The sequence below is a fragment of the Micromonospora sp. WMMD1102 genome, assembly GCF_029626265.1.
Taxonomy (GTDB): Bacteria; Actinomycetota; Actinomycetes; order Mycobacteriales; family Micromonosporaceae; genus Plantactinospora.
In genome coordinates this window covers 7042759-7497856 of sequence record NZ_JARUBN010000001.1, presented here as the reverse complement: position 1 = coordinate 7497856, position 455098 = coordinate 7042759, and the positions used below count along the sequence as shown (strand labels likewise).

The 455098-nt window shown below is 72.1% G+C and carries 404 protein-coding genes, 4 tRNA genes, 19 pseudogenes and 1 riboswitch (1 of these 428 cut by a window edge); of the genes and pseudogenes, 212 read left to right on the top strand and 215 right to left on the bottom strand.

Annotated elements, in window-relative coordinates; genetic code table 11:
- Positions 1–203: 203 nt before the first annotated feature.
- Positions 204–749, bottom strand: coding sequence for a DoxX family membrane protein (locus O7626_RS34055; protein ID WP_278065091.1), 546 nt, complete (start codon positions 747–749; stop codon positions 204–206).
- Positions 750–832: 83 nt separating this feature from the next.
- Between O7626_RS34055 and O7626_RS34050 the strand changes: the two genes are divergently transcribed.
- Positions 833–1372, top strand: a complete 540-nt coding sequence (locus O7626_RS34050) for an N-acetyltransferase (RefSeq protein ID WP_278065090.1) — start codon at positions 833–835, stop codon at positions 1370–1372.
- A gap of 88 nt (positions 1373–1460) precedes the next feature.
- Here O7626_RS34050 and O7626_RS34045 read toward each other — a convergent pair whose 3' ends face one another.
- The gene (locus tag O7626_RS34045; protein WP_278065089.1) at positions 1461–2768 is read right to left on the bottom strand and encodes an ATP-binding protein; all 1308 of its coding nucleotides are present in this window, start codon (positions 2766–2768) and stop codon (positions 1461–1463) included.
- Positions 2769–2958: 190 nt separating this feature from the next.
- Complete coding sequence (locus tag O7626_RS34040) at positions 2959–3690, bottom strand: hypothetical protein (protein ID WP_278065088.1); 732 nt, start codon at positions 3688–3690, stop codon at positions 2959–2961.
- An 83-nt stretch (positions 3691–3773) separates the two neighbouring features.
- On the opposite strand from O7626_RS34040, the gene O7626_RS34035 reads away from it, so the two are divergent.
- Positions 3774–4424, top strand: a complete 651-nt coding sequence (locus tag O7626_RS34035) for a prepilin peptidase (RefSeq protein ID WP_278065087.1) — start codon at positions 3774–3776, stop codon at positions 4422–4424.
- Positions 4425–4430: 6 nt separating this feature from the next.
- On the opposite strand, the gene O7626_RS34030 is transcribed toward O7626_RS34035, so the two are convergent.
- The 6 genes from O7626_RS34030 to O7626_RS34005 form a co-directional block, all read right to left on the bottom strand.
- Complete coding sequence (locus tag O7626_RS34030) at positions 4431–7715, bottom strand: UvrD-helicase domain-containing protein (protein WP_278065086.1); 3285 nt, start codon at positions 7713–7715, stop codon at positions 4431–4433.
- 193 nt (positions 7716–7908) lie between these two features.
- The gene (locus O7626_RS34025; protein WP_278065085.1) at positions 7909–9261 is read right to left on the bottom strand and encodes a metallophosphoesterase; all 1353 of its coding nucleotides are present in this window, start codon (positions 9259–9261) and stop codon (positions 7909–7911) included.
- Between the two features lie 7 nt (positions 9262–9268).
- Complete coding sequence (locus O7626_RS34020) at positions 9269–9526, bottom strand: MoaD/ThiS family protein (protein ID WP_278065084.1); 258 nt, start codon at positions 9524–9526, stop codon at positions 9269–9271.
- Between the two features lie 2 nt (positions 9527–9528).
- Positions 9529–10551, bottom strand: a complete 1023-nt coding sequence (gene moaA, locus O7626_RS34015; protein ID WP_278065083.1) for a GTP 3',8-cyclase MoaA — start codon at positions 10549–10551, stop codon at positions 9529–9531.
- Positions 10552–10568: 17 nt separating this feature from the next.
- Positions 10569–11459 (bottom strand): fructosamine kinase family protein, encoded by an 891-nt coding sequence (locus O7626_RS34010; RefSeq protein ID WP_278065082.1) that lies wholly within the window; start codon positions 11457–11459, stop codon positions 10569–10571.
- Positions 11460–11489: 30 nt separating this feature from the next.
- Entirely contained in the window at positions 11490–11888 is a 399-nt protein-coding gene (locus O7626_RS34005; protein WP_278065081.1) for a multicopper oxidase domain-containing protein, read from the bottom strand.
- 189 nt (positions 11889–12077) lie between these two features.
- Between O7626_RS34005 and O7626_RS34000 the strand changes: the two are divergent.
- Positions 12078–12425, top strand: a pseudogene (locus tag O7626_RS34000) (response regulator transcription factor); the annotation flags it as partial.
- A gap of 117 nt (positions 12426–12542) precedes the next feature.
- On the opposite strand, the gene O7626_RS33995 reads toward O7626_RS34000, so the two are convergent.
- Positions 12543–14357 carry an Hsp70 family protein gene (locus O7626_RS33995; protein ID WP_278065080.1) on the bottom strand — a complete coding sequence of 605 codons (1815 nt, stop codon included), beginning with the start codon at positions 14355–14357 and terminating at the stop codon, positions 12543–12545.
- 113 nt (positions 14358–14470) lie between these two features.
- Here O7626_RS33995 and O7626_RS33990 point away from each other — a divergent pair, with 113 nt between their 5' ends.
- Positions 14471–14719 carry a hypothetical protein gene (locus O7626_RS33990; protein WP_278065079.1) on the top strand — a complete coding sequence of 83 codons (249 nt, stop codon included), beginning with the start codon at positions 14471–14473 and terminating at the stop codon, positions 14717–14719.
- The gene (locus O7626_RS33985; protein WP_278065078.1) at positions 14716–15030 is read left to right on the top strand and encodes a type II toxin-antitoxin system PemK/MazF family toxin; all 315 of its coding nucleotides are present in this window, start codon (positions 14716–14718) and stop codon (positions 15028–15030) included. The genes O7626_RS33990 and O7626_RS33985 overlap by 4 nt, the downstream gene beginning before the upstream one ends.
- 43 nt (positions 15031–15073) lie before the next feature.
- On the opposite strand, the gene O7626_RS33980 is transcribed toward O7626_RS33985, so the two are convergent.
- From O7626_RS33980 to O7626_RS33965, 4 genes are all read right to left on the bottom strand, one after another.
- A complete protein-coding gene (locus O7626_RS33980; RefSeq protein ID WP_278065077.1) occupies positions 15074–15763 on the bottom strand; it encodes a hypothetical protein in 690 nt (229 codons plus the stop codon).
- Between the two features lie 117 nt (positions 15764–15880).
- Positions 15881–16861, bottom strand: a complete 981-nt coding sequence (locus O7626_RS33975; RefSeq protein WP_278065076.1) for an alpha/beta hydrolase family protein — start codon at positions 16859–16861, stop codon at positions 15881–15883.
- Positions 16862–16999: 138 nt separating this feature from the next.
- Positions 17000–17191, bottom strand: coding sequence for a DUF397 domain-containing protein (locus O7626_RS33970; RefSeq protein WP_278065075.1), 192 nt, complete (start codon positions 17189–17191; stop codon positions 17000–17002).
- Positions 17182–17961, bottom strand: coding sequence for a helix-turn-helix transcriptional regulator (locus tag O7626_RS33965; RefSeq protein ID WP_278065074.1), 780 nt, complete (start codon positions 17959–17961; stop codon positions 17182–17184). Before O7626_RS33965 ends, O7626_RS33970 begins: the two co-directional genes overlap by 10 nt.
- Positions 17962–18387: 426 nt before the next feature.
- On the opposite strand from O7626_RS33965, the gene O7626_RS33960 reads away from it, so the two are divergent.
- A complete protein-coding gene (locus tag O7626_RS33960; protein ID WP_278065073.1) occupies positions 18388–18705 on the top strand; it encodes a hypothetical protein in 318 nt (105 codons plus the stop codon).
- 71 nt (positions 18706–18776) lie between these two features.
- Positions 18777–19811, top strand: a complete 1035-nt coding sequence (locus O7626_RS33955; protein WP_278065072.1) for a DUF4192 domain-containing protein — start codon at positions 18777–18779, stop codon at positions 19809–19811.
- A gap of 89 nt (positions 19812–19900) precedes the next feature.
- Here O7626_RS33955 and O7626_RS33950 read toward each other — a convergent pair whose 3' ends face one another.
- Positions 19901–20377 (bottom strand): nuclear transport factor 2 family protein, encoded by a 477-nt coding sequence (locus O7626_RS33950; RefSeq protein WP_278065071.1) that lies wholly within the window; start codon positions 20375–20377, stop codon positions 19901–19903.
- A 223-nt stretch (positions 20378–20600) separates the two neighbouring features.
- Positions 20601–21458, bottom strand: coding sequence for a formate dehydrogenase accessory sulfurtransferase FdhD (gene fdhD, locus O7626_RS33945; protein ID WP_278065070.1), 858 nt, complete (start codon positions 21456–21458; stop codon positions 20601–20603).
- 60 nt (positions 21459–21518) lie between these two features.
- Here fdhD and O7626_RS33940 point away from each other — a divergent pair, with 60 nt between their 5' ends.
- The gene (locus tag O7626_RS33940) at positions 21519–22148 is read left to right on the top strand and encodes an NTP transferase domain-containing protein (RefSeq protein WP_278065069.1); all 630 of its coding nucleotides are present in this window, start codon (positions 21519–21521) and stop codon (positions 22146–22148) included.
- Complete coding sequence (locus O7626_RS33935) at positions 22145–22396, top strand: DUF6457 domain-containing protein (protein WP_278065068.1); 252 nt, start codon at positions 22145–22147, stop codon at positions 22394–22396. Before O7626_RS33940 ends, O7626_RS33935 begins: the two co-directional genes overlap by 4 nt.
- On the opposite strand, the gene O7626_RS33930 is transcribed toward O7626_RS33935, so the two are convergent.
- Positions 22393–23013 (bottom strand): PadR family transcriptional regulator, encoded by a 621-nt coding sequence (locus O7626_RS33930; protein ID WP_278065067.1) that lies wholly within the window; start codon positions 23011–23013, stop codon positions 22393–22395. The genes O7626_RS33935 and O7626_RS33930 overlap by 4 nt on opposite strands.
- A gap of 82 nt (positions 23014–23095) precedes the next feature.
- Here O7626_RS33930 and O7626_RS33925 point away from each other — a divergent pair, with 82 nt between their 5' ends.
- Positions 23096–23983 (top strand): PHB depolymerase family esterase, encoded by an 888-nt coding sequence (locus O7626_RS33925; RefSeq protein WP_278065066.1) that lies wholly within the window; start codon positions 23096–23098, stop codon positions 23981–23983.
- Positions 23984–24183: 200 nt separating this feature from the next.
- The gene (locus O7626_RS33920) at positions 24184–25308 is read left to right on the top strand and encodes a hypothetical protein (protein WP_278065065.1); all 1125 of its coding nucleotides are present in this window, start codon (positions 24184–24186) and stop codon (positions 25306–25308) included.
- Between the two features lie 103 nt (positions 25309–25411).
- On the opposite strand, the gene O7626_RS33915 is transcribed toward O7626_RS33920, so the two are convergent.
- Positions 25412–27439, bottom strand: a complete 2028-nt coding sequence (locus O7626_RS33915; protein ID WP_278065064.1) for a beta-propeller domain-containing protein — start codon at positions 27437–27439, stop codon at positions 25412–25414.
- Positions 27440–27532: 93 nt separating this feature from the next.
- Positions 27533–27991 carry an Lrp/AsnC family transcriptional regulator gene (locus tag O7626_RS33910; protein WP_278066442.1) on the bottom strand — a complete coding sequence of 153 codons (459 nt, stop codon included), beginning with the start codon at positions 27989–27991 and terminating at the stop codon, positions 27533–27535.
- Positions 27992–28058: 67 nt separating this feature from the next.
- Between O7626_RS33910 and ddaH the strand changes: the two genes are divergently transcribed.
- Positions 28059–28883: a dimethylargininase gene (gene ddaH, locus O7626_RS33905; RefSeq protein WP_278065063.1), complete on the top strand. Its 825-nt coding sequence runs from the start codon at positions 28059–28061 to the stop codon at positions 28881–28883.
- Between the two features lie 44 nt (positions 28884–28927).
- Here ddaH and O7626_RS33900 read toward each other — a convergent pair whose 3' ends face one another.
- Positions 28928–30130 (bottom strand): ABC transporter substrate-binding protein, encoded by a 1203-nt coding sequence (locus tag O7626_RS33900; protein ID WP_278065062.1) that lies wholly within the window; start codon positions 30128–30130, stop codon positions 28928–28930.
- A 46-nt stretch (positions 30131–30176) separates the two neighbouring features.
- Positions 30177–31100, bottom strand: coding sequence for an alpha/beta hydrolase (locus O7626_RS33895; protein WP_278065061.1), 924 nt, complete (start codon positions 31098–31100; stop codon positions 30177–30179).
- 164 nt (positions 31101–31264) lie between these two features.
- On the opposite strand from O7626_RS33895, the gene O7626_RS33890 reads away from it, so the two are divergent.
- Complete coding sequence (locus O7626_RS33890; RefSeq protein WP_278065060.1) at positions 31265–31879, top strand: bacterial proteasome activator family protein; 615 nt, start codon at positions 31265–31267, stop codon at positions 31877–31879.
- A 78-nt stretch (positions 31880–31957) separates the two neighbouring features.
- On the opposite strand, the gene O7626_RS33885 is transcribed toward O7626_RS33890, so the two are convergent.
- The 4 genes from O7626_RS33885 to O7626_RS33870 all read right to left on the bottom strand — a co-directional run bounded on the left by O7626_RS33885 (position 31958) and on the right by O7626_RS33870 (position 35892).
- On the bottom strand, positions 31958–32779 hold the full coding sequence (locus O7626_RS33885; RefSeq protein ID WP_278065059.1) for an HAD family hydrolase: 822 nt from the start codon (positions 32777–32779) through the stop codon (positions 31958–31960).
- Entirely contained in the window at positions 32779–33600 is an 822-nt protein-coding gene (locus O7626_RS33880; RefSeq protein WP_278065058.1) for a Cof-type HAD-IIB family hydrolase, read from the bottom strand. Before O7626_RS33880 ends, O7626_RS33885 begins: the two co-directional genes overlap by 1 nt.
- A 175-nt stretch (positions 33601–33775) precedes the next feature.
- A complete protein-coding gene (serS, locus tag O7626_RS33875) occupies positions 33776–35032 on the bottom strand; it encodes a serine--tRNA ligase (protein WP_278065057.1) in 1257 nt (418 codons plus the stop codon).
- 95 nt (positions 35033–35127) lie between these two features.
- Positions 35128–35892, bottom strand: a complete 765-nt coding sequence (locus O7626_RS33870; RefSeq protein ID WP_278065056.1) for a hypothetical protein — start codon at positions 35890–35892, stop codon at positions 35128–35130.
- Positions 35893–36014: 122 nt separating this feature from the next.
- Here O7626_RS33870 and O7626_RS33865 point away from each other — a divergent pair, with 122 nt between their 5' ends.
- From O7626_RS33865 to O7626_RS33855, 3 genes are all read left to right on the top strand, one after another.
- Positions 36015–36446 (top strand): OsmC family protein, encoded by a 432-nt coding sequence (locus O7626_RS33865; protein ID WP_203859424.1) that lies wholly within the window; start codon positions 36015–36017, stop codon positions 36444–36446.
- Between the two features lie 85 nt (positions 36447–36531).
- Positions 36532–36873 (top strand): metallopeptidase family protein, encoded by a 342-nt coding sequence (locus O7626_RS33860; RefSeq protein ID WP_278066441.1) that lies wholly within the window; start codon positions 36532–36534, stop codon positions 36871–36873.
- 80 nt (positions 36874–36953) lie between these two features.
- Complete coding sequence (locus O7626_RS33855; RefSeq protein ID WP_278065055.1) at positions 36954–37685, top strand: AIM24 family protein; 732 nt, start codon at positions 36954–36956, stop codon at positions 37683–37685.
- A 100-nt stretch (positions 37686–37785) separates the two neighbouring features.
- On the opposite strand, the gene O7626_RS33850 is transcribed toward O7626_RS33855, so the two are convergent.
- The 6 genes from O7626_RS33850 to O7626_RS33825 all read right to left on the bottom strand — a co-directional run bounded on the left by O7626_RS33850 (position 37786) and on the right by O7626_RS33825 (position 43456).
- Positions 37786–39177, bottom strand: a complete 1392-nt coding sequence (locus O7626_RS33850; RefSeq protein ID WP_278065054.1) for a carbohydrate-binding domain-containing protein — start codon at positions 39175–39177, stop codon at positions 37786–37788.
- Between the two features lie 230 nt (positions 39178–39407).
- Positions 39408–40364 (bottom strand): prephenate dehydratase, encoded by a 957-nt coding sequence (gene pheA, locus O7626_RS33845; protein WP_278065053.1) that lies wholly within the window; start codon positions 40362–40364, stop codon positions 39408–39410.
- 9 nt (positions 40365–40373) lie between these two features.
- Positions 40374–41018, bottom strand: coding sequence for a hypothetical protein (locus O7626_RS33840; RefSeq protein WP_278065052.1), 645 nt, complete (start codon positions 41016–41018; stop codon positions 40374–40376).
- A gap of 320 nt (positions 41019–41338) precedes the next feature.
- Positions 41339–41728: an ACT domain-containing protein gene (locus O7626_RS33835; protein ID WP_278065051.1), complete on the bottom strand. Its 390-nt coding sequence runs from the start codon at positions 41726–41728 to the stop codon at positions 41339–41341.
- Between the two features lie 279 nt (positions 41729–42007).
- A complete protein-coding gene (locus O7626_RS33830) occupies positions 42008–42562 on the bottom strand; it encodes a PAS domain-containing protein (protein ID WP_278065050.1) in 555 nt (184 codons plus the stop codon).
- A gap of 156 nt (positions 42563–42718) precedes the next feature.
- Positions 42719–43456 carry a hypothetical protein gene (locus O7626_RS33825; protein WP_278065049.1) on the bottom strand — a complete coding sequence of 246 codons (738 nt, stop codon included), beginning with the start codon at positions 43454–43456 and terminating at the stop codon, positions 42719–42721.
- Between the two features lie 164 nt (positions 43457–43620).
- On the opposite strand from O7626_RS33825, the gene O7626_RS33820 reads away from it, so the two are divergent.
- From O7626_RS33820 to O7626_RS33810, 3 genes are all read left to right on the top strand, one after another.
- Positions 43621–44913, top strand: coding sequence for an arginine deiminase (locus O7626_RS33820; protein WP_278065048.1), 1293 nt, complete (start codon positions 43621–43623; stop codon positions 44911–44913).
- Between the two features lie 908 nt (positions 44914–45821).
- The gene (locus O7626_RS33815) at positions 45822–46448 is read left to right on the top strand and encodes a DUF5753 domain-containing protein (protein ID WP_278065047.1); all 627 of its coding nucleotides are present in this window, start codon (positions 45822–45824) and stop codon (positions 46446–46448) included.
- The gene (locus tag O7626_RS33810; RefSeq protein WP_278065046.1) at positions 46441–46650 is read left to right on the top strand and encodes a DUF397 domain-containing protein; all 210 of its coding nucleotides are present in this window, start codon (positions 46441–46443) and stop codon (positions 46648–46650) included. The genes O7626_RS33815 and O7626_RS33810 overlap by 8 nt, the downstream gene beginning before the upstream one ends.
- Positions 46651–46825: 175 nt before the next feature.
- Here the strand turns inward: O7626_RS33810 and O7626_RS33805 are convergent, their stop codons facing one another.
- The gene (locus O7626_RS33805) at positions 46826–47293 is read right to left on the bottom strand and encodes a MarR family transcriptional regulator (RefSeq protein ID WP_278065045.1); all 468 of its coding nucleotides are present in this window, start codon (positions 47291–47293) and stop codon (positions 46826–46828) included.
- Positions 47294–47452: 159 nt separating this feature from the next.
- On the opposite strand from O7626_RS33805, the gene O7626_RS33800 reads away from it, so the two are divergent.
- Positions 47453–48100, top strand: a complete 648-nt coding sequence (locus tag O7626_RS33800) for a class I SAM-dependent methyltransferase (RefSeq protein WP_278065044.1) — start codon at positions 47453–47455, stop codon at positions 48098–48100.
- Between the two features lie 16 nt (positions 48101–48116).
- Here O7626_RS33800 and O7626_RS33795 read toward each other — a convergent pair whose 3' ends face one another.
- From O7626_RS33795 to O7626_RS33710, 18 genes are all read right to left on the bottom strand, one after another.
- Entirely contained in the window at positions 48117–48857 is a 741-nt protein-coding gene (locus O7626_RS33795; RefSeq protein WP_278065043.1) for a Clp protease N-terminal domain-containing protein, read from the bottom strand.
- Positions 48857–49072 (bottom strand): helix-turn-helix domain-containing protein, encoded by a 216-nt coding sequence (locus O7626_RS33790; protein ID WP_278065042.1) that lies wholly within the window; start codon positions 49070–49072, stop codon positions 48857–48859. The genes O7626_RS33795 and O7626_RS33790 overlap by 1 nt, the downstream gene beginning before the upstream one ends.
- Before the next feature lie 213 nt (positions 49073–49285).
- Positions 49286–50185, bottom strand: a complete 900-nt coding sequence (locus O7626_RS33785) for a DUF5926 family protein (protein WP_278066440.1) — start codon at positions 50183–50185, stop codon at positions 49286–49288.
- Positions 50186–50335: 150 nt separating this feature from the next.
- The gene (locus tag O7626_RS33780) at positions 50336–50800 is read right to left on the bottom strand and encodes an ATP-binding protein (RefSeq protein WP_278065041.1); all 465 of its coding nucleotides are present in this window, start codon (positions 50798–50800) and stop codon (positions 50336–50338) included.
- 85 nt (positions 50801–50885) lie between these two features.
- A complete protein-coding gene (locus O7626_RS33775) occupies positions 50886–52346 on the bottom strand; it encodes a PAS domain-containing sensor histidine kinase (RefSeq protein ID WP_278065040.1) in 1461 nt (486 codons plus the stop codon).
- A 94-nt stretch (positions 52347–52440) separates the two neighbouring features.
- Positions 52441–52776, bottom strand: coding sequence for a rhodanese-like domain-containing protein (locus tag O7626_RS33770; protein WP_278065039.1), 336 nt, complete (start codon positions 52774–52776; stop codon positions 52441–52443).
- Positions 52777–52877: 101 nt separating this feature from the next.
- Positions 52878–53789 (bottom strand): LCP family protein, encoded by a 912-nt coding sequence (locus O7626_RS33765; protein ID WP_278066439.1) that lies wholly within the window; start codon positions 53787–53789, stop codon positions 52878–52880.
- A 312-nt stretch (positions 53790–54101) separates the two neighbouring features.
- A complete protein-coding gene (locus tag O7626_RS33760; protein WP_278065038.1) occupies positions 54102–55364 on the bottom strand; it encodes an LCP family protein in 1263 nt (420 codons plus the stop codon).
- A gap of 122 nt (positions 55365–55486) precedes the next feature.
- The gene (locus tag O7626_RS33755; RefSeq protein WP_278065037.1) at positions 55487–56734 is read right to left on the bottom strand and encodes an LCP family protein; all 1248 of its coding nucleotides are present in this window, start codon (positions 56732–56734) and stop codon (positions 55487–55489) included.
- A 76-nt stretch (positions 56735–56810) separates the two neighbouring features.
- Complete coding sequence (locus O7626_RS33750; protein WP_278065036.1) at positions 56811–57791, bottom strand: GDP-mannose 4,6-dehydratase; 981 nt, start codon at positions 57789–57791, stop codon at positions 56811–56813.
- 175 nt (positions 57792–57966) lie between these two features.
- Entirely contained in the window at positions 57967–59661 is a 1695-nt protein-coding gene (locus tag O7626_RS33745) for a cation acetate symporter (protein WP_278065035.1), read from the bottom strand.
- The gene (locus O7626_RS33740; protein ID WP_278065034.1) at positions 59658–60026 is read right to left on the bottom strand and encodes a DUF485 domain-containing protein; all 369 of its coding nucleotides are present in this window, start codon (positions 60024–60026) and stop codon (positions 59658–59660) included. The genes O7626_RS33745 and O7626_RS33740 overlap by 4 nt, the downstream gene beginning before the upstream one ends.
- A gap of 277 nt (positions 60027–60303) precedes the next feature.
- Positions 60304–60876, bottom strand: coding sequence for a flavin reductase family protein (locus O7626_RS33735; RefSeq protein WP_278065033.1), 573 nt, complete (start codon positions 60874–60876; stop codon positions 60304–60306).
- A gap of 142 nt (positions 60877–61018) precedes the next feature.
- Positions 61019–62662, bottom strand: a complete 1644-nt coding sequence (locus O7626_RS33730) for a cation acetate symporter (protein WP_278065032.1) — start codon at positions 62660–62662, stop codon at positions 61019–61021.
- Between the two features lies 1 nt (position 62663).
- Positions 62664–63071, bottom strand: coding sequence for a hypothetical protein (locus O7626_RS33725; RefSeq protein WP_278066438.1), 408 nt, complete (start codon positions 63069–63071; stop codon positions 62664–62666).
- 60 nt (positions 63072–63131) lie between these two features.
- A complete protein-coding gene (locus O7626_RS33720; protein WP_278065031.1) occupies positions 63132–64247 on the bottom strand; it encodes a HAMP domain-containing sensor histidine kinase in 1116 nt (371 codons plus the stop codon).
- Positions 64244–64930, bottom strand: a complete 687-nt coding sequence (locus O7626_RS33715) for a response regulator transcription factor (protein ID WP_278065030.1) — start codon at positions 64928–64930, stop codon at positions 64244–64246. Before O7626_RS33715 ends, O7626_RS33720 begins: the two co-directional genes overlap by 4 nt.
- Positions 64931–65060: 130 nt before the next feature.
- Positions 65061–65612 (bottom strand): phosphoribosyltransferase family protein, encoded by a 552-nt coding sequence (locus O7626_RS33710; protein WP_278065029.1) that lies wholly within the window; start codon positions 65610–65612, stop codon positions 65061–65063.
- A gap of 209 nt (positions 65613–65821) precedes the next feature.
- On the opposite strand from O7626_RS33710, the gene O7626_RS33705 reads away from it, so the two are divergent.
- The 4 genes from O7626_RS33705 to O7626_RS33690 all read left to right on the top strand — a co-directional run bounded on the left by O7626_RS33705 (position 65822) and on the right by O7626_RS33690 (position 70287).
- Positions 65822–66454, top strand: coding sequence for a septal ring lytic transglycosylase RlpA family protein (locus O7626_RS33705; protein WP_278065028.1), 633 nt, complete (start codon positions 65822–65824; stop codon positions 66452–66454).
- A gap of 210 nt (positions 66455–66664) precedes the next feature.
- A complete protein-coding gene (locus O7626_RS33700; RefSeq protein ID WP_278065027.1) occupies positions 66665–67792 on the top strand; it encodes a PP2C family protein-serine/threonine phosphatase in 1128 nt (375 codons plus the stop codon).
- Between the two features lie 175 nt (positions 67793–67967).
- Entirely contained in the window at positions 67968–69872 is a 1905-nt protein-coding gene (locus tag O7626_RS33695) for an acyl-CoA dehydrogenase (protein WP_278065026.1), read from the top strand.
- Positions 69873–70017: 145 nt separating this feature from the next.
- A complete protein-coding gene (locus O7626_RS33690; RefSeq protein WP_203859392.1) occupies positions 70018–70287 on the top strand; it encodes a DUF6458 family protein in 270 nt (89 codons plus the stop codon).
- Positions 70288–70964: 677 nt separating this feature from the next.
- Here O7626_RS33690 and O7626_RS33685 read toward each other — a convergent pair.
- Positions 70965–71210, bottom strand: a pseudogene (locus tag O7626_RS33685) (histidine phosphatase family protein); the annotation flags it as partial.
- Between the two features lie 199 nt (positions 71211–71409).
- On the opposite strand from O7626_RS33685, the gene O7626_RS33680 reads away from it, so the two are divergent.
- Entirely contained in the window at positions 71410–71676 is a 267-nt protein-coding gene (locus O7626_RS33680; RefSeq protein WP_278065025.1) for a DUF6458 family protein, read from the top strand.
- A 156-nt stretch (positions 71677–71832) separates the two neighbouring features.
- Here the strand turns inward: O7626_RS33680 and O7626_RS33675 are convergent, their stop codons facing one another.
- The 7 genes from O7626_RS33675 to pdhA form a co-directional block, all read right to left on the bottom strand.
- The gene (locus O7626_RS33675; RefSeq protein ID WP_278065024.1) at positions 71833–72510 is read right to left on the bottom strand and encodes a hemolysin III family protein; all 678 of its coding nucleotides are present in this window, start codon (positions 72508–72510) and stop codon (positions 71833–71835) included.
- Between the two features lie 100 nt (positions 72511–72610).
- On the bottom strand, positions 72611–74449 hold the full coding sequence (locus O7626_RS33670) for an NHL domain-containing thioredoxin family protein (RefSeq protein WP_278065023.1): 1839 nt from the start codon (positions 74447–74449) through the stop codon (positions 72611–72613).
- A gap of 194 nt (positions 74450–74643) precedes the next feature.
- The gene (locus O7626_RS33665; protein WP_278065022.1) at positions 74644–77772 is read right to left on the bottom strand and encodes a hypothetical protein; all 3129 of its coding nucleotides are present in this window, start codon (positions 77770–77772) and stop codon (positions 74644–74646) included.
- 359 nt (positions 77773–78131) lie between these two features.
- Positions 78132–78263 carry a hypothetical protein gene (locus O7626_RS33660; protein WP_278066536.1) on the bottom strand — a complete coding sequence of 44 codons (132 nt, stop codon included), beginning with the start codon at positions 78261–78263 and terminating at the stop codon, positions 78132–78134.
- A 240-nt stretch (positions 78264–78503) separates the two neighbouring features.
- Entirely contained in the window at positions 78504–79979 is a 1476-nt protein-coding gene (locus tag O7626_RS33655; RefSeq protein WP_278065021.1) for a dihydrolipoamide acetyltransferase family protein, read from the bottom strand.
- A 5-nt stretch (positions 79980–79984) separates the two neighbouring features.
- Entirely contained in the window at positions 79985–80974 is a 990-nt protein-coding gene (locus tag O7626_RS33650; RefSeq protein WP_278065020.1) for an alpha-ketoacid dehydrogenase subunit beta, read from the bottom strand.
- Complete coding sequence (pdhA, locus tag O7626_RS33645) at positions 80974–82158, bottom strand: pyruvate dehydrogenase (acetyl-transferring) E1 component subunit alpha (protein WP_278065019.1); 1185 nt, start codon at positions 82156–82158, stop codon at positions 80974–80976. The genes O7626_RS33650 and pdhA overlap by 1 nt, the downstream gene beginning before the upstream one ends.
- A gap of 486 nt (positions 82159–82644) precedes the next feature.
- Here pdhA and O7626_RS33640 point away from each other — a divergent pair, with 486 nt between their 5' ends.
- Complete coding sequence (locus O7626_RS33640) at positions 82645–83511, top strand: hypothetical protein (RefSeq protein WP_278065018.1); 867 nt, start codon at positions 82645–82647, stop codon at positions 83509–83511.
- Between the two features lie 67 nt (positions 83512–83578).
- Here O7626_RS33640 and O7626_RS33635 read toward each other — a convergent pair whose 3' ends face one another.
- Positions 83579–84274, bottom strand: coding sequence for an NUDIX hydrolase (locus O7626_RS33635; RefSeq protein ID WP_278065017.1), 696 nt, complete (start codon positions 84272–84274; stop codon positions 83579–83581).
- A 424-nt stretch (positions 84275–84698) separates the two neighbouring features.
- On the opposite strand from O7626_RS33635, the gene O7626_RS33630 reads away from it, so the two are divergent.
- Positions 84699–86240, top strand: coding sequence for a M28 family metallopeptidase (locus O7626_RS33630; RefSeq protein ID WP_278065016.1), 1542 nt, complete (start codon positions 84699–84701; stop codon positions 86238–86240).
- A gap of 154 nt (positions 86241–86394) precedes the next feature.
- Complete coding sequence (locus O7626_RS33625) at positions 86395–87009, top strand: Uma2 family endonuclease (RefSeq protein WP_278065015.1); 615 nt, start codon at positions 86395–86397, stop codon at positions 87007–87009.
- A gap of 164 nt (positions 87010–87173) precedes the next feature.
- Here the strand turns inward: O7626_RS33625 and O7626_RS33620 are convergent, their stop codons facing one another.
- From O7626_RS33620 to O7626_RS33605, 4 genes are read right to left on the bottom strand one after another with little or no spacing between them, the layout of a single operon-like run.
- Entirely contained in the window at positions 87174–88403 is a 1230-nt protein-coding gene (locus O7626_RS33620; protein WP_278065014.1) for a hypothetical protein, read from the bottom strand.
- Between the two features lie 9 nt (positions 88404–88412).
- Entirely contained in the window at positions 88413–88892 is a 480-nt protein-coding gene (locus tag O7626_RS33615; protein WP_278065013.1) for a hypothetical protein, read from the bottom strand.
- A complete protein-coding gene (locus tag O7626_RS33610; protein WP_278065012.1) occupies positions 88889–90616 on the bottom strand; it encodes a GTPase in 1728 nt (575 codons plus the stop codon). The genes O7626_RS33615 and O7626_RS33610 overlap by 4 nt, the downstream gene beginning before the upstream one ends.
- A complete protein-coding gene (locus O7626_RS33605) occupies positions 90613–92310 on the bottom strand; it encodes an ABC transporter (RefSeq protein ID WP_278066437.1) in 1698 nt (565 codons plus the stop codon). The genes O7626_RS33610 and O7626_RS33605 overlap by 4 nt, the downstream gene beginning before the upstream one ends.
- A gap of 585 nt (positions 92311–92895) precedes the next feature.
- On the opposite strand from O7626_RS33605, the gene dnaK reads away from it, so the two are divergent.
- The 7 genes from dnaK to O7626_RS33570 all read left to right on the top strand — a co-directional run bounded on the left by dnaK (position 92896) and on the right by O7626_RS33570 (position 100520).
- Positions 92896–94782 carry a molecular chaperone DnaK gene (gene dnaK / locus O7626_RS33600; protein WP_278065011.1) on the top strand — a complete coding sequence of 629 codons (1887 nt, stop codon included), beginning with the start codon at positions 92896–92898 and terminating at the stop codon, positions 94780–94782.
- Positions 94783–94842: 60 nt separating this feature from the next.
- Positions 94843–95811, top strand: coding sequence for a nucleotide exchange factor GrpE (grpE, locus tag O7626_RS33595; protein ID WP_278065010.1), 969 nt, complete (start codon positions 94843–94845; stop codon positions 95809–95811).
- A gap of 140 nt (positions 95812–95951) precedes the next feature.
- On the top strand, positions 95952–97148 hold the full coding sequence (gene dnaJ, locus O7626_RS33590) for a molecular chaperone DnaJ (RefSeq protein WP_278065009.1): 1197 nt from the start codon (positions 95952–95954) through the stop codon (positions 97146–97148).
- An 84-nt stretch (positions 97149–97232) separates the two neighbouring features.
- Positions 97233–97625, top strand: a complete 393-nt coding sequence (locus O7626_RS33585) for a helix-turn-helix transcriptional regulator (protein WP_278066436.1) — start codon at positions 97233–97235, stop codon at positions 97623–97625.
- Between the two features lie 547 nt (positions 97626–98172).
- Positions 98173–98790 carry a DUF4360 domain-containing protein gene (locus O7626_RS33580; protein WP_278065008.1) on the top strand — a complete coding sequence of 206 codons (618 nt, stop codon included), beginning with the start codon at positions 98173–98175 and terminating at the stop codon, positions 98788–98790.
- Between the two features lie 254 nt (positions 98791–99044).
- Entirely contained in the window at positions 99045–99692 is a 648-nt protein-coding gene (locus tag O7626_RS33575; protein WP_278065007.1) for a DUF4360 domain-containing protein, read from the top strand.
- A 189-nt stretch (positions 99693–99881) separates the two neighbouring features.
- Positions 99882–100520, top strand: coding sequence for a DUF4360 domain-containing protein (locus O7626_RS33570; RefSeq protein WP_278065006.1), 639 nt, complete (start codon positions 99882–99884; stop codon positions 100518–100520).
- A gap of 389 nt (positions 100521–100909) precedes the next feature.
- Here the strand turns inward: O7626_RS33570 and O7626_RS33565 are convergent, their stop codons facing one another.
- The 3 genes from O7626_RS33565 to O7626_RS33555 all read right to left on the bottom strand — a co-directional run bounded on the left by O7626_RS33565 (position 100910) and on the right by O7626_RS33555 (position 103248).
- Complete coding sequence (locus O7626_RS33565) at positions 100910–101341, bottom strand: hypothetical protein (protein WP_278065005.1); 432 nt, start codon at positions 101339–101341, stop codon at positions 100910–100912.
- 198 nt (positions 101342–101539) lie between these two features.
- Positions 101540–102742 (bottom strand): cation:proton antiporter, encoded by a 1203-nt coding sequence (locus O7626_RS33560; RefSeq protein ID WP_278065004.1) that lies wholly within the window; start codon positions 102740–102742, stop codon positions 101540–101542.
- A 5-nt stretch (positions 102743–102747) separates the two neighbouring features.
- Entirely contained in the window at positions 102748–103248 is a 501-nt protein-coding gene (locus O7626_RS33555) for a cation:proton antiporter regulatory subunit (protein WP_278065003.1), read from the bottom strand.
- Positions 103249–103504: 256 nt separating this feature from the next.
- On the opposite strand from O7626_RS33555, the gene clpB reads away from it, so the two are divergent.
- The 7 genes from clpB to O7626_RS33520 all read left to right on the top strand — a co-directional run bounded on the left by clpB (position 103505) and on the right by O7626_RS33520 (position 110747).
- Positions 103505–106096, top strand: a complete 2592-nt coding sequence (gene clpB, locus O7626_RS33550; RefSeq protein WP_278065002.1) for an ATP-dependent chaperone ClpB — start codon at positions 103505–103507, stop codon at positions 106094–106096.
- 70 nt (positions 106097–106166) lie between these two features.
- Positions 106167–106544: a hypothetical protein gene (locus O7626_RS33545; protein ID WP_278065001.1), complete on the top strand. Its 378-nt coding sequence runs from the start codon at positions 106167–106169 to the stop codon at positions 106542–106544.
- 216 nt (positions 106545–106760) lie between these two features.
- Positions 106761–107516 carry a hypothetical protein gene (locus O7626_RS33540; RefSeq protein ID WP_278065000.1) on the top strand — a complete coding sequence of 252 codons (756 nt, stop codon included), beginning with the start codon at positions 106761–106763 and terminating at the stop codon, positions 107514–107516.
- Between the two features lie 365 nt (positions 107517–107881).
- Positions 107882–108658 carry an SDR family NAD(P)-dependent oxidoreductase gene (locus O7626_RS33535; protein WP_278066435.1) on the top strand — a complete coding sequence of 259 codons (777 nt, stop codon included), beginning with the start codon at positions 107882–107884 and terminating at the stop codon, positions 108656–108658.
- Positions 108659–108841: 183 nt separating this feature from the next.
- Positions 108842–109381 carry an orotate phosphoribosyltransferase gene (gene pyrE, locus O7626_RS33530; RefSeq protein ID WP_278064999.1) on the top strand — a complete coding sequence of 180 codons (540 nt, stop codon included), beginning with the start codon at positions 108842–108844 and terminating at the stop codon, positions 109379–109381.
- Positions 109382–109438: 57 nt separating this feature from the next.
- Complete coding sequence (locus O7626_RS33525; RefSeq protein ID WP_007073957.1) at positions 109439–109816, top strand: metalloregulator ArsR/SmtB family transcription factor; 378 nt, start codon at positions 109439–109441, stop codon at positions 109814–109816.
- 94 nt (positions 109817–109910) lie between these two features.
- On the top strand, positions 109911–110747 hold the full coding sequence (locus tag O7626_RS33520; RefSeq protein WP_278064998.1) for a class II aldolase/adducin family protein: 837 nt from the start codon (positions 109911–109913) through the stop codon (positions 110745–110747).
- A gap of 59 nt (positions 110748–110806) precedes the next feature.
- On the opposite strand, the gene O7626_RS33515 is transcribed toward O7626_RS33520, so the two are convergent.
- The 3 genes and pseudogenes from O7626_RS33515 to O7626_RS33505 form a co-directional block, all read right to left on the bottom strand.
- Positions 110807–111517, bottom strand: a complete 711-nt coding sequence (locus O7626_RS33515; RefSeq protein ID WP_278064997.1) for a VTT domain-containing protein — start codon at positions 111515–111517, stop codon at positions 110807–110809.
- A 342-nt stretch (positions 111518–111859) separates the two neighbouring features.
- A pseudogene (locus O7626_RS33510) lies at positions 111860–114477 on the bottom strand (polynucleotide kinase-phosphatase).
- Entirely contained in the window at positions 114474–116051 is a 1578-nt protein-coding gene (locus tag O7626_RS33505; protein WP_278064996.1) for a 3' terminal RNA ribose 2'-O-methyltransferase Hen1, read from the bottom strand. The pseudogene O7626_RS33510 and the gene O7626_RS33505 overlap by 4 nt, the downstream one beginning before the upstream one ends.
- Positions 116052–116189: 138 nt before the next feature.
- Between O7626_RS33505 and O7626_RS33500 the strand changes: the two genes are divergently transcribed.
- The 3 genes from O7626_RS33500 to O7626_RS33490 all read left to right on the top strand — a co-directional run bounded on the left by O7626_RS33500 (position 116190) and on the right by O7626_RS33490 (position 119542).
- Entirely contained in the window at positions 116190–116672 is a 483-nt protein-coding gene (locus tag O7626_RS33500) for a SigE family RNA polymerase sigma factor (RefSeq protein WP_278066434.1), read from the top strand.
- Positions 116673–117764 (top strand): LCP family protein, encoded by a 1092-nt coding sequence (locus tag O7626_RS33495; protein WP_278064995.1) that lies wholly within the window; start codon positions 116673–116675, stop codon positions 117762–117764. It begins immediately after the preceding gene.
- A 200-nt stretch (positions 117765–117964) separates the two neighbouring features.
- Positions 117965–119542, top strand: coding sequence for a glycosyltransferase family 4 protein (locus O7626_RS33490; protein WP_278066433.1), 1578 nt, complete (start codon positions 117965–117967; stop codon positions 119540–119542).
- On the opposite strand, the gene O7626_RS33485 is transcribed toward O7626_RS33490, so the two are convergent.
- Entirely contained in the window at positions 119533–119748 is a 216-nt protein-coding gene (locus O7626_RS33485; RefSeq protein ID WP_278064994.1) for a hypothetical protein, read from the bottom strand. The two genes, O7626_RS33490 and O7626_RS33485, sit on opposite strands and share 10 nt — an antisense overlap.
- A gap of 137 nt (positions 119749–119885) precedes the next feature.
- Here O7626_RS33485 and O7626_RS33480 point away from each other — a divergent pair, with 137 nt between their 5' ends.
- Complete coding sequence (locus O7626_RS33480) at positions 119886–120266, top strand: phage holin family protein (protein ID WP_278064993.1); 381 nt, start codon at positions 119886–119888, stop codon at positions 120264–120266.
- Positions 120267–120491: 225 nt separating this feature from the next.
- On the top strand, positions 120492–121520 hold the full coding sequence (fbaA, locus tag O7626_RS33475; protein WP_278064992.1) for a class II fructose-bisphosphate aldolase: 1029 nt from the start codon (positions 120492–120494) through the stop codon (positions 121518–121520).
- 130 nt (positions 121521–121650) lie between these two features.
- Here fbaA and O7626_RS33470 read toward each other — a convergent pair whose 3' ends face one another.
- Positions 121651–123000, bottom strand: coding sequence for a hypothetical protein (locus tag O7626_RS33470; protein WP_278064991.1), 1350 nt, complete (start codon positions 122998–123000; stop codon positions 121651–121653).
- Positions 123001–123291: 291 nt separating this feature from the next.
- Here O7626_RS33470 and O7626_RS33465 point away from each other — a divergent pair, with 291 nt between their 5' ends.
- Complete coding sequence (locus O7626_RS33465; RefSeq protein WP_278064990.1) at positions 123292–123720, top strand: DUF3151 domain-containing protein; 429 nt, start codon at positions 123292–123294, stop codon at positions 123718–123720.
- A 111-nt stretch (positions 123721–123831) separates the two neighbouring features.
- Here O7626_RS33465 and O7626_RS33460 read toward each other — a convergent pair whose 3' ends face one another.
- Complete coding sequence (locus tag O7626_RS33460; protein WP_278064989.1) at positions 123832–125658, bottom strand: chromosome partitioning protein; 1827 nt, start codon at positions 125656–125658, stop codon at positions 123832–123834.
- Between the two features lie 73 nt (positions 125659–125731).
- On the opposite strand from O7626_RS33460, the gene O7626_RS33455 reads away from it, so the two are divergent.
- Positions 125732–126598 (top strand): hypothetical protein, encoded by an 867-nt coding sequence (locus O7626_RS33455; protein WP_278064988.1) that lies wholly within the window; start codon positions 125732–125734, stop codon positions 126596–126598.
- A gap of 342 nt (positions 126599–126940) precedes the next feature.
- Here O7626_RS33455 and O7626_RS33450 read toward each other — a convergent pair whose 3' ends face one another.
- Complete coding sequence (locus tag O7626_RS33450; RefSeq protein WP_278064987.1) at positions 126941–127936, bottom strand: hypothetical protein; 996 nt, start codon at positions 127934–127936, stop codon at positions 126941–126943.
- A gap of 127 nt (positions 127937–128063) precedes the next feature.
- Here O7626_RS33450 and O7626_RS33445 point away from each other — a divergent pair, with 127 nt between their 5' ends.
- The 4 genes from O7626_RS33445 to O7626_RS33430 all read left to right on the top strand — a co-directional run bounded on the left by O7626_RS33445 (position 128064) and on the right by O7626_RS33430 (position 132634).
- Entirely contained in the window at positions 128064–129359 is a 1296-nt protein-coding gene (locus tag O7626_RS33445; RefSeq protein WP_278064986.1) for an adenylosuccinate synthase, read from the top strand.
- 75 nt (positions 129360–129434) lie between these two features.
- Positions 129435–130724 (top strand): phosphoribosylamine--glycine ligase, encoded by a 1290-nt coding sequence (gene purD / locus O7626_RS33440; protein WP_278064985.1) that lies wholly within the window; start codon positions 129435–129437, stop codon positions 130722–130724.
- Positions 130725–130845: 121 nt separating this feature from the next.
- The gene (locus O7626_RS33435; RefSeq protein ID WP_278064984.1) at positions 130846–131481 is read left to right on the top strand and encodes a hypothetical protein; all 636 of its coding nucleotides are present in this window, start codon (positions 130846–130848) and stop codon (positions 131479–131481) included.
- 268 nt (positions 131482–131749) lie between these two features.
- Positions 131750–132634, top strand: coding sequence for an endonuclease/exonuclease/phosphatase family protein (locus tag O7626_RS33430; protein WP_278066432.1), 885 nt, complete (start codon positions 131750–131752; stop codon positions 132632–132634).
- A 62-nt stretch (positions 132635–132696) separates the two neighbouring features.
- Here O7626_RS33430 and O7626_RS33425 read toward each other — a convergent pair whose 3' ends face one another.
- From O7626_RS33425 to O7626_RS33415, 3 genes are all read right to left on the bottom strand, one after another.
- Positions 132697–134286 carry an AMP-binding protein gene (locus tag O7626_RS33425; protein ID WP_278064983.1) on the bottom strand — a complete coding sequence of 530 codons (1590 nt, stop codon included), beginning with the start codon at positions 134284–134286 and terminating at the stop codon, positions 132697–132699.
- A gap of 46 nt (positions 134287–134332) precedes the next feature.
- Positions 134333–135547 carry an acyl-CoA dehydrogenase family protein gene (locus tag O7626_RS33420; protein ID WP_278064982.1) on the bottom strand — a complete coding sequence of 405 codons (1215 nt, stop codon included), beginning with the start codon at positions 135545–135547 and terminating at the stop codon, positions 134333–134335.
- Between the two features lie 86 nt (positions 135548–135633).
- The gene (locus tag O7626_RS33415; RefSeq protein WP_278064981.1) at positions 135634–136086 is read right to left on the bottom strand and encodes an SCP2 sterol-binding domain-containing protein; all 453 of its coding nucleotides are present in this window, start codon (positions 136084–136086) and stop codon (positions 135634–135636) included.
- A 96-nt stretch (positions 136087–136182) separates the two neighbouring features.
- Here O7626_RS33415 and O7626_RS33410 point away from each other — a divergent pair, with 96 nt between their 5' ends.
- From O7626_RS33410 to O7626_RS33395, 4 genes are all read left to right on the top strand, one after another.
- Entirely contained in the window at positions 136183–136830 is a 648-nt protein-coding gene (locus O7626_RS33410) for a TetR/AcrR family transcriptional regulator (RefSeq protein WP_278064980.1), read from the top strand.
- Between the two features lie 172 nt (positions 136831–137002).
- Positions 137003–137386 carry a winged helix-turn-helix domain-containing protein gene (locus O7626_RS33405; protein WP_278064979.1) on the top strand — a complete coding sequence of 128 codons (384 nt, stop codon included), beginning with the start codon at positions 137003–137005 and terminating at the stop codon, positions 137384–137386.
- Positions 137383–137706 carry a hypothetical protein gene (locus O7626_RS33400; protein ID WP_278064978.1) on the top strand — a complete coding sequence of 108 codons (324 nt, stop codon included), beginning with the start codon at positions 137383–137385 and terminating at the stop codon, positions 137704–137706. The genes O7626_RS33405 and O7626_RS33400 overlap by 4 nt, the downstream gene beginning before the upstream one ends.
- A gap of 66 nt (positions 137707–137772) precedes the next feature.
- A complete protein-coding gene (locus tag O7626_RS33395) occupies positions 137773–139488 on the top strand; it encodes a serine hydrolase domain-containing protein (protein WP_278064977.1) in 1716 nt (571 codons plus the stop codon).
- A gap of 102 nt (positions 139489–139590) precedes the next feature.
- On the opposite strand, the gene O7626_RS33390 is transcribed toward O7626_RS33395, so the two are convergent.
- The 3 genes from O7626_RS33390 to O7626_RS33380 form a co-directional block, all read right to left on the bottom strand.
- On the bottom strand, positions 139591–140568 hold the full coding sequence (locus O7626_RS33390; protein ID WP_278064976.1) for a pectate lyase: 978 nt from the start codon (positions 140566–140568) through the stop codon (positions 139591–139593).
- Between the two features lie 228 nt (positions 140569–140796).
- Entirely contained in the window at positions 140797–141720 is a 924-nt protein-coding gene (locus O7626_RS33385; RefSeq protein ID WP_278064975.1) for a MaoC/PaaZ C-terminal domain-containing protein, read from the bottom strand.
- Complete coding sequence (locus O7626_RS33380; RefSeq protein WP_278064974.1) at positions 141720–143048, bottom strand: 3-oxoacyl-ACP reductase; 1329 nt, start codon at positions 143046–143048, stop codon at positions 141720–141722. Before O7626_RS33380 ends, O7626_RS33385 begins: the two co-directional genes overlap by 1 nt.
- A gap of 57 nt (positions 143049–143105) precedes the next feature.
- Between O7626_RS33380 and O7626_RS33375 the strand changes: the two genes are divergently transcribed.
- Positions 143106–144404, top strand: a complete 1299-nt coding sequence (locus tag O7626_RS33375; RefSeq protein WP_278064973.1) for an acetyl-CoA C-acetyltransferase — start codon at positions 143106–143108, stop codon at positions 144402–144404.
- Between the two features lie 383 nt (positions 144405–144787).
- Here O7626_RS33375 and O7626_RS33370 read toward each other — a convergent pair whose 3' ends face one another.
- Positions 144788–145120 carry a hypothetical protein gene (locus tag O7626_RS33370; RefSeq protein ID WP_278064972.1) on the bottom strand — a complete coding sequence of 111 codons (333 nt, stop codon included), beginning with the start codon at positions 145118–145120 and terminating at the stop codon, positions 144788–144790.
- Between the two features lie 285 nt (positions 145121–145405).
- Between O7626_RS33370 and O7626_RS33365 the strand changes: the two genes are divergently transcribed.
- Both O7626_RS33365 and O7626_RS33360 read left to right on the top strand, forming a co-directional pair.
- Positions 145406–146263 carry a helix-turn-helix transcriptional regulator gene (locus tag O7626_RS33365; protein ID WP_278064971.1) on the top strand — a complete coding sequence of 286 codons (858 nt, stop codon included), beginning with the start codon at positions 145406–145408 and terminating at the stop codon, positions 146261–146263.
- A gap of 15 nt (positions 146264–146278) precedes the next feature.
- The gene (locus O7626_RS33360) at positions 146279–146482 is read left to right on the top strand and encodes a DUF397 domain-containing protein (protein WP_278064970.1); all 204 of its coding nucleotides are present in this window, start codon (positions 146279–146281) and stop codon (positions 146480–146482) included.
- Between the two features lie 52 nt (positions 146483–146534).
- Here O7626_RS33360 and O7626_RS33355 read toward each other — a convergent pair whose 3' ends face one another.
- Entirely contained in the window at positions 146535–147470 is a 936-nt protein-coding gene (locus tag O7626_RS33355; RefSeq protein ID WP_278064969.1) for a hypothetical protein, read from the bottom strand.
- A gap of 529 nt (positions 147471–147999) precedes the next feature.
- Here O7626_RS33355 and O7626_RS33350 point away from each other — a divergent pair.
- Together O7626_RS33350 and O7626_RS33340 are read left to right on the top strand one after the other, a co-directional pair.
- On the top strand, positions 148000–148533 hold the full coding sequence (locus tag O7626_RS33350) for a UTRA domain-containing protein (RefSeq protein WP_278064968.1): 534 nt from the start codon (positions 148000–148002) through the stop codon (positions 148531–148533).
- A 14-nt stretch (positions 148534–148547) separates the two neighbouring features.
- Positions 148548–149073: pseudogene (locus O7626_RS33340) on the top strand (UTRA domain-containing protein).
- A 76-nt stretch (positions 149074–149149) separates the two neighbouring features.
- Here O7626_RS33340 and O7626_RS33335 read toward each other — a convergent pair.
- Together O7626_RS33335 and O7626_RS33330 are read right to left on the bottom strand one after the other, a co-directional pair.
- Positions 149150–149566 carry a hypothetical protein gene (locus O7626_RS33335; protein ID WP_278064966.1) on the bottom strand — a complete coding sequence of 139 codons (417 nt, stop codon included), beginning with the start codon at positions 149564–149566 and terminating at the stop codon, positions 149150–149152.
- Complete coding sequence (locus O7626_RS33330; protein WP_278064965.1) at positions 149563–150303, bottom strand: DUF433 domain-containing protein; 741 nt, start codon at positions 150301–150303, stop codon at positions 149563–149565. Before O7626_RS33330 ends, O7626_RS33335 begins: the two co-directional genes overlap by 4 nt.
- 180 nt (positions 150304–150483) lie before the next feature.
- Between O7626_RS33330 and O7626_RS33325 the strand changes: the two genes are divergently transcribed.
- From O7626_RS33325 to O7626_RS33310, 4 genes are all read left to right on the top strand, one after another.
- Positions 150484–150810 (top strand): hypothetical protein, encoded by a 327-nt coding sequence (locus O7626_RS33325; RefSeq protein ID WP_278064964.1) that lies wholly within the window; start codon positions 150484–150486, stop codon positions 150808–150810.
- Positions 150811–150916: 106 nt separating this feature from the next.
- On the top strand, positions 150917–151528 hold the full coding sequence (locus O7626_RS33320; RefSeq protein ID WP_278064963.1) for a helix-turn-helix domain-containing protein: 612 nt from the start codon (positions 150917–150919) through the stop codon (positions 151526–151528).
- Positions 151529–151531: 3 nt separating this feature from the next.
- Positions 151532–152950: an MFS transporter gene (locus O7626_RS33315; RefSeq protein ID WP_278064962.1), complete on the top strand. Its 1419-nt coding sequence runs from the start codon at positions 151532–151534 to the stop codon at positions 152948–152950.
- Positions 152951–153045: 95 nt separating this feature from the next.
- Positions 153046–153513, top strand: coding sequence for a DUF488 domain-containing protein (locus O7626_RS33310; RefSeq protein ID WP_278064961.1), 468 nt, complete (start codon positions 153046–153048; stop codon positions 153511–153513).
- Here O7626_RS33310 and O7626_RS33305 read toward each other — a convergent pair.
- The gene (locus O7626_RS33305; protein ID WP_278064960.1) at positions 153476–153931 is read right to left on the bottom strand and encodes a hypothetical protein; all 456 of its coding nucleotides are present in this window, start codon (positions 153929–153931) and stop codon (positions 153476–153478) included. The two genes, O7626_RS33310 and O7626_RS33305, sit on opposite strands and share 38 nt — an antisense overlap.
- Before the next feature lie 393 nt (positions 153932–154324).
- Positions 154325–154756 (bottom strand): 50S ribosomal protein L11, encoded by a 432-nt coding sequence (locus O7626_RS33300; RefSeq protein WP_278064959.1) that lies wholly within the window; start codon positions 154754–154756, stop codon positions 154325–154327.
- A 156-nt stretch (positions 154757–154912) separates the two neighbouring features.
- Between O7626_RS33300 and purB the strand changes: the two genes are divergently transcribed.
- On the top strand, positions 154913–156337 hold the full coding sequence (gene purB, locus O7626_RS33295) for an adenylosuccinate lyase (RefSeq protein WP_278064958.1): 1425 nt from the start codon (positions 154913–154915) through the stop codon (positions 156335–156337).
- Between the two features lie 52 nt (positions 156338–156389).
- Entirely contained in the window at positions 156390–156926 is a 537-nt protein-coding gene (locus O7626_RS33290) for a hypothetical protein (protein ID WP_278064957.1), read from the top strand.
- A 7-nt stretch (positions 156927–156933) separates the two neighbouring features.
- Here the strand turns inward: O7626_RS33290 and O7626_RS33285 are convergent, their stop codons facing one another.
- The gene (locus tag O7626_RS33285; RefSeq protein ID WP_278064956.1) at positions 156934–157392 is read right to left on the bottom strand and encodes a YbjQ family protein; all 459 of its coding nucleotides are present in this window, start codon (positions 157390–157392) and stop codon (positions 156934–156936) included.
- Positions 157393–157610: 218 nt separating this feature from the next.
- The gene (locus tag O7626_RS33280; protein ID WP_278064955.1) at positions 157611–158291 is read right to left on the bottom strand and encodes a DUF1986 domain-containing protein; all 681 of its coding nucleotides are present in this window, start codon (positions 158289–158291) and stop codon (positions 157611–157613) included.
- A 367-nt stretch (positions 158292–158658) separates the two neighbouring features.
- Between O7626_RS33280 and purS the strand changes: the two genes are divergently transcribed.
- From purS to O7626_RS33260, 4 genes and pseudogenes are all read left to right on the top strand, one after another.
- Positions 158659–158922 (top strand): phosphoribosylformylglycinamidine synthase subunit PurS, encoded by a 264-nt coding sequence (gene purS, locus O7626_RS33275; protein WP_278064954.1) that lies wholly within the window; start codon positions 158659–158661, stop codon positions 158920–158922.
- The gene (gene purQ / locus O7626_RS33270; protein ID WP_278064953.1) at positions 158919–159602 is read left to right on the top strand and encodes a phosphoribosylformylglycinamidine synthase subunit PurQ; all 684 of its coding nucleotides are present in this window, start codon (positions 158919–158921) and stop codon (positions 159600–159602) included. The genes purS and purQ overlap by 4 nt, the downstream gene beginning before the upstream one ends.
- A 113-nt stretch (positions 159603–159715) precedes the next feature.
- A pseudogene (gene purL / locus O7626_RS33265) lies at positions 159716–162115 on the top strand (phosphoribosylformylglycinamidine synthase subunit PurL); the annotation flags it as partial.
- A gap of 647 nt (positions 162116–162762) precedes the next feature.
- Complete coding sequence (locus O7626_RS33260; RefSeq protein WP_278064952.1) at positions 162763–163548, top strand: 2-phosphosulfolactate phosphatase; 786 nt, start codon at positions 162763–162765, stop codon at positions 163546–163548.
- Positions 163549–163691: 143 nt separating this feature from the next.
- On the opposite strand, the gene O7626_RS33255 is transcribed toward O7626_RS33260, so the two are convergent.
- Positions 163692–165530 (bottom strand): carboxypeptidase-like regulatory domain-containing protein, encoded by a 1839-nt coding sequence (locus O7626_RS33255; RefSeq protein ID WP_278064951.1) that lies wholly within the window; start codon positions 165528–165530, stop codon positions 163692–163694.
- A 264-nt stretch (positions 165531–165794) separates the two neighbouring features.
- Here O7626_RS33255 and O7626_RS33250 point away from each other — a divergent pair, with 264 nt between their 5' ends.
- The 5 genes from O7626_RS33250 (at position 165795) to amcA (ending at position 170701) form a co-directional block, all read left to right on the top strand.
- Entirely contained in the window at positions 165795–166148 is a 354-nt protein-coding gene (locus tag O7626_RS33250) for a sterol carrier family protein (RefSeq protein ID WP_278064950.1), read from the top strand.
- A gap of 151 nt (positions 166149–166299) precedes the next feature.
- Positions 166300–167868 carry an amidophosphoribosyltransferase gene (gene purF / locus O7626_RS33245; protein WP_278066430.1) on the top strand — a complete coding sequence of 523 codons (1569 nt, stop codon included), beginning with the start codon at positions 166300–166302 and terminating at the stop codon, positions 167866–167868.
- Between the two features lie 144 nt (positions 167869–168012).
- On the top strand, positions 168013–169158 hold the full coding sequence (purM, locus tag O7626_RS33240) for a phosphoribosylformylglycinamidine cyclo-ligase (protein ID WP_278064949.1): 1146 nt from the start codon (positions 168013–168015) through the stop codon (positions 169156–169158).
- Positions 169159–169389: 231 nt separating this feature from the next.
- On the top strand, positions 169390–170493 hold the full coding sequence (gene amcB / locus O7626_RS33235; RefSeq protein ID WP_347404823.1) for a cyclophane-forming radical SAM peptide maturase AmcB: 1104 nt from the start codon (positions 169390–169392) through the stop codon (positions 170491–170493).
- Positions 170462–170701, top strand: a complete 240-nt coding sequence (gene amcA, locus O7626_RS33230; protein WP_278064947.1) for a multiple cyclophane-containing RiPP AmcA — start codon at positions 170462–170464, stop codon at positions 170699–170701. Before amcB ends, amcA begins: the two co-directional genes overlap by 32 nt.
- Positions 170702–170989: 288 nt before the next feature.
- Here the strand turns inward: amcA and O7626_RS33225 are convergent, their stop codons facing one another.
- Both O7626_RS33225 and O7626_RS33220 read right to left on the bottom strand, forming a co-directional pair.
- Positions 170990–171205 (bottom strand): DUF3073 domain-containing protein, encoded by a 216-nt coding sequence (locus O7626_RS33225; protein ID WP_278064946.1) that lies wholly within the window; start codon positions 171203–171205, stop codon positions 170990–170992.
- Between the two features lie 342 nt (positions 171206–171547).
- Positions 171548–172630, bottom strand: a complete 1083-nt coding sequence (locus O7626_RS33220; RefSeq protein WP_278064945.1) for a Glu/Leu/Phe/Val dehydrogenase dimerization domain-containing protein — start codon at positions 172628–172630, stop codon at positions 171548–171550.
- Positions 172631–172826: 196 nt separating this feature from the next.
- Here O7626_RS33220 and O7626_RS33215 point away from each other — a divergent pair, with 196 nt between their 5' ends.
- Together O7626_RS33215 and O7626_RS33210 are read left to right on the top strand one after the other, a co-directional pair.
- The gene (locus O7626_RS33215) at positions 172827–173666 is read left to right on the top strand and encodes a hypothetical protein (RefSeq protein WP_278064944.1); all 840 of its coding nucleotides are present in this window, start codon (positions 172827–172829) and stop codon (positions 173664–173666) included.
- 265 nt (positions 173667–173931) lie between these two features.
- Positions 173932–174141 carry a BldC family transcriptional regulator gene (locus tag O7626_RS33210; RefSeq protein WP_007073996.1) on the top strand — a complete coding sequence of 70 codons (210 nt, stop codon included), beginning with the start codon at positions 173932–173934 and terminating at the stop codon, positions 174139–174141.
- A 170-nt stretch (positions 174142–174311) separates the two neighbouring features.
- On the opposite strand, the pseudogene O7626_RS33205 reads toward O7626_RS33210, so the two are convergent.
- The 7 genes and pseudogenes from O7626_RS33205 to O7626_RS33175 all read right to left on the bottom strand — a co-directional run.
- Positions 174312–174983 (bottom strand): annotated as a pseudogene (locus tag O7626_RS33205) (ABC transporter ATP-binding protein); the annotation flags it as partial.
- A gap of 65 nt (positions 174984–175048) precedes the next feature.
- Positions 175049–176020, bottom strand: a complete 972-nt coding sequence (locus O7626_RS33200) for an ATP-binding cassette domain-containing protein (RefSeq protein ID WP_278064943.1) — start codon at positions 176018–176020, stop codon at positions 175049–175051.
- A 38-nt stretch (positions 176021–176058) separates the two neighbouring features.
- Positions 176059–178809 carry an FtsX-like permease family protein gene (locus O7626_RS33195; protein ID WP_278064942.1) on the bottom strand — a complete coding sequence of 917 codons (2751 nt, stop codon included), beginning with the start codon at positions 178807–178809 and terminating at the stop codon, positions 176059–176061.
- The gene (locus O7626_RS33190; protein WP_278064941.1) at positions 178806–182018 is read right to left on the bottom strand and encodes an ABC transporter permease; all 3213 of its coding nucleotides are present in this window, start codon (positions 182016–182018) and stop codon (positions 178806–178808) included. Before O7626_RS33190 ends, O7626_RS33195 begins: the two co-directional genes overlap by 4 nt.
- A gap of 316 nt (positions 182019–182334) precedes the next feature.
- A complete protein-coding gene (locus tag O7626_RS33185; RefSeq protein ID WP_278064940.1) occupies positions 182335–182586 on the bottom strand; it encodes a hypothetical protein in 252 nt (83 codons plus the stop codon).
- 260 nt (positions 182587–182846) lie between these two features.
- Positions 182847–183509 carry a hypothetical protein gene (locus tag O7626_RS33180; RefSeq protein WP_278064939.1) on the bottom strand — a complete coding sequence of 221 codons (663 nt, stop codon included), beginning with the start codon at positions 183507–183509 and terminating at the stop codon, positions 182847–182849.
- Positions 183510–183656: 147 nt separating this feature from the next.
- Positions 183657–185027 carry an ABC transporter substrate-binding protein gene (locus O7626_RS33175; protein ID WP_278064938.1) on the bottom strand — a complete coding sequence of 457 codons (1371 nt, stop codon included), beginning with the start codon at positions 185025–185027 and terminating at the stop codon, positions 183657–183659.
- 171 nt (positions 185028–185198) lie between these two features.
- On the opposite strand from O7626_RS33175, the gene O7626_RS33170 reads away from it, so the two are divergent.
- From O7626_RS33170 to O7626_RS33160, 3 genes are all read left to right on the top strand, one after another.
- Positions 185199–185588: a hypothetical protein gene (locus tag O7626_RS33170; RefSeq protein ID WP_278064937.1), complete on the top strand. Its 390-nt coding sequence runs from the start codon at positions 185199–185201 to the stop codon at positions 185586–185588.
- A gap of 157 nt (positions 185589–185745) precedes the next feature.
- Positions 185746–186504, top strand: a complete 759-nt coding sequence (locus tag O7626_RS33165; protein WP_278064936.1) for a DUF2786 domain-containing protein — start codon at positions 185746–185748, stop codon at positions 186502–186504.
- A gap of 134 nt (positions 186505–186638) precedes the next feature.
- Positions 186639–188852 carry an FUSC family protein gene (locus O7626_RS33160; protein WP_278064935.1) on the top strand — a complete coding sequence of 738 codons (2214 nt, stop codon included), beginning with the start codon at positions 186639–186641 and terminating at the stop codon, positions 188850–188852.
- 38 nt (positions 188853–188890) lie between these two features.
- Here the strand turns inward: O7626_RS33160 and O7626_RS33155 are convergent, their stop codons facing one another.
- The gene (locus O7626_RS33155; RefSeq protein ID WP_278064934.1) at positions 188891–189412 is read right to left on the bottom strand and encodes an SRPBCC family protein; all 522 of its coding nucleotides are present in this window, start codon (positions 189410–189412) and stop codon (positions 188891–188893) included.
- A 245-nt stretch (positions 189413–189657) separates the two neighbouring features.
- Between O7626_RS33155 and O7626_RS33150 the strand changes: the two genes are divergently transcribed.
- Complete coding sequence (locus O7626_RS33150) at positions 189658–190167, top strand: hypothetical protein (protein ID WP_278064933.1); 510 nt, start codon at positions 189658–189660, stop codon at positions 190165–190167.
- Between the two features lie 43 nt (positions 190168–190210).
- Here O7626_RS33150 and O7626_RS33145 read toward each other — a convergent pair whose 3' ends face one another.
- The 10 genes from O7626_RS33145 to crtI all read right to left on the bottom strand — a co-directional run bounded on the left by O7626_RS33145 (position 190211) and on the right by crtI (position 197123).
- On the bottom strand, positions 190211–190708 hold the full coding sequence (locus O7626_RS33145) for an excalibur calcium-binding domain-containing protein (RefSeq protein ID WP_278064932.1): 498 nt from the start codon (positions 190706–190708) through the stop codon (positions 190211–190213).
- Between the two features lie 387 nt (positions 190709–191095).
- Positions 191096–191734, bottom strand: a complete 639-nt coding sequence (locus O7626_RS33140) for a nucleotidyl transferase AbiEii/AbiGii toxin family protein (RefSeq protein ID WP_278064931.1) — start codon at positions 191732–191734, stop codon at positions 191096–191098.
- 2 nt (positions 191735–191736) lie between these two features.
- On the bottom strand, positions 191737–192303 hold the full coding sequence (locus tag O7626_RS33135; protein WP_278064930.1) for a hypothetical protein: 567 nt from the start codon (positions 192301–192303) through the stop codon (positions 191737–191739).
- A 309-nt stretch (positions 192304–192612) separates the two neighbouring features.
- Positions 192613–192686 (bottom strand) — tRNA-Phe (locus tag O7626_RS33130).
- Between the two features lie 104 nt (positions 192687–192790).
- Positions 192791–192867: transfer RNA gene (locus O7626_RS33125), tRNA-Asp, on the bottom strand.
- A gap of 36 nt (positions 192868–192903) precedes the next feature.
- Positions 192904–192976, bottom strand: a tRNA-Glu gene (locus O7626_RS33120).
- 138 nt (positions 192977–193114) lie between these two features.
- Positions 193115–193924 (bottom strand): polysaccharide deacetylase family protein, encoded by an 810-nt coding sequence (locus O7626_RS33115; protein WP_278064929.1) that lies wholly within the window; start codon positions 193922–193924, stop codon positions 193115–193117.
- A 91-nt stretch (positions 193925–194015) separates the two neighbouring features.
- Complete coding sequence (locus O7626_RS33110) at positions 194016–194996, bottom strand: MerR family transcriptional regulator (RefSeq protein WP_278064928.1); 981 nt, start codon at positions 194994–194996, stop codon at positions 194016–194018.
- Entirely contained in the window at positions 194986–195639 is a 654-nt protein-coding gene (idi, locus tag O7626_RS33105; RefSeq protein ID WP_278064927.1) for an isopentenyl-diphosphate Delta-isomerase, read from the bottom strand. Before idi ends, O7626_RS33110 begins: the two co-directional genes overlap by 11 nt.
- On the bottom strand, positions 195636–197123 hold the full coding sequence (gene crtI, locus O7626_RS33100; RefSeq protein WP_278064926.1) for a phytoene desaturase family protein: 1488 nt from the start codon (positions 197121–197123) through the stop codon (positions 195636–195638). The genes idi and crtI overlap by 4 nt, the downstream gene beginning before the upstream one ends.
- Positions 197124–197318: 195 nt before the next feature.
- Between crtI and O7626_RS33095 the strand changes: the two genes are divergently transcribed.
- Entirely contained in the window at positions 197319–198260 is a 942-nt protein-coding gene (locus O7626_RS33095; RefSeq protein WP_278064925.1) for a phytoene/squalene synthase family protein, read from the top strand.
- Between the two features lie 40 nt (positions 198261–198300).
- Here O7626_RS33095 and O7626_RS33090 read toward each other — a convergent pair whose 3' ends face one another.
- Genes O7626_RS33090 through O7626_RS33080 form a run of 3 tightly spaced genes read right to left on the bottom strand, consistent with a single transcriptional unit; the run spans position 198301 to position 201596 of the window.
- Positions 198301–199188, bottom strand: coding sequence for a carbohydrate ABC transporter permease (locus O7626_RS33090; protein WP_278064924.1), 888 nt, complete (start codon positions 199186–199188; stop codon positions 198301–198303).
- Positions 199189–199200: 12 nt separating this feature from the next.
- Complete coding sequence (locus O7626_RS33085; RefSeq protein WP_278064923.1) at positions 199201–200157, bottom strand: sugar ABC transporter permease; 957 nt, start codon at positions 200155–200157, stop codon at positions 199201–199203.
- Positions 200158–200216: 59 nt separating this feature from the next.
- Positions 200217–201596, bottom strand: coding sequence for an extracellular solute-binding protein (locus O7626_RS33080; protein ID WP_278064922.1), 1380 nt, complete (start codon positions 201594–201596; stop codon positions 200217–200219).
- Positions 201597–201838: 242 nt separating this feature from the next.
- Here O7626_RS33080 and O7626_RS33075 point away from each other — a divergent pair, with 242 nt between their 5' ends.
- The 4 genes from O7626_RS33075 (at position 201839) to O7626_RS33060 (ending at position 206994) form a co-directional block, all read left to right on the top strand.
- On the top strand, positions 201839–203347 hold the full coding sequence (locus O7626_RS33075; protein WP_278064921.1) for an NAD(P)/FAD-dependent oxidoreductase: 1509 nt from the start codon (positions 201839–201841) through the stop codon (positions 203345–203347).
- Between the two features lie 52 nt (positions 203348–203399).
- Positions 203400–204401 carry a LacI family DNA-binding transcriptional regulator gene (locus O7626_RS33070; protein WP_278064920.1) on the top strand — a complete coding sequence of 334 codons (1002 nt, stop codon included), beginning with the start codon at positions 203400–203402 and terminating at the stop codon, positions 204399–204401.
- A 230-nt stretch (positions 204402–204631) separates the two neighbouring features.
- On the top strand, positions 204632–206266 hold the full coding sequence (locus O7626_RS33065; protein ID WP_278064919.1) for a glycoside hydrolase family 13 protein: 1635 nt from the start codon (positions 204632–204634) through the stop codon (positions 206264–206266).
- A gap of 143 nt (positions 206267–206409) precedes the next feature.
- Positions 206410–206994: a pyridoxamine 5'-phosphate oxidase family protein gene (locus O7626_RS33060; protein ID WP_278064918.1), complete on the top strand. Its 585-nt coding sequence runs from the start codon at positions 206410–206412 to the stop codon at positions 206992–206994.
- A gap of 47 nt (positions 206995–207041) precedes the next feature.
- Here the strand turns inward: O7626_RS33060 and O7626_RS33055 are convergent, their stop codons facing one another.
- The 3 genes from O7626_RS33055 to O7626_RS33045 form a co-directional block, all read right to left on the bottom strand.
- Positions 207042–207809 carry a crotonase/enoyl-CoA hydratase family protein gene (locus O7626_RS33055; protein WP_278064917.1) on the bottom strand — a complete coding sequence of 256 codons (768 nt, stop codon included), beginning with the start codon at positions 207807–207809 and terminating at the stop codon, positions 207042–207044.
- 144 nt (positions 207810–207953) lie between these two features.
- On the bottom strand, positions 207954–208904 hold the full coding sequence (locus tag O7626_RS33050) for an EamA family transporter (RefSeq protein ID WP_278064916.1): 951 nt from the start codon (positions 208902–208904) through the stop codon (positions 207954–207956).
- Between the two features lie 127 nt (positions 208905–209031).
- A complete protein-coding gene (locus O7626_RS33045) occupies positions 209032–209592 on the bottom strand; it encodes a DUF402 domain-containing protein (RefSeq protein ID WP_278064915.1) in 561 nt (186 codons plus the stop codon).
- On the opposite strand from O7626_RS33045, the gene O7626_RS33040 reads away from it, so the two are divergent.
- The gene (locus O7626_RS33040) at positions 209488–210261 is read left to right on the top strand and encodes a serine hydrolase (RefSeq protein WP_278064914.1); all 774 of its coding nucleotides are present in this window, start codon (positions 209488–209490) and stop codon (positions 210259–210261) included. The two genes, O7626_RS33045 and O7626_RS33040, sit on opposite strands and share 105 nt — an antisense overlap.
- 20 nt (positions 210262–210281) lie before the next feature.
- Here the strand turns inward: O7626_RS33040 and O7626_RS33035 are convergent, their stop codons facing one another.
- Positions 210282–210641 carry a nuclear transport factor 2 family protein gene (locus O7626_RS33035; RefSeq protein WP_278064913.1) on the bottom strand — a complete coding sequence of 120 codons (360 nt, stop codon included), beginning with the start codon at positions 210639–210641 and terminating at the stop codon, positions 210282–210284.
- 140 nt (positions 210642–210781) lie between these two features.
- Entirely contained in the window at positions 210782–211840 is a 1059-nt protein-coding gene (locus O7626_RS33030; RefSeq protein WP_278064912.1) for an NAD-dependent epimerase/dehydratase family protein, read from the bottom strand.
- Positions 211841–211945: 105 nt separating this feature from the next.
- Here O7626_RS33030 and O7626_RS33025 point away from each other — a divergent pair, with 105 nt between their 5' ends.
- On the top strand, positions 211946–212794 hold the full coding sequence (locus O7626_RS33025) for a Rieske (2Fe-2S) protein (RefSeq protein ID WP_278064911.1): 849 nt from the start codon (positions 211946–211948) through the stop codon (positions 212792–212794).
- Positions 212795–212942: 148 nt separating this feature from the next.
- Here O7626_RS33025 and O7626_RS33020 read toward each other — a convergent pair whose 3' ends face one another.
- The 12 genes from O7626_RS33020 to O7626_RS32965 all read right to left on the bottom strand — a co-directional run bounded on the left by O7626_RS33020 (position 212943) and on the right by O7626_RS32965 (position 222651).
- Complete coding sequence (locus O7626_RS33020; RefSeq protein ID WP_278064910.1) at positions 212943–214241, bottom strand: LysM peptidoglycan-binding domain-containing protein; 1299 nt, start codon at positions 214239–214241, stop codon at positions 212943–212945.
- A 15-nt stretch (positions 214242–214256) separates the two neighbouring features.
- Complete coding sequence (locus O7626_RS33015) at positions 214257–214775, bottom strand: hypothetical protein (RefSeq protein WP_278064909.1); 519 nt, start codon at positions 214773–214775, stop codon at positions 214257–214259.
- Positions 214776–214782: 7 nt separating this feature from the next.
- Positions 214783–215337 carry a TadE/TadG family type IV pilus assembly protein gene (locus tag O7626_RS33010; protein ID WP_347404822.1) on the bottom strand — a complete coding sequence of 185 codons (555 nt, stop codon included), beginning with the start codon at positions 215335–215337 and terminating at the stop codon, positions 214783–214785.
- Positions 215334–215759: a TadE family protein gene (locus tag O7626_RS33005; protein ID WP_278066428.1), complete on the bottom strand. Its 426-nt coding sequence runs from the start codon at positions 215757–215759 to the stop codon at positions 215334–215336. Before O7626_RS33005 ends, O7626_RS33010 begins: the two co-directional genes overlap by 4 nt.
- 45 nt (positions 215760–215804) lie before the next feature.
- Positions 215805–216047, bottom strand: coding sequence for a hypothetical protein (locus tag O7626_RS33000; RefSeq protein WP_278064908.1), 243 nt, complete (start codon positions 216045–216047; stop codon positions 215805–215807).
- A 58-nt stretch (positions 216048–216105) separates the two neighbouring features.
- Positions 216106–216975, bottom strand: coding sequence for a type II secretion system F family protein (locus O7626_RS32995; protein ID WP_278066427.1), 870 nt, complete (start codon positions 216973–216975; stop codon positions 216106–216108).
- Positions 216975–217871 carry a type II secretion system F family protein gene (locus O7626_RS32990; protein ID WP_278066426.1) on the bottom strand — a complete coding sequence of 299 codons (897 nt, stop codon included), beginning with the start codon at positions 217869–217871 and terminating at the stop codon, positions 216975–216977. Before O7626_RS32990 ends, O7626_RS32995 begins: the two co-directional genes overlap by 1 nt.
- 46 nt (positions 217872–217917) lie before the next feature.
- Entirely contained in the window at positions 217918–219357 is a 1440-nt protein-coding gene (locus O7626_RS32985) for a CpaF/VirB11 family protein (protein ID WP_278066425.1), read from the bottom strand.
- Positions 219358–219607: 250 nt separating this feature from the next.
- Positions 219608–220411: a ParA family protein gene (locus O7626_RS32980; protein WP_278064907.1), complete on the bottom strand. Its 804-nt coding sequence runs from the start codon at positions 220409–220411 to the stop codon at positions 219608–219610.
- 2 nt (positions 220412–220413) lie between these two features.
- Positions 220414–221073 carry an SAF domain-containing protein gene (locus tag O7626_RS32975; RefSeq protein WP_278064906.1) on the bottom strand — a complete coding sequence of 220 codons (660 nt, stop codon included), beginning with the start codon at positions 221071–221073 and terminating at the stop codon, positions 220414–220416.
- Positions 221074–221107: 34 nt separating this feature from the next.
- Positions 221108–222103, bottom strand: a complete 996-nt coding sequence (locus tag O7626_RS32970; RefSeq protein WP_278064905.1) for a hypothetical protein — start codon at positions 222101–222103, stop codon at positions 221108–221110.
- Positions 222097–222651, bottom strand: a complete 555-nt coding sequence (locus O7626_RS32965) for a hypothetical protein (RefSeq protein WP_278064904.1) — start codon at positions 222649–222651, stop codon at positions 222097–222099. The genes O7626_RS32970 and O7626_RS32965 overlap by 7 nt, the downstream gene beginning before the upstream one ends.
- A gap of 583 nt (positions 222652–223234) precedes the next feature.
- Here O7626_RS32965 and O7626_RS32960 point away from each other — a divergent pair.
- A complete protein-coding gene (locus tag O7626_RS32960) occupies positions 223235–223960 on the top strand; it encodes an A24 family peptidase (protein ID WP_278064903.1) in 726 nt (241 codons plus the stop codon).
- A gap of 87 nt (positions 223961–224047) precedes the next feature.
- Here the strand turns inward: O7626_RS32960 and O7626_RS32955 are convergent, their stop codons facing one another.
- A complete protein-coding gene (locus tag O7626_RS32955; protein ID WP_278064902.1) occupies positions 224048–224626 on the bottom strand; it encodes a CGNR zinc finger domain-containing protein in 579 nt (192 codons plus the stop codon).
- 57 nt (positions 224627–224683) lie between these two features.
- On the bottom strand, positions 224684–226909 hold the full coding sequence (locus tag O7626_RS32950) for an ATP-dependent RecD-like DNA helicase (protein ID WP_278066424.1): 2226 nt from the start codon (positions 226907–226909) through the stop codon (positions 224684–224686).
- A 236-nt stretch (positions 226910–227145) separates the two neighbouring features.
- Here O7626_RS32950 and O7626_RS32945 point away from each other — a divergent pair, with 236 nt between their 5' ends.
- The 3 genes from O7626_RS32945 to O7626_RS32935 are packed head-to-tail and all read left to right on the top strand — an operon-like array spanning position 227146 to position 228969.
- On the top strand, positions 227146–227448 hold the full coding sequence (locus O7626_RS32945; RefSeq protein ID WP_278064901.1) for a hypothetical protein: 303 nt from the start codon (positions 227146–227148) through the stop codon (positions 227446–227448).
- Between the two features lie 43 nt (positions 227449–227491).
- Positions 227492–228370 carry an ATP-binding cassette domain-containing protein gene (locus tag O7626_RS32940; RefSeq protein WP_278064900.1) on the top strand — a complete coding sequence of 293 codons (879 nt, stop codon included), beginning with the start codon at positions 227492–227494 and terminating at the stop codon, positions 228368–228370.
- Positions 228367–228969, top strand: coding sequence for a hypothetical protein (locus tag O7626_RS32935; protein ID WP_278064899.1), 603 nt, complete (start codon positions 228367–228369; stop codon positions 228967–228969). The genes O7626_RS32940 and O7626_RS32935 overlap by 4 nt, the downstream gene beginning before the upstream one ends.
- Before the next feature lie 152 nt (positions 228970–229121).
- Here O7626_RS32935 and O7626_RS32930 read toward each other — a convergent pair.
- Positions 229122–229310, bottom strand: a pseudogene (locus O7626_RS32930) (hypothetical protein); the annotation flags it as partial.
- On the opposite strand from O7626_RS32930, the gene O7626_RS32925 reads away from it, so the two are divergent.
- From O7626_RS32925 to O7626_RS32905, 5 genes and pseudogenes are all read left to right on the top strand, one after another.
- Positions 229265–230017, top strand: coding sequence for a DUF5753 domain-containing protein (locus O7626_RS32925; protein WP_347404821.1), 753 nt, complete (start codon positions 229265–229267; stop codon positions 230015–230017). The pseudogene O7626_RS32930 and the gene O7626_RS32925 overlap by 46 nt on opposite strands.
- A gap of 7 nt (positions 230018–230024) precedes the next feature.
- Positions 230025–230264 (top strand): DUF397 domain-containing protein, encoded by a 240-nt coding sequence (locus tag O7626_RS32920; RefSeq protein WP_278064897.1) that lies wholly within the window; start codon positions 230025–230027, stop codon positions 230262–230264.
- Between the two features lie 632 nt (positions 230265–230896).
- Positions 230897–231629: pseudogene (locus O7626_RS32915) on the top strand (IS630 family transposase); the annotation flags it as partial.
- Between the two features lie 145 nt (positions 231630–231774).
- Complete coding sequence (locus O7626_RS32910; protein ID WP_278064895.1) at positions 231775–232278, top strand: transposase family protein; 504 nt, start codon at positions 231775–231777, stop codon at positions 232276–232278.
- A gap of 311 nt (positions 232279–232589) precedes the next feature.
- Positions 232590–233171, top strand: a complete 582-nt coding sequence (locus O7626_RS32905) for a hypothetical protein (protein ID WP_278064894.1) — start codon at positions 232590–232592, stop codon at positions 233169–233171.
- A gap of 658 nt (positions 233172–233829) precedes the next feature.
- Here the strand turns inward: O7626_RS32905 and O7626_RS32900 are convergent.
- The 3 genes from O7626_RS32900 to O7626_RS32890 form a co-directional block, all read right to left on the bottom strand.
- Positions 233830–234720 (bottom strand): carbohydrate ABC transporter permease, encoded by an 891-nt coding sequence (locus O7626_RS32900; protein ID WP_278064893.1) that lies wholly within the window; start codon positions 234718–234720, stop codon positions 233830–233832.
- Entirely contained in the window at positions 234717–235679 is a 963-nt protein-coding gene (locus tag O7626_RS32895; RefSeq protein WP_278064892.1) for a sugar ABC transporter permease, read from the bottom strand. Before O7626_RS32895 ends, O7626_RS32900 begins: the two co-directional genes overlap by 4 nt.
- Positions 235680–235741: 62 nt before the next feature.
- Positions 235742–237004 (bottom strand): ABC transporter substrate-binding protein, encoded by a 1263-nt coding sequence (locus tag O7626_RS32890; RefSeq protein ID WP_278064891.1) that lies wholly within the window; start codon positions 237002–237004, stop codon positions 235742–235744.
- A 320-nt stretch (positions 237005–237324) separates the two neighbouring features.
- On the opposite strand from O7626_RS32890, the gene O7626_RS32885 reads away from it, so the two are divergent.
- From O7626_RS32885 to lon, 5 genes are all read left to right on the top strand, one after another.
- Positions 237325–238335: a cellulose binding domain-containing protein gene (locus tag O7626_RS32885; protein ID WP_278064890.1), complete on the top strand. Its 1011-nt coding sequence runs from the start codon at positions 237325–237327 to the stop codon at positions 238333–238335.
- A gap of 310 nt (positions 238336–238645) precedes the next feature.
- Positions 238646–239677, top strand: coding sequence for a LuxR C-terminal-related transcriptional regulator (locus tag O7626_RS32880; RefSeq protein ID WP_278064889.1), 1032 nt, complete (start codon positions 238646–238648; stop codon positions 239675–239677).
- A complete protein-coding gene (locus O7626_RS32875; RefSeq protein WP_278064888.1) occupies positions 239674–240729 on the top strand; it encodes a hypothetical protein in 1056 nt (351 codons plus the stop codon). The genes O7626_RS32880 and O7626_RS32875 overlap by 4 nt, the downstream gene beginning before the upstream one ends.
- Positions 240730–240899: 170 nt before the next feature.
- Positions 240900–241934, top strand: coding sequence for a LuxR C-terminal-related transcriptional regulator (locus tag O7626_RS32870; protein ID WP_278064887.1), 1035 nt, complete (start codon positions 240900–240902; stop codon positions 241932–241934).
- Positions 241935–242045: 111 nt separating this feature from the next.
- Positions 242046–244388 (top strand): endopeptidase La, encoded by a 2343-nt coding sequence (gene lon, locus O7626_RS32865; RefSeq protein ID WP_278064886.1) that lies wholly within the window; start codon positions 242046–242048, stop codon positions 244386–244388.
- A 137-nt stretch (positions 244389–244525) separates the two neighbouring features.
- Here lon and O7626_RS32860 read toward each other — a convergent pair whose 3' ends face one another.
- Complete coding sequence (locus O7626_RS32860; RefSeq protein ID WP_278064885.1) at positions 244526–246052, bottom strand: hypothetical protein; 1527 nt, start codon at positions 246050–246052, stop codon at positions 244526–244528.
- A gap of 147 nt (positions 246053–246199) precedes the next feature.
- Between O7626_RS32860 and O7626_RS32855 the strand changes: the two genes are divergently transcribed.
- The 3 genes from O7626_RS32855 (at position 246200) to O7626_RS32845 (ending at position 250239) form a co-directional block, all read left to right on the top strand.
- Positions 246200–248104, top strand: coding sequence for an ABC transporter ATP-binding protein (locus tag O7626_RS32855; RefSeq protein WP_278064884.1), 1905 nt, complete (start codon positions 246200–246202; stop codon positions 248102–248104).
- An 85-nt stretch (positions 248105–248189) separates the two neighbouring features.
- The gene (locus O7626_RS32850) at positions 248190–248720 is read left to right on the top strand and encodes a hypothetical protein (protein WP_278064883.1); all 531 of its coding nucleotides are present in this window, start codon (positions 248190–248192) and stop codon (positions 248718–248720) included.
- A 349-nt stretch (positions 248721–249069) separates the two neighbouring features.
- On the top strand, positions 249070–250239 hold the full coding sequence (locus O7626_RS32845; protein ID WP_278064882.1) for an aminotransferase class I/II-fold pyridoxal phosphate-dependent enzyme: 1170 nt from the start codon (positions 249070–249072) through the stop codon (positions 250237–250239).
- A 56-nt stretch (positions 250240–250295) separates the two neighbouring features.
- Here the strand turns inward: O7626_RS32845 and O7626_RS32840 are convergent, their stop codons facing one another.
- A complete protein-coding gene (locus tag O7626_RS32840; RefSeq protein ID WP_278064881.1) occupies positions 250296–251816 on the bottom strand; it encodes a hypothetical protein in 1521 nt (506 codons plus the stop codon).
- A gap of 52 nt (positions 251817–251868) precedes the next feature.
- On the opposite strand from O7626_RS32840, the gene O7626_RS32835 reads away from it, so the two are divergent.
- Both O7626_RS32835 and O7626_RS32830 read left to right on the top strand, forming a co-directional pair.
- Entirely contained in the window at positions 251869–252735 is an 867-nt protein-coding gene (locus tag O7626_RS32835) for an alpha/beta hydrolase (protein WP_278064880.1), read from the top strand.
- Positions 252736–253018: 283 nt separating this feature from the next.
- Positions 253019–253717, top strand: a complete 699-nt coding sequence (locus O7626_RS32830; protein ID WP_278063504.1) for a C39 family peptidase — start codon at positions 253019–253021, stop codon at positions 253715–253717.
- A 130-nt stretch (positions 253718–253847) separates the two neighbouring features.
- Here the strand turns inward: O7626_RS32830 and O7626_RS32825 are convergent, their stop codons facing one another.
- A complete protein-coding gene (locus O7626_RS32825) occupies positions 253848–254642 on the bottom strand; it encodes a phenylalanine--tRNA ligase beta subunit-related protein (RefSeq protein WP_278064879.1) in 795 nt (264 codons plus the stop codon).
- A 73-nt stretch (positions 254643–254715) separates the two neighbouring features.
- Between O7626_RS32825 and O7626_RS32820 the strand changes: the two genes are divergently transcribed.
- The 4 genes from O7626_RS32820 (at position 254716) to O7626_RS32805 (ending at position 260073) form a co-directional block, all read left to right on the top strand.
- Positions 254716–256254, top strand: coding sequence for a PLP-dependent aminotransferase family protein (locus O7626_RS32820; protein ID WP_278064878.1), 1539 nt, complete (start codon positions 254716–254718; stop codon positions 256252–256254).
- A 96-nt stretch (positions 256255–256350) separates the two neighbouring features.
- On the top strand, positions 256351–257217 hold the full coding sequence (locus tag O7626_RS32815) for an SMP-30/gluconolactonase/LRE family protein (RefSeq protein WP_278064877.1): 867 nt from the start codon (positions 256351–256353) through the stop codon (positions 257215–257217).
- Positions 257218–257353: 136 nt separating this feature from the next.
- Positions 257354–259681 (top strand): excinuclease ABC subunit UvrA, encoded by a 2328-nt coding sequence (locus O7626_RS32810; protein ID WP_278064876.1) that lies wholly within the window; start codon positions 257354–257356, stop codon positions 259679–259681.
- Positions 259678–260073, top strand: a complete 396-nt coding sequence (locus tag O7626_RS32805) for a hypothetical protein (RefSeq protein WP_278064875.1) — start codon at positions 259678–259680, stop codon at positions 260071–260073. The genes O7626_RS32810 and O7626_RS32805 overlap by 4 nt, the downstream gene beginning before the upstream one ends.
- Positions 260074–260141: 68 nt before the next feature.
- On the opposite strand, the gene O7626_RS32800 is transcribed toward O7626_RS32805, so the two are convergent.
- Positions 260142–261308 (bottom strand): low temperature requirement protein A, encoded by a 1167-nt coding sequence (locus O7626_RS32800; RefSeq protein WP_278064874.1) that lies wholly within the window; start codon positions 261306–261308, stop codon positions 260142–260144.
- Positions 261309–261674: 366 nt separating this feature from the next.
- On the opposite strand from O7626_RS32800, the gene O7626_RS32795 reads away from it, so the two are divergent.
- The gene (locus tag O7626_RS32795; protein ID WP_278064873.1) at positions 261675–262487 is read left to right on the top strand and encodes a SigB/SigF/SigG family RNA polymerase sigma factor; all 813 of its coding nucleotides are present in this window, start codon (positions 261675–261677) and stop codon (positions 262485–262487) included.
- A 443-nt stretch (positions 262488–262930) separates the two neighbouring features.
- Here the strand turns inward: O7626_RS32795 and O7626_RS32790 are convergent, their stop codons facing one another.
- The 15 genes and pseudogenes from O7626_RS32790 to O7626_RS32720 form a co-directional block, all read right to left on the bottom strand.
- Entirely contained in the window at positions 262931–263935 is a 1005-nt protein-coding gene (locus O7626_RS32790) for an LLM class flavin-dependent oxidoreductase (protein ID WP_278064872.1), read from the bottom strand.
- A complete protein-coding gene (locus tag O7626_RS32785) occupies positions 263932–264912 on the bottom strand; it encodes an alpha/beta fold hydrolase (protein WP_278064871.1) in 981 nt (326 codons plus the stop codon). Before O7626_RS32785 ends, O7626_RS32790 begins: the two co-directional genes overlap by 4 nt.
- Positions 264909–265466 (bottom strand): hypothetical protein, encoded by a 558-nt coding sequence (locus O7626_RS32780; RefSeq protein WP_278064870.1) that lies wholly within the window; start codon positions 265464–265466, stop codon positions 264909–264911. The genes O7626_RS32785 and O7626_RS32780 overlap by 4 nt, the downstream gene beginning before the upstream one ends.
- A gap of 21 nt (positions 265467–265487) precedes the next feature.
- Complete coding sequence (locus O7626_RS32775) at positions 265488–267518, bottom strand: glycogen debranching N-terminal domain-containing protein (protein ID WP_278066423.1); 2031 nt, start codon at positions 267516–267518, stop codon at positions 265488–265490.
- The gene (locus O7626_RS32770; protein ID WP_278064869.1) at positions 267515–267892 is read right to left on the bottom strand and encodes an SCP2 sterol-binding domain-containing protein; all 378 of its coding nucleotides are present in this window, start codon (positions 267890–267892) and stop codon (positions 267515–267517) included. The genes O7626_RS32775 and O7626_RS32770 overlap by 4 nt, the downstream gene beginning before the upstream one ends.
- A gap of 330 nt (positions 267893–268222) precedes the next feature.
- Positions 268223–268399, bottom strand: a pseudogene (locus tag O7626_RS32765) (transposase); the annotation flags it as partial.
- Between the two features lie 62 nt (positions 268400–268461).
- A pseudogene (locus tag O7626_RS32760) lies at positions 268462–268587 on the bottom strand (integrase core domain-containing protein); the annotation flags it as partial.
- Between the two features lie 29 nt (positions 268588–268616).
- Positions 268617–268853, bottom strand: a complete 237-nt coding sequence (locus O7626_RS32755) for a hypothetical protein (protein WP_278066535.1) — start codon at positions 268851–268853, stop codon at positions 268617–268619.
- Between the two features lie 163 nt (positions 268854–269016).
- Positions 269017–269089: transfer RNA gene (locus O7626_RS32750), tRNA-Lys, on the bottom strand.
- A gap of 50 nt (positions 269090–269139) precedes the next feature.
- Complete coding sequence (locus tag O7626_RS32745) at positions 269140–269628, bottom strand: SDR family NAD(P)-dependent oxidoreductase (protein ID WP_278064868.1); 489 nt, start codon at positions 269626–269628, stop codon at positions 269140–269142.
- Between the two features lie 170 nt (positions 269629–269798).
- Positions 269799–270005, bottom strand: a complete 207-nt coding sequence (locus O7626_RS32740) for an FAD binding domain-containing protein (protein ID WP_278066422.1) — start codon at positions 270003–270005, stop codon at positions 269799–269801.
- Positions 270006–270219: 214 nt separating this feature from the next.
- A pseudogene (locus O7626_RS32735) lies at positions 270220–270423 on the bottom strand (FAD binding domain-containing protein); the annotation flags it as partial.
- An 82-nt stretch (positions 270424–270505) separates the two neighbouring features.
- Positions 270506–270733: pseudogene (locus tag O7626_RS32730) on the bottom strand (2Fe-2S iron-sulfur cluster-binding protein); the annotation flags it as partial.
- A gap of 9 nt (positions 270734–270742) precedes the next feature.
- Positions 270743–271444: a hypothetical protein gene (locus O7626_RS32725; RefSeq protein ID WP_278064867.1), complete on the bottom strand. Its 702-nt coding sequence runs from the start codon at positions 271442–271444 to the stop codon at positions 270743–270745.
- 48 nt (positions 271445–271492) lie between these two features.
- Entirely contained in the window at positions 271493–272212 is a 720-nt protein-coding gene (locus O7626_RS32720; protein ID WP_278064866.1) for a protein phosphatase 2C domain-containing protein, read from the bottom strand.
- 63 nt (positions 272213–272275) lie between these two features.
- Here O7626_RS32720 and O7626_RS32715 point away from each other — a divergent pair, with 63 nt between their 5' ends.
- From O7626_RS32715 to O7626_RS32700, 4 genes are all read left to right on the top strand, one after another.
- Positions 272276–273271: a helix-turn-helix transcriptional regulator gene (locus tag O7626_RS32715; RefSeq protein WP_278064865.1), complete on the top strand. Its 996-nt coding sequence runs from the start codon at positions 272276–272278 to the stop codon at positions 273269–273271.
- Positions 273272–273623: 352 nt separating this feature from the next.
- Positions 273624–275456 (top strand): SCO2524 family protein, encoded by a 1833-nt coding sequence (locus O7626_RS32710; protein ID WP_278064864.1) that lies wholly within the window; start codon positions 273624–273626, stop codon positions 275454–275456.
- 1 nt (position 275457) lies between these two features.
- Positions 275458–276375, top strand: coding sequence for an SCO2523 family variant P-loop protein (locus tag O7626_RS32705; RefSeq protein WP_278064863.1), 918 nt, complete (start codon positions 275458–275460; stop codon positions 276373–276375).
- A complete protein-coding gene (locus tag O7626_RS32700; protein ID WP_278064862.1) occupies positions 276372–277334 on the top strand; it encodes an SCO2522 family protein in 963 nt (320 codons plus the stop codon). The genes O7626_RS32705 and O7626_RS32700 overlap by 4 nt, the downstream gene beginning before the upstream one ends.
- An 11-nt stretch (positions 277335–277345) precedes the next feature.
- Here the strand turns inward: O7626_RS32700 and O7626_RS32695 are convergent, their stop codons facing one another.
- Positions 277346–281707, bottom strand: coding sequence for a HEAT repeat domain-containing protein (locus O7626_RS32695; protein WP_278064861.1), 4362 nt, complete (start codon positions 281705–281707; stop codon positions 277346–277348).
- A 245-nt stretch (positions 281708–281952) separates the two neighbouring features.
- On the opposite strand from O7626_RS32695, the gene O7626_RS32690 reads away from it, so the two are divergent.
- Positions 281953–282885, top strand: a complete 933-nt coding sequence (locus O7626_RS32690; protein WP_278064860.1) for an SCO2521 family protein — start codon at positions 281953–281955, stop codon at positions 282883–282885.
- A 30-nt stretch (positions 282886–282915) separates the two neighbouring features.
- Here O7626_RS32690 and O7626_RS32685 read toward each other — a convergent pair whose 3' ends face one another.
- From O7626_RS32685 to O7626_RS32675, 3 genes are all read right to left on the bottom strand, one after another.
- Complete coding sequence (locus tag O7626_RS32685) at positions 282916–283152, bottom strand: hypothetical protein (protein ID WP_278064859.1); 237 nt, start codon at positions 283150–283152, stop codon at positions 282916–282918.
- 78 nt (positions 283153–283230) lie between these two features.
- Positions 283231–283692: a large conductance mechanosensitive channel protein MscL gene (gene mscL, locus O7626_RS32680; protein ID WP_278064858.1), complete on the bottom strand. Its 462-nt coding sequence runs from the start codon at positions 283690–283692 to the stop codon at positions 283231–283233.
- An 85-nt stretch (positions 283693–283777) separates the two neighbouring features.
- Entirely contained in the window at positions 283778–284116 is a 339-nt protein-coding gene (locus tag O7626_RS32675) for an STAS domain-containing protein (RefSeq protein WP_278064857.1), read from the bottom strand.
- A gap of 168 nt (positions 284117–284284) precedes the next feature.
- Here O7626_RS32675 and O7626_RS32670 point away from each other — a divergent pair, with 168 nt between their 5' ends.
- Complete coding sequence (locus tag O7626_RS32670) at positions 284285–285277, top strand: NAD-dependent epimerase/dehydratase family protein (RefSeq protein WP_278064856.1); 993 nt, start codon at positions 284285–284287, stop codon at positions 285275–285277.
- Positions 285278–285333: 56 nt separating this feature from the next.
- Here the strand turns inward: O7626_RS32670 and O7626_RS32665 are convergent, their stop codons facing one another.
- The gene (locus O7626_RS32665) at positions 285334–286356 is read right to left on the bottom strand and encodes a DUF4352 domain-containing protein (RefSeq protein ID WP_278064855.1); all 1023 of its coding nucleotides are present in this window, start codon (positions 286354–286356) and stop codon (positions 285334–285336) included.
- A gap of 191 nt (positions 286357–286547) precedes the next feature.
- On the opposite strand from O7626_RS32665, the gene O7626_RS32660 reads away from it, so the two are divergent.
- Entirely contained in the window at positions 286548–287516 is a 969-nt protein-coding gene (locus tag O7626_RS32660) for a threonine/serine dehydratase (RefSeq protein ID WP_278064854.1), read from the top strand.
- A 110-nt stretch (positions 287517–287626) separates the two neighbouring features.
- The gene (locus O7626_RS32655) at positions 287627–288823 is read left to right on the top strand and encodes a DUF418 domain-containing protein (protein WP_278064853.1); all 1197 of its coding nucleotides are present in this window, start codon (positions 287627–287629) and stop codon (positions 288821–288823) included.
- 300 nt (positions 288824–289123) lie between these two features.
- Here the strand turns inward: O7626_RS32655 and O7626_RS32650 are convergent, their stop codons facing one another.
- Together O7626_RS32650 and O7626_RS32645 are read right to left on the bottom strand one after the other, a co-directional pair.
- Positions 289124–290338 carry a family 16 glycosylhydrolase gene (locus tag O7626_RS32650; RefSeq protein WP_278064852.1) on the bottom strand — a complete coding sequence of 405 codons (1215 nt, stop codon included), beginning with the start codon at positions 290336–290338 and terminating at the stop codon, positions 289124–289126.
- Between the two features lie 56 nt (positions 290339–290394).
- Positions 290395–292485 (bottom strand): S9 family peptidase, encoded by a 2091-nt coding sequence (locus O7626_RS32645; protein WP_278064851.1) that lies wholly within the window; start codon positions 292483–292485, stop codon positions 290395–290397.
- A 73-nt stretch (positions 292486–292558) separates the two neighbouring features.
- Between O7626_RS32645 and O7626_RS32640 the strand changes: the two genes are divergently transcribed.
- Entirely contained in the window at positions 292559–294115 is a 1557-nt protein-coding gene (locus tag O7626_RS32640; RefSeq protein ID WP_278064850.1) for an FAD-binding oxidoreductase, read from the top strand.
- 310 nt (positions 294116–294425) lie between these two features.
- On the opposite strand, the pseudogene O7626_RS32635 reads toward O7626_RS32640, so the two are convergent.
- Positions 294426–294895: pseudogene (locus O7626_RS32635) on the bottom strand (M23 family metallopeptidase); the annotation flags it as partial.
- A gap of 218 nt (positions 294896–295113) precedes the next feature.
- The gene (locus tag O7626_RS32630) at positions 295114–297201 is read right to left on the bottom strand and encodes a SpoIIE family protein phosphatase (RefSeq protein ID WP_278064849.1); all 2088 of its coding nucleotides are present in this window, start codon (positions 297199–297201) and stop codon (positions 295114–295116) included.
- Between the two features lie 339 nt (positions 297202–297540).
- Here O7626_RS32630 and O7626_RS32625 point away from each other — a divergent pair, with 339 nt between their 5' ends.
- Together O7626_RS32625 and O7626_RS32620 are read left to right on the top strand one after the other, a co-directional pair.
- On the top strand, positions 297541–301911 hold the full coding sequence (locus tag O7626_RS32625; RefSeq protein ID WP_278064848.1) for a HAMP domain-containing protein: 4371 nt from the start codon (positions 297541–297543) through the stop codon (positions 301909–301911).
- Between the two features lie 46 nt (positions 301912–301957).
- Complete coding sequence (locus tag O7626_RS32620) at positions 301958–302512, top strand: response regulator (protein WP_278064847.1); 555 nt, start codon at positions 301958–301960, stop codon at positions 302510–302512.
- A gap of 305 nt (positions 302513–302817) precedes the next feature.
- Here the strand turns inward: O7626_RS32620 and O7626_RS32615 are convergent, their stop codons facing one another.
- The gene (locus O7626_RS32615) at positions 302818–303153 is read right to left on the bottom strand and encodes an STAS domain-containing protein (RefSeq protein WP_278064846.1); all 336 of its coding nucleotides are present in this window, start codon (positions 303151–303153) and stop codon (positions 302818–302820) included.
- A gap of 234 nt (positions 303154–303387) precedes the next feature.
- Here O7626_RS32615 and hemL point away from each other — a divergent pair, with 234 nt between their 5' ends.
- The 6 genes from hemL (at position 303388) to ccsB (ending at position 309841) form a co-directional block, all read left to right on the top strand.
- On the top strand, positions 303388–304725 hold the full coding sequence (hemL, locus tag O7626_RS32610; RefSeq protein WP_278064845.1) for a glutamate-1-semialdehyde 2,1-aminomutase: 1338 nt from the start codon (positions 303388–303390) through the stop codon (positions 304723–304725).
- A gap of 4 nt (positions 304726–304729) precedes the next feature.
- Positions 304730–305380, top strand: coding sequence for a histidine phosphatase family protein (locus O7626_RS32605; RefSeq protein ID WP_278064844.1), 651 nt, complete (start codon positions 304730–304732; stop codon positions 305378–305380).
- Positions 305380–306063: a TlpA disulfide reductase family protein gene (locus tag O7626_RS32600; RefSeq protein ID WP_278064843.1), complete on the top strand. Its 684-nt coding sequence runs from the start codon at positions 305380–305382 to the stop codon at positions 306061–306063. Before O7626_RS32605 ends, O7626_RS32600 begins: the two co-directional genes overlap by 1 nt.
- A 90-nt stretch (positions 306064–306153) precedes the next feature.
- Positions 306154–307071, top strand: a complete 918-nt coding sequence (locus O7626_RS32595; RefSeq protein ID WP_278064842.1) for a cytochrome c biogenesis protein CcdA — start codon at positions 306154–306156, stop codon at positions 307069–307071.
- Between the two features lie 173 nt (positions 307072–307244).
- Positions 307245–308834: a cytochrome c biogenesis protein ResB gene (locus tag O7626_RS32590; RefSeq protein ID WP_278066421.1), complete on the top strand. Its 1590-nt coding sequence runs from the start codon at positions 307245–307247 to the stop codon at positions 308832–308834.
- The gene (ccsB, locus tag O7626_RS32585) at positions 308834–309841 is read left to right on the top strand and encodes a c-type cytochrome biogenesis protein CcsB (RefSeq protein WP_278064841.1); all 1008 of its coding nucleotides are present in this window, start codon (positions 308834–308836) and stop codon (positions 309839–309841) included. Before O7626_RS32590 ends, ccsB begins: the two co-directional genes overlap by 1 nt.
- A gap of 128 nt (positions 309842–309969) precedes the next feature.
- On the opposite strand, the gene O7626_RS32580 is transcribed toward ccsB, so the two are convergent.
- From O7626_RS32580 to O7626_RS32570, 3 genes are all read right to left on the bottom strand, one after another.
- Entirely contained in the window at positions 309970–311286 is a 1317-nt protein-coding gene (locus O7626_RS32580) for an RNA polymerase sigma factor (protein WP_278064840.1), read from the bottom strand.
- A gap of 136 nt (positions 311287–311422) precedes the next feature.
- On the bottom strand, positions 311423–311794 hold the full coding sequence (locus O7626_RS32575; protein WP_278064839.1) for a YciI family protein: 372 nt from the start codon (positions 311792–311794) through the stop codon (positions 311423–311425).
- A gap of 75 nt (positions 311795–311869) precedes the next feature.
- A complete protein-coding gene (locus tag O7626_RS32570) occupies positions 311870–312601 on the bottom strand; it encodes a DUF998 domain-containing protein (protein WP_278064838.1) in 732 nt (243 codons plus the stop codon).
- A 199-nt stretch (positions 312602–312800) separates the two neighbouring features.
- On the opposite strand from O7626_RS32570, the gene O7626_RS32565 reads away from it, so the two are divergent.
- From O7626_RS32565 to mqnP, 3 genes are all read left to right on the top strand, one after another.
- Positions 312801–312950: a hypothetical protein gene (locus tag O7626_RS32565; RefSeq protein WP_278064837.1), complete on the top strand. Its 150-nt coding sequence runs from the start codon at positions 312801–312803 to the stop codon at positions 312948–312950.
- Positions 312951–313075: 125 nt separating this feature from the next.
- Complete coding sequence (locus tag O7626_RS32560; RefSeq protein WP_278064836.1) at positions 313076–314539, top strand: menaquinone biosynthesis decarboxylase; 1464 nt, start codon at positions 313076–313078, stop codon at positions 314537–314539.
- Positions 314540–314591: 52 nt separating this feature from the next.
- On the top strand, positions 314592–315494 hold the full coding sequence (gene mqnP, locus O7626_RS32555) for a menaquinone biosynthesis prenyltransferase MqnP (RefSeq protein ID WP_278064835.1): 903 nt from the start codon (positions 314592–314594) through the stop codon (positions 315492–315494).
- Positions 315495–315526: 32 nt separating this feature from the next.
- Here the strand turns inward: mqnP and O7626_RS32550 are convergent, their stop codons facing one another.
- Complete coding sequence (locus O7626_RS32550; RefSeq protein WP_278064834.1) at positions 315527–316909, bottom strand: terpene synthase family protein; 1383 nt, start codon at positions 316907–316909, stop codon at positions 315527–315529.
- 196 nt (positions 316910–317105) lie between these two features.
- On the opposite strand from O7626_RS32550, the gene O7626_RS32545 reads away from it, so the two are divergent.
- A complete protein-coding gene (locus O7626_RS32545) occupies positions 317106–317735 on the top strand; it encodes a UbiX family flavin prenyltransferase (protein ID WP_278064833.1) in 630 nt (209 codons plus the stop codon).
- Between the two features lie 61 nt (positions 317736–317796).
- Here the strand turns inward: O7626_RS32545 and O7626_RS32540 are convergent, their stop codons facing one another.
- Complete coding sequence (locus O7626_RS32540; protein ID WP_278064832.1) at positions 317797–318075, bottom strand: BldC family transcriptional regulator; 279 nt, start codon at positions 318073–318075, stop codon at positions 317797–317799.
- Between the two features lie 272 nt (positions 318076–318347).
- Between O7626_RS32540 and O7626_RS32535 the strand changes: the two genes are divergently transcribed.
- Both O7626_RS32535 and O7626_RS32530 read left to right on the top strand, forming a co-directional pair.
- Positions 318348–318818 (top strand): Lrp/AsnC family transcriptional regulator, encoded by a 471-nt coding sequence (locus O7626_RS32535; protein WP_278064831.1) that lies wholly within the window; start codon positions 318348–318350, stop codon positions 318816–318818.
- A 39-nt stretch (positions 318819–318857) separates the two neighbouring features.
- Positions 318858–319949 carry a PLP-dependent cysteine synthase family protein gene (locus O7626_RS32530; RefSeq protein ID WP_278064830.1) on the top strand — a complete coding sequence of 364 codons (1092 nt, stop codon included), beginning with the start codon at positions 318858–318860 and terminating at the stop codon, positions 319947–319949.
- 50 nt (positions 319950–319999) lie between these two features.
- Here the strand turns inward: O7626_RS32530 and O7626_RS32525 are convergent, their stop codons facing one another.
- The 4 genes from O7626_RS32525 to O7626_RS32510 form a co-directional block, all read right to left on the bottom strand.
- Positions 320000–320620, bottom strand: a complete 621-nt coding sequence (locus O7626_RS32525) for a putative glycolipid-binding domain-containing protein (protein WP_278064829.1) — start codon at positions 320618–320620, stop codon at positions 320000–320002.
- A gap of 143 nt (positions 320621–320763) precedes the next feature.
- Positions 320764–322380 carry a DEAD/DEAH box helicase gene (locus tag O7626_RS32520; protein WP_278064828.1) on the bottom strand — a complete coding sequence of 539 codons (1617 nt, stop codon included), beginning with the start codon at positions 322378–322380 and terminating at the stop codon, positions 320764–320766.
- Positions 322381–322862: 482 nt separating this feature from the next.
- Positions 322863–323423 (bottom strand): hypothetical protein, encoded by a 561-nt coding sequence (locus O7626_RS32515; protein WP_278064827.1) that lies wholly within the window; start codon positions 323421–323423, stop codon positions 322863–322865.
- Between the two features lie 2167 nt (positions 323424–325590).
- The gene (locus O7626_RS32510) at positions 325591–327099 is read right to left on the bottom strand and encodes an NlpC/P60 family protein (RefSeq protein ID WP_278064826.1); all 1509 of its coding nucleotides are present in this window, start codon (positions 327097–327099) and stop codon (positions 325591–325593) included.
- A 253-nt stretch (positions 327100–327352) separates the two neighbouring features.
- On the opposite strand from O7626_RS32510, the gene O7626_RS32505 reads away from it, so the two are divergent.
- From O7626_RS32505 to O7626_RS32495, 3 genes are read left to right on the top strand one after another with little or no spacing between them, the layout of a single operon-like run.
- Positions 327353–328543, top strand: a complete 1191-nt coding sequence (locus O7626_RS32505) for an aminofutalosine synthase MqnE (RefSeq protein ID WP_278064825.1) — start codon at positions 327353–327355, stop codon at positions 328541–328543.
- A 53-nt stretch (positions 328544–328596) separates the two neighbouring features.
- Positions 328597–329025, top strand: coding sequence for a hypothetical protein (locus O7626_RS32500; protein ID WP_278064824.1), 429 nt, complete (start codon positions 328597–328599; stop codon positions 329023–329025).
- A 14-nt stretch (positions 329026–329039) separates the two neighbouring features.
- Complete coding sequence (locus O7626_RS32495; protein ID WP_278064823.1) at positions 329040–329411, top strand: DUF4229 domain-containing protein; 372 nt, start codon at positions 329040–329042, stop codon at positions 329409–329411.
- Positions 329412–329520: 109 nt separating this feature from the next.
- Here the strand turns inward: O7626_RS32495 and O7626_RS32490 are convergent, their stop codons facing one another.
- Positions 329521–330879, bottom strand: coding sequence for a C39 family peptidase (locus O7626_RS32490; RefSeq protein WP_278064822.1), 1359 nt, complete (start codon positions 330877–330879; stop codon positions 329521–329523).
- Positions 330880–331088: 209 nt separating this feature from the next.
- Between O7626_RS32490 and O7626_RS32485 the strand changes: the two genes are divergently transcribed.
- Entirely contained in the window at positions 331089–333002 is a 1914-nt protein-coding gene (locus tag O7626_RS32485) for a M14 family zinc carboxypeptidase (RefSeq protein ID WP_278064821.1), read from the top strand.
- A 75-nt stretch (positions 333003–333077) separates the two neighbouring features.
- On the opposite strand, the gene O7626_RS32480 is transcribed toward O7626_RS32485, so the two are convergent.
- Both O7626_RS32480 and O7626_RS32475 read right to left on the bottom strand, forming a co-directional pair.
- On the bottom strand, positions 333078–333428 hold the full coding sequence (locus tag O7626_RS32480; RefSeq protein ID WP_278064820.1) for a hypothetical protein: 351 nt from the start codon (positions 333426–333428) through the stop codon (positions 333078–333080).
- 30 nt (positions 333429–333458) lie between these two features.
- Positions 333459–333761, bottom strand: coding sequence for a hypothetical protein (locus tag O7626_RS32475; protein WP_278064819.1), 303 nt, complete (start codon positions 333759–333761; stop codon positions 333459–333461).
- A gap of 189 nt (positions 333762–333950) precedes the next feature.
- On the opposite strand from O7626_RS32475, the gene O7626_RS32470 reads away from it, so the two are divergent.
- Genes O7626_RS32470 through O7626_RS32460 form a run of 3 tightly spaced genes read left to right on the top strand, consistent with a single transcriptional unit; the run spans position 333951 to position 336101 of the window.
- Positions 333951–334256, top strand: coding sequence for a hypothetical protein (locus O7626_RS32470; RefSeq protein ID WP_278064818.1), 306 nt, complete (start codon positions 333951–333953; stop codon positions 334254–334256).
- A 12-nt stretch (positions 334257–334268) separates the two neighbouring features.
- The gene (locus O7626_RS32465) at positions 334269–335381 is read left to right on the top strand and encodes a hypothetical protein (RefSeq protein WP_278064817.1); all 1113 of its coding nucleotides are present in this window, start codon (positions 334269–334271) and stop codon (positions 335379–335381) included.
- Between the two features lie 33 nt (positions 335382–335414).
- Positions 335415–336101 carry a hypothetical protein gene (locus O7626_RS32460; RefSeq protein ID WP_278064816.1) on the top strand — a complete coding sequence of 229 codons (687 nt, stop codon included), beginning with the start codon at positions 335415–335417 and terminating at the stop codon, positions 336099–336101.
- 30 nt (positions 336102–336131) lie between these two features.
- Here the strand turns inward: O7626_RS32460 and recQ are convergent, their stop codons facing one another.
- Positions 336132–338126 (bottom strand): DNA helicase RecQ, encoded by a 1995-nt coding sequence (gene recQ / locus O7626_RS32455; RefSeq protein WP_278064815.1) that lies wholly within the window; start codon positions 338124–338126, stop codon positions 336132–336134.
- A 103-nt stretch (positions 338127–338229) separates the two neighbouring features.
- Between recQ and O7626_RS32450 the strand changes: the two genes are divergently transcribed.
- From O7626_RS32450 to O7626_RS32425, 6 genes are all read left to right on the top strand, one after another.
- Positions 338230–338622, top strand: coding sequence for a metalloregulator ArsR/SmtB family transcription factor (locus O7626_RS32450; protein WP_278064814.1), 393 nt, complete (start codon positions 338230–338232; stop codon positions 338620–338622).
- The gene (locus tag O7626_RS32445; protein ID WP_278064813.1) at positions 338619–339089 is read left to right on the top strand and encodes an SRPBCC domain-containing protein; all 471 of its coding nucleotides are present in this window, start codon (positions 338619–338621) and stop codon (positions 339087–339089) included. The genes O7626_RS32450 and O7626_RS32445 overlap by 4 nt, the downstream gene beginning before the upstream one ends.
- Positions 339086–339514 (top strand): nuclear transport factor 2 family protein, encoded by a 429-nt coding sequence (locus O7626_RS32440; RefSeq protein ID WP_278064812.1) that lies wholly within the window; start codon positions 339086–339088, stop codon positions 339512–339514. Before O7626_RS32445 ends, O7626_RS32440 begins: the two co-directional genes overlap by 4 nt.
- An 86-nt stretch (positions 339515–339600) precedes the next feature.
- Positions 339601–339700, top strand: a riboswitch (cobalamin riboswitch).
- 108 nt (positions 339701–339808) lie between these two features.
- Entirely contained in the window at positions 339809–340741 is a 933-nt protein-coding gene (locus O7626_RS32435) for an ABC transporter substrate-binding protein (RefSeq protein WP_278064811.1), read from the top strand.
- A gap of 14 nt (positions 340742–340755) precedes the next feature.
- Entirely contained in the window at positions 340756–341853 is a 1098-nt protein-coding gene (locus tag O7626_RS32430) for an iron ABC transporter permease (protein ID WP_278066420.1), read from the top strand.
- Positions 341850–342761 carry an ABC transporter ATP-binding protein gene (locus O7626_RS32425; protein ID WP_278064810.1) on the top strand — a complete coding sequence of 304 codons (912 nt, stop codon included), beginning with the start codon at positions 341850–341852 and terminating at the stop codon, positions 342759–342761. Before O7626_RS32430 ends, O7626_RS32425 begins: the two co-directional genes overlap by 4 nt.
- Positions 342762–343253: 492 nt before the next feature.
- Here the strand turns inward: O7626_RS32425 and O7626_RS32420 are convergent, their stop codons facing one another.
- The 6 genes from O7626_RS32420 to O7626_RS32395 form a co-directional block, all read right to left on the bottom strand.
- A complete protein-coding gene (locus O7626_RS32420; RefSeq protein WP_278064809.1) occupies positions 343254–343961 on the bottom strand; it encodes a hypothetical protein in 708 nt (235 codons plus the stop codon).
- A 91-nt stretch (positions 343962–344052) separates the two neighbouring features.
- Complete coding sequence (istB, locus tag O7626_RS32415; protein ID WP_278064808.1) at positions 344053–344871, bottom strand: IS21-like element helper ATPase IstB; 819 nt, start codon at positions 344869–344871, stop codon at positions 344053–344055.
- Positions 344868–346163 (bottom strand): IS21 family transposase, encoded by a 1296-nt coding sequence (locus O7626_RS32410; protein ID WP_278064807.1) that lies wholly within the window; start codon positions 346161–346163, stop codon positions 344868–344870. Before O7626_RS32410 ends, istB begins: the two co-directional genes overlap by 4 nt.
- Before the next feature lie 557 nt (positions 346164–346720).
- Positions 346721–347317, bottom strand: a complete 597-nt coding sequence (locus O7626_RS32405; RefSeq protein WP_278064806.1) for an ABC transporter ATP-binding protein — start codon at positions 347315–347317, stop codon at positions 346721–346723.
- Complete coding sequence (locus O7626_RS32400; RefSeq protein ID WP_278064805.1) at positions 347314–347634, bottom strand: transcriptional regulator; 321 nt, start codon at positions 347632–347634, stop codon at positions 347314–347316. The genes O7626_RS32405 and O7626_RS32400 overlap by 4 nt, the downstream gene beginning before the upstream one ends.
- A complete protein-coding gene (locus tag O7626_RS32395) occupies positions 347631–348341 on the bottom strand; it encodes a transporter (protein WP_278064804.1) in 711 nt (236 codons plus the stop codon). Before O7626_RS32395 ends, O7626_RS32400 begins: the two co-directional genes overlap by 4 nt.
- A 356-nt stretch (positions 348342–348697) precedes the next feature.
- On the opposite strand from O7626_RS32395, the gene O7626_RS32390 reads away from it, so the two are divergent.
- Positions 348698–349282 (top strand): hypothetical protein, encoded by a 585-nt coding sequence (locus O7626_RS32390; protein WP_278064803.1) that lies wholly within the window; start codon positions 348698–348700, stop codon positions 349280–349282.
- A 235-nt stretch (positions 349283–349517) separates the two neighbouring features.
- Here O7626_RS32390 and O7626_RS32385 read toward each other — a convergent pair whose 3' ends face one another.
- The 3 genes from O7626_RS32385 to O7626_RS32375 form a co-directional block, all read right to left on the bottom strand.
- A complete protein-coding gene (locus O7626_RS32385; RefSeq protein ID WP_278064802.1) occupies positions 349518–350816 on the bottom strand; it encodes a serine hydrolase domain-containing protein in 1299 nt (432 codons plus the stop codon).
- A 175-nt stretch (positions 350817–350991) separates the two neighbouring features.
- Positions 350992–352989: an AAA family ATPase gene (locus O7626_RS32380; RefSeq protein ID WP_278064801.1), complete on the bottom strand. Its 1998-nt coding sequence runs from the start codon at positions 352987–352989 to the stop codon at positions 350992–350994.
- Positions 352990–353182: 193 nt separating this feature from the next.
- Positions 353183–354595, bottom strand: a complete 1413-nt coding sequence (locus O7626_RS32375; protein ID WP_278064800.1) for an ATP-binding protein — start codon at positions 354593–354595, stop codon at positions 353183–353185.
- Between the two features lie 140 nt (positions 354596–354735).
- On the opposite strand from O7626_RS32375, the gene O7626_RS32370 reads away from it, so the two are divergent.
- Together O7626_RS32370 and O7626_RS32365 are read left to right on the top strand one after the other, a co-directional pair.
- Complete coding sequence (locus O7626_RS32370; protein ID WP_278064799.1) at positions 354736–355317, top strand: metalloregulator ArsR/SmtB family transcription factor; 582 nt, start codon at positions 354736–354738, stop codon at positions 355315–355317.
- A 74-nt stretch (positions 355318–355391) separates the two neighbouring features.
- Positions 355392–356699, top strand: coding sequence for an MFS transporter (locus O7626_RS32365; RefSeq protein ID WP_278064798.1), 1308 nt, complete (start codon positions 355392–355394; stop codon positions 356697–356699).
- A 52-nt stretch (positions 356700–356751) separates the two neighbouring features.
- On the opposite strand, the gene O7626_RS32360 is transcribed toward O7626_RS32365, so the two are convergent.
- Positions 356752–357621 carry a serine hydrolase gene (locus O7626_RS32360; RefSeq protein ID WP_278064797.1) on the bottom strand — a complete coding sequence of 290 codons (870 nt, stop codon included), beginning with the start codon at positions 357619–357621 and terminating at the stop codon, positions 356752–356754.
- Between the two features lie 421 nt (positions 357622–358042).
- On the opposite strand from O7626_RS32360, the gene O7626_RS32355 reads away from it, so the two are divergent.
- Positions 358043–358894: a menaquinone biosynthesis protein gene (locus tag O7626_RS32355; RefSeq protein ID WP_278066419.1), complete on the top strand. Its 852-nt coding sequence runs from the start codon at positions 358043–358045 to the stop codon at positions 358892–358894.
- A 109-nt stretch (positions 358895–359003) separates the two neighbouring features.
- On the opposite strand, the gene O7626_RS32350 is transcribed toward O7626_RS32355, so the two are convergent.
- Together O7626_RS32350 and O7626_RS32345 are read right to left on the bottom strand one after the other, a co-directional pair.
- Positions 359004–359966: a serine hydrolase gene (locus O7626_RS32350; protein WP_278064796.1), complete on the bottom strand. Its 963-nt coding sequence runs from the start codon at positions 359964–359966 to the stop codon at positions 359004–359006.
- The gene (locus O7626_RS32345; RefSeq protein ID WP_278064795.1) at positions 359966–360919 is read right to left on the bottom strand and encodes a serine hydrolase; all 954 of its coding nucleotides are present in this window, start codon (positions 360917–360919) and stop codon (positions 359966–359968) included. The genes O7626_RS32350 and O7626_RS32345 overlap by 1 nt, the downstream gene beginning before the upstream one ends.
- Positions 360920–361316: 397 nt before the next feature.
- On the opposite strand from O7626_RS32345, the gene paaA reads away from it, so the two are divergent.
- The 5 genes from paaA to paaE all read left to right on the top strand — a co-directional run bounded on the left by paaA (position 361317) and on the right by paaE (position 365119).
- Complete coding sequence (gene paaA, locus O7626_RS32340) at positions 361317–362414, top strand: 1,2-phenylacetyl-CoA epoxidase subunit PaaA (protein WP_278064794.1); 1098 nt, start codon at positions 361317–361319, stop codon at positions 362412–362414.
- Entirely contained in the window at positions 362411–362713 is a 303-nt protein-coding gene (gene paaB, locus O7626_RS32335; RefSeq protein WP_278064793.1) for a 1,2-phenylacetyl-CoA epoxidase subunit PaaB, read from the top strand. Before paaA ends, paaB begins: the two co-directional genes overlap by 4 nt.
- Positions 362710–363456, top strand: a complete 747-nt coding sequence (gene paaC, locus O7626_RS32330) for a 1,2-phenylacetyl-CoA epoxidase subunit PaaC (protein ID WP_278064792.1) — start codon at positions 362710–362712, stop codon at positions 363454–363456. Before paaB ends, paaC begins: the two co-directional genes overlap by 4 nt.
- 65 nt (positions 363457–363521) lie before the next feature.
- Complete coding sequence (gene paaD / locus O7626_RS32325) at positions 363522–364010, top strand: 1,2-phenylacetyl-CoA epoxidase subunit PaaD (RefSeq protein WP_278066418.1); 489 nt, start codon at positions 363522–363524, stop codon at positions 364008–364010.
- Entirely contained in the window at positions 364007–365119 is a 1113-nt protein-coding gene (paaE, locus tag O7626_RS32320) for a 1,2-phenylacetyl-CoA epoxidase subunit PaaE (protein ID WP_278064791.1), read from the top strand. The genes paaD and paaE overlap by 4 nt, the downstream gene beginning before the upstream one ends.
- Before the next feature lie 138 nt (positions 365120–365257).
- On the opposite strand, the gene O7626_RS32315 is transcribed toward paaE, so the two are convergent.
- Both O7626_RS32315 and O7626_RS32310 read right to left on the bottom strand, forming a co-directional pair.
- Entirely contained in the window at positions 365258–366049 is a 792-nt protein-coding gene (locus O7626_RS32315) for a GNAT family N-acetyltransferase (protein WP_278064790.1), read from the bottom strand.
- A gap of 72 nt (positions 366050–366121) precedes the next feature.
- Positions 366122–366595, bottom strand: coding sequence for a YcxB family protein (locus O7626_RS32310; RefSeq protein WP_278064789.1), 474 nt, complete (start codon positions 366593–366595; stop codon positions 366122–366124).
- A gap of 117 nt (positions 366596–366712) precedes the next feature.
- On the opposite strand from O7626_RS32310, the gene O7626_RS32305 reads away from it, so the two are divergent.
- Positions 366713–367972 carry a phospholipase D-like domain-containing protein gene (locus tag O7626_RS32305; RefSeq protein WP_278064788.1) on the top strand — a complete coding sequence of 420 codons (1260 nt, stop codon included), beginning with the start codon at positions 366713–366715 and terminating at the stop codon, positions 367970–367972.
- 15 nt (positions 367973–367987) lie between these two features.
- Here the strand turns inward: O7626_RS32305 and O7626_RS32300 are convergent, their stop codons facing one another.
- Entirely contained in the window at positions 367988–368944 is a 957-nt protein-coding gene (locus tag O7626_RS32300) for a tetratricopeptide repeat protein (RefSeq protein ID WP_278064787.1), read from the bottom strand.
- Positions 368945–368996: 52 nt separating this feature from the next.
- Here O7626_RS32300 and mqnC point away from each other — a divergent pair, with 52 nt between their 5' ends.
- From mqnC to O7626_RS32205, 19 genes are all read left to right on the top strand, one after another.
- Complete coding sequence (gene mqnC / locus O7626_RS32295) at positions 368997–370187, top strand: cyclic dehypoxanthinyl futalosine synthase (RefSeq protein WP_278064786.1); 1191 nt, start codon at positions 368997–368999, stop codon at positions 370185–370187.
- A 413-nt stretch (positions 370188–370600) separates the two neighbouring features.
- Positions 370601–371311 carry a demethylmenaquinone methyltransferase gene (locus O7626_RS32290; protein WP_278064785.1) on the top strand — a complete coding sequence of 237 codons (711 nt, stop codon included), beginning with the start codon at positions 370601–370603 and terminating at the stop codon, positions 371309–371311.
- 69 nt (positions 371312–371380) lie between these two features.
- Positions 371381–372070, top strand: coding sequence for a hypothetical protein (locus O7626_RS32285; RefSeq protein ID WP_278064784.1), 690 nt, complete (start codon positions 371381–371383; stop codon positions 372068–372070).
- Between the two features lie 370 nt (positions 372071–372440).
- Entirely contained in the window at positions 372441–373718 is a 1278-nt protein-coding gene (locus tag O7626_RS32280) for a geranylgeranyl reductase family protein (RefSeq protein ID WP_278064783.1), read from the top strand.
- A 120-nt stretch (positions 373719–373838) separates the two neighbouring features.
- The gene (locus O7626_RS32275; RefSeq protein ID WP_278064782.1) at positions 373839–374204 is read left to right on the top strand and encodes an NADH-quinone oxidoreductase subunit A; all 366 of its coding nucleotides are present in this window, start codon (positions 373839–373841) and stop codon (positions 374202–374204) included.
- A gap of 13 nt (positions 374205–374217) precedes the next feature.
- On the top strand, positions 374218–374892 hold the full coding sequence (locus O7626_RS32270) for an NADH-quinone oxidoreductase subunit B (protein ID WP_278064781.1): 675 nt from the start codon (positions 374218–374220) through the stop codon (positions 374890–374892).
- Positions 374889–375647 carry an NADH-quinone oxidoreductase subunit C gene (locus tag O7626_RS32265; protein ID WP_278064780.1) on the top strand — a complete coding sequence of 253 codons (759 nt, stop codon included), beginning with the start codon at positions 374889–374891 and terminating at the stop codon, positions 375645–375647. Before O7626_RS32270 ends, O7626_RS32265 begins: the two co-directional genes overlap by 4 nt.
- Entirely contained in the window at positions 375644–376978 is a 1335-nt protein-coding gene (locus tag O7626_RS32260; protein ID WP_278064779.1) for an NADH-quinone oxidoreductase subunit D, read from the top strand. Before O7626_RS32265 ends, O7626_RS32260 begins: the two co-directional genes overlap by 4 nt.
- The gene (nuoE, locus tag O7626_RS32255; RefSeq protein WP_278064778.1) at positions 376978–378078 is read left to right on the top strand and encodes an NADH-quinone oxidoreductase subunit NuoE; all 1101 of its coding nucleotides are present in this window, start codon (positions 376978–376980) and stop codon (positions 378076–378078) included. The genes O7626_RS32260 and nuoE overlap by 1 nt, the downstream gene beginning before the upstream one ends.
- Positions 378075–379394, top strand: coding sequence for an NADH-quinone oxidoreductase subunit NuoF (gene nuoF, locus O7626_RS32250; RefSeq protein WP_278064777.1), 1320 nt, complete (start codon positions 378075–378077; stop codon positions 379392–379394). Before nuoE ends, nuoF begins: the two co-directional genes overlap by 4 nt.
- Before the next feature lie 58 nt (positions 379395–379452).
- On the top strand, positions 379453–381951 hold the full coding sequence (locus O7626_RS32245; protein WP_278064776.1) for an NADH-quinone oxidoreductase subunit G: 2499 nt from the start codon (positions 379453–379455) through the stop codon (positions 381949–381951).
- A 2-nt stretch (positions 381952–381953) separates the two neighbouring features.
- Positions 381954–383369: an NADH-quinone oxidoreductase subunit NuoH gene (gene nuoH, locus O7626_RS32240; RefSeq protein ID WP_278066417.1), complete on the top strand. Its 1416-nt coding sequence runs from the start codon at positions 381954–381956 to the stop codon at positions 383367–383369.
- Position 383370: 1 nt separating this feature from the next.
- Positions 383371–383964, top strand: a complete 594-nt coding sequence (gene nuoI, locus O7626_RS32235) for an NADH-quinone oxidoreductase subunit NuoI (protein WP_347404820.1) — start codon at positions 383371–383373, stop codon at positions 383962–383964.
- Positions 383961–384731 (top strand): NADH-quinone oxidoreductase subunit J, encoded by a 771-nt coding sequence (locus O7626_RS32230; protein ID WP_278064775.1) that lies wholly within the window; start codon positions 383961–383963, stop codon positions 384729–384731. The genes nuoI and O7626_RS32230 overlap by 4 nt, the downstream gene beginning before the upstream one ends.
- 1 nt (position 384732) lies before the next feature.
- Entirely contained in the window at positions 384733–385050 is a 318-nt protein-coding gene (nuoK, locus tag O7626_RS32225; protein ID WP_278064774.1) for an NADH-quinone oxidoreductase subunit NuoK, read from the top strand.
- 13 nt (positions 385051–385063) lie between these two features.
- Positions 385064–386980, top strand: a complete 1917-nt coding sequence (gene nuoL / locus O7626_RS32220; RefSeq protein ID WP_278064773.1) for an NADH-quinone oxidoreductase subunit L — start codon at positions 385064–385066, stop codon at positions 386978–386980.
- Positions 386981–387065: 85 nt separating this feature from the next.
- Positions 387066–388601: an NADH-quinone oxidoreductase subunit M gene (locus O7626_RS32215; RefSeq protein ID WP_278064772.1), complete on the top strand. Its 1536-nt coding sequence runs from the start codon at positions 387066–387068 to the stop codon at positions 388599–388601.
- A gap of 34 nt (positions 388602–388635) precedes the next feature.
- Positions 388636–390195: an NADH-quinone oxidoreductase subunit NuoN gene (gene nuoN, locus O7626_RS32210; protein WP_278066416.1), complete on the top strand. Its 1560-nt coding sequence runs from the start codon at positions 388636–388638 to the stop codon at positions 390193–390195.
- A 66-nt stretch (positions 390196–390261) separates the two neighbouring features.
- Entirely contained in the window at positions 390262–391305 is a 1044-nt protein-coding gene (locus O7626_RS32205; RefSeq protein ID WP_278064771.1) for a polyprenyl synthetase family protein, read from the top strand.
- A 57-nt stretch (positions 391306–391362) separates the two neighbouring features.
- Here O7626_RS32205 and O7626_RS32200 read toward each other — a convergent pair whose 3' ends face one another.
- A complete protein-coding gene (locus O7626_RS32200) occupies positions 391363–392691 on the bottom strand; it encodes an MFS transporter (protein WP_278064770.1) in 1329 nt (442 codons plus the stop codon).
- Positions 392692–392843: 152 nt separating this feature from the next.
- Between O7626_RS32200 and O7626_RS32195 the strand changes: the two genes are divergently transcribed.
- A complete protein-coding gene (locus O7626_RS32195; RefSeq protein WP_278064769.1) occupies positions 392844–393626 on the top strand; it encodes a helix-turn-helix domain-containing protein in 783 nt (260 codons plus the stop codon).
- Between the two features lie 142 nt (positions 393627–393768).
- Here the strand turns inward: O7626_RS32195 and O7626_RS32190 are convergent, their stop codons facing one another.
- The gene (locus tag O7626_RS32190; protein WP_278064768.1) at positions 393769–395898 is read right to left on the bottom strand and encodes a PhoX family phosphatase; all 2130 of its coding nucleotides are present in this window, start codon (positions 395896–395898) and stop codon (positions 393769–393771) included.
- A gap of 354 nt (positions 395899–396252) precedes the next feature.
- Between O7626_RS32190 and O7626_RS32185 the strand changes: the two genes are divergently transcribed.
- The 4 genes from O7626_RS32185 (at position 396253) to O7626_RS32170 (ending at position 398939) form a co-directional block, all read left to right on the top strand.
- A complete protein-coding gene (locus O7626_RS32185; RefSeq protein WP_278066415.1) occupies positions 396253–396777 on the top strand; it encodes a sigma-70 family RNA polymerase sigma factor in 525 nt (174 codons plus the stop codon).
- Positions 396774–397469, top strand: coding sequence for a zf-HC2 domain-containing protein (locus O7626_RS32180; protein WP_278064767.1), 696 nt, complete (start codon positions 396774–396776; stop codon positions 397467–397469). Before O7626_RS32185 ends, O7626_RS32180 begins: the two co-directional genes overlap by 4 nt.
- 187 nt (positions 397470–397656) lie before the next feature.
- A complete protein-coding gene (locus tag O7626_RS32175; RefSeq protein WP_278064766.1) occupies positions 397657–398244 on the top strand; it encodes a DoxX family protein in 588 nt (195 codons plus the stop codon).
- Positions 398245–398447: 203 nt separating this feature from the next.
- Entirely contained in the window at positions 398448–398939 is a 492-nt protein-coding gene (locus O7626_RS32170) for a cellulose binding domain-containing protein (RefSeq protein WP_278064765.1), read from the top strand.
- A gap of 67 nt (positions 398940–399006) precedes the next feature.
- Here O7626_RS32170 and O7626_RS32165 read toward each other — a convergent pair.
- A pseudogene (locus O7626_RS32165) lies at positions 399007–400613 on the bottom strand (ATP-binding cassette domain-containing protein).
- A 90-nt stretch (positions 400614–400703) separates the two neighbouring features.
- Here O7626_RS32165 and O7626_RS32160 point away from each other — a divergent pair.
- Positions 400704–401402: a TetR/AcrR family transcriptional regulator C-terminal domain-containing protein gene (locus tag O7626_RS32160; protein ID WP_278064764.1), complete on the top strand. Its 699-nt coding sequence runs from the start codon at positions 400704–400706 to the stop codon at positions 401400–401402.
- A gap of 45 nt (positions 401403–401447) precedes the next feature.
- Here O7626_RS32160 and O7626_RS32155 read toward each other — a convergent pair whose 3' ends face one another.
- The gene (locus tag O7626_RS32155; RefSeq protein ID WP_278064763.1) at positions 401448–403046 is read right to left on the bottom strand and encodes a glycosyltransferase; all 1599 of its coding nucleotides are present in this window, start codon (positions 403044–403046) and stop codon (positions 401448–401450) included.
- Between the two features lie 320 nt (positions 403047–403366).
- Here O7626_RS32155 and O7626_RS32150 point away from each other — a divergent pair, with 320 nt between their 5' ends.
- Together O7626_RS32150 and O7626_RS32145 are read left to right on the top strand one after the other, a co-directional pair.
- Complete coding sequence (locus O7626_RS32150; protein ID WP_278064762.1) at positions 403367–404458, top strand: glycosyltransferase family 2 protein; 1092 nt, start codon at positions 403367–403369, stop codon at positions 404456–404458.
- Positions 404455–405633, top strand: coding sequence for a glycosyltransferase (locus O7626_RS32145; protein WP_278064761.1), 1179 nt, complete (start codon positions 404455–404457; stop codon positions 405631–405633). The genes O7626_RS32150 and O7626_RS32145 overlap by 4 nt, the downstream gene beginning before the upstream one ends.
- A 49-nt stretch (positions 405634–405682) precedes the next feature.
- Here the strand turns inward: O7626_RS32145 and rarD are convergent, their stop codons facing one another.
- The 4 genes from rarD to eccE form a co-directional block, all read right to left on the bottom strand.
- Positions 405683–406615: an EamA family transporter RarD gene (gene rarD / locus O7626_RS32140; RefSeq protein ID WP_278064760.1), complete on the bottom strand. Its 933-nt coding sequence runs from the start codon at positions 406613–406615 to the stop codon at positions 405683–405685.
- On the bottom strand, positions 406615–407175 hold the full coding sequence (locus tag O7626_RS32135; RefSeq protein WP_278064759.1) for a GNAT family N-acetyltransferase: 561 nt from the start codon (positions 407173–407175) through the stop codon (positions 406615–406617). Before O7626_RS32135 ends, rarD begins: the two co-directional genes overlap by 1 nt.
- Positions 407176–407393: 218 nt before the next feature.
- Complete coding sequence (locus O7626_RS32130) at positions 407394–407780, bottom strand: phage holin family protein (RefSeq protein ID WP_278064758.1); 387 nt, start codon at positions 407778–407780, stop codon at positions 407394–407396.
- Positions 407781–407897: 117 nt separating this feature from the next.
- Positions 407898–409772 carry a type VII secretion protein EccE gene (eccE, locus tag O7626_RS32125; RefSeq protein WP_278064757.1) on the bottom strand — a complete coding sequence of 625 codons (1875 nt, stop codon included), beginning with the start codon at positions 409770–409772 and terminating at the stop codon, positions 407898–407900.
- A gap of 101 nt (positions 409773–409873) precedes the next feature.
- On the opposite strand from eccE, the gene eccB reads away from it, so the two are divergent.
- The 3 genes from eccB (at position 409874) to O7626_RS32110 (ending at position 412172) form a co-directional block, all read left to right on the top strand.
- On the top strand, positions 409874–411274 hold the full coding sequence (gene eccB, locus O7626_RS32120) for a type VII secretion protein EccB (RefSeq protein ID WP_278064756.1): 1401 nt from the start codon (positions 409874–409876) through the stop codon (positions 411272–411274).
- Positions 411275–411531: 257 nt separating this feature from the next.
- On the top strand, positions 411532–411852 hold the full coding sequence (locus O7626_RS32115) for a WXG100 family type VII secretion target (protein WP_278064755.1): 321 nt from the start codon (positions 411532–411534) through the stop codon (positions 411850–411852).
- Between the two features lie 23 nt (positions 411853–411875).
- Positions 411876–412172: a WXG100 family type VII secretion target gene (locus tag O7626_RS32110; protein ID WP_278064754.1), complete on the top strand. Its 297-nt coding sequence runs from the start codon at positions 411876–411878 to the stop codon at positions 412170–412172.
- A 215-nt stretch (positions 412173–412387) separates the two neighbouring features.
- Here the strand turns inward: O7626_RS32110 and mycP are convergent, their stop codons facing one another.
- The gene (gene mycP, locus O7626_RS32105; protein ID WP_278064753.1) at positions 412388–413602 is read right to left on the bottom strand and encodes a type VII secretion-associated serine protease mycosin; all 1215 of its coding nucleotides are present in this window, start codon (positions 413600–413602) and stop codon (positions 412388–412390) included.
- 212 nt (positions 413603–413814) lie between these two features.
- Between mycP and O7626_RS32100 the strand changes: the two genes are divergently transcribed.
- Together O7626_RS32100 and O7626_RS32095 are read left to right on the top strand one after the other, a co-directional pair.
- Positions 413815–417081 (top strand): SseB family protein, encoded by a 3267-nt coding sequence (locus O7626_RS32100; protein WP_278064752.1) that lies wholly within the window; start codon positions 413815–413817, stop codon positions 417079–417081.
- Positions 417078–417443 (top strand): hypothetical protein, encoded by a 366-nt coding sequence (locus O7626_RS32095; RefSeq protein ID WP_278066414.1) that lies wholly within the window; start codon positions 417078–417080, stop codon positions 417441–417443. Before O7626_RS32100 ends, O7626_RS32095 begins: the two co-directional genes overlap by 4 nt.
- A 55-nt stretch (positions 417444–417498) precedes the next feature.
- Here the strand turns inward: O7626_RS32095 and O7626_RS32090 are convergent, their stop codons facing one another.
- Both O7626_RS32090 and O7626_RS32085 read right to left on the bottom strand, forming a co-directional pair.
- Complete coding sequence (locus tag O7626_RS32090) at positions 417499–418440, bottom strand: alpha/beta hydrolase (RefSeq protein ID WP_278064751.1); 942 nt, start codon at positions 418438–418440, stop codon at positions 417499–417501.
- Positions 418437–418604: a hypothetical protein gene (locus O7626_RS32085; RefSeq protein WP_278064750.1), complete on the bottom strand. Its 168-nt coding sequence runs from the start codon at positions 418602–418604 to the stop codon at positions 418437–418439. Before O7626_RS32085 ends, O7626_RS32090 begins: the two co-directional genes overlap by 4 nt.
- A 151-nt stretch (positions 418605–418755) precedes the next feature.
- Here O7626_RS32085 and O7626_RS32080 point away from each other — a divergent pair, with 151 nt between their 5' ends.
- A complete protein-coding gene (locus tag O7626_RS32080; RefSeq protein WP_278064749.1) occupies positions 418756–419928 on the top strand; it encodes a C45 family peptidase in 1173 nt (390 codons plus the stop codon).
- Between the two features lie 120 nt (positions 419929–420048).
- Here O7626_RS32080 and O7626_RS32075 read toward each other — a convergent pair whose 3' ends face one another.
- Together O7626_RS32075 and acs are read right to left on the bottom strand one after the other, a co-directional pair.
- Positions 420049–422361 (bottom strand): immune inhibitor A domain-containing protein, encoded by a 2313-nt coding sequence (locus tag O7626_RS32075; RefSeq protein WP_278064748.1) that lies wholly within the window; start codon positions 422359–422361, stop codon positions 420049–420051.
- 405 nt (positions 422362–422766) lie between these two features.
- Positions 422767–424734 carry an acetate--CoA ligase gene (acs, locus tag O7626_RS32070; protein WP_278064747.1) on the bottom strand — a complete coding sequence of 656 codons (1968 nt, stop codon included), beginning with the start codon at positions 424732–424734 and terminating at the stop codon, positions 422767–422769.
- A 219-nt stretch (positions 424735–424953) separates the two neighbouring features.
- Between acs and O7626_RS32065 the strand changes: the two genes are divergently transcribed.
- Complete coding sequence (locus tag O7626_RS32065; RefSeq protein ID WP_278064746.1) at positions 424954–425748, top strand: oxidoreductase; 795 nt, start codon at positions 424954–424956, stop codon at positions 425746–425748.
- A 9-nt stretch (positions 425749–425757) separates the two neighbouring features.
- Here O7626_RS32065 and O7626_RS32060 read toward each other — a convergent pair whose 3' ends face one another.
- Positions 425758–426558, bottom strand: coding sequence for an HAD-IB family hydrolase (locus O7626_RS32060; RefSeq protein ID WP_278064745.1), 801 nt, complete (start codon positions 426556–426558; stop codon positions 425758–425760).
- A 177-nt stretch (positions 426559–426735) separates the two neighbouring features.
- Positions 426736–427119 carry a hypothetical protein gene (locus O7626_RS32055; RefSeq protein ID WP_278066413.1) on the bottom strand — a complete coding sequence of 128 codons (384 nt, stop codon included), beginning with the start codon at positions 427117–427119 and terminating at the stop codon, positions 426736–426738.
- Between the two features lie 945 nt (positions 427120–428064).
- Here O7626_RS32055 and O7626_RS32050 point away from each other — a divergent pair.
- On the top strand, positions 428065–428898 hold the full coding sequence (locus O7626_RS32050; protein ID WP_278064744.1) for a reverse transcriptase domain-containing protein: 834 nt from the start codon (positions 428065–428067) through the stop codon (positions 428896–428898).
- Positions 428899–428910: 12 nt separating this feature from the next.
- Positions 428911–429144, top strand: coding sequence for a group II intron maturase-specific domain-containing protein (locus O7626_RS32045; RefSeq protein ID WP_278064743.1), 234 nt, complete (start codon positions 428911–428913; stop codon positions 429142–429144).
- 276 nt (positions 429145–429420) lie between these two features.
- Here the strand turns inward: O7626_RS32045 and O7626_RS41615 are convergent.
- The 3 genes and pseudogenes from O7626_RS41615 to O7626_RS32035 form a co-directional block, all read right to left on the bottom strand.
- Positions 429421–429579, bottom strand: a pseudogene (locus O7626_RS41615) (IS5/IS1182 family transposase); the annotation flags it as partial.
- Positions 429570–429722, bottom strand: a pseudogene (locus O7626_RS41610) (transposase); the annotation flags it as partial. The pseudogenes O7626_RS41610 and O7626_RS41615, both read right to left, overlap by 10 nt.
- Before the next feature lie 22 nt (positions 429723–429744).
- Positions 429745–430929, bottom strand: a complete 1185-nt coding sequence (locus O7626_RS32035) for an alpha/beta hydrolase fold domain-containing protein (RefSeq protein ID WP_278064742.1) — start codon at positions 430927–430929, stop codon at positions 429745–429747.
- A gap of 136 nt (positions 430930–431065) precedes the next feature.
- Here O7626_RS32035 and O7626_RS32030 point away from each other — a divergent pair, with 136 nt between their 5' ends.
- The 3 genes and pseudogenes from O7626_RS32030 (at position 431066) to O7626_RS32020 (ending at position 434754) form a co-directional block, all read left to right on the top strand.
- The gene (locus tag O7626_RS32030) at positions 431066–431719 is read left to right on the top strand and encodes a dihydrofolate reductase family protein (protein WP_278064741.1); all 654 of its coding nucleotides are present in this window, start codon (positions 431066–431068) and stop codon (positions 431717–431719) included.
- A 38-nt stretch (positions 431720–431757) separates the two neighbouring features.
- On the top strand, positions 431758–433362 hold the full coding sequence (locus O7626_RS32025; RefSeq protein ID WP_278064740.1) for an MFS transporter: 1605 nt from the start codon (positions 431758–431760) through the stop codon (positions 433360–433362).
- 472 nt (positions 433363–433834) lie between these two features.
- Positions 433835–434754: pseudogene (locus O7626_RS32020) on the top strand (IS5 family transposase).
- On the opposite strand, the gene O7626_RS32015 reads toward O7626_RS32020, so the two are convergent.
- Positions 434682–435098, bottom strand: coding sequence for a VOC family protein (locus O7626_RS32015; RefSeq protein WP_278064739.1), 417 nt, complete (start codon positions 435096–435098; stop codon positions 434682–434684). The pseudogene O7626_RS32020 and the gene O7626_RS32015 sit on opposite strands and share 73 nt — an antisense overlap.
- A gap of 109 nt (positions 435099–435207) precedes the next feature.
- Positions 435208–436260, bottom strand: a complete 1053-nt coding sequence (locus O7626_RS32010) for an alpha/beta hydrolase (protein ID WP_278064738.1) — start codon at positions 436258–436260, stop codon at positions 435208–435210.
- A 302-nt stretch (positions 436261–436562) separates the two neighbouring features.
- Here O7626_RS32010 and ssd point away from each other — a divergent pair, with 302 nt between their 5' ends.
- The 7 genes and pseudogenes from ssd to O7626_RS31975 all read left to right on the top strand — a co-directional run.
- Positions 436563–437675 carry a septum site-determining protein Ssd gene (gene ssd / locus O7626_RS32005; RefSeq protein WP_278064737.1) on the top strand — a complete coding sequence of 371 codons (1113 nt, stop codon included), beginning with the start codon at positions 436563–436565 and terminating at the stop codon, positions 437673–437675.
- Positions 437676–437727: 52 nt separating this feature from the next.
- Positions 437728–438957 (top strand): TadA family conjugal transfer-associated ATPase, encoded by a 1230-nt coding sequence (locus O7626_RS32000; RefSeq protein ID WP_278064736.1) that lies wholly within the window; start codon positions 437728–437730, stop codon positions 438955–438957.
- A gap of 239 nt (positions 438958–439196) precedes the next feature.
- Positions 439197–439859: pseudogene (locus O7626_RS31995) on the top strand (hypothetical protein); the annotation flags it as partial.
- A gap of 335 nt (positions 439860–440194) precedes the next feature.
- The gene (locus tag O7626_RS31990) at positions 440195–440809 is read left to right on the top strand and encodes a type II secretion system F family protein (protein ID WP_278066412.1); all 615 of its coding nucleotides are present in this window, start codon (positions 440195–440197) and stop codon (positions 440807–440809) included.
- Positions 440810–440827: 18 nt separating this feature from the next.
- A complete protein-coding gene (locus O7626_RS31985) occupies positions 440828–441001 on the top strand; it encodes a DUF4244 domain-containing protein (protein ID WP_278066411.1) in 174 nt (57 codons plus the stop codon).
- A complete protein-coding gene (locus O7626_RS31980) occupies positions 440998–441366 on the top strand; it encodes a TadE family type IV pilus minor pilin (RefSeq protein WP_278064735.1) in 369 nt (122 codons plus the stop codon). The genes O7626_RS31985 and O7626_RS31980 overlap by 4 nt, the downstream gene beginning before the upstream one ends.
- 101 nt (positions 441367–441467) lie before the next feature.
- A pseudogene (locus O7626_RS31975) lies at positions 441468–441827 on the top strand (Rv3654c family TadE-like protein); the annotation flags it as partial.
- 72 nt (positions 441828–441899) lie between these two features.
- Here O7626_RS31975 and O7626_RS31970 read toward each other — a convergent pair.
- The 4 genes from O7626_RS31970 to O7626_RS31955 all read right to left on the bottom strand — a co-directional run bounded on the left by O7626_RS31970 (position 441900) and on the right by O7626_RS31955 (position 447239).
- Positions 441900–442442: a hypothetical protein gene (locus O7626_RS31970; RefSeq protein ID WP_278064734.1), complete on the bottom strand. Its 543-nt coding sequence runs from the start codon at positions 442440–442442 to the stop codon at positions 441900–441902.
- A 123-nt stretch (positions 442443–442565) separates the two neighbouring features.
- A complete protein-coding gene (locus tag O7626_RS31965) occupies positions 442566–443723 on the bottom strand; it encodes a hypothetical protein (RefSeq protein ID WP_278064733.1) in 1158 nt (385 codons plus the stop codon).
- Between the two features lie 617 nt (positions 443724–444340).
- A complete protein-coding gene (locus O7626_RS31960) occupies positions 444341–444550 on the bottom strand; it encodes a hypothetical protein (protein ID WP_278064732.1) in 210 nt (69 codons plus the stop codon).
- An 82-nt stretch (positions 444551–444632) separates the two neighbouring features.
- Complete coding sequence (locus O7626_RS31955; RefSeq protein ID WP_278066410.1) at positions 444633–447239, bottom strand: DEAD/DEAH box helicase; 2607 nt, start codon at positions 447237–447239, stop codon at positions 444633–444635.
- Positions 447240–447525: 286 nt separating this feature from the next.
- On the opposite strand from O7626_RS31955, the gene O7626_RS31950 reads away from it, so the two are divergent.
- The 6 genes from O7626_RS31950 to topA all read left to right on the top strand — a co-directional run.
- Entirely contained in the window at positions 447526–447885 is a 360-nt protein-coding gene (locus tag O7626_RS31950; RefSeq protein ID WP_278064731.1) for an STAS domain-containing protein, read from the top strand.
- Positions 447886–447922: 37 nt separating this feature from the next.
- The gene (locus O7626_RS31945; protein WP_278064730.1) at positions 447923–448360 is read left to right on the top strand and encodes an ATP-binding protein; all 438 of its coding nucleotides are present in this window, start codon (positions 447923–447925) and stop codon (positions 448358–448360) included.
- Between the two features lie 286 nt (positions 448361–448646).
- Positions 448647–451031: a sodium-translocating pyrophosphatase gene (locus tag O7626_RS31940; protein WP_278064729.1), complete on the top strand. Its 2385-nt coding sequence runs from the start codon at positions 448647–448649 to the stop codon at positions 451029–451031.
- A gap of 254 nt (positions 451032–451285) precedes the next feature.
- Positions 451286–451828, top strand: coding sequence for a hypothetical protein (locus tag O7626_RS31935; protein WP_278064728.1), 543 nt, complete (start codon positions 451286–451288; stop codon positions 451826–451828).
- A gap of 233 nt (positions 451829–452061) precedes the next feature.
- On the top strand, positions 452062–452700 hold the full coding sequence (locus O7626_RS31930) for a hypothetical protein (protein WP_278066409.1): 639 nt from the start codon (positions 452062–452064) through the stop codon (positions 452698–452700).
- 396 nt (positions 452701–453096) lie between these two features.
- Positions 453097–455098: the 5' portion of a type I DNA topoisomerase gene (gene topA, locus O7626_RS31925; protein WP_278066408.1), read on the top strand. The gene runs 908 nt beyond the window's last position; only the first 2002 of its 2910 coding nucleotides appear in the window; its start codon is at positions 453097–453099; its stop codon lies beyond the right edge, outside the window.

The following is a 455098-nucleotide window of genomic DNA, read 5'->3' as shown; positions in this document are numbered from 1 at the left end:
TCACTCGAGTGCCTCCTGCGTTATGCGACCGTGTCCGATCCCACACTGGTTCGCGACATTTCCACCGCGTTAACGCAGGGAGTGCGGTTCAGGTGATTCACAGCCGCTCGGTGAGGTGAAACTAGCATATGTCCGGCATGGACCGTGGCCGGATCGGTGAACCCCACCGTCAGCCGTGGGCCGGTCGGCTGCTGGTCGGCTGCTCAGCCCGGAAGCTTACGGGCTGCCGCCGCGGAACGTACGGCGATCCGTGCGTCGCGACGGGCGGACCGGACCGCCCGGCGTACCCGTCGACGGCCGCCGTGCACCGCGTGACTGGTCCGCCAGCCGAGGCTGGGCCGGCCCTGCGTGTCGGCGGCCGCGAGCAGCAGGCCACCCATCAGCCCGAGGTTCTTCATGAAGTGGATCTGGTGCAACCGCCGTTCCGCCGGATCCTCGTGCTCCCAGAACGGGTGCCCGGCCAGCGTGGTCGGCACCAGCGTGCCGGCCAGCAGCGCCGCGGCCGGCCGGGTGAAGTGCCCGGTCGCCAGCAGCAGTCCGCCGAGGAGCTGGGCGGCGCCGTGGGCCCGGACCAGACTCGTCGGATCGGTCGGAATTCCCTCGTGGACGCCCTGCAACAGCGGGGTGACCTTGCCCGTCACCCGCTTCGCCCGGTCCACGTGCAGTTCGGGATTGGCCACGGCGCGGGCGCCGTTGACCACGAAGATCGTGCTCAACAGGGTGCGGGCCACGGTGCGTACGGGTTTCATGGGTCAAGTCTTACCCGTTCCCACCGTCTTTCACCCGTCGAAGTGGGAGACTGGACGACGCTGTCGCGGTACCGTCGCGAGCTGTGACGACCGTGCGTCTCCGCGCAGAGGGCCCCGCCGACGCCGTGGCGATCCGTCAACTGGTGGCCGAGGCGTTCGCCAGCCCGGACCACCGGCTGCCCGTGGAGGTACGCCTCGTCGAGGCGCTGCGGGGCAGCGACGCCTGGTTGCCCGAGCTGTCCATGGTGGCCGAGGTCGACGGCGAACTGGTCGGCTACGCCCTGCTCAGCCGGGTCGAGGTCTGGCCGGGTGCGGTACCGGCGCTGGCGCTCGGCCCGGTGGCGGTGCGTCCCGGGCGACAGCGTCGCGGCTACGGACAGGACGTCGTCCGCGCCGCCCTGGACGCCGCCGCCGAACTCGGCGAGCGCCTGGTCGTGGTGCTCGGCAACCCCGCCTACTACCGCCGCTTCGGGTTCGCCCCGGCGGCCCGGTTCGGGTTGACGAGCCCGTGGTCGGGGCTTGGCGATCCGTGGCAGGCACTGGTGCTGCCCTCGGTGGACGGCTCCGACGATCCGGTGCGGGCCGGCGAGGTGACCTTCCCGGCGCCCTGGTCCCAGCTGTGACGAGCGGCCGGGCCGCCCGCGGCGCCGGCCCATGCCGCCGCCGGTGGTGCCGGCGCCGGCCGGGCCGGCTGCGCGGCGGCGGTGCCGGTCAGGCCGGCTGGGTTCGCAGGTACCGGCCGAAGTGCGGGACGGTGAAGGCCACCGTGCCGCGCTCGCCGGAGTAGATCAGCCCCTTCTTGATCAGGGCGTCCCGGGCCGGCGAGAGGCTGGCCGGCTTGCGCCCGAGCGAGCGGGCGATCTCGGCGGTGGAGACGGCCGCGTCCATGTCGTCCCGGAGTCCGCTGCCGCCGCCCGTTCCGCCGCCCGTTCCGTCGTCGGTGCTGTCGCCGCCGGTGCCGTCCGCCCCCTCGGGCGCCTCGACGAGCGAGAGCGTCGCCATCGCCCGCATGTACTCCCGTTCCGCCGGAGTCGCCCGCTCGAACCGGGAGCCGAAGAACCCGACCGCCAACTCGGTTTCGGCCTCCGGCGCGGCGACCCGGACGTCGGCGGCGGTCACCGGGGACCGGGGCGCGGAGTCCCAGGTCGCCTTCCCGTACGCCTGGACGAAGTACGGGTAGCCGCCGGACTTCTCGTAGAGCAGGTCGAGGGCCTTCGGCTCGTACTCGACCTGCTCCCGGGCGGCCGGGGCGCAGAGCGCCTGGTCGGCGGCGATCCGGTCCAGCCGGTCGATGCGCTGGTAACGGAAGAGCCGCTCCGAGTACGACTTGGCGGCGGAGAGTACGGCCGGCAGGTGCGGCAGCCCGGCGCCGACCACGATCAGTGGCGCGCCGAGCTGGGACAGCTCGTGGCAGGCCGCGCAGAGCCCGGAGACGTCCTCGGGGCCGAGGTCCTGCATCTCGTCGAGGAAGACCGCGACACCGGTGCCGACGTCGGCGGCGACCTCGGCCGCGTCGGTGAAGAGTTCGACGAGGTCGATCTCGATGTCGCCGGAGTCCGCCCGCCCACTCGCCGCCGGTACGTCGATGCCGGGTTGCCAGCGGTCCCGCAGCCGGGTCGCCCCGGCACCCCGGCCCGCACCGGTCGGCGCCGAGCGCAGCGCGAACGCCTTGAGTACGCCGAGGAAGTCGTCGATCCGGTCCGGTGCCCGGTGCCGGGGTGCCAGCTCCCGGATCGCCATGTGCAGGGCGGCGGCGACCGGGCGGCGGATCGACTGGTCCGGGCGGGCCTCGATCTTCCCGGTGCCCCAGAGTCGGGTGATCGCCTGGGACCGGAGCGTGTTGAGTAGGACGGTCTTGCCGACCCCGCGCAGGCCGGTGAGGACCAGGCTGCGTTCCGGGCGACCGCGGGCGATCCGTTCCAGCACGATGTCGAAGACCTCGAGCTCGCGGTCCCGCCCGGCGAGTTCGGGCGGGCGCTGGCCGGCGCCCGGCGCGTACGGGTTGCGGACCGGATCCACGTATCGCACGCTATCGGGCCGTCTAGCCGCGACGCTAGACATCCGTAGAGCGGGGTATTCGTGTCGCGCCGGACCGTGGCCGGGCCGGGCCGTCCGATGCCGTCGAGCGGAAACTAGGGCTGTCTAGCGTGGACGCTAGACAGCCCTAGTTTTGCCTACCGAGCCGGTCCTGCCGGTGTGCGGGTGACGGTCAGCGCCGCCGCAGGCAGAGGACGAAGTCCAGCTCGTCCAGTTCGCTGTTGAAGAAGTAGAAGTTCGTGTAGTTCCGCACCTCGGCGCACTTGGCCTTGGCATCCGTCGCGCCGGTGGTGACACCGTTGTAGCGGGCCAGCACCTCGTAGGTCTGCGGCGCGCAGTTCGTGACCGCCAACTGCGGCACCGCCTCCGTCCCCTCGTTCCGGACGCACTGACCGACCTTGACGAACCGCGCGTCGGTGGAGGGCTCGACCTGCTCGACCGGGGCGGTCGTCGGTGCCGGCCCGGCCGGGGCGCTGGCCGTGTCGTCCGGCGCCTCGGTCTGCTCGCTGGTCGGCAGTTGCGCGTCCGGCTCCACCTGCTCGCGGCCGAACAGGTAGATCCCGACCGCCGCGCCGCCGAAGACCAGCACGGCCAGGCCGATCAGCACGGCCACGAACGCCCGGTTGCCGCGGCCCTTCGGCATCGGGTCCGGTGCCGAGGTGGACCAGGACGGGTCCGGAGTGGGGGTCGCCCACACCGGATCGGCGTCGGATGCCGTCCAGCCGTCGGCCGGCCGGGTGTGCGGCCCAAGTCCGCCCGGGTAGCCGGCAGCGCCCGCCTGGTCATGGTCGCCCCAGGGGTCGACCGGCTGGCCGTACTCGTCGGAGGCCGGCCGGTTCGGATCGTTCCACGGCTGTGCCGGCGGGCCGGGGTACGGCCCGCCGAGCGGTCCGTAGTTGGCCATCGACTGTCCTCCTGGTACGGATCGGGAAGAGGCTCACCCCCACCGGGGAGCGGCCCGCTGTGGTCACCGTAGCGTGACCGTCGATGACCCCACCTCCCGGAAGCGCGCCAAACTCACTGACGGTCGTGGCGGCGGCCGGGCTCCTCGGAGTACTGCTCGGGCCGCTGCTGCGCCGGCAGGTTCTCCGGTGCACCTCTTCCGCCGGCCCGCGCGCCGGGCTGGTCGCGGCCGTCGGCGCCGTCGTGTTCGCCGCACTCGCCGCCCGGGTCGACGGCGTACTTCCGCTGCTCGGCTACCTGTGGCTCGCCGGCTTCGGAATCGTGCTCGGCTTCGTCGACGTGGCGGTGCGACGACTCCCCGACCGGCTGACCCTGCCCGCCGCGGCCGGTCTCGCCGGGCTGCTCGGGGCGGCGTCGGCCACCTCCGACCAGTTCGCCCGGTACGCGGTGGCGGCGGCCTGCGCACTGGCGCTGGCCGTGGGGTACGCCGGGCTGGTCCTGCTCTCGCCCGCCGGGCTGGGCCCCGGCGACGCCAAGCTCGCACTCGGACTCGGCTTCGCCACCGGCTGGTACGGCTGGAGCACCACCCTGACCGGTGCACTGGCCGGCCTGCTGCTGGCCAGCGGCTACGCCGCCGTGCTGCTCCGGCTGGGCCGGATCGGCCGGCACGACCACCTGCCGCACGGCCCGGCAATGCTCACCGGCACCCTCGGCGCGGTGCTCCTCACCGCTTGACGCTGGTCAGAGTAGTCGGAGCTGGCGGTCCCTCGGCCGGCGCGGAGCGCTGTCGCCGAGCCGCTCGAAGAGCCCGGCATCGATCGCGTCGAGGAACGGCGACGGTACGCAATCCCGCTCCTGGCCGTGCCGCAGCCGCCGGCCGACGTGACTGAGGTAGAGCCGGTCCTGTGCCCGGGTCAGCCCGACGAAGAAGAGCCGCCGCTCCTCCGCCACCTCGTCGTCGGTCGGGGTCGAGCCAGGGAAACGCAGCGGCAGCAGCCCGTCCTCGCAGCCGGGCAGGAAGACCACCGGGAACTCCAGGCCCTTGGCGGCGTGCAGGGTGAGCAGGGTGACCGCCTCGGCGCGCGGGTCGAGGGCGTCCACCTCGGCACCGGTGGCCAGCTGGGAGATGAACAGCTCCAGGTCGTCGCCGCAGCGCCGGGCGAGCGGGGTGAGCAGGTCGGCGGCGGTCCAGATGTCGTCCGGGCCGATCCCGCCGGTGGCGTCCAGGGTGGGCGTGGCGTGCCGGTCGGCGAGTACCTGCCCGGCCAGGCGCACCCGGGCGGCGACCGAGCCGCCGAGACCGTCGGCGTGCCGCAGCTCGCGGGCGATCACCGAGACGCCGGGCCGGTCCCGCAGCCGGTTGTGCGAGCGCTTCTGCACCGGGATGTTCGCCCGGACGAGCGCGTCCAGGATCGGTGCCGCCTGCGCGTCGGTGCGGTACAGCACCGCGATGTCGGAGAACGAGACGTTCGAGGTGCGCCCGTCGATCCGGCCGGAGTCGAGGGAGCGGTGCGACAGCCCACCGACGAGTTCGTCGACGGTGCGTACCACGAAATCGGCCTCGTCCGCGACGGAGGCCGCCGGATAGCGGCCGACCAGCGGTGCCTCCGGGTCGAGCCGGGCCGGGTCGAGCCGGCGGCCCCGGACCAGGGTGGACGGTGCGATCGCCTGCACGGCGGCGGCCAGGATCGGCGCCGACGACCGGTAGTTGCGGGTCAGCCGGACCAGCCGGGCGTCCACGAAGTCCTGCGAGAAGCGCAGGAAGTACGTCACGTCGGCGCCCCGGAACGCGTAGATCGCCTGGTCCGGGTCGCCGATCGCGCAGAGGTTGCCGTCGGCCGGGCTGAGCAGCCGGAGCAGCTCGTACTGCGTCGCGTCCACGTCCTGGTACTCGTCGACGAAGATCCACCGCCACCGGTCCCGGTACCGCTCGACCAGCTCCGGGTCGTCGCGCAGCAGCGCCACCGGCAGGCCGACCAGCTCGTCCAGGTCCACCAGGTCGGCGGCGCGGAGCAGTTTCAGGTACGTGGCGTCGTCGTCGCCGGCCTCGGCCCGCGCGGTCGCCCGCTCGGTGTCGTCGGCGATCCGGAAGTCGTCGGGCAGTCCGGCGGCGCGGGCGTTCTCCCGCAGGATGGTCAGGCCGAGCGAGTGGAAGGTGCCGACGGTGACGTCCTCGGCGACCGGCCCGAGCAGCCCGTCCAGCCGGTGCCGCAGCTCCTCGGCGGCCCGCCGGGTGAAGGTGATCGCCAGGCAGTGTTCCGGATAGACGTTCAGCTCGGCACAGAGGTACGCGATCCGGTGGGTGAGGGTCCGGGTCTTGCCGGTGCCCGGCCCGGCGACGATCAGCAGCGGCCCGCCGGGGGCGGAGGCGGCGACCCGCTGCATCGCGTCCAGCCGGTCCAGCAGCCCGGTGCCGACCTCCTCCATGCCGGCGAGCATCGGCTCGAACGGCTCGTGCGGCGACGGCGACGGCGCGAGCGGCGGTGCCGGCTCGGCCGGCACGGCGGCGGCCCGGGGGCGACGCCGCGACACCGTCGGGGCGGCCGGCGCCGGCTCCGCCGGACCGTCGGCCCTGGCCGCTGCCTTCGGCTCCGCGGGCGGTCGCTGTCGCGGCACGGGTACGTCGAAGAGCGTGTCCGCGAAGAGCGTCTCCGCCTGCCCGGCGGCACCACCCCGACCGGTCCCACCCCGACCGCCGCCACCCGAGCCGGCGGGCAGTTCGCCGGGCTCGAAGAGGGTGATCACACCGTACTCGCCGTCGTAGCCGGGGATCCGGCGTACCTGGCCGCGCCGGAGTCGGGTGATCGCCTCGGCGAGCGGTTCCCCGCCGACCCGGCGGATCTCGTCGACCGGGCTGACGGTGAGGATGTCCAGCTCGGCACCGAGGCCGGCGACCAGGGTGTTGAGCTGCCCCTCCACGGTCTTCGACTTCGGCCCGACCCCGTTGATCTCGCCGAGGATCTCGGCGAGCTGGATCAGGTGGGTCACCCGGGGCGCGTTCGCCGGCCGGTGCCCGTCCGGCCGGTCGGCCAGATCCTCGACCCGGCTCAGTACGCCGACCGTGAGCGGCTTGCCGCACTCCGGGCAGCGCCCGCCCGCCTCCCGGGTCCGCTGCGGTTCCCAGTTGACCCCGCAGAGCCGGTGCCCGTCCGCGTGGTACTTCCCCTCCTCGGGGAAGAACTCGATGGTGCCGGCCAGCCCGTCCCCGGTGCGCAGTGCCGCCCGGACCGCGTAGTAGTCGAGGTCGGTGGCGAAGAGGGTCGCCTCCCGGGCCAGCGCCGGTGGCGAGTGCGCGTCCGAGTTGGAGACCAGCCGGTAGCGGTCCAGGCTGGAGACCCGCCAGTTCATCTCCGGGTCGGAGGAGAGGCCGGTCTCGACCGCGAAGATGTGCTCGGCGAGGTCGGCGTAGCAGTCCGCGATCGCGTCGAAGCCGGACTTCGAGCCGAGCGCGGAGAACCACGGGGTCCAGATGTGCGCCGGGACGAGATATCCGTCCGGGCTCGCCTCCAGGACGATTTCCAGCAGGTCGCGGGAGTCGAGGCCGAGGATCGGCCGGCCGTCGGAGCCGATGTTGCCGATCCGGCCGAGCGTGCTGTTGAACCGGGCCACCGCGTCCAGATCGGGCAGGTAGATCAGGTGGTGCACCTTGCGGGTCCGGTCGTCCCGCTTGTAGATCGTGGAGATCTCGACGCTGAGCATGTACCGCATCGGGCTGGCCTCGGCGACGCTGGCCAGTCGGGGCGGCAGCCGGCGGGCGATGTCCCGCTCCGCCTCCGGGCTGAGCCGGTAGAGGCCCGGCTCGGCCGGGTGCAGCGACTCGCGCAGGTGCTCGTACCAGGCGGGGTGGGTGAAGTCACCGGTGCCGAGCAGGCTGATCCCCTTGCGCCGGGCCCACCAGGCGAGGTTCGGCATGGTCAGGTCACGGCTGCACGCGCGGGAGTATTTCGAGTGGATGTGCAGGTCGGCGACGAAGGGCACGGCGGCGGAGGGGGAGCCGTCAGCGGGTGCGGCGCGCAACGGAGACACGCCGCATCCTGTCACGATCCGCTTCGCGGTCGCGTGCCGCCACGCAGGAGTGTGATTTCCCGCCCCACCAAACCACCTCTCGGCCGATCGCTCCGCCGCGAACCACGGCGGCGCAAGATTCTTGTTGAACCGTGGTCCGCCACGAACCCTGGTTCAACAAGAATCTTGGGGACCTCTCCGGCGGCGCGGACGGTCAGGCTGTCGAGCGGAGTTCGACCAGGGTGACCTGGGGCGGGGCGCCGACCCGGACCGGCGGACCCCAGAAGCCAGCGCCGTTTGTGACGTAGAGCTGGGTGCCGTCGACGGTGGCGTGCCCGGAGACGACCGGCTGCTGCAACGCGACCAGCAAATTGAACGGCACGATCTGGCCACCGTGGGTGTGCCCGGAGAGTTGCAGGTCGACGCCGTGCTTCGCCGCCTCGTGCACGTTCACCGGCTGGTGCGCGAGCAGCACCACCGGCCGGCCCGGATCCCGGCCGCCGAGCGCCGCCTCGAAGTCGGGACCCTGGGCGGAACCGAGTTCCCCACCGGTCGGGTCGTTCACTCCGGCGAGGTCGAGGGCGCCGCCCCGGGCCAGGATCTCCGCGCGGCGGTTCTGTAACACCCGCAGCCCGAGCCGGTCCAGCTCGACCACCCACTCCTCGACCCCGGAGTAGTACTCGTGGTTGCCGGTGACGAAGAAGTTGCCGTACCGGGACCGCAGGTCACGCAAAGGTGCGGCGGCGGGACCGAGTTCGCCGACCGTGCCGTCGACGAGGTCACCGACCACCGCCACCAGGGCGGCGTCGAGCCGGTTGATGATCGACACGATCCGCTCGGTGTGCGCCCGGCCGGTCAACGGTCCGATGTGGATGTCGGAGACGGTGGCGATCCGCAGCCCGTCCATGCTCCGGGGGAGCTTGGCCAGCGGGATCCGCACCCGGTCGACCTGTGGCGGGCCGAGGGCGGTGCGGACGCCGTACCCGACGATCCCGGCCGCGGTGAGCCCGGCGAAGATGGCGGCGCCCCGGGCGAGCAGCAGCCGCCGTCCCGGGTCGTGGCCGGCTTCCGGCGGCGCGTCCGGGGTCGGCGGCGCGTCGAGGGCCGGCGGTGCGTCCGGGGTCGGCGGCGCGTCCGGAGCAGGCGTGGCGTCCCCGGCCGGCGTCGCGCCCGCGGTCGGCAGCAGGTCCAGGGTCGGTGGTGGGGCCGGGGTCGACGGTGCGGGCGAGGTGGCGCCGGCCGGTGCGGGCGTGGCCGCCCGGACACCGCGGCGGCGCAGGACCAACCGGGCGGCCAGCATCGGGATCTCCAGCACGGCCAGCAGGACGAGCAGGTAGAACATCACGGCCAGCCAGAGGTAGCCCGGCCAGGCCAGCCAGTAGTAGCCCTGCCGGGTGCCGACCAGGGTCGCCGGGGTGAGCACGGCCAGCACCAGTACGGCCACCCCGCCGGCCCGCCGCCAGCGCCCGGGCCGGGTGGTGTCCCGGACCAGCCGCTTCCACAGGTAGAGATGGATCAGGCCGATGACCAGGGTCAACGTGCCGACGAAACCGAGCAGAGCCAGCACGGGCGCCTCAGCCGCCCGCGAACGGAGGCAGCACGTCGACCGTCGCGCCGGCCGGCAGCGGCGCCCGCCGGTCGTGCCAGGCCACGCCGTCGACCAGGAAACTCGCCATGGTCAGCACGGTGGCCAGCCGGGCACCGTGCCGGTCGGCCAGCGCACCGGCGAGCGCGTCGAGGCTGCCGACGCCGGGCACGGTCTCCTCGGGTACGCCGGCAGCGGCCCGCGCGGCGGCGAAGTAGCGTACGACCAGGGTGGGTGCGGTAGTCATCGTCAGCCGCCGATCGCCGACATCGGCCGGGCCGGTTGCAGGAACGTCGGGTCGTCGATGCCGTGCCCGGCCCGCTTGCCCCACATCGCCGCCCCCCACCGCTGCGCGAGTTCGTCGTCGGAGGCGCCGCCGCGCAGTGCCGCCCGTAGGTCGGACTCGTCGGTGGCGAAGAGGCAGTTCCGGACCTGTCCGTCGGCGGTGAGCCGGGTCCGGTCGCAGTCCCCGCAGAACGGCCGGGTCACGCTGCCGATCACACCCACCCGGGCCGGCCGGCCGGCGGTGTCCGTCCAACCTTCCACCAGCCACGTCTCGGCCGGCGTCCCGCCCCGCTCGGCCGGGTCGGGCAACAGGGTGAACTCGGCCCGCAGCGCGGCGAGGATCTCCTCGGCGGTGACCATCGTCGACCGGTCCCAGCCGTGCTGGGCGTCCAGCGGCATCTGCTCGATGAACCGGAGCTGATAGCCGTGGGCCAGCGCGAAGCGGAGCAGTTCGGGCGCCTCGCCGTCGTTGACCCCGCGCATCAACACCGAGTTGATTTTCACCGGGGTCAGCCCGGCGGCCACCGCCCCGGCCAACCCGTCGAGTACGGCGTCCAGCCGGGGTCGGCGGGTCAGCTCGGTGAACCGGGTCGGGTCGAGGGTGTCCAGCGAGACGTTGACCCGGTCGAGTCCGGCCTCGCGCAGCGGCCCGGCGAGCCGGTCCAGCCCGATTCCGTTGGTGGTCAGCGAGAGCACCGGCCGGGGGCGGAGCGCGGCGACGGCGGCGACGATCTCCGGCAGCCCGGGGCGGATCAGCGGCTCGCCGCCGGTGAACCGGACCTCGGTCACCCCGAGCAGGCGTACCGCGATGCCGACCAGGCGGACGATCTCGTCGTCGGTGAGCACCTCCGACTTCGGCAGCCAGGGCAGGCCCTCGGCCGGCATGCAGTAGGTGCACCGCAGGTTGCACCGGTCGGTGAGCGAGACGCGCAGGTCGGTCGCGACCCGGCCGTACCGGTCGACGAGCCCCCCGACGGGAATGGTCATCGCTCGACGGTAGCGCGTCAGACCGACAGCGCGGCCCGAGCCGCCGTACCAACCGCATCCCGGTATGCCGCACCGAACAGCGCGGTGTGCACCAGCAGCAGGTGGAGCTGGTGCACCGGCCGCCGCTCCCGCCAACCGTCGGCCAGCGGCCACACCTCCTGGTAGGCGTCCACGATCGTGTCGAGGTGCGGGGCACCGCCGAAGAGGGCGAGCTGGGCCAGGTCGGTCTCCCGGTGCCCGCCGTGCGCCGCCGGGTCGACCAGCCAGGCCCGGCCGTCGGCGCCCCAGAGCAGGTTGCCCGGCCACAGGTCACCGTGGATCCGGGCCGGCGGCTCGGCACCGCCGTACTCCTCGATCCGGGCGACCACATGCTCCACCAGGGTGGCCTCGGCCGCGGAGAGCGCGCCGTTGTCGACCGACTGCCGCAGGTAGGGCGCGAGCCGGCGCTCGCCGAACCAGACCGGCCACGGCCCGGCGGACGGGGTGTTGTCCTGCGGCAGCGCCCCGACGAAGCCGGGCCAGGCCGCGCCGAAGGTGTCGGCGCCGGCCCGGTGCAGGGCGGCCAGCCCGGCGCCGAACCGCCGGGCCGCCGCCGGGCTCGGCTCGCCCGGCTCCACCCACTCCAGGGCCAGCAGCTCCGGCAGCGCCGCGATCACCTCCGGCACCGGCACCGCGCCGGCCGCGCGCAGCCAGCGCAGCCCGGCCGCCTCGGTGGCGAAGAAATCCTCGGGTACCGGCTCGGCGGCCCCCTCCGGCCAGGACTTGGCGAAGACGGAGTTGCCGTCGTCCAGGGTGAGTCGTCTGGCGGCGCAGATGTCGCCACCGGGCACCGGCGTCTCCCGGATCCGCTGGTGGGTGAGGAAGAGCGGAAGCTGGTTCGGATGCTCCCGCAGGTACGCCAGGTCCATCTGGGCAAGGTAGCTGTTCGGCTGCCACGATCACGAATACGTCAGGTGCAGTGTCATCCCGGCGTCGACGTGCGGCAGGTTGTGACAGTGGTTGGCCCACGTCCCGGGGTTGTCGGCCCGGAACGCCACCTCCCAGACGTCGCCGGGGAGGACGGCGAAGGAGTCCAGCCACAGCGGACTTCCGGTGACCGGCTGGCCGTTGCCGGACAGCACCAGGACGTGGTGCCCGTGCAGGTGCCACGGGTGCACCACCAGCGCCCGGTTCACGATGGTGAACCTGACGACGTCGTCGCGGCGTACGACCTGCGGCGGGATGTCCGGGTGGGCGGCGCCGTTGACGGTGTGGGCGTACCGGGGGACCAGCCCGTCCAGGTCGAGGCCGCGGTCGAGGACGAGGGTGTACCTCCGGTCGAACCGGGACCACGGCACCGGCGAACGTGCGCCGTAGCCGAGCGGGTCCAGCACCGGCCAGCCGTCGGTCTTCGCCGACACCGGCCCGGCCGGTTCGGTCGGTTCGATCGGCCCGGTCGGTTCGATCGGCCCGGTCGGTTCGACGGGTTCGGTCGTATAGACCGCCCGTCCGTCGACGAACAGCGTCACCGGGGTGGCCGGCGCGCTGAACACGCCGACCCGGCCGACCTGTTGCAGGCGGTCGCCGTGGTGGCCCGTGGCGACGCGCAACTCGCCCCGACGGTGGCGCGGACGCTGATCAGCGAGTTCGCCACCGCCCCGCCGCCAGCCGACCTGGCGGCCGGACGCGACGTGCTGACCGCCCGTGAGCAGGAGATCGTCGAACTCGTCGCCCGCGGACTGACAAACGACGAGATCGCCGAACGCATGGTGATCAGCCCGTTGACCGCCAAGACACACGTCAACCGGGCGATGAGCAAGCTGTACTGCCGCGACCGGGCCCAGTTGGTCGTCTGGGCCTACGAGTCGGGGCTGATCACGCCGCGTCGCCGCTGAGGCTGATGCGGCAGGTCGAGAAAGTACGGCTGCCCGAGCCGGCCGCTGCGCGGGTGCGGTGACGGCCCGGGCAGCGGTTCCATGTCCGAGTGGCAGTAATCGTCGGGCGGCAACGGCTCAGGGACGGGTCAGGGTGGCGGTGGCGGCGTTCGTGGGCTCGCCGAACTGCTGCCAGTACATGGCGATCCGGCCGCTGCCGGCGACGATCAGCGTCCAGTCCGCCGCGGCTACGCAGATCGACTTCGGGTTGCTGGTGGTGCGCTGGCGCAGGTGCATCTCCCGGAAGGTGGGACGCGGAGCCATGATCGTGAGGGTACCCCGGCAGCCGAGGTTGGAGGAGCGGAACGTGCCAATGTCCGACCCCGCCGTGAAGGTGACGGAGACCTGCCACGACCGCACCACGCCGCCCGGCTGGCTGACCTGTCCCGTCCACTGCCCCACGAACGGTGCCGGTACGACCGCCACCGCATCGATCGTCGGCGTCGGCGCCGTCGATGGCGATGGCGATGGCGAGGTCGGCGTGCCGCTGGGTGTCGACGCGTTCGCCGGGTTGGTTGGATTTCGGCCGGAGTCGGACGCGTACCTGTACGTCAGGCCGGCCGCCGCCATCACCAGGAGTAGACCGAGACCGGCGGCCGTCCAGCGCCAGCGGTTGCCTGGTCGTGCCTTTGGCGTGTGCCACGATCGGGCGGGTCCGGCCGGGGCGGCGGGCACAGCCCGATCGACCGGCGGCCGGACGCGTGCCGGCTGGCCGGCCGGGACTCTCGCAGGGACGGCTGGCGGCTGGTCCACCGCTGGCGGCTGGTCGACCGGCAGGGGTCGGGTGGCGGGTGCCGGTGGTCGGCCGCCCGGGGCGCGCGGCCCGGCGATGCTGCCCTGGGCGACCGCGAGTTCCGGCTGGTCGAGTACGACAGGTGGGCGGCCGAGCGCCCGGTGCAGGAGTGTGCTGACGAGCGGGATCCGGGTCGAGCCGCCGACCAGGAAGATCGCCGCCAGGTCCGACTCGTCGACGTCGGCGTCCCGGAGCACCGCCCGGGTCGCCGCCACCGTCCGTTCGAGCAGTGGCCGGGCAAGTGTCTCGAACTGTTCCCGGCCGAGCGGCACCTCCGCGTCCAGCACGGGAACGTGGATCGACGTCTGGGAGGTGCGGGAGAGCATCTCCTTGGCCGCCCGTACGCCGTCGTCCAGCATTCGACGGTGGCGCAGGTCCGCCGGGGTCCGGGGCCGGCGGAGGTAGCCCCAGGCGTCGTCGTCGGGACGGAGGTGGGCGGAGATCGACGCGACGACGGCGGCGTCGATGTCCAGCCCTCCGGCGTCGGGCAGCCCCTGGCTGGCCACCACGTCGAAAGCCGCGTCGGTGCGTCGGATCAGGGTGGCGTCGAAGGTCCCCGCGCCGAGGTCGTAGACGAGGGCCAGTTGTCCGGCGGAGAGTTCGACGTCGGGGAGCCCGACGAAGTGCGCGGCGGCGGAGACCGGTTCGTGCACCGTCGTGGGCTCGGGCAGGCCGGCGAGCCGGGCGGCGGCGGTGAGGGTGCCGAGCCGTCGCGTCCCCCAGGTCGCCGGATAGGTCAGGCAGACCTCGTCCACCTGGCCGGCGGCCTGCCCGGCGGCGTCGCGTACCCGGCGCAGGATCGCGGCGAGCAGCCGCTCGACGGGGATCTCCTGGGCGCCGAGGAGGACGGTCCGGTCGTCGATGCAGCGTTTCGGGTTCGGTTCGAGCAGTGCGGGCCGGGAGACCCCGGCGTGCCGGGCGTCGAGGCCGACGAGGGTGGTGTCACCGTCGACGAAGACCGCGGACGGCAGCAGCAGGGCGCCGTCGAACAGGACCGGCCGGACCTCGTGGTCGCGACCGCGCAGGGCTGCTGCCGTGTTCGAGGTGCCGACGTCGATGCCGAGGCGCACCGTGCCAAGTGGAGCCGGACTCTCACTCATCAGCCGGGAATTCTATGCCCCTTCCGCACCTGTTCCGGCCCGCCACGGATTGACCGGGGTGACCGCCGCGCGCCGCCGGGGCTGCCTGCCGCTTTCGGCGGTAGGATGAAAGTATGACCGTGAAGCTCAGCATCAGCGTGCCCGACGACGTCGCCGCCTACCTGCACAGCCAGGGCAACGCGTCCGCCGCCGTCGTCGATGCTGTTCGACGGGTCCTTCCGGAAGCGCGCCGGTCACGTCAGCGGGAAGCGGCCCAGGCGTACGGGGAGTACCTGCGTCGGCGGTCCGCCCGACAGTCCGCCGACGATCGGGCACTGATGGAGGAGAGCAACGACATCGCGCTGCGCGACTCGCAGTGGTGAGGCGCGGCCAGATCTGGACCCTGCTGCGGGGCAACAGTCAGCACCGCGTCTTGGTGATCAGCAACGACGAGTACAACAGCGTCGAGGAACTCGCCATCTGGGCGCTGACCGTCGTCCGCGACGTACCGCATCCGAATCATCTGGCAGTGCGGCTGGGTGCGGGCGACCCGCTCGCCGGAACGTACGTCAGGATCCACAGCGTCGTGCAGATCCTGGACCGGACCGCCCTGCGCGACAGTCACGGCTTCGTCTCGCACACCACCATGGGTGCTGTCGAAATTGCACTTCGCGAATTCCTGGAGCTGCCGTAGCGGTGGGGACGTCCCCCCGAAGCCCGCCTGGGGATCGCCGCGGCTACAGGTCCTCGATCAGGTCGTTGGAGATGTCGCGGATCGTGTCTCGAAAATCCTCACCCAGCCGAGGGAGTTGGTCCTCGGCGAGGTCGACACGGCTGTTCTTCGAAGGTGGGCCCACCAGGATGGTGATGAGAACGTTCCCGTCCCTGATCCAGCACTCGTACCGGGGAACGTCGAGGAATGCGCGCACCTTGCAGAAACCCTGGTGACCGGTACCGCGTAGACCGATGATCACCGCCGGTGGCTTGGGCTGCTCGGCGAACTCGTGCTGGCGCGCGGAGGCGCGCTCGAACTGCTCGCGGGCCTTGTCGGTGCTGCCGCTCCAGAACGACCGGGTGTACCGCGTCGCGTCCACCGACACCTGGACACCGGTGGGCGTCTTCTCGGGTGGCCAGTGGCAGCCCTCGGAGGGCCATCCGGCGTCCGACCTGCGCCGCTCGTAGGAAGCTCCGGGGCCGATCAGGGAGCGGAACCGCTCACTCGACAACGCGGTGCAGACGTTGGGCAGGCTGTCGTGCGGGCCGGTCTCGAAAGTGGCGTACCGGATGCCGAAGAAGGCGGCCGGGGCAGCACAGAGCACGAGCAGGCTACCGAGGAGGACGAAGGTCAGCACGAGTCCGGTACGACTCTTGCGCGGTGCCGGCATCTGCGCAGGGGGCGGAGTTACAGCGGCATAGGAAGGCTGCACGACGCGTAGGGTAGTCATCCTCTCCGTCGCCGACTGTCCCGTTGCCCGCACCGTCACGGTCCACTCAGGTCGGAGCGGGAGCGACCGGTCCCGGCCACCCCCGCTCCGACCTCGGAGTCAGCGCAGCGCGGAGAGGAGCATCGGCAGCGAGCGGTGCAGTTCCCGCTCCCAGTACGCGGGCTGGTGGGTGCCCCGGTAGTAGTGGGTCACGACCGGGACGCCTCGGCGGCGTAGCTCAGCTTCCAGGGAGACGTTCAGGACGCGGTCGAACCTTTCGATGTCCTGGTCCACCTCGCCGGTGTCCGGACCGTCCAACGGGCCGAGCTCGCCGTCGCCGCAGCTGAGGAAGACCGGCGTGTGCCGGAGCGCACCGGCGAGCTGGTACGGGTCGTGGCGCTCCCAGTTCGCGCGCTGCGCGACCGGGTCCCCCCACAGGTCGAGGTAGGGGGCGCCATTCGGGTCGGCGAACGCGAACTGCCAGCGGGCGACCGATTCCGGATGCAGCAGGTGGACCGGGCCGCTGTAGCTGGCCACCGCCCGGAACATGCCCGGCCGGTGCCCGGCGTAGAGAAGCGCGCCGTAGCCGCCCATCGACGCCCCCGCAACGGCCCGGCGGGTGCCGGCACCGTAACCGCGTTCCAGGATGGAGCGCACCTCGTCGAGATGGAACGTCTCCCACGCCGGTGCCCCGAAGCGGCCCCCGTTCCACCAGTTGGTGTAGTACCCGCCCGGATCTCCGCCGTCCGGCATGACCACGAGGACGTTCCGGAGCGCGCGCAGTTGCGCGACGTCGGTCTGCGTCACCCAGTCCTCGTGCGAGCCGAACATGCCGTGTAGCAGGTAGAGCACCGGCCACCGGTCGTGCCGGTCACGCCGGTCCCAGCCGTCCGGAGTGAGCAGCCGGACCTTCGCGTCGCCGCCGAGCGCGGGCGAGGCGATCGTCAGATCGACCAGACGGTCGCCGACCCGCTGCTCGGCGATCACCGCGGCCTTCGATGCCGCCGTGCCGGTCGTGCCGACGCTCGCGGCTGCCGGCACGGAGCCGAGCACCGCCGCCGTCAACAGTCCCGCCACCAGCGGAATAGCAATTCTTCTCATGCGACAAGGGTCGTTTCCGGCGCGGTGCCGGCACATCGGGTACCGCCCGCACGTTCCCCTGAACCCAGGACGACATTCAGGTCAGGTGATTCCACCGGGGCGGCTCCGGGGTTTCGACACCCACTCCCCGGCGTCTGGTCAGGGGTGTCGGGCCAGGTCCCTGACGAAGGCGTGCCAGGTGTCGGGGGTGAAGGTGAGGGTGCCGCCGTCGCGGTCCTTGCTGTCCCGCACGAACACCCGCCCCGGCAGGTTGTCGGCGACTTCGACGCAGCTTCCGCCGTTGGGAGTGGATCGCGTGCTCTTGCGCCAGGCAGCGCCGGTCATGTCCATGACTTTGCCACTTCCTTGAGCAGGTCCAGGGATTGGCGGGCAGGCAACGCGACCGCGCTGACATCGTCCCAGACGGCGTGCAGTGCTGTCACCTGACTGGGGCTGGTGACGGTCTGTCCCTCCAGGTGGTTGTCGAGATAGCCGACGTCCTCGGCATCCGTGAAGCTGGCGAGTTCCAGCGGTCCGCCCCAACCGAGGTGGGCAGGGGCGTCTGACGGGATGACCCGGATGGTGATGTTCGGTCGCTCCGCGAGTGCGACGAGGTGCTGGAGTTGCTCCGGCATGATCGTCGGCTCACCGCGTCGGAGGACGAGTTCGTCGACAACAGCCGAGACGCGTGGTGGATTCGGGCGATCAAGAATGGCCTGCCGGCTCAGCCGAAGCTGAACTCTGCTCTCCAACTCGTCGGACTGGAGTGGTGCGCAGGAGAGAACCATCCGGGCATACCGTTCCGTCTGGAAGAGGCCAGGGATCACGAGGGCGCCGTACAGGCGCAGGGCGGTGGCCTTCTCTTCGTATTCGAGCCAGGGGCGTAGCCAGACCGGGGCGAGTTCCTGCATGACGAAGCTCTCGTAGAAGACCGCCAGCGAGGTGCCGAACTCGTTGTCGACGGCGAGGAGATAGTCGGGCTTCGCCGGCCGGGTGCCGCGCTCCACGGCGCTGACGTGCTGGGCCGAGAAGTAGAGCCGGGCTCCCCACTCGTCCTGGCTGAGCCCTTCGGCCGCTCTCCGACGCCGCAGTTCCCATAGCACGAACTCACTCGCTGACATAGTCATTCGCACTCTCCGAATCTCCACGAAAATTCGTGATCCGCTACGCCCCTACACCTCCGTGGCCGGTCCGAACACCTGGCCGTCGCCCATCTTCCCGGGCTGGCCATTCGGCGTCCAGAGTGGAAGGCAAGCGCATTCGTCCGGATCCGCCGCGCTGTTCTCCCCAAGGACGGGCGGATGTGCGCGGGGACGGTGTCGGGGTGTACGCCACCGGCGCCGTCCCCGCTTCCATCGCATCGTGTCGGCGACGGAGGAAGGGATCACGGAATTGCGATCTCGATCAGATCCGGTGCACCGTCGGGACTGGCGCCGACTCTGGCGCTACTGCCAATGCGGATACCGCTGCGGATTCCGTCGGCGATGCACCGGGTCCACCGGGTCCACCGCGTCCCCGTTGCCGCGCCTGCGGTCCAGGAACTCCCGGTGGTGACGCGCCGGCCGTACGCCGGGTTCCGGCCGCACACCCCGGTCCGCCCGGTGTTCCGCTGCCGGGAGTGCGGCGGAGCCTGGCCGTGCCAGCCCGTCCGGCTGGTGCTGCTGGCGATGTACCGGGACGACCGGCGCCGGCTGGCCGCCTTCCTGGCCGCGCGGCTGCTGGCCGCGATCGAGGATCAGCCCTACAGCGAGCCGATGGAGCTTGCCGAGCGGTTCCTGGGCTGGCTTCCAAAGACATCGAAAATATCCGATGCGAAAGGCGGCAACTCGCAGATGACGGCTGACCAGCGGAACTACCGAGAGTAGCTGTGGATGGGCTCGGGCGTGTCGTCCACAGGGTCTCCGGCCATGGTCGCCGGCTCGGCAGGCTCCCCGGCATGACCTCGAATGACCGGGCCATCCTCGCCGTCCGCTCGACCGCCGACCTGCTCGCGGCCGTGCCGTACCTGCTGGGTTTCCATCCGGCCGACAGCCTGGTGGTGATGGCGCTGCGCGGCAACCGGGTCGTCTTCGTCGCCCGGGGCGACCTGCCCGAGATCACCGGGCCGGCTGCCGCCGACGAGATCGGCGAGGCCGCCGCGCAGGTCGCGGCGATCGTCGCCCGCCAGCACGTCGAGATCACGACCGTCATCGGGTACGGCGAGCCGGCCCGGGTCACCCCCACGGTCGACGCGGTGACCGCCGCGCTCGGCCGAGCCGGACTGCCGGTGCTGGAGGCTCTCCGGGTGACCGGCGACCGCTACTGGTCGTACGTCTGTGACGATGCCGGATGCTGTCCACCGGATGGCCGCCCGTTCGACTGCTCGACCAGCCAGCTCGCGGCGGCGGCCACCTTCGCCGGCCAGGTCGCGCTGCCCGACCGGGACGCCCTGGCCCGGCGGCTCGCCCCGCTCGACGGACCGGCCCGGGACGAGCTGCGGAAGGCGGCCGGCCGGGCGGAGATCCGCCTCCAGGCGTTGCTGGCCGAGGACCGGCCCGACCCTCCGCACGGCCGCCGGGCGCTGCGCCGGGCCGGCCGTGCGGCGGTACGCGAGGCGACGGACCGCTACCGGAACGGCGGACAGCTCACCGACGACGAGGTGGCCTGGCTGTGCCTGCTCATGGTGCACCTGCCGGTCCGGGACGACGCGTGGCAGGCGACCGGCGGCGAGGAGTGGCACCTCACGCTCTGGACGGACGTACTCCGTCGGGCGGAGCCCGAACTGGTGCCCGCCCCGGCCACCCTGCTCGGCTTCGCCGCCTGGCGGGCCGGGCAGGGTGCCCTGGCCAGCGTGGCGGTGGAACGAGCGCTCGCGGCACAGCCCGACTACTCGTTCGCGCAACTCCTGGCCGAGGCGTTGCAGGCCGGCATCGGCCCCTCCGTACTCGACGGTTGGCCCGACCTCGACTCCGACCCTTGCCCCGAGACGTGAAGACAGACAAAGGGGCTACCCGCTGGCCGTCTGCTCGGCCAACGCGGCCGGGGCCGCTTGCCGGCACCCGGACCGACCATCACAGTCGGCTAGCGTCCCGCCCCGGCATCCGCCCTGGCATTCGGGTCGGCATCCGCCCCGGCATTCGGGTCGGCAGCCGGGCCGCAGGCGAGTGCGATGGCGAGACTGTCCTCGTAGACGTGGTGCCGGACGACCAACCCGTCCTCGACGGTGAGGTGCAGGGCGAACCGGGTGTTGAAGCGCCGGCCGGTGACCCGTATGGTCTGCGCGGTCTCGCCGGTCACCACCGCGTGCCGGCCGTCCACCAGGATGTGCTCGATGGTGAGCGAGCCCTGCCCCGGCACGCAGTTCGCAGCCAGCGTCCGGTGGTGGTCGGCGACGTCCGCCCGGCTGGACCGGGGGCGGATCCACGGCGCCGCCGGGTGGGTCGGCTCGGGCCAGTTGACCTGCCAGTCGACCGTCTCGGCGTAGAGCGCGGCGGCGTGGTCAGGGTCGCCGGTGCCGATCCGACGCAGCAGTTCCTCGACCGTGCTCCGGATGTCCATGAGAAGCCTCCAGCGATCTTCCGTGCCTGTCCGACGAGCCTGCCATCGCAGAGCCGTGCCGGCGATTACCTCCGAGGTAGGGCCGGGGCTGCCCGGGAACCTGGTGGGCGCAGAAACGGGGCAGCTCGACATTCCGCGCCGGAGACACCTGCCGCCGCCGCGGCCCGCACCGGACCGGCCCGCACCGGACCGCACCGGGCCGGGCCGGGCGTACGGGTGCGGCTCAGACCTGGATCCGCCTGTCCCCGGTGTACACGTTCATGGTGTTGCCCCGGAGGAAGCCGACCAGGGTCATCCCGGCCTCGGTCGCCAGCTCGGCAGCGAGGGTGCTCGGCGCGGAGACGGCGGCGAGCAGCGGGATGCCGGCCATCCAGGCCTTCTGGGTGAGTTCGAAGCTGGCCCGGCCGGAGACCAGCAGCAGGTGCCCGCGCAGCGGGAGCCGCTGTTCCCGGACGGCCCAGCCGACCACCTTGTCGACCGCGTTGTGCCGCCCGACGTCCTCGCGCAGCACGACGAGCTTCCCGTCGGCGCTGAACAGCCCGGCGGCGTGCAAACCGCCGGTACGGTCGAATCCGCGCTGGGCGGCCCGGAGCTGCTCCGGCAGCTCGGCGAGGGTACGCGCCGGCACGGTCACCGGGTCCGTCGACACGTCGTGCGGGGAGCGGGTCCGGACGGCGTCGATGCTGGCCTTGCCGCACACCCCGCACGAGCTGGTGGTGTAGAAGTTCCGGGCCGGATCGGTGGCCGGTGCCGGTACGCCGTCGGCGAGCACGACGTCCACCACGTTGTAGGTGTTCGGCGTGTCGGTGCCGGCGCAGAGCTGCGCCGTGCGCACGTCGTCGGCGTTCCGGATGATCCCCTCGGTGAGCAGGAACCCGATCGCCAGGTCGAGGTCGTCGCCCGGGGTACGCATGGTGACCGCCAGCGGGGCACGCCGGTCCGGGCCGGCCGGACCCACCCGGATCTCCAGCGGCTCCTCGGCGGCGAGACTGTCCTGCCGGCGTACCGCGAGCCGATCACCCGGCTGCGCCGGGTCCAGGTCTATCCGCAACACGCGCCGCCGACCACTGGCTCGTCCCATGCCCACAATCCTGCCTCGCGACCCGCCGGCTCTCGCGGCAAGCCCGGTTACCGTTACCGGATGACCGGTCTGGAGTCGTCCATCCCACCCGCTCCGCCCCGGTACGCGGCGGTGGTGCTGGCCGGCGGGGCCGCCCGCCGGATGGGTGGCGCGGACAAGCCGGCGTTGCCGGTGGGGGGCCGGCCGATGCTGGACCGGGTACTCGCGGCGGTCGCCGACGCCGATCCCCGGATAGTGGTCGGCCCGGCCGGTGACCTCCCGGCGGGAACATTGACGACACGTGAGCAACCGTCCGGCGGCGGCCCGGTCGCCGCCCTCGCCGCCGGCCTGACCCTGCTCCCCACGGGCGTCGTCGCCCTGCTTGCCGCCGACCTGCCGTTGCTGACCCCGGACGCGGTGCGCCGGCTGCGTACCGCGCTGGTCCGGGCTGCCGAGGCCGACGGCGTGGTCTACGTCGACGAGGACGGGCGGGGGCAGTTCCTCTGCGGGGTCTGGCGGGTGGCGCCGCTACGGGCCGCGTTGACCCGGCTGGCCGCCGGTCGCGACGGCGTGCTCACCGGTACGTCGATGCGTGCGCTGGTCGCCGAACTGACCGTCGGCACGGTGGGGTGGCGGGGGACGGGGCCGCCGCCCTGGTTCGACTGCGACACTGAGGACGACGTACGCCGGGCGGAGGAGTGGATCAGATGAACGCGATGGACCGCTGGGTGGCGGCGGCCTGTGCCGAACTCGACCTGGAGCCGGCCGACGTCGACGTGCCCCGGGTACTCGACCTGGCCCGCGACGTGGCGCACAACGTGCTCCGGCCCGGCGCACCGGTCACGGCGTACCTGCTCGGGGTCGCGGTCGGTCGCGGCGCGGACCCGGCGGTGGCGGCGGCCGGTCTCGCAGACCTGGCCGCCCGCTGGCCGGCAGAGAACGGCGACACCGGCGCCTAGCTGGGCAGGTCTGCCAGCGACCCGGGCGGGGTGGGCGGCCAGGTCCGGCCCTCGCGGCGGAGCCGGGCGAGTTCGGTCATCCGGTCGGCCATCCACCGGCACCACTGGATCCGTGGCAGTGTGCCGGCCAGCGCCAGCTCCAGGGTGGCGAAGGCGCCGAACTGCGGATGCAGCGGATCGTCCGCGTGCCGGGACAGCAGGTCGGCGTGCTGTGCCCGGAAGTCGTCCAGCCGGCGCTGGTAGACCTCGGCCTCGGCGAGATAGAACTCGCGCATCCCGTCGGGATCGGCTGCGGCCAGCGCGTACGTCTTGAGGATCGCCTCGTCCCGCAAGGCCCGGGGCGCGGGCGGCTCGACCAGCCAGGCGGCCAACGCCTCGCGGCCGACGTCGGTGAGCCGGTGTGTCTTGCGCTGCCGTGGCCCCGGCCCGGCCTCGGCGTCGTGCTCGATGAGCCCGCTCGCCGACAGCCGGGCCAGTTCGGGATAGATCTGGCTCTGCTGGGCGGTCCAGTAGTAGCCGATCGGCTTGCGCATCCGCTGGACCAGCTCGTAGCCGGTGAGCGAGCCACGGTGGAGGGCGCAGAGCAGGGCGCAACCCAGCGTACTGACGGTAGCCAAACTGTTATCTCCCGGAGCGGCAATGCTATGTCGATTCTGACATAGTCTCGCGACTAGCAAGGGCACATCGAACGGGGCACTGATGCGCAGCGTTGGACGATCCATCCTGACGGCGATCGCGTTGTTGGCGATTATTGGCACGACCGCGGCCTGCGGTACGGAAGACTGCTGCGCCGACCCGGGTGCGCCCCGGGCAGCCCGACCGGCGGTCTCTCCGGCGCCCGGCGACCACACCCTGGCGATCGACTGGGCCGGCAAGGAACGGACCTGGGCGCTGCACGCCCCGGCCGGCTACCGCCCCGGAGCGCCCACCCCGCTGGTCGTGGCCCTGCACGGGACCGACCAGAGCCCCGAAGGGCTACGGGACATCAGCGGGCTCGACGCCCTCGCCGACACCGAAGGTTTCCTGGTCGCCTATCCGAAGGCGCTGGACAAGCAGTTCAGCCGAGCAACCGAGCAGGGCGACGACATCAACTTCGTCCGGGCGCTGGTCGACAAGATGGTCAAGGAGTGGTCGGTCGACCCGGCCAGGGTCTACGCGACGGGGTTCTCCTCTGGCGGCGAGCTGACGTACGCGCTCGGGGTCGAGGCACCCGAGGTGTTCGCGGCGATCGCGCCGGTCAGCGGGGCGTTCGCCGCCGGCCCTGCCGCAAGTGACCCGAACTACAAGCCGGGCAGGCCGGTCGGTCTGATCACCTTCATCGGCCGGGAGGACCGCAACTCCACCCGGATGTACTCCGGGCTGTCCCGTTGGCAGAAGAACCTGAACTGCACCGTCGGGACGCCAGCCTGGGTCGACGGAGGCCGGACGGTGAACCGTACGAGCAGCACCTGCCCGGACGGCAGCCAGGTCGTCGACTACACGGTGAACGGGATGGGGCACGCCTGGCCGTCTGCGAGTGGCTTTCCGGCCGCCGTCGACGCCACCACCGCGATGTGGGAGTTCTTCGCCGCGACCTCCCGTCGCTAGCCGCGAGGCCGGAAAGGCATATGCCGTTCGAGCGTGATTCCACGGTGTCATCAGGATGACACCGTGGAATCACGCCGAACCGGAAGTGCCTCCCGGCCCGCCGGCCAATGGATCATCTAGTGTCCGATCGGGGTCCGCACTATCCCGGCCGACCGGCCGGCTGGGTAGGGTGTGCGGTGCCCTGACGGACGGAGGCGACTATGGCGGCTGACAACCCTGCGGCGCCGCGGGACGAAGTGACCGGGGGAGGCCCGACGGCGAAGGGGGGCCCGATCGAGCACCACGAATCGATCCTCCTCGACGAGCCGACCACCGCCGACCTTCGGGTGAAGGTGACCGAGGCGTGGCAGGAGTTCGCCCGGGCCCTCGCCGGCCAGCTGCGCGGCCTGCCCACCGGCACCCGGATCGCACTCACCCTCGATCCCACCGCCTCCGGCACCGGGGACGCCGTCTACTCGCTCAGCATCGAGCTGGGCGTGGACGACCGGGTCGACCTGCGGGCGGTGGGCAACGCCGTACTGCCCCAGGGCTATCGCCTGGACCGGTCCGCGATCGCCGACATGATCGCCCTCGGCTGGTCGCCGCCCGGGGTGGTCGAGGGCTCCGGTGAGCACTTCGGGATGCGGGCCAGTACAGCCGAGGCGCCCCGGCTGGCCACCACCGTGTCGCGGACCCTGCGCGACGTGTACGGCGCACCGCACCCGGCCTTCCTCGTCTTCCTGGTGCACGACGAGTCCGACGAGCCGATACCCGTCGAGCCGCTCGGCACCGCCCGGCCCGAGGTCGCGGCGGACCCGACCCTCGACCTCGACCTCGACGAGGCGCTCGCGGTGGCCAGGGCCGCGCAGAGCGGCAACGACACGCTGGCCCTGGAGGACCGGGTCCGGACGGTGGTCTCGGCGATGCTGAAGTCGTCGGCGGACCAGCTCCAGCTCGACTCCGACGGCGACATCGGCATCCGGGCCGGCTCGGCGATGGTCTTCGTACGGGTCCGGGACAATCCGCCGCTTGTCGACGTCTTCTCCCCGGTGCTCACCGAGGTCGAGCCGACCGAACAGCTCTACGTCAAGCTCTCCGAGCTGACCAACCGGATGCCGATCGGGCGCCTCTACTGCACCAACGACACCGTCTGGGCCTCCATCCCGGTCTTCGGCCGTAACTTCCAGGCCACCCACCTGATGCTCGCCGTCCAGGTGATGACCGGGCTCGCCGACGAGCTGGACGACCGGCTGCACGGCGAGTTCGGCGGCCGGCGGTTCTTCGGCGAGGGCGACAAGCCGCCGCACCGGGACGCGGGCGAGCACCGGACCGGGATGTACCTGTAACCGCCGTCCCGCCCGGCGGCACCGGCGGCGTCCCGGGCGGCGGCATCGGCGGCGTCCCGGGCGGCGGCACCGGCGTTTTGTCGGCGGTGGCGGGACCGGCGGATCACAGCGGGATCGTGCCCAGCGTGCCGAGGGTGCCGAGGTCGGTCGCCTGGACGGTCGCGTCCGAGACGGTCCAGAGCACCCCGTCGACCATCAACGACCGGCGGATCAGCCCGCTCGTGTCGTTGGTACGCGGCTTCGGGTGCGCGACCAGCCCGCTCTCGGTGAAGCCGCCGTCGGCGACCCGAAGCACCAGTGCGCCGCCGACGGGTGCGGACCCGCCGTCGACGCCGGTCGGCTCGTACCTGCTCACCGGCACCACCAGGGTGCCGTCGGCCGGCCAGTAGAGGAACGCGTGTGGGTCGAACTCGGCCTCGGAGTGGCCGTACCGGACGTGGTGCTGGGCGATCCGGGTCGGCCTGGTCAGGTCGGAGACGTCGAAGAGGGAGACCTGGGTGCCCTCGGTCCGCCCCTGCGCGTTCGCCTCCTGGCCGATCCCGATCAGCCGCCCGTTACCGGCCGGATGCAGGTACGACGAATACCCGGTGATCTTCAACTCGCCGGTGACCTTCGGCTTCCCGGGGTCACGCAGGTCCACTGTGTACAGCGGGTCGGTCTGCCGGAAGGTGACCACGTAACCGGTGCCCTCGACGAACCGCACGCTGTAGATGCGTTCGCCCTTGCCCAGCCCGGTGACCCGGCCGGTCTCGGTAAGCGTCCGCCCGTCGGCGCGCAGCACGTACACCGCGGAACTGGACTTCGGCTTCTCCCCCCAGGTACGCCCCGTGGTGGTGGCCACCCGCAGGTGCCCGTCCCACTCCGAGAGCGCGTACTGGTTGACCAGCCAACCCGGCACGGTGGCGGCGGTGACGTAGCGGGGTCGGCCGGTGCCGGAGACGTCGAACTGGTAGATCTCGGTCTGCTCGTCCTTCGGGTCGGGCCCCCGGTCGGCGGCGGTCAGCGCCGGGAGTACCCGCCAGCGCTGGTCGCTGGCGAGATAGAGCCGGGACCCGTTGCTGTAGACGGTGTCGCCGTCGGCGGCCACCGCCACCGGGTCGCCGTCGCCGAGGCCGGCGGCGCCGAGGTCGAAGCTGAGCAGGGTGACGATCGAGGTGCCGGAGTAGACGGCCGGCCGGCTCAGCCGGTCACAGCCGACCCGCCCGGTGCTGACCTGTCCGCCGCCGCCCGTGCTGGTCTCGTAACGGGGCAGCCAGGCGTCGACGGGCGCCCGGTCGATGATCTTCCGGTTGGCGGCGAGGTTCTTCTTCTCGTCGACCGGCCCCGCTCCCTTGTTCAGCGGGAAGTCGAGCCGGGGCCGGGAGCGGATCACCACCCGGACCGTCGGGCCGACCTGCCGGGCGTCGACCAGCCCACCGTCGATCCGGAAGTCGCCGACGACCTTCGGCGGGCCGGCCAGGTCGACCAGGACCAGCCGGGGGCCGGCGATGGCCTGTTGGTCGTCGGCCGGCGGTACCCCGGGCCGGCCCGGCCGGACACCGCCGCGATAGGCGATCCCGTGTTCCCGGACCAGCACCAGCGCCCGGTCGCCGTGCAGCAGCAGGTCGGCGTCGGCCCAGCCGTCGTCCGGGTCGGTGTCCAGCCGCAGGGTGCCGGTCAGCCGCCGGCTCGCCGGATCGATCACCCGCAGCGTGCCCCCGGCGACCGTCACGATGCGCCGGCCGTCGGTCTTCACCAGGTCCGGCTCGTCCACCCCGGCCTCGTGGGTGTTGGTGCCGGAGTAGCCGGAGTTCGCCTTGGGGGCGGCGGCGTCGGCGGCGGACATGTCGGCACCGGCGGCACGTTCGGCGCCACCGTCGGTGGCCTGGAACGCGGGTTCGAGCCCGCCCGGCAGCCCGTACGGCCCGACGTGCGCCCTGGCCGCGGACCGCAACCCGGCGAGTGCGCTCGCGCAGGAGTCGAAGGCGACCAGCCGCATCCCGCCGGCCGGTACCCCGGGGTCGCGCGACGGCGACGGTGCGGGCTCCGGCGCGGAGGTGCAGCCGCTGAGCAGTGTGCCGGTCAGTGTCAGACCGGCGACGATCGCCGTACCGGTGGCGGCGCCGGATCGAGTTCCCCGTCCAGGAGTCATGTCCGGTTCGACGCGGCGTACCGCGCCCACGGTTCCCGCTCCACTTCCCCACCCCTTCCCGCGTCGGTCGGGCCGCGCCGCTTCCCGCGTCGGTCAGGCCGGAGCGGGTGCGACGGTTGGCGAGTCGACCAGCCGGGACAGCACGATCATGCTCCGGGTGGAGGTGACGAAGGGCTCGGCGCGGAGCCGCTCCAGCGCCTGCTCCAGGTGGGCGATGTCGGCCGCCCGCAGGTGGACCAGCGCGTCGGCCTCGCCGGAGACGGTGTAGGCGGCGACCACCTCGGGATGCCGCCGGGTCGCCACGGTGATCTGGGTCGGCGTCGTCCGCCCGGTGCAGAACAACTCCACGAACGCCTCGGTGCTCCAGCCGACCGCCGCCGGGTCGATGACGGTGGTGAATCCCCGGATGACCCCGGCCGCCCGCAGCCGGTCGACCCGCCGCTTCACCGCCGGAGCGGAGAGCGAGACCCGGGAGCCGATCTCCGCGTACGAGGCGCGGGCGTCGGCGACGAGCGAAGCAATGATTCGCTGGTCCACGCCGTCGATCTGCAACGTTCCGCCTCTCTCAGGCAACAGTTCTGGCTGTTAGTAAACCTGTACCGTACCTACCCTTGGATCCGTGAACCAGCCGAGGATCCCAAGAAAGCGGACATATCTTCTGTGTCCGCCGGAGTACTTCACCGTGGAGTACGCGATCAACCCGTGGATGGACACCGACACCCCGGTCGACCGGGAGCTGGCGGTCAAGCAGTGGCACGGACTGCGGGAGGCGCTGCTCGGTCTCGGTCACACCGTGCACGAACTCCACCCGGAACCCGGGCTGCCGGACATGGTCTACGCGGCCAACGGCGCCTTCGTGGTCGACGGCACCGTCTACGGCGCCCGGTTCCGGCACCCCCAGCGGACCGCCGAGGCGGCGGCGCACCGGGCCTTCTACGACGAGCACGGCTGGCCGTTCGTCGCACCCGCCGAGATCAACGAGGGCGAGGGCGACTTCGCGTACCTCCCGGCGGCGCACGGCGGCCTGATCCTGGCCGGGTACGGCTTCCGCACCGAGCTGGCCGCGCACGCCGAGGCGCAGGAGGCGCTGGGTCGGCCGGTCGTCTCGCTGCGCCTGGTGGACCCGCGCTTCTACCACCTGGACACCGCGCTGGCCCCGCTCGACGACGGCAACATCGCGTACTTCCCGCCGGCGTTCTCGGTCGCCGCCCAGCGGGTACTGGCCCAGCTCTTCCCGGACGCGGTTCTGGCCGACGAGGTCGACGCGTTCGCGTTCGGGCTGAACCTGGTCAGCGACGGCCGGCACGTGGTGCTGAACAGCGAGGCCAGCGGGATGGCGGCGAAGGTCGCCGCGGCCGGTCACCTGCCGGTCCCGGTCGAACTGGCCGAGCTGAAGAAGGGCGGCGGCAGCATCAAGTGCTGCGTCGCCGAACTCCGCGCCTGAGCCATCCCGCCGCGACGCCGCGTCCTGCCCTGCCGTGCTGACCGTCAGCCGAGCGTCGCCAACTCGTTGATCAGCACGTTGGAGAGCACCTGCCCGTCCGGCTTCACCTCGCGCAGGTACCACTTCTGCTGCGGGGTACGAGGCTGGTTGAACTGCCACAGGCCGCGCGGGCTGTCGATCTGGCCGACCCGGCCGAGCGCCAGGTTGAGCTGCAACGGGTTGAGATCCGCACCGGCGATCCGGATCCCCTTGTCGAGCACCTGGGCGGCGTCGTAGGAGGCCATCGCGTACGTCGTCGGGGTCGAGCCGTGCGCCTTGCGGAAGGCGGAGGCGAAGCGGCGGTTGGCCGCGTTGTTCAGGTCGGCGGAGTAGTTGAGCGAGGTCACGATCCCCTCGGCCTCCGGCCGGCGGAGCTGGTCGAGCACCGACCCCTCGGTCAGGAAGCCCGGCGCGTAGATCCGGCCGCGGTAACCGGCCAGGCGCAGCTTCTTGAGGAACTCGACCGCCGACTCGCCCGAGAAGAAGCAGTAGATCGCGTCGGGATCGCGGCTGACCAGTTGGTTGATGTGCGGGGCGAAGGCATTCCGGTCCGGCTTGCCGGGGAAGTACTTCGTCCAGATCACCGGGTCGGCGATCCGGTCGTCGGACTCCCCGAAGCTCTGCCGGAAGCCCTGCACCGAGTCGCGGCCGGCGTCGTAGTCCGGGCCGATGATCGCCACCCGGCCGTTCGCCCCGACCGCGTTCTTGACGTACGGCGCCAACGCCCGACCCGGCTCGTCGTTGATGTACGAGGTACGCCAGATGTAGACGACGCTCTGCAACGTCGACGGGGACGCGTTCGATGCGATCAGCGGGATCTTGGCCTGTTCGACCGCGTCCCGCAGGCCGAGCAGGACCGCCGAGTTGACCACTCCGGTGAGCGCCAACACCCGCTGCTTGACGAGCTGGTCCAGGGCGGCCCGGCCGGACTCGGGCGTCTCACCCTCGTCGGCGACGACCAGATCCACCGGATGGCCGCCGAGTCGCTGGTCGTTCAGGTCCAGGTAGAGCTGGAACCCGCGCAGCATCTCGTCGCCGATTGGCTTGTAGACGCCGGACTGTGCGATAATCATGCCGATTCGTACCGGCTCGTCGCTGAGCGGCTCCTCGGTCTCCAGGCCGTCGGAGCCGCCGCACGCGGTGGCCAGCCCGGTGGCGCCGAGCGCGCCCAGCAGTTTGAGTGCTCGTCTGCGGTCCATCTGCGACACGGATTCCTCCCGGAGCGGCGTTAAGGGGCGCAGCCCTCCCGGGGTTCTACCGGGAACGAGATGCTGCGTCAATGCCGCCTGATCTTCCAGCTAGCCAATGTAACTCGGCCAGCACCGCCGGCCACGCGCGAGACAGCGGGTCGATCACCCCGAAGTGCTCGCATTCGGGCAGCTCGACGAAGCGCAGGGCCGCTCCAGGCGCGCCGGCCGCGTACCGGCGGCTCGCCGCCACCGGCACCTGCCGGTCCAGGGCGCCGTGCACGATCGAGGTCCGGACCGGGGGAGGCGCCGAGCGGGTCGGGTCGGCCGCGGCGTACCGGTCCGGGAACTCCTCGGGGCCGCCGCCGAGCAGTGCGGCCACCGCGCCGCCGTCCAGGTCGAGCCGGTACGCCTCGGCGAGGTCCAGCACCGGGGCGAGGGCGAGCACCCCGCGTACCCGGTCCGGGGCGCGCCGCGCGGCCCAGAGCGCCAGGTGCCCACCGGCGGAGTGCCCGAGCAGGATCGGCGGTCCGGGCGCCATCCGGCCGGCCGGGATCACCTCGTCGACCAGTCCCGGCAGCGCGTCGAGCCCGGCCGCGACGTCGTCGAGGGTGCCCGGCCAGCCCCCGCCCGGCTGCCCCGTCCGGCGGTACTCCAACTGGACCACCGGGTAGCCCCGGCCGGCCAGGTCCGCCGCCAGCGGTCCGGTGTGCCGGCGGTCGTACTCGACCCGCCAGAAGCCGCCGTGCACGACCACCACCAGCGGCCGGGCCGTCCCGGCTGTCCCGGTTGTCTCGGCTGTCCCGATCGGGTCGGTCGTGTCGGCGGGCTCGGCGGGCTCGGTCGCGTCGGCCGGCCTGTCGGGCATGCGTAGGTCGGCGACCTGTTCGGGGTCGGTGCCGTACCGCAGGAGGACGTCCGGTGGCGGCGCCGGACGCTCCAGCACCGCCCGTGGGTCGGCGTGCGGCCCGGTGCCGTGCTCCTCGGTCATGTCGCCGACCGTACGGTGCCGGCCGCCGGCCGGCGGCCGGAGGGCACCGGCGACTGCCCGGCGCGCGTGGTTGCGGTGACGCGCTGCGGTGACGCGGTTTCGTGGAGTGGGCTCGTGGGCTGGCCTGGTGGGCGGGGCGTGTCACCGGAGAAGGTTGCGGGAAGATGGTGGGCATGACCGACGTGCCACGTTCCCAGGAAGACAACGACGACTCGGCTCAGGCGGGCAAGCGTCCCGGCGGTGGCGCCGTGCTGGTGGTCGGCCCGGACGGGCGCCCGGTCGGCACCGTGCCGACCGACGGCGAAGCGCCTGGCGAGGACCCGTCGCGGTTGATCGAGCAGCCGGCGAAGGTGATGCGGATCGGCAGCATGATCAAACAGTTGCTGGAGGAGGTCAAGGCGGCGCCGCTCGACGACGCCAGCCGGCAGCGGCTGCGTGAGATCCACCAGCGGTCGATCGTCGAGCTGGAGGACGGGCTCGCCCCGGAGCTGCGCGACGAACTGGAGCGGCTCTCGCTGCCGTTCGGCGAGGACGCCGCGCCGAGCGAGGCGGAGTTGCGGATCGCCCAGGCGCAGCTGGTCGGCTGGCTGGAGGGGCTGTTCCACGGCATCCAGGCGGCGCTTGTCGCTCAGCAGATGGCGGCCCGGATGCAGTTGGAGCAGATGCGTTCCGGTGGGCGTCCCGCGCTGCCGATGGGGCCCGGCGGGATGATCCCGGGGATGCCGGGCAACAACCCCGGGCAGCCCGGCGAGGGTCCCGGCCCCGGCCAGTACCTGTAACCCGCCAGGCAGCACGCCCACCCCGGGGCCGGCTCGGCGCGGAAACCGCCGGTCCGGGGGCTGGTGGCGTACCACGGTTCAGGCCGGCGGATCGGGATCGAGCAGCGCCTCCAGGTACGCCGCCACCCCGTCCTCCTCGTTGCCCGCCGTCACGTCGTCGGCGATCTCCAGTACCGCCGGGTGCGCGTTCGCCACCGCCACCGCCCGGCCGACCCAGGTGAGCATCGGTACGTCGTTCGGCATGTCCCCGAAGGCGACCACCTCGGCGGCGTCGAACCCGTGCCGGGTGCAGTACCAGGCCAGCCCGGCCGCCTTGGTCACCCCGGCCGCCGAGATCTCGACCAGCCCGCTGTACGACGAGTGGGTCGCCTCGGCGAGCCCGGCCAGCGCCCCGGCGACCACCTTCACGAAGACGTCCGGGTCCTGGGCGCCGGCCCGGGCCAGCAGTTTCACCGCCGGTACGGAGTGCAGGTCGGCCGGGGTGTCGAGCATCCGGATGTCCGGGTAGCCCCGGTCCCAGCTGAGCGGATAGGACGTCTCGTGGCGGAACTCGCGGCTGTCGGTCACCTCCACCGCGAAGGCCACCTCGGGCACCTCGGCGCGCAGCCGGCGCACCACCTCGGCGAGCAGCTCCGGAGCGAGCGGGTCGGCCCGGAGCACCTCGTCGGTGACCGGATCGTAGACCACGGCGCCGTTGGCGCAGACCGTCGGCAGCGGCTGGCCCAGCTGCTCGTAGACGTGTCCCAGCCAGCGGATCGGGCGGCCGGTGACCAGGACCACCCCGACGCCCTCGGCGGAGATCCGCGAGATCGCCTCGACGGTACGCGGGCTGACCGTCTTGTCCGCGCGCAGCAGCGTGCCGTCGAGATCCGTGGCCACCAGCCGGGGTAGTCGTCCCATCAGCGCGAGAGTAGTCGGTCGAGGTAGACCGCCACCCCGTCGTCGTCGTTGCGCAGCGTCACCTCGTCGGCGGCCCGCCGCACCGTGGGGTGGGCGTTGGAGACCGCCACCCGGCCCCAGCCGGCCCAGTCGAACATCGGCAGGTCGTTCGGCATGTCGCCGAAGACGAGTACCTCGGCCGGGTCGACGCCGAGGGTCTGGGCCACCACCGCCAGCCCGGTCGCCTTGTCCACCCCGGGCGGGCAGATCTCGATGAAGCCGAATCCGGACTGGGTGATCGACGCCTGTTCCGCCGGCACGATCCGGCGGGCCGTCTCCAGCAGGGCATCCACGTCGTGGTCCGGGGTCCGGGCGAACGCCTTGATCACGTCGCCGCCCAGGCAGTCGATCCGGGTCCGCGCCTCGAACCGCTCCGGGTAGGGCCACACCGCGTCGAAGTCACCCCAGAGCGGGGCACCCGGGGCGTCCAGCGCCTCGACCATCACGGTGAGCGGACCCACCTCCGCCTCCAGGGCCTGGACCAGTTTGGCCAGGTCGGAGCCGGGCAGCCGCTCGTCGCGGAGGATCACCGGCCCGTCCGGGTCGGTCTGGTCGACCACCCGGCCGCCGCCGGCCAGCACCAGGAAGTCGGCGGCCCGGATGTCGTTGCGGGTCAGTTCGGCAAGTCTCGGCCCGCGCCCGGTGGCACCCACCACCGGGATGCCGGCGGCCCGCACCCGGTCCAGCACCTCGTGGGTGTACGCCGACACGCTCTCGTCGGTGCGGACCAGCGTGCCGTCGAGGTCGGTGGCGATCAGCTTCGGCAACCCGGGTCGGGGCATGGTTCCTCCTCCACCCCGCGACCCGCCGTGCCCGCAAGACTGCCGGATCCTGTCGCTACCGGGTCGGGCCGGCGGTGACGGGGCAGCAACCGTATCTCACCTTTTGCGGTCGCTCCATGACATTCGTGTGAAGTGCTTCTCACCAAAGCGGATCACCTCGGTCCGCGCACCCCGGTCACGCCGGTTCGAGTACGTCCCGGCCGCCGAGGTACGGCTGGAGGGCCTTGGGGACCCGTACCGAGCCGTCCGGTTGCTGGTGGTTCTCCAGGATCGGCACCAGCCACCGGGTGGTGGCCAGGGTGCCGTTCAGGGTGGCGGCGGTCTGCGTCCTGCCCTGCTCGTCCCGGTACCGTACGTTCAGCCGGCGGGCCTGGAAGGTGGTGCAGTTCGAGGTCGAGGTGACCTCCCGGTACCGGCCCTGCGACGGCGCCCATGCCTCGCAGTCGTACTTGCGGGCCGCGCTGCTGCCCAGGTCGCCGGCTGCCACGTCGATCACCCGGTACGGCACCTCGACCTTGGCCAGCATCTCCTCCTCCCAGGCCAGCAGCCGCAGGTGCTCGGCGTGCGCCTCGTCCGGGCGGCAGTAGGAGAACATCTCGACCTTGTCGAACTGGTGCACCCGGATGATGCCCCGGGTGTCCCGGCCGTACGACCCGGCCTCCCGGCGGTAGCAGGACGACCAGCCGGCGTACCGGACCGGCTCGGCCAGGTCCAGGATCTCCCCCGAGTGGTACGCCGCCAGCGGCACCTCGCTGGTGCCGACCAGGAACAGGTCGTCGGCCTCCAGCCGGTAGATCTCGCTGGCGTGCGAGCCGAGGAAACCGGTCCCCTCCATCGCCTCCGGCTTGACCAGCGACGGGGTGATGGTCGGGGTGAAGCCGTACTCCACGGCCTGGGCGACGGCGAGTTGCAGCAGGCCGAGCTGGAGCAGCGCGCCGACCCCGGTCAGGTAGTAGAAGCGGCTGCCCGAGGTCTTCGCCCCGCGCTCGACGTCGATCGCCCGCAGCGCCTCACCCAGTTCCAGGTGGTCGCGCGGGTTCTCGATCTCGGGCCGGGTGCCGACCTCACGGAGCACCACGAAGTCGTCCTCGCCACCGGGCGGGGCGCCCTGCTCGACCACGTTCGGGATCGCGTACTGCGCCTGGCGCAGCGCCGCCTCGGCCGCGCCGACGGTCGCCTCGGCCGCCTTCACCTCCGCGGAGAGTTCCTTGGTCCGGGCGAGCAGCCCGGCCTTCTCCGCCGGGTCGGCCTTTGGCATCCGCTTGCCGAGCTGCTTCTGCTCGGCGCGCAGCGCCTCGAAGCGCCCGACCGCCGAGCGCCGCTCCTCGTCGGCCCGGAGCAGGTCGTCGACCGCCGACTCGGACTCGCCACGGGCACGCTGGCTGGCACGGACGGTTTCCGGATCGTCGCGGAGCAGACGCAGGTCAATCACGGGAACCGAGCCTACCGCCGCGCGGAGCGGCACGGGTATCGAGATACGCCCGTCCGGTGCCGGCGTCCGGTGCCGGGGGACGGACCAGGGGTTCCTCAGCGGGCGAACGGCTTGGTCGGGGTCACCGTCAGGTCGGGCGGCGGCGGGCGGCCGTCGTCATCGTCGGGCACCTCCGGGGCACCGGCCTGCCGGGGGCGCCGCCACGGCCAGTCGGACTCGTCGGGGGTGGCCGCCGCGGCCGGGCTACCGGGCTCGGCGGCCGGTGCCGGCGGGGCGGCGGTACGCCGGACGAAGCGGCCGGCGAGCAGCAGGGCCAGCCCGAGCCCGCCGACGGCGACGTACGCCAGCACGAGCCCCTGGCCGTACTCGATGACCATCCCGTCGAGTTGGCCGTACATCTGCCAGCGGTCGGCCAGGGTGTCGAGTGAACCGGTGGCGGCGACGAGTACCCCGAGTACCGCGCCTGCTCCGGCCAGCCCGGCGACCCGTGCGTTGTGCCGTACGCCGGGGGAGCCGAAGAGGACCAGGGCCAGGCAGCCGACCACCCCGAACACCCCGACCAGGTACGCCGTGCCGAACGCCGACATGTCCGCGACTCCGCTGCCCAGCGCGACCGCGTTCTCGGCGCCCTCGACCGTCATGCTGGTCACCGCCCAGTCGCCGATCAGCGAGGCGAAGGCGGCGGCGGCACCGGCGGCACCGATCACCGGCACCAGCCGGCTGTCCCGGCCGAGCCGGTGCAGGGCCAGTCCTGCCCGTCCGCGGGTACCCGGAGGGTCGCCCCAGGAGACGACGCTGGCGCCCTCCGGTCCGTCCTGGCGGGGGATGGAGACGTCGTCGGGCATGGCGGTCCCTTCCACGGCGGGCTCCTCGGTCGATGATGGCACAGCGGCCCGGTCCGGACCCGCGGCGCGACGCCGTCGCCCGGCCTCCCGGCCCCGTCTCGTCGCGTCGCCGGTCGGCATGAGCTAGCGTCGGCACCATGCCTATCCGCACCGCATCCGCCCGCTGGCAGGGCAATCTCACCGAAGGTTCCGGCACTATCCGCACCGGCAAGGGCGGGTTGCAGGGGAACTACTCGTTCAAGTCCCGCTTCGAGGAGGGCGAGGGCACCAACCCGGAGGAGCTGATCGGCGCCGCGCACGCCGGTTGTTTCTCGATGGCGTTCTCCAAGGCTCTCGCCGACGCCGGTTTCACGCCGACCTCGGTGGAGACCACCGCCCAGGTCCACCTCGACAAGACCGACGCGGGCATGACGGTGACCCGGATCGACCTCGACACCGTCGGCGACGTGCCGGGGATCGACGAGGCCGAGTTCAACAAGCTGGCCGAGGCCGCCAAGGCGGGGTGCCCGATCTCCCGGCTGCTCTCGCCCGGGGCCGAGATCTCGCTGAACGCCCGCCTCTCCGCCTGATCCCAGAAGGTGCGGACCGTCGCCTTTCCACCGGCGGCGGTCTGCTCCCGGCGCGTGCGGCACAATTGGGCGCGTGCCGGTCGAGATGAGCCGCGAGCGTTTCGAGGAACTGGTCGCCGAGGCCCTCGACGAGGTGCCCGAGGAACTGCTCAACCTGATGAGCAACGTCGTCATCCTGGTCGAGGACGACTCGCCGGAGGACGGCCCCGAGCTGCTCGGACTCTACGAGGGCCACGCGCTGACCAGCCGGGGCTGGGACTACGCCGGGGTGCTGCCCGACCGGATCCTCATCTACCGCCGGCCGATCCTGCGGATCTGTGACAACGAGGACGACGTCGTCGACGAGATCGCGATCACCGTCGTGCACGAGATCGCCCACCACTTCGGCATCGACGACGACCGGCTGCACGACCTCGGCTGGGGCTGAGCACCGCAGACCCCGGCCCCGCGACCTGCCTGGTTGCGCCGGTTACCTACCCTTGGTCCTCCACCCACAGGAGGAACGTGATGCGCAGCGCGCTGTTCTCGGCAGAGAACCTGGAGAAGGAGTCAGACCAGCCCGGCATGCGGCTGCAGAACTCCAAGATGCTCAAGATCGAACTCAACGGCGAGGCGATGGCCCGGGTCGGCTCCATGGTCGCGTACCAGGGGCAGGTGCAGTTCCAGGCGCTGGGCTCGGGCGGGCTCGGCAAGTTTCTCAAGCAGAAGCTGACCGGCGAGGGTGTCCCGCTGATGAAGATCAGCGGGCGGGGCGACGTCTTCCTCGCCGACTACGCGGCGGACGTGCACATCATCGACCTGGAGCCCGGCGACGCGCTGTCGATAAACGGCTCCAGTGTGCTCGCGTTCGACTCGACCCTCCAGTACGACATCAAGATGGTCGGCGGTGCCGGCATGATGTCGTCGTCCGGCCTGTTCAACTGCGTCTTCAGCGGCTACGGCCGGATCGCGATCACCACCAAGGGCACCCCGGTGGTGCTCAACGTCGACGCGCCGACGTACGTCGACCCGCAGGCGGCGGTCGCCTGGTCGGCGAGCCTCCAGACGGGCTACCACCGGGCCGAACAGCTCGGCCTCGGCACCCTGCTCGGCCGGCGTACCGGTGAGGCGTTCACGATGAGCTTCGCCGGCCAGGGCTTCGTGATCGTGCAGCCGTCCGAGGAACCGCCGATCCAGGGCATGGGCCGCCAGGAGCAGCAGAGCGGTGGCGGCGGCCTGCTCAACCAGCTGCTCGACTGACTGGCGCACGGCGGCGTCCGGCTGCCGGAGGCGCCCCGCCTGAGGGCGCGGCGCCTCCGGCCCGTGCCGGTGAGGTGTTGCTGGGCCGGTCGGCTGTTGCTCAGAACCGGCCGTACCGCCCGGCGATGACGCCGGTGAGCACCCGGGTCGCGCCGCTGATGCTGCCGCCGCTGTGGTAGCCGCCGACGCCGGTCCCGGTCACGCTGCCGCCGGTGTAGATGTCGTACTGCTGGCCGTTGGTGATCCGGTTCGACGAGAAGACCACCTCGCGGGTGCTGGCAGACGTCCGGTACGACGCCAGCACCGTGCTGCCGGAGACGACGTGCACGATGGTGTTGGCGGCGAGGTTGGCGCTGAACCGGGGCGCCACCCAGCCCTGGCCGGTGTTCGGCACCGCCCGGAACACGGCCATCGAGGTCAGGCCCGCGCCCAGCACCGTGCCGGCGGTGAAGGTGATCGGCCCGTCGGCGTCGATCGCGCCCTCGCCACCGCCCACCCGGCTGGAGCCCTTGGCCACCACGGTGCCACCGGCGAAGGTGAGCGAGCCGTTGGAGTCGAAGCCGTCGGTCCCGCCGGTGGCCACCACCGTGCCGCCGGTGACCCGGATGAAGGCGATCGCGGACGGCTGCATGTGGCCCAGGCCCTCCTCGGCGGCGTTCACCGCGTCGTCGGTCGCCACGGCGTTGATGGTGCCGCCGCTGATCGTGGTCCGGAGCCCTTCGAGTGCCTCGTAAGACCTGGTCACGTTGATGGTGCCGCCGGAGATGTTCAGGTCGTTCTCGCCCTTGATCGCGTCGTCGGCGACGGAGGCGGTGATGTTGCCGTTGGTGATGGTGAGTACGCCCTTGCCGGCCTCGGTCTCGTTGGACTTGATCCCGTCGCCGCCGCTGGAGGTCACGTTTATCGTGCCGCCGTTGATGGTGAGCGAGTCCTTGCCGCGGATGGCGTCGTCCACCGCGTTGACGGTGATCGTGCCGGACTGGATGACCAGGTCGTCCTTGCCGACGATGCCGTCGGCGTAGTTGGCCCGGACGTCCAGCGACCCGGTGCCGCCGATGGTCAGGTCGGCCGCGCTGAACAGCGCCGCGTCCGGTTCTTCGGTGTTGGTGTACGTCGTCGCGTCGGTGAGCCGGTTGCTGGTCCCGGCGGCCAGTGTCACGGTGACCGCGTCGGCGTCGGTGACGTAGAGCGGGGAGGAGCTGGAGTTGGTGATCGAGGCACCGCTGAGGATCAGTTCCACGGTTCCGGCGGCGGCGCTGGCCACGTTGACGTACCCGTTGTTCAGCGTGCCGCTGATCTGGTAGGAACCGGGGGCGTTGATGGTGACCGCGCTGCCGGAGACGGTGACGTTGTTGCCGGAGACGCTCGCGCTGCTCCCGTTGAGGGTGATGGTGGCGGTCGGTGCGGCGGTGGCCGCGACGGCGAGCGGGCCGGCCAGCAGGGCTGCGGCGAGCCCTCCGGCGAGGGCGGTTCGGCGTACCACGGTGGTCATCGACGGTCCTGTTCGTCGGGGAACGGGGGGCTGGACCGAGGCGCGGTGGGGTGCCTCGCACACCGGCGGCCAGGGATCGTGAACCGCGGGTGAACCAAGGGTGTCCATCGACGAGTGTAAATGAGTACGGCAGGTGTCGAAGCCCTCGCGCGCAGAAACTTCGGGCGGTCTGCTGCGCTTCCCCCGCGTACCCGGGCGAACCACCCGGGACGGTTCGCCCGGCGGGACCCCTAGGAGAGTTCGCCGGCCCGCAGCCGGGCCAGCCAGGCCGCCGCGTCGGCGTAGTCCACGTCGGAGAGCCCGGCCGGCGCCGGGACCGGCCGGTCGGCCACCGCCGTGCTGCCGCGATGCCTCGGGTACGACCCCAGGAAGCGCACCTCCGCGCAGATCCTGCGCAGCCCCTGGAGAGCCTCGCCGACCCGGTCGTCGGCGACGTGCCCGGCGCAGTCGAGGAAGAAGGCGTACCGGCCGAGCGCCTCGCCGGTGGGCCGGGACTCGATCCGGGTCAGGTTGACCCCGCGTACCGCCAGCTCCATCAGCACCGCGAGCAGCGCGCCGACCCGGTCGTGCGCGATGTAGACGGCGAGCGAGGTCAGGTCGTCACCGGTCCGGGGTGGCGGCGGTCCCGGCCTGCTCAGCAGCACGAACCTGGTCACCGCGTCGTCATGGTCGGCGATCTTGTCGGCGAGTACGGCCAGCCGATGCCGGCTGGCGCCGATCGGCGCGCAGATCGCGGCGTCCTGCTCGCCCTGCACCGCGGCGAGCGCGGCGGCGGCGTTGGAGAGCACGTCCACCACGACCGCGTCGGGCAGGTGCTCGCGCAGCCAGCGCCGGCACTGGGTGGACGCCTGCGGATGGGCCGCCACGGTGTGCACCTCGGCGAGGGTCCGGCCCGGCGGCCCGGCGAGCACGAACTCGACCGGCAGCACCACCTCGCGGGTGATCACCAGCGGTTCACCGTCGACCATCTCGTCGAGGGTCACCGCCACCGCGCCGCCGATGGAGTTTTCCAGCGGCACCAGCGCGGCGTCGGCGTCACCGGCGCGTACCGCGTCCAGCGCCTCCGGCACGCTGCGGGCCGGGGTACGGGTGCCGCGTTCGGCGGCCGGGATGGTGCGCAACGCCTGTTCGGCGAAGGTCCCCTCGGGCCCCAGGTAGACGAAGCGGGTCGGCGGAGTTCCGGGCATGCCGTCAGCCTACAAACCGCCGTACGCGGGCGGGGGCGCGTCACACACCGTGGTCCGCAACCCGGGCGGCGCCTCCGCGCGTACCGTGATGTTGCAGACGTCGGTGCCGGCGGTGACCAGTCGCAGGTTGCCGGCCCGGCCCCGGGTCACCGCCTGCAACGGCTCCCGGTCGGCCACCGTCACGACGCTGTACTGCCAGTCCTCCAGGCAGAGCGGCCCGGTCTGGAAGGTGACCCGGCCGGACCGGGGCAGGTTCGCGGTCCGGCGCAACAGTGCGGTGACCTGGTCCCGGGTGGGTCCGCCGGCCGGGCAGGCGGCCAGGGCGGTCGGCCTCGGCGTCGGTGTCGGGGACAGGCTCGGCGCGGCCGTCGGGCTGCCGGTCGGGCCGACCGTCGGGGTGGGGGTCGGCCGGGTCGGGGTGGCCTGCGGCTCCTTCAGCTCCGGCGGCACACCACAGGCCGCCAGAGCGAGACAGCCGCCCAGGGCCAGCCACCCGGGCAGGTGCCGGGCGGCACGGAACCGACCGGCGACCCGGCCCGGCGCCGAGTGCCCGACGGAACCGGACGACGGGGGCGCGACGGAACCAGACGACGGGGGCGCGGCGGGATCGGGCGCTGGGCGCGCGACGGGATCGGGCGACGGGAGACGGAGCACGGCGGGTCCTCGGGCATCGGTGGCTGCCGTGGGTGGTGTGGCGGGCGGATTGCCCCGCCAATGGTAGGGCGTAGCCATGATCGACCACTCCCCAGGTGCCGACCCGGTGTGCCGCCGTCGCCACAACTGTCGCTGTTGCCGCCACTGTCGCCACTGTCGCTGTCGCTGTCGCGGCCACGGCCGCCACTGTCGCTGTCGCGGCCACGGCCGCCACTGTCGCTGTCGCGGCCACGGCCGCCACTGTCGCTGTCGCGGCCACGGCCGCCACTGTCGCCGCGACGCAGGCTCGGACGATCCGTCAGCGCGTATCCGGCGCCCGCTCAGCTGGCGACTCGGTGCCCGTACTGCCGCAGCGCCGCGAGCGCCTCGACGAGCCGTACCGAGGGGACCAGCAGATAGTCGGTGTCGAACGTCGAGAACGCCACGATGTTGACCCGGGCGTCGGCCAGCGGGACGACCAGGGAGGCGAGGATCCCGGTCAGCGCCAGGTCGAGCGGGCCGGCCACCCGGAGGCACCGCCACGGGGTCTCGGCGGTGGCGTCGGCCGGAACCTGGTCGGCCCGGCAGATGATCGACATCTCGGTGCCGCTCCGGGTCACCGAGAGGACGCCGGAGTCCGTCGCAGGGGCCAGCAGGCCGGCCGGCACCGATGCGTCGGCGGGCAGCCGGCACACGGCGTACTCCTCCGGCAGCAGAGCGATGTCGAGCATGAGGAGACCTTACGGTGGGTGTGGCAAGGGCCCAATACCGCCGTACGGCGAAAGGCCTGATCGCGACGTGCGTCACCTCCCGGGAGGCGTCCGGCTGGCCGACCGGGCCAACGAGACCAGCCAATGGGTGACCGGGAAGTCGCCATGAGTACGCCTGTCGGCCTGGCACTGCCCCCAGCGTGCCCGCCTAGCGAACCCGTGCCCGGACTGCGGCTGCCTCAGGTGGCGGCTGTTTCAGACCTGGCTGTTTCAGACCTGGCTGCTCAGACTGCGGCTGCTTCAGACCTCGGCGAAGAAGGTGAGCGAGCCGGCGACCTCGCCGTCGGTGAGGATCGGGGTGGTGATCGCGTCCACGGTGGTGGCGTCCGTGCCGGGGCCCTCCGGGCAGCGCACCCGGAGCAGCCCCCGGGCGAGCCGGGCCGACTGGAGGGCGAGCAGCGGGGGGATCTTCTCGACGTCCTGCTCGGTCAGTTCACCCCGGGCGGCGGTGAAGTCGAGCAGCCGCAGTGCGCTGCCGAGCAGCGGCAGGCCGAGCGCGTCGAGTGGGGTGCCGAGACCGAGCAGTTGGCAGCAGGACGGCGAGACGGCGGCGATGGTGGTTTCCCGGTCGATCAGCAAACACGGCTCGGCGGCCGTGGAGACGGCCTCCGACCACCGGCTGAAACCGTCGACGTGGGCGCGACTGTCGGCGTGCCCGCGGTCGTTGACGTGAGCGCGGTCGTCGGCGTCGTCGAAGCCGGTGGACCCGTGTCCCGGCGAGGCGGTCGCCGGCGTCGGGAACGCCTCCGAGATCGAGAGTTCGACGTGGGCCACCGCGCCTCCTATTTGCCGCACCACCCCCACGCTAGCCGGTGGCTCCCCGGGGCCGCGACCCCCGCGGTGCACCGGCCGGCTGGGCCGTCCACCGTCCCCGCCGTCGGCACGGCCCGCCCGCACGCCCCCTCGGGCGGCGACGGGCACCGCCTGAGCGGGTGGCGTCGGCTGGTGACGCTACCGGCGACCGGCGTGCTTGTCAGCCGCCGTTCGGCCCTCCTCGTACCACCGGTAGTCCGCCGCCGAGCGGTACGGGGCGTTCAACCAGGTGGCGGGGGACTGGGCGACCCGGGAGAGCTTTTCCGCGGTGGCGGCACTGATCCGGTTGCCACCCGCGACGAGCAGCCGGTCCAGCTCCCGGTGGGTCGCCACCAGGCACTCGTTCGGCAGCCCGTAGACGCTGATCACGCCGGAGCCGACGAAGGTCAGCACCGGGGTGACCGGAATCGGCAGCCCGACGGCGTTGCTGAGCGCCTTGGCGGCCCGCTTCGCGTCCCGGCGCGCCTCCGTGACGTACGCCGGGCGCCGGCCGTTGATCTGCACGACGTCCCCGGCGATCAGGACCCGGGACCGACCGTGGTCGGCCACGGTGACCGCGAAGAGGCCGCTGGGGCCGATCGCGAGGAAGCCGGCCCGCTCGTCCCGGGACCGGTAGTCCAGCTCGAGCATGCTGGCCTCGGTCAGCTCGGTACGCGGCCAGTCGACCACGTGCCACGACGGGCCGAGATGGTCGAGTCGGCTCAACGCCCGGGCACCGGCCGCCTCGATCCGGCGGGCATCCCGTTCGGCGCGGCGCCGACGGGCCCAGTCCATCGGTGTCGGCCGGACGGCCTCCAGCGTGGGAAGTGGGTTGACCGGTGCGGGGGGCAGTGCCCGCGCGGGCGGAACCGCTGAGCGTGCAGAGAAGACAGTCATCGTGACCTCCGGCAAAAGGTCCCTCGAAGTTATCTCCTCACTACGGTACGTGGCCAGTACTAGGGGGCGGCAAGTTGAACCGACGGAGTGAGTGTGGATGAATGCCCTATTCATCCGAAGCCTGTTTTCCCGGATGGTGCCAACTGCTGCCCTACGCTGCGAAGATGAGCCATTTCGTGGACAGCGAGGTCGGCCGTCTCGGCACCGTACTGCTGCATCGTCCCGGACCTGAACTCGCCCGACTCACGCCCCGGAACAACGACTCGTTGCTCTTCGACGCGATCCCCTGGGTCGGTCGGGCCCAGGAGGAGCACGACGCGTTCGCCGCCGCGCTGACCGGGCGCGGCGTCGAGGTGCTCTACATCGGAACGCTACTCGCCGAGACTCTCGCCGTGACGGACGCGCGGTCCGAGATGACCGAGCGGGTACTCGCCGACTCCCGACTCGGCGACACCCTGCGGCGGCGGGTCGCCGAACACCTGTCGTACCTCGATCCGGCCGCGCTGGCCGGGGTGCTGATCGCCGGCCTCGCCCACGAGGAACTGCGGCTCGGCGGCCGCGGCGGCGGCCTGGTCTACCGGCTGATGGACCGGCTCGACTTCGTGATCGACCCGCTGCCGAACCTGCTCTTCACCCGGGACTCCTCCACCTGGATCGGCGACCACGCGGCGGTGACCAGCCTGGCCATGCCGGCCCGGGGCCGGGAGACCAGCCTGACCGACGCGATCTACCGCCACCACCCCCGGTTCGCCGGCACCTCCTTCGTGTACGGCCCCTGTCTGGAGCACCTGGAGGGCGGAGACGTACTGCTGCTCGCCCCCGGGGTGCTTGCCGTCGGGGTCGGCGAGCGGACCACCCCGGCCGGAGCCGAGCGACTCGCCCGCCGGGTCTTCGAGGCGAAACTGGCGCACACCATCCTGGTGGTGCCGATCGCCCAGGAGCGGGCCACCATGCACCTGGACACCGTCTGCACGATGGTCGACGTCGACGCCGTACTGATGTATCCGAACATCGCGGACACGCTCTCGGCGTACACGGTGGTGGCCGGCGCGGACGGCGAGATCCAGCTCGACGGGCCGGCACCCTTCCTGCGGGCGGCGGCCGACGCGATGGACCTCGACACGCTCCGGGTGATCGACACCGGCCTGGACCCGGTGACGGCGGAACGCGAGCAGTGGGACGACGGCAACAACACCCTGGCGCTGGCCCCCCGACTCTGCGTCGCGTACGAGCGCAACGTGGAGACCAACGCCCAGCTCGAACGGGCCGGCATCGAGGTGATCCGGATCGCCGGCTCCGAACTCGGCTCGGGCCGGGGCGGCCCGCGCTGCATGTCCTGCCCCCTGGTCCGCGACCCGCTACATCCCGCGACGACGCCCGACCCCGACTCTCGCCCCGGCCCCGGCCCCGGCCCCGGCCCCGGCCCCGTCCCCGGCCCAGCGCCCGCCCCGCGCTAGGAGTCGCGGCAGGATCGTGCTCGATCCGGGAAAGAGTGGCCTCCGCCAGGCGTGAGGCCACTCTTTCACCGAATTAGCACGATCTTGCCCCGGCCACCCGGGGCGACAGCAGCGGAGGGAGGGCAGGGTCAGCGGCGGCGGGGCACCCAGTGCAGGAGTTGGCTGACGATCAGCGCGGGGTGGGTGTCCGGAAGCTGTTGCAGGGCGCGGGCGAGATGGGCACCGAGGTACACCAGCAGCCCGACCCGGTCGCCCGCGAAGCCGACGAGCAGGGCCAGCCGAGCCTGCGGACACGGCCAGGGATGCTCACACTCCTGGCAGGCGTAACTCTCCGACGGGGTGTGTCCGGCGACCTGCCGCTCCTGTTCGCGCCTGCGGCGACGGGCGGCGAACCGCTCCCCAGCGTGCCGGCGGCCCGATCACCGGTCACACCCGGGCACCGCGCCCGGCGCGGTGCTCCTGGCCGGAAGTGCGGGCACCCGGCCGGTCGTTGGCCAGGTGTGCGCGGGTCGGCGCGTCCCGGTCGGGTCGACGGTTGACCGCCCGCACCCGGGGCGGTGGAGCTGGAACGACTCCACCCGTGCCGGCCCGCCCGGCTCGGGTCGGCTCGCTTCCGGCGGGTTCGGGCCGGGTCGGCTCGCTTCCGGCGGGTTCCGTCCGGGGTGGCGTGACCGGCGACCGGTGGCGTGCCGGCACCAGTGCGGGCGTGTCCGGGCAGCGCCACCGGTGACCGCATCGGCAGTACCGCCAGAGGCGCCACCACGCGCGGCGGTGGTGGGGCTCGGCCTTGCTGCGTACCTGTCTCATCTGGCTGCCTCCCGTCGGCGGGATGGGAACGGGGCGGTACCGCTCCCTGATCGCCGCGATCGAGCAGGGTCGGCATTCCCCGCCCCGAGAAAGCCGCCTCGTTGGACCAGTTCTTCGACAGCGAGAGCGAGATCCAGGAAGCCGCCGTACTGGCCCGGAAGGATGCCCGACCACCGTGGCTGCGCCCGTGGACCGAGAACGAGGAGCGCGCCACCCTGCTCCGCTGGTGGGAGCCGATGCTCGTGCCGGGCCTGCTCCAGACCGAGGAGTACGCCCGTGCCGTGTTGCGGGGCGGATGGTTGTCGGACGAGGTGGTCGACCGTGCGATCCAGGTCCGGCGGGACCGGCAGAAAGCTACCCTCGACCGCCCCAAGCCGCCGACCCTGTCGGCGATCGTCAGTGAGTTCGCGCTGACCTTCGGGCCGCCCGAGCTGCGCCGGGAGCAGTTGGAACACCTGCTGGAACTCAGCCAGCGGCCGAAGATCCAGATCCTCGTGGTTCCTCGTTCGGCTGACCTGCATGCCGGCCGTCAGGGCGCATTCGTGCTGGCGACGCTTCCCGCCGGTCGACGAGCCGGCTATGTGGACGACCAGCTTCAGGGTCGGGTGATCACGGACGGGGGAGATCTGGACCAGTTGGAAGTATCGTGGGAGATTGTCAGCGGGCTGGCCCTACCGGTGCAGCCGTCCAGGGACCTTCTCCGGAGAGCGGTTGACGACCATGAGTGACCTGGTGCCCCGGTGGCGCAAGAGCACCCGCAGCGGCTCCAACCAGGGTGCGTGTGTCGAGATGGCTGACAATCTGGTCGGGCGGGTGCTGGTCCGGGACAGCAAGGACCGCGCCGGGTGCACGCTGACCTTCGGGCCGGCGGATTGGCAGGCGTTCGTCGAGCTGGCGAAGCGGGTCGGCTCGGTCGGCCAGTCGTCCTGAGAGGACAGACCGGATCCCGGCGTGGTCGTCACGCCGGGTCCGGCTCGTCTCCCCAGAAGGTGCCCGAGAGGCCCACACGCGGAGCCCGCCCGCACTGCGCAAACGAGTGGTAGACGCCGAGCAGCGCGTGCCGGCCCGCCTCGGGCTCGGCTCCGCAGCCGCCGGCGGCGAACCGTCAGATCTCCGGGCCGCCGGTGTTCCGAATCATCTGCCGGAGCACCTTCAGGGTCGTGACGTAGTCGGCGTCGTCGACGCCCTGGTGGATGCGGTCGCGGATTGCCGGGGCATGCTTCCCGAGGTCGACGCGCGCCTGCTCGCCCGCCTCGGTGATCCAGAGCCGTCCCTCGCCGTCCCGGGTGAGCCAGCCCCGCTCGACCAGGACCGCCGCCTCCGCGTCGAGGTCGTCCTCGGGCCTGAGATAACTGCTCATCGCCTGCCGAAGCTCGGCGACGGCCATGCCGTGGCCGTCGGGCGAGATGTCGTGCTTCGACAGGTTGCGCAGCAGCCAGAACTGCGGCTGGGTGAAGCCGGCCTCGGCCTGCCGGGCGCGGATGAAGGCGACCAGGGACTCGTAGGCCACCTTGGCCCAGTAGGCCGCGGGTTGAGCCGCGAGTTGGGTGTCGGAAAGGTGCTGCGCTGCCATCCGGGTTCGCTCCTGGGAGGTGTTGGTGGCGGAGGTGCCTGGCAAAGGTAGGACCTCGATCGTGGTTGAGGTCAACTGGCCGGGCGCTGCTGGTTCGTGGAGGCAGGTCGGTCCTTGGCCCGCCGCCCCCACGTCAGCGGCGTCGGTTACGGTCCCCGAATGATCGACCTGGACTCCCTCCCCGCCACCCGGGACGCCTACGACGCCGTCGCCACGCTGTACGCGGAGCAGTTCGCCGACAGCCTGCGCGACCGGCCAGTGGAGCGGGCACTGCTCGCCGCGTTCGCCGAGTTGGTGTGCGCCGGTGGTGACGGCGAGGTTGCCGACCTGGGCTGCGGGCCGGGATACGTCACGGCTCATCTGCGAGGGCTGGGGCTGTCTGCCTTCGGAGTCGATGCCTCGCCGAAGATGATCGAACTGGCCCGGAAAGCCAACCCGGACCTGCGGTTCGAGGTGGGATCGATGGCAGGGCTCGACATCGCGGACGGCGTGCTGGCCGGGGTGCTCTCGCGGTACTCGATCATCCACACCCTGCCGAAGGATCTTCCGGCCGTGGTCGCGGAGTTCGCCCGGGTGCTGGCTCCCGGCGGCCAGCTGCTGATCAGTTGCTTTGCCACCGACGACCCCGCGATCGCGACACAGTCCTTCGACCACACGGTGATCACGGCCTACCGCTGGTCGCCCGACCACCTGGTGGGGCTGCTGCGCGACGTCGGCGTCAGCGAGGTCGCCCGGGTGCTGTGCGAACCGAAGCCCACCGACAAGCGGCAGTTCCAGGAGTTGCAGTTGCTGGCCGCGAAGAGCTAGTGCCCGGATCGATTCCTCAGGGGCAGATGAGTGTGGCGACCGCACCGGCCGAGGTGACAGTACGCCCGGTGGTGTGCTGGTAGCGCCGGATCAGGTCGTGCCCGCGGGAGCGCTGGCCGATCCGGCGCTCGGCGCGGAGCAGTGGGTTGCGTGCCGGTGCCGGGAAGGCGGCGGCCAGCTCGGTGAGCAGGGTCGGGCGGTCCACGGCGGCGGCTTCGAGCGCCCACGCCACCCCCGGGTCGAGCGCGACGAGGGCGAGGGCGAGGTGTTCCGGTCGGTGTTCGCGGTCCCGGCGGGCGAGTGCGAGTCGGAGCGACGCTTCGTACGCCGCCTGGGCGTCGAGCCCGAAGGGAGGGTTGGCGCGGGCGCACCGGCGTCGTGCTCGGGCCGCGCCGAACGGCAGCAACGGCTCGGGTCGGGTCGTCCGGTCCAGTGTGGAGGGGCTCAGCCGGGACAGGAGCCCGGCCACGTCGACACCGAGCGGGGCCAGCAGGTCGCGGTCGGCGGCGGCTCCGGCGCCCAGTGGTGCGGCCCGGCGTACGGCGGTCCGGATGGCCTGCTCGGTGCCGCCGTACCGGCCGAGCAGGGCGCCGACGGTGTGAGCGGCTGCTGCGGTGTGACCGGGCGCTGCGTGACCGGGTGCGGTGAGGGCCAGGAGCAGGTGCTCGCTGCCGACTCGGGGGTGGTCGAGTTCGGCGGCGGCGGTCCGGGCGCGGGCAACCGTACGCCGGAGTTCGGGGTGATCACCTCGGAACATCAGACCTCCTGGTCACGGTATTTCCGGTGCACGGTCTGCTTGGTGACGCCCAGCCGGGCGGCGACGTCGGACCACGACCAGCCTGCCCGTCGGGCCGCCGCGACCTGCTCGGCCTCCACCTGCTCCACAAGTCGACGCAGCCGGGCAACCGCCCGCAACGCGACGTCGGGATCGCTTCCGTGCACCGCACGGTCGAGATCGGCGAACGAGGACATGTCGTCAGCATATGCTGACGACACCAACCCGTCAACAAATGCTGACGCCCCGGCCTACCCCCGAGAGAAGGTCAAGATTCTTGTTGAATGATGGCGCATGCCGAACCACAACTCGTCAAGAATCTTGACCTGCCGGCACCTGCCGGCACCTGCCGGCACCTGCCGGCACCTGCCGGCACCTGCCGGCACCTGCGGGGGGTGTGCCCGGGGGGGTTAGCGGAGGGTTAGTTGGCGGCCGAGTAGGCCCTGCTTGGCGCGGCGGGCGGCGGCGTCCAGCGGTGCCGGATCGGCAAGAGCGGCGGCGTACCGCTTCGCGCAGTCCGCGAGCGGAGCCTCCCACGACTCGGGCGCGGCCTCCCGGGGGACATCCCAGACGGGTACCAGCCGGCCGTGTGCCCGGAACATCCCGGCGAACTTGGTCTGCGGGCCGAGCAGCAGCTCACCGGCGGCGGAGAGCCGGGAGAGCGCGTCCAGAGCGGCGTCCTCGTCGTCCGGGAGCACCCAGCGGACGTGGCTCTTGTCGCTGACCTGGCACCAGTACGCGGCCGGCGCGGCGGCCAGCCGGGCCGTCGGATAGATGGAGGCGTTCGCCCGCTCCAGCGACGCCTTCACGTTGGGGTCCTCGCCCGCGCCCGGGTCGAGCCAGAACTCGAACCCGTCGTGCATGGTGACCTCCAGCGGCCCGTCGACGATCACGTCCGGCAGCCGGGGACCCTCACCGGGCAGCGCCGGCACCGAGACCGTACCGCCGGGCTCGGTGCGCAGCGCGCAGAGCAGCGCCTCGGCCAGGTCCCGGGAGACGTCGCCGGACTGCACGTGCCGCTGGAGGCCGATCATGATCCGGCCGTCCGGCTTGGTGATCGCGGGCGTGGCCATCGGCAGCACGGTGGCCAGGACGACCGGGCGGTCGCCGAACTCCTCGACCAGGTGCGGCGCCAGGGTCAGCGGGGCGGAGGCCGCCGGCACCAGTTCGCGGAGCGCGATCCACTCCACCTCGTCGGTGAGCCCCTCGAAGGGCCGGGGCACGAAGACGTCCCGTACCTTCTGCCGCTTCGCGGTCTGGTTCTCAGGGCTCGCGGAGCCGCTGGCACCGGTCGCGGCGGACCGGGAGATCTTTCGACGCTTGCCCACGGCGAGACAGCCTAGTACTCCGAAGCCATGATCTTTTGCCTGGTCCGTTGGACCTGTCCGACGGCCGAGTTCGCGTTCGTCCATGCACCCGGAGTGCGGGACCGGAACTACTCGTACGCGGCGGAAAGGTGGTCACCGGACGGTGAGGGTGTGCCGGGCCGGGTGCACCAGCCGGGCCCAGACGCTCTGGCCCAGCCCGTCCCGCTCGACGCCCCACTCGGTGGCGAGCGCGGCGACCAGGAAGAGCCCCCGGCCGTCCGCCGCCGCCGGTCCGACCTGTCGGACCCGGGGTGGGCCGGCGGCACCGCCGTCGGTCACCCGGATCTCGACGGTGTGTGCGGTCGGGCTGGTACGCAGCAGCCAGGTCAGCCGGATCATCCCGCCGGGCAGCGGCGGGGCGTGCCGTACGGCGTTGCCGAGGAGTTCGGCCGCCACCATCTCGACGTCGCCGAGCAGGGCCGCCGGGACCGTGCCGTCGAGTTCGGCGCCGAGCCGGTGCCGGGCGGTACGGGCACCCTGGGCGTGCTGCGGCACCAACAGGCACCACGACCGCTCGGTCGAGATGCTGGACGGCGGTTCAGGTTGGAAGGGGTTCACCCCAGGTGCCTCCTCGAGGGACCACCGGACTCCAGGTGCCGCCCCGACCGACCGCCGGGGTACGGCAGCGTCGGGCGACCTCGGTTCAGCCTCGGGGCAGCCGCACCTCTGCGACCGTACCGCCGCCGTCGCGTGGGCGGAGGGAAACCCAGCCATTCTGCCGCTCGACGATCCGGCGTACCAGGTAGAGCCCCAGGCCAGCGCCGGGATAGCGGCGCCGGTCACCGGACTCGCCCTGCCAGAACCGTTCGAATGCGCGCTCGACATGCTCCGGACGTACCCCGATTCCCCGGTCGCTCACCCGGAACGCCACGGTCCGCCGGTCGGCTTCGGCGCTCAGCAGCACCGGCGAGCCGTCCGGGGAGTACTTGCCGGCGTTTGTGGTGAGTTCGGTCAGCACGGTCGCCAGGCTGGCCCGGTCGCCGAGCGCCTTCGGCAGCTGCTCGGGCAGCCGGATGACCAGCCGGTGCCGGAGTTCGGCCGGGAGGTCGGCGGCGGCGGCCCGGAGCGCGTCGAGCAGGTCGAACGGGACCGGCGGGGAACCGCCGACCGGTCCGGCGTCGTTTGTGGTGGCGAGCAGCCGGTCCACCAGCCGGGCCAGTTCACCGGCCCGCTGGCCGATCACCCCGGCCGCCTGCCGGCGGTCCGAGTCGGAGAGCGACTCCCAGTGCGTGCCGAGCGTGTCGGCGTACCCCTTGATCACGGTGACCGGGGTACGCAGTTCGTGGCTGGTCACCGCGACGAAGAGGTCCCGGTCGTGGTCCCGGACGTGCTGGTCGCTGCTGTCCCGGAAGGTCACCACCCGGGCCGCCGCGGCGCCCGGCAGCTCGCCTGAGGTGATCTTGAGCCAGCGGCCGTCCGGCAGCCGGTGGTCGAGCACCTGCCCCGGCGGCGGCACCGGGAACGGCAGCGGCCGGTCCAGCAGTTCGGCCGCGCGCAGCCCGGTCACCTTCTCGGCGGCCGGGTTCCAGAGCTGCACGGTGCCGTCCCGGGTGACGACCGCCAGCCCGTCGGCCAGGGCCGCGACCACGGTGCCGTCGCCGTGCACCGGCAGGCCGGCCTGGTCGCCGTACATGTGTGCGGCGGTGGTGGCCAGGAAGCCGAGTACCGACTGGTGTTCCGGGTCGGCGGGGCGCTCCGCGTCCGGGTAGACCGCGTACAGGTTGCCGATGGTCAGTCCGCCGATCTCCACCCGGGCGGCCAGCAGGTGCCGCAGGCCGCGCCCGTCCAACTCCTCGGCCAGGTCCGGCGGGAGGACGTCGACGTCCATCGCGCGTACCCCGGGGCCGCAGAGCCGCTCGTCGGCCGGCCGGTCGAGGGCCGGGATCGGGCGCCCGACCGCCCAGTCCAGCTCCCCGTCGCCGCCGACCACCCGGCCGCCACTCGGGCCGAACTCGACGAACGCCACCCCGGGTGCCCCCAGCGCCCGCCCGGCGACCCGTAACAGCCGGTTGAGCACCGGCAGGCCCACCTCGCCCGCGTTCAGCATCACCAGCACCTCGGCGTGGCCGGCGACCAGGCAGGGGTAATCGGGGCGTTCCGGCATGCTCCGAGTCTGCCCGTTCGACGCCGCTTTCGGCAGTACCGCCGTCCTCGCGCTCACGGGCGGCGGCCGGTGGTCAGACGACCCGGGCCGGCGGTCAGACGACCCGGGCCGGCTGCCCGTCCTCGCTGGCCAGCGGGCGGCCGGCGGCGGCCCAGGCGCGCATCCCGCCGTCGAGGTTGCGGACGTTGTCCCAGCCGTTGCTCATCAGATAGCCGACGACCTGTCCCGACCGGCCGCCGGAGCGGCAGACCACCACGACGTCGGCGTCGGAGGGGATCTCGGACAGCCGTGCGGGCACTTCCATCATCGGCAGGTGGTGGGCGTCGGGCGCGTGCCCGGCCGTCCACTCGTCCGGCTCGCGTACGTCGAGCAGGTAGGCGTCGGCGGGCACTTCGGCGGCGGTCACCGCGGGAACGTTGGCTGCGAACACGGTTACCAAGGGTAGAGCCTGACGGGCCCGTCGGCCTTGCGGTAGCTCCTGCCGCCGCCGGGACGCATCCGGCGGGCGGCCACTGCCGCACCCCGCGGGGCCTAGAGCGGGTTGACCCACTTCGGGTGCTGCCGTGCCCAGTTGTCCAGGTCGGCGCCGCCCATCGAGTCGAACAGGGAGTACGCCGGCTCGTCCAGTAGGACGTACGAGACCTCGTCGATCGTCTCCGCGTGGGACGGCAACTGGATGCCACGCAGCGCGTCGGAACGCACCCCGCGCAGACCGAAGATCAGGTCCTCCAGGGGTACCCCGTTGGTGTCGACGGTGAACGACGAGCCGACGGCCCGGATCACCTGGTCCAGCCGGAGCGGGTTGCGGAGCATGTCGCCGGTGGTGGCCTTGTCCATCATCGCCCGCAACAGCTGCTGCTGGTGACGCTGCCGGTCGAAGTCGCCGTTCGGCAGGTCGTAGCGCTGGCGGGCGTAGTCCAGCGCCTGCGCCCCGGTCATCTGGTGGCAGCCCGCCTCGAAGAGGTTCCGGGTGTGGATCGACCGGACCGGGGTGTCGACGCACATCCGGATGCCGCCCAGCAGGTCGATGGAGCGCTGGAAGCCGGCGAAGTTGACCAGGGCGGCGCCGTCGAAGCGGATTCCGGTGAGCCGGCTCAGGGTGGCGGAGAGCAGTCGGGTGCCGCCTTGGCCGCCGCCGCCGTACTGGAACGCCGAGTTGATTTTGTCCGGGCCGCCGGGCCAGCCGCCGGCGGTGGCGGGCGGGATCTCGACGAGCAGGTCCCGGGGTACCGAGATCAGGTAGGCCCGGTCCAGCCCGGCCGGCAGGTGGGCGATCATGATCGTGTCGGAGCGCTGGTCGGTGCCGGGACTGGCGGCCGGGCGCTCGTCGGAGCCGACCAGCAGGTAGTTGAGCGGGCCGGCGACGTCGCCCCGGGCGCCGCGGGCGGCCGGGTCGAGGAGCAGTTGCTTGACCACGCTGTTGTCGTAGCGGTCGGCCAGCATGTGCAGGCCGGCGCCGCCGGCCCCGGAGACCAGCAGCAGGACCAGGCCGAGCCCGAGCGCCACCTTGGCCCAGACCGGCGTCTCCCGCCGTCGGCGCCGGTCTGCGGAGCTACCGGTACGGCCGGCGGCGCCGGGAACTCGTCGTGGCTGCCCGGGTGAGGCCGGAGCAGCCCGCCTGGATGTGAACGTGACCCCTCCCCGGACCCGGCGCTGAGTGAAGCTTCCTCAGCTCAGGCTAGGCGTCCGGTTTGCACGTCCAGCGGCTTTTGCGATTTTCCCCGTTGGTATCCGCCGGTATCCGTCGGGGCGGCGCTACTTCGTCGACGCGAGCACTGTCGGGTTGTTGATGATGAACTCGTCCAGCCGGTCGTTCTTGACCGCCGCGAACATCTGCTGGCTGATCGGCTTGAGGGTCTCCCGACCGCTGCCGTTGCCGGCGAAGTTGCCGTCGTTGGTGCGCAGCAGCACCAGGTCGTTGGCGGCCACCCCGCGCATGGTGAAGATGAAGTCGGCGATCGGGGTACGCCCGGTGTCCACGATCAGCGCCTCGCCGGCGGCCTTCATCAACTGGTTCAGCTTGCCGATGTCGGTCATCACGCCGTCACTCATGGCCTTCTTGGCCATTGCCTTGATCAGCTGCTGCTGGTTCTGCTGCCGGTCGTAGTCGCCGCGGGGCAGGCCGTAGCGCTGGCGCGAGTAGTCCAGCGCCTCCCAGCCCTCCATCTGCCGGCAGCCCTTCTTGTGCACCACCGGCTTCTTGACCCCGCGGGCCTTGTCGGCCTCGTGGTTCCACATCGGCTCGCCGTCGACCAACTTCATGTGGTGCGACTTGACCTCGTGGCGCACGCACATCGGGATGGTGCCGAGGGCGTCGATGATCTTCTTGAAGCCGCTGAAGTTGATGATCGCCGCGCCGTCGAAGCTGATCCCGGTCAACTTGTTGACGGTCGCCGCCATCAACTGCGCGCCGCCGGCCAGCCCGCCGCCGTTCTGCGCACCGTGGTAAAACGCCTCGGTCGCCTTGGCGGTGCCGCCGCCGTACCGGCTCTTCTTGAAGGCCGGCACCTGCACCTCGGTGTCGCGCGGGATGGAGAGCAGGTACGCCTGGTCGTGGGTGGCCGGGATGTGCAGCACGATGATGGTGTCGGCCCGTACGTTGTCGGCGTCCAGCCGGGCCCGCGCGTCGATGCCGAGCAGCAGCAGGTCGATCGGGCCGTCGAGGTCCTTGCCGCCCTCGGCCTCGGACTTGCCCGCGCCACCGAGCAGGTTCTCCTGCTGGATGGTGCTGGTCGCCTGGTCGATCGCGACCTGCATGCCGGCGATGGCAACACCGCTGGAGAGCATCAGCACGGCACCGAAGATGACGGTGAGGCGGGCCCAGAGCGGGGTCCTGCGACGCCGGGCGCTCTTGCCGCCCTTGCCCCCGCTGCCTTTGCCGCCCTTCGCCTTGCCACCGGGTCCGTTCGGCGCCTCGGGCCAGTCGTCGAGCGGCGACGGCCCCACCGACGCGGTCGCCCGGGAGGGCGGGACCGTCGAGGCGGGCCGTGGGGGACGTCGGCGGGACTGCACCGGCATGCCTGCTCCAGGTTCAGGGGTGAGGGCGGGACGCCGTGACAAGGTGCGGTCACCCGCCGGTCGCCCCGAATTCAACTACGTTACCTGCTCCTGTTCATCTACGGGTGCACGCGTCGATCGGTTCAACCGCCGTTGCCGGGCGTGGGTGTCGGCGCGACGTTCGCCGCCACCCAGTCGTCCATCGTGTCCGCCGCCATCGCCTGGTACATGGCCAGCGCCTTCTCCCGGTTGGACACCACCACCGACTCGCCGTTGACGGTCTCGCTGCCGTTGTGCGGGCTGGTGATGAACTGGAGGTTCTCGCCGCGCAGGTTGCGGAACTGGATCGCCATGTCGACCAGGGAGAAGCCCTCGTCGACGGTGACCGCGCCGGTGACGGACTTGAGGAAGGCGTTCAGCTTGCCCGGGTTGGTGAGCGTGCCGGTGCTGGCCGCCTTGTCCATCAGCGCCCGCAGGAACTCCTGCTGGTGGCGCATCCGGGCGAAGTCGCCGTCCGGGAACTGCTTGCGCTGCCGGATCCAGTCCAGCGCCTCGGCCCCGTTCATGTGGTTGACGCCCTTGTCGAACTTCCGGTACGGCTTGTGGATCGAGGTGATGTTGCGCTCCACCTTCAGGTCGACCCCGCCGAGGGCGTCGGTGACCTCCTTGAAGCCGGCGAAGTCGATCGCCATCACGTGGTCGATCCGGACGTCGGTGAAGCACTCGACGGTGCGTACCGCCAGCGGCAGGCCGCCGAAGGCGAAGGCAGCGTTGATCTTGCCTCGCTCGCCGCTGCCGCACTCCGCCTTCGAGTTCTCCGGAATCGGCACGTAGAGGTCCCGGGGGATCGAGACCAGGTACGCCTTGTCGTGGCTGGCCGGGATGTGCATCACGATGATGGTGTCGGCCCGCCACTTGCTGCGCTGGTCGACCGGGGCGTCCGGGTCCCGGGAGTCGCTGCCGACCATCAGGATGTTCAGCGCACCGCTCACCGACTTGGGCCGCCCGCCGGCCAGCTCGGCGAACGGGTCCGTCCGGGCCAGGTCCTTGTCCAGCCCGCGCAGATAGAGCCATGCGCCGCCGCCGGCCAGCAGGGCCAGCACCAGCACCGCGACGCCGGCCACCAGGGCGATCCGGCCCCACCGGGGGCGCGGGCCGCCGCGCCCGGGAGCGCCGGGCAGACCCGGACCGCCGGGACCGCCGCCGCCGGGACCGGCCGGCGCGTCGTGCCGACGGGACTGACCGGGTACGCCGGACACCTGCGCCCGGCCGGAGATCCGGTTCGACCCGGCCGGCTGACCGGGGCCGGGCACCGAGGCCCGGCCGGCGGATCCACCGGCCGTCATCCGGTACGGACTGTTGGCCGCGTTCGGGGGAGGGCTCGCGAACATGCCCACAGGGTACGTAGCGGAACCAAGAAACCTCTGGGTGCCACGGCCCGGGTGGCCCGGGGCCGGGTATCCTCCGCTACCCCGCCAACCGCTGGCTGAAGTGCTCGATCGTCCGGCGCAGCCCCTCGGTCGGGGCCACCTCGGGCTCGTAGCCGAGCCGCTCCCGGGCCAGCGTGAGGTCCGGCCGGCGCATCTCGGGGTCGTCGGCCGTCCGGGTGATATAGGTCACCTGGGACCGGCTGCCGGTCAGCTCGGCGATCGTCTCGGCCAGCTCCCGCATCGACACCTCGTGTTCGGTGCCGCAGTTGATCGGGCCGGTCTCGGTCGAGTCGAGCAGCAGCAGGATGCCCCGGACCAGGTCGCTGACATAGCAGATGGACCGGGTCTGCGCACCGGTGCCGTGCACGGTCAGCGGCTCGCCGCGCAGCGCCTGGGTGATGAAGGTGGGGATCGCCCGCCCGTCGTCCGGCCGCATCCGGGGCCCGTACGTGTTGAAGATCCGCACGATGCCGACGTCGAGCCCGTGGTAGCGGTGGTATGCCATGGTGCTCGCCTCGGCGAACCGCTTGGCCTCGTCGTAGACGCTGCGCACGCCGATCGGGTTGACGTTGCCCCAGTACGTCTCGACCTGGGGGTGCACCTGCGGATCGCCGTACGCCTCGGAGGTGGAGGCGAGGACGAACCGGGCCCGGTCGGCGACCGCCCGGTCGAGCAGGTGCAGGGTGGCCAGCGAGCCGACCCGGAGGATCTCGATCGGCAGCGTGGCGAAGTCGGTGGGGCTGGCCGGCGAGGCCAGGTGCATGACGGCGTCGAACCGCTGGGCGATCGCCGGGTGGTGCTCGGGCAGCCCGTCCGAGACGTCGGCCTCGACCAGGGTGAACCGGGGATGGTCGGCCAGGTGGGCGACGTTCTCCTTGGAGCCGGTGACGAAGTTGTCCACCGCGACCACCGTGCAGCCCCGCGCGACGAGCGCGTCAACCAGGTGGGAAGGGACGAATCCGGCACCGCCGGTGACGAGGATCCGGTGTTCCGCTCCGAAACGCTGGGCTACCACCATGCGCCCAGCCTACCCAGAAAGCTGATCTCCGGCTGGCCGAGGGGAGGCCCCTCCGCCGGGTCCGGTGGGCGGAGGACGGACGGGTGGTGCCGGGTCACCTTCGTGCCCGACACCACCCGTCATGCCGATCTGACCATTCGTGACCGTTGAAGCGGTCGACGGCCGGTCCGCCGGATCAGTGCGCCCCGGCGCCGGTGAGCGAACGCACCTCCAGTTCGGCGTACTTGTCCTCGTCCGACTCCTTCGAGATCATCGTGCCGATCCAGCCGCAGAGGAAGCCGCCCGGGATGGAGATGATCCCCGGGTTCGACAGCGGGAACCACTGCCAGTCGCTGTCCGGGAACATCGCGGTGGGCGCCCCGGAGACCACCGGGGAGAAGAACACCAGCCCGACGGCGCTGATCAGACCGCCGTAGATCGCCCAGACGGCGCCGGAGGTGTTGAACCTCTTCCAGAACAGGCTGTAGAGGATCGCCGGCAGGTTGCCGGAGGCCGCCACCGCGAAGGCCAGCGCGACCAGGAAGGCCACGTTCAGGTTCTGCGCGAAGATCGACAGCACGATTGAGATCGCGCCGATGACCAGCGCCGAGATCCTGGCGACGTTCACCTCCTGCCGCTCCGACGCCTGGCCGCCCTTCATCACGTTGGCGTAGAAGTCGTGCGCCAGGCTGGACGAGGAGGCCAGGGTGAGCCCGGCGACCACCGCGAGGATGGTGGCGAAGGCCACCGCCGCGATGACCGCGAGCAGGGCGGCCCCGCCGACGTCGCCGCCGAGGAAGTCGACCCCGAGTGCCTCGGCGAGCTGCGGCGCAGCCGTGTTGCCGGCCTTGTCCTGCGCGGTGATCGCCTCCTGGCCGACCAGGGCCGCCGCGCCGAAGCCGAGGGCCAGGGTGAACAGGTAGAAGGTGCCGATGATGCCGATCGCCCAGAGCACGCTCTTCCGGGCGGCCTTGGCGGTCGGCACGGTGTAGAAGCGGATCAGGATGTGCGGCAGGCCGGCGGTGCCGAGCACCAGGGCGATGCCGAGGGAGAGCAGGTCGACCTTGTTGTAGAAGGTCTTCGTCGCGTCCCCGGCGACCTCGACGCCGTACCGCAGTCCTGGTTCGAGGAACGCCGAGCCCTTGCCGGAGGCGTTGGCGGCGTCGCCGAGCAGGGCGGAGAGGTTGAACTTGTAGTGCGCCAGCACCAGGACCGTCATCACCAGGGCGCCACCCATCAGCAGGAACGCCTTGACGATCTGCACGTAGGTGGTGCCCTTCATGCCACCCACGGTGACGTAGATGATCATGAGGGCGCCGACCATGATGATGGTGGCGATCTTCGCCGCGTCCGCGTCCATGCCGAGGAACGTGGTGCCCGGCCGGATCCCCAGCAGCAGCGCGACCAGCGCACCCGCGCCGACCATCTGGGCCAGCAGGTAGAAGACCGAGACGGTGATGGTGGAGACCGCCGCCGCCGTCCGGACCGGCTTCTGCCGCATCCGGAACGCCAGCACGTCGGCCATCGTGTAGCGGCCCGAGTTACGCAGCAGCTCCGCCACCAGCAGCAGGGCCACCAGCCAGGCGACCAGGAAGCCGATCGAGTAGAGGAAGCCGTCGTAGCCGTACAGCGCGATGATGCCGGCGATGCCGAGGAACGACGCCGCCGACATGTAGTCGCCGCCGATCGCCATGCCGTTCTGGAAACCGGAGAACGAGCGGCCACCGGCGTAGTAGTCGGTCGCCGTCTTGGTCTGCCGGCTGGCCCAGATCGTGATGCCCAGGGTCACCGCGACGAAGACCAGGAAGAGCGTGATGGTCAGGGTACGGGCGGTGCTGCTGTTGCCCGCCTCCGCCGCCAGGCTGAACCCGGCCAGGATCTCTCGACTCATGACGACGCCTCCTCCTTCCGCTCGTCGGTGCTGCCGGTGAGCTCGGCGCGGATCTTGTCTGCGACCGGGTCGAGCTTCCGCTCGGCGTACCGGGAGTAGAGCCAGGCGATCAGGAAGGTGGAGACGAACTGCAACAGGCCGAAGACGAGGGCGACGTTGATGTTGCCGACGATCTTGGTGCCCATGAATCCGCGTGCGTACGCGGAGAGGATCACGTAAAGCGCGTACCAGAGGAAGAACGCCACGGTCATCGGAAAGACGAAGCCGCGCAGAGCCTTGCGCAACCCGACGAACTCGTCCGATCGCTGTGCCGCGACGTACGAGTCCGCCGGTGCGCTGGCCGGCGCGGGAGTGTCCGTAGACATGCTGGTCTCACCACCTTCGCAGGGGCAGGGGAGTTTCCGCGCACCGTATGGAGCCGCCCGGATCTCGGAAAGCAGTGATCCGGAGCCTGGTCGGCGGCTGCGCCGAACGGGCCGGTGGCTGCGCCCAGTGACCCGGATCACGCCGCTTGGCGACGGCCCCGCCCACGGCCGACCGGGCCGTACGCCGGAGGTCGCCGGGGCGCCCGCGGGGCAGATGTCCGTTCCGCGTGATACCACCAGGTCATCGTGATGACACCCTGGTATCACGCCCGTCGGGTCACCCGTTTCCGGCCAGTTCGCGGTAGCGGCCACGGTGGTGCAGCAGGGGTGCCGCCGTACCGGTCAGTTCGACGGTCTCGACGGTGGCCTCGACCAGCAGCGCCCAGCCGTACTCCCGGGCGCCGTCCAGCCGGCAGCCGACCCAGCCGCCGACCCCGGCCCCGCCCGGCACCGGCCCGTAGCCGGTGTGCGTCCACTCGCCGGTGGCGAAGAGCCCGCCCGGCGCCGGGAAGAGCCCGGCGAACCGGTCGGCGAGCTGCCGGTGCGCCGGACCGAGCAGCGTCACCGCGAACCGGCCGCTGGCCGAGGCCGCCGCCCACAGCTCCGACTCGTCGTCGACCAGCCCGAGCAGCCGGCCCGGCTCACCGTCGGCGACCAGGGTGGACGAGACGGTCAGCCCGGCCGGAGCCGCCGGCTCGCCGGTCGCGGTCGTCCCGGCGTACGCCGTCCAGAGCGTCACCGGCGCCGGCAGCCGGCCGCGCAGCCGGCGCACCGGAGAGCGGTCCCCTTCCGGGGTGGCGAACGGATCGGTGTGGTGGATCTGCCCGCCCGGCGGCTCGGCTCGGTTCACCGCCCCATTGTGCCGCCCCGAACCGCGAAACCGTGGACGCGTCCAGGGGTGGAGGCAGTAGAAACCTGACGGGACGGGCGATGGCCCAGGAGAGCGACTTCCACGAGTTCTACCAGAGCACCCGGCACCCCGCGGGTGCACGTCAGAGCCGGAGTGCCTCCGGAGCGTGCAAGCGCAGCATCGTCGAGGCGACGTCGGTCGGGGCCCGGCGGCGGGTGGCCCAGGAGACGGTCACCATCACGGTGAAGGCCAGCGGCACGGTCCAGGCGGCCGGCTGGGCGATCAGCACCGCCGGCCAGCCGGTGAGTTCCGGGCCGACCACGGTGAAGAGCACCGCGCCGACCGCCGCGCCGCCGCCGGCCAGGATCCCGGCCGCCGCGCCCGCGTCGGTCAGGCCGCGCCACCAGATGCCGAGCACCAGCAGCGGGCAGAAACTCGACGCCGCCACCGCGAAGGCCAGCCCGACGACCTGGGAGACGTCCAGCCCGGAGACGTTCAGCGCCAGCACCATCGGCACCAGCCCGGCGAGCACGGTGGCCAGCCGGAAGTCGCGTACCGAGCCGCGGCCGAGCACGTCGGTGGAGAGCACCCCGGCCACGCTGGTGAGCAGCCCGGAGGAGGTGGAGAGGAAGGCGGCGAACGCACCGGCGGCGACGAGCGCGGCCAGCAGCTGCCCGGTCAGCCCGCCGCCGAGCGCCGCGCCGGGCAGCAGCACCACCACCGCGTCGGTACGCCCGGTGAGCAGCAACTGCGGCGTGTAGATCCGGCCGAGTACGCCGTACAGGGTGGGGAAGAGATAGAAGGCGCCGACCAGGGCCAGCACCACCAGGGTGGTACGCCGGGCCGCCGCGCCGTCCGGATTCGTGTAGAAGCGCACGAGTACGTGCGGCAGCCCCATCGTGCCGAGGAAGGTCGCCAGGATCAGCGAGTAGGTGGCGAAGAGTCCCCGGTCGTCGTCCCCGGCCGTGCTCGGCAGCAGCCAGTCCAGCCCGCCGTCCGCGTCGACGCTGGAGATCTCCGGCACCGGGTCACCGGCGGCGAACGACAGCTCCTCGCCGGGGCGTACCTGCCGGGTGGCGCCGTCCGGCAGGGTCAGCGTCGCCGGCTCCTCCACCACCACCGTGGTCGCGGCCGGGAAGACCGAGCCGCCGACCGGGGTCACCGGCGGCCGGGCGTCGGCCTGCCAGTGCAGCACCAGGAAGATCGCGGGCACCGCCAGCGCGGTCAGCTTGAGCCAGTACTGGAACGCCTGCACGAAGGTGACCGCCCGCATCCCGCCGAGCGCCACGTTCGCGGTCACCACCGCCCCGACCAGCAGCGCACCCAGCTCGTACGGCCCACCGGCGACCGTGGTCAGGGTCAGCCCGGCGCCCTGCAACTGCGGCACCAGATAGAGCCAGCCGATGAAGACGACGAAGGCGGTGGCCAGCTTGCGCAGCCGTCGGGAGCCGAGCCGCAGCTCGCAGAAGTCGGGCAGGGTGAACGCGCCGGAGCGGCGCAGCGGCGCGGCCACGAAGAGCAGCAGCGCCAGGTAGCCGGCGGCGAAACCGACCGGATACCAGAGCACGTCGACGCCGTACTTGAGGATCAGGCCGGCGATGCCGAGGAAGGAGGCGGCCGACAGGTATTCCCCGCCGATCGCCGCCGCGTTCCAGGTCGGGCTGACCATCCTTGACGCCACCAGGAAGTCGGAGGTGGTCCGGGCCAGGGTCAGCCCATAGAAGCCGATCGCGACCGTGACCAGGGTGACCACGATGATCGCCGGCACGGTGTACGCGTTGCCCACCTCAGCGCTCCGGTCGCTGGACCACGTCGACGAAGTCCTGCTCGTTGCGCTCGGCCAGGTGCACGTACGCCCAGCCGGCCGCGACCAGGAACGGGAAGGCGGCCACCCCGAGCAGCAGCCAGGGCAGGTTGATCCCGAACAGCTTCGCCGCGCCGACCTCCGGGGCGATCGCGAAGAGCAGCGGCAGCCCGCCGAGCCCGATCCCGACCACCAGCGACAGCCGCAGCGCCAGCGCGAGCTGGGCGCGGATCAGCCCGCGGAGCAGTGCGTCGCCGACCTGGGTCTGCTGGGACAGCTCGGCCCGGGTCCGCTCGGCGCCGCTGCCGCTGCGGGCCACCTCGGCCAGCACCACCCGGGTCCGGCGCGGCGGCCCGGGGCGCCCCGGCTCCGGCTGCCGATCGATCGGGATGGCCACCCCGGCAGTCTCACCGCCTGGCCCGGAATGTCAAGTCGACCTCCGGCCGGCTCGTCAGCGTTCCACGAGGACCGCGGAGTGTTCGCCGGCCGCCGGGGCCACGGTCGGCAGGCTCACCCTGATCTGGCAGCCGACCGGGCGGGCCGAGCGGCCCGGGTCGGCGGGTTCGACCAGGGGGCGGTCGGCGACGGCGATCGTCCCGCCGTGCAGCTCGACCACCCAGTGCGCGATCGCCAGGCCCAGCCCGGTGCCGCCGTCGCTGGTCCGTTCGCCCCGGGTGAAGCGTTCGAAGACCTCCGGGCGGAGCCGGGCCGGGATCCCCTCGCCCTCGTCGGTCACCTCGAACCGCAGCTCGTCGCCGACCCGCTGCGCGGCGACCAGCACGGTGCCGCCGGGTGGGCTGTGCCGGGCCGCGTTGTCCAGCAGGTTGGCGAAGACCTGGTGCAGCCGGCGGGGGTCGGCCGGCACGGTCAGCGGCGCGGAGTGCTGGCGTACCTCGAACCGGACGTCCCGCCCGGCGCCGGCCGCGGTCACCGTGGCCTGCTCGATCACCTCGGCCAGGAAGTCCGCCACGTCGACGTCCTGCCGGCGCAGCGGCAGCACCCCGGCGTCCAGCCGGGAGAGGTCGAGCAGGTCGGCGACGAGGTGGCCGAGCCGTTCGGTCTGGGACAGCGCCACCCGCAGCGTCGGCAGGTCCGGCTCGGCCACCCCGTCGACGATGTTCTCCAGCACGCCCTGGAGGGCGGTGATCGGGGTACGCAGTTCGTGCGACACGTTCGCGATCAGCTCCCGGCGGCGCCGGTCGGCCTCGGCCAGGTCGCCGGCCATCTGGTTGAACGCGGCGGCCAGGGTGCCGACCTCGTCCCGGGAACTGGCCCGGACCCGCCGGGTGTAGTCGCCCCGGGCCATCGCCCGGGCCGCCGCCGTCATCTCGCGCAGCGGCGAGGTCATGCCGTGGGCCAGCAGTTGCGAGGTGAGCAGGGCCAGCAGGACCGCCGTTGCGGTGGTCCACGGCGGCAGCCAGCCGATGCCGACGATGAAGACGGCCATCCCGGCGGCACCCGAGCCGACCATCAGGATGCCGAGTTTCAGTTTGATCGACCAGATCGGGTCCAGCGGCCGGGGCAGCACGTCCAGCGTCCGGTTGACGCCGGTCCAGAAAGCGGTCACGGCCGCACCTCCAGGGCGTAGCCGACACCGTGCACGGTGCGGATCAGGTCGGCGCCGAGCTTGCGGCGCAGCGCCTTGACGTGGCTGTCGACGGTACGGGTGCCCGACCCGTCGGCCCAGCCCCAGACGTCGGCGAGCAGCCGCTCCCGGGGCAGTACCGTCCGGGGCCGGTTGGCGAAGTGCGTCAGCAGGTCGAACTCGGTAGGGGTCAGGTGCGCCTCGACGCCGTCCCGGCTGACCCGCCGTTCGGCCTGGTTGATCTCCAGGTCGCCGATCCGGAGGATCGCGGTGCCGTTGCGGGCCGCGCTCGTCGCCCGGTCGACCCGGCGTAGCAGCGCGTGCACCCGGGCGGCGAGTTCGCGCAGCGAGAAGGGCTTGGTGAGATAGTCGTCGGCGCCGACGGCGAGCCCGACCAGCAGGTCCGTCTCGTCGTCCCGGGCGGTCAGCATCAGCACCGGGACCGGCCGGTCGGCCTGGATCCGCCGGCACACCTCCAGGCCGTCGAAGCCGGGCAGCATCACGTCGAGGACGACCAGTTCGGGCCGGCCGGTCCGGAACGCCTCGACGGCACCGGGACCGTCCCGGGCGATCTCCACCAGGAATCCCTCGGCCCGCAGCCGGGCGGCCACCGACTCGGCGATGGTGCGCTCGTCCTCCACGACCAGGATCCGGCGTTGCGTCATGCCCTGACTGTAGAAACCCGGCGTGCGGAAACCTCGCCCGCGTTGTGAACAACCTGTGGAGAACTTCGTCACCCTGTGGATAACTCGTTGACCAGCGGTGGAGGGGCGGCGCACGGGTTCGACCGGGCGGTCAGGAGCTCAGGTCGTCCTCGGTCAGCAGGTGCGTGACGCGCAGTTCCGCGAGTGTCTCCGGCGAGGCGGCGGCGACCAGGCAGGCCGTGCCGAGGACGGTGGCGCCGCGTCGGGTGGCGATCTCGTGCAGGGCGCGTACCTGGGCGCCGCTGGCCAGCCAGTCGTCCACCACGAGTACCCGGTCGCCGGGTCCCAGGTGCCGGTCCCGTACCCCGAGGGCGAGCCGGCGTTCCCGGTAGTCGTACCCGGTCCAGGCCCAGGTGGTCGGCTCGGCGATCCGCCGCTGTCCGGTGTTCTTGTACGCCGGGACGAACCCCGCGCCCAGTGCGGTCGCCACCAGCGGGCCGAGCAGCAGGCCGGTCACCTCGGGGGCGACCACCACGGTGGGCGGGGCGGCCCGGAACGGCTCGGCCAGGGCGGGGCCGAGCCCGGCGAGGAGGTGCGGATCCCGCCACCAGCCGGAGACGTCGCTGACCAGGTGGGCGCTCTCCGGCCCCGGGTCGGTCCACCGGAACGCCTCGACCAGCCGCCTGCTCAGCTCCACCCGCACGGGAACCATCCTGCGGCATCTCCGCTCCAACCCGTACGCCGCACGGTCTCCAACCCGTACGCCGCACGTCCGACCCACGCCGGGTCGGATGATCGGCCACACGTTTCGTCTCATAACTGGACGAAAGCAGATGATCACGTTGACTTCCGAAGTGCCACCCTCGTTACGGTCCGACCCGATCTATGTCGTGCCCGGGGAAGGACGTTGCGGTGACTGGGAAGCATTCCCGAGTTCGGATCCTGCGCTGGCCGACCGGTCTGCTGGCGGCCGGTGCGGTCGCCGTGGCGCTGGTCGGTGCGGGCGCGGCCGGGGTGGTGCGGCTCGGCACCGAGCCGGTCGCCGACCCCGGCTCGGCGCCGGCCCTGGTCGAGCCGGCGACTCCGGCCGGCGCAGGCGGGCCGGTGACGGCGTCGCCCACCCCGGAGGCGGTGACGCCCACGCCGACCCGGGCGCCCGAGCGTGCCTCCCGGGCCAGCTCCCGGGCCACGCCGAGCCGGGCCAGCACCGCGAAGAAGCCGGCCGGCAAGCGGCCGGCGAGCAGCCCGACGGCCCGGGTGGTGGACAGCGGCTCCTGCAGCGCCTCCTACTACGACCAGGGGCAGGTCACCGCGAACGGCGAGGCCTTCGACCCGAACGGCCTGACCGCGGCGCACAAGACCCTGCCCTTCGACACCCGGGTCCGGGTGACGAACCCGGACAACGGCCGGTCGGTGGTGGTCCGGATCAACGACCGGGGGCCGTTCGTCGACGGCCGCTGCATCGACCTGTCCCGGGCGGCCTTCGAGGCGGTCGCCGCGCTGAGCCTCGGCGCCATCGACGTGCGGTACGAGGTCCTCGGCTGATTCCCTGTCGAGGGTCGGGTGCCGAGCGGTCGGGTGCCCCGGCGTCGTCGGCCGGACGCGTGACGTGATCGAGGAATGTTCATTCGACTGGCAACGGTTGGCTGACCCGACGACAAGATCCGGCGGATCCGGACCGGTGGGATGCACCGGGTGGCCAGAACCCGATCGGACGAGGAGTCAACTTCGTACAATCGCGGTCGTCGATCAGGCATGCTGTTCCGCGTACCCATGCGACTGATGCCACCGGGCCGTCGCCCGCTGAGCCAAGGTTCCCGCGCCGGTCTCGGCGCGGCCCTCGTGCTGCTCGCGCTCGTCTCGGTGGTGGAGTTCGCCGACGACTCGAAGGTCAACTATGTCGGCCTGGTCGCGGCGGCCCCGTTCCTGGCCGCCGCCTTCGCCTCCTGGCGGGTGGTGCTCGCGGTCGGCGCGATCGCCACCGTGCTGGCCGGCTCGCTGGGCTGGGGCGACCGGGTGGTGCCGCTGGCCACCACCGTCAACCTGGTCGGCGTGGTGCTGGGCACGGCCATCGCGGCGCTCTTCGCGGTGATCCGGCAGCGCCAGGAGGATCGGATCGCCGAGTTGTCCAAGCTCGCCTCGGTGGCCCAGCAGGCGGTGCTGCGCCCGCTCGGCCCGCAGGTCGGCAGCCTGGCGGTGGCCGGGCACTACATCTCGTCGACCGCCGCCGCCGACATCGGCGGTGACCTGTACGAGGCGATCGACACCCCGTACGGCGTACGGATCATCATCGGCGACGTACGCGGGAAGGGGCTGGACGCGGTCCGGCTGGCCAGCATCGTGCTCGGCTCGTACCGGCACGTGGCGTACGAGCGGGCCGACCTGCGGGCGATCGTGGCCGACCTGGACCGGGCGGTGGCCCGCAACGTCGGCGACGAGGACTTCGTCACCGCCGCACTCGTCGAGGAGCGGGGCGGCACGCTGACGATAGTCAACTGTGGACATCCGGCCCCCCTGCTGCTGCGGCGCGGTCAGGTGATCCCGATGGAGCCGCCGGCACCGGCGCCGCCACTCGGCTTCATGCCGGTGGTCCGGCCCCGGGTGGAGCGGCTGGAGCCGGGCGACCGGCTGCTGCTCTTCACCGATGGGCTCGGCGAGGCACGCCGGGACGGGGAGTTCTTTCCGACCGTGGACCGGGCCTGGCGGCTGCTCGGGCACGGCACCGTCGCCGACGGCCTGGCCTCGCTGGAGACGGCCCTGGTCGAGTGGGTGCGCGGCCGGCTCGACGACGACATCGCGCTGGTCCTGATGGAGTACCCCGGACCGCACTCGGCAACCGCCTCCCGGGTGCCGAGCTGGGAGGTCGGCGCTGCCGACAGTTGACCGCGTCCCGGTCGCCCGCACACCTGCCGGGTACGGGCGACGGGCGCCGGGCGTCAGGTTCCGGTCACTGTGGCGCGGGTCACTGGGGTGGTCGCGCCACCTCGACTTACCCGCGAGTAATATAGCCACTGTTACTGCCGGGTAACCTTCGCGAGTGTCCGGGGGGCAGAGGCGTATGAGCCACTACAGGAGCAATCGGCGCGACCTGGAGTTCAACCTCTTCGAGGTCTTCGGCGCGGACCAGACGTTCGGCGTCGGCCCGTACGCCGACATGGACGCCGACAGCGCACGGAGCGTGCTCGCCGAGGTCGAGCGGATGGCCCGGGAGGACCTGGCGGCCAGCTACGCCGAGAGCGACCGGAACCCGCCGGTCTTCGACCCGGCCACGCACACCGCTCCGCTGCCGGAGGCGTTCAGGAAGTCCTACCGGGCGATGATGGCCTCCGAGTTCTGGCGGATGGACCTGCCGGCCGAGCTGGACGGCACGATGGCGCCCCGGGCGCTCTGGTGGTCGGCCGCCGAGCTGATCCTCGGCGCCAACGCCCCACTGTGGATGTACGCCGCCGGCCCCTCCTTCGCCTACACCCTCTACCGGGAGGGCACCGAGGAGCAGAAGGAGTGGGCCAGACTCTTCGTCGAGAAGCAGTGGGGCGCGACCATGGTGCTCACCGAGCCGGACGCCGGTTCGGACGTGGGCGCCGGCCGGACCCGGGCGATCCCGCAGCCGGACGGCTCCTGGCACATCGAGGGCGTCAAGCGCTTCATCACCAGCGGTGAACACGACCTGACCGACAACATCATCCACTATGTCCTGGCCCGGCCGGTCGGGGTCGAGGGCGTCGGCGGTCCGGGCACCAAGGGGCTGTCGCTGTTCGTGGTCCCGAAGTTCCACTTCGACCCGGAGACCGGGGAGCTGGGCGAGCGCAACGGCGTCTACGCGACGAACCTCGAACACAAGATGGGGCTGAAGGTCTCCAACACCTGCGAGATGACCTTCGGCGAGCACGGCGTACCGGCGAAGGGCTGGCTGCTCGGCGACGTGCACGACGGCATCCGGCAGATGTTCCTGATCATCGAGTACGCCCGGATGATGGTCGGCACCAAGGCGATCGCCACGCTCTCCACTGGCTACCTCAACGCCCTGGAGTACGCGAAGAGCCGGGTGCAGGGCGCCGACCTGCTCTCGTCGGACCGGAACGCCCCCCGGGTCACCGTCACGCACCACCCGGACGTCCGCCGTTCCCTGATGCTCCAGAAGGCGTACGCCGAGGGCCTCCGGGCGCTGGTCTGCTACACCGCGACCTGGCAGGACCGGATCAACCTCGCCGAGGCGAGCGGTGACGAGGCGGGCGCCAAACTCGCCAAGGGCGTCAACGACCTGTTGCTGCCGCTGGTCAAGGGTGTCGGCTCGGAACGCGCCTACGAGCTGCTCGGGCACGAGTCGTTGCAGACGTTCGGCGGCTCCGGTTTCCTCCAGGACTACCCGCTGGAGCAGTACGTCCGGGACGCGAAGATCGACACCCTCTACGAGGGTACGACCGCGATCCAGAGCCTCGACCTCTTCTTCCGGAAGATCGTCCGGGATCGCGGTACCAGCCTGATGGCGGTGGCCGGCGAGATCACCGCGTTCGTGGAGTCCGGTGGCGGCACCGGACCGGCCGGCGCGGACTCGGCGGCGACCGGCTCGGCCGGGCCTGGTGACGGGCAGCTCAAGGAGGAGCGTGCCGCGCTGGGCCGGGCGCTCGGCGAGGTGCAGGCGATGCTCGGCACCATGACCGGCTGGCTGGGCGAGGCGCAGGGCGGCGACCCGCGCACGCTCTACAAGGTCGGGCTGAGCAGCCGGCGGTTCCTGCTCGCCGTCGGCGACCTGGTGGTCGGCTGGCTGCTGCAACGGCAGGCCGAGGTCGCGCTCCGGGCACTGGGCGGCGAGGTGTCGGCGGCGGACAAGGCGTTCTACACCGGTAAGTTGGCCGCCGCCCGGTTCTTCGCCCGGGAGGTACTGCCCCGGATCGGCGCCGACCGGCGGATCGTGCAGGGCGCCGACCTGGAGCTGATGGATCTGCCCGAGGAAGCCTTCTAGACGGGCGCGCGGCGGGTTGGTTTCCGGCGGCCGGTGGAGCTGTTGCTCCCCGGCCGCCGCGCTATTGTTGAGGCGGTGCTAGGAGCAGTTTGACCTGATTTGTCATGAAAGCCCACGACCCATCGCACGGGGGAGTGCAGCGGACATGGGCATCGGTACCGGAATTTTCCTCATCACCCTGGGAGCCATCCTGACGTTCGCGGTCAGGGCGAACGTCTGGTGGCTCGATCTCCGGGCGGTCGGCTGGGTCTTCATCCTGGCCGGGGTCGCGGTGCTGGCCACCACCATGTGGTATTGGCAGGACCGCAAGAAGCGGGCGCGGACCCTGATCGTCGAGGAGAACAGGCTGTCGCATCCGACGGCGATGATGCCACCGCCACCGGATCCACCGCCGCCGAGCGCGCCACCCACCTGACGGCAACGTGTCCGGTGCCCGGCCCTGCCGCCGGCCAGCCGGGTACCGGACCGGCTGGCCGGCAGTCGCCTGTCCGGCCGCAGCGGTCCGGCGGCTGTCCGGCCGGTCCGGTCCGGCGGCGGTTCGATCGCTCCGGTCCGGCGGCGGCCGTCCGGCGGGTCCGGTCCGGCGGCCGGTCGTTGGGTTCAGCCCCGGGCGGTGTGCCACTTCACGATGGGTGAGGTCTGCGGGCTCAGGTCCGCCCACTCGCCGTCGAACCGGTGGATCACGATCCCGCTGGTGCGTAGCCCGTCCGGGTCGGCGTGCACCGGATCGAGCAGAGTGGACAGTTCCGAGATGGTCGGGTTGTGCCCGATCAGCAGCAGCGTGCCCGCCTGCGGATCGGTGTCCCGGACGAGTTCGAGCAGGTCCGCGACGTGCCCGTGGTAGATCCGCGGCTCGTACCGGACCGCCGGCACCGCACCGGTGCGCCCGGGACCGGGCGCCGCACCAGCACCGCCGGGCCCGGAGGCCTGGCCGGCGGCGCCTGAGGTCTGGCTGGCGACGCCCGAGGTCTGGCCGGCGGTGGCGTGGGAGGGTCCGCCCGCGCTGCCGGACGTGGCCGTACCGGTTCCGCCGCCGGCCGGGCCGGCGGAGACGGTAGCGGTCCGGCCGACCGGGCGGGTCGGCGGCGCGGCCATGCCGAGCGCGACGTCGTGCCAGGTCTGCCGGGTGCGCTTCGCGGGCGAGCAGAGCACCACCGCCGGCAGGTGGCCGCCGTGGCCGAGCCAGGCACCGGCGGCGGCGGCGTCCGCGTGCCCCCGGGCGGTCAGCGGCCGTTCGACGTCCGGCGCCGAGGCCGGCCGTTCGGCTTTGGCGTGCCGGAGCAGCACCAGGGTCCGTCCCGGTACGTCCGGCCGCCCCGTCCCGCCGGAGTCGCCGATGCCGCCGGTTCCACCGGCCGGGCCGTTGTCCGTCACGTTCGTCCTCCCCTGGGTTCCGGTGGTGTGCCGCCTCCGCACAGCGACGCCGTATCCAGCTTGCCGGATTCGGATCTGTTACGCCTGGGTATGTCGATGGGTGCCGCGACCGTGGCCGGGAGCGGCGGAACCGGTACCAGTCGACAGCCTAGGAGGCGGCACAGTGGGCATCGGTGGAAGTATCTTTCTCATCGCTCTCGGCGCGATCCTCGCCTTCGCGGTGGACGTCGAGACGGGCTGGCTCAACCTGAGCGTCGTCGGCTGGGTGCTGATGCTCGCCGGCGTGGCCGGGCTGGTCATGACCAGCTACCTCTGGCGCAACCGCCGCCGTACCGTCGTCACTCCGGTGGTCGAGCCGCGGGTGCCGGTCCGGGAGGAGCAGGTCGTCGAGGAGTACCACGAGGTGCGGCGCCCCGGCCGTCCGCTCTGACGGCGCGGGCCCGTCGGGCCGCTGCGAGTGCGGACGACACGACGGGCCACCCGGCCGGCATTCCCGCCGGCCGGGTCAGGCGTTCCGCCGGCCGGGTCCGGCGTTTCGGCGGGGTCCGGGTGTCCGCTGCCGGTCAGGTGTCCCGACGGCTGGAAGTCAGGCGAAGAGGGCGAAGTAGATCGCCACGTGGTGGCAGATGGCCGCGACCAGGGTGCATGCGTGGAAGATCTCGTGGTGCCCGAAGACGGTGGGCCACGGGTTGGGCCGGCGCAGCGCGTAGCAGACGGCGCCCACGCTGTAGGCCGCACCCCCGGCGACCAGCAGCGCGAGGACGGCCACGCCGCCGCGGTCCAGGATGTCCGGCAGGACCGCCACGGCCACCCAGCCCAGGGCGAGATACAGCGGCGCGGAGACCCAGCGGGGCGCGTGCGGCCAGACCAGCTTCATCGCCACCCCGGCGACCGCCCCGCCCCAGACGATCAGCAGCAGTACGGCCGCGCTCGCCGGTGAGAGCACCAGCAGGCAGAACGGCGTGTACGTGCCGGCGATGAACACGAAGATCATCGAGTGGTCGAGCCGGCGCATCACCCGGTAGCCGCGTTCGGACCAGACCCGCCGGTGGTAGAGCGCGCTGGTGCCGAAGAGGCCGCAGACCGTGACACTGTAGACAAGGCAGCTGACCAGGGGCGTCCAGCCCGGCCGGGTCGCGGCGATCGCGCAGAGCACGACCCCGGCCAGCACCGCGACGAAGAAGGCGTACGCGTGCAGCCAGCCGCGCATCCGCGGCTTGCCGAGATCGACGGGGCGCAGCCGGAGCGGGGCGGAGGTACTCACCCAATCAGGTTACGGCACCGTAGGTTACTCGAGGGTAGTTAAGCTGGAGTGGTTCCGGTCACGTCCCGTGTCGGGCCGCCCGCCCCGGCTGTCCACGGCCTCAGCTGTCCAGGCCGCGTAGCACGAGGGGCAGCCGGTGGGCGCCGTCCGGCGTGACGCGAACCGGCACCCCCCAGTCCTGGCGGCTCAGGTGGCAGGCGGCGTGCTCGGCCTCGGCGTCGCAGGTGGCAGCCTGGGCCACCACCTGGAGCACCCCGGAGCTGACCCGGTCGTTCAGCACCAGCCGGCGGGACAGCTCGGTGCCCACCCCGGCACCGTCGATCAGCAGCTCGGGCGGGGAGGCGGAAACCTCCAGCCGGGTGGCCGGGCCGAACGAGGAATCCAGCTTCTGCCCCGGCGGCGGCTCGAAGACGACGTCCAGGGTCAGCTCCCCGGCGGCGAGGTCGGTCGGCGGTCGTTCGGTACGGTGCCGGCTCCCGGCGACCGTGCTGGCACCGGCGGCCGTGAGCGCCCCCGGCGCCAGCCGGCTCAGCCGGTGCGCGGCGGACTCGACCACAAGTACCCCGCCGTCGGAGGTCAGCACGACGTCGCTCGGCTCGGCCAGCCCGGAGGCGACCGTCGAGACGGTCCCGCTTCCCGGATCGAACCGCCGGACCGCACCGTTGTAGGTGTCGGCGACCAGCACCGACCCGTCCGGCAGCGCCCCGACCCCGAGCGGATGCTGCAGCAGCGCCTGCCCGGCCGGGCCGTCGACGTGGCCGAAGTCGAAGAGTCCCTGCCCGACGGCGGTGTGCAGCACCCCGTCGGAAACGTAGCGCAGCGCGCTGGTCTCGCTGTCGGCGATCCACAGCCGCCGGCCGTCGGCGGAGGTCGAGAGCCCGGACGGCTGGGCCATCCAGACGTCCGGCAACGGCCCGTTCCGCAGCGCCTCGACGGTGGTGCCGGCGTAGACGCCGACGGTCCGCTTCACCGGGTCGAACCACCAGAGCTGGTGGATGCCGGCCATCGCCACGACCAGCCGGTCGTCGTACCAGGCCAGGTCCCAGGGGGAGGAGAGGTCGGCGGCGAGCGCGTCGTGGGCGTGGTCGTCCACAGTCGAGCGCCACTGCCGGCCGGTACCGGCCACCGTGGTCACCTCACCGGTCGCCAGCCGTACGCCGCGGAGCAGGTGGTTGACGGTGTCCGCGACCACGATGTCGTAACCGGCCACCTCGGCGGTGTGCGCGGGCAGCCGGCAGAGCCCCTGCGGCTCGGCGAACCGGGCCACCTCGGCCGCCCCGTCCGACCGGCCGCGCCCGCCGGAACCGATCCGGCGCAGCACCGTCTCGCCGTCCGGGGCCAGCTCGACCAGCGAGTGCCGGGCCGAGTCCGAGACCAGCAGGTTCCTGTCGTCGAGCACGATCGCCTTGCCCGGGAACCGCAGCACTGTCTCCGGCTCGGCCGGCGGCACGTACGGACCGTCGCCCCGGTGCAGGGTGCCCTTCGCCTCGTGCGTGGCGATCAACTCCTCGAGCAGCCGGGACAGCCCCTCGGCGTGGCCCTCGCCGGCCATCGTGGCGACGACGTACCCCTCGGGGTCGATCACGTTCAGCGTCGGCCACGCCTTCGCGGCGTACTGCTGCCAGACGGCCATCTCGGCGTCGTCGAGTACCGGGTGGGCGACGCCGTACCGCTCGACGGCGGCGGCCAGCGCCGCCGGGTCGCGCTCGTGCTCGAACTTCGGCGAGTGCACCCCGATCACCACCAGGGCGTCGCCGTACTTCTCCTCCAGCGGGCGCAGCTCGTCGAGCACGTGCAGGCAGTTGATACAGCAGAAGGTCCAAAAGTCGAGCACTACTACTTTGCCGCGAAGATCCTGCAACGTCAGATCCGCTCCGCCGGTGTTGAGCCACCGGCGGCCCCTCAGTTCGGGTGCCCGGACACGGGGCGAAGTAGCCATACGGGCCACCCTGCCATGCCGTCGTCCCGGGCGTTCCCGCACCCCGGCCGTTGGGCTCCGGCGAACCGTCCGCGTCCCCGCCCCACCCGATCAGCCCGGGGCCGTACCGCGTGCACGGCGGGTCGCGCCAGACGACTGCGCCCCGCCCGGGAAGCCGGGCGGGGCGCAGTGTTCGAGTCAGAAGTACCGGACCGTCATCCGCCGGTGGGTGCCGTCGCCGGTTGCAGGCAGAGCACTTCCTTGCGGTCCGGTACGACGATCGTCTGCGGGGTGTCCGCCGGGCACTCGTTCTTGTCGGTCACCTTCGAGGCGACCTTGAAGACGCCCTGCTCGGCACAGTCCGCGATCACCGGGGTACCGCCGGAGTCCTTGACACAGGCGCCCACCGCCGGGTTGAACGGCGGTGCCGCGTCCTCACTGCCGATCTTGCCGAGCAGCCAGAGCGTGCCCAGCGGGATCGCCAGCAGCAGGACCGCCGCGACCAGTACCAGGAACAGCACCTTGCCGTTGCGTACCTGCGGTGTCGGCGCCTCGGTCTTGGTCTCGGTCTCCGTCGCCTCCGGCTTGAAGGCGTCGAACCTGCCCTTCTCGCCGTCACCGGGGGTGTCCCAGCCCGGTCCGGAGGAGGTGGGCGCCCCGTACGTGCCCGGTCCCGCCCCGGCCGCTCCGTACGTGCCCGGTCCGGCACCGGCCGGACCGGGGCGGCCGAATCCGTCCCCGTCGGGTCGTGGGCCGAAGGGCGGCTGTCCGGGCGGCGGCCCGAAGCCCGGTTGCCCCGGCGGCGGCCCGAAGCCGGGCGGTCCGGGCGGTGCGCCGAACCGGTCGGTGCCGGGCGGGGCGGACGCGCCGAACTGGCCGGGACCGGCCGGCCCGCCGCCGCCGAAGCGATCGCCGTCGAAGGGTGCGGGACCGCCGCCGCCCGGAGCCGGGCCGCCGAACGGTCCACCGGCCGGACCAGGCCCGCCGAAGCGGTCCGGCCCGTCCTGTCCTGGGCCGTCCTGTCCCGGCCGGCCGAAGCGCTCACCGTCGAACGGGGCGGGTCCGCCGAACCGATCCGGAGCACCCCGGCCGGGCCCACCGAACGGATCCTGCTCGGACTGGCCCGGGCTGCCGAACCGGTCCTGGTCAGCCTGGCCGGGCCCATCGAACCGGTTCTGGTCAGGCTGGCCGGCTCCGCCGAATCGGTTCTGGTCAGGTTGGCCGGGTCCGCCGAACCGGTTCTGGTCAGGTTGGCCGGGTCCGCCGAACCGGTTCTGGTCAGGTTGGTCCGGCCCGCCGAAGCGGTTCTGTTCGGACCGGCCAGGGCCACCGAAGCGGTCGTCGTCGAACGGTGCCGGCCCGTTCGGGCCGGGTCCGTCCATTCCGACGCCGCCCTGGCCCGGCGCGCCGCCGGGGCCGATCAGGTCGGCGAAGGGCGAACCGCTCGACGGCCGGTTCGGCGCGTCGGGCAGCGGGGTCCGGGCACCGGGCACGGCTACCCGGGTCGCCGGTGGCTCGTCGGAGAAGTCGTCGTCCTGCTGGCCCGGCTCCGGCCGATCCGGTCCCGGCTGGGCCGGCGGCGCACCGTACATCGTCGGGCCGGGGCGGCGGGCCTCGGCAGCTCCCGGCCGGTCGCCGTTCCAACCGCCGCCGGGTGCGCCCCCGGGACGTTCGCCGTCCCAGCTGCCCGGGCCGGCCGGTGAGCCCGGCCGGTCGGCGTCCCAGCCGCCCGGCGCGCCGGGCGGACCGGCCTGCTGGTCGACCTCGTCCGCACCGGCCGGACGGCCGTACACCCGCGGCTGCGGCGCCGGTACGGCGACCGCGGCGGCCAGGTCGGCGGGAGGCAGTACCCGGCTCGCGGCCGGTACGGCGGCACTGCCGGCGACGGCCCGGCCGGAGGGCCGGTCGGGTGAACCCGCCGACTCCGGTTGCCCCGACGCTCCGGGTACGGAGATCCGGCCGGCAACCGCCGACTCGGTCGGGACCCGCGGCTGCGGTACGACCGCCGCGCCGCCCGGCGTGGGCGCGGGCGACTGCGGCGCCGCCTCGGGCACCCCGGGCGCCCAGCCGCCCTGTTCCCGGACCGGCGGACCGTACTCGTCAGGCGACTGGCGGCCGGCGGCCGGCGGATAGTCGACAGGTGGTGATGCCGCCAGGCTGGCTCCGGGAATCCGGGTCTCCTGCGGCGGCAGCGGCACGGCGTTACCCGGCGAGATCCCCGGCCCGGGCCCGGGCTGGTACGCCGACCCCTCCGGCTCCCGCCGGTCCATGCCCGGCTCCCGCCGCTCGAACGTCGGCTCGCGCCGGTCCATGCCCGGCTCACGGCGGTCGAAGTCGGGCTCACGGCGGTCGAAGTCGGGCTCACGCCGGTCGAAGTCCGGCTCACGCCGGTCGAAGCCCGGAGTCCGCCGGTCCAGCTCCGGCTCGCGCTGGTCGAAGTCGGGGCGGGACGGCTCGAACGGGCCGGGCCTGCCGTCACCGGAGCCGGCCGACCAGGTTGGGGCCTGGGGTGCCCAGCCGGACGCCTCCGGTGCACCGCCGCCGTGCTGCGCGTCGGGCTCGCCCGGATGAGACCGGTCGGCCGGGCGCTGCGGATAGTCGCCTCCCGGGCCGCCGGGTTCCGGGCGGGCGGGTGGATCGACCCGGGACGAGGCCGGTCCCCACGCCTCGGCGGCCGGCCACGGCTCAGCATCGGGGATGGCTGGACGGTTGACCGGCGGATAGCCCGGCCGCTCGGCGGCCTGGACCGGACTTCCCGGTGCCGCCGACGGGTACCCGGGGCTGTCCGGCGCCGCCGACGGGTAGGCCGGGGCGCCGTACGGCTGGCCCGGGGAACCTGGTGCGCCGCCGGCCTGCGGGTCCGGGTAGCCGGACGGGGCCGGCCCGGCCGGATATCCCGGTGGTCCGCTGGACGGGTCGGCGGGCTGGCCGGCGCCGGTCCAGCGCGGCGGGCCCGGGTGGTTGGGCGGGCTTCCCCACTCCGGCGGGAAGCCCGAGTTCTCCGAGGCCGGCGGTGCGCCGGCGGGCTCCGGGGGCGGACCCCACGAGCCGTCGGGGCGGCGGGAGCCGGGGGTGTCCGGGTCTTCGCCCGGAGTTGCCCAGCCGGCCGGGCCGGGGTGGCCCGGAGCGCCGCCCGGTGCTTCGTTCCAGGCCACCGGCGTGCCGGGCCGCCCGGGGGGTGGCGGAGCCCAGCCGTGGTCGGCCGGTGGCGTTCCTACGGATCCCTGGGGCGGGAACCGGTCGTCGTGGTGTGCTGCGGGGTTGCCGTACGTGGCTGGGCCTGCGGCGCCCGGCGCAGCCTCGTCCGGCCACCGGCCGGGGTGCTGCGGATCCTCGGACGTCATGCGCGCGCCTCCTCCATCACATGTCGGCCGCGCCGGTCTCGCGCGCCGGTCGCCGGCAGGTAGCCGGTGACTCCGGCGTGAAACCGGGCTGGGCAAGCTCCCCGCACGGTAGCCGGTCCAGGCCGGCACCGCCCGGGCAGCGCGGGTCGCCGGGGCCCTGGCCATCCGGGCGAGTCGAACGGAGGTCCGCTCGGCGCACTCCTACCGGCCGGTCGGGCGACGACCGAGCCCCACCGTACCGGGCGGTGTCCCGGGGGCGGTACTCCGGTGGCGTGCGGGTGGAAAACGGCAACGGCCCACCCGGAGCGCTCCGGGTGGGCCGTTGTCGTGGTGCGGAGGAGGTGAGGAGTCTGTCGAGGTCAGCCGTAGAAACGCTGGGCGGCGATCAGGATCTCGTCGCGGACAGCCGGCGAGTTGGTCGCCCGCAGTGCCCGCTCGATCGCCCGGGTCCGCCGCGCGCTGTTCCGCCGGTTGCGAAGTCGGTTGATCATGCTCATGGTGTCGCGCCCCCTGGCTATTCGGTTGTCGTCCGCGTCTGGTGTCCATTGAACCCCGCAAACCAGGAGATCGCCAGCGATTATTAGGTGAGCTGAGACACCAGCCTAAGAATCGTAGGCTCATCAGCAGCCTTAGCGACGTTTCTTCGCCACCTTATGGCAACGGCCGGTGTGCCCGGGAGTAACCCCGGGCACACCGGCCGCTCGTGCCAGGTGTGCGTGCCCGCCGTCCGGTCAGGTCCAGCCGAGCAGCGCCGCCTCCGGATCGGTCAGGAAGTCGCCCACGTCACGCAGGAACTTCGACCCCAACTCGCCGTCGATGATCCGGTGGTCGAAGGAGAGCCCGAGGGTGGTCACCTGGCGCACCCTGACCTTGCCCTTGTGCACCCAGGGCATCTCCCGGACCGCGCCGAAGGCGAGGATCGCCGACTCGCCCGGAGGCAGGATCGGCGTACCGGTGTCGACACCGAAGACGCCGACGTTGGTGATGGTCAGCGTGCCGCCGGACATGTCCGCCGGAGCGGTCCGGCCCGCCTTGGCGGTCTGCACCAGCCCGGTCATCGCGTCCGCCAGCTCACGCAGGGTGAGCCGTCCGGCGTCCTTGATGTTCGGCACGATCAGTCCGCGCTCGGTCGCCGCCGCGATGCCCAGGTTGACGTACTCCTTGACGACGATCTCGTCGCCGGCCCAGGTCGAGTTGACCATCGGGTGCCGACGGACCGCCAGCAGCACCGCCTTGGCGACCAGCAGCAGCGGCGAGACCCGGACGTCCCGCCACTCCCGCCGCCCGCGCAGCCGGTCGAGGGCCTTCATCGAACGGGTCACGTCGACCGTCAGGAACTCGGTGACGTGCGGCGCGGTGAACGCCGACGTCGCCATGTTCTGCGCGGTCAGCTTGCGGACACCCTTGACCGGGATCCGCTGCTCCCGGTCCGGCCCGAAGGCCGGCGCCGTCGCGGCCCCGGTCACCGGCGCCGGCTCGGCCGCCGTCGCCGCACCGGCCGCCGCCAGGTGTACGTCGTCCCGGGTGATCGAGCCGAGCGGTCCCGAGCCGGTCAGGGTACGCAGGTCGACGCCGAGATCCTTGGCCAGCTTGCGTACCGGCGGCTTGGCCAGCACGAGTCCACCGGCCGGGGCACCCGTCCCACCGGTCCGGGGTGCGGGTGCGGCAGCCGCCGGACGCACCGGCTCGGCGACCGGGGCCGCCGCCGGGCGTACCGGCCGGGGGGCCGGAGCCGGGGTGGGAGCCGACACCGGAGTGCCGTTCGCCACGGCCGGTACTCCGGCACCCTTGCGCGGCCGACGCTTCGCGGCGCCGGTGCGCGGGCCGTACCCGACCAGCACCGCCGTGCGGCCACCCGGAGCGGGCCCGCCGATCAGGCCGGGCTCGACGGCGCCCTCGGCGGGCGCGATCTCGACGGCGGCCAGCGAGGCCGCCGACGGCTCCGGCAGGTCACCGGCGCCCGGGTCGGTGTCCACGGCGAAGATCGGCGAGCCGACGTCGACCACCGTGCCCTCGTCGTGGAAGATCGCGGTGATCTTCCCGGCCCACTTCGCCGGGATCTCCACCGCCGCCTTGGCGGTCTCCACCTCGACGACCGGCTGGTTCAACTCGACGATGTCGCCGACCGCGACCAGCCACTTGAGGATCTCGCCCTCGGTCAGCCCCTCGCCCAGGTCGGGCAGGGGGAACTCCCGCACGCGCGACATCCCGCTCACCACCCGAAGGCGCGGTCGACGCCGTCGAGCACCCGGTCGAGGTTGGGCAGATAGTCCTCCTCCAGCCGGGCGGCCGGATAGGGGGTGTCGAAACCGGCCACCCGCAGCACCGGGGCCTCCAGGGAGTAGAAGCACTCCTCGGTGATCCGGGCTGCGATCTCGGAGCCGAGACCGAGGTTGCCGGGCGCCTCGTGCACCACCACGCACCGCCCGGTGCGCCGCACCGACTCGTAGGCCGGGCCGAGGTCCAGCGGGGAGAGGGTGCGCAGGTCGATGACCTCCAGGTCCCGGCCGTCCTCCTCGGCGGCGGTGGCCGCCTCCATCGCGGTACGCACCATCGGCCCGTACGCCAGCAGGGTGGCGTCCCGGCCGGGCCGGACCACCCGGGCGGAGTGCAGCGGGTACGCCTCGCCGAGCGGGGCGTCCAGTTCCACCTGCCCCTTCTCGTGGTAGCGCCGCTTCGGCTCCAGGAAGACGATCGGGTCGTCCGAGGCGACCGCCTGCTGGATCATCGTGTACGCGTCCTGTGGCGACGAGCAGGCCACCACCTTGAGCCCGGCGGTGTGCGCGAAGTACGCCTCCGGGGACTCGGAGTGGTGCTCGACCGCGCCGATGCCGCCGCCGAACGGGATCCGGATGACCATCGGCACCCGTACCTTGCCCTGCGAGCGGTAGTGCATCTTCGCCACCTGCGACACGATCTGGTCGTACGCCGGGTAGACGAAGCCGTCGAACTGGATCTCGCAGATCGGCCGGTACCCCCGGATGGAGAGCCCGACCGCGGTGCCGATGATGCCGGACTCGGCGAGCGGGGTGTCGATCACGCGGTTCTCGCCGAAGTCCTTCTGCAGGCCGTCGGTGATCCGGAAGACGCCGCCGAGCTTGCCGACGTCCTCGCCCATGATCACGACCTTGGGGTCGTGCTCCAGTGCGCGGCGCAGGCCGCGGTTGATCGCCTTGCCCAGGGTGAGGGTCTCGGTGGCCATCAGTGCACGCTCCCCTCGAACGAGTCCAGGTACCGGGCGGTCTGCTCGCGCTGCGCGTCCACCTCGGGCGAGCCGTTCGGGTAGACGTGGTCGAAGAGGGTCAGCGGCGCGGGGTCGGGCATCTCCAGCACCCGCTCGCGCAGCCGCAGCGCCTCCTGCTTGGCCTGCTCCTCCACCTCGGTCAGGAAGGTGTCGTCCGCGATGCCCTGCTTGGTGAGGAATGCCCGGACCCGGCTGATCGGGTCCTTCGCCTGCCACGCCTCGACCTCGCTGGCGATCCGGTAGCGGGTCGGGTCGTCGGTGGTGGTGTGCGCGCCCATCCGGTAGGTGTACGCCTCGATCAGGGTGGGGCCCTGACCGTGCCGCGCGTTGTCCAGCGCCGCCCGGGTCACCGCGTACGTGGCCAGCACGTCGTTGCCGTCCACCCGTACGCCGGGGAAGCCGAAGCCGGCCGCCCGCTGGTAGAGCGGGATCCGGGTCTGCCGCTCCAGCGGCTCGGAGATGGCGTACTGGTTGTTCTGGCAGAAGAAGACGACCGGGGAGTTGAAGACGGCCGACCAGATGAACGCCTCGTTCACGTCGCCCTGGGCGGAGGCGCCGTCGCCGAAGTAGGCGATCACCGCCTCGCCGTCGTCGGTGCCGGTCCGGCCGTCCATGGCCACGCCCATGGCATAGCCGGTGGCGTGCAGGGTCTGCGCACCGATGACGATCGTGTACATGTTGAACTTGAACTCGTTCGGGTCCCAGCCACCCAGGTCGACACCGCGGAACAGGCCCAGCGGCATGATCGGGTCGATGCCCCGGCAGTAGAGCACGCCGTGCTCCCGGTAGGTCGGGAAGGCCATGTCCTGCGGTCGCAGCGCCCGGCCCGAGCCCACCTGCGCCGCCTCCTGGCCGAGTAGGCTGGCCCAGATGCCCAGCTCGCCCTGCCGCTGCAACGCGGTCGCCTCGGCATCCAGCCGGCGGACGAGCACCAGGTCGCGGTAGAGGCCACGGTATTCCTCGTCGGTGAAGTCGACGCTGTACTCCGTACCGTCGGACCAGGTGACCTTGTCGATCCGGTCGCCCTCGGGCGTGAGTAGTTGCACCAGGTCACCGGTGGCGGGGGATTTCCCGCCCGACCGTGCGGACCGGGGTGTGGCTCGCCTGCCGCGGGCCGTACCCGCGGGATCGCCCTTCGCCATCCCTATCTCCCTGTCGTTCGTGCGTCGGCACCGGGGGTGTCCCGACCGCGCAGCTCGTGCGCCCGTCCGGCTGATGCCGGACCGGGGGTGGCTGCCGCGCCTGGCCCCGGTAGGGGTAGTCACGCGGCGTGAACCAGATTCTGGCCGAGCCTGGTCCACCGAGCGCCGGCAATCACGACCTGCCTGTCGCGGGGGTGCGCGAAGGTCGCGGCCGCGTTGCCGTCGGCTCCATATTCGCAGAGCAGGCCGGTAGCGCCACAGGTCGCCCTCCGCCGGATCCGGATCGCCGCCGGCTTCGCACCACATCAACCGATTTGATCGGGTACGCATACCGAATCGATCGAAACTCGACCCCTGACACGCTGTGTGACGCTGGCCAACACCTGGTTATCTCCGCCACTGTATGTAGCGGCGACATCACCGTCGCCGACGGTCCGTCCCCTCCGGCCGCCGCCTGGCCCGCGCTGCCGACGACGAGGAGTTCCCGTGTTCGACCAGGGTTACCAGCACCCGGCTCCGGTGCTGCCGGCCCGGCACCGCCGATCCGGTGGCGCGCACGCCGGATACCGGAGAGTGACCGGGGTGCACCGGGCGGAGGGGCTCGGTCGCCCGGCCCGCCGGTACCTCTTCACGGTCGCCCTGCTGGCCGGTACCTCCTCGCTGCCGATCCTGGCGGCGATCGGCAGCGGTTCGGCCACGGTCTCCGACGGGATGCGTCCGGCCGAGGTGAGTCCGTTCGTCCCGCCCCCGGCCGGCGTGCCCCCGCAGGTGCTGCCGCGCCACCCGGCCGTGCCGCCGGTGGTGGAACCGGGACCGGCCGGTCCCGGGGCCCGGTTCCGGGACACCGGCCGTCCGCTGCCGGTACCTCCCGACGCCGTGCCCGGCCGCTCCGGCCCGTCCGGCAACGAGCCCGGCCTGCCGCCACCCCTGCCGCCCGACCCGCCGGACGCGAACGACCCGGTTCCGCCGGGGACGCCGCCGCCGGACCTGCCGGCGCCGCCCACCCAGTCACCCGCCCCGCCGCCGGTGGCGTCGCCGTCGCCGACCCCGTCGATCCCGCCTGCCGGCTCGCCGGGCGCCGAGCCGCCCGCTGTGCCGTCGGCCGCTCCCACCGGTTCGCCGTCCGGCGCGCCGTCGCCGACCCGACCGTCCCCGTCCCCGTCGCCGGGACCGGGCGAGCCCCTGCCGGGGCCGAGCGCTTCCGCGCCCACCCCGGGCGCGACGACCTCGGCCGGGCCACCCGCCCCGCCGGTCGCCCCGGGGCCGACCGAACCGCCCGCCGGCACCCCGCCGACCCCGGCCCCGACCCCCGCGCCGGTGCCCAGCACCCCGCCCGGCGGCCCGCGCTCCTGACCCCCGGGCCGGTGGCCGGTCAGCTGCCCGGCGGCCCGCAGTCCTGAGCCTGGACACCGGTGGCCGGTCAGCTGCGGGCGACCGACGGGCGGAGCATCGGCGGATGCAGCAGTTCGGCCGGGCCGCGCCGGAACAGTTGGGCGGGCCGGCCCCGGTCGCCCTCGGTCACCCGGCCGGCCGGTTCGACGAAGCCGGGCGTGGTGGTGACCTTGCGGTGGAAGTTGCGCGGGTCCAACCGGGTGTCCCAGACGGTCTCGTAGACCGTGCGCAGTCGGGCGATGGTGAACTCGGCCGGGCAGAACGCCGTGGCCAGCGGGGTGTACTCCAGTTTCGCCCTGGCCCGTTCCAGTCCGTCGGCCAGGATGACGTCGTGGTCGAAGGCGAGCCGGGCGTCGGCGACCCGGTCCACCGGGAGCCAGTCCGCGGCCGCCGCGTCGGTCCCGGCCACCGGCGTCGGCAGGTCCGGCAGCAGGGCCAGGTACGCCACGGTGACCACCCGGCCCCGTGGATCCCGCTTCGGCGACCCGTACGTGCCGAGCTGCTCGAGGTGGCCGACCGGCTCGGGAACCCCGGTCTCCTCGGTCAGCTCCCGGGCGGCGGCCTCCGGCAGGTCCTCGTCGAAGCCGACGAACCCGCCGGGCAGAGCCCAGCGGTCCTGGTAGGGCGGCACGCCCCGGCGTACCAGCAGGATGCAGAGCTCGTCCGCCCGCACGGTGAGGACCACCAGGTCGACGGTCACGGCAAACGGCGGGTATTCGGCCATCTGAATTATCACCACCTTGACGAGAAGCTACCACAGTGCTTATCGTCAGTAGGACGAGAAAGGATTCGGTCCCGTCCTCCACGACCGGGACCGAACCACCGGAACGAGGTCGTCGACCGGCAACGACGGCCTTCGGCGGCGCTGGTCCTCGGGCCAGCGCCGCCGCCCTGATCGGCCGGCGGGGGGCCGGACCGGTCACCGGCGGTGCCGGCGGGCCGGCCTGCTCTCCCAGGTCGCGCCCGCCGGCCATCGGTGCCCCCGCGAAAATCTTCATCGCCCCCGCGTTGCCGTCCGGCCGCGGTGCCGTGTCGGCACTACCGGCCGGTAAGCGCACTCGTCCGGACTATTCACCGGCTCAGTGACGCGTGGCTATGCTGACCTCCCTCGATAAGACCGGTAACCCCGGACCCGACAGGGAGGCAGCGTGGGTCGCACCAGCAATCGGTGGAGCCGTGGCCTGCTGGCCACCACACTCGTCACGGCACTCGCGGTGACGGCGGCACCAGCGCCGGCACAGGCGAGTTCCGGCTCCGCCCTCGGCAGCCTCGGCTCCTGGGTGCTGCGCAAGGCGGTCACCGCCAAGGGCGTACACCAGCATCTCAAAGAGTTGCAGAAGATCGCGGACCGCAACAACGGCAACCGCGCCTCCGGCGCGCCCGGATACGACAGGTCGGTCGACTACGCGGAGAAGGTGTTCCGGAAGGCCGGATACCGGGTCTGGCGGCAGTCGTTCGACTTCCAGACCTTCCTGATCAACAATCCGTCCGAACTGGAACGGGTCTCGGCACCCGCCGGTGACCTGCCACACCGGATCATGAGCTTCTCGGGCAGCGCCGACGTGACCGCCCCGGCCAGCGTGCCGACCGGCGACGCGCAGGGCTGCAACCCGGGCGACTACGGCCCGGCGAACGTCGGCACCATCGTCGTGGTCAGCCGGGGCAGCTGCCCGTTCGGCCAGAAGGCCAGTACGGCGGCGGCGGCCGGCGCCTCGGCGGCGGTCATCTACAACAACGTCGCGGGTGACCTCTCCGGGACCCTCGGCAACGCGTACACCCTGGACTTCGCCGCCGTCGGCGTCTCGCAGGCGCTCGGTCAGGAACTGGTCGGTCAGGTCGCCGCCGGCCTGACCCTGCGGGTCTTCACCGACACCTTCCGGGGTCAGGCGACCACCGAGAACATCTTCGCCGAGTCCCGCTGGGGCGACCCGGGGAACGTGGTGATGGCCGGTGCGCACCTCGACTCCGTGCCGGAGGGGCCGGGCATCAACGACAACGGCAGCGGCAGTGCCGCGCTGCTGGAGATCGCCGAGCAGCTGCGCTGGTTCCCCACGAAGAACAAGGTCCGGTTCGCGCTCTGGGGGGCCGAAGAGGTCAACCTGGTCGGCTCGACCTACTACATCGCCAACCTGCCGCAGGCCGAGCGGGACAGGATCGCCCTCTACCTGAACTTCGACATGGTCGGCTCGCCGAACTACGTCCGGTTCGTCTACGACGGCGACAACTCTGCCTTCCCGCCCGGCACCGGCTCGGCGGCCGGCCCGCCCGGCTCGGGAGCGATCGAGAAGCTGTTCCACGACTACTTCCGGTCGCAGCGGCTGGGCTCGGCCGAGACGCCGTTCTCCGGACGCAGTGACTACGGACCGTTCATCGCCGACGGGGTGGGCATCCCGTCCGGCGGCCTCTTCACCGGGGCCGAGGGGGTCAAGACGGCCGAGGAGGCCCGGGTCTACGGCGGCACCGCCGGCGAGTCCTACGACCCCTGCTACCACCAGGCGTGCGACGACATCGACAACATCAGCATGAAGGCGATCGACGAGATGTCCGACGCGGTCGCGCACGCGATCATCACGTACGCCTACGACACCCGCAGCCTCGGCACCCCGCTTACCGGACCGACCCGCGGCACCACCGCGCCGGCCGGCGGCGGTGGCGGTCTGCACGACGACCACCACGAGGACGAGATCTGATCCATCCGCTACGAAGACGGCGGGGCGGCGCGGATGCGCCGCCCCGCCGCCGTTACGTGAAACTGTCGGTGCTCTCCGTTACCGTGGCGCCCGTGAACGTTCCACCCGTAGCCTTGACCTCGTGGCTTCCCCGACCGATTCCGGAGGTTCTCCGATGAGTGCCGCCCCGATCGCCCTCGACCGGCCCGGCCCGCACGGCTACACCACGGCAGACCTGCACGCCCTGCCCGATGACGGCCGGCGCTACGAGCTGATTGACGGGAACCTCATCGTGTCCCCCTCGGCCACGATCGACCACAACATCATCGCCCGATGGATCGCCAACATCCTGGAGGACTCATGTCCCTCCGAGGAATACGCGGTCGGCACCGACCAGTCGACGACTGTCGACGTGCACAACGAGCCCCGGCCGGACGTGGTGGTGACCCGGGCGGAGCACCTGCGGCGTACCCCGTTCCCGATCACCGACGCGCTGCTGGTGGTCGAGGTGGTGTCGCCGACCTCGGCGCTGCGGGACACCGAGACCAAGCGGGCGCTCTATGCCCGGGCCGGCGTCCCGACGTACTGGATCGTGGTGCCGGAGGAGGAGAAGCCGACCATCTCCCTCGCCGAGCTGGTGCTCGACCCGGGTAGCCGGAAATACCGCTACGTCACGCACTACACCACCGAGCCGTTCGCGACCGCGCAGCCGTGGCCGGCCCGGGTGGACCTGCCGGCGCTTACCGCGCGCCGGGCCAGGCTGCTGGGCCAGCCGACCGGCGAGGGCTGACCGGCGTGGCGTCGACAAGCGCCCGGTAAGCGGTCGCCGTCGAGCCCTCCGCCGCCGAGGGCTGACCGGCGTGGCGTCGACAAGCGCCCGGTAAGCGGTCGCCGTCGAGCCCTCCGCCGCCGAGCCCTCCGCCGCCGAGCCCTTCGGCGCCGAGCCCTCCGCCGTTACGCCGGGTCGTCGTCCAGGCGCTGCCGGTTCGCCTCGATCCAGGCGTCCAGCGCCGCCGGGTCGTTCGGGTCGACGCCGTCGGCGATGAGCTGGGCCACCGCCGCCGTCGCCGGGCTGCGCCGCTCCCCGGTGGTGTAGAGCCGGACGAACTCCGGCACCATCTCCTCGACCGACGTGTCGGTCTGGGTCGCCGCCTCGGCCGGCAGCCCCCGCAGCCGGCCGGCGTACGCCGCCCAGCTCCGGACCACCCGGGGCAGCATCGCCGCGTCGTCCATGTCGAGTACCGCCCGCCGGTGCACCCAGTCGAGCAGGAACAGGCCGGCCACCGCCGGGCTCCAGCGCAGCGGGTCCGGGTCGGAGAAGGTCGCGGAGTGGTCGAGAACCAGACTGAGACAGAAGTGCAGCGAGGCGAGATCCGCCTCGGGCACCTCGGGCAGGCCGAACCGGGCCGCCTCGGGCGAGCCGAGGAAGGACCGGACCAGCCGGTCCCGCTCGGGGCTGGAGAGCGGCTCCGGCCCGGCACCGACCAACGCGGTCGGTGCGGGTGCGGGCAGCAGCGCCAGCCGGGCGCCGACCAGAGCCCGGTCGGTGGCCAGCGAGCCCTCGTCCGGCAGGTCGCTCAGCTCGTCGGTGATGTCCAGGTGCCGGGCCACCTCGCCGCGCAGCCGGGCCGGATCCTCCGTACGGAACCAGGTGAGCGCGTCGTCGGCACACATCTCCCGGACCTGTCCGAGGATCCGTTCGGCGGGCCCGCCGACGAAGACGTCCTTGGTGATCCCGATGTTGTGGTCGACCAGGGCCACCACCGCGTGTTCCGGCCCGCCGGAGGTGCTGTCGTCGTAGGCGAAGGTGGCCAGGTAGGAGGTCTGGTCGCCGTACACGTCGCCGTAGGCGTAGCTGCCGGTCAGGCGTACCTTGCCGAGCTGGCCCGACCAGGACGGCGCCTGCGCGCCCGGCTTCACCGAGGCGGCGCCGTCGGCGTCCGGCACCAGGGCGGCGAAGACGGTCCGGATCGTGGTGGCCGCGGCGGTGCGGCGGCGGGACGTCGCGGAGAGGAAGTCGCCGACGAAGTGCCGGACGGCGCTGCGGCGATCCTCCTCGGCGATCGCGTAGACGCTGCCCAGCAGGGCGGTGCCGAGCATCTCGGCGTCGAGCGCGCAGTCGAGCTTCGTCACGTCGCGGGCGGCATGCAGCACGGCTTCGAAGGGGGTCCGGGGCGAGGCCATGGACCGACCCTACGCCCGCCGCTGCCGGTCCAGCACGACCAGCGCGCCGGGAACGAGTACGCCGAGCAGCAGCGTCCCCCGGCTGGCCAGCAGGTCGGCGCTGCTCAGCGTGCCGACCTGCACCAGGTGGAAGACCAGGTGCACGGTACCGAACACCAGCAGTCCGGTGATCACCACGGCGGTGACCCGGCGGTCGTCGAGCCAGGCGGCGGCCAGCAGCAGTACGCCGAGGGTCAGGAACGCCGCCCCGACATCGGTCATCAGGTGCGCGTTGTACGGCGGGTAGCCGGCCGTCCAGGCCAGGCCGAAGCCGGGGAAGCTGTCGAAGAACCAGCGCGGCACCAGCACGGCCGGCACCCCCCAGCTCAGGTGCAGTACGCCGAGCAGCAGCAGCCCGCCCCGGACCAGCACCTCCCGCCACCGGTCGCCGGTGCGCGCCGGCTCCGGGGCGGTGCGTGCCGGGTCCGGGGCGGCGGCCGGCTCGGTCATCGACGCCCGGCGGCGACGACCAGCGCGGCGCGTGCCTCGGCGTACGCCCGCAGCACCTCGCGGACCGGGCTCACCACGTACCCTCGGGCCACCTCGGCCACCGCGTCGTGCATCCGCCCCTCGGCGCGCCAGCGGGCCCGTCGGGCAGCCCATCTGATCACCGGCTTGACCAGCAGCGAGAGCAGTGCCCCGCCGAGCAGTCCGCCGAGCAGCAGCACGGTCGGCAGCGGCGCCACCCCGACCGTCGGATGGTCCAGCTCGGGCAGCCCGAGGGCGCGTACCGCGTAGCCGAGGAGCAGCCAGCCCAACCCGACCGCGGCGGCGGTGGTCACCAGCCACTGCACGGCGTTGACCAGCCGCCACCAAACCGGCCGGCGGGCCATTCCCAGTTCGGTGCCGGCGACCGCCCGGTCGAGCGCGTCCGGCAGATCGGCCTGCCGGGACCGGGCCGCCGCGGACACCGCCGCCGGCCAGGGGCCCGGCAGGGTCGCGCCGGCGCGGTCGGCGACCGCCCGGACGGCCAGCCCGACGGCGGAGCGCTGGGCCGCGGTCGGCTCGGGTACCGAGGTCACCGGCACCGGCCGGAGTTCGAGGCCGAGCAGCCCGCCGGGTGGTGCCGGGCGCTCCGGCTCGGCCGGTGTCCCGGCCAGGTGCAGCCGGCGCAGCGGGTCGGGGCGGAGCCGGCGCAGGCCCCGGGCCAGTGGCCAGCCGGTCGCCGCGACCGCCCGGTGCCGGTACGCCTGCTCGGTCGCCTCCGCCACCGCCGGTACGCCGGCCGCGCCGGCCAGCGCGTCGATCAGCCGGCGGATCGTCGGCCGGTCCACGTCGTCGTCCACCCGCCTGGCGTCGAACCGGGCGTCGACCAGCTCGGCGAGCCCGTCGACGACCGAGTCGACGTCGCCGGAGAGCCGGCGCAGCGCCGACTGCCGCTGCGCGACGGCCTGCTCCAGGGCGGCCCGCAGCGGTGACGTGCCGTCGTCGCTGAGTGCCGAGGTGGCGAGCACCGGCACCCCGTCGAGCCCGTCGGCGTCGACCAGCCGGCGCAGGTCGGCGAGGACCCGGGGCAGTTCCTGCGGCGCCAGCCGGTCGGCCTGGTTCAGCGCCACCACGGTGATGTCCCGGTGCCGGTGGAACTCGCGCAGGTAGCTGCGGTGCAGCACCTTGTCGGCGTACTTCTGCGGGTCCACCACCCAGACGACCAGGTCGACCAGGCCGAGCAGCCGGTCCACCTCGGAGCGGTGCGACCACTCCACCGAGTCGAAGTCGGGCAGGTCGAGCAGGACCAGCCCGTGCAGCGCCGCCTCGTCGGCACCGTCCAGCGCGCTCTCCCGGACGAACCGGTGCCGGGGCAGTACGCCGACCCAGTCGAGCAGCCGCGCCGCGCCGTCCAGTGGCCCCCAGACGCAGGCGTGGGTGACCCCGGTGGTCGGCCGGCGTACCCCGACCGGCGACATCTCGAACCGGGCCAGCGAGTTGAACAGGCTGGACTTGCCGCTGCCGGTGGCGCCGGCCAGCGCCACCACGGTGTGGTCCAGGGAGAGGGCCAGCCGGGTGCCGGCCCGTTCGATCAGGGTGCGCCCGGCGACCAGCCGGTCGTCGGGCAGGTGGCCGTCGACGGCGCCGAGGAACCGGTTGACCGCGTGCAGCCGCTCGACCAGCCGCTCCGGGTCGGCCCGCTGGTCGGGGCGGAACGAGTCCCGGACCCGGCCCAGGATGTCGGTCATCGGCCCGCCTCCGTCCCGCTGGTGCCGGCCCGCGCGGCCTCGACCGTCCGGGCCGACTCGCGGAGCTGGTCGCCGTGCCCGGCGTCGACCCCGGCCGCCGCGGTGCGGGCCAGGTAGCGGGCCGCCTCCTCGTCGAACAACCGGTCGACCATGCCGAGCAGGTCGGCGCGGGCCTGGCCGGCCAGGTTACGGATGGCCTGGTCGCCGAAGATCGCCTCCAGTACCTTCTGCGCGGCGACCGTGGTGCCGCCGGCCGCCGCCACCTCCAGGCCGGTCGGGATGAAGGCGGTGGAGGCGAAGACCGCGATCATCACCGCCAGTCCGGTGGCGTTCACCGCGTACGCCGCGCTGCGCGCCACGAACCGCTTGTCGCCGCCGCTGGTCCGGACCAGTTCGAGTACCCCGCGCTGCCAGTCCCGGACCAGCCGTTCGGCCCGTTCCGGCAGGTCCTCGCCGGGCCGGGAGAGTTCCGGGGTGAGCAGGGCGAGACCGGCCGGATGGGTCTGCCAGGCCGCGGCGGTCTGCTCGGCGGCGGTGGCGGCGGACTCCCGGAGCAGGGTGACGAGCTGCGACTCGATCGCGCTGTGCAGCTGGGCGTTCGGGGCCGGTCGCCCGGTCAGCGCCGCGACGAGCCGGTCGCGGAGCTGGCCGACCCGGGCCTCCAGGGTGCGGAAGAGCTCGCCGGTGCCGACGTACTCCTGCCAGCGGGCCAGCACCTCGCCGCGGAGCAGCCGGCCGTCCCGCAGCGCCTCCTCGACTCCCCGGCGGGCGCCCCGGTAGCTGGCCCGGACCCGTTCGTCGAGCGCCTGTGCGGCGTTCGCCTGCTGGTCGGCGGCGGTGGCCAGGTTCTCCAGGGCCGGGCCGAGTGCGGCGACGGCGCCGTCCAGGGTCTGCCGGATCACCGCCGCGCGGGCCTCGGAGTCGGCGGCGAGCCGGCCGAACCAGGAGCGCAGTGGTTCGGTGAGCCGCCCCGGCAGCAGTCCCTGCCCGTCGACCACGGTCTCCGGGAGGACGAACAGTGGTGCGGTGTCGAGTTGGTGCTCGGCGAGCATCTCGGTCAGGTGCGCGGCCACCTCGTCGGTGGCGGCCGGCGGCACCCGGTCGAGGACCAGGGCGATCGCCGTACCGCGCAGTCGGGCGGTGCGTAGCAGTTCCCAGGGCACCGCGTCGGCGTACCGGGCGGCGGTGGTGACGAAGAGCCACAGGTCGGCGGCGGCGAGCAGCTGGACCGCGAGCGCCCGGTTGGCGTCGACCACCGAGTCGATGTCCGGCGCGTCGAGGAAGGCCAGCCCGGCGGGCAGGGCGGGGGCGGTGACCAGGTGCAGGGTGTCCGGCTGGTCGCCGGGGGTGGTGATCCGGGTCAGTCCGGGCAGCAGTTCGCCCTGGCGGAACCATGCCGAGTCGAGCGGGCTGCACACGAGTACCGGTGACCGGGTGGTCGGCCGGAGCACGCCGACACTGCTGACCCGGGCCTGGACCAGGCTGTTGACCAGGGTCGACTTGCCGGCGCCGGTCGAGCCGCCGACGACCACCAGCAGCGGGGCGTCGAGCCGGGCGAGCCGGGGCAGCAGGTAGTCGGCGAGCTGGGCGCGCAGCGCCGAGCCGAGCTGGCGGGCCTCGTCCGCGCCGGGCAGCGCCAGCGGGTACGCGGTGACGTCGATCGCGGCCCGCAGCCGGGTGAGCGCCCAGCGCAGGTCGGAGCCGGCGTCCCCGGCCGGGGCCGGGTCCGGCGCCGGACCGGTGTCCCGGGCGGTGTGCTGCCGGGTGTCCGGATCGGGGGCGAGGGCGGCCGTGCTGTCCGGATCAGGGCCGAGGGCGGCCGTGCTGTCCGGATCGGGGGTGCGGGCTGCCGTGCCCGCCTCGTCCTGGTCGCGATCCGCGCCGGCGACGGGGGTTTCCGGGCCGACCACGGGCGTGCCGAGGCCGGTGGCCGGTTCGCCGTGGGTCGTCACGGGGTAAAGACTGCCCGATCCCTCGAACGCAGACAACCGGCACTGTTGCCCTCCGATCGGTGTCCGGTCGGGCGCCGCTTTCCTGGCCCGCTGTCCGGATCGGTACGACCACCGTCGATGTGGCGTCCGGTCGGGCGATTCGCGGTGGTGGAAGCCCCGGCACGGGTTGCGTCGATGTGACTCAAGTCCGACTTTGCAGCCTGGACGGATCGTGGCACTATTGAGTCCGGTCCACTCAACTTGCGGTGGGGTGCGCTGCGGGCGATGCCCGTTCTGCGCTGCGGGCGGTGCCCGTCACCTGCCTTGTAACGAAGCGAGGAAGCGAAGATGGCACGTGCGGTCGGAATCGACCTCGGCACGACGAACTCCTGCGTCAGCGTTCTTGAGGGCGGTGAGCCCACCGTCATCGCGAACGCCGAGGGCTCGCGGACGACTCCTTCGATCGTCGCGTTCGCCCGCAACGGCGAGGTGCTCGTCGGTGAGGTCGCCAAGCGTCAGGCGGTGACCAACCCGGACCGGACCATCCGGTCGGTCAAGCGGGAGATGGGCACCAACTGGTCCGTCGACATCGACGGCAAGAAGTACACCTCACAGGAGATCTCCGCCCGGACGCTGATGAAGCTCAAGCGGGACGCCGAGGCGTACCTGGGCGAGCGGATCACCGATGCCGTGATCACCGTCCCGGCGTACTTCAGCGACGCCCAGCGGACCGCCACCAAGGAGGCCGGGGAGATCGCCGGCTTCAACGTGCTGCGGATCGTCAACGAGCCGACCGCGGCGGCGCTGGCGTACGGGCTGGACAAGGGCTCCAAGGAGCAGACCGTCCTGGTCTTCGACCTCGGCGGCGGCACCTTCGACGTGTCGCTGCTCGAGTTGGCCGAGGGGGTCATCGAGGTCAAGTCGACGAGCGGTGACAACCACCTCGGCGGCGACGACTGGGACGAGCGGATCATCGACCACCTGGTGAAGACCTTCCGGGGTCAGCACGGCGTCGACCTGTCCCAGGACAAGATGGCGATGCAGCGGCTCCGCGAGGCGGCCGAGAAGGCCAAGATCGAGCTTTCCGCCGCCACCACCACCAGCATCAACCTGCCGTACATCACCGCCGGTCCGGCCGGTGGCGACGGCGCGCCGTCGGCGCCGCTGCACCTGGACGTGACGCTGACCCGGGCGGAGTTCCAGCGGATGACGCAGGACCTGCTGGACCGCTGCAAGGGCCCGTTCGACCAGGCGATCAAGGACGCCGGGGTCAAGGTCTCCGACGTCGACCACGTCATCCTGGTCGGCGGCTCGACCCGGATGCCGGCCGTCTCCGACCTGGTCAAGCAGCTCACCGGCCGGGAGCCGAACAAGGGCGTGAACCCGGACGAGGTCGTCGCGGTCGGCGCCGCGCTCCAGGCCGGCGTGCTCAAGGGCGAGGTCAAGGACGTCCTGCTGCTCGACGTGACCCCGCTGTCGCTGGGCATCGAGACCAAGGGCGGCATCTTCACCAAGCTGATCGAGCGGAACACCACCATCCCGACCAAGCGCTCCGAGGTCTTCACCACGGCCGACGACAACCAGCCGTCGGTGCTGATCCAGGTCTTCCAGGGTGAGCGGGACATCGCGGCGTACAACAAGAAGCTCGGCACCTTCGAGCTGACCGGCCTGCCGCCGGCCCCGCGCGGCGTGCCGCAGGTCGAGGTCACCTTCGACATCGACGCGAACGGCATCGTGCACGTCAACGCGAAGGACCTCGGCACCGGCAAGGAGCAGTCGATGACCATCACCGGCGGCTCGGCGCTGCCGAAGGACGACATCGAGCGGATGATGCGGGACGCCCAGGACCACGCCGACGAGGACAAGCGGCGCCGGGACGAGGCGGAGACCCGCAACCAGGCCGAGCAGCTCCAGTGGCAGACCGAGAAGTTCCTCGCCGAGAGCGGTGACAAGCTGCCGGCCGAGCCGCGTGACAAGATCAACGAAGCGCTCGGCGACCTGCGGTCCGCGCTCGGCGGGACCGACCTGGAGAACGTCAAGACGGCGCACGAGAAGCTGCTCAAGGTCTCCCAGGAGGCCGGCTCGATGCTCTACGCGCAGCAGCAGGCCGAGCAGGGTCAGCCGGGTCAGCCGGGTGCCGCCGGTGCGGGTCCAGAGGCCGGCCCGACCGGGGCCAAGGGTGGCGCCGACGACGTGGTGGACGCGGAGATCGTCGACGAGGACGACAAGAAGTGACGAGCCGTTCCCCGCGTACCCGGGCTGCTGGCCGCACGCACGATGGATCGAGGTAGTTGTATGACGGACAAGCCACGAGCCGCCGATCCGGAGTCCACCGGATCGGCGCCGGGTGGCTCGCCCGCCGGCCCCGCCTCGGGCACGGCCGGCGAGGGCGTCGTCATCCGGAACAACCGGAAGATCAACCTGACCGGCGACCAGCCGGCCTCCGGTGGCACCGACGGAGCCGGACTGGCGGCGAAGGACCCGAACCCGGATCCCGAGCCGCCGGGTGAGGTCGAGCCGGTGGTGGCCGCGGGCGAGGTGGACGACACCGCCTCGACCGGTGCCGCCGGCTCGGTCGACGACGCCGCGTCGGCCGACGGTGGGCCGGAGGTGGCGGACGACGTCACCACCGAGCCGGCCGAGGCGACCGCCGAGGACGCCGCCGACGCGACCGCCGACCCGGCCACTCCGGTGGTGGACGACACCGAACTCGCCGAGGTGCTGGCGGCCGAGCGGCCGTCCGGCACCGACGGTCCGGTGGTGGACGCCCCGGCCGCGCCGGTCTCCGAGGGCGCGGCCGACGTCGACGGGTCCGGCCCGCTCGGCGCCGAGCTGGGGGCACTCCGGGCCGACCTGGACGAGCGGACCCGGGACCTCCAGCGGGTGACCGCGGAGTTCGCCAACTACCGCAAGCGGATGGACCGGGAGCGGGCCAAGGACGTGGACCGGGCCACCCGGGTCGTACTCGCCGCGCTGTTGCCGGTACTCGACGACCTGGACCGGGCCCGCGAACACGGCGACCTGGTCGGGCCGTTCGGCACCGTGGCGGAGCAGTTGAGCACGGCGCTGGCCAAGTTCGGGCTCACCCCGTTCGGCGAGAAGGGTGACCCGTTCGACCCGAACCAGCACGAGGCGGTGGCGCACCAGACGTCGACCGAGGTCACCGAGCCGACCTGTGTGGAGGTGCTGCGGCGCGGCTACCAGGTCAACGACGCGCTGCTGCGGCCCGCGCTGGTCGCGGTGGCCGACCCGGAGCCGGAGTGAGCGCTGCGGCGCCGACAGGAATCGGACCGGAGCGAGGTTGAGCCGGTGCGTCGCGGTCGAGGTGCCCTCCGTACACCGCCCGTCGGGCGGGGTGCGGGCGGCACCTCGACCGCGCCACAGGGGAAGGGGGTGGACGACCGATGAGTTCCAAAGACTGGCTGGAGAAGGACTTCTACGCCGTGCTGGGGGTGGCCAAGTCCGCCTCTCCTGACGAGATCAAGAAGGCGTACCGGAAGCTGGCCAGGGAATCGCACCCGGACCACAACCCGGGCAACGCCGAGGCCGAGGAGCGGTTCAAGGCCGTCTCCGAGGCGTACGACGTGCTCTCCGACCCGCGTAAGCGCAAAGAGTACGACGAGATGCGCTCGCTCTTCGGCTCGGGCGCGTTCCGCCGCAACGCCCGGTCCGGCGGGCCCGGCGGCTATCCGTTCGACGTCTCCGACCTCTTCGGCGGGATGGGCGGCCAGCCCGGTGGCGCGGCCGGCGGGGACCGCCGGTTCGGTGCCGGGCCGGGCGGCTTCTCGGACCTGTTCAGTTCGATCTTTTCCGGCGGCGGTCCGACCCGGACCCGTGGCCCGGCCCGGGGCCGGGACGTGGAGGCCGAGGTCGTGCTCGACTTCGGCGACGCGGTACGCGGCGTCACGGTGCCGTTGACGTTGCGCGCTCCCGGGGTCTGCGACACCTGCCACGGCGACGGCGCCAAGCCGGGCACGCTGCCCCGCACCTGCCCGCAGTGCCGGGGGGCCGGGGTGGTCACCCGCAACCAGGGCTCGTTCAGCTTCTCCGAGCCGTGCCGGGAGTGCCAGGGCGTCGGCACGATCGTCGACGAGAAGTGCCCGGAGTGCCGGGGCAGCGGCGGAGTGACCAAGTCCCGCACGCTGAACGTCCGGTTTCCGGCCGGGGTGGCGGACGGCCAGCGGATCCGGCTCGCCGGCCGGGGTGAGCCCGGTGACCGGGGCGGGCCGCCCGGCGACCTGTTCGTCCTGGTCAAGGTCCGCGCGGACGATCTCTTCGGGCGCAGCGGCGACGACCTGACCCTGACCGTGCCGATCACCGTCGCGGAGGCGGTGCTCGGGACGGACCTGCGGGTGCCCACGCTGGATTCCGCGGTGACCCTGCGGGTGCCGCCGGGCACCCCGAGCGGCCGGACCCTGCGGGCCCGGGGCCGGGGGGTGGTCCGGCGGGACGGCCAGGCCGGCGACCTGCTGGTGACGGTGGAGATCGCGGTACCCGAGCAGCTCTCCCCGGAGGCCAGGAAGGCGCTGGAGGAGTTCGCCGCGCACACCCCGGCGGCGGAACGGGAACATCTCGACGCCCGGGTGCGTCGTTTCAACTGAGCTGTTGGCAACGCGGAGGTGATCAAGGTGGCCGAGGAGTACGTCGTCGTCTCGATCGAGCAGGCATCCGACGCCAAGGTTCTGATGATCTCGGTCGCGGCCCGGATGGCCGGCATGCACCCGCAGACCCTGCGCCAGTACGACCGGATGGGGCTGGTGCAGCCCGGGCGGGCTCCGGGCGGCGGGCGCCGGTACAGCGTCCGCGACGTCGCGCTGCTCCGCGAGGTGCAGCGGCTCAGCCAGGACGACGGGGTGAACCTGGCCGGCATCAAGCGGATCATCGTGCTGGAGCAGTTGGTCGACGAGCTCCAGCAGCGGATGGCCGGCCTACAGGCCGAGCTGGAGGCCGCCTATCGCCGGATCGCCGAGCTGGAGGCGCTGGGCGGGCTGCCCCGCCGGGACCTGGTGCCGACCAACCGGCCGTCCACCGCGCTGGTCGTGTGGCGGCCCCGCCGCGGCACGGCCCCGTCCGCCTGACGCCACCGCGCCCATCCGCATGACGCCACCGCGCCCATCCGCATGACGCCACCGGACCCGGCCGCGGCGGCAGAAGGGTACCGGCGGGTATCGCCAGGATCCGGGCATGCGTGACAGTTACCCCGGTGTTCTCGAAACCGATTACGCCGGGTGTTTCGGGAACATTACGCCCGATTCTCGAATCCAATAGGTAAGAGACTCGGAAACCATTACCCCGGGCGGGCCGGAAGGCTTCACCGTACATAGCGGGTGGTGACGGAACCCGCGGGCCCTGTCCGGTCGGCCGGATCGTTCCGTCGCACGCCCGGCAAGGTCATTAAGCGCCTCGCCGGTCCGGCCCGGTTCGGGTATGGGGGCGGGTCGCCGAGTCGTGTCCGGTGCCGCGCTCCGACGTGGCCCCGCGGATGCCTGTGAATGATCAGAAAGAACTGATCAACGGTTCATTGGAATGTGGGCGGTTACAAGATTGTTTAATTGACGACTATCTATGTTCTGACTATGGTGGGCTGCGGGCGCGACCGCATCGCGACGACCGGAAGGAACTAGCATGTCCAACGTGATGGCTGTCGGCGGAGTACTCGCGGCATTGTTTGCCCCGGCGGTAGCTACCGAGCCCGTGGTGACCCCCGCCGAGCGGATCACCATCAGTGTGGAGACCGTCAACGGCTCGGGCTGCCCGGCAGGAACCACCCAGGTCAGCACCGCCGCCGACAACACGGCCTTCACGGTCAGCTACAGCGACTATTACGTCCTGGCCGGTGCCGGGGCGAAGCCGACCGAGTTCAGGAAGAACTGCCAGCTCAATCTGCGGGTCCAGATTCCGGCGGGGCTCACCTTCGCGGTGTCCCAGGTGGAGATGCAGGGCTTCGCGTACCTCCAGCGGGGGGCCAAGGGTACGCAGCTCAACCACTACTACTTCATGGGTAGCTCTTCGACGGGCCAGCAGAGCCACGAGTTCAACGGGCCGTACGTCGGTGGCTTCCGCACCACCGACCGCGCCGCGTCGCTGGTCTACGCGCCGTGCGGCCAGGAACGCAATCTCAACATCAACACCGAGCTGCGGGTGGACGCCGGCGACTCCGAGAGCGGCACGAGCCTCATGGTGATGGATTCGAGTCGGGGCAGTGTGCGCAGCGTCTATCACCTGAGCTGGAAGGAGTGCTGACCGCACCGTCGTGAACGCGTCCCCTCGCGGCGGTCCGCAGGGTTAGCGCGAGTCAGGGCCCCCGGGTTGGTCCGATGGAATTGTTAATGTCCATCGAGCCTGACCCGGGGGCCCTTGCGTTTCTTGGGGCCGCCGACTACTTTCCACTTTTCGGACGATGGCGCATTCATCTTTACGACATTGACGAACATCAATAAAGCAAGTTAGGGTACCTGTGCGCGCGCAACATTATCGGCACGATCGGGAGGGAACCCATGATCAGTGTGCTGGCCATTGGCAGTCTCGTTGCCTCGCTGCTCGGCGGCTCGATTGTCATTCCGACGGATCCGCCCGTGGAACCGCCGGAAGAGAAGATTGTCATCGAGGTCATTACCATCAATGGTTCGGGTTGCCCGGCCGGCACCGCGGCCGTCGCGGTCGCCCCCGACAACACCGCCTTCACGGTGACGTACAGCGAGTATCTCGCCCAGGTCGGTGTCGGGGCGCGGCCGACCGACTCCCGGAAGAACTGTCAGTTGGCCCTCCAGGTGCACGTACCGGAAGGCTTCACCTACGCCATCCTGCAGGCCGACTACCGCGGCTATGCCTACCTGGCCAACGGTGCGACCGCGGTGTCGCGGGCGAACTACTACTTCCAGGGCTCTTCGCCGACGACGTACAAGAACCACAACTTCAGTGGTCCGCTGGACGACAGCTGGCAGACGACGGACACCTCCGAGCTGACCTCGGTCAGCTACGCGCCCTGCGGGGAGATGCGCTTCCTGAACATCAACACCGAACTGCGGGTGAACGTCGGTACGTCCAACCCGGCGACCACCACCAGTTTCATGGCGATGGACTCGACGGATGGTGCCATCAACACCATCTACCACTTCGCCTGGAAGAAGTGTCCGACCCCCTGACGTGGGCCCTCCGGGTTGGGATGCGGGAATCCGTTCCGGCATCCCAACCCTGAGGGCAGGGGCCCGCCCGCCGGGTCGCCCGGTCCGAAGGCGGGCACCGAAATAAGAGGGCATCCAGATCCATGGATGATTTCGATACATCGCGCGGGCAACGGCCCGCGCGACGGTAACCGAAGGGAGCCCCGGAAAATGTTGAACACGTTAGTCATCGGTGGTCTGGCAGCGTCGTTGCTGGGCCTGCCGGTACTCGGCGACCCGGTGCCGACCACGAACCCGCCGGCCGAACGCATCACGATGGAGGTCGTGACGGTCAACGGGTCGGGCTGCCGGCCCGGGACGGCGGCGGTCGCCACGGCGCCGGACAACACCGCCTTCACGGTGACCTACAGCGACTACCTGGCCCAGGCCGGTGCGGGCACCGCGCCGACCGACTTCCGGAAGAACTGCCAGCTCGTCCTCAAGGTGAACGTGCCGGGTGGCTTCACGTACGCGATCCGCCAGGCCGACTACCGCGGCTTCGCCCACCTCGAAAAGGGTGCCAGCGGCATGCAGCGGGCGAGCTACTACATCCAGGGCACGTCGCCGACGGCGGTCGAGTCGCACACCATCCCCGGCCCGATGAGTGACAGCTGGCAGACGACCGACGTCACGGACATGGCCGAACTGGTCTACGCCCCCTGCGGCGAGGTCCGGCTGCTCAACATCAACACCGAGCTGCGGGTGAACCGCGGGACGTCCAACCCGGCGACCACCAGCTTCCTGATGATGGACTCCACCGACAGCAGTGTCAGCACCACGTACCACTTCAACTGGATGCGGTGCGAGTAGGCGTCGCCGGGACCGGTCCCGGTGTGCACCTGACAGGGCTACATCCACGCGCACCGGTACGGCGTCCGCCGGCCGGCGTCGCGACCGTTCCACCGAAGAACACCGCTGGCGCTCGCAGAGGGCTTCGAGCGCCAGCTCTTCCTGTCCCCGACCTGTTCTGTCCCGGGTCGTCCTGTCCCCGGCTCGTCCCTGCCGTCGGCGAGCGGCCCACGCGCCGCTGCCCGGTTCCGCCCCGTCGCGGTCGCCAGCTCAGTAGCCTGACTGGTGGTGCGGCTGCCGCGGGTCCGCTGTCCTCGGACGAGGAGGCGGGCCCCGCCGTTGCGCCGGCACCGGTGGTGGCTGGTGGTCCGGGGTCCACGGGGGGTCCCGGCCCGCCGTGGCGACGTCGGTCAGCTCAGCCGGCGGGACTGCCGGACCAGGCCACCCTCACACCAGTCGCGGTAGTCGAAGAGGTCGGGCCTGGCCTGAAGCATCCGGGTGTTGTGCGCCCAGGTCACCATCGGCTCGTCGCCGAGCCGCTCGGCCTGCTCGACCAGCTTGCGCAACCGCCGCTTCGGATGGGCCTGGAACTTGGTCCGGATGCCGTCCGCCGCGTAGATGTAGAGGCAGTGCATCGCGAACCGGCGGGCCGGGCAGGACTGGTCCATCGCCAGCTCGAACAGCGTGCCGATCAGCCGGTCGCCGGAGACCAGCAGGTCCCAGTCCTTGGGCATCGTGTGCAGCGGCACCGAGTCCGGCTGGTAGGCCCAGGCTCGAAGTTCGGCCGGGGACGGGTCCACCGGGTTGGCAAAGCCCCGGAACGCGGAGTCCTGCACGCTCAACGGGCCGCCTTTCCGCTCGCGCGGCTGCCGGGCACCCCGGCCCCCGCAAGACCTGTGGCTACTGCGGCGACACGGTAACGCGCTGTTGCCAACCTGCGAAAGGGTCGCCAAGTGCTATTTCATCAACCCGTTACGCAGTCGTCGATCCGGCCGTACGGCGATCCCGGTATGTGGGGCGCGACGGGCGCCGCGCCCACCTCAGTCCGGTACGGGAGCCGGCGCCGGCCCACCGGCAGCGTTCCGGCGCAGCCACCGCTTGAACCACTCGAAATCGGGCAGCCGGGCCAGCATCGGCCCGGTCACCACGGTGATCAGCACGTACGCGGTGGCCAGCGGGCCGAGCTGCGGGTTGACCACGCTCGCGGTGACGGCAAGTCCGGCGATGACGATGGAGAACTCGCCGCGCGGCGCCAGGGTCAGTCCGGCCCGCCAGCGGCCCCGCGCCCCGATCCCGACCCGTTTGGCCGCCAGGTAGCCGGTCAGCACCTTGGTGGCCATGGTGACCACGGCCAGCGCCAGGGCGGGCAGCAGCACCGGCGGGATCGCCCGGGGGTCGGTGACCAGGCCGAAGAAGACGAAGAAGACGGCGGCGAAGAGGTCCCGCAGCGGCGAGAGCAGCTCGGTCGCGTTGTGCGCCACCGGCCCGGAGAGCGCTATGCCGACCAGGAACGCGCCGACCGCCGCCGACACCTGGAGCCCGGCCGCGATGCCGGCGACCAGCAGGGTCAGCCCGAGCACACCGAGCAGCAGCGCCTCCGGATCGTTGGCCGAGAGCATCCGGGAGATGAAGGTGCCGTACCGGATCGCCACCACCAGCACCAGCACCACGGTGAAGACCGCGACAGCCAGCGCGATGCCGCCGCCGAGCAGGCTCTTGCCGCTGAGGATCGCGGTGACCACCGGCAGGTAGAGCGCCATCGCCAGGTCCTCGATGACCAGCACGGAGAGGATCACCGGAGTCTCCCGGTTACCGATCCGGCCGAGATCGGCCAGCACCTTGGCGACCACGCCGGACGAGGAGACCCAGGTGACCCCGGCCAGCACGATCGCGCCGACCCAACCCCAGCCGAGCAGGAAGCCGAAGGCCGCACCGGGCAGGGCGTTGAGCAGGCCGTCGATCAGCCCGGCCGGTGCCGCCGCGCGCAGGTTGCCGACCAGTTCGCTGGCGGAGTATTCCAGGCCCAGCATGACCAGCAGCAGGATCACGCCGATCTCGGCGCCGACCTCGAAGAACTCCTCGCTGGCCGAGAGCGGCACCAGCCCGCCGTGCCCGAAGGCGAGCCCGGCGAGCAGGTAGAGCGGGATCGGTGAGAGGCCGATCCGCCGGCTCAGCCGGCTGAGCAGTCCCAGGGCGAGCAGCAGCGCGCCGACCTCGATGAGCAGGATTGTGGTGTGGTGCATACGCCTCAGCCGTCCGGATCGGTCTCGGCGAGGATCGCGGTGACACCGTCGAGTCCCTGACGGGTGCCGACCACGACCACGACATCGCCGGCCTCGAACCGGAAGGTCGGATCGGGTGAGGCGATCACCTCGCGTTCCCGGAGGACCGCGACGATGGATGCGCCGGTGCGGGTGCGGGTCTGCGTGTCGCCGAGGCGCCGGCCGACGTACCGGGAGCCGGCCGGGATGGCGATCTGCTCGGTGAGCAGCCCGGCCGCCTGCTGGCGCAGCCCGGAGAGCTGGCCCAGCATCAGGGAGGCGCCGAGGATGTCGGCCAGTGCCTCCGCCTCGTCGTCGGTGAGCGGGATGTCGGCGGTGCAGGAGTCGGGGTCGTCGGGGTCGTAGAGCACCAGATCCCGTCGGCCGTTGCGGTGCGTGACCACACCGAGTCGCCGTCCGGAGGTGGTCACCACGTCGTGACGTACGCCGATGCCTGGCAGCGCCGTCTGCTCCACACGTACTCGCACGTAACCAACCGTACCCGTACGTCGATCGAGGGCTGGTACCGGCTTCGGATGGCGGAGCCGGGTGGAACCGCCCCGTCACGGCCGGCGGCGGGACCCGGAGGGTGTGACTGACGTCATAGCCGTAGAGTTGAGTGGAATAGACTCAACTCTGGTTGTGTCGTTCCTACTGGAAGTGGTGCCGCCGGCGACGGCGACACCGCCCGCCACGCTGCCGATGCCGGACCGTGCCACGGCCGGCGGACCGTATTGGGAGCCCATGAACGCCGAACGTCTCACCACGAAGAGCCGCGAAGTCATCACCGGCGCCGTCGCGACGGCGAACCAGCGCGGCCACGCCACCGTCGAACCGTGGCACCTGCTGCTCTCCCTGCTGGACACCGGGGGGTCCACCGCGGCCGGGCTGCTGCGGGCGGTCGGGGCGAATCCGGCCGACATCCGGCGGGCCGCCGCGCGGGCCGTGGAGAACCAGCCGGCCGCCCGGGGATCCAGTGTCGCCGAGCCGAGCCTGGCCCGCGAGTTCGTCAACGCGATCGGCGCGGCCGAGCAGATCGCCCGGCCGCTCGGCGACGAGTACACCTCGACCGAGCACCTGCTGGCCGGGCTGGCCCGGGTCGGCGGCGCGGTCGCCGACACCCTCAAGCGGGCCGGCGCCACCGAGGACAACCTGGTCGCCGCCTTCCCGGCGGTACGCGGCGGCGACCGCCGGGTCACCACCGCCGACCCCGAGCAGACCTACCGGGCGCTGGAGAAGTACGGCGTCGACCTGACCGCCAGCGCCCGGGACGGCAAGATCGACCCGGTGATCGGCCGGGACGCCGAGATCCGCCGGGTCATCCAGGTGCTCTCCCGGCGTACCAAGAACAATCCGGTGCTGATCGGCGAGCCCGGCGTCGGCAAGACCGCGATCGTCGAGGGGCTGGCCCAGCGGATCGTCGCCGGTGACGTCCCCGAGTCGCTGCGGGACAAGTTGCTGGTCTCGCTCGACCTCGGCGCGATGGTCGCCGGTGCGCAGTACCGGGGGCAGTTCGAGGAGCGGCTGAAGTCCGTGCTGGAGGAGATCAAGAACTCCGACGGCCAGGTCATCACCTTCCTCGACGAGCTGCACACGGTGGTCGGCGCCGGCAAGGGCGAGGGCTCGATGGACGCCGGCAACATGCTCAAGCCGATGCTGGCCCGGGGCGAGCTGCGGATGGTCGGCGCGACGACGCTCGACGAGTACCGCGAGCACATCGAGAAGGACCCGGCGCTGGAGCGGCGCTTCCAGCCGGTGCTGGTCGGCGAGCCCACCATCGAGGACACCATCGGCATCCTGCGCGGCCTCAAGGAGCGCTACGAGGTGCACCACGGGGTACGCATCACCGACGCCGCCCTGGTCGCCGCCGCCTCGCTCTCCGACCGGTACATCACCGACCGGTTCCTGCCGGACAAGGCGATCGACCTGGTCGACGAGTCCGCCTCCCGGCTCCGGATGGAGATCGACTCCCGGCCCACCGAGGTCGACGAGATCGAGCGGGCCGTCCGCCGGCTGGAGATCGAGGAGATGGCGCTGGCCAAGGAACCCGACCCGGGCTCGGCCGAGCGGCTGGCACGGCTCCGCAGGGAGCTGGCCGACAAGCGCGAGCAGCTCACCGCGCTCAGCGACCGGTGGAAGCTGGAGAAGGAGCACATCACCCGGATCTCGACGGCCAAGGAGGAGCTGGAACGGCTCGGCGGCGAGGCCGAGCGGGCCGAGCGGGACGGCGAGCTGGAACGCGCCGCCGAGCTGCGCTACGGCCGGATCCCCGAACTCCAGGCCACGCTGACCCGGGCCGAGGGCGAACTCGCCGGGCTACAGGCCGACGGGGCGATGCTCAAGGAGGAGGTCGGCGCCGACGACATCGCCGCGGTGGTCGCGGCCTGGACCGGCATCCCCGCCGGCCGGCTGATGGAGGGCGAGACCGCCAAACTGCTCCGGATGGAGTCGTCGCTCGGCGCCCGCGTGGTCGGCCAGGCCGAGGCGGTGGGTGCGGTCTCCGACGCGGTACGCCGGGCGCGGGCCGGTGTCGCCGACCCGGACCGCCCCACCGGCAGCTTCCTCTTCCTCGGCCCGACCGGCGTCGGCAAGACCGAGCTGGCCAAGGCACTCGCCGAGTTCCTCTTCGACGACGAGCGGGCCATGGTCCGGATCGACATGAGCGAGTACGCCGAGAAGCACTCGGTGGCCCGGCTCGTCGGCGCCCCGCCCGGCTACGTCGGGTACTCCGAGGGCGGCCAGCTCACCGAGGCGGTGCGTCGGCGGCCGTACTCGGTGATCCTGCTGGACGAGGTGGAGAAGGCCCACCCGGACGTCTTCGACGTACTGCTCCAGGTGCTCGACGACGGTCGGCTCACCGACGGCCAGGGACGTACCGTCGACTTCCGCAACGCCATCCTGGTCCTCACCTCCAACCTCGGCTCGGCGGTGCTCTCCGACCTGACGCTGGGCGAGCAGGAGCACCGGGAGGCGGTGCTGGCGGTGGTCCGCTCGCACTTCAAGCCGGAGTTCCTCAACCGGCTCGACGACATCGTGGTCTTCGCCTCGCTGACCGGGCAGGAACTGCGCGGGATCGTGGACATCCAGCTCGACCGGCTGCGGCGGCGGCTCGCCGACCGGCGGCTCGGCCTGGACGTCACCGACGAGGCCCGGACCTGGCTGGCCGAGCACGGGTACGACCCGATCTACGGCGCCCGGCCGCTGCGCCGGCTGGTGCAGTCGGCGATCGGCGACCGGCTGGCGAAGGCGCTGCTGGCCGGCGAGGTGCGCGACGGCGACACCGTGCGGGTCGACCTGGCGGACAGCAAGGAGTCGCTTACCGTCGTGCGGGTCTGAGCACCGGTCGACGGTCGTCGTTGACGCGGCCGGCGAGCGCTCCGGGCCGCGGCGGGTGACCATGGGTGGCATGAGCGAGTTTCCGGGAGAGCGCGAAGACCTGACGACGGCGGTACGCGAGCTGGCCGACGCCGACGTGGTCGCGTTCGGCGGGGTGGGTCTCGCGGGCCAGGTGCTGGTGCCGACCGAGGCGTACCGGACCGTGGAGGCGGCACTGCCGGACCGGGGTGCGGAGATCCGTCCCCGGCTGACCTGGTTGCTGGCTAACGGCTCGGCAGCCGGCAAGGCGTACGCGGCGACGCTGCTGGACCGGCTGGACCCGGCGGCCGCTCGGGAAGCCTGGCGGGGACTGCTGGACGACCGGGCCGAGCTGACCACCTTCAGCGGCTGCCTGATGGACCAGACCACCCTCGGTGAGTACGCCGCCGCCCGGCTCGGCCAGGACTGACCGCCGGCCGCCCGGCTCGGGCAGGGCCGACCGCCCTGCCCGCGCGCTGTCCCGGCCGGCCGGCGGCCGGGACCGGCGGCGGTTCAGCCCTGGTCTACGGGACGCGAACCGATACGGTGGTCCGGAATAACCGACTTCCGCTCCGGGAACATTCGATCCGCACAACCGATCCCGGGGAACCCCGATCCGGGGACCCGAGCCAGGAAAAGGAGAGTCGTGTCGGAACCAGCGAATCCCGCGCCGACCGCGAGGCCGCGCCCGGGCACCGTCACCAACGCGAGTTACCTGCTCTATCTTGCGGCCGCCCTGATCGCCGTCCTCGCGGCGGTCAGCTTCGCCACCGTCGGAACCGTCTCCACCGTCTACCGCGAGGCGTACGCCGGTAGTGACCTCGAGGGCGCCGACGGCTTCATCGTCGGCACCACCGTGGTCAGCGCCGTCCTGCAACTGCTGGTCGCCATCGCACTGGTGGTGCTGGCCCTGCTGAACAACCAGGGCCGCAACGGCGCCCGGATCGCCACCTGGGTGGTCGCCGGTCTCGGGGTCTGCTGCACCGGCCTCGGTGCCGGCGGCTCGGCCTTCTCCGGGATGGGCGCCGGCGGCGGCTCCACAGGGGACGTCCCGGATCCGGCCGAGGTGCAGCGCCGGCTGGAGGCGGAACTGCCCTCCTGGAGCGGGCCGCTCACGCTGATCTGCTCGATCGTCGCGCTGCTGGCGCTGATCGCCGCGATCATCCTGCTCGCGCTGCCCGCGTCGAACGAGTTCTTCCGCAAGCAGCCGGCCGGCGTGGATCCGGCACTGCCGGGTGCGGCCTACCCGGGGCAGCCGACCGGGGAACCTGGATATCCGCAGTACCCGCCGGCCGGGCAGCAGCCGGGCGCCGGCACCGATCCCGGGTACCCGCCGTCCGGGCAGCCGCCGTCGAACCCGCCGGGCAACCCCCCGACCCCGCCCAACCCGCCGTCGAGCTGAACTCCCGCAGCACCGAGGATCCCCCGGTCGGCCCCGGCCGCCGGGGGATCCGGCTTTCCGGCGTACCGGCCGACGCCGCGCGGCCCTGGCGGGGCCGCGGACGGCCGGGCAGCTCCGGTACCCCGGCACGGCTTTTCCGATTCCGGAGGCTCGGCTACCTTGTGGGAGCGGTGGCGCCGGTCGGGGCAGTCCCGGGTGCCGCCGCTCCGGTGGAACGCGCGCCGCGGCCCACCTCGACGGCTACCGTCGACCGCCGTACGCCCGCGAAGTCGTCGAGGTGAGTGAGGAAGCCAGTGGCCGCAGCCGTTCCCCCGCCCGGCACCGGACCGGGCACCGGGGCGGACCGGAACGGCAGCCGTCGTGCCCTGGTCACCGGCGCCACGGCCGGGATCGGCGCCGCGTTCGCCCGCCGGCTCGCCGCGGACGGCTACGACCTGTTGCTGGTGGCCCGGGACGGCGAGCGGCTGGCGGCCACCGCCGCGGAACTGGCCGCCCGGCACGGCAACCGGATCGAGGCGCTCTCCGCCGACCTGGCCGACGACGATGGGTGCGGTGCGGTCGAGGAACGGCTCTCCGACGCTTCGGCGCCGGTCGACATGCTCGTCAACAGCGCGGGAATCAGCCTGAACCGGTCCTTCCTGCGCTCGACGGTTGCCGACGAGTCCCGACTGCTCCGGCTGAACGTGCACGCGGTGCTCCGACTGACCCTCGCGGCCCTGCCCGGGATGACCGAGCGGCGCCACGGGGCAGTGATAAATGTCTCTTCCGTTGCCGGGTTCGGCCCGGTCATGCCCGGGTCGACGTACCCGGCGAGCAAGGCGTGGGTGACGAACTTCAGCGAGTCGGTGGCCCAGTCCGTCCGGCCGACGGGCGTACGCGTGATGGCGCTCTGCCCCGGCTACACCCGTACCGAGTTCCACGACCGGGCCGGGATCAACATGTCGACGACGCCGGACTGGTTGTGGCTGCGGGCCGACGACGTGGTCCGGGACGCCCTTCGTGACCTGGATCGGGACCGTCTGGTGAGCGTCCCGGACTGGAAGTACAAGGTGGCGGTCTTCGGCATGCGGCACACGCCGGGCCGGCTCTGGCGGGCGGTGGCCAGGGACGCCCGCGGGCGTACCGGTCGGGAAAACTTGTAATCCGGGGGACCCTCGCCGGTCCCGCACTCCGCCGGACGGGCCGACGACGCCCGGACGCGGACAAGATTCAGTGCGGAGAGTAGCCGATTTCCCGGCTCATCGGCCACCGTCAGACCGACGCGAACGGCCATCCTCCCGGGTCGGCCATTCGGCTCTCACCTTGGCGCAGTACCCTTACCGGCCATGGGCGACCACGACGACCTGCGTAAATTCATCACTGACCTGGCCGTCGTACACGGCCGGGTGGTGCTGTCGTCCGGTCGTGAGGCGGACTGGTACGTCGATCTGCGGCGCGTGACCCTGCATCACGCGGCGGCACCTTTGGTCGGTCGAGTCATGCTGGACCTCACGAAGGACTGGAACTACGACGCGGTTGGCGGCCTGACGTTGGGTGCGGACCCGATCGCCGTGTCGATGTTGCACGCCGCTTCGGCGGCGGCGCGTCGACTCGACGCATTCGTGGTGCGCAAGGCCGGCAAGACGCACGGGTTGCAGCGCAGGATCGAGGGTCCGGAGGTGAGTGGTCGCCGGGTGTTGGCGGTGGAGGACACCTCTACCACGGGAGGCAGTGTGCTCACCGCGGTGGAGGCGTTACAAGAGGCCGGAGCCGAGGTCGTGGGCGTGGCGGTTATCGTTGATCGTGGGGCGGGCGACGCCGTACGAGCCACCGGATTGCCATACCGGGCAGCCTATACGTTGGCTGACCTCGGCCTTGTGGCCTAAAAGTTTGCCGATTCGGATCTGCTGATATGCAGCCGGGTCGATGCTGCTGGTGGAAGGATGGAATACGTGGGAACTGCGTTGGCCGAAATGACTATGCCTCAGATCTCGCCGCTTGCCGGCGAGCCGATCGAGCGAGCCGATGCTGAGCGGCTGGCAGGGGTCCTCAAGGCCCTTGCCGACCCCGCCCGGCTGCGGCTGCTCAGCCTGATCCAGTCGGCACCGGAGGGCGAAGCGTGCGTGTGTGACCTCACCGCGCCGCTCGGCCTCTCCCAGCCGACGGTCAGCCACCACCTCCGCATCCTCACCGAAGCCGGCTTGCTGGAGCGGGAGAAGCGGGGCGTGTGGGCCTACTACCGGTTGGTGCCGACGGCGATCGCCACGATCGCCGACCTGCTGACCCCGCCGCGTAAGCGGGCCACCAAGAAGGCCCGCTGAGTCAGCGTCCGGCCCGTCTGGTGTCCCGCCCGCACAGGGCGGCGCCAGACGGTCCAGCCGCTGCTCAGGCGGTGGGGTGGGGCGGGCTCCACGCGTGAACTATCTCCGCGGAGACCTGCGGGATCAGCTCGCGTACGTCGGACGGGAGGTCGTCCGGACCGGTCTGGTGACCGGCTCCGGCGGCAACCTGTCCGCCCGGATGCCCGACGGCGATTCCTGCTGGGTGACCGCTCGCGGCACCTGGCTGGACCGGCTTGACCTTACGTCCTTCGTCCGTGTCCGCATATCGGACGGGTCGGTCCTCGCGGACCACCCGGGACGGCCGGACGAGTCGCTCCGCTCCGGAGAGCCGCCCGCGAACGCCGGCCCGGCACAGCCGAGCCGGCCGACCGGGCAGGCCGGACCGGGCGGTGGCACCCCGGGCGGTACGACGCTGCCCGCGCAACGGCCTCCGGACGGCGCCTGCCGCTGCGCGCCGGCCGTCGACGCGCGGGAGATCCTGCCGACCAGCGAGTTGGAGCTGCACCTCGCCACCTACCGGGTCCGGCCGGACGTCAACGCGATCGTGCACCTGCACCCGCAGACCGCGCTGCTGCTCGACGCGCTCGGCGAGCGGATCCGGCTGGTCACCACCGACCACGGCTTCTACCTGCGCCGGGTCGCCCGGGTGCCGTTCCGGCTGCCCGGCAGCACCGAACTGGCCGGGTTGGCCGCCGAGGCGACCCGGGACGGCACCAACTGCCTGGTGCTGAGCCGGCACGGCTGCTCGGTGCTGGCCGACAGCGTGGAGCTGGCGCACAAGCGGGCCGCCAACCTCGAGGAGGCGGCCCGGCTGACCTACCAGGCGCTCGTCGCCGGGCGGCTGTCCGGGTTGCCGGAGCTGCCCGCCGAGTTCCTGGCCCGGATCGAGGGCGGCGCGACCAGCGTGTGACCGGCCGCGCGCCTGCCCTCCGTGCTGCTGCGCGTGTGTGCGGAAAGGCGTCCAGCCGGTCAGTAGCCCTGGCGGTGCCGCTGCGCCTCCTGGGCGGCGTGCTCCAGCTCGGACCGCTCGGCCGGGGTGGTGCCGCGCTTGGCGGCCAGCCGGGCCCGGAGCAGCTCGATGATGATCGGGACCACCGAGACGAAGACGATGCCGATCAGGATCATCTCGATGTTCGCCTTGACGAACGGGATCTGGCCGAGGAAGTAGCCGAGGACGGTGACCCCGGTGCCCCAGAGGATGCCGCCGATCACGTTGTAGATCACGAAGGTGCGGTAGCGCATTCCGCTGACCCCGGCGACGATCGGGGTGAAGGTACGGACGATCGGCACGAACCGGGCCAGCACCACCGATCGGGCGCCGTACTTCTCGAAGAAGTCGTGCGCCTTGAGCAGGTTCTCCTGCTTGAACAGCCGCGAGTTCGGGCGGCGGAACAGCGCCGGGCCGACCTTCTTGCCGAACGCGTACCCGACCTGGTCACCGGCGATCGCGGCGATCGTGATCAGCAGGCAGACCAGCCACAGCGGGTAGGTGATGTGGCCGTCGGCGGTCAGCAGACCGGCGGTGAAGAGCAGCGAGTCGCCGGGCAGGAAGAAGCCGATCAACAGGCCGGACTCGGCGAAGACGATGGCCAGGATGCCGAGCAGCCCGAAAGTCGAGATCAACCACTCCGGATCCAGCCAATCCGGACCCAGGGCCAGCGTGGTGGTGGGCGTCGGCACGAGGAGACCTCCGGAACTCTCGGCATGGCGCGGTGAGGGGGCCGCCAGCGGCGGCGGCTGCCATGGCACGGTGGCGGGTACCACAGCAGTCTAGGCGGACGTTCCCGGCAGCCGCCGCGCGATGCCGGCCCCGGGCGTACCGGGAACGGACCGGACGGCCCTTTTCCGGCACGCCTGCCCTGCTCGGGCAACTCGGCCGGCCAGCCGGGCGACGGCCGCCAACCAGCCGTGGCCGTCGCCGACCAGCCGCGAATGCCGCCGGCCAGCCGTGGCCGTCGCCAACCAGCAGCGACATCGCCCGGTCAGCGGCAACCGTCGCCGGCCGGCGTCGGTCACGCGTACCTAGAGGCGGGGATCGACCGGTTCGGACTCGCAGGCGAGGATCGCGAAAACCAGTTCGTGCCGCCGCCACAGCGGGGCGCCCTCGGCGAGCCGGTCCAGCGCCGCCAGGCCGAGCCCGTGCTCGCGCAGGGCCAGCCCCCGCTTACGCCCCAACGACCGGTGCCGGAGAACGGCCAACTGGTCCGGTTCGGCGTACTCCGGGCCGTAGATGATCCGCAGGTAGTCGCGGCCACGACATTTCAGCCCCGGCTGGAGCAGCCGGCCGTCGGCGTCCCGGGCGCCGAAGCCGGCGTACGGCTTCACCACCATCCCCTCGCCGCCGGCCCCGGTCAGCTCCAGCCACCGGTCCGGGTGAACAGCTCCGGATCGGCGTCGTGCAGCCGGTCGGCCAGGCCGAGGTGCCAGCCGTGGTCCCGGCCGGCGTGCGAGGCGCCGGCGCTGGCGAGCACGGCGAACGGTGCCAGGGTCACCCCGGCGAGGCCGTCGATCGGCCGCACGTAGCCCGAGTACGCCTCGGTGTACCGGTCCAGGTCGGTGGCGCGCCGGGCCATCCGGGCCCGGAGGTCGGCGACCGGCAGGTCCCGCCCGGCCGCCCGGTCCAGCATGTCGAGTACGGCCGGCAGCGCGGCCCGGCCCGCCGCGCCGACCGGAGCGTACTGCTCCCGGATCAGCGTCCCGGCCTTCGCCGACCAGGGCAGCAGTTCACAGTCGAGCAGCAGCCAGTCGGTGTCGAGTTCGGCCCAGAGCCCGGCACTGCCGAGGGCGGCGCGTACCCGGGCCAGCAGCGCCCGGTCCAGCGCACCGCCGAAGAACGGCCGCCCGGTACGGGTGTAGACCACCCCGTCGCCCGGACCGAACGGCCCGGCGCCGGCCAGCGTCGCCGTCGGCCCGGTCGGTCCGGCCGCCGTCGTCGGCGCGGCCTCGTCCCGGCAGACGAGGACCACCGCCCGGGAGCCCATGTGCTTCTCCTCGCAGACCACCCGGTCGACGCCGGCCCGCCGGTAGTCCTCGAACGCCTGAGCGGGATGCTCCAGAAAGCCCTCGACCGTCGAGGTGGAGCAGGGCGCCATGGTCGGCGGCAGCCAGGGCAGCCAGCGCGGGTCGACGGCGAACCGGCTCATCACCTCCAGCGCGGCGGCGGCGTTCTCCGCCGGTACGGTCACCGTGCCGTAGCCGTAGTCGACGTGCCGGCGCCCGGTGACGTCCCGCAGGTCCAGCCCGAGGTCGTCCCGCCCGGCGCTGTCGAGCCATCCCACCCGTCCCGCCCCGAGCCGTGCCGCGCCCGGCGACCCGGTCGGTGCGGTGTCCGGCGTCCCGGCGGCGACACCGTCCGGTACGGCGCCCAGCGGCCGGACCGGCGGGTAGTACTCCTTCGCCGCCGGCACGGAGACGAGTTCCCGGCTCGGGTAGCGCAGCGCGGTCAGACGGCCGCCGAAGACGCAGCCGGTGTCGATGCAGATGGTGTTGTTGACCCACTCCGGTGCCGGGGTCGGGGTGTGGCCGTAGACGACCGTCGCCGAACCCCGGTAGTCCCGGGCCCACGGGTAGCGCACCGGCAGGCCGTACTCGTCGGTCTCGCCGGTCGTCTCCCCGAAGAGCGCGAACGCGCGGACCCGGCCGGACGCCCGGCCCTGGTATTCGGCCTTGAGGCCGGCGTGCGCGACCACCAGCCGGCCGCCGTCCAGCACGTAGTGGCTGACCAGTCCGTCGACGAAGGTCGACACCTCGGCGACGAAGCCGGGGTCCTCGGCGTCGAGCTGGGCCAGCGTCTCGGCCAGGCCGTGCGACACCGTGACGTTGCGGCCGCGCAGCTTACGCAGCAGCTTCTGCTCGTGGTTCCCGGGCACGCAGAGCGCGGTGCCGGCGCCGACCATCCCCATCACCAGCCGGAGTACGCCGGGCGAGTCCGGCCCCCGGTCCACCAGGTCGCCGACGAAGATCGCGGTACGGCCCTCCGGATGGGTCGCGTTCACCGGCCGCCCGGCGGCGTCGGGGTGCAGGGTCCAGCCGAGCCGGAGCAGCAACGCCTCCAGTTCGGCCCGGCAGCCGTGCACGTCACCGACGATGTCGAACGGTCCGGTCAGTTTCTTCCGGTCGTTGAACAGCTTCTGGTAACGGATCTCGGCGGTCTCGACCTCCTCGACGCCGCGCAGCACGTGCACCTTGCGGAAGCCCTCCCGCTCCAGCCGCCCGAGGCTGCGTCGCAGGTCCCGCTGCATCCGCCCGAGCACCTGCCGGCCGAACGTCCGGTCCGGCCGCTGACGGGTCCGCTCCCAGCAGAGCGGCTCGGGCACGTCAAGCACGATCGCCACCGGAAGTACGTCGTGCTCCCTGGCCACGGTGACCAGCCCGGCCCGGGCGTGCTGCTGGAGGTTGGTGGCGTCGACGACGGTCAGCCGGCCGGCGCGCAGCCGCTTCCCGGCGACGTGGTGCAGGACCTCGAAGGCGTCGGCCGAGGCGGACTGGTCGTTCTCGTCGTCGGCCACCATGGCCCGGAAGGTGTCCGAGGAGAGCACCTGGGTCGGCGCGAAGTGCCGGCGGGCGAAGGTCGACTTGCCCGAGCCGGAGATGCCGACCAGGGCCACCAGTGCCAGCTCGGGAATGTCCAGTGTGGTCATCGGTCGCCTCCTCCTCCGGATGCGGTGGTGGTTTCGGGCGGGGTGTGGGCTTCGGGTGTGGTGCCGTGGTCGGGCGGGGTGTGGGCTTCGGGCGTGCCGCGGGGTGGCTGGGGCGTGCTGCGGGTGAAGAGCGCGAGCTGCGTCGGGGAGCCGACCTCGGGGTCGTCGGCGCCGACTCCGCTGACCGTGACGGCGTAGCCGTAGCCGGCCGCGACCGTGCCGGCCCATCGCGCGAACTCGGCCCGGGTCCACTCGAACCGGTGGTCGGTGTGCCGGAAACCACCCGCGGCCAGCCCCGGATACCGCACGTTGTACTCGACGTTCGGGGTCGTCACCACCACCGTCTCCGGCCGGGCGTGCCCGAAGACCGCGGCCTCCAACGCCGGCAGGCGCGGCGGGTCGAGGTGTTCGACCACCTCCATCAGCACTGCGGCGTCGTACCCGCGCAGCCGGTCGTCCCGGTAGGTCAGCGCGGACTGCCACAGCTTGATCCGCTCGCGCTGCCGGGCCGGCAGCCGGTCCAGCCGGAGCCGCCGTTCCGCGAGCGCCAGGCTCCGGGACGAGACGTCGGTGCCGACGATCTCGGTGTACCGGCGGTTGCGCACCAGCTCGGCCAGCAGCGCCCCGCCGCCGCAGCCGAGGTCGAGCACCCGGCTGGCACCGGCGGCGTCCAGCGCGGCGAGTACGGCGGCCCGGCGCAGCGCCGCGAGCGGCTGCCGGTCGACCGTGCCCGGCAGTCCGGCATCCTCGTCCAGCACCCGGTCCGGACCCTCCACGACGGAATCCAGGTCGGCCGGCTCGTCGACCAGCCGCTGCTCGGCCAGGCGGGCCAGGGCGGCACCGGCCAGGGCCCGCCGGTGTGCCAGGTAGCGGCGGGTGATCAGGCCCCGTTCCGGGTGGTCGGCCAACCAGCCCGCACCGGCCCGGAGCAGCTTGTCGATCTCGTCCGGCGCCACCCAGTAGTGCTTGGCGTCGTCGAGTACCGGCAGCAGTACGTAGAGGTGGTTGAGGGCGTCGGCCAGTCGTACCGTGCCGGTCAGGGTGAGGTCGACGTAGCGGCTGTCGCCCCAGTCGGGACGGCCGGGGTCCAGCGGGATCGGCGCGGCGGCCACCGTCCAGCCCAGCGGGGCGAAGAGCTTCCCGGCCAGTTCGGCCCCGCCCCGGCAGCGCAGGGCGGGCACCCGCAGCTCCAGCGGGATCGGGGTGGCGGCCAGCTCCGGCCGGTCCTTCGAGTTCCCGCGCAGTGCGGACCGGAACACTGTGGACAGGGCGGAGGAGAGCAGGCTGGAGGCGGCGTACCCGCGGTCGTTGACGTACTGGCCGAGGGTGAAGCCGTCCGGCGTCGGGTTGCCGCCCCGGCCGGACCTTCCCCGCCGGGACCGTGCGCCGGCCAGGGCCAGCGGGTCGACGTCGAGCAGCAGGGCCGCGGTGCAGCGTTCGGTGCCGGCCTCCGGGAACACCACGTACGCCGTACCGGTGGGCATCCCGAAGGTGTGCACCCGGTCGGGATGCTTCACCAGCAGGTAGCCCAGGTCGGTGGCGGGGCGGTGGGTGGTGGTAACGGTGATCAACACGTCGACAATGCTGACAGTTGCCCCGCCCCGCCGTCGCCTCGATTTAGCCGTCGCCTCGATTTGGCCGGTCGTCTCGATCCAGCCGCAATCTTCCCGTCCCGCGCTCCCGTCTATAGGGAGGAGAGGCCGGAGGTGCCCGTGACGTACGAGGAGTTCGCCGACTCCAGACTCACCGCGCTGCTGCGCTACGCGGTGATGCTGACCGGCGATCCCCATCTCGCCCAGGATCTCGTGCAGGAGACGATGGTGCGGGTCCAGCTCAACTGGCGGCGGGTGAACCGGGCCGACGCGCCGGAACGGTACGTACGCCGGATGCTGACGAACCAGTACCTCGACTGGCAGCGCGGCTCCTGGGTACGCCGGGTGCTGCTGCGCGCCGAGCCCGACGAGACGACGACGGCGGCACGGGCCGACCACGCCGAGATTACGGTGGAGCGGGACCAGGTGTGGAGCTGGCTGTCCCGGCTGCCCCGCCGACAGCGCGCCGCGCTCGTGCTCCGCTACTACGAGGACCTGCCGGACGCCGAGATCGCCGAGGTGCTCGGCTGCGCGGTCGGAACCGTCCGCTCGGCCATCTCGCGTGCTCTCGCCACCCTTCGTGCCGAATTCGTGGAGGTCTGAATGAGCGACGACATCCGGGCCGCCGAGGACGAACTGCGGGCGGCGTTCACCCGGTACGAGGCACTGATTCCGGATGCCGGGCCGTTGCGCGCGGCGATCGACGCCCGGGTGGTACGCCGTCGCCGTCGGCGCCGGGCCGCCCGGCTCGGTGGGGTCGCCCTCGCCATGCTCGGCGTGCTGGCGGTGCCGACGCTCGGGCGTACCGTCGGGGAGCCGCCGGTGGCGCAGGTCGCCGCGACACCGGTGGCGTCCGACCCGACCGGCCCGGCCGAGCCGCTGGACTTCCTCGTCCTCGGCGTCGACGGCGGGGACGGCCGGCGCAACGGCCACCGCGCGGACACGGTGCTGATGGTGCACGTACCGGCGGACCGGAGCCGGCTGTACCTGGTCTCGCTACCCCGGGACCTCGGGGTCGAGGTGCCCGGGCACGGTTTCGGGAAGCTGAGCGGCGCCTTCTACCTCGGCAGCCACCGACCTGGCGGCCGTCCCGACCTGGCGGCCGGGGCCGCGCTGACCGGGCGGACCGTGACCGCACTCACCGGGGTACGGTTCGACGCGACCGCCACCCTGACCTACGCCGGGCTGCGCCAGCTCACCGACGCGGTCGGCGGGGTACGGGTCTGCCTGCCGAGGCAGGTGGACTCGGCGCACACCGAGCGGGTCTTCCCGGCCGGCTGCCAGCGGCTCGACGGTGCCGCCGCACAGGACCTGCTCCGCCAGCGGTACCGGCTGGAGCAGGGGGCGCACGACCGGGACCGCAACGGTCAGCGGTTCGCCGAGGCGCTGCTGCACCAGGTCACCGACCCGGCCAACGGACTCGACCCGATCCGGGTCGCCCAGATCGTGCACGCGCTCGGCCGGCAGCTGACCCTGGACCTGGCTGGGATGAGCGCCCCGGACCTGTTCGGCACGCTGCGTACGGTGGCCGCGGCGGACGCCGTGGGTATCGGCTGGACGTACCACCCGGACCGGGGGCCGGTGCGTGCGGTGGAGAGCCTGGACCCGGCCGAGAGCCGCGCCCTGTTCGAGGCGTTCCGCCGGGACACCCTGGCCGACTGGATCACGGAACATCCGGACCGGGTCACCCGCTGAACCCGGCCGGGCCGGTTTCCGTCGTCCGGTGTTCACCTTCGCGTCATGCCGTTATCGCCCTGGTCAGCGGGATCGGGCCGTACACTCGCCGGCCGGGACTCGTCGCGCGGTGCGTGGGGGACCGCGGTGCCTGGGGACGGAGACGAACGATGACGACCGACGACGCCGGGACGGGTCGCGCCGGGCCGGGCCGGATCGTCATGCTTGTCGACAACGGTGTCGACGGCGACTCCCGGGTGCAGAAGCAGGCCCGGTCGGCGGCGGACGCCGGCTGGGAGGTGATCCTGCTCGGCCGCTCGCCGAGCGGGGAGCCGCGGAGCTGGCGGCTCGGCGGGGCCCGGGTCCGGCTGCTGCCGATGCCGGAGCCGCTGTTCCGGCGGCGCCACCAGTACCGGCGGGCCTGGCTGCGCTGGCCGCTCGGCTATCCGCCGAACGGGATCGCCGAATACCGGGCCCAGCAGGTCGCGGCCTGGCGGGCGGACCTGCGGTTCCGGGAGGCCCAGCTCGTCCTGGCCGCCCGGGACGGCCGGCGTGACCGGGCGGCGGAACTCCTGCTCCGGCTCCGGCTGGTGCTGGCCGCCGTGGCCGACCGCTGGGTCTGGGTCCGGACGAAGATGCACAACCGGGGCCGCTACGGCCGCCGCTACCGCAACCCGTGGGACCGCGCGTACACGCTCTTCTGGCAGTTGACCATGGGCGACGGGGCGTGGCGGCGGCTGGAACCGGGGCTGTGGGACTACGAGCTGGCGTACGGTCCGGTGCTGGACGAGCTGACGCCGGACCTGATCCACGCCAACGACTTCCGGATGCTCGGGGTGGGTGCCCGAGCGAAGATCAGGGCAGCCGCCGCCGGCCGGTCGGTCAAGCTCGTCTGGGACGCCCACGAGTTCCTGCCGGGCATCCGGCCGTGGCAGCGGCACGTCCGCTGGCTACCTGCGATGCGGGCGCACGAGCGCGAGTACGCGCCGTACGCCGACGCGGTGGTCACCGTCTCCGAGGCGCTCGCCGACCTGCTCCGCGCCGAGCACCAGCTGGCCGAGCAGCCGGCGGTGGTGCTGAACGCCCCCGCTGCCGAGCACGCCCCGGCTGCCGGGCGTGGTCGCGTCGTCGAGCGCGGCCCGACCGGGGTGCGGGACCCGGTGCCGGACCTGCGGCAGCGCTGCGGGATCGGGCGCGACGTGCCGTTGGTCGTCTACAGCGGCAGCGCCGCCGAACAGCGCGGTTTGCGGACCATGGTCGACGCGCTGCCCGAACTGCCCGGGGTGCACACCGCACTTGTGGTGAACCCCGACCTCCCGTACGTGCGAAAGCTCGTCGCGCACGCCGGCCGGATCGGGGTGGCCGACCGGCTGCACGTGCTGCCGTACGTCGCGCACTGGCAGGTGGTGCCGTTCCTGTCCGGCGCGGACGTCGGGGCGATCCCGATCCACCACTGGCCCAACCACGAGATCGCGCTGATCACCAAGTTCTTCGAGTACGCGCACGCCCGGCTGCCGCTGGTGGTCAGTGACGTCAGGACGATGGCCGGTACCGTCCGGGAGACCGGGCTGGGCGAGGTCTTCCGAGCCCGGGACGTGGCCGACTACGCCCGCGCGGTCCGGGCGGTCCTCGCGGACCCGGTACGCTACCGGGCCGGGTACGACCGGCCGGGGCTGCTGGCGGGCTGGACCTGGGCGGCCCAGGCGGAGACCCTCACCGGGCTCTACCACCGGCTGCTCACCGCCGGGGCGGTGCCGGCGGGTACGCCGGAGCCACCGGTGCCGGCCGCTCAGCGGTAGTCGTCGTCCTCGGTACCGACGATCCGGGCCTGCTCCATCGCGTCCCACTCGTCGACCTCCAGGCCGCGTTGGACGGTCGACTGCTCGTCGGCGTTCGGGTTGGCGACCGTGGCCTGCTCGACGGCGTCCTCGGCCGGCGCCTCCGGGTCGCGTTCCTCGGGGCTGAGGTGGTCGCCGGGAGCGAAGTCCTCGTCGGGCTGGCCCATGTCCTACTCCTGCCGGTCGCTGCCTCTGTTTCCCACCGTACGGGTCGATTCGGTGGCGCGTACCCGGAGCACCCTGCCCGGTGCCGGACCGGGCTAAACCGCCCGCCCGGCCCCGGGGCGCGTGCCACGATGAGACGGTGGGCTTCCTGGTCAGGCTGGTGATCGGCGCGCTGGCGCTGTGGATCACCAGCCTCGTGGTGCCCGGCATCGAGTTGACCGGGCGCTCCGCACTGGACAACGCACTGACCGTACTCGTGGTGGCGCTCATCTTCGGCGTGGTCAACGCGGTGCTGAAGCCGGTGATCCGGGTCGTCGGCTGCGTCTTCTACGTGCTCACGCTGGGGCTTTTCGCGCTTGTGGTCAACGCGCTGCTCTTCCTGCTCACCGACTGGATCGCGCAGGTGTTCGACCTGCCGTTCTCCATCGACGGCTTCTGGCCGGCCTTCTTCGGCGCGATCGTGATGGCGGTGGTGACCTGGTTGCTCGGTGTCGTCTGGCCGGGCCGGTCCGAACGCTGAGCCGGGGCCGGGTGGTTGAAGTGGCGGGATCGGGCTACGGGATACTTCGGGGCGGAGGACAGCGCGGTCCGGGCGCATTCATCGACTCTTTTCCCACCTGAACCGCGCAATGCCCGCGCATCGACCCTCAGCGGCGGACCACGGGCCCGCGAGGGGAGGTGGGAAGAGATTCTCATCCAGACAGCGGCCGAGCAGGCCGAGAGTGGTTAGTAAGGAGCGTTTCACATGCCCATCGCTTCCCCCGAGGTCTACGCCGAGATGCTGGACCGGGCCAAGGCGGGCCGGTATGCGTACCCGGCGATCAACGTGACGTCCTCGCAGACTCTGAACGCGGCGCTGCGCGGCTTCGCCGACGCGGAGAGCGACGGCATCATCCAGGTCTCCACCGGTGGCGCGGAGTACCTCTCCGGCCCGACGGTCAAGGACATGGTGACCGGTGCGGTGGCCTTCGCCGCGTACGCCCGCGAGGTGGCCAGGAACTACCCGGTCAACATCGCGCTGCACACCGACCACTGCCCCAAGGACAAGCTCGACAAGTTCGTCCGCCCGCTGATGGCGATCTCCAAGGAGCGGGTGGCGCGCGGCGAGGAGCCGCTGTTCCAGTCGCACATGTGGGACGGTTCCGCCGTGCCGGTGGCGGAGAACCTGGAGATCGCGTCGCAGCTGCTCGACGAGGCGGCGGCCGGGCACATCGTGCTGGAAATCGAGGTCGGCGTGGTCGGCGGCGAGGAGGACGGCGTCGAGAACGCGATCAACGAGAAGCTCTACACCACGGTCGAGGACGGCATCGCCATGGTCGACGCGCTCGGCCTGGGCGAGAAGGGCCGCTACATGGCGGCGCTGACCTTCGGCAACGTGCACGGCGTCTACAAGCCCGGCAACGTCAAGCTCCGGCCGGAGATCCTGAACGAGATCCAGCAGGCGGTCGGCGCCAAGTACAACAAGGGTGACAAGCCGCTCAGCCTGGTCTTCCACGGCGGCTCCGGCTCGCTGCTGGAGGAGATCCGCGAGGCGCTGGACTACGGCGTGGTGAAGATGAACATCGACACCGACACGCAGTACACCTTCACCCGGCCGGTCGCGGACCACATGTTCCGCAACTACGACGGGGTGCTGAAGGTCGACGGCGAGGTCGGCAACAAGAAGATGTACGACCCGCGGGTCTGGGGCAAGGCGGCCGAGGCGGGCATGGCGCAGCGGGTCGTCGAGGCGTGCGAGCACCTGCGCTCGACCGGTACGACGCTGGCCAAGTAACCCCGGCACTCCGCAGTCCGTACTCCGTACTCCGTACTCCGCACTCCGGCGGCGGGTGCGCGGCCGGTACGGCTGGTCCGCCAGCCGTACCGGCCGCACCCCGTCCCGGTACGCGCCCGGGGTGGGCCGGTCAGCCGGTGGGCGGCTCGGGTGGTCCGGCGGTGAGCAGCTGGACTGCCTCGTGCACGTCGTCGGTGACGTGCACCGAGCGGTCCAGGTCACCACCGGCCAGCGCCAGCAGCGGGCGCAGCAGCGCCTCGATCGGCAGCGTCTGGGTCCAGAACGCGCTGTCCAGGAAGACGTACGGCCCGCTGTCGCCGTCGGTCCCGTAGAACGTCTTGGTAGCCGCCTGGAACACCTCCTGCACGGTGCCGGCCCGACCGGCGGCGAAGACGATCCCGCCCCGGGCCAGCCGGAGGATGGTGTCCTCCCGGATCGCGTTGGAGAAGTACTTGGCGATCCGGCCGGCGAAGAGGTTCGCCGGCTCGTGCCCGTACAGCCAGGTGGGGATGGCCAGCCCGCCACGCCGGGCCCACCCGTGCGGATCGGCGTCCCGGTGTCCGTTGGCACTGCCGCTGCCGGCCCCGCCACTGCCGGCGCCGTTGGTGCCCGTGCCGTTGCCGCTGCCGTTGCCGTTGGCGTTGGCGTTGGCGGTGCCGGGGTCGTCGGGGGTGCCGGTGCGGGGCCGCGGTATCGCCGGCGCGAACCGGGCCCGCACCTGGAGCGCCACCGCCGTGTACGGGTCGTGGTCGGTGAAGTCCGGCGCGGTGGCCAGCAGGTCGATCGCGGCACCGAGGTCGGGCGCCGACCGCTCCGACAGGTAGGCGCCGAGGTTCGCCGCCTCCATCACCCCCGGCCCGCCGCCGGTAACCACCAGCCGGCCGGCCCGGGCGAGTTCCCAGCCCAGTGTCGCGGCCAGCCGGTACGCCGAGGAGCCGCGCGGCACCGCGTGGCCACCCATCACCCCGACCACCGAGGCCGGACCGTGCCGGGCCAGCCAGGAGCGGGTGGCGTCGGCGAGCGCGTTGTCGACGGCGTGGTCGTGCAGCCGTTGGGTCAGCGCCTCCCGCAGCTCCGGCAGGGCACCGCCGTGCTGGCGGAAGTGCTCGTAGACGACGGTGTCGTACATCCCGGCGAAGCCGTGCCGGTCGAACCCGGCAGCCAGCTCGTCGGCGGTGTAGAGCCGGGACGGGTGCGTCGGGTACGGCAGCGCCGCGAAGTCGGGTATCACCGTCGCGCCGCGCCGGACCAGCTCCGCCTCCACCTCTCGGGAGGCGAACCGGCACCCGGCGAAGAGGGTGCCGGTCAGGTCGACCCCGCTCAGTTCCGGCGCCGGGTCGAGATCCAGCCGGAGTCCCTGCACGGTCAGCCCGGCGAGGCTGCCGGTACGGAGGTGAAGATCCAGTTCCGCGCGTGACTCGATCTCGTCGTGGGTGTCGTCATGTGGTTCGAGCACGTCGGCGGGGGGTGGGGTGGGCACCCTGCCATCTTGCCCCGGCCGGGCAACCCGCCAACCCCGTCCCCGGCCGGCGGCGGCGTCCCGCGCGGCGTCCGCCGGCCGGCGTGGGGTGGCGGGAAACGGCGGGAGCCCGGCGACACGAGGCCGCCGGGCTCCCTGTTACCGGGTCCTGGGGAGGCTCCGGATCTCTATTTGTAGTCCAGGGCCGTCCGGACCGCACCGGCCGCACGCGTGACAGATCATCAGCCGTTCAGCCAGCCGACGTGACACCCCGGCTCGCCGGAGCCGGTGCCGAGCAGGTTGAATGGGCGGATGCAGAACCTCTTGCCCGAGCCGCCGGCCACCCTCCTGCCCGGAGACGACGCGGCCGAGGCTGCACTCGCCGCCGCGCGGGCGACGGACACCGACGAGGCGTATGCCTCGGTCGCCGCACAGCACCCGACGTTCAGCGCGGCCTGGGGGATCCTGGGCGCGCGGGCGCTCGGCTCCGGCCAGGTCGTCGCCGCCTACGCGTACGCGCGCACCGGCTACCACCGGGGGCTGGACCAGCTCCGCCGCAGCGGCTGGAAGGGACACGGCCCGGTGCCGTGGAGCCACGAGCCGAACCGGGGGTTCCTCCGCTGCCTGTACGTGCTGTCCCGGGCGGCGGGTGAGATCGGCGAGTCCGACGAGGCGGCCCGCTGCGCCCAGTTCCTCCGCGACTGCGACCCCGCTGCCGGCGACGCCCTCTCCAGCAGCTGACCCCGCCCTCCTCAGCACAGCTCACGTCAGCACGTAACGGCGCACGTCAGCACGTAACGTCCGGCCTGCGCTGGCCGGCCGGACGCTACGTGATCATGTTGGGCGGGTGGGTCAGAGACCTTCGGCGACCGAGGCGGCGATCTTCAGCCAGGCGTCCCGGGTCGCGGACGAGAGCTGGGCGTACCGGATCGGTTCGCCGGTGTCGATCAACCGCTCGTACGGGGCCAGCAGCACCGCCCTGGTCCGGGCGGCGAAGTGCCGCTGGATCGCCGGCAGGTCGATCTCCTTGCGCGACGGCGGCATGGAGACCACCGTCACCGCCTGCCGGACGAGCCGCTGCCGACCGCTCTGCTCCAGGTGGTCGAGCATCCGGGCGGCCGTCTCGGCGGAGTCGTTCCTGGCCGACATGGTCACCACGAGCTGGTCGGTGGCGTCGATCGCCGCCTGCCAGTTCTGGGCCCGGACGTTGTTGCCGGTGTCGACGAAGATCAGCTTGTAGAACCGGCTGACCACCTCGCGGATCTCGGCGAAGGCGGCGGCGGTGAGCATCTCGCCGCCGGTCGCGGACTCGTCGGAGGCGAGTACGTCGAACATGCCCTCGCTCTGCGAACGGACGTACTGCGACAGGTCGCCGACCCGGCCGTGCGCCCCCTTGAACTGGTAGAGGTCGCGGAGCATGTCCCGCACCGTGCGGGAGTGGAAGTCCTGCTGCGCCCGCATCCCCAGGGTGCCCTGGGTCTCGTTGTTGTCCCAGGCCAGCACGTATCCGCCGCGCTTCTGCCCGAAGGTCATCGCCAGCAGCAGGATCGCCACCGTCTTGCCGGCCCCGCCCTTCGGGTTGACCACCGTCACCTGGCGCAGTCCGCCGAAGTTCCGGCGGATCATCTCGATGTCCTGCTTGATCTCCTGCTCGTGCCGGCCCGGAGCGAGCTTCACCAACCCCAGCGTGGTCTTGTTGACCGCCGCGCGTACCCCCATCTGGGCGACCGGGTCGGCGGGGCGTACCGCCCGGCGACGGGCGAAGTCCTCGGCGGTGGGCGTACCGGAGTCCGGTGTCCAGAGCGGGTCGGGATAGGCGTCCGGCTGCGCCGGAACCCGTTGCACCCCGGCTGACTCGGCGTACGGCTGCTGCGGCACCTCGGTCACGCCCCGGTGCGGAGGGTGCGAGGAAACCGGCGGCACCGGGGGAGCCGGCGGTGGAGCCCAGCCGGACTGCGGAGCGGATGCCGGTGGCGGCGGGGGCGGATAGCTGGGATAGCCGGGTTGACTCGGGTAGCCGGGCGGGCCGGGCTGGTCCGCCGGCTGCGGCGGGTACGCCGGATAGCCCGCCGTCGGTGCTGGCGGCGGTCCGGGCTGGTGCGCCCCGGGCGGGTACGCCGAGACCGGCCGCGCCGTGGCCGAGTACGGCCCGGGACTGATCGTTGGCGGGTACGGGCCGACCGGTGGGGCCGAGGCGCTCGCCGGATCGGCCCCGGGAGTCGTCGAACCGGGCCCGGGACCGGGAGTCGCCGGCCCGGGACCGGAGACGGGGTGCGGCGGGATGGGCGGCTGGATCGGCTGCGGAGCCGTCGGCGGTGGCGGGAGCGGTGTCGCCGAGACGGGTACCGGGGCGCCGTGCTGCGGCGCGACCGGCCGCTGCGGCGGCTGTGCCCACGGCGACTCGGCGGGGGGCCGGGCCGGGCCGCCGTCCGGCTGGCTGCGGCTGGTGGCCGGCAGCGTCGCCCGGCCCCGGGCCGGTTCGGCGGCGCGGGGCGTCTCCCGCTGCCCGACCGCGCCGGCCTCGGGCTGGACCGCCTCCGCCCCGGCGGTGCGGTCCGCCTCCGCGGTGCCGCCAGCGTCGCCCCTCGAGGTCGCGGTCCTGCCCTGTTCGACGCCGGTCGACGGCTCGGACGCCCCGGCGGCAGGCCCGGCGTCGCCACCCGGTCCCCCGTCGGTCAACGTCGCCGCGCCCGTTGCGGTCGCCCTGCCTGTCGAGGGTCCTCCGCCGCTCGAGGGTCCTCCGCCGGTCGACATGCCTCCGCCGGTGGAGGCGGTGCTTCCGGTCGAGACACTTCCGCCGGTGGAGGCGGTGCTTCCGGTCGAGAATCCTCCGCCGGTGGACGCCGCTGCGCCGGTGGAGGCCGGCCCGCCGGTGGACGCGCCCGTACCGGTCGACGTTCCTCCGGCGCTGGACGCGGCTCCGCTCGTCGGGGTCGCGCTGCCGCTTGAGGCGGACGCGTTCGCCGACGCCGACGGGGATGCCGACGCCGACGGGGAACCGGTCGCCCGGGAGCCGGTCGTCGGGACGGCCGGCGTCGCTCCGGTGGCCGGGCCGACCGCGGCTTTGCCCGCGTGGGGGCTCACCGCCGCCTTGCCGGCGGCCGGCCCGACGGACGCCTTGCCCGCGGTCGGGCTCACCGGGCCGACCGTCGCCTTGCCGGCGCCGGGGCCGACGCTCGCCTTGCCGGCGGCCCGGGGCTCGGCCGTACCGGTGCCGCCGGTCTGCTCCGCGCCGGTCGCCGGCCGGTCCGGGGAGTCCGGGCGGGCCCGGCCGGTCGCGTCGACACCACCGGTCTCGGGCCGGCCGGTGGTGTCGGGCCGGCGGATGTCACCGGTGTTCACCGAGGCCCGGCCCTGGTTGCCCGGGCTGACCGTCGGCCAGACCCGGGTCGGCGAAAGCATCGGCGTCTCGGCCGCCCCGGAGTGCGGCGCCGGACCGGGCGGCGGCACGGGCGGGGCCGGCGGGTGCACGGGGATGGCGGTCACCGGCGGGACCGGCGGCTGCGGAGCGGACGGTCCGGGTGGCCCGGGTGGGGTCGGCACGGGCCCGAACGCGGGCGGGACCGGCGGGACCCCGGGTGGTGGACCGGGCGGAACGGCCGGCGGAGTGGCCTGGTAGGGCTGGTGTGCGACGGCCGGCGGGGTGGACTGGTAGGGCTGGTGCGCGACGGGCTGCGGCACTCCCGAGATCGGGCCCGGCGGGGTCGCGTCCGGCGGCGGTGGTGGGGTCGGTGCCCAACTGATCGGATTGGACTCGTCGCGCGGCTCGGCGACGATCTCGTCCGGTGGCCACAGCGGCTCCGCCTCCTGCGGCGCTGCCGGCACCTGGCCGGGTATGTACCCCCGGTCTCCATGACTGTTCACCACGGTCTACCTACCTCCCCCCACACACCCGAGGATATGCCCGCCGGTCGGCGTCGGGCCGGGCACGGAGGTCCCCACCACAGCCTTCCACAAGAGATCAGTGGTCGTACACCGCCCACGCCCCCGGCTCGATCCACCACGACCGCTTCCGGTTGAGCGTCCCCGTTACCCCGTCGTCCAGGAACGGAACCTCCGGATCCCGGGGAGTGACCGCGACGGCCCGGCCCCGGGCCCGGCGTACCTCGAGGCGTACGGCGCGGCGGCCCCACCGGGACCGGGTGGTCACCGGTACGGCCACCGCGACCTCGACGTCGCCGTCGGCCGGGTCGGCCGTGGACAGCAGGCGTACCCCGCCCAGCTCGGCATAGCCGCCCGCGTTGCCGATCGCGCAGGCGAACAGCGGGTCGTCGCCGGCCGAGAGCACGATGTCGTCCACCTCCACCCGACCGTGCCAGGCCAGTGGGGTACCGGCGTCGTCGGCGGCACCGAGCAGCGCACCGTCCAGGGTGACCGAGCCGCCGTCGTTGCGCAGCAGGTCGAGCCGGCGTACCCGACCGGCGAGTACGGCCGCGGCGACCGCCGCCGGTTCGCGGGGCAGGCCGAGTTGCCCGGCGAGGTCCCGGGGTGGGCCGGTGGTGGTCGACCGGCTCGGCTCCAGCGGCAGTACCCCGATCGCCGGCAGGTCGGGCACGGTCCGGGCGGTGGCGAGGTCGGCCGGTCGGCGGCTCGGCGGCGGGGCGTACCGGCGGACCAGCCGGCGCATGACGGCGCGTAACTGTGCGTCGCTCGCTGTAGCGACGACGAGCCGGGTCTTGCCGTCCGGATCGGGCCAGTCCAGCCCGTCCGGCCGGGGCGGACCGTCCAGCCGGGCCAGCACCGCGTCGATCTCCCGGTCCGACCGGGCGGTCACCGACTCCACCCGGGCACCGGCCGCGGCGAGCGCGTCCGCGCAGGCCAGCACGGGTACCCGCGGAGTCTCCGCGCAGCTCGCCCGGTCGGTCGTCGCCTCGGACGAGCAGCAGGCACCGCCCGCGCCACAGCCCGCCGGGTCGGCCTCACCCGGGGCGAGGGTGAGCAGTACCACGTCGTACACCGGGAGTCGCCTCCTGCCGCCAGCCCGGCCTCTGCGGGCCGGGTCGTCACTTTTTGTTAGCCTGACACCTCGGGCTCGCCACGCGGTCGCCACCTGGCACCCGAGCCCCCTGGAGGCGGGTTTAGAGATGCCGGCGATCGTGCTCATCGGGGCGCAGTGGGGCGACGAGGGCAAGGGCAAGGTTACCGACCTGCTGGGTGACCGGGTCGACTACGTCGTCCGGTACTCGGGCGGCAACAACGCCGGGCACACGGTGGTGACCCCGGACGGCCAGAAGTACGCCCTGCACCTGATGCCGTCGGGTGCGCTCTCGCCGAGCGCGGTGATCGTGATCGGCAACGGCGTGGTGGTCGACCCGAAGGTGCTGATCTCCGAGATCGACGGGCTGGCGGAGCGGGGCGTGGACGTCTCCCGGCTGCGGATCTCCGGGGACGCGCACCTGATCATGCCGCACCACCGGGCGCTGGACCGGGTCGTCGAGCGCTACCTCGGCTCGTCCCGGATCGGCACCACCGGCCGGGGCATCGGCCCGGCGTACGGCGACAAGGTGGCCCGGATGGGTATCCGGGTGCAGGACCTGCTCGACCCCGGCATCCTGCGCAAGAAGCTCGAACTCGCGCTGCGGGAGAAGAACCAGATCCTGTTCAAGGTCTACAACCGCAAGGCGCTGGACGTGGACGCGGTGACCGACGAATACCTCGGCTACGCGGAGCGGCTGCGGCAGTACATCGCGGAGACCCGGACGATCCTCTGGGACGCGCTGGACCGGGGCGAGACGGTGCTGCTGGAGGGCGCCCAGGCGACCATGCTCGACATGGACCACGGCACCTATCCCTTCGTCACCTCGTCGAATCCGACGGTCGGCGGTGCCTGTGTCGGCGCCGGCATCCCGCCGATGGCGATTAACCAGGTGATCGGGGTGACGAAGGCGTACACCACCCGGGTCGGGTCGGGGCCGTTCCCGACCGAGCTGTTCGACGACAACGGCGCGCACCTGCGCAAGGTCGGCGCGGAATACGGCACCACCACCGGCCGGGAGCGCCGGTGCGGCTGGTTCGACGCGGTGATCGGCCGGTACGCCGTACGGCTCAACGGCATCACCGACCTGGTCGTCACCAAGCTCGACGTGCTCTCCGGAATGGACAAGGTACCGATCTGCGTCGGCTACGAGATCGACGGCAAGCGGTACGACGACATGCCGATGACCCAGACGGCGATCCACCACGCCAAGCCGATCTACGAGGAGCTGGACGGCTGGTGGGAGGACATCTCCAAAGCCCGCTCCGAGGAGGAGTTGCCGGCCAACGCCCGCCGCTACCTGGAGCGGATCGAACAGCTGTGCCGGACCCGGGTCAGCGTGGTCGGCGTCGGCCCCGGCCGGGACGAGAACGTCGTCCGGCACGAGCTGCTCCCGCCGAGGTGAGGAAGGGCCCCCTCTACAACAAAAAGCGATAAGCGGGGGCCCTTCCTTGCACGCCTGACCGTAGGATCGGTGGCCGTGCGCGTACTACTAATCGGTGGCGGCGGGCGGGAGCATGCTCTTGCGCTCGGCCTGGCCGCCGACCCGGCCGTCGACCAGCTGATCGCCGCACCGGGCAACCCGGGCATCGCCGAGGTCGCGCAGCTGCGGCCGGTGCAGGCCACCGATCCGGCGTCGGTCGCCGCGCTCGCCGTCGAGGTCCAGGCCGACCTGGTCGTCGTCGGCCCGGAGGCGCCGCTGGTGGCCGGGGTCGCCGACGCGGTACGCGCCAAGGGCATCGCCTGCTTCGGCCCGTCCGGCGCGGCGGCCCGGATCGAGGGCTCCAAGGCGTTCGCCAAGGACGTGATGGCGGCGGCCGGAGTGCCGACGGGCCGGTCGCGCACGGTCGACAACCCCGGCACCGGGATCGGGTCGGCGCTTGTCGCACAGGCGCTCGACGAGTTCGGCCCGCCGTACGTGGTGAAGGACGACGGGCTGGCCGCCGGCAAGGGCGTGGTGGTCACCGGGGACCGGTCGGCGGCGCTGGAACATGCCGCCGGCTGCGGCCGGGTGGTCGTCGAGGAGTACCTCGCCGGACCCGAGGTGTCGCTCTTCGTGGTCACCGACGGCGAGACCGCGCTGCCGCTGTTGCCGGCCCAGGACTTCAAGCGGGTGGGCGACGGCGACACCGGCCCGAACACCGGCGGGATGGGGGCGTACGCGCCGCTGCCGTGGCTGCCGCCGGGCACCGTGGACGAGGTGCTGGCCACCGTGGTCGGGCCGACCCTGGCCGAGATGCGGCGCCGGGGCACCCCGTTCGGCGGGCTGCTCTACGTCGGGCTGGCCATCACCGGGGACGGGCCACGGGTGATCGAGTTCAACGCCCGGTTCGGTGATCCGGAGACGCAGGTCGTACTCGCACTGCTGGAGACGCCGCTGGCCGGGCTGCTGCACGCGGCGGCCACCGGCACGCTCGCCGGGCATCCGCCGCTGCGTTGGCGTTCCGATGCGGCGGTCACCGTGGTGGTCGCCTCGGCGGGTTACCCGGGCACCCCGCGTACCGGTGACGTGATCACCGGCGCCGACCGGCCCGGGGTCGTGCACGCCGGCACGGCCCGCCGGGCCTCCGACGGTGCGCTGGTCTCCGCCGGGGGCCGGGTCCTCTCGGGTACCGGTGTGGGCGCCGACCTGACCGCGGCCCGGGTGGCCGCCTACGAACTGGTCGACGCGATCGACCTGCCGGGAGCGCACCACCGGACCGACATCGCGGCGCTCGCCGCCGCCGGCCGACTCACCGCCCCCGACCGCGAGGGTTCGCCGACCGCCTGACCCGGGGCCTCCCGCGTCACCCGACCGGCTGGCACGAAACCGTGATTCGTCGGTCGGACCGGGTCTCCTACCGTGAGATCACCCCGGATTGTCGGGGGATTCCAGTGGCGGAGGAGCGGCCATGCACAGGTACCTGACTCGGGCGGCGGTGGTCGCCCTCGGCGGCGCGATCGCGGTCGCGGCGACCGGTTGCGTCACGATCGAGGCCGGCGGGTCGACCCCGGCGACCTCGGCACCGGCCACCGCTGCCCCCGGCGCCACCGGTGACGCCGGCCTGGGCAGCGCCCCGGCGGACGGGCCGGGCGGCACCCCGGGGTCGAGCGGCGGTCCGGCGGGGCAGGGCGGCCAGCCCGGCGGCAGCGGCAACCCCGGCGGTGGCGGCAACCCGGGTGGCGGTGGCAACACCGGCGGCAGCGGTACGACCGGCAAGAAGCCGAGCGGCCCGACGATCGTCCACTACAAGATCAAGCAGAAGCCGCAGTGCGACCAGGGTACGAACGTCAACCGCGTTCCCGGGGTCCCGGTGATCCTGGAGTGGAAGGTGACCGGCGCCGACAAGGTGACCCTCTCCGTCGACGGGCCCGGGATCTACAACACCTACCCGCCGGTCGGCACCGCCACCATCGACTTCCCGTGCGGCGGCAGCCCCGGCGAGTACGTCAAGCACACCTACCAGCTGCGTACGGTCGGCGGCGGCGAGGTGCGCTCCAGGACCCTGACCGCCTCGGCACTGGTGCACGAGATCCCCTCGGTCTGACCCGGGCCCGGGCGGCCGGCGCGCGGTCCGGCCGTCCGTCCTTTTCGTCCGTCCGATATGTACCGAGCGGCTCCGCGAGCCCTCGCCGGCCCCTATCATCGCTGTCTCCTTCCCGACCGAGCACCAGGAGGACGGCGATGCGGTTCCGGCGGGGGTTCGCGACGTTCACGGCGGCGGCGCTGGCCATGGTGCCGGCGGTGGCACTGTCGGCCGCCGCGCCGGCCTCGGCTGTCCGGCAGCGCTGGCGGGCACGGCTGCTCCGGCAGGGCTGGCGGGCACGGCTGCTCCGGCGGCCTCGGCTGCCGAGGTCACCGCCAGCTACAACGTCTGGGTCTGGAACGTCGCCGGCTGGAAGATGCACCGGGGCGCCACCGGGAACGGGCTGATCGGCGCGCTGGCCAACTCGATCCGCAACCGCAGCGCGCACTTCGCGGCGCTGAACGAGCTGTGCTGGAGCCAGTACAAGGCGGTGCAGTCCAACCTGCGGGGGTCGGGCTGGCCGCAGGACGTCGAGAACTTCTCCCGCTTCGAGGCGCACAACGAGACCGCCTGCGGCGGTGAGCCGTTCGGGGTCGCCATCTTCAGCAGGGCGCCGATGGGCCCGGCGGACCGTCTCGCGCTGGCCCCGGACGGCAGCTCGGAGCGGCGCAAGCTGCTCTGTGCCCCGCTGGAGGCCCGCCCGCACCTGAGGTTCTGCACCACCCACATCACCCCGTCCAACGAGGTGATCGGCGGCGGAAAGATCAACGAACGCCAGCTCGGCGAGGTGCTGACCCGGGTGGAGAGCTACCACGCGGCCGGCGACACGGTGATCATCGCGGGCGACTTCAACGCCCAGCCGAACTACGGCCGGATGAACCCGTGGTACTCCCGCAACCTGGACGTGCCGCGCAACAGCGGCAACCAGGGCGACTACCGGGAGCTGGACGACACCGATCCGGCCAGTCCCGGCTACGGCGAGACGACAGTCGCCGACGGCGACACCAGCGGACCGGACGGCCAGGGCAAGAAGATCGACATGATCTTCGTACGGGAGGACCGGATCGCCGGGACGTACACCGGTGACTCGCTGGCCATCTCGACGAGCTGCGGCGGCGCCTGCTCCGACCACCGGATCCTGATCGGCACGGTGACCGTCCGAATCACCACCTGAGCCGTCGACCGCCCGCCGTTCGCCTCCCGCCGTCCGCCGCCGGCGGTCGTCGACCGCTCGGTTCAGGCCCGGTGGTAGCGGCGCAACTCCCTGGTCATCACCTTGCCGGTCGCGTTGCGCGGCAGCGCCGGTACGAAGTTGACGTCCCTCGGCACCGAGAACCGGGCTCGGTAGCGGCGGACGTACTCGCGTACCGCGTCCGGGTCGATCGTCTCGCCGGGACGCAGCACCAGGTACGCCACCAGCCGCTGCCCGTACGTCCGGTCCGGTACCCCGATGACCGCCACCTCGCGCACCTGGGGCAGCTCGGCGAGCAGGTTCTCCACCTCGGCCGGATGGACGTTCTCGCCCCCCGAGACGATCATGTCGTCGGCCCGGCCGTCGACGTGCAGCAGCCCGTCCGCGTCCAGGTGGCCGAGGTCGCCGGTGTCCAGCAGCCGTACCCGGGCCGGGCCGGCAACCCGACCCTGCTGTTCCGGCCCGCCCGCCGTGTACCCCTCGAAGAGCAGTTCGTTGCCGACCAGGATCCGGCCGACCTGACCGGCCGGCACGGGCTCGCCGGCGGCGTCGACGATCGCCAGCCGGGTGCCGTGCGGCGGCCGGCCGGCGGTGGTCGGCGCCCGGCGCAGCTCGGCCGGGGTGGCGATGGCGGCCCAGGAGACCTCGGTGGAGCCGTAGAGGTTGTAGAGCACGTCGCCGTACCGGTCCATGAACCGGGGCGCCAGCCCGCCGGGCAGCGCCGAGCCGCTGACCGCGACCACCTCCAGCGGCGGCGTGGCGGCCGGCGGCACCTCCAGCAGCCGTTGCAGCATCACCGGTACGGCGAACAGCGCGGTGCAGGAGTGCCGGCGCAGCGCCGCCACCGCCGCCACCGGCTCGAACCGCCGATGCAGTACGACGGTGCCGCGCAGCGCGAAGGCCATCTGGAGTGCGGCGTACCCCCAGGTGTGGAAGAGCGGGGCGGCGATCATCATCCGTACCCCGTGGTGCAGCGGGATCCGGTCGATGATCGCGACGAGCGGGCCGAGGCCGTTCGGGGTGGGCCGGCGGGCACCCTTCGGGGTGCCGGTGGTGCCGGAGGTGAGCACGATGGTCCGGCCGTCCCGCTCCGGCGGGTGCAGCTCACCGTGCGGCGCCCCGGCCATTAGTTCCGGGTACTCCCGTTCGTCGATCCGGTGCACCTCGGCCGGCAGCCCGACGACCCGGTCGAGGAACTCGTCGTCGTGCACCAGCAGCCGGAACCGCTGCTCCTGGGCGACGGCCGCGAGCTGTGCCCCGGACAGGCCGGTGTTGCCGAGCACGATGTCGGCGCCGAGCAGCCCGCCGGCCACGGCCGTCTCCACCAGTCCCGAGTGGTTGCGGCAGAGCACCCCGATCCGGTCGCCCTCGGTCACGCCGTAGCGGGCCCGTAGCGACCGGGCCAGCCGTTCGGCCCGGTCCAGCAGCTCCCGGTAGCTGACCTCGCCGCGCTCCTCGTCGACCAGCGCGATCCGGTCCGGATCCCGGGCCGCCGCCTGGCGCAGCTCGCCGGCCAGGCTGAAGCCCCAGTTCCGCAGGGCGCCGAGCTGTGCCGCGACCCGCCGGGGCGAGCCGGGCTTGAGCAGCCCGCGCCGGGTCAGCGTGGCGACCAGGAACGCGAGGTCGGAAGGCAACGGGGTACTCCCTCCTGTTGTGCTGCCGCCCTGGATCCGCGGCTGGTCAGCGGATCTGGTGCCCGGAGATGGCCCGGGAGATGACCAGCCGCTGGATCTCCGAGGTCCCCTCGAAGATCGTGTAGATCTTGGCGTCCCGGTACCAGCGCTCGACCGGGTGCTCGCGGAGGAAGCCGGCGCCGCCGAGGATCTGCACCGCCCGTTCGGTAACCGAGACCGCCACCTCGCCGGCCTTGAGCTTCGACATCGAGCCCTCGCCCGCGCTGAACGGGCGGTTGTTGCGGCCCATCCAGGCGGCCCGCCAGACCAGCAGCCGGGCGGCGTCGATCTCCATCCGCATGTCCGCGAGCTGGAATGCGACCGCCTGGTTCTCGACGATCGGCCGGCCGAACTGCACCCGCTCCCGGGCGTACGCCAGGGCGTACTCGTACGCCGCCCGGGCCACCCCGACCGCCTGCGCCCCGACCGTCGGCCGGGACAGTTCGAAGGTACGCATCGCGGCCTGGCTGTTGCCGCGCTGCCCGCTCCGGGCCCGGTCGAGCCGTTCGGTCAGCGCCTCGCGCCCGCCGAGCAGGCAGCGGCCCGGCACGCGTACCTCGTCGAGGAAGACGTCGGCGGTGTGCGAGGCGCGCAGCCCCAGCTTCCTGAGCTTCTTCGTCGCGGTCAGTCCGGCCGTGCCGGGCGGCACCACGAAGGCGGCCTGGCCCCGGGAGCCGAGTTCGGGCTCCACCGAGGCGGTGACCACGTGCACGGCGGCGATCCCGCCGTTCGTGGCGTACGCCTTCTGCCCGGTCAGCACCCACTCGTCGGTGCCGGCGTCGTAGCGGGCCCGGGTGCGCATGGCAGCGACGTCGGAGCCGGCCTCCGGCTCGGTGCTGCAGAACGCCGCCACGGCCGGCCGGTCGGTGTCGCCGTAGCACTGCGGCACCCATTCGAGCAGCTGTTCGGGGGTGCCGGAGCCGTAGATGGCGGCCACCGCCAGGGTGGTGCCGAAGAGAGCCATGCCGATCCCGGCGTCGCCCCAGAAGAGTTCCTCGTTGGCCAGCGGCAGGGAGAGGCCGGTCGGGTCGGCCCAGCAGTTGGCGATGAACTCGAAGCCGTACAGCCCGACCTTCGCCGCCTCCTGGATCACCGGCCAGGGGGTCTCCTCGCGGGCGTCCCACTCGGCGGCGGCCGGCCGCACGATCTCGGCGGCGAAGCCGTGCACCCAGTCGCGCAGCTCCTGCTGCTCCTCGTTCAGGTCGAGCGAGAACTCGGTCACGCCGTCCCCTCGTCCCCTCGTCGTTCCGGACCCGGGCGCCGGCTCCGCCGGACGCCCGGGGTGGTTGATCTGGTCGGGCGTCCTGGTCAGGCCTTCGGGATGTCGAACAGGTTGGCGATGTTCGCGGCCAGCCCGAGGTCACCCTTTGCCTTCAGCTTGCCGGTCATGAACATCGTCACCGGGTTGGCGCCACCGGAGACGATCTTGAGAAACTCGACCGGACCCATCGTGAGGGTCAGCTTCGGCTCCCGCTGTGGCGTCTCGGAGACCTGGCAGGTCGCGTTCTCGATGACGATCTCGTAGGTGTCGGAGCCGCCGTCCGGCCGGCCGGTGATGGTCCAGTGGATGACCGTGTTGGTGTTGCCGGCCCGGTCGGCCCGGAACAGTGCCGGCATCCGCCCGAACACCGCGTCCAGGACCTTGCCGCGCAGGTCCCCGCTCATCACCTCGGCCAGCTTGTCGTCCGGGGTGGACTTGACGATCTGGGCGAACTGCTGGGGCTCCAGCGAGGCGAAGTTGGCCGGGTCGAAGTCGGTCATGCGAGGGTCCTCCAGGGCTGGTGGTTGTCGCTGTTCCGGTCAAGATTATTGGTTACTCGTGCGTAACCCTACGCACGAGTAGGTAGGCTCGCAAGCGTGCCGACTCCGCCCGCCTTCCGGCGGCTACCCCGGGCCGTACGGGAGCAGCAGATGCTCGACGCCGCGGTCGGGGTCTTCTCCCGGCGCGGCTTCCACGCGGCGAGCATGGACGAGATCGCCGACGAGGCCGGCATCTCCAAACCCATGGTCTACGCCTACCTCGGCTCGAAGGAAGAACTCTTCGTCGCCTGCCTGCACCGGGAGGGGACCCGGCTGATGGAGGCGATCGTCGGCGCGGTCGTACCGGACCTGCCGTTCGAGGAGCGGCTCTGGCGCGGCCTGCGGGCGTTCTTCCGGTTCGTCGGCGCGCACCGGGACGGCTGGGCGGTCCTCTACCGGCAGGCCCGGGGCGAGCCCCCGTTCGCCGGGGAACTGGCGTCGATGCGGAGCCGGATCATCGAGGTGGTCGCCGGGATGCTCGCCCGTGGCCTGGCCGCCGACGGCCGCGAGGCCCGCGTCGCCGAACTGGAGATCATGGCGTACGCCCTGGTCGGCGCCGCCGAGTCGGTCGCCGACCTGCTGGCCGACCAGCCGGACGCCGATCCGGACCGGATGGCCGGCCGGATGATGGAGATGGCCTGGAGTGGTGCCGGCAACCTGCTCGCCGGCCGCCGCTGGCGACCACCTTCCACCCGGCCGGACTGACCCCGGACCCACCCGGCAGGACTGACCCCGGACCCACCCGGCAGGGCTGACCCCGGACCCACCCCGCCGGCTGATCCCCACCCCTGCTGCTTGACGTTTGTCGTCGGGGGTGTCAGTCTCGTCTGACAGGGGGGTGTCAGATGCATCTGACACCGGGGAAGGAACGGGACGCATGGAGCAGGCCCCGCCCTCGGGGGAGCAGTTGCTGCGGATGCTCACCGCGCTGGCCAGCCCGCACCGGCTGCGGATCGTGGCGGCCCTCGCCGAGGGCCGCAGCTACGTAAGCCAGCTCGCCCGCCGACTGGAGATGAACCGGCCGCTGCTCTACATGCACCTCCAGCGGCTGGAGGCGGCCGGACTGGTCACCGGTGAACTGGAGACGGCCCGGGACGGCAGCTCGGTGAAGTACTTCGAGGTGGTGCCGTTCGCGCTGGCCGTCACCCCGCAGGTGGTCGCCGAGGCCGTCCCGACGTTGGACCCGGCAGCGGGCGTCACCGGCACGGCGGAACAGAACGGCCCGGCAGCGGGCGGATCGGGAGAGGAAACGAGCGAGTGAGCACATTGTTGGCAGCCGACCTGGACATCGCGCAGACCGCCACGATCGCGTCGGCCGCGGTGGCGGTCGCCCTGGTCGCCGTCGTCGGTTTCGTCGGCCTGGGCTTCTACCGGGCCCGGCGGAGCACGGTCGGGGACGCGGCGTACCGCGCCCTGGTCGAGCGCGTGGTCGAGGCGGAGACCCGGACGGCGGAGGCCGGCACCGCGACGGCCGGGGAACTGACCGGGCTGCGCACCGAGGTACGCGGCGCCCGGGACGAACTGGCCGAGGTGAAGCAACGGCTGACCGAGTTGGAACGGCTGCTCAGCCAGATCGGCTGAGTCCACCGGGAGCCGCACGCGTGCCGGTCCGGCGACCGGCGGCACCCGTACGGGGGAGGGAACGAGATGATCAGCGAATCGCGCGGAGGAAGGCAGGCCGTGCAGGCCGTGCTGACCGTGCTGGCCCTGCTGGCGGCCCTGCCGTTGGCGGTGGCCACCGGGGTCGGCCCGGCGGCCGGCGTGCCGCCGTCGCCCCCGGCCGACGACATGTCCCGGGTGGAGAGCCATCTGCGGGAGTACATGGCCGACGTCCGGGCACCCGGACTGGCGTACGCGGTGGTGCGTGGCGACCGGGTCGTCGGGCAGGGCGCCTGGGGGGTCGACGGGAACGGCGAGCCGATCACGCCGGGTACGCCCTTCGTCCTCGGCTCGGTGTCGAAGTCGTTCACCGCGCTGGCGGTGATGCAGCTCGTCGAGTCCGGCCGGGTCGAGCTGGACGCACCGGTCCGCCGGTACGTCCCGTGGCTGCGGCTGGCCGACGAGTCGGTGGCGGCCCGGATCACCGTACGGCACCTGCTCGTCCAGACGACGGGTCTGCCGCAGGTGGCGTCGACGGGGCTCACCGACCGGTACGACAACACGCCGGGTGCGCTGGCCCGCTCGGTACGCGACCTCGCGGCGGTCAGCCCGACGGCCGAACCGGGCGGAGTGCACCAGTACAGCGACGCCAACTACATGATCCTGGGCGTACTCGTCGAGGAGGTGACCGGGGAGAGCTACGGCGAATACCTCCGCAGGCAGGTGCTCGACCCGCTCGGGATGGTCGACTCCGCCGCCACCGGCGCCGAGGCGGAGGCGCTCGGGATTCCGCCCGGTCACCGCTACTACCTCGGCCGCCCGCGGCGCTTCGAACCGTCCTTCGACGGCTCCGGGGTGTCGTACGGCTTCCTGGCGGCGAGCCTGACCGACCTGACCCACTACGTCTCGGCGCAGCTCTCCGCGGGCCGGTACGCCGGTCGTGCGGTCCTGTCGCCGGAGAACATGGCCCGGCTGCACCCCGGCCAGGTTCCCACCGGCGGCGACGGCCGGTACGCGATGGGTTGGCGGGAGGGCACCCTGGGCGTTCCGGCCAAGCGGATCGTCTGGCACGCGGGTGCGACGGCCAGCTCGTTCGGGCACATCGTGCTGGTGCCCGGGTCGGATCTTGCCGTGGTGGTGCTGACGAACGTCTACGGGTTGCCGATGGACGGCCCGCTGGCCTCGGCCGCCTTCGACGTCGCCCGGATTCTGCACGGTGCCGAGGCGGCGCCCGCCCAGGCGGAGGACCCGACGTTCGACTGGCTGCTCGCCGGGCTGGCCGCGGTCGCCGTACTCCTGCTCGGTCTGCTGGTCTGGTCGGTGGTCCGGGCCTTCCGGCGCCCGACCGGGCCGGTGCGGTCGGTGCGCCGGGCGGTCGCCGGAGCCGCCGGCTGGGTGGTCGGCTGCGCCGGGCTGGCGGCCGTGGTGGTCTGGGCGATCCCGGCCTTCTGGGACGGCGCCGGCCTGGCCAAGGTGCGGCTCTTCGCCCCGGACGTCGGTGACGCGATCGTGGCGGTGGCCCTGCTCGCCGGTCTGCTGGCCCTGGCCCGCGCCGGCCTAGCCGCGTCCACCGTCCGGACCGGCCGGTCACGTCGACCGGCACCACCGGCACCAACGGCGGGTAACCCAACGGCACCACCGGCACCAACGGCACCACCGGCACCAACGGCACCACCGGCACCAACGGCGCCACCGGCACCAACAGCACCAACGCCGCCACCGGCAATTCCGACGGAGCGCACGCGTCATGAGGTGACCGGCTGACCGTGCCGGCCGACGGGTCGTGTGCCGGGTGCTCCGGTGGGACCGGAGCACCCGGCGCGTCGCCGCTGGCGCGGGTCGATCGGCCGACGCCGTGCGCGACGGTCAGATCCGGCCGGTGCCGGCGCCGCCGGTGACGATGGACTTCACGTTGGCGGCCGGGTCGAGCGAGTACCCGTACGGGATGCCGTTGACGCTGCCGCCGGCCTGGCCGGAGCCGGAGTTGACGAAGTGGTTGTTCCGGGCGACCAGGCCGCCGACCGGCGAGCTGCCCTCACCGCGGTGGTACGGGTCGCTGACGTTCTCGAAGTAGTTGCCCTCGACGAGCACGCCCGCGTTGCAGGTGGAGGCGACGCCGTACCCGCCGTTGCCCCGGTAGAAGTTGTTGTAGACGTGCACCGGGTTGCCGAACCGGACCCGGGGGTGCCGCTGGTTCGACCCGTCGAACCAGTTGTGGTGGTACGACACCCGCAGCCGCCCGACGTCCTCGCCCGCGTTGCTGTCGGAGTGGCCGAGCAGGAACGACTTGTCGTGGTTGAAGACCCGGTTCCAGGAGACGGTGGCGCAGTCGGAGCTGCGCTTGATGTCGACCGCGCCGTCCGAGCCGCTGCTGAAGCTGTTGTGGTCGATCCAGACCCGGCTCGAGTACTGCACGTTGATCGCGTCGTCGCCCCAGTTCCGGAAGTTGATGTTCCGGATGACGACGTTGCTGACGCTGGCGACGTTGAGCCCGCCGCCGGTGATCGTGGCGTTGGCGCCGACTCCGATGATCGTCTTGTCGGCGGCGACCTTCTGCATGCCGCTGAGCGAGATGGTGCCGGAGAACCGGATCACCCGGGCACCGCTGGCCTGCATGTTGCTGATCAGGCCGTTGGCGTCGCTGACGGTGACCGGGGAGGCGTTGCCGCCGCCGCTGGTGCCGCCGCACTGGGTCGCCCAACCCTCCAGGTTGAACGAAGCGGCCGAGGCGCTCGGCATCGCGACCAGGGAGCTGGCCGCGAGGCTCGCGGCGGTGGCCGCCGCGAGCAGCGGCACCCGGACGAGCCGCCGGGTGCGCCGGGTGGTGGTTTCGGTGCTGGACACAGGGGAACCTCCGAGCGGAAGTGGTCCACCCCGGCGGCCGGGCGGGTGGGACGCGGACGCCGCCAGCGGTGGGTGGACGGTGCGGCCGACGGATCTGGGCCGCGCCGGGGACGGGGCTGCTGGAAAGCGCTTTCCAGCATCGAGTGAAGACTATCGATGGCCCTCTATCCTGTCAACGGCAAATCTCGATGTTTGTGCCGTCCTGTCGGGCTTGGCCCGAGAGGGTGATCAGTCCGGATCGGACCTGATCATCCCGCCGTCCGGGGTCACCTCGCCGAGCAGGTAGGGACGGCCGCGCGCCGGGTCGTGCAGCCCGAAACTCCGCCCCCGGCTCGCCGAGAAGGCCACCGTCGACGGCAGCGGCACCGGCAGCTTGAACGCCACGTCCACCGTGTACGCCTCGGGCAGCCGCCCCTCCAGCGCGGCCAGGCAGCGGGCCTTGCTCCACATCCCGTGCGCGATCGGCCGGGGAAAGCCGAACAGCCGGGCGGCGACCCGGGAGGTGTGGATCGGGTTGCGGTCGCCGGAGACCCGGGCGTACTCCCGACCCACCCGGGCGGCCACCCGCCACAACGTGGTCGGAGCCGGCGCGGCCGGCCGGTCACCCGGGTCGCGCCGGTCGCCCCCGGCGGCCGTACGCTCCCGCCGCAGGTACGTCGACACGCCGCGCCAGACCGTCTCCCCGGCGACGGAGGCGGTGCAGACCACGTCGAACTGCCGCCCCCGCTCGTGCGGGCGCAGGTCGACCGCGCGTACCGCCAGGTCCAGCGGCTCCGCCGCGTCGATCGGGCGGTACGTGTCGATCCGGTTGGCCACGTGCACCAGCCCGACCAGGGGCAGCGGAAACTCCGGTGCGCTCATCAGGTGCAGCGCCAGCGGAAAGGCCAGCACGTGCGGATAGGTCGGCGGCAGCGCGTCGGCGAGCCGGAACCCGCACACCCGGTCGTACTCCACCAGGTGGTCCCGGTCCACCGCCACTCCCCGGACGACAAGTACCGTCCCGGGAAGCCGGTCGGCGCGCCGGGCCGACCCGAACCCCGGAGCCAGTCCGATCGCCGCCCGGCGGTAGAGCGGCCCGGCAACCGGCACCGCCGCCAACTCGACCGGCACCGCGGCCGGCTGCTCCCCGGTGTCGTGCGGCAGGTCGGTCATCAGGCCCCCAACAGGCTCTGTCCGCAGACCCGGACCACGTTGCCGGTGACGCCGGCCGAGCCGGGTGAGGCGAACCAGGCGATCGTCTGTGCCACGTCGACCGGCAACCCGCCCTGGGCCAGACTGTTCATCCGCCGGCCCGCCTCGCGGAGCATCATCGGCATCCGGGCGGTCATCCGGGTCTCGATGAAGCCCGGAGCGACCGCGTTGACGGTGATGCCGCGCTCGGCCAGCAGTGGCGCCATCGAGTGCACCAGGCCGATCACGCCGGCCTTGGAGGTGGCGTAGTTGGTCTGGCCCCGGTTGCCGGCGATCCCGGCGATCGACGAGACCCCGATCAGCCGGCCACCGCGCGGGATCAGCCCACGGTCCAGCAGTACCTCGTTGATCCGCTCCTGGCTGGTCAGGTTGACCTCCAGGACCGCGTCCCACCGGTCCGGGGTCATCCGGCCGAGCGTCTTGTCCCGGGTGATCCCGGCGTTGTGCACCAGCACGTCGACCCGGCCGTGCCGGTCGGCGAGGTGGTCGGCCAGCCGTAGTGGCGCGTCCGGCGTGGTCAGGTCGAGCTGCACCGCCGTACCGCCGACGGCGTTGGCGACCTCGGCGAGCGCGTCACCGGCCGCCGGCACGTCCAGTGCCACCACCTGGGCGCCGTCGGCCGCCAACACCTCGGCGACCGTCGCCCCGATCCCCCGGGCGGCACCGGTGACCAGGGCGATCCGGCCGTCCAGCGGACGGTCCCAGTCGACCTCGGGCACCTCGGCCGGGCCGATCCGGATAACCTGCCCGGAGACGTACGCCGAGCGGCCGGAGAGCAGGAAGCGCAGCGTCGACTCGACGGCCCGTTCCGCACCCGGCGCGACGTAGACGAGCTGCGCGGTGCTGCCCCGGCCGAACTCCTTGCCGATGCTGCGGGTCAGTCCTTCGAGGGCGCGTTGCGCCGTCGCCTCCCGGGGTGTGCCGCAGGACTCCGGCGGGGTGCCGAAGACGACCACCCGGCCGGACGGGTGCAGGGCCCGGGCCAGCGGGTGGAAGAAGTCGAAGAGTGCGCGCAACCCGGCGGAGTCGGTGATGCCGGTGGCGTCGAAGAGCAGGGCGGCGGTTCGGGACTCCGACGGGTCGGAGACCTGGACGCCGGCCGAGCGCAGCAGCGCGGCCAGCGGCTCGACCAGGCGACCGCCGGGGGCGGCGTCGAGGCGTACCGGGCCGTGGCTGAGCGGGTCGCCGGGGCGGTACCGGCGCAGCCTGGGCGGGTCCGGCAGGCCGAGGCGCCGAACCAGCGCCCGGCCGGGACCGGTGTGGGCGAAGCTCGCGTACCTGTCGCTCATGCCCGTAGCCTACTCGCGGGTAAGGTAGGAACAACCCTGCGTTCTGGAGGCGTCACCATGGAACCCGTAGCCGTACGTCGCGTCGCGGTCCTCGGCGGCAACCGGATCCCGTTCGCCCGCTCGAACGGCCGGTACGCCAGGGCGTCCAACCAGGACATGCTGACCGCCGCCCTGGACGGGTTGATCGCCCGGTTCGGCCTGGCCGGTGAGCGGCTCGGCGAGGTGGCCGCCGGTGCGGTGCTCAAGCACTCCCGGGACTTCAACCTCACCCGCGAGGTGGTACTCGGCTCCCGGCTCGACCCGCACACCCCGGCGTACGACCTCCAGCAGGCCTGCGGCACCGGCCTGGAGGCGGCGATCCTGGTCGCCAACAAGATCGCACTCGGGCAGATCGACGTCGGCGTCGCCGGTGGCGTGGACACCACCTCGGACGCGCCGCTGGCCGTCAACGAGGAGATGCGGCGCACACTGCTGGAGATCAACGCCGCCCGGACGCTCGGCGGGCGGCTGCGCGCCGCCACCCGGCTGCGCCCGGCCCAGCCGTTCCGGCCGGAGATCCCGCGCAACGCCGAGCCGCGTACCGGACTGTCGATGGGTGAGCACGCGGCGGTCACCGCCCGGCGCTGGAACGTCGACCGGCAGGCCCAGGACGAACTCGCGGTCCGTTCGCACCAGCGGCTCGCCGCCGCGTACGACCGGGGCTTCTTCGACGACCTGGTCACGCCGTACCTCGGGCTGACCCGCGACCAGAACCTCCGCCCGGACACCAGCGTGGAGAAGCTCGGCCGGCTCAAGCCGGTCTTCGGCACCCGTGGGCCGGACGCCGAGCAGGCCAGCATGACCGCCGGCAACTCGTCACCGCTGACCGACGGGGCGTCGACCGTGCTGCTCGCCTCCGAGGAGTGGGCCAAGGCGCACAACCTGCCGGTACTGGCCTGGTTCGGCGCCTCGACGACCGCCGCCGTCGACTTCGTACACGGCGACGAGGGGCTGCTGATGGCACCCGCGTACGCCGTGCCCCGGCTGCTCGCCCGGACCGGGCTGACGCTGGCCGACTTCGACTACTTCGAGATCCACGAGGCGTTCGCCTCGCAGGTGCTGGCCACCCTGGCGGCCTGGGAGTCGCCGGAGTTCTGCAAGGACAGGCTGGGCCTGGACGCTCCACTCGGCACCGTCGACCCGGCGAAGCTGAACGTCAACGGCTCGTCGCTGGCCGCCGGCCACCCGTTCGCGGCGACCGGCGGCCGGATCGTGGCGACCCTGGCCAAGCTGCTCGCCGAGCGCGGCTCGGGACGCGGGCTGATCTCCATCTGCGCGGCCGGCGGCCAGGGCGTGGTAGCCATCCTCGAACGCTGAACCTCGCCCACCGCTGGACGGGCCTGCCGTCGCCAGGTCAGGCTGGTCCGGCACACCAACCCAGGAAGCGGGTACGGATCTCCTCCGGAGGTAGATCGGGCAGGTCGGTGGCCGCGAGTGCCGCGTACCTGCCGAGGTGGCTGAGCAGCGCCAGCCGGTTGTGCCGGTAGTTGATGAGGAATCGTGCCTGCTGGTCGGGGCAGGGCCAGTCGTCGCCGCAGCCGGCGCAGGCCCAGTCCGGTCGCCTCGGAAGGTGCCGTCGGTGTGTCGTTCCCGGCGGCCCAGCTCGACGACCTCCAGGACCAGTCGACCGAGGCCGAAGCAGTAGTAGCCTTCGGCGACCTCCAGGATGTCGCCGATCCGGATCTCGGGCAGCCGGGCAGTCACGTCTTCGCGGCGGTGGCCGTCGTTCCGAGGCGACGCCGCCAGGCGGCGGTCAGCAGCGGCGCGGTACGCGGCAGGGATCGTCGGAGTGCGCCGAGCCAGTCGTGCCAGCCGCTTGACCGGCGCTTTCGGGCTTCGGGCGCCAGGACCTGTCGCCCCAACTCGACGAGGCGGTTCGCCGCAGCGTTGGCCGGTCGGCACGGACCGGGTGTCAGACAGACCAGGCAGAGCCCGGTCTCCCGGTCGAGTACGTGTGCGTCGAGCATGTCGTAGGCGGCCCGCGCATCGGCCGCGTCCCGCTCGGCAAGGCTGCTGGACAGGTAGATGGTCATCGGCCCGCCTCTCGTCGCCGGTCGGAGGCGGGCGTACGGCAGCGGACCAGGTGACGGTGCATGACCGTATTGCCGTACGGCCTGGCGTTGTCCCACGGTCCTGTGTCGAGGCTGCGTACGCCCGTCCCGACTGGACAGTGCCGCACTGTCGGGTCAGTGCGTCATCATCAATGTGCATCATGCACATCACTATCGACATGTAAGCATGGAATTCTCAGTGACACAACCCTTGCTGTAAGTGTTCGTGCTATTGATCTGAGCCTGCCCATACATGAAGCTGTGTGGATGCCAGAGAAGCGGGAACGGCGGACGCCGACGGTGCGGGGTCGGCAGCTTGGCATCGAGCTGAAGCGGCTGCGGCTGGCGGCGAAGCTCAGCGCCGACCAGGTGGGTGAGGCACTCGGCTGCTCGCAGGGCAAGATCTCCCGGATCGAGTTGGCGCAGACCGGCGTGAGCAAGGGTGACCTGTTCCTGATGCTCGACTGCTACGGCATCACCGAACTGGAGGTGAAGGAGCAGTACTGGCGGCTGGCCCGGGAGTCCCGCAAGCGCGGCTGGTGGGAGGACTACCGCGAGGTCATCGGCAGTTGGTTGAGTTCGTATATCGCCTTCGAGGCAGAGGCGTCCGAGCTGCGTGCCTGGTCCTGGGGCACCGTCAACGGGCTGTTGCAGACCGAGGAGTACGCGCGGGCGACCTTCCGGGGCGAGCCGGCCGGTCGCGGGCGGACGCCCGAGGAGGTCGAACGGCTGGTCGAGGCCCGACTCGCCCGGCAGCGTCGCCTCGCCGACGACTCACTGGCGCTCTGGGCGGTCCTGGACGAGTCGCTGCTGCACCGCCGGATCGGTGGACCCGACGTGCTCAAGGCGCAGCTCGACCACCTGCTCGCACCGCGCGGCAACGTCGCCATCCAGGTCTTGCGGCAGCAGGCGGTCTGGCACGCCGGGCTGAACGGTGCGTTCACGATCATGTCCTTCCCGCTGCACCCGCCGACCGCCTTCGTCGAGACGCCGGCCGGTGACGTCAACGTCGAGGGCGCCGAGGAGGTGAGGAGGTTTACCCTTGCCTTTGACTACCTGCGGGCGACGGCGGTAAGTGTCGAGGAGTCGCGGGAGTTGATCGTTAAGGCGAGGGACGCGCTCTGAGAAAGGCCGGCAACCATGGACGTACGGACTCTGACCTGGCGCAAGAGCAGCCGATCCAGCGGTGGTGGAAACAATGACTGCGTGGAGGTCGCGGCGGCCACCGGCCTGGTCGCGGTCCGTGACTCCAAGCGCCCCGAAGCAGCGGTCCTCTGCTTCTCGCCCGGCACTTGGCGGGCATTCGTCGCCGCCTCGAAATCCGGCACCTTTGACCGGCCCTGACGCCCCGACCACCTGTCTGTCGAGGTTGCGGTCGGGGCGTGGCAAGGGTTGGTCACAGCAGGCCGCGCTCGCGTAGCCGGGCGAGCCGGTCCGGCGGCAGGCAGTCGGCCAGGTTCCGCTCCAGGTCGACCAGCTCAAGGTCGACGGGGTACACCACGAAGTCGTCGGCGACTGGCAGCGTGTCCGACCAGTCGCGGAGGTTGAGTCGAGCCGCCACCGTGCACAACAGTCGCCGGCCCACCTCGGATCCGGCGGCGGCATCGAGGTTGTCGGCGTCGAGTAGGGCGAGTTCCTGTCGTACCAGCCGCACCGGTCCTGCGTCGTCGAGGTCGACGTCGGTACTGGCCTCGAAGTCGGCCGGCGACCATGCTGCCTGGGCGTCGATCGCCGCCAGGGCGGCGCGCTCGTCCTCAGTGGCTCCGTGGACCTCGAAGGACAGCGCGTCCGATCGGTAGTAGCTCAGCGCGACGCAGGCGGCGGGGCCGTCAACCGCCAGGCGTGCCACGGCGTCCGGGATCAGGGTGAGGAGTGCATCCTCGATGGTCCGGCACGCCGCTTCGAGGTCGAATCCGGCCGGCGGCCGCTCATAGCGCACCTCGGACCGACGGCTCATGACCTCGACGACGCGGACCAGGCCGCGGTCGTCGTGCTCTGCCGTCAGCACCGAAGGCGCCCGGCCGTCGTGCTCGATCTCGACGCGGCTGATCCGCCCATTGGTGTATGCGTACGACTCCCGCCCCGAGCCGCGCCGCGCGACCGTATCGGCCGAGCGCATCAACCCGTCCACGAAGCGGTACTCGTGCAGGTAGATGGGCCCGTCCGTATCGAAGCGCGCCGCCTCGACCACGTCGCCGTCATGGCGGACGAACGCCTCGTAGTACAGGCGGCCGTGAAGGAAGCCGCTGTACTCCTCGATCACCACCGCGCGGCCCTCGCCGTCGAACCCGATGCGCAAAACATCCCGATCCACCGGCGGTCGGGTGTCCAACCGGCGGCCAGCCTTGAGCAGGTCCCGTTCGAAGTGCAACGGACGAAGATCAAGGCCCGGCCAGGTGTACCAATCCCAGCGCACGACGAGCGCGGTCGCCGCTCTCTTTCGGAAGTCGTGCTCGGAAGCGAGCTGGGCGAACCGCGCTGCAAGATCGGACACGTCCGGAATCCTACGGGTCGCCCTACTCTACCGGACTGGGTCATCACCTCTTGTCGTCCTTGCCGACGTACCGGCCGGAAGGGCGAATCCCGAGGGCGGGTCAGGGACGAGCAACCCGCTTACCATCGACGAAATCGGAGGCCAACCCGGCCGTCGGGGTACATCGTCGGCTCGACCGGAAGGCTCAACGGTGTCAGCTTCATGCCCGCACTTTCCGTGGTCTCCGGTTCCGTGGTGTCCGGCGAGTCGCCCCACGAATAGTCGGTCCGGACCCCGCCTCAGCCTCGAGGAATGGGCCTAGTCTGAGGCGGGTGTCCGGCCCCGTTGTCGCCCGATCCACCAAGGAGTCGGTCATGGAAGGTTCGGAGTGGATCAGCATCTCGACCCCGTACCTGACGCCGCGGTCGAGCGAGGACTCGGACGCCTGGGCGCGGAGGCCGTGGCGAAAGGCGGGGTCGGCAGTCAGCGCCTACTGAACGTGGGTGAGATCGTCCCCGAGGCGGAGATAGCGGAAGCCCTGGAAATCGGCGTCGGATCTCACGCTGTCGTGCGTCGTCGGTTGATGTTGTTCGACGGGCGGCCGGTCGAACTGACCGACTCCTACTACCCGTTGCCGATCGCACAGGGAACCGCGCTTGCCGAACCTCGCAAGATCAAGGGCGGTGCGATCACCCTCCTCGGCGAGCTGGGTCACCTACCCGTCCAGGTGCGGGAGGACGTGTACGCCCGGCGGCCGAGCGAGACGGAACGGGAGACACTCGGCTTGAGTGATCATGAATGGGTACTGGGGCTGAGCCGGCTGTCGAAGACCGCCGACGGACGGCCGGTCGAGGTAAGCGTGATGACGATGGTTCCGTGGGGCCGCCGGCTACGTTATGAATTGTCGATCGACCGACGATGAAACGGAGGGCCGTCGTGGCCAGCGTGGGTGACGCACGGCCCCGTCACGAGCAGGTAGCAGCCGACATCCGTGCCCGGATCATGTCGGGCGAGTTCCCGCCCGGCACTCGGTTGCCGTCCATCCCGACCCTGGTCACGTCGTATCAGGCGGCAACCGCGACCATCCAGCGACCAACTGGCCGTCGTGCGACAACGGCTGTTGTTGCACGACAACGAGCCGGTCGAGGTCTCCTGGTCGTACTATCCGGCGGTGATTGCCAGGGGTACGGAGCTGGCCGGGCGCCGAAAGATCGTTGGTGGCGCCGCCCGGGTACTGGCGGACAACGGCTATCGGCCGCGGGATCTGCACGACCGGATTTCCGCGAGGATGCCCACCACCGAGGAGATCGAGGCACTGGCGCTGCCGCCGTACGTCCCGGTCATCCGTCAGTTCCGCGTCATCCGGGACGAGTCCGGCCGTCCGGTCGAGCTGTCGATCCTGATCAAGGGCAGCCACCTGCACGAACTCCAGTATCGACAGGACATCCCGGCAGAGGACTGAATGACTCCGGGGTCGGTGCCGCCCCGGACAGCAGAGGCGCTCCAGATGCGGCGGACGGAGTCGCAGTCGCGGCCATCTACGGCAGGCAGTCGGCGCAGTCGAGGCGCATGGCGACGACCGCTCCGGCGGTCAGGTGATAGACGAAGGGGCCTTCGGTCTCGGTACAGATGCGTTCGATCTCCGGTAGGTAGCGCGTGAGGCGGTCTATCATCTCGACGGCACTCAGGTCGCCACGCGGGAACGTGAAGCAGCGGGCTGAGGACAGGCAGATCGTCCGGCGTTCGAGGCGGTTGTACCTTATTCGTTGGTCTGCTCCTACTAGGATCCGGCCGTCGCGGCTGGCGTCGTGTATCCAGCGTTCGTCGGGCACCGTGCTCGCCGCCCTGCCATAGCGGTCCTGAATCGTCTCGACGTCGAGGCCCAGTTCGCGAAGGACCCTGGCGATCTTCTTGGTGCCGATACTGCGATCAAGGAAGAGGCGCAGTTCACTCATGCCGCTTGTAGGTTCGCTCGATCCGCTACTTCGGCAACCTGGTCGGCGGGAAGGTCGAAGTCGTCTGCCACCTCGGCCAGTGGCTCGCCCGCACGGATCCGCGCCAGCACCGCCTGGATAGGTGCGCCCGTGGCGACGAAGAACGGATGGCCAAAGTTGATCTCCGGGTCGGCGACGACCCGCGCCACCTCGTAGGCGGGCAGCCTGACCCGGTGCGCGTATCCGTCATTGGCGTACTCGATGCGCTTGAGGTACCGCTCGATGACCTCTCGGAAGACGTATTGGCCGTCACGCAGGACGATCAGGGCGCGGCGTGCGCCCGAGTCGAGTTCTCCCTCCTCGGACACCTCCCACAGCAGTTGTGCACCGGCGGCGTAGAGGCGTCGTGAGGCCAGGGCGTGCGCGACTCCGAGCCGCTCCTGCACGAGGGTCAGCGCAGGTCTGATCTGTTGCAGTGGCACCCCCGCCTTGCGGAGCGCGGAGAGGAACATCGCCTCGGCGAGACCGATGAAGGGGACGGACGGATCCGACGGATGGGGAGGCGAGAGGTAGGTGACAACGGGGCGGGCTCTGATGATCACTTCGGCCTCGGAGTGAGCGCCGGTGACGGCACGCTGCTGACCCGTTCGGCGCGGATAACCCTGAGTCCACGTCCGCAGCGTGGAGGCGGGCATGTCGACGTAACGCGCGGCCTCGGCCTGTGTGTAGAGCGGCACGTCAAAGCGGACATCGTCCATGGTCGCAGCACATCCTCCGGTGACTCGGCAAGAATCATCCTCCCACCGGTAACCGGTCGGCCGCTTCCCTGCGCGGGCAGGTGTCGTGCGTAGCAGGGCGGTGTCCAGATCGCCGGTTACACCCGACCCGTCACGCGCGCCGCCGGCGCGACTACCTCGCGTACCTTCGGAGAAGTGAGCATGCCAGCAGACGAAACGTCATTCACGGAGCTGATCCAGCAACCCACCAGAGCAACTGACCGGCTCGTCGGCGAACGGGCGCTGCGGCACTCGGTGCTTCCCTGGATTCGGATCCTCCCGGCCGACGCGGTCGACGAACTGGTCGCCGAGTTCGTCGAGACCGTCCGAGCCGCTGCCGCCGTCAACAACATGACCCCGGTCGCGCAGATGCTCGTCGAATGGCAGCACACCGCCGAGGCGTACGCCGATCCGGAGTTGTCCGCAGCGCTCACCCAGGCTCACCAGGGAGGACCATGGCGAGGTGCGGGCGCCCGACCGCTGACATGATCCCGAAGTGGGGGATCGGGCGTGCCAAGCCAGGGTGACTGGCGCGGCTCGATGACCGCCAAACAAATGTTTGATAGTTGGGGAGTCGTCGCCTAAACTCCCCAACATGTCTTTGGGAGTTGATGGCCCGGACGGACCTCAGGGCGACGCCACAACCACCGCCGACGGTGCGCCGGACCCGACCGCCCGACTGCGGGCGCTGGCCCACCCGGTCCGGCTGCGGATCCTGTCCCTGCTCACCGCGTCGGCGTTCACCGCCGCCGAGATCGCCCGCGAGCTGGACCTGACGCACGCCAACGCCAGCTACCACCTCCGGCACCTGCTCGCCGCCGAGGTGATCGAGGTGGCCGGCGAGGAACGGATCCGGGGCGGCGTCGCCAAGCGCTACCGCTACGACGCGTCCCGCGACTTCGACTGGAAGCAGCGCCGGGATGCGGAGACGGCGCCGGGAGCGGCCGACGGCGAGACCACCCCGGACCACCGGCTGGTCTACGCCGCGCTCGCCACCGAGCTGCGCCGCCGGGCCGAGCGGGTCCGGCGCGGCCCGGGGAACTTCCTCACCGACGCCGAGTTCTGGGTCGACGACGACACCTGGGACGAGGTCCGGAACACCATCGCCGAGGCGTCGGCCCGGCTGCACGCCGCCGCCAAAGCACCGCGCACACCCGGCACCTCCCGGGTCAGCGCCACCGTCGCGCTCTTCCGGATGGAGGACTGAGCCATGCCCATCCGCGACTCGGTGCGTACCCGCGATTCGGCGCTGGCGCCGCTGCGGCACCGGCCCTTCCGCTTCCTGGCGATCGGGCGGGCCGCCACCATGCTCGGCAACGCGGTCGCACCGATCGCGCTGGCGTTCGCCGTACTCGATCTCACCGGCAGCGTCCGCGACCTCGGCCTGGTGGTCGGCGCGCGGTCGCTTACCCACGTGCTCTTCCTGCTCTTCGGCGGGGTGCTGGCCGACCGGCTGCCCCGGCAGGCGGTGATGGTGGTCTCCTGCACGCTCGCCGCCGCCACCCAGGCGGCGGTCGCGGCGTTGGTGCTGACCGGCACCGCGACCATCCCGGCGCTGATCGCGCTCAGCGCCCTCAACGGCGTACTGGCCGCCTTCGCCTGGCCAGCCGCTGCCGCGCTGGTTCCGCAGACCGTGCCGGCCGAGCTGCTCCAGTCGGCCAACGCGCTCAACCGGCTCGGCGCCAACGCGGCGATGATCGGCGGCGCGTCGCTCGGCGGCGTGCTGGTCGCCGGCGTCGGACCGGGCTGGGGCCTGGCGGTGGACGCCGCCACCTTCGCGCTGGCCGGGCTCGCCTTCGCCGGAGTACGGGTGGCGCCGGTCGCCCGCCGTGTCGCTGCCGAACGCGGCAACCCGCTGCGGGACCTGCGGGAGGGTTGGACCGAGTTCGTCGCCCGCTCCTGGGTCTGGGTGGTGGTACTCGGCTTCCTCCTGATCAACTTTGCCTACGTCAGCTCGGTGAACGTGCTCGGCCCGGTGGTGGCGGACGAGACGATCGGCCGGACCGCCTGGGGGCTGGTGCTCGCCGCCCAGACCGCCGGGATGGTGCTCGGGGCGCTTGTCGCCCTCCGGATCCGGGTACGCCGGCTGCTCCTGCTCGGCGTGCTCTGCATGTTCGCCGACGTGTTACTGCTGCTCGGGCTGGCCTGGGTGCCGTCGGTCGCCGTGCTCCTGGTTGCCGCCGTGGTCGCCGGGTTGGCCGTCGAGCAGTTCTCGGTCGCCTGGGAGACCTCGATGCAGCAGAACATCCCCGCCGACCGGCTCGCCCGGGTCTACTCCTACGACGCGCTCGGCTCGTTCCTGGCGATCCCGCTCGGCCAGATCGCGAGCGGTCCACTGGCCGAGCAGATCGGCGAAACGTCGACACTGCTCGTCGCCGCCGGGATCGTCTTCGTCGCGGTGCTCGGCATGCTGGCCGATCCCGGCGTACGCCGGCTCTCGGTCCGACTCCCCGACCACACCGGGCCCGCAGATCCCGCAGAATCCGCCGGGCCGACAGACTTCGCCGGGGCGCCCGGTCCGACCGGGGCTCCCGGTTCCGGCGAGCCACCGGTGCCGGTCGGCAGCCCGGTGCCGGGGGCTGTGCCGGTGCCACCGTCCGGCCGGGCGTCGGCCGGCAGGCGTGACTAGTTAGCTCGTCTGCCCGTCGGGCGGTACGCGTCGATCCATGGGTGGTGATGCCAAGATCCGCTGAGGAGATGTGCAAGGCTAGCCGCATGGTAGCCGTGACGACCGTCGAGCCAGGCCTGATCGGTGTGGGCTATGAGGGCCAGACCATCGACCGGTTCGTCGCCCACATGCTCGCGATGGGTGTCGCCCGGCTGGTCGACGTGCGCCTGACCCCGATCTCCCGAAAGCCGGGGTTCAGCAAGTCGGCCCTGTCCCGGGCAATCGGCGACGTCGGTATCAGCTACGAGCATCGGCGTGAACTGGGAAACCCGAAGACCAACCGGTCGGGGTTTGCTGGAGCCCCTGAGGAGTTGGCGGCGGCCCGCGCATTTTTTGCGGAACAGCTCCGGGAGCCGGCCGCGGTTGACGCCTTGGACGCCGTCGCCGAGGCGGGCCTGCGTGAACTGGTGGCCGTACTGTGCTTCGAGGCGGACCAGCGGCACTGCCACCGAGATGTGGTGCTCCAGGCGGCTCAGGATCGGCTGGTCAGGACTTCGGGGGCCAGTAGACGCCGAGGATGCTGAAGGCGGTGACCCGCTTGGCCTGGTTGCCGACGTAGAACGCAGTGTCCCGGGTCGGCGCACACAGCTCGTGCAGGAATTTGTCGATGATGGCCCGCCGCAGATCGTTGTCGGTGTGGTGGCGTAGACGGCGTTGGAAGGTGACGAGTTCCCAGTCGAGAACGCCTTGCTGGTGACCTCTGCAGCGTGAGTCGTGGCAGCGATAGCGGTAGGTAGCTTTGAACCGGGGGGCCTCCAACGGGGTGCGCTTTCTGTCGTTGAGCAGGTCGAACTGGTTTACGTAGGCGTCGATCTTCTGCTGGTCGCTGCTTGACCAACCGGGGTGTGGGACAACTTCGAGGTCTTCCAGCCGTGCCGGTTTGATGAGCGCCAGGGACGGGGCGTCGGGTTGTTCTCGTACCTGCTGGTTGAGCTGGCACATGGAGCTTTGGATGTGCGGGTCGAGAAGGCGGCGGCGCTTCTGCCAGGGATGAGGAGCCTGAGTCGAACGGGCTGGTCACTGCCTGGTTTCGGTTCGGGACCGTCGGGGTTCGGTCCGAACAGGTCGAGCTGCGTCAACACGCACCCCCGCCAGTGAGACTTTCGGTAGCTCTACGATTACCCAGAGGTAGATAAGGTTCTCACGGTTGCAGATGCGTGACTAGACCCGAGGGCTTCAGACCTTGCCGTCGATCACACGCCCACAGGCTGGGAGATACATCCCCGGCGTATTGCGTCCGGGCAGCAGCCGATCGGTGGACGCGGAATGCGAGTGCTCCACCCTCTTGCCAGTGCGGTCGTGACCCGTGCCGGTGTCCGCCCCGGTGGGTGCTGTTCACTCCTCCGCGACCAGCACCCCCATCGAGCGGGCGGTACCGGCGACCTGCCGCATCGCCGCCGCCGCGTCGTCGGTGTTCAGATCCGGCAACTTCCGTTCGGCGACCTCCCGCAGTTGCTGGCGGGAGATCCTGGCCACCACCTGCCCGCCGGGCCGGGCCGAACCGCCGGCCATCCCGAGCGCCTTCCGGATCAGGTACGCCGTCGGCGGCGTCTTGAACCGCAGCGCGTACGACCGGTCGTCGAAGACGGTGACGACCACCGGGACGAGCTCTCCGCGCTGGTTCACGGTGCCGGCGTCGTAGTCGAGCTTCAACTGCCGGGTGTTGACGCAGGTCGGCCCGAGCATCTTGCCGATGTCGACAATTGCCGCGTTGCCGGCGTCGAGTTCCAGGGTGAGCTGACGGCTGATCTTCCGCTGTGCTGCCATGCGGGCGAAGCTAGGGATTCCAGCGACTGGAAGGTCAACGCCGTTTCCGGCGTTGTCGCCGGGCCGGCGACCGGCCGACCTGAGGACCGCCGCCCCGACACCCCCACCGGACCGCCCGCCGGACCGGGCTCGACCGGGATGTCAGACAATGGCGGGGTGACCGCCATTCCCAACGTCCTGGCCAACCGCTACGCCTCGGCCGAGCTGGCCGCCCTCTGGTCTCCGGAGGAGAAGATCCGGATGGAACGGCGGCTCTGGCTGGCCGTACTCCGGGCGCAGCGCGATCTCGGCGTGCCGGTGCCGGACGGGGTGGTCGAGGCGTACGAGCAGGTGCTGGACCAGGTCGACCTGGCCTCGATCGCGGCCCGGGAGCGGGTCACCCGGCACGACGTGAAGGCGCGGATCGAGGAGTTCAGCGCGCTGGCCGGGCACGAGCAGGTGCACAAGGGGATGACCTCACGCGACCTGACCGAGAACGTCGAGCAGCTCCAGGTCCGGGCCTCGCTGGAACTGATCCGGGACCGGGTGGTCGCCGCCCTGGCCCGGCTGGCCCGGCTCGCCGTCGAGCACACCGACCTGGTGCTCACCGGACGCTCGCACAACGTCGCCGCGCAGGCCACCACGCTGGGCAAGCGGTTCGCCAGCGCCGCCGAGGAGCTGCTGATCGGGTACGAGCGACTGACCGACCTGATCGAGCGCTACCCGCTGCGCGGCGTCAAGGGGCCGGTCGGCACCGCCGCCGACCAGCTCGACCTCTTCGACGGGGACGCGGCGAAGGTGGCCGAGCTGGAGCGCCGGGTCGCCGGGCACCTGGGCTTCCGCCGGGTACTCGACAGCGTCGGCCAGGTCTATCCGCGCTCCCTCGACCTCGACGTGATCTCCGCGCTGGCCCAGACCGCCGCCGCGCCGAGCAGCCTGGCCACCACGATCCGGCTGATGGTCGGGCAGGAACTGGCCACCGAGGGTTTCCGCCCCGGCCAGGTCGGGTCCAGCGCGATGCCGCACAAGATGAACACCCGGTCCAGCGAGCGGGTGAACGGCTTCGCGGTGATCATCCGGGGTTACCTGTCGATGGTCGGCGAGCTGGCCGGCGACCAGTGGAACGAGGGCGACGTCTCCTGCTCGGTAGTCCGCCGGGTCGCCCTGCCGGACGCGTTCTTCGCCGCCGACGGGCTGTTCCAGACCTTCCTGACGGTGCTTGACGAGTTCGGCGCGTACCCGGCGGTGATCGCCCGGGAGCTGGACCGCTACCTGCCCTTCCTGGCCACCACCAGGATCCTGGTGGCGGCGGTCCGCCGCGGGGTCGGCCGGGAGACGGCGCACGAGGTGATCAAGGAGCACGCGGTCGCGGTGGCGCTGGCGATGCGCGAGAAGGGCGCCGCCGAGAACGACCTCTTCGACCGGCTCGCCGCCGACGGCCGGCTCGGCCTGACCAGGGCCGAGATCGACGAGCTGGTCGCGGACCGGGCGGGCTTCACCGGGGCGGCGTCCGCGCAGGTCCGGGCCGTGGCCGACCGGATCGCCACGGTGCTGGCGGCGCACCCCGAAGCCGCCGCGTACGACCCGGCGCCAATCCTCTGACCCGGCGAGCCGCCGGATCGGGACACTGGTGTCGGGGCGGCACACTGTGGCCATGCCCGACGACCTGCTCGACGACCTGGCTGCCCGGGTGGCCCGCCTGGACCGGGCGATCGCGCCGATCGCCAACCGACCCGTCGACCTGGCCGACCCGGACTGGGCGGACCGGCTGCGGGCGGCGCCGCCCGCCGTCGAGCAGGCCGGTGTCGCCGGCGAGGCGGCGGTCGTACTGGCCGCGCTGCTGCACCGCTACGCCGACGGGGACGAGGCGACGCGTACGGCGATCCGCGAGCTGTTCCGGGACCACCGGTCCTTCCAGTGGGCGGTCGGGCTGTCGTTCCCGGCCGACACGGTGGAGCGGTTCCGGCGCCAACTGCTGCTGCTCTCCGCCCGCGACCAGGGGCTCGACACCCGGGACGAACTGTTGACCCTCGCCGACCTGGGTCGGGTGGCGAGGGCGGCCGGGGTGCGGATCGGTCCGGTACTGCGCGAGGTCGCGGAACTCTCCAGCGATGTCGACCGGTACGGCATGGGTTCGATGCGGCAGATCCTGCTCCGCTGCGTACCCGTGGAGCAGCCCGACCGCCGGTGAGCCGGGGTCAGTTCCGGGGTGTCGGGGTGCCGGCGGCGCTGCCCAGGTCGGGTGCGCTGGGTGCCTCGGCGATCGCGCCGGAGCCCAGCGGTTCGGCCAGGTGCGCCGTCTCGGCGGCGACCTTCGGCTGGTCGGCGGGCGGATGCGCGGGTGGCTGCCGGACGGCGACCACCGCAGTGCCGTAGGCACACAACTCCATCCACATCTCGCCGACCTCGCGGTGGTCGAAGCGCATCCCGATCACCGCGTTGGCGCCGAGCCGGGTGGCCTCCTCACCCAGCTTCTGCACGGCGTCGGTACGCCAGCGGGTGAGGTTCTCCGGCGCCTTCGGGTCGTAGGCGCCACCACGGAGGTTCTTCACCCCCTCCCGGTACGGGTTCCGGGTCCGGGCCTGGGAGGACACGACTTCGCCGAGTACGGCTCGGATGTCGTAGCCCGGCAGATGATCCGTCGTCACGACCAGCACACGTTGATGCTGGCAGAGCAGGGGCCGCCCGGTTTGCGAGGGCTGTTCACATCGCTCCAGTTTGCGAAACAGCGCGGCTGCCGCGAAAGGGCGCCGGTACCCCGAGACCGGCCGCTCGGTCGTCAAACGGTGCCTGGCCGACGGAAACGGCGCGGCGCGGACGTCCCGACCCAGTCGGAACGTCCGCGCCATACCCCTGAGGAGGGTGTGGGTGGTGCCTAGACGCCGGAGACGGAGGTGATCCAGGAACGGTTGTAGGCGACGCTGCCGTAGTTCTGGATGCTCTGCCCGTCGGCGGTGGACGCGACACCCACCTGGGCGCCGTTGTAGATCTGCGGGCCGCCCGAGTCGCCACGCCAGGCGTTGCCGTTGATCCGGGTGCTCCGGATCGCCCGCCCGCCGTACGCGTCGGTGACGCTGGTGCTGGTCACCCGTACGGTGGCGGTCTTCAGCGTGGTGGACGCCGAGCAGCCGCTGTAGCAGGTCATCCCCCACCCGTAGATCGAGTTGGTGGAGTTGACCGGCGGGTAGGCGCTGGACAGCGGCATGTAGCTGGTCTGGATCGAGGTGGAGAGGTTCAGCAGCGCGAGGTCGTAGCGACCGTAACTGGCGGTCACGCCGCTGGTGACGCCACCGGAGCTCCGGTTGACGCTGCCCACCCGTACCGACATCGTGCCGCTGACGCAGTGCCGGGCGGTGAGCACCCAGCGGGCCGCGATGATGGTGCCGGAGCAGGTGAACGAGCCGTTGCTGAACACGGCCGCGGCCCACGGGGCCGAGGAGACGGTGCCGCCACCGATGATGTAGGGGGTGACGGGGGCGGCAGTGGCGACGGACGGCGCGACGAGCGCGCCGGTGAGGGCGGTGGCGAGCATCACCAGGGTTCGGTGAATACGCACAGGGGGCTCCTTCCGGGGGGTTTACCCGGGATCACCGGGTCGGTTGAGCCGCCGTAGGCGGGAGGATGTCCGCCGTACGGACCTGGGTGGTCGACGTTCGGTCCTGCCAACCGGACGTTTGACGCCACACGCTAAGCCGTTCGTCACCTATTCACAAGGGTGAACCCCTTCGGCCGGTTTCCGGCCCCGTCCGCCGGGTGACCGGGTCCGGTACGCCCGGCATGGGGACGCCCCCGGGCCGCCGCGCTCCGCCGGGGGCATCGACGCGCCGGCCCGTGCGTCAACTGGCTGGTCGGCCGGGTACGCTGGCTCCGCTCGCCCCTTTCGTGGGCCGGCACCCAACTGCGTACACAGTCAGGAGTGCCCAGTGCCTCGCGTCGTCGTCGACGTCATGCTCAAGCCGGAGATTCTCGATCCTCAGGGCCAGGCCGTCGCGAATGCGCTGCCGAGGCTCGGCGTCACGGACGTATCCTCCGTGCGCATCGGCCGGCGGATCGAAATCGAGTTCACCGGCCAGCCGGACCTGGACCGGGCCCGGGAGATCGCGGACAAGCTGCTGGCCAACCCGGTGATCGAGGACTTCTCGATCCGGGTCGCCGAGGCCGGGGACACTGCGGAGGGCAACCCGTGACCGCCCGGATCGGCGTGGTGACCTTCCCCGGCTCGCTCGACGACCGGGACGCGGCCCGCGCCGCCCGGATCGCCGGCGCCGAGGTGGTGTCGCTCTGGCACGACGACCCCGACCTGCACGGCGTCGACGCCGTCGTGCTGCCCGGCGGCTTCTCCTACGGCGACTACCTGCGCTGCGGCGCCATCGCCCGGTTCGCCCCGGTGATGCAGACGATCGCCGTCGGAGCCCGGGACGGCCTGCCGGTGCTCGGCATCTGCAACGGCTTCCAGATCCTCTGCGAGGCACACCTGCTGCCCGGCGCGCTGACCCGCAACCAGCACCTGCACTTCCGCAACCGCGACCAGGTGCTGCGGATGGAGTCGGCCGGCACCGCCTGGACCAACGCCTTCCAGCCCGGTCAGGAGATCCTGATCCCGGTGAAGAACGGCGAGGGCTGCTACGTCGCCGACGAGCGCACCCTCGACGAGCTGGAGGCGACCGGCCGGGTCGTCGCGCGCTACCTGGGCGGCAACCCGAACGGCTCGCTGCGGGACATCGCCGGCATCAGCAACGAGGCCGGCAACGTGGTCGGGCTGATGCCGCACCCGGAGCACGCGGTGGAGGCGCTGACCGGACCCTCCCTCGACGGGCTCGGCTTCTTCACCTCGGTCCTCAAGCACCTCGCGGGAGTACCCGCATGATCGAACGGAGTGAGGTCATGGGCCAGCCAGAGCCCGCCCTCGCCGGCCACCCCTCGGCACCCGATCCCGCAACCCCGGCACCCGCCTCGGCCGTCGACGCGGTGGCGGCCAGGATGGCTCCGGCTCCGGCTCCGGCCTCGGCCTCGGCCGAGTCGGCCGTACCCGGCCAGCCGGAGCCGGAAGGCGTTCCCGCCGAGCTGCCGGTGAACGGCTACCCGGGCGGCCTGGACACCGTGTCGAACGCGGCGGCCACCCCCGGCGACCTCCAGCCCTACGCCGAGCTGGGCCTGCGCGACGACGAGTACGACCGGATCCGGCAGATCCTCGGCCGCCGCCCCACCCAGTCCGAGCTGGCGATGTACTCGATCATGTGGAGCGAGCACTGCTCCTACAAGTCGAGCAAGGTGCACCTGCGGCAGTTCGGGGAGAAGGCCCCGCCGAGCGACCGGCTGCTCGCCGGCATCGGCGAGAACGCCGGCGTGATCCAGATTTCCGACGAGCTGGCGGTGACCTTCAAGGTCGAGTCGCACAACCACCCGAGCTTCGTCGAGCCGCACCAGGGCGCGGCGACCGGTGTCGGCGGGATCGTCCGGGACATCCTGGCGATGGGCGCCCGGCCGGTCGCGGTGATGGACCCGCTGCGCTTCGGCGCCGCCGACCACCCCGACACCGCCCGGGTACTCCCCGGCGTCGTCGCCGGGATCGGCACGTACGGCAACTCGCTCGGGCTGCCGAACATCGGCGGCGAGGTCGTCTTCGACTCCTGCTACCAGGGCAACCCGCTGGTCAACGCGCTCTGCCTCGGGGTCCTTCCGGTGCGGCGGCTACAGAACAAGGCCGCCGCCGGCCCCGGCAACGTCGTGGTGCTGCTCGGCGCCAAGACCGGACGGGACGGCATCGGCGGGGTTTCCGTGCTGGCCAGCGCCACCTTCGACGACGGCAGCGCGCAGCGCCGCCCGTCGGTGCAGGTCGGCGACCCGTTCATGGAGAAGCTGCTGATCGAGGCGTGCCTGGAGCTGTACGACGCCGGGCTCGTCGTCGGCATCCAGGACCTCGGCGGCGCCGGGCTGACCTGCGCGCTCACCGAGACCGCCGCCGCGGCCGGCACCGGCATGCGGGTCCTGCTGGAGCGGGTACCCCTGCGCGAGGCGTCGATGCAGCCGCACGAGATCCTGGCCAGCGAGTCGCAGGAGCGGATGCTGCTGATCGTCGCCCCGGAGAAGCTCGACGCGGTGCTGCGGATCGCCGAGAAGTGGGGCGTGCCGGCCAGCGCGATCGGCGAGGTGACCGGCGCCCCGGCGGGTTCCGGGCCGGGCCGACTGCTGGTCACCTGGCAGGGGCACACCGTGGTCGACGTGCCGCCGGGCTCGCTTGTGGACGACGGTCCGGTCTACGCCCGCCCGATGCGGGAGCCCGCCGACCTGATCCTGCTCCAGGCGGACCGGGCCGAGACGCTGCCCCGGCCGGCCACCGCCGAGGCGCTGCGGGAAACCCTGCTCCGGATGATCGCCTCGCCGAACCTCTGCGACAAGACCTGGATCACCGAGCAGTACGACCGGTACGTCCTCGGCAACACCGTGCTGGCGCAGCCGGAGGACGCCGGGATCATCCGGATCGACGAGCGGTCCGGGCTGGGCGTCGCCATGTCGGTCGACGGCAACGGCCGGTACACCCGGCTGGACCCGTACCACGGTGCCAAGCTGGCGCTCGCCGAGGCGTACCGGAACGTGGCCGTGACCGGCGCGAAGCCGGTCGCGGTGACCGACTGCCTGAACTTCGGCTCGCCGGAGGACCCGGGCGTGATGTGGCAGTTCGCCGAGGCCGTGCGCGGGCTCGCCGACGGCTGCGCCGAACTGGGCATCCCGGTCACCGGCGGCAACGTCAGCTTCTACAACCAGACCGGTGCGGCGGCGATCCACCCGACTCCGGTCGTCGGCGTGCTCGGCGTACTCGACGACGTGGCGCAGCGGGTGCCGATGGGCTTCGCCCGGACCACCGGGGCCGACCACGACCTGATCTTCCTGCTCGGCGAGACCCGGCTGGAGCTCTCCGGCTCCGAGTGGGCCTGGGTCGCCCACCGGCATCTCGGCGGGGTGCCGCCGAGGGTCGACCTGGCGGCCGAGCGGGCGCTCGCCGAGCTGGTCGCCGAGGCGGCCCGGGTCGGGCACCTGCGCTCCGCACACGACCTCTCCGACGGCGGTCTCGCCCAGGCGCTGGTGGAGTCGAGCCTCCGCAACGGTGTCGGGGCCCGGATCGCCCTGCCGGAGGGCTTCACCGCCGGTTCGATGCCGTTCGTCTTCCTGTTCAGCGAGTCGACCGGCCGGGCGATGGTGGCGGTGCCGCGCGGGCACGAGAAGGCGTTCACCGCGCTCTGCGTCGAGCGGGGCGTGCCGTGGACCCTGATCGGGGTCACCGACACGACCGGCGACGAGTTGGAGATCCGGGACCAGTTCACCATCGGGCTGCCGGAGTTGCGGGCGGCGTACAGCGCGACGCTGCCGAGCCTGTTCGGCGAGGGCGCGACGACGGTGGCCGAGTCCGTAACCACCGGCACGAGCACTCCGGACCCGGCCGCTACCGGCGCCGGCGCCGGCCGGGACGAGCCGACCACGGCCGATGCTGTGACGTCGCCGCCGGCCAGCGTCGTTTCACCGCCGGCCAGCGCCCCGCCGCCGGCCAGCGCCTCCGGTCCGTTGTCGGCCGACGCTGCTTCGTCGTCCGCCAGTCCGTCGTCGGCCAGCGCCGGCTCCGAGGTCCCCGCCGCCGGGACCGCCGGCTCCGAGGTCCCGGTCGCCGGGACCGCCGAGACCGAGGTCCCCGCCGCCGGTTCCGGCGCTGCCGACGCCGGTAGCGCTGGTGCCGAGACCGCGACCGACGGGCCTGACACCGTCACGGTCAGCCCTTCAGCGGTCGGCGACGAATCCGGCACCGGCACCGACGGCCCTGGCCCGGACGGCACCGGCGAGGCCAGCCCCGGCGCCGACGGCAGGTCGGCCGGGGCGGCTCCGGACGGCGCAGCCGCCCCGAAAGCCGCCGCTGCGGCCACCGACGACGCCGGCGAGCAGAAGGCGGCGCCGACCCGGTCCGACGTGGGAGACCGCCCGGCGGATTGATCCGACCGCGCGGCGGCCGGGCCTTCCGACGGCGGAGGAATCGCATCGTGACGGGACCGGGCGGACCACCGGACGGGTCGGCGGAGTCTGTCTACGCCCAACCGGGTACCGGCGCCAGGCTGGACTGGGGGCTGGCCGGCGCGGCCGAGTTGAGCCGGGTCTGCGCGGTGCTGGTGGTGGTGGACGTACTCTCCTTCACCACCTCCGTCGAGGTGGCGGTCGCCCGGGGGATGCGGGTGCACCCGTTCCCGTGGGGCGCACAGGCCGCCGAGTACGCCACCCGGGTCGGTGCGGTGGCCGCGGTCGGTCGCCGTGCGGTGACCTCCGCGCATCCCTGGTCGCTCTCCCCGGCGGCCCTGCATGCCGCTCCCGTCGTACCGGAGCTGGTGCTGCCCTCCCCGAACGGTTCGGCGATCAGCGCCGCCGCCAGCGCCACCGGGCTGCCGGTGGTGGCGGCCTGCCTGCGTAACGCCCGCGCCGTCGGGCGCTGGCTGCTCGCCCAGGGGTACGGCTCCACCGCCGCACCGATCGGCGTCGTGGCGGCCGGGGAACGCTGGCCGGACGACAGTCTCCGGCCGGCCGTCGAGGACCAGCTCGGTGCGGCGGCCGTACTGGACGTGCTCGCCGCGGCCCCAGGTGAGCTCTCCGTCGAGGCGGCCGTCGCGCTGGCGGCCCTGAACAGCCTTCCCTCGGTGCCGGCGGCGGTCCGGGGCAGTGTCTCGGGGCGGGAACTCGTCAACCGGGGATTCGGCCAGGACGTGGAGATCGCGGTCCAGGTCGACGTCTCCGAGGTGGTGCCGGTACTCCGCGGCGGCGTCTACTCCCCGGCCTGACCGCGGCAGCCGCCGTCCGTCCGCTCATCCGCTGCCCATCCCGTCCGTCGACCGGCGGGGTTCCGGTGGAAAACCGCGAGGCCCGGCTCGCCGTCGCGAACCGGGCCCCACGGGTCACCTCGTCTGGACCGTCGACCCTCCGGTCAGTCGTCCAACCAGTCGAGCGACCGGCGCTCCGAGCGGCCCGGCTGCTGCGGCGCGCCCGACCGGCTGTGCCCACCGGCCCGCGGGTCGTCGTCGTAGTAACCGCCGCCGCCCTGCTGCTGGCCGTAGCCGGCCCGGTCGTCGTACCCGTTGTGGTCGTCGTAGCCGCCACGCTGCTGGTCGTAGCCGGCGCCGGTGGTCGGCTGGTCGTAGCCGGCCCGGTCAGCCTCGTAACCCTGCTGGTCGTAGCCGCCCCGGCTGTCGTAGCCCTGCTGGTCGTAGCCGGCACCGGTACGTGGCTCGTCGTCGTAGCCGCCCCGGCCGTAACCGGCAGCACCGGTGTCGTAGCCGTCGTCGTCCCGGCCGTACTGCTGGGTGGGCTCGTAACCGCCGTGCCCGGCCCCGGAGGACGGGCGGTAGGCGTTGGTGTCGTACGGGTCGGCCGCCGGGCCGTACCCGTCGGCGTCGTCCCGGTCACCGGTGTAGCGCCCGGTGGGCTCGTCGTACCCGTTGTCGTAGCCGCCCGCGCCGTTTGCGGAGTATCCACCGCCGGAGACCGGTGCGCCGTATCCGGCACCCGAGCCGGGAGCGTTGCCGTAGCCGACCCCGGACGCCGGAGCGTTGCCGTAGCCGCCGGCACCCGAGCCGGGTGCGTTGCCGTAGGCGCCGGCACCCGAGCCGGGTGCTTCGCCGTAGCCGTTCGCGTTGTCGCCCCAGCCCTGCTGCCCGCCGCCGTAGCCGGGACCCTGCGGTCCGGGAAGCGGTGCGCCGTACGGGTCCGGGAACTCGTCGTCGACGAGTGGCGCACTGTGCATCATGGTCGGTGCGTCGGCCAGGTTGCCGCCGCCGGCCGCGACCATCGTCGGGTCGGCACCGGCCCGGTTGGTGACCCGGGTGGCGTCGTCGTCGCGGTAGCCGCCACGGCCGGCGCCCGTGCGCGGCCCCGGCCCGCCTGCGCCGGCCACACCGTCGACGTCGTCCTCGCCGTCTTCCTTGCGGCGCATCAGCAGCAGCACGATGGCGCCGACACCGAGCGCCACCAGCAGACCGCCGGCCAGGATCAGCACCCAGGAGCCGAGCCCGCCGCCGTCGTCCTCGTTGGCGGTCTGGTCGGGCGCCGCGTCCGCGCTCTCCTCGGCGCCGGCGTCCTCGGTCGGCACCTCCTCGGCGGCGTCCTCGGTGGGCCCCACCGTGGCGTCGGTGCTGGGGGTGGGCGCACCGGCCAGGGCGAGCTGGATGCCCTGGTTGTTCACCCGGGCGCCGGCACCGCCGTTGACTTCCTTGGTGTCGGTGATGCCGTCCTTGGTGGCCCGGATCTGGAGCCGCCCCGGCGCGATCGGCCGGTCCTGCGAACCGGTGAACCGGTAGTTGCCGCTGCCGCTCGTGTTCGTGGTGTGGGTACGCCCCTGCCCGTCGGTGAGCCGGACGCTGGCCCCGGAGACCCCGTCGCCGCTGGTCTCGTCGGTGACCCGTCCCGACACCTCGGCGACGGTCTGCACCTCCGGCGGCGCCTCCGGGCCCTGCACCCTGATGTTCCGCGAGGCGGTGGCGTCGTCGTTGCCGACCTCGGCGGTGATCCGGACGGCGCCGGACCGGCTCTGACCGGCCGCGACGTTCCCGGCGCGCAGCGTGACGCTGTAAGACTTGGTCGCACCCAGGTCGATGGTGTCGGTGAAGTCGCAGTTGCCCTGGCACTGCAACTCGTTGATCGTCGTGTTCACCGCGATGTTGAACGAGGTCTCCCCGCCCAGCACACCACCGTTGTTGTTCTTGACGTTGAAGCTGAGCGTGGTCGTCTGCCCGGCGTTGAGGCTGGCGTTCACCCCGGTGATGGTCACTGTCGGATCGTCAGCCAAAGCTGGTGTGGTGGGGAGTGCGAAAAGTGCGCTGGCTGCCAGCGCCACGACCACACCGGTCCGGGAGATCCAGGCTCGTCGGTGTGCTGTCACGTCCACCGCCTTCCGGGGCTCCACCGCCGACCTGTCGCCGGCCGGGGATCAACCCATACGACTACACCGTCGGCAACTATGCCTTGTCCGACCGAGTCGGCGCGACCCAGGGGCGGCGAAAAATGCCACGAAGCCGGGTCGTATCGTCCCGACGTGTCCTCTCCGCACAATAAGTCCCCAGCGGTCGCGACCGTGCTGGCGGACCTCGACGCCGGCCGTACGCCGGAGCGTACGACGCTGCGGGACGCCGTCCGTGTCCTGCTGGCCGACCTGGCGCGGGCGGCGCCCGGCCGGGCGGTGGAGGTCCGGGTGCCACCCTACGGTGCGGTCCAGTGCTGTGCCGGCCCGCGCCACACCCGGGGTACCCCGCCGAACGTGGTGGAGATGGCTCCGGAGGACTGGTTGCGGCTGGCCAGTGGCCGGATCTCCTGGGCGGAGGCCGTGACCGAGGGGCTGGTACGCACCAGTGGCAATCGCGCTGATATCTCCCCTTATCTGCCTATTTAGCCGCAGTCTTCCATCACCATCTGTCACTTACGGGGGCTGTACCGTGGCTCTCTGTATCGGCTGCGGTTCGCGTACACTGTCGGAGTCGACAGAACCCGAAATCAACCGGGTGACAGGCGAGTCCGAGCAGATCAGCAAGAGGGAGCGGCAGGTGTCCCGAGGCGACGGCCGGTTGAGCCATGACCTCGACCCCCAACGACCCGGTCCGCAGGACGCGTGCGGCGTGTTCGGCGTCTGGGCCCCGGGCGAAGAGGTGGCGAAGCTCACCTACTTCGGCCTCTACGCGGTCCAGCACCGGGGTCAGGAGGCTGCCGGCATCGCCGTCAGCGACGGGTCGGGCGTGGTGGTCTACAAGGATCTCGGCCTGGTCGCCCAGGTCTTCGACGAGCCGACGCTGGCCAGCCTGCGCGGCCACCTGGCGATCGGGCACACCCGATACTCCACCACCGGCGGCTCCACCTGGGAGAACGCCCAGCCGACCATCCGGGCCAACACGGCCGGCACCACGATCGCGCTGGCGCACAACGGCAACCTGGTCAACAGCGCCGAGCTGGCCCGGCAGGCGGTCGAGCGCGGCATGGACTCGGACGGCTCGACCTCCGACACCGCCCTGGTGACCACGCTGCTGGCCAGCCGCCCCGACCTCTCGGTGGAGGCCGCCGCGCTGGAGGTGCTGCCGACGCTGCGCGGCGCGTTCAGCTTCGTCTTCATGGACGAGACCACCCTCTACGCCGCCCGCGACCCGCACGGGGTGCGTCCGCTGGTGCTCGGCCGGCTGGAGCGCGGCTGGGTGGTGGCGAGCGAGACCGCCGCGCTGGACATCGTCGGGGCGAGCGTGGTCCGCGAGGTCGAGCCCGGCGAGCTGATCGCCATCGACGAGCACGGGCTGCGGTCTGCCCGGTTCGCCGCGCCGGAGCCGAAGGGCTGCCTCTTCGAGTACGTCTACATCGCCCGGCCGGACACCACGATCGCCGGCCGCAACATCCACGCCGCCCGGGTCGGCATCGGCCGGAAGCTCGCCCGGGAGCACCCGGTCGAGGCGGACCTGGTGATCCCGGTCCCCGAGTCCGGCACTCCGGCCGCGATCGGCTACGCGGAGGAGTCCGGCATCACCTACGGCGCCGGCCTGATGAAGAACCCGTACGTCGGGCGCACCTTCATCCAGCCGTCGCAGACCCTGCGTCAGCTCGGCATCCGGCTCAAGCTCAACCCGCTGCGGGAGAACGTCCGGGGCAAGCGCCTGGTCGTCGTGGACGACTCGATCGTGCGCGGCAACACCCAGCGGGCGATCGTCCGGATGCTGCGTGAGGCCGGGGCGCTGGAGGTGCACGTCCGGATCTCCTCGCCGCCGGTCACCTGGCCCTGCTTCTACGGCATCGACTTCGCCACCCGGGCGGAGCTGCTCGCCAACGGGCTGGACACCGAGGGCATCCGCCGGTCGATCGGCGCCGACAGTCTCGGGTTCGTCTCGCTGGCCGGTCTCGTCGCGGCCACCGAGCAGCCGAAGACCCGGCTCTGCCGGGCCTGCTTCGACGGCGAGTACCCGATCGAGCTGCCGGCGGGGAACCTGATCGGCAAGCACGTACTCGAAGGAGTTGACCGCCGGGTCGCCGGCGCCGGGGCGGAGGAGGCGGCTCCGGCCGGGGCCACCTCCCGGGGCTCCGGCGGTCAGCCGTTCGTGGGCAGTTCCAGTGGCGGCGAAGTGTCGTCACACGCGTAGGCACCACGCCGGGCGGGGCTCATGGGTACGACGCCCGGCGACAGGACCGGTCCGGCCGGACACCTCCGGTGGGGCAGCACGAAGTCGAGCGATCCTCGACCGCTACCGACGCGGCCAGCCGCGAGAAGCACTAAGGGGAGAACCGTGACGCACGTGACCGAGCGCAGTGGTGCAGGAAGCGGCCGGGGTGGTACCCATCAGCCGTGGACGGCGGGGATGGGTCGGTCGGGCCGCAAGCGCACGGTGTCGTACGCGGACGCCGGTGTCTCGATCCACGCCGGTGAGCGCGCGGTCGAACTGCTCCGGCCGAAGGTGCAGGGCACCCGGCGCCCCGAGGTGATGGGCGACATCGGCGGGTTCGCCGGCCTGTTCCGGCTGGACACCCAGAAGTACAAGAACCCGATCCTCGCCTCGTCCACCGACGGGGTGGGCACCAAGCTGGTCATCGCGCAGCAGATGGACATCCACGACACGGTCGGCATCGACCTGGTCGCGATGGTGGTGGACGACCTGGTCGCCTGCGGTGCCGAGCCGCTCTTCCTGCTCGACTACATCGCCTGCGGCGAGGTCGTCCCGGACAAGGTGGCCGAGATCGGCGCCGGCATCGCCGACGGCTGCCGGTACGCCGGCTGTGCGCTGCTGGGCGGCGAGACCGCCGAGCACCCGGGCGTGCTGCGCCCGGACGAGTACGACGTCTCGGCGACCGGCGTTGGCGTGGTGGAGGAGAGCGAGATCCTCCGCCCGGAGCGGGTCGAGGTCGGCGACGTCGTGATCGCGATGGGTTCGTCCGGTCTGCACTCCAACGGCTACTCCCTGGTCCGGCACGTGCTGCTCGGGGCCGGCCGGATGCGGCTGGACAGCGTGATCGAGGAGTTCGGCAAGCAGCGGACACTCGGCGAGGAGCTGCTCACCCCGACCAAGATCTACGCGCAGGACTGCCTGAAGCTGATCGCCGAGGCCGAGGTGCGGGCCCTGGCGCACGTCACCGGCGGCGGCATCCCCGGCAACCTGGTCCGGGTGCTGCCCGACCACGTCGACGCGGTGGTCAACCGGGCCACCTGGCGGCCGCAGCCGATCTTCGACCTGGTGCAGGCCAAGGGCCGGATCGAGGACCAGGACATGGAGTCCACCTTCAACATGGGCGTCGGCATGTTCGCGATCGTGTCGGCCGAGGACGCCGACCGGGCGCTGGCTTGCCTGACCGGCCGTGGCGTGCACGCCTGGCAGGCCGGTGAGATCATCGAGGGTACCGGCGAGGTGTACATGATCGGCCAGCACACCCGGGGCTGACCCGACACACCGGCCGACCGGCCACCGGGGGTTGCCCTGGGCAGGCCGGCCGGGGTGCGACGCTGGGCCGACTACAACAAAAACGCCAAAACCCGCATCCGTGATATTGCCCGTGATTCTCGGCATACCTGGTCAGGACTTCACCGGGGTGGCTACCGCCACCTAGCCTGAGGGGCACCTCAGAGGCGGGGGAGGAGGGCCATGGCTGTCCGTGGACAGGAGTTTTCCGGTATGCGGGGGATCGCTGCGGTCCCCAGCTACGTGGTCATGCAGCCGACGACGCTGTGCAATCTCGACTGTGCGTACTGCTATCTTCCGCTGCGTGCGGCGGACCGCCGGATGACGGTGCAGGTGGCCGCCGCGGTGGCCACCCCGGTCAACGGCTGGGCCCGGCGCGGCCGGTTCTCGGTGGTCTGGCACGGTGGCGAACCCCTCGCCGCCGGCCGGGACCACCTGGCCGCCCTGCTGGCACCCTTCGACGCGGCCGTCGAACACCACGTGCAGACCAACGCGACCCTGATCGACGACGCCTGGTGCGAGTTCTTCGCCGCGCACCGGATCCGGGTCAGCGTCAGCGTGGACGGGCCCCGGGAGCGCAACGGGGAACGGGTCGGCCGGGGCGGACGGCCGGCGTACGACCGGATCGTGGCGGGGGTCGAGGCGCTGCGCCGGCACGGCATCGGATACTCGGCGCTCTGCGTGGTGAGCCGGCCCGAGCCGGGACTCGCCACCGAGCTGTACGACTATTTCCTCGACCTCGGCTGTGACGTACTCGGGATCAACATCGAGGAGACCGAGGGGGTGAACACCCGGCGCAATGCCCACCCGGCCGAGCTGGTCAGCGGCTTCTGGGCCGAGCTGGTCGCCGCCTGGCGCCGGAACCCCCGGATCCACCTGCGGGAGGTCGAGTGGTCGCTGCGGTACGCGGCGGCGGTGCTGGACAGCACCGACGACGACGTACTGCCCCGGCAGCTCGACCCGATCCCGACCGTCGGGTACGACGGCTCGGTGGTGCTGCTCTCCCCCGAGCTCGCCGGCTTCTCCGACCCGAGGTACGGCGACTTCAGCAGCGGGAACGTCCTGGAGACCCCGCTGGCGGAGATCCTCGGCGCGGCCCGTAGTACGCCCTGGGTGGCCGAGTTCCTGGCCGGGGTGGAGAACTGCCGGGCCCGCTGCCCGTACTTCGGGTTCTGCGGGGGCGGGCATGCCGCCAACCGTTACTTCGAGCACGGGCGTTTCGACGGTACGGAGACCGACCACTGTCGCAACAGCAAGATCCGTCTACTAGAGGGAGTGTTGGAGCATGCCCGAGATCACGAGCCCACGGCCGCCTGAGCCCGTCGAGGCCGGATCGCACGATCCGGTGGCCGCCCGGGTGCGGGGTGCTCGGGACGGACTCACCACCCTGCTGCGGGAGGCGGCGGAGGCACGGCGGCTCCGGGCCGAGGTGCCGACCGGTGGGGACGGCGCGAGCGCGGTCTGCGCCTGGAACCACTTCGAGAACATCCCGACGTTCTACAACTGGAACAACCGTCCCCGTTGACCGCCGGGCGAGGCGGATCACCGCGAGTGCCGAGTGCCGGTTCTGGCAGCTGGAACGGTGGAATGTCCGGCTCTGCGGCGGCTGTGGCGGAACGCACCTGATCGGTCGGCCCTTACCGCCGGGTACGCCGGAGCCCGACCACGGGTAAGGACCCGCCGGTGGGTTCGGAGGCAGGCTCCGACCCCGGCAGGTCCTTACCGGTGGCGTTCCCGGTCGGCGGTACAGCCCGCGGACACTCGGACACGCGTGAGCACGCGGTGTTACCGCGTGCTCAGATGTGACCGGAGATCAGCGGGACGACGACCAGGTGTCGCGGTCGTCGTCCGCGTCATGGTCCTCGTCATCGTCGTCGACATACTCTTTGTAGTCGTCGTCGAAGTCGTGGTCCGACTTGCGGCTGCCGCCGAGTTCTCGCTGCAAGGCGGCGAGGTCGGTGTTCGGGGAGTGGTACTTCAACTCCCGGGCGACCTTAGTCTGCTTGGCCTTAGCACGGCCGCGCCCCATGGCTCGACCCCCTCGCACAGAATTCGGGGCAGCCCGAAGGCGGGCCCCGATGACGTCAGGCATCTCTCGTGGCTCTTACGGTACATGGGGAGGACCCGGTTCGGCACCTCGGGTTACCACCGTCCGTGCCCGCGCGTCGCGCGGACATCGACGGGCGGTGCCATTCTACTCAGTAAGGAGCGACGCGGAGGCCCGGCCATGACGCGTTTGCGGCCTCCAGGCCCATCAGTCCAGTACAGCGTACTTTCGACCTGAATAACCGGCAATCGGTCTCCGGGCCGCCAGTGGCGCGCGGAGCCGGTACCCGGACCGGCTCCGCCTCATCCGCCCACGGCGGGCCGGTCAGCGCAGGTGGATGGTGCGCAGCCGGCCGACCTCGGCCATCCGCCGCTCGGCGAGCCGGTCGGCGGCGACCACCGGCGGCACGCCCTCGGCATCGGCCAGCCGCAGGATCTGCCGGGTGGTGTCGTAGATCCGGGTGGCCCGCAGCTTGGCCCGCTCGAAGTTGAAGCCCTCGATCTCGTCGGCGACCTGGATCACCCCGCCGGCGTTCACCACGTAGTCGGGGGCGTACAGCACGCGCCGGTCGGCGAGCAGCTTCTCGATCCCCGGGTGCGCGAGCTGGTTGTTCGCGGCGCCGACCACCACCGAGGCGCGCAGCACCGGCACGGTGTCGTCGTCCAGCGCGCCGCCGAGGGCGCAGGGGGCGTACACGTCGATGTCGGAGGTGATCAGGGCCTGGGTGTCGGCGACCACGTCGACCTGCGGGTACGCCTGCCGGACCCAGGCCAGTGCCTTCTCGTTCACGTCGGTGGCCACCACCGAGGCGCCGTCGTCGATCAGGTGCCCGGTCAGGTGCTTGCCGACCTTGCCGAGCCCGGCGACCCCGACCCGGCGGCCGGCCAGGGTCGGCGCGCCCCAGGTGTGCTCGGCGGCGGCCCGCATCCCCTGGAAGACGCCCCAGGCGGTCAGCACCGACGAGTCCCCGGCACCGCCGTGCTCGACGCTGCGGCCGGTCACGAAGCGGGTCTCCCGGGCCACCACGTCCATGTCGGCGACGTAGGTGCCGACGTCGCAGGCGGTGTAGTAGCGGCCGTTCAGCGACTCGACGAAGCGGCCGTACGCCCGCAGCAGCGGCTCGGTCTTGACCCGCTCCGGGTCGCCCCAGATGACCGCCTTGCCGCCCCCGAGGTCCAACCCGGCGAGCGCGTTCTTGTACGCCATCCCCCGGGACAGGTCGAGCACGTCGTGCAGCGCCTCGGCCTCGGTGGCGTACGGGTAGCAGCGGGTGCCGCCGAGTGCCGGGCCGAGCGCGGTGGAGTAGATGGCGATGATCGCCTTGAGTCCGGTCTGCTTGTCCTGGCAGAACACGACCTGCTCGTGGCCGTCGGGTTCCGGACCGTCGGTGCTGGCGAATACGTCCATGTCTTCGCTCCTGATCTGGAGGTGGGCATCCTCGTGGGATGCGGCGGGAGGGGGCTCCCGAGGTGCCGGCGGGGGATGTTGCCGGCCTGCTCCGAGCCTAATCGTGATCGGCACGGAGATGGTCCGCGGCCGGCGCCCGAGACGGATTGGAGATGCTGGAGACTCGTCCGCTCTCGTTTCGTGGGAGGATCGCGCCGTGCCGTCGCTCTTCGCTTCCTACCTGCGGGTGTACGAGCCGTTGACCGCCTTCGATCGGGACCGGCAGCTCTTCTGGCGTCGGTACGTCAAGGAGGGCAGAGCGGTGGCCCCGTTGGAGGGGCCGGTCCGGCAGCGGACGGCGGTGATCGAGGCGCTGGGCGCGGGCTGGACGCGGCTGCCCGACCTGCCCGAGGAGGCGTACGTCCTGGAGGCCGACGACACGCTGCTGGTCTGCCCCTGGAACCTGCGGGTCCGGGTCGCCGAGGCGGCGCTGAGCGCCCGGGACGGCGTACCTCCGGTGCTGGCCGACGCGTTCGTCCCGCCGGTGCTGGCCGGTCAGGCCAAGGCGGTGGTGGAGGACTGGCGCAGCGGGGCGCGGGTGCTGGAGCACGGGGTGCCGAGGCTGCACGAGCAGATCGCCACCTGGGGGGTACCGCTGCGCTGGTTCGTCTTCGTCGACCCGGAGGAGCGGGAGCTGACCACCCGGCCGGACCGGCGGGTGCTGCGCTACCGCACCGAGATCTCCAAGGCCCGGCGGCGGGCCTCCCGGGGGCTGTCGGTGCTGCGCAAGTCGGTCGGGGACGCGCCGATCACCGAAGCGGTCGAGGAGGGCGCCCGGTGGCTCGAGGAGTTCCATCCCCGGTCGGTGGTGGAGCTGGACTACGGCGGGCTGGTCGACCTGCTGACGGACGAGGCGCTGGCCGCGGACGACTCCCCGGAACTGGTCGCGGCGGGGCTGGCCGGGCTCTCCCGGGGCGACGCGGACGCCGCGACCGAGGCGTACGAGAAGCTTGTTGCGCGCTGGCGAGCGGTCCAGTTACTGGAGCGTTGCAATTAGCGAACAATGCGGCTCAGGGCCCATTGGGAGCGCACACAGATGAATGCCCCTCGTAATATCAGCGTCACGAGGGGCAATCGGCCGTCCGGTTAAGTCTTTTTCTGGCATAAAAAAGGCCCATATATCGGTCATTGTTCATCCGTCCATCCAGGGACCTTCGGCCGTTCGGCCCATGTCGGACATCGGGGACTAGCCGGACCATGGGAGACGCGTCGGCCGGCGGGACCCCGGCCGATGTCTATAGGCACCTGTGGAGGAGTGACCGATGGCATCGCGTACGCATGAACCTGAGCCGCTACTCACGCCGGCAGAGGTCGCGTCGATGTTCCGTGTCGACCCGAAGACCGTGACCCGGTGGGCCAAGGCGGGGAAGCTCAGCGCGATTCGAACGCTGGGCGGGCACCGTCGCTACCGCGAGTCGGAGGTTCGTGCCCTGCTTCAGGGCCAGATCCCCCAGCAGCGGCAGGGCGACTGAGACCCGAGGAACAACGCATCGATTCAGGGATGGGACCCGTGCGCTCGTACGGATCCCATCCCTGAATCGTGTCCGCCGCCAACAGCGGGGAGCCGCAGGAGGCTCGGCGGGAGATCAGCTCCGGCCAGCGCCGCCTCGTCCAGCCCCGCTCCGTCCAGCCCCGCCCCGGCCACCAGCCGGCCGTCGCGCAACGTCAGCACCCGGTCGGCCAGGTCGATCAGGGTCGGGTCGTGCGTGGCCACCAGCGCGGTCATCCCCCGGGCGTGCACCAGGGCGCGGAGCAGATCCATGATCGAACGACCGGTCTCCGAGTCGAGTTGACCGGTTGGCTCGTCCGCGATCAGCAGCGCCGGGTCGTTCGCCAGCGCCCGGGCCACCGCCACCCGTTGCTGCTGTCCGCCGGAGAGCTCGTACGGCCGCTGCCCCGCCTGGCCGCCCAGGCCGACCAGTTCGAGCAGCATCGCCACCCGCTCCTCCCGCTCGGCCCGGCCCCGCCTCGCCAGCCGCAGCGGCACCCCGACGTTCTCCGCCGCCGACAGGATCGGGATCAGCCCGAACGACTGGAAGACGAAGCCGATCGTCGAGCGGCGCAGCTCCAGGAGCTCCGCGCTGCCGGCGGCGGTGATCTCGTGCCCGGCGACGTGGATCCGCCCGGAGGTCGGCCGGTCCAGGCCACCGATCAGGTTCAGCAGGGTGGTCTTGCCGGCCCCGGAGCGACCCCGGATCGCCACCAGCTCGCCCCGGGCGGCGGTGAAGGAGACCTCCCGGACCGCGTGCACCACCCGGTCACCGGTGGCGTAGTCCCGGCCGACCCCCTCGACCCGGACCAGCTCCTCGCCCATCAGCCGCCCTCCTGTGCCGTTCCCGCCCGCTTCCTGCCCCCGGTCGTGCCGTTCCGTCGCCCCGGTCACGGCTGTTCACCACCCGTGCCGCCCGGCCGGACCTGCACGTGGTCCGGCTCCAGGTTGAGGCGTACCCGGTCGCGCAGGCTCAGCGCGTCGACGAAGGCGGCCGGCAACTGCATCCGGCCCGACCGGTCCAGCAGCGCGTACTCCTCGGTCACCAGCTCCTCGACGCCGTCCGCACCGAGCCGGGTGGAGCGGCGTACCTCGGAGGCGGTCCGGCCGTCCCGGATCGCGACCGTCCGGCGGACCTGGGCCGAGACGGCCTGGTCGTGCGTGACCACCACGATTGTGACGCCAAGCTCGGCGTTTATGGTGCGCAGCGCGCCGAAGACATCGGCGGCGGTCGCCTCGTCCAGCTCACCGGTCGGCTCGTCGGCGAAGAGCACCTCCGGGTCGTTGGCCACCGCGACCGCCACCGCGCAGCGCTGCTGCTCGCCGCCGCTCATCTGGTCCGGCCGGCGGTCGGCGCAGTAGCCGACCCCGACCATCTCGAGCAGCTCGGTGGCCCGCTTCCGGGCCGCCCGGCCGCGCAGCCCCCGGGCCAGCCGCATCGGCAGCTCCACGTTCTCCCGGGCGGTCAGGTACGGCAGCAGGTTCCGCGCGGTCTGCTGCCAGACGAACCCGACGGTGTGCCGGCGGTACCGCAGCCGGCGCTTCGGCGACATGGTCAACAGGTCGTAGTCGGCCACCCGGGCGATCCCGGCGGTCGGCACGTCCAGCCCGGAGAGGATGTTGAGCACCGTCGACTTGCCCGAACCGGAGGCGCCGACGATCGCGAGCAGCTCGCCCCGGTCGACCACCAGGTCCAGCCCCTGTAGGGCGACCACCTCGACACCCTCGGTCTTGAAGATCCGGACCAGCCCGTCGCAGACGATGTGCCCACGCAGCCGGTCCGCGCCGCCGGCCCGGGCCGCCGCCCTGCGCTGGAGTACCGCCAGCTCGGGTACCGCCTCGGCGGTCGTCGGACTCGCCATCTCAGTTCCCCTCTCCGAGACCAACCCCGGCAGCCATCTCAGTTCTCCTCTCCGAGCCGGAGCACCTCGCCGAGGCGCATCCGCCGGTTGACCACGTTCTCCACCGCGAGGGCGGCGACCAGCGCCACCACCACCAGCAGCAGTACGGCGACCAGCAGCAGCGGATCCAGGTGGATCCGGGCCGGCAGCCCGCCGGTGAAGCCGGAGAGCCCCAGCGCCGGCCCGAGCAGCCGGGGCAGGGCCACCCCGACCAGCCCACCGGTCAGCACCGCGACCCCGAGCAGCGGCACCAGCTCGTAGACGAGCAGCCCCCGGCCCTGCCGCCCGGAGAGCCCCATCGTGCGCAACCGGGACAGCATCCGGCCCCGGCCCGGCGCCTCGGCGAGCACGGCGAAACCGACCGCCAGCAGCGCCAGCGCGGTCGCCCCGGCCACCCCGGTGCCGAAGGTGAAGCTGAGCAGCCGGTTCACACCGCTGCGCTCCAGCGACCGTCGGTGCGCCGTCCAGGTGTCGACGGCGACCGCGGTCTGCGGGCGTACCTGCTCGACCGGCTGGGCGAGCACCTTCGCCAGGTACTCCCGCTGGGCGGCGTCCACCGTCGCGGTCAGCTCGGCGGGCGCGAAACCCTCCCCGGCCAGCAGGAACTGGTTGGCCCGGATCGGCTGGAACTCCGGCACCGGCAGTGCCTGCCAGGGGAGCACCACGAACCGCCGGGCGTCGACCGCGACGCCCGGGAAGCCGGACGCGACCCGGTCGACCCGGAACGCGTACCGCCGGCCCTGCACCTCGGTCACCGCCCCGGCACCGACCGCCCCGGCACCGACCGCCCCGGCACCGACCGCATCGGCCACGTCCGGCGAGACCAGCGCCGGCACCGGACCGTCGACCCGCCCCGGCGCGGTCAGCCCGGCCGGCACGCCCGCGTCGACGCCGCTCTCCGCCAGCACCCGGGCCAGCGACGGACCGTCCACCACGAGTACCTGCACCTGGCCGAGGTCCCGGCCGCCGAGCAGGTCCGGGGTGGCCGAACGCAACGGCTGGCCCACCTCGACGGCGAGCGGACTGACCGCGGCCACCCCGGGCAGCGCGGCGAGCCGGTCGGCGGTGGCCTGCTCGGAGTACGAGCCGGTGATCCGGGCGTCGGCGCCGATCTCCTGGTCGGTGACCCGGTCCCGGGCCTCGGCGACGGTGCTGGTCACCACGCTCGTGAAGACGCCGGTGGCGATCGCCACGACGAGTACGGCCAGCGGCCCGACGGTCACCGGTGCGCCCCGGCCGGCCCGGGCCAGCCCGACGAACGGCACCACCGTACGGGCCCGGGCGGCGATCCGGCCCAGCTGGCGCAACGGCCACGGCACCAGCCGCAGCGCCAGCAGGGCGGCTGCCACGGCCAGCAGCACCGGCACCGACACCAGGTACGGGTCGACCCCGCTGGCCTGGCTCAGCCCGCGCCGGTGCAGCAGCAGCACGCCGAGTACGGCGAGCAGCAGCACGAAGAGTTCGGCGGTGAGCCGGCGTACCGACGGGCGGTGCCGGACCAGGTCGCGACGCTGGCCGACGAAACTCGCCCGGCGCTGGCTCAGCACCGCCAGCAGCGGGATCGCCAGGGTGGTGCCGAGCAGGACCAGCGCGACGCCGAGCGGTTCGGCCCCGGCCGGGCGCCCCGGTGCCAACCGGCCGAGCAGCCAGCCGGCGAGTACCGCGAACGGCAGCACCACGGCGGTCTCCCGCAGGGTGCGGGCCCCGATCGCCGCGGTCGCCGCCCCCCTGGCCCGCAGCAGCGTGAACTCCTCCCGGCGGCGCTGCACCGCCAGCCCGGCCGCCAGGACGACAAGCCCGAGCAGGGTGGCCAGGATGCCGGCCTGCACCACGGCGAGCAGCGCCCGCACCGCCCGGAGCTGGTCGTCGAACCGGGTCAGGCCGCTGTCCAGGCCGGTCGCCAGGACCAGCCCGCGCTCCGGCGGGGTGCGCCGGGTCGCTGCGAACGCGGTCAGCACCTCCGGGATGTCGGCGCTGGTCATCCGCTCCTCGTCGACCCGGTACCGCCAGTCGTAGCCGATCCCGAGCACCCGGCCGGCGGCGGTGATCCCGGGCAGGTCGGTAAGCAGCGCCGCCCGGTGCGTGGTGCCGTCGGTCGGGCTCGGGCAGGGCACCTCGGCCAACCGGATCGCGTCCCAGGCCGGTGCCGCCGGATCGACCGGGTCGTAGATCCCGACGATCCGGACCGGTACGGAGCCCAGCACGAAGCCCTTGCCGCTGAGTTCGACGAGGGTGCCGACCCGCAGCCCGAGGATGCCGGCGGCCTCCCGGGACACCGCCGCCTCGACCCCGCCCCGGGACACCGGCCAGCGCCCCTCGACCATCCGCAGCTCCCGTTCGATGCCGGCCTGGCCGCGCAGTTGCAGCTCCGGTGGGCAGTTCCCGCGCAGCGACGGCGCGTCACCCGACACGCTCAGGTCCTTCGGGCCGATCCGGCCGGCGAACCACTGCTGGCCGACCAGCCCCGGCAGCGGTCCCGGCAACCGCTTCCGGTACCGGTCCAGCTGGTCGGCGGCCGCGGCGGCGTCCGGTCGTTGGAGCGGGTCCTGGTCCGCGGTGAGGTTCAGGTCCCGGACCTGGTACGGCAGGTCCCGTACGTCGTGCCGCAGCCCGTCGTCGGCGAACCCGTTGGCCAGCCGGGGCGCCCCGGTCACCAGCAGCGCCGCCACCAGCCCGAGCATGCCGAGCAGCCCCAGATAGCCGGCGAAGACCCGGGCCCGCCGCAACGGTCCCGGCAGTCGACTGTTCATCGGTCCTCCCCGATCCGGAGCTGGGCCGCGGCCAGGCGTTGCCGCATGGTGGCGGCGGTCAGCCCGCTCAGCGCGAGCGCCAGCAGCAGCAGTACGGCGGCGGTCCCGCCGGCCGGCAGCCAGGCGATGTCCAGCAGCGGTGCCGGCACCGGCCGTTGTGCCGACGGGGTGAGGATGACCAGCGGGGCCATCGTGGCGGCCACCGCGATGCCCACCCCCAACCCGACCAGCACGCCGATGCCGGCGAGGAACGCCTGCTCGACCAGGAGCGACCGCGCCAGCAGCCGGGGTCCGGCGCCGAGGGTGTGCAGCACCGCCAACTCGGTGACCCGGCGCCGGGCGGTGGCCCGGACGTCCACGGTGATCCCGACCGCCGCGAGCAGGAGGGCGCCGAGCGCGGCGGCGAAGAGGGCGGCGCGGGCGCCGACGCCGTACGGATCGTTTCCCGAGCGGCCGGCCACCTCCACCCGGTCGGCGACCTGGAGGCCGCCGAGCCCGGCCGCCGCCCGGGCCGCCTCGGTGTGCCGGTCGGGGCGGGTGGCCAGCCACCACTCCTCGGGCGCGGCGACGATGCCCCGCTCGTGGAAGAGCGCCGTGCTCAGCGAGGGCAGGTCGACCAGCAGCGCCGCCGACTCGGGTACGCCGGGCAGCGCGGCGACGGTACCGGTGATCCGGACGTCGACGGCTCCGCCGGCCAGGACGAGTACGGTCTGCTGGCCGACCGTCAACCGCAGCGCGGCCAGCGCCTCCGGGGTGGCCACCACCGGCACCTGCCCCGGACCGGGGGCGACCGTCACGGCGAAGGCGATCGGGGCGTTCCCACCGGCCCACGACGTCGACGACTCGGGCGCACTGTAGCTGGTGGAGAGGCCGCGCGGTCCCGCCGTCGCGAACGAGGTCTCGCCGGATCGGTGCACCGTCTGCCACTGCCGGCCGTCGGCGAGCGGCACGGTCGGGCCGGTACCGTCGGCCGTCCCGGCGCGCAGGTCGGTGAGCTGCCAGTCGACGACGTACCCGGCGGGTCCGAGGGTCTCCACCGCGAAGCCGGCCAGTTTCGGTGCCGCGTCGCCGCCGGCCGGCAGCGGCACGCTGAACCGCAGCGGCCGGTCGTCGTAGCTCGCGCCGAGCGGCACCCGGAGGTGCCCGCCGTGCGGCTCGGCGAAGATCGCCGTGCTGCGGACCGGTGTCCGGGCCGAACCGCCGGTGCCGGTGGTGCTGATCCGGCCGGTCAGCCGGGTCGTGCCCGGCGGAAGTGCCGGCACCGGTGCGGTCACCCGGGCGTCGGTCAGCCCGGCGAAGAGTCCGGCGGCGTCGCCGTCGACCAGGTCGTCGCGGAGCCGGACGACCCGCTCCGCCCCGGCGGCGTCCAGCGCGACCATCCCGGCCGGCACACCTTCGGTGCCGAGCCGGGGGGCGTCCCGCCAGGCCGGCAGGACCAGTTCGGCGCCGGGGAGTTCGGCGAGCTGGCCGGTGCGGGCCGGCGGGGCGACCCCGCTCGACTCGACCAGCCGCAGGTCGGCGCCGACCTGGTGGTCGGCCTGGTCGGACAGAGACCGTTCCGAGGTGGCGGCCAGGCACCAGGCGAGGGTGCCGACCGCCACCGCCAGGGCGAGCAGCAGCACCGGGCCGGCGTGCGGCCGGCGGCCGGCCTGCCACATCCCGAGCATGGTGCCGGTCCAGGACCGGCGGTCGACGTACCGTTCGGCGAGGCGGGCCATCGGCGGCAGGCCGCGCAGCGCCAGCACCGCACCGGCGAGTACCCCGACGGTGGGGGTGGCGGCGAGCAGCGGGTCGATCCCGAGGGTGCCGTCCGGGCGGGCACCGGCGAGCGGCGAGGAGTACTGCCGCAGTTGCAGCCAGCCGAGCACCGCCAGGGCGACGAGCGCGACGTCCAGGCCGGCCCGCTGTGCGACCGTCCGCCGGCTCGGCCGGGACCGGCTGGCCAGCTCGCCGACGTAACTGCCGCCGCGCCGCAGCGCCGGGCCGAGCATCGCCAGCGCGCAGCCGAGCGCGGCGAGCGCGGCGATCAGCCAGGTCCGCAGGTCGAGCCGGGGGTCCAGGTGCAGCGCGGCGGCGGCCAGCATCGGGGTACGGTCGGCCAGCCGGACCAGTTCGGTGGCGAGTACCGGTGCGATCACCGCGGCCGGCAGCACGACGAGCAGCGCCTCCCGGCCGGCCAGTCCGGCCAGCTGGCCCCGCCCCGCGCCCCGGGCCCGCAGCAGCGCCACCTCGCCCCGGCGCTGCTCGGTCAGCAGCAGCGCGACCAGCAGCAGCGCGTACCCGCCGAGCACCACCACCAGCAGCATCGGGGTGACCAGTGCCGACCGCCCGACCAGTCCGGCCCGGTCCAGCCGTTGCACGAGCTGGTCGAGTTGGGTGGTGACCAGTCCGGAACTGCCGAGCCCGGTCTCGGCGGGCAAGCTGGCGACGGTCCGGTCCGCCGCCTCGCCCAGCCGGCCGAGCGAGGTCATCGTGGCCCCGGCCAGCTCGGGTTCGACAAGCCAGCCGGCCGAGGCGTTCGCGACGAAGTGGTCGAGGAAGTCCGCCCGGTCCACCACCAGCGGCCCGTACGTCGCCGAGCCGGTCGCCACCCCGTCGGCCACCTCCGGCACCAGCCGCCAGTACGGGTCCCGGGGGTCGCGGGGCTGCCAGACGCCGGTGACGGTCGCCTCGGTGACCCGGTCGGTGACCCGGTCGGTGATCGGGATCCGGTCGCCGACCCGGGCGCCGAGGATCTTGGCGACCGGCTCGGCCAGCGCGGTCTGCACCGGTCGCCGGCCGGGTTCCGGCCACGCCCCGTCGGTCAGCCGGGCGTGTCCGGGTAGGTCGTCGAGGAAGACCACCCGGGCGAAGACCGACCCCTGGGTGTCCGGTACGGCGTTCCCGGTACGTCCGGCCAGCTCCCGCCCGGCGGCGTAACCCGCTCCGGAGACGCCGGCCGGCACCCCGCCGAAGCCGTCGGCGAACCGGGACCGTACCGCCGTGTCGCGTTCGGCGAGGCCGTCCGGGGTGCTGCCGGCGGTGCCGCGTACCAGGATCGACCGCTCCTCCTGGGAGGCGGACGCGACCGCCTTTTGGGTGCCGGAGTCGATCACCTCCCGGCTGTAGCCGGCGAGCCCGGTGAGCAGGGCGGTGGCGATCAGGGTCGCCCCGGTCGCCGCGAGGAGCAGGCTCTTCGCTCCCCGGGCACGCCGCAACACCAGCCTCATCGTTCTGCTTCTCCCGTCGGCGAGGCGGGCGGCGCCGGTCGGCGCCCCTCATGGCTTGCGAAGCGCCCGAGGGCGGGCGAAAGGTTGGCATGCCGGGCAGTGACGTGGCCGACAGCCGATTTCGTTATCCGGGCATGATCAAATCGAGCTCCACTTGTTGCGGCACGGTCCGCCGGTCACCGCGGGGTCGCGCACCGGCCGGCGCGGCACCGGGTACGACGACGAGGCCGTGGCGGCGGCCCCCCGGTAGGTCGTACCCGGGAGGCCGCCACCACGGCCTCGATCCTGCTGCCTGCCTGCCCGGCGGGTGCCGGGGTCAGACGGTGGGTGGCGGGAGCCCGCCGTCGCCGTCCACCACCTCGTCCGGCTTGCCGTCCTCGTCGGTGTCGACCATGGTGATGTCCACCTTGCCGTCGCCGTCGGTGTCGAACTGGAAAAGGTCCGGCTTGCCGTCGCCGTCGGTGTCCACCACCCAGACGTCGGTCTTGCCGTCCTGGTTGGCGTCGGCCCGGAGCAGTTCGATCCGTTCGTCACCGCGGGTGTCGACGGTCTCCTGCGACTCGCTCATCTGTTGCCCTTCCGTCAGCTGAAGTTCTGGCCACGCCGGAACCCTCGATCTGCGTGCCGCCCGGACACCCACGAGACGCTCCCCGACACGACTACCGCACTGTGCCACTCGCACTACCCCGCCGGGGGCCCGGCCATGCCGACACGCGGGCAGGCAGGGCCGGGCGGCGGCGGGTGGAGCCGGGCAGCAGCGGCCAAGCTGGACGGACCGGACAGCTGGCGCGGTGCCGCTCCGCATCCCGCGCGGTGTGCATCCCGCGATCAGTTCGTGACGTACGGGTTAATCTGCCGGTCCTGGTAGTTGACCTGGTCGATGGTGCCGTCGTGGTCGGTGTCCAGCAGCAGCCGGTCGGCTTTCCCGTCCTCGTCGGGGTCGACCCGGATCTCGTCCGGCCGCCCGTCGAAGTCGCCGTCGGTCATCCAGGTGTCCGGCCGCCCGTCGAGGTCGGCGTCCGCGACCACCCGGTCCGGCACGCCGTCCCGGTTGGTGTCGGTGACCACCGAGTCGACCCGGCCGTCCCCGTCGTTGTCCTCCAGCACCTGGTCGATCCGACCGTCCAGATCGGAGTCCCGCTCGACGCTGTCCAGCCGGCCGTCCCAGTCGGTGTCCTGGTAGCGGACGTCGGCGAGCCGGTCGCCGTCGACGTCGTACTCCAGCAGCTCGGCGTAGCCGTCGCCGTCGAGGTCGGTGGCGACCTCGGTGACGCCGCCCGGGTAGTGGGTCACCACGGAGGTGACCGGCGGGGGCTCCTCGGCCGGCTCCGGCGGGTCCAGTGCGAGCGGGTCCGAGGTGAGCAGGTCCGAGGTGAGCAGGTCCGACGGGGGGTCGACGGCCGACCCGAAGCCCTGCTGGTCGTCGATGCCGGGCAGCTCGTGCTCCGGAAGGCAGTCGCCCGGCCCGCTGGGGTCGCCGTCGTAGCTCATGTCGTACCTCCCCGGTCGCCTCGCGCCCGGCGGGACCGCCGGGCACAGCGGTAACGCTAGGCCGACTGAGGCGACCGGCGACTCCCGGAAACGTGCCACTTCCCTGCCGCACGGCGCGGTGGCCGGCGACCGGCCGGCGTACGGGGCCTATTGCTGCTGGATGTTCACCCCGGCGGCGGCGAGCGCCTCGATGACCCTCGCCGACTCGCCGAAGCCGATCACCAGGATCGCGTCGGCACCGAACTCCTTGATCTCCTGGGCGCCCTTGGTGAAGTCCACCGGCGGCGCGTCGGGGCCGTCGGTCACCTCGTAGTTGAACAGGCGTACCTGGTCCGAGCCGTGTCCGGCCCGCTCCAGTTCGGCCCGGACGTTGCCCTGGAGACCCTCGCCGTACGAGTCCTGCCGGGCGACCAGGGCGATCCGGTTCGGCCCGTCCCGCAGGATCATGTCGGCGAGTGCCCGGCCCTGGAGGATGTCCGACGGGGCGGTACGGAAGTAGAGGCCCTTGTCGTCCACGGTGCTGAGCCCGGCGTCGGTGTTGCTCGGCGAGAAGAGCACCAGCCCGGCGGCCATGACGTCCGGCAGCACCGCCCGGGAGATGCCGGAGGCGCCGGCCCCGATGATGACGTGCACCCCGGCGTCGACGTGCTGCGCCACGGTCGCCTTCGCGGTGTTCGGGTTGGTGCCGTCGTCGCCGTCGACCCAGACCAGCGGCTCGCCGAGTACGCCCTCGGCGGCGTTGACCTCGTCGACCGCCAGCGCCACCCCGGCCGCCATCGGCGGGTAGGCCAGGGCCAGGTCACCGGTGCGGGGCAGCAGGCCGCCGAGCTTCAGCGGCGCGCCGCTGGCCTCCTCGACCGCCCTGGTCTGCTTCTTCGGGACCGGCGGCTTCTTGCTGCTGGCCGCCGACTCGTCCCCGGCGCCGAGGAACTCGGTCTTGCCGTTGTCGAGCTGGTCGTCGGTGCCGAAGTGCAGGGTGGCGTAGCTCGCCGTGGAGGGCTCCCCGGCGTCGGTGAAGCCGCCCCGGTTCAGCGAGACACCCCGGTAGGCGACGTCGGTGCCGGCCCTGGCGAGTTGCAGGCAGTCCGCGATCGAGTCGCAGCGCTCCCCGCCGGTGGTGACCCCGACGATCTGCTTGGCGATCTGCGCCGGTGCCGTCGAGCCGGCGAGCTGTGCGGCGATCGCGGCGATGGCGACCGCGTCGTACGACTCGGCGGCGTAGAGGAAGTCGGAGAGCTTCGGGTCCTTGGACATCAGGCGGTTCTTGAAGTCCTCGGAGAGCGGGGTGAGCGGGGTGGTGCCCTTCATCCCCTTGAGCAGACCGGTCTGCTGGTCGAACTCCGCCTTGAAGGAGTTCTGCATGTTGCCGTCCGTGCCGTACAGGCGGACCTGGGTCGGCCGGGCCTGCTCGGTCTGCCCTGCCTCGCCGTCGCCGTCCGAACCGCAGCCGGACAGCAGCAGCGCCGCGCAGGCGGCGGCGGACAGAGCGGCGCGGCGGGTGCCGCGGAATACGAGCATGGGGTGCGTCCTTCCTCCCCGGAGATCCGTTGCGCAGATTAGCGCGCCTGCTCGCGGCGCGCGCCCGCGGCCGACCGCCAATCGCCGACAGAGGGGCACTGTCGTCCTGGTTTGGTAACGTTCACGTCGTTTGTCGGACGCTGCTTGACCTGCCGGCATACCCTTCCGCACGTGACGGACGTTCCGCAGGAGACGCTGGATGACGCCGCCGCGGTGCTCAGTTCCGCGCTGGCCGGTGACAGCGACGGAGTGGTCGGCACGTTCGACGCGGTGGTCGACCGGTCCGGCGTCGCGGGGGCGTACGAGGTCGCCTGGTGTCTCGCCGCCACGATGGTCGGCGACGGTGTGCCCCGGGGTGCGTGGACGCTGGACTTCCCCGGCATCGACGAGGCGGGTTACGACGCCCGCTGGGTGGCCCGGTTCGTCAGCGCGTACGCCAACGCCGACGGCGACACCGGTGCGGCCCTCTTCGGCGCTGCGCTGGCGGACGGGCAGCTGCCGGACTGCCTGCTCACGCTCGCCGGCTCGGCCGTCGCGACGCTGCGGCACCGCGCCGGTTGACCCTCTCATCGACATCCATCTTTGCATGCTCCGCATCCGCTTTGTCCAGCGGGTTACGTGCCCGCCTGCTCGCCGGCCGGTCCCTTCGCCTGCCCGGCTGCCCACCGTCCGGGCGCCGGGTCCGCCGCTTCCGGTGCCGGTGTGATAGCTCTGGTGCATGTCCGACGCGATGCTCAGCAAGGTCCGCAAGTTGCTGGCCAAGGCGGAGGACCCGGCCTGCACGCCGGCCGAGGCCGAGGCGTTCACCGCGAAGGCGACCGAGCTGATCGCCCGGTACGGGGTGGACCGTGCGCTGCTCGCCGCCCGTGACCCGGGCACCGATCCGGTCGGCGACCGGACCGTCGACATCCCCGCCCCGTACGCGTTGGACAAGGCGGGCCTGCTCGCCGGGATCGCCCACGCGCTGCGCTGCCGCTCCGTACGCCGACGCGGCGGCGGCGGGTTCGTCATGCACCTGTTCGGCTTCGCCAGCGACCTGGAACGGGTGGAGGTGCTCTTCACCTCGCTGCTGGTGCAGGCCGCACACGGGATCTCGGTCGCGCCGGTGCCCCCGGGCGACCATCCGGCCGCGTTCCGCCGGTCCTGGCTGGCCGGCTTCGCCTCGGCGGTCGCCGGTCGGTTGAGCCGGGCCGAGGCAGCCGCCGCCGCGTCGGCGGAGTCCGGGTCGGCGGAGTCCGGTGCCCCTTCGGTGGCCCTGGTCCTTGCCGACCGGTCGGACCGGGTCGACCGGCGCCTCACCGAGGCGTACCCACGGCTGCGTACGGCCGCGCCCCGGCGACTGCTCGGCGGCGGTCTCGAACAGGGCGCGGCGGCGGGCCGGCGCGCCGACCTCGGCGGCACCGAACTGCGCTCCGGCCGGCCGTCCCGGCCGCTGGGGCGAAGTGTCGGCGGGGCGTCGACGGAGGTGAGAGGGTGAGGGCGGGCGGCCACGGGGGCCGCGCCGCGCCGCTGCCCTGATCTCGGCCGAAGCCCGCTCCACGGCCGCTCCACGGCCGCTCCAGGACCGGGGCCGGGCCGGGCCGGGACCGACGGCAGCGGCAGAGGGCAGCCATGACCAGGATCGGCGCCGTACGGTGGCTGCGTCGGCGGGACCCGGACTTCCGGGTACTCCGCCGGGGCGCCCGGCTGGCACTCGTCGCCGCCGCCGGACTCTTCGGCGGGCGGTACGGCCTGGGCAACCCCCTGCTCGGCCTCTACACCCTCTTCGGGGCGATAGCCACCGGCCTGATCTCGCAACTGCCCGGCGGCCCGGTCCAGCGGGCCCGTACCCTGCTCGCCGCGCTGCCGGTCGCCTGGTTCCTGGTCACCGCCGGCACGTTCCTGGCGGTCGACACCTGGATGGCGGCGGCCGGCATGCTGGTGGTGGGATTCGTCATACCGTTCGCCGGAGTCGGCGGACCGCGCATCCTCGGTCTCGCCACCGGGTTGCAGCTGTTCTACATCGCGGCGTCGTTCCCGCCGTACCAGCCGGGGACCCTGCCCGCCCGGCTGGCCGGGGTGACCCTCGGTGTGGTGCTGCTGATCGCCGCCGAACTGCTGCTCTGGCCCGATCCGACACCGCCCGGCTACCGGCACCGGCTCGGCGAGGCGGCCAATTCGGCGGCCCACCTCCTCGACCTGCTGGCCGGGCTCCCCGCCGGCAGGCCGGTGGACCGCGTCGAGCTGTCCCGACGGCGGGCGGAGACGGCGCGGGCGGTGGAGCGGGTGTGGCTGGCCCGGATCCCGCCGACCGAGCGGCCGGCCTCGGCGGGACGGCGGGACCGGGCGCTGCGGCACGGCGACCGGCTGCTGCGGCAACTGCTGCACCACGCGTACCGGATCGCCGACGACCCCGGCGAGGTCCGCGACGACGAGCTGGCCGGACTGCTGCGGCAGTCGGCCGCCGTGCTGCACGACGCCGGCCGGATGCTGTGCGGCGGGGCGGAGCCGGTCGGGAGCAGCCGGTTGACCGCGCTGGAGTCCCGGATCAGGGAACTCTACGACCGGCCGTCTGCGGTGCCGACCGACGACCGCGCCCCGGACCGGCTGCGCCGGGAGGCGGTCAGCCTGCGAGCCGCCGACCAGGCGCACGCCTTCGGCGTCGCGGCCCGGATCGCCGTCGGACTCCGCCCGCCGGCCCGGTCACCCGCCGGTCCGGAGCTGGACGAGTTCTGGTACGCCCACCGCTCGCCGCTCGCGCTCTACTGGCAGCAGTTCCGGTTCCACCTGACGACCCGTTCGGTGTATCTCCAGGGGGCGCTGCGGGTCGCGGTGGCCCTGGCCGCCGCCCGGGTGGTGGCCGGCTTCCTGCACCTGAACCACGGGTTCTGGGTACTGCTGGCGGTCCTCACCCTGATGCGGACCTCGGCTGTCGACACCCGCAACGCGCTGCGCCCGGTGCTGCTGGGAACGCTGCTCGGGGCCGCCGTCGGCACCCTGCTGCTGTTGGGCGCGGGGGAGAGCCCGCAGGTGCTGCTGGTGACCCTGCCGGTGGCGATGGTGCTGACCTTCACCGTCGGGCCGCTGCTGCCGCAGTTCGGCGGGCAGGCGTTGTTCACCGTGCTGTTCGTGACGGTCTTCGCCCAGGCCGGCCCGCCGAACCTGGAGATCGCCGGGGCCCGGCTGCTCGACGTGGCCATCGGTGCCGTCGTCGGGGTACTGGCCGGCCTGCTGCTCTGGCCCAAGGGCAGCAGCGGGGAACTGCGTCGCTCGATCGGCCGGTACCTGGCGGTCAGTGCGACCGCGGCCGAGGAGGTGACCCGGACCCTCGCCGGCCGGCCCGTCCGGCAGGACGCGGTCGACACCGCCCGGCAGGACGCGGTCGACACCGCCCGGCAGGCGTGGATCCTCGCCGAGGCGTCGTTTCTGCAATACCAGTTGGAGCGGGACGACCCGCGCCTGCCGCCGGTGAACTGGCAGGCGGCGCTCGTCGCCGGCCAGCACCTGCACCTCGGCGCGGTGGCCCGGCTCCGCCGGGGCGGGCGAGCCCGGCTGACCTGGGTGAAGGACGCGGCCGGCCCGCTCGACGACTTCGCCGGGCGGCTGCGGCGCCGCTACACCGACCTCGCCGAGCAACTGTCCGCCGGCCGGCTCAGCCGGCCGGTCGCCCCGCCCGCACCACCGGCGGACTTCGCCGACCGGGTACGCGGAGCACTGGAGGCGGGCGAGTCCCGGGCCGCCGCGTTGAACCTGGTCGACGTCGAGCTGTGGCTGACCGGCGCCGGCGCCGACCTGGCACGCATCCAGCCGGCAGACGCGACCGCCGGCCGCGAACACCCGACCTGATTCGGGTACGCCCCGGCCGTCCGGTACGCCTTTGGCGCTCAGTCCGGTGCGTCGGCGTGCCCGACGGCTGTCGCGTACCGGGAGAGCAGTTCGTACCAGCCGGCGGTGAGTGCCTCGCGGTATCCCTCGGCGGCCTCGCCGTGCCGGTCGAAGTCGCGGTGTTCCACCTCGACCAGGGTGGTCCCGTCGGCCTGCGGCGCGAACCGGGCCTCCACCACGCTGCTGTGGGCGGGATCCGGCACCGGCGCCCGGTCCGGGCCGATCTGCCAGTTGAACACCAGGCGTCGGGGCGGCTGCCACTCCAGCACCCGACCCCAGTCGGCGCGGAACCCGTGCGGGCCGATCTCGTAGAGCATGCCGCCGCTGCCCGGTTCGATGCCGAGCTTGGCCAGTTTCTGCGGGCCGGACCAGGTGTATTCCTTGACCCACCAGTCGGCGAGACCTTCGGTGAAGACGGCGAAGGCCCGGTCGGCCGGCCCCGGGACACGGAGGCTGCTGCGCACCGAGTACGTGCTGGTGTCCTGGTGGATGTCGGAGGCGTTCGTAGTCTCCTGTCCCATACGCCGGGACCATACCGGCTGCTGGTGAGCTGTGCATCTTCGACATCGACGGGCGGTCGATCCCTGCGCCGAACGGTAGATCATCAAACGGCGATCCCGAGCGACCGCGGCACCGGCTCCGAATAGCCGCCGTGCCGCCCGGCCAGATAGCTCCCCGGCTCGTAGCATCGACCGGAGACGCCGCTGCCGAGCCGGCAGAGTCGGTGTCCGGACCGGGTTGCCGGCGGTGGGAAGGAGACATCGGCGTGTCCGACGACGTTCCCGCCGCGTACCGGATGGACGGCCGTCGGCTCCGGCGTCGACTGCTGCTGACGGCGTCCACGTACCTGCTGGCGGTGCTGGTGTCGGCCCTGGTCGCCCGCGCGGGCCTGGCGGCGGCCCGGTCCGGCGCCGACCGGATCGGGCTGCCGTGGACGGTCGTCGGTCTGGCAGGGATGCTCGGCGCCGGCACCCTCACCGCCGCCGCCTGGTACGCCCGCCGTGGCTTCGGTACCGGCACGGCCGATCCGACCCGGCTGGGCCGGGCGGTGCTGCTGGCTCGGGCCGGCCGGATCGGGATGCTGCTGCTCGCCGCCGTCGCTGCGATACTCGGCGTGCTGCTGGCGCCGGACGGGTCCGAACGCGGCTTCGCCATCGGGGCCAGTACCGGTCTCGCGGCGCTGCTCGCCCTCTTCGCCGCACTCGCCGACGACCTGAGCCGGCTGCACCGCCGCGCCGCCCCGGCGAACCCGACGACGCCACGCGGCAGCACGTAGCGTCGGGCCTGCCCTGGCCGGCCGGACGCTACGTGATCACTCGTCACTCGCAGCCGACGCCGTCGCCATCCCGGTCGAGGTGGCGGCCGTAACCGGGATCGCCCCGGCGGATCGGGGCGGCACCGGCGGCCCGGACGGCGGAACGGTTCTTGTAGTAGACCGGCTTCGCCGGGGCCTTGCTGGTCGGCGTGGGCGGTGCGGGAGCGGCGGTGGTGGCCGGCGGGGTGGGCTCGGGGGCACTGATCACCACCACCACGGGCGGTGGCGTGGTCGGTGGGCTGCTGACCTGTGCCGCCGCCGGCTCCCGCTCGGCGTCGCCGCCGCTGTCACCGTCCGGGGAGAGCGCGGAGACGACGGACGTGCCGCAGCAGGCGAGCACGAAGAGCCCGAGGACGCCGAGTACGGCGACACCGAGCCGCTGTGCGCCGGTCAGCTTGCGCGGTGGCCGTACGGGCAGGGGCGGGGGTGCCGGTCGCTGCTGACCCGGGACGGCTGGCGGCGGCTGCTGGTTCCAGGGGTCCTGCGGTGGGGGATACGACATCGTCGCAGTGTTGCGCCGTGCCTACGCTCCGGATAGCGCTTGATCGGGTTCGACCGGCCGCCGACCGTCGGGATGCGGTCGAGGGGTCGGACGCCGGCGACGGCCGTGCGTCGGGTGCTGTGGATCGACCCGCTCAAGTGGCGGACCGCCTAGCCACCCGGGATCCGCCCGGTATGGGCTGAGGGCGGCGATCAGGCGGAACCGGGACGGACGTAGGGGTGGAAGTCGCCTCCGACCGGTCCGGGCAGAGTGCGAACGGACCACCGAGTCTTCTGCCCCCGGAACCGCTCGCGTCGATTCGGAACACCCGAAGAGCAGTCCGTCACCGTCCGGCAGAAGCAGGTTGGTTCCGCCGCATCACATGCGGGCGTCATCGGCTTCCGCGTTTCACCCATCAAGTAGCTGGCGACGCCATGCGGCGAACCGGTTGCGGAGAGCGCTCAGCGCCTGGCCACTGACGCCGTACCGGGCGAAGTCGTCAGGATCGAGCAGACCGGCTTGCCCGAGGGCACCTGCGAAGACTCGTCGGTCGAAACCACGGTCGGCACGCTGCGCGAGTTCAAGGAGAGATTCATGGGTGTAGCGGCCGGATCGGAGGGCTGCGTCGATGTCGATGAAGTCACGGGCAAACGCCCGCCCGTACAGGGCACTCATCTTGTTGGCGAGCGCGTCGTCCGGATGCAGCACCGGACCGACGGCCAGGAGGATAGGCTCGTTGGCGCGCCAGTCTACGCCGAGTTCCACCTTGGAGACTTGACGGCCGTCTGTCACCGTCAACCGGGCGAACGTGTCGTACTGCCGCTCGACATCAACGGTCATTCCCTGGTCACGGTAGGCGTGTAGAACAGCGGTGACCGCAGTGGTGAACTCGTCGCGGCGGTCCCAGGCAGTGAACAGGTCAACGTCTTCGCTGGGCCGCTCGAGAAGGCCGGCGGCCTGGACCGCATAGCCACCGGCGAGGGCGAAGCCGTAGCGATCGGCAGCATCGAGTCCCGTGCGAGCGAGGCGTTCGTGAAAGGGATCCATACCTACGCGGCGTTCGGCCGGGTCGCGGCGAGCTCAGGAAAGGCTTCCTCCCACCGCTGGCGCAGTGGGGCAGGCAACCACAGGGTGGGCCAAAGCCGCAGCAGCAGTTCGGCGTCGAGCCAGTCGTTGAGGTCCCCAACCGTGCCGGCCTCGGTGAGTACCACCTTGTACATGCTGGCGAGACGTCCGGGCCGGCTCAGGTCGTACTCGCCGTGACCAGACCAGTCCAGATGACGGGGAAGCGTGACCACGCCCTGTGTCGGGCCGTTCAGCGCGTCGAGAGCGTTGGCCACGACGTACGGTTTCCGGTCGCCGTAGGAACGGTAGTCAGCCGGTGGTTGGGCGGACGTCTTCCGCCGGCTGATGTTGGTCGCCTGTCGGACTTCCGGCCGTAGCGCCTGGCGGATCGTCTCCCGGCTGTATCCGGTTACTCGCTGCAGATCCACCGGTCGCCAACCAGCCGCGTGAAACGCCCGCAGTTGCTCGTCTCGCTGCGTCAACACGGCTGCCCGGGTCGTATCGTACCTGGCGACAACCGCGCGCAGGTCATCCTCGGAGAACCCCGCCATGCCGGGAGCCTACCATGCTGGGCCAAGCGCGCTTGGCTAAACCGCTATGGCGAGTGGCGGTCTACATGGGCGGACGGCACAGCCGCGCTTGTCTACTACCCGGCCCATCCGACCAGGTCGGTCGCGATGGTCGATGCTTCTGCTCCTCGGCCCGGGGTGGCCAGGCGCTGGCACAGACCAGGCCGGTCCCTTCGAATCCTTCTACAACTCCGCCGAGCCGGACGGCGCTGTCTGCTGACCTCCGGAAGAAAGAACGCCCACCGGCGTTTCCGCTGGTAGGCGTTCTGAATAGCCCGGCGAAAGGCTATGTGGCCAGGGGCGGGGTCGAACCGCCGACCTTCCGATTTTCAGTCGGACGCTCGTACCAACTGAGCTACCTGGCCGGGTTGCTCGGCTCATGTTACCTGGGTGACGTTCCCACTGCCGCCCTGGGTAACCTGCTCCGAAACGCAGAACGCCGCGCGTGCACACGCGCGGCGAGCGGCGCTGGCGGTCCTGACGGGACTTGAACCCGCGACCTCCGCCTTGACAGGGCGGCGAGCACTCCAACTGCTCCACAGGACCTTGCTCTTCACTGCTCCCCGGCCGAGACCGGGGTCGTGCCCCCAACGGGATTCGAACCCGTGCTACCGCCTTGAAAGGGCGGCGTCCTGGGCCGCTAGACGATGAGGGCGGCCCCGCCATCATTGCACATGACAACTTCAGCGGCTGTGCTCCCATCCGGCCCCGCCGGAGGCTTCGAAAGCATACGTGATGGCCAGCCGCCCGGCCAAACCGGTATTGCCCATCGGACAAACTACCCCAAACTCCCTCACCGCAGCAGGGTTATCCCGTACTTCCGCTTCAGCGAGCTGATCACCTGGGGGCAGGCGCCGATGGTGCGACTTCGATCACCGCCGCCGTCGTGCAGCAGCACGATCGAGCCGGGCCGGGCCTGCTGGGCGATCCGCCCCCTGATCTGCGGGGTGGTCGTCTTCTTGTCCCAGTCCGTCGGGTCGACGTCCCAGTGCAGCGACCTCATGCCGAGCGACCTGGCCACGGCGACGACCGACGGGGTCCACTTGCCGCCGGGCTGCCGGTAGTACCGGATCTCGGCGCCCGGCACCGCCCGCCTGATCTCCTGGCTGGTCCGGCTCAGGTCGGCCCGGATCTGGTCCGACTTCCGGCTGCCCAGCTTGAGGTCGTGCTGCCAACTGTGGTTGCAGAGCGAGTGCCCCTCGCGCGCGATCCGGCGGACCAGCGCCGGGTACTTGCGCACCTTCACCCCCACCACGCAGAAGGTGGCCCGGACCCGCGCCCGGCGCAGCTGGTCCAGCAGCTTCGGCGTCCACTGTGGATGAGGGCCGTCGTCGAAGGTGAGCGCCACGGCGCGGGTCCCGGTCAGCCGCTGGGTGTTCAGCGGGCCGACGGTGCCGCGCTTGGCCGGCTTCTTCCGATTCGGCTTGGTCGGCGGGGTGCCGGGCGGGGCGGTGCCGGTCGGCGCGGCCGACGGTGTCGCGGTCACCTGCGGGATCGTCGGATAGGGCAACGGCGAGCGGGTCGGGGCCGGCTCGCCGTTCGCGCAGGCGGACAGCAGCACCAACATGACGAGGTTGGCGGCGAGCGCCGTACGTCGGGTCATCGGGTGGCTCCCGAGGGGTTTTCGGGTTACGGCTGCCCCACGTTAGCGGAAGTACGTACGGTGGTGATGTCTCGAATGGCCGGTAACCCGGTCAGCTTCCCGAAGATCCGGGTACGTCCCGCAGCATCGCCAGCCCGTCGGCCAGGGTCGCGGGGTGGCGTACCCCGGCGGGCAGCAGGTCGGACCGCCAGCCGGGTCCGGCGGCGACCAGCAGCGGCGGCGGCTGCGGGCCGGACCGTACCGCGGCGAGTTGGGCCGGGTCACCGGTCGTCGGCCGCTGCGACCAGACCACCACGGCCCGGGGGGCGGTCCGGCGCACGGCGTCGACCAGGGCCACCGCCGGCACCCGGGCGCCGAGCAGCCGGCACGGCACACCCAGCTCGGCCAATGCGGCGGCGAGCGCCTCCAGCGGCAGGCTGTGCTGCTCCTCGTCGGCGCAGCAGAGCAGGATCCGCGGCGTCGCGGCACCCGCCCGTGGCCGGGGCACCGCGGCCAGCGCCTCGGACACGCACCGGGACAGCAGGTGCTCCACCTCGATGTACCCGGCACTCGCGGCGTACCGCTCGCCGACGCCGACCAGCACCGGCCGGAGCAACCGGTCCCAGGTGGCGACGACCCCGTCCGCCTCGATCGCCGCGTCGATGCCGGCGCGCATCGCCACCGGGTCGAGCCGCATCGCCGCCCGGGCCAGACCCCGGGCCGCCGGCCCGGCCCGGCCGACCGCGATCACCGCACCGCCGCCGGCCCGCGCCGGCACACCCCTCGCAGGCACACCCCGCTCCGGCACGTCCCGGTCCGGCGCGCCACGCGCAGGCACGTCCCGGTCCGGCTCCGCCCCGGGTACGGCACCGGCGCGCGCCCAGTGCGCCGCCTCGGCCGGGGAGACTCCCTCGGCGGTCAGCCGGGCCATCACGTCCAGCCGGTCGAGGTCCTCGACGCTGTACCGCCGGTGCCGACCCGGCACGTGCCGGCTCGGGCCCAGCCCGTACCGCTGGTGCCAGCTCCGCAGGGTGGTGACGGCGACGCCGAGCCGCCGCGCGACGGCCCCGGCGCTCAGTCCGTCATCGGCCACCCGACCACTCCGCCGGGTTGTCCTCCTCCTGACCCGTGGGTGCCGGAGGCTGCTCCCACCGGCCGCGGTTCCCCGCCCGCCGCGCCGCCCCGGCCGCCGACGAACGCGACCGCTCGGTGAGCCGGCCGAGCACCCCGGCCAGCCACGGCGCGTAGGCGTCCGGGTCGGCGTCGAGCCCGGCCCGCAACTCGTCCGGGTGTACCCAGCGCAGGTCGGCCACCTCGTCCGGGTCGGGCAGCACGGCGCGAGCGGCGTCGAAGTCGCCGAGCAGCACGTGGTCGTACTCGTACTCCACCCGGCCGGTGCCGGGGTCCTCGGCCCGGTAGAGGTACACGCCGATCTCGGTGAGCGGCACCGCCTCGACCCCGAGTTCCTCGCGCAGCCGCCGGCCGGCGGCGACGTCGAGCGGCTGGCCGGGTTCCGGATGTCCGCAGCAGGCGTTGGCCCAGCGCAGCGGGAACCGGGTCTTGGCGGCGGCCCGCTGCTGGAGCAGGATCCGGCCCTCCGGGTCGACGAGCAGCACCGAGAAGGCCCGGTGCAGCTGGCCGGGCGGCCGGTGCGCCTCCTCCACGGTACGGGCACCGAGCGGGGTGCCGGCCTCGTCCACCAGCTCCACCAGGTGCCGCTCCCGGTCGGCTGTCATGAGCCACCTCCAGTCACCCGGGCGGCGGCGAGCTTCCCGGAGATCATCACCATAGGCACGCCCACCCCGGGCTGGGTACCCGATCCCACGAACACCACGTTGGGCAGTGTCCGGTGCAGGTTGCCGGGGCGGAACGGGCCGGTCTGCCACAGGTTGTGCGCGGCCGCGAACGGCGTACCGGCGGCCATTCCCGCGTCGGCCCAGTCGGCCGGGGTGACGATGCGGAGTACCTCGACGCTGTCGGCCAGCCCGAGGTAGCCCCGGCGTTCCAGGGTGCCCAGCAGCTCGTCGGCGTACCGGCGGGGCAGGTCGCCGCGCCAGTCCAGCCCGGCGCCCCGGTCCAGGTTCGGCACCGGGGCGAGCACGTAGTAGCCGTGCCGGCCGGTCGGTGCGACCGACGGGTCGGTCCGGCTCGGGTTGGTGACCAGCAGCGACGGGTCCGACATCAGTTCGCCGCGCCGGATCACCTCGTCGAAGGTGCGCCGCCAGGCCCGCCCGAAGTGGATGTTGTGGTGGGCGATGCCCCGGTAGCCCTGCCGGGCGCCGACGTGCAGCACCACGCAGGAGGGCGAGTAGCGCAGCCGGCGCGGCGGGGCGGCGTCGGGCAACAGGTCGCGGTACGCCACCGGCAGGTCCGGGTTGAGCACCACCACGTCGGCCGGGACGAACTCACCGTCGGTGGTGCGTACCCCGGTGGCCCGGCCGGCGGAGGTCTCCACCCGGTCGACCGTGCGGTCGTACCGGACGCGTACCCCGTGCTTCTCGGCGGCGCCGGCCAGGGCCCGGGAGACGGCGTGGATGCCGCCGCGCGGGAACCAGACCCCGGCGACCGAGTCGAGATAGGAGATCACGGTGTAGATCGCCAGCGCGTCGTGCGGGGCGAGGCCGGCGTACATCGCCTGGAAGGAGAAGATCCGTCGGGTGCGCGGGTCGGCGAAGAACTGGTCGACCTTGGTCTGCAACCGCCGGAAGGCCCCGGCGGCGAGCAGCCGGAGCAGGTTGCCGGTGAGCAGGTCGGTGGGGCTGTCCAGATTGCGGTCGATGAAGTCGGCGCGTTCGAGCTGCCAGAGCCGCCGCGCGTAGTCGACGAACCGCAGGTAGCCGTCGGCCTCGCGGGGGCCGCAGACCCGGGCGACCTCGGCGGCCATCCGGGCGGTGTCGGTGACGACGTCCAGGGTGGACCCGTCCGGGTAGTGCGCCCGGTAGGCCGGGTCGAGTGGTACGAGGTCGAGCCAGTCGGTCAGCTCCTCGCCGACCGCCCCGAGCGCCTCGGCGAGCAGGTCGGGCATGGTCAGCACGGTCGGACCGGTGTCGAACTCGTACCCGTCGAGGGTGAGCCGGCCGGCCCGGCCACCCGGCACGGACTCCCGCTCCAGCACCGTGACCTGCCGGCCGGCGCCGGCCAGGTGCAGGGCGCAGGCGAGCCCGCCCAGCCCGGCGCCGACCACCACCACCCGTTCGGTCGGTCCCGTCACGGTCCGCACCCGATCACCTCCTGGAGTCGACAATCATCCTGCGGCCACGGTCACCGAAGGCACCCATCTTCCCGCTTTTGTAACTGAAAGATCGCTTCCTGTCGGCCGGACAGCCCGGGAACCGCGCGCGGGAGAGCCGGTCGAGCGTACCCTGGTCGCAGAAGTTGCGTCGATTGATGCGTCGATCAGGCTCGGGAGGATCGGGTGGACACCAGTCTCGGCGGGTCCTATGAACGCTGTCGTGAGCTGCACAGACGGCACGGTCGGACCTACTATCTCGCGACCAGGCTGCTGCCCGCCTGGAAACGGCGGCACGTGCACGCGCTCTACGGCTTCACCCGGTACGCGGACGAGATCGTGGACCGCACCGAGGAGCTTCCGACCTCGGCCCGGTCCGCCCGGCTCGCCGACTGGTCGCAACGGTTCCTCGCCGGGCTGCGCGGCGAGCCGGTGACCGACCCGTTGCTGCCGGCCGTACTGCACACCATCGCGGTCTTCGACCTCGACCGGGCCGACTTCGCGGCGTTCCTGCGCAGCATGGCGATGGACCTGACCGTCACCGACTACCCCCGCTACGCCGACCTGCTCGACTACATGGAGGGGTCGGCGGCGGTGATCGGCACGATGATGCTGCCGATCCTGGGCAGCGCCGACCCGGCCGCCGCCCGCGAGCCGGCCCGGCAGCTCGGCTTCGCCTTCCAGCTCACCAACTTCATCCGGGACGTCGCCGAGGACCTGGACCGGGGCCGGGTCTACCTGCCCGGCGAGGACCTGGCGAGATTCGGGGTCACCCCCGCCGACCTGGTCGCCGCCGCGCGACAGGGCCGGGCCACGCCGCCGATCCGGCAACTGGTCGAGTACGAGGTGCGCCGCGCCCGGGAGCACTACCTGGCCGCGGCGCCCGGGGTGACCCTGCTCGCCCCCGCCTCGCAGTCCTGCATCCGCACCGCCTACCTGCTCTACGGCGGGATCCTCGACGAGGTGGTCGCCGCCGGGTACGACGTCTTCGCCGGCCGGGCCGTCGTGCCGCGCAGCCGCCGGGCGGCGGTGGTGGCCCGTGCCCTGCTGACCCCGACCGGCACCCCGGTGCTGGCCCCCGGCGCCCCGCCCGGCCCGTCCCGGAGGCTGGCTGTCGGGCTGGGCTGACTGTCCGTCGAGCCGGTCGGCTACCGGTCGAGGCTGCCGGCTAGCCCTTGAGGCTGCCGGTGGTCAGGCCGGACATGATGTTCCGCTGGAAGACCAGGAAGATGACCACGGTCGGGATGGCGGCGATCACCGAGGCGGCCACCACCACGTTCATCGGGGTACCGGCGGAGAAGGCGTAGATGCCGACGCTGACCGTACGGGTCTCCGGCGAGGGCATCACCAGCTTCGGCCAGAGGAAGTCCTTCCAGACCGCCGTCACGGCAAAGATGGAGACCACCCCGAGGATGGGGCGCGAGATCGGCAGCACTATCGACCAGAGCGTGCGCAGCGGCCCCGCCCCGTCCACCACCGCCGCCGCCATCAGGTCCTCCGGGATCGAGTCGAAGAAGCGCTTCAGCAGGAAGATGTTGAACGCGTTCGCGACCAGCGGCAGCCAGATCGCGAACGGCGAGTCGAGCAGGTTGACGTGCAGGATCGGCAGGTCGATCACGGTCACGTACTGCGGGACGATCAGCACCATCGCCGGGATCATCAGCGTCGCCAGCATCATCCCGAGGATCGCGTTGCCGAGCACCGGCCGCAGCTTCGACAGCGAGTACGCCGCCGCGGTGTCCAGGACGAGCTGGAACAGCAGCGCCCCGGCGGCGTAGTAGAACGTGTTGAACAGCAGCTTCGCCAGGTCCAGGTTGTGCCACGCGTCGACGTAGTTGCGCGGCTGCGGGTCCTGCGGGAAGAGCGTCGGCGGGGTCTGCGCGATCTCCTGCCCGGACTTGAGCGCCCCGGTGACCATCCAGTACAGCGGGCCGAGGAAGACGAGCGTGCAGCCGACGACGACGACGGTGAGCAGGGTCCAGTAGACGACCCGACCGCGTCCTCGGCGCAGCTGGGCCGGGGAGATGAGGGTCCGGGTGCCGGAGTCCTGTGCCATGTCCCGCCCGTCCTAGTCCTGTTTCGAGGTCAGCCGCGCGTAGGCGGCGGAGAAGCCGGCCAGCACCACGAGCATGATCACGCCGAGCGCGGCGGCGCCGTTGAGGTCGTTCTGGAAGAACCCGTGCTGGTAGATCAGGTAGGCCACCGAGGTCGCCGAGTCCTCCGCGCCGGCACCGTTGGCCAGGATCAGCGGCTCGATGAAGAGCTGCATGGTGGCGACGATCTGGAGCATCGCCAGCAGCAGCAGGATCAGCCGGGTCTGCGGGACGGTCACGTTGACGATCCGCCGCCAGATCCCGGCGCCGTCCAGCTCGGCCGCCTCGTAGAGTTCGCCGGGGATGTTCTGCAACGCCGCCAGGTAGATGAGTACGGCGCTGCCCATGTTCATCCAGGTCGAGGCGAGCACCATCGCCGGCATCGTCATCCCCGGCGACTGCATCCACTCGGAGGTCGGCAGGTGCAGCGCGGCGAGGACCGCGTTGAACAGGCCCGCCTCGCTGGGGTCGTAGGCGTAGTACTTGAAGAGGAAGAGCGCCGAGGCGGGCGGCAGCATCACCGGCAGGTAGACCAGGATCCGCAGGTATCCCCTGGCGTGCCGGAACTCGTTGAGCAGGATCGCCACGAAGAACGGCACCGCGTAGCCGAGGACCAGCGCCAGTACCGTGAAGTAGAGGGTGTTCCGCCAGGCGGTGAAGAAGCTCGGGTCGTCGACGATCCGGAGATAGTTGTCCCAGCCCACCCAGGTGGTCTCGCCGCGCCGGGTCCGCTGGAAGCTCATCACGACGCCGCGGATCATCGGATACCACGAGAAGACGGCGAAGCAGGCCACCGCGCCGATCAGGAACGCGTGCCCGGTGAGGTTGTCCCGCACCTTCCGGCCCAGCCCGCCGCCGCGCCGGGGCGGTGCCGGGTACGGCCGGACGGGACGACCCGGTCTGGTGGTATCCGGAGCGGTGGTGATCGCCAAGGCAACTCCTAGGTCGGTGCGGGAGCCGGAGCTGACCGGCTCCCGCACGGATTCGCCGGTCAGCTCTCGGCGGCGAGCAGCTGGTTGACCTTCTCCTCGGCGGTCTTCAGCAGCGTGTCGATGTTGGCGTTCGGGTTGGTCAGCACCCCGGACATCGCGGCGTCGAGCACGGCATAGACCGCCTGCGCGTTGCGCGGCTCACCCCGGATCGGGACCGGGGTCGCCTCGAAGAGCGCGAAGTTGGCGGTGTCGACGTTGGCGTTCGCCTTGCGCAGTTCGAGTTCCTGCTTCTGTGCCTCGCTGCCGTTCGCGAAGAGCAGCGGCTGCGGCAGCCCCACCGGGTAGTTCTGCGGCTTGGCCCGTACGTAGTCGAACTGGCCCTTGCCCGGGGTCAGCTTCTGGTAGGCGATCCACTTCAGGCCCGCCCGGACCTGCTCCGGGCTGAGGCCCTTCTTGAAGAAGTAGCCCTCGCCACCGCCGAGCGTCCCCTTGGCCGGACCGTCCTGGCCGGGCATCGGGGCCATCGCCCAGTCCTGGAACCTGCCCTGGAACTGGCTGACGATCGCCTGGGTGGCGTCCGGCGCGCCGACGAACATCCCGACCTTGCCGGCGGCGGCGTTGGTCAGCAGGTCGCCCCACTGGAGCAGTTGGCGGGCGCCCATGCTGTCGTCGCCGTACCGCATGTCCTTGAGGTTCTGTAGGACCTGCCGGCCCATCGGGTTGTTGAAGTCGGCCTTCCCGCCGTCCGGGGTCAGCACCTGGCCGCCCTGCGAGTAGAGCAGCGCGGTGAAGTGCCAGCCGCCGGTGTTGCCGGCGCTGTATTCGGAGTACCCGGCGATGCCGTCGCCGAGCGCGGAGATCTTCTTGGCCGCGTCGCGCACCTCGGGCCAGGTCTTCGGCGGGTTGTTCACGTCCAGCCCGGCGCGCTGGAAGAGCGTCTTGTTGTAGACCAGGCCCATCGAGTAGTTCTTCGCCGGCAGGGCGTAGAGCTTGCCGCCGTCGCTGAAGACCTCCTTGAGGGTGGGATCGATGCTCTCCCAGGTCGGCACGGACTCCTTGTCGGCGTACTTTGTGATGTCCATCGCCTGACCGGAGTCCAGCACCTGCGCCAGGTCGGTCATGTACCCGTAGAAGACGTCGGTCATGGTGCCGCCGGCGAGCCGGGCGGTGAAGTCCGGCGGGTTGTTGCACTGCTCCCCGACGCTGACGCTCTTGATGGTGATGTCGGGGTTCTGCCGATGGAACTCGGCGACGTCGGCGTTCCAGTTCTGCAACAGCTCCTTCTGCGAACCGACCGGCTGGCAGTCGACCGTGATGGTGACCTTGCCACCGGCGTTCGAGTCGCCGTCGTCGCTCTTGGTCGAGCAGGCCGGGAGGCTGAGTCCCAGGCCGGCCGCGAGCGCGAGTGCCGCGGCCCTCCGGTAGTGCGGTACGGACATCTGTGGCATCCCCTCTGAAACGGGAGCTGTGTGGCGTCGGGTGTGAGTGCGGTCACTGTAGCGAGGACGACTCATTACCGCAAGATCTCGATCGTCACGTGAAAAGACACGACTTCATTACGTCAGATGCTGACAGGTTTTGCCATCTGGTCGGGAATGAGGCACTTTCCACGGGTGCCGCCGCGCCGCTCCGGCTCGCCGCGAGGCTGGCTGACCGGGTACGGATCGGGAAAGCTGGCGGTATGGCTGAACAGCAACGCAGGCGGGTGGAGCCGGCCGGCACCGGCGGTCCGGACGTCCCGGCGGACGTGGACGCGGACGGCACGGTGGACGTGGACGTGGTGGTGGTCGGGCTCGGCGTGGGCGGCGAGGAGGCGGCCAACCGGCTCGCCGCGGCCGGCCTCTCGGTGGTCGGCGTCGAGCGCAACCTCGTCGGCGGCGAGTGCCCGTTCTGGGGATGCGTGCCGAGCAAGATGATGATCCGGGCCGCCAACGCGCTGGCCGAGGCCCGCCGGGTCGACGGCCTGGCCGGCCGCGCCCGGGTCGAGCCGGACTGGAACACGGTCGCCCGGCGGATCCGCGAGGAGGCCACCGCCGGCTGGACCGACGACGCCGGGGTCGAGCGGTTCACCGGCAAGGGCGGACGTTTCGTCCGGGGCAGTGGCCGGCTGGTCGGCCCCGGCCTGGTGCAGGTCGGCGAGCAGACGTTCCGGGCCCGGGTCGGCGTCGTGCTGGGTACCGGCACCACCCCGGTGATCCCGCCGCTGCCGGGACTGGCCGGTACGCCGTACTGGACCAACCGGGAGGCGATCGAACTGGCCGAGTTGCCCGAGTCGCTCGTGGTACTCGGCGGCGGGGCGATCGGCGCGGAACTGGCCCAGGTCTTCGCCCGGTTCGGGGTACGGGTCGGGATGGTCGAGGCGGGCGAGCGGATCCTCGCGCTGGAGGAGCCGGAGTCGTCCGAGCGGGTCGCCGCGGCGCTGCGCGCGGACGGGGTGACCGTGCACACCGGGGCCCGCGCCGAGCGGGTGGAGCACGACGGCAGCGGCTTCACCGTGCACCTCGCCGACTCCGACCAACTCCGGGGCGAGCGGCTGCTGGTGGCCACCGGCCGGCGGGCCGTACTCGACACGCTCGGCCTGGAGACGGTCGGGCTGGACCCGACCCGGCGGTTCGTGGAGACGGACGACCGGATGCGGGCCGGCGACGGCATCTGGGCGGTCGGCGACCTGACCGGACACGGCGCCTTCACCCACGTGGCGATGTACCAGGCCGGCATCGCGGTCGACGACATCCTGCGCCGGGCCGGCAAGCTCGACGACCAGGCCGGCAAGCTCGACGGACAGTTGGGGAAGCTCGGGGACCCGGCCGGTGGCGGGCGGCGGGCGGACTATCGGGCGCTGCCCCGGGTCACCTTCACCGATCCGGAGGTGGGCGCGGTCGGGCTGACCGAGCGGCAGGCCCGGGAGCGCGGGCTGAACGTCCGGACCGGCTTCACCCCGCTCTCCGACTCCACCCGGGGCTGGATCCACCAGGTCGGCGACGAGGGCTTCGTCAAGCTGGTCGCCGACGCCGACCGGGGCGTACTGGTCGGCGCCACCTCGGCCGGTCCGGTCGGCGGCGAGGTGCTCAGCGCGCTGGCCGTGGCGGTGCACGCCGAGGTCCCGGTCAGCACGCTGGCTGCAATGATCTACGCCTATCCGACGTTCCACCGCGCGATCGAGCCAGCGGTACGCGACCTGTTGCAGTAGCGCGGCGAACTTTGGTTCGGTTTTTGCAGACGGCTGCCGTACCATCGCCGCCGTGACCAGAAGACTCACCGAGGTTGCCCGCAAGGCCGGGGTCAGCGAGGCCACGGTGAGCCGGGTGCTCAACGGCCGGGGCGGGGTCTCGGAGAGCACCCGGGTCGCCGTGCTCACCGCCCTGGACGTGCTCGGCTACGAGCGCCCCAGCAAGCTGCGCGGCGAGCGGGCCCGGCTGGTCGGGCTGGTCCTACCGGAGTTGCAGAACCCGATCTTCCCGGCCCTGGCCGAGGTGGTCACCGGGTCGCTGGCCCAGCGCGGGCTCACCCCGGCGCTCTGCGCCCGGACCATCGGCGGGATCTCCGAGTCCGACTACGTGGAGATGCTCCTCGACCACCAGGTCTCCGGGGTCATCTTCGCCGGTGGGTCGTACGCGCTCGCCGACGCCCCGCACGACCACTACCGGCGGCTCACCGACCGGGGCCTGCCGGTGGTACTCGTCAACGCCGGGGTCGACGAGCTGGGCTTCCCGTGCGTCTCCACCGACGACGCGGTGGCGGTCGAGCAGGCGTACGGGCACCTGCGCTCGCTCGGCCACGACCGGATAGGGCTGGTGCTGGGGCCGGCCGACCACGTGCCGTCCCGCCGGAAGCTGGCGGCGATGGCGAACGTCGCCGGTTGGGCCGACGACGAGGAGTGCGTCGAGCGGTCCAGCTTCTCCATGGAGGGGGCCCGGGTCGCGGCGAGCAAGCTGATCGAGCGCGGCGTCACCGGGATCATCTGCGCCAGTGACGTGATGGCGCTCGGCACCATCCGGGCCGCCCGCCGGCTCGGCCGCTCGGTTCCGGCCGACGTCTCGGTGGTCGGCTTCGACGACTCGGCGCTGATGACCTGCACCGATCCGCCGCTGACCACGGTGCGGCAGCCGATCGAGACGATGGGCCAGGCCGCGGTGGACCTGCTGGTGCACCAGATCGACGGCGTCGGCGTACTCACCGACGAGCTGCTCTTCGAGCCCGAGCTGGTGGTACGCGGCTCGACCGCCCCCGCACCCGGGCACTGACCCGCCCGGCGGCCGGGCACCCCCTCGGCCCCCACCCCGACCGGCCCCGCGATCAGCCGAACCGGGGCGGCTGTCGTGCGCCTCCGGCCTGGACACCTCAAAGTCGTCATCTTTCAGAATTCTGTCGCGTTATTGCGGCAAGGCGCTCCGCTTTGTATCGTCATCGACACCAAACGAGGCATTCGAAGGTCCAGACGAGGCGATTTCAGAGGTCCAGGAAGCAGGTACTCGTGTCCACAATCCAGCGCCGCCGGTGGTGGCGAGACGCGGTGATCTACCAGGTCTACCCGCGCAGCTTCGCCGACGACAACGGCGACGGCGTCGGCGACATCGCCGGCATCCGCAAGCGGCTGGGCTACCTGTCCGGACTGGGCGTCGATGCCATCTGGTTCGGTCCCTGGTATCCCTCGCCGATGGCCGACGCCGGCTACGACGTCGCCGACTTCCGCTCCGTGGAACCGGTCTTCGGGACGCTCGCCGAGGTGGAGGAGCTGATCGCCGAGGCGCACGGTCAGGGCCTGCGGATCATCGCCGACCTGGTGCCGAACCACTGCTCCGACCAGCACCCGTGGTTCCAGGCCGCGCTGGCCGGCGGCCCGGACGCGCCGGAGCGGGAACTCTTCTGGTTCCGCCCCGGTCGCGGCCCCGGCGGCGACCTTCCGCCGACCGACTGGATCGGCGAGTTCGGCGGCCAGACCTGGACCCGGACCACCAACCCGGACGGCACCCCGGGCGACTGGTACCTGCACCTCTTCGCCGCCGAGCAGCCCGACTTCAACTGGGACCACCCCCGGGTACGCGCCGAGTTCGAGGACATCCTCCGGTTCTGGTTCGACCGGGGAGTGGACGGCATCCGGATCGACTCGGCGGCGCTGCTGCTCAAGGACGCCACCCTGCCCGAGGTGGTCGACGGGGCGGCACATCCCTTCCACGACCTCGACGGGGTGCACGACATCTACCGGAGCTGGCGGCGGATCGCCGACAGCTATCCCGAGCCGCGCGCGCTGATCGGCGAGGTGTGGCTGCCGGACCGGCAGCGGTTCACCAACTACCTGCGCCCGGACGAACTGCACACCGCCTTCAACTTCGACTTCCTCACCTGCGCCTGGGACGCGGCGAAGCTGCGGGCGAGCATCGACGGCACCCTCGCCGAACACGCCCCGATCGACGCCCCGGCCACCTGGGTGCTCTCCAACCACGACGTCACCCGGGTGGTCACCCGGTACGGCCGGGCCGACACCACGTTCAGCTTCGCCAGCAAGCGCGAGGGCACCTACACCGACCTGGAACTGGGTACGCTCCGGGCCCGCGCCGCCGCGCTGCTCTCGCTCTCCCTGCCCGGCGCCGCGTACGTCTACCAGGGCGAGGAACTGGGGCTCTGGGAGATCGAGGACATCCCGCCCGCACTGCGCCAGGACCCGATGTACCCGCGGTCCGGGTTCGTCGACCCGGGCCGGGACGGCTGCCGGGTGCCGCTGCCCTGGTCGGGCGAGACCGCACCGTTCGGGTTCAGCCCGGACGACGCCACGGCACCGCCCTGGCTGCCGCAGCCGGCCGCCTGGAAGGACCAGACCGTGCAGGCCCAGACCAGCGATCCGCACTCGATGCTGGAGCTCTACCGCGAGGCGATCCGGATCCGACGCGGCCTGCCCGCGCTCGGTGACGGCACGCTGCGCTGGCTGCCGGCACCGGACGGCGTACTCGCCTTCGCCCGCGATCCCGGGTTCGTCTGCGTGCTCAACCTCTCCGACGCGCCCGTGCCGCTGCCCCCGCACCAGAGCCGCCTGCTGGCCAGCCGCCCCGCCGACGGAGACCTGCTGCCCCCGGACACCGCCGTCTGGCTGCGTACCGCCGAAGCAGGCTGACGGCGCCCGGCCCAGCCGCTCCGGTGGGTACGCCGACCCCCACCGGAGGCGTGCTGGTGCGTGCCGGCCTTTGCCGGTCGGCTCGCGCCGTGGTCGATCCACTCGGCTACCGTGGGGTGGGCACTACGGGGGAGGGCGGGTCGATGGGAAAGACCTACGACCGGATCGACGGCCGGCTGCGCGGCTTCATCGAGGACCAGAAGGTCTTCTTCGTGGCGACCGCACCGCTCGACGCCGACGGGCACGTGAACCTCTCCCCGAAGGGGCTCGCCGGGTCGCTCGCGGTGCTCGACGAGCAGACGTTGGCGTACCTCGACTTCGGCGGCAGCGGTGCCGAGACCGTCGCGCACCTGCGGGAGAACGGCCGGATAACGCTCATGTGGTGCGCCTTCGACGGCCCGCCGAACATCGTCCGGGTGCACGGCCGGGGCGAACCGGTGTTCCGGGACGACCCCCGCTGGGCAGAGCTGATCCGGCACTTCCCCGAGCAGGCCGACTCGCCGGGGCAGCGGGCGATCGTGCTGGTCACCGCGCGGCGGATCAGCGACAGCTGCGGCTACTCCGTCCCGTTCATGGACTACCGGGAGGAGCGGACGCTGCACTCCGACTACTTCGGCCGGAAGACCGACGAGGAGTTCGCCGCGTACTGCGAGCGGAAGGACCACGTCGGCAGCAGCCTCGACGGCCTGCCGGCGATCCCGCTACCGCTGCCGCCACTGCCGGCCTGATCGTTCCGGCTGTTCCGGCCGTGCCGGGGCTCAGACCGTGCCGGGACTCAGGCCGGGTCGAACGTCCCGTGCCGGCCCTCTCCGGCGGTGAACCGGGCCACCCCGTCGGTGGCGTCGGTGGCGAGCGAGTTCATCCCGTACGCCAGCTCGGTGCGCATCGCCTCCTCCTCCGGCCGGCCGGCGGCGGCCAGCGTGGAGAGCCGGTCGTTGCGCAGGCAGGTCTGCGGGAAACCGGCGATCTCGGCGGCCAGCGCCTCGGCGGCGGCCCGTGCCTCGCCCGGCTCGACCAGCCGGTTGACCAGCCCCATCTGGTACGCCTCGGTGGCCGGCACGGGGCGGCCGGTGAGGATCAGGTCCATCGCCCGGCTCTGCCCGACCAGCCGGGCCAGCCGCACCGTCCCGCCGTCGATGAGCGGTACGCCCCAGCGGCGGCTGAACACCCCGAACACCGCGTCGGACTCGGCGACCCGCAGGTCGCACCAGAGTGCCAGTTCGAGCCCGCCCGCGACGGCGTACCCGGAGACGGCGGCGATCACCGGCTTGCCCAGTCGCATCCGGGTCGGACCCATCGGGCCGTCGCCCTCCGGCTCGACCCGGTTGCCGCTGGGGGTGGTGATCGCCTTCAGGTCGGCGCCGGAGCAGAAGGTGCCGCCCTCGCCCCAGAGCACCGCCACCGAGGCGTCCCGCTCGGCGTCGAAGCTCCGGAACGCGGCTGCCAGCTCCCGGGCGGTCGGGCCGTCCACCGCGTTCCTGGTCTCCGGCCGGGACAGCACGACCGTCCGGACCGGACCGTTCTGCTCAACTCGAACCCCCACCGGACAAGAATGCCCGCCGCGCATCCTGTCCGCACCCCTCGATATCCCCGGCGGTTCCGGTCGATACCGCCACGGTTTCAGCCGGACCGCCCGGACCGCTAGGACCGCTCCGGCCGGCCGGTCGAGCGGGCGGTGACCGCGCCTTCAGCCGGACCGCTCGGACCGGCCGGAGCGGGCGGTGAGCGCGCCGAGCGAGGCGGCGACGACACAGCCGATGCCGAGCAGTTGCGGCCAGCCCAGCGTCTCGTGCAGCAGGGTCAGCCCGACCAGCGCCGCCACCGCCGGCTCCAGGCTGAGCAGTACGGCGAAGACCCGGGCCGGCATCCGGCGCAGTGCCGCCATCTCGGCCGAGTACGGCAGCACCGAGGAGAGCAGCGCGACCCCGAGGCCGAGCGTCAACGTCCACGGGTCGAACAGCGCCGCACCGCTGCCGGCGACCCCGAACGGCAGTACGCAGACCGCGCCGACCACCATCCCGAGGGCCAGTCCACGGCTGCCGCCCAGCCGGGTGCTGACCGCCTTGCCGAACACGACGTACCCGGCCCAGCCCAGCGCGACCAGCCCGCACCAGGCCAGTGCCGTACCGTCCAGCGGGCCGGCGCCGCCGCCCGGACCGAGCAGGCCGGCGAGCAGCGCCACCCCGAGCCCGGCCAGCAGCACCCAGCCGACGTCCCGGGCCCGGCGACTCGCCGCGACCGAGACCAGCAGCGGTCCGGTGAACGCGATGGTGACCGCGACGCCGAGCGGTACCCGTTGCAGCGCGGTGTAGAAGGCCAGGTTCATCCCGGCCATCGCCACCCCGAACGCCGCGACCAGCCCGGCGGCGCGCGGTCCGAGCCGCAGGGTCGGCCGGACCACCGCGACCAGCACCAGGGCGCCGAAGCCGAGCCGCAGCGCGGTGGTACCGCCGGGACTCACCGTCCGGAACAGTCCGGTGGCGATCGCCGCGCCGACCTGCGTCGAGACCATGCCGAGCAGCATCAGCAGCGGCGGCGGCACCGCGTCCGGCCCGACCAGCGCGGCGAGCCGGCGTGCGCCGCCCGGCGCCGGCCGCGCGCCTGACGGCCCCACGGCACAGGTGTACGTCCCAGACATGCCGATCATCCTGCGACCCGGGTCAGCCGCGACGCGAACGGATTAACCGGGCCAACGGATCACCGGGGCGAACGGATTGCCGGCGGTGCGGGATTGCCGGCGGAGTGGCCTGCCCGGAGCGGGCGGGTCAGCGGCCGGTGAGGGTGTCGAAGCCGTCGGCGGCCAGTTCGGCCAGCTCGTCGAGGGCCTGCCGGGCCCGGGCCGCCGTGGCCGGCTCCCGCTCGGGCAGGCCGCTGGCGACGAACTCGTCCTCGTCGAGCCGGTACACCTCACTCAGGTCGGCCGAGGCCCACAGGTCGAGGTCAAGGTCGGGGACCACCAGCACGTCGTCGCGCACGGTCGGCGGCCGGGTCACGTCGCAGTACCAGCCCTTGCGGGTGCCGGCGGCGTCGTACACCTCCTTGACCGAGTACCAGCGGTCCCGCCAGTAGTGCTCGGTCCAGACGTCGCCCGGCTCGAACCGGACGAAGCCCATGTCCCGCACCACGTCGTTCGCCCAGGGTGCCTGGACGATCAGGTGGTTACCGTCGTCGGAGACCACCGAGGCGGGATAGCGCAGGTCCGGTCGGGGTGCCTTGACCAGGTGAACCGTCACCGGCTGGCCGGGCGTGAGCCGTGCCGACCCGGCCCCGGCCGGGTCCTCGCCCCGGGCCGCCGTCCGGCCGTCCACGTCGTCCTGCCCGGTCAACCCGTACCCCCGCTCGCCGGTCTCGCCGGTCTCGCCGGTCTCTTCGGTCTCTTCGGGGGCGACGTTACCCGGACCCCCCAGGCGGGCGCCTCAGGGTTTGGTCCGGGCAACGCCCCGGATGTCGGAAGCGGTCGACCGGGCGCCCGGTTCCGGATCGGCAGCGTGACCAAGGTCTGCACCGCCACGGTGGTGCCGCAACTCGCCGCCGAGCGCCGGATCGACCTGGCCGCCCCGTTCCAGCGGTACCTGAGCGTCACCCGGAACGGCACGACCAGGCTGGTGGACGTGACGAACTGGAACCAGAGCATCACCCCGGCCTCGGTGACCTGGTCTCGACAGTGGCCGACCTGGACACCTTCACCCGGGCGCTGCTCGGCGGCCGGTTGCTCCCGGCCCGCCCAGCTCGCCGAGATGTTCACCCGGCCGCCGGTCGACGACGTGGCCGGCGGCCCCGCACAGCACAGCGCCGGGCTGACCGCCTTTCCGCTGCCGAACGGCGAGGTTCTCTGGGCCAAGTCCGGAGCCCGGTACGGCTACTCCGCCGCGATCGCGGCCTCCGAGGACGGGAGATTCCGGGCCGCCTACTCGGTGACCTCGACCGACGCCAAGGGCGACGGCCGGAACGCGGTCACCGACGCGATCACCCAGGCGATGCTGGGCCTGCGCTGAGACACCTGGGGCGGTGCCGGTCAGTTCGGCGGAGAGTAGGGCCACTCCTCGAACGCCGCACACCGGCCGTCCCCGGCGAACGTCATGATCCAGAGGTCCCGGAATTCCTCCCCGGTGCCGTACCGGACCTCCAGCCGGGCCACCGCCACGTCGCCGTCGACCGCGACGATCTCGCTGGTCATGTCGAACTCCTCGGCGGGGCCCGCCCGCTCGGCCTCCCACATCTCGCCGATGTCCGGCAGCCCCACCACCGGCTCCCGGTACGGCCCCGGCAGGTAGCTCGCGTCGGGAGTGAAGAGCGCGGCGAGGGTCTCGGTGCCAGGGGTACGCCAGGCCCGCTCGTACCCGCCGATCCAGCTCTGTACCTGACTTCGGTCCATGGCGTCCCACTGTGCCACCCGGACGCCGGCGGCCGGGCCGCTTTCCGTCCGCGCCGCCCGAGATCGCACCTGGCGGTCAGCCGGCCTGGCGGTCAGCCGGCCTGGCGGTCAGCCGGCCTGGCGGTCAGCCGGCCTGGCGGTCAGCCGGCCTGGCGGCCGGTGACCCGCTCGGCCGGGCGCGGCGGCGGTCCGGTCGTTTCCGGTCTGGCCGTTTCCGGTCCGGCGGCGGTTCCGGCGAGCGTCTCCCGCAGCGTCTCCCGGGCGTCCCGCCGGGGTCGCCAGCCCAGCTCCCGCTCCGCCCGCGAGCAGTCCAGCAGCGGTACCGACGCGCCCGGTTCCGGCCAGCTCCCGTCCACCGGCACCGGTCGGGCCCGCCTGCCGGCCCGGGTCAGCAGCCGGACCAGGCCCAGCGGCAGCGGTACTGCCCAGCCGCCCAGCTCCGCCGCGAGCAGTCCGCCGCCGACCACCGGCTCGGCGGCGATGTTGAACGCACCGGTCCGGTCGCTGTGCAACGCCCGCAGGTACGCCTCGGCGACGTCGTCGGCGTGCACCACCTGGATCCGCAGCCGACGGTGCCGGGGCACCACCGGCAGCCGGCCGGAGCGGAGCAGCGGGACCGGGGTGAACCGACCGAGGAAGTGCCGGGCGACCTCTGCCCCGACGTCGCCCCCGAGGACCGGGGCGGTACGCAACCGGGTCACCCGCAGCACCGGATAGTCCCGTACGGCGTCGGTGAGCATCGCCTCCACGGCCGCCTTGTCGACGCCGTGGCCAAAGCGTCCGACCCCGGCCACCGGCCAGTCCTCGTCGATCCGCCGGTCGGCCGGGGCGGGCGCGTACGCCGTGATCGAGGAGGCGTGCACCAGCTTCGGCACCCCGGCGGCCAGCATCGCGTTGAGGACGTGCCGGCTGCCGCCCAGGTTGAGCTGGCGCAGCCGCGCCGGGTGCTGGCCGGGCTGGACCTGCCAGGCCAGGTGTACCACCGCGTCCACCCCGGCCAGCCGCTCGGCGAGCGGATGCAGGCAGGCCGGGTCACCGAGGTCGGCGGCGTGCCACCGCACGAGATCGTACGGCTGCCCGGCGTCCGGTGGAGGGCAGCGCCGGGCGATGCCGACCACCTCGACGTCCGGTTCCCGGGCGAGCCGGCGCAGCAACGCCGTACCGACGTTGCCGGTGGCTCCGGTGATCGCGACCCGCATGCCGGCCGGTCTACCCCGAGCCGGTCCCGGTAACCCGTTCGAGGGTACTGGCCGGTCCGACGGCGTGCGAAGTTTGTCCACCCACGGGGCGGGTAGTCCCAGTCGGTGCGAGCACTCCTGAAACTTGAGCAGGCTAGCGGCCTGGACCGGACGGCGGAACGCTTCCAGCGGGTGGTCGCCGGGGCGATCCGGCCGCAGTGGCTACGCGATGTCCTGCACGGGGTACCGATCGGGCATCCGCTGCATCCGGCCCTGGTGCAGGTGCCGATCGGCGCCTGGGTGAGTACCGCCGTCCTCGACCTGATGCCGCAGCAGCGACGCGCCGCCACCACCCTGGTGGCGCTCGGCACGGCCACGGCGGTGCCGAGCGCGGTCTCCGGCTGGAACGACTGGAGTGCCCTCTCCCGGGAGCAGCAGCGGGTGGGCTTGGTGCACGCGCTCGCCAACGGCGTCGCCATCGCGATGTACGCCGGCTCGCTCGCCGCCCGCCTCTCCGGCCGGCACGGTCTCGGCCGTACCCTCGGCTACCTGGGTCTGGCGGCGGCCGGCGGCGGCGGCTTCCTCGGCGGCCACCTCGCCTACAAGCAGGCGGCCAACGTCAACCAGGGTGTGCCGGACCTGCGCCGGATCGAGGACGGCTGGCACGCGGTCGCGGACATGTCCGCGCTGCCGGAGCACGAGTTGCTGACCCGGCGGATCGACGACATCGCGGTGGTGGTCTACCGGGACGGCGACGACGTCACGGTGATGCTGGAACGGTGCGCCCACCAGAGCGGTCCGCTCGGCGCCGGCCAGGTCGTCCGGGAGAACGGCCGTACCTGCGTGAAGTGCCCCTGGCACGGCAGCATGTTCGAGCTGGACGGCGGCGAGGTGGTGCACGGCCCGGCCAGCAGCGACCAGCAGGTCCTGCCCACCCGGGTGGTCGGCGGCGTCCTACAGACCCGGCTGCCCTGAGCCGCACCCGAATCGACCCGTTCCGCGTATCTGGGCCGGCTCGTGCGGCGCACCCGAATCGACCCGTCCCGCGCACTTGGGTCAGTTCGTGCGGCACACCTGGGCCGGTCGTGCGGCGGGGTCGGTTCGTTCGCGTGGTTGGCTCGGCTCATTCACGCAGGCGGTGCCGGCCGAAGACGGGCCGGCGGCCCGAGCGGTTCCGGAGTCCCAGGACCGCACCCACCTGCGCGCCGACGATGCTGGCCACCGCGATCACCGCGGAGACCGCGAGCGGGCGGTTCACCTCCTCGGCCGCACCGGCCCGGGAGGCCGTGACCGTGTACCCGCCGCCGTCCCGTTCGGCCGTCGACGGCTGGGCGGGCGCCGTATCGGCCGGTGACTGCGGGTCGGCCGGCAACTGCGGGTCGGTCGGTGGCTGCGGCGCGTCCGGCTGTCCGGCCTCCGGGGCGGCCGGCTGGCCGGGTACGGCCTGCGGCCAGCCCCCGGGCGGCGGCGGGGTCGCGACCAGTCCGGTGGCGTGCTCGCGTACGCCCCGGTCCTCGGCGCTCGACGGCAGGTGCAGCAGTTGGCCCGGCCGGATCCGGTCCGGGTTTCCGATCTCGTTGAGCTTGGCCAGTTCCGGGTAGCGGTCGAAGTCGCCGAGGTAGCGCCCGGCGATGTGCCCGAGGTAGTCGCCCTTCTCGACCCGGTAGACCGGCTCCGGCTGCTCCGCCGCCTCCCCGGCCAGCCACTGCGGCGCGGGTCCGGACGCCGGTTCCGCCGCCAGCCAGTGCGGTGCCGGCCCCGACGCCGGCCCGTCGCCGCTGACCGGCGGCCCACCCCGCACCGCCGCCGCCGGCACTCCGCCGACCACCGCCTGTCCCGCGCCGAGTGCCTGTCCCGCGTCGAATGTCTCTCCCGCGCCGGCCGCCTGCCCCGCGCCGGCCGCCTGCCCCGCGCCGGCCGCCTGCCCCGCGCCGAATGCCTGTCCCGCGCGGGCCGGCTGCGTCGCGCCTCCGGGGTGCGTTACCGCCGTCCCCGGTGCGGCCACCGCTGGTGTCGACGCCACCACCGTGGCGGCAGCGGTGGCGGCCGGGCTGACCGCCAGGACCAGGGCCACCGAGCCGACCAGGGTGGCGGCCAGCCGCTGCTGCCGGCCGAGTCCGGGCAGCCGGACCGCCGGCCGGCGCAGGATCCGGGCCGGGATCTCGACGAGTACCGAGAGGGCGAAGGTGGCCCAGCCGGCCCAGCCGGCGACCGCCAGGGCCCGCAGGAAGAGCTGGCCGTCGTCCCGGCTGGTCAGCGCGGTCCCGATCTCGTCCAGCCCGGGTACGTGGTCCGGCAGCGGGTTGCCGGCCAGGGCGAGCAGCGCCAGGGGCGCCCCGACCAGTAGTCCGATCAGGACGACAAATGCCCCGAGGCCGGTGCAGAACTGGCCGGCCCGGCGGGCCGCCCGGGATGCAGGCATGACTATGCCCCCTATTCAGCGGTTCGTCGTGGTGAGGAGTGTCGCGGTGGCCGTACCGGGCACCGTGATGTTGTCGGCGAAACCGAACAGGTCGAGAAAGACCGTGTCGTAGTCGAGTTCGAGGTCGACGGTGAGCGTGGAGTTGTCCCCGGCGACCGCGAACTCGACGTCCCAGCGCTGCACGTCGTCCACGCTCGCGAGGTAGTTCCCGACCGCCGTCCGGGCGGCGGCCTGGTCCAGCAGGGTGGTGCCGTCGAGGAGCAGTTGCCCGAGGTCGATCGCCTGGCCGCCGGCCCGGGCCGCCTCGGCCGCCAGGTTGTCGGCCCGCTGCATCGTGCGGAGCTGCCCGGCACCGTCGTAGGCCAGCCCGATGATCGCGAGTACGCCGATCAGCGCCACCGCGAGAAACAAGCTGACCCGCCCGGAGTCCGCCCCGACCGGCTGCTCCGCCCCAGCCTGCCGCACCGGTCGCGCTGGCTGCACCGGTCGCGCCGGTCGTACCACCGGTCCGCCGGTCCGCTCCCGGGCGCTCATCCGACGCTCATTCGGTGCTCCGGCCGCGGTAGCGGTCCAGTGGGGACGCGAACGTCGCCTCGACGGTGCTGAACGTCCGGGCTCCCGGCAACAGTGGCATCCGCAGGTCCCGTACGGAGACGTCGCAGGTGACGGTGACGACGACCGAGGCGTCGGTGCCGAGGCCGATCACGTACACCTCGTCGAAGCCGGCCTGCTGGCCGTTGACCGTACCGGCGAAGTCCAACTCCGGCTCGTCGGAGCAGGCGAGCCCCTCGGCGTCGAGTCGACTGTGCACCGCCGCCCGTGCCGCGTCCCGCCCGTCCGCCGACGTACGCGAGATGGAGGCGGCCCGGGCGGCGTCGTGCGCGGCGGCCTCGATCGCCTCGTGCGCGACGGCGGTCCGGCCGGCGACCCCGGCCAGCGCGACCAGGGCGAGGAAGGCCGGGGTGAGGATGGCGGTCTCCACCGACACCGAACCCCGGTCCCGCTCCCGGTCCCGGCGCCACACCGGCCGCCTCGCCAGCCTCGTCGGCCCGACCCGGCTCGTCCGCTCGCCGGGTGCCGCCTCCGGGCCGGTCACGGCGCCGTCTCCTCGTCGGTGAACCGCTCCAGCGTGCCGAACGCGGTCTCGCTGATCGGCGGCAGCGAGATCAGCGGCATCACCCGGAGCGGCTGACCCGTGACGGTGGCGCTGACCTGCGTGTCGTCCGGCTCCGGAACGCTGACGGTGACCTCCCAGTCGACCAGCCAGTCACCGGCCCGGTCCAGGAAGTCCTCGGCACGCTGCTGCCCCACCCCGGGCTCGGCCTGGTATGCCCGCTGCGCGCTCACCGCCGACTGCGCGGCGTTCAGCGCGGTGGCCCGGGCGATGAACCAGGCGGCGGCCTGGATCGAGGCGAGCAGCAGGATCAGGATCGCCGGCATCAGCACGGCCAGTTCGACGGGGTTGGCACCCCGGTCCCGCTCCGCCCCGAACGTCCGGCGCCACCGGCTCCCGGCCACCGCCGGAAGCCGGTACCGGAAGCTGCGGCGCGGTCGCGGCACGGGTCAGTCCTGGCCCGTGCCGGGGTCGGCACCGCCCGGGTCCGCGCCGCCCGGACCGGGGATGGCGTCCATCCAGTCGCCGACGCTCTGCGACACGGCGACGGTGACCGCCAGCGCGGCGGCCACCAGGCCAAAGATGATCACCGCGGTCGGGACCGGGCTGTCACCGCGGTCCCCCTCACCGGTACGGCGCAGCTCCGCGATCCGTACCGCGAGCGCAATGTGCAGGTAGTTGACGATCGACATTGCGGTCTCCCTTCAGTGCGACGGTGGGTCGAGGTCGGGTTCGAGGTCAAGGTCAAGGTCAGATCCGGGCCACGAACGGATAGAGGACGAAACCGACGAGTACGAAGACCAGCAGCGCACCCGGCACGTCCAGCCGGCTCGTCACCGCCTCGGCCCGGGCCAGGTTGTCGGTCCGGATCTGGTCGCGCAGCGAGTCGGCCCGGCCCCGCAGCGAGTCGTGCACCTGTGCACCCTCGGTACCGGAGGACTGCATGATCGCCCCGACGTCACCGAGTTCCGGAATGCCGATCTTCTCGGCCAGGTCACGCAGCTCGTCCCAGGGCGAGTGCATCTGCAACTGAGCCAGCCGCAGCGCCTCCCGGATCCGCTCGAAGACCCAGCCGTCGCAGACCTCGGCCGCCCGCTCCAACGCCTGCACCGGCCCGTGCGCGGCCGACAGTTGCAGGGCGACCAGGTCCAGATAGGCGCAGACCGCCTGCCGGAACTCCCGGCGGGCCCGGTCCGCCTTCACCAGGACACTCCGGTGCGCCATGAAGACGCAGAGCAGTGCGAAGCCGAGTGCCCCGACGGTCGGCACCACGAACGGCAGCCGGATCCCGGCGAGCATCAGGATCGCGGTCGACACCGCCGGAGTCGCCAACCCGATCAGCCCGGAGAGCAGCAACGACAGCGTGTACTGCTCGGGCGTCTGCCCGATCAGCGCGAGCTGCCGGTGCGGCGGGCGCAGCCAGCGGGTAGCCCCGGCCAGCCAGTCCAGATCGTGCCGGCCAGCCCGTGCGGGACGCCCCGCCCCGACCGGCTGGTGCAGCCGACGCAGCGCCGGCCCGAGCGCCGGAGTGGCCGGCAACGCCTCCCGCACCAGCAGGAACAGCCCCAACCCGACGGCCGACCCACCCAGCACCCCGGAGGTCAAAGTCCAGTTCAGAATCATCTCAAGACTTCCTCGCGGTCCGGCGGGGCGAGGAAACGGGCCGGCCTGGGTGGCAGGCTCATCGCCCGTACCCAGGCGAGCAGGGCGACGAAGGCGGCACCGAGCAGCACCATCACCAGCTGCCCGTCCGGCGTGCCGTACGGTTCCATGTAGTCCGGGTTCACCAGCCCGTACGCCAGCACCAGCAGGGTCATCCCGGTCAGGAAGCGCACCGCGAACCGGGGCTGCGCCCGCTTCGCCTCCACCTCGCGTCGGGTCACCACCTCGGCCGCCGCAGCCGAGGCGATCGCCCCGAGTACGTCGCCGAGCCGCTCACCCCGGTCGGTCAGGTGCAGGATCAGCGCCGCGACCACCTGGTCGCAGACCGGGTCCCCGATCTCCTCGGCGAACGCCAGCAGTGCGGCCCGCCCCTGCCAGCCTGCCGCCAGCCTGGCGGCGAGCAGGCGTACCTCCTCGTCGATCTGGTCCGGCGCGGTCGAGACCGTACCGATGATGGCCTGCTGGAGTCCCTGGCCCGTGCCGGAGACGTCCTTCAGCCGGCGGGTCCACTCGCCGATCGCCTCGATCCGGTTGATCGCCCGCCGCTCGGCCCGGCCGGTGCCGAGCAGCCACGGCACGCCGGGGACCGCGACCGCGGCCAGCAGGCCGACCACCGGCAGCCCGGTGAGCAGGAACGCCACCGCTCCGGCCACGGTCGCCCCGACCAGCAGGGTCTGGTGCGCGCGCTGCTCCCGGGCACTCGTACCGTCGCCGAGCCAGAGCCGGCGCAGCACGGAGTTCCGGGCCGGGCCGGCCGGCCGCTTCGTCCCGACCAGTGCCACGACCACCAGTACCAGCCCGCCGGCGCAGGCGATCCCGGAGAGTACGGCGATCAGCTCGATGTTCGACGGCAGCGTCACGATGCCACCCCCGGACCCCCCGCGCCCCGCCCCACCCCGATCACGCCAGCCGCCCCAGCAGACTGTGCCGGGGCCGCCGCCACCCACCCGTACCCGCCTCGATGTAGCGGGTCAGCAGCCGCGCGTCGTACCCGACCCGGAGCAACTGGTCGCGGACCCGTTCCGGCAGGTGGCGGGGGACCGCCCGGCCGTCCGGCCCCGGCCCGAACACCGTCGTCGTGGTGATCCGGTTGCCGTCGCCGACCCCGACGACCTCCTCGACGTGCGAGACGAACCGGTGCTTCCGGCCGCCGATCGCGGTCTCGTCCTCGATGGTGACGTAGACGATCAGGTCCAGCGCGTTCCCGGCCATCCGCCGGGCCTGCTCGACTGTCATCTCCCGGCCGTGCGACAGCGCCAGCTCGATGATCCGCTCGCTGACCCCGGCCGGGGTACGGGCGTGGATGGTGCACATCGAGCCCCGGCTGGTGGTCATCGCCTGGAGCATCGGGACGATCTCCCGGGACCGGACCTCGCCGACGATGATCCGGAGTACGCCCATCCGCAGCGCCACCGGGATCAGGTCGGCGATCGTCACCTCGCCGGCCGGCCGCCCGTCCGGACCCCGGTCGCCGTGCCCCTCCCGGGACTCGAAGCTCATCACCGCCCGGTGCTTGCGGCCACGCCGGGCCGGCAGCAGCTCCCGGCTCTCCTCCAGCAGCACGTACGGCTCGTCGACCGGGATCTCGTCCATCAGCGCCCGGATCACCGTGGTCTTGCCGGCACCGGCCAGCCCGGCGACCATGATGTTCAGCCCGGCCCGCATCGCCGCGCGCAGGAAGTCCCGGATCAGCACGTCCAGCATCTCGTCCAGGTCGGCCCGGCCACCGGCGATCTCGTCCAGGGTCACCTCGACGGTGTTGTGCTTGCGGATCACCGCGTACGGGCGGTGGCTGACCAGGAAGACCGCCGCCAGCCGGCTGCCGTCCGGCAGTTGCAGGTCCAGGGTGGGCTTGGAGGTGGAGAGCGACCGCTCGGTGGCCCCGGCCCGGCGGGCCGCCGCCTGGAGGATCTCCACCATCTCCTCGTCGCTGTCGGCGATCGGTTCGGCCCAGTCGACGCCGCCGCTGCGCCGGGTGATCCGCACCGAGTCGCAGCCGAGGATGTGTACCTCCTCGATAGTGTCGTCGACAAGCAGCGTCTGTAGCCGGCCGAGCCCGACGAGTTCGGCGTTGACCTGGTCGAGCAGCATCCGCTCCTCGGCCGCCGACATCGGGGTGCCGGCCCGGCGGGTGGAGTCGGCGTACTCGGCCACCACGGTCACGGCGAGCCGGGCCCGCTGCACGTCCTCCTCGGCGGTGCTGAACTCCCGGCCGCGCTGCCATCTGGTCAGCCGTTCGCTCAGCTCGCGGCGCAGTTCCCGGACCACCGCGAAGTCGACCCGGGGCCGGGGCGGGGCGGGCGGCGTCACCGGCTGCGGCACCACCGCGTACGCCGGCACGCCGCCGCGCTGCGGCACACTCCCGTCCGGCAGCGCGGGGCCGTAGCGGCGGCCCGGGTCGCCGCCGTCCTGCCCCGCCGGGCCGTAGCGGGGGCCCGGGTCGCCCGGTGCGGGTGTGCCGCCGGTGCCGGGCGGCAGCGGTACCGGCCGGTGCCCGTTGTGCGGGACGACCTGCCAGATCGGCGCGGTGGAGGGTGCGGTCGTGTCGGCGTCCGGGTCGCCCCCGGCACGCGGGTCGGAGTAGACGGGCTCAAAGCGCACCGGGCACCCCCTCGATAGCGGCCGGCCAGCCGAGCCGGGCCCGTCGCCGGTCGAGCACCGCCCGGACCGGCACCTCCAGGGCGCTGGCCGCGCGCATCAGCGGCCGGTTGGCGCGTACGGTGCCGCCGTGGCTGAGCACCTCGGCGGTACGCGGGTCGTCCGGCAGTTGCCCGATCACCGGAAGCCGGAGCGCCTTGCCCACCTCGCTCCGGCCGTGCTCCCCGCCGATCAGCAGCAGTCGCAGCGTGTCGGCCGGCACCCGGTGCTCGGCGAAGTCCCGCTCGATCGCCCGGACGGTGGCCTGGGTGCTGGACAGGTGCGGCAGCCGGGCGGTGGTGACGACAAGCACGAGGTCGGCGGCCCGGAGCAGCGGCCACGGCGGCCCGACAACCTGGAGCCGTCCACAGTCGACGAGCACGTCGTACGCCGGGCGGCCCTTGGCCAGTTCGGCGAAGAAGTCGGCGAACCGCTGCCAGAGCGGTACGACACTGCCGGCCTGTGCCGGGTCGACCACGCCGGGCAGCAGCAGCCGTTCCCGCCGGGGTGCGTCGAGGTCGACGAGCTGCGACCAGAACGCCTCCTCCAGGTTGCCGTCCCGCAGTTCGCCCACGGCCAGCTCGCCGATGCCCCGGGGGCCGGGCAGCGCCCCGCCGAGATAGCCGGCCAGCACCGACCCGCCGGACGGGTCGCACTCGGCCAACACCACCCGGTGGTGCCAGGTGAGGGTGCAGGCGAGGGCGGTCGTGGTGACTCCGGGCGATCCCTTGGCGGAGACGAGGGCGACGATGGCCACGGTCAGGCTGCCGCGTTCAGTACGACCGCGATCCGGTCGCCGGTGGCCAGCGCCACCACCGCCGGGACGTCCCGGGCGGCGAGCGCGAGGTAGAGCACGACGGAGTTGCTGGCCGGGGTGGCCATGTCGATGACTGTCGCCTGGAACCGGGTGGCCGGCGCGGCGGCGGTCCGGGCGTCGTTCCCGGCGGTGCTGAACAGCAGCACCTTGTCGCCGGGGCGGAGCCGTTTCGCCGGTACCTCGCTGGGGCGCAGCCCGATCGAGATCTGCTGCTGTCCCGGGCCGAGCAGTGGCTTGTCGGTCAGCTGCGCCATGCTGAGCAGGGTGCCGGGGACCAGCGTCACGGTGGCCCGCTTGCCGACCACCTCGGCGATCCGGTCGGCGGCCACCGGTTCGAGGCCCTGCCCGCCGGCCACCTGCACCGTCACCAGGTCCTCGGCGGTGAGCGCGGTGCCGACCGGTACGGCGCGGGCGACCGCCAGGTAGCTGCCGGTGGCGCGTACCGAGGTGATCGCGAACGCGGATCCGAGCCCGCCGAGTGCGATCAGCAGTACGGCGAGGCCGAGCAGCCCGGGACGCATCCGGCGCTGCCGGACGATCCGGGGCGGGGTGATCGGCGCGTCGATCGGCGCACCGGTGGTCGGACTGGTCGCCACGGTCACCCCGTCACCACCCGAAGCCGCACCTGGAGCAATGTCACCTCGTCACCACCTGGAGTTCGTCGATCCGGATCGTGGTCGTGGCCTCCCGGCTGGTGGAGAGGGCGTCCTGGTCGCCCTCGCCGGTGTTGCTGCCCCAGGGCACCGTCCAGTGCTTGACCGCGGTGATCTCGTACCGCCCGCCCGCCCTTCCGCCGCTCGACCGGGGATAGCCGGGGTACGCGCAGGCGGCGGCGGGCGGCTGGCGCGGGTCGTGGCTGCCGGCCTTGAACGGCACGCCGGCCGAGGTGCACGTCAGCGTCTCGCCGTTGCCCATCCGCCAGACGATCTTCGTCGGAATCGCCTCGATCCAGACCGTCACCTCACCGTCGGTCGCGGTCTTTTGCTCGCGTTCCCAGCTCGACGCGTCGTGCAGCCACACCGGCACGCCGACCAGGCCGGGTGCGTCGCTCGGCGCGGTCCGGATCTCCGGCGGTTCCAGGTTCAGGCTTGCGAAGAGGTTCAGGGCCATCTGCTCGGGGTCCGGCGGCGCGAACCCGGCCGGCGGGTCGGCCAGGTAGACCAGATCCGAGCTGGGGCCTCCGCTACACGTCCGCAGGTAGCCGGTCTGTCCCGCCGGGACGTCCGCCGGCTGCGGCTCGGCCCGCTTGTAGTAGCAGTCGTCGGCGCTGTTGAACCAGCCGAGTATGTCGTCGTAGCAGGGCACCTCGGTGCCGTCGTCCTTCTCGCAGACCCGGTTGCCGCCGCCGGAGCCGCCACCGTCGCCGTTACCGTTACCCGAACCGTTGCCGTCGCCCGTCCCGCCGGGCTCGTTCTGCCAGACGTCGCAGTTGGTCTGGCCGGGCGGGCACTCCGCGCCCGGGTCCGCCCCGGCCGGCCCACCCGGCACCGCCAGCGCGACGGCCAGGACCAGCCCGGACACGGCACCGGCGGCGAGCACCCGCCGGCCCGCCCCGGCTGCGGCACCCGCCGTGCGCGCAGGCAGAGCCGCACCCGCGACATCGCCCGCCGGGCGCGTCCACCGGGTCAGCACGGCTGGTCCTCGTGTGAGGCGCCGGCGCTGATCAGCCAGCGGCCGTCGGGATAGCGGGTGGCGGTGGCGGTGGCCAGGTGCCGGCCGCTGGCCGAACCCGGGACCACCTTCCGGTCCTTCTTGTAGACCAGCCGGTAGCCGGTGGCGTCGATGCAGTCCTGGATCGAGACGGTGGCCGGGTCGGCGACGAGGTCGACCGCGATGACCGTCGGATTGGAGACCAGCTTTCCGGTACGCATCGCGCCGTGCTCCTTCGCATCGCGAATGGTGAGCCTGACCCGGGTCAGCAGCGGATCGGCGAGGTATTTCCGCAGTCCCGGATCGAGTGGATCGCCGGCCCGCTCGGCTTTCCGGACGGCGTCCAGATAGCCGGCGTACGCGGCCAGTGCTGATTTCTCCGCCTCGGCGGCTCCGGCGTCGGCACTGGCCGCTGCCGCGTCCGAGGTGTCGGGTGGGGTGGCGCCGCCGGGCCGGTTGCCGCATCCGCCGACGAGCAGTGTCGCCGCGAGCAGGGCGGCCCAGAGGTACGCCGGTTGCCGCCTTCGCAACGGTGCCTCCTCCAGCTCCGCCGCCGATCGCCCACCCCTGAGCGGAGTCGACCGGACTGTTCCCGCCGACGGATCGGCGGGGACGTGGGCAGGGCCGCTCCGCCCCGAAGGCCCTCGACCGGGCCCGGCGCCGCCGCATCCACATTCGGGTAAGTCGATCTAGATTTGGTGTGGGTATTGCCGAGCGATCTTTTTGCTGCCTGCCAGCCGACGGTTGTGTGCCGTCCAGATGGCGAGCATAGGCTGACCGCCGACGATACAACAGGGGCTATTCGAGAGAATACGTACGGTTACGATCTCTGTTGTCGACCGGCATCTCGATCATAAGATGTCGGTCGATGGCACTGAAGTGATCAATGTTGGGTCGGCGGAGAAGATCCGCTGTCCCTTCCGTTCAGATTGTGCCGGCCCGGTGGAGCGAAATGCCATGGATGACGATGATCTGACAGCTTCCGTACCGGGCCCGCGGGGTCCCCTCACCGGCCCGCCGCAGAGGCGGAGGGCGGCCGTCGCGCGTGCGGCAGGGCTGCCTCCGGCGGAGCGCGGACGATCCGAGAAACGCGATCATGAAGTTACTCTGCGTGTGCGGTGGCCGGTTCGGGCCCTGGCGTTGCTGGCCGTCACCCCGCTGCTGCGCTGGCTCGTCGCCGCCGACTCGGTGGCCTACGGCCAGCCGCGCCGCTCCGCCTGCGACTCCTGCGGTGCCCCGGTCGGCCCGGCCGGGGCGCTGCGTCCGCTCACCCCGTCGGCCCGGTGCGCCGGCTGCGGTGGCAGGGTCGGTGCCGCACCGCTGGCCGTGGAGATCGTCCTGCTCCTCGCGGTGGCGGCGGTGGTGGTGGCCGCCCGGCCGCCGATCGAGACGATCGCGTTCGGCTGGTGGGTGGCGTGTGCCGTGCCGCTGCTCTTCGTCGACCTCGCCGTGCACCGGCTGCCGGACCGGCTCAGCTACGCCGCCGCGATCGGCACCCTCGGCCTGCTCGGTGTGGCGGCCCTGGCCAGCCGTGACCCGTCGGCCTGGTGGCGGGCGGCACTCGCCGGACTCGGCGCCGCCCTCCTCCTCGCCGGCACCACCCTGCTGCTCGGCCGCCGGGGGTTCGGGCTCGGCGACGCCAAGCTGGCGTTGAGCGCGGTGGCGGTGCTCGGTTGGCTCGGCTGGCCGGCGGTGGTGCTCGGCGTGCTGCTCACCTTCGGCGCCTCGGCGCTGTGCGGGCTGGTCCTGCTGGCGACCCGCCGGATCGGTTGGCGCGGTCACCTCCCGTTCGGCCCGTTCCTGGTCTTCGGCACCCTCGGCACACTGGCCCTGAGCTGAGCGGGCAGGGGCCGAGCAGGGCAGGGGCCGAGCAGGGCAGGGGCCGAGCAGGGGCTCAGCGGGGCTGGGTGGCCGCGCGGAGCGGTCTCAGGGGGCGAATCCGGGGCGGCCGGCGGACCGCCCGGCCCGGTAGGCGCGCATCTTGGCCCGGCTGCCGCAGAGGCTCATCGTGCACCAGCGGCTCCGCCCGGCCGGGCTGTGGTCGTAGTACACCCACTGGCAGCGGTGTGCGGCGCAGGCCTTGAGCCGGGGCCAGGTGCCGGCGGTGGCGGCGTTCAGGATCCCGGCGGCCACGTCGGCGATCAGCGCAGCCGACCCGCCGAGCCCGGCCACCGGCACCGCCCGGGTCGCACCGGTGCCGTCGATGGTGAGCAGCAGCGGGGAGGTGGCGAGGGCGTGCCGCAGCGCGGCGACGGAGGTGGCCGGCACCTCGCTGCCGGCATGTCCCCGGCAGGCGTCCCGCAACGCCTCCCGGAACCGCCGGGTCTCGGAGACGTCGGAGTCGGTGAAGCTGAGACCGGTCGCGCCGTTGGCGGCGGCGAAGGCGGTGAGTTCGGCGATCGTACGCAACCGGTCCCGGCCCGCTCCCATGTCGACGGTGTTCAACAGGTTCTGCACCAGGGCCAGCGGTCCGGGTGCGGGGGCACGGTCACCGGGCTGCCTCATCACGCCACCGTACGCACCCGGCGCCAGCCCGGGGTAGCCGTAGTCGATTCTTGACCGTCAATGCGTCGGGTCGGTGGTGCGCGCCAGCGGTTGTCGCGGCGACTCCAGCCGGTGGGTGAGCGCGGTGTGCCGGCGACCCGTTCCGGCGGTACGGACCGCGATGGCCAGCGCCTTGCGTGACCCGGCCAGCACCACCAGCTTCCGGGCCCGGGTCACAGCCGTGTAGAGCAGGTTCCGCTGCAACATGGTGTACGAGCCCATCGTCACCGGCACCACCACCGCCGGGTACTCGCTGCCCTGCGACCGGTGCACCGTGATGGCGTACGCGTGTTGCAACTCGTCGAGCTCGTCGAAGTCGTACCCGATCTCCTCGGCCTCGTCGGTGCGGACGGTGAGTTTGCGCTCCTCCACCGACAGCCCGGTGACCACCCCGACGGTGCCGTTGAAGACCCCGGCCGCGCCCTTGTCGTAGTTGTTCCTGATCTGGATGACCTTGTCGCCGACCCGGAAGACCCGGGCGCCGTGCCGGCGCTCCGGCTGCCCCTCCCGGCCCGGCGAGATCGCCTGTTGCAGCGCGGTGTTCAGGTTGCCGGCGCCGGCCGGGCCCCGATGCATCGGGGTGAGCACCTGGATGTCCCGGGGCCGCAGGCCGAACCGGCGCGGCACCCGGCGGGCCACGATGTCCACCACCAGCTCGGCGGTCGCCTCCGGCTCGTCCACCGGGAAGAGGAAGAAGTCGGGATAGTCACCGAGCAGCGGCGGCTGGCCGGCGTTGATCCGGTGCGCGTTCACCACCACCCCGGACTTCTGCGCCTGCCGGAAGATCTTCGTCAGCCGGACCCGGGGGACCGACCCGGCGCCGAGCACGTCCCGGAGCACCTCGCCGGCCCCGACCGACGGCAGCTGGTCGACGTCGCCGACCAGCAGCAGGTGTGCACCGGGCGCGACCGCCTTGACCAGCTTGTTGGCCAGGATGAGGTCCAACATGGACGCCTCGTCCACCACCACCAGGTCGGCGTCGACCGGGTTGTCCCGGTCGTGCGTCGGGTCGCCGCCGGGGCGCAGTTGCAGCAGCCGGTGCACGGTCGCGGCCGGATGCCCGGTCAGCTCGGTCATCCGTTTCGCGGCCCGCCCGGTCGGCGCGGCCAGCACGATCTTCGCCCCCTTGGCGGCGGCGAGCGCGATCACCGACGAGACGGTGAACGACTTGCCGCAGCCGGGTCCGCCGGTCAGCACCGCGACCTTCGAGGTCAGCGCGAGCCGGACCGCGGCCTCCTGCTCCGGGGCCAGTTCGGCACCCGTCCGGGTACGCAGCCAGCCCAGCGCCCTCGTCCAGTCCACGGTGGCAAAAGCCGGCATCCGGTCGGTGCGGTGGTGCAGCAGTCGCAGCAGGCTGGCCGCGAGCGCGGACTCGGCCCGGTGGAACGGCACCAGGTAGACGGCCGGGATGGTGCCGCCCTCGCTGCTCGGGTTCGGCACCGCCTCCCGGACCACACCCTCCTCGGCGGCCAGCTCGACCAGGCAGTCCCGGACCAGTTCGACCGGGACCCCGAGGATCTCGGCGGCGTCCGCCACCAGGTTCGGCTCCGGCAGATAGCAGTGCCCGGCGTCGGCGGCCTCGGAGAGCGTGTACTGGATGCCGGCCCGGACCCGCTGCGGACTGTCGTGCGGGATGCCGACCGCCTGCGCGATCGTGTCGGCGGTCTTGAACCCGATCCCCCAGACGTCGGCGGCCAGCCGGTACGGCTCGTTGCGCACGATCGAGATCGACCCGTCGCCGTACTTCTTGTAGATGCGTACGGCCAGCGAGGTGGAGACGCCGACGCCGGAGAGGAAGACCATCACCTCCTTGATGGACTGCTGCTCCACCCAGGCGGCGGCGATCAGCTTCGTCCGCTTCGGGCCGAGCCCGGGGACCTCGACCAGCCGCCCGACCTCCTCCTCGATGACCCGCAGCGTGTCGACGCCGAAGTGCGCCACGATCCGCTCGGCCATCTTCGGCCCGATGCCCTTGATCAGCCCGGAGCCGAGATACCGCTCGATACCCTGCACCGTCGCCGGCAGCACCGTCGTGTACGACTGCACCTCGAACTGCCGCCCGTACTTCGGGTGCGAGCCCCAGCGCCCGACCAGCCGTACGCTCTCGCCGGGTTGCACTCCGAGCAGCGAGCCGACCACGGTGAGCAGGTCGGGGCCGGTCCGGTCGGTGGCGAACCGGGCGATCGTGTAGCCGGTCTCCTCGTTGGCGTAGGTGATCCGTTCCAGCACCGCCTCCAGCACCACGCCGGCGGGCCGGTCGGTGGGGTGGCGCTCGGCGGTCGGCGCCTGCTGTCCGGTCACCACAGCATCATGCAACACAGGAGCACCGAGCATCCCCGCCGCCACCACCGCCCCGGGCGTAAGGAAGGGCCCCTTCCTATCGTTCTTTGTATAGGAAGGGCCCCCTCCTAACACCTCAGCGGTGGCCGCCTTTTGTGGATCCGCGTCCCGAGCGGGGTGGGCGGGCTTAGCGTGGGGCCATGGACGACGGGGAGCGGGCACTTGTCATCGACGGTGAGCTGCACGACCTGCTGGTCATGCTCGCCACTGCCCGGAACGAGACGGTGGGCGAGACGGTCACCCGGCTGATCGAGGCGGAGTTCGACCGGATCAACCCGGGGATGCTCGACGACATCCGGCGCCCGGGTGCGGCGATCAAACGGCTCTACGCGGCGACCGGCCGTCCGGTCCCGCCGGTCTTCGCCGAGATGGTGGAGCCGGAGTTCGGCCGGGCCGCCGGGATCCGCGAACTCGACGAGACCGGCGAACTCCGGCGGGTCTGACCGCGCCCCGCAGTTTCGGGCGGGCTGGGTGACAATGGCCCGGATGATCGAGGCCATCGCACTGACGAAGCAGTACCGCCGGGTCCGGGCGGTGGACGAGGTGACGTTCTCGGCTGTGCCGGGCCGGGTCACCGGGTTCCTCGGGCTGAACGGGTCGGGCAAGACCACCACGCTGCGGATGCTGCTCGGGCTGACCCGGCCGACCTCCGGTAGGGCGCTGATCGACAGGCGACGCTTCCGCGATCTCAAGCACCCGCTCCGCCAGGTCGGTGCCGTCCTCGAACAGGGGATCAGCCATCCCGGCCAGACCGGCCGGGCGCACCTGGTCAGCCAGGCGATCCTGGCCGGTGCTAGCCGGTCCCGGGTTGACGACCTGGTCGAGTACGTCGGGCTCGGGCACGCCGCCGGGCAGCGTACCGGCGACTACTCGCTGGGGATGCGGCAGCGGCTGGCGGTGGCGACCGCGCTGCTGGGCAGCCCGCCGGTGCTGGTCCTGGACGAGCCGGCGAACGGCCTCGACCCGGAGGGCATGGCCTGGCTGCGTGAGCTGCTGCGCGAGCACGCCCGCTCCGGCGGAACGGTGCTGATCTCCAGCCATCTGCTCGCCGAGCTGGCCCAGCTCATCGACGACGTGGTGATCGTCGCCAACGGCCGGGTCCGCTGCGCCGCCCCGCTCGCCGAGCTGTACGGCGGCACCACCCGCCGGCTGCGGATCCGGGGGCGCGATCCGGGGCGGCTGTGGCAGGCGTTCGAGCGGGCCGGCGGCCGGGTCAGCTCGGACGGGTACGCGCTGGAGGTGGTCGGCCTCTCCGCGGAGGACGTCGGTGAGATCGCCTTCCGCGCCCGGGTACCGATCTACGAGCTGGCCAGCGACGCCCCGAACCTCGAACAGATCTTCCTCGACCTGGCGACCGCCGGATGATCGCCCTGGTCCGCAGCGAGCTGTACCGGATGGCCACGATCCGGTCGAGCTGGGTTTCGATCGCCGTCTTCGGCGTGCTGGGTGCCCTCTTCGGGGCGGTGAACGTCGACGCGTGGGCACTGCTCGCCGGGATGGGTGCCTTCGGGTTCGGCGTACTCGGCGTGAGCCAGCACTTCCAGCACCGCACCGCCGTACTCCTCTACCTGGCCCGGCCGAACCGGCTGACGACCCTGCTCGGCCAGTTGCTCGCCGGCATCGTCGTGGCGGTCGGGTTCGCCGCCGTCAGTGGGCTGCCGGTGCTGGCCAAGGGCGACCTGACGCAGTACCGGAACACCCTGGCCATCGTGCCGCTGCTGGCGGTCTTCGGCGCCACCAACGCGGCCGTGCTGCGTCGCCCCACCTGGCTCTTCCTCGGGTACGCCGGCTGGTTCGTCTTCGTCGAGGGGCTGCTCGGCCGGCTGACCGCTCCGCTGCCGTTCTCGTCCTTCCTGGGTGCCGCCGGCGGCGACCGCACCAGCCTGCTCGTCGCCGCCGCCTGGACCCTGCTCGCCCTGCTCGCCGCCGCCATCACCGTCCACCGGGACGTAACCACCGACTGACCCCCGCCCACCCACAGTTCTCGCCCCCACCCCCTCGCAGCTCTCGCCTCCGTCCACCTGTCTCGCCCGCCAACCCGGCGGCGGCGCCAGCCGAAGCCGAGCAGCGGCGCGGCCCGCAGCACGTACCCCCATGGCGAGCGCCGCCCGGGGTGTGGCGCGACCGGCGGCAGCACCGGCAGGCCGATCTCGACCAGGCGGTTCGCCGCCGCGTTCGCCGGTGGACACGGACCCGCGACCAAACAGATCGGACAGACGCCGGTCTCCCGACCGGGTACGTGGGCGGCGAGCACCTGGTGTGCCGCAGCTGATCCTACGCTCGCCCGCGGGTGGTACGTCGTCATCGCCTGTCCCCTCTGTCGGCGAGGGTCGTGTCGGTTGTCGGTTGTCGGTTGCTCGGTTGCCCGGTCCGCCGGCGTTCGGGGTTCCGGCCGGGCCTTTGATTGGTGGATGGGCGCTCGGTCGCCCGGTCCGCCGCTCTGTGGGGGAAGAGGCGGGTCCGGCGGGCCGTGCCGTCGGCGAACGAGCGCCCATCCGGCTCCGGGGTGTCGGTGTGTTGCCGGGCCTGTTGCAGATCCGGGAGTACGCCGAGGCGCTGATCCGGGCCGCGCACGTTGACGCCAGCGACGAGCAGATCGCCCAGTTCGTCGAGCTGCGGATGGGCCGACAGCAGCGGCTGACCGGCGACGACCCTGTCCGGTTCGCCACAGTCGTCGACGAGGGCGCACTGCGCCGGCCGGTCGGCGGGGTCGAGGTGATGCGCGCCCAGCTCGCCCACCTGCGTGAGATGGCCCGGCGGCGCAACGTCGAGGTGTCGGTGCTGCCCTACGAGGTCGGCGCGCACGCCAGCCCGGACGGCGGGTTCACCGTGTTCCGGATGCGTCCGCCCTATCCGCTGGCCGGCTTCGTCACCACGCCGGCCGGCAACCTGGTGGTCGAAGCGGAGAAGGCGGAGAAGCTGCTCCAGACGTACGATCGGCTACGCGAGGTGGCCCTGCGGGAGAAGGCCGCCGTCGCGTTTCTGACCGAGTGGGAAACGCGTCTGGAGTGAGAGCGACATGGCGACACAGGACGGGGCGCGGGCCGTCGCGCTGCCCGAGGTGGCCTGGCACGTCAGCACCCGCAGCGGCAGCGGCAGCGGCAACTGCGTCGAGGCGGGTCCGGTGCTCGACGGGAGCGGTCGGGTCGCGGTCCGGGACAGCAAGGACCGGGGCGGGCCGGTGCTCGTCTACCAGGACGCCGGCTGGACCGCCTTCCTCCGGGCGCTCCGGAGCGGCACTGGCACGGCCGCCGGCTGAACCCGGCTCGGGACCCGCGTAGCACGCCAGCTGCGGGTGGACGGCCGTCGTCACCGTCGACCGGACGCCAGAGCGACCTGGACACCAGGGGCGTTACCCGGTGCTGTTGACGCCTCTGGTGTCCAGGTGAGCGGGGTGGGCCGGGTAAGCGAGGCGCTGTGAAGTGGGACCGACGTCATCTGGGCGGACGGCCGGCCGCCCAGATGAGCGGCCCGGCGGCGGAGCGGGGAGTCGGCGCGGAGACTGTCGAGCTGGGTGCACAGGCGAGGCACGGAAGCCCGGGTTGCGGACGGGGCGAAGGGGTTCGGATCGACCGGCGGGCGGGACCGGGTTCGGGCAGCCCGGCAGGGTGGGCGCACAAGCGGGGCAGCTCGACAGTCTCCCCGGCGAGTATCCCTACCCCGCACCCGACCTGACGCCAGGAGATCGCCAGCTCAAAAAACTTGAAGGCACCGGGTTACCCGATCAGCCTTGAAGACAGTGCACCAGGCGTCGGCCGGCGGAGACGAATAACACCAGTAGTGGCAGGGTGGCCAGCTAATCCGCCAGATGGCAGAAATTGTCGCCGGGCTCGTCGCGGCGGCAGGTTCGTCGCGGCGGAAGGCTCGACGCGGGGCCCGGCCACAGCGGACGCGGTCTCGCATCACTGGGTGGCCAACCTGTGGCGCGAGTACGGCCTCAAACCGCACCGGTCCGGCACGTTCAAACTGTCCAGGGATCCGGCGTTCGCGGCCAAGGTCGCCGACATCGTGGGCCTGTATCTGGACCCGCCCGGCGGCGCGGTGATCCTCAGCCTCGACGAGAAGACCCAGATCCAGGCCCTCGACCGGACGCAGCGGCTGCTGCCGATCGAGTTCGACGCCACCGAGAAACGCACCCACGACTACGTCCGCCACGGCACCACCAACCTGTTCGCCGCCCTGAACATCGCCACCGGCGAGGTCATCGGCGAGTGCCGCCCGTCGCGCAACGGCGCGCAGTTCCTGGCCTTTCTCCGCAAGGCCGTGGCCCCGCACCGAGGTCGTGACGTGCACGTGGTGCTGGACAACCTGTCCACCCACACCCCCCCGACGCGCTGGCCTGGCTCGACAAGAACCCCCACGTGCACTTCCACTTCACACCCCGACCGGCTTCAGCTGGATCAACCAGATCGAGACCTGGTTCGGCATCATCACCCGCCGGGCCATCCGCCGCGGCACCTTCTCCTCCGTCCAGGTCCTGATCCGGTCCATCCGCGACTACATCACCACCTGGAACGCCAACCCCCGCCCGTTCACGTGGACCGCGACAGCCGACGAGATCCTGGCCAAAGTCCAACTCGTACAGACCAGCATCAAACAACTCGTCGACAACAACGCCAAGTAAACCCATCAGCATCACGGGACACTAGGACGCTACTACCGCGACGTGTATGACCTGCTCAATCTCGCTGACGGCCAGCACGTCGGCAAGAGAATTCAGCCGGCCCGGCGGCGGTGGGAGTTCGAGACCGTGGCAGAGGGTCCTCTGGATGCGAGCACCAAGCGGCGGGATCTGGACCAGCGAGGTGCGGCCCGGCCGGGAGCACGACACCACCGCCGTGCGCACGCACCCCGAGATCCCGCCTGCGCTTGCCGAGGCCGGCGCGGGCCTGCGCACTCTGGGCGATCTGGGCTACGAAGGCCTCGCCGGCACGGTCACCGTAGCGTTCAAGAGATCGAAGAACGGCGGGCTGCTGCTGACCCAGCAGCAGTTCAACAGGGCGCACCACAGCCTGCGGGCGATCGGGGAACGCGGGAACTTGCTGCTCAAGATGACCTTCAAGGCATTGCGCAACGTCAGCCTCAACCCGTGGCGGATCGGGAAGATCGTAGCCGCCGCGCTGGTCATCCTCCACATCGAGCACGACCGAACAACACGACCTTCAGTAGTCAGTTCCCTGCTCGGACAGCCTCAGTGGGCCGACACAGGGCAAAAGCGCTGGCGTCGCTGTGCTATAAACGGCTCATGGCCGATCTTGACGCTTGGCGTCTGACGAACGCCCGTGCTCCTGGCGGATTCTAGTTCGCCCCGCAATTTCTGCGTTCTTTCCAGCACTTCTCGCTGGGTCTTGTGCACGCACTTCCCAGATCGGATGCGTGCACCCTTGATACTCACACCAGAGGTTGCAATTTGGCCGTCACGCCTGCGCGTTGGAGACACCGCGCCGGCGCCATCAGCCTGCTCGCCTAGTCCGCGCGGAGGTTTGGCTCGCCTGGGGAGTAGAGAGTCGCTGTTGGCGCCAGCGTCCTGAAACGAGCGTGCAGCGGGATGGCTACCTTCTGACCACAAAGGAGTACGATAGCGATGCCCCTGCGCAAGACAGGAAAGCCATGGGCCGCCGTGACCAGCAAGCGCGGCTACGCCGCCGACGAGCTGATTTCTACCTTGCAGAAGTCGATTCGGCGGGGTGACATTGAGTTGGCCCTGCTCGTCGCGCGCGAAATGTACGAGACGAGCCCACAGCTGGAGGAAAAGCTGTGGTCGCGGCTGTGTGTGATCTCCTGCGAGGACACCGGTGACGGCAGTTTCCTCGAACCTGTGATCGTCAACTCGCTGTACCAGATGCACGAGCGCCTCGACCGTGACTTCGGCGACCGCTGGCTGTACGCCGTCCACGCTGTACGCTTCCTCGCCAGCCGGACCAAGGATCGTAGCTCCGACGAGCATGCCAACATGACCATGCACCTGATGAACAGCAGGGACGTGCCATTCGAGATCCCGGACTACGCGCTGGACGCGCATACCCGTCGCGGCAGGCTCGCCGGCCGGGACGTGGCGCAGTTCTGGTCGTCGACCTCGCATGTGGAGAACGAACGACCTGACCGTGATCACACCCTACTGGAACGGATCCGCGCACTCCTGGCCAGCGGGGAGTGGCGGGCCTGACCGTGCGATCATGACAGCCTAGAGTTCGAGTGCCTTAGGAAACGCGCGATATTGAAAGGCTTGAACTGGGAGACACGGTTCAAGCCTTCACGGTTTCCGGCCTGTCCGGACGATGAGCCGTTCCGGGCAACGGCGTGAGCGCGCAGGGTGGCGGGATGCGCTGTCGTGCGTGGACGCGCCGGGAGTCGTTGTGGTGCAACGAAAGGCGCGGGATCCCGACCTGAAGTGTCTTTTCGCAGAACTACTTCAGCTGGGATCCCGCGTCGCTATGAGCGTTACATACACGCCGTCCTGCCCGTGCAGGAGGACACCGTGTTGTTCCTGTCGGGGCTGCTGCATTCCGAACGGCAAGGTCGAGTGGGCTGCGGGTCGCGCCGGCGTGAACCAGCAGGTCGCCGACTGCCGCGATCATGGCGCCGTTGTCGGTGCGGAGCGCGGGTCGCGCGGGATTCGCGCGGCGGACCGCTGGGCGGTGAGGGACCGAACCCGGCTGTTGGCCGCCGGCGCCGGATGGGTGATCCATGGGTGATCGACGGTTTCGGTACGGCGCGACAGAGTTGGGCGGCGATGGAGCGCTCCTGCCTCTCCTACCTGCGCCGGGTCGTCTGAGCGGGGTGACAGCGACTGACGGGGGCGGTCCGGGCCGGCTGATCCCGGCTCAGCCCTTGAAGGCGCCTTCCATGATGCCCTGGACCAGGCGTCGGCCGACGAAGACGAACAGCACCAGCAGCGGCAGCGTGGCCAGGAACGAGCCCGACATGGCCAGGCCAAGGTCGATGTCCCGGCTGTTCTGTAGCGCCTTGATGGCGATCTGCACGGTGTAGTTCTCCGGCGACTTCAGCACGATGAACGGCCACAGGAAGTCGTTCCAGGAATAGACGAAGCCGAACAGTCCGAGCACCAGCGCTGCCGGGCGGACCAGCGGGAAGGCGATCCGCCAGAAGATCTGCCAGGTCGTCGCGCCGTCCACCCGGGCGGCGTGCAGCAACTCGTCGTCGAGGGTGGCGACCATGTGCTGACGCATCCAGAAGATGCCGAACGCGCTCACCAGCCCGGGGACGATCAGGGCTTGCAGGGTGTCCACCCAGTTGAGCTTCGACATGATCAGGTACTGCGGGATGACGGACAGCTGGGCCGGCACGGTCATGGTCAGCACGACGATCAGGAACAGCGTGTCGCGGCCCCGGAAGTGCAGCTTGGCGAAGGCGAAGCCGGCCAGCGCGCAGAGCACCGCCTGGCCGACCCCGATCGAGGTGGAGACGACGACGCTGTTCACCAGCGCCTGCACGAACGGCACGATCTCGAAGACCAGGTCCGCCAGATAGAAGAAGTTGCCGCCGGGCACGACGCGCGGCGGCAGGCTGTACGCGGTGGCCGAGTCGGTCGTGGCCACCACGAACATCCAGTACAGCGGGAAGAGACTGACGAACACCATGACGCCGAGCAGCGCGTACACCCCGAGCGAGATCCGGGTGGCACCGCGCTGGCGGCGGGGCGCCCGCCCGGTGCTGGTCGGGGAGCTGGTGCTGGTCGGAGGGGTGGGGTTCATGGGCGCTCCGGGCGGATGCGGGTGACCAGCAGGTAGTTGATCGTGGAGAAGAGCACGACCATCACGAAGAGCGCCACGGCGATGGCGGCGCCGTAGCCGAAGTGGAACCGGCCGAAGCCCTGCTCGTAGAGGAACAGGGTGAGCGTCTGGCACTGCCGGGCCGCCCCACAGGTGAGCCCACCCACCGGGTTGACCAGCAGCGGCTCGGTGAAGATCTGCAACCCGCCGATCGTCGAGGTGACGACGGTGAAGACGATGATCGGCCGCAGCGACGGGATGGTGATGTGCCGGAACTGCTGCCAGCCGGTGGCGCCGTCCGCGGCGGCGGCCTCGTACAGCTCGCGGGGGACCGCCTGGAGCGAGGCCAGGTAGAGCAGCGTGTTGTAGCCGGTCCACCGCCAGGCGACCATCATGGCGATCAGGAAGTGGCTGCCCCAGACCGAGGCGGTGAAGTCGACGTGCGCGAAGCCCAGCAGCTCCAGGAACCAGTTGAGCATGCCGTAGTCGCGGTCGAAGAGCTGGGCGAAGACGATCGTCGTCGCCGCGACCGAGGTGACGTACGGGACGAGCACCGCCATCCGGAAGAACGTCGCCGCGCGCAGCCGTACGTTGTTGAGCAGGTGGGCCAGGCCGAGCCCGATCAGCAGCTGCGGGACGGTCGACAGCACCCAGATGCTGAACGTGTTGCGCAGCGCGCCCCAGAACCGCGGGTCCTGCACGAGCTGGGAGAAGTTGGCCAGCCCCACGAAGTTCCGCTCGCCGATCGGGTCCCAGTCGAACAGCGCGACATAGAAGGTGAACAGCAGCGGGAAGAGGCCGAAGACGCAGAAGAGCAGGAAGAACGGCGCCACGAAGGCGTACGGCGCGAGCCGCTCGCGTACGCCCTGCTGGATGTGTCGGTACCGGGTGGGCCGGGTGCTGGTCTTCGGGGCCGGGGCCGGGCTGAGCGTGGTGGTCACAGGTCACCTTCCCGAGGTGCGGCGGCCGGGTCGGCGCCGGCCGCCGCACCTCAGTCGTCCGTTCAGCCGCCCAGGGCGTTCTTGGCGTTCTTCAGGGCGGTGTTCCAGGCGTCGGCGGGGGCGACCTTGCCCTGCTCGACGCTGGTCAGGGTGTTCAGCAGCTCGGTGCCGATGGCGGCGTCGTCGGGGCCGATGTAGAACGGCTTGATGTTCAGGACGGACTGGGTGTAGATCTTGCCGATCGGCGCGTTGGAGAAGAACGGCTCTTCCCGCCCGACGAGCTGCGGATCGGTGTAGACCGACGGTGTCGTCGGCAGGTTCCCCTTGGTCAGGAAGTTCTCCAGCTGGCCGGCCGGCGACTGCATCTCGGATATGTAGTTCCAGGCCGCCTTCGGGTTCTTCGCCCGCTTGGGGATGGCCAGGTAGCTGCCGCCCCAGTTCCCCGAGCCGCCGGGGACGGTGGCGATGTCCCACTTGCCAGCGGTGTCGGGAGCGTTGGTGCGGATGGCGTTGAGCATCCACGCCGGTGCGGACACCACCGCGAAGTCACCCTTGGTCATGCCCGCGGTCCAACCGGTCGAGAACGAGGACTGCTTGGCGGAGATGCCGGCCGCAGTGACCTTGAGCGTCAGGTCGAACGCTGTTTTGACCTGTGGGTTCTTGTCGTACGACAGTTGGCGGTTCGCGTCGTAGTAGCGCTCCGTGCCCTGGTTGACCGCCTGGTAGAAGATGCTCGTCGGCGTGTTGTCCAGGAACGGCTTGCCGGTGGCCTGGACGTACTGCTTGCCGACCTCGGTGAACGCGTCCCAGGTCGGCCACAGCTTGGAGACCTGCTCCCGGTCGGTGGGCAGACCGGCGGCCTTGAACAGGTCCGTGCGGTATGCGATCGCCATCCCGCCGACGTCCGTCGGTACCCCAACGATCTTGCCGTCCTCGGTGGTCGACTGCTTCATCACCCAGTCGAGGTAGTCGCCCTTGATCTTGTCGGCGCCGAGCGTGCTCAGATCCACGAAGTTGTCCGGGGACTGCATGAACTTCGGCAGGTCGTCACCCTGGATCAGCACGAGGTCGGGCACCTTGCCGCCGGCCAGTGCCGCGGTGAGGGCCTGGGCCGTCTCGGTCGTGCTGCCCACCTCGGTGAGCTTGATGTTGGCGTCCGGATGCTTCTTCTTGTAGTTCTCGACGTCCAGCTTCTGGTTGATCCCGGTGAACGACCAGAACTCGAACCCGTTCCCAGAGTCGTCCCCCGATCCTTCGGAACAGCCGGAAAGCAGGAGCGTGGCTGCGGCGACGACGGCTGTGGTGGTGGTGATGACGCGTTTCACGCGGGCCTCCAAACGGTGGTGTGCGGTCCGGCGGCCCGGAGCGACCGCAGTGGATCACTGGAACGGCAGACCGGCCGAACCCCGCGCGGCATGGCCCCGTCGGCATGCCGTGCGCTGTCCGGCCCAAATCTATGAGTTCACATGATTGAATGTCTTTCGTATGACGTGTGAGGGTACTCATGGCCACGAAGCCCGTCAACGACCACGGCCCGGCGCGGTACTGGCCGGGTGGTGGATCCGCCACGAGACATCCATCATTCACGATGAATGTATTGGTGCTGGTACGCCCCCGGCACCATCAGCCGAGAGCGAGGATTCCCGTGCGCAGTCGCCCGTACCGACCGATCCGCCGCTGGGCCCGTACCCTGATCCTGCCCGTCCTCGTCGCCGCCCTGGTGGCCGGCGGCGGCACCGCCGCACAGGCCGCCGCCGAGGACACCGAGCCGCCCAGTGCACCCGGCGCGATCACGGTGGTCGGCGCCACCGCCAACACCGTCGAACTCACCTGGACGCCGTCCACGGACAACGTCGGGGTGCTGGAATACCACGTCTCGCAGATCTTCACCGACGTCGCGATGCTGCACCGGACCCCCACCAACCGCATCGTGCTCGGCGGGATGCTGCCGTCCCGGACCTACACCTTCGGGGTCTGGGCGTTGGACGCGGCCGGCAACCGGTCGACGGCGCCGCCGTCGCTGCGTTACACCATGCCGCCTGGCGACAGCCAGCCGCCGAGCGCACCCACCTCGCTCGCCGTGACCGGGGTCGGTGAGACCACCGTGGCGCTGCGCTGGAACCCGTCCACCGACAACGTGGTGCTGGCCTGGTACGAGGTGCTCGCCATCGCGCCGGACGGCAGCGGCAGCGTGGTGGGGCGGGTCTTCCTGATGCCGCCCGTCCATCCGAGTACCGCGTTTACGGTCGCCGGGTTGTCGCCGCGCACCGGGTACCGGTTCGCGGTGCGGGCGGTGGACGAGGCCGGCAACTCCTCGGCGCTCTCCAACCAGGTCGCCGTGACCACCGGGCCGGTGTCGGCCTGCACCGCCCATGTCCAGCGCCGGGGCGCGGAGGTCTGGATCACGGTCCGCAACGTCGGCGCGACCACTGTCGACGGTTGGACCCTGACCTGGAAGATGCCGGACTCACAGCGGATCGCCGCGATCTGGAACGCGAGACTGGTCAGCCACACCGGCGGCGTGGTCACCGCCGGCAACCTGCACTGGAACCCGGTGATCGCGCCCGGCGCGACGGTGACCATCGGGTACGTGGCGAGCGGGTACGCCGCGCCGAGCGGTTTCGCGCTGAACGGGCAGATCTGCCAACCGGGCTGACGGACACCGTCGCAGGGCCGTCGCGGACCGGCGGGGACGGCTCCCCGGACCGGCGGGGACGGAACGACCCGGCCGGACCGGGTGGGGAGCGCGCCGGAGCGTGCGCGCCCCCCACGACCATCGGCCGGCTGGCCGTCCGGCCATCGCCCACCGCCGAGCCGGTTCCGCCGGCCGGGCGCCGCGTGTCCTGTGACGCCCGGTGGCGTTTACCTAGGTAATCGCACCTGTCCCCGCGCTGTCGATTGACAGGACTGCCGATTCGATGAAAGGGCCCGACCGCATCTCCGTCGTTACTCCGGGACGTTGACCAATGGCCGACCTGCCGCCGCACGCCGCGGAAATCGCCGCCGAGGTCGAACGACTGGCGGCGGCACCGGTAGCTGCGGCGGAGCGGGTGGCGGAACTCTTCGCCGTGCTGCGCCGACTGGGCCCGTACGACGCCGCGGTCGTGCAGGTGGTGGATCCGGAACGGCTCAGGTTCGACACGGTCGGTGCGGTCGGCTACGACCAGGCGACCATGACGCACCTGCTCGGCCCACGGCAGTACGAGGAGGTGGAACTCCTCGGGCTGGACCGGGACGGGCCGCCGCTGCGGGTCCGGGAGTCGCCGGTCCCGGTGGCCGAGCTGTACTCCTGGAGCGAGCACTTCGCCCCGGCCGGGTTCAACGAGGGAATCGGGGTGCCCCTGTTCGGCCCGGCCGGCCGGCACATCGGTGTGCTGGCCCTGCACACCGAGGCGACCGAGCACCCTACCGACGCCGCCCGGGACTTCCTCGGCCTGCTCGCCCCGGTGATCGGCGAGGCGGTCGACCCGATGCGCTCGGTCGCCGCCCTGGCCAGGATCGTCGCCAACGCGACGGCCGGGGTGGTGCTGACCCGGGCGGGCAACGCGGCCGAGCTGGCGGGCCTGCCGGACCATCCGGTACTCCGGCCCGGCTCACCCGTGCTCCGCGCGGCGGCCGGCAGCCTGGCCGAGGGAGAGCCGCACGCCGCCTTTCTCTGCCCCGACCACTCGGGATCGCCGTACCGCGACCTCCTGCGGATCAGCGTGCTGGCCTGCCCGGACCACGTACCGGCGTACCTGCGTGCCGTGGTGCTGGTCGCGCCACCTGGCGACCTGCACGGGCTGACCCGCAGGGAGCTGGAGATCCTCGGCATGTTGGTCGAAGGCTGGTCCAACCAGCGGATAGCCGACAGCCTGGTGATCGCCCACCGGACGGTCGCCGCACACGTCGAACACATCCTGGCGAAGCTGGCGGCGCCCTCCCGCACCTTGGCCGCGGTACGCGCGTTCCGGCTCGGCCTGTACGTGCCACGCTCACTGACCCGGAGCGCCAGATGACCCGGAACCCCTCGCTGTCCAAGATCTTCCACGAGGCGGCGGCGATCGCCGCGAGTCCGGTCGGCGCCGACCGACCGGCCCAGTGGATGTCCCTGCTGCGCCGGGTGGTTCCCTACGACGCGGCCTGGCTCTCCCTGGCCGACGAGCGGAGCCACCGGTTCGTCGAGGTGCTCTGCACCGGCTATCCGGGACGGATCCGGGACTACTTCGGCACCCGGGCGTCGATGGAACAGGCCGAGCAGGCGGGTCTGACCGAATCGCCCGTCCCGCAGTGCGCCCGGGACCATCCGATGCCTGCCGTCGAGTATCCGATCTGGAGCGAGTACTACCTGCCGGCCGGCTTCCACGAAGGGCTCGCGGTCGGCCTGTTCAGCCAGGACCGCCGGCACATCGGCATGCTCGCGCTCTGCACCGAGGACGCTGGCCACCCCACCGACGGGGAGCGGGATCTGATCGGGCTGCTGACGCCCCGGATCGCCGCGACCATCGACCCGTTGCGGTCGCTGTCGGTGCTGGCCCGGGTCGTGCACGACGCCGTCGCCGGAGTGGTGCTGACGCACACCGGCGATCCGTTCCCGCTCTGCGGCCTTCCCGGGCACCCGCTGCTGACGGTCGGCTCACCCCTGCTTCCGGTGATCGACGAGCTGGCGCCCCGGACCGAGGGATCGGTCTCCTTCCTCTGGCCGGTCCGGCAGCGGCGCACCGAATTTGGGCGGGACGCCCCGGCGACCGCCGACGAGTTTCTCCGGGTGGTGCTGCTGGGCTGCGCCGCCGCGCCGGCCCCGCTGTTCGGGCTGGCGTTGCTCGCCCCGCTGCCGGACGGCTGGGGTGTGCTGAACCGGTGCGAGCTGGTGCTGCTCGGCCTGCTGCTGGCCGGCTGGACCGACGAGCGGGTCGCGGTCGGCCTCGACCTGCCGCTGAGCCTGGTTGCCGAGACGGTGGCCCGGACGGTCGTCGCACTCGGAGCCCCGGACCGGCACGTCGCCCTGCTGCGGGCGGCCCGCCGGGGCTGGTTCGTTCCGCACCGGGCCGGGTCGGCGCCGCTGATTTGAGCGGGTGGGCGCGGAAGTTGCCCGCGAACGGCGCGGAGGGCGTTTCCCGCCGACGCGAGCGCCGGTTACCTGGGTGAGCGCATCGGCGCGGGGCATTTTTGGCGGCGGGAGCAGGACGGCCCATTCGAAGGTGACGACATGCGAATGGGACTGACTGTGAGGGCGCGGAAATGGTTGAGTTTTCCTCGGGTGCGATCGAGGCCGTAGGCGAGGCGAGGCGGATCGCGGCGCTGCCGGGTGATGCCGAGGACCGGCTGCCGGAGCTGTTCACCGTACTGCGTCGGGTGACGCCGTACAGCGCCGTCGCGATGCATGTGCTCGATCCGGAACTACGGGAGTTCGCGACGCTGGGCGGTCACGGCTATCCCGAGTCCGTCGTCGCCTTCATGCGCGACCCCGACTTCTACCAGGACATCGAGTTGATCGGCCTGAACCGGGTCGGGCCGCCGCTACGGGTACGCGACCTGCCGGTGCCGCCGTCCGAGGTGCGGGTCTGGGCGGAGCATCTGGAGCCGGCGGGATTCCGTGAGGGAGCGGGGATACCGCTGTTCACGTCCGACGGCCGCCACCTGGGCATGATCACGTTGAACACCGACGACCCGACACAGCCGGACGATGCCGCGCGGGACGTGCTCGGGCTGCTCATCCCGGCCATCGCCGACGCTGTCGACCCGATGCGCTCGATCGTCAACCTGTCCCGGATCGTCGCCGACGCCATCGCCGGAGTGGTGCTGACCCGGGGTGGCGGAGTGCTGCCGCTGCCCGGGCTGGGCGAGCATCCGGTTCTCCGGGTCGACTCGGTGGTGCTGGCAGTGGCGGTCGCCGGCCTGGCCGACGGTGCTCCGCACACCTCCTACCTCTGTCCGAACCGGACGGTGCAGGGGCTGGAGGAGCACGTCCGGATCACCGTGTTGCCCTGTCCGTCGTCGGTGCCGGCGCATCTGGTGGCGATAGTGCTGGCGTCGCCTCCCGGCGACCTGCGTGGCCTGACGCGGCGCGAACTGGAGATCCTCGGGCTGCTGGTCGACGGCTGTTCGAATCAGCAGATGGCCCACCAGTTGGTGATCACCCAACGCACCATTGCCGCACATGTCGAACATATATTGCGGAAACTAGACAGTCCGACCCGCACCCTGGCCGCGGTGACCGCGCTGCGCCTCGGTCTCTACGTGCCGCCTCCGCTGGCCGGCACCAAATTCTCCTGACGCGGCCCCGGGGCAGGGAGACGGCGCAGTGGGCTGGGTCACAACCCGGAACACGGGGCATCATTTGTTACTTGAGTCGTACAAGCTCAACTAATCGATGGCAGGTGTGTGATGGCAACTCTTCCGGTTCTGGCACTGACCGACGCTGTCCTGCTGCCCGGCATGGTCATCCCGGTGACCCTGGACGCGACCACCCAGGCCGCGGTGGACGCCGCCCGGGCCACCGGCGACAAGAAGCTGCTGGCCGTGCCCCGGGTCGACGGGGAGTACGGCTCCATCGGCGTGATCGCCACGATCGAGAAGGTCGGCCGGCTGCCCAGCGGCGAACCCGCCGCCGTGGTGCGCGGCGAGTCCCGGGCCCGGATCGGCTCCGGCGTCCCCGGACCCGGCGCGGCCCTCTGGGTCGAGACGGTCCAGCTCACCGAGCCGGCACCCGCCGGCCGGGCCAAGGAACTCGCCCGGGAATACCGGGCACTCGTGACGTCACTGCTGCAACAGCGCGGCGCCTGGCAGGTCATCGACGCCGTCGAGCGGATGACCGACCTCGCCGAGCTGGCCGACTCGGCCGGCTACGCGCCGTGGCTCACCCTGGAACAGAAGATCGAACTGCTCGCCGCGCCGGACGTGACCGCCCGGCTCGAACTGCTGGTCGGCTGGGTGAAGGCGTACCTGGCCGAGCAGGAGGTCACCGAGCAGATCAACTCCGACGTGCGGGAGGGGCTGGAGAAGTCCCAGCGGGAGTTCCTGCTCCGCCAGCAGCTCGCCGCGATCCGCAAGGAACTGGGCGAGGACGAGCCGGACGGCTCCGCCGACTACCGCTCCCGGGTCGAGTCCGCCGAGCTGCCCGAGAAGGTACGCGAGGCGGCACTGCGCGAGGTCGGCAAGCTGGAACGGGCCAGTGACGCCTCCCCGGAGGCGGGCTGGATCCGTACCTGGCTGGACACGGTGCTGGAGATGCCGTGGACCACGCGTACCGAGGACAACACCGACCTGTTGCAGGCGCGCGAGGTGCTCGACGCCGACCACGCCGGCCTGGCCGACGTGAAGGACCGCATCCTGGAGTACCTGGCGGTGCGCAACCGGCGGGCGGCCCGCAACCTCCAGGTCGTCGGTGGCCGTGGCTCCGGCGCCGTGCTGGCCCTCGGCGGCCCGCCCGGGGTCGGCAAGACCAGCCTCGGCGAGTCGGTCGCCCGCGCCCTGGGCCGGAAGTTCGTCCGGGTCTCGCTCGGCGGCATCCGGGACGAGGCCGAGATCCGCGGCCACCGCCGGACGTACGTCGGCGCGCTGCCCGGCCGGATCGTCCGGGCGCTGCGCGAGGCCGGCTCGATGAACCCGGTGGTACTGCTCGACGAGGTCGACAAGATCTCCGCCGGGTACACCGGTGACCCGGCAGCCGCCCTGCTGGAGGTGCTGGACCCGGCGCAGAACCACACCTTCCGGGACCACTACCTGGAGGTCGACCTCGACCTGTCCGACGTGCTCTTCCTGGCCACCGCCAACGTGGTGGAGGCGATCCCCGGCCCGCTGCTGGACCGGATGGAGCTGGTCACGCTGGACGGCTACACCGAGGAGGAGAAGGTCGCGATCGCCCGGGACCACCTGCTGCCCCGGCAGATCGAACGGGCCGGACTGACCGTTGAGGAGGTGGGCGTCTCCGACGCGGCACTGGGCCGGATCGCCGCCGAGCACACCCGGGAGGCCGGGGTACGCCAGCTCGAACGCGCGCTGGCGAAGATCCTCCGCAAGGTCGCGGTCGCGCTGGCCACGACCGACGGTCCGGTACGGGTCGACACCGACAACCTGACCAGCTATCTGGGCCGGCCGAAGTTCACGCCGGAGTCGGCGGAGCGGACGGCGGTGCCCGGGGTGGCGACCGGGCTGGCGGTGACCGGTGCCGGCGGTGACGTGCTGTTCATCGAGGCGACGAGCATGGAGGGCGAGCCGGGGCTGACCCTGACCGGTCAGCTCGGCGACGTGATGAAGGAGTCGGCGCACATCGCGCTCTCCTACCTCAGGTCGAACGGCCGAGCGCTCGGGCTGGACCCGAACGCGCTGGCCGGACGGCGGATCCACCTGCACGTGCCGGCTGGTGCGGTGCCGAAGGACGGACCGAGCGCCGGCATCACCATGGTCACCGCACTGGCCTCGCTGGCCAGTGGCCGGCCGGTACGCCCGGAGTTCGGGATGACCGGCGAGGTGACCCTCTCCGGCCGGGTGCTGCCGATCGGCGGGGTGAAGCAGAAGCTGCTCGCCGCGCACCGGGCGGGACTGACCGAGGTGATCATCCCGGCCCGCAACGAGCCGGACCTGGACGACCTGCCCACCGAGGTCCGGGAGGCACTGACCGTGCACACCCTGGCCGACGTGGCGGACGTACTGGCGCTGGCGTTGCGGCCGGCGGACGAAGCCGGGCTGCTCGACACCGCCGACGGCCCGGCCCTGGCCGCCGCCTGACGGGAGCTACCGGGTCAGCCGCTGGCAGACTCGGTGCCGCCCGGCCGGGCGGTACGCCCGGCCGGGCTGACCGGACCACGACGGGCCGCCCGCGATGCGCGGGCGGCCCGTCGCCGTCTGTCCCGCGCCCCGGGCGCTCAGGAGGTCGGGGGCGGCGGTGGATAGAGGTGGTAGCCGCGCACCGTCTGCGGGTTGGCGCCGGGCAGCCGGCGGGCCAGTTCGGCGTCGAGTGGCGAGCCGACCGGCGCCAGCACGGCCTGCGCCGTCGGACGCCAGTAGCCGGGGTACCGGTTGAGCCCCCGGCCCAGTCGGTCGTCGACGACGCCGCAGGTGACCCGTTCCGCGCTCAGGTAGCTGATCCAGTTGCAGGTCCAGTAGCCGCCGTGCACGTAGGTCAGCCCGCGTTCGCGCAGTGCCGCGAGTACCGCGGACTTCTCCGCCCGGTCCGCCCGGTATTCGCCGACGGCACCGGTCAGGCTGACCGTGGCGGCGAGCATGGTGACCGCGAGCGCGGCGATCGGCAGCGCCGCCGGCACCGCCCGACGACCGCCGGCCCGGGCCGGCCGGTAGAGCGGCCAGAGCGCCGCCGGAAGCGAGACCAGCAGTACCGACAGGTAGCGGGAACTCTCCACCGGCGTGTCCGCGGCCGACGGGCTGCGAACGTAGCTGAGCACGGTGAGCAGGCCGGCACCGGCCAGTACCAGCCAGATCGCCGCCCGAGCCCGGTCCGCACCCCCCTCGGGTCCCGGACGGGTACGGAGCTGCCGTACCGCGATCACCAGGGCGACGGCCAGCAACAGCAGCACGGCCGGTCCCCACCAGAGCGACCAGCCGGCGCAGGCGCTCGGCCGGCAGAGTCCCATCCCCAGCGGCAGGCCCAGCCAGGTGCCGCCGACGATCCGGTCCCACAGCCCGGCGTCGCTGCCGGAGCCGCTGAGCCGGAACAGCACCGCGACCGAGTTGTCGCGCCAGCCGGCCTGCACGTTCCCGACGACCAGCGGCAGTATCCCGACCAGCAGTCCGGCCCCGACCAGTCCGGCGGTGCGCCGGGTCAGCACCCGGGCTGCGCCGAGCACCAGCAGCGCGCCGAGCAGGTAGGGCGCCGGCAGCCAGTGGTTCCACAGCACCAGCCCGAACAGGACGCCCCAGCCGGTGAGGGCGTACCAGCGGGTGGTGGTGCGGGTGACGATCAGGTAGGTGAGCAGCAGCAGGCCGGCCAGCATCGGGGCGGTCTCCGGATAGCCGCCACCGGCGATCAACTGGTTCTTCACGATCCGGTCCGAGCCCAGTGCCAGCAGCCCGACGGTGAGCACCGCCAGACCGGCGGTGAAGACGCGCCTGACCAGCTGGTACATCAGCACCAGGAAGAGTGCGTAGAGCAGCAGGGTGGGAATCCGCAGCGCGGCCACCGACGGCCCGGCGAGCGCGACCAGCGGCGCCGACAGGTACGCCTCGATGGTGCCCATGTAGTGCTGCCCGTAGAAGAAGACCGGCAGGTCCCGCCCCTGCGCGATGTGCAGCGCGGCAAGTCCCATGGTGGCCTCGTCGCTGTTCGTCGGCGGCGTGCCGACCACGGTCAGCCAGACCCGCCAGAGCACCCCGAGCACGCCCAGCCCGACGGCGAGCCAGCCGTACCGGGTGGGGCGGGGGAATCGGAGTGGCACGAGTCGCGAGTCTGTCACATCCGCGACCGGTCCCGTGTTGGCCCGACGACCCTGCCCGAGATTGACCTCGACAACACTTGAGGTCCTAATGTCGGTGGGCGCCGATATGGTCCGGTCGATTCGGTGTTCACAGGGGGAGCAGGCACGATGGATATGGAAGTCACGGCGTGGAACTCGCTCTACCACGCGATGCACGCCCAGCAGGACAGACGCCCGTTCTCGATGGCCACGCTCCGCCGGATCGCCGGCTTCGCCCGGCCGCACCGTCGACGACTCGCCTGCTACCTGCTGCTCAGCGTGGTGATGGCGGTGCTGGCGGTGGCCACGCCGGTGCTGGCCGGGCGAGTGGTCGACGGCATCGTCGGCAACGGCAGCACCGACCTGGTGGTCGGGCTCGCCGTGCTGATCGGGGTCGTCGCGCTCGTCGAGGCCGGGCTCGCGCTCTACAACCGCTATCTCTCGGCGAGCATCGGCGAGGGATTGATCCTCGACCTGCGGACAGCCGTCTTCGACCACGTGCAGCAGATGCCTGTCGCCTTCTTCACGCGTACCCGGACCGGTGCCCTGGTGAGCCGGCTCAACAACGACGTGATCGGCGCGCAGCGGGCCTTCTCCGACACCCTCTCCGGAGTCGTCGGCAACCTCGTCATGCTGCTGCTCACCCTGGTCGTGATGATCGGGATCTCCTGGCGGATCACCCTGCTGGCCCTGGTGCTGCTGCCGGTATTCGTGTTGCCGGCCCGCCGGATGGGCAGCCGGTTGGCCCGGCTGGAGCGCGAGGCCGCCAACCACAACGCGACGATGAGCACCCAGATGACCGAGCGCTTCTCGGCGCCGGGGGCGACCCTGGTCAAGCTCTTCGGCCGGCCGGCGGAGGAGTCGGCCGAGTTCGCCCTCCGGGCCCGCCGGGTCCGCGACATCGGGGTACGCACCGCGATGGTGCAGTCGGTCTTCATCACCTCGCTCACCCTGGTATCGGCGCTGGCCCTCGCCCTGGTGTACGGCCTCGGCGGCTTCTACGCGCTGCGCGGCCAGCTCGAACCGGGCGCCGTGGTCGCGCTCGCCCTGCTGCTGACCCGGCTCTACGCCCCGCTGACCGCGCTGGCCAGCGCCCGGGTCGAGGTGATGAGCGCACTCGTCAGCTTCGAGCGGGTCTTCGAGATCCTCGACCTCAAGCCGTTGATCACCGAGAAGCCCGACGCGGAGCGGGTGCCGGACGGGCCGGTCTCGGTCGAGCTGGACGGGGTGACGTTCGGCTACCCGTCGGCGGAGAAGGTTTCGCTCGCCTCGCTGGAGGAGGTGGCCACCCTGGACACCCGGGGCGGGGTCGACGTGCTGCACGACGTGTCGTTCCGGGTCGAGCCGGGCCAACTCGTCGCCCTGGTCGGCTCCTCGGGAGCCGGCAAGTCCACGATCGCCCAGCTCGTACCCCGGCTCTACGACGCCGACGCCGGTGCCGTACGCCTGGCCGGGCGGGACGTTCGGGACCTCACCGCCGACTCCGTACGGGAGACACTCGGCCTGGTCACCCAGGACGGGCACCTGTTCCACGACACGATCCGGGCCAACCTGCTGCTGGCCCGGCCCGGCGCGACCGAGGACGAACTGTGGGACGTGCTGCGCCGGGCCCGGCTCGCCGACCTGATCGAGAGCCTTCCCGACGGGCTGGACACCGTGGTCGGCGAGCGCGGCTACCGGCTCTCCGGCGGTGAGCGGCAGCGGCTGACAATCGCCCGGCTGCTGCTGGCCCGCCCCCGGGTGGTGATCCTGGACGAGGCGACCGCACACCTCGACTCCACCTCCGAGGCGGCGGTGCAGGCGGCACTCGGCGAGGCACTGGCCGACCGTACGGCGCTGGTGATCGCGCACCGGCTCTCCACCGTACGGGCCGCCGACCAGATCCTGGTGGTCGAGGAGGGCCGGATCGTGGAGCGCGGCACCCACGACGAGCTGCTCGCCGCCGGTGGCCGCTACGAGGAGCTGTACCGGACCCAGTTCGACCAGCAGGAGGGGCGGCCCGGAGCCGGAGAGCCGGCACTGGTCGCCGGCTGATCGCCGGCTGGGTGGGCCCGACGGCCAGATCGGGACGCCGGGACGGTCGTGGCGGACCGGTGCGGCCGGACCCGACAATGACGTGGTGACGACCGAACCATCCCCATCCGTCTCCTCCGCCGGTACGGTTCCCGCCCAGCCGGCACCGCCGGAGATCGCCCCGGAAGTCGTGCCGGAGACCTCGCCGGTCCCCGAGACCTCGCCGCCGGAGGTCCCGGCCGATCCGGCGACGCCGGACCTGCCGAGCACCACCGAGGCGCCGGCCCCGCCCACCGCCACGGCATCGCCGGCCACCGCCGCAGCCGGATCGGCCGATTCCACGCCGGTCGACCCCGGGCCGACCGGCTCGACGGCGGCGAGGTCGTCCGGTGACGGCTCGGCCAACCCGACAAAGGTCCGGATCGACACTCCGGGCGCCACCATCGAGATCGAGGCGAACGAGCCCCTGGCCGAGGTGGTGGCGACCGCGCTGCGGCTGTTCCACGAGGCCGGCGGCTGGCCGCAGGTGAACAGCCGGTCCGCCGGGTTCGCCCAGGCCGAACGTCGGGACACCTATCCGGTGCAGCCGAGTTCGATGCCGTACGGGCCCGGGTCATACCCCGTGCAGCTGCCCTAGCCTGCGGGCACGCGTGCTCAGCAGACGCGGCCGGAACGCGGCGCACCCCTTAGCCTCGGCGCCCTCGCTGCCGGGGACTACTACCTCTCGCGCAGACTGTCGAGCTGCCCCGCCTGCGCTCCCGCCGCCAGATCCAGATCCGAGATCGGGTCCGGTCGGTCCGACCCGGCCACGGCGCGTCCACCGCGGATCGACGCCTGCCCCGTCTGTGCACCCAGCTCGACAGTCTGCGCGCGAGAGTGTCCCGCCCCCACTGATCGCCCTGGCGCGGAGGCGGGACGGCCGGCCCGGGCTGGTGCGGTGTTCAGGCCGGGGCGGGCCGGGGCCGGGGGGCGAGTACCGTGGCGTGGTGGGCAACCCCTTGCAGACCCTCTCCCTGGCCGACCTGCGGCGCCGCAGCAGCGAGAAGTGGCGGCGGTACCCGCCGGACGTACTGCCGCTCTGGGTCGCCGAGATGGACGTGCCGCTCGCCGAGCCGGTCGCGCGGGCGCTGACCGACGCGGTCGCGCTTGGCGACACCGGCTACCCACAGGGCGGCGCGGACTACGCCTCGGCGCTCGCCGGATTCGCCCGGGAACGCTGGGGCTGGGCACCGAAGCCGGAGCACACCCGGCTGGTCCCCGACGTGATGCTCGGCGTGGTCGAGGCGCTCAGGCTGGTCACCGGGTACGGCGACGCGGTCGTGATCAACCCGCCGGTCTATCCGCCGTTCTACGACTTCATCCGGAGTGCCGACCGGCGGGTGGTCGAGGCGCCGCTGGACCCGGAACACCGGCTCGACCCGGACGCCCTGGCAGCCGCCTTCGCCGAAGCCGTCGCCGGTGGCCGGCAGGCCGCCTACCTGCTGTGCAGCCCGCACAACCCGACCGGCACCGTGCACACCGCCGACGAACTCGCGATGGTGATCGAGCTGTCCGACCGGTACGGCGTACGCGTGGTGGTCGACGAGATCCACGCGCCGCTGGTCTGTCGCGGCGCGACGTTCCGGCCGTACCTCTCGATGCCCGGCGGTGAGCGCGGCCTCGCGCTGTACTCCGCGTCGAAGGCGTGGAACCTGGCCGGGGTGAAGGCGGCGCTGCTGGTCGCCGGGCCGGCGGCCGCCGACGACCTGGCCCGGATGCCGAAGGTGGCCGGCGACGGCGCCAGCCACCTCGGCGTACTCGCGCACACCGCCGCGTTCCGCTACGGCGGCCCCTGGCTCGACGAACTGCTGGCCGGGCTCGACCAGAACCGCCGGCTCCTCGGCGACCTGGTCGCCGAGCACCTGCCGCAGGTGCGGTACCGGCCGCCGGAGGGCACCTACCTCGCCTGGCTGGACTGCCGGGACCTGACCCTGCCGGCCGGTGCTGCCGGGGCACCCGCCGACCCGGCCGAGCTGTTCCTGGAGCGTGGCCGGGTCGCGTTGGTCCCCGGGCCGGCCTTCGGGACCAACGGGGCCGGACACGTCCGGTTCAACCTGGCGACCTCGCCGGAACTGGTCACCGAGGCGGTCCGCCGGATGGCCTCCGCACTACGCTGACGAACGGCCGACGTGCTGGGCTGGCGACCGCGCTGCGCTGACCGCTCGGCGGCAACTCAGAAATCGCGCCAGTCGTCGAACCAGTCGTCCGCGAGCTTCGCCGGAACCCCGGCCCGGTCCGCCAGGGCAAGGAACGCGTCCCCGGCCTGCTCGCGGTTGACGGTGTCGATGATCTCGTAGCGCTGCTCGATCCGGTTGAGCGCGTCGACCAGGGTCCGGAGGATCGGCTCGGCCGCCCGGACCCGAGCATCGCCCTCGGTCGGCAGCCGGTCGACGGCCCGCAACGCGGTCGAGTACGCCCGGCAGGCGGCCGTGCCGCCGCGCGGATCGTCGTCGACCCAGTCCCGGAACGGGTTGCCGAAGTTCGCCTCCAGCCACGCGTCGGACTTCGCCCCCCGGAGCAGCAGCTCGACGCCGGTGTCCCGGTAGCGGGTCCGCAGCGCGGCGACGACCGAGCGGCGCAGCCCGTCAACCGCCAGATGGCGCAGGGCCGGCAGATCGGGCAGAGTGTCGGCGGCGCAGCCGTACCCGTCGAGCAGTTCGACGGCGTACAGCCGGGACAGCGTTGCCAGCGGGTCGGCGTCGACCAGCAGGCCGGGCGCCTTCCGCCAACTCAACCGGAGCGTTTCCAGCTCGGCCGGCGCGCCGAGCGACGCTGCCGAGACCACCCCGTCGGCGCGCACACCCAGGCGGCGTACGCCGTGCAGCCCGGCAGGCAGCAGCATCGGAGTGTCGGGGAGCTCGACACTCAGGTCGATCCACCGTCCGCGTTCGGCCGCCTCGACGGTGGCCGGCAAGCCGCCGACGAGTCCGCAGTACAGCAGGGTGGGCGGCAGCCGCAGGACCCGCACACCGGAGCCGCGGAGGGTGAACCTGGTCAGGTTGCCGGCCGTCAGGTCGATCTCGGACGGGGGATCGTGCCAGGTCAGGTTTGCGACGATCGGCCGGGCCGCGAGCGCCTCGGGCAACCCGCGTGCCGGGCCGTGCCAGGTCAGCGTGGTGCACCGGGGCAGCGCGTCGAGTCCCGCCCAGCGCACGTCGCCGCTTGCCGGAAGCAGGGCCGAGCCGGCGAGGTCGAGGCTCGGCGTGGCCGCGCCCATCGTCGCCGGCTCACCGCCGAGGTCGACCTCGACCTGGCCCCTGGTCATGGCCGCCCGGTAGTCCGCCTTGACCCGCTCTGGCAACCGCAGGTCCCACTGGCGCTGGCGGTAGACCTGGTCGGGCAGGTAGGACCAGCTGGCATAGCTGGCCGAGGTCTCGGGTGCGCCGGGCCGGAGCGGCTGGTCACCGAGCCAGTCGAAGTCGAGCGGGATGGGGTCGTCCCGCCGTATGTTGACGGCCGCCAGCGCTCCGGTGTGGCTGTGGTGCCGCAGCCGCAGCGGACCGGCCCCGGCGAGCTGCGCCAGGGTCGGCCGTTCGGCCGAATACCAGTCCAGGGCGTACACCAGCAGCGTTTCGTCGCCGACCGAGACCACCTGGGCGGCACCGTGTCCGCCGCGCGGCAGCGTCAGCACCGCCACCGCACCCGGCCCGATCCCGGCCCCGCTGACAGCCCCGCCAGGGGGAGTATCCGGCATTCGGCCATGCTAAGTGGACGGTAGGACAACCTCCGGTGGCAGACTGCTCGACATGGCGGGTGGAGGTGCGGAGGCCGGAGGGCTGCGGGTCGCGGCCGGTGGGGGTGCGGGCCAGCCGGTGCTGCTGCTGTTGCACGGGATGGGCGCGACCGGTGACGTGTGGCGGGGCTGGGCTGGGTTGCTCGCCGAACACTGGCCGGGCCGCTGGCTGGCGCCGGACCTGCCCGGGCACGGCGGCTCGGCGCCGCTCGACCGGTACTCCTTCGACTCCTTCGCCGCCAACCTGGCCGGGCTGTTCGCGCCTGGTGACCGGGTGGTGGTGCTCGGGCACTCGCTGGGCGGCGCCGTCGGGCTTGCCCTGGCCGGGCAGGCATCGGCGAAACCGGCCGGGCAGGTGTCGGCGGAGCCGGCCGGTCGCGGTCCGGTCTCGGCGGAACCGGGCGGCACCGGTCCGGGCTGGGCGGTCGAGGCGGTTGTCGGGCTGGGTGTGAAGGTCGGCTGGACTTCCGACGAGCTGGGCAGGGCTGTGGCACTGGCCGCCCGGCCCGTCGGCTGGTACGACTCCCGGGCCGAGGCGGCACAGCGGCACCTGCGGGTCTCCGGGCTGGTCGGGATCGTCGAACCGGACGATCCGGTTGTCGACGGCGGAATCCTCGCGTCCGGGGGCGGTCGCTGGCGGCTGGCGATGGACCCGCGCGCGTTCGGGGTCGGGGCGCCGGAGATGGCCGGCCTGCTGTCGGCGGCGTCGGTGCCGGTGCTGCTGGCCAGGGGCGAGCACGACCCGATGGTCGGTGCCGACGAGTTGGCCCGGCTCGGCGTACCGTCGCACACGCTGTCCGGTCTGGGGCACAACGCCCACGTCGAGGATCCGGCCGCCGTGCTGGCGTTGCTAGAGGGGTTCCACGACGTCCGGTCCTGAGCCGGGTGTCCGGTTTTTGGTCATGATCGGGTGGCTGGTCGGGCCGGGTCGCGGAACATCGGGCCGGTGGCCATGGTTATACCCGGCGTACGTCCGCAGCAGCACCCCGCAGCCCTGGCCACCCCCCGGGTGCCCGGGGAATGGGCAGCCGGCGGGCGTCGTTACATCCCCCCGGGCATCCCCCTGAGAACTTCTGAGCTTCGGGTTTCTTTCCCTCTTTCGACCCGCCACCGCGCACCCGCGGGTGGTGGTGTCGTACCCCCGGAAATGGAAGGTGACCATCATGACCAACGTCAAGCGGTGGCTCCCGGCCATCACCGACACCCCGATCCGTAAGACCGCGCTCGGCATCGCCGGCCTCGCCGTCGTCGGCGGCGCGTTCGCCGCCCCCGCCATCTCGACCGACACCCCGCCCACCGGCGGCAACCCGACCGCCGCCGCGGTCACCAACGACATCCGCGACATCGACAAGCGGGCACCGTCGAAGACCCTCGACTACCAGTACAAGGCGCAGGAAAACTTCTACTACTGCGCCCCCGCCGCGACCCGGATCGCGCTGTCCGCGCAGGGCCAGACCCCCAGCCAGGACGACGTCGCCAAGCGGCTCGGCACCACCGAGGCCGGCACCAACTCGGCCGAGGACACCACCCGGGTCCTGAACACCACCGGCGGTAAGAACTACCGCACCGTCGCGATCCCGGACAGCACCGCCAAGCCCGAACAGATGGACCGACTCCAGGTCGACATCGTCAACGCCATCGACGCCAAGCGTCCGGTCGTGATGAACATCAAGGGCACCGCCACCGACGTCGACGGCATGTCGCACTCCTACCCCGGCGGGCACTACCTGACCGTCGTCGGCTACGACGACCACGGCCGCAAGGTCAAGATCGCCGACCCGGCCAACCCGGACCAGGCCCAGTACTGGATGAGCACCATCAACCTCGCCAACTGGGCCACCGAACGCGGCTACTCCGCATAAGCACCAACAGCACAGCAACACAGCAGCACCGAGAGGGCCAGCCCCGCAACAGGGGCTGGCCCTCTCACCGTCTCCGGAACAGCCCGTACACCCACGGCCCGCCACCCCCGAGTCGGCGGGTCGTAGGGGTTCAGCGGCCGAACTCGAAGCGCGGATTGTCGCGGGTCAGGATCGCGGTCGTCGGTCGGACCGCCCAGAGCGCGACTAGTTCGTCCGCCAGCGCGGCGGTCAACTTCGGTACGTCGACCGGCGCCGATCCGTGCAGTCCCTCGACCACGATCAGGATGTCGTCGGTGCTCTCCCGCACCGCCGAGTACCCGCTCTGCCGGTTGGTCCAGCGCCGTGCGTGTGCCCGCCCGGTGGCGTCGGCGAAGATGACCTCACCGGCGGCCGGGTGCTCGACCTCACCCGAGAAGGTCTGGTACGTCTCGCTGCCCTCGGCCGGGCGTACCTCAAGGCTTCCGCTGATCCGGCTGACGTCGAAGACGCCGACCGGGATGGCGAAGGCGAGCGAGGCGGCGTTGCAGAGGTCGATCAGCGGGTGGATCCGGGGCAGCGATCCCTCCCGGGCGAAGCGTCGGAGCAGCGCCTCGGCCGCGCACCGGTACTGCGTCGGCTTTAGCCCCATCCGGGTGAAGGTCCGCCGCCAGGCCCGGATCTCCGGCTGCTCGGCGACCGGCCCGGTCTCGAGGCGGGCCTCGGCGGCGGCGGTGAACCTGGCGATCGCCGACCCGATCGCCGACCCGGTCCCCGTCTCGATCGCCGACTCGATCTGCGAGCCGTCCCCGGCGGTCCGGCCGGCCTCGACACCGTCGGCGGTTCCGGGGCGCCGGGTGAGCCCGGTGGCGGCGACGACCCCGGCCACGAGTTCCGGATGGTCGGACCAGATCTCGGTCGAGTGCTGGAAGTACACGTGTCGCCTCACCCCGTCGTCCTGCGCCGCGCGGCCTGGCGGCGGCGATGTCGCCTGCGATCACTCTGCCCGGCACAATGGCCTGATGGACAGGGCCAAACAGGAGGCAGCCGACGGGTCCATGACGGCCGGCTCCGACTTCCTCCAGCTCGACATCGGCGAGGCGCCGGCCGGCGGCCGGGCGGACTGGCTGGCCAACCGGCTGCGCTGCGCTATCGCCGACGGCCGGGTCCCGGTGGGCGGCCGGTTGCCGGCGACCCGGGTACTCGCCGCCGAGCTGGGCGTCTCCCGGGGCGTGGTCACCGAGGCGTACCAGCGGCTGGTCGAGGACGGGCACGTCGCCGGCCGGGGCCGTGCCGGTACCGTCGTCGTCTCCGCTCCGCTCGGCACCCCCGCCCCGCGGTCGGGGTCCACCGGCTCCCGGCGTACCGGCGATTCGGTGCCGGCCCCCCGAGGTTCCGCCGCCGAGGCCCGGCTGGGCGGCACCGACTCGCAGATCTTCGCCAGCGCGCCCCGGCTGGACGTCTTCGACTCGCTGCGCGCCGCGCCGGCCCGGATCGACCTGACGCCCGGCGTACCCGATCTCGCCGCGTTTCCCCGCGCGGCCTGGCTGCGGGCCGAACGCGCCGTGCTGCACGACCTCGCCCCCGGCGACTTCGGCTACGGCGACCCGAGGGGTACCCCGAGACTCCGGGTCGCCGTCGCGCACTGGCTGGCCCGCAACCGGGGGATCGCGGTGGATCCGGACGACCTGCTGGTGGTGGCCGGGGTCGCGCAGGCGCTGACCCTGCTCGGGCAGGTGTTGCACCACGACGGGGTGCGGACGGTGGCGGTGGAGGACCCGGGCTCGCTCGGGGTCCGGCAGCAGCTTCGCAACTGGGGACTGGCGACGCCGCCGATCCCGGTCGACGCCGGCGGGCTGCGGGTGGCCGAACTGGTGGACAGCGGCGCACCGGCGGTGATGCTGACCCCGGCGCACCAGTTCCCGACCGGGGTGGTGCTGGACGGCGCCCGGCGGCGCGAGCTGATCCGCTGGGCGGCCGGCGGCGGGCTGGTCGTGGAGGACGACTACGACGCCGAGCACCGGTACGACCGGCCACCCGTGCCCGCGCTCCGGGCGGTACTGCCCGAACAGGTCTGCTACGCCGGCAGCGTCTCCAAGCTGCTCGCCCCGGCCCTGCGGGTGGGCTGGCTGCTCGCCCCGAGCCGTTACCGGGCCGCCCTGGTCGACGCCAAGCGGGCCGCCGACCTCGGCAACGCCGCCCTGCCGCAACTGGTGCTCGCCGAGTTGATCGGGTCGGGGGCGCTGGAACGGCACCTGCGGCTGCTCCGCCGGCGGCACGTACGCCGCCGGGACGCGATGATCGCGGCGATCCGGACCCACCTGCCGGACGCGGTGCTGCACGGCGCGGCGGCGGGGCTGCACCTGACCATCACATTCGCCGACGGCAGCGTCGACGACGTGGAGTTGGCGACCGCGGCGCTGGCCCGGGGCGTCAAGGTGCAGCCGCTCTCCTGGCACCGGCAGCGCCCCGGCCCGCCGGGACTGGTGCTCGGCTACGCCGCCAACGCCACCGCCGAGATCGCCGACGGCATCGCGATCGTCGGCACCGTGCCGCGCTGACATGATCGAGCTGCCGAGATCGTGACGGTCGAGGATCGTGGCGGTCGGGCAGTGCGGCGGTCGGGCAGCGGGGCTGACGAGAGGAGTACGAGGGTGATGGACGACGCGACGCGGGTGACCCAGGTGACGGAGGCGTGCTGCCAGCATGCCGAGGGCCCCGTGTGGGACACCCGGACGGAACGGCTGCTCTGGGTGGACATGCTGGCCGGTGACGTACTGGCGCTGGAGCCGGGGACCGGGGAGGTGGCCCGGCACCACGTGGACGGCGTCGCGGCGGTGGTCCGGCCCCGGGCCGGGAACGGCTACCTGGTCGCGGTGGAGCGCGGGTTCGTGCTCACCGACGCCGAACTGCGGCCGGTACGCCGGCTGCCCGACCTCTGGACCGATCCGGACCTGCGGATGAACGAGGGCGGCTGTGACCCGGCCGGCCGGTTCTACTGCGGCTCGATGGCGTACGACACCAGGCCGGGGGCCGGGGCGCTCTACCGGCTCGACGCCGACCTGACGCCCCGCCGGGTACTGGCCGACGTCACCATCTCCAACGGCCTCGGCTGGTCGCCCGACGGCACCCTGGCGTACTACGTCGACACCCCGACCCAGCGTGTCGACGTCTTCGACTACGACGTTGCCGAGGGGGTGCTGACCGGCCGCCGCCCGTTCGTGCGGATCGAGCCCGACGAGGGCGCCCCGGACGGGTTGACGGTGGACGCCGAGGGCGGGGTCTGGGTGGCGCTCTGGGGCGGCGCCGAGGTACGCCGCTACGCGCCGGACGGCCGGCTCGACGTACGGATTCCGGTGCCGGCCGGCCAGGTCACCGCCTGCACGTTCGGCGGCCCGGAGCTGCGCGACCTCTACATCACCACCTCCCGGCTGGGCCTGGACGACCCGGAACCGGCGGCCGGTGCGTTGTTCCGGGCCACCCCGGGGGTTGCCGGGCTGCCGGTCACCCCGTTCCGGGCCTGATCCGCCGCCGTCCTCGCCCGGACCTCTTCCGGACCGTCGACAGCAGGTGACCCGCTGGTTGAGACTTCTGCTCCACGTCGGAGCGTCAGGCCAGAGTAAAGTCTCAACATCGAACTTCAACGATACAGTTGAAGGAATGAGTGTCGTTGAATCTTCCGGGCAGCGGGCGCCGGTCGCGGAGTGGATCCGGGTCAGCGGAGCCCGCGAGCACAACCTCGCCGCCGTCGACGTCGAGATCCCCAAACGCAGGCTGACCGTCGTCACCGGCGTCTCCGGGTCGGGGAAGTCGTCGCTGGTCTTCGGGACGATCGCCGTCGAGGGCCAGCGGCAGCTGACCGAGATGCTGCCGATGTTCGTCCGCACCTTCCTGCCCAACTCCGCCCGCCCGGCCGTCGACCTGATCGCCCACCTGCCGGCGACGGTCGCCGTCGACCAGCGACCGCTGACCGGCGGGCCGCGCTCCACCGTCGGCACCATCACCGACATCGCCCCGCTGCTGCGGCTGCTCTTCGCCCGGGTGGGGGAGCCGTTCGTCGGCTACCCCGACGCGTTCTCCTTCAACATGCCCGCCGGGATGTGCCCGGAGTGCGAGGGCCTCGGCGAGATCACCGACGTCGACCTGACCGTCTTCCTAGACCGGAGCCGGTCGCTCAACCAGGGTGCGCTGCTCGCCCCACCCTTCAAGGTCGGCAGCCGGGACTGGCACCTGCTCGCCAACTCCGGCCGGCTCGACCCGGACAAGCCGGTCTCGGCGTACTCGGAACGGGAACTCGACGACCTGCTGCACTCCACCGACGGGACCGTGCCGCTGGAGGTGGCCGGGTCCACGGTCAACCTCGGCTACCAGGGCGCGGTGGTGAAGTTCCGCCGCCGCTACCTCGACCAGGCGGCGGAGCCGACCGAGCGGACCCGCCGGATGGTGCGGGAGTTCACCACCTCGGTGCCGTGCCGGGCCTGTGGCGGCAGCCGGCTCTCGCCGCTGGCGCTCTCCAGCCGGGTCGGCGGGCACACCATCGCCGAGCTCTCCGCGATGGAGGCCGAGGAACTGCTCGGCGTACTTGCCGGACTGGAACTGCCGGCCGCCAAACCGGTCCTGCACGCCCTGGCCGCCCAGGTCGGACACCTGGTGGAGATCGGGCTCGGCTACCTGAGCCTGGACCGGCGCACCGGCACGCTCTCCGGGGGCGAGTCGCAACGGGTCAAGATCGTGCGACACCTCTCCAGCAGCCTCAACGACCTGCTCTACATCTTCGACGAGCCGAGCGTCGGCCTGCACCCCCGGGACGTGCACCGGCTCACCGGCCTGCTCCGGACGCTGCGGGACAAGGGCAACACCGTACTCGTCGTCGAGCACGACCGGGACGTGATCGCCGCCGCCGACCACGTCCTCGACCTCGGCCCCGGAGCGGGTACCGCGGGCGGCCGGGTGGTCTTCGCCGGGAACGTCGGCGCGCTCGTCGACGCCGGCACCCACACCGGCCGGGCGATGACCGGACGCACCCGGCTGAAGGCGGCGGTGCGCACCCCGACCGGAGTACTGCCGATCGTCGGCGCCCGGACCAACAACCTGCGCGACCTCAGCCTCGACCTGCCGGCCGGGGTGCTGACCGTACTCGCCGGGGTGGCCGGCGCGGGCAAGTCGAGCCTGGTCGGCGGCGCGTTCCGGGCGCAGCATCCGGCGGCGGTGATCGTCGACCAGTCGATGCCACACGCCAACCGCCGCTCCACTGTGGCCACCTACACCGGGATCGCCGACCAGATCCGGGCCGGGTTCGCCCGGGCCAACCGGGTCGGACCGGCGCTGTTCAGCGCCAACTCCGCCGGTGCCTGCGCCACCTGTGCCGGGCTCGGCGTGGTGCATACCGACTTCGGCGCGCTGGAGGGCGTCCCGCTGGTCTGCCAGACCTGCGACGGCCGGCGCTTCTCCGACGAGGTGCTCGGCTACCGGCTGCGCGGGCGCAGCATCGGCGACGTACTGGAGATGACGGTGGCGCAGGGGCGGGACTTCTTCGCCGGCAACCGCCGGATCGCGCCGGTGCTGGCGGCGACGGCCGACGTGGGGCTGGACTATCTGCGGCTCGGCCAACCGCTGACCAGCCTCTCCGGTGGCGAGTGCCAGCGGATCAAGCTCGCCGCGCACCTGCGGGGCGGCGCCCCGGCGTACGTGCTGGACGAGCCGACCACCGGGTTGCACATGGCGGACGTGCGGCGGCTGCTGGGCGTACTGGACCGGCTGGTCGACGAGTACGCGGCGACCGTACTCGTGATCGAGCACAACCTGGACGTGGTCGCGCACGCCGACTGGGTGGTGGAGTTGGGGCCGGAGGGCGGCAGCCGGGGCGGCCGGGTGCTCTACCAGGGCGAGCCGCGCGGGCTGGTCGAGCTGGACGGCTCGCCGACCGGCGTGCACCTGCGGCGGGCGCTGGGCGGACCGGAGGCGGCGCCGAAGGGGTGGGCGGCATGACGCCGGTACCGGACGAGGAGCGGCGCCGGTTCGCCGCCGCCGTCGGCGCCGCCGCCGAGGCGGTGGCCGAGCTGCTCGGCCGGCACCAGGTCCGGCCCGGCACCCCGGTCCCGCTCGCCGAGCTGCTGCCGGAGCTGGCTGCGGGGCACCGCGCCCTACAGACTGCCGTCGACGGGTACGCCGGGCCGCTCGCCGTGGACCCGGCCGGCCGTCCCGAGCCGTTGGGCCAGGAACTCGCCGGTCTGATGAGCTGGCTGCAACTGCTCACCGTGCACTACCGGGGGCTGGCCGACGTCCCCGAGCCGCTCCGGGTCGGCGCCGGCCGGAGCTTCTCGGCCGCGCACCTCGCGGCCCGCCGGGTACGCGACCGTGCCCGCCGGCTGGCCGCCTGACCGCGCCCGCCACTCGGCGTCGCGGTCACGCCCGGCGGCTGGTGGCCCGGTCGCGCCGGGCGGCGTGGTCAAGCTTGGATCCGTTCCCTGCCGAACCGGACGATTAGCCGGCTGCTGACGGCGGCGTAGCCGATCGTCAGCACGGCGAGCAGCGGCATCAGGACGATCGGCGGCGGCACCAGGGTGACGGCGCCGAGCAGCCCCACGGTGACGGTCGTGACCGCGATCCGCAGCGGCGGTATGGCACCCAGTGCGATCCGTTGCAGTGCCAGGCCACCGATCATCCAACTGGCCAGCGAGACCGCCAGCATCAGGCGCAGCATCCGGGGCAGGTCCTCGCGGCCGGCACCGACCTCCCGGACGGCCTGCCCCAGGCACCACCCGAGCAGCAGCAACGCGGAGCCGATCAGCCCGTGCACGGTCGCGTAGCCGATGCCGGCGCTCAACCGGGACCTGGTCAGGCCCAGCGTCACGAAGGTGGTGTAGACCCACCAGATCGAGGCCGGGATGAGGAACCCGGTGGTCGCCACCACGACGGCGGCCGGCGAGGGCCGGCTCGGCATCGCGTCGATCAGGTCGGTCAGGCTGACCCCGAGCAGGATGATGGTGAACTGCCCGATCCGTTCCGGCAGGTGCGACGGGTGCACCGGGTGCCGGATCAGCCAGCGGCGGCCGAGCCACGGTGTCAGTACTTCGACGACCAGCCCGAACAGCCAGAGCATCGGCCGGTTCTGCGCGGGTACGGCGAGCGAGGCGACCCAGAACAGCAGGCCCGCGCCGAACCCACTGAGGTAGACCGTGGTCAGCCGCCGGGTGGTGGCGTTGGTGCCGCGGACCCGGAGGTAGAGCACCAGCAGGGTGCCGCGGACCACGAGGTAGCCGACCGGCAGCAGCAGGGTGTCCGGAGCGTCCCTGACGCCGACCGCCATGGCGCCGGCCCCGACCATTCCGACGAGTACGACCAGCCGGTGACCGAGGTCGTCGGGGTCGAACCGGGTGTCGTAGATCGCCTGGCCGACCCAGGCCCAGTAGACGATCGCGTAGAGCGCGGCGGTCCGGAGGATATCGTCGGCGTCCGGCACCTCGTCGGTGAGCCGGTTCTGCACGGCGGCCAGTGCCAGCACGAAGACCAGGTCGAAGAAGAGTTCGAGCCAGGAGGCGTGCCGCTCCTCCTCACCGGGCAACGACTCCGGGTCCAGTCCCCAGCGCTGGATGATCCGACGCGGGCGGATCACGCCGTACCCCGGCCGCCGGCCCGGTCCGTCCGGTAGATCACATCCCGCCACCTTGAACCCACAGGCGGTAATCATCTCGCCGTCGTCGGGACCTGAACGTGTGATCGGCGAATCTCGTTCAGTCGGTGATCGACGAAAACGCGAGCCGATCATGCGCCATTGTGCCCTACTTTGGTCAGGTAAGAAACTTTTATACATCAGCCGTTCGGCTAGCCTCAGCCGATACCAACGGGCTAAGGTGACACCTGAACAGCCATACGCCACCACCCGAACCACCACATGAACCCGACACCACACGAACCCGCACCACCACATGAACCCGCACCGGACAACCACGTCCCCGCCCACGACGCAGGGAGACCCACCATGACCACCACCACAGCCACGAAGACCACCACCAAGACCGCCGCCAAACCCAACCTCAACGACACCGCCACCGACCTGCTGCACGCCATGGCAGCCCTCCCCACCCACCACCCCTCCCGCGCCACCCTCCGCGACAAAGCCATCGAAGCCTGGCTCCCCCTGGCCAACCACCTCGCCCACCGCTACAGCGGACGCGGCGAACCCACCGACGACCTCACCCAAACCGCCGCCGTCGGCCTCATCAAAGCCATCGACAAATACGACCCCACCCGCGGCGTCGACTTCGCCGGCTACGCCATCCCCACCATCATCGGCGAACTCAAACGACACTTCCGCGACCGCACCTGGGACATCCGCGTCCCCCGCCGCCTCCAGGAACTCCGCCTCGCCATCAGCGAAGCCAACAGCAACCTCCTACAAACCCTCGGCCGCTCCCCCACCATCACCGACATCGCCACCCACCTCAACCTCACCGAAGAAGAAGTCCTCGAAGGCCTCGAAGGCGCCCGCGCCTACAACGCCGTCTCCCTGTCCACCCCCACCGGCGACGGCGAACGCACCACCGAACTCGGCGACCTCCTCGGCACCGAAGACAACCAATACGAACTCGCCGAACTCCGCGTCGCCCTCGGCCCCGCCCTCGCCACCCTCGACGAACGCGAACAGAAAATCCTCACCCTCCGCTTCTACGGCAACCTCACCCAATCCCAGATCGCCGAACAAATCGGCGTCTCCCAAATGCACATCAGCCGCCTCCTCACCCGCGCCCTCACCAAACTCCGCGGCCAACTCGCCGACACGTACGTCGGCTGATCCCTGGCCGACGACCACACCCGGGCCCGGACCTTCGCCCGCGCCTGCGCGATGCGCCGTACCCGCAGGTCGTCGACCTCGACCAGGGCCCGCCAGCAGGTGGCTGGTGAGGCGACCCGCCCGAACACGTGTGCCTGATGCCGCACCACGTCGATGTCGGCGATCGCCTCACGCCGTCAGCGATCATCACCGCAAGATCAGCCAGGACACGGCCCCTTACGTGGCAGGCACTTCGCTGTACCTACCGGACAGTCCGAACCATCAAGTGGAGCGAAGAGCGCCTCGGCCAGGGCTCGTACAACGATCCGGCACGACCCATTCAGCGGCGGATGCCGTGCTGTTGGCAGGTATCGGCGAAAGTCCCAGCTGCGGTACGGGCAGCCGCGATCGGAGTGGCCTGCACCAGCGCGGCGCCCGATTCATCGAAGATGACGATCTTGGCGTCACCCGGTATGCAGGGCCGAGCCGACCTTCGCTATGTCTTCCGGCAGGGTGCCGACCGCGAGCGGCACCAGCGCCACCTCGTCGGATCCGGCCCGGCCGAACTCGTTGATGCGTTCGAGACAGGTGTCGAGGTCACCGCAAACGACTAGCCGATCGACCCAGCTGTCGGGCATGTCCGCAGCGAGGTCGGCGGCGTCTCCGTCGGCCAGGAGCCGCCGCAGTTGCCCGGTAATGCCGATCGCGTCGGTCATCACCGTGCCCCCGGTCTCCGCGAGGTAGGCGGCGAGGACTGGGCGGGCAATGGCCCGAGCCCGGTCGACGGATTCGTCGAGGGCGAAGAACGCGAACGTCGATATCGGCCTGACCGCGTCCCCAGCCGTGCTGGCGATGATCCCGCGCTGGATCCGGACGAACTCTGGTGTGCTGAGGACCGACAGCAGCAGGCCGTCCGCGACCTCCCCGGTGATCGCCGTCATCCTGGGGCCGGTGGCGCCGACGAGGATCGGCGGCGCCTGTCGGGGAACGAAGGTGAGGCGCACCCGCTCGAACGTGTGGCCGTCGTACTCGCCCGAGAGCTCCTCCCCGGCGAGTAGTGCGCGCACCGCGCGCGCGCTTTCCCGGACGTGGGACACCGGCCGGGGATGCCGGATCCCCTGCTGGTCGAGCCATCCAAGCCCGCCCGGTCCGAGACCGAGCCGAAACCGTCCCGGGTAGGCGGAGGCCAGGGTGGCAGCCTCCATCGCGGTCAGCGCCGGATGGCGGGCATAGGTCGAAATAAGACCAGTCCCCACAGAGAGGTGGCGGGTGGCGCCGAGGACCACCGCCGCCCCCGAGATGCCTCCCGTCTTGAAGTAGTCCTCGGTCGACCACACACTGCCGAACCCGTTGTCCTCGATCGCCCTCGCGACGGCGATCAGCTCGGCGGGGTGGAAACTGCTGCCAAGGACGAAGCCGACGGCCGGCATTTCCGGGCGCGGTGGGCGGTGGGCGTTGGATCCATTCATCGGGCTGCCATCTCCAGGATCTCGTCTGTCGTCGTGGGAATGGTCCCGATTTGCGCAGGTTCGTCGATGAGGTGGGCGAACTGGGACCCACGGCGACCACCTCGCCGCGATCTCGCACCGACGCTCGACGTCACCGCACGCAGTCGTATGAGGCTCTGCCAGACGGTCGGCTCCGGTCCGGATCGAAGTCGATGCGCAGCGCGAGGCCGATGCCGGCAGGCCCAGCTCCTCTGGACCGTAGGAGAACTCGACGACCGACTTGAGTCGCGATCGCGTCGACGCCGGCCCTGATGAAGGTCGCAACGGACCGACGCCGCAGGCGTGGGCAGCCGCCTCGACGCCGAGCAGGCCACCGCCCCGCCCTCGTTCCTGCCCACACCGGAGAACGTCACGGTGCCCCCTACCATCGGCTTGCCACCCGGTTCGGCCGTTTCGAGATGTCGGATGAGAAGTCGGATGGTAGCCACGAGCGGCACCGGTGAACCCGGCGTCGGCGCCTGGACGGAGAGTAGGTCGAACAGCTCGCCGACGGTACCGGTGCCGAGCATGACGTCAGGTTCCGGCCCGGCCGCGGGATCCGACTCGTACCGGATCGAGCTGCACATCATCGTGACCGACATCGCCCTGGCCGGTAGTTCGCCCGCGAGGCACAACGCGATCGTTCCACCGAGCGAGCCGCCGACGAGGTGGTAGCGGCCGAGATTGAGCGACGTCACGACGTCGAGACAGTCCCACACCCAACCGTCAAGGTTGTAGCCCACGCTGTCGCTCGATTCTCCGTGCCCGGCGAGGTCCACCGCGACGCACCGCCGATCACCGAGCAACCCGCGCATGAGGTCGAGCCAACATTCCTTCCTCAGGTTGACCGGATGCACCAGCAGGACCGGCGCCTTGCCGTTCCCGCCATCGGGACCGAGCTCCAGCACGGTAACGTCGTTCTTTCTGCGGGTTCGCACCGATCGGTACCGGAGCATCATGGGCCGACCTTGTACTCGGTTCGGATCCCCACGCTGTACGGGGTATTACCCAGGCCGCGGACCCCCGCCGCGTCGTGTTCCGTCTTGGCCGGCGGCGCCTCGTCGTCCGGGGGGCGGGTGGAACAGTGGAAGTGCCACATCTTCCATTCGGGCTGCCCCGCGCCGTCGTCTCTTTTATAGATCTCCGTGGACCGGTAGCGGAGGGTCAGATCGCGCTGCTGGTCGTCGGGAAGAAAGTTCCCGTCGGGGTCCTTGACCTTCCAAGCGGGGAACGTCCCTTCGGAGAGCACGTAGCCCAGGTCACCGAGGGCCTCGACCCTGAGAACGTAGTCCGCGCAGAGACCCCAACGCCCAGTGCGGGCGTAGTACGACCACAGGTCGGCGAGGTCGTCGACGCCGAAGTACGGGTGGCCGTTGAGGTTGAACATCAAGAAGTTTTCTTCTCCGCGGGGAAATACCGTTCTCATCAGCGGAATGTTGATATTGAAGTTGGAATAATACCAGTCGTGGTGGAGTTGGAGCAGCCGTTGCTCGTCAGATGTCCTATCCGTCATCGTGCCCCCTCTACGACGGCCTCAGCGGTGGGCGACTACATCTGTTCGCCCCCACCGGCCAGGGATATCGTGGACCTCGATCCGATCAATCCCGTCGGGCAGAACGGGGTCGGACACCAGGTGGTCACCGACCGGCTCCAGGCCCAGCATGGTGCGCAACAACAACATCGGGGCGCCCGCCGACCAGGCCTGAGGGCTACATGCGGTGGGGTACTGAACGGGGTACGCCGTCAACGCCCGATCATAGCCCGCGAACGCCTCCGGCAGCCGTCCGTTAAAGAATTTCGCCGCGTCGATGATACCCTTGGAGATGCGACCTGCCTCCTTCCTGAAGCCGAATCGCCAGAGTCCCCACGCGATGAATGAATTATCGAACGGCCAGACCGTGCCCACGTGGTAGCCTACCGGATTATATCGTCCCTCACCCTCGGCGAGCGTCCGCACGCCCCAGCCGGAGAACAGCTTCGGACCTAACAGATGATCAACCACCTTCTGGGCTCTGGCTTCGTCGACAATGCCGCTCCACAGTAGATGACCCATGTTCGAGGAGAGTGCGTCGACCGGCCTGCCGTCAGTATCGAGGGCTAGCGCGTAATATTCGCCGTCATCAACCCAAAAGTCGCGATTGAAGCGCTTTTTGAGCTCGTCTGCTTCACGCTCAAGACGGTCAGCATACGCCGGGTCGTTCCAAAACTGGCGGGCCAGCCTTGCTCCGCGAACCTTGGCGTCATAGGCATAGCCCTGAAGTTCGCAGGTCGCCCGCGGGCAGGCTGGCAGCCTGCCATCGTGATACGAGATGGAGTTCAACGAGTCCTTCCAGCACTGGTTCTCCAGGCCGTTCTTCGTGTTCCGTCGCTGGTACCAGATGTAGCCGTTGCCCATCAGGTCCCCGTACCCGTCGATCCAGTCCAGGGCTCTGTATGCCTCGACCTTGAGATCCCGTACCGTGTTGGCGTCGCCGCTCCAACGCTCGTACTCGTCGAGAAGAATCACATAAAGGGGCGTGGTGTCGGCCGCGCCGTAGTACGCGCTCTGCGGCTGTTCCTCGAACGCTGCCGACTCCCCGTACCGCACCTCGTGCATAATCTTCCCCGGCTCCTGCTCGCGGAAGTCCTCCAGCCTCGCACCCTGAATGAGCCCGAGAGCAGAAAGCGTGATCCTCGCGAGCTCCGGCTTGAATGGCAGCATCTGCAGGCTGGTCAGAATGCTGTCGCGCCCAAACATGGTCATGAACCATGGCAGTCCGGCCGCGGGGACGCTCTTGCCTCGTGATATCAACGGCACGTAGCGCAACGCGGAGAGATCGACCAAGCCCTGGTGGTACGCCTCCGTCAGGGCGTCCCAGGTGGACACCAATTTCGGCGCGTCAGCCAGCCAGCGGCCCAGCTCCTCGCGCATCTCCACCCTTTTGCGCCTAGTTTGGGCCTGGATGCTCTGGTGTGATGGCCGCCTGGGTCCCGGCCTCACGACGGTTGCCACCTCCAGTTGAGTGATCCACCGGCCGTGTGGCTCGATCCGGACGTTGAAGCTGATTCCGCTTGCGCAAATTTCTGCCGGCTCAGAGGAGGAGATGATCGTCTCACGGTGAAACAAGTCCCGCCGGTAGCTGAAACGCAGCCTGTCCTCGTCCACGAATGTTGCGATCTCTCCCGCCCTCTTGATTTCCGCGTTCTTGACGTCGAATATGTCAGCAAAGTCGCTGTCGGCCTCCAGTCTAATCTCGACATCGACTGCTCTCAACTCATGGTTGAGGACTATCAATCGTTCCTCCATGTGGACGCCAATCTGGCGCTGACGAATGACCGACTGCTTGGCGTCCACGTAATGGGTAGGTGCACCCGGAGTGAGGAAGTAGCGGGTCTCAAAATACTGGAGATCATCGACGGAAATGGGAGAAAGTCGTTCGCCGTTCAAGGTCAGGACCCACCTTGACAGGAAGCGCGTGTCGAAGGCGAATAGTCCGGTCGGAGTGGTCCGGGACGCCTCGATGTCGCCCGCGCAGTCACTAACCACAAAGGTGTTACCGTCCAGGATGCTGACACGATCCTTCAAGGACACGGTTCCTCCTTGCGCCTTACTGCGGTTGGATGGAGCGCACCCGCTGGCCCGGAGAACAGCCGGGCAAAATTGACCAACAATGAAGGCTCACCTTCGATGGTGAGCTCACCGCGCAATTCAGCCGCGAAATAGTTGTCGTCGCCCGATATAATGCGGTCGAACAATCCTTTCCCGGCATGAACGACACAGTCCGCCGGGAGGTTCTCACGCGAGATGCGTACTTCGGGCGGGTCGATGGTAGCAAGCCAATGTTCAGTACGCAGATCGTGTTCAAGGTCGAAGCGAATCCTCCCGCTGGCCAAAACCGATATGTTCTCCGCCGGGCTCCGGCTGACCTTTTCGAAGAACTCCTCTGTCGGATCAGCCATCCGCTTCCCTTCCGGTGCGTTCCGGATCGTCGGCCAGGTCGGGTCGCAGGCCGCACAGTGAGAAAGTGGCTCAGGTAAGGGTGATCCGGCCTCACCCGAGTAGGATGAACCGGGTACTAGCGGGGGCAGGTTGGTTACCGTCGGTTCGTTGCCCAACCTCGATTCGTCAGAGGGGTGTTGCTCCCTGGCCGACCGTTTCGGCTGGACCGTTTTGTCCGTCGGTGGTGGTCGTGGGACCGCCACGTGTCGCTGTGGACGCGCGAGGTCTCCGACCCTCGGGTGGAGAAGTTGACGGGCCTGTCTCACATTCGGTGGTGACGGAGGGTACTGCTATCCGAGGAGGATGCGGTGGCGGAGCAGGGTGAAGCCCGCTCGTCCGTGCATTTGACGCGCGATCCGTTTGGTCTTGGTGTTGACGCCTTCGGTGGGGCCGTTGCTGTACGGAAGCATGAGCGCGGCGTTGACGGCGTCGTGGTCCCGTTCGAGGCCTCGGGTGAGGGCGTGCAGAGTGGGCTTGACCCGTTTCGACGGACGGGGTCGATGTGGTGATCTTATCTAGGCGGCCTGGTTCACCGGTTGAATGGCGTGGCGGGTGGCTGCCGGTGCAGCAGCTCGGTCTTGACCGTGGCAAAGAAGGATTCGGCTACCGCGTTGTCCCAGCATTGCCCGCGCCGGCTGTTGGACAGGCGGATGCCGTGCGCGGCGGCGAGGCGGGCGTGCCGGGTCAGGCCCAGCTGTGCTGGAGGCCGCCAATCTGTGTGTTGGGAGCCCGTGTCCATTTGATGATGTGCGACGAGTACAAGCCTTCCCGGCGCAGGACCGTACCCTTCTCCCCGTTCGCGGCGTTCTCGTACGCGGCGACCACCGCGAGCTTGTACTCCGGGCTGAAAACCCGCCGCGACGGCTTCGGTGCAGGATCCCCACCGCCGGACGCCGGCTGCTTGCCAGACGAGGTGGACACGTACACAAGGATCTCCGATCCCCGCCCTCGGCAGGTCACCACCCCACTCACACGGGGTGTCTCAAACCATCCTGACCGAGAGGGCTCCGCCGCCGAGCCGCCGCGAAGCCCGATCCAATCGATTAGATCGATTTCTATATAGGCAGTTCGGGGCGTGGATTTGTGGGCCGCCGGGGACTCGAACCCCGAACCTATGGATTAAAAGTCCACAGCTCTGCCAATTGAGCTAGCGGCCCGCCGCGCAACAAGGCTACCCGAGGCTCCGCCGAGCGGGCGCGTGGCTTTCTCAACACTCTGGGCGCTGCAGCCCCGCGATCACTTCGAGTTCGCCCGCCTCCAGGCCGTCCAGGGGCCGTGGTGACGACCTCGTGGGCGGGAGCTTGGGGATGTCGTAGGCTGCCATCATGTCGGTGTCGGCTATGGCCAGGGCCAAGGCGATGACCTGGGTTTTCTGGCTGGCCAACTCGAGTCTGACGCCGTTGGTCAGGGACCATTCCGCCGCCTTCGAGGCGGCGTAGCCGTTGCTGGCGGGGGCGAAGGCCCGGGTGACGTTGAGGGTGCCCCAGACGTTCGTCTCGAACTCGCGGCGGACGTTCTCCGTGGAGGGCCCGAGCAAGGTGGCGTCTGTGGAAATCCCGGCGTTGTTGACGAGGATGTCGAGTTCGCCCACCTCGGTGGCCGCGGCTTCGATGGACACCGGATCGGTGATGTCCAGCTGCAGGGGCACGACGCCGGGAATGTCCATCTGGTCGGGGCGGCGGGCGGTGGCGTACATGGTGGCGCCGCGAGCGAGGAGAGCCTCGGCGAACGAACGCCTTGCCGAGACCGCGGTTGGCGCCGGTGACGAGGGCATTCTTTCCGTTGATCCGCATGCCGCCACGCTATGACCTGACGTTGACGTCAGGTACAAGTACTGCGAGGTGGATCACGTCCGTCCCTCGCGTCTTACGCTGGGCGTGCCGGCCTCAACCGGTCGGCAGCCGGTCCACCAGCTCGTCGAGCTGGATCGGCAGGGTACGGAAGCGCAGCCCGGTGGCGTGGTAGACCGCGTTGGTGACCGCGCCGGTGGAACTCGGCCAGCGGGATGTCCCGGGCGCCGGCCGGTTCCAGCACCTCCACCACGGCGTCGAGGGCGACCAGCGCCACCGCCATGTCGGAGGGGTGGGTGGCGACGCACCGCGGCGACCAGCCGAGGATGGCCAGCTCCCGGTTCTGCCCCTCCAGCGCCGCACAGCCGGCCCTGGGGTTCGCGCTTGTTGCAGGGCCGGCTGACGTCCTGGAAGTAGAAGCAGCGGGTACGTTGCAGCAGGTTGCCGCCGACGGTGGCCATGTTGCGCAGTTGTCCGCTCGCCCCGGCGAGCAGGGCCCGGGACAGCACCGGGAAGTCCCGCCGGACCGTCGGGTGCGCGGCCAGGTCGCTGTTCCGGACCGTGGCGCCGATCCGCAGCCCGCCGTCCGGGGTCGGCTCGACCGAGTCCAGCGGCAGCAGGGTGACGTCGACCAGCAGCCGTGGCCGGGCCACGCCGAGCTTCATCAGGTCGACCAGGTTGGTGCCCCCACCGAGGTACACCGCGTCCGGCTCGGCGGCGACCAGCGCCACCGCCGGCCCGGGTCGGTGCTCCGCTCGTACCGGAAGCTCCTCATCGGACGCCCAGGCAGCTCTTCACCCGCCGGCCGTCGAGCAGCACCGTGCAGGAGCCGCACTGCCCGTGGTCGCAGCCCTTCTTGGCACCGGTCAGGCCGAGGTGTTCGCGGAGCACGTCGAGCAGGGTGGTCCGGTTGTCGAGGTCGATCTCGTGTGGTCGGCCGTTGACGGTGAGCCGCACCGTCGACCGGTGCGGCGGTTCGGCGAGCCGGGTACGCGAAGCAGTTTGCACCATATGTCGAGATTACCGAGCGGGGTCGCCGACGCGGGAGCAATCAGCCCTTCCGGTCGCCGTCGCCGACCCGGCCCGGGGCCGGGTCGGGGGCGCAGCCGCCAGACCCGTACCTCCGCGAGGTGCGTGCGGCACGCGATCGCCCCGGTCACCACCTGGCAGGACAGGATGGCGTGCGGCAGCGGATCCAGCGGCCGGACGGCGGTGTCCCCGGGGTCGACCAGGCCCAGCCAGGTCCGCGCGGCGGTGCCGGTCGGCCGGAGCGGCAACCACCCGGAGGATCTCCGGCACCGACCAGCGCGGCTGCCCGGTGCCGGAGTCCAGCAGCATGGTCCGCTCGGCGCCGTCGACAAGCATCAGCAGGTCGCCCGCCAGGTAGAGGTTGGCCTCGGGCTGCTCGACCGGGTACGTCCCGCTCCACAGCAGCCGCCCCCGGGTCAGCTCGTACGCGCTGACCCGGCGGAGGTCCTCGGTGACCGGTTCGGCGACGAAGAACCGGTCAGCGGTCAGCAGGTGGGTGGCGCCGCCCAGCCGCCCCTGGTAGATCTCGGTGAACTCCGGCGGTGCCGGTGCCGCCGCGCCGCCGGCACCTAGCACCAGTACGCCGGCCAGCGCGAGCCCGGCCGTCCGGAGCCGCCGACGCCGCCACCGCCGGGACGGTACGGCCGCGGCCGGCGGGTCGTAGCGTTCCTCGCCGAGCTCGATCACCGTCACCGCGCCACCCTCCCGCCCGCGGGCGGTCACCGCCCCGCGCCGGGGCAATTATTCGGCGGCGACGTCCGCCACCACCAGCGTCACGTTGTCCGGGGCACCCGCCTGGTGGGCGAGCTTGACCAACTGTCGCGCACACTCCTCCCGGTCCGGGAAACCGGCCAGCGTGCCGGCGAGGGCGTCGTCGTCGACCACGTCGGAGAGGCCGTCGCTGCACAGCAGCAGCCGGTCGCCGGGCTGGGCGATCAGCGCGACCGTGGCGGGTTCGAGCGGGCCGCCCTGGACGACCCGGGTGACGAGCGACCGCTGCGGATGCCGGCGGGCCTCCTCCGGGGTCAGCCCGCCCTGGTCGACCAGCTCCTGCACGAAGGTGTCGTCCCGGGTGAGCTGCGCCAGCCGGCCGGTCCGCAGCAGGTACCCCCGGGAGTCGCCGACGTGCGCGACCGCGAGCCGGCGGCCGGCCAGCAGCATCGCGGTGACCGTACTGCCCATCCCCTCGGTGGCCTGGTCGGCGTCGGTCACCGCCCGGATCCGGGCGGTGGCCGTGTCGATCGCCGCCAGCAGGGCGGCCACGGGTTCGACGTCGGCAGCGGACCGCTCGACCGGGGCCAGGGAGCTGATCACGATCTCGCTGGCCACCTCGCCGGCCGGTGCGCCGCCCATGCCGTCGGCGACGGCGACCAGCCGGCTGCCGGCGAACGCCACGTCCTCGTTGTTCGGCCGGACCAGGCCAGGGTCACTGACCGCCAGGCTGCGCAGGACAAAGGTCATACCGTGCAGCTTGCCCCGAGATCCACGGCGAAGTCACTACGCAGTACTGCGTAATGTTGACGCATGATGCCGGTCTCCATGGTCGGGCGTGCCGGCGAACTGGCCGAGTTCGCCGCCGCCTGGGCCACGGTCGCCGGCGGGCGCTCCCGGACCGGCTGCGTGCTGCTCACCGGCGCCGCCGGGGTGGGCAAGAGCCTGCTGATCAGCACGGCCCTGGACGGTCTAACACCCCGGCCGTCGACAGTGCTGAGCGGTACGGCCCGGGTGCACACCCCGGCACCGTACGACTGGCTCGCCGCCGCGCTCACCGGTCGGGACACCGCCGACCTGCCGCTGCCGCCCGACGCGCTGGCCTGGCTGGCCCAGCACCCGAACGCGCCCCGGGAGCGGTACGCCCCGGACGCCCTGCTGCGACTGGCGGTACGCACCGTGCGGGCACTCGTCGGCGCCGGTCCGGCCGTACTGGTGGTGGAGGACCTGCACGCGCTCGACCCGGCCAGCCTGAACCTGGTCGGCGAGTTGGCCGCCGCACCGGACCTGCCGGCCCTGCTGGTGGTCGGCAGCCGGCCGCCGGAGGAGGCGGTGTCGCCCCGGCTGGTCGCCGCCACCCTGGCCCGGCTCTCCGGCGCGCCGGGCGTGGTCCGGCAGCACCTCGGTCCACTCGACCGGCCGGACGTGGCCGCCGTGCTCGCCCAGGTCTATCCCGGCCTGCCGGTGTCGCCGGCGGTCGTCGAGTCGGTGTGCCGGCGTACCGGCGGCAACCCCTTCCAGCTGATGGAGCTGCTGGTGGCCGAGCGCGGCCAGCGACCCGAGGAACTCGTCGCCGAGCCGGTGCACCCCTTCCCGCCCGGACAGTTGACCGGCCGGGAGGTCGAGGTGCTCTCCTGCCTGGCCGCCGGCATGTCCAACAAGCAGGTGGCCCGCTCGCTCGGCATCTCGGTACGCACGGTCACCGTGCACGTCTCCAACCTGCTCCGCAAGACCGGCTCGGCGTCGCGCACCGAGGCGGCGCTCTGGGCGGTACGCCAGCAGCTCACCGACCCGGCCCGGCAGGGCTGACCGGCTCCCGCGACGCCGCTCCTGGTGGGCGGCCCGCGACGGCCGTTCCTGGTGGGCGGCCGGGCGAGGTGTTCCGCCCGCCTTGACGCGTACGCCATCATTGATGGATAGGCCCGAGATGCGAAGGGGGTGACCGCGGTGAAACGTGGCACCACTGTGGAAAGGCCGATCATTACGGCGTTGACCAGCATCTTCCTTTGATTCACCACCGGTGGTGGAGCCGGGGCTGCCGCAGCCGGTCGATCACGTCTCTATCATCGGGACGCGCGGGACAGTCGTCGGGCTGCCCGACGCACGACATGAGTGCCGCTCGACCTGGCCGGTGTTTTTCGCGGATGGTGGTGCACGATAGATGAGGATCCAGCCCCGTCAGGAGCTCCTGGAGATCTGGGCGGCCACCGTCCGGACGAGCTGGCAGGACGGAAAGTGGCAGTGGGGCGGTCGGGACGGGCCGAACTCGATCAGTGACGCCGAACAGCTGCTCTGCATCCTGCTGCCGGCGACCCAGGCGGACTTCGGGCTGGACCGTCCGGACGAGACCGCCGACGAAATGATCAGGGCGTTGCGCCCGCTCGGCACCGCGACCCAGATTCCCCGGGTACTCATCCAGGTGCTCACCGACTATTACCAACGCTACACCGACAAATCAGGGACGCCGGTCTTCTCCGGCCGGACCTATTTCCAGACCGACGGCGGCGAGCCGTCCGAGCAGCAACTCGATCTCGACATCGTGGACTCGTTCGCCATGTCGATCACCCTTTCCCTGGCCGCCATCGGTTTCGCCCGGGTCTTCCGGACAGCGGTCCGCCGGGAGGAGATCATTCGGGAGATCGACGACCTGGAGACGATGGCGAGCACCCGGCTGACCGCCGCCATGGTGGGTCTGCTGCGCAGTTTCGCGGTGAACGTCTTCGACGTCGACTCCGAAGAGGGGCAGGCGCTGGTCCGCACCCTCAACCAGAGCAACCTGCCGCAGCGTCAGGTCGTCGCGCAGCTGCGCCGCCGGCTGCGGCAGACGATCGCGAGCTTCCGCGAGGTCATGATCGGTTCCGGCCAGGTGGCCGACCTGGACAGTCCGAACCGGCTCTTCGAGTGCGGCTGGTCCTGGGGCACCGTCCGGGAGGCGCCGGACGTCGAGACGACCGAGCCGATCGGCGAGCAGCGTGCCGGGGTGGCGCCCGAGGAGCCGTACCTCTACTTCACCGTGATCGCGATCGACGCGATCGAGGAGCTCTTCACCGAGCGGACCCGGATCCTGGGTCTGCTCAACGAGGAGCAGCAGCGGCTCTCCCGGGCGCTGCAACTGCGGTGGGACCTGACGCGGGGCTACTGGGCCACCGTCGCCACCTTCGGCGACGGGCACCGGTGGCCGCTGGAGGACATCCCGTGGCGGACCACCGACCGGGACGCCAACGACTACTACACCCTGTTGGTGACCTCGCTGGCGGTCAAGGGTCTGGTGGTCGAGCGGGGCGCCGACGCCGACCTCAGCCGGGTCGGGGCGGTGCTGGAGGAACTGGCCAACCGGGCCCGGGTGACCCGGCGGCCGTTCGACGAGGATCCGGCGCTCACGCTGCACTCGCCGGGCGTACGGATGACGTTGCAGAACAGCGACAAGCTGGGCGGTCCCACGCTGCGCTGGGCGGTTACCGAGTTCTCGGCGCTGCTGTTGCAGCGCACCGCGTACATCGCCGGTCTGCTCAGCGACGCGGACCAGCGGGCCAGGATGCTGGACCTGGCCGACCTGGTCTGGGACCACCTGGTGCTGCGGCGCCTGGAACGGGGCAACAGCCGGAGCCTGTGGGACCAGCCGGCCCGGGTGTTCCGGCAGTTCGACGAATACCACGACGCCCCCTCGTGGTATTACACCGAGCGGGTGGTGCAGGGCCTCGTCACCACGGTACGCGTGCTGCGCCGTCCACCGCTGCGTAGCGATCGGCTCACCAAGCACGCGCTGGACCTGCTCAACGAGGCCGAGCACCTCTACGACATGGAACTGCTGGCCGGCGCGGCGGCGGCGGGCCCGAAGATGCAGCAGACACTCCAGATGGTCCGGGTCAACCTGCGGCGGGCCCGGGAGATCGTGCACGAGCGCCCCGGCACCGCGGCAGCGCTGGCGAGCGCGGTACTGCGGCAGTTGGACGAGCTGGCGGCGGCCCGGCGCGACGTCGCGGAGGCGGGCTGAGATGTTGGTCTTCGCGGTCTCCGACAAGGGCGGCACCGGACGGTCGGTCACCAGCAGCAACATGCTCTACCGGAGCGCGTTGCAGGGCAGCGACGTCTGCTATCTGGACTTCGACTTCGGGTCGCCGACGGCCGGCGCGATATTCAACATCAACTCCGCGGTGCACGGGACCACCCGGGGCGGCCTGCACGACTACCTCGACGGCGCCCTGGCCGAGCCGCAACGCATCGAGGTCTGGACCGAATCCGACCGACCCAGCCTGCGCAACCGGCCGCCCGGCGCCGGCCGGCTGGTGCTGCTGCCCGGTGACAGCGGCGGCGGCGAGTTCCCGGCGACCCGGGAGCGGATCGAACGCTGCGCCCGGCTCTTCCTGCGGCTCGAGGAGGAGTTCGACCTCAGCCTCGTCGACCTGAGCGCCGGCCGGTCGTACGCCACCCAGATGGTGCTGGCCGCCACCGCCATGCCGGAACTGAAGTCGGTACGCTCCCGCTGGCTGGTCTTCCACCGCTGGACCCGGCAGCACGTCCTCGCCGCCTCCAGCCTGGTCTACGGCACCCGGGGCATCCTGGAGGCCGGCACTCTGGCCGGGCACGACCACGAGGACCTGGTCAACCGGCTCCGGTTCGTGCGCACCGCCGTGGTCGACCCGGACTCGCCGGAGCTGGAGGGGCTGCGACCGCCGCAGGTGGCCTGGCTCCGCGAGTGCAACCAGGACCTGCTCGAACTCGCCAGCAACAACCGGGTCGGCCGGACGATGCTGATCGGCTCGGTACCGCTCGACCCGGTGCTCCAGTGGCGCGAGCAACTGATCTCCGACAACGACGTGTACGCGCGCAAGATCGCAAACCTGGAGACCGTGGAGGCCTTCTCAGCACTGGCAAAACTCATCGTGGACGACGCGGCCTGGGAGATGCTGTGAGACGACCGGATGTGACATTCGAGGAGACGGCGGCCAGACGCAGCGTCGAGTCCGTTCCGCTCTCGCACCTCTCCATCGAGCTGGGACACCTCTACATCGAGGAGTTCGCCGGTGGGGTCGACCAGCTCCGCCGGCACTTCGCCCGGGTCGTGCCGTGGGCGGCGGCGGCCCGGCAGGCCGTCGCCGACCGGACGCCGAACGGCCGGCCCCGGGTCAGCACCTGCTTCATGATCGACGACTACTTCCAGCGGTTCAGCACGCCTCGGGTGGTGATGGAGCAGGTCCGCGAGGCCGCGCGGGACGCCGGGCTGGTGATCGACTACTTCGCCCGGGAGGCCGGCTGCGCCCATGCCGACGACATCCCGCTCGCCGAACTGGTGCTCACCCAGCTCGTCTCCGACCCGGTCCCGGAGACCACCGGGGACCGCCCGCCCACCTCGGAGACCGGCTGGCTCTGCAACGGCAGGCGGTCGCCGACCTCCGGCCCCGGCCAGGCGATGAGCGCCGGCCGGGCCTGGCAGCCGCCGGTGCAGAACGCCGCGAACCGGCACTCCATCTTCATGGACGTCGAGCTGTGGGACTACGAGGAGGACGGCCGGCGGCGCTGGTCCTGCCCGTTCCTGGCGGCCGTCTGGCAGCTCATGCGGCTCGGCCTGCTCCGGCACGAGGGCGAGGGGGTGACCAACCCCTACCAGCTCGACGACTGGCCGGACGACTGGGACGAGATGCCGGCGGTGGTCAAACTCAACCCGCACGCCGCCCCGTTCAGCGCGTACCGCGCCTTCTCGGTGCTCGGATCGCGCTTCCTGCCGATCGAGCACGCCGTCCGGACGATCCTGAGCCAGGTCTCGATCAGCCCGGCCGTACTTGACCAGATCCAGACCCGCAGCCGCAACGAGCACATCGACCTGCCCAAGGACCTGGTCGAACGCATCGAGTACGTCTTCACCAGCGACTGAGCGCACGCCCCTCACCGCCGTACGTCCGGCAGGTGGTCGGGGTCGGCGTCGGGCAGCCAGGTGAGCACCTGACCGGCCCGGCGGCGGAACCCGGGATCGGGATCGTCCCGGGCCAGCTCGGTCAGGAGTTCCCGGGTCTGGTGGTCGTCGCCGAAGTGCGTGCCGAGGGCCTGCACGGTGGCGGCCCGCACCGACCAGTCCTGGTCACGCAGCCGCTCGACGAAGAGGGTGCGCACCTCGGGGTGTTCGGCCAGACGCTCACCGAGCACCCGGAGCACCTCCCGGCGTACCTGCACGTCCTTGTCGTTGCCGGCCCGCTCGATCAGCAGCTCGCGGACCGCCCGGTCGGAGCCGAAGTACTCGCCGAGGATGCGTACCGCCACGGTCCGGAGCTGCGGGTCCTCGCCGGTGGCCCGGCCCATCAGCACCTCGCACTGCTCCACGTCGGTGCCGAGCCGGGTGGCCAGCTCGACGGCCGCCTCGTGCACGAGTTCGGGGTCCGGGTCGTGCCGGATCCGTTCCAGCAGCGCCTCCCGGACGTCGGCGTCGACGCCGACCCGCTGCACCAGCAGGCGTACGGCGGCGAGCCGGACCCGGGCGTTGCTGTCCCCGTGCACCCGCCCTTCGAGCAGCTCGTGCACGTCGTCCCGGGAGCCGCCCCGCTCCACCACCGCCGTGGCGGCGAGCGCGAAGACGCCGGCGTCCGGGTCGTGCCGGGCCCGGTCCAGCAGCACCCGGTGGACCTCGTCGGACAACCGAGGCTCCCGGGTCAGCGCCCGCAGCGCGGCCAGCCGCACCTCGGCGTCGGAGTCGGTACCGGCCCGGTGCAGCAGCACCTCCCGGGTGGCCGGGTTCCGGCGCACGGTGTCGGCGAGAGCGTTGACGGCGGCCAGCCGTACGGCCGCGTCGACGTCGTCCCGGGCCAGCCCGGCGAGCACCTCGGAGACGGCGGAGTCCATCCCGACCCGCTCGATCAGCGCCCGGGCGGCCACCAGCCGGATCCGGGCATCGGAGTCGCCCAGCGCCAGCTCGCCGAGCGCCGCCCCGACCGACGCCTCGGCACCGATCTCGTCGGTCAGCGCCCGGGCGGCGAGCAGCCGTACGTCGGCGTCCCGGTCCTGCCGGGCGGCGGTGACCAGCAGGTCGAGCAGTGCGGTGTCCCGCTCGAAGTGCTCGACGAGCAGCCGCAGCGCGGCCCGGCGTACCGTCTCGTCGGCGTCCCCGCCGGTCCGGCTGACCAGCAGGTCCCGGGTGGTGGTGTGCGGGCCCTGCTGGTCGATCAGGGCGCGGGCGGCGACCCGGAGCACCCCGGGGTCCCGGTCGGCGCGCACCCGGTCGATGAGCAGCGCCCGGACCTTGGGGTCGGCGGCCAGCCGCTCGCCGAGCACCCGCACGCTGGTCCGCCGGGTCACCGGGTCGGTGTCGTCGCGGGCCCGCTCCATCAGCAGGTCCCGGACCTGCCGGGTGGCGGCGAACCGTTCGACGAGTACGTGCGCGGCGGTCCGGGTCACCTCGGCGTCGGGATCGGTACGCAGGCACTCGACGAGTACGTCCCGCAGTTCGTCGTCGCCGCCGTACCGGTCGCCGAGGGTCTGGATCGCGGTACGCCGCACGCTGGCGTGCTCGTCGGCGTGCGCGCGTTCCCGGAGCAGGTCGCGGACGTTCGGCTCGTCCCGGAACCGCTCGCCGAGCGCCTGCACGGCGGCGAGCCGCACCCCGGCGTACCCGTCGGCGCGGACCCGTTCGATGAGCAGGTCGCGGGCCTCGGCGTCGGTGCCGAACCGCTCCCCGAGGGCCTGCACGGCGGCGAGCCGCACCCCGGCGTGGTTGTCCGCCCGAGCGCGCTTGATCAGCCGGGTCCGGGCCCGCGCGGCGGCGGCCTGGTGCGCCGGGCTGTCCACCGCCGAGGTGGCGAGCTGGGCCAGCTCGGCCAGCCCGGCGACCGAGGCGTAGGAGGCGGGGCTGTCGTCCATGGTGGCGAGCACGTCGTCGAAGAGGTCGTCGATCCGCTCGGCCGGGGTGGAGAGCATCGCGGCCAGCCGGGCGGCGTGGGTGGAGATCGGGTTCCAGACCACCCGGACGCCCCGGCGGCGGTACCAGGAGAGGTAGATCTTCCGGCCCGGCCAGTTCGGCCCGATCGCCTTGGCGGCCGGCAGGATCTCCTCGTCGATCAGCCGGGCGGTCTCCCGGTCGTCGATCGAGACGCAGTGTTCCAGCAGCAGGATGAGCTGCCGCAGCAGCGTCTCGGCCGGCTTGGCGGCGGCACTGTGCAGGTTGCGCACCTCGGCCAGGCACTGCACCGCCAGCGCCAGGTTCCACGGCGGCGGGGCGAAGTCGGCCGGCGGCCACGGCTGGTTGACCTCGGTGGTGAGCAACTGGATGAGCTGCGCGGTGTGGTTCTGGTGCAGCGCACCGGCGAGCAGCCGGAGCACCTCCCGCCAGGACAGGTCGGCCCAGTGCTGCCGGAACAGGTCCTTGAGCTGCTCGAAGGAGAGCACCTGGTCGTGCTGGAACTTGGCCAGGATCGCGTCGGCGCAGAAGAACTCCAGGAAGGTGCGGTGCACGAAGCCGTAGACGTGCGGGCCGTACCGGCTGAGGATGAAGTTCCGCTCCCGGAACTGGTCGATCATCGCCAGCGAGATGGTCCGGGCGGTGGCCGCGTCCCGCCGGTACCGCTCGACCAGGTACTGCTCGAAGACGTCGCTCAGTTCCGTCCGGTCGATGTAGTTGACCGTCAGCCCGCGGTCGGCCGACTGCATCCGGTAGGCCAGCCGGCGCAGCAGCTCCTTCTTGTCCTCCGGGTCGAGGAAACTGGCCGCCGGGGACTGCTCCGGCAGGTGCCGGTCGGTGTCCCACTGCGCCACCAGCACCGTGGCGGCGTGGTCGTAGAGCTTCCAGCGTTCCCGGGGCAGCGGCTGGTGCTTGCCGATGATCGCCAGGATGGTCAGCAGCAGCGGGTTGCCGGCGAGTTCCCGGATGGCGTGCGAGTGCCGCATCGCGTCCAGCAGCCGGGCCCGCTGGGCGTGCGCGTCCTCCGGCCGGTCCCGGATCGCCAGCCTGTACCAGCTGGAGAGGAAGTCGCCGGTCTGCTCCTCGTCCAGGTCCTGCAACGTGTAGTGCACGAAGCCGACGCTGGTCAGGATGCGGCGTGAGTAGCCGATGATCCGGGAGGTGACGATCATGCGTACCTGCGGGTGGTTGGCGGCGAACCCGGCGATCTGCCGGGCCACCTCCTCCCGGCGGTGCCGGTCGAAGACCTCGTCCAGACCGTCCAGGATCATGACCGCCCGGCCGCCGACCCCGAGGTGCCGCAGCAGCGCGGCCCGCTCGATGCCGAGCCCGTCGGTGCCGGCCCGGTGGTCGAGGTAGTCGACGAAGTTGTCGCACTTGCCCTCGGCGACCAGGGTGACGAACGAGCGCAGCTCGATCAGCAGCGGCAGGTGGTCGGCGAGCGCGGAGAGCCGGTCGTCGGTCGGACCGCCGGTCAGGCTGAGCGTGACGTACCGGGCCGCTGTCGACTTGCCCGAGCCCGGGTCGCCGAGCAACACGATCGCCCGCTGCTCCGGCGCGCCTAGCACGTCGAAGAGCCGCTGCAACGGTTTCGCCCGGTACGACTCGTGCAACTGCACCAGCTCCCGAGGGTCGACCTCCTCCGGCACGTCCTCGGTGCCGATCCGCCCCTCGGACTGCATCCGGCGCAGCCACTCCCGGGGCAGCTCGGCCGGCGGCGGGTCCTCGCGTACCCACTGCTCGACGAAGACCGACATCAGCTGGATCCGGAGGTAGTCCTCGTTCTGCTCCGGGGTGAGCGCGTCCAGGTCCAGCACCCCGTAGTGCTGGCGCAGCCGGAGCAGGTACTGCTTGAGCGTGTCCCGGCTCAGCGCGGGCATCCCGCCGTCGCCCTGCACCCCGGCGTCGGTGAGACAGTTCGCCACCGCCGCGGTCACCATCGCGGCCAGGTCGGCCGGGTCCCGGAAGGTGCCGCACATGTGCCGGTCCGACAGCTCCGCCCGGAGCGTCTCGATCCGGTCGGCGTCCCGGCCCCGGTCGACGAAGCTGCGCGGCCAGGGTGCCTCCTCGTCCAGCAGGAAGATCAGGCAGGGCTTGCCGCCGTTCAGCGCCTCCCGGTATTCGAGTTCGGTGATCGAGCGGTCGTAGCCGGCCGGGACGAAGCCGTACCGCCAGGCGAAGATGCCGACGTAGACGTCACATTCGGCGACATCGGCCAGGCAGCGTTCGAGTGGGCGCCGGTCCTCGGCCACGTACGACTCCATGGCCACGTCCTCGACCCGGAGTCGGCGCAGTGCCAGTTGTACGGCGGCCCGGCACTCCTGGAGATCCCGGAAAGTGGCCGAGACGTAGACCTTGGTCACGGCGGCGGCTCCTTGGGGGCGGCGTGAGCGGCGCGTAACGCAACCGTACCAATAGGACGCAACAGCGGGGTTTCCGCTGCTCGGAGGGGGTGGGTGTCGCGTACCGGACCTGGGCGGGCGTACCAGAATGAATTGCCGTCAGCCGATCACCATCTCCGGCACCGACATCGGTTACCGTGACGCTGTCACGGCGACCCGGCCCCGGTGATGCGGTCACGGTGCCAACGAGCGTGCGGAGGCGCGCAATGCTGACCCTGGGCGAGGTCCACACCGGACTTTTGCAGAACTCCAGTTCGCTCTCGCTGGAGAACACCGCCCAACTCCTCGACTTCCTGGTCGGTCAGCGGGTCCGCCGGTCCGAACGGCCGATCGCGTACGCGGTCTCGCCGGACCAGCTCACCGGGATCGACTGCCGGCTGCCGGCCGGCTCCGGCCGGGGCACCCGGGGGGTCGGGACGGTGGTGTCGCACGCGGCGGTGACCGGCGGGCACGTGTTGCAGGGCTCCACCTACACCCGGCTGGACCGGGCGGCCAGCAACCGCCGGTTGATCTGGTCGCACTACCTGGCCCGGCCCGGCTGGGTGGAGACGATCGGCAAGGTCGACCTCCGGGACGTCGCCCGGGGCTTCCTCGGGCCCACCTACCAGCCGCAGACGCTCAACCTCGGCGCGATAAGCGCCCGGCTGATCGACGCGGTGCAGAAGTCGCCCCGGCTGGACCGCCGGCCGCCGTTCCGGACCAAGCGCACCCGGCTGCGCTGGGCGGTGCTGCCGGCCGCCGACCCGGGGACCGAGCCGCACGGCAAGTTCCGGATCGAGTCCGACACGCTGCGCAGCCTGGAGCTGACCGCACCGCAGGAGGTCGTACCCGCGCTCGTCGAGTTCTGCGAGGACCTCGCCCTGCACGACTGGCTGCTCACCACGCTGCTGTCGCTCATCGAGTTCAGTCTCACCGGGCCGGGCACCCGGAACCAGAAGATCGACCGGCTGCGCCCGGCGATCGACTGCCTGCTGCACCTCTGGATGCCCGCCGCCCGGCTCGACGAGTCGGTGCTGCCGGTCTGGCAGGACCTCGAACACCGGCCCGGCTTCACCCGGCAGTGGCAGACCTCGGTCACCCGGATCCGCGACCAGGTCACGCTCAGCACCATCGCGCTGCTGGAGGCGCCGTCCCGCTGAGCCGGGGTCGGTCCGTCCCGCCGAGCCGGGTCAGTCCGCCCCGGGCGGGCGGGCGGAGAGTTCCCGCCAGGTGTCCGGTCCGGCCAGCAGGGTGCGGACGACGTCGTACGCCGCCTCCTCGCTGTCGAACTCGTAGAACCGGGAGATCCCCTCGGCTCCGCCCGCCCGCTGTTCCAGGTGCCACTGGTCGGCATCCGCCCGGAGGTAGACGTCGCGCCGGGCCAGGCGCCCCCACGTGCCGTTCCACCAGTGCTTTCGCTGTTCCATCCGGGGACCTTATCGAACGTACGTACGAGAAGATCACCGGGTGCCGGAGCCGTCACCCGGGCAGGTGACACTCCGGGTTCAGGGGTGGCGCTGTGCCGGCGGGTACTGCCCGCCGATCCGCTCGTCCGGGCCCTCGGGGTGCCGGTTCGGCGCATGTCCGGCGGCGACCAGGGCGTCCCGGATCTCGGTGAGCAGCTTGATCTCCTCGCTCGGCGCGGCCGGTGCCGGCTCCTCGCCCCGCTGGCGCCGCTCGGCGAGCTTGTTCATCGGGAAGACCACCAGGAAGTAGAGCACGGCGGCGGTCATCAGGAAGGTGATGATGGCGTTGATGAAGGCAGCCCAGTCGACCACCGCGTCGTTCGGCAGCTTCCAGGTGCCCGCCGTGAGGCCCTCCTCGCCGCCGAACAGGGTGATCAGCGGCTTCAGGAAGGAGTTGGTGAACTGGGTGACCAGGCCGGTGAAGGCCGCGCCGATGACCACGCCGACCGCGAGGTCGACGACGTTGCCGCGCATGATGAAGTCTTTGAAGCCCTTGAGCATTGGCGTCTCCAGGTTGCCGGATTCCTGTCGGTCGACAACCTAGTGCCCAGCCCGGCGCGGACGGAAAAGCGGCGGCGCCGGACGGTCAGCTGGCGGCGACCGCCTCGTCCACCGTCTCGTGCGTCTGGAGGACCTCCACCAGCCCGCTGACCTCCAGGATGCGCAGCACCCCCCGGCGCGGCGCGGCCAGCCGGACCATCCCGCCCGCCTCGTCGGCGCTGTTACGGGCCCGAACGAAGACGGAGAGCCCGGTGGAGTCGCAGAACGTCAGCTCGGCCAGGTCGAAGACCAGCCGGGTGCGGCCCTTCTCCAGCAGGTCCGTGATCTGGTCCTGGAGTTGCGGCGCGGTGGCCATGTCGAGTTCGCCCGCGACCGACACGACGACCACGTCGGACCGCTCGTCGGTGTGCACCGTCAGGGACATTCGCAACCTCCTGGGATATCGGTGGAACCGTACTCCACAACCGGCCCGCCACGCATGACAGGCCTCGGAAGTCGGCCGCCGGGGACCGGTGTCACCCTCGGACGGGCGTGATCAGCCCTGGGCGAACAGGGCTTACCGGATGCCGTCCGGGCCGGGCACCATCGCCGGATGCGCATCCTCGTTCTCGGCGGCACCGTGTTCCTCGGCCGGGCCGTCGCCCGGCGGGCCCTGGCCGCCGGCCACGACGTCACCTGCGCCGCCCGGGGCGCCTCCGGGAACCCGGTCGACGGCGTCCGCTTCGTCCGGGTCGACCGTACCGACCCGGCCGGCCTGGCCGCGCTCACCGGCGAGTTCGACGCGGTCGTCGACGTGGCCCGGCATCCCGAACAGGTCCGGAACGCGGCTACCGCGCTCGCCGGCCGGGTGGGACATTTCACCTTCGTCTCCACCGGCTCGGTGTACTCCGACACCGCCACCCCCGGCCAGCGGGCCGACACCGCCCCGCTACTCCCACCCGCGCCGTCGGACGCGGAGGACCCGACCCGGGACGCGGAGTCGTACGGCGCCTGCAAGGTGAGCTGTGAGCGGATCGTGACGGAGGCGTTCGGTGCCGGGTCGGTGTTCGTCTGCCGGGCCGGGCTGATCGTCGGGCCCGAGGATCCGAGCGGGCGCTTCGAGTACTGGGTGCGCCGGGCCGCCCGGGGCGGTGAGGTCCTCGCACCCGGTACGCCGGACGAGGCGGTGCAGCTCGTGGACGTACGCGACCTCGCCGACTGGATCGTGACGGCCGGCGAAGGCAAACTCACCGGCACGTACGACGGCACCGGCGCGCCGACGACCCGGGCCGCCTTCCTGGCCGACGTACTCCCCGAGGGGGTCGAGCCGACCTGGGTGCCCCAGGATTTCCTGGCCGAGCAGGAGGTGGCGCCCTGGTCCGGTGCACGGTCGGTGCCGTTGTGGCTGCCGGTGCCGGAGTACGCCGGGTTCCTGAGCCGGGACGTCTCCGCGAGCCTGGCGGCCGGGCTGCGGACCCGGCCGCTGGCCGAGACGGTCCGGGACACCGCGGCCTGGCTGGCGGCGGCCGGTCCCGAGGCGGGCCAGCGGATCGGCCTCACCGAGACCGAGGAGGCCGAGGTGCTGGCCGCCTGGCACGCCCGCTGACCGTTCACCTTCCCAGTCCGCCTCTCCCGGCCCGCCTTCCCGGTTCACCCGTCCGGTCAGCCGGTGCGGACCTGGATGCCCGGGGAGGTGGCGCTGGCGCGTAGCCGGAGTCGGACGATCCGGGCGTCGGGCGGGATGTCGTAGACGACCACCCCGGTGACCCGGTTGCCGGGGTTGATCTCGCTGAGGAAGCCGAGCCGGTCCGCGTTGGCGAGCAGCCCGGCCGAGCTGTCCACCCCGAACCGCTGCCCCGCCGGCCCGTACGCGACCTGGAGGGTGTCCTGGAACGTCACCGGTCGGGTACCGAGGTTGCGGACCGCGAGGTCGACCACGCAGAACTGCCCGACCGCGAGCTGGCTGACCAGCGGGTCGCCGACCTCGGTGAGCCCGCAGCGCAACTCCCGCACCCGGAACTCCAGGTCGCCGTCCCGGGCCGCCTGGTTGAGGTCGACCACCCGGGGGCTCCGGTCGCGCAGCCCGGTGTAGATGTCCGGCCCCCAGGCCAGCACGATCACGGCGGCGGCCACGCAGCAGCAGGAGAGCAGGGCGGCGACGAGGCCGAGCACGAACCACCAGCGCCGGTCGGCCTGCCGGACGAACTCGGGAGCCTTGGCGAGGCCGGCGGGCGGTCGGGCCGGCTCCGCCTCGCCCGGCGGTGGTCGGGACGGCTCCGCCCCGCCCTGCGGTGGTCGGGACGGCCAGGTCGGTGGCTGCGGCGAGGGACCGCCGGGTGGTGGCGGGTTGTCGCCGGCGGGTGGCGGATAGCCGCTCAGCGGCGGGGTGCTGGCCCGCGTCTGCGGGGTGGACCAGTCCGGTGGGGAGGGCGGGCCGGCGCCGGGGGCGACCGTGTCGGGGAAGCGGCCGGTCGACGGGAACGGCTCGGGGACCTCGTCGACCGTCGAGCCGGCCGCCGGGTCCGGGGCCGGCTCCCTGGTCGGCCCCTCCGGCGGCGGCGGGTCGATCGCCCAGTCCCACGACCGGGGTACCGGCTCGGCCGGCCGGTCCCCGCCCGCCGCCGGCCCGTCGGAACCAGCGCCGGGCCGGTACGGCTGCTCGCCGGACTGCTCGGGGCTGGTCATCGCGATCCTCGTATCCTCCGGGGCCTTGAGGCAAATAGTAGGCTTCATCCCTATTCGCCTAGCAGGGATCGTCATCTTCGTCTCGGACGGCGGGGCGAGGCGGGGCAGGGGTGCCATGCCCCGAACCGCCGGTACCGCTGCGGACTGGACCGCCGCGGACCGGCAGGTCGCCGCAGTGGCAGGATGAACCGGTGGATCTCGTGACCGTCGACGACGTACGGGCCGCGGCGGGGGACCTGACCGGGGTGGTGCTGCGTACGCCGCTGCTGCCCTGCCGCTGGGACGACCGGCTCTGGCTGAAACCGGAGAGCCTGCAACCGGTCGGCTCGTTCAAGCTGCGCGGTGCGACGCACGCGGTGGCCCGGCTCGATCCGGCCCGGCGGGACCGGGGGGTGGTGACGCACTCCTCCGGCAACCACGGGCAGGCGCTCGCCTACGCCGCCCGGGCGTACGGCCTGCCCTGCACGGTGGTGATCCCCGAGGGCGCTCCGGCGGCAAAGGTCGACCAGGTACGCGCGCTCGGCGCCGAGGTGCGGATGGTCGCCCCGGCCGACCGGCTGTCGGTAGCCCAGGCGATCGCCGCCGAGCAGGGGCGCACCCTGGTCCCGCCCTTCGACGACCGGCGGATCATCGCCGGCCAGGGCACCATCGGACTGGAGGTGCTGGCGGACCTGCCCGACCTGGACGTGCTGCTGGTGCCGGTCGGCGGCGGTGGGCTCGCCTCCGGGGTCGCCACGGCGGTCAGGGGGCTGCGCCCGGAGGTCAGGGTCATCGGGGTCGAGCCGGCGCTCGCCGCCGACGCGGCCGAGTCGCTGGGCAGCGGCGAACTGCGGCAGTGGGAACCCGCCCGTACCTACCGGACCAGCGCGGACGGGCTGCGGACCAACCTCTCCGCGCTGACCTTCGCACACCTGCGCGCCCGGCTGGACGGCATCGTGACGGTCGGCGAGGACGAGATCGCCGCCGCGATGACCCGACTGGTCCGGGACGCCCGGCTGGTGGTCGAGCCGAGTGGCGCGGTGACCACGGCGGCCCGGATGTTCCACGCCGCCGAACTGCCCGCCGGTCGCACCGTGGCGGTGGTCACCGGCGGCAACGTCGACCCGGCGGTCCTGGCCGCCGCCGCTGGCCGCCCCGCCGACGGTGCCGCCGCCGGCTGACGGCACGACGGCGATTCCCACCGGCCGACCGGACCGGTGGGGTTAACTCCACCCCGGCCCCGGGACCTGACGCTCCTGACCCGGCGGCCCGGCGCTGGTGTGCTCGAACGGTGACCACAGCGACCGCCGGCACGGCCTCCCGGGCCCGCATCCCCGATCTCGACGCACTGCGCGCCTTCGCGCTGCTCGGCATCCTCGTCGTCAACATCCCCTTCGCCGCCACCGGCTACAGCACGACGGTGACCGACCCGGCGTACGACTCCTGGCTGGACGACGCGGTGCGCTGGCTCAACCTCGGCTTCTTCGGGATGAAGTTCTACCTGCTCTTCTCGTTCATGTTCGGCTACAGCTTCGTCCTCCAGGCGGACGCGGCGGCGCGGGCCGGGACGGCGTTCCGGCCCCGGATGGTACGCCGGCTGCTCGGCCTGCTCGCCCTCGGCGCGGTGAACATGGTCTTCCTGATCAGCGGTGACATCCTCACCGTCTACGCCCTGCTCGGCGCGGTCCTGTTGGCGTTGCGCGGGATACGTGACCGGACCGCGCTGGTCGTCGCCGCCGCGCTCTACGGCTATCTGCTGCTCGGCCTCGGTGCGAGCCTGCTCCTGGTGGACACGGCGAGCTACTTCGACCACGCCAGTCAGGTCGCCGCCGCCCAGGAGACGACCGCGAACCTGGCCGGCGGGTTCGGCTCGGTGGTCCACGAGCACGTCGCGATCCTGCCGCTCTACGGCCTGTCCCAGTTGACCGTGCAGGGCCCGACCACCCTGGCGATGTTCCTGCTCGGCATGGTCGCCGCCCGGCGTCGGGTGCTGGTTGGGCTCACCGGGCGGGAGACCTGGTTGCGGGTCGTCCAACTCGTAGGCTTCCCGGTCGGCATCACCGGCGGCGTCGTCTACGCCTCGATCGGCGGCAACGGCAACACCCTCGGCGTACTGGTGAGCGCGCTGACCGCCCCGTTCCTGGCCGCCGCGTACGCCGCGACCCTGGTCCGGGTGCTGCACGGTGACCGGGGCCGGTGGCTCGGCTCGACACTGGCCCCGGCGGGCCGGATGGCGCTCTCCAACTATCTCGGCCAGTCGGTCGCCACACTGCTCATCTTCACCGGGGTCGGCTTCGGGTTGGTCGGACAGGTCTCGCCGTTGGAGATGCTGCTCTTCGCCCTGGCCGTCTCCGCCGGTCAGCTGGTGGTCAGCCGCTGGTGGCTGGCCCGGCACGGGCACGGGCCGGTCGAGTGGCTGCTGCGCTGGTTCACCAACGCCGAACGTCCCGCCTGGCGGCGCCGCCAGCTCAACCGGCCGGCGGGCTAGCCGCTGGCACTTCCACGCGGCCCACCTGGGTTCGGTGGCCCGGACCCGGGTGGTGGCACGCGTTCGCACGTCGGTCGGGGTACCGGTGCGGCGGTTCCAGGACCTGTCCCGGGAAGCGGACACAGCTCCGGGTGGAGACTGTCGAGCTGCCCCGCCTGTGCGCCCGCCCCGTCTGTGCACCCAGCTCGACAGCTTCCACAACGGACTATGTCCGCTCGCCGAGCCGTCGTGGCGACCGGCCCCGCACCAGGCGACCGGCCCCGCACCAGGCGATCGGTGCGGGGCCGGGTTCGCGGTGGGTCAGGCGCGGCGCCACTTCTGGTTGTCGCCGCCGGTGCACTCCCAGAGCTGGAGCTTGCCGCCGTTGGCGGTGTTCCGGTCGCGTACGTCGACGCACTTGTTCGCCTGCGGGTTGACCAGGTCGCCGGCCGCGCTCAGCACGAACTGCTGGGCCGGGTTGCCGTTACAGCCGACGATCTGGATGTTGGCGCCGTTGGCGGTCGAGCCGTTCGCCACGTCCATGCACTTGCCCATCGCCCGGATCGTGCCGCCGGTGAAGGTCCAGCGCTGGGCGGCGGTGCCGTTGCAGTCCCAGATCTGCAACTGGGTGCCGTCGGCCGGGTTGGCGCCGGGGATGTCGATGCACCTGTTGGCGAGCCCGACGAGCTGGCTGCCGGTGCCCGGGTTGCCGCCGGTGTTCCAGCCCCAGACCCGGACGTAGTCGACGACCATCTGCTGCGGGAAGGTGGTGCTGGCGTCCGGGTAGCCCGGCCAGTGGCCGCCGACCGCCACGTTCATGATCATGAAGAACGGGTGGTCGTAGACCCAGCGGTTGCCGTTCAGGTCGGCCGGGGTCTTGCGGCCGTACTGGATGCCGTCGACGTACCAGGTGATCGAGTCCGGCGCCCAGTCCACGGTGAAGGTGTGGAAGGCGTCGGCGAACGCCTGGCCGCCCGGCAGCGTGTAGCGGTGGCTGATCGCGCTGCCGCCGGAGTAGCCGGGACCGTGCAGCGTGCCGTAGACGTTGCCCGGCTCGCGGCCGATGTTCTCCATGATGTCGATCTCGCCCATGTCCGGCCAGGGCATCCCGCCGAGCATCCAGAACGCCGGCCAGATGCCCTGGCCGCGCGGCACCTTGAGCCGGGTCTCGAACCGGCCGTAGGTCTGGGTGAAGCGGTCCGCGGTGAGCAGCCGGGCCGAGGTGTACTGGCAGCGGCCGTAGTGGCACTGGTAGTTGGCGGGGTTCTCCCGGCGAGCGGTGATCACCATGTTGCCGTTGCCGTCGTGCGCGGCGTTGCTGGTGCTGTTGGTGTAGTACTGCTGCTCGTTGTTGCCCCAACCGCCGCCGCCGATGTCGTGCTTCCACCTGCTGCCGTCGGGCGGGGTGCCGGCTGGTGCGTTGAACTCGTCGCTCCAGGTGAGCGCGCCCGGCTCGGCGACGGCCGGGCTGGGTGGGGTCACCACCAGGCTGGCGGCCAGCAGGGCCAGGACGAGGGTGGCTCGGCGTGTACGCATGTAAATGTTTTTACGCCAGAGAGCGCTTTCTCGCAAGGTTCTTAACTAAAACTCCGTCACCGCCCGGCCACGCCCAGCCGGTCGAGGATCCAGGCGGCGACGAACGCCTCCTCCCGCCAGGAGTCGTAGCGCCCGCTCGGGCCGCCGTGCCCGGCACCCATCTCCGTCTTGAGCAGGTACGACCCCTGCGGCGCGACGGCACGCAGCCGGGCGACCCACTTCGCCGGCTCGTGATAGAGCACCCGGGTGTCGTTCAAACTGGTGACGGCGAGGATCGCCGGGTAGTCCTGCGCGGTGACGTTCTCGTACGGCGAGTACGACTTCATGTACGCGTACACCTCGGGGTTCTCCAGCGGGTTGCCCCACTCCTCCCACTCGGTGACGGTCAGCGGCAGCGACGGGTCGAGGATCGAGCTGAGCGGGTCGACGAACGGCACCTGCGCGACGATCCCGGCGAAGGCGTCCGGCGCCAGGTTGGCCACCGCACCCATCAGCAGCCCACCGGCCGAGCCGCCCCGGGCGACCAGCCGGTCCGCCGTCGTCCAGCCGGCCTTGACCAGGTGCCGGGCGACCGCCACGAAATCGGTGAAGGTGTTCTTCTTGGCCAGCAGCTTGCCGGTCTCGTACCATCGGCGGCCCAGCTCGCCGCCGCCGCGCACGTGTGCCACGGCGAAGACGACGCCCCGGTCCAGCAGGGAGAGCCGGGGGATGGAGAACCACGGGTCCATGCTCGCCTCGTACGAGCCGTAGCCGTAGACCACGCACGGCGCCGAACCGTCCCGGGGGGTGCCGGCCCGGCAGACCAGCGAGATCGGCACCCGGGTCCCGTCGTCGGCCAGCGCCCAGTCCCGGTGCTGCTCGTAGTTCGCCGGGTCGAAGTCGCCGAGCACCGGCTTCCGCTTGCGCAGCACCATCTCCCGGGTGACCAGGTCGTAGTCGTAGACCGAGTCGGGCGTGGTCAGCGAGGCGTAGTGCAGCCGGATCTCGGTCGTCCGGTACTCCGGGTTGCTGTCCAGGCCGACGCTGTAGAGCGGCTCGGGAAAGTCGATGTCGAACGTCTCGGTGCTGCCCACCGGAAGCACCCGGATCCCGGTCAGCCCGGCCGTGCGCAGCGACACCACGAGGTGGTTGGCGAAGGCGTCCACGGACTCCAGCCGGGTGCCGGGAGTGTGCTCGATCATCGGCACCCAGTCGCCGGGCGCGTCCGCCGAGGTGTACGCCAGCGCGAAGTCCTCCGCACCGTCGTTGTGCAGGATCAGGAAGCGGTGCCCGTGGTGCTCGACAGAGTATTCGACGCCCTGCCGGCGGGGGGCGATCACCGCCGGCTCGCCGGTCGGGTTGGCGGCCGGGATGACGCGTACCTCGCTCGTCACCTTGCTGTGCGAGTCGACGACGACGAAGTGTTCCGAGCGGGTCAGCCCGACGCCGACCCAGAACCGCTCGTCGTCCTCCTGGTAGACGATCTGGTCGGCCTCGGCCGCCGTGCCCACGGTGTGCCGCCACACCCGGTAGGGCCGCCAAGTCTCGTCCACGGTCAGGTAGAACAGCGTGGAGCCGTCGGCCGACCAGGCGCTGCCGTAGAAGGTGTCCGGCACCTCGTCGGGGAGCACCTCGCCGGTGTGCAGGTCCTTGACCCGCAGCGTGAACCGCTCGCTGCCGGCGAAGTCGGTGGAGTATGCGAGCCAGCGACCGTCCGGGCTGACGTCGAAGGTGCCGAGCGCGAAGAAGTCGTGCCCCTGGGCCAGCGCGTTGCCGTCGAGCAGGATCTCCTCGCCGGGCAGCGGTGCGCCGTCCGACGGCATCGGCGGGGCCGTCTCGTCGTCGCGTACCGGTCGGCGGCAGTGGATGCCGTACTGCTCGCCCTCGACCGTCCGGGTGTAGTACCAGTGGCCGTTCTTGCGGGTCGGCACCGATAGATCGGTCTCTTTGGTCCGCCGCTTCGTCTCGTTGAACAGCGTCTCCCGCAACAGCCCGAGCCGGGCCGTGGTCTGCTCGGTGTACGCGTTCTCGGCATTCAGGTAGGAGATCGTGTCCGGATCGTCCTTGTCGGCGAGCCAGGCGTACTCGTCGATCACCGTGTCGCCGTGGTGGGTGCGCTCGGTGGGGACCCGCTTGGCGACGGGGGCGGCGGTCGTCTCAGTGGTCACCGGGGTCACGTTACCCGTCCGGTCGGTCGCCAGGGTGGTTCGGTCCGGTCCGGGCGTTGCCGAAGATTAGTACATGTGTACGATGACCAAGGTGGGGGAGATCTCGATAGAACGGCGCGGGGGCGTCGACATCGCGCGGCGACTGGCGGGCATCTGTGGTGCCCACTTCGCCCGCCCGGCGGGAGCGGCCGACGGGGTGGCCGGCGCGACGGCCCGCTGGGTCGCGGCACCGGGCAGTCCGGAGGCGGTCACCGAGGTGGTCCGGCTGGCCGCCGAACACGACCTCTCGGTGGTCGCCCGGGGGGCCGGCACCAAGCTGGACTGGGGCCTGCCTCCGTCGCAGGTCGACATCGTGCTGGACACCGGCCGGCTGGCCGGGGTCTGGCAGCAGCCGGAGGACGAGCTGGTCGCCGAGGTCGGGGCGGGCACGCCGGTCCGGGCCGCCGAGGCGATCCTGGAACGGACCGGGCGCCGGCTGCCGTTCGACGTGCCCTCGGTCGGCGCCACCGTCGGCGGCGTGGTCGCCGCCGACGAGAGCGGCCCGCTGCGGCACCTGCACGGTGGCCCCTGCGACCAGCTCGTCGGGGTCAGCTACGTCGACGCCTCCGGGGTGCTGGCGCACGTCCGGGCCGGCGCGACCGGCCGGCCCGATGTCTCCGGCCGGCCCGACGTCACGGGCGGACCGGCGGTGCCGGTCGATCCCGACGTTCCCCGGCTGCTCTGCGGCTCGCAGGGCGCGCTCGGCGTGCTGGTCTCGGCGACCCTGCGGGTGCAGCCCATCCCGGCCAGCCGGGTCTGGGTGACCCGTTCGGTCTGGACCCCGCTGGAGGTGCACGACCTGGTGAGCGCCGTCCTCGACGCCGACCTGCGGCCCACCGCAGTCGAGGTGGACCTGCCCGGCGGCCGGGTGCCGGCGGGCGGACCGCGTGGCCTCGGCTCCGGCGGGCACCTGCCACCGGACGGGCCGGGCGCCACGGGGGCACCCGGCCCGTCCGGCCCGCCCGGCTGGTTCGGCACCCCGGATCGCTCCGTCGTGCCGGCCCGGCCGACCACCCCGGTCGACTCCGCCGGCCGGGGGCGCCCCGGCGCCGGCCGGGCTGTAACGGGGCGTGGCCGGTTCGGTGAGCCCGGGGCCGGCACCCTGGCGGTGCTGCTGGAGGGCGGGCCGGCCGAGGTGGCCGAGCGGGTGGCCCGGTTGACCAGGCTGCTCGGCGGCGACGCCAGGGCCGAGCCGACCGCACCGGCCTGGTGGCGCCGCTACCCGTTCCGGCCCGACCAGGTGGCGCTGCGCCTCGAGGTGCCGATCCACGACCTGCACGCCGCCGTCTACGCGCTGCGGGACGCGGCCGGTTCACCCGTGCCGGTACGCGGTTCGGCCGGGCTCGGCGTCGTGCACGCCGCGCTGCCCGCCGACTCGTCGGCGCAGCGGGTCGCCACCATCCTCGACGGGGTACGCGCGGTGCTGCGGGCCCGCTCCGGCCGCTGCCTGGTGGTCGCCGCCCCGGCCCGGATCCGGGCGGTGGTGGACCTCTGGGGCGACCTGCCCGACCTGCCGTTGCGACGCCGGGTCAAGGAACGGTTCGATCCGGCCCGACGACTCGCCCCCGGGCGTTACCCGGGCGGCATCTGACCCCTGGGCGGGGGTGTGCCCGGCCCGGTCGGTCCGTGCCGACCGGGCCGGGCCCGGGTCAGCAGTTCGGCACCCCGGGCAGCTGGGCCGCCGGATGGTCGATGTAGATGTTGGTCATGAAGCCGTTCTGGTCACGGAGCCGGGACCACCAGTTGTTCGTGTAGCCCTCGGCGCTCACCGTGTCGCCCTGTTTCTGGCAGAGCACGTACACCAGGGTCGGTCCGGCCAGTTTGGTCACGGTGGCCGCTGCCAGCCGGGCGTCGCTGCGTACCCGTACCCCGGTGCCCCAGGTCCAGAAGGCGGTACCGCCACCACAGCCGTTGTCGCTGGTCAGGTGCCGTTGGTTGTACGAGCCGGGATAGGGCGCCAGCGAGCTGCCGTTGATCACGATGGTCTGTCCGGCCCCGTTGTAGAGCTGCTCGTAGTGGATGTGCGCCCCGGTCGAGTTGCCGGTGCTGCCGGTGGTGCCGATCTGCTGGCCCTGGCCGACCGTGGCGCCGTCGGCCACCGAGAACGCGGCGAGGTGGAAGTAGTACGTCGTCCAGCCGCCGCCGTGGTTGATCACGATGTAGTTGCCCGCCCCGCCGGCCTGGTAGTAGCGCCGGGCGGTGCCGGGGCGGAGGCGAGTACGGGGGTGCCGGCGGTGCCGCCGCCGTCGGAGCGGACGAAGTCGAGCGCGAGACGTACCTCGGCGCTGTGGTGGGAGTAGGTCCAGCGCTGTCCACAGGGGAACGGTGCCTTGAACACCGGTGCGGCGTGTGCCGGGGTCGCCGCCACCAGGGTCGCGGCGAACGTGCTGCAGACGGTTGCGGTGAGGGCGAAGAGTAGCCGGATCGATCGCAAGGGTTCCGTCCTTCCCGAGCGGGGTGGGGGAATGGCCGGCCGATGCGTACGCAGGGGAATGCTATCGAGCTGATCGAGACATGTAAATACTTGCCTTAATGGATGTTCAGCTCTGAAGGTTTCCTCCAGGTCGTCGACCCGGGAGCGGCAGGCGGTCAGTCGGTGGAGTCGTTCCGGAGCACCAGGATGGCGATGTCGTCCCGGGGCGACTCGACCGAGAAGTTGATCGCCGTGGCGCGCAGCCGGGCGGCCACCACGTCCGCCGAATAACCGGCCAGCGGCGCCGCCGCGTCCCGCAGCCGGTCGATGCCGAAGAGCTCCCGGCCGCGCCGCCGCTCGGTCACCCCGTCGGTGTAGAAGACCAGCGCGTCACCGGGACCGAGCCGCACCTCGGCGACCGGTGAGGTGATCGAGTCGAGCAGGCCGAGCGCCGTACCGCCGGAGCCGACGAACGACGTCCGCCCGTCCGCCCGGACCAGCACCGGCCGGTCGTGCCCGGCCAGATAGAGCGAGACGGTGAGCCGGCCGGTCCGGTCCCGCTGCACGGCGGCCAGCGCCAGCGTGCAGTACCGGCCGCCGCCCCGCTCCACAAGCGTGCCGTTGAGCCGGGACAGCGCCTCCGGCAACGGCCTGCCGTCCCCGACCAGCACCCGGATCACGTTCCGGACCAGCCCGGTCACCGTAGCCGCCTGCACACCCTTGCCGGAGACGTCCCCGACCACCACCAGCCAGCGGTCCTCGGTCAGCGGTACGACGTCGTAGAAGTCCCCGCCGACCTCGGCCGCGTCCCCGGTCGGCACGTACTCGGCGGCGAACCCGATGCCGTCCACCACCGGCAGCACCGGCGGCAGCAGCGACTGCTGGAGAGTGTGCGCCACCTTGCGCCGCTCGTCGTGGATCCGGGCGTTCTCGATGGCCAGCGCCGCCCGCCGGGCCACGTCCTCCAGCACGGCGATCTCGTCCGGGTCGTGCCGGTGCCGCTGGTGCCGGCCGACCGCCAGGGTGCCGAGCCGCTGCCCCCGGGCCACCAGCGGGATGGCGAAGCCGTCCAGCGGCGGGCCGATCGGCACCTGCCCCTGACTGCGGGACGCCTCGCGCAGCCGGGACTGCACCGACTCCGGACCGTCGTCGGAGAGCATCTTGTGCAGCTGCGGCAGCACCGCCTCGTCGGCGTGGGTGGCCGAGGCCAGCTTCAACCGGCCCCACTCGTCGGTGACGTGCACCGCGCACCACTGCCCGAGCCGGGGCACCACGAGCTGCGGGATCAGTGCCATCGTCAACTCGACGTCCAGCGACTGGGCCAGCAGCTCGCTCGCCTCGGCGAGGAAGGTCAGCCAGGTCTGCCGGCGTACGTCGGCCCGGCGCAGCCGGTCGTTCTCCAGGTGCAGGGAGAGCCGCTCGGCGACCAGCGTGGCGAGCGGGCGGGCGTACCCGGAGGGGGCGGCGTCGAGTTCCAGCTCTCCCGCGTACGGCCGGTGCACCGTCAACGGCACCCGGATCAGTTCGTCGCCGGTGCGGGGCTGCCGGCCGTACCGGGCCAGCAGTTGCCAGCCCGCCCCGTCGCCCCGGTCCAGGCGTACCGCGCCGCCGGCCGCGCCCACCATGTCGCCGAGCCGGACCAGCAGGTCGGCGGCGAAGGTGGGCAGCGGGTCGTCCGCGTACGGGTCCGGGGCGGTCTGCATCAGCGCGCTCATCGCCCCGGCGCTCGGCGCGGACGGCGGGGGCGCGCTGACCGAAGCCGCCCGGGTCATCCCCTCCACCGGCGGGTACTGCCCGGGAGCGGGCTGACCCTTGCGGTCCAGCCGGAACCAGACGCCCTTGCCGGTGGCCTGGTGGGTGGTGCCCCAGCGGCTGGCGAAGTGGTCGACCAGGAGCAGTCCCCGGCCCCGCTCGGAGACCTGGGAGATGTCCGTCAGGTCGTTCCTGGGCCGGGCCGTCACGTCCTCGAGCGGTCCGGCGGCGAAGTCGGAGACGGTCACGGTCAGCCCGGAAGGGTCCGCGACGACCTCGATGTCCAGTTCGGTGCGGGCGTGTTCCACGGCGTTGGTGGAGAGTTCCGTGGTGAGCAGCAGCGCCTCGTTGAGCAGCTCGTCGAGGCCGGCCTCGTCGAGTACGGACCGGACCAGGGCGCGGGCGGCCGCCGGGGTACGCCGGTCGGCGGGTAGGCGTACCCTGCGCAGCTGGTCGCCGCCGCCCGCGCCGCCCGCCCCGCCGGTGCCCGTGCCGCCCGCCTCCGCTGACACCCTTCGTATCCTCCACCGATCCGAGATCCAGGCCACCCTATCCGGGTCGGGCACGTCGGTGGCCCGCTCGTGCCCGCCGGGCGCCCGTGCGGGGCGCGCTAGGCTGGACACTGCCCCACTTGACCGTTCTGACCGCTTTCTCGCCGTGCCGGTCCCGTCGGCCACCCGCCGCCTCCGGCGTGCGGCCGAGGGTGGCATCGGACGGACGAAAGGCACAATGATGGGTGTGGCCGTGACCGGCGCGGGTTCGCGCGGGCGCGGCGGAGCGGATACGCCGACCACCTGGCGGCGCGGGCCGGCCGGACCGGCCCACCTCCTTCGAAACCTGAGCGAGGCACGATGACCACGGCGAAACAGTTCTCTGCCGAGGAGCGGTCCGCCGCCGAGGAAGCGGTGCTGCTCAGCGAACTCGCCGACGCGCTGCGGCGGGTCCGCCGCGGCGACCTGAAGGTACGGCTGCCGCGCCGGGCCGGTGTCGCGGGCGAGGTGGCCGACGCCTTCAACGAGGTGGTCTCGCTCCAGGAGCGGCAGCACCTCGACCTGCGCCGGATCAGCCGGATCGTCGGACGGGACGGCCGGCTCACCGAGCGGCTGGACGAGGAGGGGCTGGACGGCGCCTGGGCCGAGGGGCAGCGGGCGGTCAACTCGCTGATCGACGACCTGGGCCGGCCGACCACCGAGATCGCCCGGGTGATCGTGGCGGTGGCCGACGGCGACCTCTCGCAGCACATGGCGCTGGAGATGGACGGCCGGCCGCTGCGCGGCGAGTACCTGCGGATCGGCCGCACCGTGAACACCATGGTCGACCAGCTCTCGTCCTTCTCCAACGAGGTGACCCGGGTGGCCCGGGAGGTGGGTACCGAGGGTGAGCTGGGCGGCCAGGCAGACGTACGCGGCGTCGCCGGCACCTGGAAGGACCTCACCGACTCGGTGAACACGATGGCGTCGAACCTGACCTACCAGGTGCGGTCGATCTCGCAGGTGACCACGGCGATGGCCCGGGGCGACCTGTCGCAGAAGATCACCGTTTCCGCCAAGGGCGAGGTCGCCGAGCTGGCGCACACGATCAACGGGCTGACCGACACGCTGCGGCTCTTCGCCGAGCAGGTGACCCGGGTGGCCCGGGAGGTCGGCACCGAGGGCAAGCTCGGCGGCCAGGCCGAGGTGCCGAACGTCGCCGGCACCTGGAAGGACCTGACCGACAGCGTCAACTCGATGGCGTCCAACCTGACCGCCCAGGTGCGGAACATCGCCCAGGTGTCGACGGCGGTGGCCCGGGGCGACCTCAGCCAGAAGATCACGGTGGCCGCGCAGGGCGAGATCCTGGAGTTGAAGGACACCGTCAACACGATGGTGGACCAGCTGTCGTCGTTCGCCGACGAGGTGACCCGGGTGGCCCGGGAGGTCGGCATCGAGGGCAAGCTCGGCGGCCAGGCCCAGGTACGCGGGGTCTCCGGCACCTGGCGGGCGCTCACCGAGAACGTCAACCAGCTCGCCGGCAACCTCACCTCGCAGGTCCGGAACATCTCCCAGGTCTCGACCGCGGTCGCCAAGGGTGACCTGTCGCAGAAGATCACCGTCGACGCGCAGGGCGAGATCCTGGAGTTGAAGTCGACGGTGAACACGATGGTGGACCAGTTGTCGTCGTTCGCCGACGAGGTGACCCGGGTGGCCCGGGAGGTGGGCACCGAGGGCAAGCTCGGCGGTCAGGCCGAGGTGAAGGGGGTCTCCGGCACCTGGCGGGACCTGACCGACAACGTGAACTCGATGGCGTCCAACCTGACCGCGCAGGTCCGGAACATCGCCTCGGTCACCACGGCGGTGGCCAAGGGCGACCTGTCACAGAAGATCACCGTCGACGCCCGGGGCGAGATCCTGGAGTTGAAGTCGACGGTGAACACGATGGTCGACCAGTTGTCGTCGTTCGCCGACGAGGTGACCCGGGTGGCCCGGGAGGTCGGCACCGAGGGCAAGCTCGGCGGCCAGGCCCAGGTGCGCGGCGTGGCCGGCACCTGGCGGGACCTGACCGACAACGTCAACTCGATGGCCTCGAACCTGACCGCACAGGTCCGGAACATTGCCCAGGTGTCGACCGCGGTCGCCAAGGGTGACCTGTCGCAGAAGATCACCGTCGACGCGCAGGGCGAGATCCTGGAACTCAAGCAGACGGTCAACACCATGGTCGACCAGTTGTCGTCGTTCGCCGACGAGGTGACCCGGGTGGCCCGGGAGGTCGGCACCGAGGGCAAGCTCGGCGGCCAGGCCCAGGTGAAGGGCGTTTCCGGCACCTGGCGGGACCTGACCGACAACGTCAACTCGATGGGCTCCAACCTCACCTCGCAGGTCCGGAACATCGCCTCGGTGACCACGGCGGTGGCCCGGGGCGACCTGAGCCAGAAGATCACCGTCGACGCGCAGGGCGAGATCCTGGAGCTGAAGGACACCGTCAACACGATGGTCGACCAGCTCTCCTCGTTCGCCCAGGAGCTGACCCGGGTCGGCCGGGAGGTCGGCGTCGAGGGCAAGCTCGGCGGCCAGGCCCAGGTGAAGGGGGTCTCCGGCACCTGGCGGGACATCACCGAGAACGTCAACCAGCTCGCCTCCACGCTCACCACCCAGCTCCGGGCGATCGCCCAGGTCTCCACGGCGGTAACCACCGGCGACCTGACCCAGCGGATCACCGTGCAGGCGCAGGGCGAGGTTGCCGAGCTGAAGGACAACATCAACCAGATGATCGTCACGCTCCGGGAGACCACCAAGAAGAACGCCGAGCAGGGCTGGCTCGACTCCAACCTGGCCCGGATCGGCGGCCTGCTCCAGGGGCAGCGGGACCTCGGCGAGGTCTGCCGCATGATCATGACCGAGGTGACCCCGCTGGTCGACGCGCAGCTCGGCGCGTTCTTCCTGGCCGACACCGACGAGGCGGTGATGCGGCTGCGGCTCACCGCCTCGTACGGCTACGTCGCCCGGCACCACGACGTCACGTTCGGCCCCGGCGAGGGCCTGGTCGGGCAGGCGGCGGTGTCGCGCCGGACGATCCGGGTCGGCGCACCGCCGAACGGCAACCTCACCGTCCGCTCCGGGCTCGCCAGCACGCCCCCGGCCGACCTGGTGGTGCTGCCGGTGCTCTTCGAGGGGGAACTCCTCGGCGTCATCGAGTTCGCCACCGTCTCGCCCTTCTCCGAACTGCACCTGGCGTTCCTGGAACGGCTGGTGCTGACCATCGGCATCGCGGTGAACACCATCCAGGCCAACCGGCGTACCGAGGAACTGCTCTCGCAGTCCCAGCGGCTCGCCCACGAACTCCAGGAACAGTCCGCCGAACTCCAGCGCACCAACGCCGAACTGGAGGACAAGGCGCAGCTGCTCTCCGAGCAGAAGGGCAACATCGAGACGAAGAACCGGGAGATCGAGCTGGCCCGGATCGGACTGGAGGACAAGGCACAGCAGCTGGCCCGCGCGTCGGCGTACAAGTCGGAGTTCCTGGCCAACATGAGCCACGAGCTGCGTACCCCGCTCAACTCGCTGCTGCTGCTGGCCCGGCTGCTGGCCGACAACTCGGAGAGCAACCTGACCGAGAAGCAGATCGAGTTCGCCCGCACCATCCACAGCGCCGGCTCCGACCTGCTCTCGCTGATCGACGACATCCTCGACCTGTCCAAGATCGAGGCGGGCCGGATGGACGTCGAGCCGACCGAGGTGCGCTTCTCCGAGATCCGCGGCTACGTCGAGCAGGCGTTCGCGCCACAGGCCGAGGAGCAGGGCCTGGACTTCCAGGTACGGATCTCCAAGGAGCTGCCGCCGACCCTGGTCACCGACGCCCAGCGGTTGCAGCAGATCCTCCGCAACCTGCTCTCCAACGCGGTCAAGTTCACCGACAACGGGGCGGTGACACTGCGGATCGGGCCGGCGCCGGAAGGGGCGTTCTTCGACGTACCCGCGCTGGCGACCGCACGTCAGGTGGTGGCGTTCACCGTCATCGACACCGGCATCGGCATCTCCGACGACAAACTCGGGCTGATCTTCGAGGCGTTCCAGCAGGCCGACGGCACCACCAGCCGGCGGTACGGCGGCACCGGCCTCGGCCTGTCGATCAGCCGCGACCTGGCCAGACTGATCGGTGGCACCATCACCGTCTCGTCGGCGCCGGGACAGGGCTCGACGTTCACCCTCTTCGTGCCGGACGTCCTCGCCCCGGACGCGGTGGTCGCCCCGGTGCCGGTACCGCCGATGCAGACGCCCCGGGGCGGCCTGCCGGCGATGCTGCGTACCCCGACCGAGCCGGACCGGCCGATCACCCCGGCGGCCCGGCAGCTCGACGGCGCCACCGTACTGATCATCGACGACGACGTACGCAACGTCTTCGCCCTGACCAGCGCGTTGGAGCTGCACGGCATGACCGTGCTCTACTCGGACAACGGCGTGGACGGGGTACGCCTGCTCGCCGAGCATCCGGAGGTCGACATCGTGCTGATGGACGCGATGATGCCGGACCAGGACGGCTACGAGACGACCCGGGCGATCCGCCGCAACCACCGCTTCACCGACCTGCCGGTGGTGTTCCTGACCGCGAAGGCGATGCCCGGCGACCGCGAGTCGGCGCTCGGCGCGGGTGCGAGCGACTACATCACCAAGCCGGTGGACCTGGACGAGTTGATCGAACTGATGGCCTCCTGGGTCAGCGGGGACGGACGGGAGGTCGAAGGGTGAGCGCGCGGCTGGGTACGGGAACGATCCGGGGACGGGGGACGAGCCGGTGAGTGAGCTGGCCAAAGCGCTGCTGGTCGACGACCGGCGGGAGAACCTGATGGCTCTCGAGGCGATCCTCCAGGGGCTGCCGGTGCAGTCGATCGCGGTGGAGAGCGGCGAGGCGGCACTGAAGCAGCTCCTGGTCGAGGACTTCGCGGTCATCCTGCTGGACGCGCAGATGCCCGAGATGGACGGCTTCGAGACCGCCAGTCACATCAAGCGGCGGGAACGTACCCGGCACGTCCCGATCATCTTCCTCACCGCCGCCGACCGGGACGCCCAACTCGCCCTGCGGGGTTACGCGGTCGGTGCGGTCGACTACCTGACCAAGCCGTTCGATCCGTGGGTACTGCGGGCGAAGGTCTCGGTATTCGTCGAGTTGTGGGTGAAGACCCGGCAGCTCGCCGCGCAGTCCGAGCTGGTCCGGGAGCGGGACAACCAATGGCGGGGGATGACCGAGGCGGTGGACGACGCGGTGGCGCTGCTGCGGTCGGACGATCCGGCGGGGCGGGAGCGGGCGGTGCGGGTGTTGGAGCAGGCTCGGTGGGGGGCGGTGGCCTGAACTGGTCCTGGGGTCCGGTTTCTGGGGTTGGTGAGGTTCTGGGGTTGCTTGCGCGTCGTCGTGGTGGGGGTTGGGGGCCGGATCGCCCGCTCTGGGCGGTCAGGCTTGATCCCGACGCGGGCGATCCGGCCCCCAACCCCTGACGTGGTGGCGGTGGGCGGGTGCGTGCCTGGCCCGCCGGGCGGGGCCAAGCGGCGGTGTGCGCTGCGTGCCTGGCCCGCCGGGTGAGGATCAGGCGGCAGTGTGTGCTGTGAGCCCGGCCAGCCGGGTGGGGGCCGGGCACCGGGGTCGCTCGGTTGCTCGGGTCAGCCGGTGGCTTGTTCGTTGCGGATCATCAGGGCGGAGCGCAGGCCGGTGATGTCCAGCACCCGGAGCAGGAAGTCGCCGACGTTGGTCAGCATCAGCAGGCTCTGCGAGTGGCTCGCCTTGCGGCTGAGCACGACAAGCGTGCCGAGACCCTGCGAGTCGCAGAAGGTGACATCCGACAGATCCAGGACGATTCGGGACGGCGCGTCGGCGAGTATCTCGTTCACGGCGCTGGACAACCTGGTGGCGGTGAGCATGTCGATCTCACCGGCGAGGAGGAGGGTCACCTCGTCGCTGCCGCGCTGCACGGCGATGGTCAGGTCCGCCCGGTTCACCCGATCAGCCTATCGCGACCTGACCGAACCGGCCTGTTGATGGCTGTCCGCCCCGCCGGTGTGGCGATGGCGGGCCGGGGGTGGTCGCGGGCCGGAAGTGGTGGGCGGGAGGGTCCGGCCGGTTGCCGGGCGGGACCGGTTGGCGGGGCGGGTGCGGGGGCTGGACGTGACGTGGGCGACGGGGTGAGGGGTGGATGCCGGGCATCCAGGCAGCGCTGACAGAATGGCGGCACCGTGAGTGAGACGTACCCCGCCGGCCCCGGTCGCTATCCGGCCGCGGCACCGGCTTCCCAGGCCCTGTTCGACCGCGCCCGCACCCTGGTGCCGGGCGGGGTGAATTCTCCCGTGCGCGCGTTCCTGGCCGTCGGCGGCACACCCCGGTTCATGGCCCGGGGCGAGGGGGCGTGGCTGGTCGACGTGGACGGGCGACGCTACGTCGACCTGGTCTGCTCGTGGGGGCCCCTGATCCACGGGCACGCCCATCCGGAGGTGGTGGCGGCGGTGCAGGCCGCGGCTGCCGGCGGGACCAGCTTCGGCGCCCCGACCGGGGCCGAGGTCGAGTTGGCCGCCGAGATCGTCGCGCGTACCCCGGTCGAGCAGGTACGGCTGGTCAACTCGGGGACCGAGGCGACCATGTCGGCGATCCGGCTGGCCCGGGGGTTCACCGGCCGGAGCCGGATCGTCAAGTTCGCCGGCTGCTACCACGGGCACGTCGACGCGCTGCTCGCCTCGGCGGGGTCCGGGGTGGCCACGCTCGCGCTGCCCGACTCGCCGGGAGTGACCGACGCGGCGGCCGGCGAGACGGTGGTGCTGCCGTACAACGACGTGGGCGCGGTGGAGGCGGTCTTCGCGGCGCAGGGGTCGGAGATCGCGGCGGTGATCACCGAGGCGGCCCCGGGGAACATGGGTGTGGTGGCGCCCCGGGACGGGTTCAACCAGGCGCTGGCCCGGATCGCGCACGCGCACGGCGCACTGCTGATCATGGACGAGGTGATGACCGGGTTCCGGGTCTCGGCGGGTGGCTGGGCCGGGCTCGATCCGGTCGACGCCGACCTCTACACCTTCGGCAAGGTGATGGGCGGCGGGCTGCCGGCCGCCGCGTTCGGCGGGCGGGCCGAGGTGATGGGGCGACTCGCTCCCGCCGGACCGGTCTACCAGGCGGGCACGCTCTCCGGTAACCCGCTGGCCACGGCGGCCGGGCTGGCCTCGCTGCGGCTGGCCGACGCCTCGACCTATCAGCGGCTGGACGCGACGGCCGCTTCCGTGGGCAGACTGGCCGGCGAGGCGCTGGCCGCCGCCGGTGTGCCGCACCGGCTCTCGTACGCCGGGAACATGTTCTCGGTCTTCTTCACCGACGCGGACGTGTACGACTACGACACCGCCCGCACCCAGGACGTCGCGGCGTTCCGGGCGTTCTTCCACGCGATGCTGGCCGGCGGCGTCTACCTGCCGCCCAGCTCGTTCGAGTCGTGGTTCGTGTCGACAGCGCTGGACGACGCCGCGCTGGAGCAGGTCGCGGCGGTGTTGCCGGTCGCGGCGAAGGCTGCGGCGGCGGCCGGTAACGGGGGGTAGCGGGATGGGCAGCACAACTGTCGTGCACGTGCTCCGGCACGGCGAGGTGTACAACCCGGAGAAGATCCTCTACGGCCGGCTGCCCGGCTACCGTCTCTCCGAGTTGGGCGTGCAGATGGCGAAGGCCGCCGCCCAGGCGCTCGCGGAGCGGAACGTCACGCACGTGGTGGCGAGTCCGCTGGAGCGGGCCCAGCAGACCGCGGACCCGATCGCGGCGCAGTTCGGGCTGCCGGTCGGGGTGGACGAGCGGCTGATCGAGAGCGCCAACTGGTTCGAGGGGAAGCGGGTCTCGCCGGGCGACGGCTCGTTCCGGGACCCGCGCAACTGGTGGGTGCTGCGGGATCCGGTGACCCCGTCCTGGGGCGAGGCGTACACGCTTATCGCGGAGCGGATGTTCGCGGCGCTGCACGCGGCCCGGATCGCCGCCGAGGGGCGGGAGGCGGTCTGCGTCTCGCACCAGCTTCCGATCTGGACCCTGCGCCGGTACGTCGAACGCAAGCGGCTCTGGCACGACCCGCGCCGGCGGCAGTGCGGGCTGGCCAGCCTGACCTCGTTCCACTTCGACGGCGCCAAGATCGTCGGAATCGGCTACACCGAGCCGGCCGCGCACCTGGTCGCCATGTCGCCGACGGCCCGGACGGCCAAGGGGGCATGATGAGCCGCCCCCGCGCCGGTCGGGTGGAGCGCGGCCCCGGCGTACCCGCCGAGGAAGCGCGTCGACGCGCGGGCCGGTCCCGGGGCACCGGGCGGCTCGCCGGCCTCGGGGTGCTGCTCGCCGTCGCCGCGACGCTGGCCCTGGCCGGCTGCTCGGGCGGCGGTGGCGGGAGCGGGAGCGGGAGCGACTGGAAGGACGACTGCGCGACGTCGGACGGGATCGTCGAGTGCGCGCCGGAGCATCGCCCGGCGGCCCCGCAGATCGCCGGTGAGCTGCTGGACGGCGAGGCGTACGACCTGGCGCGGGAGCGCGGTCAGGTGGTCGTGGTCAACTTCTGGGGCTCCTGGTGCGCGCCCTGCCGGGCCGAGGCCGACGACCTGGAGGCCACCCACCAGGCGACCAGGGACCGGGGCGTACGGTTCCTCGGCATCAACATCCAGGACGGGCGGGACAAGGCGAAGGCGTTCGAGGCGGCCTACCAGGTGAGCTATCCGAGCCTCTTCGACCCGCCGAGCCGGCTGGCGCTGGCCTTCGACATTCCGCCGAACTCGATCCCGGCGACCATCGTGCTGGACCGGGAGAACCGGATCGCGGTGGTGATCCGGGCCGGGGTCACCCGGGAGCGGTTGGAGCCGATAGTCGGCCGGGTGGCCGACGAGCAGTCGTCGGGCGGGCCGAACTGATGACCGGGCCGATGCTGGTGACCGGGCCGGTGCTGACGGCGGGCCGAAGCTGATGGGCGGCCGGGCGGGCTCGATCGGCGGTCGGTGCTGATGGGCGAGAGTTTCGCCGAGCTGGCCGAGAGCGGGCCGGTGCTGCTGGCGGTCGGTGCGGCCGTACTCGCCGGGTTGGTGAGCTTCCTGTCCCCGTGCGTGCTGCCGCTGGTGCCGGGCTACCTGTCGTACGTGACCGGGTTGGCCGGCAGCGACCTGGAGCGACGCGCCGCCGGGACCGAGCCTGCCCCGGGCGGACCGGCCGGCTCGACTGGACCGGGCGGCTCGGCCGGGTCGGGCGGCGGTTCAGGCGGAGTGTCGGGCAGCGGCGGAGCGGGTGCGGCGCCGGCCGGGGGCGGGGTGGCGGTGGCCGCGCGGGCGGTCCGGGCGCCCCGGGCGGTACGCGGACGGGTGCTGGCCGGCACGCTGCTCTTCATCGCCGGCTTCACCGCCGTCTTCACCCTGACCGCGGTGCTGGTGACCGCGGTCGGGCAGGCGCTGTTCGCGCAGCGGCGGCCGCTGGAGATCGGCATCGGCGTCGTGATCATGGTGTTGGGGCTGGCCTACCTCGGGCTGGTTCCCGGCACGCAGCGGGAGTTCCGGATCCGCCGGCTGCCCGCCGCCGGCCTGCTCGGCGCCCCGGTCTTCGGCGCGGTCTTCGCGCTCTCCTGGATCCCGTGCGTCGGCCCGACCCTCGGCGCGGTGGTCGGGATGGGCACCGCCAGCGGCCAGGCCGACCGGGCCGCGCTGCTGGCCGTCGCGTACTGCCTGGGCCTGGGGTTGCCGTTCGTGGTCTTCGGGCTCGGCTTTTCCCGACTGCTCGGGCTGTTCCGGGCGGTGCGCCGGAACAGCCGGTGGGTCACCCGGGTCGGCGGCGCACTGCTGATCGCGATCGGGCTGGCGCTGGTCACCGGCGGCTGGCAGGACCTGGTCATCTGGTTGCAGACCACGTTCGGGGTCGGCGAGGTGAGCATCTGATGTCGGAGCCGGACCGGAAGACCCCGCCCGGTGCGGCTGTCGCGCCGGCCGGTGTGGTCGAGGCCGAGCCGTCGGCGACCGCCGGCCCGTCCGGGGACGCGCCACCGCCGGGGGTACGCCGGGTCCCGTCGCCACTGGCCCTGCTCCGCAACTCGTGGCGGCAGCTCACCAGCATGCGTACGGCGCTGATCCTGCTCTTCCTGCTGGCCCTGGCCGCGATCCCCGGCTCGATACTCCCGCAGCGCAACATCAACATCGAGAACGTCAACCGGTACGCGGTCGAGCATCCCGACCTCTTCCCGGTGCTGGACCGGCTCGGCGGCTTCGACGTGTACGCCTCGCCGTGGTTCTCGGCGATCTACGTGCTGCTGTTCACCTCCCTGGTCGGCTGCATCGTGCCCCGGCTACGCGACCACGTACGCGCGCTGCGCGCCGCACCGCCGCCCGCGCCGAAGCGGCTGGACCGGCTGACCCGGCACGCCGTGCTCACCGGCTCCGACTCCGAAGCCGGCGCCGAGCCGGCCCGGATCGCGGCGGTGCTGCGGGCCCGGCGCTGGCGGGTGGTGGTGCGCGGCGACACCGTCTCGGCGGAGAAGGGCTATCTCAAGGAGACCGGCAACCTGCTGTTCCACCTCTCGCTGATCGGCGTGCTGCTCGGCATCGGCCTCGGCTCCTGGTACGGCTGGCACGGCAACCGGCTGCTGGTCGCCGGCCCGGACAACGCGTTCTGCAACACCCTCCAGCAGTACAGCGAGTCGAAGCTCGGGCACCGGGTGGACGGCGCCGACCTGCCGCCGTTCTGCCTCGAACTGGCCGACTTCACGGCGACCTTCCTGCCCAGCGGGCAGCCGTCGTCGTTCCGGGCGACGACCGTGGTGCAGGAGGGCGACCGGGCGCCGTACCGGGCGGGTTTCTCGGTGAACGACCCGCTGCGGCTGGACGGGGCCAGCGTCTACCTGCTCGGGCACGGCTACGCGCCGATCCTGCGGTACACCGACCGCAACGGCGAGACGCAGGAGAGCGACGACGCGTTCCTGACCATCGACGGCAACCTGACCAGCGAGGGTGTGGCCGCGTTCCCGGACGTCAACCTCGATCCGGCGACCGGGGCACGCAACCCCGACCTCCAGGTCGCCTTCGAGGGGCTCTACTTCCCGACCGCGCCGGACGCGCCGCCGTTCGTCCGCTCGACGTACCCGGCCGAGCGTTCCCCGGCGGTGATGCTCTTCGCCTACCGGGGCAACCTCGGGCTGGACGCCGGGGTGCCGGGCTCGGTCTACCGGCTCGACCAGCGCCAGGTGAGCAGCGGCCGACTTCAGCAGGTCGGCGACGCCAAGCTGCTGCGCCCGGGGGAGAAGTGGACGCTCGACGACGGTACGTCGGTGGAGTTCCTCGGCACCCGCCCGTACGTCACCATCTCGGTCCGGTCCGACCCGGGCGAGCGGATCGTGCTGGTCAGCTCGGTACTGCTGCTGGTCGGGCTGATGCCGTCGCTCTTCGGCCGGCGCCGCCGGGTCTGGTTCCGGGTCACCCCGGCACCAGCCGCCGACGGTTCCCCGGCACCGGAGGACGGTTCCCCGGCACCGGCCGGCGTGACCACGACGGGGCGTAGTAGTTTGGTGCAGGTCGGTGGCCTGCCGCGTACCGAGTACGCCGGGTTCGCCGACGAGTTCGACCGGCTCGTCGCCGCGGTCCGGACCGGGGAGGCCCGACCTGACGGGCGGACCCGGGCCGACGGGGTGACGGAAGAGGGGACCGACTGATGGCTGCGCTCTCCGACCAACTGCTGGTGGTCGCGATCCTGGGCTACCTGCTGGCGATGATCTGCCACGCGGTCGAGTACGCCTTCGGCAGCCGGAGTGTGATCGGCCGGGCGGCGGCACGACCGGACCGCGCCCGGGATCTGGTCGGCGCCGGGGTCGGCGTGGCCGGCGGATCCGGCCCGGTCAAGGTCGCCACGCCGCCGGTCGGCGGGGCGCCGGTCCCGGGCGATGCCGGGTCGCGGTCGCCCCGGGCGGTACTCGCCGGCCGGGCCGCCGTCGCGCTCACCGTGCTGGCCGCCGCGGTCCACCTCGCCGTGCTGGTCACCCGGGGGATCGCCGCCGAGCGGATGCCCTGGGGCAACATGTACGAGTACCTGCTCTCGGTCACCTTCGTCGGGGTGGTCGGCTGGCTGGTGCTGCTCTACCGGCGCCCCACCCTGCGGCACCTCGGGCTCTTCGTCGCGCTGGCCATGGTGCTGCTGCTGGCCGTCGCCGGGCTGGTGCTCTACGTGCCGATCGTGCCGCTGGTGCCGGCGCTCGACTCGTACTGGTTCGTGGTGCACGTGGCGACCATCGCGGCCTCCTCCGGCATCCTGCTGCTCGGCGCGGTACCCGCGGTGATGTACCTGATCCGGCACGGCTACGACCAGGGCCGGCGGAGTTTCCCGTACAGCCTGGGGGCGCGGGTGCCGGCCGCCGACACGCTGGAGCGGCTGACCTTCCGGCTGCACGCGTTCGCCTTCCCGATCTTCACCTTCGCGGTGATGGCCGGCGCGGTCTGGGCCGAGGCGGCCTGGGGGCGGTACTGGGGCTGGGACCCGAAGGAGATCTGGGCCTTCATCTCCTGGGTCGTCTACGCCGGTTACCTGCACGCCCGTGCGACGCCGAGCGTGAAGCGTCCGGTGGCGACCTGGATCGCCGTACTCGGCTTCCTGACCATGCAGATGAACCTGTACGGCGTGAACATCTTCTTCGAGGGCCTGCACTCGTACGGCGGTCTCGACTGATCGCCCACGAGTGAGAAGTACAGTTCCGCCGTCCGGTTGCTGCTCGCCAGCGCCGAGGGCTTCACCGACCAGCTGGCGGCGACGGCGGCCGGGCGTCCGGACGTCGTACCTGTCGATCTGACCCGGCTCTACATCGGGACGTGACCGCCGGTCGCGCCGGTCGCGTCGCCGGGTCGGCCAGCCGCCTCGGCTGCGCGGTCGAGGAAGAGGCTCCGTTCCCGGGCGTTGCGGGTCAGTTCGGCGGCCCGGGTGAACTCGCGTCGGGCCTCGTCGTGTCGGCCCAGCCGGGCCAGCAGGTCGCCCCGGACGGCGGGTAGCTGCGGATAGCCGGCCAGGGCGGGCTCGGCGAGCAGGGTGTCGACGATGGACAGCCCGTCGGCCGGGCCGCTGGCGTGCCCGACCGCGACCGCCCGGTTCAGTTCGACGACCGGCGACGGCGAGACGTGCACGAGTACCCGGTAGAGCGCGGCGATGCGTACCCAGTCGGTCTCGGCGGCGGTCCGGGCCCGCGCGTGGCAGGCCGCGATCGCGGCCTGGATGGTGTACGGGCCGATGCCCAGCGACTCGGCCCGGTCCAGGGCGGCGAGGCCGCGCCGGACCAGCAGCCGGTCCCAGCGCCTGCGGTCCTGGTCGGGCAGCAGGATCGGTTCGCCGTCCGGGCCGGACCGGGCCGGGATCCGGGACGCCTGCAACTCCAGCAGGGCGAGCAGGCCGTGCACCTCGGCCTGCTCCGGCATCAGCCCGGCCAGGATCCGGCCGAGCCGGAGCGCCTCCGCGCAGAGCGCCGGCCGGGTCCAGTCGTCTCCGGCGGTCGCCGAGTAGCCCTCGTTGAAGACGAGGTAGACCACCTCCAGCACCGAGCCGAGCCGGTCGGCCAGTTCGGCCCGGGGCGGCAGTTCGAACGGTACGCGCTTCGCGGCGAGGGTACGTTTCGCCCGGGTGATCCGCTGCCCGACCGTCGGTTCCGGCACCAGGAACGCCCGGGCGATCTCGTCGGTACGCAGCCCGCCGAGCAGACGCAGCGTCAACGCCACCCGCCCCTCGGTGGGCAGCACCGGATGGCAGGCCGTGAAGATCAACCGGAGCAGGTCGTCGTCGATCCGTTCCGAGTCCAGCGCGGCGGCCAGCTCCGCCTCGGTCGGGTCCGGCCGGCTCTCCACCTCCCGCCCCAGCTCGCGCAGCTTGCGCTGGTAGACGCTGCGCCGCCGGATCAGGTCGACCGCCCGGTGCCGGGCGGTCGACATCAGCCAGCCACCCGGATTCGCCGGTACGCCCGAGCGGGGCCACTGCTCCAGGGCGAGGACCAGCGCGTCCTGGGCGAGTTCCTCGGCCAGCCCGACGTCCTGGACCAGCCGGGCGAGCGCGGCGACGATCCGGGCGGACTCGATCCGCCACACCGCCTCGACAGCCTCCCGGCCGACCCGCCCCGGCTCCGCCACCCCCATGTTCCCCGATCCAACCACGCGGCGGCGCCGCCGCTGGTAGATCTTGACGACTTGTTGTCGCGGCAACGACAACAAGTCGTCAAGATCTGACTGGCGCGGGCGCGGGCGCGGGGCGGGGGCGGGGTGAGTTGGTGGGTCAGGCGGGTGGGGTGAAGTCCTCGGGGCCGAAGACCCGGAGGACCTCTGCCTCGCCCTCCCAGCCCGGCCATCTGTCGCGGTGCAGGTTGAGGAACCGGGAGACCCACTCGACGGCCTCCTCCTTCGAACGCACCTCGTAGAGCGCGTAGCTGAGCGTCTCCTTCGCCTCGGCGAACGGCCCGTCGGTCAGGCTCAGCCTGCCGGTGGAGACCTGCAACCGGGCCCCTTCCGCGCTCGGGGCGAGGCCGCCCTGGTCGAGCAGGGCGCCGGCCGCGGTCGCATCCTCGCCGAGCTGCATGATCGCTTCCATCAGGCCGGGCGGCGGCGGGGTCGTGGTCCGGGTGGCCCGCAACAGTGCCAGATAGCGCATCTTCGGTTCTCCTTCGTTGGGTTGTCCGGATGGCTCTGTGGTCCGAGGTGTGTGTCGTCGGGCTGCCGAACCAACTCAACCGTCGGTGCCGGCGGGGGCGGCGGTGTCAGCGAGGGCGGCCCGGCGGCGCAGGTGGAGGGCGAGCGCCGAGATCCAGGCCCAGGCCAGCACGATCGCCCCGGTGAAGGCGAGGTTGGACCAGGCGGCTCCGGCACCGGCGGCCATCGCCACGAAACCGGCGAGGAACAGCACGCCGGTGGACCGGGAGAAGGCCGCCCAGCCCCGCGACCCCTCGACCGCGAACTGGCGGCCGAGGACCAGGCAGGCCGCCACCAGGCAGGCGAAGCCGACGGCACCGGCCACGAAGTGCAGTGTGCCGTGCCAGGTCACCGCCGTACCGGTCGGTGGGGTGCCGACCGGGAAGCCCAGGGCCGGGTCCGCCCGGAACGCGCCGGCGGCGACCAGGCTGAGGCCGTACGCGCCGATCAGCCGGGGTGCCCAGGTCGCCCCCAGTCCCGGGGCGGGGCCACGGCGCAGGCCGACCGCGAGTGCGCAGGTGAGCACGCCGGTCAGTACCAGGTTGGTGATCTGGATCCAGCCGAGCCCGCCGTTGGCCAGCAGGCTCCAGGCGTGCCGGGTCAGGTCGAAGCCGTCCCGGGTGAGCGCCTGGGCCAGCGAGACCAGGACGTAGCTCGGCCCGGCGAGCACGCCGCAGGCCAGCAGGGTCCGGGTGGCGCCGCCCGGTGGGTGGGTCGGCGGCCCGGCCGCCCGGGTGGCGGCAACCTGTCGGTACGTCGTCCTCGTCATCGTCGTCCTCCTCCGGTCTCCACCGGTCCGGTTCGTCGCCCGGACCGGCCGCTACCCCTGCCTCGAACGGACGACGCCGGATTCGACAGCTGCGCCGGAACTTTCTCGAAAAGTTTCCCGCGACCGGGCCGGTGTGGCGGTGGACTGGGCGTATCCGCCTGCCGTGGGCCTGTCGGGGCGCGGTCGTAGGCTGGGGCTCATGTCCTGGGCGACGTACGGCAGCTTCCTGGTCTTCGCGGTGGTGCTGATCGTGGTGCCCGGCCCGGACTTCGCGGTGGTCACCCGGAACACCCTGGCCGCCGGTCGCGGGCGGGGCTGGTGGAGTGCCGCCGGCATCGGCCTGCTCTGACGCACCCGTCGGCGGGCTGCGGGTCGTCGGCGCGGCGACGACGCCGGAACGGATCGGCGGGAGCCGGGTCACGGCGGGGGACCCGGCCGTGCCGGTCCGATCGGCGGTGCGACAGACTAGCGACCATGGCGGCTCGTGGCTTCCCGTACACCGACCTCCGGGAGTTCCTCACCGCGCTGGAGGGCGCCGGCGAGTTGCGCCGGGTTTCGGTGCCGGTCGACCCGACGCTGGAGATCAGCGAGGTGGTCACCCGTACGGTCCGGGCGGACGGGCCGGCCCTGCTCTTCGAGCGCCCGACCCGGGGCGAGATGCCGGTTGCGATCAACCTCTTCGGCACCGAGCGGCGGATGGCGACGGCGCTCGGCGTCGACCGGCTGGACGAGATCGGCGAGCGGATCGGCGCACTGGTCAAGCCGGAGCTGCCGGTCGGCTGGTCCGGCATCCGCGAGGGCCTCGGCAAGGTGATGCAGCTCAAGTCCGTACCCCCGAAGAAGGTCCGGACCGCCCCCTGCCAGCAGGTGGTCTACCGGGGTGCCGACGTCGACCTGAACCGGCTGCCCGGCCTCCAGGTCTGGCCCGGCGACGGCGGGATCTTCCACAACTACGGGCTGACCCACACCAAGCACCCGGAGACCGGCAAGCGCAACCTCGGGCTCTACCGGTTGCAGCAGCACTCGGCCAACACCCTCGGCATGCACTGGCAGATCCACAAGGACTCCACCGCGCACCACGCCGTCGCCGAGCGCCTCGGCCAGCGGCTGCCGGTGGCGATCGCGATCGGCTGCGACCCGGTGGTCAGCTACGCCGCCTCGGCCCCGCTCCCCGGCGACATCGACGAATATCTCTTCGCCGGCTTCCTGCGTGGCGAGCGGGTCGAGATGGTCGACTGCCTGACCGTGCCGCTCCAGGTGCCGGCGCACGCCCAGATCGTCCTGGAGGGCTACATCGAGCCCGGCGAGCGGCTGCCGGAGGGCCCGTTCGGCGACCACACCGGTTTCTACACTCCGGTCGAGCCCTTCCCGGTGCTGCACGTCGAGGCGATGACCACCCAGCGGGAGCCGGTCTACCACTCGATCATCACCTCCAAGCCGCCGCAGGAGGACCACGGGCTCGGCAAGGCCACCGAGCGGATCTTCCAGCCGCTGCTCAAGCTGCTGATCCCGGACATCGTCGACTACGACCTGCCGGCCGCCGGGGTCTTCCACAACTGCGCGATCATCTCGATCCGGAAGCGCTATCCGAAGCACGCCCAGAAGGTGATGAACGCGATCTGGGGCGCCCACCTGATGTCGCTGACCAAGCTGATCGTGATCGTGGACTCCGACTGCGACGTGCACGACTACGCCGAGGTGGCCTGGCGGGCCTTCGGCAACGTCGACTACGCCCGGGACCTGCTGCTCACCGAGGGGCCGGTGGACCACCTGGACCACTCGTCGTACCAGCAGTTCTGGGGCGGCAAGGCCGGAGTGGACGCCACCCGCAAGCTGCCGTCCGAGGGCTACACCCGGGGCTGGCCGGAGGAGATGACCATGTCGCCGGAGATCCGGTCCCTGGTGGACAAGCGCTGGAAGGAGTACGGGATCTCGTGAGCGCGCGGAGTGAGCTTGCGAGCCCCGCGGTCGCGAACGGAGGGCCACGCAGATGACGGCGGTGGCGGAGTCGCCGGGGCGGGTCAAGTCGTTCCTCCGGCTGGTCGCGATCGAACACTCGGTCTTCGCGCTGCCGTTCGCCTATCTGTCGGCGCTGACGGCGATGCAGCGGCACGGCGGGCAGGTGCGCTGGCTCGACCTGCTGCTGATCACCATCGCGATGGTCGGGGCGCGGACGTTCGCCATGGCGGCGAACCGGATCATCGACCGGCGCATCGACGCGCGCAATCCGCGTACCGCCGGGCGGGAACTGGTGACCGGGGCGGTGAGCGTCCGGACGGCCTGGACCGGCGCGGTCGTCGCGCTGGTGGTCTTCCTCGGCGCCGCGGCGGCACTCAACCCGCTCTGCCTGGCGTTGGCGCCGCTCGCCGCGATCCCGCTGGTCGTCTACCCCTACGGCAAGCGGTTCACCGACTGGCCGCACGCGATCCTGGCGATCGCCCAGGCGGTCGGCCCGGTCGGCGCCTGGCTGGCGGTCACCGGCACGCTCGCCGGTTCCGGCCCGGCCTGGCTGCTCGGCGCGGCGGTCGGGCTCTGGATCGGCGGCTTCGACCTGATCTACGCCTGCCAGGACAGCGAGGTGGATCGCCAGATCGGGGTACGCAGCGTCCCGGCCCGCTACGGCCGCCGGTTCGCCCTGCACGCCTCGACCGTGGCCCACGTTGTCACCTTCGGCCTCTTCCTCTGGTACGGCGAACTGGTCGGGCTGGGCTGGCCCTGGTGGGTCGGACTGGCGTTGACCGCCGCCGCCTTCGGCTACCAGCACGTGGTGGTCACCCCGACCGACCTGTCCCGGGTCAACCGGGCCTTCTTCACCGCCAACGGCTTCGTCGGGATCGCCCTCTTCGTCTTCGCCCTGCTCGACCTGGTGGTCCGGCTGCACCTCTCGGCCTGAGGCGTGTTCCGTAAGTCAGGCCGGCGGCGGCTTCACCGGTCCGGCCGGTCGGCCGGTCCGGCGGCCCCCGGCGGGCGGGTGACGGCCAGCGCGTCCCGGTAACGGGCGCTCTCCATGGACCAGTCCATGGTGCCGCGCACCGAGTTGCCGAGCCCGTCCAGGTACTGCCGCAGCGGCCCGTCCAGCGCCGGCCCGAACGACGGTACGGCGTCCCGCAGGTCGACGAACCGCCGCATGTCGCGCTGCCAGCGCCGGACCACCGCCTCGATGGCCGCCTGCACCGGAATCCGCTCCTCCCGGGCCACCGCCAGCACCAGGTTGTGCCCGCCGGAGGTGGCGGCGTCCCGCTCCAGGGACAGCAGGTCGTTGAACCAGGAGAGGAGGTCGTTGGCGGTGTCGGCGACCTGGCGTACCGCCGGGTGGTGGTAGATCGCGTCCGGCACCGGGCGACCGGTGGCGAACTCGATCAGGGTGTACGAGACGTACGCGGCGGAGGTCGCCCGGCGCAGCGGGATGTACTCGTCGACGCCGGGCAGCCGGCCGCTCGCCTTGTTGGTCGCCTCGGTGACCACTCCGGTCAGATGGTGGGCGACCGCGTCGACGAAGCGGTCCCGCCAGGCCGCCGGCATCCGCTGGTACGGGGTCCGCCAGGCGTCGGCCAGCATCCGCCGCAGCGGCCCGTCGAACGCCTCCGGCCTCGGCCGGTTCGCCGCCCGGCTCTGCTGCGGGACGGTGAGCCGGGCCGCCGGCTGGTTCGGGGTCCGGGCACCCGCGGCGCCGGGCGGCTGCGGCTGGCCGGGTTGCGGCTGGCCGGGTTGTGGCTGGCCGGCCTGCTGCTGACCGGCCTGCGGCTGGCCGGCCTGCTGGTGACCGGCCTGCGGCTGACCGGGTTGCCGCTGCGCCGTCCCGGTGACTCCGGCCTGCCGGGGCTGGGCCGCGCCAGGGTTACCGGTCCGGGAGTGCGCTGTTCCGGCCGGTCCGGTCCGGGACGCCGGAGCGGCGGCTGGCGGGCGGGCCGAAAGGCCGGCTGGCGGGCGGGCCGAAAGGCCGGCTGGCGGGCGGGCCGAGGTGCCGGCTGGTGCGGACCGGAGCAGTCGCAGCACCCCGTCGCAGAGCGCGGACACCTCGGCCGGGCGGGGGCGCCGGGCCGCGTCGCAGGCGTCGTCGAGCAGGAAGAACCAGGTGAAGAGCGCGGCGATCACCCGCAGGTCGGCCTCGCTGGCGTCCGGATAGAGCCGGCCGGCGTACCGGGCGACACCGCTGCGGGCGAGCCGCTCCCGGGCCGCCGCGTCGAGCGGGCCGATCAGTCGGTCGGCCCAGTCGACCAGCCAGTCCTGCACGGCGTCGGAGTGCGGGCAGAGGCGCGCCGGTATCGGACACCTCAGCTCGGTCGCCCACGAGCTGATCCCGTACATGCCCGGCCTCCTCCGATCCGTGCCGCTCGGGCAGACAGACGTGAGCAGCATTGCAGTTTTCGACCTTCCTGTGATCACCGTCGGGTACGTCCTATTTCGCAGCAGGTGATGATCCGCAAGCCCTGCGAACCCGTCTCGCAGGTCGCGGCCGGGGTCGGTCGGCGCCGACTCCGACGCTTGCGGCAGGCTGGTGGGCATGAGAAGGCCGTGGGTGGTCGGCGTCTCCGGAGCATCGGGTACGCCGTATCCGGCCGCCGTGCTCGGCGGGCTGCTGGACGCCGGTGAGGCGGTGGACCTGGTCGTGTCCCGGGCGGCCCGGCTGACGATCCTGGACGAGACCGGCCGCCCGTTCCGGGACGCGCACTGGAAGGACGACCTCGCCGCCTGGCTGGGGCGGGACCTGACCGGCGCCGACCTCGCGTACTGGCCGGCAGGTGATCTCGCGGCCGGGCCGAGCAGCGGGTCGTACCCGACCAGCGGGATGGTGGTGGTGCCGGCGAGTACGGCGGCGTGCGCCGGCATCGCGATCGGCCTCTCCAAGGACCTGCTGCAACGGGCCGCCGAGGTGAACCTCAAGGAGCGCCGGCCGGTGGTGGTGGTGCCCCGGGAGACTCCGGTCACCCGCAGCCACCTGGAACACCTGATCACCCTGCACGATGCCGGCGCGGTGGTGTTGCCGGCGAGCCCCGGCTTCTACGGTGCCGGGGCCGCCGCCTCCGCTCCGCAACTCGTCGACTTCGTGGCCGGAAAGGTGCTCGACGCGCTGGACGTGCCGCATTCCCTGTTCCGGCGCTGGTCCGGCGAGCTCGGGGCCCACCGGACCTGAGCACCGGTTGCCCCGGGGGCGGCGGGAGTTCCGCCGGGGCCCGTCCCGGATCGGTGCTCGGTCAGTGCAGGCCGACGTTGCCGGCGCCGGCCGGACCGGGGCCACTCGGGGCGGCGGGTCCGGCGTTGCGCGGACGGTTCGCGCCCTCGTCCACCTCGTCGAGCATGCCCTCACCCTCGAGCAGCGCGCGCACCTCCGACTCGCGGAAGCGGCGATGTCCGCCCGGTGTTCGGATGCTGCCGATACGCCCGGCCGCGGCCCAGCGTGTGACGGTCTTCGGATCGACGCGGAAGAGCGCTGCCACCTCGCCCGGCGTCAGCAGACGATCTCCAGTGTCCACAGCCCCCTCCTCGCGTCTACGAAGCCCCCGGACTGGTAGGACCGCCCCCAGAACACATGCTTGCCAGAGCCTTCGTTTAAGGGACGTACGGCAATTACAACACCGCCGGAGTGTCGTGTCCGGCAAACGCGAAAACGTACCGTGTGTGAGGTTAGCCCGAACGATTTACGGCATTTAGGGACTTTGTCGGTAACAATGCCAGCTACCCCGGGAGCCCCGATGGCCGGCCCGATCGGCGGCCGATCCGCCGCCGGCGACTAGGGTCTGCGAACGTGGACGCCATCGACCTGAGCCTCGTGGAGCTGCTGCGCGGCAACGCCCGCCTTTCCTACGCCGAACTGGCCCGGCAGGTCGGCCTCTCCGCGCCGGCGGTGCACGAGCGGGTGGGCAAGCTGGAGTCCGGTGGCGTCATCCGAGGTTATCGGGCGGACGTCGAGCCGGAGGCGGTCGGGCTCGGGGTGACGGCGCTGATCGGCATCGTGCAGGACTCCGGCGGCGACACCGACGACGTACTGGAGGCGTTCCGGGGCATGCCGGAAATCGAATCCTGTTACTTCATGGCCGGGGTGGAATCGTTCCTGCTCAAGGCACGAGTCGGCACAATTGCCGAGTTGGAGCAGCTCATCCTGCGGCTGAACCGGACGGCCGGAGTCGCCTCGACCCGGACAGGCGTCGCACTGTCGACGAAATGGGAGAACCGTCCCCAGCCGCTGCGCCCGTCGGAACCGGGCCGGTCGTCCTGACCGGGCCGGTCGCCGAGCCGGCTTGCTACGTTCCTGGTCATGGAACAACTCGACCGGTGCGACGACGCCGAACGCGCCTGGGTGACCGAGGCGATCGCGGCGGTGGAGGCGGACGCGAACCGATCCGCCGACACCCATCTGCTCTGCTTCCCGCTGCCCCGTGAGTGGGGGATCGACCTCTATCTGAAGGACGAGTCGGTGCACCCGACCGGGTCGTTGAAGCACCGGCTGGCCCGCTCGCTGTTCCTCTACGGACTCTGCAACGGCTGGATCGGACCGCGTACCACCATTGTGGAGGCCTCGTCGGGCTCGACCGCGGTCTCCGAAGCGTATTTCGCCCGGATGCTCGGGGTGGAGTTCATCGCCGTGATGCCGGCCGCCACCTCGCCGGAGAAGATCGCACTCATCGAGTTCCAGGGCGGAAAGTGCCATCTGGTCGACGATCCGGCCGCCGTCGTGGTCGAGGCCCGCTGGCTCGCCGAGGACCTGGGCGGGCACTTCATGGACCAGTTCACGTACGCCGAACGCGCCACCGACTGGCGTGGCAACAACAACATCGCCGAGTCGATCTACGCTCAGCTGGCCCTGGAACGGCACCCCGTTCCGGACTGGATCGTCGTCGGGGCCGGCACCGGCGGCACCAGCGCGACCATCGGCCGGTACCTCCGCTACCGGCGACTGGCCAGCCGGCTCTGCGTGGTCGACCCGGAGAACTCGGCGTTCTATTCCGCGTGGACCTCGGCCGACTGGTCCCGCACCGTCGACGCCGGATCCCGGATCGAGGGGATCGGCCGGCCCCGGGTCGAGGCGTCCTTCCAGCCGAGCGTCGTCGACCGGATGATCCGGGTGCCGGACGCGGCCTCGCTGGCCGCCATGCGCGTCACGTCGAAGGTGCTCGGCCGGCGGGTCGGCGGGTCCACCGGCACCAACCTGTGGGGCGCGTTCGGCCTGATCGCGCAGATGCGGGCGGCCGGGCGGACCGGGTCCGTGGTGACGCTGCTCTGCGACGGCGGCGAGCGCTACACCGACACCTACTATTCCGACGAGTGGGTGGCCGGCCGGGGCCTCGACCTGGCGCCGTACCGGTCCACGGTCGAGCGTTTCCTCGTCAGCGGCGAGTGGCCCGGCTGAGCGCCAACGCGGGTAGGTGCTGGGCGCTGGCGAGGGTCGGTCGACGTGGGTCAGCGCCGGTCGGCCAGTCCCGGATAGTGCAGGACGTAGCCGTCGGCGTCGAGAGTCAGGTCCGCACTGAACCCCTCGCTGGCGAAGCGCACGCCCCCGCCCTCCAGCACGGTGTAGGTCTGCTCGATCGGCAGCACCTGGAGGCTGGGCACCAGCACCCAGACCGCGACGATCCGGTGCGACGTACCCGGGGCGGCGTCGCGCAGCCCGAGGCGGCGTACCGGAAGGGTGTTGAACAGCGGCGAGCCGCCCAGGTCGACGTCGACCGCCTGGGCCAGCCGCTCCGGCTCCTCGGTGCCGGGCAGCCCGGCACCCGGCCGACCGGCGGCGATCAGCGCCGCGTCCAGGTCACCCTGCTCGGCGGTGCTCGCCCGCCAGCGGCCGGCGGCCCGCTCCAGCCGCAGCGTGCGCAGCCAGCCGGCTCCCTCGCAGCTCACCTCCAGCCGCTCCGCCGCCCAGCGCTCGTCGGTGTGCACCTCGTAGCGGCAGGTGAAGGCGATCGGGTCGACGGCGAGCGCGGTGCCCCGGGCGGCCAGCCCACGGCGTTCGGCGGCGAACGCGTGATCGGCACCGGGCACGTCGGTGCGGCTCCAGAACAGCGTCTTCGGCATGCTCGACATGTCCATGGACGTTACCGCCGCCGTCCGACAGCAGCGCCGGAACGCGCAACCGCGACGCCGACACCGGAACACCCGACCGCGACGCTGACCCGGGCCGCCCGATCGGGCGGCCCGGGTCAGCGGGGTCGGCAGGAGGTCAGCGGTCAGTGGATCGGTGTCGGGCGCCGCCCGTCGAACCGGTGGTCACGGCGGCCCCGCCGGTCGTCCGGCCGGTCCCCGCCGGTCCGGTCGTCGCGCGGACGCTCGTCCCGGGAACGGTCCCAGACCGGCCGGTCGCCGGGGGACCGGGCCTCGTGCCGGAAACCCCCGTGCCGCCCGCCGGAACGCCACTCGCCGCCCCGGTCGGCACGGCCACGCTGGGGCGTACCGCCGCCGTCACCGAACCGGCGGTCGCCGTAGCGGCCCTCGCCCGGGGCGCGGTCACCGTAGCGGCGCTCGCCCTGGGCGCGGTCGCGGTCGCCGTAACGGCGCTCGCCGTCGAAGCGGCCACCCTGGCGGCGGTCGGAACGCGGCCGGTCCGGGCGGGTACTGGCGGTCCGGCGGGGTGCCGGAGGCTCCTCGACCACAGGTACGCCACTCGGCTCCCGGGCACCCGTCACCTCGGCCAGCGCGGCGTCGCCGGAGCGTACCCGGGTCTGCGCCGGCTCGACACCGGCCTTCTGCAACATGGCCAGGGTGGAACGGCGCTGCTTCGGCAGTACCAGGGTGGCGACCGCACCCGACTCACCGGCCCGCGCCGTCCGGCCGGCCCGGTGCAGGTAGTCCTTCGGGTCCTTCGGCGGATCCACGTGCACCACCAGGGAGACTCCGTCGACGTGGATGCCCCGGGCCGCCACGTCGGTGGCGACCAGCACGTTCGTCCGACCCTCCTTGAACTCGGCAAGGGTGCGGGTACGTACCCGCTGCGTCTTGCCGCCGTGCAGCGCGCCGGCCCGGACGCCGACCGAGGCCAGCTGCTCGACCAGCCGGTCGACGCCCATCTGGGTCCGGGCGAACATCATGGTCCGGCCCTGCCTGGCCGCGATCGAGGCCGCCACCGCGAACTTGTCGTGCGGCGGGATCAGCAGCATGTGATGGTCCATCGTGGAGACCGCGGCGGTCGGCGGTGCCGTCGAATGGGTGACCGGATCGGTCATGAAACGCCTGACGAGCGCGTCGACGTCGTTGTCCAGGGTGGCGGAGAAGAGCAGCCGCTGCGCATCCGCCGGGGTCTTGGCGAGCAGTTCGGTGACGTCCGGCAGGAAACCCATGTCGGCCATCTGGTCGGCCTCGTCGAGTACGGTGACCTCGATGTCGTCGAGGCGGCAGACACCCCGCTCGATCAGGTCGGCCAGCCGCCCCGGAGTGGCCACCACGATCTCCACACCACGACGCAGCGAGTCGATCTGACGGTCGTACGGCACGCCGCCGACGGCGGTCTTGAGGAACACTCCGACGGCCCGGCCGAGCGGCATCAGCGCGTCGTTCACCTGCATCGCGAGTTCCCGGGTCGGCACCAGGATCAGTGCCCTGGGGTGGTGTGCCCGGGCTTTCGGACCGGCCGCCATCCGGGCCAGTACGGGCAGCCCGAACGCCAGTGTCTTGCCGGAGCCGGTCTGCCCCCGGCCGAGTACGTCCCGTCCGGCGAGCGCGTCCGGGACGGTGGCCCGCTGGATCTCGAACGGGGTGTCGATGCCCTCCCGGCTCAGCGCCCGCACGAGCTGCCGGGGCAGTCCGAGGGCGCCGAAATCGGCTGGCACGACCACATCGGCTGGCCCCACCACATCGGCTGGCCCCACCACATCGGCCGCTGCCGACTCAGCCAGTGCCGAGTCGGCCGGTGCCTCGTCGGCCGGCGTGCCAGTCACCGGCGGCGTCGAGTTGGTCGGCGCGGGAACGGGGGTGTCCCCGGCGGGCACGACCGGGACGGCTCGCCCGTCGGGCTCGGGCCCGGAGGCTCCGGCGGGAACAGATTGTGCGTCGAACACGGACGGAAACATGCTGGAATCAGCAAAGGTTGTCAAGGATACCTCTCAAGCGGGGCGCATCTTCGCGATGGCCCGCCGCGACTGAGGTCGCTGCTGAATCGCCCGCAAGATCGCCCAGAGGCGCGTGGCACGCGCCAGGTCAACAATCCAACCAAGTGTACGGGGACCGGACGACACCGTCACCTCGGCGCGCTTGCCAGTGGGCAGGCTCACCACTCACGATTGCGGCCGGTCCCCTCGGCTCACCTGCCCGGCGGGCCCGCCAGCCGGAGCCGTCAGCCGCTCAACAGTCCGTCGAAGAGATTGTTGAACGCGTCCCCGAGCATGAGCACCACCAGCAGTCCGATGGCGACCAGGATGCCGAGCCCGACCAGCAGTACCAGCACCACCTTGGCGTTGTCCGTCTTCTGCGCGGGGGTGTCCGTCCAGCCCTGGGCCAGGATGTGCCCGGTCAGCGAGCCCGAGTTCTCCACCGCGTTCACGGGCATCGAGACGGTGACGTGGCCCTCGGGACCGCCGTACACGGTGCCCCGCTGGTCCGTTGCGGCGCCGCCGGTCTCCACCCGTTGGTCCCGGGCCCAGTCCCGGTAGCCCGGGGAGTGCGGCGCGGTCGGCCCGACGCCCGGCAGGTTCGGCGAGGCTGGCCCGATGCCCGGCAGGTTCGGCCCGGTCAGGCCGATGCCCGGGACGTTCGACGAGGTCGGGCCGGTGCCCGGCGGGCGGCTACCGGTCGGGATCCGCCCGGCCGGGTCGGCGGCGACGGCCGGGCCGGGGTCGGCGGTGGGCAGCGAGTAGCCCGGCGTACCGCCGCCGCCGACGGCGTTGGCCGACGACATCGGGTTGGTCGGTGGAGGCCAGCTCGGCAGGGCGGGCGCCGGCACCACCAGCGGAGGCGGTGGCTCGGAGGCCGCCGGTCGGGAGCCCGGTCCGCCGGAAACCGGCGTCGCCGGGTACCCCACCGAAGCCGCCGCCGACGTGGTCGGGTACGGCACCGGTCCCACCGGCCCGGGTGGGATCGGCGGGTACGGCGTCGGACCCGGTGGCATTGGGCTCGGGCCGGGTGGTACGGGGCTCGGGCCGGGGGCCGGGGCGGGCCGGGGAGGCGTCGGCGGGTACGGCGAGGGGACCGGCGGGACCGGTTCCGGTCCGGGCGGCGCGGGTGTGGGGAACGGCGTGGGCGTGGGGCCCGGCTCCGGCGGCTCGGGTGCCGGTGGTGTCGGCGGTTGCGCCGGCTCGGGCGGTCCGGCCGGCTCCGGGGGACCTGCCGGTGCAGGCGGGCTGGCCGGATCCGGCTCGGTGCTGCGGTAGACCTTCGCCACCCCCGGTACCGAGGCCGCGGCGGCGACCTCGGCCGGCAGTACCGGAGACAGGCCCGGCACCGCCGCACTGGCCCGGGTTGCCCCGGCACTGCCACGCGGAGCGCGACGCTGCGGCGGCACCGTGTACGACGGCGTACCGCCGGCACGGCCGCCGGCGTCCTCGGACGACTGCCCGGGGGCGGCCGGCGGGGTTGGTTGCCCGGCACCGGGCAGAGTCGTGAATTGCACGGCCTCGGGTCGCTCCCGAGGCTGACCTGCCGACGCGGCCGGATCCGCCCCGGACCCTCCGGTGGCGGCCGGCGGCACGGTTGCCGAGCCGGCGGGTGAGTGGGATGCCGCGCCAGGCGGCACCACCTCGGCTGATCCACTCGACGGACCGGACGGGGACTTGACGGCGTTGGCGAACGCCGACCACGGCGAGTCGACTGCCGGAGTCTTCGGACGCCGCCGTTGCAGCGGCGGTACCGGAGTTCCCGGCGGTGCCGGCCGCACCACCGGCGGTGCCGAGGCGGCGGCTGCGGTGTCCGGTGCCGACGTGGCTGTGCCGGGAGATGCCGTGGAGGCTGTGCCGGGAGATGCCGTGGAGGCTGTGCCGGGAGATGCCGAGGGAGCCGCAGCGGGGGACCCGGAAGCCGGTGAGGTGGCGGGCGCGGTCAGTTCACCGGCCCGATAGGTACGGCTGCCCGAGGAGGCGGCGGGCATAGCGGCGATTTCCGCCGCGGTGGGGGTGGTGGCCGCCGTACTCACCGCGCGGCCCCGTAACGGCGAGTCCGCCGACGAAGCCACCGCCGCCTCGCCCGGGGTATCCGATGGAGAGGCCGATTCCGGCTGCGCCGACGGCACGCTCGCCGTGGCCCGGACCGGCCGCGCGTCGGCATCCTCGGTGGCGTCGACGGCATCGTCGGTGGCGTCGGCTCCAGCCTCTGACCCGGCGCTCGCGGCGTCGACGTCCGACTCGACGTTGATGGCGGCGTCCGACTCGGCGTTGACGGCGGCCTCGGCGTCCGGCTCGGTGTCGACGTCGGCGTGGTCGGACGGTTCCGTGCCCGGCTCCGGTTCGGCATCCCCACCAGGCTCGGCGGTCTCCGGTCCCGGTCCCGACTCGGCGGCTTCCTGGCGCGGTTCGGTAACCTCCGCCGTCGGCTCGCCACTCCCGGGAACGGAATCGCTGGGCTCCGCGACCGGGGAGGGCTCTGGGGGACCGACGGGATCGGTCGGGACTGCCGGCGCCTGGGCCGGTGGATCCTCCGGTACGTCCGCCCAGAGCGCTCCGGCCGTGGGCGGGGGAGGTGGCTGGTACGCCTCCGGGAGTGCCTCGGCGTCGGCGGATTCCGGCAGCGGGGTGCCGACCGGCGGTGGCGGCGGCAACGGCGACAGTTCGTCCGCGTCCGCCGTGTCGACTCCGGCCGTGTCCGCCTCCGCCGTGTCCGGCGTCGCGTCCTTCCGGGCCGCCGTGTCCTTTGGCGTCGCGTCGTCCCCCGCCGTGTCGTCCCGATCGGACCGGGAGGCCACAGCCCGACCGTCAGTGTCCGGGGATGCCTCCCCGACAGCCGGTCTGACCTGCGATTCGTCCATTGTTGCCTCCCGCGCCCACACCCGGGCCGGTACGCCGGGTCGGAAGTACGTCAACCCTCACCGTGCCATATCTCAGCACGCCCGGACAGTTGGCGGGTGATCGGTACGGTCAGTCGCCGCTGGGGCTACCGTCCGCAGCCGGGGTCGACCGACTGGCGCTGGGCGTACCGCCGCTCGGCTCGGCGGCCGAGGTGGTGACCGGTGGTGACTGCGGCCGAGTGGTCTCCGGCGGATCCGGGTTGGGCGCCGGTGTCACCGGCGGAGTGGCCGGCGGGGTCGGCGTGGTGGGCGGTGTTGCCGGCGGAGTCGTGGGCGGAGCCGTCGGCGGCTTGCTGGTCGGCGGCGGGGTCGTCGGCGGCTTGGTGGTCGGCGGCGGGGTCGTCGGCGGCCGGGTGGTGGGTGGCGGCGTGGTCGCGTTCGGGGCCGGCACGGCCGGGAAGATCCTGGTCGCGGCGTAGAAGCGCGACCACCAGACGGTGGAGACCTTGACCACGTCGCCGGTGGTCGGCGCGTGCACCATCTTGCCGCCGCCGATGTACATGCCGACGTGGTGGATGGTGGTCCAGCTGCTGCCCGAGGCGAAGAAGACCAGGTCGCCGGGGAGCAGCGCCTCCCGGGCCACGCTCTGGTTGCGGGTCCCGTTGTACTGGTCGCGGGAGACCCGGGGGATCCGCTTGCCCACCGACAGGTAGGAGGCGAGCATCAGGCCCGAGCAGTCGAACCGGTTCGGACCCTCGGCACCCCACAGGTACGGGTCGCCCCGCTGGGCGAGTGCGTAACGCATGGCGGCGCGCGCCTTGGGGTGCGCGACCATCCCGGCGACGCTGTCGCTGCCGATCGTCTCGCCGATGCGCTGTTCGGCGGCCTCCCGGGCGCGCTCGATCGCCTTGAGCTGCTCGGCGTTGTCCCGCTTGAGCTTCACCAGGGCGGCGGAGCGGGTCTTGTACCGCGTCTCCGTCTCGGTGAAGGTGGCGATTTTCTGCTGGTAGCTGGCGGACGCCGCCTGGTACGCCGCCTCCGCCTGCTGTTCGGCCTGCTGTGCCCGGGCCACCTCACCGGCGGCCAGTTCGCTGTCGCCGGTGCGTTCCTCGCCGCGCTCGATCCGGCTGAGCAGGTCCAGGCCGTGCAGGTCGGAACCGAACGCACCGGGTGGCAGCCCGGCCGCGTCCTTCAGCGCGCCCGCCGCCGCGTTGTCGGCCGCCGTACGCGCGTTGGCCAACGCCAGCCGGGCCTGCTGGCGTACGCCGTCGGCGCTGGTCAGCTCGGTGGTGGCCGTGTCCCGTTCCTGCCGCAGTTGCAGCAGTTGGTCGCCGAGTTGGGCCACCTCGACCTCGAGCGACATGATCTGGCTCGCCAACGGGCCGTTCACGCTCGGCGGCAGCGGGTAGGACGTCGTCGGCGCGCCGGTGGTGGTGGGCACGTTGGGGGGTGCCCCGACCGGCTGTGGGCGTACCCCGGCGTCGGGAACCGTGTTCGGCAGCGGCGGGTCGGCGTAGACCGGGGTGGCCATCGCACCCGCGACGATCGCGCCGACCAGGGCCGACCAGAGCAGTGGGCGTAGGACCGGCGAAAACGGGTATACGGTCCGGTCCGGTCGTCCGCGCCTGCTGCTGGCCATGCCGCTCCCGTCCCTGCACAGCAGCGCACGGCGCGGCTGTGGTATCGCCATCGGTGGTGTGTCGCGTCCCACTTTGTCTTACCTCAATGCGTCGGGGATGTCGATCCGTGGCCGGGTAACGAGACGCTGAGAAGCCGGTTAAGAGTAGCTGGGAACGGGTGAAGCACGTCGCTGCGGCCGACCGCTCCGGCCGGTGGCACAGGCGGTCCACGTAGGCTCGTCATGCCGATCGTGCCTGGAGGGACGTGCTGCGATGGACGCCGGACGCAAGCGTGAGCTGGAAGAGAAGGTCTATGCCGGGGTGCGGCTCGACCGTGCCGACGGCGAGGCGCTGTACGCCAGCGACGACCTGGTCTGGCTCGGCCGGCTGGCGCACCACCGGCGTACCGGGTCGGCGGGTGCCGAGCGGGTGCTGTTCGTCGGGAACCGGCAACTGCGACCGACCGACCCCGATGCGCCCAGCCGACCGGATCAGGACGCCACCGGGGAGCGGGAACGGGACGAGGCCGTGCGTCGCGCCACCGGCCTGGCCGTCGACGGCGTCACCGAGTTGGAGCTGGTCGCCCCGGTGCATCCCGCGCTGCCCTGGCGGCACTACCCGGAGCTGCTGCGCGCGCTGGCGGCGGCGCTGCCCGGCGTACGGCTGACCGGGTTCGCAGTCACCGAACTGTGCCGGCTGGAGCAGACCACCGGGCTGCCGGCCGGAGAACTGCTCGACGAACTCGTCGCGGCCGGACTGGTGTCGCTGACCGGTGGCGGGGCGGAGATCTTCGACCCGGAGGCCCGCCGCCGGCTCGGCGTCGACGACTGCTCGTGGGCGGACTGGTCCCGGATCCACCGGCTCGCCCAGGCCCGCGGGCTCGGCATCCCGGCGACGATGCGCTTCGGTCGCGGCGAGGAGCCCCGGCACCGGGTCGACCACGTACTGCGGCTGCGCGAGTTGCAGGACGAGACCGGCGGCTTCACCAGCTTCCTGCCGCTGCGCTTCCCCGAGCCGGCGGGGCCGGCGCACGGGTCCGGAGCGGGGCGGCCGGCCGGGGAAGCGGCCTCCTCCGCAGGGGACGCGGCCTCATCAGCCGGCGAGGCAGCCTCCTCGGCCTGGTCGGCGTCCCCGGCGGAGTCGCTGAAGACCTTCGCGGTGTCCCGGCTGCTCTTCGACAACGTGCCGCACCTGCGCTGCTGCTGGGCGGCGCAGGGGCCGTCCGTCGCGCAGCTCGCACTCAACTTCGGGGTGGACGACCTGACCGCCGCCCCGGCGGACCAGCGGGCCACCGGCGGGTCCGGCACGGCCGACCCGCTCTCCCGGGACGAGCTGCTCCAGCTGGTCTGGGAGGCCGACTTCCGCCCGGTCGAGCGGGACAGCCGGTACGCGGTGCTGCGCGAGTACGACGCGCCGCCGAGTCTGGCGGAGCGCCGTTCCGAGCCGCAGCAGGTCTGGGCCTGATCCGACCGCCGGACGAGGAGGTTCGCGGACCGCTCACGTACCCTCGACAGGTCATGAGCGAGCGAAGCGAACGGCCGCCCTTTCCCCGTCGGGACGACCAGGGGCGGATCATGGTGCTCGCCGACCTGCTCGGCGTCGCCCTGGTCGGGGTGGTGGTCGGGATGCTGGCCCTGCTCGTCTTCGATTTCGGCTTCTCGCTGCTCGGGTTGGGCGAGTTCGGTCGGGCCAGCGGGTGGCTGGCGCTGGTGCTGCCGGCCTGGATCTTCGTCGAGGAGTTCCGGGCCTGGCGGTTCGGTCCGGCCCGGGTCGCGGCGGCGCTGGTGGCCGCGGCCGTCGGGATCGCCGCCGGACTGCTCGCCGCCGGGCTGGCCGCGTCGACCCCGCCGCTGGTCTCCGGCGGGCTGGGCGCGGCGGTCTTCGCCATCGCGTACGCGTTGGTCTGGTTTGTCGGCGTCCGTTGGCTCGCCGGCCGGACGAGCTGATCGGAGATGTACGGATGAGTCCCGCGGTGAAGTACACGCTGGGCCGGATCGGGCTGTTCCTGGCGGTCGCCCTCGCGCTCTGGCCGGTCGAGATGAACCTCTTCCTCAAGCTCATGCTGGCGGTGGCGTTCTCCGCCGCGCTGGCCTTCTTCCTGCTGCGCGGCTGGCGGGACGAGATGGCCCGGCAGTTGGCCGGGTCGGCCGAGAAGCGCAGGGCGGAGAAGGAGCGGCTGCGCGCCGCGCTGGCCGGCGACGACAAGCCGACCAAGCCGGGCAAGTCGACGGACACCGGCAAGTCGACGGACACCGGAAAGCCGACGGACACCGGAAAGCCGACGGACAGCGGCAAGCAGACGGACACCGGGAAGCCGACGGACAAGGTGTAGGCCCGACGGGTACGGCACCGGCCCCGTGCCCGGACGTCGCTGGCCGGGTACGGGGCCGGTGATCCTCCCCAGGGTGGCTCGGGGCGGGAGGCTGTCGGAGGTGGTGCGGCTACCAGTTGGTCGAGCCGGGCAGCCTCGGCCAGGGCTTCCAGGCCGGCTTGACCAGGTACGCGATCCCGCCCGACCCGCCGGAGACCCCGCCGCTGGCGTTGGTCCGCTTGGTCCGCAGCCAGATCTGCTCGAACTGGTCCCGCCGGTAGACGTTGCGCACCGCGTCGTTGCTCGACGAGGCCGGGTCGTTCACCACCACGTCGCCGTCGGCGGTGAAGCCGACCACCACGAAGAGGTGCCCCGAGGTGCCGTAGTTGGCTCCCTCCAGCTCCTCGGCCAGGAAGGACTGACTGGTCACCACGGGCATGCCGGCGGCGACGAAGTGCTCCAGCTCGTCCAGCGAGTGCAGCCGGGTCACCTTGGCGTCCAGCCCGTACGAGGCGGCGTACGCGGTGTTGAACGGCCAGTTGCCGCAGCCGGAGTACGCGTAGTCGTAGGTCATCCGGGCGGCGTGGTTCACCGCCGGGTCCGGATAGCTGGGGTCGACCCAGGAGGTTTCCCGGAGGGTGGGCCGCTTGCCCCAGTACTCCAGGACCATCGTGGTGGAGGTCGGCGAGCACCAGGCCTGGCCGCCGCCGTCGTACTCCGGGTAGTGGCCGGCGTGGATGTTCTGCGAGTGGCGCGGCACGGCCAGTTCGCGGCCCCAGGCGATCCGGCCGGCACTCGGCGTCACGGTGAACCGGTCCGGCACCAGTGAACTCATCGCGCCGAGCAGCCGGACCCGGGGTGCCCGGCGGCTTCCCGGCGCACGGTAGAGGGTCAGCCGGAGCTGGTAGGCCCGCAGCAGCACTCCGGCCGCCACGTCGTCGATGGAGAACGTGTCGGTCCAGATCGTCGAGTACGGGTCGCCCTGCCGGTTCACGCTGGTCCGCCGGATGTCCTGGTCTCCGGCGGCCCACCGGCCCAGGACGTACCACGGGGTCAGCGCGCCGGTGTTGTAGGTGCCCTGGAGTTCGACCTGGATCCAGGTGCCGGCCGGGGTGTCGGCGTTCCACGAGGCGACGAGTTCGCTGGCGTCGAACCCGACCGGGACGACCGGGGAGGTCCAGGTGGCGTACGCCCATTCGCGGGTGGTGCCGGTGTGCGGGTCGGTGTATTCGGTGGTGCCGGCCGGGCGCAGCATGGTGATTCCGGCGCGCAGCCCGGGGAGCGCGACGGTGCCCTGGTGGGCGCCGCGCCGCCAGTCGGCGTAACCGGAGAACTCCTGCCAGGTGATCTGCTCGTCGTGCCGTACCGGGCGGGGGCGGCCGGCTGCCGTGCCGGCTCGGGCCGGCAGGCCGGTGCCGAGCAGGGCCAGCGTGGAGAGGCCGGCGAGGGTGAAGGTGCGTCGGCTGATCGGGGCGGGGGAACTGGCCATCGATGCTCCGCGGGGACGAAGGTCGGGGTCCTGCCGCCACTATTCCGCCCGTCAGGAATTTTCGCCAGATGTTCAGGCCAAGAAAATCTTTGCCGAGAGGAGGGGCGATCTGGCATGGGACGTCCAGTGATCAATATTGATATGACCATGGTACGGATGGTGCAGTGTGCACTACCCAGCGGAGTCCTCCCTACCCCCAGGAGGTTTACATGCCCTTCCGCACCTGGAAGTCCGGGCCGTCGATCCGGCACCGGGCCAGGGCCGGCGCCCTCGCCGGCACCGTCGTGCTCGGACTCGTCGTGGCCACCGTCGGCCCGACGGCCGGCACCGCCAGCGCCCAACCGGACCGGGCCGAGGCGGAGACCGCCACCAGCGCCGAGTACCGGGTGACCGGTCCGCGGACCCTGGCCGACCGCAACGCGGTGGCCGCCACCGGCACCAGCATCGACTACGTCGAGCACGGTGCGCTCTACGTCACCGCGACCCCGGCCGAGGTCAAGGCGATCACCGCGCTCGGCTTCCAGGTGGCCGCCGTACCGGCACCGCCGGACCGGGGCCAGCACCAGCACGACGGCGACGTCGGCGTGCTCGACTTCCCGCCGGCCGACTCGGCCTACCACAACTACGCCGAGCTGACCGCGGTGATCAACCAGGTGGTCGCCGACCATCCGAGCATCGCCCGCCGGTCCAGCATGGGCACCTCCTACGAGGGACGCGACCTGCCGGTCATCAAGATCTCCGACAACGTCGGCACCGACGAGAACGAGCCGGAGATCCTGTTCAACTCGCAGCAACACGCCCGCGAGCACCTGACCGTCGAGATGGCGATCTACCTGCTCAACCTCTTCACCGACAACTACGGCTCGGACTCCCGGATCACGAACATCGTCAACAGCCGGGAGATCTGGATCGTCCCGACCGTCAACCCGGACGGCAGCGAGTACGACATCGCCACCGGCTCCTACCGGTCCTGGCGGAAGAACCGGCAGCCGAACAGCGGCTCGTCGTACGTCGGCACCGACCTGAACCGGAACTGGGCCTACAACTGGGGCTGCTGCGGCGGCTCCTCCGGCTCGACCTCCTCGGAGACCTACCGGGGCCCGTCGGCGTTCTCCGCGCCGGAGACCTCCCGGCTGCGCGACTTCGTCAACAGCCGGGTCGTCGGCGGCACCCAGCAGATCAAGGTGAACATCGACTTCCACACCTACTCGCAACTCGTGCTCTGGCCGTACGGCTACACGACCGCGAACACCGGGCCGGGGCTGAACGCCGACCAGGAGCGGACCTTCCGCACCCTCGGCCAGCAGATGGCGGCCACCAACGGCTACACCCCGGAACAGTCCAGCGACCTCTACATCACCGACGGGGACAGCATCGACTGGATGTGGGGCACCCACAACATCTTCGCGTACACCTTCGAGATGTACCCGGGCTCGTCCGGCGGCGGCGGTTTCTACCCGCCCGACGAGGTGATCCCGGCGCAGACCTCCCGCAACCGCGAGGCGGTACTGATCCTCAGCGAGTACGCCGACTGCCCGTACCGGGTGGCCGGGCTCGAGGCGACGTACTGCGGCACCGGCGGCGGCACCACGGTCTGGTCGGACACCTTCGAGACGGCGACCGGCTGGACGGTCAACCCGGCCGGTACCGACACCGCCACCTCGGGGGCGTGGGAACGGGGCACCGCCCAGCCGACCACCTCCAGCGGGGCCAAGCAGCTCGCCCCGTACGCCGGCAGCAACGACCTGGTCACCGGCCGGCTGGCCGGCTCGGGGGCCGGTGACCACGACGTCGACGGCGGGGTGACCACGGCACAGTCGCCGGCGATCACGCTGCCCGGCAGCGGCACGTTGACGCTCTCCCTGGCCTGGTATCTGGCGCACGGGTCGAACTCCTCGTCCGCGGACTACCTGCGGGTCAGCGTGGTGCACAGTGGTGGGACGACCCAGCTGGTAAACCAGGCCGGTGCGGCCAGCAACCGCAACGGAAGCTGGGCGGTGGCCACCGCCAACCTGTCGGGGTACGCCGGGCAGTCGGTCCGGCTGCTGGTGCAGGCGGCCGACACCTCCGGGGCCAGCCTGGTGGAGGCGGCGATCGACAACGTGACCATCACGAGTTCGTAGCGGCGCGACCCGGGGCCCCGCCGGACGCGGCGACGTGTCGGCGGGGCTCCGGCAGTCCGGTGGGTGGTGGATTGCCTAGGGCGAGTCGAGGGTGAATTCCCGCTCGGGGCTCGCATCCGGACAGACCGCCGAAATGACAATTTCTATGCCGCTGAGACCTCCGACCCGGGGTACGGCGGCGCGTAACTGCACCGAGTCGCCGTACCGCTGCGGGGGTTGGGCGACCGCGCCGAGCGCGCGGCACCAGGTCTCCCAGTCGGCGCGGCGCTGGTCGGGGTCGGTGGCGCAGCAGCGTCCGATCAGGACGCCGTCGGCGCTGCGGATGATCCAGGCGATCAACGGCAGCCGTTCGTGGTTGGCCCGGTCGAGGAGTTCGGCGAGGGCGTGCTGCCAGCCCGCCTCTCGGGTGGTACTAAGGGTGATCATGTGACCGGCCTCCCGTGTGGAAGCCCCGGATCAGGTGTAGAGGATCTGGATCCGGTCGGACTGGCCGTCCGGAGTCTGGATCTTGAGCACCGCCCCCCGGGAGATTTCGTCGTTGAGGAACTTGAAGACCGCGACCGCGCGCCGGACGACCTCGCCGTCCGAGACCCGGTGCTGGTCGGCCATCTCCTCGACGCTGGCGGCGGCACTACCGGTCAGCGAGATGCTGATCTTGCTCCGCTCAGGCCGGTTGACCTGCCGCGACGAGCCGGTGGAGGGGCGTGCACGAGCGCGGTCAGCGCCGTTGCCGGGGGTGTCTTCCGCCGCTTGGTTCATGGCTCGGACGCTACGGCATAGGTACTACTTCGGCAAGTAGATGTACCGCATTGGACGGTATAGGTGCGAGGTATTGCGGTCGAGTAACCGCAAGGAATGTGCACTGAGCGTCATGACTGCACTATCTCGCTATTGTAAGCCTCTTCCGGATCACGGAACATGGCATGCAACCCCATCGAGGAGCGCGCCGTGGCCGAATACCTACCCAACCCGGAAGGGGAGGAGCCGGCTCAGGATCCTGTCGAGAGTCGACCCTCCTATCTGATCACCAACCTGCCGGACGACCTGGCGATCAGTCGGACCCCGGACACGGTCCAGACCCGCAACCGGCTGGCCCTGGTCTGCTATCTCGGATACTGGATCGTCTCGGTGCTCGTCGTGGTCGGGGGACTGACGGGCAGGTTCGCCGAGCAACTGGTCGCTGCCGTGGTGGCCGGACTCGGCGCCTCGGCCGCCGCGGTCGCGTACTTCTACTTCCGCCGTCCCGGCCAGTAGCCGAGGAACGCCGTGTCCAGCCGGATGTCCGGGGGCGACAACGCGGTCGCCGCCGGACACCACGGCACCCACCCCGTCGCGAAAGCGGAGCTGACGATGTCCGAACTCGACCCGGTCCTGGCGAAGCTGAGCTACGAGCTGATCGAGATGCTCCGGTCGCTGCGTTCCGACGACCACCAGGAGCGTTCGTTCAAGCACGTGGCAAACGTCTTCGGCCGGGACGAGCGTACGGTCTCCAAGGTCCTGCGCGAGATCGACGAGGCGTTCTGGCTCACCCAGCACGTCCGGATCATCGACCGGCCGCCGGGACACAAGAACTACCGGCTCACCCCGGCCGGCGAGGTCTTCGTCGACCTGCTCGAACCGATCACCGAGGCCACCCTGGCGGCCATCCGGGCAGCGGCCGCCGCCACCAAGCGGTTGCCGATCCTCTGCACCTCCAACTGCCTCGGCTACCTGCACGACCTCAACGACGCACTGCCGGCAAACCGGGGCTTCGACGTGATCCCGCTGCCCCGGCGTACGGCGGAGATCGACCTCACCGCGCTCGGCCAGCGCTCCGGTGAGCACATCTGCCTGCTCTCGACGCTGATGTCGACCGAGCAGGAGCCCCGGATCGGCACGGTGGCACAGTGGAACGACCGGATCGAGGTGATCCCGCTGGAGATCGACGTGCCGCGGATGCTTTCGGTCGAGGACCTCGGCTACCGCCGCCCGGTCACGGTCAAAGAAGTGATCGACAACGGCACCACCTTCCTCACCCCGCACGGCGGGCCCGCCTTCGACTTCCTCAACCGCTGCTACCCGGACTGGCGGAAGCTGCGGCCGTTCCAGTACATCGAGGTGCCGGACCTGGACTACGGACTCAAGTGCCTCTCCAGCCGACTGGTCCGACAGTCGGCGATGATCGTGCACGGACTCCGGGCCGAGTCGCAGAAACTCGCCTGGCTGAACAAGAGCTTCCACCTGTACGACTTCAGTGCCGGCTCGCACAACCTGCTCGCGGTGACCGGCATCTTCCGGGCGCGCTCCGAATCCGGGCCGTCGGGCCAGGACGAACCCCTCGACGTGGTGTGGAAAGTTGCCCAGGATCTCTGGTCCGGGCCGGACGCAAGGGCGGCATGACAGATGGAAGACCTCCGCTACAACCGCATTGTCGTGAAGATCAGTGGTGAGTCGCTCGGGTCCGGGCAGGCGCTGGAACCGGCCCGGCTGCGCGACGTCGCGCTGTCGCTGGCCGCCGTACACACCATGGGGGTGTCGGTGACCGTCGTGGTCGGCGGCGGGAACATCTTCCGGGGTGACCGTGGCGCGGACTGGCAGCTGGAACGCGGCCGGGCCGACACGGTGGGGATGCTGGCCACCGGGATCAACGCACTGCTGCTGGAGGGGCTGCTGAACGGGCTCGACGTGCCGACCCAGGTCTTCTCCCGGGGACCCTGCGCCGGCATCGGCCGGCAGTACCTGCGGGACGAGGTCGTCGAGGCGCTGCGCTCGGGCCACACGGTGCTGCTGGCCGGCGGGATGGGCGTCTCCGGCTTCTCCACCGACGTACCGGCGGTGCACGCCGCGATCGACACCGGCGCCGACGCGGTCGTGATGGTCAAGTACGGAGTGGACGGGATCTACAGCGCCGACCCGGCCAGCGACCCGGGTGCGGTCTTCCTGCGCGAGATCAGCGCCTCCGCCGCGCTGGAGCGGAACCTGCGGGTGATGGACGCCGCCGCGCTCGACCTGGCCCGGCAGTCCGGCAAGCCCGTGCACGTGGTGCCGGCGGCCGACATGTGGAGCGTGAAGTGCGTCCTGGAGGGCAAGGAGATCGGCTCGCTGCTGCTGCCGGCCTGAACCGGCCGCCGCTGCCACCGATGCGCCGGCTCACCCCGCCAGGGTCTCCAGGATCTGCTGCCCGTACTTCGCCAGCTTGTTCTCCCCGACCCCGTTGACCTGGGACAGCTCGGCGAGCGTCGTCGGCGGCTCGGCCGCGATCTGCCGCAGCGTCGCGTCGTGGAAGATGACGTACGCGGGTACGCCCTGCTCCTTGGCGGTGGCCGCGCGCCAGGCCCGGAGCCGCTCGAAGACCGGTTCCGCCTCCGGCGCCAGCGCGACGGCGGCGGCGGTCCCGGCGGCGCGCGGCTTGCCGGCCCGGCCGGTCGACCCGGCCCGGGGCGCCTCCCGGCGCATCAGCACCTCGCGGCGTTTGCCGAGCACGTCGCCGCTGGTCTCGGTGAGCACGAGCGTGCCGTAGTCGCCCTCGACCGCCAGCAGCCCCTGGGCGAGCAGTTGCCGGACCACCCCACGCCACTCGGACTCGGTCAACTCGGTGCCGACGCCGAAGACGCTGAGCGTGTCGTGCCGGTGCTGGGTCACCTTGTCGGTCCGCCGGCCGAGCAGGATGTCGATGGACTGGCCGGCGCCGAACCGCTGGTCGCGCTCGCGGTGCAGGCGCAGCACCGTGGAGAGCAGCTTCTGCGCCGCGACGGTGCCGTCCCAGGACTCCGGCGGGGTCAGGCAGGTGTCGCAGTTGCCGCACGGCTCGCCCTGCTGGCCGAAGTATGCCAGCAACTGCACCCGGCGGCAGCGGACCGTCTCGCAGAGCGCCAGCATGGCGTCGAGGTGCGCGCCGAGCACCCGGCGCCGGGCGGCGTCGCCGTCGGAGGTCTCGATCAGCTTCCGCTGCTGCACCACGTCGGAGAGCCCGTACGCCAGCCAGGCGGTCGAGGGCAGCCCGTCCCGACCGGCCCGGCCGGTCTCCTGGTAGTAACCCTCGATCGACTTCGGCAGGTCGAGGTGGGCGACGAAGCGTACGTCCGGTTTGTCGATGCCCATCCCGAAGGCGATCGTGGCGACCATCACCAGCCCGTCCTCGCGGAGGAACCGATGCTGGTTGGCGGCCCGGGTCGGCGCGTCCAGCCCGGCGTGGTACGGCAATGCCGGGATGCCCTGCTGGACCAGGAACTCGGCGGTCTTCTCCACCGAGGCCCGGGAGAGGCAGTAGACGATGCCGGCGTCACCGGGATGCTCGGTGCGGAGCAGGTCGAGGAGCTGCTTCTTCGGCTCCCGCTTCGGCACGATCCGGTACTGGATGTTCGGCCGGTCGAAGCTGGCGACGAAGTGCCGGGCGTCGCGGAGGTTGAGCCGGGCCGCGATCTCGGCGTGCGTCTCCGGGGTGGCGGTGGCGGTCAGCGCGATCCGGGGCACCGCCGGCCACCGCTCGTGCAACATCGACAGGGCGAGATAGTCGGGGCGGAAGTCGTGGCCCCACTGGGCGACGCAGTGCGCCTCGTCGATCGCGAAGAGCGCGATCCGGCCCCGGTCGAGCAGCCGGAGCACGTACTCCGAGCGGAGCGCCTCGGGGGCCAGGTAGAGCAGGTCGAGGTCGCCGCCGAGGAAGGCCGCCTCGACCGCGCGGCGGGCGTCGAGGTCCTGGGTCGAGTTGAGGAAACCGGCGCGTACCCCGAGGGTGGTGAGGGCGTCGACCTGGTCCTGCATCAGCGCGATCAGCGGTGAGACGACCACCCCGACCCCGGGCCGGACCAGGGCGGGGATCTGGTAGCAGAGCGACTTGCCGCCGCCAGTCGGCATCAGCACCAGCGCGTCGCCGCCGCCGCCGACCACCTGGTCGATGATCTCGCGTTGTTCGCCCCTGAAGCTGTCGTAGCCGAAGACCCGGCGCAGCACGTCGAGCGCGTCGCCGGCCTTCCGCTCGCCGCTCGCCTGCTCGGCGCTCGCCTGCTCGACGGCCGGCTGGTCGGCGCTCGCCTGCTCGACGGCCGCCTGCTCGACGGCCGCCTGCTCGACGGCCGGCTGTTCGTCGATCCGCTGGGCGGCGGCGGGCCGGTCGTCGGTGCGCTGCTCGGTGGGGAGGGCCATCCGGCGGATTCTACGAGCCCCGCCCGACGCGAGGCCGACCGCTTGACGCGGGCTGTGGAAAAGTCTTACGGTACCAATTAGTTCCGGAACTAGGAGGTGCCAAATGGGGCGGGACACGCTCAGCACGGTCTTCGCGGCGCTCGCCGACCCGACCCGACGGGCGGTCCTGGACCGCCTGCTGCACGGCGACGCCTCGGTCACCGACCTCGCCGAGCCGTTCGCGATGACCCCCCGCGCGGTCTCCAAGCACGTCGCCGTGTTGGAGGCGGCCGGCCTGGTCACCCGGGCCCGGGACGCGCAGCGCCGGCCGAGCCGGATCCGGGCCGAGCCGCTGGCCGACATCGACACCTGGCTCGGGGCGTACCGGCGGCTCTGGCAGCACCGGTTCGACCAGCTCGACGAGCGGCTGGCCCGCCTCCAGGCGGACGGTGCCGACGGTAGGGCAGACGGTGCCGGGGAAGCCGCCGACGAAGACGAGGAGAGCAGGAAACCGTGACGACAGCAGACAGACACCGCATCCCGATCGTCCGCGCCTTCGACGCACCCCGGGAACTGGTCTTCCGGACCTGGACCCGGGCCGAGGAGGTCGGCACCTGGTTCGCCCCGCCGGGCTTCGAGGTGACCCGGTGCGAGGTGGACGCCCGGCCCGGCGGGCGGTGGCAGGTCGAGTACCGCTCCGCGCGCGGCGGGACCTACCGGGAGTACGGCGAGTTCCGCGAGGTCGTACCGCCCGGGCGGCTGGTGCTGACGCTGGCCCAGGTCGACGCCGACGGCAACACCACGCTGGAGACCCTGGTGACGGTGCTGCTCGCCGACCGGGACGGCAAGACCGAGATGACCTTCGAGCAGACCGGCTTCGAGTCCGTGGCCGTACGCGACGCCGTGGCCGACGGCTGGCGGGGCTGCTTCGACAAGCTCGACACGCACCTCGCCGAGGTGCCCACCGGAAAGGAGAGCAGATGACCGACACCGATGCCGAGCAGGAGATCCGCCGGGAGTTCGCGGAGTGGTTCCGGGACTCGGCCGCCAAGGACCTCGACGCGGTGATGACGAAGATCGCCCCCGACGTGGTCTCGTACGAGCACGCGGCGCCGCAGGTCCACCGGGGCGCGGACGCGGTCCGGGAGGTCTGCCGGCAGGGCTTCGAACTGGCCCGGGGCGAGTTCCGGTGGGACATCCCGGACCTGGAGGTGCTGGTCCGGGACGACGTCGCCGTCACCTGGGGACTCAACCGGATGCGGGTCCAGGAGCCCGGCGGCCAGCCCGTCGAGACCTGGTCGCGCGGGACGCGGGTGTTCCAGAAGGTCGACGGGCGGTGGCAGATGGTCCACCAGCACGTCTCCTTCCCGTTCGACCCGGCTACCGGTGGGCTCAGCACGCAACGCTGAGCTGGGCGAACGACGGCGGCAGCGCCATGCCACTGCCGGGTCACGGCTCGGATGCGCTACCGTTTCCCCGACCACCCCGCAGCGAAGCCGGTGCGAAACCGGCGCTGTCCCGCAACTGTGATGCCACCCGCAGACCCGCTCACCGCCGCAGGCGGCGTCGAGTGGTGCGGCGGGGGATCAGCCAGGTCGCCTGCGGCGCGGTCCCGGAAAGCGCCTTCGAGGAAGGGCGCCCCGTGGGCGGGGGCAGCAGCACCTGTCGGCGGAGCACCAGACCTCGGCTGACAGGAGGACCGAATGACCCGACGTACCCCCCGGCTGCTGGCGGCGCTGCTGGCCAGCGCGGCCCTGGCCCTGGCCGGCTGCGTCGCCGACGACCCCGGCCCGGCCCCGAGCCCCGGCGCGAGCGGTGCCAGCTATCCGGTGACGGTCGGCCCGCTCACCCTCGACAAGCGCCCCGAGAAGATCGTCGTGCTCGGGCCGACCGCCACCGAGATGCTCTTCGCGATCGGCGCCGGCAGCCAGGTCACCGCCGTCGACGACAACTCGAACCATCCGGCCGAGGCGCCGAAGAGCGAGCTGTCCGCCTTCACCCCGAACGCCGAGGCGATCGCGGCGAAGAACCCCGACCTGGTGGTCCTGACCAACGACCTGAACAAGATCGTGGACCAGCTCGGCCAGTTGAAGATCCCGCACTACCTGGCACCGGCGGCGACGACGCTCGACGACACGTACCGGCAGATCACCGACCTCGGCACCCTCACCGGGCACCCGACCGAGGCGGCCGACCTGGTCGGCCGGCTGAAGGACGACATCGGGAAGCTGGTCGGGGACCTGCCGCAGCGGTCGGAGAAGCTGACCTACTTCTACGAACTCGGCCCGGAGTACTACTCGGCGACCAGCAAGACGTTCGTCGGTTCGCTCTTCGGGATGGTCGGGCTGGAGAACATCGCCGACCCGGCCGACGCGAACGGCGCGAAGGGCGGCTATCCGCAGCTCGCCGAGGAAGCGATCATCAAGGCCGACCCGGACCTGGTCTTCCTGGCCGACACCAAGTGCTGCCAGCAGTCCCCGCAGACGGTCGCGGCCCGCAAGGGCTGGTCCGGGCTGACCGCGGTGAAGAACAACCAGGTCGTCGCGCTCGATGACGACATCGCGTCCCGCTGGGGTCCCCGGGTCGTCGACCTGCTCCGGGCGATCGTGGACGCGGTCGCCAAGGTACCCGCTTGAGCCGAGCCACCGCCCTGGCCCGCCCCGGCACGCCGGCCGCACCCGCCGGGCGCGGCCAACCGGGGCGGCCCGCCGGGCTGCGCCGGCGGTGGCTGGCGGCCGGGTTCGCCGCCGTCGTGGTCGCCGCCCTGGCCGGCATCGCGTTCGGGCCGGTCAGCCTGCCGCCGGGCAGCGTCGCGATCGAGCTGCTCAACCTGGTCCCCGGGGTGCACCTGCACAGCGGCCTGAACGAGCGGGAGATCGCCATCGTCACCGAGCTGCGGCTGCCCCGGGTGGTGCTCGGCCTGCTCGTCGGTGGGATGCTGGCCCTGGCCGGCGGCTGCTACCAGGGCGTCTTCCGCAACCCGCTGGCCGATCCGCACCTGCTCGGCGTCGCCGCCGGAGCCGGTCTCGCGGTGACCGCCGTGATCGTGCTGCGCGGGGTCAGCGGCGCGGACGTCACGGTCGGGCTGCCGGTCACCGTGCCGCTGGCCGCCTTCGTCGGGGCGCTCGGCGCGGTGCTGCTGACCTACCTGCTCGGCGCGGCCGGCGGCCGGGACCGCTCACCGGCGACGCTGATCCTGGCCGGGGTGGCGGTCTCCGCCTTCCTCGCCGCCGGACAGACCTACCTGCTGCAACGCAACGCCGAGAGCATCCAAGAGGTCTACTCGTGGATGCTCGGCCGGCTGGCCACCGCCGGCTGGCACGACGTGCTGGTGGTGCTGCCGTACGCGGTGTTCACCACCGCCGTGGTGCTGGTGCACCGGCGTGAACTCGACGTACTCGCGCTCGGCGACGACGAGGCGAGCAGTCTCGGGCTGCATCCGCAGCGTTCCCGGCTGCTGCTGGTCGCCGCGGCCTCGCTCGGCACGGCCGCCGCCGTCTCGGTCTCCGGGCTGATCGGTTTCGTCGGCGTGATCGTCCCGCACGTGGTGCGGATGCTGGCCGGGGCGAGCTACCGGGCGATCCTGCCGCTCTCGGTGCTTTTCGGCGGCGCCTTCCTCACCCTGACCGACCTGACCGCGCGTACCGTCGCCGCGCCGGCCGAGATCCCGATCGGCGTGGTCACCGCCCTGCTCGGCGGCCCGTTCTTCGCGATCGTGCTGCGCACCACCCGGCGGGTGGCGGAATGACCGCCCCGACCGGCGCGAGTGGTGCGACGGGCGCGACGAGTTCGACCGCGCCTACGGGTGCGACCGCGCCTACGGGTGCGACCGCCCCGACGGGTGCGAGCGGTGCGACCGCGCCGACCGGGGTCGCCGTCGAGGTGACCGACCTCGGGGTGACACTCGGCGGGGCGGCCATCCTGACCGGGGTCGGTCTCTCGGTCGCCGCCGGGGAGTGGGTCACCGTGATCGGCCCGAACGGCGCCGGCAAGTCGACGCTGCTCCGCGCGGTCGGCGGGCTGCTGCCGGCCAGCACCGGCTCGATCTCCCTCTTCGGTACGCCGCTCGCCCGGCTCCGCCGCCGGGACCGGGCCCGGACGGTGGCCACGGTGCCGCAGTCCCCGGTCGTGCCGGCCGGGATGGCGGTACTCGACTACGTGCTGCTCGGCCGCACCCCGTACGTGCCGCCGCTGGGTCGGGAGTCCGCCGCCGACCTGGCGGTGGCGCACGACGTACTCGACCGGCTGGACCTGACCGGCTTCGCGGCCCGGCCGCTGGCGACGCTCTCCGGCGGCGAGCGGCAGCGGGTCTTCCTGGCCCGGGCGCTGGCCCAGGGTGCCCCGCTGCTGCTGCTCGACGAGCCGACAAGTGCGCTGGACATCGGGCACCAGCAGGAGGTGCTGGAACTCGTCGACCAGCTCCGCGCCGACCACGGCCTGACCGTGCTGGCCACCATGCACGACCTCTCGGTCGCCGGCGAGTACGCCGACCGGATGGTGTTGCTCGCCGCCGGCGCGGTGGTCGCCGACGGCCCGCCCCGCTCGGTGCTCACCGACGACCTGCTCGGTACGCACTACCGGGCCCGGGTACGCGTCATCGAGGGTGAACACGGCCCGCTCGTCGTCCCGGTCCGCACCCGGCGCACCGCCGACTAGTACTGGCGGCGACCAGCGGTTGTCGGCGGGCGGTGCCGGGTCGGGCGGGCGCCGACTCCGGCCGGGAGTCCTATGATTCCGGCACCTTGAACGGGCACCACTCGGGCAGGTTCTTCGGGCACCGCCGAACGCGACGGGTGATCGACGGCCGCTGATCGTTAGCTTCTTTGGGTACCAGGTGCTGGGCGTCGAAGATCGGCAGCTTGTTCGGGTACCAGGTGTTTGGTGGCTGTGGGTGTCAGCGGGTCGCTCCGGTGGGTTGAGTGCCGGGGTTGGGTAGGATCGGGGCAGACCGGGTTCTTTCAGGCTCCGCTCCCGATGCGGGGTCTGAAGGGCCCGGCTCTGCGTGGGGTGAGGACGCGGCGGCGTCGGGAGGTTCGGTCCCGACGCCGCTGTTCGGCCTTTGACCGCCTGACCTGCTAACGGCGGTAGCCAGCGACACTCCTTGTCAACCGGCCTGGAGGGTGATCGTGAATGCTGGCGTGGTTCTTTTCAGGGCGACATGTCGGGGTGCTCGAACAGGTCACCGACCGACCACCGCACCCGCAGGTCGGGATGCTCGAGGAGGTTCCTGGCTAGCTCTGCAGGGATCTCAGCCTCCCGCACGCCCGTGCCCCGCAGGGCCAGCGCGGCAACCGTTATCACCGTTGCGTCGGGGTCCGCCAGCGCGGCGACCAGCAGCGCCCGGCGCTCGGCGTCGTAACCTTCACAGCTACCGATCAGCGCAATCGCCGTTTCCCGGATGAGAGGGTCCGGATCCTCCACGAGGACACGGACGGTCGGTCCGACAAGGATCCACGGATCGTTGGCGACGATTCCGCAGCGCTGCACAGCTTCCAGCAGATATCGGCGGACGATCCGATCCTCGTTGGACCGGCTCGCCCGCGACAGCAGCGTCGCCACCGCGCCTTCGAGAGGAACCTGCTTGATGATCCAGGCCAGACTCCGCCTACGCTCCAGGTCATCTTCGATGTCCACAGCATGCACCAGCGCAGGGACGAGAGCGCTTCGTGGCCAAGCTCGGGCCAGGTCAACGATCGCGCCATCCGGCACGCAGTTGCCCAGGGCCACGATCATCTCTGGTGGTGGAGGGCCTTGCAGCCAGGCAGCCTGAGCCACCATCGCAGCGGCAGCGGCCTCTGCGGCATACGGATCGGTCAGCTGGCGAAGCAGTTGGGCGGGGGGACCTGGCTCACTCATCGAAGGCAATTCTCGCATATGAGAACAGCAACCCAACCGGACGAAGACCGTAACTATCAGGCGTCAATAGCCTATTCGTGGAGGGCTGCGGTCAGCTGCGGTTGCGTTCGAGGGTGGATTGCAGCCGGTAGGAGTCGCTGCCGGTCTCGATCAGGTAGCCGTTGAACGTGAGTCGGTCGACGATGGCGGCGCAGAGTCGTTCCTCGGTGAAGGTCTTGTCCCATTCGGAGAAGGGGGCGTTGGAGGCGACGGCGACGGCTTTGCGTTCCTCACGTTCGGTGAAGATCTGGAACAGCAGTTTCGCGCCGGTGCGGTCGAGGTTGAGGTATCCGAACTCGTCGAGGCAGAGCAGGTCGTAGCGGGCGTAGCGGTGCAGGGTCCGCGACAGACGTTTCTCGTTGTGGGCTTCGGCGAGTTCGTTGACCAGGTTCGCGGTGGTGGAGTAACGCACTCGTAGGCCGTGTTCGGCGATCGCGGTGCCGATTCCGATGAGCAGGTGGCTCTTGCCGGTGCCGGAGTTGCCGAGCAACACCAGCGGGGCGCCGGCGTTGACCCAGGCCGGGTTGGCGAGGTTGTTGACGTAGACGGGGTCGACGTGGGGGTTCTTGTCGTAGTCGAAGTCGTCGAGGCGTTTGGGGCGGTGGAAGGCGGCTTCGCGGATCAGGCGTTGTTTGCGTCGCTCGTCGCGGTCGGCGATCTCGGCGCGGAGCAGGTCCAACAGGAAGCCCTTGTAGTTCGCGCGGTCGCGTAGGGCCTGTTCGGCGATCTCGGCGTAGCGGTCGCGGATGGTCGGCAGGCGCAGGTCGGCGCAGGCGGTGTCGATAGCGGCGTCGATGAGGTCGACGCCGGGGGCGGACTGGCGGGGCCGCGGCGTGCGGGAAACCTTGCCGGTGGAGGCGGTCGAGCTCACGCGGTTGTGCCTTTCGGTCGGTGGTGCAGCAGTTGGTCGTAGACGCTCATGGGCGGCGGTTTGTGTTCGGTTCCGGAGGGCAGCCGCCGGGAGTGCAGGGAGATCACCCGGGCGCCGGGAGCGTCGTCGACCGGCTCGGTCAGATCTTGACCGTCCTCGGCGATGGCGTCAGCGGGTTCGCAGGTGGTGGCCTGCGGTGCTGGGCCGGCGTCGGCGGCCTTGCGTGCCTCGATGGCGACCAGTTCCGGACTGCACGAGCCGGCGTTGACGGTGGCGCCGATGCCGGCGACCATCGCCGGGTGCGGCAGCTGCCGGTGCAGCAGCAACACCTCGATCAACGCCCGGGTGCCGGCCGCCTCGCCGTGCGCGGCGCGGGCAGCGGCCCAGAACGCGTCGTGGACCGAGGTGAACGACCCTTCTGCCCGGGCCTGCGCCAGAGCGGTCGACCCGGCGAGGGCGCCGGGTTTGACCAGCAGGATCTCCAGGTAGTGGTCCAGGTCGTCGCGGTAGTCGTAGCGGCGCGACAGCCGTGGATGGCGGGCCACGACCTGCCGGCCGTCGAACACGACGATCTCGTTGGCCCGCAGGCTGACCCGGACCTTGCGGTCGATGAACCGCGCCGGCACCGAGTAATAGCACTGCCGCACCACGATGCGGGCGTTGCGCCGCACCAGCGGTGTCAGCGTGGTGCCGAGTTCGAAATCATCGGCGGGCAGCCGGTGCAGTAGCGGCGCCTCCGCGGCGAAGGTGAACCCGATACTGGCGGGTGCGCCGTGGACGTGCCGGGCGTCCTCGTCGGCGTCGATCACGGCCAGGCGGTCGTTGAGGTCGGTCAAAGAGGCGACCTGCGGCGGCGGGACCAGGTGGTTGCGGCGGAATCGGCCGCCTTCGTGCTCCACCCCACCCTTCTCGTGCGCGCCGTCCTTGCCCGGCAGGCAGTAGAACGCGTGGAAGCCGTAGTGCGAGCGGAAGGCGACCCACCGCTGCGACTCCACCCGCCCCCGACCGAACAACACCTGCCGCACCGCCGGCTTCAGGTTGTCGTAGCGGATGTGCCGGGTCGGCACCCCGCCGAGAACCCGGAACGCCTCCACATGCCCTTCCATGAACGCCTCCTGGCCCTGCGAGGCGAACACCCGATGCACGGCCTTGCCCGAGTACGACATCCGCAACGTGAACAGGTAACACTTCATCGACTTGCCGGCGACCACCGCGAACGCCTCGGCGAAGTCGACCTCCGCCTCCTCGCCGGGGGGCGTGGACCTGCGGGACCATCCCGTCGAGGTGACCACGCCCCTCCCGCGCCTCGGCCAGGATCTCCGGCCGCCGGCGGGCCACGTAATTACGCACCGTCGAGTACGACGCCTCAGTGAAACCATGCTCAACAGCCAGACGCTGGCAAATCCGCTCGATCGTGTGCCGCTGCTTACGCGGGCCAACCACATCCTCACGCAACATGGCGTCCACCACGGCAAGCACCGGCGCCAACGCCAGCGGACGCCCCCGCGCAGGCCGCCGACGCGGCGGCGGGAGCGCCGACGTCAACGCCGCCCGAACGGTACGACGTGACACCTGATGCCGGCGCGCCAACTCCCGCTGAGACACCGACGGATCCACCCGCCGATCAGCGCGGATGCGCTCGAACAACTCGACACGCGTGAACAACCCGGCCTCCCGATATGACCGGGATCAACCTAAACCCGGCGATATCAACAAGTCGAGCAAGAACGGCATAGCAGGCATCCCGCGTGTCGAGGGTGGTGCCGAAACATGTTGCCGATCATGACGACCACCTACCGGTTGGCGCCGAAACCAAATGCCGATCTTTCCCATCGGCGAACGCAGATGCCTAGCACGGTCGATCCCACTGGTACCCGAAGAACCTGCCCGAGTGGTGCCCACTCAAGGTGCTGAACTCATCGGCGTGGAACTGGCGGATGCCGTCCCAGAGTTCCCGGCGGGCGGTCACGTCGAGTCCGGTGGTCGGCTCGTCCAGGAACACCAGCCGGGGACGGTCGACGAAGGCCAGCGCGACCGCCAGCCGGCGTTTCTGCCCGCCGGAGAGGCCGCCGGTCTGCCGCCGGACCAGGTCGTCGAGGCCGAACCGGCCGAGCAGTTCGGCCCGGGGCACCGGATCGGCGTAGTGCGCGGAGACGAAGTCGACCACCTCGCCGACCCGGATGGTGGGCGGCAGTCCGGTCTCCTGCGGGGTCATCCCGATCTGCCGGCGGGCGGCCGGGTCACGGGGGTCGGTGCCGAAGAGTTCGACCCGGCCGGAGTGCACCCGGCGCAGCCCGACCAGCAGGCTGAGCAGGGTGCTCTTGCCGGCGCCGTTCGGGCCGAGCAGGCCGACCAGTTCGCCGGCCGGGAGTTCGAGGTCGACCCGGTCGAGGGCGGTGACGTCGCCGTACCGGCGGGTGGCCTGGACGGCGCGGGCGAGGATCATGGCTTTTCCTCCGCTGAAGGGGGATCGAGCAGGGCGCGGACCGCGAGGGTGTACTCCTCGAAGGCGAACCGGCCGCGCCGGGTGAGCCCGACGAGGGTGGTCGGGGTACGGCCGTGGTGGGTCTTGACGATCTCGACGTAGCCGGCCTCTTCGAGCTTGCGCAGGTGCACCGAGAGGTTGCCGGCGGTCATCTGGAGGATGTCCTGGAGCCGGGGGAAGGTGATCCGGTTGCCGTCGTGCAGGGTGGCGAGGGTCGCGGTCACCCGGAGCCGGGCCTGCGCGTGGATCACGGGGTCGAGTTCCGGCAGGCCGGTCACGCGGCACTCCCGGGGCTTCCGCCCGCGCTGCCGGGGTGACCGGCGGAGAGGCCGGCGGTGATGTCCCGGCCCCGCCGCCGGTCCCGGAGCAGGAAGTGGACGCCGGCCACCAGCATCCCGCCGCCGCCGAGGACCGAGATCACCAGCGCGTGCCAGCCGGGGCCGGCGGCCAGCCCGGCGATGTTGATGATGCTGATCCAGACGCCGAGCCGGAAGAGGTTGCGGTCCAGCCAGACCGCGCCGCCGGCCATGTGCAGGGCGCCGGTCAGCCCGACGGTGACGCCGGCCCAGAGCAGCCCGGCGAGGTCGTCGGGCAGTTGGTCGGAGACCCGACCGAGTACCGCGCTGACGCTGCTGAAGCCGAGGCCCCAGGCCAGCCCGTACCAGAGACCGCGTCGCCGCGAGTCTCCGGCGACCTGGCCGTACGTCCGGCCGCCGACGATCCCGGAGACGATCCCGGCGGCGATCAGCAGGGCGAGCAGGGTGAACAGCGGCAGCCAGGTGGGCAGCTCGACGAAGACCCGACCGTCCGGCCCGAAGCGCAGGAAGAAGAGTCCGAAGCCGACCAGCCAGGCCAGGCCCCAGGGCCAGTAGTACCAGAGCAGGTTGGGGCTGAGCTGGCGGGCCGCCTCAACCTGCTGGTCGGCGATCAGGCGGAGTGCGGCGGCCGGGTCGGCGGGCGGTAGCTCGTCAAAGTTCCCGTTCATGCAAACGAGTTCACAACGCAAAGTCCACGACCGCGCCAACTAGTTTTCGACCTACGGCAGAGGGGCAGGTGTGGGTTCTCAGCGAAGTTGATCCGTTCTCACTGGATCTGATCCGTACCTGATCCGTTCTCACGGAACTTGATCCGAACCCGGGCTGCGTGCCGCCGTCTGGGTCGTCGCTTGTCGGGGGGACAGGCTGAAGTCCCGAGATCGGTACGCCATCTCCAGAACGGATGGGTAGGTCAGGCCCGGGTTGAGCCGCCACGGACGTAACACTGAGTAATGAAGGCCACGCAGGCTGGGTGCGCGCTCACCGCGGCATGACAGTATGCCGGGAGCGCCGTTAGGTTCGGTTGGTGACCAGCTTTCCTGCCCAAGCTCGCCGCGCCCGCGATATCGAGCGGAGCCCGCACAGCCGTTTGCTAGCGCTGCGGGAATGTGTGCTGCACTTCGCGCCGTACGGTTTCCGCGCCACCTGGCACCATCTCGTCCTTAACGCTGGCATCCCGCAACGTCTGGAGCAGAACTCCGGATCACTGCTGCTGGCGATTGATGAGGTGGAAGAGGCCCGCCTGCGCTGGCAGGCTGTATGGCAGCCGTTCGCCGAGCGACGTCGGACGGAGAAAGCCGCCGGGCAGCGAATGCCACGAAAAAGCGACAACTGGCTGTCCTGGGGAGGCCTACTGGCGTGGTGCCCAAATCCCGAGGTGCACCCTACCGAGCAGCTCGCCGTGGTTGTCGATCGGTTGATCGGAGTGTATTCGTCCGGCCAGGTACCTCCCACAACTTGCCCGGTCTGCGGGCAATTTCGTCAGTTCCCTCCCTGTCCGGCCTGCGGTGTCGACCCGCGTGGCCCGGTAGGGGCGCACGCGCTCATGACACCTGCATCCGAGCGTCGCTGGAGGAATATATGGAAACGCAGGTTTGCCGGCAACCCGTGACACGGGTCAGCGCGCTCACATCGGCAAGACCGTGCGTCGAGCAACACCAACCTCTGTCACTGAACGTAACGCCCGGTCGGCGGAGATGAGGGTGCCTGCTGCCCGATGCCTCGATCATCCAGCGCCCGAACAGTTACTCCGCCCCGCCCATCCGCTGTTCCGCTGGGCCGGCGGCCCTTTACTGAGAACCCACAGCAGGACGGGCGACCGTCCCGCCCCCGGAATGCCGCTGGCGTCAGCCGGTGACGCCGACCCCGGGCAGCGGCCGGAGCAGCGTCGCCGCCCCCGGCGCCGGGCTCAGCGGACCGTGCCCGGACGGGCCGGCGAGGGCCCGCTGCCCCGCCGCCGCCGACGTACTGCCGAAGGCGGTGGACAGGAACTCGAACAGCGCCGCGCCGATCGGGTCGGGCTGCCCGGGTACCCAGTAGTGGGTGGCGTTCATCGCGACGGTGCCCTGACGCCGGCCGTCCGGCGAGTGCAGCGAGATCGCCTGGTGGCCGAGCACCACGCCGTCGTGCCCCCAGACCGGTCCGCTCGGCAACGGCACCGTGAACAGCCCCAGGCCGTACCCGGTGCCGGACGGGTTGGCCGGGTCGGCCGGCACGGTACGCCGCATCTGCGCCAGTTCCGCCGGGCGCAGCAGCCGGCCGCCGAGCAACGCCCGGAAGAACCTGTTCAGGTCGGCGGTGGTGGAGACGATCTCCCCGGCCATCCAGGCCCAGGACATGTTGAAGACGCTGAAGTCCCGCAGCCCGTCGACCCACGGGACGTACCCGGCCGAGTGCGGCCCGTCGATGCGCGGGTCCGTACCCGGGAAGTAGGTCCGGCGCAGCCCCAGCGGGCGCAGCACGCGCCGGCCGATCTCGACGGCGGCCGGCCGCCCGGTGACCCGCTCCAGCAGCAGCCCGGCGAGCACGTAGTTGGTGTTCGAGTAGGAGTGCCGCTCGCCCGGCGCGTTTGTCGGCTGCTGCCCCAGCCCGATCGCGGCCAACTCGCGCGGCCGGATCGTGGTGTGCTGGTATTTCTCGACGCCCTCCACCGAGCCGAAGAGAACATGGTCGTAGTCGTTGATCCCGCTGGTCTGGTCGAGCAGCATCCGCACGGTCACCCCGGCCGGGGCGAGTCCGGGCAGGTAGCGGCGCAGCGGCGCGTCGAGCACCAGCCGGCGTTCGCCGACGAGTTGCAGCAGCGCCGTCGAGACGAAGGTCTTGTTGATGCTGCCGACCCGGTGCTGGAAGTCCGGCCGCACCGGCCGGCCGGTGGCGATGTCGGCGACGCCGCTGGCCCCCCGCCAGGTCTCCCGCCCGTCGCGGACCTCGGCGAAGGCGCCGGGCATCCCGGCCTCGGTGATCGCGCGCAGCGCGTCCCGCAGCGCCGCGTCGGGCAGGGCGCCGCCGGAGCCGGGCTGGCCGGTGGCGGCAGGCCCGGCCAGCGCCGGGGAGGCGCCGGCGGCGAGTGCCCCGGCGGCGACCGCCGACCCTGCCACGGTGCGCAGGAAGTCACGACGGGACTGGTGTGGACGGTACGCGGACAATGGTTCCTCCCCCGGTTGGACGTGACGATCTCTTCTCCGGAGATTCTGGTCCGCCCCGGCGGCGAAAACGTCCACTTCGGTGTCGAACCGCGACTCGGCACCCCGGACGAGTCGTGCGGTCCCGGTCCGCCGCCGGGTTCCACCGCGAGAGGGAGAAGCGGGAAGCGTCGGGGGCTCAGAGCGGCGCGGGCAGCGGCTCGGTGTGCAGCACGGCGAGCTGGGACACCGCCCGGGTCAGCACCACGTAGAGCCGGTGCAGGCCGCGGGGTTCCGCCGCCACGATCCGGGCCGGCTCGACCACGATCACGTGGTCGTACTCCAGACCCTTCGCCAGGGTGGCCGGCACGACGCTGACCCGGGCCGCCGCCTCGACCTCGTCGGCGGCCGTGCTGGGGATGCCGGCGGCGGCGAGCGCCTCGGCCAGCCGGTCCGTCTCGGCCTCGGCGGCGATCACCGCGATCGAACCCTCCTGCGCCAGCGCCGCGCGCACCTCGGCCACCGTCGCCGCCACCGTGTCCGGCACGGTACGCACGTCCAGCGCGCCGTCCGAGCGCAGCGACTCGGCCGGCGGCACGGCCACGGCCAGCGCCGGCAGCAGCCGGTTGGCCAGCGCCAGCACCGCGGCCGGCACCCGGAAGCCCATGGTCAGCGGCACCACCGAGGCGTCCGGCTTGCCGAGGTGCCGCAGCGACTCCCGCCAGTCCGTCGCCGCCCACGGTGCGGTGCCCTGGGCGAGGTCGCCGAGGAGCGTGACCGAGCAGTGCTCGCTGCGCCGGGCGATCACCCGGCACTGCATCGGGGAGAGGTCCTGCGCCTCGTCGACCACCACGTGCCCGAAGCTGGGCAGCCGCTCGACCAGCCCGGCCGCCTCGTCGACGAGTACGGCGTCGGCGGCGGTCCACTTCGCCGCCTTCGGGGTACGGGGCGGCTTCGCCCAGCTCAGCATCGCCTGCTCGGCCTCGCTGAGCAGCCCGTCGGCCGCCGCCGCCAGCGCCCGCGGGTCGGCCAGCAGCCGGTGCAGCAGCCCGTCCGGGGTGACCGCCGGCCAGCAGGTGTCGAGGAACCCGGTGACCGGCTTGCACCGGCCCATCCGGCGCAGCCACCCGTCGCCGGGCGAGTCGCCCCGGCGGGCCTCCGACTGCCGTTGCAGCAGGCCGACCACCCGGGCCCGGACCCGCTCCCGGCCGGTGGCGTACGGCAACCCCTCCCGGCGGGCCTCCTCGACCACCCGGCGCAGCGCCTCGGCGCTGATCCGCCAGCGGTACGAGCCGTCGGAGACCACCATCGGCTCCGCCGGCTCCCGCACCAGCCCGGCCAGTGCCCGGCGCAGCACCTCGGCCATCCGGGGATCGTGTTTCAGCGCGGCGGTGGCCGGCGGGTCGGTCCCGCGTACCGGGGTGTCCAGCAGGTCCTCGACGGTCGCCTGGGTCACCTCGACCTCGCCGAGCGCCGGCAGCACCGCCGAGATGTACGACAGGAACGCCCGGTTCGGCCCCACCACGAGTACCCCGGACCGGCGCAGCCGCTCCCGGTGCAGGTAGAGCAGGTACGCCGCCCGGTGCAGCCCGACCGCCGTCTTGCCGGTCCCCGGTGCGCCCTGCACGCAGATCGAGTCGGCGAGGTCGGCCCGGACCAGCTCGTCCTGCTCGGGCTGGATGGTGGCGACGATGTCCCGCATCGGCCCGACCCGGGGCCGCTCGATCTCGGCGGTCAGGATCCGGCTGGCGGTGCCGTACTCCTCGCCCCGGTCCAGGTGTTCGTCCTCGAAGCTGGTGAGCTGGCCGGCGCCGAAGCCGAACCGCCGCCGGACGTGCACGCCCTGCGGGTCCCGGACGGTTGCCCGGTAGAACGAGCGGGAGATCGGGGCCCGCCAGTCCAGCACCATCGGCTCGCCGGCCGGGTCGGTGACGTGCCGCCGCCCGATGTGGTGGCTGGCGTCGGCGAAGTCGAGGCGGCCGAAGAAGAGCGGGGTGTTCGGGTCGTCGGCGAGTTCGGCGACCCGCCGGTGCAGGGTCCGGCCGAGCGTCTCGGCCGCGTACGCGTCGCCGGCCACGTCCTGACCGGTCCGGAAGAGCGACTCGGCCTGCTCCCGCATCCGCCGCAGGGCGGTCCGGGAGGCGGCCAGGTGTGCGCGTTCGTGCTCCAGGTCGGTGTCGAGATCCTGTGCGGGCATGCTGGTTCCCATCGGCGCGGAAAGCGCGTCGGTTGCTCGCTCGCGTGTCCGGGGGCGGATGGCCGGCTCCCGGCGCGGCGACGTCCGCTGCGGTGCGTGCTCACCTCGGCCGTCAAGCGGCCAGCAACATTACCGGCAGCTCAACCCGGGGGTCCACCGGTTTTCCGACGGCTGGACCGGTGTCCACCGGTGCTCAGCCGGGCCGCCGCCGCGGCCGCCGGCCGGGCGTGCCGGCCAGCATGTCGGCCGGAGTGAACGTGCGGACCTCCGGATGGCTGGCCAGCGCCTCGTCGGTGCCGCCGCGTGACCAGAACCCGAAGGTCGGGCCGGCCGCTCCCGGCGGCAGGTGGCCGGCCCGGCGGCGCAGGTCGGCCAGGTCGCGCAGGGTGAGCGGCCGGGTCTGCCACCGGGCCTCGCCGACGAGTACGGGATCGTCGCCGACCAGCCCGAGCACGTCGATCTCGGCGGTTTCGTCCTTCCACCACCGGCCGACCACCGTCTCGGCGGGCAGGGCACCGGTCGCCACCAGCCGCTGGGCGTGCTCGCGGGCAGCCGCCTCGAAAACCCGGGCGAGGTGCGTCTGCCACCGCCCCCAGGTGCGTCGCCGGACGGCGGGACCCTGGCCGCCGTCGATCAGGTCGGCGTCGTCACGCAGCACGGCGAACCAGTACGCGAGGTAGTCGTCGGCGATCTCGTACATCGGGTCGGCGGAGCCGCCGGAGCCGATCGGGCGTACCGCCCGGACGTAGCCGGCCCGGCGCAGCCGGTCGAGGGTGTAGTCGATCCGCTGCTGGGCCCGGCCGGCGATCCGGGAGCGTCGCCGGGCGCCGCCGGCCATCGCGGTCAGCACCCGCTCGTAGCCGCCCCGCCAGTCGAGGTCCTCGGAGAGGATGTCCGGTGCGTCGCGCAGCAGCAGACCGCCGGGGGTGAAGGCCAACTCGTCCAGGTTCTCCTCCGTGGAGCGTCCGGCCGACCAGCGCCGCAGGTGCAGTGGGTAGCCGCCGCAGGCCGCGTATGCCTCCAGGAACTGCTCGGGGGGTAGGTCGGGCAGGAAGGCGCGGGCGTCCGGCAGCGGGAAGGGATCCATCCGGCGCTCGACGCCGGCCCGCCGGTGCAGCCCGCCCTGCGGGCCGAGCATCTGCTCCATCACCGCGACCGCCGACCCGGAGAGCACCAGCAGCAGCCGCTGGTCGCGCAGGTGGTTCTCCCAAGCGGCGGAGACGGTGTCGGCGAAGTCGGCGTGCCCGCCGGTCAGCCGGGGTGCCTCGTCGAGGACCACCAGCAGCGGTTCGGTGCGGGCCAGCCGGGCGACGAACCGCAGCGCGGCCTCCCAGTCCGGGAAGGTCTCCGGGGCCAGGTCGGCCACCTCTTCGCCGAGCTGCTCGCGCAGCGCCCCGGCGAACCGGCGGAGCTGCCGGTCGTCGGCGTCCTGCCGGGTGGCGGTGAAGTAGACCGCCCGCTTGTTCCGGGCGAAGTGGGTGAGCAGGTAGGTCTTGCCGACCCGGCGGCGGCCCCAGACGACCGCCAGCTCGGGACTTCCCCCGGCGGCCCGCTGCCAGGCCGAGGTCAGCTCGGTCAACTCGGCCACCCGCCCCACGATCGACATGCGATCGAGTCTACTGCAAACTGTTTGTGCTACCTCTTGTTTGTACTACAAACAGTTTGTACTGCCCTTGCAGACTCCGGCGTGGCCGCCACCCCCCGGGTCGTTGCCGTCCGGCGGGCCGGAGGCGCAATCATGGGCGGATGACCGAGCAGCCCGTCGAGCAGCGGCCGTTGATGATCAGTGACCCGCAGGTGATGCGGGCGCTCGCGCATCCGGCCCGGCTGGAGATCATGGAGCACCTCAGCACCACCGGGGCGGCGGTCACCGCCACCGAGTGCGCGGAGATCGTCGGGCTCTCGCCCAGCGCGGTCAGTTACCACCTGCGGGAGCTGGCGAAGTTCGGCCTGGTCGAGCAGGCGCCGAGTCGGGGTGACGCCCGCGAGCGGCTCTGGCGCAGCAGCGTCGGCTCCTGGGGTGTCGATGTCGGCCAGGACGCGCCGCCGGAGGCGCGGGCCGCCCAGGAGACCCTGATCGAGGTGTACGTCGCCCGCGACACCGAGCGGATCCGCCAGTGGTCCCGGCGGCTCGGCGAGGAACCGAAGGAGTGGTACGAGGCCGCCCAGTACGGCGGTGTGACGTTGATGCTGACCGCCGAGGAGTTGGTCGAACTCAACGGCAGGATCCGGGAGCTGATGCGGCCGTACCGGCGCCGCGAGCGGGTCGATCCGCCCGAGGGTTCCCGACCGGTGATGGTGCACTTCGCGGCGCTGCCGATGGAGTGACCCCCGACCCGACCTGAGCGGCCCGGACCGGTCCGGGGTTGCGTACGGCAGTTGTGAAGGATTACTTTCGAAGTATGTCCTTCGCAACTGCCGATCCTGCCGTACCCGCCGACGGGCCGCCGGACGGTTCCCGCTGGCGGGACGTCTATCTTGCCGCCGGGGCGCGGGCCGTGTCGAGCTGCGGGGACTTCCTGGCCGCGACCGTGCTGGCGCTCACCCTGCAATCGGCCGGAGCCGGCGGGCTGGCGGTCTCCGGGGTGCTGCTGGCCGCGGCGCTGCCGCTGGTGCTGCTTGCCCCGCTGACCGGACGACTGGCCGACCGGGTGGACAGCCGTACCCTGCTGGTCTGTGCCGGGGCCGGCCAGGCAGCCGTCTGCGTCGCGCTCGCCTTCGCCGAGAGCACGGCAGTGCTCATGCTGCTCGCCGCGCTGCTCGCCTGCGGGCTGGCGGTAACCCAGCCGACGCTGGCCGCCCTGTTGCCCGAGCTGGTGCGCCGGTCCGACCTGCCCCGGGCCAGCGCGGTCAACCAGACCGCCTCCTCGGTCGGCATCCTGCTCGCGCCGGCCCTGGCCGGGTTGCTGGTCGGCCAGTTCGGCGCCCGGATCCCGCTGCTGCTCGACGCCGGCGGCTATCTGGGGCTGATCGCGGCCGGGCTGCTGCTGCGTACCCGCCGGGGTGGCCGGCGGACGGCGGGCCCGACCGGCGGAACCGGGCCGACACCGGCGGCGGCAGCGGCCTGGCGGCTGCGCCGGGACCCGCTGCTGGCGGCGATGGTGCTCGCGGTCGCCGCGACGGTGGCCGGGGTGGGCGCGGTGAACGTGATCGAGGTCTTCTTCGTACGCGAGACCCTGCACGCCTCCACCACGACGTTCGGTCTGGTCAGCGCGTCCTGGACAGCCGGCGTACTGATCGGGGCCTGGCTGTTGGCCGGCACCGCCCGGCGGGCCCGGGACGACGCCGCCCTGGTGCGCAGCGTGCTGGTCATGCTCGGGGTGACCTGCCTGCTGATCGGGCTCGGCGCCACCGTGCCGGCTGCCGGCTGGCTGGTCCTGCTCTGGCTGGTCGGCGGCATCGCCAACGGCGGGCTGAACGTCTTCGCCAACCTGGTCATGGTCAACCGGGTGCCGCCGCAGGCGCGCGGTCGGGCCTTCGCCGCGCAGGGCGCCGCGATCCAGGGTGCCGGGATCCTCGGCTACCTGGCCGGCGGGATCATGCTGGCCGGCTTCCCGCCCCGCCCGCTGGTCGCGGTGACCGGGCTGGCGGGACTGGCCGTGGTCCTCGCGGTGACTCCGGTGGTGCTCCGGGCCGCCCGGCGGGAGCGGGCCGCCGCGCCGGAGCAGTCCGGGGCGCGGGAGCGGGCGACCCTTCCCACGCGGACCTGAGCCCCCGGGTGAGGTGGGGCCGCCCGCGACCGCCGCTTGCCCAGCGGCCGGGTCAGCCGCCGTTGGACGGCCGGTAGGTGGGAGTTCGGTGGACGATCCGGGTGGAGGTGGATATGGCGTTGACCGCCGCCAGGAAGGTGGGCCCCATCGCGGCCCGTGCCTGGACGGCCGGGTGGGTCGAACCGAAGTTGTCGGGATCGGCCTGGCCGTCGGCGAACATGACGTAGGTCAGCACCGGGGCGCCGGCGGAGCTGAAGATGATTCCGGCCTCGTGCCGGGCGTCACCGAACCAGCCGGCCTTGGTCGCGATCCTGGCCCGGTCGTCGGACGACATGGTGCGCCGGATGCCGTCGGTGAACGCGATGGGGGAGCGCAGGGCGGTGAGCATGAAGTTGGTGGACGCGGAGGAGAGCAGCGCACCGGAGACGAGTGCCTGCAACATGCGATGGGTCTCCCGTGCGGTACTGGTGCCGAGATAGAACCGGTTCGGGTTGGCGACCGGCTCGACCTGCGTATTCGGGAAGCCTTTGTCGACGAGGATCTGGTTGAGTTCGGCGGCGGGACAGACGAGCCCGCAAAGGCGTACGGCGGTGTCGTCGGAAACCGTCAGGAGTGCGGCCAGCGCGTGACCGAGCGTGACCGAACTGGGATATGCGTTGTCCAGGCTGAAGATTCCGTCCCCGCCGGGAACGACGATCGCGGCGGTGACGTCGACCCGCTGGTCCAGGGTGAGCAGGCCCCGGTCGACCTTGTCGAGCACGGCGGTGGCCACCGCGATCTTGTTGACGCTGTACGCCTCGACCACCGTGTCGATGTTCTCCATGACCACGCCCTGCCCGATGGGGCCGGGACCGGAGATCGTGAGGAACGAATACCAGTTACCGCCCGCCTTCGCCCGCTCCGAACGGTACTTCTCCCCCACCGATTGCCGGGGTGATCCTTCGCCGGCCTCGCCCGCGCGCACCGTGCCCGGCGACGCACCGGCGGGCCGGCCCGTCATTCCGAGTACCGCACCCGCTGTGGCCACTGTGCCGATGCCCAATGCGGTCCGGCGACTTACTTCGCTTGCCAACCTTTTTCCTCCGTTCGATGGCGGGAACATTTCCGTCGGGCCCGGCCGAGCAGCCCGACTCCACACTGGCCGTGGAATTGTGTGCCGACAAGTTCCGGTTCGGCATGATCGTCATAACCTCGACGCATGGCGGCTCGGTTGGGTGACAGGTAGGAATTTCGTCCCTGACGGGCGGGAACCGGCGACGTCACGGGAGCGGGGCCACCCTGCGTCCTGGGCCACTTCCGCCCGGGTCGGCCGGGCGGCCCGGCGAACCGGCGGTTACGGTCGGATCATGACCGAGCTGCGGCGACCCCGGGTAGGGCATATCCAGTTCCTCAACTGTCTGCCGATCTACTGGGGGCTGATGCGCTCCGGTGCGCTGATCGACGTCGAACTGCACAAGGACTCGCCGGAGCGGCTCAGCGCCGCCCTGGTCGCCGGTGACCTCGACATCGGCCCGATCACCCTGGTCGAATACCTCAAGCACGCCGACGAACTGCTGCTGCTCCCGGATCTCGCGGTCGGCAGCGACGGCCCGGTGCTATCCGTCAACATCGTCTCCACCCGCCCGCTGGCCGAGCTGGACGGCGCCAAGGTCGCCCTCGGCTCCACCTCCCGGACCGGGGTGCTGCTCGCCCGGATGCTGCTCGCCCAGCAGTACGGCGTCGACCCGGAGTACTTCACCTGCCCGCCCGACCTGACCACCATGCTGCTGGAGGCCGAGGCCGGGGTGCTGATCGGGGACGTGGCGCTGCGCGCCCTCTACGAGGCGCCCGGCCGGGGGCTTTCGGTGACCGACCTCGGGCAGGCCTGGCGGGAGTGGACCGGGCTGCCGATGGTCTTCGCCGTCTGGGCCGTACGCCGGGACTTCGCGGCCAGCCACCCCGGCCAGGTCAAGGAGGTGCACCAGGCGTTCCTGCGCTCCCGCGACCTCTGCCTGGCCGAGCTGGACGAGGTCGCCGAGTCGGCCGCCCGGTGGGAGCCGTTCGACGCGGCGACCCTGGCCAGCTACTTCCGGACCCTGGACTTCTCGCTCGGCGAGCGCCAGGTGGCGGGGCTGCGCGAGTTCGCCCGCCGTGCCGTCGACCTGGCCGGCCTGCCGGCCCTACCCGCCGACGGACCGGTCTTCTTCTCCGCCTGAACCTGCTGACCCGCTGGCTGCCTGCTGCTCGGCTGCCGGCTGCTCTCGCCTGAGCGGTTCCCGCTGTCGCCGGCCGGCCGCCCGTCCGGTTGGCTCGGCCGGGGGCCGCTCAGGTGGCGGCTTCGGAGGCGGCGCGGAGTTGCCGGGCCACGTCCTGGCAGATCTCGGCGCCGTACCCGTAGCCGAGGTTGATCGCGTACCGGGTCTCCACCGCCATCGTCCAACCGTCGCCGATGGCCAGGCAGTTCACCGTGTACTTCTGCTCGCGCTGCCGGTCCACCCAGCCGTTCTTGATCGCGATCGTCTTCTGCTCGGCGGCCGGGAACGCCTTGCGGATGCCGAAGTTGCCACCACCGCGCACCTTGCGCATCTCGTCGAGCAGCCACTTCGTCCACTTCGGGCCGGCGGCCCGGCCGTCGGCGATGCAGGCGCCCAGCCGGGCGGCGTCCCGGGCCGAGAGCGCGGTGCGGCTCCATCCGCCGTCGGCGGCCGGACTGCTGTCGGTGAGGTCGCAGATGCTGATCAGCCGCTTGATCGACGCCGTACCGCCGTTGACCTCGTAGAGGGTCTGTGCGGCGGTGTTGTCACTGTCCCGGATCATGATCGAGACCTGGTTCATCCGGGTGTCGCTCGGGGTGTCGCCCTGCTCGGCGGCCCGGCGCAGGAAGTCCGCCCCGATCCACGCCTTGATCATCGAGGCGGTCGGGTTGGTCTCGTCCATGTTGGCCGAACCGGAGATCCTGCCGGTCCGGGTGTCGATCAGCGCCCAGTTCCACCAGCCGGCCTTGTCGATCTTCACCCTGGCCGGTGCCACCGGCAGCGGCGGCAGCTCGGGGCTGGGTGTCGGGGTGGGCGTCGTCCGGTCCCGACCGGGGGTGGTGCCGGTCGAGCCGGCCGGACTGTTCGACTCGCCCCACCTGGCGGCGGCGGTACTCGCGAACGGCGAGCCCGGCATCAGCCGTAGTCCGACCAGTACCAGCGCCAGCAGTACCCCGGTGATCAGGGTCAGTCGCAGCATCGTCGACCGGTTGGACCGGGCCCGCCGCTCGGCGGCGCGTTCCTCGGCGCCCATCAGGACCTCGCCGACAGCGGCACGGGCACCCGGAGCACGGCACCGGGCTGCATGCTGGTCAGTTGGCTGGCCACGCTGGCGCAGACGTCGGCGCCGTAGTCGAGGCCCTTGCGGCCGGAGTATCGCGTCATCACCGAGAGCACCCACCTGTCGGTGATGGCCAGGCAGTTCAGGTGCCACTTGCCGTCAGCAAAGATCAACGTCCAGCCGTTCTTGATCGCGACCGGGCCCTGCGCCAGGATCCCTTCGGAGAGACCGTCGATGATGCCCCAGCGGCCGCCGCCCTGCCTGGCCTTCTGGTCCTTCGCGGCGGTGCTGCCGCGTACCTTGGTCATCTCTTCCAGCACCCATTCGGTCCACTTCGGTCCGGCGGCGGTGCCGTCCTTGACGCACTCTCCCATCCGCACCGCGTCCCGGGGGGACATCGCGGTGTAACTCCACCAGATGGACTTCTCGCCGGGCGGCACCACCTTGCGGGTCTCGGCGAGCCCGCAGATCTTGATCAGGCGGTCCAGGGTGGCGACCCCGCCGACGGCCTTGTAGAGGCTGTTTGTGGCGTCGTCGTTGCTGTCCCGGATGGCCGTGCTGGCCGCCTTCAACATCGACGACGGTGGCTGCCTGTCGCCGAGCCGGCGCAGGTAGTCGGAGACGATCCAGACCTTGATCATCGACTCGGTCGAGTTGGTCGCGGTCATGTTCTTCGAGCCCGAGATCCTGCCGCTCTCCCGGTCCAGCAGTGCCCAGCCGAAGAAGCCGTCCACCCCCTTCACCGTCACCGGCGCGGCGGCCAGGGTCGGCGCGGGTGGCGCGGACGGCTCGATCCCGACGGGTGTCTCTCCGGACGGGGAGGTGCCGCCGGAATCGACCAACCGGGCGTACGCGGTGGGTACGAGCAGCAGGCCGCCAAGCACGACTGCCGTGATGGCGAGCACCAGGGCCACGCGGGGACGCATGAGGATGGGGCTCCAAGGGTGAAGGCCGGGGGGCCGCTGTGTCCGGGGCGCTGTGCGGTTGATCTCGGCGGTGCCTCCGCCAGCCCCACACCGGCGGTCTGCTCCGCGCCCGACGTGCCGGGGGAGGCGGCAGTACGGGAACGGGGAAAGTTTACGTGGCTCGGTCCAATCCGCCAGATGGCGAAGCCGGGCAGTTCGTCGATCACGCCCGGAATTAAGCTGTTATGTGGTAATAGATGCGGAATTTTTATCTAGCTGTGACCAGCGTCATTCACCCATCAGTGCGACATTTGGTGCCGCAGACCGCGCCGGACCAGAGCCGGACCGGAGCCGGTTCCGAGCGGCATTTCTGTTACACATCTTGGTTACTCGCTAGTTGAGCTGTAACACTTGGTCCGTGTACGGACATGACTTCCCGGTCCCGGACGACGGACCCGCCGGTGGCCTGCTCGATCAGGTCGAGGCGGCCGAGGCGGCGCTCCGGGTGGCCGCCGACCGTGGCCGTCCCGGGGGTGGCCGACCCGGTGGTGGACGGGGCACCGGCACCGACCCGCAGGACTACTTCACCGACCTGATCGAGGCGGACCAGAAGATCGAGCCCCGGGACTGGATGCCGGAGGCGTACCGGAAGACCCTGATCCGGCAGATCGCCCAGCACGCCCACTCCGAGATCATCGGGATGCAGCCGGAGGCGAACTGGATCAGCCGGGCACCCTCGCTCAAGCGCAAGGCGATCCTGCTGGCCAAGGTGCAGGACGAGGCCGGGCACGGGCTCTACCTCTACGCCGCCGCCGAGACCCTCGGGGTGACCCGGGACGAACTGGTCGAGCTGCTGCTCGCCGGCCGGCAGAAGTACAGTTCGATCTTCAACTATCCGACACTGACCTGGGCCGACGTCGGCGCGATCGGCTGGCTGGTGGACGGTGCCGCGATCGTCAACCAGGTCCCGCTGTGCCGCTGCTCGTACGGGCCGTACGCGCGGGCCATGATCCGGATCTGCAAGGAGGAGTCCTTCCACCAGCGGCAGGGCTACGAGATCCTGCACACCCTGGCGGGGGGCACCCCGGAGCAGCACGCGATGGCCCAGGACGCGGTGGACCGCTGGTGGTACCCGTCGCTGGCGATGTTCGGCCCACCGGACGGCGACTCGACGCACTCCCGGCAGTCGATGGCCTGGAAGATCAAGCGGTTCTCCAACGACGAGCTGCGGCAGCGCTTCGTCGACATGTGCGTGCAGCAGGCCGGCGTGCTCGGCCTCACCCTGCCCGACCCCGACCTGCGGTGGAACTCCTCCCGGCAGGCGCACGACTACACCCAGCCGGACTACGCCGAGCTGATGCGGGTGATCTCCGGCGACGGGCCGTGCAACCGGCAGCGGATAACGCACCGCCGCCGCGCCGACGCCGACGGCGCCTGGGTACGCGAGGCCGCCGCCGCCTACGCCGCCAAGCGGAGCGCCGAGCGGGCAACCGGGCGTACGGCGGTGCCGGCGTGACCGCCCCGCGGCAGGACCGGGCCGGCTGGCCGCTCTGGGAGGTCTTCGTCCGGGCCCGGCGCGGGCTGTCGCACACCCACGTCGGCAGCCTGCACGCCCCGGACGCCGAGCTGGCGCTGCGCAACGCCCGGGACCTCTACACCCGGCGGCAGGAGGGCGTCTCGATCTGGGTCGTCCCGGCCGGGACGATCACCGCGTCCAGCCCGGACGAGAAGGACGCCTTCTTCGAGCCGGCCGCCGACAAGGTCTACCGGCACCCGACGTTCTACCCGGTACCGGACGGGGCGGCCCACCTGTGAACACCCCCGAGGCGCCTGCCGGCACGACCGTCGACCACCTGCTCGGGCTCGGCGACGACGCCCTGGTCGCCGCGCAGCGGCTCGGCGAGTGGGTCACCGCCGCACCGGAGCTGGAGGAGGACGTCGCGCTGGCCAACATCGCACTGGACCAGCTCGGCGCCGCCCGGCTGCTGCTCGGCTACGCCGGGGAGCTGGAGGGGGCCGGCCGGGACGAGGACGCGCTGGCGTACCTACGCTCCGACCGGGAGTACCGCAACTGCCTGCTGGTCGAGCTGCCGAACGGCGACTTCGCGTTCAGCATCGCGAAGCTGCTCTTCCTGTCGGCGTACCAGCTTCCGCTCTACACCGCGCTGAGCCGCTGCGCCGACGAACGGCTGGCCGCCGTCGCGGGCAAGGCTCGCAAGGAGGTGGCCTACCACCTCGACCACGCCAGCCTCTGGACGGTACGCCTCGGCGACGGCACCGAGGAGTCGCACCGGCGGATGCAGGCGGCCGTGGACGAGCTGTGGCCGTACACCGTCGAGCTGTTCGCCGCCGACCCGGCCGCGCCGGTCGACCCGGCCGGGCTGCGTCCGGACTTCCTCGCCGCCGTCGAGCCGGTGCTGGCCACCGCGACGCTGGACCGCCCTGCCGACGGCTGGGGGCCGACCGGCGGCCGGGCCGGGCTGCACACCGAGCACCTCTCCTACCTGCTCGCCGAGATGCAGGTGCTGCACCGCGCACACCCCGGAGCCCGCTGGTGAGCGCCGCCGCCCCCGACAGCCGTCCTGCCGGGCGGTCCGCCGACCCGCGCGCGGCTGCCGCCGCGGTGCTCGACCCCGAGTTGCGGGTGCTGACCATCGAGGACCTCGGCGTGCTGCGGGACGTCACCGAGGACGCGTCGACCGGCCGGGTCACCGTGACCATCACCCCGACCTACACCGGCTGCCCGGCGATGGACGTGATCCGGGCCGACATCCGGGCCGCGCTGGCCGCCGCCGGGCACCCGGAGGCCGAGGTCGTCACGGTCTTCGCCCCGGCCTGGACCACTGACTGGATCTCCGAGGCCGGCCGGGCCAAGCTGGCCGCCGCCGGCATCGCCCCGCCGGGCCCCGCCCCCGCCCACGTGATAGGCGGGGGCCCTTCTACAACAAAAAGCGATAAGCGGGGGCCCTTCCTTGTGCCCTTGGGTGTGCGCTGTCCGCACTGCGGGGACGCCGACACCGAGCAGGTCAGCCGGTTCGGCTCCACCGCCTGCAAGTCGCTGTGGCGGTGCCGGGCCTGCCGGGAACCCTTCGACCACCTGAGGGCGTTTTGAGCGTAACCATCAACCGGCCGGTCCGGCGCCGGCCGGTCTTCCACCCGCTGCCGGTCCGGGCCGTCGACCGGCTCACCTCCGACGCCGTCGCGGTCACCTTCGAGGTACCGGTCGAACTGCGGGAGACCTTCGCCTTCCAGGCCGGCCAGCACCTGACGGTACGACGCTCCGGAGTGGACGGTGTCGAGGTGCGGCGGTCGTACTCGATCTGTTCCACCCCGGCGGAGCTGGCCGGCACCGGGCGGCTCCGGATCGGGGTCCGGGAGGTGCCGGGCGGCGCCTTCTCCAGCTTCGCGGTCGGCGCGCTGCGGGCCGGCGACACCGTGCAGGTGCTGCCGCCGCTGGGACACTTCGGCAGCGCGTTCGCCCCGGATCGGGTCCGGCACTACGCGGCGGTGGTGGCCGGCTCCGGGATCACCCCGGTGCTCTCGCTCGTCGCGACCGCGCTCGCCGTCGAACCGGCCAGCACCTTCACCGTCGTGTACGGCAACCGGCACGGCCGCACGGTGATGTTCGTGGAGGAACTGGCCGACCTGAAGGACCGCTGGCCGGAACGGCTGCACCTGGTGCACGTGCTGTCCCGGGAACCGGGCGAGTCACCGCTGCTCTCCGGCCGGATCGACGCCGACCGGCTCGGCCGGCTGCTCGACACCGTCGTGCCGGCCGAGCGGATCGACGAGTGGTTCCTCTGCGGCCCGTACGGGATGGTGCTCGACGCGCGGCAGGTGTTGACCGGGCGGGGGGTGCCGGAGCGGGCCGTACACGCCGAGTTGTTCCACGTGGACGCGCCGCCCGCGCCGCCGGTCCGGCCGGCCGGTGCGGCGGAGGGCGCCGGCACCGAGGTGACGATCCGGCTGGACGGCCGGGCGTCGAGTTTCCGGATGGGCCGGGACGAGCGGGTCCTCGACGCGGCCCTGCGGGTCCGGGGCGAGCTGCCGTACGCCTGCAAGGGTGGGGTCTGCTCGACCTGCCGGGCCCGGGTGGTCAGTGGCGAGGTGTCGATGGCCCGCAACTACGCGCTGGAGCCGGACGAGCTGGCCGCCGGATACGTGCTGACCTGCCAGGCCAGCCCGGTCACCGACACGCTTGTGGTCGACTACGACGGCTGAGCGGGCCGGCGGAGTCATCTCGGCCGGAGAGCCGGCGGAGTCATCTCGGCCGGAGAGCCGGCGGAGTCATCTCGGCCGGAGAGACTGTCGAGCTGCCCCGTTCGTGCGCCCACTAGCCCTGACGGTCCTCCGGTCGGGTCAGTTCGGCGCCGGATGTTCGCCGGGACCGGGCAGCCGCACCGAGAGCACCCGGCGGTGCGTCCGGAAACCGATGTCGTCGTAGAGCCGGCGGGCCGGGTTGCGGTCCACCACCGAGAGTCCGAGGGTCGGCAGCCCTGCCGCGCGGGTGCCGTGCAGGGCGTGCACCAGCAGGGCCCGGCCGAGTCCGTTGCCCTGGGCGTGCGGCGCCACCGCGATGTTGAGGATCCAGCCGCAGACGTCCTCGGTCCACGGCACCGGGCCGGCGCAGAGCACGTGGCCGGCGCTGCGCCCGTCCGGGCCCACCACCCTGGCCGAGGCGGTCCGCAGCGGCGGGACGGGGTCGTGGCTGTCGAACATCGCCCGGATCTGCCGGGTGTCGTCGGCCTGCCACCGCCCGCCGGGATGATCCGGGCCGTACGCCGCGTCGCACGCCCGCGCCAGGTCGTCGTCCCAGCCCGGGACGGCCAGCGTCCACCCGGTGGGCAGCGTCGGTGGCTCCGGCAGCCCGGTCAGGTCGTGCCGCAGCTCGGTGGCGGCACTACGCAGTTCGAGCCCGCCCGCGACCAAGGCCCCGACCAGCCCGTCGTCCGGCGTCTCCAGGCGCAGTCCGGCGAGGTCGTGCCGGGCCTGGGCGGCGACGGCGGTCAGCGCCACCCCGGGCCACGGCCGTACGTCGGCGGCGACGCGTTGGCCGTCGTCGTCGTGCAGGCGCATCCGGGCGAGCGGGGTGCCGTCGTCGGCGCAGAGCACCGACCCGGCGGGGTTGTCGACGTCTGGGCGTACCGGCATCGGAGCACAGTAGTTCCGGCGGCCGGTGGCCGGCCACCGGATAACGGTCCCGCTTCAGGTGTGGATTCCGGTCTACCGGGCGAGGCCCCGTTCCACCAGGAGGCGCTGGAACTCCCGGCGGCCCGCCTCGTCCGTGCCGTCCTTGGGCAGCATCAACATGTGGGTACGCCCGGGGCGGACGAGCCACATCTCCGGCGTCTCCTGCACGCGTCGGACGGTCGACCAGGCGATCTCGGCGGAGACGTCCGCGGACCGGCTGGACAGCTTTTCCGCGGTGACCGTGACGGTCGTGGGTGAGTCGAGGAGCCAGCCCTGCATCCGGACCGCCAGCCAGGGCAGGCTCAGTCCCAGCACCAGCATGACGAGGCCGAGCACGATGAACACCACGCCCTGCGGATCGGCCGGATCGAGCACGGTTATCGTGACGCCACCCAGCATGATGATCAGGCAGCCGACCCAGACGACGGTCCCGTACGGCCGCATCGCCCGTCGGGTTGCCCGGACCCAGCGCCTACGGTCCGGGGACACCTGGAAGACGATCTGCACCGTTGCCTCCGAACTGGCTGGTGGCCTGCGGTCCGGCGCGGACCGGGCCGGCTGGGCGAATGAAAGATTTCTGCGCAGAGAGTTGCTAGATTGAAAGACTTATACTAATAACGGGATATGAGAAGTCTGGACCCGCGTCGTACCCCCGTCAACGCCGCACTGGCGTCCTTGGCCGCGGTCGGGATGCTGGCGGCGGTCCTGCCCGCCCCGGCCGCGACGGCCGCCGCGCCCGCACCGGACGGGTCCGCCGCCGCCGCCGACCCGTTCCCGGCGTACACCCGGTTCAACATCCCGGGCGACGACGGGACCCGGGACCGGACCATCGAGGACGAGCTGGTCCGGCTCGCCGACGGCGCACCGGCCGGCGGCTACATCCGGGGCATCATGTACAGCTGGTCCTCCCCGGTGGTGGCCGAGGCGCTGAAGCGGGCGGCGGGCCGGGGCGTGATCGTCCGGGTCGTGCTGGACGAGACCGGCGGCGGGGTGAACACCGGCACCGACAACGCCGCGATGGCGGTACTCCGCTCGGCCAACCTCGACGACCTGGTGATCTGCGGCAAGACCTCGTCCACGGTGGCCGGCTCGACCGCCTGCATCGGCAACAAGAGCAACTCGATCAACCACAACAAGGTCTTCACGTTCTCCACCAGCGGCAGCATGAAGCGGGTCGTCTTCGTCAGCTCGCAGAACCTCACCTTCACCCAGAACAACCTCTTCAACAGCGCCCTGGTCGTGCACGAGGACTACGACCTCTACGACCACTTCACGGCGTACTTCAACGACATGCGGGCGCAGCGGAAGAACAACGACTACTTCAACGCCGCCAACGGCTACTACAAGTCCCCGAACACGGCGGTCACGGTCTACCACTCGCCCCGGGCCGACAGCGACACCCTGGCGAACCGGCTGGCCGAGGTGGACGCCTACGCCAGCGGCTGCACGGTGGACGTGGCGCACGCCCAGTTCACCGACGCCCGCCCGCAGGTCGCCACCCAGTTGCGCCGGATCGGCCGGATGGGCTGCCGGGTCCGGGTCGTCTACGGCTCGATGGGCAGCACCGCGTACGCCACCCTGAACGGGCAGCCGAACGTCTCGCTGAAGAAGTACCACGACGCCGAGGCGAGCAACTACGACGGCCGGCTGGTCAGCGTGCACTCCAAGAACATCGTCATCCGGGGCACCTTCGCCGGGGTGGCCGGGCGTTCCGTCGTCTTCACCGGCTCGCACAACGTCACCGACCCGGCGCTGACCGACCACGACGAGACCCTGGTGAAGCTCGAGCACCCGACGGTCTGGAACGACTTCCACGCCAACTTCGAGACACTGTGGAGCCGGGCCAAGTGCGTCAACCCGGACAACGGCAGCTGCGCCACCTGAGCACCCCCGTCGGCGCTACTGGGCGGAGGTGGTGCGGTGCTGTGCCAGGGCGAGGGCGGTGTGCAGCAGGTCGGCGTACCGGTCCGGGTCGGCGGCGTACGCCTGGCGGGCCAGCGGGACCGCCTCCGCGCAGGCGGCTTGGGCGTCCGTGACCAGGCCGACCCGGCCGGCGATGACGCCCAGCGCCAGCAGTCGGCCGGCCAGCACCGGACGGAACTGCTCGGGGTCACCCGCGACCAGCCGCCGGGTGACCTCGACCGCCTCCCGCTGCACCGCCAGCGCCTCGGTACGGTGCCCGGTCAGCCCCCGCAGCCGCTGGCCCAGCTCGGCCAGGGTCGCCCCGAGCGGCTCGTCACCGTCGGCCGCCCGGCGGTAGAGCCCGGCCGCCTCGCGCAGCGGCGGCACCGCCTCGGCGTCCCGGTCGAGCAGCTGGAGCTGGTGCGCCAGCACGATCAGCGCGGCGGCCAGACCCCGCTCGTGCCGTACCCCGTGCTCGGCGACGAGCCGGCGGAACTCGGCCGCCGCCCGCCGGGCGGTCTTCAGGCCCCGGTCCGGCCGGCCGACCTCGCCCTGCCAGTAGGACATCTTCTGGAGCAGTTCCGCGTACTGCGGCCGGCGGCCGGGCCGGCTCCAGCTCATGGCGCGCAGCGGCCAGCGCAGGCCGGACGCCAGCGAGAGCGCCTCGGCGTACCGGCCGGCGCCGCCGAGCATGAGGGCGAGCGCGTACCGGGTCCAGAAGATCGACGTCGTGTTGCCGAGCGGTGCCCGCAGGTAACACTCCACGGCCTGCTCGAAGGCGGCGGCCGCCTCCGGGTACCTGCGCTGTGCGGCCAGCTCGACGCCGCGCCCGCGCAACGCCTCGGCCCGGACCGCCAGGTCGTCGCCGCCCCGGCGGGGTACGACCGCCAGCAGCAGCCGGCGCAGCCGTGCCCGGTGCCGGCGCAGCCGTACCCAGCGGTTGTCCGTGCTCACATCCCCGATCGTGCGTGCGGCGCGCAAGCCCGGCGGGCGTACCCTCGGGGTTGTGACGGCGAGCCGGGAAATCGACAGCATCCTGCAGCGCGGCGCGGACGGCGGGCGGATCACGCCCGAGGAGGCGTTGCTGCTCTACACCGACGCGCCGCTGCACCCGCTGGGTGAGGCGGCCGACGCGGTGCGGCGGCGGCGCTATCCGGACAACATCGTGACGTACCTGATCGACCGCAACATCAACTACACGAACGTCTGCGTGACAGCGTGCAAGTTCTGCGCCTTCTACCGGGCGCCGAAGCACCGGGAGGGCTGGACGCACCCGACCGAGGAGATCCTGCGCCGCTGCGCCGAGGCGGTCGAGCTGGGCGCCACCCAGGTGATGCTCCAGGGCGGCCACCACCCCGACTACGGCGTGGAGTACTACGAGGAGCTCTTCTCCTCGGTCAAGCGGGCGTACCCGCAGCTCGCGATCCACTCGATCGGGCCGAGCGAGATCCTGCACATGGCGAAGGTCTCCGGGGTCAGCCTGGACGAGGCGATCAGCCGGATCAAGGCGGCCGGGCTGGACTCGATCGCCGGTGCCGGCGCCGAGATGCTGCCGGAGCGGCCACGCCGGGCGATCGCCCCGCTGAAGGAGTCCGGAGCCCGCTGGCTGGAGGTGATGGAACTCGCACACCGGCAGGGCGTGGAGTCCACCGCCACCATGATGATGGGCACCGGAGAGACGAACGCCGAACGGATCGAGCACATGCGGCTGATCCGCGACGTGCAGGACCGTACCGGTGGCTTCCGGTCCTTCATCCCGTGGACGTACCAGCCGGAGAACAACCACCTCAAGGGCCGCACCCAGGCGACCACCCTGGAGTACCTGCGGCTGGTGGCGGTGGCCCGGCTCTTCTTCGACACCGTGCCGCACCTCCAGGCGTCCTGGCTGACCACCGGCAAGGAGGCGGGGCAGCTCGCCCTGCACATGGGGGTGGACGACCTCGGCTCGATCATGTTGGAGGAGAACGTCATCTCCTCGGCCGGCGCCCGGCACCGGTCGAACCTGCACGGGCTGATCTGGATGATCCGTTCCGCCGGCCGGATCCCCGCGCAGCGGGACACCCTCTACCGGCACCTGGCGGTGCACCGCACCCCGGCCGACGACCCGACCGACGACCGGGTGGTGTCGCACTTCTCCTCGGTCGCGCTGCCCGGTGGCGGCGCGGGCCGGAGCCTTCCGCTCGTCGACGCCCGCTGAACCACCCTCGTCCATTCGGTCAGCACCGGCTGGGCGAGGGGTCGGTCCTTGGCTCCGATCCGCCGGCAGAACGTCGAGCCCGCCGGATAAATGGCTTCTGACCAGGACATTCTTAAAGCCGACCGGATTCGGGCGGTCATAACGGTTGGATCAAGGGGAGCGCGACCGGGCCCGTCCGGACGATAACGTGCCGGCACAGGTAACCCGTTGATCGTCGTGGACGGGCCGGCCCGCTGGGCCGGGACGCGGCGCAGCGGCGTCGTCCTCTATCGGTCCATGAGGGCCGTTCACATAACGCACGGCATCGCGGGCGAGGTGGTCGACCACCTCGCCCGTGGTGTGTCCCGGGTCGGCACGCCCCTACCCTGCCCCGGACCGCGCGGTCCGGCCGGTGGCTGGCAGACTACTGCGGCGTGACCCGTACCCCGTCCGGCCGCCGGGCCAGCCTGGACAAGCAGCCGCACGAGGTGGCGGCGATGTTCGACGAGGTGGCCTCCCGGTATGACCTGACCAACACCGTGATCTCGTTCGGCCAGGACCGGCGGTGGCGCCGGGCCACCCTGGCCGCGCTCGAACTGCGCCCCGGTGACCGGGTACTCGACGTGGGCGCCGGCACCGGCGTCTCCACCGCCGAACTGGCCACCTCCGGGGCGTACGCGGTGGGGCTGGACCTCTCCGTCGGGATGCTCCGGGCCGGCCGGCGGCGTCGCCCCGAGGTGCCGCTGCTGGCCGGCGACGCGCTCCGGCTGCCGTTCCCGGACGAGACGTTCGACGCGGTCACCATCTCGCTGGCGCTGCGCAACGTGGTGGACACCGAGGCGGCGCTCCGGGAGATGGCCCGGGTGACCCGGCCGGGCGGCCGGCTGGTGGTCTGCGAGTTCAGCACGCCGACCAACCCGGTCTTCCGGACCGTCTACCTCTCCTACCTGATGCGGTCGCTGCCGGTGGTGGCGAGGACGGTGGCGAGCAACCCCGACGCGTACGTCTATCTGGCCGAGTCGATCCGGGCCTGGCCGGACCAGGCCGGGCTGGCCGCCCTGATCGGCCGCTCGGGATGGCACGGCGTCGGCTGGCGGAACCTGACCGGCGGGGTCGTCGCGTTGCACCGTGCGGTACGTGACTGACCCCCTGTTTCATGCGTGTTTAGTCGGTTTTGATCCTCAAAGGGGCTTTCCAGGCCGTAGGCTGCGCCCATGGCGGGGGCAGACCGGCAGGTCGACGGCGAGGATCAGCCGGCCGATGGGACACCGGGGGCCGGTGGCCCGCCGGGCGCGCGACGCCGGAACGGAGACGATCGGGACGGGGACGATCGGAACGAGGGCTCTCGGAACGAGGGTCGTCCGGCGCGCGACGCCGCCGATCCGGAGACCGAGGCGGCCGAGCTGATCGCCCAGCTCCGGGAACTCGCCGGCCCCGATCCGGTGGCGATCCGCACGGTGGTCGCCGACGTACTGGCCGCGCTCGACCGGGTCAGCGGCGGCACCCTGCGCGAACAACTGCCGTACGAGCACGAGCGCGCCCCTGACGACGTCCTGGCGCCGCCCGGAAACTACCGGTTGGATCGTCCGTCGGGTAACGGCGGCCGGCCGGAGAACGGGGGTGCGCCGACGTCGGGCGACGGGGAGCCGGTCGAGCCGCATCCGGTCGACCCGAACCCGCCGGGGCCGCATCCGGCCCGGCCGGGACCGGGGGAGCCGCAGCCCGGGTGGCCCGGTCCGGCCGACCCCCATCCGCCCGAGCCGGAACCGGCGCAGCCGCAGCCCGCCGACCCGCATCCGGTGCAGCCGCGTCCGACCGACCCGCATCCGGCCGAACCCGGACCGGTCACCCCGGGGCCGATCGAGCGCCGCCCGACCCAGCGCAGCGGCGAGGACCGGAGCTGAGCCGAGCGGAGTCTAGAGCCGGCTGGGGGAACGGGACTCCGGCTCGGGACTCCGGCTCGGGGCTCCCGCTCGGGGCTCCGGTTCGGGGCGCCGGTTCGGGGCGCCCGCGGGCGGGAGCGCCGGCGGGGCAGCTCGACAGTCTCGCCGCCACCGGTATCCCTGCGGCACCCGACAGTGCCGGCAGCCGGTGCCCGCCGGTCGTCCGGCCGGCCGCTTCCGGGCGCCGGAATCGGGCCGGAACACGTAGCTGACACCGCTACCTCGGCAACTTAGGTTCACCTAACCGGTTGCCGGCCTCCTCGCGGTCTTAGACTCCTCCCCGAACGAGGCTTGTGAAGCATTTCACGAGCGACCGGGAGGGGAGGCGCGGATGAGCACGCTCGACAGCGACGCGGACGTCATCGTCGTCGGCGCCGGACCGGGTGGATCGACAACCGCCTATCACCTGGCCCGACACGGCGTGCGCGTGCTGCTGCTGGAGAAGACCGAGTTCCCCCGGGAGAAGGTCTGCGGCGACGGGCTGACCCCACGGGCCGTGAAGCAACTCGTCAAGCTCGGCGTCGACACCTCGCCCGAGGCGGGCTGGCTGCGCAACCGGGGACTGCGGGTGATCGGCGGCGGCGTACGCCTCGAACTCGACTGGCCCGACCTGGCCAGCTTCCCCAACTACGGACTGGTGCGCACCCGGCTCGACTTCGACGACCTGCTCGCGAAGCGGGCGGTCGAGGCCGGCGCCGAGCTGCGTACCGGGATGAACGTCACCGGCCCGGTGCTCGACGGCGACGGCCGGGTGGTCGGGGTGACCGCCGAGAGCGGCCCGGAGAAGGCCCCGGCGACCTTCCGGGCCCCGCTGGTGGTGGCCGCCGACGGCGTCTCCGGACGGCTTCCGCTGGCGCTCGGGCTGAACAAGCGGGAGGACCGGCCGATCGGCGTCGCCGTCCGCCGCTACTACCGCTCGCCCGCCAAGCACGACGACGACTACCTGGAGTCGTGGCTGGAGCTGCGCAGCAAGGAGCACCCGGACAAGCTGCTGCCCGGGTACGGCTGGATCTTCGGGATGGGCGACGGCCGGGTCAACGTCGGGCTCGGCGCGCTGAACTCCTCGGCCGCGTTCGGCAAGACCAACTACCGCCGGCTGCTCGTCGACTGGCTCGCCAACACCCCGGCCGAGTGGGGGATGACCGACGAGGCCAACGCGGACGGCCCGATCCTCGGCGCAGCCCTGCCGATGGGCTTCAACCGGGTACCGCACTACACCCGGGGCGTGCTGCTGGTCGGCGACTCCGGCGGGATGGTCAACCCGTTCAACGGCGAGGGCATCGCGTACGCGATGGAGTCCGGCGAACTCGCCGCCGAGATCATGACGCAGGCGCTGGCCCGCCCGGCGGGAGCCGAGCGGGAACGCGCGCTGGCCGGCTACCCCGCCGAGCTGAAGGCCCGGTACGGCGGCTACTACCGGCTCGGCAACATCTTCGTGAAGATGATCGGCAACCCGCAGGTGATGCGGCTCGCCACCAAGCACGGGATGCCGCACCCGACCCTGATGCGGTTCGTGCTCAAGCTGCTGGCGAACCTCACCGATCCGCGCGGCGGGGACGCGATGGACCGGGTCATCAACGCGATGACGAAGGTGGCTCCGGCCGTGTGAGCCGGCGTCGGCCCCGGTGGGGGGCACCAGCGGCACCCCGGGCAGCGTCGCCCGGAGGACTGTGAATAGTGTGAATTCGGAAATTGACCGAGGGCCGGGAAGGACGAGCAGGGGAAAACGATGTCGCTCTCGCCGTACGTACCCATCATCGGGCTGTTCGCCCTCGCCGCGGGGTTCGCGCTGTTCTCCGTCGCCGCGGCGCGCTTCGCCGGCCCCCGGCGCTACAACAAAGCCAAGCTCGAGGCGTACGAGTGTGGCATCGAGCCGAGCCCGCAGCCGGTCGGCGGCGGCCGGTTCCCGATCAAGTTCTACCTGACAGCGATGCTGTTCATTATCTTCGACATCGAGATCATCTTCCTGTACCCCTGGGCGGTCAACTTCGACATGCTCGGGCTGTTCGGCTTCGTGGAGATGGTGCTGTTCATCGTCGCGGTCTTCGTCGCGTACGCCTATGTCTGGCGGCGTGGCGGCCTGGACTGGGACTGAGGGAGGTCGTTCGATGGGTATCGAGGAGAAGCTCCCGTCCGGGATCCTGCTCACGTCGGTCGAGAAGCTGGTCAACTGGTCCCGGAAGTCGTCGTTCTGGGGTGCCACCTTCGGGCTGGCCTGCTGCGCGATCGAGATGATGGCGGCCGGTGGCTCCCACTACGACCTCGGTCGCTGGGGCATGGAGGTGTTCCGTGCCTCGCCGCGGCAGGCCGACCTGATGATCGTGGCCGGCCGGGTCAGCCAGAAGATGGCCCCGGTGCTGCGCCAGATCTACGACCAGATGGCCGAGCCCCGATGGGTGCTCTCGATGGGCGTCTGCGCCAGCAGCGGCGGCATGTTCAACAACTACGCGATCGTGCAGGGCGTCGACCACGTCGTGCCGGTCGACATGTACCTGCCGGGCTGCCCGCCCCGGCCGGAGATGCTCATCGACGCGATCCTCAAGCTGCGCGAGAAGATCGGCCACGAGCCGCTCGGCCCGAACGGCCGCAAGATGCTCGAGGCCCGCCGGGCGCGCGGCGACATGCCGCTGGTGACGCCCGGTTCGATGCCGTCGTCGTACCACAACGACAAGGTGCGGCGGGCCGAGTGGACCCGGGCGGTCGCCGAGGGGCGCGAGGAGCAGCTCCGGATCGAGAACTGGATGAAGGCACAGAACCACCTGGTGGGAAGGGCTGACCGGTGAGCGAGCCCAATGGAAACCCGCCCAACAAGACCAGCGAGCAGCCCGGCGGCGGGGTGCCGGTGGCCCGGCCGCCGATCGGGGCGACCAGCGGGGCGCCGGCCGAGTTCCCGCCGGCCAGCGGGGCCGGACGCGGCATGTTCGGCATCCACGGCAGCGGCGACACCTCCGGCTTCGGCGGGCTGGTCCGGCCGCGGGTCGACGTGGTCGGCAGCCCCCGGCCGTACGGCGGCTACTTCGACGAGGTCGCCGACGCGCTGGAGGAGGCGTACCCGGGCTTCGCCGACGCGATCGAGAAGGTCGTGGTGGACCGGGGCGAGCTGACCCTGCACGTCCGGCCGGAGCGGATCGCCGAGGTCTGCCAGGTGCTCCGGGACGACCAGGCGCTCCGCTTCGAACTCTGCTCGTCGGTCTCCGGGGTCGACTACCTCGGCTCCGACGCCCGCCGGTTGCACGTCGTCTACCAGCTCACCTCGATGACCTACCGCCGGCAGCTCCGGCTGGAGGTCGCGGTGACCGCCGAGGAGCCCCGGGTGCCGAGCGTGACCTCGGTCTATCCGACGGCGGACTGGCAGGAGCGGGAGACGTACGACATGTTCGGCGTCGTCTTCGACGGCCACCCCGGGATGACCCGGATCCTGATGCCGGACGACTGGGAGGGCCACCCGCAGCGCAAGGACTACCCGCTCGGTGGCGTACCGGTCGAGTACAAGGGCGCCGAGATCCCACCGCCGGACCAGCGGAGGACGTACCAATGAGCACCTCGACGAATCCGAGCTACGCCGAGTCCCGGGAGACCACCGAGGGTCGGGTCTTCACCGTCACCGGTGGCGACTGGGACCAGGTGGTGAGCGGACACGACCCGATCAACGACGAGCGGCTCATCGTCAACATGGGTCCGCAGCACCCGTCGACGCACGGCGTGCTCCGGCTGATCCTGGAGCTGGAGGGCGAGACCGTCCGGGAGGCCCGGGCGGTGGTCGGCTATCTGCACACCGGGATCGAGAAGAACCTCGAATACCGCAACTGGGTGCAGGGCAGCACGTTCGTGACCCGGATGGACTACCTGTCGCCGCTGTTCAACGAGACGGCGTACAGCCTGGCAGTGGAGAAGCTGCTCGGCATCACCGACGAGGTGACCGAGCGGGCCACCACGATCCGGGTGCTGATGATGGAGCTGAACCGGATCTCCTCGCACCTGGTCTGGATCGCCACCACCGCGATGGAGCTGGGCGCGGTCAACGTGATGCTCTACGGCTTCCGCGAGCGGGAGTACGTGCTGGAGATCTTCGAGCTGATCACCGGCCTGCGGATGAACATGGCGTACGTCCGGCCGGGCGGGGTCGCCCAGGACATCCCGGACGAGGCGATCGTCAAGATCCGCGAGTTCCTGAAGCTGCTGCCGAAGCGGCTCAAGGAATACGAGGACATGCTCTCCGGCCAGCCGATCTGGCTGGAGCGGACCAAGGACGTCGGCGTGCTGGACGTGACCGGCTGCGTGGCGCTCGGCGTCACCGGCCCGGTGCTCCGCTCGGCGGGCCTGGCCTGGGACATCCGCAAGACCATGCCGTACTGCGGTTACGAGAACTACGAGTTCGACGTGCCGACCACGGAGAGCGCCGACGTCTGGGGCCGCTACCTGGTCCGGATGGCCGAGATGCGGGAGTCGCTCAAGCTCGTCGAGCAGGCGCTCGACAAGCTCCGCCCCGGCCCGATCATGGTGGCCGACAAGAAGATCGCCTGGCCGGCACAGCTCGCCATCGGCGTCGACGGGATGGGCAACTCGCTGGAGCACGTCGCCAAGATCATGGGCCAGTCGATGGAGTCGCTGATCCACCACTTCAAGCTGGTCACCGAGGGCTTCCGGGTGCCTCCGGGCCAGGTCTACGTCGCGATCGAGTCGCCCCGGGGCGAGCTGGGCGTGCACGCGGTCTCCGACGGGGGCACCCGGCCGTACCGGGTGCACTACCGCGAGCCCAGCTTCGTCAACCTCCAGGCGCTGCCGGCGATGGCCGAGGGCGGCCTGATCGCGGACGTGATCGCGGGCGGCGCGTCGCTGGACCCGGTGATGGGTGGGTGTGATCGCTAATGACCGAGAGTTTTGGCAACGCGGCGTCTAGGCTCGACGACCTGGTCGTCGGCTCCGAGGTGCCGGCGCAGCGCAACGGCACCGGCGGCGGCCCGACCCGCAGCGCCGACCTGCACGCGAAGCTCGACGAGCGGGCGGCGGAGATCGTCGCCCGCTACCCGGCCGACCGGTCCCGCTCGGCGCTGCTGCCGCTGCTGCACCTGGTGCAGTCCGAGGAGGGTTACGTCTCCCCGGCCGGGGTGGAGTTCTGCGCCGACGTACTCGGGCTGAACAAGGCGCAGGTCGGCGCCGTCGCCACCTTCTACACCATGTACAAGCGCCGGCCGACCGGCGACTGGCTGGTGAGCGTCTGCACCAACACCATGTGCAACGTGCTCGGCGGGCAGCAGGTCTACGACGCGCTCACCGAGCAGCTCGGGGTCGGGCACGACGAGACCACCGCCGACGGCAGGATCACCCTCGAGCACGCCGAGTGCCTGGCGGCCTGCGACTACGGCCCGGTGATGACCGTCAACTACGACTTCTTCGACCAGGTCGACCCGGACACCGCGGTCGCGCTCGTCAACGAGCTGCGCGCGGGCGGCCGCCCGCAGCCCAGCCGGGGCGGCCGGCTCTGCACCCTCAAGGAGATGTCGCTGCAACTGGCCGGCTTCGCCGACCCGCGCGCCGAGGCGGTGGCCGACGGACTGGCCGGCGACCCGACGCTGGCCGGGCTGAAGCTGGCCCAGCAGCACGGCATCTCGGTCGCCGGCTACGACCCGAACACCCCGATCAAGGGCAGCCAGACCGGTGACAAGCCGGCCCCGGCGACCACCCGGCCGGCCGCCGCCACCGGCAGCACCGCGCCGGACGTGAAGTCGCCGGACGACAAGTCGCCGCAGATCCGCACCGCCGAGACCCGGAACCCGGACGCGAAGACCGCCGTACCGGACGCGCCCGGAACGAAGACGCCGGTCGACGGCGCCCCGGCCGGACCGGGCGACGCGAAGGCCGCCGAGGCGGCCGGCGCCGCCGCGAACCAGCCGGCCAGCGACGCCAAGCCGGCCGGTGACGGCGGTACGGACGCGCAGCAGCGCTCGCTGAAGGAGGCTGGAGAGTGACCACGACGCCTCGACGGGAGACGCTGGAGAAGCTGACCCCGGTGCTCACCAAGCGCTGGCTGTCGCCGGACGCCTGGCGGCTCGACGTCTACGAGCGGCTGGACGGCTACGCGGCGCTGCGCAAGGCGCTCGGTGCCCACCCGGACGACCTGATCCAGCTCGTCAAGGACTCCGGCCTGCGCGGCCGGGGCGGCGCCGGCTTCCCGACCGGGCTCAAGTGGGGCTTCATCCCGCAGGGTGACGGCAAGCCGCACTACCTGGTGGTCAACGCCGACGAGGGCGAGCCGGGCACCTGCAAGGACCTGCCGCTGATGACCCACGACCCGCACTCGCTGGTCGAGGGCGTGATCATCGCCTCGTACGCGATCCGGGCCAACCGCGCCTACATCTACATCCGGGGCGAGGCGGTGCACGCGGCCCGCCGGCTGCGCAACGCCGTGCAGGAGGCGTACCGGGCCGGTTACCTCGGGGAGAACATCCTCGGCAGCGGCTTCGACCTGGAGCTGGTGGTGCACAGCGGGGCCGGGGCGTACATCTGCGGCGAGGAGACGGCGCTGCTGGACTCGCTGGAGGGGTTCCGGGGCCAGCCCCGGCTGCGCCCACCGTTCCCGGCGACGCACGGCCTCTACGCCTGCCCGACCGTGGTCAACAACGTCGGCACCATCGCCAGCGTGCCGTACATCGTGCTGGGCGGGGCGGCCTGGTGGAAGAGCATGGGCACGGAGAAGTCCTCCGGGCCGATGATCTACTCCCTCTCCGGCCGGATCAACAACCCGGGCCAGTACGAAGCTGGCCTCGGCATCACGCTGCGCGAGCTGATCGAGCTGGCCGGCGGCATGCAGGCCGGGCACGAGCTGCGGTTCTGGACCCCGGGCGGCTCGTCGACCCCGCTGCTCACCGCCGAGCACCTGGACGTGCCGCTGGACTTCGAGGGGGTGGCGGCGGCCGGCTCGATCCTCGGCACCACCGCGACGCAGATCTTCTCCGACCAGGACTGCCCGGTCTACGCCACCTACCGGTGGCTGGAGTTCTACCACCACGAGTCGTGCGGAAAGTGCACGCCGTGCCGGGAGGGCAACTACTGGATGGTCCGCACCTACCGGCGGATCCTCGCCGGGCAGGGCACCCACGAGGACCTGGACACCCTGCTGGACACCTGCGACAACATCCTCGGCCGCTCGTTCTGCGGCCTCGGTGACGGCGCGACCAGCCCGGTGACCTCCTCGTTGCAGTACTTCAAGCAGGACTACCTCGACTACATCGAGGGCCGGACGGCTCCGAAGCTGTCGGAGAAGACCCTGGTAGGAGCGCACTGATGGTGAGCGCGAGGAGTGAGCTTGCGAGCCCCGCAGTCGCGAACGGAAGGTGGCTCTGATGACGGACGTTGCGAAGCAGGTCGATACCGTCACGCTCACCATCGACGGCGTCGAGGTCACCGCGCCGAAGGGTGCGCTGCTGATCCGGGTCGCCGAGCAGCTCGGCATCGAGATCCCCCGGTTCTGCGACCACCCGCTGCTCGCCCCGGCCGGTGCCTGCCGGCAGTGCCTGGTCGACGTGGAGGGGCAGCGCAAGCCGGTCGCCTCCTGCACCCAGACCGTCGCCGACGGCATGGTGGTCCGCACCCAGCTCACCTCCCCGGTCGCCAAGAAGGCGCAGGAGGGGATCATGGAGCTGCTCCTGGTCAACCACCCGCTCGACTGCCCGATGTGTGACAAGGGCGGCGAGTGCCCGCTGCAGAACCAGGCGATGTCCACCGGCCGCACCGACACCCGCTTCCACGAGCCCAAGCGGGAGTACGAGAAGCCGGTGAACATCTCCAGCCAGGTCCTGCTGGACCGGGAGCGCTGCGTACTCTGCCAGCGCTGCACCCGGTTCTCCGAGGAGATCGCCGGGGACAAGTTCATCGACCTGATGGGCCGGTCCAGCGCCGAGGAGATCAACGTCTACCGGGACGAGGTCTACGGCGGCGAGGAGGGCGAGGACGGCGACGTCCCGTTCAACTCGTACTTCTCCGGTAACACGGTGCAGATCTGCCCGGTCGGCGCGCTCACCGGTGCGCAGTACCGGTTCCGGGCCCGCCCGTTCGACCTGGTCTCCACCCCGAGCGTCTGCGAGCACTGCTCGGCCGGCTGCGCCCAGCGCACCGACCACCGGCGCGGCAAGGTGATGCGCCGGCTGGCCGGCGACGACGCGGCGGTGAACGAGGAGTGGAACTGCGACAAGGGCCGCTGGGGCTTCCGGTACGCCTTCGCGAACGAGCGGATCACCTCCCCGCTGGTCCGCGACGCCAGGACCGGTGAGCTGCGCGAGGCGTCCTGGAGCGAGGCGTTCGCCGTCGCCGCCGACGGGCTGCGCGCGGCCCGGGACGCCGACTCCGGAGTCGGGGTGCTGACCGGCGGCCGGCTCACCGTCGAGGACGCGTACGCGTACGCCAAGTTCGCCCGGGTGGCGCTGAACAGCAACGACATCGACTTCCGGTCCCGTCCGCTCTCCGCCGAGGAGGCCCAGTTCCTGGCCAGTACGGTGGCCGGGGCGACCGGGGTGACCTACGCCGACGTCGAGCGGGCGCCGGCGGTGGTGATCGCCGGGCTGGAGCCGGAGGAGGAGTGCCCGATCCTCTTCCTGCGGCTGCGCAAGGCGTACAACAAGCGTGGGCTGAAGGTGCTGGCGCTGGCCCCGTTCGCGAGCCGCGGACTGGTCAAGATCGGTGCGACGGTGCTCACCGCCGCTCCCGGTGACGAGGCGAAGCTGCTGGCCGGGCACGCCTCGGTCGCCGACGCGCTGCGCCAGCCGGGTGCGGTGCTGCTGGTCGGCGAGCGGCTGGCCAGCGTGCCGGGTGGGCTCTCCGCCGCCGCCGAGCTGGCCGAGCGTACCGGCGCCAGGCTGGCCTGGGTGCCGCGCCGAGCGGGGGACCGCGGCGCGGTCGACGCCGGCTGCCTGCCCAACCTGCTGCCCGGCGGGCGTCCGGTCACCGACCCGGCCGGCCGGGCCGAGCTGGCCGGTGCCTGGGACGTGGCCGCCGGGGTCATCCCGAGCGGGCCCGGCCGGGACACCGACGGCATCCTCGCGGAGGCTGCCGAGGGCAACCTCGGCGCGCTGCTGGTGGCCGGGGTCGACCCGGCCGACCTGGCCGACCCGAGGCTGGCCGACGCGGCGCTGGAGAACGTGCCGTTCCTGGTCAGCCTGGAGCTGCGGCACAGCGCGGTGACCCGCCGCGCCGACGTGGTCTTCCCGGTCGCCCCGGTGGTGGAGAAGGCCGGCAGCTTCCTCGACTGGGAGGGCCGGCTGCGCACCTTCGACGCGGTGCTGAACACCCCGGCGATGACCGACGCCCGGGTGCTGGACGCGATCGCCGCCCAGCTCGACGTGCGGCTCGGCACCGGCGACGTGAACAGCGTCCGGCGCGAGCTGGGCTCGCTGCCGGCGACCGCGGCCAACCGGACCGCGGCTCCGGCCGTCGAGCCGGCCGCACCGGTCCGGCCCGGCCCCGGCGAGGCGATCCTCGCCACCTGGCACCAGCTCGTCGACGCCGGCACCCTGACCGAGGGCGACCCGGCACTCGGCGGCACCGCCCGGCCGCCGGTGGTCCGGCTCGGCAAGGCCGCCGCCGAGGCGCTCGGGGTGGCCGAGGGCGACCCGGTGACGGTCGGCACCGACCGGGGCGCACTGACCCTGCCGGCCGAGATCACCGACCTGCCGGACGACGTGGTCTGGCTGCCCACCAACTCGCCCGGCGCGAGTGTGCGGCGCAGCCTCGGCGTCACGTCCGGCGCGGTCGTCCGGCTCACCGCCGGTCCGGCCAGCCCGGTCGCCGCCGACGCGGCCGGCCAGCCGGGACCGCTGTTGAACAGCGCTGGAGGGGGTACCCGATGAACCTGGTCTACCTCGCCCAGGATCCGACGCTGCAGGACTTCGGCAAGGATCCGTGGTGGCTCGTCCTGATCAAGATCGTCGGGGCGTTCGTCTTCGCGGTCCTGGCGACGCTGCTCGGGGTCTGGTTCGAGCGCCGGGTGGTGGCCCGGATGGCGCAGCGTCCCGGCCTGAACCAGATCGGCCCGTTCGGTCTGCTACAGACCCTCGCCGACGGTCTCAAGATGGCCTTCAAAGAGGACATCCTGCCGAAGTCGGCCGACAAGGTGGTCTACTTCTTCGCGCCGACCATCTCGGTGATCAGCGCCGTCACCGCGTTGTCGGTGGTGCCGTTCGGCCCGATGGTGAGCATCTTCGGCGAGCGGACCCCGCTCCAGGTCACCGACGTCTCGGTGGCCGTACTCGTGCTGCTGGCCTGCTCCTCGATGGGCGTCTACGGCATCGTGCTCGGCGGCTGGGCCTCCGGCTCGACCTACCCGCTCCTCGGCGGCCTGCGGTCCACCGCCCAGATGATCTCGTACGAGGTGGCGCTCGGCCTGAGCATCGTCGCGGTCTTCATGACCGCCGGCACGATGTCGACGAGCGGCATCGTCGCGCAGCAGGCCGACGGCACCCGGCTCAACCTCTTCGGCGCGGTCGACCTGCCCGCACCGGGCTGGTACGCCATCCTGCTGCTGCCGAGCTTCGTCATCTTCTTCATCTCCACCGTCGGTGAGACCAACCGGGCGCCGTTCGACCTGCCCGAGGCCGAGTCTGAGCTGGTCGCCGGCTTCATGACCGAGTACAGCTCGCTGAAGTTCGCGCTCTTTATGCTCAGCGAGTACGTCGCGATGGTGACGATGTCGGCGGTCACCACGACGCTCTTCCTCGGCGGCTGGCGGGCACCCTGGCCGATCACCCTCTGGGAGGGCGCGAACTCCGGCTGGTGGCCGCTGCTCTGGTTCATGGGCAAGGTCATCGGCCTGGTCTTCATCTTCATCTGGCTGCGCGGCACCCTGCCCCGGCTCCGCTACGACCAGTTCATGCGGCTCGGCTGGAAGGTGCTGCTGCCGATCAACCTGGTCTGGATCCTGGTGTTGGCCGGCATCCGCACCCTCCAGAAGGAGGACCTGCCCGCCTCGTACCGCTACACGTTCATCGCGGGTGCGGTGCTTGTCGTCCTGCTGGTGACGCTGCTCTGGCCGAGCAAGAAGCAGCCGCCGCAGCGGACCCTCCAGGAGAAGGTCAACCGGCGGCCGTCCGGGAGCTTCCCGCTGCCGCCGATGGACCTGGCGGTGCCGCCGAGCCCCCGGATGCGGCGGACGGTCGCCGAGCGGGAGCCGGCGAACGTGGGCGCCGGACAGCACTCGGGCGGAGCACAGCCGGCCGGCGCCGGGCAGCCGGCGGACGCCGGTACCGGACACGACGAGAAGGAGGTGTGACGTGGGCGCGATCACCGGGTCTTTCAAGGGTTTCGGGGTCACCTTCTCGCACATGTTCAAGAAGGTCGTCACCACCGACTACCCGTTCAAGCCGCCGGTCTCCGCCCCGCGCTACCACGGGCGGCACATCCTCAACCGGCACCCGGACGGGCTGGAGAAGTGCATCGGCTGCGAGCTGTGCGCCTGGGCCTGCCCGGCCGACGCGATCTACGTCGAGGGTGGCGACAACACCGAGGACCAGCGCTTCTCGCCGGGCGAGCGGTACGCCAGCACGTACCAGATCAACTACGCCCGGTGCATCTTCTGCGGGCTCTGCATCGAGGCCTGCCCGACCCGTTCGCTGACCATGAGCAACGAGTACGAGCTGGCCCGGGACAACCGCAAGGACCTGATCTTCACCAAGGAACAGCTGCTGGCGCCGCTGCTGCCGGGGATGGAGCAGCCGCCGCACCCGATGCGGCTCGGTGACACCGAGAAGGACTACTACGTCGGCGCACTGACCAACCCCGGCACCTCGGCCGGCGCCGAGCGGGCGCCCTGGTCCGAGACCGGCACGGTCGACGGTTCCGGCGCGACGGGAGAGACGGCGTCATGACCGGACAAGCGGTGCTCGCCGCCGCCGGTGGGGTGACCGGCGGGGAACAGGTGGTCTTCTGGATCCTGGCCCCGCTCGCCCTGATCGGTGCGATCGGCATGGTCTGGGCCCGCAACGCGGTGCACTCCGCCCTGTGGCTGGTGCTCACCATGCTCTGCCTGGGCGTCTTCTACGTGATCCAGTCCGGGCCGTTCATCGGCCTGGTGCAGATCATCGTCTACACCGGCGCGATCATGATGCTCTTCCTGTTCGTGCTGATGCTCGTCGGCCGGGACGCGTCGGACTCGCTGATCGAGACGCTGCGCGGGCAGCGGGTCGCGGCGATCCTGCTCGGCCTCGGCTTCGGCGCCCTGCTCGCCACCGGGATGTGGCGGGCGCTCGGCCAGGCCGACGCGGTCGGGCTGGAGCAGGCCAACGCGAACGGCAACGTGCAGGGCATCGCCGCGCTGCTCTTCACGAAGTACGTCTTCGCCTTCGAGATCACCTCGGCGCTGCTGATCACGGCGGCGGTCGGTGCGATGGTGCTGGCGCACGTCGAGCGGCGCCGGCAGGACCGGATGGACCAGATCGCCACCATGAAGGCCCGGTTCCGTCCCGGCAACTACCCGGGACCGAAGCCCGGCCCCGGCGTGTACGCCACCTCGTCCTCGGTCGCCACCCCGGCCCGGCTGCCCGACGGCGGCCTGACCGAGCGGAGCGTGCCGCGGATCCTGCCGCAGCGCGAACTCTCCGCCGAGGAGACGGCGCTGAAGGGGACGGAGAAATAAGATGTCGGACTTCCTGTCGGTCTCGCCGAACCACTACCTGATCCTCGCCTGCCTGCTCTTCACCATCGGCGCGGTCGGGGTGCTGATCCGGCGCAACGCGATCGTCCTCTTCATGTGCATCGAGCTGATGCTCAACGCGGCGAACCTCGCGCTCGTCACGTTCAGCCGGATCAACGGCGACCTGAACGGTCAGATCATGGCGTTCTTCGTCATGGTTGTGGCCGCCGCCGAGGTCGTGGTCGGGCTGGCGATCATCATGACGATCTTCCGTACGCGGCGCTCGGCGAGCGTCGACGACGCCAACCTGTTGAAGTACTAAGAGGGGCCCATCAGTGGAACATTCTGTGGAGTACGCCCACGCCACGGGGTTGCTGGGCAGCGTGTGGCTGCTGGTGGCCATCCCGCTGGTCAGCGCGGCCATCCTCCTGCTGCTCGGCCGGCGTGCCGACCGGTGGGGGCACTGGCTCGGCGTGGCCAGCGTCGGCGCCATCTTCGGGCTCGGCCTGTCCTACTTCTTCGCGCTGCGGGGCCTGGCGAACCGCTCGGTCGAGCTGAGTCTCTGGGACTTCATCGCGGTCGGGGACCTGCGGGTCGACTTCGGACTGCTCTTCGACCCGCTGGCCGCGGTCTTCGTACTGCTGATCACCGGCGTGGGCTTCCTGATCCACGTGTACGCGGTCGGCTACATGGCGCACGACGCCGGCCGGCGGAAGTTCTTCGGGTTCTTCAACCTGTTCGTCGCGGCGATGCTGCTGCTGGTGCTCGGCAACAACTACGTGATGCTCTACGTCGGCTGGGAGGGCGTCGGTCTGGCGTCGTACCTGCTGATCTCGTTCTGGCAGGACCGGCCGAGCGCGGCCACCGCCGGCAAGAAGGCGTTCCTGATGAACCGGGTCGGTGACGCCGGCCTGGCGATCGCGATCTTCATCATGTTCGCCACCCTGGGCAGCACGCAGTACGCCGACGTCTTCAACGGCGCCGGCCAGCTCGCCGGCGGTACGGTGCTGGTGCTCGGCCTGCTGCTGCTGCTCGGCGCCGCCGGCAAGTCCGGCCAGTTCCCGCTCCAGGCGTGGCTGCCGGACGCGATGGAGGGCCCGACCCCGGTCTCCGCGCTGATCCACGCCGCCACGATGGTGACCGCCGGCGTCTACCTGATCGCCCGGTCCAACCCGATCTTCTCGCTCGACCCGACGCTCCAGACGGTCGTGGTCAGCGTCGGCGCGCTCACCCTGCTGATGGGCTGCGTCATCGGCGCCGCCAAGGACGACATCAAGCGGGTGCTCGCCTGGTCGACGGTGAGCCAGATCGGCTACATGTTCCTCGGCGTCGGTCTCGGCGGCGGGGCGTACGCGCTGGCCATCATCCACCTGCTGGCGCACGGCTTCTTCAAGGCCAACATGTTCCTCGGGGCCGGCTCGGTGATGCACGGCATGTCCGACCAGGTGGACATCCGCCGGTTCGGCGGGCTGGCGAAGTACATGAAGATCACCTGGATCACCTTCGGGCTCGGCTGGCTGGCGATCATCGGCATGTGGCCGTTCTCCGGCTTCTTCACCAAGGAGCCGATCATCGTCGAGGCGTTCGCCCGGGACGACTGGACCGCCTGGCTCTACGGCGGTGCGGCCCTGCTCGGCGCCGGACTGACCGCCTTCTACATGACCCGGCTCTTCGTGCTCACCTTCCACGGGCCGAAGCGGTGGACCGAGGACATCGACCACCCGCACGAGTCTCCGCTGGTCATGACCGTTCCGCTGATCCTGCTCGGCATCGGCTCGGTGGTCGCCGGTGGGCTGATGGCGACCCCGGTCGCCAGCTGGCTGACCCCGGTGCTCGGACACGGCGAACACCACGAGCCGGTGCTCTCGCACACCGTGATCACCGTGCTCTCGCTCGGCCTGACCGTGCTCGGCGCCGGCCTGGCCTGGCTGCTGTTCCGCAACGGCACCGCCCTGCAGGAGCAGCCGGCCGGGCCGGTGGTCCGGGCGGCCCGGCGCAACCTCTACACCGACGCCTTCAACGAGGCGGTCTTCGAGAAGCCGGGCGTCTTCCTCACCCGGGCACTTGTCTTCCTGGACAACCGGGGCATCGACGGGCTGGTCAACGCGCTCGCCGCCGGGGTCGGCGGCGGATCCGGCCGGCTGCGCCGGCTACAGACCGGCTTCGTCCGGTCGTACGCGACGTCCATCCTCACCGGCGCCGTGCTGGTCGTGGCGGCGTTCCTGGCGGTCCAACTGGGGTGGTTGGCGTGACCGACCGCAACCCACCGGCCGCCGTACCGTACCGGCCGGGCGACCTCGACCGATCGGGCACCCACGACGGAGGTAAGGCCGAATAATGTCCGACTTCCCCTTCCTCTCGGTGCTCACCGTCGCGCCGCTGGTCGGTGCGCTGGTGGTGGTCTTCCTGCCGGCCAGCCGGGGCGAGCTGGCCAAGCGGATCGCGCTCGGCTGGTCGCTCGGCGTACTCGTGCTCAGCGTCCTCATGTGGGTCGCCTTCTCCGCCGGCGGCGACCGGTTCCAGTTCCGCGAGTCGTACTCGTGGATCCCGCGCTGGGGGGTGAACTTCACCTTCGCCGCCGACGGCATCGCGCTTGTCATGCTGATGCTCATCGCCCTGCTCGTCCCGCTGGTGATCCTCGCCTCCTGGCACGACGCGGAGAAGTCGAAGCGGTCCGTGCCGGTCTACTTCGCGCTGCTGCTCTTCCTCGAGTGCACGATGATCGGCGTCTTCGCCGCCGCCGACGTCTTCCTCTTCTACGTGTTCTTCGAGGTAATGCTCGTCCCGATGTACTTCCTGATCGGCAGCTACGGCGGCCACCAGCGGCAGTACGCGGCGGTGAAGTTCTTCCTCTACTCGCTGGTCGGCGGCCTCTTCATGCTGGCCGCGGTGATCGGGCTCTGGGTGGTCGGCGGCAAGACCTTCGACTGGCAGGCGCTTACCCAGGTGGACATCTCCACCGGCACCGAGCGCTGGCTCTTCCTCGGCTTCTTCCTCGCCTTCGCGATCAAGGCGCCGTTCTTCCCGTTCCACACCTGGCTGCCGGACGCCGGTGGTGCCGCGCCGGCCGGGGCCGCCGCACTGCTGGTCGGGGTACTCGACAAGGTCGGCACCTTCGGCATCCTGCGGTACTGCCTGCCGCTCTTCCCCGAGGCGTCGAAGTGGTTCGCCCCGTACGCCATCGCGCTGGCGCTGATCGGGATCATCTACGCCGCCCTGCTGGCGGTCGGGCAGAACGACCTCAAGCGGCTGGTCTCCTACACCTCGATCGCGCACTTCGGCTTCATCGGGGTCGGGCTCTTCGCCTTCACCACCCAGGCCGGCACCGGTGCGGTGCTCTACATGGTCAACCACGGCCTCGCCACCGGCCTGCTCTTCCTGGTCGTCGGGATGCTCGTCGCCCGGCGCGGCTCCGCGCTGATCACCGACTTCGGTGGCGCCGGCAAGCTGGTGCCGCTGCTCGCCGGGGTGTTCTTCTTCGCCGGTCTCGCCTCGCTGGCGCTGCCCGGCACGGCGCCGTTCATCTCCGAGTTCCTGGTGCTTATCGGCACCTACACGGTGAACAAGCCGGTCGCGATCATCGCCACCGTCGGGATCATCCTGGCCGCCGCGTACGTGCTCTGGATGATCCAGCGGACCACCCAGGGCACGCTCAACCCGGCGCTGTCCGGGGTGGAGGGGATGCGCCGGGACCTGTCGGTGCGGGAGAAGGTCGTGGTCGCCCCGCTGATCGCGTTGCTGCTGCTGCTCGGCTTCTATCCCAAGCCGGTCACCGACGTCATCAACCCCGCCGTCCAGGCCACCATGGAACAGGACCTCGGCAAGCAGGACCCGGCGCCGACGGTGGGCACCGTCCAGGAGGCACACCGGTGAGCCGGCTGCCAGTCGCGTACGTAAGGAAGGTCCGATAATGGATCTCAAGCTGCCGGACATCGACTACGCGGCTCTGGCACCGATCCTGGTGCTCTTCGGAGCCTCCGTGCTCGGCATCCTGGTCGAGGCGTTCGTCCCCCGGAAGAGCCGGCACTACACGCAGCTCGTGCTCGGCCTGCTGGCGGTGACCGGCGCCCTGGTCGCGGTGGTGCTGAACGCGCGGGACCGGCTGGTCACCGCCGGCGCGGCGGTCGCGGTCGACGGCCCGACGCTCTTCCTCCAGGGCTCGATCCTGGTGCTGTCCGCGATGGCGCTGATGCTGATCGGCGAGCGGTCGGTGCAGCGTGGCGGCGCGTTCGTCGCGCACGCCGCGGTCACCGTCGGGTCGCCGGAGGACCAGCGGCAGGCGGCCGACGAGGGCGGTGCGACCGAGGTCTACCCGCTGACCCTCTTCGCCGTCTCCGGCATGCTGCTCTTCGTCGCCGCTAACGACCTGCTGACGATGTTCATCGCGCTGGAGGCGTTCTCGCTGCCGCTCTACCTGCTCTGCGCGCTGGCCCGGCGCCGGCGGCTGCTGAGCCAGGAGTCGGCGCTGAAGTACTTCCTGCTCGGCTCGTACGCCTCGGCGTTCTTCCTCTTCGGCATGGCGCTGGTCTACGGCTTCACGGTCGGTGCCGGTGGCAGCAACTCCGGTGGCGGGGTCGACTTCGCCACCATCCGGGCCGCGGTGACCGACTCGGGTGCCAGCGAGGTGCTGCTCTTCGCCGGGCTGGCGCTGCTCTCCATCGGCCTGCTGTTCAAGATCGCGGCTGCGCCGTTCCACGTCTGGACCCCCGACGTCTACCAGGGCGCACCGACCCCGATCACCGGCTTCATGGCCGCCTGCACCAAGGTCGCCGCGTTCGGCGGTCTGCTCCGGGTGCTGCACGTCGGGTTCTCCGGGGCGAGCTGGGACTTCACCCCGGTGCTCGGTGCCGTGGCGGTGCTGACCATGCTGGTCGGGGCGGTGCTGGCGGTCACCCAGACCGACATCAAGCGGCTGCTGGCGTACTCCTCGGTGGCGAACGCCGGCTACCTGCTGGTCGGCGCCCTGGTGATCTCCAAGGACGGCCTGTCCAGCACGATGTTCTACCTCGTCGCGTACGGCTTCACCGTGCTCGCCGCGTTCGGCGTGGTGACCCTGGTTCGGGACGCCGACGGCGAGGCGACCCACCTGTCCCGGTGGGCCGGGCTGGGCCGGCGGTCCCCGCTCTATGCCGGGATCTTCACCTTCCTGCTGCTGGCCTTCGCCGGCATCCCGATGACCAGCGGGTTCACCAGCAAGTTCGCGGTCTTCGGGGCGGCCCTGGACGCCGGGCAGGCCTGGCTGGTGATCGCCGGTGTGCTGACCAGCATGGTCCTGGCCTTCCCGTACCTGCGGGTCGTGGTGCTGATGTGGCTCTCCGAGCCCGGCGAGTCCACCCCGGCGGTGTCGCTGCCGGGCGGGCTGACCACGGCGGCGCTGATGATCGGCGTCGTCGCCACCCTGGTGCTCGGGGTCGCACCGGCACCGCTGCTGGATCTCGCCAACGGCGCCGCCGAATTCGTCCGATGACCGGTCTCCCCCACGCCCGCACCGAGCGCAACCGCCCCAGACCGGGGGTCGGCCGGCGGGTGTGGCATGGTTGAAGGCGTGGGGGGAACGGCTGGCGGCATGGCGGGTCTCGGGCTCGACACGATCGGGCTCGAGTTCGCGGATGCCCGTCTGGAAGCATCGGTGGCCGGCGTGCTGGCCACGGTCGAGGACGAGCTGCGCGCCAACGTGGCCAGCGCCGACCCGATGGTGGGCGAGGCTGCCCGGCACCTGGTCGACGCGGGCGGCAAGCGGTTCCGGCCGCTGCTGGTGGTGCTCGGCGCCCAGTTCGGTGATCCGACCGCCGCACACGTCGTACCGGCGGCGGTGGTGATGGAGCTCACCCACCTGGCGACGCTCTACCACGACGACGTGATGGACGAGGCGCCGGTGCGCCGGGGCGCGCAGAGCGCCAACTCCCGGTGGGGCAACTCGGTGGCGATCCTGGTCGGCGACTATCTCTTCGCCCGGGCCGCGGACATCGCCGCCGACCTCGGAACCGAGGCGGTCCGGTTGCAGGCCCGGACCTTCGCCCGGCTCGTGCACGGGCAGATCGCCGAGACGGTCGGCCCGCGCGACGCCGACCCGGTCGGGCACTATCTGAGCGTGATCGCCGAGAAGACCGGCTCGCTGATCGCCACGTCGGCCCGGTTCGGCGGCATGTTCGGCGGCGCCCAGCCGGCCCAGATCGAGGCGCTGGCCGGGTACGGCGAGACGATCGGGGTCGCCTTCCAGCTCTCCGACGACCTGCTCGACATCGCCTCCGAGTCGGTGCAGTCCGGCAAGACCCCCGGCACCGACCTGCGGGAGGGCGTGCCGACCCTGCCGGTGCTGTACGCGCTCGCCGCCGACGACGGCGACGCCGCCTCGGTGCGGCTGCGCGAGATCCTCTCGGCCGGCCCGGTCACCGACGACGCCCTGCACACCGAGGCGCTCGGGCTGCTCCGCGAGTCCCCGGCGCTGAAGCGGGCCCGGGAGACGGTCCGCAGCTATGCCGAGGAGGCCCGCTCCCGCCTCGCCCCGCTCCCCGACACCCCTTCCCGGCAGGCCCTCGAATCGCTCTGCGACTTCATCGCCGACCGGACCGGCTGACGGGCGCCCCGCGACTTCACCGCCGACCGCACCGGCTCAGAGGGACGCCCCGCGACTTCACCGCCGACCGCACCGGCTGAGGGACGTTCTGCGCCCTACTGCCCACCGCACCGGCTGGCGGGGTGTCGGGACCGGCGCTGGCTTGTCGTCGGCCGGCGTAGCCGGGTCTTCCCGTGCCGGCGGCGGGTCCTGCGCGGCCCGGCGGCGCAGCGCGCGGAGCAGCATCCGGCGGCCGGTCAGCATCAGCCCGGCGGCGAGCAGCATCGCGGTCGCCGCGACCAGCCACATCGTCGGGTACCCGAGGTGGTCGGCGAGGGTGCCGAGGCCGAGCGGGCCGAGGCAGCCGCCCGCGTACACCCCGGTCTGGGTGATCGAGGTGGCCGTGGTCGGCGCCTGCGGATGCAGCCGGACCACGGCGAAGTTGAGCAGCCCGGGCCAGGCCCAGCCCAGGGCGAAGGCGAGTACCACGCCGGTCACCAGGGCCGGCGGGGCGGCCAGGTGCAGCAGGGCCAGCCCGCCCGCCCCGCCGACGAGCAGCGCGGCGACGGTGTTCAGGTGGCCGCCGGAGCGGCGGTCGGCGAGCCAGCCCATCAGCACCCGGGCGACCAGGCAGACGGCGCCGCCGAGGGTCAGCAGCAGCCCGGCGAGCCCGGGGGAGAGCCCCCGGACGGCCGCCGAGTCGACCAGGAAGGTGCCGAGCGCGTTCGCGGAGCCGGCCGCCAGGGTGCCGGCCACGCCGAGCACGGCCAGCGCCCCGGCGGCCCGCTCACCGCGCCGCCGCGCCGGGTCCACCGTCGGCGCCGGACCGGTGGGTACGACCGGCAGCACGGCCAGCGCGAGGAGGGCGGCGGCGACGAACGCCCAGCGCCAGCCGACGGTGAGCGCCACCGCGGGTACGGCGGCACCGGCCAGCAGCGTGCCGGCCGGGATCGCTGCCTGCTTGATCCCGAACGACAGTCCCTGCCGGCCGGGCCGCACCCGGTGTGCCAGAGTGGCGTTGCTGGCCATCTGGCCCAGCGGGTTCGCCAGGGCGACCACGCCCAGCAGGACGAGCAGTACCGGGTAGGAGCGGGCCACGGCGGCCACCGCCAGCATGGTCGCGGCGACCAGCAGCAGGCTGGCCCGGGCCACCGTGGTCGGGCCGTACCGCTCGACGAGGGCACCGGACGGGACGGAGGCGAGCGCGCTCACCCCGAAGTAGACGGCGACGGCCAGCCCCAGCCCGGCGGGGGAGAAGTCCAGTTCGGCACCGAGCTGTACCGCGAGTCCGCCGATCAGGAAGACCGGCAGTACCCCGGCCACCGTGACGGCGGTGGCGGCGAGCACGGTACGAGTGGGCCGGCCGGAGGTTACGGCCTCTGGGGTGTTCTCGATTAGATCGGCCATTTGGGACGAGCCTACGCGAGCCGCCCGTATGAACCGTTCGTGTCCGTGGCTGCACGCACGGTCGCCGTAGATCTGGCATCCTCAATCCGATCGGGCATTTCGCAGGCGCCCGGTTTTTCATATTCTGTAAGTCCCCGGCGGCGGAGGTGGTTGTGCGCGACCCCTTGGCGGAACCTTCGGACCTGATCCGCAGCGTGTCGCGTGCCTTGCGCGTGCTCGAAGCGGTCGGACGGGCACCGAGGGGCCTGACCGTGAAACAGATTGCCCGGCGTTGCGAGTTGACTGTCGCCACCACCTACCACCTGGTGCGCACACTCGCGTACGAGGGCTACGTGATCAGGCGCGAAGACGGCACGTACATCGTCGGTCTGGAGGTGGCGGACCGGTACCGCGAACTGGTCACCGCGTTCCGTGGACCACCGGCGGTCGGCGAGTCACTGCGCCGGGCCGCCTCGGACACCGGGTACAGCCACTACCTCGGCCGGTTCGTCGGCGGGCAGGTGGCGGTCACCGCCGTGGCCGAGGGCTCCCGGTCGCCGTACCTCGAAGACCTGGTGCCCGGCTTCGACGAGGGGGCGCATGCCACCGCGCTCGGCAAGGCGCTGCTGGCCACCCTCACCCCGGAGCAGCGGTTCCGCTACCTGCGCGAGTACGGCATGCGGCCGTTCACCTCGGCGACCCTGGTCGCCGCCGACGCCTTCGAGGCGGACCTGGCGGCCGGCGACCGGCGCGGGATGCACCTGGAACTGGGCCAGTTCCGGCACGGCGTGGCCTGTGCGGGGGTGCTCGTCACCCCGGACAAGGACATGGAACGCCGGGTGGTACTCGCCTGCGCGCTGCCGGCCGCCGAGATGATGACCTCGGCCCGGGTGGTCCGGGCCAAGCTGCTGGCGGTGGCCCGGACCGTCGCCGACGCCCTCGCCTCGGAAACCTGACCCGCCCCGGCCGACCCGAAACCCGAACCCGACGGGTCGAGCACCTCGGCCGCCGACCCGACCCGGCCGACCCGGAAAGCGGACGTGGTCTCCTGCTCCCCTGCCGACCGTGGGGAGCAGGAGACCACTGAGGAGGCGGTGCTCAGCTTCCGACGACGTCCCCGTCTAGCCGCCAGGTGACCACCACACCCGGCTTGGCGAAGTCGCCGTCCGGCCAGTTCGACGCCGGGTTCTCCAGCGACGCCCCGCTGATCTCACCCGGGTGCTGTACGGCGACGAAGACCGAGCGGTTGTCCGTGGTGATGAACGGCCCGCAGGTCTCCGCGCCGACCGGCACGGTGAGGAACTGCTTCAGGTGCCCGCGCTCCGGACCCTCGATCGCGGTCGCGAAGAGCCCGTCGTTGCCGCCCAGCGCGTTGCCGTCGGTCGAGATCCAGAGGTTGCCCGAGCCGTCGAACGCCACGTTGTCCGGGCAGGAGATCGGCGACACCTTGCTCTTGTCGTAGCCGGCGAAGTACGTCGACGCGTCGGCCGGGTCGCCGCAGACGATCGGCACCGACCAGGCGAAGCTCTCCGAGGCGTTGTCGTTCCGGTCCTCGACCAGCTCCAGCACATGCCCGTGCTTGTTGTTGGTGCGCGGGTTCGCCTCGTCGGCGGCCGGGTTGGTCCCGACCCCCCGGTTGGTGTTGTTGGTGAGCGCCACGTACACCTTGCCGGTCAGCTGGCTCGGCTCGACGTCCTCTGGACGGTCCATCTTGGTCGCCCCGACCGCGTCACCGGCGAGCCGGGTGAAGGTGAGCACGTCGGCGGCGGTCATCCCGGGTACGTACGAGGTGTTGCCCCGGACCAGCTTCATCCACCTGCCCCGGCCGTTGAACGCGCCGTCGCTCGGCACCTTGCCGGAGCCGTCGATCTCGGCGGCGCTGGTGTAGTCGAGCTTCGCCACGTAGAGGGTGCCGGACTCCAGCAGGGTGAGGTTGTGTTCCCGGGCGGTCCAGGAGTCGCCCTTCTTGAACTTCTTGTCCGAGACGAACTTGTAGAGGTAGTCGAACCGCTCGTCGTCGCCCATGTAGGCCACCACCCGGCCGTCCTTCGCCACGATGACGTTCGCGCCCTCGTGCTTGAACCGGCCCAGCGCGGTGTGCTTGCGCGGCTTCGACTCCGGGTCGAACGGGTCCACCTCGACGACCCAGCCGAACCGGTGCGCCTCGTTCGGGTGCTTCGCCAGGTCGAAACGCTCGTCGGCCCGCTCCCACTTGCGGCTGTCCGAGGGGTAACGGGCGGTGGTGCTGATGCCGTACCGGGCCAGCTTCGGCTTGAGCGCCTCCGGGGCGGCGTCGGCACCGACGAAGTACTGGTTGAAGTTCTCCTCGCCGGAGAGCACCGTGCCCCACGGGGTGATCCCGCCGGCACAGTTGTTCAGGGTGCCGACCACGGTCCGGCCCTTCGGGTCGGCCGCCGTCCGCAGCCAGGCCGAGCCGGCCGCCGGGCCGGTGAACTCGAACGTCGTCGAGTGCGCGGTGATCCGCCGGTTGTACTTCAGCCTGCCCTTGCGGACCGGCCTCCAGTCGCCGGTCCCGCCGACCCGCTCCAGCTCCACCACCGAGAGCCCGTGCGCGGCCATCGCCGCCTGGATCTGCTGCACGCTCATCGCGTCGAAGGTGGTGAAGTTCGGGAACATCGGGTTCTCGTTCGTGTACTCGTGGTTCACCACCAGCAGCGCCCGCTCGCCCTTGCGGTCCAGCGGGAGTACCCCGACGAAGTCGTTGTTGTAGCCGAACTGCTGCGACTGCCCGGCGGCGGTCTGGTTGTGCACGTCCAGTTCGGGTGCGCCGGGGAGCACCGGGTCGCCCCAGCGGATCACCACGGAGTGGTCGTACCCGTTCGGCACCACCAGGGAGTCGAGCTTGTTCGGCGGGATCGGCTTGAAGGTGAGCGCCGCGTTGCCGGGCCGGCGGACCGGGGTGAAGCTGTCCACCTCGGGCAGCGTGCCGCCGGAGCCGTTCCGGGGCGCGGCCAGCGCCGGGGAGCCGGCGAGTGCGCCGGCCGCCGCACCACCGAGGCCGAGCACCAGGGCGCCGACCGCGCCGGCCCGGACGACACCGCGCCGGCTCACCTCGGCGGAGACGACGTCACCGAAGTACGGGTTGTCGGACTCGTTGGGCACCGGGTGCGCGCAGGCGTTTCCGCAACGGTAGATGCAGGTCATGGTGTCGCGCCCACCGTGGCCCGCCGGGCCGAGCAGGGGGAGTAGCCGAGGTCGCTCGGTCATGGGGATGGTGCCTCCTCGCGATGTTCCGGATGCGCGCCCATGACGCCTCGGGTAATGCGCACGAGGGCGCGTGCCTGCCGGACGCTAGGAGCGCGCCGTGATCAGCGCCCGGCCCCCGGATGAACCACCGGTGAACAGCAGCGGGATGCGGCCCGGTTCCGGCCCGGGTGACCCGTCGGACCGACACCGGGCTGGCCGGCAGACCGACCTGCGCTGCCCGGCAGGTCGATGGCCCGGCGGGGTTGAACCGCCCGGACCCGGTATGCGTGAATCCAGAAGCCGGGTGGATCGGAAGTCGAGGCGGATCGGGGAGTACAGGCAGGCAGGCAGCCGGACGGGCGGGAGGCACCGGAGATCAGCGACCAGGACGACCAGGACGCCGAACTGCTGCGCGCCATGCACGACGAGCACGGCGACGCGCTGTTGGCACACGCCCTGCGGCTGGTCGGCGGTGACCGGCAGCGGGCCGAGGACCTGGTGCAGGAGACGCTGCTGCGGGCGTGGCGGCATCCGGCGGCACTGGACCCGAGCCTCGGATCGGTACGCGGCTGGCTCTTCACCACCGCCCGCAACCTGTCCATCGACGCGTGGCGGCGGCGCAGCGCCCGGATCGGTGAGGTGATCACCGACGAGCTACCCGAGCCGCCGCAGGAGGTCGATGAGACGGACCGGGCGGTGGAGGCGTGGACGGTGGCGGAGGCGCTCAACCGGCTCTCCCCGCCGCACCGGGAGGTACTGGTGGAGTGCTTCTACCAGGGCCGGTCGGTGACCGAGGCGGCGGCCCGGCTGGGCGTACCGCCGGGGACGGTGAAGTCGCGGACGCACTACGCGCTGCGGTCGCTGCGACTGGTCCTGGCGGAGATGGGGGTGACCGGGTGACGAACTGCGAATACGCCCACGACGACGGGGCGTACGTGCTCGGTGCCATGTCACCCGCCGAACGGGCCGGGTACGAGCGGCACCTGGCCGGCTGCCCGAGCTGCCGGGAGGCGGTCGCCGAGATCGCCGTGCTGCCGGGACTGCTGGGGCGGCTGGACCCGGCCGGGTTGGAGCGGATCGCCGAGCCGTCGGGCCCGGGTGAGCGGCTGCCGAAGCTGCTCGACGAGGCGCGGGCCCGACAGCGACGGGAGCGGCGGCGCGGCCGGCTCCGGACCGGCGTACTCGCCCTGGTCGCCGCCGCGCTGGCCGCCGTGCTCGGGTTCGGGGTGGCCGTGCCGGTGGTGGGGGGCGGGGACTCCGGCACGGGTGTCGAGGTGCGGATGGTCGCCATGCAGCCGGTACACGGCAACGTGCCGGTGAGCGCCGAGATCGGCTTCGACGGTACGCGCTGGGGCACCCTGGTCACGATGCGCTGCCAGTACGCGAAGACCAGGGACTACACGAAGGCGTACACGTTCCGGCTGGTGGCGCACGGCCCGAACGGCGAGACGGAGCAGATCGGCTCGTGGCTCGCCGCGCCCGGCGACGACGCGACCTTCACCGGAGTCACCCGGTTCACCCGCTCGGAGCTGATCCGGCTCGAACTCCTCCGCTACGACAACACCCCGCTGCTCGCCTACGACGTCCCGTAAACCCCTGCGCCGTCTTTCTGGCCCTGCGCCGGCAGGAGCGGGCGCTCGGGACCTTGGTCCCGAGGGTCGGGCGGGACCTTGGGCCCGGCGGTTCGGGCGCTCGGACCCGGGTGCCCCGGCGCCCTGCCGAGCAGAGTGATGGGTGTCAGGACAACGGACCGCACAAGGGTCGACCTCGGAGGCCACGATGACCACCCGCCACTCCACCCGCCCGATCTCGACGCTGGAGCGGGTCGACTCGCCCGGCGCGATGTTGAGCAAGACCGGCGCCAAGGCGCTCGCCGTACTGCGCATCTCGACCGGCTTCGTCTTCCTCTGGGCCTTCCTGGACAAGACCTTCGGCCTCGGCTACTCCACGCCCGGCGCCCGGGCCTGGATCAACGGCGGCTCGCCGACCGAGGGCTTCCTCTCGCACGTCTCGGTGGGACCGTTCGAGTCGGTGGCGCACAGCATCGCCGGTACCTGGTGGGCGAACTGGCTGTTCATGCTCGGCCTGCTCGGTGTCGGCGTCGCACTGATCGCCGGCATCGGCCTGCGGATCGCCGCCGGGGCCGGTGCGCTGATGATGGTGCTGATGTGGTTCGCGGAGTTCCCGATCGCCCAGCACACCAGCACCGGTGAACCGACCGGCTCCACCAACCCGTTCATGGACTACCACCTGGTCTACGCGGCGGTGCTTGTGGTGCTCGCCGCGACGTACGCCGGGCACACCTGGGGGCTGGGGCGGGTCTGGGCGCGGCTGCCCTTCGTACAGCGGCACCGCTGGACGATCTGACTGCTTCCTCGCATCGCCTCGCGGACCGTACCCCCCACGGTCCGCGAGGTCACTGTCGCGGCACCGGCCGGCCCGCGCCTTGACAATCGAAAGTGATCGATTAGCGTTGGGGCTCACGAGGCGAGCCGGACACTCGGCGGCGACCGACGCCTCTCGTGCCGCCGCGTTGCCGTGCGCCGATCCCCGGAGGAATCGCAGCCATCATGAGACTGACGAGCAGCGTTCTCGGTGTCACCGCGACGGCCGTAACACTGGCCGTCGCCCTGGGCGGCGCCGACGTCACGGCCAGTTCGGCTGCACCACCCGGCACCGCCCCGCTGGCCGGCACCGCCGCGCCGACCGAGCCGCCGCCGCCGACCGAGCCGCCGCCGACCGGGGGCGCGTGTGTCGTCCGCTACTCGGTCTACACCTGGGACACCGGCCTGACGAGCAGCATCACCGTCACCAACACCGGCGCGACCGCGATCACCTCCTGGGTGCTGGAATTCCCGCTGCCCGCCGGACAGGAGATCACCACCGGCTGGAACGCGGTGTATTCGCCGTCCAGCGGCAAGGTCACGGCCCGTGGCCTCGACGACCACGTCGTCATCGGGCCGGGCGCCGCGATCGCCATCGGGTTCGTGGCGACCCACACCGGTGGCACCGACAGCCCGTCCTCGTTCAACCTCAACGGGACGCCCTGCTCACTCGGCTGAGCCGCCGACCGGTCAGCGCGGCGCGGGTACGGGCCGGTGATCGAGACGGCGGTGGCCACGCCACGTCTCAGCGCGGACGCTCGACCCGTCTCTCCGTCCAGACCGGCTCGTCGGTCTCGACCACCCGGCCGTCGGCACCGAAGAGCAGGTAGCGGTCGGTGTGCGCGGCGAACCAGCGGTCGTGGGTGACCGTCAGCACCGTGCCGGCGAAACCCTCCAGGCCGCGTTGCAGCGCGTCGGCGCTGGCCAGGTCGAGGTTGTCGGTCGGCTCGTCCAGCAACAGCAGGGTCGCCCCGGCCAGTTCGAGCAGCAGGATCTGCAACCTGGCCTGTTCGCCGCCGGAGAGGCTCTGGAACGGCTGGTCCCAGGCGGGCGCGATCTCGTAGCGGGCCAGCGCCGCCATCGCGTCGTTGCGGAGCAGGGCGTGCCCGGTCGTCAGGATGTCGGCGGGGGTGCGGCCGTACAGGTCCGGGCGGGTGTGGGTCTGCGCGAAGAGTCCGGGTACGACCCGGGCGCCGAGCCGTACCGAACCCCGGTGTGCCACCTGGTCGGCCCCGGCCAGCAGCCGGAGGAACTGCGACTTGCCGGAGCCGTTGGAGCCGAGTACGGCGACCCGTTCGCCGTACCAGACCTCCAGGTCGAAGGGGCGCATCAGACCGGACAGTTCGAGCTGCTGGCAGATCAGGGCCTGTTTGCCGGTACGACCTCCGCGCAGCCTGATCCGCACGTTCTGCTCCTTCGGCGGTCGGGTCGGCGGTCCGGCCGACTCGAACCGGTCCAGTCGACTCCGCGCCGCCCGGTACGCCGAGGCGAGCGCGTCGTTGCGGGCGGCTGCCGGGCGGTGTGTACCAGGTGCCGGAGCCGGGCGTGTTCGTCCGCCCACCGTCGCCGCCGCTCGTCGAGCCGGTCGATCCGGTCCCGCCGGGCGGCCGGATAGCTGGCGAAGCCGCCGCCGTGCACCCAGACCTGCCGGTCCTCGACGGTGACGATCCGGTCGGCCGCCTCGGCGAGCAGCTGCCGGTCGTGCGAGACCAGCAGCACGGTCTTGGTACTGGCCCGCAGTTGCCGTTCCAGCCACTGCTTGCCGGGTACGTCGAGGTAGTTGTCCGGCTCGTCGAGCAGCAGTAGCCGGTCGGGGCCCCGGAGCAGCGCCTCCAGCACCAGCCGTTTCTGCTCCCCGCCGGAGAGCGTGTTGACGTCCCGCCCGGCGGCCCGCGCGTACGGCAGCCCGAGCGCCTCGGTCGTCACCGCCTCCCAGACGACTTCGAGGTCGTAGCCGCCGGCCTCGACGTACTCGGTGACGGCGTGCGCGTAGCGGAGCTGGCTCGGCTCGTCGTCGCGTTCCCGCACCGCGCGTTCGGCCGCCGTCAGCTCGGCGGCGGCGGCGCGGATCCGGTCGGGGGCGACCGAGAGCAGCAGGTCGGCGACGCTGCGGTGGTCGCGGATCGTACCGATGAACTGGCGCATCACGCCGAGTCCGCCGGAGGTGACGATCTCCCCGGCGGTCGGGGTGAGGTCTCCGGCGACCAGCCTGAGCAGCGTGGTCTTGCCGGCGCCGTTCGGGCCGACGAGGGCGGCGGTGGCGGCGTCGGCGACCCGGAACGAGACGTCGTCGAGCAGCGGGCGCCCGTCCGGGAGCCGGTGGTGCAGGTTCCTGACCTCGACGTGTGCCACGACTGCCTCCGACCGACCGAGTCACTAGACCAACGTTCTAGAGTCTAGAACGTTGGTCTAGTGCTCGAACGTCGGGCTAGACTCGCCGGCATGACAGGTGTCTGGCTGCGACCTCCGCGCTCACCGGGCCGCAGCGGCCCGCCACTGCACCGGGACCGGATCGTCGCGGCAGCGATCGACCTGCTCGACCGCGACGGTGTCGCCGGGCTCACCATGCGCCGGCTGGCCGAGCGGCTGGGCGCCGGCTCGACCACGCTCTACTGGCACGTGACGAACAAGGACGACGTCCTCGACCTGGCACTGGACCAGATTTTCGGCGAGGTGGCCCTGCCCGAACCGTCGGCGACGGCCGGCGAATGGCGGGGGGACGTCGAGGCGCTGCTGCTCGGCTGGCGGGCGGCGATGCTCCGGCACCCCTGGTCGGCGGCGCTGATCGGCCGCCCGCTGCTCGGGCCGAACGTGCTGACCCGGACCGAGTTTCTCCAGTCCACGCTGCGCCGGGCCGGGCTGGTCGAGCCGGACCTGAGTGCGGCGACGCACGCGCTGGCCAACTATGTCATCGGGGCCGCCGTCACGCTGTCGTCCTGGCAGCAGGTGGCCGATCCCGAGTCGCGGCAGGCCGCCCGGGAGCACCTCGCCGCCCGGCGGGACCGCTATCCGACCCTGGCCGAGACCGGGCACCTGGACGACCGGGACGAGGACGACACCTTCCGGCGCGGACTGGCGTACCTGCTCGACGGCCTGCCCGCCGACCAGCCTGCCGGCTCGACGGCGCCTGCCCGTGACTAACCCGCCTGCCGGCCTGCCGACCCGCCGGTCAGCCGGCGCGACGGGTCAGCGGCGGCGGAGCTTCTGGCGGAGCCGGGCGGTGACCCGGCCGGGAGTTACCGGCACGACGGAGATCATCAGCCGGCCGGACTCGTCCCGGGTCGGTGTGAGCAGATAGAGCCGGGCGCCCCGGCGGCGCAGCAGCGGCACCGGCCGGTCCAGCCGGGGCGCCCGCAGCGCCGCCGCACCACCGGCGCCGGCCGCGCTGTTCGCGCCGAGTGCCCGGTCGGGGTCGAAGGGCCCCGACTGGGCCGAGACGATCCGGCGCCGGCCGGTCGCGACGGCGGCGGCGAGCAGGTCGGCGGCCCGGAACCTGATCCGTACGCTGCTTCCGGCATCGCCCCGGGCCAGCACCACGGTCTCGGCCGGGACCTCCTCGGCGCTGACGGTCAGCGGGTCGCCACCGGCACCGGCCAGGTCCGGCAGCGGCGAGTACGCGGTGATCGTCAGTACCCGCTCGCCGCGCTCGTCCTCCTCCCAGCCGAAGCCGGTGGCGTCGAGCTTGGCCGGCCACTCCGGCACCGCCGTCACCTCGAAACACGCGTCCGGCAGCCCGCGCGCCGGGTCCCGGAACCCCGGGTACGCCGCATACCGCCGCCCACCCTCGACCACCGTCGCCGGCACACCCACCTCGGCGTCCTGCCGGACCACCGCGAGCAGGTCGTCCAGGCTGCCGTCCCGGGTCAGCGCCAATCTGATCCGGGTCTCCGCGCCCAACTGGTCGGCGATCTCCCCGGTCAGGTGTTCCGCCACCAGCCGCCCGATCCCGGCGTGCACCGCCTGCTGGCTGTCCCGGTCGAGCCGGAGCAGGTCGTCCTCGACGAGCTTGGCGACCTCGTGGTCGAACCGGCGCACCATGATCGCGTCCCGGCGCTTGCCCGGCTCGATCAGCTCGGCCACGTACGCCAGGTTCGCCTCGACGGTACGCAGCCGTTCCAGGTGCCGGCTCAGATAGGTGATGTTCGTGGCGCCGAACCGGCGTACGGCGTAGTAGAACTCGTAGTCGGCCAGCACCGAGATGCGCCGGGCCCGGTAGCACGCCTCCAGGGTGAACGGCAGGTCGCTGGCGATCCGCATCTCCTCGCGGTAACGGATGCCGTGCCGGTCGAGCAGCTCCCGGCGGAACAGCTTGGTGTTGGCCAGCGAGCGGGGCAGCGGTGAGTCGAAGAGGTCGACGTCGACCGCGTTGCGGGCGAAGATGTCCTGGTAGATGTGCCGGCTGTTCACCCCGACCACCTTGCCGAGCACCACGTCGGACTGCCAGGCGTCGGCGGCGGCGACCAGCCGCTCCAGCGCCTCCGGGCCGAGGTGGTCGTCGGCGCCGACGAAGAAGACGTACCGGCCGGTGGCGGCGTCCAGGCCCTGGTTGCACGGGCCGGCCGGGCCGCCCGAGTTCGGCTGGTGGAGCACGGTGAAGGTGCCGGGGTGCCGGGCGGCGTACCGGTCGAGTTCGGCACCGCTGCGGTCGGTCGAGCCGTCGTCCACCGCGACGACCTGCATCCGGGACAGTCCGATGGTCTGCCGGACCAGTGAGTCCAGGCACCGGGTCAGATAGGGCATGGTGTTGTAGACCGGCACCACCACGCTGACGTCCGGTGCGTTCATCGGGCGTCACCCTCCATTTTCCGCCGGTTCACCAACCCGATTCCTCGAATTCATCTGTTCGACTTCCCGGGCCTTCCCTGAATCGCCGGAAGTGTACGCCAACAACCAGCCGTGCCCGTAGGTCGTGGTTGTTCATTCCGTGTTCACCCGATTCGCCGAAGCCACGCCGAGCCGGCCGGGACACCCTGCGGTCGGCTCCCGACCGGCCAATGTACGCGCATTCTCCGCCTCGAATTAACCCGCGAATCCGCGCCCGGCAAATAGTGTTCACGTCCGGTATCGCCCCGGCATCGGATCCCCCGACGAGTTAGCGGGTCAAAATGTCATCCACCCCCCACGTCAGTGTTGTGATCCCCACCCGTGGCCGGCCGGACCTGGTGACCCGCGCGGTCCGCAGCGTACTGGCGCAGACCGTGACCGATCTCGAGGTCGTGGTGGTGGTCGACGGTCCGGACGGTGCCACCCGGGACGCGCTCGCCGCGATCGGCGACGACCGGCTCCGGGTGTTGGTGCTGCCCGAGTCGGGCGGGGCGCCGAACGCCCGCAACGCCGGGGTCGGCGTCGCCCGGGCCCACTGGACCGCCCTGCTGGACGACGACGACGAGTGGCTGCCGACCAAGCTCGCGGTCCAGCTGGAGCTGGCCGGGAGCGCCCGGGTGGCGATGCCGATCGTGGCCTGCCGGCTGCACAACCGGACGCCCCGGGCCGAGTTCGTGATGCCGCGCCGGCTGCCGGCGCCCGGCGAGCCGCTGACCGAGTACCTCACCCTGCGGCGGGGGCTGTTCCACGGCGACGGCTTCATCCAGACCTCGACCATCCTGGCCCCGACCGAGCTGTTCCGCCGGGTGCCGTTCGCCGTCGGCCTGCGCCGGCTCCAGGAACTCGACTGGACGTTCCGGGCGCTCGACCACGCCGACGTGGACCTGGTCTACGCCGCCGAGCCGCTGGTGATCTGGCACCAGGACGAGGACCGGCCCCGGGTCACCTTCGACACGGTCTGGGAGGAGCAGCTCGACTGGCTCCGGCGGAGCCGGCCGCTGCTGACCCGCCGGGCGTACGCTGCACTGACGATGAGCGTGATCAGCTCGATGGCGGCACCGACCCGGAGCGCGGCGGCGTTCGGCACCCTGCTGCGGGAGGCACGCCGGCACGGCCAGCCGGGCATCTTCGACTATCTGGCGTTCGCCCAGATCTGGCTGATCCCGCCGCAGCTGCGGCGTACCCTGCGGGACCGGATCCTGCGCAAGCCCGGCCGTGTCGCCGCCCAGCCGACCGAATCCGCAGCCGTCGGCGGCCCGTCGGTCAGCGCCGGCCCGTCGGTCAGCGGCGGTACGGCCGCCGTCCGGCAGCCGGTCGGCGCGGGCCGGCGGCTTTCGGGTGACGCCGGGCGTCCCAGCGAGATCGGCGCGTGACCACCCCGATGCCATCTGGTGGTGCCGACCCGGCGCCGACCGTGGTCATCTGGCGTAGCGGCCTGCTCGCCGGCTCCGAGACGTTCGTCCGCAACCAGGGTCTCGCGCTGCCGCGCTGGCAGCCGAGGTTCCTCGGCGCCACCCGGATCGACTCGCCGCTGGCCGCCGAGACCGACGTGATCGCCTATCCGGACGGCGGGCGGGACCGGCAGGCGTTCCTGCGACTCCGGTTGACCGGCGAGTCGCCGAGGTTGCGGCGGCTGCTGGCCGGGCTGCGACCGTCGGTGGTGCACGCGCATTTCGGCAACGACGGCTGGCTGATCAGCCGGACGGCCGAACAGCTGGGCGTGCCGCTGGTGGTGACCGTGCACGGCTACGACGTGACGCGGCAGCCGCACGCGCCCGGACTGCGCGGCGTCCGCTACCGGCGCAACCTGTGTCAGGTCTTCGACCGGGCCGCGCTGATCCTGGCCGTCTCCGGCTTCATCCGGGACCGGGCGATCGCGGCAGGCGCGGACCCGGGCAAGGTGCGGGTGCACCACACCGGGGTACCCGTCCCGGCGGAGGTGCCGGACGTGCCGAAGCGCTGGGACGTGACCTTCGTCGGCCGGTTCGTCGAGAAAAAGGGCGTCGACGACCTGGTCGAGGCGCTCGGCACCCTGGCCGACCGGCGGCCGAGGGTACTGCTGATCGGCTCCGGACCGCTGGAGTGGCCGATCCGGAAACGGGCCGCCGCCCTGGGGCTGGACGCGACCTTCCTGGGCGCCCAGGAGCCGTCGGCGGTCGCCCGCCACCTGGCCGAGTCGAGGGTCTTCGTCTCGCCGTCGAAGACCGCCGCCGACGGGGACGCCGAGGGCCTGCCGACGACGATCCTGGAGGCGGCCAGCCTGGGCCTGCCCACGGTCTCGACCTACCACAGTGGAATCCCGGAGGCGGTGCTGCCCGGCCGGACCGGACTGCTCGGCCAGGAGGGCGACCGGGCGGCCCTGGCCGGCAACATCCGGCAGCTCCTCGTCGACGACGGGTTGCGTGCCCGGGTCGGCGGCGCGGCCCGCCGGCACGTCGCCGAACACTTCGACCTGCACCGGCAGACCCGGCTGCTCGAAGAGCTCTACGAGTCGGTCGCCGCCGGCCGTCCCGGCCAGCCGGCGGGCCGGACCCGGCTGCCGGCGTAGCTGGCTGATCCGGCTGCCGGCGTAGCTCCCTGGCCGAGCGGACGCCGAGTCAGCGGGCGGCGGTGGCGGCGGCCGGTTCGGGGGTGGCGGAGAGCAGCGCGGCCCGGGACCGCCGGACGTTGCGGATCGCGTCCACCGTGAAGACCACCAGGGCCAGCCAGACCAGCCCGAAGCCGGCCAGCCGGGCCGGTGGCATCGGCTCGTGGAAGAGGAGTACGCCGAAAGCCAGCTGGAGGATCGGCGCCAGGTACTGCAACATGCCGAGTGCGGTCAGCGGAAGCCGGTTCGCCGCCCCGGCGAACATCAGCAGCGGGATGGCGGTGGCGGCGCCGGCCAGCATCAGCAGGGCGGTGTGCCCGGCGGAGACCTGTCCGAAGCTCGACTCGGCGCGCCAGCTGAGCCAGCCCAGGTAGCCGAGCGCCGGCAGGGTGAGCGCCGCCGACTCGATGAACATCCCCTCGGCGGCGGGCAACCCGAGCCGCTTCTTCACCAGGCTGTACCCGCCGAAGCTCGCCGCCAGGGTCAGCGCGATGTACGGCAGCCGCCCGTAGTCGACGGTGAGTACGCCGACCGCGACACCGCCGATGCCGAGCGCCGCCCACTGGGGCGTCCGCAGCCGTTCCCGCAGCACGGTGACCCCGAGCAGCACCACGACGAGCGGGTTGATGAAGTAGCCCAGCGCGGTCTCGACGACCCGTTCGGAGTTGACGCCGTAGATGTAGGCGCCCCAGTTGACCGCGATGAGCATGGCGGCGAGCCCGATCCCGGCGAGCTTGCCCGGGCGGTGCCGCAGTTCACGCAGGAAGCCCCAGTTGCGCAGCACGGCGAGCAGGAGCGCGACGAAGACCACCGACCAGACCACCCGGTGGGCCAGGATCTCGATCGGCCCGGCCGGCTTCAGCAGCCGGATGTAGAGCGGGAAGAACCCCCACAGGGTGTACGCACCCAGCCCGTAGAGGTACCCGCGCCGCACCTGGTTCATTAGCTCAGCGTAAGGGGCTGACCCGGATCAGAGTCCTTTCCGGTGAGCGGGGTCACCGGGCCGGGCGGGGTCACCGGGCCGGGCGGGGTCAGCGGATCGGGCTGCGGCGCCGGGGCGGCGGAAGCCTGGCGCAGCCTGAGTTCCATCCACTGCGACGGGTCGGCCAGCGGGGTGAAGCCGACCTCGGCGTACACGCCGTGTGCGTCCCAGGTGGCGAGCAGGATCCGGCGTGCGCCCCGGCGGTCGAGATCCTCCCGGACGGTACGCACGATCCAGCGGGCCAGCCCCCTGCCCCGGGCGGCCGGATCCACGTAGACGTCGCAGAGATAGCCGAAGGTCGCCCCGTCGGTGACCAGCCGGGCGAACGCCACCTGCCGGCCGCCGTCCGGGGCGTACACGCCGTAGACGGTCGAGCCGTCGATGGCCCGGAGCAGCGTCTCCCGGGGCTGGCCGAGTGCCCAGTAGGCGTCGGTGGCGAGCCAGTGGTGCACCCGGTCGACGTCCACCCGCCGGGGATCGGTGCAGAGTTCGTACCCGTCGTCCCGTGTCAAGGTCAGCACGGCACGACGCTATCCCCGGCCGTCCTCGCCGGCCCGAGCCAATTCCCGACCAGTGGTCCGACGCGCCGGGCCGCCGAACGTCACCTCGACACCGACCGCGGGCTGCCCCCGGCCGGGCCGGCGGGCTCCGGCCGGACGGGACCGGCCCCGGTCGGCACCCGGAGGGCGCCGGACCGGGGCGCGGCGGTTCGGTCGCGGTCGTCAGCAGGTCGGGCGGTTCAGTCGCGGTCCATCACCAGGCCGAGCAGCCAGGTGACGAGGCTCACGAAGAGTGCGCCGAGCACTGCGGCCGGCCAGAAGCCGTCCACCTCGAACGGCAGGCCGAGCCCGCCGGCTATGGCGCCGGTGAGCATGAAGAGCAGCGCGTTCACCACCAGCGCGATCAGGCCGAGGGTGAGCAGGTAGAGCCCGCAGCCGAGCGTTTTGATGATCGGCTGGAGTACGCCGTTGACCACCCCGAAGATGACCGCCACCAGGAGCAGCGTGCCCACCGCCCCGCCGATCGAGTCGGTGTCCAGGGAGATCCCCGGGATGATCAGCGTGGCGAGCCAGAAGGCCAGGGCGGTGCCGGCGAGCCGGACGAGAAGTCCCTTCAGAAAACCCATGCCCGCAGATGGTGCCACGTGATCCCACGTCAGCCCAGATCAAACGGCCACCGGATCCCCGGCCGCCACCGGTCCGACCCCCACCCGTCCGGCCGCCGCTGGTCCGGCCGACGCCGGTCAGCGGGCCGGCGGGCCGATCAGCTGGGACTCGATCGGGGTGGCCGAGAGCAGCGCCCAGCGCAGCACCCGACGGTTGATCACCCCGACCATGTCGGCCCGGATCCGGGTCAGCCAGTCCGCCGAGTCGCCCAGCCCGAGCGCCAGCCCGGCCAGTTGCGCCTCGTGCGGCCGGAGCGGCTGCAACACCACCAGGTCGGCCCGGGAGACCGCGTCCACGTCGACCGGGGCCAGCTCGTCGCGTACGACCAGGCTGGTCTGCCAGCCCGGTCCGGGCTGGGAGTCGGCCGCCACCGGACCGACGTCGACCACCACCAGCAGCGGGTGCAGCTGGGTGCCGGGCGGGCCGCCGACCGGCCGTCCCGGCGGGATCATCGCGATCGGCGAGCCGGGCCCGCTGGCCCCCCGGACGAACGGCTCCCAGGCGCGCGGCCGGGCGGTCTGCACCACGATCCGGGCGCCGAGCGCCATCGCCCGCAGCGCGACGAGCTGCGCGGCGCGTACCCCGCCGATCAGCACCACCCGGGTGGTCTCGGCCCGGAACAGCCGGGCGACCACCGCCGCGCCGTGCCGGTTGGCGCCGAGCATCAGCCCGGCCAGCCCGATCGGCAGGTCGAGCGAGTCCACAGAGGATGCCGGCAGCGTGGTGGCCGGTGCCGGGGCGGTCGGGCCGGCACCCAGCACGCCGAGCGGCAGGGTGGCGGCGACCCCGTCGAGCTGCTCGCCGTCCAGCCGGCGGGCGACGGCGTGCTCGGCGGAGAGCAGCCGGCGCAGCGCCTGCACGGCGGTGCCGAGTGCCTGCGGGGTGGGCGCGGCCAGCCGTACCGTGACGTCCACCCGAACGTTGTCGGTGCCGCCGCCCGCCCACGGCCCGGCGCTCACCGAGACCGTGGTGGCGGTCGCCGGCAGCGCCAGCAGCCGGGGCACGAAGCGGCGCCCGGCCTCGGCGCGCAGGTCCGGCCAGCGACGCAGCCGGAAGGTGGTCTGCACCAGCCCGCCGACGCTGACCCCCTGCCAGTTCTCCCGGGCCGGTTGCGCGCCGTCGTGGTGCACCGTCTCCGCGAGTACGCCGAGCGCGGCGCGTTCGCCGAGCACCCGGGTCGGCACCGGGGCGAGCCGGCGGCGGACCTTGCGTACCGCGCTGGAGAGTGCCCGCCGCAGGTCCTCGTCGGACCAGCCGTCGGCGCGCAGCACCCGGACGGCGAGCAGGGCCCGCTCGTGCCCGAGCAGCCGCCCGTCGGTGAGCTGCCGGTACGACGTCGCCGGAGTGCCGCCGCCCGCGGCCAGCGTCGGAGCCGGGGCACCGGTGAGCACCAGTTGCACCCGCATCGGCGGGGTCTCGGCGCTGGCCGCCGGCAGCAGCCCGGCCGGGGAGAGCAGCGACTGCGGGGCGTCGGCGAGCATGCCGACCTGGTCGCCGAGCTCGAGTACGGCGGTGAGGCCGTAGGCGTCGCTGACCATGCAGGCGGCGTCGCCGGCCAGGTCGACCGGCAGCACCACGGCTCCGGGGTTGACCATGTCCAGGAGGGCCTCCGGCGGCGCGGCCTGCGCCAGGGTCCGCTGCCGGGACGAGTAGCGCATCCCGATGCTGATCCACTCGAACAGCCAGCGTCGACGCAGCCGGATCCAGGTCAGCAGCACCAGGGCGAGGGCCAGCAGCGCGGCCCCGACGAGCAGCAGTGGGCCCTGGCCGGCGGCGGCCAGCACCACTGCCAGCGCCACCTGCAACGCCACCACCTGCCCCGCCCGGACCCCGAGCAGGCCGGACCGGGTCGGTGTGGAGGACGCCGGCAGTGGCGCCGGTGGCGACCGGTCGATCCGGCTGCCCGGGGTGCCGGTGGGCCGGGTCCGGTTGTCTGCCGCAGTTACCGTCACCGCGATAGCCTCCCCTGGATGGGCGTCGGCCGTGGGCCCGCCCCCCGCGATTCACTCAGGGGCCTATCGTATGGGCCGGACCAACCGGAGAGGGGGCCCGCATGCCGTCGAGGCAGGACCAGTTGCATTCCTACCAGTTCATGGTCCAGCGGGTGGTGGGCGCGCTGGTGATGCGGGAGACCGATCCCGCGCAGTCTCCGTTCCGCCGGGCGGCCGGCGCGACCCTGGCCAGCCTGCTGATCGCGCTGATCGGCATCGGCGGCTCGGTGGTCTACGGCGTCTTCGTCGGCGGCGGCGCGACGAAGTGGAAGGACTCCTCGGTCGTCATCGTCGAGAAGGAGTCCGGCGCCCAGTACGTCTACGTCGACAACACCCTGCACCCGGTGCTCAACTACACCTCCGCGCTGCTCATCGTCGGCCAGGTGCCGAAGACGGTGTCGGTGTCGCGCAAGTCGCTGGAGGGCCAGCCGCGCGGCGTGACGCTCGGCATCCGCGACCTGCCGGAGTCGCTGGCCCCGCACAACCGGCTGGTCTCCGGCGGCTGGACGATCTGCTCCCAGCCGCGCGCCGGCGGCGGCGGTGCCGCCCAGCCACAGTCGACATTGCTGGTCGGCAGGACCGCGCCCGGTGGCCGGGAGCTGGGCGACGAGGGTCTGCTGGCGGAGCACCCCAACGGGCAGCTCTTCCTGATCTGGCACAACCGCCGGCACCTGATCGAGAATCCGGACCTGGTGGTCAGCGCCCTCACCTGGGGCAGCCAGCGGCGGGTGCCGGTGGCTCCGGCCCTGCTCAACGCGCTGCCCGCCGGGACGAACCTGGGCGAGATCCGGATCCCCGACGCGGGCGAGCCGTCCGACGCGGTGGAGGGTGCGAAGATCGGCGAGGTCTTCCTGGTCGAGCGGCAGGGCGGCGGCGGCCAGTACGCGGTCGCGAAGCGCGACGGCCTCTACAACATCACCGAGGTGCAGGCCAACATCCTGCTGACCAGCGATGTCGTGAAGCAGGGCGACGAGACCAAGCTCACCCAGGGCCAGTACGGCGCGATGCCGAAGAAGGGCGACCTGGTGCCCGGCAACGACGCGGCGGCACCGGCGGAGACCCCGGAGATGGCTTCCGCGGAGGGCGGCGTGGTCTGCGGCGACGTGCCGGACGACCGTGGGGTGCAGGACATCCGGGTCGGTGCCGACATGTCCGGGATCGCCGCCCCGCCCGCCACCTCCGCCCAGTCGCCCCGGGGCGGGACGCTCGCCGACCAGGTGGTGCTGGAACCGGGGCGCGGAGTGGTGGTCGAGGCCGCCGCCGCGCCGGGTGCGACCGGCGGTGCCATCTCGGTCGTCACCGACCAGGGGCGGCGGCATCCGGTCACCAGCGGCGAGGTGCTGAACAACCTCGGCTACGGCGCCGTCAAGCGGGTACGGATGCCGAGCATCCTGGTCACGCTGATTCCCGACGGGCCGGCGCTGGACCCGGAGAAGGCCCGCGACCGGGCCGGCGTGCAATAGGGCGAGCGGCGAAACGCCATGGTGCGGCACAATGTCGGTGACCGTCGGTAGCCGGAGGTCTGGTTCGTCGTGGTACGGCGCTGTCCACAGAGTGGCCGGCAGGGGTATCCAAGCCTTGCCTCGGCCCGCTACCGTCGGCTACGGAAGTAATTTGCCGAACTGTGCCGCGACCCGACCGGGACGCGGACACGAGCCGGGAAGTCCACAGTGGGTTTCTCCGGTAGACGACGAGTTAAGGGAGCGGGGTGACTTCGGGGGTGTCCCAGACGCAGGCAGAAGCCGCGGTGATGGAACAGACCGCCACGAAGTTCGAGTCGGTCGACCAGTCGCTGCAGAGCATGCTGAGCGGCCTCATGGGCCAGCTCGAGGTGTTGCAGAGCGCGTGGCGCGGTGCTGGTGGCCGCTCCTTCGAGCAGGTCAAGCAGCAGTGGGCGCAGAACCAGGAGCAGATCCACCGTGCGCTGCGCGAGACCGCAACTGCGATCCGTACCTCCGGCCAGCAGTACGACGCGTCCGACACCGAGGCGTCGAGCCGGATGAACGCCACCAACGCCGGCGGCATGACGCTGCCGCTCTGATTCGACCGGGGAGGGAAGATCCGATGAGTGACGGCCTTCTTGTCGTCAATTTCGCCGCGTTGCAGCAGGCTGGCGCGGACATCCAGAAGGCGCTGAACACGCTCGACTCGCAGCTCGACCAGCTGGAGTCGGACGCGGCGCCGCTCGTCAACACCTGGGAGGGTGAGGCGCAGCAGGCGTACTACCAGCGCCAGACGAAGTGGCGTCAGGGTGCGCAGGAGATGTCCAACATGCTGCGTGACATCAAGATGGCGCTGGACGAGTCCGCCGCGGACTACCTCAGCACCGAGAAGAAGAACACCGGGCTGTTCCAGCCCTGACGCACGACCCAGACTGCCCCGGGCTGCCGCGTGATCCGTACGCGCCACACCCGGGGCATCTGCTTGCCCGGCCTCAGGACCGGCGCGGTGCAGCTTCGCGGAGCTTCGGCGACGGTGGTGGGGCGGGGATGCCCCACCGAGAGACCGCCGGCAGCGCGCCGAGGCACCGCCGGCAGCGCGCCGGGGGGCCGCCGACAGCGCGCCGGGGAGGCCGGTCAGGGCTGTGAGGTCGGCCCGGCGGGACGCCAGCCGCGGCGCATTCCCCGGGGAAGCACCACGGCGAGCAGCAGCGCCATCAGCGCCACGGTGCCGGCAAGACCGGCCACCCAGAGCGCTCGCTCCTGGGCCACCGAACGCCGCTGCGCCTGGGCCACCTCCGCCGGGTCGACCTGGTGCGGCGGCAGCCCGGCGGCCTCGGGGCGTCGGGCCGGCGCCGCCGTGTCGGTGACCGCCCGGTACGGGTTGAGCAGCCCGGCCCCGTACGCGTTCCGGTCCGAGCCGGGCACCGGGTCGGCGGCGGCGATCAGGCGCTGCGCCACCTGCCGCGCGTCCAGCTCGGGGTGGTACTGCCGGATCAGTGCCGCGGTGGCGGTCACGAACGGGGTGGCGTAACTGGTGCCGTTGTCCAGCACGTGCCCACGCTCCGGCGCGGCGACCACCACGCCGCCGCCCGGGGCGACCAGGTCGACGTAGTCGCCGCGCTGGGAGAACTGCGAGACGGCACCGTCCTCACCTACCGAGCCCACCCCGATCACCCCGTCGTACGACGTCGGGAACGGGCGGGGGTTCTTGTCCTGGTTGAGGTTGCCGGCGGCGGCGACGATCACGACGTCCTTCCGCACGGCGTACTCGACCGCCGCCCGGAGCGCCGGGTTGTCGGAGTAGTACACGACGGAGAGGTTGATTACGTCCGCCCCGTTGTCGACCGCCCAGCGGATCGACTGGGCAAATGTACCGACGGTGACGCTGTCGCCCGATTCCTTGCCCTCGATGACTTTTTGCTCGCTCACCCGGATCGGAAGGATCTTGGCGTCGGGTGCGAAGCCCCGGAACGGGGTCCCCTCCCGGGGAGCAGCCGCGATGATGCTGGCCACCCCGGTGCCGTGCCGGGCGCAGTCGCGCTTGCCGTTCTGGTCCGAGCCGAGGAAGTCACGCCCGCGCAGCACCCGTCCCCGCATCTGCGGGTGCGTGTCGTCGACACCCGAGTCGATCACCGCCACCGTCACGCCGGCTCCGGTGGCGAGCGGCGCAAGCCGCTCCGGGGCGTACCGCTGTTGCGCCCACGGCAGCGTGGTGATGGGCTGGGCGGGTGGGGTGTTGTCGTCACAGCCCGGCAGGGCCCGCTGGGCGACCGGCGGCCCGAGCGGCGCCGCGACGGCCGGACCGGCGGCGATCGGTGGGGCCATCAGCACCGTGACGGTGGCCGCCATCGTGAGTCGTATCCTCCGGCCAGGCATCGGTCGCCTCCGAAATCCGTTCGGTCCGCCATCGGGTGCGGATCGATCGGTTCGGACCCGCGCACCGGATGCTATCGGGGGATCGTCGTCGAGGGCATCCACCGCCAGCCAACCATTGTCATCCGGTCCCCACCTTGTAGGTTGTACGCGACGCTTGTGGCCTGTTCGGCGAGAGGGAGGTGGCCGTGACCGAATGGGAGCCGGCCACCGAGACCGAGGCCGCGATGCGGGACGCACTCCGCGCGGGCGACCAGGAACTCTACTTCCGCATTCTCGCCCGCACCGATCTGCTGCTGCCGGTCTCCGCGGAGGCGCTCGCCGGCCGCGCACCGATGGGCTGGGGCACCTGGACCACCGGCGGTCGCACTCACGTACTCGCATTCACGTCCACCGCCGCCCTGCGCGCGTGTCTCGCCGAGAACGCCGGATCGACCCGCCGGGCGGCCTATCCCGAACTGGCCACCGGCTGGCCGAACCCCGAGTGGTGGCTCGCGGTGAATCCGGGCCTGCCGATCGAGGGTTATCTGCCCGCCTGGTTCGTCTCCCAACTCTCCCGTGGCGACGTACGGCTACCCGGCCGCAGCATGGGCGCCCGCGCCCGGCTGGAGCAGGTCGAGCGGGCCGCCCGGGCCCGGGCGACGGCCGCCGTGCCGCGCCGCCCGCCCGACGGGCCGCCGAGGGCGGAGCCGGAGGTGGCCGGCCCGTTCCGCGCGGTGGAGCCGGACGGGCTGCCGTTCCGGCCGACCGACCGGGACGCGCTTCCGCCGCGACCGACCGACCCGGACGCGCTCCCGCTGCGACCGGCCGACCGGGACGGGCTGCCGGCGCGGTCGCCCGGCAGGTCGCGCGAGGTCGTCGACCCGTTCCGTTCGGTGGAGGCCGAGTCGTTCCGCCCGGCGGAACCGGAGCCGGGGCGCCCGTTCCGGCCGGCCGAGCCGGCCCGGAACCCGGCCGAGGTGTTCCAGTCGGTGGATTCAACGGCCGGATACCCGTCCCCGTCGTCGTTCCCGGCCCCGTCGTCCGAGCGGCCACGGGAGACCGTGCAGCTGTCCCGGGGGATCGTCGAACTGTCGGGGGAGACCGTTGACCTGTCGCGGGAGGCCGTACGGCTGTCCCCGCCGATCGAGGGCACGGTCGGACCGGCTCCGGCGGCACCGCCGGGCAGCGACCCGGCACCGTTCCCGCCCTCCCCGGCACCGCCTCCGGAACCGTCTCAGGTCCAGCCGCCCGGCACCCCCGCCACCGTCCCGGTGATCGCGCCGACGCCGGCCGGGAGCGGACCGGGTGGAGACTTCGGCAGCCAGATCTCGGCGGACACCTCGGCGGGCTGGATGACACCGGCGAGCGCGATCCGACCCACCTCGTCGGGCGCCGCGAACGGCAGCTCGGCCGGCCCGAATTCGTCGGTCGGCCCGAATTCGTCAGTCGGCCCGTCGCCGGTCGCTGCGCCCGGGAACGGGACGGTCGGGCCGTCCCCGGGAAGTGCGTCGGTCGAGGCGCCGCCGGCCTGGAACCGGCCCACCGACCCGGAGGCCGACCGGGTCATCGGGCCGGTGCAGGGCCAGGCACCGGAGGAGCGGCCGGTCGAGGAGCGGCCGGTCTTCGCACAGGCGCCGCCGTCGGACCTTCCAGCTCCGGAGGTCTGGACCCCGCCGCCAGTCGAGCTGTCCGAGCCGTCGCTGTTCACCCCCGCCGCCCGCAGCCCGGCCGACGAGCCCGGCCAGTCGTTTCCCGACGGGTCGTTCGGGCCGGAGTCCCCGGTGGCGGACTCGCCGTCCACCGAGAGGCTCGACACCGCGCGGACGCAGACCCGGCGGTTCGGCAGCGGCCCGTCCGTCAGCGAGCGATTCTCCGCCGGTCGGTCGGCGCGGGGGCAGGCCACCATTGGTCCGTCCGGCGACGCGGCGGATCCGTCCAGCGCGGCGGATCCGTCCGGCAGCGCCGTTCCGTCACCGAGCGAGTCGTTCGCGGTCGCTCCCGGGACCACCCAGCAGTTCACCCCCGGCCCTGAGGTCACCGAGCAGTTCGCCGCCGGCCCGTCCAGCGGTGGACAGTTCGTCGCCAGCCCTCAGGTCACCCAGCGGTTCGCCAGCGGCGCCCAGGTCGCCGACCGGTTCGGCAGCGGCCCGTCGACCGCCGGACAGGTCAGCCCGACAGCGGCCCCCGCCGAGACTGTTCCGGCCGGGCCGGTCGACAACCGGCCGCCCGACGCCGGCCCGGACACGACGCTGTCCGTCGGCACCGAGCCGCGGCATCCCGCCGGTACGGAGCTGCGGGATCCCGCCGGCACGGCGCTGCGGCAGCCCGTCGGCACCGAATCGCGGCAGCCCCTCGGCACTGCACCGCCGTATTCCGTCGGGGCCGAGTCGCCGCGTGTCGCCGGTACCGAGTCGCCGCGGCTCGGCGGCGCCGGATCCGGCGTCGCCGAAGGTGTCCAGCCGCAGGCGGTCACCGACCCGGTTCCCGCCCGACGACTTCCGACGGAGTTCACACCCGCCAACGAGGTCGAGCGGAGCCTGCTCGACGCGGCCGGCGACGGCAGTACCGACACGTTCCTCTCCACCCTGCTGCTCGCCCGGGTACTGCTGCCGGTGGCGTACAACTCGGCGTCGGGGAGCCGGCCCGGCGAGGAGGGCTTCGAGTGGCGTACCGAGCTGCTGGACGGGGAGCGCTACGTCGTGGTGTTCACCTCGGCGGAGCGACTCGGTGACCACCTGCCCGAGACGATCGACACGATCGAGGTCAAGTTCGCCCAGCTGATCCGGCGGTGGCCGGACGAGAACTACTCGTTCGCGGTCAACCCGGGCACGCCGGTCGGGGCGAAACTGCCGGGCGGGCAGATCGTCGCGCTGGCGAACTGGGCCGCCGAGGTGGGTCTCGGAGACGACACCGGGGAGCCGGCGGCACAGGATCCGGCCGAGGAGGAGGCGCCCCGGTCGACGTACGCGCCGGATCGGGAGGACCCGGGGCGGCCGACGATGATGCAGAAGACCATCGCGCCGAGCCAGCTCTCCTACTATCTCGACCGTGGCTACGACCGAATCTCCGGATTCGTGCACCGGGCCTCCGAGGTCGCACACCTGCGTACTCCGGCGAAGCTCTACGCCGCGCTCGGCCTCAACCATCCCGGTTCGCCCTTCGAGCGGGACGCCGGGGAGATCTACGTGCTCCGCTGGCCGGCGTACCGGCCCAGCCTCTACCGGATCCCCTACGGCGGGCAGAACGAGGCTGCCATGCGGGCGATGGAGGGCTGGGTGATCGAGCGTCCCCCGTTCCGGGGCAACGGGTTCGCGCCGGGCGAGAGCAGCGACGTGGTGGCCGAGTTCAAAGTGGACAGTGTACGACTGCCGCACGGCGCGCAGTTGCACCGGATCGGGGCCGACGGCAGCGAGCGGCTGGTGGCGACGCTGGACTGTGACGTACCCGTCTGGCGCCGGGCCGAGGAGGACTGATGCGCGACGGTTACGTCGCCCAGTGGCGCGGCCGGGAATACGATGCCAGCCCGGCAGGCGACGAGGTACGCCTCTACCAGGCCGAACCGGGCGAGGGCTTCGAGGAGGTCCGCCCCGGGCGGTACGTCCGGGTGGTGGCCGCGGCCGAGGTCGGCGAACTGGTCTACGTCCGCACCAGGTGCTCCTGGCAGGGCCAGCCGTTCATCGTGCTCGCCCAGCACGACAACTGGCTGCGGGTGGAGTACACCGGCGGGCGCTGGCCGGTCGCCGAGGCGATGGGGCTGGAGGCGTTCGACTTCGGGGTCTACCAGGGCTGGGCGCCGGCCGCCGAGGTCACCGACCTGCGCGAGAACCGGGCCTGACGCCGGCTGTCCCCGCTCACCGGCTGTCCCCGCTCGACGGCCGAGCCGGGGCCGGTCACGACTTGGCCCAGCGCAGCACCTCGCCCAGCACCAGGTCGGTCGCCTCGACGTGCGGGAAGTGGCCGACGCCGTCGAGCAGCCGCCACTCGTACGGAGCCACCACATACCGGCTGGAGCCCTGGGCGGTACGCGGCAGCGATGCCTCGTCAAGCGCGCCGTGCAGTTGCAGGGTCGGGGTGACCAGCGGCTTCTGCATCAGCTTGACGAACCGGTAGCCGTGCAGCCGCAGTACCGACCGGAACGCCCAGCGGTAGCCCTCCATGGCGCAGAAGGCGGCCTGTGGGATGCGCATCGCGTCCCGGCAGCGCGTCGCGTAGTCGGCGAAGCCGGGGCTGTCGACCCAGCGCGGCCCACCCCAGCGTTGCAGGAAATAGCCGACCAGCGCCGCGTCGTCCCGGGTCAGCACGTGCTCGTACCGGGGGATCTGGAATTTGAGCGTCGGGGTGGCCGCCGCGAACTGGCCGCGCGGGTCGGCGAAGATCCCGGCGCGCAGCCGCAGCGGGTGCGGTGCGGCGAGCACCACCAGCCGGCGTACCAGGCTCGGGTGGAACGAGGCGGCGGTCCAGCCGATCAGGCCACCGGCTCCCGAGCCGACCAGTACGGCCGAGCGTTCGCCGAGAGCCCGGATCAGTCCGGCGACGTCGGCGGCGAGGGTGTAGCCGTCGTACCCCCGGGGCGGCTTGTCGCTCGCGCCGTAACCGCGCAGGTCGACCGCGACCGCCCGGTAGCCGGCGTCGGCGACCGCCGGCAGCATCTCGTGCCAGGCCCACCAGAACTCGGGGAAGCCGTGCAGGAACAGCACCAGCGGCCCGCTGCCGGCCTCGACGACGTGGAACCGGCTGCCGTTGGCGCCGACGAAGCGGTGCGTCCACGGCCCGTCCACCAGCACGCAGGACTCGTCGACCATCGAGCTGCGGCCGGCGCCGCGCTCGCTCATTCCGGCCCGCCCGTGGCGGATCCGGCGGCAGCCGTCCGCGACTTCCGCTCGGCGGCGTCCCGGGTGTGCGGCTGCTTCCGCTCGGCGGCGTACCGGATGTCGGGCCGGTGCCGGTTGCGCTCGCCGCGCCGCTCCTCGCTGACCTGGCCGGTTCGCTGCGTCATGCCCACAGCCTAGGGCCAGCGGCCCCGGACGGAACCGGCGCGATCCGAGGAACAGGGGACCGCCCGGGTAGTCCCGGGCAGGTTCCGGGAATCCCGGACAGGGCCGAATAACGCCGGTGACGCCGATCGGGCGGCCCGTTAGCGTGCTGGGATGACCTCCGACCATCGGCTCGACCACGCCGACGACGACCTGCCGGTGCCGCTGATCCGGGTGCAGGGCACCCCCACCGAGTGCGGCCTCGGGTACGGTGCGGCGGCCCGCGACCTGATCGGCGCCAACCTGGAGTTCTACCTGCGCCGGTTCCGCGCGGAGGGCGGGCTGGACGAGGTGGCGGTCGCCGCCGCCGGGCGGGCCTTCCGGGAGGCGACCCGGCGGCACCATCCCCGGGTCGCCGAGCTGCTGGACGGGGTCGCCGAGGGCGCCGGGGCCCGGGTCGAGCAGATCTACGCGCTGAACGCCCGTACCGAGCTGATCTACGGCCGGCACCGGGAGGGCGGTGCGGAGTCGCCGCCGGACGCCGGTGCCGGCGGGTGTACGACGGTCGGGGTGCTCGGTACGCACACCGGCAACGGTCACCTGCTGCTCGGGCAGAACTGGGACTGGCACCCCGACCAGCGTGACGTGATGCTGCTGCTGTGCACCCGGGACGAGCAGGGGCTGACCGTGCTGACCCTGACCGAGGCGGGGATGGTCGCCAAGACCGGGCTGAACTCGGCCGGGGTCGGCGTCTGTGTGAACATGCTCGGCTGTGACCGGGACGGACTGCCCGGTCCCGGTGTCGAGCCGGGCGTGCCGTACCACGTGTTGCTGCGGGCGGTGCTGGAGGCGGACAGCCTCTCCGAGGCGCTGAAGGCCGCCTTCCGGGGCACCCGGAACAGCTCGATCAACCTGCTGCTCGGCCAGGCGGCGGAGGCCGGCGGCGAGCTGATCGACCTGGAGCTGGTGCCCGGGGACGCCGGCTGGCTGCATCCGGTGGACGGGTTTCTCACGCACGCCAACCACCTGGAGACGGCGTTGCCGGTCTACGACACGATCAAGGACTGGGGCGGTTCGTCGCTGTTCCGGTCGGCGCGGGCCAGGCGGTTGCTGGCGCCGAGAGCGGCCGAGGGCAAGGTCGGCGAGGCGGACCTCGCAGCGCTCTTCCAGGACCATGCCAGTGCGCCGCAGGCCATCTGCCGGCACGTCGACGAGCGGATGCCGCGGGCCGAGCACTCCGAGACGGTCTACTCGGTGCTGCTGGACCTGGACGACCGCCGGCTCGGCATCGCGGCCGGTCCGCCCTGCGGCCACCGGTACGGCTGGCGCGACCTGGCCACCCTCTGACCGCAGCACCCCGGACGGCAGCGCGCCGCTCGGCTGTCCGGACGGCGGTCGCCGGGAACGCGAGCGGGGCCGGAGGCGCGCTGTGCGCCTCCGGCCCCGACGGTACGCCGGATCAGCGGATCAGTTGCTGACCTTGATGATCGCCAGGTCACTGATCAGGCGGTTCTCCAACAGAAGCTCGATCTTGGTGCCGGTGCCGGCAACCTTGACCGAGTTCATCGGGTTCTGCGCCGACCAGTAGCGGTTCGGGTCCGAGTCGTTGAAGACCGTCACCGGGTTCAGCTTCGGCACCGTGGTCGCCACCCCGTTGAGGTGGAACGTCTGCGCCGGCTTGGCGAACCGGCTGAACGTGGCGTCGAAGCTGCTGCGCCGGTTGGTGATGTTGCCGACCCCGGGCACCGTGATCGGGCCGGGCCGGACGTCGACCGGCAGGTTCAGGCCGAAGCCCGGGTGGGTGATCGTGTTGTTGTCGCTGTACGCGTGGTTCACGTACCAGACCAGCAGGCCCTGGTGGTTGGAGAACCGCTCCACGAAGTCCGGCTTGCTGTTCTGCCAACCGAAGTTGTACGGCCCGGTCTTGAGGACCTTGTCGTACCCGTAGTAGGTCCGGTACTCCGCGATGTAGTAGTGCGGAACCACCTCGGTCGTGCTGCCGGAGAACCGGCTGAACCCGCGTGCCGTCCACGCCGGGTCGACCGTCTCGGCGCCGTCGGTCCAGACCGCCGCCCCGTCGACGACCAGTGCGATGTTGTCCAGGAAGGCTCCGTCGAAGAAGACCCCACCGTCGCTCTGGAAGCGGTAGCGGAACTGTACGGTCTGCCCGGCGTACGCCGACAGGTCGTAGGCCAGGTCGACCCACTCGTCCTCGGTCGAGCCGTCGATGCCGGTCTCGCCCTCGTCGACCAGAGCGTTGGTCAGCGGGGTCCAGGTCGAGCCGTTGTTGGTGGACACCTCCGCGTAGAGGTAGTCGTAGTCCTCCTCGATCTCGTACTGGGCCTTCGCCGTGATGGTGGCGGTGCTGGCCCCGCTGAGGTCGAGGGTCCGGGTGAGCGTGTTGTTCAGGTCGTCACCCGTGCCGGACCACCACTCGTAGTCACCCGCGAACGGGGTGTTGTATTCGGTGGTCACCTCCTGGTCGGGCAGGTTCACCACGACCGCCTGGGCCAGACCGTCGGTGTCGCCGGCCGCCCCGAGGGTGGCGAAGGTGGTGCCGCTGTCCGACTCCACGGTGGAGTAGTTCAGCCAGCCGAGGAAGAGCTTCGAGTACGGGTCCATGTAACCCGGGGTGGAGCCGATGTCCTGCTTGCCGTGGTTCAGCCAGGAGCCGGAGGCCATGACGCTCCAGAACCCGACACCGTTGTCGCCACCTGCCGTGTCGTAGTAGTCCGGCAGGCCGAGGTCGTGGCCGTACTCGTGGGCGAAGACGCCCAGGCCGCCGTTCTCCGGCTCAGTGGTGTAGTCGCGGATCCACAGGCCGGTGTTCCCGATCTGCACGCCGCCGGCCTTGTTGTTCTCCGGCCCCGCGCTGCCCTGAAGGTTCGGGAAGGCCGCCCAGCGGTGCGACCAGATCGCGTCCGCGCCCTGGGCACCCCCGCCGGCCTCTTCGCCCTCACCGGCGTGCACCGCCTGGAAGTGGTCGACGTAGCCGTCGGGCTCGTTGAAGTCGCCGTCACCGTCGTAGTCGTACCGGTCCCAGACGTCGAACTGGGCGAGGTAGGACTTGATCTGCTCGGGGGTCTTGCCGGCAGCGACCTGCGACTCGTACCACGAGGTGGCGGTGTCCTTGACGAAGTTCCAGTAGCCGTCGGACTCCGGGATCTCGTTGCTGCCGTACCGGGCCTCGTTGAACGGGACCTTCACCCAGTCGCTGACGTCGCCGCCGACCGTGTAACGGCCGCCCGACTGCTTCAGGTAGAAGTCGGCCATCGACTCCTTGCCCTTGGCGTACATCAGGTCGAGGTACGACTGCCGGTCGAAGTCGGACTTCCAGATGGTGCTGTTGTCGTCCGTCGCCCCGCCGTCGTACACCCGGTCGGGCTGCGGAATCTGGTTGTGCAACGGGCCGTCGGTGCCGCCGGTGCGGGGGTCCTTCTGGTTCCCGAACTCCACCAGGATGCTGAAGATCGGGTCGGTTTTCGGGGGTTGCTGGTACTCGACGAACCGGTCGGCCTTGATCTGGATGACCTTCGACCCGTTGCGGGTCTGCAGCTTGGCCTTGCCGGACAGCAGCGCGGCGATCGCCTCCTGGCGAACCTGCTGGTGCTGCTCGGCTAGCGGGTCGGGCAGGTTGTCGGCCCGGTGGGCCGCACCCTGGGGCTCCCGGTCCACCGGGGCTGGTGCCGACGGAGCGGCGTACGCCGGCGCGGAAAATGCGCTGGCGGCCAACAGCGTGGCCGTGGCACCCGCCAGGCCCGCCGTGACTCGTCTCCTCAAAGGTCCTCCTCCTTTGTGGAAGTGTTACAGGACAGGCCGGCTCTTGGCGGGCACTGTCATCAGACGCGACCATCACCATTGCAGATCGGTCGGACCCTGTCACGGGTCGGAGACGGCTCGTTCGGGTGGTCGGATCTACGTCTAATCAGGGCGAAAGCATTCTAACGGTTACCTATTTTCGGACATTGGAATGTCACGATTCGGCCACGGCAGGAACCCCGGTCTTCGGTGCCACGTCCGCTAGCCGCACCGCCGGCCGACAACCGGGTGCGGGAGGCTGCGGCCGGGCCGACGCGTACCCCCTGACCAGCCCTTCCGTCCCCGGCCCGGACGGCGACGGGCGGACCCGCAGCGGGTCCGCCCATCGATCGTGATGTGGCAGGTGCGGTCCGCGACCGCCCGGTCTCAGTCCTCGTCAGACTTGCCGGAACGCATCCCGGACGAGATCAGGTCCATCACCGAGGAGTCCTGCAACGTGGTGACGTCACCCAGCGAGCGGTTCTCGGCCACGTCGCGCAGCAACCGGCGCATGATCTTCCCGGACCGGGTCTTCGGCAGCTCCGGCACCAGCATGATCTGCCGGGGCTTGGCGATCGGGCCGAGGGTCTTCGAGACGTGCTCGCGCAGTTCGGCGATGAGCGCCTCGCCCGCGTCGCCCTCGGTGTCGACCGAGCCACGCGGAATGGTGAAGGCGACGATCGCCTGCCCGGTGGTCGGGTCGGTCGCGCCGACCACCGCCGCCTCGGCGACCGACGGGTGCGAGACCAGTGCCGACTCCACCTCGGTGGTGGAGATGTTGTGCCCCGACACCAGCATCACGTCGTCGACCCGGCCGAGCAGCCACAGGTCGCCGTCGTCGTCCTTCTTCGCACCGTCACCGGCGAAGTAGAGCCCGTCGAAGCGGGACCAGTAGGTGTCGACGAACCTCTCGTCGTCACCCCAGATGGTGCGCAGCATCGACGGCCACGGCTCGCTGAGCACCAGGAAACCGCCACCGCCGTTCGGCACCGGGTTGGCCTGGTCGTCCACCACGTCGGCGCTGATCCCCGGCAGCGGGCGCATCGCACTGCCCGGCTTGGTCGAGGTCACCCCCGGCAGCGGCGAGATCATGATCGCCCCGGTCTCGGTCTGCCACCAGGTGTCGACGACCGGGCACTCGCCCCGACCGATGTTCTCCCGGTACCAGATCCACGCCTCGGGGTTGATCGGCTCGCCGACGCTGCCGAGCAGCCGCAGCGAGGAGAGGTCGTACTGCTTCGGGAACTCGTCGCCCCACTTCATCATGGTGCGGATCAGGGTCGGGGCGGTGTAGAGGATCGTCACCTTGTGCTTCTGCACCAGCTCCCAGAAGCGGCCCTTGTGCGGAGTGTCCGGGGTCCCCTCGTACATCAGCTGGGTGGCGCCGTTGGCGAGCGGGCCGTACACGATGTAGGAGTGCCCGGTCACCCAGCCGATGTCGGCGGTGCACCAGTAGACGTCCGTCTCCGGCTTCAGGTCGAATACCGCGTGGTGGGTGTACGCCACCTGGGTCAGGTAGCCGCCGGAGGTGTGCAGGATGCCCTTCGGCTTCGCCGTCGTGCCGCTGGTGTAGAGAATGAAGAGCGGGTGCTCGGCGTCGAACGCCTCGGCGGTGTGCTCGGTCGAGGCGGTCTCGACCGACTCGTGCCACCACACGTCCTTGTCGCCGTTCCAGGCCACCTCCTGCCCGGTACGCCGGACCACGAGCACCCGCTCGATCGTCGGGCACTTGGCGACCGCGTCGTCGACCGTCGGCTTCAGCGCCGACGGCTTGCCCCGGCGGAAGCCGCCGTCGGCGGTGATCACCACCTTGGCGCTGGCATCCTGGATCCGGTTGGTCAGCGCGTCGGCGGAGAAGCCGCCGAAGACCACGCTGTGGGTGGCGCCGATCCGGGCGCAGGCGAGCATCGCGACCGCCGCCTCCGGGATCATCGGCAGGTAGATCGCCACCCGGTCACCGGCGGTGACCCCGAGGTCGGTCAGCGCGTTCGCCGCCTGGCTGGTCATGGCCAGCAGGTCGGCGTAGGTGATGGTGCGGGTGTCGCCGGGCTCGCCCTCCCAGTGGATCGCCACCCGGTCGCCGTGCCCGGCGGCGACGTGCCGGTCCAGGCAGTTGTAGGCGACGTTCAGCTTCCCGCCGACGAACCACTTGGCGAACGGCGGGTTGGACCAGTCGAGGATCTGGCCCCACTCCTGCGCCCAGTCCAGCCGGCCCGCCTGGCGTGCCCAGAACGCCAACCGGTCCCCGGCCGCCTCGTCGTAGGCGTCCGCGGTCACGTTGGCGGCGGCGGCAAGCTCGGCCGGCGGCGGGAACTGCCGGGTCTCCTGCAACAGGTTTGCCAGAGTCTCGCTCATGTGGGTGGCTCCTCAGGCGTCGCGTCAGGGTCGTTCGCTAGGAGGTTAATCGGGCCTGGTAGCCGGGGCGAGGGGTCCGCCCGACTCGCGCCGGTCAACGCGCCGAATGGCCGCGTCCCGGCGCTCGCCGGTCACCCGTACGGCGGCCGGCTGGCTGGTTGGCGTGCTTTCCGGCGCTCGGCGCCGGGGGCGAACCGGCCGGCAACTACGGTTGACAGCATGGCCGCCGACCCGCTCGCCCCGCTGCTGGACCTCGCCGACGTCGCGCCGGCCGTCGGCCGGGCGCGCGAGCGGGTCGACCAGGCGCTGCGACACCGCGCGCTGCGCCGGCAGGGCGGCCAGGTCGCGGCCGAGGTCAGCCTGCGGTCCGCGGTCGCCAGTGCTGCCCTGGAGGGGTACGCCCACGAACGCGAGGCGGTCCGCGCCGGCACCGTCACCGATCCGGTACTCCAGGGTGCCCTCCGGGCCGCCGGAGCACTGCCCGGCCTGGCCGACCTGTGGCCGAAGGCGCCCCGGCAGGTGCTGGCCCGGCTGCACACCCTGGCCGCCCGGGGGGTGGTGTCGGAGGAGGCGCTCGGCCGGCCCGCCCCGGATCCCGATCCCGGCTCCGGCTCCGGCTCCGGCTCTGGCGGCGGGGCGTCCGGGGTGCCGGCCGCGCTCGGTGCCCGGCTGGACGGGCTGGCCGGACTGGTCGCCGGCGGGACGTCGGTGTCGCCGGTGGTGCTGGCTGCCGTCGTACACGGGGAACTACTGGCGCTGCGGCCCTTCGCCGGCCCGTCCGGGGTGGTGGCCCGCGCCGCCGCCCGGTTGACCCTGATCTCGACCGGGTTCGACCCGCGTGGCCTGATCGCGGTGGAACTGGGGCACCTGGAACGCGAGCCGGAGTACGTGGGCGCGGCCGGCGCCTTCGCCACCGGTACGCCGGACGGTCTCCGCTCCTGGCTGCGGCACTACGCCACGGCGGTGGAGATCGGCGCGGACCGGCTGACCGGAATCGGCGACGAGATTGGCTGACCCGCAGTTTCAGGAGGTGGTGGCGCGGGCCCGGCGGTGCCGGCCGTACCAGGCGATGCCGATGGCGACGCCGACGCCGACCCCGATGGCCGCCGCCGCGACCGGCACGGCGGGACGCTCCCGCAGCCGGCGACCGAGCGGCACCGGATGCCGGAACTCCAGCACCGGCCAACCGTTCTCCATGGCGAGCTTACGCAGCGCCCGGTCCGGGTTGACCACGCTCGGATGGCCGACACACTCGAGCAGCGGACGGTCGCTGACCGAGTCGGAGTAGGCGTACGAGGCGGAGAGGTCGTAGCCGCGTTCCTCGGCCAGCTCGCCGACGGCGTCGACCTTGCTCGGGCCGGCCGCGTAGAACTCCACCTCGCCGCTGTACCGCCCGTCCACCACCGTCATCCGGGTGGCGATCACGTCGGCGACGCCGAGGAGTTCGCCGATCGGCCGGACCATCTCCTCACCGGAGGCGGAGACGAGTACGACGTCCCGGCCGGCCGCCTGGTGCTCCTCGATAAGGGCGGCCGCCTCGGCGTACACGTATGGGTTGATCAGCTCGTGCAGCGTCTCGGCGACGATCTGCCGGACCTGCTCCACCGGCCAGCCCTTGCAGAGCGCCGCCAGGTAGTCCCGGGTACGCGCCATCGTCTGCTCGTCGGTCCCACCCAGCCGGAACATGAGCTGGGCGTACGCCGACTTGACCACGTCGCGGCGGGTGATCAGCCCGTCCCGGTAGAACGGACGACCGAACGCCAACGCGCTCGACTTGGCGATGACGGTCTTGTCCAGATCGAAGAAAGCGGCGCTTCGGCCCACGGCGCGAAAGTCTAGCCGGATGGTCTATGGTCAGCGGGTGCGCGGGGTCGCCTTTGGCACCTGCCGACCGGTTCACCCCTGATCGGCCGATCAGCCCCAGGGTGATCACGGTCACAGCTCACGGGCCGACTTTCGCAGGGAGTGGAAGTTAACGCCACTCGACGTATACGGGTCGACTCAGGCATGCTTGTAGTTACGACACACTTTCATATCCTCTGTGCTCGGTAGACCTCGGCGGTCGCACCCCCCGTGACCGCCGGGTGGGTTCGGCTCGACCCCCCCGGAGCCGAACCCCAGACGACCCCCGTCTCCCCCCGACGGGGGTCGTCGCTTTACCGGGTGAAGCGCGTTCACGCTGGTCATGGCAGGTGTGCCCCGGCGTCCGCCCCGCTTCCGAGGAGCCTCCGGAGGCTCGAAAGTCAGCAGATCGTCAGCGAAGGTCCGGCGGACCCGGTCGGCATAGTCGTCCGGAGTGTGGGTGTACCGGTTGAGCGTGGTCGACGCCTGCTCATGTCCCATCACCCGCTGCACGAGGTTGACCGGGACGCCGTCGGTGACCAGCCATGTCGCGTACGAGTGCCGTAGGTCGTGGGTGCGCCGTGAGGCGCTGAGGTTCGAGTGGGGGTGAGAGACCTTCGCCGCTGTCCTGTCGCAGCAGGGTGGTGGAGCTGGGGGCAGCCTGGTCCGGGTGGTGCCGGGGAGGGTGGGAGCAGCCCTGACAATGCCGGGACGGGCCAGTACTACCAGATGGTTCGGGGTCGGCTAGCGGGTCGGAGAGGAGTACGCGAGGAACCGGCGTGTGACACCCCCTTGATCAGGCGCCAGCTCGAATCTGGTGGATGTGGGCTGGAAGCGGTGCGCACCGGTCCGCCTTGTGGTGGGTGGGGAACTCCCGTGGTGGTGGGCATGAGCTGCCAGGGAGGCTGCGGGGAAGGTCTGCGGCGTACCCGTAGCGATGCCCGCAGGGGCATAGTCGGGCTCCTCCTTCGACGAGCGAACCTCAGTGAACACGGGAACCGTCGTGGATCTCGCCCTCTCCGCCGTATCCAGCGGGCGGTCAGGGCTGGGCGCATCGACCGCCGATCGGTCCGGGACGGGGCGGAGCCGCCGTAGTACTCCGAGCCGGGGAAAGCCCGCGCGCATGGGGGAAGGGCGGCAGCGGTTTCGAGAAGGGCCGGACGCTGCAATGCCGGAAGATGCGTCGCCGAATGGTGGTGCTCCTGGACCGGGCCTGGTCGGGCCGTGGTCGAGGGTATCGGAGATGCAGGCCAAGCTTCACCGTTGGGCGGTGGCCGATGCTGGCCGCCGGTTCGATGACCTGTTCAACTTCGTGTACGACCCGGCCACGCTGATCGTGGCGTTCAGCCGGGTCGCGGGAAACCAAGGCGCGCGCACGCCCGGGGTGGACGGCTGGACCGTGGCCGACATCGAGGAGATCGTGGGCGTGCCCGGATTCCTGGACGATCTGCGAGCCGCCGTCAAGGACGGCTCGTTCGGCCGCTGCCGGTGCGGGAACGCAAGATCCCGAAACCCGGCGGGGCGGGCAAGGTCCGCAAGCTCGGGATACCGACCATCGCGGACCGGGTCGTGCAGGCGGCGCTGAAACTGGTACTGGAGCCGATCTTCGAGGCCGACTTTGCGCCGGCCTCCTACGGGTTCCGGCCCAAACGGCGTGCTCATGACGCGATCGCTGAGATCCATCACTTCGGCACCCGCGGCTATCGTTGGGTGCTCGACGCTGATATCGAGGCGTGCTTCGATTCGATCTCGCACACCGCCTTGATGGATCGGGTGCGGGCGCGGGTCAAGGACAAACGCGTCCTGGCGCTGGTCAAGGCGTTCCTCAAGGCCGGGGTCCTTACCGAACTGGGTGAGCGGCAGGACACCACGACCGGCACACCGCAAGGCGGCATCCTCTCCCCGTTACTGGCTAACATCGCTTTGTCCGCGCTCGGTGAGCACGTGACGCAGCCATGGCAGCCGGGCGGGCCGATGTCGACTGCGGGTAAACGCGGTTACCGGCACACCAAGGGACGGCCGACGTGGCGGATTGTCCGTTACGCCGACGATTTCGTGATCTTGGTGCACGGGACGCGTGAGCACACCGAAGCGCTACGCGAAGACGTCGCCGCCGTGCTGGTGCCGCTGGGTTTGCGTCTCTCCGAGGCCAAGACCCAGATCGTGCACATCAGCGACGGGTTCGACTTCCTCGGCTTCCGCATCCGGTGGAAACGCAAGAGGGGTACGAACAAGTGGTACGTCTACACCTTCATCGCTGCCCGGCCGTTGTTCACGGTGAAGGTGAAGATCCGTGCCCTGACACACAAGACATCGCAGTGAAGCCTCGCATCGGTGCTGACCAAGCTCGGTCAGCTCATGCGCGGCTGGGCCAACTACTTCAAACACGCCGTGGCGAAATGGACCTTCAGCAAGCTGGACGCCTTCACCTGGTGGAGACTCGCCCATATGCTGCGGGCCCGGCACGGCTGGAACTGGGTCAGCTCCGCCGTCACCTACGCGGCCCTGACGGGCGGTGACGGATCGCGGCGGACGGGGTCGAGTACTACCGGATCTCCTTGGGTGTGACGGTCTCCCGCTACACCTACCGGGGCAACAAGATCCCCGCCCCATGGCCCACCACGAACCCCGCCTGACGGCAGCAACCGTGGAGAGCCCGTTGCCGAGAAATCGGCACGGCGGGTTCGGCGAGCGGTCCGGGGAAACGGACCGGTGGCAACACCGGAACCGCGCCCCGGGCCGACTCAACAACCGCAGCCGCCCACTGCGTTCTGCGCCACGTGCGCCACCGCCGCCTGCTCGGTGGTGAACTCTGCGGAGACGGTCATCCCATCGTGATCCGGCCACCGCGATGATCAACCCCAGGGCGTCCACCGCCAGGCCCCGCTTACGGCCTGGGACCTTCTTCGCGGCGTCTTTGCCGGTCGTGGTCGCGGGGATGTGGTTGGCCGCCCGGATCGACTGGGTGTCCAGCACGACCGCGTTCGGGTCTTCGCGGCGGCCTCGTTCGGGAGGTGCCCGCGGGCGCGGACGGCCTTGCGGATGCGGGCGTTGACGCTCTCGATCGCGTCCGTGGAGCAGATGACCTTGCGGATCATCTCCACTTCGAAGGCCACGAACGGCACGAACTCGGCCCAGGCGTTCTCCGGACTGCGCAGCGATGACGAGTCAGGCGCCTGCCGTTCCCGCAGTCGTGCGGAGGAAGGTGCCGACCTGGTCGATCGCGGTCGCGGCCTCGGGCAGGAAGGTCCAGAAGAGGTGGAAGTCGTGGGTGGGCACCGGGAAGATCGATGTTGTGACCGGTACTCCGAAGCTTGTGGCGTGTTGTGCGAGCAGCGTGGCTTCCTGGAATACGGCGTCACCCGAGGCGGCGTGGATGAGCAGCGGCGGTAGCCCGGTCAGATCGGCTCGCAGCGGATCTACGAGCGGGTCGTCGATCGGGTGGCCGTCGAGATAGGCGTCGGCAAGCAACTTGGCCGTTTCGGGGAGAAAGACGAGTGGCGAGTCCTGGGGTGGTCGGTGTGTGCGGCCGGTCAGATCGACCCATGGACACAACAGTGCGGCAGCAGCGGGTAGCGCCATGCCTCGGTCGCGCAGCGTGAGCAACGTCGAGAGGGTGAGCCCACCGGCGGAGGAGTCGCCGACGAGGGCGATCCGGCCGGGATCGAGTCCGCCGTCCAGCAGCCATCGGTACGCGTTCATGGCGTCCTCGACGGCACTGGGGTACGGGTGTTCGGGCGCCAGGCGGTAGTCGATGGCCACGGCCGGCATGCCGGCCGATGCCGCGATCGCGCCCACCAGATGGCGGTAGCCGAATGCGGAACCGGTGACGTAGCCACCGCCGTGCAGAAACAGGATTGCGGCGTCGGACGCGTGCGGTGCCGCAAGCCGTAACGCCGGTACGCCGCCGGCGATGATCGCGGTGACGGCAACCTCGGCCGGTGGCGTGAAGCGGCCGTGTAGTTCCTCGGTGATGGAACGGAGTCGGTCGAGGTCGCCGATGTCCGCGGTTGCGTCAACCCATGGCTGCCAGATGCTGGTCATACGGGCGGTCAGCTCGCCGCCGACTGCGCGGGTTGCGGCGATCGCCTCGTCCGCATCGGCCAGCAGAACGCGGGCGCGGGTCAGCAGTGCCTCACCGGCCAGGGTGAGTTCGACGCGCTGGGTCGAACGCCGGAACAGCTCGCATCCGATGAGCCGCTCCAGGCTGCGGATCTGGCGACTGAGCGCGGGCTGGGACAGGAACAGTCGCTGCGCGGCACGGCTGAAGTTCAGCTCGTCCGCGACCGCGACGAACGAGCGCAGGTGGCGCAGCTCGACGGTCTCCGCCGCGGGCGCCGCGATGTCGGCCATGATCCCAATTCTTGCGTACCGACCGGTCCGGCGCGATGCGTTCCGCGCATAGATGTTGTGCGCGATCGGTCTTTCCCCCCGGCGGCTGACCACTGCGAGGCTGAACGCGTTGGCCAGCACCGAAGGGAGTACCACCGTGGCGTCACAGAGTCGCAGGGTCGTCGGCAACATCTTGCTGTCGCTGGACGGCCGGGTGTCCGGGCCAGGCGGCCCGTTCGACATGAGCTGGATCGCCCGGCATGCGACCACCCAGGTGTCGCGCGACCACGTGCTGCGGGTCAGCGCGGCGGCCACCACGGCGTTGATGGGTCGCAGGACCTACGAGGGGTTCGCCGGCTTCTGGCCGGCGGTCGCCGCCGACGAGACCGCCGACCCGAGCGATCGCGAGTTCTCGCGGTGGCTCAACGCGGTCGAGAAGGTCGTCATCTCCACCACCGTCGGCGCAGGATCGTGGCACAACACGCGGATCACCGCTGACAACCCGGCCACGGTCGTCACGCGGCTGCGGGAGCGGGGCAGCGGCGACATCGTGGTGTTGGCCAGCGCTAACATCATCCGGGCCCTGCTGGCGGCCGGTGAGCTCGACCAGCTGTCGATCACGCTGTGCCCGGAACTGATCGGCGGCGGTGCCTGCCTGTTCGACGACACTCCCGCCGGCTCGTCGTGGTCACTCACCGAGGCGACACCAACGCCGAGCGGCGCGATATGCCTGCGCTACGACCGGCGCCTCGCAACGTCCGACCGAGCGCGGGCGACCTTCATTGCAACCCCGTCAGGGCACGACCGCTGACGCCAACGCAACGTCAGGAACAGGAGGAAGGAACCAACGTGGAAACAAGTATCGCCGGGCGGTCTGGTGCCGGCGCGGGACGGCGTGAATACCTCGGTTTGGCCGTGCTGGCTTTGCCGACGGTGCTGATCGCGCTCGATATGAGCGTGTTGTACCTCGCGGTCCCGCATCTGACCGAAGACCTGGGCGCGTCGGCCCTTCAGCAGTTGTGGATCACCGACATCTACGGGTTCGTGGTCTCCGGCTTTCTCATCATGATGGGCTCGCTGGGTGACCGGATCGGCCGCAAACGCCTGCTGCTGGTCGGCGCTGCGTTGTTCGCGGTCATGTCGCTGGTGGCGGCGTTGTCGACCAGTCCAGAGATGCTCATCGCGGCCAGGGCGGGGCTCGGCGTCGCCGGTGCGACGCTGATGCCGTCGACCATGACACTGCTGCGCAGCATGTTCACCGACCCGGCGCAGTACATGAAAGCGATCGGCGTATGGATGGCTTGCTTCATGGGCGGCATTGCCTTCGGACCCGTGATCGGCGGCGTACTCCTCCAGTACTTCTGGTGGGGCTCGGTGTTCCTGCTCGGCGTCCCGGTGATGGCGGTGCTGCTGTTGTTCGGTCCGCGGCTGCTGCCGGAGTACCGTAACCCGGACGCGGGGCCGCTCGATGTCGTGAGCGCTCTGCTCTCCTTGGCCACCGTTCTGCCGATCATCTACGGGCTGAAGGAGTTGGTGCAGCACGGGGCGGGTCCGGTGCAACTCGCCGCGCTCGCGGTCGGCATCGCCTTCGGTGCGCTGTTCGTGCGCCGGCAGCGGGCGCTGGCTGTGCCGATGCTCGAACTGGGTCTGTTCGGCAACCGTACCTTCCGGTCGGCCATCACCATGACGGTCTTCGGCGGGATCATGGCCGGGACGAACTTCTTCGTGTACCAGTATTTGCAGACGGTGCAACAGCTGGAACCGTTGCACGCCGCGCTGTGGCTGGTGCCGTCGTCGATCACCATCATCGTCGGGGTGAACCTCGCGCCGCGGCTCGGGCAGCGGATCCGGCCGGCGTACGCCATCGCTGGCGGGCTCGTCCTTGTGGCGATCGGGTACCTGGTGCTGACCGGGGTCGGTGACGGCCGTACCGGTCTGGCCGTCCTGGTGACCGGACTCGTCATCACAGGCGTCGGCATCGGGCCCATGAGCGCGCTGGGCGCCGGCCTCGCGCTCGGCTCGGTACCGATGGACAAGGCCGGCTCGGCCGCGAGCACGAACCAGGTCGCCGGCGACTTCGGCATCGCGATGGGCGTCGCGCTGATCGGCGTGGCGGGCACGACCGTCTACCAGGACCAGATCGCTGACCGGCTCCCGGCCGACCTGCCGGCTGCCGCCGCGAACTCGGCCCGCGAGAGCGTCGCCGGCGCGTTGTCGGTCAGCCCCCAGCTCGGCGAGCCGCTTCGCGGCCAGCTCATCGAGACCGCGCAGGCAGCGTTCACTACGGCACTGCACTACGCGGCCGTCGGCAGCGCGATCATCGCCGTGCTGCTGGGGATCCTAGCCATCGCGACCCTGCGGCATGTGCCGCCAACCGGCGCCGCCCCGGCCGCCGACACCCCGCCAGAAGAAGCACCGGCAACCCCGGTGGCAGCGACCAGCGGCGTTGAATGACCCCGCTTCACGTTCGGTCCGCCGGCCCGCCCGGTTGTGGCCACCGCGGATGGGAGATGCGGTCCCGAACCTGTGGGGAGGGCATCCCGGCTGTCACGCTCGTCGGCAGCCACGCTTCGTGGTCGCTGGCCGAGGTGACTCGCTACGACGGAGCCGAGGCCGCTGCGCGGCTTGCCACCGGAGTACGCGATCCAGGAGCGCGGTGCCCCGCCGGCACGGCAAACGCCCCGGCCCCTCGGACCGTGGCGGCGGGCCCAACGACGCCAGCGAAGGCCGTACCGATTCACGCTGGTTGCGGGCGTACTGTGACGGCTGTCCCAGGGCCTTCCGGCTGGCGGCGGCTAGGCCGTGTGTCGAAGTCGGTGCCAGGGCTTGAACTGGCGTAAGGATCTTCGCGTGTCGGTGGTCGTGATGTAGCGAGGTCTCCGGTAGATGGTTCAGCGACCAAGCAGAACCTGAAACCGGAGACCTCGTGGACACCCTAGCGGTGACGAGGCGGTTCGACCTGACCGACGCCCAGTGGGCGACGCTGGAGCCGCTGCTGCCAGCGGCGAAGCGGCCGGGTCGACCGTCGTCGTGGAGCAGACGGCAGTTGATCGACGGGATCCGGTGGCGGATCCGGGTCGGTGCCCCATGGCGGGACGTGCCGCCCCAGTACGGGTCCTGGTCGGCGGTGTACGCCCTGTTCCGACGTTGGCAGCGCAACGGGACCTGGCAGCGGATCCTCACCGCGTTGCAGGCGCGTGCCGACGCCGCCGGTCAGATCACCTGGGACGTGTCGGTGGACTCGACCACCGCCCGAGCCCACCAGCACGCCGCCGGAGCGAGGAAAAGGGGGCTCTGCAGGCCGAACCACCGGGCGGCGTCAGCATCGAGCCGGACGATCACGCCCTGGGGCGTTCTCGCGGCGGGTTGACCACGAAGCTGCACCTGGCGTGTGAGCAGGGACAGAAACCCCTCGCCATCGTGCTGACCGCCGGACAGCGCGGCGACAGCCCGCAGTTCGTCCCGGTCCTGGCCGCCATCCGCGTACCCCGCCTGGCCACCGGCCGCCCGAGGACCCGCCCGGACCGGGTCCTGGCCGACAAGGCGTACACATCCAGGGCCAACCGTTCCTATCTACGGCAGCGTGGCATCGCCGCGACGATCCCGAGCAAGACCGACCAGGACGCCCACCGGCGGGCCAAGGGCTCCAAGGGCGGTCGGCCACCAGCTTTCGACCCCGAGATCTAGAAGCAGCGTCACGCCGTGGAGCGCGGCATCAACCGCCTCAAACGTCACCGGGCTGTGGCCACCAGGTTCGACAAACTCGCCGTCCGCTACGCGCCGAAGTCGGCGGCAGTTATCCCGGCGGGGTGCCCGGGTGGCCACTGCACCAGCTCGATCCGGTAGCCGTCGGGGTCGGTGAGCCAGGAGGTCTGCGGGCCGTACGGGCCGGCGGGCTGTTCCACCGGGCCGGGCCAGAGCCCCGACTTGATCAGCCTGTCCACCGTCCCGGCGAGGTCGTCGACCTGTATCACGAGGTGGCTGAACCCGGTGCCGACGTCCACCGGCCCGTCGTCCGGCCGGTGCACCAGCTCCAACGTGACGAACTCCTCCTCCGGAAACTTGAGGACGGTCAGACTGACGCCCTCCCCGACCTCCACCCGGCCGACAAGCGTGTACCCGAGCGCGGTGTAGAAGCGGAGCGAGGCGGCGAGGTCCGAGACGCGGTACGCCGTGTGGAGGGTCTTCACCAGGTCACCATACGAGTGTGTGGCCCGTACGGCGCGCCGCTTCCCGTACCCGTGGATCCAGGGCCGGTGCCCGACGGCGCGCGCGGCGGCGGATGGTCCCGTTTCGTCGCTACTCGTGGTGCAGCGAGCGGGCCAGCGCCGTCGCGGCCTGGGCGGTGACCGCCTGCGCGGCCTGGGTGTCGGCCAGCGCGTCCAGCATCGCCACGTCGTGCACGGTGCCCTGGTAGCGGACCTGGGTCACGGGTACGCCGGCCTGGCGCAGTTTCGCCGCGTACGCCTCGCCCTCGTCGCGCAGCACGTCCGCCTCGTTCGTGGTGACCAGGGTCGGCGGCATGCCGCGGAGCTGCTCCGGCCTGGCCCGCAGCGGCGACGCCGTCGGGTCCGTGCGCTCGGCCCGGTCCGGCAGGTACTGGTCCCAGAACCACATCATCTGTTCCCTGGCCAGGTAGTAGCCGGTGCCGAACTCGCGATAGGACGCGGTGTCGAAGTCGGCGTCGGTTACCGGATAGAGCAGCACCTGCCGGGCGAAGCGGGGGCCGTCGCGTTGCGCGGCCAGCATCGTCACGACCGTCGCCAGGTTGCCGCCGGACGAGTCGCCCGCGATGGCGAGCCGGGTCGGGTCGAGACCGTGGTCGTCGCCCTGGTCGGCCAGCCACCGCGCCACCGCGTAGCACTCCTCGACCGCGATCGGGAACCGCGCCTCCGGCGACCGGCTGTACTCCGGGAAGACGATCGCCGCGTTGGCCTGTACCGCGAGTTCGCGGATCAGCCGGTCGTGGGTGAGGGAGTCGCCGAAGACCCAGCCCGCGCCGTGGATGTAGAGCACCGCCGGCAGCATCCCGCCGATCCCGCGCGGTCGCATCATCTCCTGCGCGGCGGAGCGGAGCCATTCCCCCAATCCAGCGCCCGCGCCGCCGAACCGGCCGGCGCCGCGGGGTTTGACGATCCGCACCGGTACCTGCCCGGTCGGGCCGCCCGGCACCATGATGTCCTCGATGTCCACCTCCGGGCGGGGGATGCTGCCCGACTGCATCTGGGCCAACTGCACCCGCCCCTGCTCCGGACCGAGCTGGAACGGGTACGGCGGGGTCGCGGTCTTCCGGGCCAGTTCCGCCGCGGCCGGTTCCAGCACCACCGAGGTCATCCGCACGGACTGCGCCATGACGGCTCCTTCCCCCGATCCTCGCCGATTTCGCCGCTCCGATTTTCGCCGCTGGGTGACGATCGCGGCCTGCCCCGCTCGGGTACCCCCGTCGGTTCCGAATATTGCCTGGTCGGCGGTGTTCCCCGGGGGGGCGCCCAATCGCGTGCCTACCAGATCAACTGACCTGACGGGCGTTATCCACAGCCGGTCCAGTTATCCACAGCGCGGACTTTCCGGGCTCGGGGCGAGGTTCGCCGACGCCAGGGTGTGCGGGTAGCCGGACCGCCCGTTGGAGCCGGATCTCAGCACAGGAGGACGTGATGCCACCGCGTACCCCGGTCCGTTCCGGACCGCGTCTGCCCCTGGTGGTCACCTCGGACAACGAGCTACTCGACGAACTGCTCCGGCTCGCGGCGGCGGGTGGCGGCGAGGTGGAGGTGGCCGCCGACCCGGCGTCGGCCCGGTCCCGCTGGGCCGCCGCGCCACTGGTGGTGGTCGGCACCGACCAGGCGCAGGCGTGCCTGCGGGCGAGGCTGCCCCGCCGGCCCCGGGTGGTGCTGGTCGGCCGCTCGGGGGAGGGCGACGGCGGCTGGGAGGTGGCCGAGCTGCTCGGCGCCGAGCACGTCGCCGTGCTGCCGGCGGCCGAGCCCTGGCTCGTCGACCGGTTCGGCGAGAGCCTGACCGGCCGAGGTGCGGTGGGCGGTCCGGCCCGGATCGTCGCGGTGATCGGCGGGCGCGGCGGCGCGGGCGCGAGCGTACTGGCCGGCGGGCTCGCCATCACCGCCGCCCGGTGCGGCCTGCGCACCCTGCTCGTCGACGCGGATCCGCTCGGCGGCGGCCTCGACCTGGTTCTCGGCTGGGAACAGCTGGAGGGCCTACGCTGGCCTGCGCTGACCGAGGCGGACGGCCGGGTCGATGCTCCCGCGCTGGTCCGGGCGCTGCCCAGCCGGGGCGACCTGGTGATGCTCTCCTGGGATCGCGGTGACCTGCTGGCGCTGCCCGCCGAGGCGATGGCGGCCACCATGGACGCCGGCCGGCGGGGCCGGGACATCGTCGTCGTCGACCTGCCCCGGCAACTCGACGACGCCGCGGTCATCGCCCTCCAGACGGCCGACCAGACGTTCGTGCTGGTACCCGCCGAGTTGCGGGCCACCGCGGCAGCGGCCCGGGTGGTCGCGGCCGCCGGGCTGCACTGCGCCAACCTGTCGGTCATCGTCCGTGGCCCGGCACCGGGCCGGCTCAAGGCCCGGGAGGTCGCCCGAGCCCTCGACCTGCCACTGGCCGGCACGCTGCGGCCCGAGCCGGCGCTCTGCCGCAACCTGGAACGCGGCGAGGCCCCGGCGGCGGCCGGACGGGGCCCGCTGGCCGCGCTCTGCCAGCGCATCGTCACCGACCTGACCGGAGCGGCCGGTGTACCGGCCGAAGCACGATGACCGCCCGAGGCCACATCATGACCGGCCGAGGCCACACCGGGACGGTCGGGTCATGAGGCACGAACTCGCCGCCCGGGTCCGGCGCCGGTTCGCCGCCGAGGGCACGACGGTTACCCCGGCGGCCGTAGTCGCGGCGGTACGCGCCGATCCCGGTGCCGCCGTCCTCGGTGACACCACCGTGCTGCGGATGGCCACCCGGGTGCATCACGAGCTGGTCGGAGCCGGCCCGCTCACGCCGCTGCTCGCCGACGACCGGGTCACCGACGTGCTGGTGAACGGCACCGAGGTCTGGGTGGACCGGGGTAACGGACTGTCCCCGGTGTCGGTGCCGCTCGGCGGCCCCGACGAGGTACGCCGACTCGCCCAGCGGCTCGCCGCCGCGTGTGGCCGGCGGCTGGACGAGGGCAGCCCGTACGTCGACGCGCGTCTGCCGGACGGCACCCGGCTGCACGCCGTACTGCCGCCGGTGGCGACCAGCGGGCCGTACCTGTCGTTGCGTACCTTCCGCCAGCACCCCTTCACCCTCGACGACCTGGTGCGCCACGGCACCCTGTCCGGCAGCGCCGCCACGCTGCTGGCGGCGGTGGTCGCCGCCCGGCTCGCCTATCTGGTGGTCGGCGGCACGGGATCGGGCAAGACGACCCTGCTGAACACGCTGCTCGGGCTGGTGCCGCCGACCGAACGGATCGTGCTGGTCGAGGACGCGGCCGAGCTGCGCCCGGTGCATCCGCACGTCGTCGGACTCCAGGCCCGGACGTCCAACGTGGAGGGTGCGGGTTCGGTCGGGCTGAGTGACCTGGTGCGGCAGGCCCTGCGGATGCGCCCCGACCGGCTGGTGGTGGGCGAGTGTCGGGGGGCCGAGGTGGTGGACCTGCTCTCCGCGCTGAACACGGGACACGACGGCGGGGCGGGCACCCTGCACGCCAACGCTCCGGCGGACGTACCGGCCCGACTGGAGGCACTGGGTCTGCTCGGCGGGCTGCCCCGGCCGGCCCTGCACGCCCAGGTGGCCGCCGCGCTCCAGGTGCTGCTCCAGGTCCGCCGTGGATCGACGGGACGCGTGCTGGAGGCGGTCTGCCTGATGCTGCCGGCGGGGCCGGAGCGGCTGGTCACCGTCGTACCGGCCTGGCGTCGGGATCGCGGACTCGGGCCGGCCGCCCCGGCACTGGCGGCGCTGATCGCCGAGCGCGGAGTGCCGCTGCCACCCCTGCTGGAGGCGACATCCCGGCCCTGGCCGCACCCCTCCGCCGGCCAGCGGGAGCTGACCCGGGGTACGCCGTGACGACCTGGTGGCTGGCGCCCTGGTGGTTGGCGGCCCTCTGCCTGGTCGGCGTGGTGATCCTGGTCGGCTGGCCGGCGCGGCGGATTCGTTCCCGGCGTCGAGCGGTGATCAGCGGTCGCCATGCCGCGACTGTCCGGCGCTCGATGTCGGCTGGCCCGCCAGGGGAGACACCCGGGACCGATGCCGGGGTGTCCAGGCCGAACGCGCTGGATCGACTGCTCACCTCCGTGCCGCCGTGGACAGCCGTTGTCGCCGGTGCTGTTCTGGGCGGCGCCGCCGGTGGCCTCGCCGGTGGTCCGGTAGCCGCCCTCGCCGTCGCCACCTACACCGCCCTGGCGGTACGCGGCCTGCTGCGTCGCCGAGCACGCCGGTCGGCCGAGCGACTACGTCGCCGTCAACTCGACGAACTCTGCGGGCTCGCCGCCGACCTCCGCGCCGGACTGCCACCCTCGACCCTCATGCTCGGGTCCGGCAGTGCGACTCGGCTGCCCGGGTCCGGCAGTGTCAGTCGGCTGCCCGGGTCCGGCAGTGCGACTCGGCTGCCCGAATCCGGCGGGGCGGGCCGGACGACGGTGGCCGACGACTCCGGTCGACTGTTCGGTCTCGCCCGGGCAGCGGTACGCCTCGCCGAGCAGACCGGTGCACCCCTTGCCGAGCTGCTGGAACGGATCGAGGCCGATGCGCGGGCAATGGATCGAGGGCTTGCCGCAGCCGGAGCGCAGGCGGCCGGAGCCCGTGCCACCGCCTGGCTGTTGGCCGGACTGCCGGCCGGCGGGATCGCGTTGGGTTACGGCATCGGCGTCGACCCGCTGGCGATCCTGCTGCACACACCGCTCGGTGCCGCCTGCGCGGTAGGGGCGTTGGTCCTGCAACTCGCCGGCCTGGCCTGGGCTGGCCGACTCAGCGATGCCGGCCGCACCGACGAGACCGGCAGCGAGGTGGGGCAGCACGTTTCCGGCTCGGCGCACGGCCGGCATCCGGCGACGGCACTCACCCGGCTCGCCGCCTCGGGGCGCTGACGATGGCACGGATCCTGATCCCGGGAGTCCTGACCGGTCTCGCGCTGCTGCTGGCCATGCTCGGAATGTCGGCCCGCGCCTCGGCCCGACGGCGCCTCGGCGCGATCGGCACGGCCGGCCCGCCCGTCCGGGCAGCCGGATGGGCGGGCCGCGAATCGCACGGCGCCCAGACGCACCGGAGCGGTCCGGGCGAGAACCTGCCGGGCTGGTCGGGCCGGATGGATCTCGTCCGGTCGGGGCGGATCGATCTCGTCCGGCTCGTGTCCGGGCTGTCCGGGCTGGCCGGCTGCGTCCTGCTCGGCGGCTGGCTCGGAGTACTGCTCGGGGTCGCTACCGCGGTTGTTCTCGACCGGCTGCTCCGCCGGCTCGAACCAGCCGCCGTCCGGCGACGCCGGTTGCGCGAGTCAGCCGACCTGCCGCTCGCCGCCGACCTGCTGGCGGCGGCGCTGCGGGCCGGCGCACCTGCCGACCGGGCCGTCTGTGCGGTCGCCGAAGCGCTCGGCGGGCCGCTGGGCGAGCGCCTCGGCGAGGTGGGCCGGACTCTCCAACTCGGCGGTACGCCCGAGGAGGCGTGGACGCGGGTCGGACCGGTGCCGGGTGCGGAGCGGCTCAGGTCGGCGGCGGTGCGCTCCTCGGCGAGCGGAGCGGCGCTGGCCGGGGCGTTGACCCGGCTCGCCGACGACCTGCGTGCCGACCGGGTGACCGGGGCCGAGGCGGCGGCCCGGCGGGCCGGTGTGCTGATCGTGCTGCCGCTCGGTCTCTGTTTCCTGCCCGCCTTCATTCTCGCCGGCCTGGTGCCGGTGATCGTCGCCGTGCTCGGCGACGTGCTGTGAACGATTCGAGAAGGGAACCTGATGCTGCGCAAGTTGACCGCCCGGCTCCGTGGCGACGCCGGGATGAACACCGCCGAGTACGCCGTCGGCACCCTCGCCGCCGTCGCCTTCGCCGGGATCCTGTTGAAGGTACTCACCTCCGGGCGGGTGCAGGCTGCGTTGGCCAGTGTGATCGACCGGGCCCTGTCGTGAGTCGGCGCTGGCCGGTCGACCGCGATCGGGGTTCCTTCACGGCCGAGTTGGCGGCCGGCCTGCCGGCGCTGCTGTTGTTACTGCTCGCCGGGCTCACCGCCGTCAACGCGGTGACCACCAAAGGGCAGTGCGTGGACGCCGCGCGGGAGGCGGCCGTGGCTGCCTCCCGCGGTGCCCCTGGAGTACCGGCCGGTCTCCGGGCCGCACCGCCGGGCGCGACGGTGTCGGTCTCCGTACGCGGTGAGGAGGTGGTGGCCACCGTGCGGGCACCGGTGCGTGCGCTCGGGGCGCGCTTGCCCCGACTGACGGTGAGCGCGGTCGCGGTCGCGGCGGTCGAGCCGGGCGCACCGGAGCCAACGTCATGACGGTCGAGCCAGGTACGCCGGAGCCGGCGTCGCGGCGGTCGAGCCGGGTACGCCGGAGCCGGCGTCATGACGGTCGGACCGGGCGTACCGGAGCCGGCGTCATGACGAACCGACGTGGCGGCCGGTCCGATCGGGGCAGCGCGACCCTGTGGCTGCTCGCCGTCGGGCTGGTCCTGGTGGTGTGCAGCCTCGCGGGCGCGGCGATCGGTGCTGCCCGGGTGGCCCGGCATCAGGCCCGGGTCGCGGCGGACCTCGGTGCGCTCGCCGGTGCCGCCCGCGCGTTGGAAGGTAGGGAGCAGGCATGTGCCAGGGCTGCGGCCATCGCCGCCGCGAACAGCGCCCGGATCACCGGCTGCGTCCTGGACGGACTCGACCTCCAGCTCACCGCCGAGGTGACGGTCGAACCGCTGCCCGGGATGACCAGGGTGGCCCGGGTGACGGCCCGAGCCGGCCCGATCCGAGACGAGGGAGCCCTAGTTCGGAACAAGCAAGCCCTCGTCCGGAACGAGGTAGCTCTGCCAAGCCCGGCTCGGCTACCGTCCGTCGACGTTCCACTGTGGCGGCAGCTCACCGTCGCAGCCGACGCAGCTGAAGTCCCCGTCCCGGACCACGTTGCACAGGTCGCAGTAGGGGCAGCGACGGAATACCAACTCGGCGGTGAAGCCGTCCGGGTGTGGCAGGCCGGCGCGGTCGAGCGCCGAGGCCACCGCCGCCCAGGAGTCGAGATCGGGGCAGTAGCCGGTCGACTGGTTGGAGACGTAACCGACGACCCACCGACCGGACGAGGCAGCGGACCGACCCGAGGGCTCGGGCTCGAATGCGACCTCTCCGGCGGCGAGTACGTCCTGCCCGTCCGCGCAGGAGACGTGCTCACTGCGCCGGGGCGCCAGCCGCAACACGCCGGCCAGGTCGACCACGTAGGTGACCGGTTCCGCCAGCTCGGGTTCGGCCACCGACGACACCCAGCGAACGAAGTCACCCGGGCAGGTGACCCGGTAGCCACCGGATCCCGGCCGGACCGCGGCCCGGATGTCGGCGGGGCCGACGTAGCGGTACCGGCGGGTGAGCGTGGCCATCCGCCGACGGTAGCCGTTCGAGTATCACCCCGCGAGCGCAGATCGGCGCGTCACAGCGACGTCTGCCCACCCTCGAAGCGGCATCCGACCGCCGGTCGTCCGGTCGCCTCCAGCACGCCGGCCCTACCGGGTCACCGGAGGCGTGACAGGGGGCGTCGGGGGTGGACCGAGTGGCACGTGGGCGCTGCTGCTGCTGTTCCACGAGGCGTCGTAGGCGACGACCCGGATCGTCTCGTAGCCGCCGCGTGGCATGAACACCGCGGAGTTCGTGGTGACCTTGGCGGCGATCCGGACCTCGTCGATCGCGAACACGTGGTAGACGTGATATTCGATCACCCCGATGTTGTCCGTTGCCGGTTCCCAGGTCACCTGGTATCCGTTCGGAGTGACGGCGGTGACCACCGGGTTTCCCGGTGGGCTGGGCGGGACGGTGTCGTTGCCGCTACGCGGGAAGCTCGGCGGCTGGGGGACGAGCGCCCGGGGCGAGAAGGCCGAGATGTTGCCGGCCGCGTCCCGGGCGGTGACCGAGAAATGCGTGGTTGCAGCCGTGGGGCCGAGTTGCAGGGTCAACGGCGTGTTGTCCGGTACGACCCGGGCCAGGTACTGCGAATAGAACTGGTCGCCCTGGTAGACGTAGTACTGCGTCACCCCGACGTCGTCGGTCGACGCCGGCCAGGTGAGAGTGACCTGGCCTGGTTCCACCGAGAGCACCTGCGGCTGTCCGGGAGCGCTCGGCGGCCGGATGTCCGGAGCCGACGGTTCGACGAGTACGTCGTCGAACCAACTGGTGGCGTAGCTGGTGGCAAGGCCGATCCGGCCCTGGGCGAACTGGCTGTCGACGGCGGTGACCGAAGCGCTTCCGAGCTGCCCGACCAGTTGGTTGCCCCGGAGGGCGAGCCGTAGCGTCTGCCAGCCCCCGATCGCCGGTGTCGCCGGTGCGGTGCCGAGCACGGTGGTCCGACCGGAGACGAGTTTGCCCAGTTCGAGCAGTCCGTTCCCACGGATGTTCAGGTAGTAGTGGTTGGTGGTGGACTGGACCCGGGCCAGCAGCCCGATCGAGGAGCGTGCCCTGCTCAACGCGATCGGCCTGACCTGCACGCTGAGCGTGTAGTCGGTCCAGCCGGAGTCACCGGTCCGGGCGCTCGCGGCGGGGGTGCCGGAACTCTGCCGGTAAACCCGTGTGGCGTCCGAGCCGACCGACCACCGTCCGCCGGTGGTCGACCAGCCGGCGGCATCGCTGTCCTCGAAGTCGTCACCGAAGAGTGGTGCCGCCTGTGCCACCGCCGAGGGGGCCCGATCCGGCCGCGCGTCCAGGGCGCCGGCGACCGAAGCGACCGAAGCGTCGCTGCCGACAGCGGCCGAGGGTAGGGCGACCGTGAGACCGGCGCTGATGACCAGCGCCAGGCCGGCGGCGATCAGGGCGCACCGACGGCTGCCGGCTGCGCGTGGGTGGGCTGTGCTGTCGCCGGCTGGTCGTGGGTGGGCTGTGCTGTCGCCGGCTGGTCGTGGGTGGGCTGTGCTGTCGCCGGCTGTGCGGTGGCCGGGGCCGGGCCGACCGGACGCGGTGCTGACGGGGATGGACACGGCGACGACCTGCCTTCGGGACGGACCGGTCGGCGGGCCAGCGGCGGGCGACCTGACCCGGTCGGCGGGACGGAGAGGTGACGGCGTGGCGATAACGCGAGGTGAGTGCCGACAAACTCTACGTATGGAGATTCGTGTGTGTCAATGCCGTGACGGAGCCTGCGACTTCGCCCGAATGTGATCGGTGCACGCCTATGGGCCGGATCGTCCAGCGCCAGCCGATGACCCGCCGGCAGGGCTCCTCCGGATACCCCCGGCGGATGCCGCAGGTCCCTCGGCTAGACGGATTCACGCCCCAACCGAGGCCGTGGTGATCAGCGGAGGCCGCCCTCGGACGCCCGGCGTACCACCCAGCTGTTCAGCACCTGGTGGATGCTGTGCAGCATCTGGTGGATCTGGTCCAGACGCTCGGCCTGGGCCAGTGCCGCATACGCCTGCGAGAGCGCGATCTGCTGGTCGACGGTCAGATGTGCCTGGTCGATGGTGTACAGCAGTTCGACGGTCTCGGCGATGGTGTCGGCCACGACGTCCTCCTCAGCGGATCTGTGGAAGCGCTCCCAGCGTAACTTAACCAGATCCACATCGATCCATGCGTGCGAATACCGACTATCCGCGATCGGTCCTCGGACCGGACTCCTCGGGGTCCGCCGGAGCGACCGTGGTTAGGTCGTCCGGGTCCGCCGGAGCCACCTTGGCCAGGTTGGCCAGCACCACGTCGAGCACCCGGACCGCCTCCGGTTTGGCCAGCGGGTTGTTGCCGTTCCCGCACTTCGGCGACTGTACGCAGGACGGGCAGCCGGTCTCGCAGCCGCATTCGACGATCGCGTCCCGGGTCGCGGTGAGCCACGCCGACGCCGCCCGGTACGCCCGCTCGGCGAAACCGGCGCCGCCCGGGTGCCCGTCGTAGACGAAGACCGTCGGCGCCTCGGTGTCCGGATGGTTCGCCGTCGACAGTCCGCCGATGTCCCAGCGGTCGCAGGTGGCGACCAGCGGCAGCAGCCCGATCGCGGCGTGCTCGGCGGCGTGCAGCGCCCCCGGCATCTCGGCCGCCTCCACCCCGGCCGCCATCAGCGACTCCGGCGACACGGTGAACCAGACCGCGACGGTACGCAGTTCCCGGGCGGGCAGGTCCAGCGGCAGGGTGGCCAGTACCTCGCCGGAGGCGAGCCGGCGGCGCTGGTACGACACCACCTGGCTGGTCACGTCGACCTCGCCGAGGAACATCCCGACCGGTCCGGCGTCGAGATAGGAGCGGACCGAGACGACCGACAGCGAGGTGACGTCCCGGGGATGGGTGGACCAGTCCGGCTCCTCGGCGTGCACCAGCGCGCAGCCGCCGTCGAGGTCGAGGTCGTCCACCACGTACGAGACGCCCTGGTGCAGGTAGACCGCGCCGGGGTGGACCTGGAAGTGCGCCGACGCCGGGTCGACCGTGCCGAGCAGCCGGCCGGTCGACGCCTCGACCACGTCCACCGGCGTACCGCCGGTGCCGCGCAGGTCCACCTCCGGCCGCCCGACGTGCCGCCAGTACCAGCCGGTCGGGCGGGAGCGGAGGGCACCGGCGGCCACCAGCGCCTCGACCGCCTCCTTCGCCCCTTCGCCGAAGAGTTCCAGGTCGGCCGGGGTGAGCGGGGACTCGGCAGCCGCGCAGGCCAGTTGCGGCCCCAGCACGTACGGGTTGGCCGGGTCGAGCACCGTCGCCTCGACCGGCCGGCCGAACAGCGCCTCCGGGTGGTGTACCAGGTAGGTGTCCAGCGGGTCGTCCCGGGCGACGAGTACGGCCAGCGCCTCCCGCCCGGAGCGCCCGGCCCGGCCGGCCTGCTGCCAGAGCGAGGCCCGGGTGCCCGGGTAACCGCAGATCAGCACGGCGTCCAGCCCGACCAGGTCGACGCCGAGTTCCAGCGCGCTGGTCGAGGCGAGCCCGAGCAACTCGCCGCCGAGCAGCGCCTGTTCCAGCGAGCGGCGCTCCTCGCGCAGGTAGCCCGACCGGTAGGCGGCGACCCGGCTGCCCAGCCCGGGGACGGCCTCGTCCAGCGAGCGCCGGGCGGTGGTGGCGATCAGCTCGGCCCCGCGCCGGGACTTGACGAAGGCCAGCGTCCGGACTCCGGCCGCGACCGTGTCGCTGAGCAGGTCGGCGGTCTCCCGCAGCGCGGACCGGCGCACCGGAGCGCCGTCGAGCCCGGCGTCGGTCCCGGGACCTACCAGCACCGGCTCGGCGAGGCCGGCCGGCGCCGCCCCGCCCGGCGACGACGACGGGGCCGTCCTGCCCGACGACGACGGGGCCGTCCTGTCCGGCGACGACGACGGGGCCGTCCTGCCCGACGACGACGGGGCCGTCCTGTCCGGCGACGACGACGGGGCCGTCCTGCCCGGCGGCGGCGACGACGGTGGGAGCAGTGGCGGCTCCCAGAGCGCGAAGGTCAGCCCGCCGCGCGGCGCGGTGTCCTCGGTGACCGCCGTGACCGGCAGCCCGGTCAGCCGCCCGGCCGCCGCCGCCGGGTCGCCCGAGGTCGCCGAGGCCAGTACGAAGACCGGCCCGTCCGGCGCCGACCCGCCACCGCCGGTCCCGCTCCGCTGCCCCGGCACCGACGACCTCGGGGTACGCGGATAGCGTGCCGCCTGCCGCCGCAGCCGGCGCAGTACGTGTGCCACGTGCGACCCGAACACACCCCGGTAGGTGTGGCACTCGTCGACCACCACGAACGCCAGCCGGCGCAGGAAGGCGGACCACTTCGCGTGCCCCGGCAGGATGCCGTGGTGCAGCATGTCCGGGTTGGTCAGCACGAACCTGGAGTGCGCTCGGATCCAGTCCCGTTCGGCGCGCGGGGTGTCGCCGTCGTAGCAGGCCGGGCGTACCCCGTCGAGGTCGAGTGCGGCGACGGCCCGGAGCTGGTCGGCGGCGAGGGCCTTGGTCGGGGCCAGGTAGAGCACCGTGGCCCGGGGGTCGGCGAGCAGCGTGGCCAGCGCCGGGAGCTGGTACCCGAGGGACTTTCCGGAGGCGGTGCCGGTGGCGACCACCACGTTCCGGCCGGCGTACGCGTGTCCGGCGGCCTCGGCCTGGTGCCGCCACGGCGCGACCACGCCCTGCCCGGCGAGGGCCGCGCGCAGTTCCGCCGGCACCCATTCCGGCCAGTCGACGGCCGTGCCGGTACGCGCCGGCAACCGCTCGACGTGCGTGACCGGACCGACCACCGTGCCGGCCGCCCCGGCCACCCCGACCGCGCCGATGCCGCCGGTGCCGGTGCCGGTGCCGGTGCTGCCGGCGTGCGCCCGGCCGCGCAGCAGGTCCAGCAGCTCGCCCGCGCCGGGGCGACCGGTCGGGCGGGCGTCCCCGCCGCCGGCACCGGCCGATACTGTTGCTGGAAACGTCACGCCCTGCACTCTCGCACTCTCGTACGTGCGTCGGAAGGCCGGGTGGCGTCGGTCCGCCTTCGGTGCGCGGTCCGCTGGTCGATGGTTAGATGCCCAGGAGCGTTCCTGGCCGGTCAGAGGAGGACTGATGGATCTGTCGCTGACGACCCGCACCATCGGTGAGTACACGGTGTTGGAGGTCGGCGGCGAGGTCGACGTCTACACCGCACCGAGACTGCGCGAGCGGCTGGTCGAGTTGATCGACGGCGGGGCCCGGGCGATCGTCGTCGACCTGGGTCGGGTGGACTTCCTCGACTCGACCGGACTCGGTGTGCTCGTGGGGGCGCTCAAGCGGCTGCGTCCGGTCGGCGGGACCTTCGGGCTGATCTGCGACAAGGAGCCGCTGCTCAAGATCTTCCGGATCACCGCGCTGGACCAGGTGTTCCCGATCTACCCGACGCTGGACGCCGCCACCGCGCCGGCCGACTCCTCCGGTGCCGATGCCTGATGTCGACGTACCCAGGCCCGATCTCGACGGTCGACGCGTGATGTCGCAGGTCAGGCTCTCCTTCACCCCTGCACCGGTGCACGTGCGCACCGCCCGGCTGGTCGGCGTCGCGGTGGCCCGGCGGGCCGGCGTGGCCGAGGAACTGCTCGACGAGGTACGGCTGGCGATCGGCGAGGCGTGTGCCCGCGCGGTCGCCCTGCACCGGCAGTACGGGCTCGGCGACCTGGTGCTCGTCGAGATGTCCGACAGTCCCGCGTACACGGTGCGGGTGATCGACCGGGCGCCGATCGAGGCCGGGCTGGGGCTTGCCGCGCTGCCGCCGGACGAGTTGGCCGACGAGTCGCTCACCGACGAGGCGCTGACGGTGGGTGTCGGGTTCGCCCTGCTCGCGGGCTTTGTCGAGGATCTTCAGGTGCGTCCCGTGGAAGAGGGGATCGGCACCGAGGTGCGGATGGCCTGGCCGCTCGGGCGGTAGCTCCGCCGCCGGCCGGGTCACCCCTTACACCACCCGTCGAGCTAACACAGCGACGAAGATCATCGTGACCGGGCGGGTCCTGGTTGTGACCTCCAACACCACGGACCGCTAGAGTACCCGGGGTTATCAGCAAGTGTGCTGGTCCCGCTCCTGTGGGTGGGGGGAGCAACGCCGGTCGCGGGGATCGCCGGCCGGCGGAATGCTTGCGAATTGTCGCTCCAGCGTGGAGACGTCGGGCCGGTTCGTCCGCCAGCCCGGCGCGAGTGTTCGGTACAGGAGGACATAGATGTCCCACTATTGGGCCGCTGACAGTGGCGGGCTGTCCCTCGGCGGCGAGAACCTCTCGTATGTCGTCGTCGCGGCAGTCATCGCCCTGGTGGCGCTCGGCTTCGCCGCTGCGCTGACCAAGGCCGTGCTGTCGACCGGCAAGGGCACCGAGAAGATGCAGGAGATCGCGGGGGCCGTCCAGGAGGGGGCCTCGGCCTACCTGCTGCGGCAGTTCCGCACCCTCGGCATATTCGTCGTGGTCGCGGTGATCCTGCTCTTCCTGCTGCCGGTGCACGACACCGACGGCAACGAGACGCTGGTGAAGATCGGCCGATCGGGCTTCTTCGTGGTCGGCGCCCTGTTCAGCGCGTTCATCGGCGGCGCCGGCATGGCCCTGGCCACCCGGGCCAACCTGCGGGTCGCGGCCGCCGCCCGCGAGCACCAGGGCGGCCGGGAAGCGGCGATGCAGATCGCGTTCCGCACCGGTGGCGTCGTCGGCTTCCTCACCGTCGGCCTCGGCCTGGTCGGGGCGGCGGCGGTCGTCCTGATCTACAAGGGCGACGCGCCGACCGTGCTGGAGGGCTTCGGCTTCGGTGCCGCGCTGCTCGCCATGTTCATGCGGGTCGGCGGCGGCATCTTCACCAAGGCCGCCGACGTCGGCGCCGACCTGGTCGGCAAGGTCGAGCAGGGCATCCCCGAGGACGACCCACGCAACGCGGCGACCATCGCCGACAACGTGGGCGACAACGTCGGTGACTGTGCCGGCATGGCCGCCGACCTCTTCGAGTCGTACGCCGTGACCCTGGTCGCCGCGCTGATCCTCGGCCGGGCCGCCTTCGGCGAGCAGGGCCTGGTCTTCCCGCTGATCGTCTCCACCATCGGTGTGCTGATCGCCATCCTCGGCGTCTTCATCACCCGGCTGCGGGCCGGCGACCGGTCCGGGCTCACCGCGATCAACCGGGCGTTCTACGCCTCCGCGGTGGTCTCGGCGATCCTGGTCGCGGTGATGTCCTTCGTCTACCTGCCCGCCACCTGGGCCGACCTGCTCGGTGCCGACTGGCGGACCAGGCTCGGCCTCGCCGAGGACGCGTCCGACCCGATCGACCCGCGGATCCTCGCCATCGGCGCCGTGGTGATCGGCATCGTGCTGGCCGCCGCCATCCAGGCGCTGACCGGCTATTTCACGGAGACCAACCGGCGCCCGGTGCAGGACATCGGCAAGTCGTCGCTTACCGGCCCCGCCACCGTGGTACTGGCCGGGATCAGCGTCGGCCTGGAGTCGGCGGTCTACTCGGCGCTGTTGATCGGCGCCGGGGTCTTCGGGGCGTTCCTGCTCGGTGGCGGCTCGCTCACCCTCTCGCTCTTCGCGGTGGCGCTGGCCGGTACCGGTCTGCTCACCACGGTCGGCGTGATCGTCGCGATGGACACCTTCGGTCCGATCTCGGACAACGCGCAGGGCATCGCCGAGATGTCCGGCGACATCGACGAGCAGGGGGCGCGCACCCTCACCGAGCTGGACGCGGTCGGCAACACCACCAAGGCGATCACCAAGGGCATCGCGATCGCCACGGCGGTACTCGCCGCCACCGCGCTCTTCGGGTCGTACACCGACACGCTGGCCGTGGCCCTCCGGGACGCGGGTTCCGACCTGTCGATCGACGGGCTGCTCAACGTGGCCAACCCGCGCAACCTGGTGGGCCTGATCGTCGGTGCCGCGGTGGTCTTCCTCTTCTCCGGTCTGGCCATCAACGCGGTCTCCCGCTCGGCCGGTGCCGTGGTGATGGAGGTACGCCGGCAGTTCAGGGAGCTGCCCGGGATCATGGACTACAGCCAGCGGCCGGAGTACGGCAAGGTGGTCGACATCTGCACCCGGGACGCCCAGCGCGAGCTGATGACCCCGGGGCTGCTCGCCATCCTGGCGCCGATCGCTGTCGGTTTCGGGCTCGGCCCGGGTGCGCTGGCCGCGTACCTGGCCGGTGCCATCGGGACCGGCACCCTGATGGCGGTCTTCCTGGCCAACTCGGGTGGCGCCTGGGACAACAGCAAGAAGCTGGTCGAGGACGGCGCGTTCGGCGGCAAGGGCTCGGACGCGCACGCGGCCACCGTGATCGGCGACACCGTCGGTGACCCGTTCAAGGACACCGCCGGGCCGGCGATCAACCCGCTGATCAAGGTGATGAACCTGGTCTCGCTGCTGATCGCCCCGGCCGTGGTGGCCTGGAGCGTCGGCGACGACGCCAACACCGCGCTGCGGATCGGGGTGGCGGTCGTCGCCGTGCTGATCATCGTGGTGGCGGTGCTGTTCAGCAAGCGCAAGCCGGTGGCCATGTCGGACTCCGACTCGGACACCGGCGGCGCCGGCAGCGGCAGCTCCGACCAGCAGCCGCAGACCGTCAACGCCTGACCAGGGTGCCTGTCCGGTCCGGGCCCGTCGCGCAGGCGACGGGCCCGGACCCGTTCTCCGGCAGCCCGTTCTCCGGCAGCCTGGCGGCCGGCTGTCGCACCGGGGCGACCACGAACGCGTCGCGCGACCCTGCCGGTCGGCGCCGTGACCGAGGCGGCGGCACCGTCCGACCCGGGGGTTCCGACCTCGGGTCGGGGGCGGCTCGGCCGATTACCCCCCTCGCGAAGCCCGCTCCAACCCGTACGCTGCAACGCATGCGTACCCCCCGCACGGCATCCGCCGGAAAATTCACGGCGGCCCTGTGCACGATCGCCCTGCTCCTCGGGGGCTGCGCCGGAGGACCCACCCCGCAGGCCTGGGCCGCCGCGGTCTGCGCGGCACTGGCCCCGTGGCGGGCCGAGATCGGGACGCTGACCCGGAGCACCCAGCAGCAGATGACCGCGCAGACGAGTCCGGCGCAGGCCAAGGAGAACCTGGTCCGGTTGCTCCGGGGTGCCGAACAGGCCAGCGAGACCGCCCGGCGGAAGGTCGAGGCGGCCGGCGTACCGGACACGGAGAAGGGTGCGGCGGTCTCCAGGGGTTTCGTCGCCTCGCTGACCGCCGTCCGGGACGCCTACGGCCGGGCCGGCGCGACGATCGAGGCGCTCGGCACCGAGCAGGCCGGCGAGTTCTACGACGGCGTCAAGATCGCGGTCGACACCCTGAACAAGGAGTACGACGCCAGTTCGCTCGACACCAGCGAGCTGGACTCGGTGGAGTTGAAGCGGGCCTTCGACGAGGTTCCGGAGTGTCGCTGACCCCGCCCGTCCCGCCCGTACCGGCCGAGTCGCCCGACCCGGCCGGCGCGGTCGCCGAGTCGCCCGGCCCGGTCCCTGACCTGTCCGACCTGGTCCCTGAGCTGTCCGACCCACTCTTCGACTCGCCCGACCCGCCGCCGCGACCGGCAGCGGAACCTGATGTCCCAGCCCCGGAACCGGATGTCCCAGCCCCGGAACCGGATGTCCCAGCCCCGGAACCGGATGCCCAAGCCCTGGAGCCGAATGCGTCAGCGCCGGGGCCGGATGCCCCCGCTCCGGCCGGGCCGCCGGTACGTCAGCTTTCGCTGTTCGGGGTGGAGGCGGCCGATCCGTCCGTCGGTGACCTCGCCGGGCTGCTGGCCGGGCCGGGCGAGCTGGTCCGGATGGGTGGTACCGCCCGGGTCACAATCGTGGTGGACGCCGCCTGGCGGGTGCACGTACTCGTCGCCGAGCTGGCCCGGCGGGGGCTGACCGCGAGCTGGCTCGGCCGGGTGGCGGAGCAGCACGGGGTGCAGACCTCCTACAGCACCCTGCTCGCCCCGCTGGCGGCGAGCTGGCTGCGCGGCACCGCCAAGCGCCCGCCGGCCAACTTCTTCCTGACCGGTCCCCGGCTGCGGCTCTGGGCGGCTGCGGCGGGTACTCCCGAGCCGCTCGGCTTCGTCCTCCGGCTCGGTGCCGCCGACGAGGCGTGCTGGGAGCCGGTCGGCGCGGCGCTGGCCGCCGTCGGCCTGCCGGCGGTACTGCTGGACGCCGGGGCGGGCGGTCCGGCGTACCGGATCACCGGCCGGCGGCGGCTCGCCCGGCTGGCGGAGCTGGTGGGTGACCGGCCGCCGACCGCGCCGCCGAGCCGGTGGCCCGGCGGCGGGTCCTGAGTACCGTGCGTCGGTAGGGTGCTGAGTACCCCGCGTCGGTGACCGCCGGTGGTGGCCGCGAGGGATCGACCGCTGTCGTATCCCGGACAGCCGGAAGTCAGATTTGTTCGATTGATCCGGTTAACGCGCCCCTGAGCGGGGCGTGATCCGTCCGGTTGGTCCCGCACGGATACTCGGTGGGTGTACCGTGTCGCCGTCCGGCATGACCGCCCGTCCCGCGTTGTTGCACCCGGTGTCACCGCAGCGTAGCGGTGCTCTTATCGGGCCGCGCAACTGCGCGGTCGGGGCGCGCGTTACGTTGGACGTCTGGCCACCGGGCGGCCGGCGAGGCCCCGGCGGCGAGCGCGGACAGGGCGGTCCGCAGGGGGAAAGATCGTGAGTGAGGTCAGGAGAGCCGTGCCGAGCAACGCCAGGAGCACCCGTCTGGTCATCGTCGAGTCACCGGCGAAGGCCAAGACGATCTCGGGCTATCTCGGCCCGGGGTACGTCGTCGAGGCCAGCCTGGGCCACGTCCGTGACCTGCCGCGCAACGCCGACGACGTGCCCGCGAAATACAAGGGCGAGCCGTGGGCCCGGCTCGGCGTCGACGTCGACAACGGGTTCGCCGCCCTCTACGTCGTCTCCCCGGACCGCAAGCAGCAGATCACCAAGCTGACCCGGCTGGCCAAGGAGGTGGACGAGGTCTTCCTCGCCACCGACGAGGACCGCGAGGGCGAGGCCATCGCCTGGCACCTGGTCGAGACGCTCAAGCCCAAGGTGCCGGTCAAGCGGATGGTCTTCCACGAGATCACCCGGCAGGCCATCCAGGCGGCGGTGGCGAACCCGCGCGAGATCGACCGCGACCTGGTCGACGCCCAGGAGGCCCGACGGATCCTGGACCGGCTCTACGGCTACGAGGTCTCCCCGGTGCTGTGGCGCAAGGTCCGCTCCGGGCTCTCCGCCGGCCGGGTCCAGTCGGTCGCCACCCGGATCGTCGTCGAACGCGAGCGGCAGCGGATGGCGTTCCGCAGCGCGGAGTACTGGGACATCCTGGCCACCCTCGGCGTGCAGGGAGCCGCCGACGGGCCGCGCAGCTTCTCCGCCACCCTGGTCGCGCTGGACGGCGACCGGATCGCCACCGGCAAGGACTTCGAGCCGACCACCGGCCAGGTGAAGCCGGGTGCCGGGGTGACCCACCTCGACGAGGCGGGTGCCCGTGGCCTGGCCGCCCGTCTCGACGGCCGCCCGTTCACGGTGACCCGGGTCGACGAGAAGCCCTACCGGCGCCGCCCCTACGCGCCGTTCATCACCTCGACGCTCCAGCAGGAGGCGGCCCGCAAGCTGCGCTTCTCCTCGCAGCAGACGATGCGCACCGCGCAGCGGCTCTACGAGAACGGCTACATCACCTACATGCGTACCGACTCGGTCAACCTGTCGGAGACGGCCATCGCGGCCGCCCGCCGGCAGATCGCCGAGCTCTACGGCGAGCGGAACGTGCCGCCGGAGCCGCGCCGCTACACCGGCAAGGTGAAGAACGCCCAGGAGGCGCACGAGGCGATCCGCCCCGCCGGGGACAACTTCCGGACCCCGGGTGAGCTGGCCAACGAACTCTCCGCCGAGGAGTTCCGGCTCTACGAGCTGATCTGGCGGCGGACCATCGCCTCCCAGATGACCGACGCGGTCGGCTCCAGCGTCTCGGTGCGGATCCGGGCGGTCTCCAGCGCGGGCGAGGAGGCCGACTTCGGCGCCACCGGCAAGACCATCACCGAGCCGGGCTTCCTGCGGGCGTACGTGGAGTCGTCCGACGACGAGAACGCCGAGGCCGAGGACGCCGAACGGCGGCTGCCGAACCTGGTCAGGGACCAGCCGCTGACCGCCGAGGAACTCGCCCCGACCGGCCACCACACCCAGCCGCCGTCCCGGTACACCGAGGCGTCGCTGGTGAAGTCGCTGGAGGAGCTGGGCATCGGCCGCCCGTCGACGTACGCCTCGATCATGGCGACGATCCAGGACCGGGGGTACGTCTTCAAGCGCGGCCAGGCGCTGATCCCGTCCTTCCTGGCCTTCGCCGTGGTCGGCCTGCTGGAACGGCACTACCCCCGGCTCGTCGACTACAACTTCACCGCCGCGATGGAGAACGAGCTGGACGAGATCGCCGGTGGCGACCACGCGGCGGTGGACTTCCTGACCTCGTTCTACTTCGGCAGCGAGATGGGCGGGGACCAGTCGGTGGCCCGGTCCGGCGGGCTGAAGAAGATGGTCACCGAGAACCTGAGCGAGATCGACGCGCGCAGCGTCAACTCGATCCCGCTGTTCCGGGACGACGAGGGGCGCGACGTCGTCGTCCGGGTCGGCCGCTACGGGCCGTACCTGCAACGGAGCCTGCCCGGTGCGGAGCCGGCCGCCCCGGCTGCCCGGG

Excerpts from the sequence above, each read along its gene's own strand:
- O7626_RS34055 (WP_278065091.1), bottom strand. The coding sequence starts at position 749 with ATGAAACCCGTACGCACCGTGGCCCGCACCCTGTTGAGCACGATCTTC.
- O7626_RS34040 (WP_278065088.1), bottom strand. The coding sequence starts at position 3,690 with ATGGCCAACTACGGACCGCTCGGCGGGCCGTACCCCGGCCCGCCGGCA.
- O7626_RS34035 (WP_278065087.1), top strand. The coding sequence starts at position 3,774 with ATGACCCCACCTCCCGGAAGCGCGCCAAACTCACTGACGGTCGTGGCG.
- O7626_RS34020 (WP_278065084.1), bottom strand. The coding sequence starts at position 9,526 with ATGACTACCGCACCCACCCTGGTCGTACGCTACTTCGCCGCCGCGCGG.
- moaA (WP_278065083.1), bottom strand. The coding sequence starts at position 10,551 with ATGACCATTCCCGTCGGGGGGCTCGTCGACCGGTACGGCCGGGTCGCG.
- O7626_RS34010 (WP_278065082.1), bottom strand. The coding sequence starts at position 11,459 with ATGGACCTGGCGTACCTGCGGGAGCATCCGAACCAGCTTCCGCTCTTC.
- O7626_RS33995 (WP_278065080.1), bottom strand. The coding sequence starts at position 14,357 with ATGAGTGAGAGTCCGGCTCCACTTGGCACGGTGCGCCTCGGCATCGAC.
- O7626_RS33990 (WP_278065079.1), top strand. The coding sequence starts at position 14,471 with ATGACCGTGAAGCTCAGCATCAGCGTGCCCGACGACGTCGCCGCCTAC.
- O7626_RS33975 (WP_278065076.1), bottom strand. The coding sequence starts at position 16,861 with ATGAGAAGAATTGCTATTCCGCTGGTGGCGGGACTGTTGACGGCGGCG.
- O7626_RS33970 (WP_278065075.1), bottom strand. The coding sequence starts at position 17,191 with ATGGACATGACCGGCGCTGCCTGGCGCAAGAGCACGCGATCCACTCCC.
- O7626_RS33965 (WP_278065074.1), bottom strand. The coding sequence starts at position 17,961 with ATGTCAGCGAGTGAGTTCGTGCTATGGGAACTGCGGCGTCGGAGAGCG.
- O7626_RS33955 (WP_278065072.1), top strand. The coding sequence starts at position 18,777 with ATGACCTCGAATGACCGGGCCATCCTCGCCGTCCGCTCGACCGCCGAC.
- O7626_RS33950 (WP_278065071.1), bottom strand. The coding sequence starts at position 20,377 with ATGGACATCCGGAGCACGGTCGAGGAACTGCTGCGTCGGATCGGCACC.
- fdhD (WP_278065070.1), bottom strand. The coding sequence starts at position 21,458 with ATGGGACGAGCCAGTGGTCGGCGGCGCGTGTTGCGGATAGACCTGGAC.
- O7626_RS33940 (WP_278065069.1), top strand. The coding sequence starts at position 21,519 with ATGACCGGTCTGGAGTCGTCCATCCCACCCGCTCCGCCCCGGTACGCG.
- O7626_RS33935 (WP_278065068.1), top strand. The coding sequence starts at position 22,145 with ATGAACGCGATGGACCGCTGGGTGGCGGCGGCCTGTGCCGAACTCGAC.
- O7626_RS33925 (WP_278065066.1), top strand. The coding sequence starts at position 23,096 with ATGCGCAGCGTTGGACGATCCATCCTGACGGCGATCGCGTTGTTGGCG.
- O7626_RS33920 (WP_278065065.1), top strand. The coding sequence starts at position 24,184 with ATGGCGGCTGACAACCCTGCGGCGCCGCGGGACGAAGTGACCGGGGGA.
- O7626_RS33915 (WP_278065064.1), bottom strand. The coding sequence starts at position 27,439 with ATGACTCCTGGACGGGGAACTCGATCCGGCGCCGCCACCGGTACGGCG.
- O7626_RS33895 (WP_278065061.1), bottom strand. The coding sequence starts at position 31,100 with ATGACCGAGGAGCACGGCACCGGGCCGCACGCCGACCCACGGGCGGTG.
- O7626_RS33890 (WP_278065060.1), top strand. The coding sequence starts at position 31,265 with ATGGTGGGCATGACCGACGTGCCACGTTCCCAGGAAGACAACGACGAC.
- O7626_RS33885 (WP_278065059.1), bottom strand. The coding sequence starts at position 32,779 with ATGGGACGACTACCCCGGCTGGTGGCCACGGATCTCGACGGCACGCTG.
- O7626_RS33880 (WP_278065058.1), bottom strand. The coding sequence starts at position 33,600 with ATGCCCCGACCCGGGTTGCCGAAGCTGATCGCCACCGACCTCGACGGC.
- O7626_RS33865 (WP_203859424.1), top strand. The coding sequence starts at position 36,015 with ATGCCTATCCGCACCGCATCCGCCCGCTGGCAGGGCAATCTCACCGAA.
- O7626_RS33860 (WP_278066441.1), top strand. The coding sequence starts at position 36,532 with ATGAGCCGCGAGCGTTTCGAGGAACTGGTCGCCGAGGCCCTCGACGAG.
- O7626_RS33855 (WP_278065055.1), top strand. The coding sequence starts at position 36,954 with ATGCGCAGCGCGCTGTTCTCGGCAGAGAACCTGGAGAAGGAGTCAGAC.
- O7626_RS33850 (WP_278065054.1), bottom strand. The coding sequence starts at position 39,177 with ATGACCACCGTGGTACGCCGAACCGCCCTCGCCGGAGGGCTCGCCGCA.
- pheA (WP_278065053.1), bottom strand. The coding sequence starts at position 40,364 with ATGCCCGGAACTCCGCCGACCCGCTTCGTCTACCTGGGGCCCGAGGGG.
- O7626_RS33835 (WP_278065051.1), bottom strand. The coding sequence starts at position 41,728 with ATGCTCGACATCGCTCTGCTGCCGGAGGAGTACGCCGTGTGCCGGCTG.
- O7626_RS33825 (WP_278065049.1), bottom strand. The coding sequence starts at position 43,456 with ATGACTGTCTTCTCTGCACGCTCAGCGGTTCCGCCCGCGCGGGCACTG.
- O7626_RS33820 (WP_278065048.1), top strand. The coding sequence starts at position 43,621 with ATGAGCCATTTCGTGGACAGCGAGGTCGGCCGTCTCGGCACCGTACTG.
- O7626_RS33810 (WP_278065046.1), top strand. The coding sequence starts at position 46,441 with ATGAGTGACCTGGTGCCCCGGTGGCGCAAGAGCACCCGCAGCGGCTCC.
- O7626_RS33805 (WP_278065045.1), bottom strand. The coding sequence starts at position 47,293 with ATGGCAGCGCAGCACCTTTCCGACACCCAACTCGCGGCTCAACCCGCG.
- O7626_RS33800 (WP_278065044.1), top strand. The coding sequence starts at position 47,453 with ATGATCGACCTGGACTCCCTCCCCGCCACCCGGGACGCCTACGACGCC.
- O7626_RS33795 (WP_278065043.1), bottom strand. The coding sequence starts at position 48,857 with ATGTTCCGAGGTGATCACCCCGAACTCCGGCGTACGGTTGCCCGCGCC.
- O7626_RS33790 (WP_278065042.1), bottom strand. The coding sequence starts at position 49,072 with ATGTCCTCGTTCGCCGATCTCGACCGTGCGGTGCACGGAAGCGATCCC.
- O7626_RS33775 (WP_278065040.1), bottom strand. The coding sequence starts at position 52,346 with ATGCCGGAACGCCCCGATTACCCCTGCCTGGTCGCCGGCCACGCCGAG.
- O7626_RS33765 (WP_278066439.1), bottom strand. The coding sequence starts at position 53,789 with ATGCTGGCCGACCGCTACGACAACAGCGTGGTCAAGCAACTGCTCCTC.
- O7626_RS33760 (WP_278065038.1), bottom strand. The coding sequence starts at position 55,364 with ATGCCGGTGCAGTCCCGCCGACGTCCCCCACGGCCCGCCTCGACGGTC.
- O7626_RS33755 (WP_278065037.1), bottom strand. The coding sequence starts at position 56,734 with ATGTTCGCGAGCCCTCCCCCGAACGCGGCCAACAGTCCGTACCGGATG.
- O7626_RS33750 (WP_278065036.1), bottom strand. The coding sequence starts at position 57,791 with ATGGTGGTAGCCCAGCGTTTCGGAGCGGAACACCGGATCCTCGTCACC.
- O7626_RS33745 (WP_278065035.1), bottom strand. The coding sequence starts at position 59,661 with ATGAGTCGAGAGATCCTGGCCGGGTTCAGCCTGGCGGCGGAGGCGGGC.
- O7626_RS33740 (WP_278065034.1), bottom strand. The coding sequence starts at position 60,026 with ATGTCTACGGACACTCCCGCGCCGGCCAGCGCACCGGCGGACTCGTAC.
- O7626_RS33715 (WP_278065030.1), bottom strand. The coding sequence starts at position 64,930 with ATGACGCAACGCCGGATCCTGGTCGTGGAGGACGAGCGCACCATCGCC.
- O7626_RS33700 (WP_278065027.1), top strand. The coding sequence starts at position 66,665 with ATGCTGTTCCGCGTACCCATGCGACTGATGCCACCGGGCCGTCGCCCG.
- O7626_RS33695 (WP_278065026.1), top strand. The coding sequence starts at position 67,968 with ATGAGCCACTACAGGAGCAATCGGCGCGACCTGGAGTTCAACCTCTTC.
- O7626_RS33690 (WP_203859392.1), top strand. The coding sequence starts at position 70,018 with ATGGGCATCGGTACCGGAATTTTCCTCATCACCCTGGGAGCCATCCTG.
- O7626_RS33670 (WP_278065023.1), bottom strand. The coding sequence starts at position 74,449 with ATGGCTACTTCGCCCCGTGTCCGGGCACCCGAACTGAGGGGCCGCCGG.
- O7626_RS33665 (WP_278065022.1), bottom strand. The coding sequence starts at position 77,772 with ATGACGTCCGAGGATCCGCAGCACCCCGGCCGGTGGCCGGACGAGGCT.
- O7626_RS33660 (WP_278066536.1), bottom strand. The coding sequence starts at position 78,263 with ATGATCAACCGACTTCGCAACCGGCGGAACAGCGCGCGGCGGACCCGG.
- O7626_RS33655 (WP_278065021.1), bottom strand. The coding sequence starts at position 79,979 with ATGTCGCGCGTGCGGGAGTTCCCCCTGCCCGACCTGGGCGAGGGGCTG.
- O7626_RS33650 (WP_278065020.1), bottom strand. The coding sequence starts at position 80,974 with ATGGCCACCGAGACCCTCACCCTGGGCAAGGCGATCAACCGCGGCCTG.
- pdhA (WP_278065019.1), bottom strand. The coding sequence starts at position 82,158 with ATGGCGAAGGGCGATCCCGCGGGTACGGCCCGCGGCAGGCGAGCCACA.
- O7626_RS33635 (WP_278065017.1), bottom strand. The coding sequence starts at position 84,274 with ATGGCCGAATACCCGCCGTTTGCCGTGACCGTCGACCTGGTGGTCCTC.
- O7626_RS33625 (WP_278065015.1), top strand. The coding sequence starts at position 86,395 with ATGAGTGCCGCCCCGATCGCCCTCGACCGGCCCGGCCCGCACGGCTAC.
- O7626_RS33620 (WP_278065014.1), bottom strand. The coding sequence starts at position 88,403 with ATGGCCTCGCCCCGGACCCCCTTCGAAGCCGTGCTGCATGCCGCCCGC.
- O7626_RS33615 (WP_278065013.1), bottom strand. The coding sequence starts at position 88,892 with ATGACCGAGCCGGCCGCCGCCCCGGACCCGGCACGCACCGCCCCGGAG.
- O7626_RS33610 (WP_278065012.1), bottom strand. The coding sequence starts at position 90,616 with ATGACCGACATCCTGGGCCGGGTCCGGGACTCGTTCCGCCCCGACCAG.
- dnaK (WP_278065011.1), top strand. The coding sequence starts at position 92,896 with ATGGCACGTGCGGTCGGAATCGACCTCGGCACGACGAACTCCTGCGTC.
- grpE (WP_278065010.1), top strand. The coding sequence starts at position 94,843 with ATGACGGACAAGCCACGAGCCGCCGATCCGGAGTCCACCGGATCGGCG.
- dnaJ (WP_278065009.1), top strand. The coding sequence starts at position 95,952 with ATGAGTTCCAAAGACTGGCTGGAGAAGGACTTCTACGCCGTGCTGGGG.
- O7626_RS33585 (WP_278066436.1), top strand. The coding sequence starts at position 97,233 with ATGATCTCGGTCGCGGCCCGGATGGCCGGCATGCACCCGCAGACCCTG.
- O7626_RS33580 (WP_278065008.1), top strand. The coding sequence starts at position 98,173 with ATGTCCAACGTGATGGCTGTCGGCGGAGTACTCGCGGCATTGTTTGCC.
- O7626_RS33575 (WP_278065007.1), top strand. The coding sequence starts at position 99,045 with ATGATCAGTGTGCTGGCCATTGGCAGTCTCGTTGCCTCGCTGCTCGGC.
- O7626_RS33570 (WP_278065006.1), top strand. The coding sequence starts at position 99,882 with ATGTTGAACACGTTAGTCATCGGTGGTCTGGCAGCGTCGTTGCTGGGC.
- O7626_RS33560 (WP_278065004.1), bottom strand. The coding sequence starts at position 102,742 with ATGCACCACACCACAATCCTGCTCATCGAGGTCGGCGCGCTGCTGCTC.
- clpB (WP_278065002.1), top strand. The coding sequence starts at position 103,505 with ATGAACGCCGAACGTCTCACCACGAAGAGCCGCGAAGTCATCACCGGC.
- O7626_RS33545 (WP_278065001.1), top strand. The coding sequence starts at position 106,167 with ATGAGCGAGTTTCCGGGAGAGCGCGAAGACCTGACGACGGCGGTACGC.
- pyrE (WP_278064999.1), top strand. The coding sequence starts at position 108,842 with ATGGGCGACCACGACGACCTGCGTAAATTCATCACTGACCTGGCCGTC.
- O7626_RS33525 (WP_007073957.1), top strand. The coding sequence starts at position 109,439 with ATGGAATACGTGGGAACTGCGTTGGCCGAAATGACTATGCCTCAGATC.
- O7626_RS33495 (WP_278064995.1), top strand. The coding sequence starts at position 116,673 with ATGAGCGACGACATCCGGGCCGCCGAGGACGAACTGCGGGCGGCGTTC.
- O7626_RS33490 (WP_278066433.1), top strand. The coding sequence starts at position 117,965 with ATGCTTGTCGACAACGGTGTCGACGGCGACTCCCGGGTGCAGAAGCAG.
- O7626_RS33485 (WP_278064994.1), bottom strand. The coding sequence starts at position 119,748 with ATGGGCCAGCCCGACGAGGACTTCGCTCCCGGCGACCACCTCAGCCCC.
- fbaA (WP_278064992.1), top strand. The coding sequence starts at position 120,492 with ATGCCCATCGCTTCCCCCGAGGTCTACGCCGAGATGCTGGACCGGGCC.
- O7626_RS33465 (WP_278064990.1), top strand. The coding sequence starts at position 123,292 with ATGCAGAACCTCTTGCCCGAGCCGCCGGCCACCCTCCTGCCCGGAGAC.
- O7626_RS33455 (WP_278064988.1), top strand. The coding sequence starts at position 125,732 with ATGCCTCCGCCGGTGGAGGCGGTGCTTCCGGTCGAGACACTTCCGCCG.
- O7626_RS33445 (WP_278064986.1), top strand. The coding sequence starts at position 128,064 with ATGCCGGCGATCGTGCTCATCGGGGCGCAGTGGGGCGACGAGGGCAAG.
- O7626_RS33435 (WP_278064984.1), top strand. The coding sequence starts at position 130,846 with ATGCACAGGTACCTGACTCGGGCGGCGGTGGTCGCCCTCGGCGGCGCG.
- O7626_RS33415 (WP_278064981.1), bottom strand. The coding sequence starts at position 136,086 with ATGACCGACTTCGACCCGGCCAACTTCGCCTCGCTGGAGCCCCAGCAG.
- O7626_RS33405 (WP_278064979.1), top strand. The coding sequence starts at position 137,003 with ATGGAGCAGGCCCCGCCCTCGGGGGAGCAGTTGCTGCGGATGCTCACC.
- O7626_RS33395 (WP_278064977.1), top strand. The coding sequence starts at position 137,773 with ATGATCAGCGAATCGCGCGGAGGAAGGCAGGCCGTGCAGGCCGTGCTG.
- O7626_RS33385 (WP_278064975.1), bottom strand. The coding sequence starts at position 141,720 with ATGACCGACCTGCCGCACGACACCGGGGAGCAGCCGGCCGCGGTGCCG.
- O7626_RS33380 (WP_278064974.1), bottom strand. The coding sequence starts at position 143,048 with ATGAGCGACAGGTACGCGAGCTTCGCCCACACCGGTCCCGGCCGGGCG.
- O7626_RS33375 (WP_278064973.1), top strand. The coding sequence starts at position 143,106 with ATGGAACCCGTAGCCGTACGTCGCGTCGCGGTCCTCGGCGGCAACCGG.
- O7626_RS33370 (WP_278064972.1), bottom strand. The coding sequence starts at position 145,120 with ATGACCATCTACCTGTCCAGCAGCCTTGCCGAGCGGGACGCGGCCGAT.
- O7626_RS33365 (WP_278064971.1), top strand. The coding sequence starts at position 145,406 with ATGCCAGAGAAGCGGGAACGGCGGACGCCGACGGTGCGGGGTCGGCAG.
- O7626_RS33360 (WP_278064970.1), top strand. The coding sequence starts at position 146,279 with ATGGACGTACGGACTCTGACCTGGCGCAAGAGCAGCCGATCCAGCGGT.
- O7626_RS33335 (WP_278064966.1), bottom strand. The coding sequence starts at position 149,566 with ATGAGTGAACTGCGCCTCTTCCTTGATCGCAGTATCGGCACCAAGAAG.
- O7626_RS33330 (WP_278064965.1), bottom strand. The coding sequence starts at position 150,303 with ATGGACGATGTCCGCTTTGACGTGCCGCTCTACACACAGGCCGAGGCC.
- O7626_RS33325 (WP_278064964.1), top strand. The coding sequence starts at position 150,484 with ATGCCAGCAGACGAAACGTCATTCACGGAGCTGATCCAGCAACCCACC.
- O7626_RS33320 (WP_278064963.1), top strand. The coding sequence starts at position 150,917 with ATGTCTTTGGGAGTTGATGGCCCGGACGGACCTCAGGGCGACGCCACA.
- O7626_RS33315 (WP_278064962.1), top strand. The coding sequence starts at position 151,532 with ATGCCCATCCGCGACTCGGTGCGTACCCGCGATTCGGCGCTGGCGCCG.
- O7626_RS33305 (WP_278064960.1), bottom strand. The coding sequence starts at position 153,931 with ATGTGCCAGCTCAACCAGCAGGTACGAGAACAACCCGACGCCCCGTCC.
- O7626_RS33300 (WP_278064959.1), bottom strand. The coding sequence starts at position 154,756 with ATGGCAGCACAGCGGAAGATCAGCCGTCAGCTCACCCTGGAACTCGAC.
- O7626_RS33290 (WP_278064957.1), top strand. The coding sequence starts at position 156,390 with ATGCCCGACGACCTGCTCGACGACCTGGCTGCCCGGGTGGCCCGCCTG.
- amcB (WP_347404823.1), top strand. The coding sequence starts at position 169,390 with ATGCGGGGGATCGCTGCGGTCCCCAGCTACGTGGTCATGCAGCCGACG.
- amcA (WP_278064947.1), top strand. The coding sequence starts at position 170,462 with ATGCCCGAGATCACGAGCCCACGGCCGCCTGAGCCCGTCGAGGCCGGA.
- O7626_RS33225 (WP_278064946.1), bottom strand. The coding sequence starts at position 171,205 with ATGGGGCGCGGCCGTGCTAAGGCCAAGCAGACTAAGGTCGCCCGGGAG.
- O7626_RS33220 (WP_278064945.1), bottom strand. The coding sequence starts at position 172,630 with ATGGACGTATTCGCCAGCACCGACGGTCCGGAACCCGACGGCCACGAG.
- O7626_RS33210 (WP_007073996.1), top strand. The coding sequence starts at position 173,932 with ATGGCATCGCGTACGCATGAACCTGAGCCGCTACTCACGCCGGCAGAG.
- O7626_RS33200 (WP_278064943.1), bottom strand. The coding sequence starts at position 176,020 with ATGGCGAGTCCGACGACCGCCGAGGCGGTACCCGAGCTGGCGGTACTC.
- O7626_RS33195 (WP_278064942.1), bottom strand. The coding sequence starts at position 178,809 with ATGAACAGTCGACTGCCGGGACCGTTGCGGCGGGCCCGGGTCTTCGCC.
- O7626_RS33190 (WP_278064941.1), bottom strand. The coding sequence starts at position 182,018 with ATGAGGCTGGTGTTGCGGCGTGCCCGGGGAGCGAAGAGCCTGCTCCTC.
- O7626_RS33185 (WP_278064940.1), bottom strand. The coding sequence starts at position 182,586 with ATGAGCGAGTCGCAGGAGACCGTCGACACCCGCGGTGACGAACGGATC.
- O7626_RS33180 (WP_278064939.1), bottom strand. The coding sequence starts at position 183,509 with ATGAGCTACGACGGCGACCCCAGCGGGCCGGGCGACTGCCTTCCGGAG.
- O7626_RS33175 (WP_278064938.1), bottom strand. The coding sequence starts at position 185,027 with ATGCTCGTATTCCGCGGCACCCGCCGCGCCGCTCTGTCCGCCGCCGCC.
- O7626_RS33165 (WP_278064936.1), top strand. The coding sequence starts at position 185,746 with ATGTCCGACGCGATGCTCAGCAAGGTCCGCAAGTTGCTGGCCAAGGCG.
- O7626_RS33160 (WP_278064935.1), top strand. The coding sequence starts at position 186,639 with ATGACCAGGATCGGCGCCGTACGGTGGCTGCGTCGGCGGGACCCGGAC.
- O7626_RS33155 (WP_278064934.1), bottom strand. The coding sequence starts at position 189,412 with ATGGGACAGGAGACTACGAACGCCTCCGACATCCACCAGGACACCAGC.
- O7626_RS33145 (WP_278064932.1), bottom strand. The coding sequence starts at position 190,708 with ATGTCGTATCCCCCACCGCAGGACCCCTGGAACCAGCAGCCGCCGCCA.
- O7626_RS33140 (WP_278064931.1), bottom strand. The coding sequence starts at position 191,734 with ATGGATCCCTTTCACGAACGCCTCGCTCGCACGGGACTCGATGCTGCC.
- O7626_RS33135 (WP_278064930.1), bottom strand. The coding sequence starts at position 192,303 with ATGGCGGGGTTCTCCGAGGATGACCTGCGCGCGGTTGTCGCCAGGTAC.
- O7626_RS33115 (WP_278064929.1), bottom strand. The coding sequence starts at position 193,924 with ATGACCCGACGTACGGCGCTCGCCGCCAACCTCGTCATGTTGGTGCTG.
- idi (WP_278064927.1), bottom strand. The coding sequence starts at position 195,639 with ATGACAGCCGACCGGGAGCGGCACCTGGTGGAGCTGGTGGACGAGGCC.
- O7626_RS33090 (WP_278064924.1), bottom strand. The coding sequence starts at position 199,188 with ATGGCACAGGACTCCGGCACCCGGACCCTCATCTCCCCGGCCCAGCTG.
- O7626_RS33080 (WP_278064922.1), bottom strand. The coding sequence starts at position 201,596 with ATGTCCGTACCGCACTACCGGAGGGCCGCGGCACTCGCGCTCGCGGCC.
- O7626_RS33075 (WP_278064921.1), top strand. The coding sequence starts at position 201,839 with ATGGCTGAACAGCAACGCAGGCGGGTGGAGCCGGCCGGCACCGGCGGT.
- O7626_RS33060 (WP_278064918.1), top strand. The coding sequence starts at position 206,410 with ATGGGAAAGACCTACGACCGGATCGACGGCCGGCTGCGCGGCTTCATC.
- O7626_RS33050 (WP_278064916.1), bottom strand. The coding sequence starts at position 208,904 with ATGTCTGGGACGTACACCTGTGCCGTGGGGCCGTCAGGCGCGCGGCCG.
- O7626_RS33035 (WP_278064913.1), bottom strand. The coding sequence starts at position 210,641 with ATGGACCGAAGTCAGGTACAGAGCTGGATCGGCGGGTACGAGCGGGCC.
- O7626_RS33030 (WP_278064912.1), bottom strand. The coding sequence starts at position 211,840 with ATGCGGGTCGCGATCACCGGAGCCACCGGCAACGTCGGTACGGCGTTG.
- O7626_RS33020 (WP_278064910.1), bottom strand. The coding sequence starts at position 214,241 with ATGCCTGCATCCCGGGCGGCCCGCCGGGCCGGCCAGTTCTGCACCGGC.
- O7626_RS33015 (WP_278064909.1), bottom strand. The coding sequence starts at position 214,775 with ATGAGCGCCCGGGAGCGGACCGGCGGACCGGTGGTACGACCGGCGCGA.
- O7626_RS33000 (WP_278064908.1), bottom strand. The coding sequence starts at position 216,047 with ATGTCGATCGTCAACTACCTGCACATTGCGCTCGCGGTACGGATCGCG.
- O7626_RS32955 (WP_278064902.1), bottom strand. The coding sequence starts at position 224,626 with ATGAGGCAGCCCGGTGACCGTGCCCCCGCACCCGGACCGCTGGCCCTG.
- O7626_RS32945 (WP_278064901.1), top strand. The coding sequence starts at position 227,146 with ATGGACGACGGGGAGCGGGCACTTGTCATCGACGGTGAGCTGCACGAC.
- O7626_RS32940 (WP_278064900.1), top strand. The coding sequence starts at position 227,492 with ATGATCGAGGCCATCGCACTGACGAAGCAGTACCGCCGGGTCCGGGCG.
- O7626_RS32935 (WP_278064899.1), top strand. The coding sequence starts at position 228,367 with ATGATCGCCCTGGTCCGCAGCGAGCTGTACCGGATGGCCACGATCCGG.
- O7626_RS32920 (WP_278064897.1), top strand. The coding sequence starts at position 230,025 with ATGGCGACACAGGACGGGGCGCGGGCCGTCGCGCTGCCCGAGGTGGCC.
- O7626_RS32910 (WP_278064895.1), top strand. The coding sequence starts at position 231,775 with ATGCGAGCACCAAGCGGCGGGATCTGGACCAGCGAGGTGCGGCCCGGC.
- O7626_RS32905 (WP_278064894.1), top strand. The coding sequence starts at position 232,590 with ATGCCCCTGCGCAAGACAGGAAAGCCATGGGCCGCCGTGACCAGCAAG.
- O7626_RS32900 (WP_278064893.1), bottom strand. The coding sequence starts at position 234,720 with ATGAACCCCACCCCTCCGACCAGCACCAGCTCCCCGACCAGCACCGGG.
- O7626_RS32880 (WP_278064889.1), top strand. The coding sequence starts at position 238,646 with ATGGCCGACCTGCCGCCGCACGCCGCGGAAATCGCCGCCGAGGTCGAA.
- O7626_RS32875 (WP_278064888.1), top strand. The coding sequence starts at position 239,674 with ATGACCCGGAACCCCTCGCTGTCCAAGATCTTCCACGAGGCGGCGGCG.
- O7626_RS32870 (WP_278064887.1), top strand. The coding sequence starts at position 240,900 with ATGGTTGAGTTTTCCTCGGGTGCGATCGAGGCCGTAGGCGAGGCGAGG.
- lon (WP_278064886.1), top strand. The coding sequence starts at position 242,046 with ATGGCAACTCTTCCGGTTCTGGCACTGACCGACGCTGTCCTGCTGCCC.
- O7626_RS32855 (WP_278064884.1), top strand. The coding sequence starts at position 246,200 with ATGGATATGGAAGTCACGGCGTGGAACTCGCTCTACCACGCGATGCAC.
- O7626_RS32840 (WP_278064881.1), bottom strand. The coding sequence starts at position 251,816 with ATGCCGGATACTCCCCCTGGCGGGGCTGTCAGCGGGGCCGGGATCGGG.
- O7626_RS32835 (WP_278064880.1), top strand. The coding sequence starts at position 251,869 with ATGGCGGGTGGAGGTGCGGAGGCCGGAGGGCTGCGGGTCGCGGCCGGT.
- O7626_RS32830 (WP_278063504.1), top strand. The coding sequence starts at position 253,019 with ATGACCAACGTCAAGCGGTGGCTCCCGGCCATCACCGACACCCCGATC.
- O7626_RS32820 (WP_278064878.1), top strand. The coding sequence starts at position 254,716 with ATGGACAGGGCCAAACAGGAGGCAGCCGACGGGTCCATGACGGCCGGC.
- O7626_RS32815 (WP_278064877.1), top strand. The coding sequence starts at position 256,351 with ATGGACGACGCGACGCGGGTGACCCAGGTGACGGAGGCGTGCTGCCAG.
- O7626_RS32810 (WP_278064876.1), top strand. The coding sequence starts at position 257,354 with ATGAGTGTCGTTGAATCTTCCGGGCAGCGGGCGCCGGTCGCGGAGTGG.
- O7626_RS32805 (WP_278064875.1), top strand. The coding sequence starts at position 259,678 with ATGACGCCGGTACCGGACGAGGAGCGGCGCCGGTTCGCCGCCGCCGTC.
- O7626_RS32795 (WP_278064873.1), top strand. The coding sequence starts at position 261,675 with ATGACCACCACCACAGCCACGAAGACCACCACCAAGACCGCCGCCAAA.
- O7626_RS32790 (WP_278064872.1), bottom strand. The coding sequence starts at position 263,935 with ATGAATGGATCCAACGCCCACCGCCCACCGCGCCCGGAAATGCCGGCC.
- O7626_RS32785 (WP_278064871.1), bottom strand. The coding sequence starts at position 264,912 with ATGATGCTCCGGTACCGATCGGTGCGAACCCGCAGAAAGAACGACGTT.
- O7626_RS32780 (WP_278064870.1), bottom strand. The coding sequence starts at position 265,466 with ATGACGGATAGGACATCTGACGAGCAACGGCTGCTCCAACTCCACCAC.
- O7626_RS32770 (WP_278064869.1), bottom strand. The coding sequence starts at position 267,892 with ATGGCTGATCCGACAGAGGAGTTCTTCGAAAAGGTCAGCCGGAGCCCG.
- O7626_RS32745 (WP_278064868.1), bottom strand. The coding sequence starts at position 269,628 with ATGTACGCCACCGCCCGCCGCCCCGACCAGATGGACATTCCCGGCGTC.
- O7626_RS32740 (WP_278066422.1), bottom strand. The coding sequence starts at position 270,005 with ATGGCGGTGGCGCTGGTCGCCCTCGACGCCGTGGTGGAGGTGCTGGAA.
- O7626_RS32720 (WP_278064866.1), bottom strand. The coding sequence starts at position 272,212 with ATGACCTTTGTCCTGCGCAGCCTGGCGGTCAGTGACCCTGGCCTGGTC.
- O7626_RS32715 (WP_278064865.1), top strand. The coding sequence starts at position 272,276 with ATGATGCCGGTCTCCATGGTCGGGCGTGCCGGCGAACTGGCCGAGTTC.
- O7626_RS32710 (WP_278064864.1), top strand. The coding sequence starts at position 273,624 with ATGAGGATCCAGCCCCGTCAGGAGCTCCTGGAGATCTGGGCGGCCACC.
- O7626_RS32705 (WP_278064863.1), top strand. The coding sequence starts at position 275,458 with ATGTTGGTCTTCGCGGTCTCCGACAAGGGCGGCACCGGACGGTCGGTC.
- O7626_RS32690 (WP_278064860.1), top strand. The coding sequence starts at position 281,953 with ATGCTGACCCTGGGCGAGGTCCACACCGGACTTTTGCAGAACTCCAGT.
- O7626_RS32685 (WP_278064859.1), bottom strand. The coding sequence starts at position 283,152 with ATGGAACAGCGAAAGCACTGGTGGAACGGCACGTGGGGGCGCCTGGCC.
- mscL (WP_278064858.1), bottom strand. The coding sequence starts at position 283,692 with ATGCTCAAGGGCTTCAAAGACTTCATCATGCGCGGCAACGTCGTCGAC.
- O7626_RS32675 (WP_278064857.1), bottom strand. The coding sequence starts at position 284,116 with ATGTCCCTGACGGTGCACACCGACGAGCGGTCCGACGTGGTCGTCGTG.
- O7626_RS32670 (WP_278064856.1), top strand. The coding sequence starts at position 284,285 with ATGCGCATCCTCGTTCTCGGCGGCACCGTGTTCCTCGGCCGGGCCGTC.
- O7626_RS32665 (WP_278064855.1), bottom strand. The coding sequence starts at position 286,356 with ATGACCAGCCCCGAGCAGTCCGGCGAGCAGCCGTACCGGCCCGGCGCT.
- O7626_RS32650 (WP_278064852.1), bottom strand. The coding sequence starts at position 290,338 with ATGCGTACACGCCGAGCCACCCTCGTCCTGGCCCTGCTGGCCGCCAGC.
- O7626_RS32640 (WP_278064850.1), top strand. The coding sequence starts at position 292,559 with ATGTGTACGATGACCAAGGTGGGGGAGATCTCGATAGAACGGCGCGGG.
- O7626_RS32625 (WP_278064848.1), top strand. The coding sequence starts at position 297,541 with ATGACCACGGCGAAACAGTTCTCTGCCGAGGAGCGGTCCGCCGCCGAG.
- O7626_RS32605 (WP_278064844.1), top strand. The coding sequence starts at position 304,730 with ATGGGCAGCACAACTGTCGTGCACGTGCTCCGGCACGGCGAGGTGTAC.
- O7626_RS32600 (WP_278064843.1), top strand. The coding sequence starts at position 305,380 with ATGAGCCGCCCCCGCGCCGGTCGGGTGGAGCGCGGCCCCGGCGTACCC.
- O7626_RS32595 (WP_278064842.1), top strand. The coding sequence starts at position 306,154 with ATGGGCGAGAGTTTCGCCGAGCTGGCCGAGAGCGGGCCGGTGCTGCTG.
- O7626_RS32590 (WP_278066421.1), top strand. The coding sequence starts at position 307,245 with ATGCGTACGGCGCTGATCCTGCTCTTCCTGCTGGCCCTGGCCGCGATC.
- ccsB (WP_278064841.1), top strand. The coding sequence starts at position 308,834 with ATGGCTGCGCTCTCCGACCAACTGCTGGTGGTCGCGATCCTGGGCTAC.
- O7626_RS32580 (WP_278064840.1), bottom strand. The coding sequence starts at position 311,286 with ATGGGGGTGGCGGAGCCGGGGCGGGTCGGCCGGGAGGCTGTCGAGGCG.
- O7626_RS32575 (WP_278064839.1), bottom strand. The coding sequence starts at position 311,794 with ATGCGCTATCTGGCACTGTTGCGGGCCACCCGGACCACGACCCCGCCG.
- O7626_RS32570 (WP_278064838.1), bottom strand. The coding sequence starts at position 312,601 with ATGACGAGGACGACGTACCGACAGGTTGCCGCCACCCGGGCGGCCGGG.
- O7626_RS32565 (WP_278064837.1), top strand. The coding sequence starts at position 312,801 with ATGTCCTGGGCGACGTACGGCAGCTTCCTGGTCTTCGCGGTGGTGCTG.
- O7626_RS32560 (WP_278064836.1), top strand. The coding sequence starts at position 313,076 with ATGGCGGCTCGTGGCTTCCCGTACACCGACCTCCGGGAGTTCCTCACC.
- mqnP (WP_278064835.1), top strand. The coding sequence starts at position 314,592 with ATGACGGCGGTGGCGGAGTCGCCGGGGCGGGTCAAGTCGTTCCTCCGG.
- O7626_RS32550 (WP_278064834.1), bottom strand. The coding sequence starts at position 316,909 with ATGTACGGGATCAGCTCGTGGGCGACCGAGCTGAGGTGTCCGATACCG.
- O7626_RS32545 (WP_278064833.1), top strand. The coding sequence starts at position 317,106 with ATGAGAAGGCCGTGGGTGGTCGGCGTCTCCGGAGCATCGGGTACGCCG.
- O7626_RS32530 (WP_278064830.1), top strand. The coding sequence starts at position 318,858 with ATGGAACAACTCGACCGGTGCGACGACGCCGAACGCGCCTGGGTGACC.
- O7626_RS32525 (WP_278064829.1), bottom strand. The coding sequence starts at position 320,620 with ATGTCGAGCATGCCGAAGACGCTGTTCTGGAGCCGCACCGACGTGCCC.
- O7626_RS32515 (WP_278064827.1), bottom strand. The coding sequence starts at position 323,423 with ATGTCGTCGGCCAACGCCGTCGGCGGCGGCGGTACGCCGGGCTACTCG.
- O7626_RS32510 (WP_278064826.1), bottom strand. The coding sequence starts at position 327,099 with ATGGCCAGCAGCAGGCGCGGACGACCGGACCGGACCGTATACCCGTTT.
- O7626_RS32505 (WP_278064825.1), top strand. The coding sequence starts at position 327,353 with ATGGACGCCGGACGCAAGCGTGAGCTGGAAGAGAAGGTCTATGCCGGG.
- O7626_RS32500 (WP_278064824.1), top strand. The coding sequence starts at position 328,597 with ATGAGCGAGCGAAGCGAACGGCCGCCCTTTCCCCGTCGGGACGACCAG.
- O7626_RS32495 (WP_278064823.1), top strand. The coding sequence starts at position 329,040 with ATGAGTCCCGCGGTGAAGTACACGCTGGGCCGGATCGGGCTGTTCCTG.
- O7626_RS32490 (WP_278064822.1), bottom strand. The coding sequence starts at position 330,879 with ATGGCCAGTTCCCCCGCCCCGATCAGCCGACGCACCTTCACCCTCGCC.
- O7626_RS32485 (WP_278064821.1), top strand. The coding sequence starts at position 331,089 with ATGCCCTTCCGCACCTGGAAGTCCGGGCCGTCGATCCGGCACCGGGCC.
- O7626_RS32480 (WP_278064820.1), bottom strand. The coding sequence starts at position 333,428 with ATGATCACCCTTAGTACCACCCGAGAGGCGGGCTGGCAGCACGCCCTC.
- O7626_RS32475 (WP_278064819.1), bottom strand. The coding sequence starts at position 333,761 with ATGAACCAAGCGGCGGAAGACACCCCCGGCAACGGCGCTGACCGCGCT.
- recQ (WP_278064815.1), bottom strand. The coding sequence starts at position 338,126 with ATGGCCCTCCCCACCGAGCAGCGCACCGACGACCGGCCCGCCGCCGCC.
- O7626_RS32450 (WP_278064814.1), top strand. The coding sequence starts at position 338,230 with ATGGGGCGGGACACGCTCAGCACGGTCTTCGCGGCGCTCGCCGACCCG.
- O7626_RS32440 (WP_278064812.1), top strand. The coding sequence starts at position 339,086 with ATGACCGACACCGATGCCGAGCAGGAGATCCGCCGGGAGTTCGCGGAG.
- O7626_RS32435 (WP_278064811.1), top strand. The coding sequence starts at position 339,809 with ATGACCCGACGTACCCCCCGGCTGCTGGCGGCGCTGCTGGCCAGCGCG.
- O7626_RS32425 (WP_278064810.1), top strand. The coding sequence starts at position 341,850 with ATGACCGCCCCGACCGGCGCGAGTGGTGCGACGGGCGCGACGAGTTCG.
- O7626_RS32420 (WP_278064809.1), bottom strand. The coding sequence starts at position 343,961 with ATGAGTGAGCCAGGTCCCCCCGCCCAACTGCTTCGCCAGCTGACCGAT.
- O7626_RS32405 (WP_278064806.1), bottom strand. The coding sequence starts at position 347,317 with ATGATCCTCGCCCGCGCCGTCCAGGCCACCCGCCGGTACGGCGACGTC.
- O7626_RS32395 (WP_278064804.1), bottom strand. The coding sequence starts at position 348,341 with ATGAACGGGAACTTTGACGAGCTACCGCCCGCCGACCCGGCCGCCGCA.
- O7626_RS32380 (WP_278064801.1), bottom strand. The coding sequence starts at position 352,989 with ATGCCCGCACAGGATCTCGACACCGACCTGGAGCACGAACGCGCACAC.
- O7626_RS32375 (WP_278064800.1), bottom strand. The coding sequence starts at position 354,595 with ATGTCGATCGTGGGGCGGGTGGCCGAGTTGACCGAGCTGACCTCGGCC.
- O7626_RS32370 (WP_278064799.1), top strand. The coding sequence starts at position 354,736 with ATGACCGAGCAGCCCGTCGAGCAGCGGCCGTTGATGATCAGTGACCCG.
- O7626_RS32365 (WP_278064798.1), top strand. The coding sequence starts at position 355,392 with ATGTCCTTCGCAACTGCCGATCCTGCCGTACCCGCCGACGGGCCGCCG.
- O7626_RS32350 (WP_278064796.1), bottom strand. The coding sequence starts at position 359,966 with ATGGGCGCCGAGGAACGCGCCGCCGAGCGGCGGGCCCGGTCCAACCGG.
- O7626_RS32345 (WP_278064795.1), bottom strand. The coding sequence starts at position 360,919 with ATGCGTCCCCGCGTGGCCCTGGTGCTCGCCATCACGGCAGTCGTGCTT.
- O7626_RS32315 (WP_278064790.1), bottom strand. The coding sequence starts at position 366,049 with ATGCCGGTACGCCCAGACGTCGACAACCCCGCCGGGTCGGTGCTCTGC.
- O7626_RS32305 (WP_278064788.1), top strand. The coding sequence starts at position 366,713 with ATGAGAAGTCTGGACCCGCGTCGTACCCCCGTCAACGCCGCACTGGCG.
- O7626_RS32285 (WP_278064784.1), top strand. The coding sequence starts at position 371,381 with ATGGCGGGGGCAGACCGGCAGGTCGACGGCGAGGATCAGCCGGCCGAT.
- O7626_RS32280 (WP_278064783.1), top strand. The coding sequence starts at position 372,441 with ATGAGCACGCTCGACAGCGACGCGGACGTCATCGTCGTCGGCGCCGGA.
- O7626_RS32275 (WP_278064782.1), top strand. The coding sequence starts at position 373,839 with ATGTCGCTCTCGCCGTACGTACCCATCATCGGGCTGTTCGCCCTCGCC.
- O7626_RS32270 (WP_278064781.1), top strand. The coding sequence starts at position 374,218 with ATGGGTATCGAGGAGAAGCTCCCGTCCGGGATCCTGCTCACGTCGGTC.
- O7626_RS32260 (WP_278064779.1), top strand. The coding sequence starts at position 375,644 with ATGAGCACCTCGACGAATCCGAGCTACGCCGAGTCCCGGGAGACCACC.
- nuoE (WP_278064778.1), top strand. The coding sequence starts at position 376,978 with ATGACCGAGAGTTTTGGCAACGCGGCGTCTAGGCTCGACGACCTGGTC.
- O7626_RS32245 (WP_278064776.1), top strand. The coding sequence starts at position 379,453 with ATGACGGACGTTGCGAAGCAGGTCGATACCGTCACGCTCACCATCGAC.
- O7626_RS32230 (WP_278064775.1), top strand. The coding sequence starts at position 383,961 with ATGACCGGACAAGCGGTGCTCGCCGCCGCCGGTGGGGTGACCGGCGGG.
- nuoK (WP_278064774.1), top strand. The coding sequence starts at position 384,733 with ATGTCGGACTTCCTGTCGGTCTCGCCGAACCACTACCTGATCCTCGCC.
- O7626_RS32215 (WP_278064772.1), top strand. The coding sequence starts at position 387,066 with ATGTCCGACTTCCCCTTCCTCTCGGTGCTCACCGTCGCGCCGCTGGTC.
- O7626_RS32205 (WP_278064771.1), top strand. The coding sequence starts at position 390,262 with ATGGTTGAAGGCGTGGGGGGAACGGCTGGCGGCATGGCGGGTCTCGGG.
- O7626_RS32200 (WP_278064770.1), bottom strand. The coding sequence starts at position 392,691 with ATGGCCGATCTAATCGAGAACACCCCAGAGGCCGTAACCTCCGGCCGG.
- O7626_RS32190 (WP_278064768.1), bottom strand. The coding sequence starts at position 395,898 with ATGACCGAGCGACCTCGGCTACTCCCCCTGCTCGGCCCGGCGGGCCAC.
- O7626_RS32175 (WP_278064766.1), top strand. The coding sequence starts at position 397,657 with ATGACCACCCGCCACTCCACCCGCCCGATCTCGACGCTGGAGCGGGTC.
- O7626_RS32170 (WP_278064765.1), top strand. The coding sequence starts at position 398,448 with ATGAGACTGACGAGCAGCGTTCTCGGTGTCACCGCGACGGCCGTAACA.
- O7626_RS32160 (WP_278064764.1), top strand. The coding sequence starts at position 400,704 with ATGACAGGTGTCTGGCTGCGACCTCCGCGCTCACCGGGCCGCAGCGGC.
- O7626_RS32155 (WP_278064763.1), bottom strand. The coding sequence starts at position 403,046 with ATGAACGCACCGGACGTCAGCGTGGTGGTGCCGGTCTACAACACCATG.
- O7626_RS32150 (WP_278064762.1), top strand. The coding sequence starts at position 403,367 with ATGTCATCCACCCCCCACGTCAGTGTTGTGATCCCCACCCGTGGCCGG.
- rarD (WP_278064760.1), bottom strand. The coding sequence starts at position 406,615 with ATGAACCAGGTGCGGCGCGGGTACCTCTACGGGCTGGGTGCGTACACC.
- O7626_RS32130 (WP_278064758.1), bottom strand. The coding sequence starts at position 407,780 with ATGGGTTTTCTGAAGGGACTTCTCGTCCGGCTCGCCGGCACCGCCCTG.
- eccB (WP_278064756.1), top strand. The coding sequence starts at position 409,874 with ATGCCGTCGAGGCAGGACCAGTTGCATTCCTACCAGTTCATGGTCCAG.
- O7626_RS32110 (WP_278064754.1), top strand. The coding sequence starts at position 411,876 with ATGAGTGACGGCCTTCTTGTCGTCAATTTCGCCGCGTTGCAGCAGGCT.
- mycP (WP_278064753.1), bottom strand. The coding sequence starts at position 413,602 with ATGGCGGCCACCGTCACGGTGCTGATGGCCCCACCGATCGCCGCCGGT.
- O7626_RS32090 (WP_278064751.1), bottom strand. The coding sequence starts at position 418,440 with ATGAGCGAGCGCGGCGCCGGCCGCAGCTCGATGGTCGACGAGTCCTGC.
- O7626_RS32085 (WP_278064750.1), bottom strand. The coding sequence starts at position 418,604 with ATGACGCAGCGAACCGGCCAGGTCAGCGAGGAGCGGCGCGGCGAGCGC.
- O7626_RS32080 (WP_278064749.1), top strand. The coding sequence starts at position 418,756 with ATGACCTCCGACCATCGGCTCGACCACGCCGACGACGACCTGCCGGTG.
- acs (WP_278064747.1), bottom strand. The coding sequence starts at position 424,734 with ATGAGCGAGACTCTGGCAAACCTGTTGCAGGAGACCCGGCAGTTCCCG.
- O7626_RS32065 (WP_278064746.1), top strand. The coding sequence starts at position 424,954 with ATGGCCGCCGACCCGCTCGCCCCGCTGCTGGACCTCGCCGACGTCGCG.
- O7626_RS32035 (WP_278064742.1), bottom strand. The coding sequence starts at position 430,929 with ATGGCCGACATCGCGGCGCCCGCGGCGGAGACCGTCGAGCTGCGCCAC.
- O7626_RS32010 (WP_278064738.1), bottom strand. The coding sequence starts at position 436,260 with ATGGCGCAGTCCGTGCGGATGACCTCGGTGGTGCTGGAACCGGCCGCG.
- ssd (WP_278064737.1), top strand. The coding sequence starts at position 436,563 with ATGCCACCGCGTACCCCGGTCCGTTCCGGACCGCGTCTGCCCCTGGTG.
- O7626_RS32000 (WP_278064736.1), top strand. The coding sequence starts at position 437,728 with ATGAGGCACGAACTCGCCGCCCGGGTCCGGCGCCGGTTCGCCGCCGAG.
- O7626_RS31990 (WP_278066412.1), top strand. The coding sequence starts at position 440,195 with ATGGATCTCGTCCGGTCGGGGCGGATCGATCTCGTCCGGCTCGTGTCC.
- O7626_RS31970 (WP_278064734.1), bottom strand. The coding sequence starts at position 442,442 with ATGGCCACGCTCACCCGCCGGTACCGCTACGTCGGCCCCGCCGACATC.
- O7626_RS31950 (WP_278064731.1), top strand. The coding sequence starts at position 447,526 with ATGGATCTGTCGCTGACGACCCGCACCATCGGTGAGTACACGGTGTTG.
- O7626_RS31940 (WP_278064729.1), top strand. The coding sequence starts at position 448,647 with ATGTCCCACTATTGGGCCGCTGACAGTGGCGGGCTGTCCCTCGGCGGC.
- O7626_RS31935 (WP_278064728.1), top strand. The coding sequence starts at position 451,286 with ATGCGTACCCCCCGCACGGCATCCGCCGGAAAATTCACGGCGGCCCTG.